The 461,373-nt window shown below is 37.7% G+C and carries 441 protein-coding genes, 3 tRNA genes, 4 pseudogenes, 3 riboswitches and 3 other annotated features (2 of these 454 running past the window's edge); of the genes and pseudogenes, 364 read left to right on the top strand and 84 right to left on the bottom strand.

Going from position 1 to position 461,373, the window contains the following annotated elements:
- The 5 genes and pseudogenes from BMX18_RS02800 to BMX18_RS02780 all read left to right on the top strand — a co-directional run.
- A pseudogene (locus BMX18_RS02800) lies at window positions 1-902 on the top strand (PTS sugar transporter subunit IIA) (it extends 1,021 nt beyond the left edge of the window).
- A 180-nt stretch (window positions 903-1,082) separates the two neighbouring features.
- Window positions 1,083-2,414 carry a hemolysin family protein gene (locus BMX18_RS02795; RefSeq protein WP_074560788.1) on the top strand — a complete coding sequence of 444 codons (1,332 nt, stop codon included), beginning with the start codon at window positions 1,083-1,085 and terminating at the stop codon, window positions 2,412-2,414.
- A gap of 165 nt (window positions 2,415-2,579) precedes the next feature.
- On the top strand, window positions 2,580-3,368 hold the full coding sequence (pflA, locus tag BMX18_RS02790; RefSeq protein ID WP_039696405.1) for a pyruvate formate-lyase-activating protein: 789 nt from the start codon (window positions 2,580-2,582) through the stop codon (window positions 3,366-3,368).
- 60 nt (window positions 3,369-3,428) lie between these two features.
- Window positions 3,429-4,070 carry a hypothetical protein gene (locus BMX18_RS02785; RefSeq protein WP_093814991.1) on the top strand — a complete coding sequence of 214 codons (642 nt, stop codon included), beginning with the start codon at window positions 3,429-3,431 and terminating at the stop codon, window positions 4,068-4,070.
- A gap of 149 nt (window positions 4,071-4,219) precedes the next feature.
- Window positions 4,220-5,152: a manganese-dependent inorganic pyrophosphatase gene (locus BMX18_RS02780; RefSeq protein ID WP_093814990.1), complete on the top strand. Its 933-nt coding sequence runs from the start codon at window positions 4,220-4,222 to the stop codon at window positions 5,150-5,152.
- Between the two features lie 51 nt (window positions 5,153-5,203).
- Here the strand turns inward: BMX18_RS02780 and yaaA are convergent, their stop codons facing one another.
- The gene (gene yaaA / locus BMX18_RS02775; RefSeq protein WP_093814987.1) at window positions 5,204-5,929 is read right to left on the bottom strand and encodes a peroxide stress protein YaaA; all 726 of its coding nucleotides are present in this window, start codon (window positions 5,927-5,929) and stop codon (window positions 5,204-5,206) included.
- Between the two features lie 108 nt (window positions 5,930-6,037).
- On the opposite strand from yaaA, the gene BMX18_RS02770 reads away from it, so the two are divergent.
- Both BMX18_RS02770 and BMX18_RS02765 read left to right on the top strand, forming a co-directional pair.
- Entirely contained in the window at window positions 6,038-6,562 is a 525-nt protein-coding gene (locus BMX18_RS02770; protein WP_093814985.1) for a YiiX/YebB-like N1pC/P60 family cysteine hydrolase, read from the top strand.
- The gene (locus tag BMX18_RS02765) at window positions 6,546-7,199 is read left to right on the top strand and encodes a DUF1803 domain-containing protein (protein ID WP_039696412.1); all 654 of its coding nucleotides are present in this window, start codon (window positions 6,546-6,548) and stop codon (window positions 7,197-7,199) included. Before BMX18_RS02770 ends, BMX18_RS02765 begins: the two co-directional genes overlap by 17 nt.
- Before the next feature lie 30 nt (window positions 7,200-7,229).
- On the opposite strand, the gene BMX18_RS02760 is transcribed toward BMX18_RS02765, so the two are convergent.
- The 5 genes from BMX18_RS02760 to BMX18_RS02740 form a co-directional block, all read right to left on the bottom strand.
- A complete protein-coding gene (locus BMX18_RS02760) occupies window positions 7,230-8,234 on the bottom strand; it encodes a FecCD family ABC transporter permease (protein WP_093814983.1) in 1,005 nt (334 codons plus the stop codon).
- On the bottom strand, window positions 8,231-9,283 hold the full coding sequence (locus BMX18_RS02755) for a FecCD family ABC transporter permease (RefSeq protein ID WP_374057260.1): 1,053 nt from the start codon (window positions 9,281-9,283) through the stop codon (window positions 8,231-8,233). The genes BMX18_RS02760 and BMX18_RS02755 overlap by 4 nt, the downstream gene beginning before the upstream one ends.
- Window positions 9,284-9,288: 5 nt before the next feature.
- Entirely contained in the window at window positions 9,289-10,221 is a 933-nt protein-coding gene (locus BMX18_RS02750; RefSeq protein WP_093814979.1) for an ABC transporter substrate-binding protein, read from the bottom strand.
- 19 nt (window positions 10,222-10,240) lie between these two features.
- On the bottom strand, window positions 10,241-11,023 hold the full coding sequence (locus tag BMX18_RS02745) for an ABC transporter ATP-binding protein (protein WP_093814977.1): 783 nt from the start codon (window positions 11,021-11,023) through the stop codon (window positions 10,241-10,243).
- A 178-nt stretch (window positions 11,024-11,201) separates the two neighbouring features.
- Entirely contained in the window at window positions 11,202-12,653 is a 1,452-nt protein-coding gene (locus BMX18_RS02740) for a UDP-N-acetylmuramoyl-L-alanyl-D-glutamate--L-lysine ligase (RefSeq protein WP_093814975.1), read from the bottom strand.
- Window positions 12,654-12,749: 96 nt separating this feature from the next.
- Here BMX18_RS02740 and BMX18_RS02735 point away from each other — a divergent pair, with 96 nt between their 5' ends.
- The 4 genes from BMX18_RS02735 (at window position 12,750) to upp (ending at window position 17,694) form a co-directional block, all read left to right on the top strand.
- Window positions 12,750-14,384, top strand: a complete 1,635-nt coding sequence (locus BMX18_RS02735) for a putative polysaccharide biosynthesis protein (RefSeq protein ID WP_093814973.1) — start codon at window positions 12,750-12,752, stop codon at window positions 14,382-14,384.
- Window positions 14,385-14,653: 269 nt separating this feature from the next.
- Window positions 14,654-15,748 carry a cystathionine gamma-synthase gene (locus BMX18_RS02730; RefSeq protein ID WP_093814971.1) on the top strand — a complete coding sequence of 365 codons (1,095 nt, stop codon included), beginning with the start codon at window positions 14,654-14,656 and terminating at the stop codon, window positions 15,746-15,748.
- Window position 15,749: 1 nt separating this feature from the next.
- Window positions 15,750-16,913, top strand: a complete 1,164-nt coding sequence (locus tag BMX18_RS02725; protein WP_074868274.1) for a MalY/PatB family protein — start codon at window positions 15,750-15,752, stop codon at window positions 16,911-16,913.
- A 151-nt stretch (window positions 16,914-17,064) separates the two neighbouring features.
- Window positions 17,065-17,694 carry a uracil phosphoribosyltransferase gene (gene upp, locus BMX18_RS02720; protein ID WP_021142946.1) on the top strand — a complete coding sequence of 210 codons (630 nt, stop codon included), beginning with the start codon at window positions 17,065-17,067 and terminating at the stop codon, window positions 17,692-17,694.
- A gap of 70 nt (window positions 17,695-17,764) precedes the next feature.
- On the opposite strand, the gene BMX18_RS02715 is transcribed toward upp, so the two are convergent.
- Window positions 17,765-18,634 (bottom strand): LysR family transcriptional regulator, encoded by an 870-nt coding sequence (locus tag BMX18_RS02715; protein ID WP_093814969.1) that lies wholly within the window; start codon window positions 18,632-18,634, stop codon window positions 17,765-17,767.
- Between the two features lie 113 nt (window positions 18,635-18,747).
- Between BMX18_RS02715 and BMX18_RS02710 the strand changes: the two genes are divergently transcribed.
- The 17 genes from BMX18_RS02710 (at window position 18,748) to BMX18_RS02630 (ending at window position 32,215) form a co-directional block, all read left to right on the top strand.
- A complete protein-coding gene (locus BMX18_RS02710) occupies window positions 18,748-19,641 on the top strand; it encodes a DMT family transporter (protein ID WP_039696422.1) in 894 nt (297 codons plus the stop codon).
- Window positions 19,642-19,770: 129 nt separating this feature from the next.
- Window positions 19,771-20,361, top strand: a complete 591-nt coding sequence (locus tag BMX18_RS02705) for an ATP-dependent Clp protease proteolytic subunit (protein ID WP_039696423.1) — start codon at window positions 19,771-19,773, stop codon at window positions 20,359-20,361.
- 102 nt (window positions 20,362-20,463) lie between these two features.
- Window positions 20,464-20,904: a YlbF/YmcA family competence regulator gene (locus BMX18_RS02700; protein WP_039696424.1), complete on the top strand. Its 441-nt coding sequence runs from the start codon at window positions 20,464-20,466 to the stop codon at window positions 20,902-20,904.
- Window positions 20,897-21,148, top strand: coding sequence for a DUF2129 domain-containing protein (locus tag BMX18_RS02695; RefSeq protein ID WP_093814967.1), 252 nt, complete (start codon window positions 20,897-20,899; stop codon window positions 21,146-21,148). The genes BMX18_RS02700 and BMX18_RS02695 overlap by 8 nt, the downstream gene beginning before the upstream one ends.
- Before the next feature lie 111 nt (window positions 21,149-21,259).
- On the top strand, window positions 21,260-22,438 hold the full coding sequence (locus BMX18_RS02690; protein ID WP_074626288.1) for an ABC transporter substrate-binding protein: 1,179 nt from the start codon (window positions 21,260-21,262) through the stop codon (window positions 22,436-22,438).
- 57 nt (window positions 22,439-22,495) lie between these two features.
- Window positions 22,496-23,380 carry a branched-chain amino acid ABC transporter permease gene (locus tag BMX18_RS02685; protein ID WP_074564247.1) on the top strand — a complete coding sequence of 295 codons (885 nt, stop codon included), beginning with the start codon at window positions 22,496-22,498 and terminating at the stop codon, window positions 23,378-23,380.
- A 3-nt stretch (window positions 23,381-23,383) separates the two neighbouring features.
- On the top strand, window positions 23,384-24,337 hold the full coding sequence (locus BMX18_RS02680) for a branched-chain amino acid ABC transporter permease (protein WP_039696426.1): 954 nt from the start codon (window positions 23,384-23,386) through the stop codon (window positions 24,335-24,337).
- Window positions 24,337-25,101, top strand: coding sequence for an ABC transporter ATP-binding protein (locus BMX18_RS02675; protein ID WP_074560768.1), 765 nt, complete (start codon window positions 24,337-24,339; stop codon window positions 25,099-25,101). The genes BMX18_RS02680 and BMX18_RS02675 overlap by 1 nt, the downstream gene beginning before the upstream one ends.
- Complete coding sequence (locus BMX18_RS02670; protein ID WP_074564244.1) at window positions 25,101-25,811, top strand: ABC transporter ATP-binding protein; 711 nt, start codon at window positions 25,101-25,103, stop codon at window positions 25,809-25,811. Before BMX18_RS02675 ends, BMX18_RS02670 begins: the two co-directional genes overlap by 1 nt.
- Before the next feature lie 133 nt (window positions 25,812-25,944).
- Window positions 25,945-26,604: a CBS domain-containing protein gene (locus BMX18_RS02665; RefSeq protein WP_093814965.1), complete on the top strand. Its 660-nt coding sequence runs from the start codon at window positions 25,945-25,947 to the stop codon at window positions 26,602-26,604.
- 91 nt (window positions 26,605-26,695) lie between these two features.
- Complete coding sequence (gene tmk / locus BMX18_RS02660; protein WP_074602654.1) at window positions 26,696-27,322, top strand: dTMP kinase; 627 nt, start codon at window positions 26,696-26,698, stop codon at window positions 27,320-27,322.
- Between the two features lie 19 nt (window positions 27,323-27,341).
- Window positions 27,342-28,217, top strand: a complete 876-nt coding sequence (locus BMX18_RS02655; protein ID WP_093814963.1) for a DNA polymerase III subunit delta' — start codon at window positions 27,342-27,344, stop codon at window positions 28,215-28,217.
- Window positions 28,214-29,014 carry a PSP1 domain-containing protein gene (locus BMX18_RS02650; protein ID WP_074602650.1) on the top strand — a complete coding sequence of 267 codons (801 nt, stop codon included), beginning with the start codon at window positions 28,214-28,216 and terminating at the stop codon, window positions 29,012-29,014. Before BMX18_RS02655 ends, BMX18_RS02650 begins: the two co-directional genes overlap by 4 nt.
- Window positions 29,007-29,327 carry a DNA replication initiation control protein YabA gene (gene yabA, locus BMX18_RS02645; RefSeq protein WP_039696433.1) on the top strand — a complete coding sequence of 107 codons (321 nt, stop codon included), beginning with the start codon at window positions 29,007-29,009 and terminating at the stop codon, window positions 29,325-29,327. The genes BMX18_RS02650 and yabA overlap by 8 nt, the downstream gene beginning before the upstream one ends.
- Window positions 29,328-29,336: 9 nt before the next feature.
- Window positions 29,337-30,206, top strand: coding sequence for a 16S rRNA (cytidine(1402)-2'-O)-methyltransferase (rsmI, locus tag BMX18_RS02640; RefSeq protein ID WP_093814961.1), 870 nt, complete (start codon window positions 29,337-29,339; stop codon window positions 30,204-30,206).
- A gap of 351 nt (window positions 30,207-30,557) precedes the next feature.
- Window positions 30,558-31,793 (top strand): ammonium transporter, encoded by a 1,236-nt coding sequence (locus BMX18_RS02635; protein WP_093814959.1) that lies wholly within the window; start codon window positions 30,558-30,560, stop codon window positions 31,791-31,793.
- A gap of 80 nt (window positions 31,794-31,873) precedes the next feature.
- The gene (locus BMX18_RS02630; RefSeq protein WP_039696436.1) at window positions 31,874-32,215 is read left to right on the top strand and encodes a P-II family nitrogen regulator; all 342 of its coding nucleotides are present in this window, start codon (window positions 31,874-31,876) and stop codon (window positions 32,213-32,215) included.
- 114 nt (window positions 32,216-32,329) lie between these two features.
- Here BMX18_RS02630 and BMX18_RS02625 read toward each other — a convergent pair whose 3' ends face one another.
- Window positions 32,330-32,959: a copper homeostasis protein CutC gene (locus tag BMX18_RS02625; RefSeq protein ID WP_093814957.1), complete on the bottom strand. Its 630-nt coding sequence runs from the start codon at window positions 32,957-32,959 to the stop codon at window positions 32,330-32,332.
- Between the two features lie 134 nt (window positions 32,960-33,093).
- Between BMX18_RS02625 and serC the strand changes: the two genes are divergently transcribed.
- The 10 genes from serC to BMX18_RS02575 all read left to right on the top strand — a co-directional run bounded on the left by serC (window position 33,094) and on the right by BMX18_RS02575 (window position 43,110).
- Window positions 33,094-34,185, top strand: a complete 1,092-nt coding sequence (serC, locus tag BMX18_RS02620) for a 3-phosphoserine/phosphohydroxythreonine transaminase (protein ID WP_039696452.1) — start codon at window positions 33,094-33,096, stop codon at window positions 34,183-34,185.
- A 110-nt stretch (window positions 34,186-34,295) separates the two neighbouring features.
- Window positions 34,296-35,474, top strand: a complete 1,179-nt coding sequence (locus BMX18_RS02615; protein ID WP_093814955.1) for a 3-phosphoglycerate dehydrogenase family protein — start codon at window positions 34,296-34,298, stop codon at window positions 35,472-35,474.
- An 81-nt stretch (window positions 35,475-35,555) separates the two neighbouring features.
- On the top strand, window positions 35,556-35,783 hold the full coding sequence (locus tag BMX18_RS02610) for a DUF6440 family protein (protein ID WP_074564231.1): 228 nt from the start codon (window positions 35,556-35,558) through the stop codon (window positions 35,781-35,783).
- 12 nt (window positions 35,784-35,795) lie between these two features.
- Window positions 35,796-36,305, top strand: coding sequence for a methylated-DNA--[protein]-cysteine S-methyltransferase (locus BMX18_RS02605; RefSeq protein WP_039696455.1), 510 nt, complete (start codon window positions 35,796-35,798; stop codon window positions 36,303-36,305).
- Window positions 36,305-36,661 carry an arsenate reductase family protein gene (locus tag BMX18_RS02600; protein WP_074560758.1) on the top strand — a complete coding sequence of 119 codons (357 nt, stop codon included), beginning with the start codon at window positions 36,305-36,307 and terminating at the stop codon, window positions 36,659-36,661. The genes BMX18_RS02605 and BMX18_RS02600 overlap by 1 nt, the downstream gene beginning before the upstream one ends.
- 155 nt (window positions 36,662-36,816) lie before the next feature.
- Entirely contained in the window at window positions 36,817-38,589 is a 1,773-nt protein-coding gene (locus BMX18_RS02595) for a sensor histidine kinase (protein WP_093814953.1), read from the top strand.
- Window positions 38,567-39,166, top strand: a complete 600-nt coding sequence (locus tag BMX18_RS02590; protein ID WP_093814952.1) for a response regulator transcription factor — start codon at window positions 38,567-38,569, stop codon at window positions 39,164-39,166. Before BMX18_RS02595 ends, BMX18_RS02590 begins: the two co-directional genes overlap by 23 nt.
- 198 nt (window positions 39,167-39,364) lie before the next feature.
- Window positions 39,365-40,141: an AAA family ATPase gene (locus BMX18_RS02585; protein ID WP_093814950.1), complete on the top strand. Its 777-nt coding sequence runs from the start codon at window positions 39,365-39,367 to the stop codon at window positions 40,139-40,141.
- Between the two features lie 8 nt (window positions 40,142-40,149).
- Window positions 40,150-40,827: an ABC transporter ATP-binding protein gene (locus tag BMX18_RS02580; protein WP_039696459.1), complete on the top strand. Its 678-nt coding sequence runs from the start codon at window positions 40,150-40,152 to the stop codon at window positions 40,825-40,827.
- 12 nt (window positions 40,828-40,839) lie between these two features.
- Window positions 40,840-43,110 carry an ABC transporter permease gene (locus tag BMX18_RS02575; protein WP_093814948.1) on the top strand — a complete coding sequence of 757 codons (2,271 nt, stop codon included), beginning with the start codon at window positions 40,840-40,842 and terminating at the stop codon, window positions 43,108-43,110.
- 44 nt (window positions 43,111-43,154) lie between these two features.
- On the opposite strand, the gene BMX18_RS02570 is transcribed toward BMX18_RS02575, so the two are convergent.
- Window positions 43,155-43,982, bottom strand: coding sequence for an exodeoxyribonuclease III (locus BMX18_RS02570; RefSeq protein WP_093814946.1), 828 nt, complete (start codon window positions 43,980-43,982; stop codon window positions 43,155-43,157).
- A gap of 192 nt (window positions 43,983-44,174) precedes the next feature.
- Between BMX18_RS02570 and BMX18_RS02565 the strand changes: the two genes are divergently transcribed.
- The 13 genes from BMX18_RS02565 (at window position 44,175) to BMX18_RS02505 (ending at window position 56,332) form a co-directional block, all read left to right on the top strand.
- Window positions 44,175-44,456, top strand: a complete 282-nt coding sequence (locus BMX18_RS02565; RefSeq protein WP_074564219.1) for an autorepressor SdpR family transcription factor — start codon at window positions 44,175-44,177, stop codon at window positions 44,454-44,456.
- Entirely contained in the window at window positions 44,449-45,075 is a 627-nt protein-coding gene (locus tag BMX18_RS02560) for an SdpI family protein (RefSeq protein WP_257609163.1), read from the top strand. The genes BMX18_RS02565 and BMX18_RS02560 overlap by 8 nt, the downstream gene beginning before the upstream one ends.
- A gap of 81 nt (window positions 45,076-45,156) precedes the next feature.
- Window positions 45,157-46,815 carry a hypothetical protein gene (locus BMX18_RS02555; protein WP_093814942.1) on the top strand — a complete coding sequence of 553 codons (1,659 nt, stop codon included), beginning with the start codon at window positions 45,157-45,159 and terminating at the stop codon, window positions 46,813-46,815.
- 155 nt (window positions 46,816-46,970) lie between these two features.
- Window positions 46,971-48,971, top strand: coding sequence for a methionine--tRNA ligase (gene metG / locus BMX18_RS02550; protein WP_093814940.1), 2,001 nt, complete (start codon window positions 46,971-46,973; stop codon window positions 48,969-48,971).
- A gap of 204 nt (window positions 48,972-49,175) precedes the next feature.
- A complete protein-coding gene (locus BMX18_RS02545) occupies window positions 49,176-50,408 on the top strand; it encodes an aminoacyltransferase (RefSeq protein ID WP_093814938.1) in 1,233 nt (410 codons plus the stop codon).
- Between the two features lie 64 nt (window positions 50,409-50,472).
- Window positions 50,473-50,709 (top strand): DUF2829 domain-containing protein, encoded by a 237-nt coding sequence (locus BMX18_RS02540; RefSeq protein WP_004232906.1) that lies wholly within the window; start codon window positions 50,473-50,475, stop codon window positions 50,707-50,709.
- Window positions 50,702-51,400, top strand: a complete 699-nt coding sequence (locus BMX18_RS02535) for a 3-oxoacyl-ACP reductase (protein WP_074602611.1) — start codon at window positions 50,702-50,704, stop codon at window positions 51,398-51,400. Before BMX18_RS02540 ends, BMX18_RS02535 begins: the two co-directional genes overlap by 8 nt.
- A 105-nt stretch (window positions 51,401-51,505) precedes the next feature.
- The gene (locus tag BMX18_RS02530) at window positions 51,506-51,949 is read left to right on the top strand and encodes an ASCH domain-containing protein (protein ID WP_074602608.1); all 444 of its coding nucleotides are present in this window, start codon (window positions 51,506-51,508) and stop codon (window positions 51,947-51,949) included.
- Window positions 51,950-52,031: 82 nt separating this feature from the next.
- Entirely contained in the window at window positions 52,032-52,994 is a 963-nt protein-coding gene (locus BMX18_RS02525; protein WP_074602606.1) for a Gfo/Idh/MocA family protein, read from the top strand.
- 122 nt (window positions 52,995-53,116) lie between these two features.
- A complete protein-coding gene (gene glmU, locus BMX18_RS02520; protein ID WP_074602604.1) occupies window positions 53,117-54,499 on the top strand; it encodes a bifunctional UDP-N-acetylglucosamine diphosphorylase/glucosamine-1-phosphate N-acetyltransferase GlmU in 1,383 nt (460 codons plus the stop codon).
- 183 nt (window positions 54,500-54,682) lie between these two features.
- Window positions 54,683-55,231 (top strand): NUDIX hydrolase, encoded by a 549-nt coding sequence (locus BMX18_RS02515; protein ID WP_093814936.1) that lies wholly within the window; start codon window positions 54,683-54,685, stop codon window positions 55,229-55,231.
- A gap of 3 nt (window positions 55,232-55,234) precedes the next feature.
- Window positions 55,235-55,570: a cell wall synthase accessory phosphoprotein MacP gene (gene macP, locus BMX18_RS02510; protein WP_093814934.1), complete on the top strand. Its 336-nt coding sequence runs from the start codon at window positions 55,235-55,237 to the stop codon at window positions 55,568-55,570.
- A gap of 69 nt (window positions 55,571-55,639) precedes the next feature.
- Entirely contained in the window at window positions 55,640-56,332 is a 693-nt protein-coding gene (locus BMX18_RS02505; RefSeq protein WP_093814932.1) for a 5'-methylthioadenosine/adenosylhomocysteine nucleosidase, read from the top strand.
- A gap of 47 nt (window positions 56,333-56,379) precedes the next feature.
- Here BMX18_RS02505 and BMX18_RS02500 read toward each other — a convergent pair whose 3' ends face one another.
- On the bottom strand, window positions 56,380-57,030 hold the full coding sequence (locus BMX18_RS02500) for a metal-dependent transcriptional regulator (RefSeq protein WP_074602596.1): 651 nt from the start codon (window positions 57,028-57,030) through the stop codon (window positions 56,380-56,382).
- A gap of 134 nt (window positions 57,031-57,164) precedes the next feature.
- Window positions 57,165-57,989 carry a peptidylprolyl isomerase gene (locus BMX18_RS02495; protein WP_074602594.1) on the bottom strand — a complete coding sequence of 275 codons (825 nt, stop codon included), beginning with the start codon at window positions 57,987-57,989 and terminating at the stop codon, window positions 57,165-57,167.
- A 149-nt stretch (window positions 57,990-58,138) separates the two neighbouring features.
- Between BMX18_RS02495 and BMX18_RS02490 the strand changes: the two genes are divergently transcribed.
- Window positions 58,139-60,544, top strand: a complete 2,406-nt coding sequence (locus tag BMX18_RS02490; protein WP_074602592.1) for a DNA translocase FtsK — start codon at window positions 58,139-58,141, stop codon at window positions 60,542-60,544.
- 34 nt (window positions 60,545-60,578) lie between these two features.
- Here BMX18_RS02490 and BMX18_RS02485 read toward each other — a convergent pair whose 3' ends face one another.
- Entirely contained in the window at window positions 60,579-60,932 is a 354-nt protein-coding gene (locus tag BMX18_RS02485) for a DUF3397 domain-containing protein (protein ID WP_074626342.1), read from the bottom strand.
- A gap of 301 nt (window positions 60,933-61,233) precedes the next feature.
- Here BMX18_RS02485 and rplK point away from each other — a divergent pair, with 301 nt between their 5' ends.
- The 22 genes from rplK (at window position 61,234) to smpB (ending at window position 79,524) form a co-directional block, all read left to right on the top strand.
- Window positions 61,234-61,659 carry a 50S ribosomal protein L11 gene (gene rplK / locus BMX18_RS02480; RefSeq protein WP_020917264.1) on the top strand — a complete coding sequence of 142 codons (426 nt, stop codon included), beginning with the start codon at window positions 61,234-61,236 and terminating at the stop codon, window positions 61,657-61,659.
- 155 nt (window positions 61,660-61,814) lie between these two features.
- Entirely contained in the window at window positions 61,815-62,504 is a 690-nt protein-coding gene (rplA, locus tag BMX18_RS02475) for a 50S ribosomal protein L1 (RefSeq protein ID WP_004232886.1), read from the top strand.
- Window positions 62,505-62,711: 207 nt separating this feature from the next.
- Complete coding sequence (gene pyrH / locus BMX18_RS02470; RefSeq protein WP_074560734.1) at window positions 62,712-63,449, top strand: UMP kinase; 738 nt, start codon at window positions 62,712-62,714, stop codon at window positions 63,447-63,449.
- Between the two features lie 56 nt (window positions 63,450-63,505).
- Window positions 63,506-64,063 carry a ribosome recycling factor gene (gene frr, locus BMX18_RS02465; protein ID WP_004232884.1) on the top strand — a complete coding sequence of 186 codons (558 nt, stop codon included), beginning with the start codon at window positions 63,506-63,508 and terminating at the stop codon, window positions 64,061-64,063.
- A gap of 58 nt (window positions 64,064-64,121) precedes the next feature.
- Window positions 64,122-64,988 carry a CvfB family protein gene (locus tag BMX18_RS02460; protein WP_074560733.1) on the top strand — a complete coding sequence of 289 codons (867 nt, stop codon included), beginning with the start codon at window positions 64,122-64,124 and terminating at the stop codon, window positions 64,986-64,988.
- 164 nt (window positions 64,989-65,152) lie between these two features.
- Complete coding sequence (msrA, locus tag BMX18_RS02455; RefSeq protein WP_039696483.1) at window positions 65,153-65,662, top strand: peptide-methionine (S)-S-oxide reductase MsrA; 510 nt, start codon at window positions 65,153-65,155, stop codon at window positions 65,660-65,662.
- Complete coding sequence (locus BMX18_RS02450; protein ID WP_006532813.1) at window positions 65,659-65,874, top strand: YozE family protein; 216 nt, start codon at window positions 65,659-65,661, stop codon at window positions 65,872-65,874. Before msrA ends, BMX18_RS02450 begins: the two co-directional genes overlap by 4 nt.
- A 105-nt stretch (window positions 65,875-65,979) precedes the next feature.
- Window positions 65,980-67,044, top strand: a complete 1,065-nt coding sequence (locus BMX18_RS02445) for a PhoH family protein (RefSeq protein WP_093814930.1) — start codon at window positions 65,980-65,982, stop codon at window positions 67,042-67,044.
- Between the two features lie 167 nt (window positions 67,045-67,211).
- Entirely contained in the window at window positions 67,212-67,430 is a 219-nt protein-coding gene (locus tag BMX18_RS02440) for a hypothetical protein (protein WP_093814928.1), read from the top strand.
- A 172-nt stretch (window positions 67,431-67,602) separates the two neighbouring features.
- Entirely contained in the window at window positions 67,603-67,818 is a 216-nt protein-coding gene (locus BMX18_RS02435) for a hypothetical protein (RefSeq protein ID WP_074564192.1), read from the top strand.
- A 57-nt stretch (window positions 67,819-67,875) separates the two neighbouring features.
- Entirely contained in the window at window positions 67,876-68,421 is a 546-nt protein-coding gene (locus BMX18_RS02430; protein ID WP_093814926.1) for a GNAT family N-acetyltransferase, read from the top strand.
- A gap of 283 nt (window positions 68,422-68,704) precedes the next feature.
- Complete coding sequence (locus tag BMX18_RS02425; RefSeq protein WP_093814924.1) at window positions 68,705-70,933, top strand: starch-binding protein; 2,229 nt, start codon at window positions 68,705-68,707, stop codon at window positions 70,931-70,933.
- A 189-nt stretch (window positions 70,934-71,122) separates the two neighbouring features.
- Window positions 71,123-71,620 (top strand): rRNA maturation RNase YbeY, encoded by a 498-nt coding sequence (gene ybeY, locus BMX18_RS02420; protein ID WP_039696488.1) that lies wholly within the window; start codon window positions 71,123-71,125, stop codon window positions 71,618-71,620.
- Entirely contained in the window at window positions 71,601-72,011 is a 411-nt protein-coding gene (locus BMX18_RS02415; protein ID WP_039696489.1) for a diacylglycerol kinase family protein, read from the top strand. Before ybeY ends, BMX18_RS02415 begins: the two co-directional genes overlap by 20 nt.
- Before the next feature lie 54 nt (window positions 72,012-72,065).
- Entirely contained in the window at window positions 72,066-72,962 is an 897-nt protein-coding gene (gene era, locus BMX18_RS02410) for a GTPase Era (protein WP_074560727.1), read from the top strand.
- Window positions 72,963-73,162: 200 nt separating this feature from the next.
- Entirely contained in the window at window positions 73,163-73,984 is an 822-nt protein-coding gene (gene mutM / locus BMX18_RS02405; protein WP_093815154.1) for a DNA-formamidopyrimidine glycosylase, read from the top strand.
- Window positions 73,981-74,568: a dephospho-CoA kinase gene (gene coaE / locus BMX18_RS02400; protein ID WP_093815151.1), complete on the top strand. Its 588-nt coding sequence runs from the start codon at window positions 73,981-73,983 to the stop codon at window positions 74,566-74,568. Before mutM ends, coaE begins: the two co-directional genes overlap by 4 nt.
- A gap of 172 nt (window positions 74,569-74,740) precedes the next feature.
- On the top strand, window positions 74,741-75,910 hold the full coding sequence (locus tag BMX18_RS02395; RefSeq protein WP_093814922.1) for a multidrug efflux MFS transporter: 1,170 nt from the start codon (window positions 74,741-74,743) through the stop codon (window positions 75,908-75,910).
- Window positions 75,907-76,053 (top strand): 50S ribosomal protein L33, encoded by a 147-nt coding sequence (rpmG, locus tag BMX18_RS02390; RefSeq protein WP_074560724.1) that lies wholly within the window; start codon window positions 75,907-75,909, stop codon window positions 76,051-76,053. Before BMX18_RS02395 ends, rpmG begins: the two co-directional genes overlap by 4 nt.
- Window positions 76,054-76,170: 117 nt before the next feature.
- Window positions 76,171-76,407 (top strand): preprotein translocase subunit SecG, encoded by a 237-nt coding sequence (secG, locus tag BMX18_RS02385; protein ID WP_006532797.1) that lies wholly within the window; start codon window positions 76,171-76,173, stop codon window positions 76,405-76,407.
- A gap of 246 nt (window positions 76,408-76,653) precedes the next feature.
- Window positions 76,654-78,999, top strand: a complete 2,346-nt coding sequence (gene rnr, locus BMX18_RS02380; RefSeq protein ID WP_074965252.1) for a ribonuclease R — start codon at window positions 76,654-76,656, stop codon at window positions 78,997-78,999.
- Between the two features lie 57 nt (window positions 79,000-79,056).
- Window positions 79,057-79,524, top strand: a complete 468-nt coding sequence (gene smpB, locus BMX18_RS02375; protein ID WP_006532795.1) for an SsrA-binding protein SmpB — start codon at window positions 79,057-79,059, stop codon at window positions 79,522-79,524.
- Window positions 79,525-79,562: 38 nt separating this feature from the next.
- On the opposite strand, the gene BMX18_RS02370 is transcribed toward smpB, so the two are convergent.
- A complete protein-coding gene (locus BMX18_RS02370) occupies window positions 79,563-80,003 on the bottom strand; it encodes a MarR family winged helix-turn-helix transcriptional regulator (protein WP_074560721.1) in 441 nt (146 codons plus the stop codon).
- Between the two features lie 134 nt (window positions 80,004-80,137).
- Here BMX18_RS02370 and BMX18_RS02365 point away from each other — a divergent pair, with 134 nt between their 5' ends.
- Both BMX18_RS02365 and BMX18_RS02360 read left to right on the top strand, forming a co-directional pair.
- Window positions 80,138-80,587 carry a ferritin-like domain-containing protein gene (locus tag BMX18_RS02365; protein WP_074560720.1) on the top strand — a complete coding sequence of 150 codons (450 nt, stop codon included), beginning with the start codon at window positions 80,138-80,140 and terminating at the stop codon, window positions 80,585-80,587.
- A gap of 9 nt (window positions 80,588-80,596) precedes the next feature.
- Window positions 80,597-81,943 carry a dihydrolipoyl dehydrogenase family protein gene (locus tag BMX18_RS02360; RefSeq protein WP_093814920.1) on the top strand — a complete coding sequence of 449 codons (1,347 nt, stop codon included), beginning with the start codon at window positions 80,597-80,599 and terminating at the stop codon, window positions 81,941-81,943.
- 39 nt (window positions 81,944-81,982) lie between these two features.
- On the opposite strand, the gene BMX18_RS02355 is transcribed toward BMX18_RS02360, so the two are convergent.
- From BMX18_RS02355 to BMX18_RS02340, 4 genes are all read right to left on the bottom strand, one after another.
- A complete protein-coding gene (locus BMX18_RS02355; protein ID WP_093814918.1) occupies window positions 81,983-82,660 on the bottom strand; it encodes an NAD(P)H-dependent oxidoreductase in 678 nt (225 codons plus the stop codon).
- An 86-nt stretch (window positions 82,661-82,746) separates the two neighbouring features.
- Window positions 82,747-83,175: a MarR family winged helix-turn-helix transcriptional regulator gene (locus BMX18_RS02350; protein WP_093814916.1), complete on the bottom strand. Its 429-nt coding sequence runs from the start codon at window positions 83,173-83,175 to the stop codon at window positions 82,747-82,749.
- A gap of 124 nt (window positions 83,176-83,299) precedes the next feature.
- Window positions 83,300-83,728, bottom strand: coding sequence for a MarR family winged helix-turn-helix transcriptional regulator (locus BMX18_RS02345; protein WP_006532789.1), 429 nt, complete (start codon window positions 83,726-83,728; stop codon window positions 83,300-83,302).
- A gap of 174 nt (window positions 83,729-83,902) precedes the next feature.
- The gene (locus tag BMX18_RS02340; protein ID WP_039696497.1) at window positions 83,903-84,631 is read right to left on the bottom strand and encodes a DUF554 domain-containing protein; all 729 of its coding nucleotides are present in this window, start codon (window positions 84,629-84,631) and stop codon (window positions 83,903-83,905) included.
- 170 nt (window positions 84,632-84,801) lie between these two features.
- Here BMX18_RS02340 and BMX18_RS02335 point away from each other — a divergent pair, with 170 nt between their 5' ends.
- Window positions 84,802-85,692 carry a LysR family transcriptional regulator gene (locus BMX18_RS02335; RefSeq protein WP_093814914.1) on the top strand — a complete coding sequence of 297 codons (891 nt, stop codon included), beginning with the start codon at window positions 84,802-84,804 and terminating at the stop codon, window positions 85,690-85,692.
- A 7-nt stretch (window positions 85,693-85,699) separates the two neighbouring features.
- Here the strand turns inward: BMX18_RS02335 and BMX18_RS02330 are convergent, their stop codons facing one another.
- Together BMX18_RS02330 and BMX18_RS02325 are read right to left on the bottom strand one after the other, a co-directional pair.
- Complete coding sequence (locus tag BMX18_RS02330) at window positions 85,700-86,203, bottom strand: NAD(+) diphosphatase (RefSeq protein WP_093814912.1); 504 nt, start codon at window positions 86,201-86,203, stop codon at window positions 85,700-85,702.
- Window positions 86,204-86,311: 108 nt separating this feature from the next.
- Window positions 86,312-87,397, bottom strand: coding sequence for a M24 family metallopeptidase (locus BMX18_RS02325; protein WP_093814910.1), 1,086 nt, complete (start codon window positions 87,395-87,397; stop codon window positions 86,312-86,314).
- Window positions 87,398-87,737: 340 nt separating this feature from the next.
- Between BMX18_RS02325 and ccpA the strand changes: the two genes are divergently transcribed.
- The 5 genes from ccpA (at window position 87,738) to BMX18_RS02295 (ending at window position 95,529) form a co-directional block, all read left to right on the top strand.
- Entirely contained in the window at window positions 87,738-88,742 is a 1,005-nt protein-coding gene (gene ccpA, locus BMX18_RS02315; protein WP_074481405.1) for a catabolite control protein A, read from the top strand.
- A gap of 93 nt (window positions 88,743-88,835) precedes the next feature.
- The gene (locus BMX18_RS02310) at window positions 88,836-89,834 is read left to right on the top strand and encodes an LTA glycolipid anchor biosynthesis glycosyltransferase, IagA/BgsA family (RefSeq protein WP_093814908.1); all 999 of its coding nucleotides are present in this window, start codon (window positions 88,836-88,838) and stop codon (window positions 89,832-89,834) included.
- Window position 89,835: 1 nt separating this feature from the next.
- Window positions 89,836-91,170 carry a glycosyltransferase family 4 protein gene (locus BMX18_RS02305; protein WP_093814906.1) on the top strand — a complete coding sequence of 445 codons (1,335 nt, stop codon included), beginning with the start codon at window positions 89,836-89,838 and terminating at the stop codon, window positions 91,168-91,170.
- A 351-nt stretch (window positions 91,171-91,521) separates the two neighbouring features.
- A complete protein-coding gene (gene thrS, locus BMX18_RS02300) occupies window positions 91,522-93,468 on the top strand; it encodes a threonine--tRNA ligase (RefSeq protein WP_074560709.1) in 1,947 nt (648 codons plus the stop codon).
- A gap of 162 nt (window positions 93,469-93,630) precedes the next feature.
- Complete coding sequence (locus BMX18_RS02295) at window positions 93,631-95,529, top strand: right-handed parallel beta-helix repeat-containing protein (protein WP_093814904.1); 1,899 nt, start codon at window positions 93,631-93,633, stop codon at window positions 95,527-95,529.
- A gap of 83 nt (window positions 95,530-95,612) precedes the next feature.
- Here the strand turns inward: BMX18_RS02295 and BMX18_RS02290 are convergent, their stop codons facing one another.
- Both BMX18_RS02290 and BMX18_RS02285 read right to left on the bottom strand, forming a co-directional pair.
- Complete coding sequence (locus BMX18_RS02290) at window positions 95,613-97,382, bottom strand: oleate hydratase (RefSeq protein WP_093814902.1); 1,770 nt, start codon at window positions 97,380-97,382, stop codon at window positions 95,613-95,615.
- Window positions 97,383-97,492: 110 nt separating this feature from the next.
- Window positions 97,493-98,008: a TetR/AcrR family transcriptional regulator gene (locus BMX18_RS02285; protein WP_006532773.1), complete on the bottom strand. Its 516-nt coding sequence runs from the start codon at window positions 98,006-98,008 to the stop codon at window positions 97,493-97,495.
- Between the two features lie 81 nt (window positions 98,009-98,089).
- Here BMX18_RS02285 and BMX18_RS02280 point away from each other — a divergent pair, with 81 nt between their 5' ends.
- Entirely contained in the window at window positions 98,090-98,965 is an 876-nt protein-coding gene (locus tag BMX18_RS02280) for a DUF3114 domain-containing protein (RefSeq protein WP_093814900.1), read from the top strand.
- Window positions 98,966-98,974: 9 nt separating this feature from the next.
- Here the strand turns inward: BMX18_RS02280 and BMX18_RS02275 are convergent, their stop codons facing one another.
- Window positions 98,975-101,341, bottom strand: coding sequence for an HAD-IC family P-type ATPase (locus tag BMX18_RS02275; protein ID WP_093814898.1), 2,367 nt, complete (start codon window positions 101,339-101,341; stop codon window positions 98,975-98,977).
- A 205-nt stretch (window positions 101,342-101,546) separates the two neighbouring features.
- Here BMX18_RS02275 and BMX18_RS02270 point away from each other — a divergent pair, with 205 nt between their 5' ends.
- The 4 genes from BMX18_RS02270 (at window position 101,547) to BMX18_RS02255 (ending at window position 105,014) form a co-directional block, all read left to right on the top strand.
- The gene (locus tag BMX18_RS02270) at window positions 101,547-102,239 is read left to right on the top strand and encodes a response regulator transcription factor (protein WP_093814896.1); all 693 of its coding nucleotides are present in this window, start codon (window positions 101,547-101,549) and stop codon (window positions 102,237-102,239) included.
- Window positions 102,211-103,689 carry a sensor histidine kinase gene (locus BMX18_RS02265; RefSeq protein ID WP_093814894.1) on the top strand — a complete coding sequence of 493 codons (1,479 nt, stop codon included), beginning with the start codon at window positions 102,211-102,213 and terminating at the stop codon, window positions 103,687-103,689. The genes BMX18_RS02270 and BMX18_RS02265 overlap by 29 nt, the downstream gene beginning before the upstream one ends.
- A gap of 201 nt (window positions 103,690-103,890) precedes the next feature.
- The gene (locus BMX18_RS02260; RefSeq protein ID WP_074602537.1) at window positions 103,891-104,193 is read left to right on the top strand and encodes a hypothetical protein; all 303 of its coding nucleotides are present in this window, start codon (window positions 103,891-103,893) and stop codon (window positions 104,191-104,193) included.
- 212 nt (window positions 104,194-104,405) lie between these two features.
- On the top strand, window positions 104,406-105,014 hold the full coding sequence (locus BMX18_RS02255; RefSeq protein WP_093814892.1) for a TVP38/TMEM64 family protein: 609 nt from the start codon (window positions 104,406-104,408) through the stop codon (window positions 105,012-105,014).
- Between the two features lie 37 nt (window positions 105,015-105,051).
- Here BMX18_RS02255 and BMX18_RS02250 read toward each other — a convergent pair whose 3' ends face one another.
- The 4 genes from BMX18_RS02250 to BMX18_RS02235 are packed head-to-tail and all read right to left on the bottom strand — an operon-like array spanning window position 105,052 to window position 108,022.
- Window positions 105,052-105,699, bottom strand: coding sequence for an amino acid ABC transporter permease (locus BMX18_RS02250; RefSeq protein WP_093814890.1), 648 nt, complete (start codon window positions 105,697-105,699; stop codon window positions 105,052-105,054).
- A gap of 12 nt (window positions 105,700-105,711) precedes the next feature.
- Complete coding sequence (locus tag BMX18_RS02245; RefSeq protein WP_039696506.1) at window positions 105,712-106,419, bottom strand: amino acid ABC transporter permease; 708 nt, start codon at window positions 106,417-106,419, stop codon at window positions 105,712-105,714.
- Window positions 106,420-106,434: 15 nt separating this feature from the next.
- Window positions 106,435-107,247, bottom strand: coding sequence for a transporter substrate-binding domain-containing protein (locus BMX18_RS02240; protein WP_093814888.1), 813 nt, complete (start codon window positions 107,245-107,247; stop codon window positions 106,435-106,437).
- Between the two features lie 10 nt (window positions 107,248-107,257).
- Window positions 107,258-108,022 (bottom strand): amino acid ABC transporter ATP-binding protein, encoded by a 765-nt coding sequence (locus tag BMX18_RS02235; protein WP_039696508.1) that lies wholly within the window; start codon window positions 108,020-108,022, stop codon window positions 107,258-107,260.
- Between the two features lie 311 nt (window positions 108,023-108,333).
- On the opposite strand from BMX18_RS02235, the gene yycF reads away from it, so the two are divergent.
- From yycF to BMX18_RS02205, 6 genes are all read left to right on the top strand, one after another.
- The gene (gene yycF, locus BMX18_RS02230; RefSeq protein WP_039696509.1) at window positions 108,334-109,044 is read left to right on the top strand and encodes a response regulator YycF; all 711 of its coding nucleotides are present in this window, start codon (window positions 108,334-108,336) and stop codon (window positions 109,042-109,044) included.
- Window positions 109,037-110,389, top strand: a complete 1,353-nt coding sequence (gene vicK, locus BMX18_RS02225; protein ID WP_093814886.1) for a cell wall metabolism sensor histidine kinase VicK — start codon at window positions 109,037-109,039, stop codon at window positions 110,387-110,389. The genes yycF and vicK overlap by 8 nt, the downstream gene beginning before the upstream one ends.
- The gene (locus BMX18_RS02220) at window positions 110,390-111,199 is read left to right on the top strand and encodes an MBL fold metallo-hydrolase (protein ID WP_093814884.1); all 810 of its coding nucleotides are present in this window, start codon (window positions 110,390-110,392) and stop codon (window positions 111,197-111,199) included.
- 231 nt (window positions 111,200-111,430) lie between these two features.
- The gene (gene rnc / locus BMX18_RS02215) at window positions 111,431-112,117 is read left to right on the top strand and encodes a ribonuclease III (RefSeq protein ID WP_020917219.1); all 687 of its coding nucleotides are present in this window, start codon (window positions 111,431-111,433) and stop codon (window positions 112,115-112,117) included.
- Between the two features lie 152 nt (window positions 112,118-112,269).
- On the top strand, window positions 112,270-115,809 hold the full coding sequence (gene smc, locus BMX18_RS02210) for a chromosome segregation protein SMC (protein ID WP_093814882.1): 3,540 nt from the start codon (window positions 112,270-112,272) through the stop codon (window positions 115,807-115,809).
- Window positions 115,810-115,826: 17 nt separating this feature from the next.
- The gene (locus BMX18_RS02205) at window positions 115,827-116,237 is read left to right on the top strand and encodes an NUDIX hydrolase (RefSeq protein ID WP_093814880.1); all 411 of its coding nucleotides are present in this window, start codon (window positions 115,827-115,829) and stop codon (window positions 116,235-116,237) included.
- 45 nt (window positions 116,238-116,282) lie between these two features.
- Here the strand turns inward: BMX18_RS02205 and BMX18_RS02200 are convergent, their stop codons facing one another.
- Window positions 116,283-117,098, bottom strand: a complete 816-nt coding sequence (locus tag BMX18_RS02200) for a DUF6287 domain-containing protein (RefSeq protein WP_093814878.1) — start codon at window positions 117,096-117,098, stop codon at window positions 116,283-116,285.
- 423 nt (window positions 117,099-117,521) lie between these two features.
- Here BMX18_RS02200 and BMX18_RS02195 point away from each other — a divergent pair, with 423 nt between their 5' ends.
- The 4 genes from BMX18_RS02195 to BMX18_RS02180 are packed head-to-tail and all read left to right on the top strand — an operon-like array spanning window position 117,522 to window position 120,656.
- Window positions 117,522-118,319: an HAD-IIB family hydrolase gene (locus tag BMX18_RS02195; RefSeq protein ID WP_074602524.1), complete on the top strand. Its 798-nt coding sequence runs from the start codon at window positions 117,522-117,524 to the stop codon at window positions 118,317-118,319.
- Complete coding sequence (locus BMX18_RS02190; protein ID WP_074602522.1) at window positions 118,319-119,140, top strand: Cof-type HAD-IIB family hydrolase; 822 nt, start codon at window positions 118,319-118,321, stop codon at window positions 119,138-119,140. Before BMX18_RS02195 ends, BMX18_RS02190 begins: the two co-directional genes overlap by 1 nt.
- Window positions 119,141-119,179: 39 nt before the next feature.
- Complete coding sequence (ftsY, locus tag BMX18_RS02185; protein WP_093814876.1) at window positions 119,180-120,481, top strand: signal recognition particle-docking protein FtsY; 1,302 nt, start codon at window positions 119,180-119,182, stop codon at window positions 120,479-120,481.
- A gap of 4 nt (window positions 120,482-120,485) precedes the next feature.
- The gene (locus BMX18_RS02180; protein WP_006532752.1) at window positions 120,486-120,656 is read left to right on the top strand and encodes a hypothetical protein; all 171 of its coding nucleotides are present in this window, start codon (window positions 120,486-120,488) and stop codon (window positions 120,654-120,656) included.
- 41 nt (window positions 120,657-120,697) lie between these two features.
- Here BMX18_RS02180 and BMX18_RS02175 read toward each other — a convergent pair whose 3' ends face one another.
- Genes BMX18_RS02175 through BMX18_RS02165 form a run of 3 tightly spaced genes read right to left on the bottom strand, consistent with a single transcriptional unit; the run spans window position 120,698 to window position 122,552 of the window.
- Window positions 120,698-121,510, bottom strand: coding sequence for a TIGR03943 family putative permease subunit (locus BMX18_RS02175; RefSeq protein WP_074868126.1), 813 nt, complete (start codon window positions 121,508-121,510; stop codon window positions 120,698-120,700).
- Entirely contained in the window at window positions 121,507-122,412 is a 906-nt protein-coding gene (locus tag BMX18_RS02170; protein WP_006532750.1) for a permease, read from the bottom strand. Before BMX18_RS02170 ends, BMX18_RS02175 begins: the two co-directional genes overlap by 4 nt.
- 5 nt (window positions 122,413-122,417) lie before the next feature.
- Entirely contained in the window at window positions 122,418-122,552 is a 135-nt protein-coding gene (locus BMX18_RS02165) for an SPJ_0845 family protein (RefSeq protein WP_006532749.1), read from the bottom strand.
- 188 nt (window positions 122,553-122,740) lie between these two features.
- Here BMX18_RS02165 and BMX18_RS02160 point away from each other — a divergent pair, with 188 nt between their 5' ends.
- From BMX18_RS02160 to BMX18_RS02130, 7 genes are all read left to right on the top strand, one after another.
- Window positions 122,741-124,873 (top strand): Tex family protein, encoded by a 2,133-nt coding sequence (locus BMX18_RS02160; protein WP_093814874.1) that lies wholly within the window; start codon window positions 122,741-122,743, stop codon window positions 124,871-124,873.
- Entirely contained in the window at window positions 124,860-125,303 is a 444-nt protein-coding gene (locus tag BMX18_RS02155) for a SprT family protein (protein WP_074868120.1), read from the top strand. The genes BMX18_RS02160 and BMX18_RS02155 overlap by 14 nt, the downstream gene beginning before the upstream one ends.
- Before the next feature lie 110 nt (window positions 125,304-125,413).
- Window positions 125,414-125,692 carry a PspC domain-containing protein gene (locus BMX18_RS02150; RefSeq protein WP_039696523.1) on the top strand — a complete coding sequence of 93 codons (279 nt, stop codon included), beginning with the start codon at window positions 125,414-125,416 and terminating at the stop codon, window positions 125,690-125,692.
- 323 nt (window positions 125,693-126,015) lie between these two features.
- A complete protein-coding gene (gene hprK / locus BMX18_RS02145) occupies window positions 126,016-126,945 on the top strand; it encodes an HPr(Ser) kinase/phosphatase (protein ID WP_093814873.1) in 930 nt (309 codons plus the stop codon).
- Entirely contained in the window at window positions 126,945-127,727 is a 783-nt protein-coding gene (lgt, locus tag BMX18_RS02140) for a prolipoprotein diacylglyceryl transferase (protein ID WP_093814871.1), read from the top strand. Before hprK ends, lgt begins: the two co-directional genes overlap by 1 nt.
- Window positions 127,728-127,750: 23 nt before the next feature.
- Window positions 127,751-128,170: a DUF948 domain-containing protein gene (locus tag BMX18_RS02135; RefSeq protein ID WP_014335086.1), complete on the top strand. Its 420-nt coding sequence runs from the start codon at window positions 127,751-127,753 to the stop codon at window positions 128,168-128,170.
- Window positions 128,163-128,657 (top strand): YtxH domain-containing protein, encoded by a 495-nt coding sequence (locus tag BMX18_RS02130; RefSeq protein WP_074481447.1) that lies wholly within the window; start codon window positions 128,163-128,165, stop codon window positions 128,655-128,657. Before BMX18_RS02135 ends, BMX18_RS02130 begins: the two co-directional genes overlap by 8 nt.
- Window positions 128,658-128,724: 67 nt before the next feature.
- Here the strand turns inward: BMX18_RS02130 and BMX18_RS02125 are convergent, their stop codons facing one another.
- Window positions 128,725-129,015, bottom strand: a complete 291-nt coding sequence (locus tag BMX18_RS02125) for a DUF3270 domain-containing protein (RefSeq protein ID WP_014335084.1) — start codon at window positions 129,013-129,015, stop codon at window positions 128,725-128,727.
- Between the two features lie 273 nt (window positions 129,016-129,288).
- Here BMX18_RS02125 and BMX18_RS02120 point away from each other — a divergent pair, with 273 nt between their 5' ends.
- Both BMX18_RS02120 and BMX18_RS02115 read left to right on the top strand, forming a co-directional pair.
- Window positions 129,289-130,215: a peptidase U32 family protein gene (locus tag BMX18_RS02120; protein WP_074481448.1), complete on the top strand. Its 927-nt coding sequence runs from the start codon at window positions 129,289-129,291 to the stop codon at window positions 130,213-130,215.
- A gap of 135 nt (window positions 130,216-130,350) precedes the next feature.
- Window positions 130,351-131,640, top strand: coding sequence for a peptidase U32 family protein (locus BMX18_RS02115; RefSeq protein WP_074481449.1), 1,290 nt, complete (start codon window positions 130,351-130,353; stop codon window positions 131,638-131,640).
- 56 nt (window positions 131,641-131,696) lie between these two features.
- Here BMX18_RS02115 and BMX18_RS02110 read toward each other — a convergent pair whose 3' ends face one another.
- Window positions 131,697-132,026, bottom strand: a complete 330-nt coding sequence (locus tag BMX18_RS02110) for a hypothetical protein (protein ID WP_074481797.1) — start codon at window positions 132,024-132,026, stop codon at window positions 131,697-131,699.
- A gap of 111 nt (window positions 132,027-132,137) precedes the next feature.
- Between BMX18_RS02110 and BMX18_RS02105 the strand changes: the two genes are divergently transcribed.
- Window positions 132,138-132,350, top strand: coding sequence for a YdbC family protein (locus BMX18_RS02105; protein WP_014335080.1), 213 nt, complete (start codon window positions 132,138-132,140; stop codon window positions 132,348-132,350).
- A 128-nt stretch (window positions 132,351-132,478) separates the two neighbouring features.
- Window positions 132,479-133,231 carry an HAD family hydrolase gene (locus BMX18_RS02100; protein WP_074868117.1) on the top strand — a complete coding sequence of 251 codons (753 nt, stop codon included), beginning with the start codon at window positions 132,479-132,481 and terminating at the stop codon, window positions 133,229-133,231.
- Between the two features lie 63 nt (window positions 133,232-133,294).
- On the opposite strand, the gene BMX18_RS02095 is transcribed toward BMX18_RS02100, so the two are convergent.
- Both BMX18_RS02095 and BMX18_RS02090 read right to left on the bottom strand, forming a co-directional pair.
- The gene (locus tag BMX18_RS02095) at window positions 133,295-134,488 is read right to left on the bottom strand and encodes an MFS transporter (protein WP_093814869.1); all 1,194 of its coding nucleotides are present in this window, start codon (window positions 134,486-134,488) and stop codon (window positions 133,295-133,297) included.
- A gap of 120 nt (window positions 134,489-134,608) precedes the next feature.
- Window positions 134,609-135,148 carry a TetR/AcrR family transcriptional regulator gene (locus BMX18_RS02090; protein WP_074481452.1) on the bottom strand — a complete coding sequence of 180 codons (540 nt, stop codon included), beginning with the start codon at window positions 135,146-135,148 and terminating at the stop codon, window positions 134,609-134,611.
- Between the two features lie 157 nt (window positions 135,149-135,305).
- Between BMX18_RS02090 and BMX18_RS02085 the strand changes: the two genes are divergently transcribed.
- The 4 genes and pseudogenes from BMX18_RS02085 to BMX18_RS02075 all read left to right on the top strand — a co-directional run.
- Complete coding sequence (locus BMX18_RS02085; RefSeq protein ID WP_074965145.1) at window positions 135,306-137,075, top strand: MFS transporter; 1,770 nt, start codon at window positions 135,306-135,308, stop codon at window positions 137,073-137,075.
- A 12-nt stretch (window positions 137,076-137,087) separates the two neighbouring features.
- Window positions 137,088-137,258: pseudogene (locus BMX18_RS09530) on the top strand (lantibiotic biosynthesis protein); the annotation flags it as partial.
- A 23-nt stretch (window positions 137,259-137,281) separates the two neighbouring features.
- Window positions 137,282-138,547, top strand: coding sequence for an MFS transporter (locus tag BMX18_RS02080; protein ID WP_074965146.1), 1,266 nt, complete (start codon window positions 137,282-137,284; stop codon window positions 138,545-138,547).
- A 34-nt stretch (window positions 138,548-138,581) separates the two neighbouring features.
- Window positions 138,582-139,278: pseudogene (locus BMX18_RS02075) on the top strand (ATP-binding protein); the annotation flags it as partial.
- A gap of 354 nt (window positions 139,279-139,632) precedes the next feature.
- On the opposite strand, the gene lysS reads toward BMX18_RS02075, so the two are convergent.
- Window positions 139,633-141,123 (bottom strand): lysine--tRNA ligase, encoded by a 1,491-nt coding sequence (gene lysS / locus BMX18_RS02070; RefSeq protein ID WP_039696537.1) that lies wholly within the window; start codon window positions 141,121-141,123, stop codon window positions 139,633-139,635.
- Window positions 141,124-141,314: 191 nt separating this feature from the next.
- Here lysS and BMX18_RS02065 point away from each other — a divergent pair, with 191 nt between their 5' ends.
- A complete protein-coding gene (locus tag BMX18_RS02065; protein ID WP_093814867.1) occupies window positions 141,315-142,226 on the top strand; it encodes an HAD family hydrolase in 912 nt (303 codons plus the stop codon).
- Between the two features lie 43 nt (window positions 142,227-142,269).
- Here the strand turns inward: BMX18_RS02065 and BMX18_RS02060 are convergent, their stop codons facing one another.
- From BMX18_RS02060 to pepF, 6 genes are all read right to left on the bottom strand, one after another.
- A complete protein-coding gene (locus BMX18_RS02060; RefSeq protein ID WP_074560676.1) occupies window positions 142,270-142,893 on the bottom strand; it encodes a histidine phosphatase family protein in 624 nt (207 codons plus the stop codon).
- Between the two features lie 24 nt (window positions 142,894-142,917).
- Entirely contained in the window at window positions 142,918-143,403 is a 486-nt protein-coding gene (locus BMX18_RS02055; protein WP_074560675.1) for an aminoacyl-tRNA deacylase, read from the bottom strand.
- A gap of 79 nt (window positions 143,404-143,482) precedes the next feature.
- The gene (locus tag BMX18_RS02050; protein WP_074560674.1) at window positions 143,483-144,472 is read right to left on the bottom strand and encodes a peptidoglycan recognition protein family protein; all 990 of its coding nucleotides are present in this window, start codon (window positions 144,470-144,472) and stop codon (window positions 143,483-143,485) included.
- A 62-nt stretch (window positions 144,473-144,534) separates the two neighbouring features.
- Entirely contained in the window at window positions 144,535-145,389 is an 855-nt protein-coding gene (locus tag BMX18_RS02045; RefSeq protein WP_074560673.1) for a glycoside hydrolase family 25 protein, read from the bottom strand.
- A 148-nt stretch (window positions 145,390-145,537) separates the two neighbouring features.
- Window positions 145,538-146,017 (bottom strand): glutathione peroxidase, encoded by a 480-nt coding sequence (locus tag BMX18_RS02040; RefSeq protein ID WP_074602478.1) that lies wholly within the window; start codon window positions 146,015-146,017, stop codon window positions 145,538-145,540.
- Complete coding sequence (pepF, locus tag BMX18_RS02035) at window positions 146,010-147,809, bottom strand: oligoendopeptidase F (protein WP_093814865.1); 1,800 nt, start codon at window positions 147,807-147,809, stop codon at window positions 146,010-146,012. The genes BMX18_RS02040 and pepF overlap by 8 nt, the downstream gene beginning before the upstream one ends.
- 323 nt (window positions 147,810-148,132) lie before the next feature.
- Between pepF and ppc the strand changes: the two genes are divergently transcribed.
- The 4 genes from ppc to tpiA all read left to right on the top strand — a co-directional run bounded on the left by ppc (window position 148,133) and on the right by tpiA (window position 154,768).
- A complete protein-coding gene (gene ppc / locus BMX18_RS02030; RefSeq protein ID WP_074560670.1) occupies window positions 148,133-150,955 on the top strand; it encodes a phosphoenolpyruvate carboxylase in 2,823 nt (940 codons plus the stop codon).
- A 114-nt stretch (window positions 150,956-151,069) separates the two neighbouring features.
- Window positions 151,070-152,356 (top strand): cell division peptidoglycan polymerase FtsW, encoded by a 1,287-nt coding sequence (gene ftsW / locus BMX18_RS02025; RefSeq protein WP_074602474.1) that lies wholly within the window; start codon window positions 151,070-151,072, stop codon window positions 152,354-152,356.
- Between the two features lie 267 nt (window positions 152,357-152,623).
- Window positions 152,624-153,820, top strand: coding sequence for an elongation factor Tu (gene tuf / locus BMX18_RS02020; RefSeq protein ID WP_074481466.1), 1,197 nt, complete (start codon window positions 152,624-152,626; stop codon window positions 153,818-153,820).
- A 189-nt stretch (window positions 153,821-154,009) separates the two neighbouring features.
- Complete coding sequence (tpiA, locus tag BMX18_RS02015) at window positions 154,010-154,768, top strand: triose-phosphate isomerase (RefSeq protein ID WP_009854602.1); 759 nt, start codon at window positions 154,010-154,012, stop codon at window positions 154,766-154,768.
- 99 nt (window positions 154,769-154,867) lie between these two features.
- Here tpiA and BMX18_RS02010 read toward each other — a convergent pair whose 3' ends face one another.
- The 4 genes from BMX18_RS02010 to BMX18_RS01995 form a co-directional block, all read right to left on the bottom strand.
- Window positions 154,868-156,103 (bottom strand): aminoacyltransferase, encoded by a 1,236-nt coding sequence (locus tag BMX18_RS02010; protein WP_074560668.1) that lies wholly within the window; start codon window positions 156,101-156,103, stop codon window positions 154,868-154,870.
- Entirely contained in the window at window positions 156,103-157,317 is a 1,215-nt protein-coding gene (locus tag BMX18_RS02005) for an aminoacyltransferase (RefSeq protein ID WP_039696548.1), read from the bottom strand. Before BMX18_RS02005 ends, BMX18_RS02010 begins: the two co-directional genes overlap by 1 nt.
- Complete coding sequence (yidA, locus tag BMX18_RS02000) at window positions 157,317-158,126, bottom strand: sugar-phosphatase (RefSeq protein ID WP_074560667.1); 810 nt, start codon at window positions 158,124-158,126, stop codon at window positions 157,317-157,319. The genes BMX18_RS02005 and yidA overlap by 1 nt, the downstream gene beginning before the upstream one ends.
- 179 nt (window positions 158,127-158,305) lie before the next feature.
- On the bottom strand, window positions 158,306-159,607 hold the full coding sequence (locus tag BMX18_RS01995) for an HD domain-containing protein (RefSeq protein ID WP_074602469.1): 1,302 nt from the start codon (window positions 159,605-159,607) through the stop codon (window positions 158,306-158,308).
- Window positions 159,608-159,702: 95 nt separating this feature from the next.
- Here BMX18_RS01995 and BMX18_RS01990 point away from each other — a divergent pair, with 95 nt between their 5' ends.
- The 7 genes from BMX18_RS01990 to ftsX all read left to right on the top strand — a co-directional run bounded on the left by BMX18_RS01990 (window position 159,703) and on the right by ftsX (window position 167,941).
- Entirely contained in the window at window positions 159,703-160,581 is an 879-nt protein-coding gene (locus BMX18_RS01990) for a sulfite exporter TauE/SafE family protein (RefSeq protein WP_074560665.1), read from the top strand.
- Between the two features lie 70 nt (window positions 160,582-160,651).
- Window positions 160,652-161,038 carry a YwiB family protein gene (locus BMX18_RS01985; protein ID WP_074560664.1) on the top strand — a complete coding sequence of 129 codons (387 nt, stop codon included), beginning with the start codon at window positions 160,652-160,654 and terminating at the stop codon, window positions 161,036-161,038.
- A gap of 227 nt (window positions 161,039-161,265) precedes the next feature.
- On the top strand, window positions 161,266-163,947 hold the full coding sequence (locus BMX18_RS01980; protein WP_074560663.1) for a cation-translocating P-type ATPase: 2,682 nt from the start codon (window positions 161,266-161,268) through the stop codon (window positions 163,945-163,947).
- Window positions 163,948-164,043: 96 nt separating this feature from the next.
- Window positions 164,044-164,691, top strand: a complete 648-nt coding sequence (locus BMX18_RS01975) for an HAD family hydrolase (RefSeq protein ID WP_074560662.1) — start codon at window positions 164,044-164,046, stop codon at window positions 164,689-164,691.
- A 492-nt stretch (window positions 164,692-165,183) separates the two neighbouring features.
- Window positions 165,184-166,279 (top strand): peptide chain release factor 2 gene (gene prfB, locus BMX18_RS01970; RefSeq protein WP_142349791.1). Its coding sequence is split into 2 segments (ribosomal slippage): window positions 165,184-165,255 and window positions 165,257-166,279, totalling 1,095 coding nucleotides; the frame shifts between segments, so codons are not numbered across the junction.
- 47 nt (window positions 166,280-166,326) lie between these two features.
- Entirely contained in the window at window positions 166,327-167,019 is a 693-nt protein-coding gene (gene ftsE, locus BMX18_RS01965) for a cell division ATP-binding protein FtsE (RefSeq protein WP_074481476.1), read from the top strand.
- Window positions 167,012-167,941, top strand: coding sequence for a permease-like cell division protein FtsX (ftsX, locus tag BMX18_RS01960; RefSeq protein ID WP_074560660.1), 930 nt, complete (start codon window positions 167,012-167,014; stop codon window positions 167,939-167,941). The genes ftsE and ftsX overlap by 8 nt, the downstream gene beginning before the upstream one ends.
- Window positions 167,942-167,976: 35 nt before the next feature.
- On the opposite strand, the gene BMX18_RS01955 is transcribed toward ftsX, so the two are convergent.
- Together BMX18_RS01955 and BMX18_RS01950 are read right to left on the bottom strand one after the other, a co-directional pair.
- Window positions 167,977-168,690, bottom strand: a complete 714-nt coding sequence (locus BMX18_RS01955) for an alpha/beta hydrolase (protein WP_074560659.1) — start codon at window positions 168,688-168,690, stop codon at window positions 167,977-167,979.
- A complete protein-coding gene (locus BMX18_RS01950) occupies window positions 168,687-169,328 on the bottom strand; it encodes an MBL fold metallo-hydrolase (protein WP_074564091.1) in 642 nt (213 codons plus the stop codon). The genes BMX18_RS01955 and BMX18_RS01950 overlap by 4 nt, the downstream gene beginning before the upstream one ends.
- 125 nt (window positions 169,329-169,453) lie before the next feature.
- Here BMX18_RS01950 and BMX18_RS01945 point away from each other — a divergent pair, with 125 nt between their 5' ends.
- From BMX18_RS01945 to BMX18_RS01920, 6 genes are all read left to right on the top strand, one after another.
- Window positions 169,454-171,937 (top strand): bifunctional DnaQ family exonuclease/ATP-dependent helicase, encoded by a 2,484-nt coding sequence (locus tag BMX18_RS01945; RefSeq protein WP_093814859.1) that lies wholly within the window; start codon window positions 169,454-169,456, stop codon window positions 171,935-171,937.
- 30 nt (window positions 171,938-171,967) lie between these two features.
- Window positions 171,968-172,438: a cell wall elongation regulator TseB-like domain-containing protein gene (locus BMX18_RS01940; RefSeq protein ID WP_093814857.1), complete on the top strand. Its 471-nt coding sequence runs from the start codon at window positions 171,968-171,970 to the stop codon at window positions 172,436-172,438.
- Window positions 172,435-173,616 (top strand): pyridoxal phosphate-dependent aminotransferase, encoded by a 1,182-nt coding sequence (locus BMX18_RS01935; RefSeq protein WP_093814855.1) that lies wholly within the window; start codon window positions 172,435-172,437, stop codon window positions 173,614-173,616. The genes BMX18_RS01940 and BMX18_RS01935 overlap by 4 nt, the downstream gene beginning before the upstream one ends.
- 1 nt (window position 173,617) lies before the next feature.
- Window positions 173,618-174,061 (top strand): protease inhibitor I42 family protein, encoded by a 444-nt coding sequence (locus BMX18_RS01930; protein WP_093814853.1) that lies wholly within the window; start codon window positions 173,618-173,620, stop codon window positions 174,059-174,061.
- Window positions 174,062-174,079: 18 nt separating this feature from the next.
- Entirely contained in the window at window positions 174,080-175,426 is a 1,347-nt protein-coding gene (asnS, locus tag BMX18_RS01925; protein WP_039696562.1) for an asparagine--tRNA ligase, read from the top strand.
- Window positions 175,427-175,672: 246 nt separating this feature from the next.
- Window positions 175,673-175,957: a hypothetical protein gene (locus BMX18_RS01920; RefSeq protein WP_074560653.1), complete on the top strand. Its 285-nt coding sequence runs from the start codon at window positions 175,673-175,675 to the stop codon at window positions 175,955-175,957.
- A gap of 36 nt (window positions 175,958-175,993) precedes the next feature.
- Here BMX18_RS01920 and BMX18_RS01915 read toward each other — a convergent pair whose 3' ends face one another.
- Complete coding sequence (locus BMX18_RS01915; protein WP_074965162.1) at window positions 175,994-176,551, bottom strand: LytS/YhcK type 5TM receptor domain-containing protein; 558 nt, start codon at window positions 176,549-176,551, stop codon at window positions 175,994-175,996.
- A 3-nt stretch (window positions 176,552-176,554) separates the two neighbouring features.
- Window positions 176,555-177,538, bottom strand: a complete 984-nt coding sequence (locus BMX18_RS01910; protein WP_074626445.1) for a nucleoside hydrolase — start codon at window positions 177,536-177,538, stop codon at window positions 176,555-176,557.
- A gap of 109 nt (window positions 177,539-177,647) precedes the next feature.
- A riboswitch (PreQ1 riboswitch) is annotated at window positions 177,648-177,691 on the bottom strand.
- Window positions 177,692-177,847: 156 nt separating this feature from the next.
- On the opposite strand from BMX18_RS01910, the gene BMX18_RS01905 reads away from it, so the two are divergent.
- Window positions 177,848-178,228 (top strand): RidA family protein, encoded by a 381-nt coding sequence (locus BMX18_RS01905; RefSeq protein WP_006532694.1) that lies wholly within the window; start codon window positions 177,848-177,850, stop codon window positions 178,226-178,228.
- Between the two features lie 77 nt (window positions 178,229-178,305).
- Here BMX18_RS01905 and BMX18_RS09550 read toward each other — a convergent pair.
- Window positions 178,306-182,676, bottom strand: a pseudogene (locus BMX18_RS09550) (acyl-CoA dehydratase activase-related protein).
- A gap of 296 nt (window positions 182,677-182,972) precedes the next feature.
- On the opposite strand from BMX18_RS09550, the gene BMX18_RS01890 reads away from it, so the two are divergent.
- From BMX18_RS01890 to BMX18_RS01855, 8 genes are all read left to right on the top strand, one after another.
- Entirely contained in the window at window positions 182,973-183,584 is a 612-nt protein-coding gene (locus BMX18_RS01890) for a TetR/AcrR family transcriptional regulator (RefSeq protein ID WP_039696567.1), read from the top strand.
- A 72-nt stretch (window positions 183,585-183,656) separates the two neighbouring features.
- Window positions 183,657-184,427, top strand: a complete 771-nt coding sequence (locus BMX18_RS01885) for a DUF1003 domain-containing protein (protein ID WP_093814849.1) — start codon at window positions 183,657-183,659, stop codon at window positions 184,425-184,427.
- Window positions 184,420-185,310, top strand: a complete 891-nt coding sequence (gene rapZ / locus BMX18_RS01880) for an RNase adapter RapZ (protein WP_093814847.1) — start codon at window positions 184,420-184,422, stop codon at window positions 185,308-185,310. Before BMX18_RS01885 ends, rapZ begins: the two co-directional genes overlap by 8 nt.
- Window positions 185,307-186,284, top strand: a complete 978-nt coding sequence (locus tag BMX18_RS01875; RefSeq protein WP_074560648.1) for a YvcK family protein — start codon at window positions 185,307-185,309, stop codon at window positions 186,282-186,284. Before rapZ ends, BMX18_RS01875 begins: the two co-directional genes overlap by 4 nt.
- The gene (gene whiA, locus BMX18_RS01870; protein WP_074560647.1) at window positions 186,281-187,192 is read left to right on the top strand and encodes a DNA-binding protein WhiA; all 912 of its coding nucleotides are present in this window, start codon (window positions 186,281-186,283) and stop codon (window positions 187,190-187,192) included. Before BMX18_RS01875 ends, whiA begins: the two co-directional genes overlap by 4 nt.
- 24 nt (window positions 187,193-187,216) lie before the next feature.
- Window positions 187,217-188,614, top strand: a complete 1,398-nt coding sequence (locus tag BMX18_RS01865; protein WP_093814845.1) for a C69 family dipeptidase — start codon at window positions 187,217-187,219, stop codon at window positions 188,612-188,614.
- Window positions 188,615-188,749: 135 nt separating this feature from the next.
- A complete protein-coding gene (locus BMX18_RS01860; protein WP_093814843.1) occupies window positions 188,750-190,270 on the top strand; it encodes a zinc ABC transporter substrate-binding protein AdcA in 1,521 nt (506 codons plus the stop codon).
- Between the two features lie 151 nt (window positions 190,271-190,421).
- Complete coding sequence (locus BMX18_RS01855) at window positions 190,422-191,180, top strand: glucosaminidase domain-containing protein (RefSeq protein WP_074868064.1); 759 nt, start codon at window positions 190,422-190,424, stop codon at window positions 191,178-191,180.
- Window positions 191,181-191,277: 97 nt separating this feature from the next.
- On the opposite strand, the gene BMX18_RS01850 is transcribed toward BMX18_RS01855, so the two are convergent.
- Both BMX18_RS01850 and BMX18_RS01845 read right to left on the bottom strand, forming a co-directional pair.
- Window positions 191,278-191,523 carry a type B 50S ribosomal protein L31 gene (locus BMX18_RS01850; RefSeq protein ID WP_021142736.1) on the bottom strand — a complete coding sequence of 82 codons (246 nt, stop codon included), beginning with the start codon at window positions 191,521-191,523 and terminating at the stop codon, window positions 191,278-191,280.
- A gap of 158 nt (window positions 191,524-191,681) precedes the next feature.
- Window positions 191,682-192,623, bottom strand: a complete 942-nt coding sequence (locus BMX18_RS01845) for a DHH family phosphoesterase (RefSeq protein WP_074868060.1) — start codon at window positions 192,621-192,623, stop codon at window positions 191,682-191,684.
- 178 nt (window positions 192,624-192,801) lie between these two features.
- Between BMX18_RS01845 and BMX18_RS01840 the strand changes: the two genes are divergently transcribed.
- The 26 genes from BMX18_RS01840 to BMX18_RS01715 all read left to right on the top strand — a co-directional run bounded on the left by BMX18_RS01840 (window position 192,802) and on the right by BMX18_RS01715 (window position 222,621).
- Window positions 192,802-193,953 (top strand): iron-containing alcohol dehydrogenase, encoded by a 1,152-nt coding sequence (locus BMX18_RS01840; protein ID WP_074564065.1) that lies wholly within the window; start codon window positions 192,802-192,804, stop codon window positions 193,951-193,953.
- A 130-nt stretch (window positions 193,954-194,083) separates the two neighbouring features.
- Window positions 194,084-195,103, top strand: a complete 1,020-nt coding sequence (add, locus tag BMX18_RS01835; protein WP_074868057.1) for an adenosine deaminase — start codon at window positions 194,084-194,086, stop codon at window positions 195,101-195,103.
- Window positions 195,104-195,144: 41 nt separating this feature from the next.
- Entirely contained in the window at window positions 195,145-195,588 is a 444-nt protein-coding gene (locus BMX18_RS01830; RefSeq protein WP_006532664.1) for a flavodoxin, read from the top strand.
- Window positions 195,589-195,672: 84 nt separating this feature from the next.
- Window positions 195,673-197,058: a Fe-S cluster assembly protein SufB gene (gene sufB, locus BMX18_RS01825; RefSeq protein WP_074602419.1), complete on the top strand. Its 1,386-nt coding sequence runs from the start codon at window positions 195,673-195,675 to the stop codon at window positions 197,056-197,058.
- Window positions 197,059-197,142: 84 nt separating this feature from the next.
- The gene (locus BMX18_RS01820) at window positions 197,143-197,850 is read left to right on the top strand and encodes a TVP38/TMEM64 family protein (protein ID WP_093814841.1); all 708 of its coding nucleotides are present in this window, start codon (window positions 197,143-197,145) and stop codon (window positions 197,848-197,850) included.
- A 34-nt stretch (window positions 197,851-197,884) separates the two neighbouring features.
- On the top strand, window positions 197,885-198,172 hold the full coding sequence (locus tag BMX18_RS01815; protein WP_093814839.1) for a chorismate mutase: 288 nt from the start codon (window positions 197,885-197,887) through the stop codon (window positions 198,170-198,172).
- Between the two features lie 13 nt (window positions 198,173-198,185).
- Window positions 198,186-199,406 carry a chloride channel protein gene (locus tag BMX18_RS01810; RefSeq protein ID WP_093814838.1) on the top strand — a complete coding sequence of 407 codons (1,221 nt, stop codon included), beginning with the start codon at window positions 198,186-198,188 and terminating at the stop codon, window positions 199,404-199,406.
- Between the two features lie 145 nt (window positions 199,407-199,551).
- On the top strand, window positions 199,552-199,899 hold the full coding sequence (rplS, locus tag BMX18_RS01805; RefSeq protein WP_021142699.1) for a 50S ribosomal protein L19: 348 nt from the start codon (window positions 199,552-199,554) through the stop codon (window positions 199,897-199,899).
- A gap of 57 nt (window positions 199,900-199,956) precedes the next feature.
- Window positions 199,957-200,028: transfer RNA gene (locus tag BMX18_RS01800), tRNA-Arg, on the top strand.
- Between the two features lie 235 nt (window positions 200,029-200,263).
- On the top strand, window positions 200,264-201,475 hold the full coding sequence (locus BMX18_RS01795) for an FtsW/RodA/SpoVE family cell cycle protein (protein ID WP_074626473.1): 1,212 nt from the start codon (window positions 200,264-200,266) through the stop codon (window positions 201,473-201,475).
- Window positions 201,476-201,627: 152 nt separating this feature from the next.
- The gene (locus BMX18_RS01790; protein WP_074868643.1) at window positions 201,628-202,188 is read left to right on the top strand and encodes an HAD-IA family hydrolase; all 561 of its coding nucleotides are present in this window, start codon (window positions 201,628-201,630) and stop codon (window positions 202,186-202,188) included.
- Entirely contained in the window at window positions 202,189-204,141 is a 1,953-nt protein-coding gene (gene gyrB, locus BMX18_RS01785) for a DNA topoisomerase (ATP-hydrolyzing) subunit B (protein ID WP_074560621.1), read from the top strand. It abuts the gene before it with no gap.
- A gap of 105 nt (window positions 204,142-204,246) precedes the next feature.
- Window positions 204,247-205,971, top strand: coding sequence for a septation ring formation regulator EzrA (gene ezrA, locus BMX18_RS01780; RefSeq protein ID WP_074564051.1), 1,725 nt, complete (start codon window positions 204,247-204,249; stop codon window positions 205,969-205,971).
- 451 nt (window positions 205,972-206,422) lie between these two features.
- The gene (gene hisC / locus BMX18_RS01775) at window positions 206,423-207,490 is read left to right on the top strand and encodes a histidinol-phosphate transaminase (RefSeq protein ID WP_093814836.1); all 1,068 of its coding nucleotides are present in this window, start codon (window positions 206,423-206,425) and stop codon (window positions 207,488-207,490) included.
- A 16-nt stretch (window positions 207,491-207,506) separates the two neighbouring features.
- On the top strand, window positions 207,507-208,475 hold the full coding sequence (locus BMX18_RS01770; RefSeq protein ID WP_093814834.1) for an ATP phosphoribosyltransferase regulatory subunit: 969 nt from the start codon (window positions 207,507-207,509) through the stop codon (window positions 208,473-208,475).
- Entirely contained in the window at window positions 208,475-209,122 is a 648-nt protein-coding gene (hisG, locus tag BMX18_RS01765; protein WP_006532651.1) for an ATP phosphoribosyltransferase, read from the top strand. Before BMX18_RS01770 ends, hisG begins: the two co-directional genes overlap by 1 nt.
- Entirely contained in the window at window positions 209,119-210,396 is a 1,278-nt protein-coding gene (hisD, locus tag BMX18_RS01760; RefSeq protein WP_074560616.1) for a histidinol dehydrogenase, read from the top strand. Before hisG ends, hisD begins: the two co-directional genes overlap by 4 nt.
- Window positions 210,389-211,036 (top strand): phosphoserine phosphatase SerB, encoded by a 648-nt coding sequence (serB, locus tag BMX18_RS01755; protein WP_093814832.1) that lies wholly within the window; start codon window positions 210,389-210,391, stop codon window positions 211,034-211,036. Before hisD ends, serB begins: the two co-directional genes overlap by 8 nt.
- 25 nt (window positions 211,037-211,061) lie before the next feature.
- Window positions 211,062-211,646 carry an imidazoleglycerol-phosphate dehydratase HisB gene (gene hisB, locus BMX18_RS01750; RefSeq protein WP_039696589.1) on the top strand — a complete coding sequence of 195 codons (585 nt, stop codon included), beginning with the start codon at window positions 211,062-211,064 and terminating at the stop codon, window positions 211,644-211,646.
- A 72-nt stretch (window positions 211,647-211,718) separates the two neighbouring features.
- Window positions 211,719-212,327, top strand: a complete 609-nt coding sequence (gene hisH / locus BMX18_RS01745; RefSeq protein ID WP_093814830.1) for an imidazole glycerol phosphate synthase subunit HisH — start codon at window positions 211,719-211,721, stop codon at window positions 212,325-212,327.
- 47 nt (window positions 212,328-212,374) lie between these two features.
- Window positions 212,375-213,094, top strand: a complete 720-nt coding sequence (gene hisA / locus BMX18_RS01740) for a 1-(5-phosphoribosyl)-5-[(5-phosphoribosylamino)methylideneamino]imidazole-4-carboxamide isomerase (RefSeq protein WP_006532646.1) — start codon at window positions 212,375-212,377, stop codon at window positions 213,092-213,094.
- Between the two features lie 3 nt (window positions 213,095-213,097).
- Window positions 213,098-213,856, top strand: coding sequence for an imidazole glycerol phosphate synthase subunit HisF (gene hisF, locus BMX18_RS01735; protein WP_074965180.1), 759 nt, complete (start codon window positions 213,098-213,100; stop codon window positions 213,854-213,856).
- Window positions 213,853-214,173 carry a phosphoribosyl-AMP cyclohydrolase gene (gene hisI, locus BMX18_RS01730; protein ID WP_039696592.1) on the top strand — a complete coding sequence of 107 codons (321 nt, stop codon included), beginning with the start codon at window positions 213,853-213,855 and terminating at the stop codon, window positions 214,171-214,173. The genes hisF and hisI overlap by 4 nt, the downstream gene beginning before the upstream one ends.
- An 11-nt stretch (window positions 214,174-214,184) precedes the next feature.
- On the top strand, window positions 214,185-214,499 hold the full coding sequence (gene hisE, locus BMX18_RS01725) for a phosphoribosyl-ATP diphosphatase (protein WP_074564039.1): 315 nt from the start codon (window positions 214,185-214,187) through the stop codon (window positions 214,497-214,499).
- 205 nt (window positions 214,500-214,704) lie between these two features.
- Window positions 214,705-221,361 (top strand): pullulanase, encoded by a 6,657-nt coding sequence (locus BMX18_RS01720; protein WP_093814828.1) that lies wholly within the window; start codon window positions 214,705-214,707, stop codon window positions 221,359-221,361.
- A 144-nt stretch (window positions 221,362-221,505) separates the two neighbouring features.
- Window positions 221,506-222,621: a glycerate kinase gene (locus BMX18_RS01715; RefSeq protein ID WP_093814826.1), complete on the top strand. Its 1,116-nt coding sequence runs from the start codon at window positions 221,506-221,508 to the stop codon at window positions 222,619-222,621.
- Here the strand turns inward: BMX18_RS01715 and BMX18_RS01710 are convergent.
- Window positions 222,618-223,067, bottom strand: a complete 450-nt coding sequence (locus BMX18_RS01710) for a YueI family protein (protein ID WP_093814824.1) — start codon at window positions 223,065-223,067, stop codon at window positions 222,618-222,620. The two genes, BMX18_RS01715 and BMX18_RS01710, sit on opposite strands and share 4 nt — an antisense overlap.
- 206 nt (window positions 223,068-223,273) lie before the next feature.
- Between BMX18_RS01710 and eno the strand changes: the two genes are divergently transcribed.
- Entirely contained in the window at window positions 223,274-224,572 is a 1,299-nt protein-coding gene (gene eno, locus BMX18_RS01705; RefSeq protein WP_004232506.1) for a surface-displayed alpha-enolase, read from the top strand.
- A gap of 163 nt (window positions 224,573-224,735) precedes the next feature.
- On the opposite strand, the gene gatD is transcribed toward eno, so the two are convergent.
- Together gatD and murT are read right to left on the bottom strand one after the other, a co-directional pair.
- Window positions 224,736-225,524 (bottom strand): lipid II isoglutaminyl synthase subunit GatD, encoded by a 789-nt coding sequence (gene gatD / locus BMX18_RS01700; RefSeq protein WP_093814822.1) that lies wholly within the window; start codon window positions 225,522-225,524, stop codon window positions 224,736-224,738.
- Between the two features lies 1 nt (window position 225,525).
- A complete protein-coding gene (gene murT, locus BMX18_RS01695) occupies window positions 225,526-226,869 on the bottom strand; it encodes a lipid II isoglutaminyl synthase subunit MurT (protein WP_039696622.1) in 1,344 nt (447 codons plus the stop codon).
- A gap of 105 nt (window positions 226,870-226,974) precedes the next feature.
- Between murT and cdaA the strand changes: the two genes are divergently transcribed.
- The 9 genes from cdaA to ndk all read left to right on the top strand — a co-directional run bounded on the left by cdaA (window position 226,975) and on the right by ndk (window position 234,677).
- A complete protein-coding gene (cdaA, locus tag BMX18_RS01690) occupies window positions 226,975-227,823 on the top strand; it encodes a diadenylate cyclase CdaA (RefSeq protein ID WP_039696623.1) in 849 nt (282 codons plus the stop codon).
- Entirely contained in the window at window positions 227,820-228,776 is a 957-nt protein-coding gene (locus BMX18_RS01685; protein WP_074626497.1) for a CdaR family protein, read from the top strand. Before cdaA ends, BMX18_RS01685 begins: the two co-directional genes overlap by 4 nt.
- A gap of 108 nt (window positions 228,777-228,884) precedes the next feature.
- The gene (gene glmM, locus BMX18_RS01680) at window positions 228,885-230,237 is read left to right on the top strand and encodes a phosphoglucosamine mutase (protein WP_039696625.1); all 1,353 of its coding nucleotides are present in this window, start codon (window positions 228,885-228,887) and stop codon (window positions 230,235-230,237) included.
- A gap of 110 nt (window positions 230,238-230,347) precedes the next feature.
- Complete coding sequence (gene hemW, locus BMX18_RS01675) at window positions 230,348-231,478, top strand: radical SAM family heme chaperone HemW (RefSeq protein WP_074602390.1); 1,131 nt, start codon at window positions 230,348-230,350, stop codon at window positions 231,476-231,478.
- 5 nt (window positions 231,479-231,483) lie between these two features.
- Entirely contained in the window at window positions 231,484-232,212 is a 729-nt protein-coding gene (locus BMX18_RS01670; protein ID WP_093814821.1) for an acyl-ACP thioesterase domain-containing protein, read from the top strand.
- Window positions 232,213-232,306: 94 nt separating this feature from the next.
- Window positions 232,307-233,080, top strand: a complete 774-nt coding sequence (locus BMX18_RS01665; RefSeq protein ID WP_074626501.1) for a TIGR01457 family HAD-type hydrolase — start codon at window positions 232,307-232,309, stop codon at window positions 233,078-233,080.
- Complete coding sequence (locus tag BMX18_RS01660; protein ID WP_074626503.1) at window positions 233,070-233,729, top strand: TIGR01906 family membrane protein; 660 nt, start codon at window positions 233,070-233,072, stop codon at window positions 233,727-233,729. The genes BMX18_RS01665 and BMX18_RS01660 overlap by 11 nt, the downstream gene beginning before the upstream one ends.
- Complete coding sequence (locus BMX18_RS01655) at window positions 233,726-233,896, top strand: NADH-quinone oxidoreductase subunit L (protein WP_074626505.1); 171 nt, start codon at window positions 233,726-233,728, stop codon at window positions 233,894-233,896. The genes BMX18_RS01660 and BMX18_RS01655 overlap by 4 nt, the downstream gene beginning before the upstream one ends.
- A gap of 364 nt (window positions 233,897-234,260) precedes the next feature.
- Window positions 234,261-234,677, top strand: coding sequence for a nucleoside-diphosphate kinase (gene ndk / locus BMX18_RS01650; protein WP_039696631.1), 417 nt, complete (start codon window positions 234,261-234,263; stop codon window positions 234,675-234,677).
- A 112-nt stretch (window positions 234,678-234,789) separates the two neighbouring features.
- Here ndk and BMX18_RS01645 read toward each other — a convergent pair whose 3' ends face one another.
- Window positions 234,790-235,356 carry an Ltp family lipoprotein gene (locus BMX18_RS01645; protein WP_093814819.1) on the bottom strand — a complete coding sequence of 189 codons (567 nt, stop codon included), beginning with the start codon at window positions 235,354-235,356 and terminating at the stop codon, window positions 234,790-234,792.
- Between the two features lie 252 nt (window positions 235,357-235,608).
- Here BMX18_RS01645 and lepA point away from each other — a divergent pair, with 252 nt between their 5' ends.
- The 30 genes from lepA (at window position 235,609) to BMX18_RS01500 (ending at window position 263,753) form a co-directional block, all read left to right on the top strand.
- Window positions 235,609-237,444 (top strand): translation elongation factor 4, encoded by a 1,836-nt coding sequence (lepA, locus tag BMX18_RS01640; protein ID WP_093814817.1) that lies wholly within the window; start codon window positions 235,609-235,611, stop codon window positions 237,442-237,444.
- 150 nt (window positions 237,445-237,594) lie between these two features.
- On the top strand, window positions 237,595-238,878 hold the full coding sequence (gene aroA / locus BMX18_RS01635) for a 3-phosphoshikimate 1-carboxyvinyltransferase (protein WP_093814815.1): 1,284 nt from the start codon (window positions 237,595-237,597) through the stop codon (window positions 238,876-238,878).
- Window positions 238,871-239,347: a shikimate kinase gene (locus tag BMX18_RS01630; RefSeq protein WP_093814813.1), complete on the top strand. Its 477-nt coding sequence runs from the start codon at window positions 238,871-238,873 to the stop codon at window positions 239,345-239,347. Before aroA ends, BMX18_RS01630 begins: the two co-directional genes overlap by 8 nt.
- Window positions 239,344-240,168 (top strand): prephenate dehydratase, encoded by an 825-nt coding sequence (gene pheA / locus BMX18_RS01625; RefSeq protein ID WP_093814811.1) that lies wholly within the window; start codon window positions 239,344-239,346, stop codon window positions 240,166-240,168. The genes BMX18_RS01630 and pheA overlap by 4 nt, the downstream gene beginning before the upstream one ends.
- Before the next feature lie 99 nt (window positions 240,169-240,267).
- On the top strand, window positions 240,268-241,746 hold the full coding sequence (locus BMX18_RS01620; RefSeq protein WP_093814809.1) for an LCP family protein: 1,479 nt from the start codon (window positions 240,268-240,270) through the stop codon (window positions 241,744-241,746).
- Between the two features lie 108 nt (window positions 241,747-241,854).
- Window positions 241,855-243,225 carry a 23S rRNA (uracil(1939)-C(5))-methyltransferase RlmD gene (gene rlmD, locus BMX18_RS01615; protein ID WP_093814807.1) on the top strand — a complete coding sequence of 457 codons (1,371 nt, stop codon included), beginning with the start codon at window positions 241,855-241,857 and terminating at the stop codon, window positions 243,223-243,225.
- Window positions 243,226-243,501: 276 nt separating this feature from the next.
- Window positions 243,502-244,365: a helix-turn-helix domain-containing protein gene (locus tag BMX18_RS01610; RefSeq protein ID WP_074626518.1), complete on the top strand. Its 864-nt coding sequence runs from the start codon at window positions 243,502-243,504 to the stop codon at window positions 244,363-244,365.
- Between the two features lie 32 nt (window positions 244,366-244,397).
- Window positions 244,398-244,511 (top strand): KxxxW-cyclized peptide pheromone, encoded by a 114-nt coding sequence (locus BMX18_RS09545; RefSeq protein WP_374057259.1) that lies wholly within the window; start codon window positions 244,398-244,400, stop codon window positions 244,509-244,511.
- 612 nt (window positions 244,512-245,123) lie between these two features.
- Window positions 245,124-246,215, top strand: coding sequence for an MFS transporter (locus tag BMX18_RS01595; protein ID WP_093815149.1), 1,092 nt, complete (start codon window positions 245,124-245,126; stop codon window positions 246,213-246,215).
- Entirely contained in the window at window positions 246,170-246,355 is a 186-nt protein-coding gene (locus BMX18_RS09540) for a GNAT family N-acetyltransferase (protein ID WP_374057258.1), read from the top strand. Before BMX18_RS01595 ends, BMX18_RS09540 begins: the two co-directional genes overlap by 46 nt.
- 19 nt (window positions 246,356-246,374) lie before the next feature.
- Window positions 246,375-246,719, top strand: a complete 345-nt coding sequence (locus BMX18_RS01590) for an SPASM domain-containing protein (protein WP_307770177.1) — start codon at window positions 246,375-246,377, stop codon at window positions 246,717-246,719.
- Complete coding sequence (locus BMX18_RS01585; protein ID WP_093814801.1) at window positions 246,712-247,890, top strand: ryptide export MFS transporter; 1,179 nt, start codon at window positions 246,712-246,714, stop codon at window positions 247,888-247,890. Before BMX18_RS01590 ends, BMX18_RS01585 begins: the two co-directional genes overlap by 8 nt.
- A 259-nt stretch (window positions 247,891-248,149) precedes the next feature.
- Window positions 248,150-248,887: an alpha/beta fold hydrolase gene (locus BMX18_RS01580; RefSeq protein ID WP_093814799.1), complete on the top strand. Its 738-nt coding sequence runs from the start codon at window positions 248,150-248,152 to the stop codon at window positions 248,885-248,887.
- A 16-nt stretch (window positions 248,888-248,903) separates the two neighbouring features.
- Window positions 248,904-249,221 (top strand): TfoX/Sxy family protein, encoded by a 318-nt coding sequence (locus BMX18_RS01575; RefSeq protein ID WP_074626526.1) that lies wholly within the window; start codon window positions 248,904-248,906, stop codon window positions 249,219-249,221.
- 101 nt (window positions 249,222-249,322) lie between these two features.
- Window positions 249,323-250,078, top strand: coding sequence for an N-acetyltransferase (locus BMX18_RS01570; RefSeq protein WP_093814797.1), 756 nt, complete (start codon window positions 249,323-249,325; stop codon window positions 250,076-250,078).
- Between the two features lie 26 nt (window positions 250,079-250,104).
- The gene (locus BMX18_RS01565; RefSeq protein WP_093814795.1) at window positions 250,105-250,599 is read left to right on the top strand and encodes a GNAT family N-acetyltransferase; all 495 of its coding nucleotides are present in this window, start codon (window positions 250,105-250,107) and stop codon (window positions 250,597-250,599) included.
- A 25-nt stretch (window positions 250,600-250,624) separates the two neighbouring features.
- Window positions 250,625-250,792: a glycine zipper domain-containing protein gene (locus BMX18_RS09330; protein ID WP_180366617.1), complete on the top strand. Its 168-nt coding sequence runs from the start codon at window positions 250,625-250,627 to the stop codon at window positions 250,790-250,792.
- Window positions 250,793-250,968: 176 nt separating this feature from the next.
- A complete protein-coding gene (locus tag BMX18_RS01560; RefSeq protein ID WP_093814793.1) occupies window positions 250,969-251,874 on the top strand; it encodes an NAD-dependent epimerase/dehydratase family protein in 906 nt (301 codons plus the stop codon).
- 10 nt (window positions 251,875-251,884) lie between these two features.
- Complete coding sequence (locus BMX18_RS01555) at window positions 251,885-252,481, top strand: transglutaminase domain-containing protein (RefSeq protein ID WP_093814791.1); 597 nt, start codon at window positions 251,885-251,887, stop codon at window positions 252,479-252,481.
- 54 nt (window positions 252,482-252,535) lie between these two features.
- On the top strand, window positions 252,536-252,943 hold the full coding sequence (locus BMX18_RS01550; protein ID WP_093814789.1) for a GNAT family N-acetyltransferase: 408 nt from the start codon (window positions 252,536-252,538) through the stop codon (window positions 252,941-252,943).
- A gap of 104 nt (window positions 252,944-253,047) precedes the next feature.
- On the top strand, window positions 253,048-253,512 hold the full coding sequence (locus BMX18_RS01545) for a nucleoside deaminase (RefSeq protein WP_093814787.1): 465 nt from the start codon (window positions 253,048-253,050) through the stop codon (window positions 253,510-253,512).
- 117 nt (window positions 253,513-253,629) lie between these two features.
- Window positions 253,630-254,394, top strand: a complete 765-nt coding sequence (locus tag BMX18_RS01540; RefSeq protein ID WP_093814785.1) for an alpha/beta fold hydrolase — start codon at window positions 253,630-253,632, stop codon at window positions 254,392-254,394.
- Window positions 254,395-254,422: 28 nt separating this feature from the next.
- On the top strand, window positions 254,423-254,824 hold the full coding sequence (locus BMX18_RS01535; protein WP_074566478.1) for an ASCH domain-containing protein: 402 nt from the start codon (window positions 254,423-254,425) through the stop codon (window positions 254,822-254,824).
- 316 nt (window positions 254,825-255,140) lie between these two features.
- Entirely contained in the window at window positions 255,141-256,796 is a 1,656-nt protein-coding gene (locus tag BMX18_RS01530; protein WP_093814783.1) for a SulP family inorganic anion transporter, read from the top strand.
- Between the two features lie 344 nt (window positions 256,797-257,140).
- A complete protein-coding gene (locus BMX18_RS01525) occupies window positions 257,141-258,790 on the top strand; it encodes a peptide ABC transporter substrate-binding protein (protein ID WP_074626542.1) in 1,650 nt (549 codons plus the stop codon).
- A gap of 399 nt (window positions 258,791-259,189) precedes the next feature.
- Window positions 259,190-260,836, top strand: a complete 1,647-nt coding sequence (locus BMX18_RS01520) for a peptide ABC transporter substrate-binding protein (RefSeq protein ID WP_093814781.1) — start codon at window positions 259,190-259,192, stop codon at window positions 260,834-260,836.
- Window positions 260,837-260,940: 104 nt separating this feature from the next.
- The gene (locus BMX18_RS01515) at window positions 260,941-261,669 is read left to right on the top strand and encodes a pseudouridine synthase (protein ID WP_093814779.1); all 729 of its coding nucleotides are present in this window, start codon (window positions 260,941-260,943) and stop codon (window positions 261,667-261,669) included.
- A gap of 83 nt (window positions 261,670-261,752) precedes the next feature.
- Complete coding sequence (locus BMX18_RS01510; protein ID WP_003065505.1) at window positions 261,753-261,881, top strand: DUF4044 domain-containing protein; 129 nt, start codon at window positions 261,753-261,755, stop codon at window positions 261,879-261,881.
- A gap of 85 nt (window positions 261,882-261,966) precedes the next feature.
- Window positions 261,967-263,280, top strand: a complete 1,314-nt coding sequence (gene obgE / locus BMX18_RS01505; protein WP_093814777.1) for a GTPase ObgE — start codon at window positions 261,967-261,969, stop codon at window positions 263,278-263,280.
- Window positions 263,281-263,570: 290 nt separating this feature from the next.
- Window positions 263,571-263,753, top strand: a complete 183-nt coding sequence (locus BMX18_RS01500; protein ID WP_014334954.1) for a hypothetical protein — start codon at window positions 263,571-263,573, stop codon at window positions 263,751-263,753.
- Window positions 263,754-263,794: 41 nt separating this feature from the next.
- Here BMX18_RS01500 and BMX18_RS01495 read toward each other — a convergent pair whose 3' ends face one another.
- The 4 genes from BMX18_RS01495 to BMX18_RS01480 form a co-directional block, all read right to left on the bottom strand.
- Entirely contained in the window at window positions 263,795-265,294 is a 1,500-nt protein-coding gene (locus BMX18_RS01495; protein WP_093814775.1) for an ATP-binding cassette domain-containing protein, read from the bottom strand.
- 280 nt (window positions 265,295-265,574) lie between these two features.
- Window positions 265,575-266,111 (bottom strand): rubrerythrin, encoded by a 537-nt coding sequence (gene rbr / locus BMX18_RS01490; RefSeq protein WP_093814773.1) that lies wholly within the window; start codon window positions 266,109-266,111, stop codon window positions 265,575-265,577.
- A gap of 308 nt (window positions 266,112-266,419) precedes the next feature.
- Window positions 266,420-267,160 (bottom strand): amino acid ABC transporter ATP-binding protein, encoded by a 741-nt coding sequence (locus tag BMX18_RS01485; protein ID WP_074602314.1) that lies wholly within the window; start codon window positions 267,158-267,160, stop codon window positions 266,420-266,422.
- Window positions 267,160-269,364 carry an ABC transporter substrate-binding protein/permease gene (locus tag BMX18_RS01480; protein WP_039696659.1) on the bottom strand — a complete coding sequence of 735 codons (2,205 nt, stop codon included), beginning with the start codon at window positions 269,362-269,364 and terminating at the stop codon, window positions 267,160-267,162. The genes BMX18_RS01485 and BMX18_RS01480 overlap by 1 nt, the downstream gene beginning before the upstream one ends.
- A gap of 189 nt (window positions 269,365-269,553) precedes the next feature.
- On the opposite strand from BMX18_RS01480, the gene uvrB reads away from it, so the two are divergent.
- Complete coding sequence (uvrB, locus tag BMX18_RS01475; protein WP_093814771.1) at window positions 269,554-271,545, top strand: excinuclease ABC subunit UvrB; 1,992 nt, start codon at window positions 269,554-269,556, stop codon at window positions 271,543-271,545.
- An 18-nt stretch (window positions 271,546-271,563) separates the two neighbouring features.
- Window positions 271,564-272,028 carry an 8-oxo-dGTP diphosphatase gene (locus BMX18_RS01470; protein WP_093814769.1) on the top strand — a complete coding sequence of 155 codons (465 nt, stop codon included), beginning with the start codon at window positions 271,564-271,566 and terminating at the stop codon, window positions 272,026-272,028.
- A 122-nt stretch (window positions 272,029-272,150) separates the two neighbouring features.
- On the opposite strand, the gene BMX18_RS01465 is transcribed toward BMX18_RS01470, so the two are convergent.
- The 3 genes from BMX18_RS01465 to BMX18_RS01455 all read right to left on the bottom strand — a co-directional run bounded on the left by BMX18_RS01465 (window position 272,151) and on the right by BMX18_RS01455 (window position 275,743).
- Window positions 272,151-272,987, bottom strand: a complete 837-nt coding sequence (locus BMX18_RS01465; RefSeq protein ID WP_013852034.1) for a sugar ABC transporter permease — start codon at window positions 272,985-272,987, stop codon at window positions 272,151-272,153.
- Window positions 272,987-274,354 (bottom strand): carbohydrate ABC transporter permease, encoded by a 1,368-nt coding sequence (locus BMX18_RS01460; protein ID WP_039696663.1) that lies wholly within the window; start codon window positions 274,352-274,354, stop codon window positions 272,987-272,989. The genes BMX18_RS01465 and BMX18_RS01460 overlap by 1 nt, the downstream gene beginning before the upstream one ends.
- A gap of 129 nt (window positions 274,355-274,483) precedes the next feature.
- Window positions 274,484-275,743, bottom strand: a complete 1,260-nt coding sequence (locus BMX18_RS01455; protein ID WP_093814767.1) for an extracellular solute-binding protein — start codon at window positions 275,741-275,743, stop codon at window positions 274,484-274,486.
- A gap of 343 nt (window positions 275,744-276,086) precedes the next feature.
- Here BMX18_RS01455 and BMX18_RS01450 point away from each other — a divergent pair, with 343 nt between their 5' ends.
- From BMX18_RS01450 to rpsU, 8 genes are all read left to right on the top strand, one after another.
- On the top strand, window positions 276,087-277,115 hold the full coding sequence (locus BMX18_RS01450) for a LacI family DNA-binding transcriptional regulator (protein WP_074481566.1): 1,029 nt from the start codon (window positions 276,087-276,089) through the stop codon (window positions 277,113-277,115).
- A 164-nt stretch (window positions 277,116-277,279) separates the two neighbouring features.
- Window positions 277,280-278,782, top strand: a complete 1,503-nt coding sequence (malQ, locus tag BMX18_RS01445) for a 4-alpha-glucanotransferase (protein WP_093814765.1) — start codon at window positions 277,280-277,282, stop codon at window positions 278,780-278,782.
- Window positions 278,783-278,803: 21 nt separating this feature from the next.
- On the top strand, window positions 278,804-281,068 hold the full coding sequence (gene glgP / locus BMX18_RS01440) for a glycogen/starch/alpha-glucan family phosphorylase (RefSeq protein WP_093814763.1): 2,265 nt from the start codon (window positions 278,804-278,806) through the stop codon (window positions 281,066-281,068).
- A 167-nt stretch (window positions 281,069-281,235) separates the two neighbouring features.
- Window positions 281,236-282,054, top strand: a complete 819-nt coding sequence (locus tag BMX18_RS01435) for a transporter substrate-binding domain-containing protein (RefSeq protein WP_307770176.1) — start codon at window positions 281,236-281,238, stop codon at window positions 282,052-282,054.
- A gap of 12 nt (window positions 282,055-282,066) precedes the next feature.
- Entirely contained in the window at window positions 282,067-282,876 is an 810-nt protein-coding gene (locus tag BMX18_RS01430; RefSeq protein WP_093814759.1) for a transporter substrate-binding domain-containing protein, read from the top strand.
- Between the two features lie 86 nt (window positions 282,877-282,962).
- Window positions 282,963-284,072, top strand: a complete 1,110-nt coding sequence (locus tag BMX18_RS01425; protein WP_093814757.1) for an aminotransferase — start codon at window positions 282,963-282,965, stop codon at window positions 284,070-284,072.
- A gap of 82 nt (window positions 284,073-284,154) precedes the next feature.
- Entirely contained in the window at window positions 284,155-284,970 is an 816-nt protein-coding gene (locus tag BMX18_RS01420) for a transporter substrate-binding domain-containing protein (RefSeq protein WP_093814755.1), read from the top strand.
- Window positions 284,971-285,145: 175 nt separating this feature from the next.
- Window positions 285,146-285,322, top strand: coding sequence for a 30S ribosomal protein S21 (rpsU, locus tag BMX18_RS01415; protein WP_000048058.1), 177 nt, complete (start codon window positions 285,146-285,148; stop codon window positions 285,320-285,322).
- A 72-nt stretch (window positions 285,323-285,394) separates the two neighbouring features.
- Here the strand turns inward: rpsU and mscL are convergent, their stop codons facing one another.
- A complete protein-coding gene (mscL, locus tag BMX18_RS01410) occupies window positions 285,395-285,778 on the bottom strand; it encodes a large conductance mechanosensitive channel protein MscL (RefSeq protein WP_074563973.1) in 384 nt (127 codons plus the stop codon).
- A 117-nt stretch (window positions 285,779-285,895) separates the two neighbouring features.
- On the opposite strand from mscL, the gene dnaG reads away from it, so the two are divergent.
- The 17 genes from dnaG (at window position 285,896) to BMX18_RS01325 (ending at window position 309,160) form a co-directional block, all read left to right on the top strand.
- Window positions 285,896-287,704: a DNA primase gene (gene dnaG / locus BMX18_RS01405; RefSeq protein WP_074564789.1), complete on the top strand. Its 1,809-nt coding sequence runs from the start codon at window positions 285,896-285,898 to the stop codon at window positions 287,702-287,704.
- Between the two features lie 8 nt (window positions 287,705-287,712).
- The gene (gene rpoD / locus BMX18_RS01400) at window positions 287,713-288,822 is read left to right on the top strand and encodes an RNA polymerase sigma factor RpoD (protein ID WP_024343868.1); all 1,110 of its coding nucleotides are present in this window, start codon (window positions 287,713-287,715) and stop codon (window positions 288,820-288,822) included.
- Between the two features lie 22 nt (window positions 288,823-288,844).
- Window positions 288,845-289,180 carry a metal-sulfur cluster assembly factor gene (locus tag BMX18_RS01395; protein ID WP_039696672.1) on the top strand — a complete coding sequence of 112 codons (336 nt, stop codon included), beginning with the start codon at window positions 288,845-288,847 and terminating at the stop codon, window positions 289,178-289,180.
- 150 nt (window positions 289,181-289,330) lie between these two features.
- A complete protein-coding gene (cps2T, locus tag BMX18_RS01390; RefSeq protein ID WP_074560552.1) occupies window positions 289,331-290,485 on the top strand; it encodes a beta 1-4 rhamnosyltransferase Cps2T in 1,155 nt (384 codons plus the stop codon).
- Window positions 290,475-291,410 carry a glycosyltransferase family 2 protein gene (locus BMX18_RS01385; protein ID WP_093814753.1) on the top strand — a complete coding sequence of 312 codons (936 nt, stop codon included), beginning with the start codon at window positions 290,475-290,477 and terminating at the stop codon, window positions 291,408-291,410. Before cps2T ends, BMX18_RS01385 begins: the two co-directional genes overlap by 11 nt.
- Window positions 291,407-292,213: an ABC transporter permease gene (locus tag BMX18_RS01380; RefSeq protein WP_074560549.1), complete on the top strand. Its 807-nt coding sequence runs from the start codon at window positions 291,407-291,409 to the stop codon at window positions 292,211-292,213. Before BMX18_RS01385 ends, BMX18_RS01380 begins: the two co-directional genes overlap by 4 nt.
- Window positions 292,213-293,433: an ABC transporter ATP-binding protein gene (locus tag BMX18_RS01375; RefSeq protein WP_074602281.1), complete on the top strand. Its 1,221-nt coding sequence runs from the start codon at window positions 292,213-292,215 to the stop codon at window positions 293,431-293,433. The genes BMX18_RS01380 and BMX18_RS01375 overlap by 1 nt, the downstream gene beginning before the upstream one ends.
- Window positions 293,430-294,749, top strand: a complete 1,320-nt coding sequence (locus BMX18_RS01370) for a glycosyltransferase family 2 protein (protein ID WP_074602278.1) — start codon at window positions 293,430-293,432, stop codon at window positions 294,747-294,749. Before BMX18_RS01375 ends, BMX18_RS01370 begins: the two co-directional genes overlap by 4 nt.
- The gene (locus tag BMX18_RS01365) at window positions 294,746-296,524 is read left to right on the top strand and encodes a rhamnan synthesis F family protein (RefSeq protein ID WP_093814751.1); all 1,779 of its coding nucleotides are present in this window, start codon (window positions 294,746-294,748) and stop codon (window positions 296,522-296,524) included. Before BMX18_RS01370 ends, BMX18_RS01365 begins: the two co-directional genes overlap by 4 nt.
- Window positions 296,508-298,976: an LTA synthase family protein gene (locus tag BMX18_RS01360; protein WP_093814749.1), complete on the top strand. Its 2,469-nt coding sequence runs from the start codon at window positions 296,508-296,510 to the stop codon at window positions 298,974-298,976. The genes BMX18_RS01365 and BMX18_RS01360 overlap by 17 nt, the downstream gene beginning before the upstream one ends.
- Window positions 298,977-298,992: 16 nt before the next feature.
- On the top strand, window positions 298,993-300,735 hold the full coding sequence (locus BMX18_RS01355) for a hypothetical protein (RefSeq protein ID WP_093814747.1): 1,743 nt from the start codon (window positions 298,993-298,995) through the stop codon (window positions 300,733-300,735).
- The gene (locus BMX18_RS01350) at window positions 300,732-301,658 is read left to right on the top strand and encodes a glycosyltransferase family 2 protein (protein WP_093814745.1); all 927 of its coding nucleotides are present in this window, start codon (window positions 300,732-300,734) and stop codon (window positions 301,656-301,658) included. The genes BMX18_RS01355 and BMX18_RS01350 overlap by 4 nt, the downstream gene beginning before the upstream one ends.
- Window positions 301,659-301,741: 83 nt before the next feature.
- Window positions 301,742-303,382 (top strand): GBS Bsp-like repeat-containing protein, encoded by a 1,641-nt coding sequence (locus BMX18_RS01345; protein ID WP_257609156.1) that lies wholly within the window; start codon window positions 301,742-301,744, stop codon window positions 303,380-303,382.
- A gap of 123 nt (window positions 303,383-303,505) precedes the next feature.
- The gene (locus BMX18_RS01340) at window positions 303,506-306,703 is read left to right on the top strand and encodes a GBS Bsp-like repeat-containing protein (RefSeq protein ID WP_093814743.1); all 3,198 of its coding nucleotides are present in this window, start codon (window positions 303,506-303,508) and stop codon (window positions 306,701-306,703) included.
- A 14-nt stretch (window positions 306,704-306,717) separates the two neighbouring features.
- Window positions 306,718-307,296 (top strand): DUF6287 domain-containing protein, encoded by a 579-nt coding sequence (locus tag BMX18_RS09325; protein WP_180366616.1) that lies wholly within the window; start codon window positions 306,718-306,720, stop codon window positions 307,294-307,296.
- A 105-nt stretch (window positions 307,297-307,401) separates the two neighbouring features.
- A complete protein-coding gene (pepT, locus tag BMX18_RS01330; protein WP_074560534.1) occupies window positions 307,402-308,619 on the top strand; it encodes a peptidase T in 1,218 nt (405 codons plus the stop codon).
- A 52-nt stretch (window positions 308,620-308,671) separates the two neighbouring features.
- On the top strand, window positions 308,672-309,160 hold the full coding sequence (locus BMX18_RS01325) for an EbsA family protein (RefSeq protein WP_093814741.1): 489 nt from the start codon (window positions 308,672-308,674) through the stop codon (window positions 309,158-309,160).
- Here the strand turns inward: BMX18_RS01325 and BMX18_RS01320 are convergent.
- Entirely contained in the window at window positions 309,153-309,347 is a 195-nt protein-coding gene (locus BMX18_RS01320; protein WP_093814739.1) for a ferredoxin, read from the bottom strand. The two genes, BMX18_RS01325 and BMX18_RS01320, sit on opposite strands and share 8 nt — an antisense overlap.
- 44 nt (window positions 309,348-309,391) lie before the next feature.
- Here BMX18_RS01320 and BMX18_RS01315 point away from each other — a divergent pair, with 44 nt between their 5' ends.
- From BMX18_RS01315 to rplT, 5 genes are all read left to right on the top strand, one after another.
- Window positions 309,392-309,874 (top strand): SAG1386/EF1546 family surface-associated protein, encoded by a 483-nt coding sequence (locus tag BMX18_RS01315; protein ID WP_093814737.1) that lies wholly within the window; start codon window positions 309,392-309,394, stop codon window positions 309,872-309,874.
- A gap of 14 nt (window positions 309,875-309,888) precedes the next feature.
- Window positions 309,889-310,569 (top strand): (d)CMP kinase, encoded by a 681-nt coding sequence (gene cmk, locus BMX18_RS01310; RefSeq protein WP_093814735.1) that lies wholly within the window; start codon window positions 309,889-309,891, stop codon window positions 310,567-310,569.
- A 23-nt stretch (window positions 310,570-310,592) separates the two neighbouring features.
- Window positions 310,593-310,720 (top strand) — a sequence feature (ribosomal protein L20 leader region).
- 13 nt (window positions 310,721-310,733) lie between these two features.
- Window positions 310,734-311,264, top strand: coding sequence for a translation initiation factor IF-3 (gene infC / locus BMX18_RS01305; RefSeq protein WP_003065423.1), 531 nt, complete (start codon window positions 310,734-310,736; stop codon window positions 311,262-311,264).
- Window positions 311,265-311,302: 38 nt separating this feature from the next.
- Entirely contained in the window at window positions 311,303-311,503 is a 201-nt protein-coding gene (rpmI, locus tag BMX18_RS01300; protein WP_003065422.1) for a 50S ribosomal protein L35, read from the top strand.
- Between the two features lie 51 nt (window positions 311,504-311,554).
- A complete protein-coding gene (rplT, locus tag BMX18_RS01295; RefSeq protein WP_000124839.1) occupies window positions 311,555-311,914 on the top strand; it encodes a 50S ribosomal protein L20 in 360 nt (119 codons plus the stop codon).
- 263 nt (window positions 311,915-312,177) lie between these two features.
- Here rplT and BMX18_RS01290 read toward each other — a convergent pair whose 3' ends face one another.
- Window positions 312,178-314,304, bottom strand: a complete 2,127-nt coding sequence (locus BMX18_RS01290; RefSeq protein WP_374057263.1) for an LTA synthase family protein — start codon at window positions 314,302-314,304, stop codon at window positions 312,178-312,180.
- Between the two features lie 351 nt (window positions 314,305-314,655).
- Here BMX18_RS01290 and BMX18_RS01285 point away from each other — a divergent pair, with 351 nt between their 5' ends.
- From BMX18_RS01285 to BMX18_RS01250, 8 genes are all read left to right on the top strand, one after another.
- Window positions 314,656-315,819, top strand: a complete 1,164-nt coding sequence (locus BMX18_RS01285; protein WP_093814733.1) for a class I SAM-dependent rRNA methyltransferase — start codon at window positions 314,656-314,658, stop codon at window positions 315,817-315,819.
- Window positions 315,816-316,493 carry a type I 3-dehydroquinate dehydratase gene (gene aroD, locus BMX18_RS01280; RefSeq protein ID WP_006532529.1) on the top strand — a complete coding sequence of 226 codons (678 nt, stop codon included), beginning with the start codon at window positions 315,816-315,818 and terminating at the stop codon, window positions 316,491-316,493. The genes BMX18_RS01285 and aroD overlap by 4 nt, the downstream gene beginning before the upstream one ends.
- On the top strand, window positions 316,483-317,367 hold the full coding sequence (locus tag BMX18_RS01275) for a shikimate dehydrogenase (RefSeq protein ID WP_093814731.1): 885 nt from the start codon (window positions 316,483-316,485) through the stop codon (window positions 317,365-317,367). Before aroD ends, BMX18_RS01275 begins: the two co-directional genes overlap by 11 nt.
- A 5-nt stretch (window positions 317,368-317,372) precedes the next feature.
- Window positions 317,373-318,440, top strand: coding sequence for a 3-dehydroquinate synthase (gene aroB / locus BMX18_RS01270; RefSeq protein WP_074626615.1), 1,068 nt, complete (start codon window positions 317,373-317,375; stop codon window positions 318,438-318,440).
- Between the two features lies 1 nt (window position 318,441).
- The gene (aroC, locus tag BMX18_RS01265; protein ID WP_074602247.1) at window positions 318,442-319,608 is read left to right on the top strand and encodes a chorismate synthase; all 1,167 of its coding nucleotides are present in this window, start codon (window positions 318,442-318,444) and stop codon (window positions 319,606-319,608) included.
- 81 nt (window positions 319,609-319,689) lie between these two features.
- A complete protein-coding gene (locus BMX18_RS01260; RefSeq protein WP_093814729.1) occupies window positions 319,690-320,793 on the top strand; it encodes a prephenate dehydrogenase in 1,104 nt (367 codons plus the stop codon).
- Window positions 320,794-320,805: 12 nt separating this feature from the next.
- Entirely contained in the window at window positions 320,806-321,144 is a 339-nt protein-coding gene (locus BMX18_RS01255; protein ID WP_020916975.1) for a YlbF/YmcA family competence regulator, read from the top strand.
- A 92-nt stretch (window positions 321,145-321,236) separates the two neighbouring features.
- Entirely contained in the window at window positions 321,237-322,154 is a 918-nt protein-coding gene (locus tag BMX18_RS01250; RefSeq protein WP_093814727.1) for an L-lactate dehydrogenase, read from the top strand.
- A gap of 34 nt (window positions 322,155-322,188) precedes the next feature.
- Here BMX18_RS01250 and BMX18_RS01245 read toward each other — a convergent pair whose 3' ends face one another.
- Both BMX18_RS01245 and BMX18_RS01240 read right to left on the bottom strand, forming a co-directional pair.
- Window positions 322,189-323,433 carry a bifunctional folylpolyglutamate synthase/dihydrofolate synthase gene (locus BMX18_RS01245; protein WP_093814724.1) on the bottom strand — a complete coding sequence of 415 codons (1,245 nt, stop codon included), beginning with the start codon at window positions 323,431-323,433 and terminating at the stop codon, window positions 322,189-322,191.
- Between the two features lie 69 nt (window positions 323,434-323,502).
- Window positions 323,503-323,964, bottom strand: coding sequence for a DUF6556 family protein (locus BMX18_RS01240; protein ID WP_074563932.1), 462 nt, complete (start codon window positions 323,962-323,964; stop codon window positions 323,503-323,505).
- Window positions 323,965-324,160: 196 nt separating this feature from the next.
- Between BMX18_RS01240 and BMX18_RS01235 the strand changes: the two genes are divergently transcribed.
- The 46 genes from BMX18_RS01235 (at window position 324,161) to queF (ending at window position 370,488) form a co-directional block, all read left to right on the top strand.
- On the top strand, window positions 324,161-325,306 hold the full coding sequence (locus tag BMX18_RS01235) for a cysteine desulfurase family protein (RefSeq protein WP_043878425.1): 1,146 nt from the start codon (window positions 324,161-324,163) through the stop codon (window positions 325,304-325,306).
- A gap of 40 nt (window positions 325,307-325,346) precedes the next feature.
- Entirely contained in the window at window positions 325,347-326,561 is a 1,215-nt protein-coding gene (gene thiI / locus BMX18_RS01230) for a tRNA uracil 4-sulfurtransferase ThiI (protein ID WP_074560412.1), read from the top strand.
- Window positions 326,562-326,661: 100 nt separating this feature from the next.
- Window positions 326,662-327,867, top strand: coding sequence for a CapA family protein (locus BMX18_RS01225; RefSeq protein WP_093814722.1), 1,206 nt, complete (start codon window positions 326,662-326,664; stop codon window positions 327,865-327,867).
- Window positions 327,858-328,397 (top strand): GNAT family N-acetyltransferase, encoded by a 540-nt coding sequence (locus BMX18_RS01220; RefSeq protein WP_093814720.1) that lies wholly within the window; start codon window positions 327,858-327,860, stop codon window positions 328,395-328,397. Before BMX18_RS01225 ends, BMX18_RS01220 begins: the two co-directional genes overlap by 10 nt.
- A gap of 91 nt (window positions 328,398-328,488) precedes the next feature.
- Window positions 328,489-328,564, top strand: a sequence feature (ribosomal protein L21 leader region).
- A gap of 35 nt (window positions 328,565-328,599) precedes the next feature.
- Complete coding sequence (gene rplU, locus BMX18_RS01215) at window positions 328,600-328,914, top strand: 50S ribosomal protein L21 (protein WP_004232223.1); 315 nt, start codon at window positions 328,600-328,602, stop codon at window positions 328,912-328,914.
- A 12-nt stretch (window positions 328,915-328,926) separates the two neighbouring features.
- The gene (locus tag BMX18_RS01210) at window positions 328,927-329,262 is read left to right on the top strand and encodes a ribosomal-processing cysteine protease Prp (protein ID WP_093814718.1); all 336 of its coding nucleotides are present in this window, start codon (window positions 328,927-328,929) and stop codon (window positions 329,260-329,262) included.
- A gap of 21 nt (window positions 329,263-329,283) precedes the next feature.
- The gene (rpmA, locus tag BMX18_RS01205; protein WP_004232221.1) at window positions 329,284-329,577 is read left to right on the top strand and encodes a 50S ribosomal protein L27; all 294 of its coding nucleotides are present in this window, start codon (window positions 329,284-329,286) and stop codon (window positions 329,575-329,577) included.
- Window positions 329,578-329,726: 149 nt separating this feature from the next.
- Complete coding sequence (locus tag BMX18_RS01200; protein ID WP_093814716.1) at window positions 329,727-330,644, top strand: LysR family transcriptional regulator; 918 nt, start codon at window positions 329,727-329,729, stop codon at window positions 330,642-330,644.
- Window positions 330,641-331,114 (top strand): signal peptidase II, encoded by a 474-nt coding sequence (gene lspA, locus BMX18_RS01195; RefSeq protein WP_074481614.1) that lies wholly within the window; start codon window positions 330,641-330,643, stop codon window positions 331,112-331,114. Before BMX18_RS01200 ends, lspA begins: the two co-directional genes overlap by 4 nt.
- Entirely contained in the window at window positions 331,098-331,994 is an 897-nt protein-coding gene (locus BMX18_RS01190; protein WP_039696716.1) for an RluA family pseudouridine synthase, read from the top strand. Before lspA ends, BMX18_RS01190 begins: the two co-directional genes overlap by 17 nt.
- 287 nt (window positions 331,995-332,281) lie before the next feature.
- Window positions 332,282-332,803: a bifunctional pyr operon transcriptional regulator/uracil phosphoribosyltransferase PyrR gene (gene pyrR, locus BMX18_RS01185; RefSeq protein ID WP_039696718.1), complete on the top strand. Its 522-nt coding sequence runs from the start codon at window positions 332,282-332,284 to the stop codon at window positions 332,801-332,803.
- 61 nt (window positions 332,804-332,864) lie between these two features.
- Entirely contained in the window at window positions 332,865-334,097 is a 1,233-nt protein-coding gene (locus BMX18_RS01180; protein ID WP_374057262.1) for a solute carrier family 23 protein, read from the top strand.
- 4 nt (window positions 334,098-334,101) lie between these two features.
- A complete protein-coding gene (locus tag BMX18_RS01175; protein WP_039696721.1) occupies window positions 334,102-335,028 on the top strand; it encodes an aspartate carbamoyltransferase catalytic subunit in 927 nt (308 codons plus the stop codon).
- 68 nt (window positions 335,029-335,096) lie between these two features.
- On the top strand, window positions 335,097-336,185 hold the full coding sequence (locus tag BMX18_RS01170; RefSeq protein ID WP_039696722.1) for a carbamoyl phosphate synthase small subunit: 1,089 nt from the start codon (window positions 335,097-335,099) through the stop codon (window positions 336,183-336,185).
- A 106-nt stretch (window positions 336,186-336,291) separates the two neighbouring features.
- Window positions 336,292-339,471: a carbamoyl-phosphate synthase large subunit gene (gene carB / locus BMX18_RS01165; RefSeq protein ID WP_093814712.1), complete on the top strand. Its 3,180-nt coding sequence runs from the start codon at window positions 336,292-336,294 to the stop codon at window positions 339,469-339,471.
- 209 nt (window positions 339,472-339,680) lie between these two features.
- Window positions 339,681-340,886 carry an efflux RND transporter periplasmic adaptor subunit gene (locus BMX18_RS01160; protein ID WP_093814710.1) on the top strand — a complete coding sequence of 402 codons (1,206 nt, stop codon included), beginning with the start codon at window positions 339,681-339,683 and terminating at the stop codon, window positions 340,884-340,886.
- Window positions 340,887-340,900: 14 nt separating this feature from the next.
- Window positions 340,901-341,611, top strand: coding sequence for an ABC transporter ATP-binding protein (locus BMX18_RS01155; RefSeq protein ID WP_074602221.1), 711 nt, complete (start codon window positions 340,901-340,903; stop codon window positions 341,609-341,611).
- Window positions 341,612-341,623: 12 nt separating this feature from the next.
- A complete protein-coding gene (locus BMX18_RS01150) occupies window positions 341,624-342,853 on the top strand; it encodes an ABC transporter permease (protein ID WP_093814708.1) in 1,230 nt (409 codons plus the stop codon).
- Between the two features lie 86 nt (window positions 342,854-342,939).
- Window positions 342,940-343,530, top strand: a complete 591-nt coding sequence (locus BMX18_RS01145) for a TVP38/TMEM64 family protein (RefSeq protein WP_074560398.1) — start codon at window positions 342,940-342,942, stop codon at window positions 343,528-343,530.
- An 18-nt stretch (window positions 343,531-343,548) separates the two neighbouring features.
- The gene (locus tag BMX18_RS01140) at window positions 343,549-344,301 is read left to right on the top strand and encodes a class I SAM-dependent methyltransferase (protein WP_093814706.1); all 753 of its coding nucleotides are present in this window, start codon (window positions 343,549-343,551) and stop codon (window positions 344,299-344,301) included.
- A 132-nt stretch (window positions 344,302-344,433) separates the two neighbouring features.
- Window positions 344,434-344,706 (top strand): 30S ribosomal protein S16, encoded by a 273-nt coding sequence (gene rpsP / locus BMX18_RS01135; protein WP_039696730.1) that lies wholly within the window; start codon window positions 344,434-344,436, stop codon window positions 344,704-344,706.
- 17 nt (window positions 344,707-344,723) lie between these two features.
- On the top strand, window positions 344,724-344,972 hold the full coding sequence (locus BMX18_RS01130) for a KH domain-containing protein (RefSeq protein ID WP_003065320.1): 249 nt from the start codon (window positions 344,724-344,726) through the stop codon (window positions 344,970-344,972).
- 263 nt (window positions 344,973-345,235) lie between these two features.
- Window positions 345,236-345,307 (top strand) — tRNA-Gln (locus tag BMX18_RS01125).
- A gap of 24 nt (window positions 345,308-345,331) precedes the next feature.
- Window positions 345,332-345,403, top strand: a tRNA-Glu gene (locus BMX18_RS01120).
- An 85-nt stretch (window positions 345,404-345,488) separates the two neighbouring features.
- A complete protein-coding gene (gene rimM / locus BMX18_RS01115; RefSeq protein ID WP_039696731.1) occupies window positions 345,489-346,007 on the top strand; it encodes a ribosome maturation factor RimM in 519 nt (172 codons plus the stop codon).
- Window positions 345,997-346,725 carry a tRNA (guanosine(37)-N1)-methyltransferase TrmD gene (gene trmD, locus BMX18_RS01110; RefSeq protein ID WP_074561099.1) on the top strand — a complete coding sequence of 243 codons (729 nt, stop codon included), beginning with the start codon at window positions 345,997-345,999 and terminating at the stop codon, window positions 346,723-346,725. The genes rimM and trmD overlap by 11 nt, the downstream gene beginning before the upstream one ends.
- Window positions 346,726-346,785: 60 nt before the next feature.
- Window positions 346,786-347,298 carry a GrpB family protein gene (locus BMX18_RS01105; RefSeq protein ID WP_093814704.1) on the top strand — a complete coding sequence of 171 codons (513 nt, stop codon included), beginning with the start codon at window positions 346,786-346,788 and terminating at the stop codon, window positions 347,296-347,298.
- Entirely contained in the window at window positions 347,299-348,300 is a 1,002-nt protein-coding gene (locus tag BMX18_RS01100) for an NAD(P)/FAD-dependent oxidoreductase (RefSeq protein WP_093814702.1), read from the top strand.
- Window positions 348,301-348,474: 174 nt separating this feature from the next.
- A complete protein-coding gene (locus BMX18_RS01095) occupies window positions 348,475-349,218 on the top strand; it encodes a DeoR/GlpR family DNA-binding transcription regulator (RefSeq protein ID WP_279347008.1) in 744 nt (247 codons plus the stop codon).
- Window positions 349,215-350,126, top strand: a complete 912-nt coding sequence (pfkB, locus tag BMX18_RS01090; RefSeq protein WP_074602206.1) for a 1-phosphofructokinase — start codon at window positions 349,215-349,217, stop codon at window positions 350,124-350,126. Before BMX18_RS01095 ends, pfkB begins: the two co-directional genes overlap by 4 nt.
- A complete protein-coding gene (locus tag BMX18_RS01085) occupies window positions 350,123-352,051 on the top strand; it encodes a PTS fructose transporter subunit IIABC (protein ID WP_093814700.1) in 1,929 nt (642 codons plus the stop codon). The genes pfkB and BMX18_RS01085 overlap by 4 nt, the downstream gene beginning before the upstream one ends.
- A gap of 258 nt (window positions 352,052-352,309) precedes the next feature.
- Entirely contained in the window at window positions 352,310-354,544 is a 2,235-nt protein-coding gene (gene metE / locus BMX18_RS01080) for a 5-methyltetrahydropteroyltriglutamate--homocysteine S-methyltransferase (protein WP_093814698.1), read from the top strand.
- A gap of 14 nt (window positions 354,545-354,558) precedes the next feature.
- Window positions 354,559-356,415, top strand: coding sequence for a bifunctional homocysteine S-methyltransferase/methylenetetrahydrofolate reductase (locus BMX18_RS01075; protein WP_093814696.1), 1,857 nt, complete (start codon window positions 354,559-354,561; stop codon window positions 356,413-356,415).
- 149 nt (window positions 356,416-356,564) lie between these two features.
- Window positions 356,565-358,325, top strand: a complete 1,761-nt coding sequence (locus tag BMX18_RS01070; RefSeq protein WP_093814694.1) for a 1-deoxy-D-xylulose-5-phosphate synthase — start codon at window positions 356,565-356,567, stop codon at window positions 358,323-358,325.
- Window positions 358,326-358,457: 132 nt separating this feature from the next.
- Window positions 358,458-359,117 (top strand): glucosaminidase domain-containing protein, encoded by a 660-nt coding sequence (locus BMX18_RS01065; protein WP_093814693.1) that lies wholly within the window; start codon window positions 358,458-358,460, stop codon window positions 359,115-359,117.
- Between the two features lie 118 nt (window positions 359,118-359,235).
- Window positions 359,236-359,616, top strand: coding sequence for a DUF1149 family protein (locus BMX18_RS01060; RefSeq protein ID WP_074560378.1), 381 nt, complete (start codon window positions 359,236-359,238; stop codon window positions 359,614-359,616).
- Entirely contained in the window at window positions 359,616-360,464 is an 849-nt protein-coding gene (locus tag BMX18_RS01055) for a DegV family protein (protein WP_074560376.1), read from the top strand. The genes BMX18_RS01060 and BMX18_RS01055 overlap by 1 nt, the downstream gene beginning before the upstream one ends.
- 24 nt (window positions 360,465-360,488) lie before the next feature.
- Window positions 360,489-361,256, top strand: coding sequence for a 4-hydroxy-tetrahydrodipicolinate reductase (gene dapB, locus BMX18_RS01050; protein ID WP_074964560.1), 768 nt, complete (start codon window positions 360,489-360,491; stop codon window positions 361,254-361,256).
- Window positions 361,253-362,458 (top strand): CCA tRNA nucleotidyltransferase, encoded by a 1,206-nt coding sequence (locus tag BMX18_RS01045; RefSeq protein ID WP_093814691.1) that lies wholly within the window; start codon window positions 361,253-361,255, stop codon window positions 362,456-362,458. The genes dapB and BMX18_RS01045 overlap by 4 nt, the downstream gene beginning before the upstream one ends.
- Entirely contained in the window at window positions 362,455-364,323 is a 1,869-nt protein-coding gene (locus tag BMX18_RS01040; protein ID WP_093814689.1) for an ABC-F family ATP-binding cassette domain-containing protein, read from the top strand. Before BMX18_RS01045 ends, BMX18_RS01040 begins: the two co-directional genes overlap by 4 nt.
- A gap of 41 nt (window positions 364,324-364,364) precedes the next feature.
- On the top strand, window positions 364,365-366,104 hold the full coding sequence (locus BMX18_RS01035) for an ABC transporter ATP-binding protein (RefSeq protein ID WP_093814687.1): 1,740 nt from the start codon (window positions 364,365-364,367) through the stop codon (window positions 366,102-366,104).
- Between the two features lie 2 nt (window positions 366,105-366,106).
- A complete protein-coding gene (locus tag BMX18_RS01030; RefSeq protein WP_093814685.1) occupies window positions 366,107-367,876 on the top strand; it encodes an ABC transporter ATP-binding protein in 1,770 nt (589 codons plus the stop codon).
- 166 nt (window positions 367,877-368,042) lie between these two features.
- Window positions 368,043-368,696 carry a 7-cyano-7-deazaguanine synthase QueC gene (gene queC / locus BMX18_RS01025; protein ID WP_093814683.1) on the top strand — a complete coding sequence of 218 codons (654 nt, stop codon included), beginning with the start codon at window positions 368,043-368,045 and terminating at the stop codon, window positions 368,694-368,696.
- Window positions 368,696-369,142, top strand: a complete 447-nt coding sequence (queD, locus tag BMX18_RS01020) for a 6-carboxytetrahydropterin synthase QueD (protein ID WP_093814681.1) — start codon at window positions 368,696-368,698, stop codon at window positions 369,140-369,142. The genes queC and queD overlap by 1 nt, the downstream gene beginning before the upstream one ends.
- Window positions 369,135-369,848: a 7-carboxy-7-deazaguanine synthase QueE gene (queE, locus tag BMX18_RS01015; RefSeq protein WP_093814679.1), complete on the top strand. Its 714-nt coding sequence runs from the start codon at window positions 369,135-369,137 to the stop codon at window positions 369,846-369,848. Before queD ends, queE begins: the two co-directional genes overlap by 8 nt.
- Before the next feature lie 148 nt (window positions 369,849-369,996).
- Entirely contained in the window at window positions 369,997-370,488 is a 492-nt protein-coding gene (gene queF, locus BMX18_RS01010; protein WP_093814677.1) for a preQ(1) synthase, read from the top strand.
- Between the two features lie 36 nt (window positions 370,489-370,524).
- Here the strand turns inward: queF and BMX18_RS01005 are convergent, their stop codons facing one another.
- A complete protein-coding gene (locus BMX18_RS01005) occupies window positions 370,525-371,022 on the bottom strand; it encodes a DUF308 domain-containing protein (protein WP_039696754.1) in 498 nt (165 codons plus the stop codon).
- 237 nt (window positions 371,023-371,259) lie between these two features.
- On the opposite strand from BMX18_RS01005, the gene gdhA reads away from it, so the two are divergent.
- The 9 genes from gdhA (at window position 371,260) to BMX18_RS00960 (ending at window position 380,501) form a co-directional block, all read left to right on the top strand.
- Entirely contained in the window at window positions 371,260-372,609 is a 1,350-nt protein-coding gene (gene gdhA, locus BMX18_RS01000) for an NADP-specific glutamate dehydrogenase (protein WP_039696755.1), read from the top strand.
- A 156-nt stretch (window positions 372,610-372,765) separates the two neighbouring features.
- Window positions 372,766-373,275: a GNAT family N-acetyltransferase gene (locus BMX18_RS00995; RefSeq protein WP_093814675.1), complete on the top strand. Its 510-nt coding sequence runs from the start codon at window positions 372,766-372,768 to the stop codon at window positions 373,273-373,275.
- Window positions 373,272-373,682, top strand: coding sequence for a peptide deformylase (locus BMX18_RS00990; RefSeq protein WP_093814673.1), 411 nt, complete (start codon window positions 373,272-373,274; stop codon window positions 373,680-373,682). The genes BMX18_RS00995 and BMX18_RS00990 overlap by 4 nt, the downstream gene beginning before the upstream one ends.
- A gap of 145 nt (window positions 373,683-373,827) precedes the next feature.
- Window positions 373,828-374,268, top strand: coding sequence for a MarR family winged helix-turn-helix transcriptional regulator (locus BMX18_RS00985; RefSeq protein WP_093814671.1), 441 nt, complete (start codon window positions 373,828-373,830; stop codon window positions 374,266-374,268).
- Window positions 374,269-374,271: 3 nt separating this feature from the next.
- Entirely contained in the window at window positions 374,272-376,086 is a 1,815-nt protein-coding gene (locus BMX18_RS00980) for an ABC transporter ATP-binding protein (protein WP_074563880.1), read from the top strand.
- Window positions 376,076-377,848 (top strand): ABC transporter ATP-binding protein, encoded by a 1,773-nt coding sequence (locus tag BMX18_RS00975; RefSeq protein ID WP_074563878.1) that lies wholly within the window; start codon window positions 376,076-376,078, stop codon window positions 377,846-377,848. The genes BMX18_RS00980 and BMX18_RS00975 overlap by 11 nt, the downstream gene beginning before the upstream one ends.
- A 99-nt stretch (window positions 377,849-377,947) precedes the next feature.
- On the top strand, window positions 377,948-378,580 hold the full coding sequence (locus tag BMX18_RS00970; RefSeq protein ID WP_093814669.1) for a GTP pyrophosphokinase: 633 nt from the start codon (window positions 377,948-377,950) through the stop codon (window positions 378,578-378,580).
- A gap of 5 nt (window positions 378,581-378,585) precedes the next feature.
- On the top strand, window positions 378,586-379,266 hold the full coding sequence (locus BMX18_RS00965; RefSeq protein WP_074602153.1) for a response regulator transcription factor: 681 nt from the start codon (window positions 378,586-378,588) through the stop codon (window positions 379,264-379,266).
- An 8-nt stretch (window positions 379,267-379,274) separates the two neighbouring features.
- Window positions 379,275-380,501 carry a sensor histidine kinase gene (locus BMX18_RS00960; RefSeq protein ID WP_093814667.1) on the top strand — a complete coding sequence of 409 codons (1,227 nt, stop codon included), beginning with the start codon at window positions 379,275-379,277 and terminating at the stop codon, window positions 380,499-380,501.
- A gap of 44 nt (window positions 380,502-380,545) precedes the next feature.
- On the opposite strand, the gene BMX18_RS00955 is transcribed toward BMX18_RS00960, so the two are convergent.
- Window positions 380,546-381,391, bottom strand: coding sequence for an aldo/keto reductase (locus BMX18_RS00955; RefSeq protein ID WP_093814665.1), 846 nt, complete (start codon window positions 381,389-381,391; stop codon window positions 380,546-380,548).
- A gap of 65 nt (window positions 381,392-381,456) precedes the next feature.
- Entirely contained in the window at window positions 381,457-382,371 is a 915-nt protein-coding gene (locus BMX18_RS00950; protein WP_074626696.1) for a LysR family transcriptional regulator, read from the bottom strand.
- Window positions 382,372-382,951: 580 nt separating this feature from the next.
- Between BMX18_RS00950 and BMX18_RS00940 the strand changes: the two genes are divergently transcribed.
- From BMX18_RS00940 to fni, 13 genes are all read left to right on the top strand, one after another.
- A complete protein-coding gene (locus tag BMX18_RS00940) occupies window positions 382,952-383,977 on the top strand; it encodes a uroporphyrinogen decarboxylase family protein (RefSeq protein WP_093814663.1) in 1,026 nt (341 codons plus the stop codon).
- Between the two features lie 60 nt (window positions 383,978-384,037).
- Window positions 384,038-384,916 (top strand): transporter substrate-binding domain-containing protein, encoded by an 879-nt coding sequence (locus BMX18_RS00935; RefSeq protein ID WP_093814661.1) that lies wholly within the window; start codon window positions 384,038-384,040, stop codon window positions 384,914-384,916.
- Between the two features lie 9 nt (window positions 384,917-384,925).
- A complete protein-coding gene (locus BMX18_RS00930) occupies window positions 384,926-385,618 on the top strand; it encodes an amino acid ABC transporter permease (protein ID WP_093814659.1) in 693 nt (230 codons plus the stop codon).
- A 10-nt stretch (window positions 385,619-385,628) separates the two neighbouring features.
- The gene (locus tag BMX18_RS00925) at window positions 385,629-386,312 is read left to right on the top strand and encodes an amino acid ABC transporter permease (RefSeq protein WP_043878279.1); all 684 of its coding nucleotides are present in this window, start codon (window positions 385,629-385,631) and stop codon (window positions 386,310-386,312) included.
- A 15-nt stretch (window positions 386,313-386,327) separates the two neighbouring features.
- Window positions 386,328-387,086, top strand: coding sequence for an amino acid ABC transporter ATP-binding protein (locus BMX18_RS00920; protein WP_093814657.1), 759 nt, complete (start codon window positions 386,328-386,330; stop codon window positions 387,084-387,086).
- A 220-nt stretch (window positions 387,087-387,306) separates the two neighbouring features.
- Window positions 387,307-387,990 carry an amino acid ABC transporter permease gene (locus BMX18_RS00915; RefSeq protein ID WP_093814655.1) on the top strand — a complete coding sequence of 228 codons (684 nt, stop codon included), beginning with the start codon at window positions 387,307-387,309 and terminating at the stop codon, window positions 387,988-387,990.
- Window positions 387,950-388,627, top strand: a complete 678-nt coding sequence (locus BMX18_RS00910; protein ID WP_014334857.1) for an amino acid ABC transporter permease — start codon at window positions 387,950-387,952, stop codon at window positions 388,625-388,627. Before BMX18_RS00915 ends, BMX18_RS00910 begins: the two co-directional genes overlap by 41 nt.
- Before the next feature lie 5 nt (window positions 388,628-388,632).
- Window positions 388,633-389,379 carry an amino acid ABC transporter ATP-binding protein gene (locus BMX18_RS00905; protein WP_275938818.1) on the top strand — a complete coding sequence of 249 codons (747 nt, stop codon included), beginning with the start codon at window positions 388,633-388,635 and terminating at the stop codon, window positions 389,377-389,379.
- 29 nt (window positions 389,380-389,408) lie between these two features.
- Window positions 389,409-390,281 carry a cysteine ABC transporter substrate-binding protein gene (locus BMX18_RS00900; RefSeq protein WP_039690569.1) on the top strand — a complete coding sequence of 291 codons (873 nt, stop codon included), beginning with the start codon at window positions 389,409-389,411 and terminating at the stop codon, window positions 390,279-390,281.
- Between the two features lie 154 nt (window positions 390,282-390,435).
- Window positions 390,436-391,314: a mevalonate kinase gene (mvk, locus tag BMX18_RS00895; RefSeq protein ID WP_093814651.1), complete on the top strand. Its 879-nt coding sequence runs from the start codon at window positions 390,436-390,438 to the stop codon at window positions 391,312-391,314.
- Window positions 391,296-392,246 carry a diphosphomevalonate decarboxylase gene (gene mvaD / locus BMX18_RS00890; protein WP_074602125.1) on the top strand — a complete coding sequence of 317 codons (951 nt, stop codon included), beginning with the start codon at window positions 391,296-391,298 and terminating at the stop codon, window positions 392,244-392,246. Before mvk ends, mvaD begins: the two co-directional genes overlap by 19 nt.
- The gene (locus tag BMX18_RS00885) at window positions 392,233-393,231 is read left to right on the top strand and encodes a phosphomevalonate kinase (RefSeq protein WP_093814649.1); all 999 of its coding nucleotides are present in this window, start codon (window positions 392,233-392,235) and stop codon (window positions 393,229-393,231) included. Before mvaD ends, BMX18_RS00885 begins: the two co-directional genes overlap by 14 nt.
- Entirely contained in the window at window positions 393,228-394,226 is a 999-nt protein-coding gene (fni, locus tag BMX18_RS00880; protein WP_074602120.1) for a type 2 isopentenyl-diphosphate Delta-isomerase, read from the top strand. The genes BMX18_RS00885 and fni overlap by 4 nt, the downstream gene beginning before the upstream one ends.
- A 21-nt stretch (window positions 394,227-394,247) precedes the next feature.
- Here the strand turns inward: fni and BMX18_RS00875 are convergent, their stop codons facing one another.
- The 4 genes from BMX18_RS00875 to BMX18_RS00860 form a co-directional block, all read right to left on the bottom strand.
- The gene (locus BMX18_RS00875) at window positions 394,248-394,904 is read right to left on the bottom strand and encodes a PAQR family membrane homeostasis protein TrhA (protein WP_074602117.1); all 657 of its coding nucleotides are present in this window, start codon (window positions 394,902-394,904) and stop codon (window positions 394,248-394,250) included.
- Entirely contained in the window at window positions 394,894-395,337 is a 444-nt protein-coding gene (locus tag BMX18_RS00870) for a DUF1836 domain-containing protein (protein WP_074560313.1), read from the bottom strand. Before BMX18_RS00870 ends, BMX18_RS00875 begins: the two co-directional genes overlap by 11 nt.
- Window positions 395,338-395,547: 210 nt before the next feature.
- The gene (locus BMX18_RS00865; protein ID WP_074602115.1) at window positions 395,548-396,819 is read right to left on the bottom strand and encodes a hydroxymethylglutaryl-CoA reductase, degradative; all 1,272 of its coding nucleotides are present in this window, start codon (window positions 396,817-396,819) and stop codon (window positions 395,548-395,550) included.
- The gene (locus tag BMX18_RS00860) at window positions 396,809-397,984 is read right to left on the bottom strand and encodes a hydroxymethylglutaryl-CoA synthase (RefSeq protein ID WP_074602113.1); all 1,176 of its coding nucleotides are present in this window, start codon (window positions 397,982-397,984) and stop codon (window positions 396,809-396,811) included. Before BMX18_RS00860 ends, BMX18_RS00865 begins: the two co-directional genes overlap by 11 nt.
- A gap of 331 nt (window positions 397,985-398,315) precedes the next feature.
- Here BMX18_RS00860 and BMX18_RS00855 point away from each other — a divergent pair, with 331 nt between their 5' ends.
- The 6 genes from BMX18_RS00855 to mmuM all read left to right on the top strand — a co-directional run bounded on the left by BMX18_RS00855 (window position 398,316) and on the right by mmuM (window position 404,262).
- Window positions 398,316-399,155: a thymidylate synthase gene (locus BMX18_RS00855; RefSeq protein ID WP_039696780.1), complete on the top strand. Its 840-nt coding sequence runs from the start codon at window positions 398,316-398,318 to the stop codon at window positions 399,153-399,155.
- 82 nt (window positions 399,156-399,237) lie between these two features.
- Window positions 399,238-399,732 (top strand): dihydrofolate reductase, encoded by a 495-nt coding sequence (locus BMX18_RS00850; RefSeq protein WP_074560308.1) that lies wholly within the window; start codon window positions 399,238-399,240, stop codon window positions 399,730-399,732.
- A gap of 228 nt (window positions 399,733-399,960) precedes the next feature.
- A complete protein-coding gene (gene clpX / locus BMX18_RS00840) occupies window positions 399,961-401,190 on the top strand; it encodes an ATP-dependent Clp protease ATP-binding subunit ClpX (protein WP_093814647.1) in 1,230 nt (409 codons plus the stop codon).
- Between the two features lie 10 nt (window positions 401,191-401,200).
- Window positions 401,201-401,794, top strand: a complete 594-nt coding sequence (gene yihA, locus BMX18_RS00835) for a ribosome biogenesis GTP-binding protein YihA/YsxC (RefSeq protein WP_093814645.1) — start codon at window positions 401,201-401,203, stop codon at window positions 401,792-401,794.
- Between the two features lie 136 nt (window positions 401,795-401,930).
- Window positions 401,931-403,307: an amino acid permease gene (locus BMX18_RS00830; RefSeq protein WP_093814643.1), complete on the top strand. Its 1,377-nt coding sequence runs from the start codon at window positions 401,931-401,933 to the stop codon at window positions 403,305-403,307.
- A gap of 10 nt (window positions 403,308-403,317) precedes the next feature.
- Window positions 403,318-404,262, top strand: coding sequence for a homocysteine S-methyltransferase (gene mmuM / locus BMX18_RS00825; protein ID WP_093814641.1), 945 nt, complete (start codon window positions 403,318-403,320; stop codon window positions 404,260-404,262).
- A gap of 31 nt (window positions 404,263-404,293) precedes the next feature.
- Here the strand turns inward: mmuM and BMX18_RS00820 are convergent, their stop codons facing one another.
- Both BMX18_RS00820 and BMX18_RS00815 read right to left on the bottom strand, forming a co-directional pair.
- Window positions 404,294-404,962 (bottom strand): YoaK family protein, encoded by a 669-nt coding sequence (locus tag BMX18_RS00820; protein ID WP_074561098.1) that lies wholly within the window; start codon window positions 404,960-404,962, stop codon window positions 404,294-404,296.
- Window positions 404,963-405,165: 203 nt separating this feature from the next.
- Window positions 405,166-407,274: an AAA family ATPase gene (locus BMX18_RS00815; RefSeq protein ID WP_093814639.1), complete on the bottom strand. Its 2,109-nt coding sequence runs from the start codon at window positions 407,272-407,274 to the stop codon at window positions 405,166-405,168.
- Between the two features lie 401 nt (window positions 407,275-407,675).
- Window positions 407,676-407,810, top strand: a sequence feature (ribosomal protein L10 leader region).
- 29 nt (window positions 407,811-407,839) lie between these two features.
- Between BMX18_RS00815 and rplJ the strand changes: the two genes are divergently transcribed.
- The 3 genes from rplJ to BMX18_RS00800 all read left to right on the top strand — a co-directional run bounded on the left by rplJ (window position 407,840) and on the right by BMX18_RS00800 (window position 409,231).
- A complete protein-coding gene (gene rplJ, locus BMX18_RS00810) occupies window positions 407,840-408,343 on the top strand; it encodes a 50S ribosomal protein L10 (RefSeq protein WP_039696786.1) in 504 nt (167 codons plus the stop codon).
- A gap of 68 nt (window positions 408,344-408,411) precedes the next feature.
- Entirely contained in the window at window positions 408,412-408,780 is a 369-nt protein-coding gene (rplL, locus tag BMX18_RS00805; RefSeq protein ID WP_004232036.1) for a 50S ribosomal protein L7/L12, read from the top strand.
- 124 nt (window positions 408,781-408,904) lie between these two features.
- On the top strand, window positions 408,905-409,231 hold the full coding sequence (locus tag BMX18_RS00800; protein WP_093814637.1) for a DUF1648 domain-containing protein: 327 nt from the start codon (window positions 408,905-408,907) through the stop codon (window positions 409,229-409,231).
- A gap of 31 nt (window positions 409,232-409,262) precedes the next feature.
- Here BMX18_RS00800 and BMX18_RS00795 read toward each other — a convergent pair whose 3' ends face one another.
- The gene (locus BMX18_RS00795) at window positions 409,263-409,877 is read right to left on the bottom strand and encodes a TetR/AcrR family transcriptional regulator (protein ID WP_074602106.1); all 615 of its coding nucleotides are present in this window, start codon (window positions 409,875-409,877) and stop codon (window positions 409,263-409,265) included.
- A gap of 250 nt (window positions 409,878-410,127) precedes the next feature.
- Between BMX18_RS00795 and BMX18_RS00790 the strand changes: the two genes are divergently transcribed.
- Entirely contained in the window at window positions 410,128-410,313 is a 186-nt protein-coding gene (locus BMX18_RS00790; RefSeq protein WP_006531287.1) for a hypothetical protein, read from the top strand.
- A gap of 43 nt (window positions 410,314-410,356) precedes the next feature.
- Here BMX18_RS00790 and BMX18_RS00785 read toward each other — a convergent pair whose 3' ends face one another.
- Window positions 410,357-411,295 (bottom strand): polysaccharide deacetylase family protein, encoded by a 939-nt coding sequence (locus BMX18_RS00785; protein ID WP_074602104.1) that lies wholly within the window; start codon window positions 411,293-411,295, stop codon window positions 410,357-410,359.
- Between the two features lie 220 nt (window positions 411,296-411,515).
- Here BMX18_RS00785 and BMX18_RS00780 point away from each other — a divergent pair, with 220 nt between their 5' ends.
- From BMX18_RS00780 to BMX18_RS00700, 17 genes are all read left to right on the top strand, one after another.
- Window positions 411,516-412,802, top strand: a complete 1,287-nt coding sequence (locus tag BMX18_RS00780) for a homoserine dehydrogenase (RefSeq protein WP_074560293.1) — start codon at window positions 411,516-411,518, stop codon at window positions 412,800-412,802.
- Window positions 412,803-412,857: 55 nt separating this feature from the next.
- Complete coding sequence (gene thrB, locus BMX18_RS00775; RefSeq protein ID WP_093815143.1) at window positions 412,858-413,724, top strand: homoserine kinase; 867 nt, start codon at window positions 412,858-412,860, stop codon at window positions 413,722-413,724.
- A complete protein-coding gene (rarD, locus tag BMX18_RS00770) occupies window positions 413,711-414,595 on the top strand; it encodes an EamA family transporter RarD (RefSeq protein WP_093814635.1) in 885 nt (294 codons plus the stop codon). The genes thrB and rarD overlap by 14 nt, the downstream gene beginning before the upstream one ends.
- Before the next feature lie 12 nt (window positions 414,596-414,607).
- Window positions 414,608-416,326 carry an aminodeoxychorismate synthase component I gene (gene pabB, locus BMX18_RS00765; RefSeq protein ID WP_093814633.1) on the top strand — a complete coding sequence of 573 codons (1,719 nt, stop codon included), beginning with the start codon at window positions 414,608-414,610 and terminating at the stop codon, window positions 416,324-416,326.
- 180 nt (window positions 416,327-416,506) lie between these two features.
- Complete coding sequence (locus BMX18_RS00760) at window positions 416,507-417,760, top strand: bifunctional folylpolyglutamate synthase/dihydrofolate synthase (RefSeq protein WP_093814631.1); 1,254 nt, start codon at window positions 416,507-416,509, stop codon at window positions 417,758-417,760.
- Between the two features lie 36 nt (window positions 417,761-417,796).
- Window positions 417,797-418,360: a GTP cyclohydrolase I FolE gene (gene folE / locus BMX18_RS00755; RefSeq protein WP_093814629.1), complete on the top strand. Its 564-nt coding sequence runs from the start codon at window positions 417,797-417,799 to the stop codon at window positions 418,358-418,360.
- A 34-nt stretch (window positions 418,361-418,394) separates the two neighbouring features.
- Window positions 418,395-419,195, top strand: a complete 801-nt coding sequence (folP, locus tag BMX18_RS00750) for a dihydropteroate synthase (protein ID WP_074560286.1) — start codon at window positions 418,395-418,397, stop codon at window positions 419,193-419,195.
- A gap of 67 nt (window positions 419,196-419,262) precedes the next feature.
- Entirely contained in the window at window positions 419,263-419,625 is a 363-nt protein-coding gene (folB, locus tag BMX18_RS00745) for a dihydroneopterin aldolase (RefSeq protein WP_093815141.1), read from the top strand.
- Entirely contained in the window at window positions 419,622-420,101 is a 480-nt protein-coding gene (folK, locus tag BMX18_RS00740) for a 2-amino-4-hydroxy-6-hydroxymethyldihydropteridine diphosphokinase (protein WP_074602091.1), read from the top strand. Before folB ends, folK begins: the two co-directional genes overlap by 4 nt.
- A gap of 173 nt (window positions 420,102-420,274) precedes the next feature.
- Window positions 420,275-421,177 (top strand): UDP-N-acetylmuramate dehydrogenase, encoded by a 903-nt coding sequence (gene murB / locus BMX18_RS00735; protein WP_093814627.1) that lies wholly within the window; start codon window positions 420,275-420,277, stop codon window positions 421,175-421,177.
- A 27-nt stretch (window positions 421,178-421,204) separates the two neighbouring features.
- Entirely contained in the window at window positions 421,205-422,356 is a 1,152-nt protein-coding gene (locus BMX18_RS00730) for an ABC transporter ATP-binding protein (RefSeq protein ID WP_093814625.1), read from the top strand.
- Entirely contained in the window at window positions 422,343-423,134 is a 792-nt protein-coding gene (locus BMX18_RS00725; RefSeq protein WP_006531059.1) for an ABC transporter permease, read from the top strand. Before BMX18_RS00730 ends, BMX18_RS00725 begins: the two co-directional genes overlap by 14 nt.
- Complete coding sequence (locus BMX18_RS00720) at window positions 423,131-423,922, top strand: ABC transporter permease (RefSeq protein ID WP_093814623.1); 792 nt, start codon at window positions 423,131-423,133, stop codon at window positions 423,920-423,922. The genes BMX18_RS00725 and BMX18_RS00720 overlap by 4 nt, the downstream gene beginning before the upstream one ends.
- Entirely contained in the window at window positions 423,915-424,988 is a 1,074-nt protein-coding gene (locus tag BMX18_RS00715; protein WP_093814622.1) for an ABC transporter substrate-binding protein, read from the top strand. Before BMX18_RS00720 ends, BMX18_RS00715 begins: the two co-directional genes overlap by 8 nt.
- Window positions 424,989-425,135: 147 nt before the next feature.
- A complete protein-coding gene (locus BMX18_RS00710; RefSeq protein WP_093814620.1) occupies window positions 425,136-426,668 on the top strand; it encodes a ClC family H(+)/Cl(-) exchange transporter in 1,533 nt (510 codons plus the stop codon).
- A 200-nt stretch (window positions 426,669-426,868) separates the two neighbouring features.
- Window positions 426,869-427,708 (top strand): BglG family transcription antiterminator LicT, encoded by an 840-nt coding sequence (gene licT, locus BMX18_RS00705; protein WP_093814618.1) that lies wholly within the window; start codon window positions 426,869-426,871, stop codon window positions 427,706-427,708.
- 357 nt (window positions 427,709-428,065) lie between these two features.
- Entirely contained in the window at window positions 428,066-429,979 is a 1,914-nt protein-coding gene (locus BMX18_RS00700; protein WP_074602081.1) for a beta-glucoside-specific PTS transporter subunit IIABC, read from the top strand.
- Between the two features lie 69 nt (window positions 429,980-430,048).
- On the opposite strand, the gene BMX18_RS00695 is transcribed toward BMX18_RS00700, so the two are convergent.
- Window positions 430,049-430,975, bottom strand: coding sequence for an AraC family transcriptional regulator (locus BMX18_RS00695; RefSeq protein WP_093814616.1), 927 nt, complete (start codon window positions 430,973-430,975; stop codon window positions 430,049-430,051).
- Window positions 430,976-431,424: 449 nt separating this feature from the next.
- Between BMX18_RS00695 and BMX18_RS00690 the strand changes: the two genes are divergently transcribed.
- From BMX18_RS00690 to BMX18_RS00610, 17 genes are all read left to right on the top strand, one after another.
- Window positions 431,425-431,712, top strand: a complete 288-nt coding sequence (locus BMX18_RS00690; RefSeq protein ID WP_039696806.1) for a phasin family protein — start codon at window positions 431,425-431,427, stop codon at window positions 431,710-431,712.
- Window positions 431,713-431,728: 16 nt separating this feature from the next.
- A complete protein-coding gene (locus BMX18_RS00685) occupies window positions 431,729-433,297 on the top strand; it encodes an ABC1 kinase family protein (RefSeq protein WP_093814614.1) in 1,569 nt (522 codons plus the stop codon).
- Window positions 433,298-433,406: 109 nt separating this feature from the next.
- Window positions 433,407-434,840, top strand: a complete 1,434-nt coding sequence (locus tag BMX18_RS00680; protein WP_074563813.1) for a 6-phospho-beta-glucosidase — start codon at window positions 433,407-433,409, stop codon at window positions 434,838-434,840.
- 97 nt (window positions 434,841-434,937) lie between these two features.
- Complete coding sequence (locus BMX18_RS00675; protein ID WP_014334819.1) at window positions 434,938-435,177, top strand: SemiSWEET transporter; 240 nt, start codon at window positions 434,938-434,940, stop codon at window positions 435,175-435,177.
- Window positions 435,178-435,368: 191 nt separating this feature from the next.
- Entirely contained in the window at window positions 435,369-435,671 is a 303-nt protein-coding gene (locus tag BMX18_RS00670; protein WP_093814612.1) for a hypothetical protein, read from the top strand.
- 185 nt (window positions 435,672-435,856) lie between these two features.
- Window positions 435,857-436,183, top strand: a complete 327-nt coding sequence (locus BMX18_RS00665) for a hypothetical protein (protein WP_093814610.1) — start codon at window positions 435,857-435,859, stop codon at window positions 436,181-436,183.
- Between the two features lie 17 nt (window positions 436,184-436,200).
- Window positions 436,201-436,539 (top strand): hypothetical protein, encoded by a 339-nt coding sequence (locus BMX18_RS00660; protein ID WP_257609155.1) that lies wholly within the window; start codon window positions 436,201-436,203, stop codon window positions 436,537-436,539.
- A 251-nt stretch (window positions 436,540-436,790) separates the two neighbouring features.
- On the top strand, window positions 436,791-437,108 hold the full coding sequence (locus BMX18_RS00655) for a PTS cellobiose transporter subunit IIB (RefSeq protein WP_020916863.1): 318 nt from the start codon (window positions 436,791-436,793) through the stop codon (window positions 437,106-437,108).
- A 50-nt stretch (window positions 437,109-437,158) separates the two neighbouring features.
- Window positions 437,159-439,132 carry a BglG family transcription antiterminator gene (locus BMX18_RS00650; RefSeq protein ID WP_074563808.1) on the top strand — a complete coding sequence of 658 codons (1,974 nt, stop codon included), beginning with the start codon at window positions 437,159-437,161 and terminating at the stop codon, window positions 439,130-439,132.
- Window positions 439,133-439,150: 18 nt separating this feature from the next.
- Window positions 439,151-439,465, top strand: coding sequence for a PTS cellobiose transporter subunit IIA (locus BMX18_RS00645; protein ID WP_020916861.1), 315 nt, complete (start codon window positions 439,151-439,153; stop codon window positions 439,463-439,465).
- Window positions 439,466-439,487: 22 nt separating this feature from the next.
- Window positions 439,488-440,000: a hypothetical protein gene (locus tag BMX18_RS00640; protein WP_093814606.1), complete on the top strand. Its 513-nt coding sequence runs from the start codon at window positions 439,488-439,490 to the stop codon at window positions 439,998-440,000.
- Window positions 440,001-440,040: 40 nt separating this feature from the next.
- Complete coding sequence (celB, locus tag BMX18_RS00635) at window positions 440,041-441,366, top strand: PTS cellobiose transporter subunit IIC (RefSeq protein ID WP_039696815.1); 1,326 nt, start codon at window positions 440,041-440,043, stop codon at window positions 441,364-441,366.
- Between the two features lie 148 nt (window positions 441,367-441,514).
- Window positions 441,515-442,333 (top strand): Cof-type HAD-IIB family hydrolase, encoded by an 819-nt coding sequence (locus BMX18_RS00630; RefSeq protein WP_039696819.1) that lies wholly within the window; start codon window positions 441,515-441,517, stop codon window positions 442,331-442,333.
- A 24-nt stretch (window positions 442,334-442,357) separates the two neighbouring features.
- Window positions 442,358-443,011, top strand: a complete 654-nt coding sequence (locus tag BMX18_RS00625) for a GDSL-type esterase/lipase family protein (protein ID WP_074602062.1) — start codon at window positions 442,358-442,360, stop codon at window positions 443,009-443,011.
- 95 nt (window positions 443,012-443,106) lie between these two features.
- A complete protein-coding gene (locus tag BMX18_RS00620; protein ID WP_074602060.1) occupies window positions 443,107-444,609 on the top strand; it encodes a glycoside hydrolase family 1 protein in 1,503 nt (500 codons plus the stop codon).
- A gap of 126 nt (window positions 444,610-444,735) precedes the next feature.
- A complete protein-coding gene (locus tag BMX18_RS00615; RefSeq protein WP_093814604.1) occupies window positions 444,736-448,086 on the top strand; it encodes a GBS Bsp-like repeat-containing protein in 3,351 nt (1,116 codons plus the stop codon).
- Between the two features lie 70 nt (window positions 448,087-448,156).
- Window positions 448,157-449,011, top strand: coding sequence for a Cof-type HAD-IIB family hydrolase (locus BMX18_RS00610; RefSeq protein ID WP_257609154.1), 855 nt, complete (start codon window positions 448,157-448,159; stop codon window positions 449,009-449,011).
- A 34-nt stretch (window positions 449,012-449,045) separates the two neighbouring features.
- Here the strand turns inward: BMX18_RS00610 and BMX18_RS00605 are convergent, their stop codons facing one another.
- Window positions 449,046-450,377, bottom strand: coding sequence for an alanine/glycine:cation symporter family protein (locus tag BMX18_RS00605; protein ID WP_074602055.1), 1,332 nt, complete (start codon window positions 450,375-450,377; stop codon window positions 449,046-449,048).
- Window positions 450,378-450,511: 134 nt separating this feature from the next.
- Window positions 450,512-450,689: riboswitch (glycine riboswitch) on the bottom strand.
- Window positions 450,690-450,869: 180 nt separating this feature from the next.
- A complete protein-coding gene (locus BMX18_RS00600) occupies window positions 450,870-452,270 on the bottom strand; it encodes a MocR-like pyridoxine biosynthesis transcription factor PdxR (protein ID WP_093814602.1) in 1,401 nt (466 codons plus the stop codon).
- Window positions 452,271-452,375: 105 nt separating this feature from the next.
- Here BMX18_RS00600 and pdxS point away from each other — a divergent pair, with 105 nt between their 5' ends.
- From pdxS to pcrA, 3 genes are all read left to right on the top strand, one after another.
- Window positions 452,376-453,251: a pyridoxal 5'-phosphate synthase lyase subunit PdxS gene (gene pdxS, locus BMX18_RS00595; RefSeq protein WP_093814600.1), complete on the top strand. Its 876-nt coding sequence runs from the start codon at window positions 452,376-452,378 to the stop codon at window positions 453,249-453,251.
- Window positions 453,252-453,260: 9 nt separating this feature from the next.
- Window positions 453,261-453,833 carry a pyridoxal 5'-phosphate synthase glutaminase subunit PdxT gene (gene pdxT, locus BMX18_RS00590; protein ID WP_093814598.1) on the top strand — a complete coding sequence of 191 codons (573 nt, stop codon included), beginning with the start codon at window positions 453,261-453,263 and terminating at the stop codon, window positions 453,831-453,833.
- A gap of 145 nt (window positions 453,834-453,978) precedes the next feature.
- On the top strand, window positions 453,979-456,291 hold the full coding sequence (pcrA, locus tag BMX18_RS00585) for a DNA helicase PcrA (protein WP_093814596.1): 2,313 nt from the start codon (window positions 453,979-453,981) through the stop codon (window positions 456,289-456,291).
- Between the two features lie 62 nt (window positions 456,292-456,353).
- Here the strand turns inward: pcrA and BMX18_RS00580 are convergent, their stop codons facing one another.
- On the bottom strand, window positions 456,354-457,586 hold the full coding sequence (locus BMX18_RS00580; protein WP_093814594.1) for an MFS transporter: 1,233 nt from the start codon (window positions 457,584-457,586) through the stop codon (window positions 456,354-456,356).
- Window positions 457,587-457,800: 214 nt separating this feature from the next.
- Window positions 457,801-458,664, bottom strand: coding sequence for a helix-turn-helix domain-containing protein (locus BMX18_RS00575; protein WP_093814592.1), 864 nt, complete (start codon window positions 458,662-458,664; stop codon window positions 457,801-457,803).
- Window positions 458,665-458,800: 136 nt separating this feature from the next.
- Window positions 458,801-458,890, top strand: a riboswitch (TPP riboswitch).
- Between the two features lie 168 nt (window positions 458,891-459,058).
- Between BMX18_RS00575 and thiW the strand changes: the two genes are divergently transcribed.
- The 4 genes in view from thiW to tenA are tightly spaced (each overlapping or abutting the next) and all read left to right on the top strand, a layout consistent with a single transcriptional unit that may run on beyond the window.
- A complete protein-coding gene (thiW, locus tag BMX18_RS00570; protein ID WP_093814590.1) occupies window positions 459,059-459,640 on the top strand; it encodes an energy coupling factor transporter S component ThiW in 582 nt (193 codons plus the stop codon).
- Complete coding sequence (locus BMX18_RS00565) at window positions 459,637-460,350, top strand: class I SAM-dependent DNA methyltransferase (RefSeq protein ID WP_093814588.1); 714 nt, start codon at window positions 459,637-459,639, stop codon at window positions 460,348-460,350. Before thiW ends, BMX18_RS00565 begins: the two co-directional genes overlap by 4 nt.
- The gene (locus BMX18_RS00560; protein WP_257609153.1) at window positions 460,280-460,993 is read left to right on the top strand and encodes an HAD family hydrolase; all 714 of its coding nucleotides are present in this window, start codon (window positions 460,280-460,282) and stop codon (window positions 460,991-460,993) included. Before BMX18_RS00565 ends, BMX18_RS00560 begins: the two co-directional genes overlap by 71 nt.
- Window positions 460,986-461,373, top strand: partial view of a thiaminase II gene (tenA, locus tag BMX18_RS00555; protein WP_074602030.1) — the 5' portion only. 293 nt of this gene lie beyond the right edge of the window; only the first 388 of its 681 coding nucleotides appear in the window; it begins with the start codon at window positions 460,986-460,988; its stop codon lies off the right edge, out of view. Before BMX18_RS00560 ends, tenA begins: the two co-directional genes overlap by 8 nt.

Here is a 461,373-nt window from a genome sequence, read left to right as displayed (position 1 = left end):
TAGCCGGAACATCACTAGCTCTTGTTTTACTTGCTGCTGAATTATTCTTTATTCCCCAACCTCTTGTTTTTCTAGTGGTCTTGATGATTATCACAGACTGTGTGGAATACGGTCAATGGAAACTTGGTCACCGTGATGAAGCTTTGACCTTGTCAGTTCGTCCTTTGTTGGATAAATTTGGTGGTGCTATTTCAAATCTTGTCATTGGTGCAGCAGCGGTTGCTGCTGGGATGACAACAGGTGCGACAGCTGATTCCATTACAAAAGCAGGAATTATTTCTTTCAAACTTCACGTCTTTGCTTTACCGTTTGCTTTGATTATTTTAAGTAGTTTGGTTTTCTTCTTCCGTGTTAAATTAACTGAAGAAAAACACGCTGAAATTGTTGAAGAACTTGAACGTACTTGGGGACACGAATACATCGAAGATGAGGTCGAAACAGATGGTGGTCTTAACATCTCAGCTCCAATTGCAGGTCAACTGATTGCCTTGTCAGATGTAAAAGACCCAATCTTTGCAAAAGAAGGTCTTGGTAAAGGCTTTGCTATTAAACCAAGCGATGGTTGTGTTTATGCACCGTTTGATGCAATGGTTCGTCAAGTCTTTACCACTCGCCACGCTGTTGGTTTGGTTTCTGAAGATGGTATTGTCTTGTTGATTCACATTGGTATTGGAACCGTGAAACTAAAAGGAACAGGATTTGTCTCTTATGTGGTTGAAGGAGAGCATGTTAAAAAGGGTGATAAATTGATTGAATTCTGGGATCCAGCAATCAAAAAAGCTGGACTTGATGATACGGTTATTGTCACTGTCACAAATTCACATGTCTTTAATGACTTTGTGATGAAAGCTCCTACTGGTACAAACGTACAAGCTGGTGATGATGTGTTGACCTTGAACTAAGATGATATGAAAAGGACTCAGTTTATGTAACTGGGTCTTTTATATAGAAGAAAGATAGTAGATGCTTGCAGTATTTGTTTGGTACTTTAATTCGAAAATATGCTATAATGTAGTCACTGTATTAAGAATAGAATATAGGTGATTAAAACCTATTTGAGATAGAAGAGGAGTAAGATTTATATGGAAGACCCGAGTCAGAATTTAGTATTGCAATTTGTTTTATTGTTAATTTTGACCTTATTAAACGCCTTTTTCTCAGCTTCTGAGATGGCTTTAGTGTCTTTAAATCGTTCACGTGTTGAACAAAAAGCAGAAGAAGGAAATAAAAAATATATCCGTCTTTTGTCTGTCCTAGAAAAACCAAATAACTTTTTATCAACGATTCAAGTTGGGATTACTTTTATCGGACTTTTACAAGGGGCTAGTTTGTCTGCTTCACTTGGTGGTGTGATTGCCTCTTGGTTTGGAAATTATGTCTGGGCAAAAACAGCTGGTAGCGTGATTTCACTTGTCTTTTTGACTTATATTTCAATCGTTCTTGGAGAACTTTATCCAAAACGTATTGCCATGAACCTTAAGGAAAACTTGGCGGTTATTTCAGCTCCAGTCATTATCCTTATTGGGAAATTGGTTAGCCCATTTGTCTGGTTATTATCAGCTTCAACTAATCTTTTGTCACGCATCACACCAATGACATTTGACGATGCCGATGAAAAAATGACACGTGATGAAATTGAATACATGCTGACAAATAGCGAAGAGACTTTGGATGCAGAGGAGATTGAAATGCTTCAAGGTGTCTTCTCGCTTGATGAATTGATGGCGCGTGAAGTCATGGTACCACGTACAGATGCTTTCATGATTGACATCAATGATGACACGCAAGAAAACATTCAAGAAATTCTGAAAAGACACTTTTCACGTATTCCCGTCTATGATGATGACAAGGATAAGATTATTGGTGTCCTTCACACTAAACGTTTGTTAGCTGCTGGTTTCAGCGAAGGTTTTGATAATATTGTTTTGCGTAAAATCTTGCAAGAACCTTTGTTTGTTCCTGAAACGATTTTTGTTGATGATTTGTTGCGTCAATTGCGAAACACTCAAAATCAAATGGCAATCTTGCTTGATGAATACGGTGGTGTTGCAGGAATTGTAACCCTTGAAGATTTGCTTGAAGAAATTGTCGGTGAAATTGATGACGAAACCGATAAAGCAGAACAATGTGTTCGTGAAATTGGTGAAGATACTTATATTGTCCTTGGTACAATGACCTTGAATGATTTCAATGATTACTTTGACCTTGATTTAGATAGTGATGATGTCGATACTATTGCTGGATTCTATTTGACAGGGGTTGGTAACATTCCAAGTCAGGATAGTCGTGAAAGCTTTGAAGTTGATTCAAAAGAAAAACACCTTGTTTTAACAAATGATAAAGTAAAAGATGGTCGTGTGACGAAATTGAAAGTTGTGATTTCTGATATAGAACAGACCCCTGAGGAAGATTAAGCTAAAAGCTTAGTCTTTTTTAGTGGGTTGACGTGATGGCTAAAAGCCTTGATTGACTTAAAAACTGATATATAAGAGGTGTTTTACTGGCTTTTTTATCACCATCTTTTCTCTGGAAAATGGTATAATGAAAATTAGAAAAACGGTTACAAAGGATGTTAGAAAATGACTGAAATAGATTACGGAAAAGTGACAGGAATGATTCATTCAACAGAAAGTTTTGGTTCTGTGGATGGTCCTGGTGTTCGCTTTGTCATTTTTATGCAAGGCTGCAAGATGCGTTGCCAATATTGTCACAATCCAGATACTTGGGCATTAGAGACAAATAATTCTCGTGAACGCACTGTTGATGATGTTTTAGCAGAAGCCTTGCGTTATCGACATTTCTGGGGTGAAAATGGTGGGATTACCGTTTCAGGTGGTGAAGCCATGTTGCAAATTGAGTTTGTAACAGCCCTTTTTACCAAAGCTAAAGAATTAGGAATTCATTGCACGCTTGATACGTGTGGTTTTACGTTCCGAGATACGCCTGAATATCACGAAATTGTGGATAAGTTACTAGCTGTGACGGATTTAGTTCTTTTAGATTTAAAAGAAATCAATCCTAAACAACACATTGTTGTAACACGTCAACCCAATACTAATATTCTAGCTTTTGCTCGTTATTTGTCTGATAAGGGTGTTCCAGTCTGGATTCGTCATGTCTTGGTTCCAGGATTGACCGATTTTGATGAAGACTTAATTGAGCTAGGGAAATTTGTTGAAACGTTAAAAAACGTGGATAAATTTGAAATTTTGCCTTATCATACCTTGGGTGAATTCAAGTGGCGTGAATTGGGAATTCCTTATACCCTTGAAGGGGTTAAACCACCGACTAGAGAACGTGTCCAAAATGCTAAAAAGCTTATGCATACAGAGTCTTACACAGACTACATGAAACGCATTCATCACTAGACAGGTTGACTATTGACATTGAGATGAATCTTTGATAAGCTCTATCACAAGGTGGACACTATGAACAGTTACAAAGTTTTAAAATTTGACGATCACTTCGTTTATTTGACGCAAGATGGCAAGATTAAAAAATTAGCGCGTGACTTATTTGATTTTGATATCGCACTAGGGGATAGAGTTGATTATATCCAAGATGGTGATATTGTCTTAGTGATGCCGAGCCAAGGAGAAATGGACATAAGCAGTGATAAATCTGTTAAGTCTGGGCTTTTACAAGGCATTCTTAATCTTTTCTTGGAAACTTTATCCATTCATAATAACGACTTAGGAAATCTAAAGAAGATTTTTTCACAACTTTTGGTCACACTTTTTATGGCATGGAGTTTGCTTGGTGTGGTTGTGATTGAATTATTACTTTTACTAGAATCCTTGATTTCCGTTATCTGGCGCTTACTAGTTAAAGGCATTAAGAATTTGCACATTGTGGATAATAGCCGAAAATATATGGCTTACCGCAAACGCCAAGAAGCTATTCGCAATCAAGAAAATCGTGAGGAAGAAGAACGTCTTTTACGTCTTGCTTTAGAACAGGAAAAATTAGATAAAAAAGACCATATTTCTGAAAAAGCATCAGAAACTTTTACGACAGATTCAGAAAATACTCAGGAAGATTCTGTAAAAGAAACGAAAGAAATAGACTAAAAAAGAAAGCACTTTTATCATTAAGTACTAGAGCTTGTTGATAAAGGTGCTTTTTTGTTGGAATAATGGCTTAAAAGAGCCTGCTAGCTTTGCTATCTCCTTTAAATTTTGCTAAAATAAGAATAAATAATTATTATGAGGTAAAAAACATGTCTAAAATTTTAGTTTTTGGTCACCAAAATCCAGACTCTGATGCGCTTGGTTCATCAATCGCATACGCATACTTGAAACGTGAACTTGGTGTAGATGCTGAAGCTGTTGCTCTTGGAACTCCAAACGAAGAAACAACTTTTGCATTGAACTACTTTGGTGTAGAAGCACCACGCGTTGTTGAATCAGCAAAAGCTGAAGGTGCTGACCAAGTTATTTTGACAGACCACAACGAATTCCAACAATCAATCTCAGATATCCGCGATGTTGAAGTTGTTGAAGTGATTGACCACCACCGTGTCTCTAACTTTGAAACTGCTAACCCACTTTACATGCGTTTAGAACCAGTTGGTTCAGCTTCATCAATCGTTTACCGTCTCTACAAAGAAAACGGTGTTGCTATTCCTAAAGAAATGGCTGGTTTGCTTTTGTCTGGTTTGATTTCAGATACACTTCTTCTTAAATCACCAACGACTCACGCAACTGACCCAGCTGTTGCTGCTGACTTGGCAGAAATCGCAGGTGTTAACCTTGAAGAATACGGTTTGGAATTGCTTAAAGCTGGTACAAATTTGGCAACAAAATCTGCTGAAGAATTGATTGATATCGATGCTAAATCATTCGAACTTAACGGAAACCAAGTTCGTGTTGCACAAGTTAACACAGTTGATATCAACGAAGTTCTTGAACGTCAAGCAGAAATCGAAGCTGCAATGACTGCTGCTATCTCTGCTAACGGATACTCTGACTTTGTTCTTATGATTACAGATATCCTTAACTCAAACTCAGAAATCTTGGCACTTGGTGCTAATATGGATAAAGTTGAAGCTGCCTTCAACTTCAAACTTGAAAACAACCACGCATTCCTTGCTGGTGCTGTTTCACGTAAAAAACAAGTTGTTCCACAATTGACAGAAAGCTTCAACGCTTAATTAAAAGTGAGAAGAATAATAAAAAAGGCGACTCAAGTCGTCTTTTTTATGTTATTCTTCTTCTCGGATAAAGGTGATGGTTTTGTCATCTGAATGGTCTTTGGCAAATGAGAAACCGTCGAAAGTTAAGTTTTTGATATCTTCGATGGTTTCAATTTGCTTTTCAGCCATGAGTGAAACCAAACGTCCTCTTCCTTTTTTAGAAATGGTTGAGTGGATTTTGAGTTTGCCAGATCGATTTTCCATAAAGATGACTTTTATCATGCGCTTACGAATGTTGGGTGAAAAGACCTGTTCGAATTCTGATGATAGAAGTGAGATGATAAGGTCATCATCTTGAACGTCTTTGTCATAATCTTCTCGCCAGAATTGTTTTAATGAGGTATTGTTGATTTTGAGATTGCCTTGAAAGTCAAGTCGGTGTGGTGCAATCAGCTCTGTCGGTTTGATTAGACCGTAAAAAGCTGTTGCAATGCGAAGGTGCTTATCGAGATAATCTTTCTCAGTCTGGCTGACATTTTGACGCTTTAAGTAACGGTACATGAGGCCGTCGTAAAGCATCCGGTAATATCTGGCATCTTTGTTAGCCATTCGTTGCCAGCGCAGCCATTCCTGGTCAGCCTTGACTGGATTGATTTTGTAAAAATTAGCCAAATCTTCTACAGAGTAATCTAGCATGATCTCAAGAATATCTTTGCTTTTAGTTCCTAAGGCTTGGTTGGCAAAAGCGTCTTGATTAGTATTTAATTCTTTAGCGTTAGGGATAAGTAATTTCATACTGGCATTATAGCACAGACTTAAAAATTTCTTTAAAGATAAGTCCTCATAAATGTCGTAGCAAATCTTCTTATAGCAGGACACTTTGTTTTTTGTTACAATTAACATATGAAACTACAAGACTTGCAAGCTGGTGACTTGCTTTTTATGCGCGATAATCAAGCCATGTCTCAGGCAATTCAGAAAGCGACAGGACAGTACAGCCATGTTGCGATTTATTTTGACCAGATGATTTACCACGCGATAAGAGATAAAGGTGTTGTCAGAGAAAATCTTAGAGAGTTTTTGCTTACACATGAACAGCTTGTTTCGGTTTATCGCTATTCCAAAATCAATCCAGACCAAGTTCTGGTGGCAGCAAAGGCCTTACTTGGAAGACCTTATAATGATAGCTTTTATCCAGATAATGGCGCTTATTATTGTTCGCAATATATTGCAGAAATTCTGCCAATTTTTAAGACCATTCCTATGCAATTTGGGGATGACCAGCACGTGATTTCAGATTTTTGGCAGACCTATTATGATAAATTGGGACTTGCTGTGCCTTTAAATCAAGCAGGAACCAATCCCAGCCAGCTATCGCAATCAGAGGATTTACAATATTTAGGAGAATTACATGATTATCATTTTTAATCCAGATAAATTAACACGACAAACTTTTTTTAAGGATTTAGTTAACTTTTTGTATCAGACAGATGATGTGACCTTGCGTCAAATCAAAGCTAAATTTCAAGAAGTGCCAAAAATTGATCGTTTGATTGAGGAATATGTCCAAGCAGGTTATATTATCCGTGATAACAAACGCTATACAATTGGTTTTGAATTGCTTAACTCTCTTGAAAACATCAGTTTAGACAGTCAGATTTTTGTGGATGATGAGAGCCAAATATATGCTGAGTTGAAGAAACTTTCTTTTGAAACACGTCTAGATAATGAGACGAATGATTTGGTTCTTGTTGAAAAAACAAGCATTGCTCGAGATGAATTGACGCTTTCTAACTACTTTTTCAAACTAGCTGAGAATTTGCCAATGTCTAAAGAACAAGAAGTTCTGTTTGATTTGCTTGGAGATGTTAATCCGCAATACGCTTTGAAATACATGACAACTTTTCTATTGAAATTTGCAAGAAAAGATGAAGTTGCTCAAAAACGACCAGATATTTTTGTGGAAGCTTTGGAAAAATTGGATTACATTCGCAAAAATGACCAAGGCAAATACCAATTGAACATGACATTTGATAAAGAGACGTTGATTTTTACAAGTAAATAAAGCAAAAAAATCTGGGGAGTGCCCAGATTTTTATGTTGCTGTTTTTATCATGAGATAAAGGAAATAAGGGGCTCCAATCACTGAAATAATCAGTCCTGTTGGAATACCTGTCCCGACAAGTAGGCTTCTACCGATGGTATCTGCAATCAGCATTAAAATCATACCAATCAGCATGCTAGCAGGTAGGACGATTCGGTGGTCATTTCCAAATAAGCGGCGCGTGATGTGACCAGAAAGTAAGCCGACAAAAGTAATGTTCCCCACCAGCACAACGCTAAATGCGGCTAAAGATGTTGAGAGCGTAAGAGTCCAAAGTCGTTCTTTTTTTAGGTCAAGACCGAGAGTGATGCTCGTTTCTTGGCTAAACATCATCATGTTTAGACGGTAGCTGCGCCATAAAGTCACTCCCCAAATAATCCCTAGAAGAGGTGACATGATAGCCAGTAATTGCCAGTTTCCACCGCTTACTTTGCCACTTAACCATGAGACGACATAATCGGTTTTCCCGATATCAAGATTGGCAACGACAGACACCATAACACCTGAAAGCAAACTTGATATCCCTACACCTGAAATGATTAAGCGAGTTGGTTGAATTGGCTGATTTTTACGGTGAGAAACGGCGTAGACAATGCTAATTGTTAAGAAACCACCAAGCATGGCTAAGAAAGGCATGAGTGTTAGGTTAGTAAGATTTGTGATATCTAGCACGCCAACCATCATAGCAATGACTAAGCCAGCTCCCGCATTAATTCCCAAGATACCAGAATCGGCTAGAGGATTTTTAGTTAGGGTTTGCAACAAGACTCCTGACATGGCAAGAGAAGCCCCACCAAGCATACAAGCTAAGATACGAGGGAGCCTGATTTTGAAAACAATCAAAGACATTGTGGTATCAGCTTGCCTCAAAAAGACTTGAAGGACTTTGAAAAAGGATGTGTTAGCGTAACCAATGGATAAAGAAAGCAGGAAAACAATTAGTAAGCAAAGAAGAAGGAGAAGTAATTGGCTTGTTCGTTTTTGCTTAGACGTCATAGATTTTCCCCCTTTCTGACCAACCAAAGAAAGCAAGGAAGCCCAACAATGCTGATAATGGCGCTAAGAGGTGTTTCGGCTGGAGGATTGATGAGTCGACTAAGCAAATCAACCCAAACCATGAAAGTCGCGCCAGCAAATGCCGCAAGTGGAAGAATAATACGATAATCTTTAGCGACAAAGAGTTTTATAAAATGAGGAATAATCAAACCAAGAAATGCAAGACTTCCCACCAAAGCAACAGCAGCAGCTGATAGAAAAAGAACAATGCTGAGCAGACTAATGGTAGTAGCCAGCGTTTTTTGTCCCAAAGCTTTAGCGACGGTTTCATCAAGGCAGAGAATGGTCAATTGATGAGCCATTAGCTGTGCTAAGACCAGACCAATTAGGATAAAAGGGGCAATGATGGCAAGCATTTTCCAATTGGTCTGAGCGAGTCCACCAGCTTGCCAGCCAATCACAGCTTTTGACAAATTAAAATACAAGCTGAAAGCTTGACCTAAAGATGAAAAGAGAGTCGAAATCATAGCTCCCGCTAAAATGAGTCGGGTTTGCTGGTAGCCTTTTTGAGGATGGTAGCTAATCCCAAAAATCAAGCAAGCAGAAAGACTAGCACCAATCAGACAAAGCAAGAGCGTCATGCTGTAGTGCATGCTGCCAAAAATGGCATAACCAGCAATCAAGGCTAGCCCTGCTCCTGCATTAATTCCAAGAAGTCCAGGGTCAGCAATGGGATTTCTTGTCACCCCTTGGATGATACTGCCAGCTTGAGCCATAGCTGCTCCAACTAAAATAGCAGCAAGGATTCTTGGCAACCGCAAATCAAAAATCACGTCCTGTAGGTTTGAATCAGTTAACGGTGCTCTTAAAACACTAAAGACTTGCTGATTAGTGTAAGCAACCGCCCCAAAACGCAGGCTTAAATAACAGCCTAGAATAAAAAGTATTGCAATGCTGAAAAAAACAAGCCAAGGTCGACTTGGCTTATTTTTCTGAATAAGAAAGTTAGTTTCTTTCATGAGATTTCCTTTTTCAGAGAAGGGAGTCATAATCATCAGCTGTTGGCTTTTTTAATGGCTGCTGTGAAAGTTTCTAATTGTTTATCAAGTGACATTGGGTCAGAGAAGTAGAAGAGATTTTCGTCAACTTCAAGTACTTTTTGATTTTTAACCGCTGGAATATTTTTCCAAATATCACTTTCTTTTAGAGAAGCAGCCGCGTTTTTGGTGTCTTTGCTGACATTGAGCACAAGGTAGTCACCGACATAATCGGCAAGTACTTCTTGTGAAATGCCAAACCAACCAGCTGGGAAGACATCTTTTTTAACAGTTTCAGGAGCAGAAAAGCCAAGTGAATCGTAAATTAATTCACCTCCGCGCCCCCAGTTATTACCATAGAGGTAGATAGCTTTGTCATAAAAATCCATAACAGTGAAGCTTGTTGAGGCATCAAGGTATGGTGAAAGCTCTTCTTTAGCTTTAGCGGTTTTTGTTTTCCAATTATCAAGCCATTTTTGAGCTTTGTCTTCTTTGTCAAAGACTTTTCCAAGGTTAGTCATCATTTCAAGATAATCGCTCTTACCATATTCAATGACTAAGACGGGAGCAATATCTTTTAACTCCTTGAGGTGTTCATCAGTTGAAAAAGCAATGATAAGATCTGGTTCTTGCGCAGCGATTGCTTCGGTATCATCTGAGGTTAATTTCACCGCGCCAGCTAATTTGTTTCCAAAAGCAGGGCTATTTTTTTCTAAATCTAGTGAGTAACTAGATACATTAACGCCTAGTTCAAGAAGGTAGCCAGTGTAAGAGTAAGCAAAGTTAACGACTTTTTTAGGATTTTTAGGAATATCGCCTTGGTAAGAAAATCCTGTTATTTTAGGCATGCTTGATAGTTCAGTACTATCTGAAGTTGATGAGTTATTTTGACAAGCAACCAGCATAAGCGTTGCTAGAAATGTTGTTAAAGCGACAAAAAACTTTTTCATGTCTAAGGTCTCCTGAAATTTATGTGAGCTGATAAGTCAGCAAAATAGGACAGTTATGAATCGGATCTCGAACGATCCGTGCCTCGATGCTAAAAATATCTCTTAAAATATCAGTTGTCATAACCTCTTCAACCTGACCGTGATAGCAAATAGCACCGTTTTTCATGGCAATTAAGTTATCAGAAAAACGCGCTGATAAATTCAAATCGTGCAAAACCATGATGATGGTTTTATGGGCTTCTTGGTTAAGTTTTTTCAGCAATTCCAAAATTTCCAATTGATGATTCATATCTAGGTAAGTTGTCGGTTCATCAAGGAAAATCGTATCGGTGTCTTGCGCTAGCGCCATGGCAATCCAAACGCGTTGGCGTTGTCCACCGGATAAGGCATCAACTTTTTCATTAGCAAGGCAAGTGATTTTTGTCATTTCCATTGCCCACTTGATTTTAGCTTTATCGTCATCGGTTAGTTGTCCAAAATAACTTTGATGAGGAAAACGACCATATGAAACAAGCTCATAAACGGTAATGCCTTCAGTAGCTTCAAGTACTTGTGGGAGCAAAGCTATTTTTTTAGCAATTTCCTTGGTCGGTAAATCAGCAATAGCTTTACCATCAATCAAAATTTGCCCAGCTTTAACTGCTTGAATCCGTGTCAGGGCTTTTAGCAAAGTGGATTTGCCACAGCCATTAGCACCGATGATTGTGGTGATTTTTCCGTCAGCTATCTTGGTTGATAAATTCTGAATAACCGTTTTATCATCATAAGCGATAGTGATATGTTTAGCACGAATTTCTGACATAGTGGACCTCCTTTCTCGAAAAAAATGAATGTGGTTACAAGTCTCAAAAAAATCGAGAATTGTTTTTTCATTGTAACAAGAAAAAAGGCCTCTGAAAAGCCTTTTTCGAAATATTTTTACAAAAATCACATATAATCTTAATTAATTAGAATTGTTCTAATTAGTAATTGTAATCGTTTTAGTTAAGGTATTTTTTAGCGATGTTCATATCACCAGCATAAGCTGTGCGTTCACCGTTAACGATTTGGTAAGCGTCAGCTCCTTTACCAGCAATGATAACGGCATCATCAGCGGTTTGAGTGAGTGACATAGCTTTTGCGATAGCTTTTTCACGGTCGACTTCGATTTCAAGTGGTCGATTGACTTGGCTGGCAATTTCCTCTGCAATAGCTTTAGGGTCTTCGTAGTTAGGGTCGTCAGCAGTTAGGATGACTTGGAGATTTGGGTGAGCGTTAATCACACGAGCAAAGTCAGCGCGGCGACTTTCACCTTTATTACCAGTAGCACCAAGAATGAGGTGAAGGTTTCCAGTTTGATGTTCTTCAACAACAGATAATAATTTTTCAAGGCTATCACCGTTGTGAGCGTAGTCAACGAAAACTTTAGCGCCATTTGCCTGAGTAATGACTTCCATACGACCTGGTACGCTTGTCTCAGCGATTCCTTTTTTGATGTCTTCAGGGCTTGTTCCTAAACGAAGACAAGCAAGACCTGCAGCTAGTGCATTTTCTTGGTTAAAGGAACCAATGAGTTGGATGTCATAGTGTCCAGCCAGTTTTCCTGTCACGTCAAAGTCAAAAGCTCTGCCATTTTCGATAGTATTATCAGAATCCTTACCGTAAAAATCATGTGGAAGGTCAGCCACTTGCTCAGCAACGACTTTAAAATGATCCATACCAGCATTGACAACAACAGCCTTGCTATTTGCCATCAACAGACGTTTGTGATAGAAGTAATCTTCAAATGTTGGGTGTTCAATCGGTCCAATGTGGTCTGGGCTGATATTGAGAAATGCTCCTACATCAAAAGTTAAGCCGTAAACACGATCAACAAGATAAGCTTGGCTAGATACTTCCATGATGAGGTGAGTCATGCCATTATCAACAGCAGTTGCCATCATCTTGAAGAGGTCAAGACTTTCAGGTGTGGTTAATTTTGATTTGAAGAATGTCTTACCATCAAGTGTTGTGTTCATTGTTGAAAACATGGCTGGTTTGTGGCTTTGTTTCAAAATGTTGTAAGTAAAGTAAGCCGCAGTTGTTTTCCCTTTAGTTCCAGTAAAGGCAATGATTTTTAGTTTTTCTTCTGGGTGACCGTAGAATTCCATGGCAATCAAACTCATGGCTTTTTTGATATCTGTTACGATAATCGCAGGAATATCAAGTTCGTAATCAACTTGGCTGACATAAAAAGGTAAGCCTTTTTGGATAGCTTGTTCAAGGTATTCTTTTTTAAAAGTTGCCCCTTTAGCAAAGAAAAGTGTTGAACTGTTGACATCACGACTGTCAAAACTGATTTTTGAAAAGCTAGGATTTTCCTTCCAAGTTAGACTGTAATGATTGTGGAAGATGATTTCGCGGAAATTATGGTCTTTTTTCAGAATTTCGAGGGTTTTTTCAAGTGTAATCATACACTCTATTTTAGACTTAATGTCTATGTTTTACAAGTCACAAGCAAAAGTTTATAATAAAATGTAACGCTTATTTTTAAAATTAGGAAGAATACTATGTCTGAAAACAAAACAAACGTGACACAGCAACAGCAGATGGTGCGTGGAGCTGCTTGGTTAACAGCTTCAAACTTCATCAGTCGTCTCTTGGGTGCCTTCTACATTATTCCTTGGTATGCTTGGATGGGGACTCATGCTGAACAAGCCAATGCGCTTTTTGGAATGGGCTACAATATTTATGCGGTATTCCTACTTATTTCAACAGCAGGGATTCCCGTGGCAATAGCTAAGCAAGTGTCTAAGTATAATACGCTTGGTCAGGAAGAGACAAGCTATTATCTCTTACGTAAAATTTTAAAATTAACCTTGGTACTCGGCTTTATTTTTGCGGCTATTATGTATCTTGGAGCACCAATTCAAGCTGCTTGGAGTGGTGGTGGCGACGATTTGATTCGCGTCATGAAGAGTCTGTCTTGGGCAGTTTTACTTTTTCCATCAATGAGTGTGCTTCGTGGTTTCTTCCAAGGGTTTAATAATTTAAAACCGTATGCCATGAGCCAAATCGCTGAACAAGTCATCCGCGTGATTTGGATGTTATTGACAGCCTTCATGATTATGAAAATTGGTTCTGGAGATTACGTTTCAGCGGTTGTTCAATCAACATTTGCAGCTTTCATTGGAATGATTGCCAGCGTCATGGTTTTGATTTTCTTCCTTTGGAAGGAAGGAAAACTTCAAGCTATTTTAGCGAAGGAAACTGAGGAAATTGACATTGATGCTAATGCCATTATCATTGAAACCGTAAAAGAAGCTATCCCATTTATCATTACGGGTGCAGCCATCCAATTATTCCAATTGGTTGACCAATGGTCTTTCATTAACTCAATGAAACTTTTCACTTCACATAGTTTGAAAGAATTGCAAATCTTGTATGCTTACTTATCAAGTAACCCAAACAAGGTAACAATGATTTTAATCTCGCTTGCGACTGCTATCGGTGGTGCAGGGATTCCGCTTTTGACAGAGAATTTTGTTAATAAAGATAAAAAAGCTGCTGCTCATTTGGTGATTAATAGTTTGCAGATGTTGTGCATGGTGCTTTTGCCGGCAATGATGGGAGCTATTATTTTGGCACAGCCACTTTACACTCTTTTCTACGGTGCACCAAATAACGATGCTCTATGGCTATTTGTTGTAGCCTTGATTCAAGTGATTTTCTTAGCTCTTTATAGTTTGCTTGCACCAATGCTACAAGCTCTTTTTGAAAATCGCAAAGCCATCAATTATTTTGCTTATGGTTTGGTAGTTAAGATTGTTTTACAAGTGCCATTTATCTTTTTATTCAAAGCATATGGACCACTTTTATCAACAGCAATTGGCTTGATGATTCCAATTATTTTGATGTTCAATCAAATTCATGCCGTAACACAGTTTAATCGTAAAGCCTTGTGGCGTGGCATTCTATTAGTTTGCATTTTGACGGCTATCATGGGAATTGTTGTTGCACTAGAAACATTTGGACTTCACTTTATCATCAGTCCAACCACTCGTCTTGGTAGTGTGATTTACCTTGTTCTTATGGGAGCACTTGGAGTTGCTGTCTATGGATTCCTAGCCTTAGCAACACACCTTCTTGATAAATTAATTGGCAGTAAAGCAAAAACACTACGTAAAAAATTCCATTTAGAATAAAAAAACAGCCCAGTGGGCTGTTTTTTCATGAGCCTGAAAATAGAAAAGTGAATCAAGCCCATTGGGCTGTTTTTTCATGAGCTTGAAAATAGAAAAGCGAATCAAGCCCATTGGGCTGTTTTTAATTTAATAAGATATAGTTTTTTCTTATAGCTAACTATCAGTAATTAGAATAGCAAAAGCACACTAATTTTTGAGAATAAATGTTAGAATATAGTTTATAAATTTTTGAATGAACGTTATGTTTTGAGATGAGAAGGGGGATTATTATGACAAGTGACTGTCGATTGGCTACGATTTTAGCCCATGCTGGTATTAAGTCGGATGAAGCAACGGGAGCTCTTGCAGCACCGATTCATTTTTCAACAACCTATCAACATCCAGAGTTTGGAAAATCAACGGGCTTTGATTACACGAGAACTAAAAATCCGACACGCGCAACCCTTGAAAAGACCCTTGCAGCAATTGAAAAAGCTGATTATGCCTTAGCGACTTCATCAGGCATGAGTGCTATTGTTTTAGCGCTTGAAATTTTTCCTGTTGGAGCAAAGGTGGTTGCTGCGCGTGATTTGTATGGCGGTTCCTTTCGTTGGTTTAATGACAAAGAAAAAGAAGGACGCTTTGTTTTTACTTATGCTAACACACAAGAGAAGCTTCTAGCTGCAATTACTGAAGAGACTGACATTGTCTACCTTGAAACACCAACTAATCCCTTGATGATTGAATTTGACATTGCAAAAGTAGCAGAAGTTGCACATAAAAATGGGTCTAAGTTAGTGGTTGATAATACCTTTTATAGTCCGATTTATCAAAATCCGATTGAGCTTGGTGCGGATATCGTGGTGCATTCTGCGACAAAATATTTAGCAGGGCATAACGACGTATTGGCTGGTGTGGTGATTACCAGTGACCAAGTCATTTATGATAAGCTCTTTTATAACCTTAATACGACAGGACCTACCCTTTCACCTTTTGATTCTTACATGCTGATGCGAGGACTTAAGACGCTCAAACTTCGCATGGAAAAAGCTACTGAGAATGCTCATGCTATTGTGAAGTATTTGAAAAACTCACCAGCTGTTAAAGAGGTGCTTTATACTGGAAAAGGTGGTATGATTTCTTTTAAAGTAGTTGATGAAGAAAAAATTCCTTATATCATTAATAGCCTTCAAATCATCACTTTTGCAGAAAGTCTTGGTGGTGTGGAAAGTTTGATTACCTACCCAAGAACACAAACCCATGCTGATATTCCAGAAGATGTTCGCTTATCTTATGGCTTGACGAATGATTTGCTGCGCTTGTCAATCGGTATCGAAGATGTTGAGGATTTGATTGATGATTTAAAAAATGCCTTGGAGGGATAGTATGGGAAAATACGATTTTACAACAAGACCAAATCGTTTGAAACAATTTACTTACAAATGGCAGAGCTCAGAAAACAATCCTGATTTGCTTCAGTTATGGGTGGCAGATATGGATTTCTTGCCAGTTCCAGAAATCAAACAAGCTATTATCGATTACGGTCAAGAACACATTTTTGGCTATAATTATTTTAAAGATTCTCTTTACCAAGCTGTCATTGATTGGGAAAAAGAAGAGCACGGCTATGGGATTAAAAAGGAAGAGATTTCTTTTATTGATGGTGTAGTACCTGCCATTTCGGTAGCCATTCAGGCATTTACTGAAAAAGGTGATGCAGTATTGATTAACTCACCTGTCTATTATCCTTTTGCTAGAACTATCCGTCTTAATGATCGTAAATTGGTTGAAAATTCTTTGCAGATTAAAAATGGGCATTTTGAGATTGATTTTGACCAATTGGAAAAAGATATCGTGGACAATCAAGTTAAACTCTATGTCTTTTGTAGCCCCCACAACCCTGGCGGTCGAGTCTGGTCAAGTGATGAATTGCAAAAGATTGGTGAGATTTGTCGTAAGCATGGTGTGATTTTAATTTCTGATGAGATTCATCAAGATTTGGCACTGTTTGGTCACAAGCATCATTCCTTCAATACTGTTGATGACGCCTTTAAAGATTTTGCGATTATTTTGGCCTCAGCTACAAAAACTTTTAATATTGCTGGTACCAAAAACAGCTTTGCCATTATCCAAAATCCAGACCTTCGTCGAAAATTTCAACGTGTGCAGTTGGCTAATAACCAACATGAAGTTCCAACCATTGGTATGATTACCACAGAAACTGCTTTTAGCTATGGCAAACCTTGGTTAGAAGAACTGAAAAAAGTGATTGAAAAAAATGTGGACTATCTGACAGATTACCTAGAAGAACATACTAAAATCAAGGTCATGAAGCCAGAAGGGACCTATCTGGTCTGGTTAGATTTCTCTGCTTATGACATTAAGCAACCTGAACTTGGTGAAAAATTGCAAAAAGAAGCCAAAGTGGTCTTAAATGATGGGGTGCATTTTGGTAAAGAAGGCAAGACTTTTGCACGCTTAAATGTAGCGACGCCTTTTGAAACCATTAAGGAAGCTAGCGAGCGCATTGCTAAGGCTTTTGGAAAATAAGAAAAAGCGGGCTGACGCCTGCTTTTTTTGTGATGCTTTTGGCAATTTTTTGCTAAAAAATGTGACATTCGTCATAAAATTTTAGCAAATTTCCTTATTTTCTGCTATAATTGGTAAGGTTAAACTAAATTCAGTATAAAGGAGTACAATTATGGGAAAATTCCAAGTTATCTCACATCCGCTAATCCAACACAAATTGTCAATTTTACGTCGTACAACAACTTCAACTAAAGATTTCCGCGAATTGGTTAACGAAATCGCGATGCTTATGGGTTATGAAGTTTCTCGCGACCTTCCTTTGGAAGATGTTGAAATTGAAACACCTATCACAAAAACAACTCAAAAACAATTGACTGGTAAAAAATTGGCAATTGTTCCTATCCTACGTGCTGGTATCGGTATGGTTGATGGTTTCTTGAGCCTTATTCCAGCGGCTAAAGTTGGTCACATTGGTATGTACCGTGACGAAGAAACTTTGCAACCAGTTGAGTATCTTGTGAAATTACCAGAAGATATCGATCAACGTCAAATCTTTGTTGTAGACCCAATGCTTGCAACAGGTGGTTCTGCAATTTTGGCGGTTGACTCTCTTAAAAAACGCGGTGCAGCTAACATCAAATTTATCTGTTTAGTAGCTGCTCCAGAAGGTGTTAAAGCTCTTCAAGAAGCTCACCCAGATATCGATATCTACACAGCTGCTCTTGATGAAAAACTTAACGAAAATGGTTACATCGTACCAGGTCTTGGTGACGCTGGTGACCGTTTGTTTGGTACAAAATAATAAGTTGAAGGCTTAATAAAAAAGGTTTGCGTTCTATTTAAGGAACACAAGCCTTTTCTTTTTTAATAAGTTAATCGTTCATTTTACTAGAAATGGTTTTGGCGAATTCCTGAGCTGCCAAAGGAAGAGTTTGTCGGTTCTTCCATGCTAGTACGATAGTTCTAAATGGTTTTTCGGTAATATGACGAATGGTTAAATCTTGAAGTGTTAAACCGTCAAGGAAATTTTCATAAAGAAGACTAACTCCTAAATCTTGTCGAATCATCTCCAAAATAGTGTAGTCGTCATAAATTTCGTAAGCGAATGTTGGGGTTATTTTGGCTTTTTCAAAGGCCGCACGTGTCAAACTGTTTTCCCCTTCATCAAGAAGAATTAGTTCAGTTTTAGCTAAGTCAGCAAGAGAAACTTCATTTTGTTTTGCCAATGGGTGCTTACTAGGTAAAACGGCGTAAAGGCAATCCTGGTAAAGGATATGCGACTGAAGTTGTCCAACATAATCAATATGTGTGAATCCTAAATCAACTTGTCCAGTATCTAGCCACTGGTGAATGCTGGTATAATCCCCTTGCTTAAGAACGAAATTGACTGCAGGGTGTTTGGCTTTGAAGTCTTTGATAAAGGGTAAAATAAAATTTCGACTAGCAGAGGTGAAGATGCCAATACGGATTTCAGCTTTATTGAGCCCTTGTAATTCCTCGATTTTTTTGGTTAGCTGCTTTTCCCCCTGAACAATTTGCTGGAAGTAGGGATAGAGAGCTTGGCCGTCTTTGGTTAATTTGACCCCCTCATGACCACGTGTTAATAAGCAAGTCCCAATTTCTTTTTCAAGATTTTTGATGGTCTGGCTGACAGCACTTTGTGAGTAGTTTAGTAGCTCTGCGGTTTTGGTAAATGACCCTAATTCAATAACTGAGCAGAAAATAGCGTATTTTGAAATCATATTGATACCTTTCGATAAGTAAAACTTATGTTTCTATTATATACTTTAATTTTACTTATATCCAATATCACCTTATAATAAAACAAGATATTAGGAAGTGAGAGGTGAAATTCATGGTTCAAAAACATGCTAAACTTTTTTCAGTGACCGTTCCTCTTGCGTGGGGGATGTCTTATCTATTTATGGCGCTTGGGGCTTCTGAAATTCCAGCCATTGAATTAGTAGCTCTGCGTTGTGGGTTAGCTTTTTTGGCTTTAGTATTAATTTTTTATCGCCATTTGAAAGAAACATTTTCTTGGAAATTGATGGCTTATAGTGCTTTTGCAGGAATATTATTATTTGCTGTTTTTTATTTTTTGATTATTGGAGTTGTTGCTACCTCAGCATCAACTGCTGGATTTTTAGCTTCGACAACAGTAGTCATTGTCCCCACTTTACGAGCTATTGTGACACGAAAAATGCCTGATGCAAAAACGATAATAGCGATTTTGATTGTTTTATCAGGGCTTTATCTTTTAACAGGTGCTGACTTGTCACAATTCAATCTTGGTGCTGTGATGTGCTTGGTATCTGCGACTTTATATGCTGTTTACATTATTCTTTCTAAACACTTTGTCGAGAAGGTAGATCCGATGAGCCTAGGAATTTGGCAATTAGGTTTTTCTAGTTTGTATGCTTTAATAGGAACATTTGCTTTTGAGGCACCTGTTTTGCCACATTCAAATATTGTTTGGTTTTCAGTAATAGGCTTGGCTCTTATTTGTTCAGCGTATGGTTGGGTGATGCAGACAATCGTTCAATCGTATGTCAGTGCTGAGTTTACTAGTATCATGTTTACACTGGAACCTATTTTCACAGCTATTTTTGCTTTTATTTTCTTTGGAGAATGGCTGAGTGGTTTAGCTTTTTTGGGAACGGTTTTGATTTTTGTCGGTGTCCTTTTGACCATTTATCAACCGAAAAAAAGCCGTTCTATTGTTTTACTTCAGGAAAAAGTCGAATATTAAAATTTTTCATTTGACCTTTTTTGACCATTTGACTATAATAGTCTCAGGTTAATATTTAAAACAAGGGCAAGAAAAAGTAGCACCGAGATGTTATGTCTATGTTTTCTAGCCTAGTAAAGGAGAAACGATATGATTCCTGTAGTTATTGAACAAACAAGCCGCGGTGAACGCTCATATGATATTTACTCACGTCTTTTGAAAGATCGTATCATCATGTTGACTGGACCAGTTGAGGACAATATGGCAAATTCTATTATTGCTCAACTATTGTTCCTTGATGCACAAGATAATACAAAAGATATTTACCTTTATGTTAATACACCTGGTGGATCAGTTTCAGCTGGTCTTGCTATTGTAGATACAATGAACTTCATTAAATCAGATGTTCAAACTATCGTTATGGGTATGGCAGCATCAATGGGAACAATCATTGCTTCATCAGGTACAAAAGGTAAACGATTCATGTTGCCAAATGCTGAATATATGATTCACCAACCAATGGGTGGTACTGGTGGCGGTACTCAACAAAGCGATATGGCTATTGCTGCTGAACACCTTTTGAAAACACGTCAAAACTTGGAACAAATTTTGGCTGACAACTCAGGTCAAAGTTTGGAAAAAGTTCACGCTGATGCTGAACGTGATAACTGGATGAGCGCTCAAGAAACTCTTGAATATGGCTTCATCGATGAAATTATGGTTAACAACGAATTGAACTAATTTGTTTATAGACAAAGTATAGGCTGAGATAAAAAATCTTGGCCTTTTTTTGTGCAAGCAGAGCAGGGATACATTTGCGGCTAATTGTGGTATAATCGATTTATGTTGGCAATTGATGAACACTTATTTGAAATTGATGAGGCAATCGATGAGGTTGCGAAAGCCTTTTTAGCTTTAGACGCTGTTCAGGCATATCTAGAGATTAAAAAGATTTTTTTAGCTGATACGGCTTTACAAGAAAGTATTTCGGAATTTCAGGACTTAAAGCAGTCTTATGAGGAAGTGAAAGATTACGCAGCCTTTCGTCCAGAAGTAAAAGAGATACGTCGTCAGCTATTGCAGAAAAAAAGAGAACTTGATTTGAATCGTACGGTTAGCTTATTAAGACAAAATGAAGTTGCTGTTCAAACGATTCTAGCAGAGTTGACTCAAGAAATTTCATCAGTGATTTCACCAACGATTTTTGTCGATACTGGCTTGCCTTTGGCACCACATAAATCACACCATCAGAATTGTAGTAAGGGAGGAAAGAGAGATGTTTGAAAAGCAGGAACGTCAGGGAATTATCGTTTATTTGTACTATAACCGTGATGCTAGAAAATTAAACAAATACGGCGATGTTCTTTACCATTCACGAAAATTACATTATCAAGTTTTATATGTTAATAAAGAAGAAGCAGCGGATATTGTTGAAGAAATTTCAGCCTTAAAATTTGTGAAAGCCGTTTCTTTATCAGAAATTGATAATATTAATCAAGATTTTGTGGGCAACTTGGCTCATTTCTGATATAATACTATCTTGAATAACTTAGAAGTGGTCAAAGAATAGTTTAAATTTTCAGAAAAATCAGTATTCTTTGAATAAACTTTTTATTATAAAATAAGGAGATAACGTCTTATGCATAAAAAGATTGCGCTAACAGCGCTAACTTTTTTAGCCTCAATCGCTTTAGCGGCTTGCAGTAAGTCTCCAGATGTGACTGCAAATGCTACTGGTACAACAATTGGTGATACGATTAAAGTCGGGGTTAATCTTGAATTGACTGGTACAGTTGCTGCTTATGGTAATGCAGAAAACAACGGGGTTAAACTTGCTGTTCAAGAGATTAATAAAGCTGGCGGAGTTGATGGGAAAAAAATTGAGCTTGTGACAAAAGACAACAAGTCAGAAAATGCAGAAGCTTCAACAGCTGCAACTAACTTAGCTATCCAGAGTCAAGTAAATGCCATGATTGGCCCAGCGACTTCAGGTGCGGTTGCTGCAGCAAGTTTGAATGCCCAAAAAACAGGAGTTCCTTTGTTGACACCAAGTGGAACTCAAGATGACCTAACGCTTGATACGGTTGATGGTGTTAAAAAATATGTTTTCCGTACAACTTTCCAAGATAGTTTCCAAGGTCAGGTTTTAGCTCAGTATGCTTATAGTAATTTGAATGCTAAAAAAGTTGTCCTTTATTATGACAATTCAAGTGACTATGCTAAAGGGATTGCAGAAGAGTTCAAGAAAAAATATCAAGGCGATATTGTCACAACCGCTACTTTTGCTTCAGGGGACAAAGATTTCCAATCTGCTTTAACAAAAATTAAAAACTTGGATTATGATGCCATTGTAATGCCTGGTTATTACACTGAAACTGGTATTATCACAAAACAAGCGCGTGATATGGGCATCAGTGTTCCAATCCTTGGACCTGATGGTTTCAACGATGACAGCTTTGGTGATTTGGCTGGTAAAGCTAATACGAATGGTGTTTACTACGTATCTGGTTATTCAACCAAAACAGCACTTTCAGCTAAGGCGACAGACTTTATTAAAGCTTATAAAGCTAAATACGGTTCAGAACCAAATATGTTTGCAGCGCTTGCTTATGATTCTGTTTACATGATTGCAAAAGCAGCAGAAGGTGCTAAAACATCAATTGACATTGCTGATAACCTTGCTAGCTTAAAAGATTTTGATGGTGTGACTGGTACAATGACCATTGATAAAAAACACAATCCAATCAAAACCGCTTTGATGGTTGCCATGAAAGATGGAGCTGAGGCTTCAGCAGACGCCGTTGAAATTAAAAAATAAAACTTATTTGATTTGCTATTTGTTTTTATATCACATGACTAGAAAGTTTGGTATTTTATGTTTTTAGAACAACTTCCCCAACAACTGGTTAATGGTATTATTCTAGGAAGTATTTATGCTTTGCTTGCCTTGGGTTATACCATGGTTTATGGGATTATTAAATTAATTAACTTTGCACATGGCGATATTTACATGTTGGGTGCTTTTATTGGATACTATGCGATTAGCACGCTTCATATGAATTTTTGGCTTGCGCTGATTGTGACAATGATTGTGACAGCCTTTATCGGAATGGTTATTGAATTCTTGGCTTATCGTCCTTTGCGTCACTCAACTCGTATTGCTGCCTTGATTACAGCTATCGGTGTTTCTTTCTTGCTTGAATACGGTATGGTTTTCTTTGTGGGAGCCAATACACGTTCATTCCCGCAAGCTATTGATATTGTTAGCTATAAGCTTGGGCCTGTGACAGTGACTAACATTCAATTGTTGATTTTGCTTGTCTCACTTGTTTTGATGGTTGCTTTGCAATTGATTGTTCAAAAGACAAAAATGGGTAAAGCCATGCGCGCGGTATCTGTTGATAGCGACGCAGCTGAATTGATGGGGATTAATGTTAATTCAACAATCAGTTTTACCTTTGCCCTTGGTTCAGCACTTGCTGGAGCCGCTGGAGTTTTGATTGGACTTTACTATAATTCAATCGAGCCACTTATGGGGATGACGCCTGGTATTAAAGCCTTTGTCGCTGCCGTTCTTGGTGGTATTGGAATCATTCCAGGTGCTGCTCTTGGTGGATTTGTGATTGGTATTTTAGAGACTTTGTCAATTTCGGTTAACCTCTCAAGCTACCGTGATGCTATCGTTTACGCTGTCTTAATCATTATTCTTTTGGTAAGACCTGCTGGTATCCTCGGTAAAAATGTGAAAGAGAAGGTGTAGAAAATGAAAAAGAATCTAAAACTTAACCTTTCTTGGCTTGCGATTATTGTGGTTCTTTTTGGAATCATTGAATTATTGACCAAAACCAATATTTTAAACCTTTACTATATCCAAATCTTAATGGGAATTGGTATTAGTATTTTGATGGGACTTGGGACTAACTTAGTGCTTGGTTTCTCAGGTCAGTTTACTCTTGGACAAGCTGGTTTCATGGCAATCGGTGCTTATGCGACAGCCATTATCACGCAGCAAAATCCAACATACGGTGGCTTTTACTTCTCAATGCTTGTTGGGGTAGTGATTGCGGTTCTTGTAGCCCTTGTCTTTGGTGTGCCAACACTTCGTTTGAAAGGTGACTACCTTGCCATCGCAACACTTGGTATGGCTGAAATCATCCGTATCGTTATCGTTAATGGTGGTGATTTAACAAATGGTGCGGCTGGTTTGACAGGAATTTTGCCATACACATCATGGCCAGTTATCTTTATCTTTGTAGCAGGAGTTACCGTTTTGATTTTGAATTTCTTGCGATCATCTACTGGGCGTCAAGTCATTGCTGTGCGCGAAGATGAAATTGCAGCAGAGTCAATGGGAGTTAACGTAACGAAAATGAAAGTCATGATTTTCGTTATGGGGGCAATTATTTCTGCTATTGCAGGGTCTCTTTACGTTGGTTACATCGGAACAGTCGTTCCAAAAGATTTTACGATTATGAAATCAATTGATTATTTGATCATTGCTGTTCTTGGTGGCCTTGGATCAATTACAGGTACTATCCTTGCGGCTATTGTCTTAGGTATTTTGAACATGTTCTTGCAAAATGTTTCAAACCTTCGTATGATTATCTACTCACTTGCTTTGATTTTAGTCATGATTTTCCGTCCAGGTGGACTTTTAGGGACAAAAGAATTTACCTTGTCTCGATTCTTTAATAAAGGAAAAGGAGGTAATCACTAATGGCATTGCTTGAAGTTAAAAATCTAACTAAAAATTTCGGTGGTTTGACAGCCGTTGGTGATGTGACAATGCACCTTGATAAAGGTGAGTTAGTTGGGCTTATCGGACCAAATGGTGCTGGTAAAACAACGCTTTTCAATCTTTTGACAGGTGTCTACGAACCAAGTGAAGGATCAGTTTCTCTTGATGGGACATTGCTAAATGGTAAGAAACCTTATAAAATTGCATCGCTTGGACTTTCACGTACTTTCCAAAACATCCGTCTCTTTAAAGATATGACAGTTTTAGAAAATGTCCTTGTCGGTATGGCTAACCAAAACAAACCATATCTTTTAGCAAGTTTTCTTCGTTTGCCCAAGTTCTATCACAGCGAAGCGAAACTTCGTCAAAAAGCAATGAATCTTCTTGCTATTTTTGACCTTGATGGGGATGCGGAAACTTTAGCCAAAAATCTTCCTTATGGTCAACAACGTCGATTGGAAATTGTTCGTGCCCTTGCGACAGAACCTAAAATTCTTTTCTTGGATGAACCTGCAGCAGGGATGAATCCACAAGAAACGGCAGAATTGACCCAATTGATTCGTCGTATTAAGGAAGAATTTGATATTACCATCATGCTTATCGAGCATGATATGAGTCTTGTTATGGAAGTTACAGAGCGCATTTATGTTCTTGAATATGGACGTTTAATCGCTCATGGAACACCAGATGAAATTAAAACAAATCAACGCGTCATTGAAGCATATCTTGGAGGTGAAGGGTAATGGCAATGTTAAAAGTTGATAATTTATCAGTTCATTACGGCGTCATCCAAGCTGTAAAAGACGTTTCTTTTGAAGTCAATGAAGGTGAAGTTGTAACTCTTATTGGTGCCAACGGTGCTGGTAAAACATCCATTCTTCGCACAATTTCTGGCTTGGTTCGTCCAAGTGCTGGTAAAATTGAATTTCTTGGTCAAGAAATCCAAAAAGAACCAGCTCGTAAGATTGTTGCTAGTGGCTTATCGCAAGTTCCTGAAGGACGTCACGTCTTTCCTGGCTTGACTGTGCTTGAAAACCTTGAATTAGGTGCCTTTTTACGCAATGACCGTGAAGAAAATCAAAAGAATTTGAAGAAAGTTTTTGACCGCTTCCCACGCCTTGAAGAACGTAAAATGCAAGATGCTGCCACACTTTCAGGTGGTGAACAACAAATGCTTGCTATGGGACGTGCTTTGATGAGCCAACCTAAATTGTTGCTTCTTGATGAACCTTCAATGGGGCTTGCGCCAATCTTTATTCAAGAAATTTTTGATATCATTCAAGATATTCAAAAACAAGGAACAACTGTTTTGCTGATTGAACAAAATGCCAATAAAGCTCTAGCGATTGCTGATCGTGGTTACGTTTTAGAAACAGGTAAAGTTGTTCTTTCTGGAACAGGTAAAGAATTATTAGAATCTGAAGAAGTTCGAAAAGCTTATCTTGGTGGATAAGATAGATTTTTATCAGTTTTTTTGAGGAAGGGTAGGCAAATATGTCTACTCTTTTTTATGGCTGTTTAGCTTTTTAGGAATCGTTTGCAGTTTGTGATATAATAAATATAAGAAAAATAAGCGGAGATTAATTATGGCAGTTAAAGATTTTATGACAAGAAAAGTTGTCTATGTATCACCTGATACAACAGTTGCTCATGCAGCTGATATGATGAGAGAACAAGGATTACGCCGCTTACCAGTTATTGAAAATGATCGATTAGTCGGCATTGTTACTGAACGAACAATGGCGGAAGCTAGTCCATCAAAAGCGACTTCTTTGTCAATTTATGAAATGAATTATTTGTTAAATAAAACAAAAATTCGTGACATTATGATTCGTGATGTTGTCACAGTTTCACCTTATGCTAGTCTTGAGGATGCTGTCTATGCAATGATGAAAAATCATGTTGGAATTTTGCCAGTTGTTGAATCTGGACAGGTGTATGGCGTGATTACAGAAAAAGATGTTTTTAAAGCTTTTCTTGAAGTTTCGGGTTACGGAGAAGAAGGGGTTCGCGTTATCATAACGGCAGATGATACTGTTGGGACTCTAGCTAAAATTGTTGACACGATTTCTGCTGATAATCTTAATATCAAGCGCACAGTAGTTGCCACACGTAGATCTGGTAAGGTAGCTATTGAGATTCAAATCGATGGCAAAGCTGATGTTACGGATTTGCGTGAAAAATTGATTAAGCAGGGGATTCAAGTTGATGCGATTGAATTGACATCAGCTAAAGTTATTGACTAAGGAATATATAGAAGCATTGCTAAGATTTGCAGTGCTTTTTTGCTTGATTTTTGATAGAATAGAAGTATAAAATCTAATTTAAGGAATTTTCATGAAAAACGGTATAATCATTACATTTGAAGGCCCAGATGGCGCTGGAAAGACAACAGTTCTAGAAAAAGTGCTTCCAGTTTTGCAAGAGAAGGGCTATGATATTGTAACCACGCGTGAGCCTGGTGGTGTTGAAATTGCAGAACGCATTCGTGACGTTATTTTAGATGTTAAGCATGTTGCGATGGATAGTAAAACAGAGCTGCTTCTTTATATGGCAGCTAGACGTCAACACTATGTTGAAAAGGTTTTGCCGGCTTTAGAAGCTGGTAAGGTGGTCTTGATTGACCGTTTTATTGATAGTTCAGTAGCTTATCAAGGCGCAGGACGTGGACTTGATAAGGATATTATCGCTAAGTTAAATGAATTCTCAACTGACGGTAGAGAACCTGATTTGACGCTTTATTTTGACGTTGAATCGGAAATCGGATTGGCTCGCATTGCCAAAAATGTTGATCGTGAAGTCAATCGTCTTGATTTGGAAAAATTAGACATGCACAAGCGTGTTAGACAAGGATATCTAGCTTTGGCTCAGACAGAAGAACGTATTGTAACCATTGATGCGTCTCGTGATCTTGATCAAGTTGTTGCAGAAGCAACACAAGTGATTCTTGAGCATTTAAGCTAAAAAAAGTAAAGGAATTAAAATGGATTTAGAGTGCTTGCAACCCCAACTTTTTAAAGACTTTAATCAGATTTTAAAATCAGATAGGATGAACCACGCCTATCTTTTTTCAGGGGATTTTGCCAGCTTTGATTTTGCACTCTATCTTGCCAAAAGTCGTTTCTGTGAGAATTTGCGTGACGGTAGACCTTGTGGGAAATGCCGTGAATGTCAATTGATAGATGACAATGATTTCTCAGATGTTAAAGTGGTTAAACCGATTGGACAGATTATCAAGACAGAGACGATTCGTGAAATGATGCGTGACTTTTCACGTTCAGGATTTGAAGGAAAATCACAGGTTTTCATTATTCAAGACTGTGAAAAGATGCACGTCAACGCTGCTAACAGTCTTTTGAAATTCATTGAAGAACCTCAAAGTTCTTCTTACATGATTCTATTGACTAGTGATGAAAGCAAGGTCCTTCCAACGATTAAGAGTCGTACGCAGGTCTTTCGTTTTCTAAAAAACAAAAAGCTTTTGGTCGAACAAGCTGAGAAAGCTGGCATTCTGAAAACTCAGGCAGATATTTTAGCTGAATTGGCTAAAACCCCAGCTCATTTAGATGAGTTGATGGCTGATAAAAAGATTTTAGACTTGCTTCAGACGATTGAACGCTTTATCTCAATTCTCTTTAAAGATAAAGCAACAGCATATTTGGAAACAGGACGCTTGGTTCAGGCGGCACCTGAAAAGTCTGAGCAAGAACTAGTTTTTCAACTGCTCCCTTTGTTCTTAGCAAAGCAGTTTAATCAAAAAGAGAGTCTAACTTATTTAGAGAAAAGTTATAAGGCACAGCAAATGTGGAGAAGTAATGTTAGCTTCCAAAATGTGCTAGAATATATGGTGATTTCATGACAGAAGTATTGAGTGTAAAATACGAAGAAACAGGCAAAGTTGTCTATGTTTTGCCAAACCAAAACTATCAAGTTGGTGATTATTTAGTCATCAAGAATAAAAAAGGTTGTCGCTTAGCTCAAGTTGTGACAGCTAATGAAGATATGGACGAGGTTAAATTACCTGCTGAAATGGATAGCGTCCTTCGTCAAGCAAATGATAAAGATTTTCAAGCTTATCAAGAGAATATGACTTTGGCGATGAATTCATTTGATAAAGTAAATGAGTTGATTGAGGCTAATCAGCTTAAAATGAAAGTCATCGACATTGTCTTTCCTTTGGAAAGAAGTTATGTCTTGATTACATTTTGTGCGGAAGACCGTGTGGATTTCCGTCAGCTTTTGCGTGATTTAGCGGCCCACTTCAAAACACGTATTGAACTTCGCCAAATCAATAGTCGTGAAGAAGCACAAGTTTATGGTGGTGTTGGCCCTTGTGGCCGTGCCCTTTGTTGCGCTAGTTTCTTAGGAGAATTTCCACCGGTATCAATCAAGATGGTTAAAAATCAAGGTATGTCACTTAGCACTGGAAAAACGGCTGGTATCTGTGGTCGTTTGATGTGCTGTTTGAGCTTTGAGGATGAATTTTATAAAACCTCTAAGGAGAAATTCCCTGATTTGGGGACAGAAATTGAAACGGTTGATGGATTAGGAGTAGTTGCAGGAATTGATGTCTTTTCTGATACTGTTAAGGTAAGATTACCTGAACGGCATACTCTTTTAACTTACGCTTTAGAGGAGGTCAAAGTACGTGGATAAAAAAGAATTATTTGATGCCTTTGATGGCTTTTCACAAAATTTAATGATTACCTTGGCTGAAATTGAAGCCATGAAAAAACAAGTACAATCTTTGTTAGAAGAAAATACAGCTCTTCGACTTGAGAATGACAAATTACGCACTCGTCTTTCTCAATTAGAACAAGAAGCTCCTGTAAAATCTTCTAAACAAGGTAAGAAATATATTGAAAGTATTTACCATGATGGTTTCCATATTTGTAATGACTATTACGGACAACGTCGTGAAAATGACGAAGAATGCATGTTCTGTATGGAAGTCTTAGATAGGGAGTAGTTATCTGATATGAAAGTACAAAAAAGTTTCAAAGGTCAGAGCGACTACGGGACACTGTATCTTGTTCCAACACCTATTGGTAACTTACAAGATATGACTTTTCGTGCTGTGGAGACCCTTAAAACAGCTGATTTTATTTGCGCAGAAGATACTCGTAATACAGGTCTCTTGTTGAAGCACTTTGATATTGCTGTTAAGCAAATTAGTTTTCATGAGCATAATGCCTATGAAAAAATCCCAGAGTTAATCGAGCTTTTGAAAGCTGGAAAAAATTTGGCGCAGGTATCGGATGCCGGAATGCCATCAATTTCTGACCCAGGACATGATTTGGTCAAAGCGGCGATTGCTGAAGATATCACTGTTGTTGCTCTTCCAGGTGCTTCAGCAGGGATTACAGCCCTGATTGCAAGTGGTCTAGCACCGCAGCCTCACATCTTTTATGGTTTCTTGCCACGAAAATCAGGACAGCAAAAAGACTTTTTTGAAAGCAAAAAAGCTTATCCTGAGACTCAAATCTTCTATGAATCACCTTATCGTGTGTCAGATACGTTGGAGAACATGTTAGCTGTCTATGGTGACAGACAAGTTGTTTTAGTCCGTGAATTGACAAAACTTTATGAAGAATACCAACGCGGCGCAATTTCAGAACTTTTGGATTACATTGCTGAAAATCCATTAAAAGGTGAGTGTTTGTTAATTGTTTCTGGTCAGGATCAAGCTGTTTTAACTGAAGCTGCTGCTGAAGACTTAAATCCGGCAGAACTTGTGGCTAGCTTAGTTGAAGCTGGAGACAAACCTAACCAAGCCATTAAACAAGTTGCCAAAACTTATGGTTTAAATCGCCAAGAAGTTTATAACGCTTATCACGGTATTTCATAAAAAACATAAAAAATCGGGATTATTTCCCGTTTTTTTAGTTTGTTTACAATTTTATGTAAGAAAATATAACATATATAGTTATAAAGAAAACGAACTAAAAACTAACATCTTGTGTATTTTTTAAATCATGCTAAAAGCTTTTAAAATAAGGTTGAATGAACATTTTTTGCTGAAATTCAGCTCTGACATCACTTGTTATAAAATTAAAAAATTCAGAAAATTTATCCAAAAACTCTTTACTTGTCCAAAAAATAGTGTTATATTATCTAACATAAAAATCTAACGCGATGTTAGAGATTTTGAGTTTGGTTTTAAAAATTAAAACCTTAGAAAATAAAAGGAGTTTTTGATATGGATGCAGGAAGTATTGCTTTTATGATTATCTGTGCTGGCCTAGTCTTCTTAATGACACCTGGCTTAGCCTTCTTCTACGGTGGTTTAGGAAGACGTAAAAATGTCATCAACACCATGATGATGTGTGCGATTCCTATTGCGGTTGGTTCTGTAATGTGGATGATTTGTGGTTACTCTCTTTCATTTGGTGGAAGCGGAAGTCTTATTGGTAACTTCTCTCATCTATTTTTCAATGGTGTCAGTGATTCAGCTAGTACACGAGGTCTAGCAATTCCGGATGCTTTGTTTGCTGCTTTCCAAATGATGTTCCCAATCATCACAGTTGCCATTTTAACAGGGGCAGCAGCAGGACGTATGAGATTTACACCACTAGTTATTTTCGTTGTTCTATGGCTTTTGGTAGTCTACTTCCCATTTGCTCATATGGTTTGGGACGAAGGCCTTTTGGCTCAATGGGGTACGATTGACTTTGCCGGTGGTGATGTAGTTCATATTACTTCAGGGGTTTCTGGTTTGGTATTAGCCATTCTTCTTGGTAAACGTCGTGACTATGACCGTTTAGAATATCGTCCTCATAATGTTCCGTTTGTTTTCCTTGGTGCAGGACTTCTCTGGTTCGGTTGGTTTGGATTTAACGCAGGTTCTGCTTTAGCAGCTAATGGTCTTGCAGTTCATGCTTTTGTAACAACTCATATTTCAGCAGCGGCAGCAATGCTATCTTGGTTGCTTGTTGAAAAAGTTTTGACTGGTAAATTCTCACTTGTCGGTGCTTCAACTGGATTGGTTGCAGGACTTGTCGCTATCACACCTGGCGCAGGTTTTGTATCAACATGGAGTTCACTTTTAATTGGTCTTTGTGTAAGCCCAATTTGTTATTTCGCTATTTCAGTTCTTAAGAGCAAATTTGGTTACGACGACGCACTTGATGCTTTTGGTTGTCACGGTATCGGTGGTATCTTTGGTGGATTGGTAACAGGACTTTTCACAACACCAGAACTTGCTCTTGATAAACACAATATTGGTTTGATTTATGGAAATGCACATCTTTTCCTAGTAACAATCGCAGCTATTATTTTCACAATCGTTTGGTCAGCAGTTGCTACATTCATCATTGTTAAGATTATCTCAATCTTTACAAGTATTCGAGTTGAAGACCGTGCCGAAGCTATTGGTCTTGATGACAGCGAACATGAAGAAACAGCTTACCCAACTTTCATGGGATTGGATTCATAAGCAGCAACGTTTGGCTTGTCGAAAATAAAAAACTGAGTTAAACTAAGTTATAATAGAGACGTTTAGAAAGGGTGTACATTATGAAAAAAATCGAGGCTATTATTCGTCCAGATCGCTTGGAAGATCTGAAGGATGCCTTATCAAAGGCTGGTTTTACAAAAGGGATGACCGTCAGCCAAGTTTTAGGGTATGGTAACCAACGAGGTTTTGCAGAATATGTTCGTGGTCAAAAAATTGTTCCAACATTGCTTGCAAAAGTCAAAGTTGAAATCGTTACTCATGATGCAGCGGTTGACGAAATTGTAGATATTATCTGCAAAGCTGTTCACACTGGAGAAGTCGGAGATGGGAAAATCTTCATTCTTCCCATCGAAGAAGTCATCCGTATTCGTACAGGTGAACGTGGAGGAGACGCCGTTTAGGTGACAAAGATATCTCCAAAGTTAACATAAATGTGATGGAAAATCCGAATTCAGATGAATTCGGATTTTTTGGTATAAAAAAGCACCTTGCCATCACAAAGTGCTATAGGGTTATTAACGAATCTTAGTGCCATGTGCTGCTTGGGCACCAGTTTTTTCAATTAGTTCTTGGTAATTATCAGCCGTAACGCCGCCACCAATCATAATTTCAATGCGTCCGTCGGCGTAATCAACTAATTCTTTAAGATGGTCAACATTTTCAAAAATATCATTATTTTCTGAAGAACCATGAGTTAGGATACGTACAAAACCAAGGTCGACAAGTTGGTCAATAGCTTCTTTTTGATCAGTAAGAGGAATTTGGTCAAATGCCATATGAAAGACTAGTGGCAAGCCTTGAGTTGATGGAAGAAGTTGTTCAATCCCTTCAACATCGATGTGGTTATCTTCAGTTAAAAGCCCAAGAACTAGGTTGTCACTTTCTAATTCTGCTGCACGAAGAATATCATCTTCCATGATTCGAAGTTCGCTATCGTTATAAACAAAGTTACCACCACGTGGACGAATCATTGTAGCGAGTGAGATTTCTTTTTCGTGAAGATAGCGCGCAGCTTCTTTGATGACACCGTATGAAGGAGTTGTTCCACCAACGGCTAAATTGTCACAAAGTTCAACACGTTTAACAGATGAGTCAAGTTGGCTGAGCAAAGTTGTGTTTTCAGCACAAAATTCTTTGATAATCATTTTTTCTCCTTAATGTTTGTTATTTACTATTATAACATGGTTATTCATAAATATTTTGGATAAAAATCCGTAAAAATCTTTACAAAATTCAGAAAATTGTGATATAATTTATACCATTATACGGAGGTATTTTTATGACAATTTACAATTTCTCTGCAGGTCCTGCAGTGTTACCAAAACCAGTGCTTGAACAAGCACAGCGTGAAATGCTTGACTACCAAGGTAGCGGCATGAGTGTTTTAGAAATGTCCCACCGTTCCAAAGAGTTTGATAATATCATTAAAGAAGCTGAAAAATTATTGCGTGAATTGATGGCAATTCCTGATAATTACAAAGTAATGTTCCTTCAAGGCGGAGCATCTACACAATTCACTATGCTTCCTTTGAACCTAGCTAAGGGACGTAAGGCATATTATCTAGTTGGTGGATCATGGGGTAAAAAAGCTTATGCTGAAGCTGTTAAATTGTCCAAATCCGTTCCTTTTGAACCCTTGCTCCTAGCCTCGTCAGAAGATACTGTATATGATCATATTCCTACATTTGATCCAAAAGATATTGACCCTGAAGCTGCGTACGTTCACATCACAACAAATAACACTATTGAAGGAACTTCTATTTATGACCTTCCAGATACTAATGGTGTACCAATTGTGGCAGATATGTCTTCTAATATTTTAGCGGTTCGCTATAATGTTGAAGATTTTGCACTGATTTATGCGGGCGCTCAAAAAAATATTGGTCCTGCTGGTGTGACTGTTGTTATTGTTCGTGAAGATTTCTTGAATGATGAGCCAACACTTTCTGCAATGCTTGATTATCGTATCCAAGCTGAAGCGGGTTCACTTTATAATACACCACCTGCATACAGCATCTATATTGCAAAACTTGTCTTTGAATGGGTGAAAGCTTTCGGTGGTGTTGACAAGATGGAGGCTGCTAACCGTGAAAAATCAGGTCTTTTGTATGACTTCATCGACCAATCAGATTTCTACACAAATCCTGTTAAGAATCCAGCAGAACGTTCAGTAGCGAATATTCCATTTGTGACACCAAGTAAAGAACTTGATGCTAAGTTTGTCGCAGAAGCAACACCACTTGGTTTCAAGAATATTAAAGGTCACCGTTCAGTTGGTGGTATGCGTGCAAGTCTTTACAACGCCTTCCCTCGTCAAGGTGTGCTTGATTTGATTGAATTCATGAAAAAATTTGAAGCAGAAAATAAATAAGATTTCTGCGAAAAGTTTAGGTTAGGAAAAATAAACGTGTTTCTTTTATAGCGATATAAGCCATTTGAGTCTGAGATTTTATCCCAGGCTCTTGGTGTAAAGGGGTAAATATGGTATACAGTGTTAAAACATTTAATAATATTAATCAAGTAGGTCTTAAAGAATTAGGAAATCAGTTTCAAGTTGATGGGGATTTAGCAGAAAATCCTGACGCTTTTATTCTTCGTAGTCAAAATCTTCACGGCGTTGAATTTCCTGAAAATCTAAAAGCAATTGCACGCGCTGGTGCAGGGACAAATAACATTCCGATTGCCGATGCAACAGCAGCAGGGATTGTAGTATTCAACACTCCGGGTGCCAATGCTAATGCGGTTAAAGAAGCGGTGCTTGCATCAATTTTGATGTCAGCACGTGATTACATCGCAGCTAACGCTTGGGTCAATACTCTTTCAGGTGATGACGTACCAAAACAAGTCGAAGCTGGCAAAAAGCAATTTGCTGGAAATGAAATTTCTGGTAAAACGCTTGGCGTCATCGGACTTGGTGCTATTGGTGGACGTATTGCTAATTACGCCCAACGTCTTGGAATGAACGTTTTGGGTTACGACCCATATGTTTCTATTGAAACAGCTTGGAATATTTCACACCATGTCAAACGTGTTGATGATGTCAAAGAAATTTTTGCAAATTGTGATTACATTACTGTTCACGTGCCATTGACAGATGAAACACGCCATACATTTGATAGCGAAGCGTTTGGTTTGATGCAAAAAGGAACTGTTGTTATCAACTTTGCGCGTGGTGAGTTGGTTGATAATGCAGCACTTTTTGAAGCTATCGAAGCAGGTGTTGTCAAACGTTACATTACAGACTTCGGAACTGAAGAATTGCTTAACAAAGATAAAATCACTGTCTTCCCTCATGTAGGTGGTTCTACAGCAGAAGCTGAGTTGAACTGTGCGATTATGGCTGGTAAAACCATTCGTCAATTTATGGAAACAGGTGAAATCACTAATTCAGTTAATTTCCCTAATGTCCATCAAGCTTTGACAGCGCCATATCGTATTACTCTTATTAATAAAAATGTTCCAAATATCGTGGCTAAAATTTCAACAGCGGTATCTGAACTTGGCATTAACATTGATAATATCATCAACCGTTCAAAAGGTGATTATGCTTATACCCTTCTTGATCTTGATGAAACAGATAAAGCCAAAGTTGATCACTTGGTAGCTAACTTTGAAGCGAGCGACAATATCGTACGTGTTCGTTTAATTGCTAAGAAATAATTAAGATGAGCTGAGATTAAATCTCGGCTCTTTTTGTCTTTATTTGATATAATGAGGAAAATGATTTAAAGGAGATTTATCATGGAGAAAAAAGAATTAAGAGACTATCAAAAGCAGTTGAAAGAACGATTTTTCAGTATTCAGTTTGATAATAAAAAACAAAATTTAACTTTGCTAGTTGACCGTGAAACTGGGGTTGAGTATCTTGAAGTTATTGGTGGACTTGGTGATCCTTCAGGGATAACACCTTTACTTAATTCTGATGGAACTCCTAAAATCAATGAGCGTTGGAAAGATAATAGCTTATAAGAGGTAGTTAAAATGTCAGGAAAAATTAAGCGAAAGTTTTTTTCGTCACCTATTGGAGATCTTTCGTTGCTAGCTGGTGATGATGGAATTTTAGGTGTTTATTTTGAGGGGCAAAAATACTTTGAGCGTGTCTATGAAACAGAACAAATAATTGAAGAAGGTAATATCTTTTTAGATGAAATAGAAATTTGGCTGGAAGATTATTTTGCAGGAAAAAATCCTGAGCTTAGCCGTTTAACTTTAGTGCCAGAAGGTACTGCTTTTCAAAAGAAAATTTGGGCAATTTTAGCACAAATTCCCTATGGTCAAACAATGACTTACGGAGAAATTGCTAAACAAATTAACTGTAGTTCGGCGCAAGCCGTTGGCTGTGCTGTTGGTAAAAATCCATTATCTATCATTGTTCCTTGTCACCGTGTTTTAGGTAGTCAAGGGCAGTTAACTGGTTATGCTGGAGGCATCGAGCGAAAACGTTGGCTTTTAGAGCATGAAAATGCTATTTTTAGAAAAGAGGAAGAATAATGTTTACTTTTTACGAATATCCAAAATGTAGCACATGCCGTCGTGCTAAGGCAGAATTGAAAGAATTAGGGGCTGATTTTGAAGCGATTGATATTACGCTAGATACGCCAAAGACTAATCAAATTAAGTCATGGATTGAAAATTCTTCTTTTACAATCAAAAACTTTTTCAACACTAGCGGTCAAGCTTATCGTGCACTTGGCTTGAAAGACAAGGTTGATGGCTTAACGGTTGATGAAGCTGCTGACTTACTTGCTTCTGACGGTATGTTGATTAAGCGTCCTGTTTTGATTAAAGATGGTAAAGTGGTGCAACTTGGTCACCGAAAATCATACGCAGAATTATTGAAAAACTAAGAATGATTTCCTGAGTTTGACTCAGGATTTTTTTTAGTTTTGCAGTCCTTAAAAAATCAGAATATTTAATAGTTCTATCTTATTTCATGATATTTTTTGCTATAATAGTTCCATATCACACGATTTGAGGAGTTTTATGGTAAAGGAGTTGAGAGATGTTTAGGATAAGTAAGAAAGTTTGGCTGAGAATATCCTTGCTGATATTTTTAGTGATTGGGGCGTATTATTTTGCTTTTACAAGCCATCACCATTATCTGGGAGTTGAAGCTGATTTTAAGAATGGTAATTGGCGAGTTACAGATATTCACAATGGCGGCTTAGCCAAGGAAACAGAACTTTCTGAAGGAGATCTTCTTTTAAAAATTGATCAGCAAGAGAGTCAAAAAAACGTTTTGCTGAATAAATGGCTGATTGTTGAACAGGCAAAATCTGTCCTTGTCGAGCGTAATCATCAGGAAAAACGGATTGTTTTTAAGGGAAATCAGTCATTTAAATCTTTGTTTCTTATTTTTGAGGCGATAGCCTTTGTGTTGTTAGTTTGGGCGATTTTACCTTTAAAAAAAGACAAGACGAGTCGGTCAAGTAAGCGATATAGCTTGTTTTTAATTGCGACAGCATTTTTTCTTAGTTCCCTGATACCTTCGAGTATGGGAGATACTTTAGGACGCTTATTTGTGGTTTTGTATATCACCTTGCTTCCTTTTTTCATTGATGTTTTTTGGCGAGCAAGTATTCTTAAAGAAGCGGCAACAAAATTGTCTTCGTTTTCAAGGATTGTTATGGGTTATTCTTTGGTGACCGTTTTGATTTTCATTTTGGTCCAAGAGTTCTCACTTCCTTTGATTTTTGTAAAATACTTATCTGGTGGTATTTTTTATGTCAGCTTCTCGTTTTTGTTGATACTAGCTGCCCTTTCTTTGGTAAAGGATTATTCATCATTTCTTTTGCAGAAGGGTAATTTAATTTTATTGACGCTGCTTAGTTTGATTCCTTTATTTATTGGTTATGTTTTTCCTTTACCTTATGATCTTCCGTTTTCGTGCACGATTCCTCTGTTATTTCTTCCGATTACGGGAGCGGTGAATCATTTAATTGTCAATCGTTTAACGGTGACGAGAACGCACTTGCCCTTACCTGTGGTTTACGTTTTGGAAGCCATCGTGTCAACTTTTGTCATGATTTCATTTGCAGTGATGATGAAATTCATGCCGATATGGTTTGTGGCGATTTATTGTTTCTTGTTTATTTTGTGTTCTTTGCCGATTATCAAGGATTTTATGGACATGGCAAAGCAGCTAAATTATCGTCTGGATGGGCAAACAATTTTTTCTGCCGTTGAGATGGAACGTGAGGACATTGCCATCACTATTCATGACACAATCATCCAAGAGGTGATTTACCATAAAAAACAAATTGAGTCTGCAGGAGACGTCGACAAAAGTGAGGTCTTGAATACTTTGGATGATGTTGTTTTTGAACTGCGTGAGCTGTGCTCTAACATTTATCCTTTGATGATTAAGGAACTTGGCTTGAAAAATGCTATTTTGGAACTCTTGAATAAGTTTCAGAAAGAAGAACCAGTAACGATTGAACATGAGATGGCTTTTGACAGTTATCATTTTGAAAGTCGAGTGAGTAATTTTATTTTACGCTCGATAAAGGAATTGATTACCAATAGTATTTTGCACGGTAATGCTAAGCAGATTAAGTTAGCTATATTTGAGTCTAACAATCAGCTTGTGGTTGAAGTTTCTGATGATGGTAAGTTTGTTGAACGGCCAGATGACCACAAGAGCCATTTTGGACTTAATGTGATTGCTGAAAAATTAGCACTTCTAGGTGGTGAATTGCAAATTGAAAAGTCACCAACCAAAATAAGAATGCTATTGCCGAAAGGAGATAAGAATGATAAAAATAGCAGTGATTGATGACCACGAGTTGGTTTTACAAGGCATTTGTACACAATTATCTCAAGAAGAAAAATTTGACATTGTCGGTGCATTTACAGAAGTTGAAGAGTTGAAACTCTGTTTGTTGTGTAAAAAAGTGGATGTTCTAATCATGGATTTGATGTTGAAAGATATTCATGGTTTTGAGTTGATTGAACAATTAAAGCAAATGCACATTGATTTTCCAAAGATTATTCTCATTTCAGGATTTTATGAGCCTATGTTGCACAAGCGTGCCAATGAACTTGGTGTCAAAGCTTTTTTGCCAAAAGAGACATCTTGTACGGAATTAACGAGTACTATTATCAATGTCGCTAATGGGAATTGTGTCATTCCAGATAGTCTTTTAGAAGGTCAGAAAAAGCAATTGTTGACAGAGGTTGAATTGAGTATTTTACGCTTGATTGCTGAAGAATATTCTAATGCTCGAATTGCTAAAGAATTATTTATCAGCAGACGAACGGTCGATACCCATGTGACAAATATTTGCACGAAATTAAACGTTACAGGGCGAGTAGGTGCTGTACGAGAAGCTGTCAAATTAAAATTAGTCTAATTTTGAACCAAAAAGGTAAACAGATATTCGTAAATTACGGATGTCTGTTTTTTTGCGCTTTTGTATGATTGAAAGGTAAGGAAAAATGGAAAAGGAGACTATGGATGATTTGATGCGATATAAGGTAATGAAAGGAATTTGACTTAAGTGTTTTTTATTATGTTTATCATGATATTAGTTTAATGGGAAAATGAACAAATGTACAAAAGGGAAATCAGACTGGTTATTTCGGGAACATATTCAACTGGGAAAACGACAACAGCAACGGCATTATCAATTGCAACTGGGATACCTTTGATTAATGCGCTGTCTGCTCGTGAAATTTTAACTGAAATTTATCCAGGTAGGAGATTTCAAGACATGAATGCTACTGAGCTCATGACTTTGGGATTAAAGAGATTTGAGGAGAGAATAAGAGAAGAGGCAATTCTGTACAAAGAAAATTCTAGCTTTATTTCAGATGGTTCGGTGCTAAATGAATGGATTTATGGAACGGTTCGATTAAAAATAGGATTGAATCCTGGGTCAAGTTTCATCCATAGATTATCAAAAGCGATTTTAGGAATTCCTGGGAAAAGTTTCTATCGCAAATACATGGATGCTTATGGTCAAGTCGCGAAAATGCATTCGAAAATGTGGTATACCGATGTGGTGCATTTACCAGTAGAGTTTGCTATGGCCCCAGATGGTCATCGGCCAGTATCAGAAAAATACCGAACGTTATCTGATTTTGAAATTCAAGAAGGATTTGCTGCAATTGGCAAACAACCTGAGCTAGTAACAGGCAGCCAAGAAGAACGCTTGGAAAAAATTATCAAACACTACGACCTGCCAATCGTAGTTCCAATTAAAGAAGCTGTTACGAAAGCAGAGGAGATTATTGCAAGTAACAGAGAAGCGGTGTCAAAACGTATTATTGAACAATACAAAGAACCGTCATTAAAAGAAAAAGTTAAGTTTTTAACAGAATTTTAGGAGATAAGATGATTACATTTCAAAATATTAGCAAGATTTATCAGGTCGGAGATCAAGAAGTTAAGGCCTTGGATGATGTGTCATTTTCGATTGAAAAAGGTAAATTTACCATTATCTTAGGGCCTTCTGGTTCAGGGAAAAGTACCATGCTAAATCTACTTGGTGGTATGGATCAAGCAACGAGTGGTAAGTTTTTATTTGAAGATACTGATGTGACGGGACTTAGTGACAAAGATTTATCAAAATACCGCAAGGATGTTGTTGGCTTTGTCTTTCAATTTTATAACCTTGTTCCAAGTTTAACGGCTTTGGAAAATATTAGCATCGCAGCTCAGTTGACTAAAAATGCAAAGCAATCCGAACAATATTTGGAAAAAGTTGGTCTTAGTCATCGTAAAAATAACTTTCCAAATCAGTTATCTGGTGGTGAAATGCAGCGCGTGTCAATCGCAAGAGCTTTAGCCAAAAAGCCAAAACTTTTGCTTTGTGATGAACCGACAGGAGCTTTGGATTCGAAAACTGGTCAGAAAATCATTGAACTCTTGAAGGAAACATCTGCTGATAAAGATGTGGCAGTTGTGATGGTAACGCACAATGCAGAATTTGAAAAATATGCAGATAAAGTCATCTATTTAAAAGATGGTAAAATTGATGCTATTGTTAACAAAGATGCTCAAAATGGATAGATTGGAAGAATGATGAAATATCTTAATTTAAAACTCAGACGGGATATCAGACGTCATTGGCAACAATTCTTTTCAGTGTTTTTGATGTCCTTGTTAAGTGTGTTGATTTTTGTAGGGCTGCAAGGAGCTTGGCATGGTTTGGAGAAAAGTTTAGATACTTTTATCTCAGACTCGCACCTGCCTACGGTTTGGCTTCAAGCGGATGCTATCAGCAACAACCAACTAAAAGACATAAAAGCCCTACCTTGCGTGGATAGGGTTGATGCTAAGACAAAGCTTCTAGCGAAGGTTGACCTTAAGAGTGATTCAGCAAAGTATCTAACCTTAGAATCGTTTGATGAATCGGCTAAAAAAGTAATCACTGTTGATAAAGGGAAAAACTTTGATAATGATTCTGAAGGCATTTGGTTAGATAGCAATTTTGCTAAGGAAAATCAGTTGACGCTTGGTGATGACGTTAGTCTTGTCATTGCTAATCAAACTGTTCATTTTCAGATTAAAGGCTTGGTAGAGTCAGCAGATAAGATTTATTTTACAGGAAGTCTTGAGTATTTAGCACCAAATTCTAAGAATTATGCTTACGGCTATGTGTCAGAAAATGCCTTAGCCAAGGTAACGAAAGGTCGCACTACTTACAATTCTCTTGACATTTATGCCAAAAAGGATGATTTCAGACACGATATTGAAGAGATTTTAGGGGAGCATTTACTTTCTTATGATAACCAGAAAACGTTGACAGAAGTGTCAGAAGCGACTGGACGTGTTGGACAAATTCGAAATCTGTCTTATCTTTTCTCTTTCATCTTTATCCTTTTAGCAATCCTTGCTATGTTTACGAACATTCGACGCCTGATTGAAAGTCAAACCAAAGAAATTGCAGTCATTAAAGCTTTGGGCTATTCAAATGGGCAAATCACTTGGCATTATATTTCTTTTGGCTTATTAGTTGGAAGTTTTGGAGATTTGGCTGGCGCGGCTGTCTCTCCTTTGATGTCGCTTTTTGTGCTTGAGACACAAAAGACGATGTTTACCTTGCCAAATTGGCAGATTGCTTATTCGTGGTCATCGTTGGTTGTCATTTCGCTTGTCATCTTTATTTGTACCTTGTCAGCTTATTTGGCATCTCGTCAGGTCATTAAAGGATTACCAGCTGTTTTCTTACGTGGAAAAACGAAGAAAGTTCACCATGTGTTTCTTGAAAAACTTCCTCTTTTATGGAATCGTATTTCTGATGAGAGCAAATGGGCGATTCGTGATGCCTTTATTAACAGGGTGAGGGTGCTCATGGGAATCGTCGGTGTTGCAGGAAGTATGATGCTTTTGATTGCTGGTGTCGGAATGCCGATTTCAATGAACCATTTGGTGGATAAAGCTTACAATACTGATTTTTCATATACTAAACGCTTGACGGTTGCTAATTACAATCAAGCAGCTAAAACTTATCAAGGTCAAGGCGTGCAGATTAATCAGGCTCATTTTTCAAAAGATGATGGCTATAATCGCCTTTTGATTATTGTTAGTGATGGTGATTTTGTTAATGCAAGAACTGCTGACAACAAAGTAATTGAAGAAGGCGGTATTTATGTTACCAACCGTTTTGCGGAATTAGCTGGTATCAAAAAAGGAGAAACTTTGAAAGTAACTCCTTATCAAGACGGCAAATCTTATTCATTTGAGGTCAAGGGAATTGTCACTAGTGAAACAAACCAAGGAGCATATGTCAGAGCAGAAACATTTGAATCAGCTGGTGGCAAATTCACTCCGAAAACGTTGCTAGTAGATAAGACCGTTTCAAAAGCTGATATTAAAAATGACCAAAATATTTTATCAGTCATCAATAAATCAGCCCAAGAAAAAAATGCTTATGATTTTGTGAATAGTTTGATGAGTGTGTTTTTGATGATTATCGGCTTTGCTTTGCTACTTGTCATCGTTGTTCTTTACAACCTTGGTTCTCTGAATTTTGTCGAACGGATGCGCGATTATGCAACGCTTCAAGTTCTCGGTTTTTCTAAGAAAAATTTGCAATTGATTACCATGATTGAAAATCTAATGACAACATCAATTGGTTGGATTTTGGGAATTCCAATGGGAATCTGGTTCTTGAGATGTTATGTGGCAACCTTCTCAACCATTCGTATTGAATACACAGCCTACATCACTTGGCAAGTTCTTTTGATTGCCAGTGTCCTAGTCTGGTTGACATCTGCAGTCACAACCCTCATTATCAGTCATAAAATTAAAACCATTAATATGGTTGAAGCTTTAAAAGGAGTTGAATAATGAAAAAGTCATCTAAGCTTAATTGAAACTTAGATGACTTTTTTCTATAAATCAATTTCTAAAAGAATTGGTGTGTGGTCTTGGCGTGTACCGGAATCAATCATTTCAGATTTTGTAACTTTATCAGCAATGCGATTTGAAGTGAGCCAGTAGTCGATGCGCCAGCCAGTATTATTGATTTTACTTGTCTTGCTACGTTGTGCCCACCAGCTATAGACATTTGGAATGTCACCATGAATAAAGCGGAAGGTATCTGTGAAACCTTTGGCTAATAAGTTGGTGAAACCAGCACGCTCTTCATCGGTAAATCCAGCAGAGCGGCGGTTTGAATTTGGATTAGCAAGGTCAATTTCATTGTGGGCAACATTATAATCACCGGTTGCTAAAACTGGTTTCTTTTGGTCGAGTTCTGCTAAGTAGTCAGCATATTTTTCATCCCAAAGTTGACGTTCGGCTAATCGTTTAAGACCATCGCCAGCATTTGGCGTATAGACTTGCGTGACATAGAAATTGTCAAATTCAAGCGTGATAATGCGACCTTCACTATCCATAGTATCGGGGGCACCGATTTCTGGAAAAGAGATTTCTGGTGTTAACCCTTTTTTATAAAGGAACATTGTCCCAGCGTAGCCTTTTCTAGCTGGTTCAACGGAAGAACGCCAAGAAATGTCATAATCTGGGAAGTAGTCATTCAAAATTTGAAGGTGCTTCTTTGTCGGTCCTTTTGCTGAGAGTTTTGTTTCTTGGATAGCGATAATGTCAGCGTCCTCAGCTACCAAAGTATCAATGACGGCGCGTGAAAGAACAGCTCTGGCTGAATCACTAGTTAAAGCAGCATTGATTGAGTCAATATTCCATGAAATGAGTTTCATATTCTTATCCCAAAGCCTTGGGTGAACAAAGCTTTTTTTCTTCTTTCTAAAGTTTAATCGTTAGTTTCTATTTTAGCAAAAAATGAACTGGCATGCGATTTTAATGCTTTTTTCTTGTGACTGTTTTTTTAAAGGATTATAATCTATTTAGATAAATTTCTAAATAGTTTTTTAGATAAGTAGAGGATTGTTATGGTATTTGCAGAGACATTCAAGGCACTTTCTCATCCTATTCGCCGAGAGATTTTGACCTTATTAAAGGAAAAATCTTTGACAGCTGGTGAAATTGCTAGTCATTTCGATCTTGCTGGGGCAACTATTTCGCATCATCTGAGCATTTTGAAAAAAGCAGGTTTAGTGGTTGAAAGGCGTGAGAAGAATTTTATTTACTATGAGCTGTGTACTTCTGTTTTAGAAGATATTATGACTTGGTTTGCGGATTTAAAGGAGAGATCAGGAGATGAAAATGAATAAAAAACAACTTATATTAACAAGTTTTGTGATTGTTTTGCCAGCTTTGATTGGGGCATTTTTCTGGAAAGCTTTGCCAGAGCAAATACCAACCCATTTTGGAATTGATGGGCAAGCTGATGGCTATAGTAGCAAGCTTTTTACCCTTGTTGCTTTCCCAATTTTATTTGTGCTTTTTCAGATCATCGCTTTAGCCTCACTTGAAAGGGTGTCTGTGAAAGTAACGGTTCCAGCTAAAATGAGAAAGCTCTATGCTTGGATTGTTCCAGCTTCAAGTTTCATTGTTCAAGGGTCAATTTATGCGAATGCTCTTGGCTGGGTGAAGAATAGTCCGACTCTTGTGACAGCTTTTTTGGGGATTATTTTTATAATCCTCGGAAATTATTTGCCAAAAACACATCGCAATCATACCATCGGTATTCGCATTCCTTGGACGTTGTCTGATGACAAAAATTGGCATAAGACACACCGCATGGCAGGTAAACTTTGGGTGCTTGGTGGTTTGCTTATCTTGCTTGAAAGTTTTATTCAAGTGGCTTTGCCTTACGTGATGGGAGTAGTCATTGCTATTATGATTATTGCGCCGATGATTTACTCTTTTCTTCTTAGTCGAAAAGCCTAAAAACTGACTTGCTTAGTTTTTTAGCTGTAAAATTGTTTAATTGTGTTATAATGATAGAACAAAATTAAAGGAGATATTGTGATGAAAAAGACGGTATCCTATTGGTTAATTGCTTTATGGTTTTTAGTAATGCTAATCAGCTATTGGATTTTTTTACCGCCCATTAATATTTTTAGCGTAGCATTTTGGCTTTTTGTTTTAGAGGGCTTGTGTTTAGCCTTCGGAGTCATTGCCTTGTTGTCTCTTGGTGGCAAAGTCCAACAAGTGACCTTCCAAGTGCCAGGCAGTCGTGCTCGAAAAGTAGTTTCAGCACCGAAACCAGCTTTTGGAAAAGCTTTGTCTGCTATCAGCTTTGTTATTGCGGCGATTTTACTTATTCTTGGTGCGTCAACTTTCCTTAACTCTCGTTTGTTTAGAGCAAAAAGTTATGCTAATGTAATCAAGGTCAAAGATGCTGATTTTACTTCTGATTTCCCAGAGACTGACATTTCTCACTTGGCTTTGCTTGACCGTTCATCAGCTAAGAAAATTGGTGACACTTATCTTGGAACGATTGATAAAGTTTCACAATTTGGTATTTCAGATGATTATCGTCAAGTGACAATTGGTGAGCAACCTTACCGTGTATCGCCACTTGAATACAAATCTTTCTGGAAATGGTTCTCTAACCACAAAGACGGAATTGGTTATTATGTCAAAGTTAACCAAACAACTGGTAAAGCAGAGCTAGTTAAACTCGATAAAGGAATGAAATATTCTGATTCTGAATACTTCTTCAATGATACGCTCCGCTATTTACGCCTAAAATACCCAACAGTGATTTTTGGGGACCCATCGTTTGAAGTTGATGATAAAGGCAATCCTTACTATGTCGCAACTACCTATAAACCTAAGTTCATGTTGACATCTAACGACCCAACAGGAGCGATTTTGCTTAATGCGGTTACGGGTGAGACAAAACGTTATGACCTTAAAGATGTTCCAAAATGGGTTGACCGCGTCTTTTCTGCTAATAATGTAATTAGCCGTGTTGATGATTATTACACTTATCAAAAAGGTTTCTGGAATACTGTCTTTAGCCAAACAGGTGTGAAAAAGACAACGGATAGTTACAACTATATCTCAATTGGTTCAGATATTTACCTCTACACAGGTATCACATCGGCTACTGCTGATTCTTCAAACCTTGGCTTTATCTTGGTCAACATGCGTACTCGTGAAGTGACAAATTATAAATTGGCATCAGCGACTGAAACTGCTGCGCAAGAATCAGCCGAAGGAGAAGTACAAGAAAAACATTATGAAGCAACAGCGCCAACCTTGGTGAAATTGGATGGCAAAGCTTATTATCTTGTTTCTCTTAAAGATGCTGCTGGTTTGGTTAAATCTTACGCTATCGTTGATGCAGAAGATTACCAACAAGTGACCGTTGATAATGATATCGAGACTTTGATTGCTAAATTTACAGATTCAGATACTTCAGCTTTGTCTGGTGTTGCTGACAATTCTGGCGAAGCCAAAAAAGTCAAAGTAATCACTGGAGTGGTAGATAAATTAGCCAGCCAAATGATTTCAGGCTCAACAGTTTACTACATCTCATCATCAGGAGAGATTTACAAAGTTAAAGCAACGACTGATACAACAGACAAACTTCCTTTCCTTGCTGTTGGGGATGAATTTAAAGGTGAACTTCAAGATGATAATTACTTGACTAAGTTTGAAGTAACTAATCAAAAATAGACAGTGAAGAGTTTGGAATAAAAATTCCAAGCTCTTTTGAATACGATTTTTTCGTATTGCATGACCATTTAACCTATAATCAGCTATAAAATTATGTTATAATTAGGTGTTATCAATAAGGGAGTTTCATTAGCTCCTATTTGAAAGGAAAGAAAATGACTAGTAAACAACCATTTTACATTACAACACCAATTTACTACCCATCAGGTAAGCTTCACATTGGTTCAGCTTATACAACAATCGCTTGTGACGTTTTAGCACGTTACAAACGTATGATGAACTATGATGTCTTTTATTTGACAGGGCTTGACGAACACGGTCAAAAAATCCAACAAAAAGCTGAAGAAGCTGGTATCACACCACAAGCTTACGTTGATGGTATGGCTGCTGATGTTAAAAAACTTTGGAAAATGCTTGATATCTCATACGATAAATTCATCCGTACAACTGACGATTACCATGAAAAAGTTGTTGCCGAAGTTTTTGAAAAATTGTTGGCACAAGATGACATTTATTTAGGTGAGTATTCTGGTTGGTACTCAGTTTCAGATGAAGAATTCTTTACAGAAAGCCAATTGGAAGAAGTTTTCCGTGATGAAAATGGTAAAGTCATCGGTGGTATTGCTCCTTCTGGACACGAAGTTGAATGGGTTTCTGAAGAATCTTACTTCCTACGTCTTGGAAAATACGCTGATCGCTTGGTAGAATTCTTCCACGCACACCCAGACTTCATTCAACCTGATGGTCGTATGAACGAAATCATTAAAAACTTCATCGAACCAGGTCTTGAAGATTTGGCTGTCAGCCGTACATCATTTACATGGGGTGTTAAAGTCCCTTCAAATCCAAAACACGTTGTTTACGTATGGATTGATGCTCTTCTTAACTATGTAACTGCACTTGGTTATGGTCAAGAAGACCACGCAAACTTTGATAAATTCTGGAACGGAACAGTCTTCCACATGGTTGGTAAAGATATCCTTCGTTTCCACTCAATTTACTGGCCAATTATGTTGATGATGCTTGACATGAAATTGCCTGAACGCTTGATTGCCCACGGTTGGTTTGTCATGAAAGACGGTAAAATGTCTAAATCTAAAGGTAATGTGGTTTACCCAGAAATGTTGGTTGAACGTTTCGGTCTTGACCCACTTCGTTATTACCTCATGCGTTCACTTCCAGTTGGTTCAGACGGTACATTTACACCAGAAGATTACGTTGGACGTATTAACTATGAATTAGCCAACGACCTTGGTAACCTTCTTAACCGTACCGTTGCCATGATTAACAAATACTTCGGTGGTGAAGTGCCAACTTATGTTGAAAACGTTACTGAATTTGACGCTGATTTAGCAGCACTTGTCGCTGAAAAAATCACTGAATACCACAAACAAATGAACGCTGTTGATTACCCACGCGCTCTTGATGCCGTTTGGAGTATCATCTCACGTACAAATAAATACATCGACGAAACAGCTCCTTGGGTACTTGCTAAAGATGAAGCTAAACGTGATGAATTAGCAGCAGTAATGGCTCACTTGGCAGCTAGCCTTCGTGTGGTTGCTCACCTTATCCAACCATTCATGATGACAACATCAAATGCTATCATGGAACAACTTGGTCTTGGTGCTAACTTTGACCTTGAAAACCTTGCACTTTCAGGTTTCCCAGAAGGTGTTAAAGTGGTTGCTAAAGGAACACCAATCTTCCCACGTCTTGACATGGAAGCTGAAATTGATTACATCAAAGCTAACATGGGCGCTGGCGCTGTTGTCGCAGAAGAAAAAGAATGGGATCCAACTCAATTAGAACTTAAAAACGAGAAGAAAGCTATCAAATTTGATGACTTTGACAAAGTTGAAATTCGTGTTGCTGAAGTCAAAGAAGTTTCTAAAGTTGAAGGTTCAGAAAAACTTCTAAAATTCCGTCTTGATGCTGGTGATGGCGAAGATCGTCAAATCCTATCAGGAATTGCGAAATTCTATCCAAATGAACAAGAATTGGTTGGTAAAAAATTGCAAATCGTTGCAAACTTGAAACCACGTAAAATGATGGGACTTGTCAGCCAAGGTATGATTCTATCAGCTGAACACGATGGTAACTTAACAGTTCTTACAGTTGATCCAAGCGTACCAAATGGAAGCCAAATCGGATAATTTTTATTAGCATAAATACTTAAAAATACTCAGTTCTCACAGTAGCTTTATACTGTAGGAACTGGGTATTTAGCTTGCTCTCAAATGAAAAGAAAATTGAAAAGATAAAGGAAATTCTGAAAAAAGACTGTTAATTTCCACTTAAGTTTCATTTGATAAATTTACTGACGCATTAAACAACGTTTTTAGAATCGAGAATAAGAAATGACATTAAAAATCTTATCACGAGAAGATTATGAAAAACTAGACACACGTTTTAAAGAACGCTCTTTCATGCAATCGGTGCAAATGGCTGATTTACTTGAAAAACGTGGCTTTGACATCACATTTTTAGGCTTGGAAGCTGATGGTGCAATCCAAGTAGCAGGTGTGCTTTACAGCATGCCAATGACTGGTGGACTTCATATGGAAATTAATTCAGGTCCAGCTTCAACAAATCCAAGTTACCTTTCTGAATTCTATAAGGAACTAAAAGCTTACGCTAAGGAAAATGGTGCTTTTGAGCTTATTGTCAAACCTTATGATACTTATCAAAGTTTTGACAGTCATGGCAAGCCAAACGACGATGAAAAGCCTGAGTTAATCACTTGTTTGACGGAGCTTGGTTATCACTATGATGGCCTACAAACTGGCTATCCAGGAGGTGAGCCTGATTGGCATTACGTAAAAGATTTATCAGGGTTAACACCCGAAACTCTGACAAAATCCTTTAGTAAAAAAGGTCGTCCTCTAGCTAAAAAAACGAATTCATTTGGTATCAAAGTTCGCAAGCTAGAGCGTGATGAATTGTATATTTTTAAAGAAATCACAGTGTCAACCTCTGCTAGACGAGAATACACGGATAAGCCTTTAGATTATTACGAAGCATTTTATGATAGTTTTGGAGAGGCTTGTGAGTTCATGATTGCAAGTATTAATTTTCAAGATTATCTCAAAAATGTGCAAGCAGGTCATGACAAGATTGCAGCAGAGTTAGCTGTTTTAAATCAAAAAATCGCTGATGGCGTTAACTCAGCCAAGGTTAATAAGCAAAAAGCTCAGTTGGACAAACAAATTGCGACATTTGATGTTCGTCTAAAAGAAGCCAAAGCCTTGATTGAAAAACACGGTTCAGAGGATGTGGTCTTAGCAGGAAGTCTCTTTGTTTACACACCACAAGAAGCTGTTTATCTTTTCAGTGGTTCATACACTGAATTTAACAAATTCTATGCCCCAGTTGCTCTGCAAGAACACGTGATGACAGAAGCACTGAAACGTGGTATTGATTTCTATACTTTCCTTGGTATTCAAGGCATTTTTGATGGTAGCGATGGTGTCCTTCGTTTCAAACAAAACTTCAATGGCTACATTGTCCGCAAAATGGGAACTTTCCGTTACTACCCACGACCATTACTACATAAAGTTGTAGCTTTAATTAAGAAAATTTTAAGACGATAACTAAAACGAGCCTAGGTGCTCGTTTTTTGGTATACTAGTGATATTAACAATCAAGGAGAGAGAAATGACTTTTGAAGAAATTTTGCCTGGTTTGAAGGCTAAGAAAAAATATGTACGCACTGGTTGGGGTGGAGCAGAAAATTACGTTCAACTCTTTGACAGCATTGAACAAAACGGCGTGGCACTTCCAGTGACACCTTACTTCCTTATCAATGTGTCAGGTGAGGGCGAAGGTTTTTCAATGTGGTCACCAACACCATGTGACGTCCTAGCTACTGATTGGGTCGAAGTCCATGACTAAAGTACTTATCACAGGTGTTAGCTCAGGAATTGGGCTTGCTCAAGCGCGACTTTTTTTGGAAAATGGCTGCGCGGTATACGGCGTTGATAAGTCGCAAGCGCCTGAGATTCACAATGATAACTTTCATTTTCTACAGCTAGATTTGACGACGGATTTAGCTCCGCTCTACGATTTTGTTTCAGACGTAGATATCTTGTGTAACACCGCTGGAATTCTCGACGCTTACAAACCTCTACTTGAGGTATTAGACGATGAATTAGAACGCGTGTTTCAGACTAATTTCTTTGCGACAGTTAAAATCACCCGCCACTATTTGGCTAAAATGGTTGAAAGACAATCAGGAATCATCATTAACATGTGCTCGATTGCTTCATTTATCGCAGGCGGCGGCGGAGCAGCTTATACAGCTAGTAAGCACGCTCTGGCTGGCTTTACGCGTCAGCTGGCACTTGATTATGCTAAAGACAAGATTCAAGTGTTTGGTATCGCACCAGGTGCAGTTAAGACAGCCATGACAGCCAGCGACTTTGAACCAGGTGGCTTGGCTGATTGGGTAGCTCAAGAAACACCAATCGGACGTTGGAGTAATCCTGGGGAAATCGCTGAGCTGACTGGATTTTTAGCATCAGGAAAAGCCACATCTATGCAAGGCGAAATTGTCAAAATCGATGGTGGTTGGAGTTTGAAGTAGAGGCATAAAAAGGAGGCTTCAAAATGAAGAGGAGAAAACCATAGTGGAAATTTCTGTCATACAGATTGTAAGAAGAAGTAAGACAGAAAAGAATAGGAGATAAACATGAACGCACAAGAACTATGGAATGAATACAAGCAAATCAATCCCTCAATTGGTGATGATATTGATGCTTGGCAGTTTGGAGCACAGCCAGATTTATTAGCACAGCTAGTCCTTGAGGGGACAAAAACAGCTACTGCCTCAGCCTATGACTTATACGCAGTTGACAATGACCCGTTACCTGAAGTTGGCTCCTATGATGTGGTATTAGATAGCAAAGACCAAGCGGTTTGCATTATTCAGATTAAAAAAGTTTCTGTGGTAGCATTTGATGAAGTTTCTGAGGAACATGCTTTTAAAGAAGGTGAAGGGGATAAAACTCTTGCCTACTGGAGGCAAGTTCATGAAGACTTTTTTAAACCTTATTATGATGACTATGGTTTGACTTTTAATGGTCAAAGTCTCATCGTTTTAGAAGAATTTGAAGTGGTTTATCCCAAAGGATAGTATGAGAAATACTTGTTATAATATCAGTTTGTGAAACAAACTTGTGTTAAACTGTGCTTAGAAGACATTGAGGAGGAACTCCATGAAATTAGCTATTTTAGGAACAGGGAAAATCGTCGACGAGGTTTTACCTGTTTTAAAAGAAATCAATGGCATTGAATTAACGGCTATTTTATCAACGCCACGTAGCCTTGGTAAAGCTCAAGAGTTGGCAGAAGTTTATGCTATTGCTCAAGCAAGCAGCGATTACGAAAGTATTTTGGCAAATCCAGAAGTGGATACGGTTTATGTTGCCCTTCCTAATCACCTGCATTATGACTACGCGAAGAAAGCTTTGTTGGCTGGCAAACATGTCATTTGTGAAAAGCCATTTACGCTGACTTTGGCAGAATTTGAGGACTTAGCAAAAATTGCAGAGCAAAAAAATCGTATCTTGCTTGAAGCTATCACTAACCAATACCTTGGCAATTTTGCTTCTATCAAAGCTAACCTAGCAAAACTTGGGGATATTAAGATTGTCGAGTGCAATTATTCTCAATATTCATCACGTTATGATGCCTTTAAACGTGGTGAAATTGCACCAGCTTTTGACCCAGCAAAAGGTGGCGGAGCCCTTCGTGACTTAAATATTTACAATATTCATTTGGTTGTTGGTTTGTTTGGTAAGCCTGAACGAGTGCAATATTTAGCCAATATGGAACGAGGTGTTGACACTTCAGGAATCTTGGTTATGGATTATGGCAATTTCAAGGCGGCTTGTATTGGTGCCAAGGATTGCTCTGCAGATATTAAATCAACTATTCAAGGAAATAAAGGGTCAATTGCCGTTCTTGGACCAACCAACAGTATGCCAGAGTTGTCGTTAAGTCTTAATGGTCAAAGCATGACAATGATTAATGAAAATTCACTTAATCACCGCATGCATGATGAATTTGTGGCTTTCCAAGCTATCATCGAGCACCAAGATATGACAGCCATGAAACTGGCGCTTGAGCACAGCCGTTTGGTGATGGAAGTTTTAGAAGCAGCTGTTAACAGCCTCTAATGGATAAAAATGAGCCCAATGCTTATAAATGTGATATAATGGAGTAGCTTGTGTAAGTTAATGTAAGGAATTTTCCTTTCATAACTTGCAAATCTACTCTATTTTTTTAAGGAATTATAGTCATGTCAAATTACGCAATTATTTTAGCAGCTGGTAAAGGAACACGTATGAAATCTGACCTTCCTAAGGTCCTTCATAAAGTTTCTGGCATTACAATGTTAGAACACGTTTTCCGTGCCGTATCAGCTTTGAATCCAGAAAAAAATGTGACTGTTATTGGTCATAAAGCTGAAATGGTTCGTGAAGTTTTAGCTGGCAAATCAGAATTTGTCATGCAAACTGAACAACTTGGAACTGGTCATGCTGTCATGATGGCAGAAGATGAGTTGGCTGGTCTTGAAGGGCAAACACTTGTTATTGCAGGTGACACACCACTTATCACTGGTGAAAGCTTGAAAGAATTGATTGAGTTCCACGTTAGCCACAAAAACGTTGCGACTATCTTAACTGCAACAGCTGAAAATCCATTTGGTTACGGACGTATCATCCGCAACGAAAATGGTGAAGTGCTTAAAATCGTTGAACAAAAAGACGCTTCTGAATTTGAACGCCAAGTCAAAGAAATCAATACAGGAACTTACGTTTTTGATAACAAACGTTTGTTTGAAGCTCTTAAAAACATCAACACAAACAACGCTCAAGGTGAGTACTACTTGACAGATGTTATCTCAATTTTCCGTAACGCTGGTGAAAAAGTTGGTGCTTATGTTCTTCATGATTTTGATGAAAGTCTTGGTGTTAATGACCGCGTAGCACTTTCTACTGCAGAAGATATCATGCGTCGTCGCATCAATAAAAAACACATGGTTAACGGTGTTACTTTCCAAAATCCAGCAGCAACTTACATCGATGTTGACGTTGAAATTGCTCCAGATGTGATGATTGAAGCCAACGTTACCCTTAAAGGAAATACAAAAATTGGTGCAGGTTCTGTTTTGACAAATGGAACATACCTTGTTGATTCAACAATCGGTGAAAATGTGGTTATCACAAACTCTATGATTGAAAAATCAGTGGTTAAAGATGGTGTTACCATTGGTCCATTTGCTCACGTGCGTCCTGATTCAACACTTGAAGAAAAAGTTCACGTTGGTAACTTTGTTGAAGTGAAATCATCAACTGTTGGTAAAGGAACAAAAGCAGGTCACTTGACTTACATTGGAAATACAACAACTGGACACGATGTTAACTTCGGAGCTGGTACTATTATTGCTAACTACGACGGACAACACAAATTCAACACAACTATTGGAAATAATGTCTTTGTTGGAAGTAACTCAACAATCATTTCTCCAGTAACTTTGGGTGACAATGCTCTTACAGCAGCTGGTTCTACAATTTACCAAGATGTTGAAAAAGATGCTCTTGCCATTGGACGTGGTCGTCAAGTTAATAAAGCAGGTTATGCCCTTAACAAACCACACCACCCAAATAACAAAAAATAATCATTTTTGCTAAACTTTTTGGCATTTGAAAAGAGGATGACAAGCTCACCCTCTTTTTCTATTTTTTAGAAAAATTAAGTAGATTTCATGGATATTTCAGCAGTTTAAGCGTATTGGAATAGCAATTCTTGGGACTTTGTAGTAAAATTTAATGTGGAAATATTTTAAGGGAGATTGCTTAGTATGGATTTTGAAGAAAAAACGCTCAAGCGAACAGAGATTTTTGATGGGCATGTGATTAAAGTTGTTGTCGATGATGTTGAATTACCAAATAATCTAGGACAAGCCAAGCGTGAATTGATTTTTCACCGCGGAGCAGTTGCTGTTTTAGCTGTAACTGATGAGAATAAAATTATTTTGGTTAAACAATATCGTAAGGCTATTGAAAAAGTTTCTTATGAAATCCCTGCTGGTAAGCTCGAAATTGGTGAAAACGGCTCTGAGAAGGATGCCGCTGCGCGTGAATTAGAAGAGGAAACAGGATACTCTGGCGAGTTAAAACAAATTCATGAGTTTTACACTGCCATTGGTTTTTGCAATGAAAAAATTAAGCTTTATCAAGCAACTCATTTGCAAAAAGTGCCAAATCCACGACCACAAGATGATGATGAAGTTTTAGAAATTCTTGAATTAAGCTATCAAGAATGCATGGATTTGGTCAAATCTGGAGCAATCGAAGATGCTAAAACAATCATAGCCCTTCAATATTATGCTCTGCATTTTGGAGGATAAAAAATGGGTAGACCACTTTTAACAGACGAGATAATCGAACGTGCTAACCGTGGTGAAATCTTTTATGACGATAATTACTTAGAAGATGATGAAGAAACGAAGGTCATTCGAACAGACCAATATGATACCTTGACTAGCTATGATCCTTATGAGGATTATGAAGACTCTCGTGGTGTTTTGGACAAATGGAAAGACCGCAAAAAAGACGATCAGCATGTTTACAAAAGTCGTCGAATTGAAAATGCGAAACGCAGTAAATTTCAACGAAAACTTAACATGATTATGTTTATTGTTGTTATTTTATTGATTGCACTCTTTTTCGCAGTATTTAATCTATAAAAATTAGAAGGAGAAGCAAGGGGAATAACTCTGGAAAAAAACAGTTGGTATTGCTCTTGTATTTTTGAGATGAAAATTGGAATTATTGCCGCAATGGAAGAAGAATTAAAACTTCTTGTTGAAAATCTTGGTGACAAAACAGAACACGACATTTTGGGGAATACTTACTATGAAGGTAAGTTAGGAAACCATCAAGTTGTTCTTGTTCAATCAGGTATTGGTAAAGTTATGTCAGCTATGTCAGTTGCCATTCTTTCTGACCATTTTGGCGTTGATGCTGTGATTAATACTGGTTCAGCAGGTGCAGTAGCTCTTGGTTTGAAGATTGGTGACGTTGTTGTGGCTGATAAATTAGTTTACCACGACGTTGATGTGACAGCTTTTGGTTATGATTACGGTCAAATGGCTGCGCAACCACTTTATTTTGAATCAGACCAAAACTTTGTTAAAACATTTGAACAAGTGTTAACGGAAGCTAACATTGATAGCAAAATTGGTTTGATTGCGACAGGTGATTCATTTATTGCTGGGCAAGATAAAATCGATGCGATTAAAGCACGCTTCCCAGAAGTTCAAGCTGTTGAAATGGAAGGAGCTGCAATTGCGCAAGCTGCTCACAATTTGCACAAACCATTTATCGTTGTTCGTGCTATGTCAGATACAGCTGCACACGATGCCAACATTACATTTGATGAATTCATCTTGGAAGCTGGTAAACAATCAGCAAAAATCTTGATGACATTCCTTGCAAAATTAGCTTAAGTCAGAAAAAGCCTGGGGCAAGTGCCTCAGGCTTTTAATATGGAATTTTAGTCAACTTTTTGAACATAAATTTGTTCAGCGATTCGTTCAGGAATCACGAGTTGGCGTGATTGATAGGCAAGAGTATGTGTCTTAGCATAGTCATCAACTTTAACCAATTCAACAGTATCGTTAATTGATAAGCCGTGTTCTTCAAGGTAGTTTAACAAGTGAGCCTCATCGTGAGTACGGCTGATTTGATAAGTGCCAAGTTCTTCAATCTGGCTGAGTGTTTGGTTGTGAACTTCAATCAAGAGCTCGCCTTTTTTAGGAATTGTCCCACCGTGTGGGCAAAATTCAGGATAATTGAGTTTTTCTTCTAGGCGGTCAATGAAGATTGTAGAGACCGTGTGTTCAAGCACCTCAGCTTCTTGGTGGATTTCATCAGCATTGTAATGAAGGTGGTTAGCCAAAAAGACCTCGATGAGGCGGTGTTTTCGATAAAGTTGTGAGACTAATAATAAACCTTTTCTGGTCAGATAGTAGCCAACCTCTTTGTCTTTTACGATGAGCCCTTCGGCAATCATTTTTTTGACCATTTCGGTTACAGCTGGTGCTGAAACTTGCATTAAGGCAGCAATTCGTTTATTGGTTATCTTAGTTTTAGTTTCTCCTAGTTCATGGATACATTTTAGATAATCTTCTTTATTTGGTGTCATCTTATCTCGCTTTCTGTTCTTCTATTATAGCAAAAATCTTTTAACCGTGAGGTGGAAAGCTTGTTATTATAGGATTATTTTTGGAAAACAAGCAAAAAATCAAGGCAGGAAGTCCTAGCTTGATTTTTTAGGGATTATTTAAAGTTGTAATCTTTGACAATGTCAATCTTAGTGATGGTAATATCGCTGGTTGGTTTGTCATTGCTGTCAGTATCGACTTTAGCAATGCTGTCAACAACATCCATACCCTCGATAACTTGTCCAAATACGGTGTAGTTTTTATCAAGGCTTGGGTTACCACCTTTAGTATAAGCATCAATGATTGCTTTTGGATAGCTGTCGCTTGAGAGCTGACTAGATTGGTCAGCTGGATTTTGGTTAATGAAAAATTGACTACCATTGGTATCAGCGCCAGCATTTGCCATGGCTAGTGCACCGCGGATGTTATAGAGGTAAGGTGAGATTTCATTAGCAAAACCATTACCAGAATCGATTTTCTTGTCTTTACCTTTCCAGATAGACTCTCCTCCTGTGCCGTTTCCTTTAGGGTCACCAGACTGAATCATAAAATCAGAAATCACGCGGTGAAATAGAAGCCCATCGTAGTAGCCTTTCTTAGCATGAGTTAGGAAATTTTCCACGGCAAGTGGTGCGTATTTTGGAAAGAGTTTAATAGTAATGTCACCTTTAGAGGTATGCATGATGACTTCAGCTTCATTTTGAGCAACATCTGTTGATAATTGAGGAAAAGCAGACGCATCTGCCTGAAGAGCTTTTTTGATCTCTTTTTGGTATGCTTTTGATGATGATGCGCTGGCACTGGCTTGTGCGGCAGAAGAACTTGCTGCTGCTTTAGCATCGACATAATTATTTCCACGAATAGCTCGGGTCATGTTTTCACAACCAGATAAAGTAGCCAAGCAGGCGATTGTTAAACCAAGTGACAATAGTTTTTTCATGTTACCTCCTCATTGACAAATAGTTGTCATATCAGTAAATCCTTATGGTGACAAAGTGTCAATAAAATTATTGAAGTTATTTAGCTATTTCATTTTATCATAAATCTACGCTAATAACCTAAAAGCTTAAAAAATGCTATAATAAGGGTATGGCAAAATCAAAAAGTAGAAGAAAAGGTCGTAAAACACGGCGACCGACAAAAGCAGAAATAAAAAGACAAAAGGCACTGGAACGCTTTATTTTAGCAATTGTGACAGCGGTTATTTTTTTCTTTGCGATGGCTCGCTTGGGAATTTTTGGAATAACGGTTTACAATCTTGTGAGGCTAGCAGTAGGAAGCTTGGCTTACGTGTTGATGGTTGCAGTCCTACTCTATTTTCTTGGATTTAAGTGGTTTCATAAGCAGACTGGTCTGATTGGCGGTTTTGTGGTGACCATGATTGGGCTCTTGTTAGAATGGCATGCTTATCTTTTCTCGCTGGCAGCTTTTCGCAACAAGGAAATCTTCTCCACAACAGCTGGCTTGATTTTTAGTGATTTGGTCAAGTTCAAAGTCACTAAATTTGTTGGTGGCGGTATGCTTGGCGCTGTTTTATACAAACCCGTTGCTTTTCTTTTTTCAAATGTTGGCACATTTTTGATTGGGGGACTTTTCATTATTCTTGGACTATTTTTGATGAGTCCTTGGGAAGTTTATGACATGATTGATTTCTTCAAAGAAAAATCACAAGAGTGGTCTGCCAAACATGAAATCAGAAAGCAAAAACGCTTTGTCAAACGTGAGGAAAAACGTGCGCTTGCCGAGCAAAAACGTCAAGAAAAAGCTCAAAAAGCTGAAGAAGAACGTTTGGCTCAGTTAACGGTTGATCAAGAGACTGGTGAGATTTTAGATGGTCCAGATGACAACGAAGCATCGTTGTTTGACAATATTCCAGCTGAAAATGCTGCAGTTGAACCTGAAATTTTGGCTTATGAGCATGTGCCAGAAGGTTTGAAAGAAGCAGCTTCTGAAGAAAATCTTGAACCAGAAGTGACACCAGCTGAGCAAGAAATGCTTGATCAAGAAGATGATGGGGAACCATTAGAAGTTGATTTCACGGCTAAGGCAAATCTTCTTTACAAGCTTCCAACCATTGATTTATTTGCACCTGATAAACCAAAGAATCAGTCAAAAGAAAAAAACATTGTTCGCAGAAATATCAAAGTTCTAGAAGACACCTTTAATAGTTTTGGTATTGATGTCAAGGTTGAACGAGCTGAAATCGGTCCGTCAGTTACAAAATACGAAGTAAAACCAGCTGTTGGTGTGCGTGTCAACCGCATTTCAAACTTGGCTGACGATTTAGCGCTGGCTCTTGCAGCAAAAGACGTTCGTATTGAAGCGCCGATTCCAGGTAAGTCATTAGTTGGTATTGAGGTACCAAACTCAGAGATTGCTACAGTTACTTTCCGTGAACTTTGGGAGCAAGCAGATACAGATCCAAATAAACTTCTTGAAGTCCCACTTGGTAAGGCTGTTAATGGAACTGCTCGTACCTTTGACCTCGCTCGTATGCCTCACTTACTTGTGGCAGGTTCTACAGGTTCAGGTAAATCTGTTGCCGTCAACGGTATCATTGCAAGTATTTTGATGAAAGCTCGTCCAGACCAAGTCAAGTTTATGATGATTGACCCTAAAATGGTTGAGTTGTCTGTTTATAATGACATTCCACACCTATTGATTCCAGTAGTGACAAATCCACGAAAAGCAGCACGTGCGCTTCAAAAAGTGGTTGATGAGATGGAAAATCGTTATGAACTCTTTAGCCATTTTGGTGTGCGAAATATTGCTGGTTACAATGCCAAGGTTGAAGAATTTAACGCACAGTCAGAGCAAAAACAAATTCCATTGCCACTTATCGTGGTTATCGTAGATGAGTTGGCTGACTTGATGATGGTTGCCAGCAAAGAAGTGGAAGATGCGATTATCCGTTTGGGACAAAAAGCGCGTGCGGCTGGTATTCATATGATTCTTGCCACACAACGCCCATCAGTTGATGTCATCAGCGGTTTGATTAAGGCAAACGTGCCGTCGCGTGTTGCTTTTGCCGTATCATCTGGGACAGATAGTCGTACCATTTTGGATGAAAATGGTGCTGAAAAACTTCTCGGACGTGGAGATATGCTCTTTAAACCAATTGATGAAAACCACCCAGTCCGCTTGCAAGGTTCCTTTATCTCAGACGATGATGTCGAACGCATTGTTGGCTTTATTAAAAATCAAGCGGAAGCTGATTATGATGATAGCTTTGACCCAGGAGAAGTTTCTGAATCTGATTTGAAATCAGGTGGAGGCGGTGGCTCACAAGAAGGTGACCCACTCTTTGAAGATGCTAAAGCCTTGGTTCTTGAAACTCAAAAAGCTAGTGCTTCAATGTTACAACGTCGCTTGTCGGTCGGATTTAACCGTGCCACTCGCTTGATGGATGAATTAGAAGCAGCAGGAGTCATCGGACCAGCAGAAGGAACAAAACCTCGTAAAGTCCTAATGACCAAACCAACTCCAGAAGCATAATAAAAAAACGTTAGCCAAAAGGTTAACGTTTTTGTTATGCAAGTGTAAAAACTAAAATTAAAACAATAATGTAAAAAATAAATGTGACGATAAAACCTGAACGCCAGAAAAATTTACCAAAGCGACGGTAAGAAAATGAATGGTTTTTCTTTAAGAAAAATGCTGTTAAGGTAAGTGCCAGCAAAGATAAGCAGATTAAGTAGTAAAAGAAAACGCTACTATCTAAAAATTTACTAACGACCAGAGCAATCTCGAAAGCAAAAAGTGGAAAAGCAAGGTCAGTAAAAAGAATTCCAAAACGTTTTAAATTGAAAAAATTAACAAGAATATAAGCAAAAATAGGTGTTAAAAAGATAAAAGAAAAGGAAAATAATTTGTACATCATCATGTCTTATATTTTATACTGAAAGTTTGAAGAAGTAAATGATTAGAAGATTTTTCTTGAAAAATACTTTTAAATTTTTGATCAAGCTAGTAAAGGAAATTTAGCCGAATCAAAAAGTTGAAAGTGCTTGCTTTTAAAAACTAAGCTAAAACTTGTCAAATCAAGCATTTTTTAGGAAATATTTGATGCAAATTCCTTGCTTTTTCTCTAAATTAATGTATAATTGATGAGTATGCTATTGAGCATATCTGTGGGAGGTAAAAATCTTAATTACCGCCAAAACCACAACAGGAGGATTTTATAAATGGCTAAAAAAGTCGAAAAAGTTGTTAAACTTCAAATTCCTGCTGGTAAAGCTACACCAGCTCCACCGGTTGGACCAGCTCTTGGTCAAGCAGGTATCAACATCATGGGATTCACTAAAGAATTCAACGCTCGTACAGCTGATCAAGCTGGTATGATCATCCCAGTTGTTATCTCAGTATATGAAGACAAATCATTTGATTTCGTAACTAAAACACCACCAGCTTCAGTTCTTTTGAAAAAAGCTGCAGGTGTTGAAAAAGGTTCAGGAACACCTAACACAACTAAAGTTGCAACAGTTACTCGTGCACAAGTACAAGAAATTGCTGAAACTAAAATGCCAGACTTAAACGCTGCAAATGTTGAATCTGCAATGCGTATGATTGAAGGTACTGCTCGTTCTATGGGATTCACTGTTGTTGACTAATCAATAGCAACCCAATTAGTGGATTAATTGAGGTAAACACACTGTACCGTTGAGATTAATTCACGCTAGACCCGCAAGACTTCATCGTAATTTGATGAGTGACGTGGGAGATTTTAAATCAAATCGATATGACCACATTACAAGGAGAATTTTAAATGGCTAAAAAAAGCAAACAAATGCGTGCTGCACTTGAAAAAATCGACAGCACTAAAGCTTACAGCGTAGAAGAAGCTGTAGCTCTTGCAAAAGAAACTAACTTCGCAAAATTTGATGCATCTGTAGAAGTTGCATACAAACTTAACATTGACGTTCGTAAAGCAGACCAACAAATCCGTGGTGCAATGGTATTGCCAAACGGTACTGGTAAAACACAACGTGTTCTTGTATTCGCACGTGGTGCTAAAGCTGAAGAAGCTAAAGCTGCTGGTGCAGACTTCGTTGGTGAAGACGATCTTGTTGCTAAAATCAACGACGGTTGGCTTGACTTTGACGTAGTTATCGCTACACCAGACATGATGGCTATCGTTGGACGTCTTGGACGTGTCCTTGGACCTCGTAACCTTATGCCAAACCCTAAAACTGGTACAGTAACTATGGACGTTGCTAAAGCAGTTGAAGAATCTAAAGGTGGTAAAATCACTTACCGTGCTGACAAAGCAGGTAACGTACAAGCTATCATCGGTAAAGTATCATTCGACGCAGACAAATTGGTTGAAAACTTCAAAGCTATCCACGAAGTTATGGTTAAATCTAAACCAGCTACTGCTAAAGGTACTTACATGACTAACTTGTCAATCACTACTACACAAGGTGTAGGTATCAAAGTAGATCCAAGCTCATTCTAATTGATACATTAATGAAGAATCCGTTTCTTTGAAACGGATTTTTTTATGGGCTGTGTGATCTTTCTAATGAAATGAAAAGGGAAATGATTTATCTGTTTGAATCACATAGTTGATCTGTTTTTAATCTTTCAAAATTCAACGAATTTTGCTAGGTAAAATAGGTAAATTATGTTAAAATAATAAAGATAAAAAAAGGAGTAACTTGAAGTGGAACCTAAGTATAAACGTATTTTAATTAAATTATCTGGTGAAGCGTTAGCTGGTGAAAAAGGTGTCGGAATCGACATTGAAACTGTTAAAACTATCGCAAAAGAAATTGCTGAAGTACATAGTTCAGGTGTAGAAATTGCTTTGGTTATTGGTGGTGGAAACCTTTGGCGTGGTGAACCAGCTGCTGCAGCTGGTATGGACCGTGTTCAAGCTGACTACACAGGTATGCTTGGAACAGTTATGAACGCTCTTGTTATGGCTGATAGCCTTCAACAAAATGGTGTTGATACACGTGTTCAAACATCAATCCCAATGCAAAACGTTGCTGAACCATACATCCGTGGTCGTGCGCTTCGTCACCTTGAAAAAAATCGCATCGTGATTTTTGCTGCTGGTATCGGCTCACCTTACTTCTCAACTGATACAACAGCTGCTCTTCGTGCTGCTGAAATCGACGCTGAAGCTATCTTGATGGCTAAAAATGGTGTTGATGGTGTTTACAACGCCGATCCTAAGAAAGATGCTAATGCTGTCAAATTTGATGAATTGACACACGGTGAAGTGATTAAACGTGGTCTTAAAATCATGGACGCAACTGCATCAACACTTTCAATGGACAACGATATTGACTTGGTTGTCTTTAACATGAACCAAGCTGGTAATATTAAACGTGTTGTCTTTGGTGAAGCTATCGGTACAACCGTTTCAAATAAAGCTGAACACCACGACAAATAAATAATTGTCAGCTCTGCTATTTCCCAAAAAACAAGAAATGAGGACTAATACTATTTATGGCTAATGCTATTATCGAAAAAGCTAAAGAACGCTTTGAACAATCACACAGCTCATTAGCACGCGAATTTGCTTCAATTCGTGCTGGTCGTGCAAATGCATCTCTTTTGGACCGTATCCAAGTTGAATACTATGGTGCAATGACACCACTTAACCAATTGGCTTCTATCACAGTTCCAGAAGCACGTGTTCTTTTGATCTCTCCATTTGATAAATCATCATTGAAAGATATCGAACACGCAATCAACGCTTCAGATCTTGGTATCAACCCTGCAAACGACGGTTCAGTAATCCGCTTGGTTATTCCTGCCCTTACAGAAGAAACTCGTAAAGCACTTGCTAAAGACGTTAAAAAAGTCGGTGAAAATGCTAAAGTTGCTATCCGTAACATCCGTCGTGATGCTATGGACGAAGCTAAAAAACAAGAAAAAGCTAAAGAAATCACTGAAGACGAATTGAAAGTTCTTGAAAAAGATATTCAAAAAGCAACTGATGAAGCTGTTAAACATATCGACACTATGACAGCAAACAAAGAAAAAGAATTGCTTGAAGTCTAATCAGTAAGAAAAAGGTTAGGGGGTGGACTTTCCACTCCCTTTTATAAAGGAAGAATAAATGAATAATTTACTTGCCACTGTCATCACAGGACTTGTGATTGACGAAAATGCGAAAGCGTATTTTGTACAAAAAGATGGCGTGACTTTTATGTTAGACAAGGCTGAAGGTGAACATAAGATTGGTGATATGGTCAAAGGATTTGTCTACACTGATATGCACCAAAAAGCTCGTATGACAACAGCGGAAGTTGCCACAACTCGTACTAGCTACGGTTGGGGTGTTGTCACAGAAGTTCGCCGCGATTTGGGTGTCTTTTTGGATACAGGTCTTGCTGACAAACAATTTGTTGTGTCACTTGATGTCTTGCCTGATATGAAAGAACTTTGGCCTAAAAAAGGTGATAAACTTTATGTTCACCTTGACGTGGATAAAAAAGACCGTATCTGGGCAATTCCAGCGCAACCTGAAGTTTTCCAAAAAATGGCTGGACCAGCTTACAATAACATGCAAAATGAAAAATTGCGTGCTATTGTTTACCGTTTGAAATTATCTGGAACATTTGTTTACTTACCAGATAACAACATGCTTGGTTTTATTCACCCAAGTGAGCGCTACGCAGAACCACGCCTTGGTGAAGAAGTAACTGCACGTGTTATTGGTTTTCGCGAAGTTGATCGTACCCTTAACTTGTCATTAAAACCACGTTCATTTGAAATGCTTGAAAATGATTCACAAATGATTTTAACTTATTTGCAATCAAATGGTGGCTTTATGACACTAAACGATAAATCATCTCCAGCAGATATCAAAGCAACATTTGGTATTTCTAAAGGTCAATTTAAAAAAGCACTTGGTGGCTTGATGAAAGCACGCAAAGTGAAACAAGACCAATTCGGTACAGAATTAATCGAAAACGAGGATTAAATATAAAAAGATTACAGTGATGCCTTAAGCGTGCTGTGGTCTTTTTTTAAAGTTAAAATTGAAGTTTTTTTGATTTTTAGTCACGTGAAAAAAGTATTCACTGGACAACTCGATTTTTGATTTTTTTGATATAATAGACTCACTAGATTTTTGGAGGTTATAGAATGGAACGTGCGATTTTTGCGGGTGGTTGTTTCTGGTGCATGGTGCAACCATTTGAAGAACAAGATGGTATTTTATCAGTTCGTTCTGGATATACTGGTGGGCATGTGGAAAATCCGACTTATGAGCAAGTTAAGGCTCATGAGACTGGACATACTGAAGCGGTTGAGATTATTTTTGATGAAGAAAAAATCTCTTATGGAGATTTGGTAGAGATTTATTGGGCACAGACTGATCCAACAGATGCTTTTGGGCAATTTGAAGATCGTGGTGACAATTATCGTCCTGTTATTTTTTACAGTGATGACCGTCAAAAAGAAATTGCTGAAGCTTCAAAAGCAGCATTGCAAGCCTCAGGTCGATTTAAAGATCCGATTGTCACAGCTATTGAACCCGTTCAACCATTTTATGTGGCAGAAGATTATCACCAAGGTTTTTACAAGAAAAATCCTGAACACTACGCTGAAAGTAGCGCTATCAGACATGCATTTTTGGAGGAAAATTGGAAATGAGAAAGTCATTTTACACTTGGTTAATGACGCAACGTAACCCAAAAAGTCATGAACCTGTAGCGATTTTAGCTGACCTTGTTTTTGAGGATACCACTTTTCCAAAGCACACTGATGATTTTGAAACCATTAGTCGTTATCTAGAAGATGAGGCTAGCTTTGCTTTTAATCTCAGTGAATTTGATAAAATTTGGGAAGATTATTTGGCACATTAAGGTAAGCTAACTTTAAATCAAAAAGGAAATCACGGTAAGTCGTGATTTTTTGTTTTAAATAAGCTATAATAGGCTTATCAAACACAAAAGAAAGAGGGACTCTATTTGCAAGAGCATTCTGTTGAAATTACCTTAAGTCATCCTGATGATGTGCTAGCGCTATTTGGCTCAAATGAACGTCATTTGAAATTAATCGAAGAAAATCTAGGGGTTATCATTCATGCCCGTACAGAGCGAGTGCAGATTTTAGGAGATGATAAAGAAAGTGTCGAATTAGCGCGTGTGACCATTCAAGCTTTGTTAGTATTGGTTTCTCGTGGCATGTTGGTCAATACATCTGACGTTGTAACGGCTCTTTCAATGGCACAAAATGGCTCTATTGACAAATTTGTTGCCCTTTATGAAGAAGAAATCATCAAAGATAATTCTGGAAAACCGATTCGTGTTAAAACGCTGGGGCAAAAAGTTTATGCGGATAGTGTTAAATCACACGATGTGGTCTTTGGGATTGGTCCTGCAGGTACTGGTAAGACTTTCTTAGCGGTGACTTTGGCGGTGACGGCTTTAAAACGTGGTCAAGTTAAGCGAATTATTTTGACACGTCCAGCAGTTGAAGCAGGTGAAAGTCTTGGATTTTTGCCAGGTGATTTAAAAGAAAAAGTTGATCCATACCTTCGTCCTGTTTATGATGCTCTTTATCAAATTTTAGGAAAAGAGCAAACGACACGTTTGATGGAGCGCGACATTATTGAAATTGCTCCACTTGCTTATATGCGTGGTCGAACACTTGATGACGCTTTTGTGATTCTTGATGAAGCACAAAATACAACCATCATGCAAATGAAGATGTTTTTGACACGTCTTGGTTTTAATTCTAAGATGATTATCAACGGTGATACTAGCCAGATTGATTTGCCTAAGAAAGTCAAATCTGGTTTGATTGACGCAACGGAAAAACTAAAACACATCAAGCAAATTGATTTTGTTCATTTCTCAGCGAGCGATGTGGTTCGCCACCCTGTGGTTGCTGAAATTATCAATGCTTATGAAAAAGACGCCGAGCGCAAAAATGCTCACCATCAGAAAGAAATTATCGATAGCACAAGTGCCTCAGGTTTTGCTAGCTATGAAACTATTGGTCAGCCAGCTAGCACCAAAGAAGAAAAATAATTTTTTCAGTCACACAAAGGTGTGGCTTTTTTTGATTTAAAAAATGATTTTCATATTTGCGAATTCTTAATTAGGCTAGTTTTCTAGTGTAAAATAAGGTATACTGAAATTTTTCAAGATATTTTCAGAGATAGAAATAAGTTAAAGCACATCAAAGGAGAAGTTTTATGGATAATCGTGAATTGCTTGAGAATTTGTCAGAAATGAGTAGCCAACTGTCGAAACAAGCTGAAGAATTGAATCAAAAGTTTAAGCTGATTGACCAGTATTCTTCATTCAATCAGGAAAATAGTTCAGAATTTTTCGCTACCTTTGGGGAAGAAGCTAAAGATTTAGCTTGTGAATTTCAAACTTTGTTGTCTTACATGACTCCTAAGAAAATTTAGTCAAAATTGATAGGATTCTAGGATTTTTTGGACAGAAATGCCAGATTATCTAAAAAAACTAGTAAAATTCTCTTTTTTAGGTAAAATAAATATAGACATTGTACCTGGAAGTTTCAAAAAATTTCCAGAAAAGTACAAGTCTTATCTGAAAAAATTTATCAGGAGGAGATTTATGTGTGATCGTGCGTCACTTGAAAAGTTGACTAAGATGAGCGAAATGCTCAATAGTCAAGCTGAAAGACTAGAAGGTGATTTGAAGGCTTTGGATTCTGAAATTGAAGCTGATGTTTTAAAAAATCTAGGAGATCAAGCTAAACATTTGGCTAGTGATTTTCAAGATTTGATAACTCATATTGATGAAGAGATGGTGAGTCCAAAAGAAAAGTAAGATAACTAAGTTGACCTGTTTTAGGTCGCTTTTTTAATAGAGTTTGAGGAAGAAAAGATGCTAGAAGAACAATTAAAAGAACATAGCGTACTTGAGACAGAGCGATTGTTACTTCGTCCAGTGACAATGGCAGATGCCATGGCTATGTTTGCCTATACGTCAGATGTCGAAAATACCAAATGGGATTTTCCAGCCAACCAGTCTATCGAAGAGACCGAAAAAGTGATTGAAAATATTTATCTCAAAACACCTCTTGGGCGATATGGCATTGTCTTAAAAGAGACTTCAGAGTTCATTGGGACCATTGATTTGATGAACTGGTCAGATGGAAAAGAAGCGGAAATTGGTTATATTATCAATAAAAAGTTTTGGGGACATGGTTTAGCCACAGAAGCGAGCGCTAAAATTTTGGAACTGTGCTTTAAGGTTTTAGAATTTGAGAAAGTACATGCCTTTTGTGCCCTTGAGAATCCAGCTTCTGCTCGTGTTTTGACAAAACTCGGAATGACAGAAATTGAACGTCTCCCAAATGATAAAAAATGTCCTGGTGGCTGGGGCACTAGTCAGCATTTTTGTGTAACGAAGGTAAACTATTTAAAATAAAAGGTTTCACAAGAAATTTGTCAGTTTTTTGATTAAATTATCAAAAAATTGACATTTTTTGGTTGCGCTTCCAAAAAAATATGCTATAATATAGACAAATATGCAACCGATTGCAATAAAAGTTGGAGGAATGCCTATAAGAAAATGATGTGCTAATTATTCTTTCTAGACACGCAGGTATATGTCGGTGATTGGACAGGTTTCACGCATAATACTGCTTTATTTTTTAGTTATCTTTGAAAGCGGTTGCGTATTTTTAACTTATCTTTATAGGAGATTATTTATGTCACTTCGTAATAAAGTAAATATGAAAAAGAAAATGAAAAAAGGTTTAGGCTCTCTTTTAGTTTTGACAGCGGTTAGCGCTGGAATTTTTGCACAAGCTAATGCTGTTAAGGCTGATGAACAAGTCTCAATGAAAGAAGGAACAGTGCTTCACGCATGGTGCTGGTCTTTCAATACTATTAAAGATAATATGCAAGCCATTAAGGACGCTGGTTATACTAGTGTTCAAACATCGCCAATTAACCAAGTTGTTGTTGGAAATGGTGGTAATAAGAGCTTGAAAAATTGGTACTATCAATATCAACCAACATTGCATACTATTGGTAACTACCAATTAGGTACTGAAGAAGAATTTAAAGAAATGAACCGTGTGGCTGATCAATATGGTATTAAAATTATTGTTGATGCTGTTCTTAACCACACAACATCTGATTACAATCAAATCAGCCCAGAAATCAAAAAAATTCCAAATTGGACACATGGTAACAAAGAAATTAAAAACTGGAATGACCGTTATGATGTGACACAAAATGCTCTTCTAGGTTTGTATGATTTGAATACTCAAAATCCACAAATTCAACAATATCTTTTGAATTTCTTGAAAACAGCAGTTGCTGACGGTGCTGATGGTTTCCGTTATGATACTGCTAAACATATTGAGTTACCAGGCGAATATGGTAGTAATTTCTGGAATGTTATTTTGAATAATGGATCTGAATTCCAATATGGTGAAGTTCTTCAAGATAGCATTTCTCACGAAGCAGATTACTCTAAATTGATGAGTGTTACAGCTTCTAATTACGGTAATCAAATCCGTAATGACTTGAAAGATAAACGTGCTGCTGCTGGTAACTTGATGAATTATCAAGCGCAAGGTGTTGATCCATCTAATCTTGTTACATGGGTTGAATCTCATGATACTTATGCTAATGATGACCAAGTATCAACTTGGATGAGTGATGATGATATTCGTCTTGGTTGGTCAATGATCACAGCGCGTGCTAAAGGTACACCATTGTTCTTCTCACGTCCAGTAGGTGGTGGTAATGGTACACGCTTCCCAGGTCAATCACAAATTGGTGATGCTGGTAGTGATCTTTACAAAGACCCAACAGTTAAGGCTGTTAACAAATTCCACAATGCTATGGTTGGCGAATCAGAATACATTCGCAACCCTAATGGCGATGAACAAGTGGCTATGATTGAACGTGGTAATAAAGGTGCTGTTATTGTTAACCTTGGTAATGGCGACAAACAATTGAATTCAGATACAAAATTGGCAGATGGTACTTATACAGACCAAGTTTCTGGACGTCAATTTAACGTTTCAAATGGTCATATCACTGGTAATGTGTCATCTCGCTCATCAGTTGTTTTGTATGATGCAAAACCTGATACTACTGCACAAGTTTCAATCGATGGTTACAAAGAAGGTGACAACAGCATTTCTGCTGCAACAGAAGTAACGTTGAAAGCTAAAAATGCTGAGTCTGCTACTTACAAACTTGACAATGGTCAAGAAGTAGCTTTCCAAGATGGTGATAAAATCACTGTTGGTGAAGGGCTTGAAGCAGGACAATCAACAAGTGTTACATTGACTGCAACAGGTGCTGATGGTCAAGCAACAACTAAAACGTATACTTTCACAATGAAAGATCCTAGCGCTGAAACAAGCATTTACTTCCAAAATCCAGATAACTGGTCAGAAGTATATGCTTACATGTATTCAGCAAAAGATACTAAACTTCTTGGCGCATGGCCTGGAACTAAGATGACAAAAGACTCAACAGGTCGCTACACTATCTCAGTTCCTGCGTCATATGCTGAAGAAGGTGTGAAAGTCATCTTTACAAACAACCAAGGTTCTCAATTCCCTCAAAAAGAAGGATTTGATTTCAAAGCTGAAGGTGTTTATTCTAAAGCTGGCTTAGTTCCAGATGTTCCTGCTGGTAAAACACGTGTAACATTTGATAACCCTGGCGGTTGGGATAATGCCAATGCTTATGTTTACTACGGTAACCCAGTTCAATACCCTCTTGGTGCATGGCCTGGAACACAAATGACAAAAGATGATGCTGGTAACTTCTACCTTGATCTCCCAGAAGAATACGCTACTGTAAACGCCAAAATCATCTTCAACCAACCAGGTACTAGCAACCAATTCCCTTACAGTGTCGGATTCGATCTTGTGAAATCTGGTAACTACAATAAAGATGGTCTAAAATAGTCGGTCATTAACTAACTTTTTAACACAATTCTGACTCCTTTTCCCAGAAAGAAGTAGCTTTCCTCAGGCTACTTCTTTTTTTATGATTAAATGGCATGTCTAAAAAAGTTTCTTAGTGCCTAAAATGGCGCTGTTATCCTTAATATGGTATAATATCCTTGATATAATTAGTTTTGAAAGAAGATAGATATGTACGTTGAAATGATAGATGAAACTGGTCAAGTTTCAGAAGAAATTAAAAATCAAACTTTAGATTTATTACAATTTGCTGCTGAAAAGACTGGTAAAGAAAATAAAGAAATGGCAGTGACTTTTGTGACTAATGAGCGCAGCCATGAATTGAACTTAGAATACCGTGACACAGACCGTCCAACGGATGTTATCAGCTTAGAGTACAAACCAGAGTCAGATTTGACTTTCTCAGAAGAAGATTTAGCTGAAAATCCAGAGCTAGCTGAAATGCTCGATGAATTCGATGCTTATATCGGTGAGCTCTTTATCTCTGTTGATAAAGCGCGTGAACAAGCAGAAGAGTACGGTCATTCTTTTGAACGTGAAATGGGATTCTTAGCGGTGCATGGTTTCCTACACATCAATGGCTACGACCATTATACCCCTGAAGAAGAAAAAGAAATGTTTACTTTACAGGAAGAAATTTTAACTGCCTATGGACTTAAGAGACAATAATTCCCCTAAAAAGTGGAAAAATCGCACCTTGGTATCTAGTATGGAATTTGCCATCACTGGAATAGTTACAGCCTTCAAGGAAGAAAGAAATATGCGTAAACACATGGTGTCAGCTATTTTAGCAACTGCAGCAGGAGCTGTTTTTCGTATATCTGCGATTGAATGGTTATTCTTATTTTTAGCCATCTTTTTAGTCATCACTTTAGAAATGGTTAATTCTGCTCTTGAAAATGTGGTTGACTTGGCTAGTGATTATCATTTTTCAATGCTAGCAAAAAATGCCAAGGATATGGCAGCAGGAGCGGTATTGGTGGTATCAACTTATGCCGTGATTACAGGATTGATTATTTTTGTACCGAAAATTATTGCCTTGATTTTTGGCAATCGATAAAAATATTTTGCAAATAATGAAAGGAGTAGGGACGTTTAACGTCCTTTATATCTTATGTTTAAATCAGGTTTTGTAGCGATTTTAGGTCGCCCAAATGTTGGGAAATCGACATTCTTGAACCACGTTATGGGGCAAAAAATTGCTATCATGAGCGACAAAGCTCAAACAACTCGTAACAAAATCATGGGTATCTATACAACAGATACCGAACAAATCGTCTTTATCGACACACCAGGAATTCACAAACCCAAAACAGCACTTGGTGATTTCATGGTTGAGTCAGCATACAGCACACTTCGTGAAGTTGAGACAGTTCTTTTCATGGTCCCAGCTGACGAAAAACGTGGTAAAGGTGACGACATGATTATCGAACGCTTGAAAGCAGCTAACATTCCAGTTATTTTGGTTATCAATAAAATCGATAAAGTGCACCCAGACCAACTTTTGGAACAAATTGATGATTTCCGTAGCCAAATGGATTTCAAAGAAATTGTGCCAATTTCAGCCCTTCAAGGAAATAACGTTGAAACACTTCTTAATATCTTGAAAGATAACTTGGAAGAAGGTTTCCAATATTTCCCTGAAGACCAAATCACTGACCACCCAGAACGTTTCTTGGTATCAGAAATGATTCGTGAAAAAATCTTGAAGTTGACAGAACAAGAAGTGCCTCACTCTGTTGCAGTTATCGTTGATTCAATGAAACGTGATCCAGAGACAGACAAGGTTCACATTCGTGCAACAATCATGGTTGAACGTGACAGCCAAAAAGGTATTATCATCGGTAAAAAAGGCGCTATGCTTAAGAAAATTGGTAAAATGGCTCGCCGTGATATTGAAATCATGCTTGGTGACAAGGTTTACCTTGAAACTTGGGTTAAAGTTAAGAAAAACTGGCGTGATAAAAAACTTGATCTCGCTGACTTTGGTTACAACGAGAAAGAATATTAATAGGTCATTTAATTAGGAGGTGTTTGTTGATGAGCACCTCCTCTTTTCAAATAATATTTAGAAAGGAGCGCCAAGCGGTTGGTTGACTAGAACCCGCCTACGACTCTTTGAAAAAAGATAAATGGTGACTAGGTGTTTATCACCGTCGTCCCATTTCCTATTTTTCTTTGAGTCGCTTAACGGCTTGGTATCGTATTATTATGCCGGAATTACCTGAGGTTGAGACTGTTCGTCGTGGTCTTGAGCGTTTGATTATTGGGCGAAAAATTGTATCGGTTGATGTTCGTGTACCGAAAATGGTTAAAACGGATTTAAGTGCTTTTGAGTTTGATTTACTTGGTCAAACATTTCAGTCGATTGGTAGACGTGGGAAATATTTGTTGTTGAATTTAGATGATCAAGTAATTATTTCTCATCTGAGAATGGAAGGAAAATATCTGCTGTTTGAGGATCACGTTCCAGAAAACAAACATTTTCATATCTTTTTTGGTTTGGACAATGGGTCGACTTTGGTTTATCAAGATGTCCGAAAATTTGGCACGATGGAGTTAATGGCTAAAAGTCAGGTTGCAGCTTATTTTCAAAAAAGAAAATTAGGTCCTGAGCCAACCAAGGAAGACTTTGATGTGGTAGAATTTGCTAGAAAATTGTCTGCTTCAAAAAAACTCATAAAGCCTTATCTTTTAGACCAGACTTTGGTGGCTGGTCTTGGAAATATCTACGTGGATGAGGTTCTCTGGGCAGCTAAAATTCATCCTGAACGTCAAGCATTGACTCTTCAAAAAGCAGAAGTTGACTTGCTTCATGATGAGATTATTCGTATTTTACAACTTGGCATTGAAAAAGGCGGTTCAACTATCAGAACTTACCAAAATGCGCTTGGTGAAAATGGCAGCATGCAAGACTACTTGCAAGTTTATGGAAAAACGGATGAACCCTGCCCATGCTGCGCCACGCCAATTGAAAAAATAAAAGTAGGAGGTCGCGGGACGCATCTTTGTCCTGCTTGTCAAAAACGATGACGAAAATAATTGGAATAACAGGAGGTATTGCTTCTGGTAAGTCAACCGTTGTTGCTGAAATCAGAAAGCATGGTTATCAAGTGATTGATGCTGACCAGGTGGTTCACGAACTTCAGGCTAAAGGTGGAAAACTTTATCAAGCCCTTTGCAACTGGCTTGGTACTGACATTCTTCAAGAAAATGGTGAACTCGATCGTAAAAAATTAGGTCAGTTGATTTTTTCAAGCAAAGATATGCTAGAAAAGTCGTCGCGTCTGCAAAATGGTATCATCCGAGAGGAATTAGCTAGAAGACGAGATGAGCTTGCGAAAACTCAAAAAGTCTTTTTCATGGATATTCCGCTTTTGATTGAACATGATTACATGGATTGGTTTGATGATATTTGGTTGGTTCATCTTGATGAGAAAACACAACTGGAACGTCTGGTGCTGCGCAATCATTTTTCAAAAGAAGAAGCTAAGAAGCGTATAGCTAGCCAAATGTCGACGGAAGCTAAAAAGCCTTTTGCTGACAAATTGCTGGATAACAGTGGTGACCTTTCTGAATTAAAAGCACAAATTGCTCAGCTTTTACAAGAATTATAGGCGATGATTGATTAGAAAATCGTCTGCTTTTCTGTATATTTTTCAGGAAAACGTTTTGCGTAGCAAGTTTTTAGTAATTCTTTTGGAATGTGCTATAATAGCAATTGACGTTTTTTTGAAAAGAAGGTGAACAATCATAAGTAACGAAGTTAATTGGAAACAAAATTTACGAGTGGCTTGGCTTGGTAACTTTTTTACTGGGGCAAGCTTTTCGCTTGTTATGCCATTTATGGCTTTGTATGTAGAAGAACTAGGCGCTCCCAAAAATAAAGTTGAATGGTATGCTGGTTTAGCGGTATCTTTATCAGCTTTAGCCTCTGCTTTGATTGCTCCGGTGTGGGGGCGGCTAGCCGATCGATACGGCCGTAAACCGATGATGGTTAGGGCAAGTTTGGTTATGACCTTTACAATGGGTGGCTTGGCTTTTGTTCCTAATGTCTTTTGGCTTTTAGCACTGAGGCTATTAAATGGTCTCTTTTCAGGATACATTCCTAACTCAACAGCCTTGATTGCCAGTCAAGCTCCTAAAAATCGTTCAGGATATGCACTTGGAACGCTAGCAACTGGTATGATTGGCGGGAGCCTAATTGGTCCCTTACTTGGAGGAGTGTTGGCTGAATGGTTAGGCATTCGACAAGTCTTTTTACTGGTCGGTTTTATTTTGTTAATCTGTAATTTGCTGACAGTCTTTTTGATTAAAGAAGATTTCAAACCTGTGGCTAAGGCCAATGCTATGTCAACTCGCGAACTCTTTTCATCAATTAAGGACAAGCAAATTCTAATCGGGCTTTTTGTGACAAGTATGATTATCCAAATTTCAGCACAATCTATTGCCCCAATTTTGACCTTATACATTCGTAATCTTGGACAAACTGAAAATCTCATGTTTGTATCTGGTCTGATTGTGTCTGCTCTTGGTTTTTCAAGTATGTTATCGAGCTCGACTCTTGGTAAAATTGGTGATAAAATAGGTAATCATAGACTACTTTTGATAGCTCTATTTTATAGCTTTAGTATGTACGTCTTGTGTGCTCTTGCAAGAAATTCACTTGAACTCGGAATTGTGCGCTTCTTGTATGGTTTTGGTACAGGTGCGCTGATGCCAAGTGTTAACTCACTACTGACTAAAATCACGCCAAGAGAAGGAATTTCACGTATTTTCAGCTATAACCAAATGTTTATGAATATTGGACAAGTCGTTGGACCATTTGTTGGTTCTGCTATTGCGACTGGTATGGGATACCGTTCAGTCTTTTATGTGACAAGTATGATTGTCTTTGTAAACTTTGTGTGGAGCCTTATCAATTTTAGAAAATATTTGAAAGTTAAGGAAATCGCGTGAGAGTAAAGATTAATTTAAAATGCAGTAGCTGCGGTAGCAAAAATTATTTAACAAGCAAAAATAAAGCAACTCATCCCGACAAAATTCAGGTTCCTAAATACTGTCCCAAAGAGCGAAAAGTAACCCTACATATTGAATCGTAGGGATATTTATGATAGAATAATTAAGACCATAGTGTAGGAAAGGAAATAGAACCCAGAAGCAAAAAAGTAGCGGATTTTTCCCAGAGTTAAGCTTCTGACGCGTTCTTAGTGAAACATATGTACAATGTACTACTGACAGCTTTGCTGGTATTATCTGTTATTATCGTGATTGCCATTTTTATGCAACCACAGAAAAATCCAAGTAGCAACGTATTTGATAACAGCGGTTCAGAAGCTTTATTTGAACGTACTAAAGCGCGTGGCTTCGAAGCGTTTATGCAACGTTTTACAGCAGTTCTAGTTTTCTTTTGGCTAGCAATTGCTTTAGCGCTAGCAATCTTATCAAGTAAATAGATAGCAACTGACGACAAAGCTGCATCTTAGCTTACGTTGGCTGCGCATCTTGAATTTTGTACGAAAATTCATGAGCTGGTCATTCAGCTCATTTTTTATTATTAAGTAAGTAGTGAGGAGTCTGTCCAATAGCGGATTGGAATTTGAAATTCAGTGACTTTTCACAACTTCCATCAAGCTAGAAAACGAGAGGATAGAAGATAGCAGGGCTTTTTTTGCGAATCGGTCTTGCTAATAATCACAATTATGAATGAAAATATTATTGCTTATTTAAAAGAGCATGGAAAAGTTAATATTAACGATTTGGCAGCTGGTTTGGATATGACTGGTGCTGAAAAATTTCCATTGCTTGTTAAAGAAATTTCACAGTTAGAAAGTCAGGGTGAACTCCGTTTTGATGATAGCGGTAGCCTTGCTCTTCGTAAAAAAGTAGAGAAGAAAAAAGAAATTACGGTCACTGGTGTCTTTCGTGCTAACAAAGCTGGTTTTGGTTTCTTGTCTGTCGATGAAGACGAAGACGATATGTTTGTTGGGCGAAATGACGTTGGTCATGCTGTCGATGGTGACACGGTTGAAGCTGTGATTAAGAAACCTGCTAACCGTCTTAAAGGAACAGCAGCTGAAGTCCGTATTGTCGGAATCGTTGAACGCAGTTTAAAAACTGTCGTTGGGAAATTTATCCTAGACGATGAAAAACCAAAATACGCAGGTTACATCAAGTCTAAAAACCAAAAAATCCAACAAAAAATCTACATCAAAAAAGAACCTGTAGTTTTAGATGGAACTGAAATCATCAAGGTTGATATCGATAAATACCCAACGCGTGGTCACGATTACTTTGTTGGTCATGTTCGTGATATCGTTGGTCACCAAGGTGATGTCGGAATTGATGTTCTTGAAGTCCTTGAATCAATGGACATCAAATCAGAATTTCCAGAAGACGTTATGGCTGAAGCCAATGCTGTTCCAGATGCACCATCTGAAAAAGATTTGATTGGTCGTGTTGATTTACGTAATGAAATCACATTTACCATTGATGGTGCTGATGCTAAAGACTTGGATGATGCGGTTCATATCAAACTTTTAGATAACGGTAACTTTGAGTTAGGTGTTCACATCGCTGACGTGTCTTACTATGTCACAGAAGGCTCTGCCCTTAACCGTGAAGCAGTAGCCCGTGGGACATCTGTTTATGTAACTGACCGTGTGGTGCCAATGTTGCCAGAACGTTTGTCAAATGGTATCTGCTCGTTGAATCCAAATGTGGACCGTTTGACACAATCATGTTTGATGGAAATTGACCGTAATGGTCACGTGGTGAATCACCAAATCTGTCAATCAGTCATTAAAACAACTTTCCGTATGACTTATAGTGATGTCAATGACATCATTGCTGGCGATGAAGAGTTGATTGAAAAATACCAACCAATCGTTGAGTCAATTCACCACATGGCTGCTCTTCATAATATCTTAGAGAAGATGCGCGTGCGTCGTGGGGCACTTAATTTTGATACTAGCGAAGCTAAAATCATTGTCAATGACAAAGGGATGCCAGTTGACATCGTGATTCGTGAGCGTGGAATTGCAGAGCGCATGATTGAATCATTCATGTTGGCAGCTAACGAAACAGTGGCAGAACACTTCGCAAAACGCAAATTGCCATTTATCTACCGTATCCACGAAGATCCAAAAGCTGAGAAATTACAAAAATTCCTTGATTACGCAAGCATTTTTGGCGTGCAAATTCACGGGACAGCTAACAAAATTAGCCAACAAGCCCTTCAAGATTTCATGGCAAAAGTTGAAGGAAAACCAGGTGCTGAAGTTTTGAATATGATGCTTCTTCGTTCAATGCAACAAGCACGTTATTCTGAACACAATCATGGGCACTATGGCTTGGCTGCTGAGTACTACACACACTTTACAAGTCCAATCCGTCGTTATCCTGACCTTCTTGTTCACCGTATGATTCGTGAATACACACAAGTGACAGATGAGAAGATTGAACACTTCAGAAATGTGATTCCAGAATTGGCAACATCATCTTCAACTCTAGAACGTCGTGCGATTGATGCCGAACGTGTGGTTGAAGCGATGAAAAAAGCTGAATACATGGAAGAATACGTTGGACAAGAATTTGACGGTGTGGTGGCTAGCGTCGTGAAATTTGGTATGTTTATCGAATTGCCAAATACCATTGAAGGTCTTGTTCACATCACAACCTTACCAGAATTCTATAATTACAACGAACGTACTTTGACCCTTCAAGGTGAAAAATCAGGTAAAGTCTTCCGCGTTGGTCAACAAATCAAGATTAAATTGACACGTGCCGACAAAGAAACTGGTGATATTGACTTTGAATACATTCCAAGTGATTATGATGTGATTGAAAAAGTGAAGAAATCACGTAAGGACCGTTCTGGAAAAGACAAACGTCGTCCAAAATCTGACAATCACAAAGACCATAAAAAAGACCACAAATCAAATAAACAACGTAATCATAAATCGTCAAAATCATCTTCTAAAAAATCAGGCAAGAAACCTTTCTACAAAGAAGTAGCTAAGAAAAAAACTCGCAAAGCTAAAAAATAAAAGGTGACAAGCCTCATTGCTAACCCAAAAATTTTGACACAAGAGAGGTAGCTTAATATGCCAAAAGGTGAAGGAAATGTCGTTGCCCAAAATAAAAAGGCACGTCATGACTATAATATTGTTGATACCATTGAAGCTGGAATCGTCTTGACAGGAACTGAAATCAAGAGTGTTCGTGCCGCACGTATTCAGCTAAAAGACGGTTACGCTCAAATTAAAAATGGTGAAGCTTGGTTGATCAATGTCCACATTTCTCCATTTGAGCAAGGAAACATTTGGAACCAAGAGCCTGAGCGTACACGTAAATTATTGCTTAAAAAACGTGAAATTGAAAAATTATCAAATGACTTAAAAGGAACAGGGATGACCCTTATTCCTCTTAAAGTTTATTTGAAAAATGGTTTTGCTAAGGTTTTACTTGGAGTGGCTAAAGGGAAACACGATTACGATAAACGTGAGACAATCAAGCGACGCGAGCAAGACCGTGACATCAAACGTCAAATGAAAAATTTCAACGCAAGATAATAAAACAAAAGGAGTTTGGATTTAATCCAAACTCTTTTTTAAAGCATTTTTTTCAATTCTTCAATCAAGATGTGATTGTCTTCAATCATTTCTTCAATTTTTCCCTGTAAAGCAGGAGTGAATTCTCCTACACAGGTGTGCAATTCCTGTTCAACATCAGCTTGAAGGGCTTTACCAGCTTCTGTAAGGGCAATAATCAGCTGACGATGGTCTTCTTTAGGACGAATGCGTGTTAGATAGCCTTTGTCTTCTAAACGCTTGAGAAGGGGTGTTAGCGTATTGCTAGCAAGATCTAACTGCTTTCCTAATTCACGCAAAGCAAGATTGTCAGTTTCCCAAAGTGCTAAGAGAACAATATATTGCGTATAGGTTAAATCAAATTTGGCTAGTTTTTGTTTATAAAATTGGTTGAAAACCCTATTAGCATTATAAATCGCAAAACATAGTTGATTAGTTAAAGTAGGATGTTGTTCTGGCATAACGTCCCTTTCTTTGTGTTTACTTGCTCTTATCATAACATAGAAAAAAATAAATGTAAAAGTTGACAACTTGAAAATGGAGTAGTAAACTATAATCAATCGCGCGCGACTGATTATAAAAAGAGGTTGAAATTATGGAAAATACAATCGAATTATTACAAAAAATCGGAAATAAAATTTTAAATCAAGCAAATATTCATGATCTTGTCGCTTTGAACTTTGAGGCACAAGGATTTTCAAAACTTGGTGACAAATACAAAAGCCACGCTTTGGAAGAACGTGACTTTTCACAAAAACTCTTTAATCGTATTTTAGATTTGGGAGGTAAAATTTGCTATCAAAATCAAGTCAGCTTTGGAGTGCCAGCTAGTCCTTTGGAATGGCTAAGACATGATTTGGAAGTTTCAAAAGAAGGACTGAAAGAATTATTGCCATTGGTTGGTGCTGCATCTAATGATTTGGTGACTTACGATTTGTTAAAAGATTATTATAAAGATGAAGATGATGATTTGCAGTGGACACAACAACAACTAGATTTAATTGATACTGTTGGTTACCAAAACTGGTTAACACAACAGCTTTAAGGAGAAAACATGACTTACGATTATGATGTGATTTTTATTGGCTCAGGACATGCTAATTGGCATGCAGCAGTGACTTTGTCTCAAGTCGGCAAAAAGGTTGCCATTGTTGAAAAAGACGTTACTGCTGGTACTTGTACTAATTATGGCTGTAATGCCAAATTTTTATTAGACAGTCCATTTGAGTTTATCGATGGTCTTTCACGTTATGAAAAAGCTGGCATTACTGGAAATACTAAGGTTAACTGGCAAGAGCTTATGGCTTATAAAAAATCTGAAATTCCGACTTACGCTCCTCTTATGGAAGGTATGTTTGCGCAAATGCAGATTGATTTGCTAAAAGGTTATGGAAAATTAGTTGACGCTCACACGGTCAGTGTGGATGAGGACAAAGTCAGCGCTGAGTATATCGTTCTTGGAACTGGTCAACGTCCAGCACGTTTGGCTATTAAAGGACAAGAATATCTTCATGATAGCCGTGATTTCCTTGATTTAGATGAAATGCCAAAACGCATCACTTTTATCGGTGCAGGAATCATTTCTATGGAATTTGCTACCATGGCTGCTAAACTTGGTTCTGAAGTGCATGTTATTGAATACGCCGACAGAGCTTTAGCGGCTTATCAAGAAAATTATGTTAAAAGTGTTGTCGCTAAAATGACGGCAGAAGGTGTTCATTTCCATTTCAACCAAGCGGTTCAAGCAGTTGAAGAAACTGCCGCTGGTTTACGTGTCACAACGGCGCAAGGTTTGGAATTAGAAACTGATTACGTTCTTGATACAACAGGACGTATTCCAAATGTTGAAAATCTTGGTCTTGATGAACTTGGCATTGCCTACAATCGTTCAGGAATTGTTGTTAATGATCACCTGCAAACTTCTGTGCCAAATATTTTTGCCAGCGGGGATGTCATTGATAAAACAATCCCACGTTTAACACCGACAGCAAGTTTTGAGTCAGATTATATTGCAGCTTACATTCTTGGAGTAAACCAAGAAGCAATTCAGTATCCAGCTATTCCAAATCTTGTTTACACTTTCCCACGTATTGCACAAGTTGGGGTGAGTGTTGCTGAGGCTCGTGAGAATGATGCTTACCGCATTGTTGAGATTCCATTTGGAAAACAATTGAAATTCCAGACAAAATTGGAAGATGAAGCGCACATGACACTGATTGTTAATCAGAATAAAGAATTGGTCGGCGCTAGCCTTTTAGGTAATGAAGCTGGTGAAATGATTAATCTTTTGACTCTGATGATCAATCAAAAAGTCACAGTAAATGATCTTAGTCAGATGATTTTTGCATTTCCAGGTACAACTAGTGGATTAATTAGCGCAGTAAGAATGGCATTAATGTAAGTAAAAAAAAGCTTGAACAGATATTCAAGCTTTATCTATTTATTCGAGCCAAGTAATGACTTCATTTTTAGGTTTACGTGAGCGTGGGTGTTTTGGATCGCGTAGTCGATAACCAAATGATACCATACTTGCAATACCCTCTTTATCAGGATTAATAATACCAGCTTTGGCAAGAATAGCATTGACTTTGTCATAGTTAAAGCCTTCGATCGGGCAAGAATCAATACCAATCATGCTGGCTGATGTCATCATATTTCCAAGAGCGATGTAGGTTTGCTTAGCGGTCCAATCAAAGAGGGCGCGTGGATTCTCAGCAGTTTTCATATCATTTTTTTGGAATGATTCGTAAGTGGCTAAACGACTGTTTAGGGCATCACCTTCACCGAGACCACGTCGAACGAGGCTATCTTTGACAGAGTCAGAATCATAGCGTGCATTTTTTTCTGCAAGTAACAAAACAAAATGACTGGCTGTATCAAGTTGAGACTGTGCTCCCCAAGCAACTGCCTTAAGTTCATCACGAAGTTTAGCGATTTGCTTACGATTAAGGACAACAAAACGCCAAGCCTCTAAACCAATTGAAGAAGGACTTAACCAAGCTGTGTCAAGGATGAATTCCATATCTTTACGTGAAATCTCTTGGTCATTGTAGACACGTACGGCAACTCGATGGTCAAAGGCATCGAGAACTTGTTTTTTGATAGCTTCTTTACTCATGCTAGCCTCCCAGTTTTCTTTCTATCATAGCATTTTCAGCTAGTTTTAGCCAGTTTTCAGGCATAAGAAAAAGAGCTTAAGCTCTTTTATTTTAGTTGATTTGTCAGATGATTAATTTGGTCAATCAGATTGTTAAAATCGCTAGGTTGAGACAATTTCATGAAATCTTGTCGCGTTTTATGAAAGACTTCTCCAATGATGGGGACAATTTCTCTTCCTCTATCAGTAATATAGACACGTTTTGTTCGTCCATCACGAGCGATAGCGACAAAATCTCTACTGGCTAGTTTATCGATGATTTTTGTTAAAGAAGGCGGAGCAATACAAAGGATATTAGCTAGGTCTTTATAACGTTTACCATTTTCTTGGTTTAAAATAAAAAGAACGAGAGCATAGGAATGTGACATTCCGATTTCTCTAAAAGCTTCTTCCGTAAATTTATCAAGAGCGCGATCCAATCTTTTGACCGAAAAGAATAGGCAACCATCCAATACCTCTTGAATATTATCGGACACGATGATCTCCTTGGAAATAAGTTTACAGTGACTATCTTAACACAGTTGTAGATAGATGACAAATCTGTCATAATTTTAGAAGTTAAAAAGGCCATGACAATGTTCAGTCAAGACCCTTAAAAAATTATTGTAATTGGTTAGCAATTTGGTTTAGTTCAGTAAGAAGGTTATCGGAAAAACCGGTTTTGACCAAACGATTGAATTCTTCTTGTGTCTCAATGTGAGCTTGAATAATATCTGGAATTATTGCCTTTCCTTTATCTGTGAGGTAGACACGTTTGGTACGTCCTTCACAAACGACTTTAACAAATCCTTTGTGGACAAGTTTTTCGATAAGTCTTGTCATAGATGGGGCTGCAATGCAGAGCATTTTAGCCAAGTCTTTTTGAATTTTGCCATTTTCATGACTTAAAATCAGAAGAATAGAAGTGTAAGATGGATTTAAACCGACTTTTTGAAAGGCATTTTCGGTTAATCTATCAAGTGCTCGATTTAGTTTTTTTACGGTAAAAAACAAACAAGAGTCCAAGTAATCTTGGGCAGAATTGGGCATAGAATTCTCCTTTTATTTTTAATTATGGACAATATGTTAGCAAACTAAGAATAAAATGACAAATAATATGCTCAAGAAAATGTATTCATAATTGTTGATGTGAAAACGTTTATTAAAAAAATAAGTTCCAAAAACATAGAACTTACTTTCTAATTTTTCTAAAATTATTAGAATTTATAATAATGGCATGATGACATTGACCCAGAACCAAGATAAAGGCATAACAAGAACCATTGCTGGAATCATATCAGCTGTTGGAAACATTTTGACACGAATCATACGAAAACCTGTTGCGACCATCAAAAAACCACCACAGGCTTTAAAATCAGCAATCATATCAGGTGTTGTTAATGGCACAATGATTCCGGCAAGTAAGAAAAGAGCGGTAAAAATGACGAACTGTGGAATAGCAATCAAAGAAACCACAAAGCCAAGGTTACAAGCAAAGATGGCTGCGGTGAAGAAATCAAGAATTGATTTTGAAATCAGGATAGTTGAGTCTCCAGTCATACCAGAGTCAAGGCTACCATAGATACCAGTACCGCTAGCGCAGAAAAGAACGATAACAGTTAATAAGGTTGCTAAAAATTCGTCATTTGACAGTTGACTATGCTTTTGTGGCAAGATTTTTGAAACAGCTTTTTGCATCAAAGAGCCACCTTTATTAATCCATTCTCCAAGATTAATAGCAAGTCCGATAGCTGTACCGACAACGATAGCAAAGATGACTGCAGGCATGTATTTCATGAGTCCAATGGATGAAATCCCCATTCCCATTGAACAAACGCCAAAGATAAGATTTAATTGGTTTTTAAAATCCTCAGATAAGATATGACCAAAAATTCCACCGAGAATTCCGCCAAAAATAATGGCAAATGAATTGATGATGACACCAGTTGGCATAAAATTCCTCCTTTTTGATAGTAAAAATAAGACAAAAAAATAAGCTCACTTGTGCAAAGTGACTTAACTTGAAACCATAAGGTCATTAACTAGTGTAACACGATTTAGCCAAAAATCAATTTGCTTTTGGTGATGAGATATTCTAAAATGGAATAAAAAGGAGGCTGCTGATGAATCTTCAAAAATTACAAGTTTTTTTAACCTTGTGTGAGACTCTTAATTATACTGAAACTGCTGAGCGCTTGTACATTAGCCAAGGAAATGTGTCAAAGCAAATCATGGCATTAGAAAAAGAACTAGGGGTGCAGTTATTTGACCGTAGCCGTCGTCATATCAGAATCACCAAGGAAGGGCAAGTGGTTGAAGCTCATGCCAGACGGATTTTAGACGGTTACCAACAGATGACTGTGGAGCTTTCGCAGTTACAGGAAGAAAAAGAGCACAAGCTTTTACTTCATGGCATTCCAAGTATGCCTTTTTATGCCATCATCTCTGAAATTGCAGGCTTTAAAAAGCGCCATACGAATTTTGAGGTTAGCGTTGAAGAAGAAGAGGCAGATGTCTTGTTGGATAATCTCCTTAAACACAAGTGCGATATTATTTTTGCGAGACAATTTAATGATAAATTGCCAAAAGAAGTTGAAATGCTCACCATCGACCAAGACCGTTGGGTGGTTGTTTTGCCAAGTCAGCATCCTTTAGCAAGAAAAGAAAGCATCAATCTTAAAGAGTTAGAAGGAGAAAAATTCTTACAACTTAGCGAGAAAACGCAGTTATTACAGCCTCTATTAGAATTATGTCACGCTTATCAATTTGATCCAAAGATTACCTATAAAGGCAATCGGATTAATTTAATTATTGATTTTATCGAAAATGATTTAGGGCTTTCTCTCATGATGGAAAAGATGGTTAGACCCTTTGAGGGCAAGCAGATTGTTTGGCGACCACTTGATATTGAGACAGAGTCTCTAATGGTTTTGATGAAATTAAAGACAAATAAATCGGAAGCTGTTCAACAATTTTGGCAGGAAATGCAAGAAAAGTATGTAAAAAAGGATTGAGTTTTTCTCAATCCTTTTCAATTTTAGCTAAAAATTCTAGTAAAAAACTTTCGGCAAGAGAGCCATCTTTAATAGCTTTTTTGGCTTCTTCAAATGAAAACCAGTCCCAGTCATCAATTTCGTGATTTGGAGTGATGTCTCCAGTCACCGTTACGGCAAAATTAATCATGAGTGAATTGCTACGCTCGTAGTATTTTGTGGCGTTAAAGGTTAAGGATTTAACTTTCAAGCCTAATTCCTCGTTGATTTCTCTAGCGACAGTAGCCTCAGCATTTTCGCCTTGTGACACATAACCAGCTAGCAAAATGTGTTCGGTCATCTTGTACTGTTTGATTAAGAGAATTTTATCATGACTTTCGTTAAATAAAATCGCACTGATAGCTGTATTAAAGACAGGAAAGCGAAAGCTATCACACTGAGAACAATAAGGAATATCACCTTCGTCTTTTAAGAATTTCTTTTCTAAAGGGTGCCCACATTCAGGACAATAAGTCATTGTTTTATAAAACATAGAAGCCTCTTTTTTTAGGATTTCTTAGGCTCATTTTAGCAGTAATTGAGGTTTCCTGCAATATAAAATCTTCCTAGTGTTACTAGGAAGATTTTTGGTTTATGAGAATTATCCTTCAAAATAAAGCAATTCTTTTGGTGTGTGTGTGAAGACTTCAAAGCCAGATTTTGTGACGTGACCACAATCTTCGATACGAACACCAACTTTACCAGGAATGTAGATACCAGGTTCAACTGAGAAACACATACCTTCTTGGATTTCCATGTCGTTACCTTCCATGATTGAAGGGAATTCGTGACAAGTCATTCCAATACCGTGTCCAAGACGGTGGTTGAAGTATTCACCGTAGCCTGCTTTTTCAATGACTTTACGAGCAGCTGCATCCACTTCACTAGCAAGAACACCTGGTTTGATGAACTCTAGAGCTGCCATGTGAGCTTCTAAGCACAAGTTGTAAATGTCTTTTTTGAATTGGTCAGGTTTACCAACGGCAACTGTACGAGTCATGTCACTAGCGTAGCCGTGCATATCTGTTCCAAGGTCAAACAAAAGCAAAGCATCGTTTTCGATTTTGTTTGTGCCTGGGATACCGTGTGGGTTAGCGGCATTATTACCAGTCAAGACCATAGTGTCAAAACTCATTTTTTCAACACCTTGCTTTTTCATTTCAAATTCAATCATGGCAATAATGTCAGTTTCAGTGTTGTTAAGTGAGATGTTATCAAAACCAACTTTAACAGCTTTGTCAGCAAATTGACCAGCAATCATCATTTTATCGATTTCATCTTGAGATTTGATAAGACGCATTTTTTGAACAAATGGTGTCAAATCTTCAAAACGTCCATCAAAGACAGTTTGCAAACCTCGGAATTTAGTAACGTTCAAATTATCAAATTCAGCAAAGATTTTGGCGCTATCTGTTGAAGGAAGACCATTTTTAATTTTTTCCCATGGATTTTCTGAATCAACATAACCAAAAACAGGGAAATTAACAAGTTGGCTTGCGCGTGCGACTTCAAGAGCTGGAACAAAAAGTGCTGGTTCGCGGTCAGCGTAAACAAACAAGAACATTTGACGTTCGTGTGGATCGCAGAAGAAACCAGTCAAATAGTTAACAGTTACTGGATCAGAGAAAACAGCAATATTTGCCTTTTCTTGATTCAAATATGAGCGGATTTGATCTAATTTAGACATGAGAAACCTTCTTTCTAATTACCCCCATTTTTTCAAAAAAATCACAAAAAATCAAGAGTTGAAGACGAAAAAATTAAATACACTTAATTTTCATAAAATCATGCTAAAAAACTTTAAAAAGATGAAAAAAGTTTCAGAAATTTACTAAAAAGATAGCAGAAAATTTTCTGAAAATAACTACTTTTTGACTTTTTTGCCCTTTTATGAGAAAAATTGGACTTTAAACGTTTTCAAAATATGAAAAGTTTTCAAAAATTATAAGTTTGTACTTGAAAGTGTTTCCAAAAGGTGCTAAAATATTTGTGAAAGCGAAATTTTCAAATAGAAAGGAAGTCCAATAATGAACACTGATGATACGATTACAATTTATGATGTTGCACGAGAAGCAGGCGTCTCAATGGCAACAGTTAGTCGTGTTGTAAATGGCAATAAAAATGTAAAGGAAAACACTCGTAAAAAAGTCCTTGAAGTTATTGACCGTTTAGACTATCGTCCAAATGCAGTTGCTCGTGGTTTGGCAAGTAAAAAAACTACGACAGTTGGTGTTGTTATTCCAAATATCGCTAATAGCTATTTCTCAATTTTAGCGAAAGGTATCGACGATATTGCTGCAATGTACAAATACAATATCGTTCTTGCGTCAAGTGATGAAGACGACGATAAAGAAGTTAATGTTGTTAACACTTTGTTTGCAAAACAAGTGGATGGTATTATCTTCATGGGACACCATTTAACTGAAAAAATTCGTGCAGAGTTCTCTCGCTCACGCACACCAGTGGTTCTAGCAGGGACAGTTGATTTAGAACACCAACTTCCAAGTGTTAATATTGATTACAAAGCTGCCGTAGCTGATGTTGTTGATATTTTGGCTAAAAATAACAAAGATATTGCTTTTGTTTCAGGACCACTTATTGATGACATTAACGGTAAAGTTCGTCTTGCAGGATACAAAGAAGGACTTGAAAAAAACAACCTATCATTCAAAGAAGGACTTGTATTTGAAGCTAATTACAACTACAAAGACGGTTATGAACTAGCTCAACGCGTGATGAATTCAGGCGCTACAGCTGCTTATGTTGCTGAAGACGAACTAGCTGCAGGTCTTTTGAACGGATTGTTTGCTGCAGGCAAAAAAGTTCCTGAAGACTTTGAAATTCTTACAAGTAATGATTCACCAATCACATCATACACTCGTCCAAACCTAAGCTCAATTAGCCAACCGGTTTATGACCTTGGTGCGGTAAGTATGCGTATGTTGACTAAAATCATGAACAAAGAAGAACTTGAAGAAAAAGAAATTATTCTTAATCACGGTCTTAAATTGCGTGGTACAACACGTCAATAATTTCCAAAAAGGATACTATAACAAAATCAGCCTTTGGGCTGATTTTTTTGAGTCTTAGTGAAAAAATTTACAAAATAAGCTATAATAGAATTTATGAAAGTTTTACTGTATTTGGAAGCTGAAAATTATTTAAGAAAATCAGGAATTGGTCGTGCCATCAAGCATCAAGAGCGTGCGCTTAGCATGGTTGGCCAAGATTATACAACTAATCCAAACGATGACTATGATTTGGTTCACATCAATACTTATGGTATTAAGAGTTGGAAATTATTGAAAAAATCCAAAAAAGCAGGTAAAAAAGTCTTGATGCATGGTCATTCTACCGAAGAAGATTTTCGTGACTCTTTTATCGGCTCTAATTTAGTATCACCAATTTTTAGATGGTATCTTTGTCATTTCTATAATAATGCGGATGCTATTATTACACCGACTGAATACTCAAAATCATTAATTAGTGGCTATGGCGTTGATAAGCCGATTTATGCTGTTTCAAATGGAATTGATTTGTCACGTTATGTACCAAATCCAGCTAAAGAAGAAGCTTTTAGACGTCACTTTGGTCTTAAACCAGATGAAAAAGTTGTGATTTGTGCTGGACTTTATTTCATGCGAAAAGGTATTGATGACTTTGTTAAAGTAGCAGAGCAAATGCCTGATGTGCGTTTTATTTGGTTCGGTGAAACGAATAAATGGGTTATTCCTCATAAAGTACGAAGCATTGTGACTCGTAAGCACCCAGACAATGTGATTTTTGCTGGTTACATTAAAGGGGATGTTTTTGAAGGTGCCATGAGTGGGGCAGATGCTTTCTTCTTCCCAAGTCGTGAAGAAACAGAAGGAATTGTCGTTCTTGAAGCACTAGCTAGCCACCAACATGTGGTTTTACGTGATATTCCTGTCTATCATGGTTGGGTTGATAGTAGCTGTGCGGAGTTAGCTCATGACGTTGATGGTTTTGTTAAATCCCTTCGTAAGGTTTTATCAGGAAATAGCGAAAAACAAGAAGCAGGTTATCATATTGCTCAAAGTCGTAGCATTGATAAAGTTGCTCATGAATTAGTTGATGTTTATCACAAAGTAATGGAGTTGTAAAATGAGAATTGGTCTTTTTACGGACACTTATTTTCCTCAAGTTTCTGGGGTAGCAACAAGTATTTGTACCCTCAAGGAAGAATTGGAAAAAGAAGGACACGAGGTCTATATTTTTACAACCACAGATAAAGCGGTGAAACGCTACGAAGATCCAACGATTATCCGACTTCCTAGCGTGCCTTTTATTTCGTTTACAGATCGCCGCATTGTTTATCGTGGATTGATTTCGTCTTATAAAATTGCCAAACAATATAAATTAGATATTATTCATACCCAAACGGAATTTAGCGTTGGGATGCTTGGAAAAATGATTGCTGCAGCCCTTCGTATTCCAGTTGTTCACACTTATCATACACAATACGAAGATTACGTTGGCTATATTGCTAAAGGGAAAATCATCAAACCAGGTATGGTCAAGTACGTCATGCGTGGCTATATGAATGACTTGGACGGTGTGATTTGCCCATCTCGTATTGTGTTAAATTTGCTTGATGGTTATGATATCAAGATTCCAAAACGTGTCATTCCGACAGGTATTCGTGTGGAAGAGTACGAACGTAAGGACATTACAAGAGAAGATGCCCTAGCTCTTCGCGAAAAGCTTGGAATTGCTGAAGATGAGACTATGCTACTTAGTCTGTCTCGTATCTCTTATGAAAAAAATATTCAAGCTATTGTCCAACAATTTCCAGATGTTTTAGCTCAAAATAAAGCTGTTAAATTGGTTATTGTTGGTGATGGGCCATATTTATCAGATTTGAAAAAAATGGTTGAAGACCTTGGCATTGAAGATAGTGTGATTTTCACGGGAATGGTTGCTCACGAAGAAACTGCAATTTATTATAAAGCAGCTGATTTCTTCATTTCAGCCTCAACCAGTGAAACTCAAGGTTTGACTTATACTGAAAGTCTTGCTAGTGGAACACCAGTCATTGCACATGGAAATCCTTATTTGGATGACATCATTGATCAAAAGATGTTTGGAACATTGTTCTACCAAGAAGAGGATTTAGCGAATGCTATTTTAGATGCGATTGAAAACACACCTGCCATGGATGACAAAGCTTATCAAGCAAAAATGTATGCCATTTCTGCAGAGCATTTTGGAAAATCAGTCTATGCATTTTATCTTGATGTCTTGATTTCTGCTAAGAACAAGAAAAAAGAAAAATTCTCTTTAACGGTTCGTGGTCAAAAAGAAAAAACGTCTGTGAAGTTAGCGCATTCTGCCATTAAATTGCCAGCAGAAGCAGCCAAAGCTACGGTTAAGACTTCAGCGAAAGTTTTCAAGGCTCCAAAACGCTTGATTAATTCAATTCGAGATTTCCTTGACTAAGTTCTTGAAAAATAAAAAATTCGTGTTATAATATCTATCGAAGACAAGTTGAACAGGGTTCAACCTTTAGAGCGAGTGCCGGTTGGTGAGAAGGGTGCAGGGTTGGCTGATTCAATACTACTTCCTTTGCTTTTTATGCAAACATAAAACGGTGGCTACGATATAGCCGATTTGAGGTTTACGACTCTTTTTTGTCGTAGATAAATGAAGGTGGAACCACGTTGCGACGTCCTTTTTGGACGTCGCTTTTCTTTTATCTCGGTGAAAAATTTTTGTAAACTCATCAAATTCCTTTTGCCCGGTTCCCAAAAAGGAATTCTCAACAATGTAAATCTTTTAAAGGAGAATAGTATGGTTAAAATTACTTTCCCAGATGGCGCTGTACGCGAATTCGAATCTGGAGTAACAACTTTTGAAATTGCTCAAAGTATTAGTAATTCACTAGCTAAAAAAGCTTTGGCTGGTAAATTTAACGGAGAATTGATTGATACTACTCGTGCAATCACTGAAGATGGTAGCATCGAAGTCGTAACACCTGATCATGAAGATGCTCTTGGTATCTTGCGTCACTCAGCAGCTCACCTATTTGCTCAAGCCGCAAAACGTCTTTTCCCAGACCTTTGCCTTGGTGTAGGTCCTGCAATCGAAAATGGTTTCTACTACGATACTGATAACAAATCAGGTCAAATCACTGATGAAGACCTTCCTCGTATCGAAGAAGAAATGAAAAAAATCGTTAAAGAAAACCTTCCATGCGTTCGTAAAGAAATCTCTATCGATGAAGCGCGTGAATTGTTCAAAAACGATCCTTACAAACTTGAATTGATCGAAGAACACGGTGAAGACGAAGGTGGTCTTACTGTTTACACACAAGGTGAATTTACAGACCTTTGCCGTGGCCCACACGTTCCTTCAACAGGTCGTATCCAAGTCTTCCACCTATTGAACGTTGCTGGTGCTTACTGGCGCGGAAATAGCGATAACGCTATGATGCAACGTGTTTACGGTACTGCTTGGTTTGATAAAAAAGACCTTAAAGCTTACCTTAAACAACGTCAAGAAGCTAAAGAACGTGACCACCGTAAACTTGGTAAAGAACTTGATTTGTTCATGATTTCTCAAGAAGTTGGTCAAGGTCTTCCATTCTGGTTGCCAGATGGTGCTACAATCCGTCGTACTTTGGAACGTTACATCGTTGATAAAGAAGTAGAATCAGGATACCTTCACGTTTACACTCCACCTTTGGCTTCAGTTGACCTTTACAAAACTTCAGGTCACTGGGATCACTACCGTGAAGATATGTTCCCAACAATGGATATGGGTGACGGTGAAGAATTCGTTCTTCGTCCAATGAACTGCCCACACCACATCCAAGTTTACAAACACCACGTACACTCATACCGTGAATTGCCAATCCGTATCGCTGAAATCGGTATGATGCACCGTTACGAAAAATCTGGTGCTTTGTCAGGTCTTCAACGTGTTCGTGAAATGTCACTTAACGATGGTCACTTGTTCGTAACTCCTGAACAAATCCAAGAAGAATTCCAAAAAGCTCTTCAATTGATTATCGACGTTTACGAAGATTTCAACTTGACTGAATACCGTTTCCGTCTTTCACTTCGTGACCCTAAAGATACTCACAAATACTATGATGACGATGAAATGTGGGAAAATGCACAATCAATGTTGAAAGCTGCCTTGGATGAAATGGGCGTTGAATACTTCGAAGCTGAAGGTGAAGCTGCCTTCTACGGTCCAAAACTTGATATCCAAGTGAAAACTGCTCTTGGTAACGAAGAAACATTGTCAACAATCCAACTTGACTTCCTTCTTCCAGAACGCTTTGGTTTGACATACATCGGTGCTGATGGTGAAGAACACCGTCCAGTTATGATTCACCGTGGTGTTATCTCAACAATGGAACGCTTCACAGCTATCTTGATTGAAAACTACAAAGGTGCATTCCCAACATGGCTTGCTCCTCACCAAGTAACTGTTATCCCAGTTTCTAACGAAGCTCACGTTGACTACGCTTGGGAAGTTGCTAAAGTTCTTCGCGACAAAGGTGTTCGTGTTGATGTCGATGAACGTAACGAAAAAATGCAACTTAAGATTCGTCAAAGCCAAACTAAGAAAATTCCTTACCAATTAATCGTTGGTGATAAAGAAATGGCTGATAAGACTGTTAACGTTCGTCGTTACGGAAGCAAACAAACTCACACTGAATCAATCGATGAGTTTGTAGAAAATATCCTTGCTGACATCGATCGTAAATCACGTCCAGACGCTGAATAATTCCTTATATTTGCATAATAAATTCGGTAAAAAAGAAGTCCTGTGGGGCTTCTTTTTGTGTTTTTTTAAACGAATGATTTTTCCAGATTTGCAAAAATCTAAGAATGCCAAAATGAAATGTTACAATTAAGAAAGCGTTCGCAAAAAAGGGGGAGTTAAAATATGCGAAACTTTAAGCAACATTTTTTGTCGCTTGGCTTTGGTCTTTTAATAGCTTTAGCATCGCTTTTGTCTAATTTAGGACCTGGTCCAGTGATTGTCAAAGCCGATTCTTCGGTAGCTTGGAATTTTAGTGATTCTTCATTTAAAGATTTGGGTCAGCTAAGTTCTGAAAAAACGATTGATGGTTTGACCTTCTTGGCAAATGAAGAGTCACCATTGTCCATCAAAGCAGAAGAAGCTAAAGTTTCAGAAAGTAATTATACATCTGCCTTGCAGTTAAATGCTACAGGTAGTCAGGATAAGGCTTCATTGAAATTTTCAGTGTCTGATAACGATGTGATTAAAGTCATTTTAAAAAGTGCTTCACAGACTGATGAGAGTCATCTCGTTTTAGCTGATAGCCAAGGTCAAGACCTAACCAATCTGACTGCAGGTGCACAAGCTAGTGAAGAAACTTACACTTACTCAGGTGAGGCTGGTGAGCTTTATTTATATGCTAAAGACGCTGACCTTGACTTGTTTAGTATTCAGGTAGAATCAACGTCTTCTGATGCCGTTTCAGAAAGTCAATCAAGTGAGGCTGCTAGCAGTTCTAGCGAGACAACTGATGTTGATTTGTCCCAAACAGAAAGTGCTGATGAAAGCTTAATCTCCTCTTCATTAGCAGCTTCAAATGGTGCGACAGTATCAACTTATAACGATCTTCGCTCTGCTATTTCCAAAGCTGAAAAAGCTGGTGGCGGAAAGGTTTATGTGAAGGGAAACAAGATTGCTTGTGACGGGCAAATTGCTTTGTCTAAAGCAAATGCTAATGTTCAAATCATCGGTGTGCAAAATGCTGACGGCTCTTACCCAGAGCTTGATTTTTCAAACTTTATGGCAAAATACATCGGCAAAGCTTCATCAGATGCAGCAGTCGGTGTCAGAATTTCTGGCTCAAACTACACTCTTCAAAATCTGATTATCGAGCATGCGCCAGATAACGGTATCCAAATCAAAGGAAAAACTGCTGGTAATAACAAAGTTTCAAATTGTATTGTTCGATACAACAATGATGCTGGTTTGCAAGTGACAGCTGGTGCTTATCGTAATACGATCGAAGCTGTTTACAGCTACCGTAACTGTGATGTCTACACTCGCGGGGGAAATGCTGATGGTTTTGCACCAAAACTCGGTGCAGGTAGCGGCAATACTTTTACTTACTGTTATGCTTGGGATAATTCCGACGATGGTTGGGATTCCTTTGATAAAGCAGGTGATGTGACACCAGATATCACTTACACGAATTGTGCAGTTTGGAATAACGGTAACCCTGATGTCTTTACCGGAAAATATGATTTTGACCACAAAAAAGCTTTAGATGAAAATCTTCATCTGGTTCAACTCATCAAGGCAAAAGATGGCTCATTTGCTTCAAATTATGCAAAAGGGAAATTTGCTTTGCCATCTGGAAACTTTATCAAGACTGACGCTGGTACGATTAGTCTTTCAGCTTGGACTGGCAATTCATTTGACGGTAATCCAAATGGCTTTAAACTTGGTTCTGTCAATTCAAAATCAAGTGTGACACGTAAATTGTCATATTGTCTTGCTTTTGATGAAGCTAAAAAAGGTTTTGATAACAATAATAGTTCCGTTACAGCTTATTTAGACCACTGTGTGGCATTTGATAATGGCTACAACTATTACATTCAACCATTAACCATTAAAGGCTGGTCTGCAGTTCAAGGCTTTGCTGGTAAGAGTGGTGATAAATTACCAAATGGACGTTCTGTCACAACACCATCATCTGGCAGTCAATCAGCCATTCGCAAGTCAGTTGAAAATACTAAAAACTCAATTATTGCTAGTTGCCAAGCCAATAAAATTCCTGGCAAAGTCGGCTTTAATATTTATTAATCTAGCATAGTATTGTGAAAATCTAAAAAAATAGTTCCTCAATCGAGGGGCTATTTTAGTGATAAAAACTTTGTTATGAATGATTATAACAAGTGGTATTCTTTGAGTAATTCTTCGATATAAGTGCCGTGCACTTTCTTAAGAGCTTCTTTGAGGACGGCTTTTTCTGCCCAAGGAATATCAATCTCTGTTAGTGATTTTTGGTCATTTAGATAGTAAAGGGCATTGAGTAGCATGCGAACATCAAAGGCTGACGCGAAGACTTCAGGAACACCGCGGTCAACATCAAGTAGTGTGTAGACGGCTTCCATAGCTGTTCTGACAGAATATTCTGTGGTAAAGACAGTGTCACGTGGTGTTTCAGCATAGTTACCAATAAAGGCTAAGTTTTGACTATCTTTTGGCACTACCAATGGGCGGTCATTCAAGCCACGTGGCATGAAGTAAGTAGTGATGTAAGGCATGTGGCAAGGAATAGTTGAAGCAGTATCAGCAATTTCTGCAATTTCAGTTTCAGGGACTCCCATGTGGTAGAGCCATTCTTGGCAAAGTTCTTTACCAGTACATTCATCAGGGCGTTTTGCAATATAATTTCCCTTACGGTCTGTGTAAAGAGGGTAAAGCCAAACGACCAGTTCATTATCTTTTTGAACTTTGAAATGCGGTTGACGGCTGATAGAATAGCCAAGGAGCCAGTTAGAATCTTTAATGCTTGTTGGACCGCTGGTTACGATTGAGCCACTGTATGGGTCTTTGTGGTTAACGGCTTCGATATAAGGGGCGATACGTTTGTCCTTGAATGTGATGGTAGCTGAGATAGTCCAGTTAGCATCTGGAATGTTTTGGCAGAATTTTTCTGGGTGACCAAAGCTTTCATCTTGGGCAGCCAATTTTTTCCAGAGTTCCCAGCTAGCGCCTAATTCGTGTTTAACAGGAGCTGGGTGGTCGTTGTCACCATAAGTTGTGCTTTCGGTGATTGAACCATTTGTGACAAAGACCAAATCATTTTCACTTAAAAAGAGTTCTTTTGCTTGACCTGCTTTTGTAAATTCAAGCTTGCTTGCCACTTTTTTATTGCCTTTGCGGTTAACTAAAATATTTGTCACGGTAGTATCATAACTAAAATCAACACCATGTTCAGATAAGTAATGGACGATTGGTAAAATCAAAGATTCGTATTGGTTGTATTTTGTGAAGCGAAGGGAAGAAAGATTTTTGAGGCAACCAACGTGTTGAATAAAGCGCATGAGATAGCGGCGCATTTCCATGGCACTTGACCAAGGTTCAAAGGCAAACATTGTACACCAGTAGAGCCAGAAATTAGAATTGAAAAATTCGTCATCAAAAACTTGGTCGATTTGAACATTTTCTAGTTTGCTTTCAGGCATTAAAATCAAATCAATGATTTCTTTGATGGCTTTTTCAGAAAGGGTTAGGTGACCATCGTTGGGCAGAGCTTTTCCTCGATTGCAAATGATACGTGTCTTGGCATAACAAGGGTCTTCTTTGTTGAGCCAGTAGAATTCATCCAAGATTGAATGGTCTGGATTTTCAAGGGAAGGAATGGAGCGGAATAAGTCCCAGAGTACTTCAAAGTGAGGTTCCATTTCACGACCGCCACGAATAATATAGCCTAAGCGATCGTTTTTGATACCGTCCATGCTACCACCGGGAAGGCTCAAATCTTCTAGAATATGAATGTGATCGCCAGGCATTTGGGCATCACGGACAAGAAAGACTGCTGTAGAAAGAGCTGCTAAGCCACTTCCGACAATATAGGCTGATTTGCCATCGACGTTTTCAGGTTTTTTAGGACGAGCAAATGCTTCATAATTACCATTTGAATAATACATACATGTCAACTCCTTTGTTAAAATCACTTTTATTAAAACGCTTTCTTTGAGAAAATAAAATAGACAGGAAATCTTTCCTGTCTAAATTTTTGACACTTAGCTGACTTTGTCTAGTGATTCAAAAGTTGATAAATACGCTTGGCTAAGGTATCAGGATTTTCTTGCAATCCTGAATCAATCCAATCAAGGATAAAACCAACCAGGCCATATTTGCAAAAATGAACCCTAAAATCAAGTTCACTGGCACTTAAGTCAGGATTTTTGGCTTTTAGGACTGGTTTGATTAAGTCATAAGCTCGGTCATATAAAAAATGCTCCAAATAATTACGATTGATAGAATAATAGGTGTTGCAGACAAACGCTTTGTTGGCTAAAATGTATTGAAAAATCGCAAGCATGCCTTTTTCCCAAGAATCGTCTGTTCGGTTATCACCAATCATTTGCTCACCATCTGAAATATATATCTTTTCAAGCAGGTCATACAAATCATTGAAATGATAGTAAAAGGTTTGACGATTGACATGCATGCGCTGAACCAACTCTGTCACAGTTACTTTGTCAAAGGATTTTTCCTGCATAATGTCTTTTAAAGTGCGGGCAAAGGCCTCTTCAGTTAATGTCTTCATAAATTCCCCTTCATCTATAACTATTTTATCATAAGCCCCTTTAAAAAAGGTCTTAGCGCTGTAATGTGCTATAATTGACCTATGAAAATCGGAGATAAAGACTTTTTCCTTTTTTGGAATCATAGCAAAGCTGCTACCTCTAGCAGCCAAGCAAAACAAGTATTAACAGAACTGATGACAATAGCAGATATGCCTTTAGAACTAACAGGCGAAGTTGTTCAGACGCGTCAGTTGATGAATCATTTTTCAGATGACCTAGCTCCTGATCATTCTTTTTGGAGTGAATTAGCAGAGGTGGTACAATTAGCTTTTCCAGGAGAAGATATGGCAGAGGATACCTTATTAGCTCACCAGCTTCATCAATTTCGCTATGTTATTTCTGCCTATCAAGCTCAGTGGGTTCGAGAACATTTCCCTGAGAAAACAGATTGGTTGTCATTGTTGGCCTATTTAAAAGGTAAAAGAGAGCGTCGTTTTTGGCGAAGACAATTTGATTTTGATTTGACGGAATCAGCTCGTCTTCATAATAAAGCCCCTAAACGAGCGATTTTAGGGTTTGAATTGCCAGTTAATTTTAAAATCTTGATGGCTTTTCACACGGAATTTATCCTTGATAGCAAGGGACGATTTGCTAATGAAATTGACCCTCAAGGTCAGACTCATAATGGTATCATCAATGGTGCTAGTTTTAATTATGCTAATCACAATGATAAAAGGCATTATGAGCTTGACGTAGCAGCTATAAAACGTCATGACCCTCTTTTTCGTAAACACATTTTAGCTAATCAAGGAAATGCTTTTCGTGCTCCACTCTGGATTAAACGTCGCCGTCACGTAGACTGGGAGCGCAGCTATTTTAATAAAAAAGGCCACTACGCTAATCAAGGACGTAGCAGCTATAAGATGGTGAAAGGTTTGATTCAAAGATTTCGAAAAGAGTTGCGCAAACATTCATAAGATGCCGCTTTAGTCAGCGAGCATCTTTTTTATGGCTAAGCGCCATTTAGAAAGCAAGTTTGGAATGCTTTCAAATAAGAAGGTTAAACTTCTCATCACAGTCACCTCTGCAAGAGCAAAAATAAGACAGAGCACCATACTTTCGTTACTAAATTCATTTAGCATGAATAGTGAGCGTAGCGATGGATTGAGGCAGCAAATGATAAAACCGATAAAGCAAGTGATAAAAATAGAAATTTTATACTTGTTGAGCGGTTTTGAAACGTTTTTCAAAATCAAAAATCCAACAACAGCTAGAAGATAAGTGCTTGCAATCCCAATATCTCCTTGAGGAATATCGAATAGTTGACCAAAGACAACCAGACAAGCAATCGCTGAAAATGAAGTCAGCGAAGCAGGCAAAGAAGTCAAAATAGTTTCTTTTAAAAAGTTTTGATTCTTTTTGGCAGTATTTGTTTCCAACGACAATAGGAAAGCTGGAATTCCAATATTAAACATTGAAATGAGCGATACTTGTGTAGGAGCCAATGGGTAAGTAAAAATGGTGATGATTGAAAAGATCGCAAGTAGCATTGAAAAGATGTTCTTGTATAAGAATAAGGTTGCTGAGCGCGTGATGTTATTGATGATTTGGCGACCTTGAGACACAATATCTTTCATTTTTGAAAAATCTGAATCAAGCAAGACCACCTGGGCTGCTTGACGAGCTGCTTCGCTACCACTTCCCATTGCAATAGAGCAATCAGCTTCTTTCATCGCTAAAATATCATTGACACCGTCTCCAGTCATTGCGACTTTGTATTTGTTCTTTTTGAGGGCAAGCACCAAATCTTTCTTTTGTTCGGGAGTCACTCGCCCAAAAATGGTATGACTTAGCGCAGCTTTTTCAATGTCTTCCTTAGTTTTTAAAGTACTGGCATCGATGTAGTTTTCTGAATCTAAAATCCCTGCTTGATTAGCAATTTTTGAAGCGGTTAGAGGGTTATCACCAGAGATGACTTTAATGGCAACGTCGTTTTCATTGAAGAATGAAAAAATTTCTTTAGCGTTTGCTCGGATATCATTTTTTATAGCTACAAATAGAAGTGGTACTGCATGGTCTTTGGTCATTTCAACTAAAGCTAAGATGCGTTTACCGTCTGAAGCATATTGAGTGAGTTTGGCTTGATTGACTTCTAGCATGTCCTGGTTTAGTAAGATATCAGGGGCACCTAAACGATAAGTGGTGTTTTCTGTTTTGATTTGAGAATATTTGACTTTGGATGAGAATGGGGTTGCTTTAGCATTTTTAAAAGCTTCTTTTGAGGTGAAATATTCTCGCAAAGCCAACATTGTAATATTAGAATCAGGGATAGTATTGATGTAGTTAGAAAGAATTTCTTGGTTAGTGGTTAAATCTTTTTGTGCGACATGCTCAGGTAAGATAAGATCTGTTACGGTCATTTTATTTGCCGTGATGGTTCCTGTTTTATCCACGCATAAAATGTCAACACGAGCCAAAGATTCAATGCTTTTCATGTCGTGTAACAAAACTTTTTTTCTAGCTAATTTCATTGCACTGATAGCAAGAGCAACAGTTACCAGTAAATAAAGCCCTTCAGGAATCATCCCAATCAAAGCGCCGACTGTTGACACGATACTGTCACTAAATGTTTTGTGATTTAAAAACAGTGATTGGCTAAATAAGGTGATACCAATGGGGATAATGATAATTCCGGCAAATTTGATGATGCCTTCGATAGCACGAATCATATCTGTTTTTTTGTGTTTAACTTCTTTAGCTTTTTGCGTTAGTTTGGCGGCATATGAATCGTTTCCGACTGCGGTTAGTTTTGCGAGGCATTTTCCTGAGATAATAGAGCTACCTGATTTTAAATCACTGCCGATGACTTTTTCAATTTCATCTTCTTCACCTGTTAGAAGAGATTCGTTGACAGAGACTTTCCCATCGACTAAAGTGGCATCGGCAGGAATTTGTCTCCCTTCATCTAGTAAAATGATGTCATCAAGCACCAATTCATCAATAGGGACAGATTGGCATTTTCCATCTCTGATAACTTGGTAGGATGATTTTGAAATGACATTCAGCTGGTCTAATACTTTTTTAGAGCGCAGTTGTTGAGCGATTCCGATGATAATGTTAATGATGATAACAGGTAAAAAAGTTAAACTTTTAAATGAACCAGCAATAATCAATAATAAGGTGATAATGGCAAAGATTAAATTGAAGTAGGTAAAGATATTTTGACGAATGATAGAGCTTGTTGTCGCCGCATTTTCGTCGACCATTTTATTATTTTGACCATTTTTTAGACGTTCTTCAACCTCTTTGATTGATAAGCCAGAAATGTTATTTGTTATCAGTTTTTCATCCATTTTTGCTATCTCCTGAAATCTAATACTAAAAAAATTTAATGATTCTTACTAGGTCAGGGTAATTCTACTTTACTTTTTTAGGGAAATCAAGGAAAAACGGGGTCTCAAATTGTAAGATTTTTGTGGCAAGTTTAGCTAGCTTTGGAGCTTTTGAGAGGAATTATGGTATGATGAAGGTAAGAAATTAAGCAAGTCGAGGTGTTCTATGGCAAAGGTTTATGTAGCAGATGATGAGAAGAATATTCGTGATTTGATTGCTTCATTTTTGCGTGATCAAGGCTTAGAAGTTGAAGTCTTTGAAACAGGTGACCAGTTGCTTTTGCGTTTTATGGAAGAAGAAGCGGATGTGGTTATTCTTGATGTCATGATGCCAGGAACAAGTGGTATTGATATTGCGGCTATGTTGCGTAAACGCTCTGAGGTGCCTATTATTCTTTTAACCGCGCGTGATAGTGATGATGATTTTGTGAAGGGCTTTTCAGCTGGGGTTGATGATTATTTTACCAAACCATTTTCACCCTTGAAATTAAGCTTGCGCGTCAAAGCTATTTTAGCGCGCCAACCAGTAGCTAAAGAAGCTACAAATGAAGAGGCTAAACCTCTTGCTTATGAAGGTTTGGAGCTTTCAGATAAGGACCGCTCTGCAACTTATCAAGGAAAACACATCAAGCTGACCAATACAGAATTCGAGCTATTGAAAGTTTTGTTGTCGCACAGCGAGGAGGCTGTTTCACGTGATGACCTTTTGCGTCTGGTTTGGGGCTATGAAAGTGATGTTGAAACACGTGTGACAGATGATACTATCAAACGCCTGCGCAAAAAATTGAGAGGGGTTGAGAGTCATGTCCTTATTGAAACGGTTTGGGGCTATGGGTTCAAGCTCACGAAAAAAGACTAAAAAAGACAGTCACTTAAAGAAGAAAAGGTGGCAATCGCGTTTTCGAACGACCTTGTTTTTGCAGCCACTGACGATTTTGATTACTTCCTTCGCCATTATTTTGCTAGTCTTTAATGGTTTGTTAAAGTTGTTTCTGGCTGAAGAAGCTTTTACAGCGATTCAAAATCAATACGATACTTTAGATGCACTTTATGTCGGTGAGGATTTGCCAAAAATTTCAGATGGTAACATCTTTGAAACTACTTATGCCATCGTTGATAAAAAGTTTGACATCAAATATATTTCAGCATCAACCTATGATTTGTCTGAAAAGCAAATTTCTGAGAAAGTCGTTGATTACTTTTCAGATAACAAGTCGATTGATTGGTTTGATGATGAATTTGATAATAGTTCGCAGCATTTTAAAAAGGTCAAGGTCTATGATTCGACTTATATGGTTAAGATGCAAGAATATCCTGGTACCTTTTCAGAAAGTTATATCAAGCAAGATAGTGATGACAGTAAGTCGCAAAACTATTATGTCTTTGTCTTTGCTAATGTCACTCCGATTGCGGACTTTGAAACCTATATCAATTACCTTTTACTATCTCTGATGGTAATCGTTGGTTTAATTGCTATCATAACCATCTTCTTAACCTCACGGAAATTAGATAAGCATTTTGGAGCTTTGAAATCTTACATTTTACGCGTTGGTAACCGTGAGGGTGATTTGCAGCCAGAAAATTTTGCTTACCGTGAATTTAACGAAGTTGGTCAGACCGTTGAGAAGATGAATGACATGATTGATGCTAACCAGCGCAGTCAGCAACTCTTTTTCCAAAATTCTTCTCACGAGCTGCGCACTCCGCTCATGTCCATTCAAGGTTATGCAGAGGCTATTAAAGAAGGAGTGGCTGCGGATGACCAAGAAGCAGCTAGTGTAATTTTAGATGAAAGCAGGAAAATGGCAGAGCTGGTTGATGATATTTTGACTTTGTCCAAAATGGAATCCGCTCAGCAACCTTTGAAACTAGAAAACTTCAATATGGTTGATTTGCTTTACGATGTGAGTTGGCACTTAAAAGCCAAAGCAGATGCGCGTGGTCTTGTCTTTGACCATCGATTTGCTTCTGACTATCTAGATATTGAAGCTGATGAAAAGCTTATCGAGCGAGCTATTGCTAATATCTTATCAAATGCGGTTCGTTACGCTAAAAAGACAGTTAGCATTTCTTGTGAATTGTTAGAAAATCAAATGCTTGAAATTCGCTTATCAAATGATGGAAAAGCTATTTCTGATAAGGATAAAGCTCATCTTTTTGAACGCTTTTATAAAGGTGAGGGAGGCCATTTTGGTATTGGACTTGCCATCACTAAGGAAATCATTGACCGCCATCACGGTGAGATTCAAGTGACTTCAGATGACCAAGAAACATGTTTTGTCATTAGACTTCCACTGCGACAATATTAGAGAAATCCCCATTTAGATTAAGTATCTAGATGGGTGTTTTTCTTTTCTTACACTTTTGTAAGCGGGAGATTCCTTAAAATAAGATAAACTAAATTGAGGCCAAAACTTGCCACACTTTTGCCACAGCTTTTCGAGACTTTATCCAAGCTTTCTCAAGTAATCTTCGTTATAATATGGTTACAATATTGAAGCGAGGAAAAGATGAAAGGAATTAAGAAGTATTGGGCTATTCTTGTCTTACTTGGTTCACTTGCTTTGGGGCTTTTAGGAACTTATGCTTATCATCAATTTGGCTATAAGTTAACGACAAATGAGATCAAACAAATTGCTTACCAAAACGCAGGAATTAAGAGTAAGGATATAAAATCACAAGAATTTGTAAAAAGTAGAACTGGTTTAGCAGCAACTTATGTGGTTAAACTAGAAACAAATTCAAAATCATATGCCTATACTATCAATGCTTCTTCAGGTTCTATCATCGAACGACACTACAAGAAAAAATAAGCCTTGGCTTGGTATTGGTAAAGAATGAAATGAAAGAGGAATTCAATCTTATTGCTGAATTGAATGTAATATCAGAATGAAAAAGAAGATTATGTATGTATTGCTATTAATCGTTTTGCCACTTGCTTTGATTAGTTATCTATTAGAAGTATTTGGGTTAAAACTCATCAGTTGGCGACGATAAGACTACGACAATTAAGGGAGGGGATGCGATGACAGAAACAGGATCACAGAGAAAATACATTCAGATTTTAACTGGAATTGGATTTATTATCTCCATTGCTTTGTTTATTTTCTTCAAACAGCACCCAGCTTACTTCCAAGTTGGCGGGCTTTTCCAAAGTTATTTAGGAAATCTTGGCCTCTTTGCACCGCTGATTTTTATGGCTTTGCAAGTGGTTCAGGTGATTTATCCAATTGTTCCTGGTGGGATGACCAGTGTGATTGGTTATATTGCTTTTGGTCCGATTTGGGGATTCGTTTATAACTTCACCGGTATCTTTATTGGTTCTTTTATCGCCTTTGCTTTGGCGAGACGTTACGGAGAAACATTTGTGAAGGCTTTTGTTTCCCAAGAGACTTACGATAAGTATATTGGTTATTTGGATAAGAATAACGGGAAATCTTATGCGATGATTCTTGGAGCTGCTTTTGCTCTACCTGGTTTCCCAGATGACTTTCTTTGCATGGTTTCTGGGCTATCAAAAATGTCGTTTAAGAAATTCGTTACGATTTTCCTGATTACAAAACCTGTCACACTCTATCTCTATACGATTATTGGTTACAAAGGACTTAGCTATTTGCTTACTTTATTCCAATAAAAAAGCTCCAGCTTTAAAGCTGGAGCTTTTTGTTGTTTTATTCGGCTGCTTTTTCCCATTTTTTAGCTAAGCGACGAGAAATCGTTGAAATGCTAAAGTTAATCACAAAGTAAATGGCAGCGATAAGAGCATAAAGGGTAAAGACTTGACTGGTTTCGAAATAGCGTCCCATCAAGATTTGACTTTTACCGAATAATTCTTGAATAGCGATAACAGAGTAAAGAAGTGAAGTATCTTTAATAACTGTTACAAATTGTGAAATGATAGCTGGCAACATTTTACGAAAAGCTTGTGGGAAGACAATGTAGATAAAAATCTGGAAGTTTGTCATTCCTTGAGCTAGACCAGCTTCTGTTTGTCCATGGTCAACACCATTTAAACCACCACGAATGATTTCTGCAAGAGCAGCAGAGGTAAAGACAGTGAAGGCTGTGATACCAGCAGGTGTTGACTTCATTTGGAAAACAAGAAAAATAATGAATATCCAAAGCAAGTTTGGTACATTGCGGACAAATTCAATATAGATACTTGAAATCAAATGAAGTACAGGATTTTTTCCATTTCGCATGACGGCAAGCACTGTTCCGATAAGCGTTGAGAGTACAATGGAAATAAATGAAATATAAATGGTTAGCCACAATCCTTGGAGGATGAAGCTAAGGTTGGTCGGTGTTAATACTGACATTTAATTCTCCTCCTAAAGTGAATATGATTTTTTGTTTTCTTCTTCTTTGTGGCGCGCCCAAGTTGCTAGTGGGAAGCACATGATGAAGTAAAGGAGTGCTGCACCAGCAAATGCAGGAACATAGTTGGTTGTTTCGTAAGCCCAAGCTTTGGCTGTGAACATGATATCTGCTCCAGAAATAATGGCAACAGTAGAAGTATTTTTAATCAAGTTAACCACTTGGTTAGTTAGCGGTGGCAAGATAGTACGCACAGCTTGTGGCAGGATAATCAAACTCATGGTTTGACTATAAGTAAATCCTTGTGATAGTGCTGCTTCTGTTTGACCTTTTGGAACGGCTTCGATACCTGAGCGAATGACTTCAGCGATATAAGCCCCGTGATAAAGTCCAACACAAAGGACAGCTGTAAAGAATGTTGAAATCATGATAAGACCATTTGTCATAATGGCAAGACCATAATAGACGAAAACAAATTGTACCAAAAGTGGTGTGTTTTGAAAGACTTCTACATAAACACGAGCAATAGCTTTTAAGACTTTGCTTTTTGATGATGACATTGCACCAAAAATCACACCGAGAACAAAGGCTAAAAGCAAAGCACAAAATGACATCCCTAAGGTGTATAGAAAGCCTTTGGCAAATTCACCAAAGTTGGCGAAGAAATCTGCCCAACGTGAGAGGGCAAATGGACTCGCTGCTGCGGTTGTTAATAAAAACATGTCAATTCTCCTCCCTTAATTATTCTCTGCTTTTGCAGGTTTTAAATCATATTTATCATAAAGTTTTTGCAGGCTGCCATCAGCTTTCCACTTGGCTAGTAAGTCATTGACATAATCAATGGTTGCTTGGTTAGATTTTTTAGCTGCGATACCGTATTCTTGAGTATTGAAACCTTCATCGATAATGTCAGTTTTTTTGCTGACATAACCAGTCAAGATTGACTTATCAACTGAGAAAGCATCGATACGTTTCGCGTGAAGTGAAATAGCGAGTTCTGGGAAAGAACCAAGTTGAACAAATTTGAATTTTAAGTTATGTGCTTTTCCGTATTCTTCAATTGTCAGTTTAGTTGTTGAACCTTGAGCTACTCCGATAGTTTTACCATCGAGGTCAGAGATTGTTTTTAAACCTTTACCTGTATTAACTAAAAAGCCAATCTCGTCATAATAGTAAGGATTTGAAATAGCATAGGAAGCTTTACGCTCATCAGTAATTGTATAAGTGGCAATCAAAAGATCGATTTGTCCGTTATCAAGAAGGGCTTCACGAGTTTGAGTGGTAACAGCTGTGTAAGCAACTTTAACACCAAGTGTTTTAGCGATTTTTTTCGCTAAATCAATTTCCATTCCTTCATATTTGCCGCTCTCAGCTGAATAATAGCCGAAGTTTGGGACGTCTTGCTTGACACCGACTTTAAGAACGCCAGCATCTTGGATTTTTTTAATCTGCTCAGATGTTGTATCAGCAAAAGTTTTTGAAGCAGTGAAAAAGCTCATAAAGAGCAATGAGAGACTAGCTAGAACGGCTAAACAAATTTTTTTCTTCATAAGAGACTCCTTATTTTTGAGAGACATTATCACTGGTGTGATTAATGACTTTGCTCAAGAATTGTTTAGCACGTGGCTCTGTAGGATTATCAAAGAAACCTTGAACATCGGTTGTATCAACGAGAATTTGTCCTTCAGCCATGAAAATAATACGATCAGCAACTTCACGAGCAAAGCCCATTTCGTGGGTAACAACAACCATATTCATACCTTCTTTAGCAAGATTTTGCATGACAGCAAGAACATCACCAATAGTTTCTGGGTCAAGCGCGGATGTAGGTTCGTCAAAGAGAAGGAGCTCTGGTTGCATTGCTAGGCCACGAGCGATTGCCACACGTTGTTTTTGACCACCAGACAGCATGCCTGGATAAGAATCTTTACGATCCCACATATTAACGTAAGTTAAGAATTTTTCCGCAATTTGTTCTGCCTCTTCTTTTGATTTTCCAAGGACTTTAATAGGTGCTAAGGTTACATTTTCTAACACGGTTTTGTGCGGATAGAGGTTAAAATGTTGGAAAACCATGCCGACTTCTTTACGAAGTTGCACCAAATCTTTGGCAGAAGCGTTAGCTAATTCGTGTCCATTAACCTTTAAGCTACCTGTTTCGATTGATTCGAGTGCGTTCATTGTTCGGATAAGAGTTGATTTACCAGAACCTGATGGGCCAAGAAGAACTACGACCTGCCCTTTCTCGATTTCTAGGTTAATATTTCTGAGGGCGTGATAGTCGCCATAGTATTTTTCAACGTTTTTAAATTCAATAAGTGCCACACTTGTCTCCTTTTCAAAGATAAGAATTTCTTGTTAGGTTTTCTAACATCTAACAAGATGGGTTAGTTTATCTTACCACATTGCTTTGTTAACTGTCAAATATTTCAGAAAATTTAAATAAGTGATAAGGGAAAATAGATTGAATTTTAAGGTCAATTGTTACGTTCTGGTTTCAAAAGTATCCAAGGTTTCCAATTAATCTTGAATTTTGATATAATTAAGGATAGAGGTCATTTTTGTAAATAAAATGACATAGAAATTGTTGTTTGAGAATTTTTTATTCTACTGACATAGAATTGAAGAGGTGACATATGAAAAAAATTCTTATTGTTGATGATGAAAAACCAATTTCAGATATTATTAAATTTAACTTAACTAAAGAAGGTTATGAAACTGTTACGGCTTTTGATGGTCGTGAAGCAATTGCTAAATTTGAAGAAGAAAATCCTGATTTGATTATCTTGGATTTGATGTTGCCAGAATTGGATGGACTTGAAGTTGCAAAAGAAGTTCGTAAAACAAGTCATATTCCGATTATTATGCTTTCTGCTAAAGATAGCGAGTTCGATAAAGTTATCGGTCTTGAAATCGGAGCAGATGACTACGTCACAAAACCTTTCTCAAATCGTGAATTGTTAGCACGTGTCAAAGCACACCTTCGTCGTACTGAGAACATCGAATCAGCAGTTGCTGAGGAAAATGCTTCTTCATCAAATTCTGAAATTACCATCGGCGATTTGAAGATTTTGCCTGATGCCTTTGTCGCTCAAAAACGCGGCGAAGACATTGAATTAACACACCGTGAGTTTGAATTGCTTCACCACTTGGCAACTCACATGGGACAAGTGATGACGCGTGAATACCTTTTGGAAACTGTTTGGGGTTATGATTACTTTGGTGATGTCCGCACAGTTGACGTTACTATCCGTCGTTTGCGTGAAAAAATCGAAGATACTCCAAGTCGTCCAGAATACATTTTGACACGTCGCGGTGTTGGTTACTACATGAAGTCTTATGAATAATACAATGGTACAGAATCAATATCTTTTTGAACAAGCCATTCTTTTCTTATTAGCTTTTGTAGCCATTTATTTTATTCATTTGGCTATCAGAGATTACAGGACGTCAGTTAATATTCGTCGTTTGAGTGGTAAGGTTCGTGAACTGATTACAGGAAAATACACAGAAGATATTATCATTGAAAAAGACAGAGATTTAGCAGAGTTGGCTGGTCAGTTAAATGATTTGTCAACTGTCTTTCGTTTGGCTCAAGAAAATCTAGCTCAAGAAAAGAATCGTTTAGCAAGTATTTTGTCTTATATGACTGATGGGGTGCTAGCGACTGACCGTTCTGGAAATATCACCATGATTAACCAGACGGCTCAAATGCAATTGAATCTTGAACGTGAAGAAGCTCTTGGGATGAATATCGTTGACATTCTTGGCGATGATAGCGACTATTCTTACCACGATTTGGTGTCTAAGACGCCAGAAATTGTTCTAAACCGTCGTGATGAGACGGGAGAATTTATTACTTTGCGTATTCGATTTGCCTTAAATCGCAGAGATAGTGGTTTTATTTCTGGGCTGATTGCTGTCTTGCATGATACGACGGAACAAGAAAAAGAAGACCGTGAACGTCGCTTGTTCGTTTCTAACGTTAGTCATGAATTGCGTACGCCACTTACTTCGGTTAAATCTTATCTTGAAGCGCTGGATGAAGGGGCTCTGAAAGAAGATATTGCACCAAGTTTCATTAAAGTTTCTTTGGATGAAACCAACCGTATGATTCGCATGATTTCAGATTTGCTTAATCTGTCTCGAATTGACAATCAAACGGTGCAGCTAGAAGTTGAAATGACTAACTTCACAGCCTTTATGACGTCTATTTTGAATCGTTTTGACCAGATTAAAAGTCAACACACGGTTGCTGGCAAGCAATACGAGATTGTCAGAGACTATCCAATCAAGTCAATCTGGGTTGAAATTGACCCAGATAAGATGACACAAGTCTTGGATAATATCCTAAATAATGCCATTAAGTACTCACCAGATGGTGGAAAAATCACTGTTAGCATGAAGACGACTGAAACTCAGTTGATTATTTCGATTTCTGATGAAGGACTTGGTATTCCGAAGAAAGACTTGCCGTTAATCTTTGACCGTTTCTACCGTGTTGATAAGGCTAGAAGTCGTGCCCAAGGTGGTTCAGGGCTTGGACTTGCCATTGCTAAAGAAATTGTCAAACAACATAAAGGATTTATTTGGGCTCAAAGTACCTATGGTAAGGGCTCAACATTTACAATTGTTCTTCCGTATGAGAAGGATTCTGATATTTATGATGAATGGGAGGATGACGAGGACTAGATGTCTGAGAATGCTTTTAAATACAGTGTCTTAGCCTCCGGTTCAACTGGAAATTCATTTTATGTGGAAACGCCACAGAAACGTCTTTTGATAGATGCAGGTTTGACTGGTAAGAAAATTACCAGTCTTCTTGCTGAAATTGACCGAAAACCAGAAGATTTGGATGCTATTTTGATTACGCACGAGCACTCTGACCATATTAAAGGAGTTGGAGTGCTGGCTCGCAGATACAATCTTGATGTGTATGCCAATGCCAAAACTTGGCAAATGATTGATGATCGCAACATGATTGGAAAACTTGATGTTGGGCAAAAACATGTCTTTGAACGTGGTAAAACATTGACTTTTGGTGATATTGACATTGAAAGTTTTGGAGTCAGCCACGATGCTGTTGATCCGCAGTTTTACCGTTTGATGAAAGATAATAAGTCATTTGTCGTGCTGACTGATACTGGTTATGTTAGTGATCGAATGGCGGGTGTGATTGAAAATGCTGATGGTTATCTGATTGAGTCAAACCATGATGTTGATATTTTGCGTGCGGGTTCTTATCCATGGAGCTTGAAGCAACGTATTCTATCTGATCGTGGTCACTTGTCAAATGAAGATGGTGCTGATACCATGATTCGCACTATCGGCAATCGCACAAAAAGAATTTACCTTGGACACTTAAGTAAGGAAAATAATATCAAAGAATTGGCACACATGACTATGGAAAATAACTTGATGCAAGCAGATTTTGCTGTTGGTCATGACATGACTGTTTTTGATACATCACCTGATGAAGCAACGCCTTTAGCAGGTCTATAAGAACAAAAACCTAGCACGAAAGAGCTAGGTTTTCTTGTTACCCTAAAAAACGTCCCTATAATAGAAAAGAATTACAGGGATTTTAGGGAGAATTCCCATTTTTTCTAACTTTCTGGTATAATAAAATAGTCTATAAAAAGAAAATTATTGTTTTAAATAAGCTAGCCTTTTGAGATTAGGAAAAGGCTTAATTGATTAAAAATAGACCAATTTTTGAAGGGAGATTTATCTATGCAAGCTTTAGATACAAAACTTCAGCGAGACTTTGGAATCGCATTTGAAGATAAAACATTGCTTGAAACTGCATTTACTCACACATCTTACGCTAATGAACATCGCCTCCTAAACATTTCACACAATGAACGCTTGGAATTTTTAGGAGACGCGGTTCTTCAACTTTTGATTTCTCAGTATTTGTTTAAAAAATATCCGAAGAAACCAGAAGGTGATTTGTCTAAGATGCGTTCTGTTATTGTTCGTGAAGAATCATTAGCAGGCTTTTCACGTTACTGTGGTTTTGATGAATTCATCAAACTTGGTAATGGTGAAGAAAAATCTGGTGGACGTAACCGCGACACTATCTTAGGTGACTTATTTGAAGCCTTTCTTGGTGCACTTTTGATGGACCAAGGGGTTGAAGCGGTTAATAAATTTTTGAATCAAGTCATGATTCCGCAAGTTGAAAAGGGTAACTTTGAACGTGTCAAAGATTACAAAACAACCTTGCAAGAATTATTGCAAGGCCACGGTGATGTCACTATTGACTATCGTGTGTCAAATGAATCTGGTCCTGCGCATGCCAAAGTCTTTGAAGTGACTGTGTATGTCAATGACGAAGCTAAAAGTAAAGGAATCGGAAAATCTAAGAAATTAGCTGAGCAAGATGCTGCTAAAAATGCGCTTGCCACTCTTCAATAAGACGTTTGAAAGGAATTCGTAAAGGCAAATGTCCAACCTGCCCTAGGTCATATGATACGTGTTTGGCGTAGCCTAGAAGACGATAAGAAGGTCTGTTAAGCTCTTCTTAGTTGTTAGTTCGGGAAGGTCTTTGCCTTTTCATCTCTCATTTTATGTATTTAAAAGAAATTGAAATGCAGGGCTTTAAGTCCTTTGCAGACAAGACGACAATTGAATTTGATAAGGGAGTTACAGCCGTTGTAGGTCCAAATGGTTCTGGTAAATCTAACATTACCGAAAGTTTACGTTGGGCGCTTGGGGAATCTTCTGCTAAAAATTTACGTGGTGGCAAGATGCCAGACGTCATTTTTGCTGGAGCTGAAAACCGCAAACCATTGAACTACGCTCAAGTTGTTGTTAGCTTAGATAATTCAGATGGCTTTATCAAAGATGCTAAAGAGACGATTCGAGTAGAACGACATATTTACCGAAATGGCGATAGCGAGTATTTGATTGATGGTCGCAGGGTGCGTTTGCGTGATATTCATGATTTGTTTATGGATACAGGTCTTGGCCGTGATTCTTTCTCAGTTATTTCGCAAGGTCGCGTCGAAGAGATTTTCAACAGTAAACCAGAAGAACGTCGTGCGATTTTTGAAGAAGCGGCTGGTGTTTTAAAATACAAGACACGTAAAAAAGAAACACAAACTAAGCTCAATCAAACCCAAGATAACTTGGACCGTCTAGATGATATTATCTACGAACTGGAAGCTCAAGTGAAGCCTTTGGAACGCCAAGCGCAAGTCGCTAAAGAGTTTATTGGCTTGGAAGATGAGCGCAAGCAACTTCATTTGAATGTCTTGGTAGAAGATATTCAAACTGATAAAGTCCGTTTGGATAGCTTGAAGGAAGATTTGGCTAGCATCAAGTCAGACTTGTCAGCTTACTATGAACAACGTCAGCAATTTGAAAAACAAAATCAAGCCTTAAAAGCAAAACGTCACCAATTGTCTGAAGAAATGGCGACAAAACAGGCTGGCTTGGTAGATATTACAAAAGCTATTTCTGACCTTGAACGCCAAATGGATTTGATTGCCTTAGAATCAAGTCAAAAAGAAGAGAAAAAACAAGTGGCTACTAGCCAATTAGCTGAGCTTAAGGCTAGTCAGGAAAGCTTACGAGAAGAATTAGCGCAAAAAGAAGGTCAGCTGACAAAATTAGATGACGAATTGACCGAAACTACAGCAACGATTCAAAAATTGCAAGCTGAATTGGATCGCTTTTCAACTGACCCAGATCAAGTCATTGAAAAATTACGTGAAGAATTTGTTAGCTTGATGCAAGAAGAAGCAGATTTGTCTAACAAGTTAACCATGACACAAGCTGATATTGATAATCAAAAACAATTATCAGAATCAAAATCTGAAGAATTAGCACAGACACAGGCTAACTTGGAAGAATTAAAAGCAACTGCTAAAGAATCTCTTGAAAGCTTTGAAGTCGCACGCAAACAAGTTAAAGAGCTTCTAGATGCTTATCAGGAATTGTTTGCTAAGACAAGCCAACTTGAAAAAGATTATCAAGCTGAGCAGACGAAAATGTTTGACCAGTTAGATGTCATTAAATCTAAGCAAGCTCGTAAGTCTAGTCTTGAATCTATCCTTAGAAATCACAGTAATTTCTACGCAGGTGTTAAGTCTGTCTTACAAGCTTCTAGCCAACTTGGTGGTATCATTGGTGCTGTAAGTGAGCATTTAAGCTTTGACCGTAAGTATCAAACAGCCCTTGAAATTGCTCTTGGTGGCTCAAGCCAACATGTGATTGTTGAAGACGAGGCAGCTGCAAAACGTTCAATTGCCTTCTTGAAGAAAAACCGTCAAGGACGTGCCACTTTCTTGCCGCTTACGACTATCAAAGCGCGTCATTTATCACAACAAAATCAAGCTATTTTGTCTTCTAGCCAAGGATTCCTTGGTGTGGCAAGTGACTTGGTGTCATTTGATAAACGCTTGGACAATATTTTCCAAAATCTTCTTGGAGTAACAGCTGTTTTTGATACGGTCGATAATGCTAATAAGGCTGCGCGTGCATTGCACTATCAAGTGCGTTTGGTAGCTTTAGATGGTACTGAGATTCGCCCTGGTGGGTCATTCTCAGGTGGTGCCAATCGTCAAAATAACACCACATTTATCAAACCAGAGTTAGACAATCTTGTGGCTGAATTAAATGACCTTCAAGAAAAACAAGTCGCACAAGAAAAATTGGTTCAAACTCTTCACGAAACATTGCTAGCTAACAAAGAAGAATTAGCTAGCCTGAAAGCTCAAGGTGAAGAAGCTCGTTTTGCAGAACAAAAAGCTGAATTGGAATACCAACAATTGGCTGAACGCTTGAACGATGTTAAGCAACTCTGCAAACAACTTCAAGAAAGTGAGACTGATAACAGTTCAAATGATTTGGAATCTCAAAAAGCTCACTTTGAAGCTGAGTTAACAAAAGTTGCTGAACGTAAGCAAGAGTTGACAAGCCAGATTGACCAAATCAAAGAAAATAAAAATGCCATTACGCAAAAAGTTGAACAACTTCGTCAAGACTTGTCACAAGCGAAACTTCAAGAGCGTGAACTTCTCAGCGAACGCAAGTTTGAATCTGCCAACAAGACACGTCTTGATATCAGCTTAGCTGAAAATAAAGCAGAAATGGCAAAATGTGAAGATTTACTTGCCTTTCATGCGAGTGATCAAGAAATTGAAAACTTGCCACTTCTGAAAAAACAACATGACGAAGCTGTGACAAGAAAAGCAAGCGAAGAAGAACGCTTGGTTAGCCTTCGTTTTGAACTGGAAGATTGTGAAGCTAATCTTGAAGAACTCGAAGAACAAGTTGCCAAAGAAAATCAAAAAAATGAAGAATTAATCCGCAAACAAGCCCAAGTTGAAGCCCAAGTTGCTCAAGTTTCTGAACGTTTGCGTGGCTTCACACACGATTTGACAGAAGATTATCACATGACCTTGGCTGAAGCCAAAGAAGCTAGTCAGGTTGTGGAAGATATGGCTATTGCTCGCGAACGTCTGCAAGATTTGCGCCGCCGTATCAAGGCATTAGGACCAATCAACTTGGATGCTATTGCTCAATACGATGAAGTTAATAATCGTTTGACTTTCTTGAACGGTCAAAAAGAAGATTTGGTTCATTCTAAGAACCTTCTACTTGATACCATTAATGACATGGATGATGAAGTGAAATCACGCTTCCAAGTAACCTTTAATGCCATTCGTGAATCCTTCAAGCAAACCTTTACGCAAATGTTTGGTGGTGGTTCTGCTGATTTATCATTGACAGAAGGTGACTTGCTGACAGCAGGGGTTGAGATTTCTGTCCAACCACCAGGTAAGAAAATTCAATCCTTGAATTTAATGTCAGGTGGGGAAAAAGCTCTATCAGCTTTAGCTCTGCTATTTGCCATTATTCGTGTCAAAACCATCCCATTTGTTATTCTTGATGAGGTGGAAGCAGCGCTCGATGAGGCAAATGTCAAACGTTTTGGTGACTACCTCAATCGCTTTGATAAATCAAGTCAGTTCATCGTCGTTACTCACCGTAAAGGAACTATGGCAGCCGCTGATAGCATTTACGGGGTAACCATGCAAGAATCAGGAATTTCACGCATCGTATCCGTTAAATTAAAAGATGCTGAAAATCTTGTGGAATAATCATTAAAGGGTAAAAAATGGTAAATAAACTAATTGCGCACAGTTTAATAAAATATCACGAAAAATACTTAGTGATAAAACGCGTTGCAACAAGCTATGGTAGAAATAATGTTTATCCGTTTTATTGGGATATTCCTGGGGGTAGCGTTGGGAGTGAGGAGTTGCCGAAAGGTGCTGCCATCAGAGAGTGTCTTGAAGAAGTAGGACTTCAGATCAAAATAGATGATATTATTCATGAAGATAGTAATTTAGATAATGGTGTTGTATACACTAGATTAGTTTATGCTGCTCATCTTCCTAAGAATAAGGAAATAAATGTCACATTAAATCCCGAAGAACATACTGATTATCGTTGGATAAGTGTTTTGAATGATTTGGACGGAGAAAAAATTGTTCCATATCTGGTAGATATTCTGAAAAATGAATAGTAATTCAGATTTTAAAAGCCTAGCAATAGCTGGGCTTTTTGTTTGTTATTCTTCAGTTTTTACATCATTTTGAGTATTTTCTTGTGTGTCAGAAGCTTGCTCATCTGTTGTAGTTTCGCCATTTTGCAAGTCTTGTTTGGTGTCTTCTTCTGGCGTTTCTACTGACTCAGATTCGGTTTGTGAGACTTTGCTGTAGTTGTTAGAAACTTTATAGAAAACGCTGTTTATGAATTGCTGTGTTGATTCATAGTCGAAACGGCTAAGCTGAGTGGCAAAGAGACGATCACGACCGTAGTCTGATGGGTCAGAGTCAGTGATACTAAAATGCCAATCAGGAATTTGATTACCTGCAGCATAGTAGTACAAGATGAAACCACCGCCTCTTTGAGAAGAGACTTGAGAAATAGCTTCGCCTTTATCATCGTAAGCGAGAGCAGACAAAGTCAATCTACCATTTTCTGAGACAATGCCCTCTGGAGAAAATTCGAAAGTAAAGCCGTTGGCGTCCTGCCATGTTCCAGCAAGACTAGAAAAATCACCTTGAGCTAGCGCCGCAAAATCCAATTGACTAGCTTCTTTGCTAACTTGTCTAGAATCGACGATAGTTTTTCCATCTTTAACTAAATCGTTGGTAATCTTTTTTTCATTTGGCAGTTGGAATAAATCAAGGCGCTTGTCGCCTTCTTTTTTCTTAGCAGAAGATGAAGTGCTTTTGCCCTTAGTGCTTCGGTGAAGGTGTTGACTGGCTGTTACGCTTGTATGCTTGTGTTGCGAATGCTGATTGAGAGCCAAAGCCCCTCCACACACAGTCAGTACCAATAAGCCAGAAATCCAGAAAGCGCGATTTGTTTTTTTCATCATCGTTTACCTCTTTAAATAATATTCTTCTAAATAATCTATTCGAAAAAAAGTTTTTAAAACCTAGCTTTTTTTCAAAAAAATTTTAAAAAATATAAAATCAATTTCAAGTTATTATTGTTTTAAATAGCTTTTTAGCATATTTGCGAGCTATGCTCTTAAAAAGGATACTTTCCGCCGTGGTGATAGTGGCTGAAGCGGCGATGAAATAAGCCACCGGGAAGTTTTGAGACCTTAGGCTCAAAACTTAGACATGGAATTTTGAAGAAATTCGCTGCCGACCACACCACCTAAGAAAGTATCAAAAAGATTTTGTTTCTACTAAAAAATTACTAAGAGCACTTGCTGAAAAAGAATAGATTATTAGCAGGAAAAAGTTGGCGTTTTTTGCTAGAATAGAATTATGTAATATTGAGGGAGAGAAAAATGGTAAAACTTGTAGCGACAGATATGGACGGCACTTTCTTGACTAGTAAAGGCTTTTATGACAATCAACGCCTCCATAATGTCCTCGAAAAATTTGAAAAGAACGATATGTTATTTGTGGCAGCTAGTGGGCGTTCAATGCTTGCTTTGGAAAAAATGTTTGCGCCACATGCTGATAAAATGGCTTTTATTGCTGAAAACGGAACACTTGTTAAAGTCGGTGAAAAGACAGTTTTTGAATCTGGTTTAACAAAACCACAATTTTTAGAGATTACGGATACTTTAATTGAAAGTCCTTATATGACAGGTTATGATTTCTTATTATCTGGTGAAAATGGAGCTTACTTGCATCCTAAGGCCAGTGATGAATACCTTGAATTTATCAGTCATTACTATGAAAATGTGCAACGTGTTGATAATCTAGCAAATGTTACTGATAATATCTTGAAAGTGACTGCTAACTTTGCAGAAGATACGGTTCGAAAAGGTGAAGCTTGGTTTAACCAACGTATTGATTACGTTAAGGCAGTAACGACAGGCTTTAAATCAATCGACATCATTCTTTCTGATGTCAACAAAAGAACAGGCCTTGAAGCACTTTGTGAGTCTTATGGATTATCAGCTGCGGAAGTTGTTGCATTTGGAGATAACCTCAATGACTATGAAATGCTTGAATTTGCTGGAAGAGCAGTTGCAACCAAAAATGCTCGTCAAGAAATCAAAGAGATTTCTAGCGAAATTATCGGACATTGTGATGAAGAGTCGGTGATGGCTTATATGGAAGGATTAGTTGATTAATGGCAGATATTAAATTGCTTGCCTTGGACCTAGATGGCACACTCTTTAACAGCCAAAAAGTTGTCACACGAGAAAATAAATTGGCTCTTAGAGCAGCGCGTGATATGGGTGTCAAAGTGGTTATCACGACAGGACGACCACTAAAAGCTATCAGTGGTTTGCTTGAAGAATTAGACTTGATTTCTGATGAGGATTATCTGATTACCTTTAATGGTGGCTTGGTTCAAAAGACGACAGGTGAGATTTTAGCTAAGAGCGAGCTCAGCCGTTCTCAGCTTCAGCTTTTGTACCGTCATCTAGAGCCCTTAGCTCTACCATTTGATGTGCTTAGTGACGGCATTGTCTACAGTCTTTCCTGTCGTGGCAATGAATCGCACTACCCGCAAGCAAATCCAACCCTTGAATTTGTAACGGTTGATAGCTTTGCTGACATTCCTGAAAATGTGATTTACAATAAGGTGGTTAGTGTCACAAAACCAGAATTTTTGGATCAACAACTCTTAAAATTGCCAAAAGAACTATATCAACATTTTGAAATTTTTAAATCACGTGATATCATAGTAGAAATGATGCCTAAAGGGGTTCATAAAGCTGCTGGTTTGAATCAACTAGTTAAACACCTAGGCTTATCATCAGAAAATGTCATGGCTATGGGTGATGAAGAAAACGACCTTTCCATGTTAAAATGGGCTGGGTTAGGTGTTGCTATGGCAAATGGTGTTGCAATCGCAAAAGAAACAGCAGATGCTGTGACAAGTCGTACCAATGATGAGTCTGGCGTCGCAGAAGCTGTTAAAAAATACATTTTAGAAGCTAAGTAGAAAGGATAAGAGGACAGTATGTTCTCTTGGTAGCTTAATATGGGATTATTTGATCGTTTATTTGGAAAGAAAAAGGATACAAAAGAGCAGATTGAAGAACAAGAAATTGCTCAGGCACTTGAAGAAACTTCTGCTGATGAGAGTAAAGAAGTAGCAGAACCAGCTGCCGTTCAAGCTCAAGCAGAAGACGTGATTGAAAGTGAAGTAACTCCAGTTTCTGAAGAAGCTAGACAGCTTGATGAAACTAAGGAAGCAGCTGAAGCTGATTTTTCAGGAGTCATGGCAGATTATTATGCTAAAAAAGAAGCAGCCAAAGAGGCTTTAGACCGTGGTGAAACAGTTGAATTTGAAGCTGTTGAAACAAAACAAGAAGACGTAAAAGAAGAGTCAGTAGAGTCAGTTAATGCACCTGTTGAGACTGAAGAAGAAAAATACAATCGCAGTCTTAAAAAGACACGCACAGGATTTAGCGCACGCTTGAATGCCTTTCTAGCAAATTTCCGTCGTGTGGATGAGGACTTCTTTGAAGAATTAGAAGAAATGCTTATCTTGTCTGATGTCGGTGTTAATGTGGCTACACAATTGACAGAAGACTTGCGTTATGAAGCTAAGCTTGAAAACGCTAAGAAAGCTGATGATTTGAAACGTGTCATCATTGAAAAATTGGTTGAAATCTATGAAAAAGATGGTGTCTTTAACGAACAAATCAATTTCCAAGATGGGTTGACTGTTATGCTCTTTGTCGGAGTCAACGGAGTTGGTAAAACAACATCAATCGGTAAGCTTGCTTATAAATACAAAAATGAAGGCAAGAAAGTCATGCTTGTTGCGGCTGATACTTTCCGTGCTGGTGCCGTTGCTCAGCTTGCGGAATGGGGACGACGTGTTGATGTCCCAGTTGTGACGGGACCAGAAAAAGCAGACCCAGCTTCAGTGGTCTTTGATGGTATGGAAAGAGCTGTCGCTGAAAATGTTGACGTTCTGTTGATTGATACCGCAGGTCGTTTGCAAAACAAAGATAATTTGATGGCAGAGCTTGAAAAAATTGGTCGAATCATTAAGCGCGTGGTACCAGATGCTCCGCACGAAACCCTTCTTGCACTTGATGCTTCGACAGGTCAAAATGCTCTTAGCCAAGCAAAAGAATTCTCAAAAATCACACCATTAACAGGACTCATCTTGACTAAAATCGATGGAACTGCCAAAGGTGGTGTTGTTCTAGCTATCCGCCAAGAACTTGATATCCCAGTTAAATTCATTGGATTTGGTGAGAAGATTGATGATATCGGTGAATTCGACTCTGAAGACTTTATCCGTGGTCTCTTAGAAGGGATTATTTAAGGAAATGCTTGATTTCGTAAAAGCACATTTATCGACAATTCTCTTGACCTCATCGACGCTTGTCTTAACGCTGATTTATCTTGCTGAAGCCAAGTGGCAAATCATGGCGGTTTGGGGAATCTTGACACTGTTTAACATTATTAGACTAGCTGTTTCTTACAAGAAAAATAACTAAAAAATACCCACCAGTTTATTAGTCTGGTGGGATTTTATTATCTAAAAGACGCGATAAACGTAAGGATTATCAGGGGCATCTGTTTCTTTAATCTTAGAAATGTGTAGGACTGGTAAGTTTTGTTCCAAAGTCTTATCGTACTCAAGACTAATGGTACCAGTTGCTGTAATCCATGTGTTGTTTGGATAGCTAGTAGCATTGCCAGTCGTTAAAAGCCCATAGACACCTGAATCGGCAATACAGTGAATGATACCAAAACGGAAAAGAAATTGATAACCATCGTGACCTGGTTCATTATAGACAAAACCAGTATAAGTGATATTACGTCCAGAAAATTCATCAGGATAAAGGTAGATGAGCTCCATGATTTCCATGTAATTATCCGTTGTAATGGTCAAATCACCAGAACCTTTGTATTTTTTCATTTCTTTTCGCATTTCCTTATCATAAGCAGCAGAAGTGAAATAAAGACTGGTATCTGGTTTTAGGTATTGGACACGTGTGCCATCTTCGCTGACTGTTCCAGTTGAGCCTGCTGCAAGTGGGAAGTGGTAACCCTTGGCAGAAACCGTTGTAGAATCCAAGGTTACTGTTGGAACTAAAAGTCCGATAAGTACTGGAATGACCAGAATCATTGGACTGGTGATTTTCGCTAATTTTCCATGTAAATGGCTGTGCATTTTCAAATCTTTAACCCAGATAATTAATTGCACGATAGCTAAAACAAATGACAGCACCATGGAAATGTATGCTAGATAAGCGTAGTGGTTATTGATGTACTGATTTAATTTTCCTGAAATTTGTAAGTACATGGTTAATTCAAAATAACCAGCAAGAATTAAAAATCGAATCATCCAATCACCCCCACAAGTAGACAGTAAAGGATAATCATCCCAGCAGAAACGCTAATAAATTGCACGATAAAACGTTTCTTAAAGGAATTGAGCATCATCATGAGGTTTTTGATATCCACCATTGGACCAATCAAAAGAAAGGCAAGGACTGGTGCAGTCCCAAAACTTGAGAGAAGTGAAGCACCAATAAAGGCGTCGGCTTCACTACAAAGTGACAAGATGAAGGCTAACAGCATCATCACTAGAATGGCTGTTAAGGCATTTCCACCGATTTTGGTTAGGATATGGGTTGGCAAATAAATCTGCATAGCCGAAGCTACCAAAGACCCAAAGACCAGATAACGCCCAGTGTCGAATAATTCATCGATAGCATGTGCTAAAACGAGGAAAATCTTGCGATACCAAGGTTCACCAGAGTAATTGTGAAAATGACATGGTGCCATATCTTCTTTTAAAATATTGTCATCGACCACAAAGCCAAGCATAATTCCAAGCGTGATAGCAACAACAACAGCACCAAGAAGTCGCAACCACAAGAAGCGCCAGCTATTTCCAAAGGCTGAGTATGTTGCAAAAAGCACGATAGGGTTGATAATCGGTGCTGTGGCTAGAAAGGGAACAGCAGTGTAGCTAGGAACTTTTTTCTCTAGAAAGCGTGTGATGATGGGAATAATCCCACATTCACAGGAAGGGAAAATAAAACCAACGAAGGTTCCAAAGAGAATTCGTAGGAATTTATTTTTAGGGAGGTAACGTTGCACCAAATCAGGTGTCACGTAAACCTCGATAAAACCAGATAAAATCGTTCCAAGCAAAACAAAAGGCAAGGCCTCAATGATAATTGAGATAAAAATCGCAAACCATTGTAAGACACTTGCTGGTAAGTGATTAAAAATGTCCATAAAACTTAATGAGTCGCTTTCTTATCGTTTTTATCCTTACTTTCCTTTTCTTTTTCAGGGTCGCTAGAGACTTTTGGAAAACTTGCAAAGTTTGCAAACATTGACTCTAAATCGTCTTGACGTTTGTGAGTGATTGCCATAAGATGGACACCTCTTTTCTAAATATAGTCACCAGTTATTATACTATCATTTGAAAAAATCAGCAAAAGCTAAGCGGATATTTATAAGATAGAATTTGATAAAATTCGGTAAAAGTTAAGTTAAAAATCATCAAAAGAATCAGTAAAAATCCCAGCTTTAAGAGTTTTTTTGATATAATAGAAAGGCTATGAAAAATGAAAATATACATAAAATTGCTCAAGAATTAACAATTAAAGAGAACCAAATTGCCAAAGTTCTCGAGTTGACAAGCGAAGGAAATACCATTCCTTTCATCGCTCGTTATCGTAAAGAAATGACTGGTAATTTGGATGAAGTTCAAATTAAGGCTATCATTGATTTGGATAAAAGCATGACAGCTTTAGCTGAACGCAAAGCAACGGTATTAAGTAAAATTGAAGAACAAGGAAAATTAACAGCTGAGCTCAAAAAAGCAATTGAGGCAGCTGAAAAATTGGCTGACGTTGAAGAACTTTACCTTCCTTACAAGGAAAAACGTCGTACTAAAGCAACCATTGCCAGAGAAGCAGGGCTATTTCCCCTAGCACGCCTGATTTTACAAAACAAAGCTTCGCTTGAAAAAGAAGCTCAAGCTTTTATTTGTGATGGGTTTGAAACAGCTGATAAAGCTATCGCAGGAGCTTGTGAAATCTTGATTGAATCTTTCTCAGAAGACAATCGCCTTCGCTCATGGGTTTACAATGAAATCTGGTCATATAGTTCTGTTGTTTCGAGCGTTAAAGATGAAACTGCTGATGATAAAAAAACGTTCCAAATCTATTATGATTTCTCAGAAAAAGTTTCTAAAATGCAAGGCTACCGCATCTTAGCTCTTAACCGTGGTGAAAAGCTAGGCATTTTAAAAGTTGGTTTTGACCACAATACTGACAAGATGATTCGTTTCATGGCGTCACGTTTTAAAAACAGAAATGCTTACATCGACGATGTCATCTCAAAAACCATCAAGAAAAAAATCGTTCCAGCTATGGAACGCCGTATTCACAGTGAGTTGACAGAAAGTGCTGAAGATGGGGCTATAGAGCTTTTCTCAGAAAATCTTCGCAACTTGCTTTTAGTATCACCGCTAAAAGGGAAAATGGTTCTTGGTTTTGACCCTGCCTTTCGTACAGGAGCCAAGCTAGCCGTGGTTGACCAAACAGGTAAACTCATGACAACACAAGTGATTTACCCAGTTGCACCTGCTAGCCAAGCCAAAATCGAACAGTCTAAAAAAGATTTAGCTGAGCTCATTTCTAGCTATGGCATTGAAATTATCGCTATCGGAAATGGAACAGCTAGCCGTGAAAGTGAAGCATTCGTAGCGCAAGTCTTGAAAGATTTTCCAGACGTTTCTTATGTTATTGTCAATGAAAGCGGAGCTTCTGTCTACTCTGCTTCTGAGCTTGCTCGCCATGAGTTCCCAGACTTGACGGTTGAAAAACGTTCTGCCATTTCTATTGCTCGTCGTCTTCAAGACCCTTTGGCAGAATTGGTTAAAATCGATCCAAAATCAATTGGTGTCGGCCAATACCAGCACGATGTAAGTCAGAAAAAATTGGCTGAAAACCTAGATTTCGTTGTTGATACCGTGGTTAACCAAGTCGGGGTTAACATTAATACAGCAAGTCCAGCACTCTTGTCACACGTATCAGGATTAAATAAAACCATTTCAGAAAATATCGTTAAATACCGTGATGAACACGGTCGTATCAGTTCGCGTGAAGAGATTAAGAAAGTGCCACGTCTGGGGGCTAAAGCCTTTGAACAAGCAGCAGGTTTCTTACGCATTCCAGGAGCCGAAAACATCCTTGATAACACTGGTGTTCACCCTGAGTCATATAAGGCTGTTGAACGCTTGCTGAAAGAGCTGGACATCACTGATTTGGATGATTCGGCTAAGGCAAAACTTCAAGCGGTGTCTGTAAAAGATATGGCTGAAACAATCGGACTTGGTCAAGAAACGCTGAAAGATATCATTGCTGATCTCTTAAAACCAGGTCGTGATTTGCGTGATGATTTTGAAGCACCAGTCCTTCGCCAAGATGTGCTTGATATTTCTGACCTTGAAATCGGACAAAAATTAGAAGGGACTGTTCGAAATGTGGTCGATTTTGGTGCCTTTGTTGATATCGGTCTTCACGATGATGGCTTGATTCACATTTCACAAATGAGCAAATCCTTTGTTAAACACCCTAGCCAAGTCGTTTCTGTTGGTGATGTGGTCACAGTGTGGGTTTCAAAAATCGATAAAGAGCGTGGCAAAATTAACCTTTCTTTGGTAGATTTACGTGAACTTAACTAATTACGTCAAAGAAGTTTCACAAGAAGATTTTGGAAAAGACTTCCGACATATAGCTATCTGGAACACTCGTCTCAGGACAACTGGCGGACGCTTTTTCCCAGCTGATGGGCATCTAGATTTTAATCCAAAAATCCTTGAGGTGTTTGGACTGGAGAACTTTCGAAAGATTGTTCGTCATGAGCTTTGCCATTATCATCTTTATTTTGAAGGAAAAGGTTACAAACACGCTGACGCAGATTTTAAAGAATTACTTCAAAAGGTTGATGGCCTTCGCTACACACCGACTATGCCAAGTGAGACGCATTATCATTGCTATCGTTGCCAAAAGTGCAGACAAGAGTATCGTAGAAAACGCCGTGTCAATACCAAAAAATATCGCTGCGGCCGCTGCCATGGGAAACTCTTAGAAATCAAAAGTCTAGAAACTTAGAGAACTATCAGAAACAGACTTTCTAATTATAAAATCAGTCGTAAGGCTGATTTTATTTGTAAAGAAATTAGGTATAATCATTATAGTGAGAAAAGAAGGAAGGGATAAAGATGAAATCAGCTCTTTATAAACAGCGAAAGAATAAACTGGTTTGTGGTGTTTGCGCCGGAATTGCTGATAAGTTTGGCTGGGACTTGCCTTTGACACGTGTCCTAGCAGCATTGCTAATGTACTTTTATGGCTTTGGCATTTTGCTTTACATCCTCTTAGCAATTTTTCTTCCTTACAAAGAAGATATCACTCGTGACCAATATGGTACGGGGCCACGTCGAAGAAAGGATGCTGAAGTTGTTGACGATGATGACGACAATGACGGCTGGTTCTGGTAATCACTGACAAATAGAGTTTTTAATGTTGTAATCAAAAATGTCTAGATAAGTATAACAGGAACTTATCCTAGTCTATGAAACAAGAAAAGGTTTGGGAAAAGTCTCAAGCCTTTTTACGTGTACTTGGAAAAGCTAATAATTAATTTTCAAAAGCTTGCGTGAGCGCTTACTTTTTAGGCTGATTGTGATATAATAATGAAAAAAGAGGAAAAGGATTGAACAGAATTGTTACTTTAGTGAAAATGGACTTGTTATAAGAAAAGCCTATTTTTATCGTTTTCAATTCATTTTACATTTTTTGTAAAAAGTTCATGGTATGAGACATGTCAGTTACTGTAAAAATGTTAGTCGACAAGGTAAAACTTGATGTTATCTACGGTGATGATGACTTATTATCAAAAGAGATTACAACGTCAGATATTTCACGTCCAGGGCTTGAAATGACTGGCTATTTTGATTATTATTCACCAGAGCGTTTGCAGCTTTTAGGGATGAAAGAATGGTCATATCTAACGAAAATGACCTCACACAACCGTCGTCATGTCCTAAGAGAAATGATTAAGCCAGAAACACCAGCCATTATCGTGGCGCGTAATTTGGCTATTCCAGAGGAAATGATTAGCGCTGCTAAGGAAAAAGGCATTGCGATTTTGCAAAGTCACGTTCCAACTAGTCGTTTGTCTGGTGAAATGTCATGGTATCTTGATTCTTGCTTGGCAGAACGTACAAGTGTCCATGGTGTTTTGATGGATATCTACGGCATGGGTGTCTTGATTCAAGGAGACTCTGGTATTGGTAAAAGTGAAACAGGTCTTGAGTTGGTTAAACGTGGTCACCGTTTGGTAGCTGATGACCGTGTGGATGTTTTTGCTAAAGATGAAGAAACCCTTTGGGGTGAACCAGCTGAGATTCTTCGTCATTTGCTAGAAATTCGCGGAGTTGGGATTATCGACGTTATGAGCCTATACGGTGCAAGTGCTGTTAAGGATTCATCACAAGTTCAATTGGCCATTTACCTTGAAAATTATGAGTCAGGAAAAGTCTTTGACCGTCTTGGAAATGGTAATGAAGAGCTTGAGTTGTCAGGAGTCAAAATTCCACGTCTACGTATCCCAGTTCAAACTGGTCGAAACATGTCAGTTGTCATTGAGGCAGCTGCCATGAATTATCGTGCCAAACAAATGGGATTTGATGCGACGAAGACTTTTGAAGAACGCTTGACCCAACTCATTACAAAGAATGAGGGGAACTAATGATAAATCCAATCGCGATTCAATTTGGTCCCTTTGCCATTCGCTGGTATGCGCTTTTCATTGTTTCAGGTATGCTTCTAGCAGTTTATTTAGCTATGAAGGAAGCACCACGACGTAAGATTATTCCAGATGATATTTTAGATTTTATTTTAATTGCTTTTCCAATAGCGATTATCGGGGCTCGTCTTTATTATGTGATATTTGATTTTGACTATTACGCTAGTCAGCCTTGGACTGAGATTTTTGCAGTATGGCATGGTGGTCTAGCCATCTATGGTGGTTTGCTGACGGGAGCCATTGTTCTCTTTGTCTTTTCTTATTATCGTGCCATTAATCCACTTGATTTCTTAGATATCGCTGCTCCTGGTGTGATGATTGCGCAAGCTATTGGGCGCTGGGGAAACTTTATCAATCAAGAAGCTTATGGTAAAGCTGTTAAGAGTCTTGACTACTTGCCTGATTTCATTAAAAATCAAATGTATATCGATGGTAGTTATCGCGTTCCGACCTTTTTATACGAGTCAATGTGGAACTTGCTTGGTTTTATCATTATTATGAGTGTGAGACACCGTCCACATTTTCTAAAACAAGGAGAAGTGACGTTCTTTTATTTGATTTGGTATGGTTGCGGACGCTTTGTGATTGAAGGCATGCGAACAGATAGTTTGATGTTCTTAGGTATGCGAGTGTCACAATGGTTGTCAGCCGTATTAATTCTTCTTGGAATTGTCTTGATCGTTTGGAGAAGAAACCAAAAAGATATTCCTTATTATCAGGAATAAGTGCTTAGGAGATAGGAGATAAGATGTTAGAAGTAGCTTTGTTAATTTTTGCCATCGCTTTTGCAGTTATGGTTGGCGTTTTTATACCAATTGGTGTTAAACTATATAAAACAGTTGATGTTGTTAATGAGACTATTGAGGAGTCAAAAGAAACGATTAAAGTGTTGACAAGTGATGTGAATGTCTCGCTTCACCAAGCCAATGAAATCCTCGCTAAAGCTAACGTTTTAGTAGAAGATGTCAATGGCAAAGTATCAACGATTGATCCTTTGTTTGTCGCAGTAGCAGACCTTTCAGAATCAGTTTCTGATTTGAATGCGCAAGCGCGTCGTCTCTCTCAAAAAGCCACTCAAGCGACATCAAATGTTGGTAAAGCTAGTGCAGCTTATGCTGTCGGTAAAGTTGCCTCAAAACTATTAAAAAAGGAGAAAGAGCATGAGTAAATTATTGAGAAATGTGATTATTGGTGTTGCCTCAGGTGCAGCCGCAGCTTATTTCCTATCTACTGAAAAAGGTAAAGAATTACAGAAAAAAGCAAGTAAAGCATATCAAGCTTACAAAGAAAATCCTTCTGAATACCATCAAAAAGCTAAAGATAAGGCAACAGAATACACTGACTTAGCAGTAGACACTTTTAACGATTACAAAGAAAAATTTGAATCAGGCGAACTAACAACTGATGAATTTCTTGAAATCGTTAAAGAAAAAGGTCAAGCAGCTGCTGACTATGCGACTGAAAAAGTATCAGAATTAACATCAAAAGTATCTGATGTCGTTGACGATGTTGCTGATAAAGCAGAAGATGTCAAAGAAGATGTGGAAGCTGAAGTTGATGATATTATCATTGATTACACAGCAAAAGAAGATGAAACACCTTCTGAAGAACCAAAAGCTGAAGCTGAAAAATCAGAAGAAGATACTAAAGCATAATAAAAAGGCGGTCCAAAGGGCCGCTTTTTTCGTATTAAAAAACTCCCAGCAATGGGAGTTTTGTTTATCAATGTCTTAATGACCAAATAATGCTTGAAACAGCTGACGTAATGGCTAGGCTGATAAGAGAGGCAAACAAGAAAGCCCAGATTGGCGCCAGATTCAAGACAAGTAAAAAGAAAGATACCACTACAGTGGAAATAGCAAATAAAGCGATACGGGCAAAGAACATGAGTTCCTTGAGCTTAGCGCTTCTGTGATTAATTTCCTGAAATTCGTAAAATTTAGGGGTATCATCTACCTGAAGATGTTGTTCTTGTTCTTCAAGGTCTTTATGTTGCTTTAACGGTGTTGGCATAATCCCTCTCCTCTATTTCAACTGATATCATACCATAAATTAATATGTTTGTCACCTTTTTTTAAAAAAAGCTCTTGACTCTTTGTCAAAAATATGTTTAAAATAGTTGTTCCTCTTTTTTGTTTCAAAATGAGGATTTCTTTTTGAGTCTCTCCTCTCATAAAGTTTTGCTCATTCTGAAGCTAGATTAAAATACTTTAGAAAGCTATAACAAAAGGATTCTGAGGAGATCTGAGTGACGAATTGTTATAGGAGTGGTATAATTAAAACGTTATGGAAAAAATAATTATTACTGCGACAGCTGAATCTATCGAGCAGGTCAAAGAGCTCTTAGATGCAGGTGTTGACCGCATTTATGTGGGTGAAGAAAATTATGGTTTGCGTTTGCCGCACAATTTCACGTATGATGAACTTCGTGAGATTGCTGATATGGTTCATGCCGCTGGTAAAGAATTGAGTGTTGCATGTAATGCATTGCTCCACCAAGACATGATCAATGCCGTTCGACCATACCTTGATTTCTTGAAAGAAATTAAAGCTGATTACGTAGTAGCTTGTGATGCTGGTCTTTTCCACATCAACAAACACGAAGGCTACAACTTCAAGATGATTTACGATGCTTCAGTTTTCGTGACATCAAGCCGTCAAGTAAACTTCTGGGGTGACCACGGAGCAAGTGAAACGGTTCTTGCACGCGAAATCCCATCAGCAGAGTTGTTCCAAATGTCTGAAAATCTTCGCTACCCAGCTGAAGTGCTTGTCTACGGGGCAACTGTTATCCATCATTCAAAACGTCCTTTGTTGCAAAATTACTATAATTTTACACACATTGATGATGAAAAAACACGTGAACGTGGTCTTTTCCTTGCTGAACCAAGTAACAAAGACTCACACTATTCAATTTATGAAGACAAACACGGTACACACATCTTTGATACTGACGACCTTGATATGATGCCAAAAATAACTGAGTTGGTTGAACACAATTACACACACTGGAAATTAGATGGTATCTACTGCCCAGGTCATGATTTTGTTGAAATCGCAAAAATCTTTGTGAAAACAAAAGCCTTGATGGAAGCTGGTGAATTCACATCAGATCAAGCTTTCTTGTTTGATGAAGAAATCCGTAAATTGCATCCAAAAGGACGTACACTAGGAACTGGATTCTACGAATTTGATCCAGAAGAAGTCAAATAAGGCTCACGCAAATATCTGTTTATCATGATTGAGTTACTATTTCAGGGCATGATAAGCAGGATTACACAGTTAAATGGATAAAGCTTAGCGTTTATCAAAAATCATTTTTACTATCTTGAAAATAGGAAGATTATAATGTCAAAAAATAATTTTAAACGTCCAGAGGTTTTAGCACCTGCTGGAACTCTTGAAAAATTAAAAGTCGCTGTAGATTACGGAGCAGATGCAGTCTTCGTAGGTGGTCAACAATACGGTCTTCGTAGCCGTGCTGGTAACTTCTCTATGGAAGAATTGCAAGAAGGGATTAACTATGCCCATGCTCGCGGTGCTCGTGTGCACGTCGCAGCTAACATGGTTACTCACGAAGGAAACGAAGTCGGTGCAGGAGAGTGGTTCCGTCAACTTCGTGATATGGGATTAGATGCAGTTATCGTATCAGACCCAGCCATGATTACAATTTGTTTAACAGAAGCACCAGGTTTAGAAGTCCATGTGTCTACACAAGCTTCTACAACTAACTATGAAGCATTCGCTTTCTGGGAAGAAGTTGGTGTATCACGTGTTGTTTTGGCGCGTGAAGTTGGGGTTGCTGAAATTGCAGAAATCCGCAAACACACATCACTTGAAATTGAAGCCTTCGTTCACGGGGCAATGTGTATCGGTTATTCAGGACGTTGTGTCCTTTCAAACCACATGAGTCACCGTGATGCTAACCGCGGTGGATGCTCACAATCTTGCCGTTGGAAATATGACCTTTACGATATGCCATTTGGTCAGGAACGTAAAAGTCTTGAAGGTGAAATTCCAGAACCATTTTCAATGTCATCAGTTGACATGTGTATGATTGAACACTTGCCAGATTTGATTGATAATGGTGTTGATAGCTTCAAGATTGAAGGTCGTATGAAATCAATTCACTACGTGTCAACAGTTACAAACTGCTACCGCGCAGCTGTTGATGCTTACCTAGAAAGCCCAGCAAAATTCGAAGCCATCAAAGGCGAATTGCTTGATGAGCTTTGGAAAGTTGCTCAACGTGAATTGGCAACTGGTTTCTACTACAAAACACCAACAGAAAACGAGCAACTCTTTGGCGCTCGTCGTAAAATACCACAATATAAATTTGTCGGAGAAGTTGTTGCCTTTGATGAAAGCACAATGACAGCAACAATCCGTCAACGTAACGTTATCCTCGAAGGAGATAAGGTCGAATTTTACGGTCCAGGTCTTCGTCACTTTGAAACAACTATCAAAGACTTGCACGATGCTGATGGAAACAAAATCGACCGCGCTCCAAATCCAATGGAATTACTAACAATCACTGTCCCACAAGCGGTTCAACCTGGCGACATGATTCGTGCTTGTAAAGAAGGGCTCGTTAACCTTTACAAAAACGATGGTTCCAGCAAAACTGTTCGCGCATAATTAATGCAGTAATAATAAAAAAATGAACGACTGATAAACATTTGTGTTTAGGTCGTTCATTTTTTGTTGAGATTTTGCAACTGAGATTTTCTAACTGTCGGTGGCACTAAGCTTAGACGCTTGATGTCATCAATAGGAATAATGGTTGAAATGTTCTTTTGGAAGTTCTTCAAAATGAGCTTGCCGTTTTTAGCATCGTATTTGACCAAATCTCCTGTAAAACTATCGTCCTCATAAATGGCATGAAGGGCAAGATGTTTGTTTTGGGCTTCCTTGATGATGGTAATGATTTTATTAGCTTTTAAATTAATCTCACTTGTCTGTGGCGCTCGAAAGTCAATGTAAGCTTGCGCTTGTTTTTTAAATTGCTTAATAATATTTTTCATAGTCATTTATCCTAAAAATTGATAAAATGATTATACACCTTTTAAGAAAAAAAATAAATAATCAAAAGTTTAGAAATTTTTTACGAATATATTAAGTAGGAGGAGATAAATATGTCAGAATTTAAATTTGAAATCGTTGAACACTTGCTTACCCTATCAGAAAGCGATAAAGGATGGACAAAAGAATTAAACCGTGTCAGCTTTAACGGTGCTGAACCAAAATTTGATATTCGTTCTTGGAGCCCAGACCACAGCAAGATGGGCAAAGGTGTGACACTTACAAACGATGAATTCAAAATCATTTTGGATGCTTTTCGTTCATGATAAAAAAGTCAGCTAATCATTTTTCAAAATGGTTGGCTGTTTTTTTGTGATTAAGGCTGGTCAAATGCCACATTTTCCTCTATAATAGCCCTTGTAAACGTAATCATAAGATTTTTAGGTGAGGACAAATGGCAAATTTGCAGTATAAAAACTATATTTTTGATTTTTACGGTACCTTGGTTGATATTGAGACTGATGAGAAAAATCCCCAATTATGGGCGCAAATGGCAGAACTTTATCGTGCTTATGGAGCTGATTATACTGGACCAGCTCTAAAGACACATTATGATGCTTTGATTAAACGCCAAGAAGAGCAGTTGCGTAAGCGACTAAAACTAGAACATGTCGAAGTTGATTTGGTTCATGTCTTTATCGAACTCATGTTAGAAGCGCCGCAAAAACATGCGACAGATAGTATCATTCTTGATTTGGAAACTTGGGGAAATCTCATTGCTCAGACCTTTAGAATGCTGTCACGCAAAAAATTGCAAGCTTACGAAAATACGCTAGCCACTTTGAAAACATTAAAAGAAGCAGGAGCTACGGTCATTTTACTTTCAAATGCTCAGCGTGCATTTACCCAAGCAGAGATTGAAATGACAGGATGCAGAGAATTTTTGGATAAGATTTACATCTCATCAGACCACAAAATGAAGAAACCGCAAGTTGACTTTATGAACCTTGTTTTAGAAGAAAATCAGCTTGATCCAAAAGAAAGTGTCATGGTTGGCAACGACTTCACCAGTGACATGGCAATCGCACAAGCAGCAGGCATGGATGGCATTATGTTAAACACCTTCCCATACAACCAAGAAGACATTCAAAACCTTAACACCATGAATGCCAAAGTGATTAATGATATCAGTGAGTTGGTGGGGTGAGAAAATGAAAAAGAGTTTGGAAATTTTCCAAGCTCTTTTTATGTTATAAAGATTAGTAACGTTTCAAATGCTATAATTTCTTAACTTATTGTTTGAATAATAAAGTAAAGCGACTAAAAGCAAAGCTCCTGCAAATAGCACAACAAAAATGCGCCATGATAAGAAATCAGCAATAAATCCAAAGAACAGAGAACCAATGGCAAGTGTTGGAATAGTTATTGTATAAAAAGCACTAAATACTTTTCCAAGGTGTTCATTTGGAATTTCAGTTTGTAAAATTGGCTTTTGAGCAACATGTGTTACTCCTAAAAATAGGCATGACATAAACCAAATTAGCAAGATGACGAAACGATTTTGTGCCAATGCAGTGGATCCAATTCCGATTCCAAAAATAACAGTTGCTAGCCAAAAAGCTTTACCGTAACTTAGTTTTTGTAATAAAAAATTTGCCACAAAGGTTGTTCCGAGCAAAGTTCCCACAGCACAAGCAGATACTAAAAGACCGTAAAAGGCAGAGTTACCAACTTCTTTAGCAATTAGGAGTTGATAAACGTTGAAACCACCAAAGAGAAAGTTAAGTATAGCCCCTCCAAGCGTAATTGAAAATACGACTTTATTTTTCAAAATAAAGCGAAGTCCGCTAAGGAAGTCTGTTTCTTCAACACTTTTTTCAATTTTTTCTTTAAATCTTATCTTTCTAAACAAAATGATTGATCCCAAGAAAGTAAAGACATCAATAAAAAGTAAAGGAATATAACTGATAACAGAAAGTAAGAATCCACTAATGGCAGTGAAGACGTATTCTGTTCCGTTGTAAGCTATAGACATATACATCTCTGCTTTTGCTAAATCTTTTGAAGCGACAATCTTTGGAACCAGCGCATCTTGAACAGTGTAAGTATTTAGCCCGACAGTTGAGGCGATGAAAACACAAGTAAAAATAATGGCTAAACTAAGATTAGCATTTATGTCTTTTAGGCACATTCCCATAATGATACCTAGTACGGCTAATAGTTGTGCCCACTCTAATAGTACTAATAGAAATTTTTTAGGGTGAGAGTCAATCTTTTTTCCAAAAACAAAAGAAAAGGTATTGGGAATAAAAATCAAAAAATTCAATAGCCCAACATACCGAGCACTATTTGTCATTTCTAAGACATACCATGATAGAACAATAGTGTAAATTGAATCACCACAATTGCTAATTAATCGTCCCAGAAATACATGACTAAAGTCTTTATATTTTTTTAATATCATAAATCGTCCTTTCGCTGCCATAATTATAGCTGATTTCAATATTTTGTCAATATAAAAAATATTTCGATAATTTTTACTGAGTTAAATTAAAAAAATCCCCAGAGAAATATGGGGGTTCTCTCACAAAAACAATTCTTCCAATTTGACGATAATATTGCTGATTTCTTCTGGGCTTTTTTTAAAGTCACTTTCAATCCATGCGGAAATGATTCGCTCAAAAGAGGCGCAGAAGGCTTCAATAATCAAATCATCAGTTATTTTACTTTTTTGTTTGATTCTATTTTTGAGATTAACATTTGTTGTGACCAATCGTTCTAGTAGTACACGAACGGTTTTTGAAAATTGCACATGGGGCGCTTGTGAGATGACTTTGAAGTGTTTGGCATCATCTTTAATATACTTTAGACTTTCGAGGATTTTATCTGGTTTATCAAGATTTCCTTTGGATAAAATATTCCAGAATCTTTCGGAGGTTTCGTCACTGATGGTTGTTGCTAGGTCATCTTTATCAAGAAAATGCTGGTAAAAAGTTCCGCGGCTAACACCAGCTTTTTTGGCAATGTCAGCGACTGTGATTTCTGAATAAGTTTTGTCAAAAAGCAATTCAATAAGGGCGTTTTTTAGGCTTTCAACGCTGCTTGTTTTTCGATTAATCGTCATATTTTTCCCTTAATTAAACACATTATTAAAATCTGTCATGGTTTTTGGTTTGTTAATATTGTATTATTTTTTCGTAAAATGTTAAAGCGTTGACTTATCGTATTAAGCTTTTTGAAGCATAATGGGGTATGAGTTTTTATGAAGAAAGGATAGGAATATGTCAAAGACAAGAAAAGTATTTGGGTTCGTCGGATTAGTTCTTGCCATGTTTATGGGAGCTTTGGATGCTACTATCGTTAATATTGCCTTACCAGACATTATGAAGCATCTCAATTCTAGTTTGACAGATACGAGCTGGGTTTCAACGATTTATGTTTTGGCAATGGCTGCTTTTATTATTACAGCTTCTAAGCTCGCTGATTTGTATGGTCGTAGATTAGTTATGCTGATTGGTGTTGCTATATTTGGAGTCTTTTCATTTGCTTGCATGATGGCAAATTCGCTAAGTTTTTTAATTGCTTTCCGATTTTTCCAAGGAATCGGTGGGGCAATTTTGACACCGATTGTTTTACCAATGGGGATTGCACTTTTTGGAAAAGCAAACACAAGTAAGGTAACAGCAGTTATAGGTGCATTCAGCGCTTTGGCTGCAGCAAGCGGTCCAGTCATCGGTGGCTTTATCATTAATTGGGCAAGCTACAATTGGATTTTTGGAATTAATATTCCAATTGCTTTGATTTCTTTTGTGCTTATTCTAGTTGGCAATGAGGAATCTTATGATTTTAGTATTGCTAAAGAAATTGACTGGCTTGGCATGCTATTTTTGACTTGTGCCTTAGGAGGTTTGACATTTGGTCTTCTAGAAGGAAGAGAATATGGTTGGACGTCAACTATCATTTTATCCAGCTTTGCCATTAGTTTAGTTGGCTTAATCTTGTTAATTTTTGTAGAAGGAAAAGTAAAATCACCGATTATTGAATTATCACTGTTTAAAGAAAAGACCTTTACAGCCTCAAGCATCATTTACATGATTTTTGGTTTTGCAATTATTGTACCGTCATTGATTTTGAATTACTTCCTTCAAAATGTTCGTGGCTATAGCGCTCTTCATTCAGCTTATCTCATCGTGCCAACCTCTTTAGCGATTGCTGTGGGAATGCCTCTAGCAACCAAAATGTACCAAAAACTTTCTGCGAAACTTCTTATTGGTATTGGGATGTTTATCACAGCAGCTGGACTTTTTATGCTAAGCTTAGTTCAATTTGAAACTTCAGAAGCTATTATCATTTGTTGTAATGTGATTATTGGTCTTGGTTTAGGATTTATGGCGATGTCTATGACTGCTTCTGTAAGATACCTTCCTGTTATTAAAGCAGGAATTGGTTCTGGGATTGTCAACGCTTCAAGATATATTGGGCAAGCGATTAGTATGGCATTACTTGTGACTATTTTGAATGCTAATATTAACACGGCTAAGGATAATATCAGGCATGATGCTTATGTTCAAATTGATAAGCATGTTTTATCTGATTCTGTGAAATCTGTTGCTAAAATGGAAATCAAAGAAATCTTTGACTCTACAAGTAAGACCACTGATTCTTCTAAAAAACAAAGCCAGATATTTACGAAGGTCAAAGCTGCGGCTAAAAAGACTGATAATCTTCCTCTCCCTAAGAAAGGCAGTGATTATCGAAAACTCTATGATGCTAACAGTCAGTTAGCTGCAGGCACAGAAAAAGTTGTGACAAATCTCCCAGATCAACTTAGCTCAGCACTATTGCCATTAACCCAAGGACAAACACAATTAGGACAAGGAATCCAACTCCTAGCCCAAAAAGAAGAACTGACTGATACCTTCCAAAAGATTAAAGACTCTAAAAATAAAAATCTTAGCCGAGCCTTTAACCAAGTCTTTATTATCGGTTCTTTGATTGTCCTAATCACAAGCCCACTCGCTTACTTCACTGATAAAAAAGAAAAAAAGTGATGGAGAAAATTTGAGTATATATTTGTGGAGCGTGACATATATTTTAGAGGCGTAACCTTTGATGAAGTTATTGATTATATTGACTTTGGATTGCTAAATGGTGTTTCAGGGATAGTTATAACTCTAATGGCACAAAGGACTGGAAATGCCTACCCATTGGATAGAATGCTGTTTATGCAGTGAAGTTTTTAAGTTAAAGGAGAAGTATGAGAAAAATCTTGAAAAACAAACTATATCTAAAAGTTCTGGTTTCGGATTTGATATCAAATTTTGGAGATACATTATACTTTATAGCTCTGATGACCTATGTTACGGAGATTAAGGATAGTAATTTAGCTATTTCAATCGTCAATATATCGGAAACTCTACCTATTTTATTTACAATATTTTTTGGTATCATTGCAGATAAAACGCTTAATAAAGTGGAAATGATTATTAAAACGTTATGGCTACGGGTACTGCTATATTTATTGGTTGCTGTGGCTATGAATTTTAAACCTTCTATTATGATAGTCATAATTGCTAGTCTCGTTAATCTTGTTGCAGATACATTGGGACAATTTGAAAATGGTCTTTTTTATCCAATTTCTAATCGAATAGTGAAAAAGTCAGATAGAGAAGAAACTATGGCGTTTAGGCAAACTGTTGTTTCTGTGATGAATATTATAAATCAATCATTGGGTGCGTTTTTAATTACTTTTTTTAGTTTTTCTCACTTAGCATTTATAAATGCTGTAACTTTTGCTATTAGTCTGTTAATTATGTTAGCGATCAAAAATCAAATTAATAGCTATTATGACGAGACGATCTCGACAAGTAAGATATCACAATTTGACTTTAAAGCTTCATTTTCTGAGATTACTTCAAATTTAAAGCTCTCGATTAACCATCTATTTAGTATCGGCAACATGAAGGAAGCTTTACTTGTTATACCAATTCTTAATGGGAGTTTGGCAATTCTCACGCCATTAGTTGTTGTTGATCTTTCTAAAGATTCTAATTTGACAATTATTAATTCAGCGATTACGATCTCGCTTTTAGGAATTAGCACTGTTTCAGGAGGAATACTTGGGGGCACTTTAATTCTAATTAGTAAAATATTTAAAAGCCTTTCCATAGGCACTTTGCTAAAAATGAATTTAACGACTGTTTTACTATCATTCGTTGCTTTTTACTTCCAAAATATTTATTTAATTATATTATCATCATTTCTTTCGAGTGTATTAGTTAGTGCATTAAATCCTAAAATGGGGACTATCATATTTAATAATATTGATGAGACGAAGTTGGCTACAATATTTGGAGGAATGGTGACATATTTCCAAATAGGAGATATTGTGTCAAGGTTATTGTTTTCTACCTTAGTGATTTACTTACCGTATGGTTATATCGCATTAATATATATAGCAGTTGTTTTTGTGGCAATTTTATATACATTAAAAAGTTCAAATCACGTAGAAAGAGAATTTTAAATTAGTTAAATGATTATAGTCTTCCAAATTTTCTACTATTGAAAACCTATTTTCAAGATTGAGTATTAAAGTTCGAGATTTTGTTCGTACTCAGCTTAGAGAATTTCAATATTTGGATGATGGGCAATTTAAAACATTACCAGAGTATCCAGAATTTGCTTGGTTTGAAGGGATGTAAATGCGGTAACTCATAGAAATTGCTCCATTTTTGGCGATTATATCCGAATTATGATGTTTGATGATCGATTAGAAATTCATAGTCCAGGTAAGCTTCCTAATATCGTAACGGTTGAAAATATTAAGCACGAACGTTTTTCTCGTAATCCTCGTATTGCTAGAACTTTGGATGGGTACGAGAAATGAATGAGGGAGTGAAGCGAAACTATTCTGAGATGGAATCTTATTTCTTGCATGAACCTAAATACACAGAGCCAGGAAATAAAGTTGTTTTAACTCTTGAAAATAATATTGTGAGCCGACATTTGAGAGTTAATGATAAGATGATGAAAAAATATGACGAATTCAATGATTTAAATGACGATGAGAAAGCAATTTTACATATCATGTATAATACCGGAGAAAAAATGACTACTGCTTTGGCCGCTAGAATAACAAATAGGGGTAGAAATTTTGCAAGTAAATTATTAAAGAGTCTTGTAAATAAAGAGATCCTGGAATGGCATGGCACAAGTAAGCAAGATAGAAATCAGTACTATACTTTGGCAGAATAGCGGATCTATTTATAACTGGAGTGCAGAAGAGTGCAGTAGTTCGGAGTAAAACGCAGTAAGTGAATTTCCCCTGTTTTCCTCAAAAAATCTCAAACATTTTGAAATTCTGGACAAAAGAAAAGGCCTAGTTGCCTGTAGTTTCTACCTATTAAGTTATATTGAAATTCATTGGTTTAAAACCAGTTTTTACGAAAAGAACCGAACATCTCATCTAGATAGGATACTCTAGACTTGAGATGTTCGGTTTTTGTTTTTTTAGAAGTGTTTAGACTTCTTAATATTTGTCGTAAATTGGTCGTAAGTTTTGTTCTTTATAAACTAAAAACGTTGATTTATCAACGTTTTTAATCTAAATTATTTCATTGTAGGGAATAACAAAGCATCACGAATTGTTGTTGTATCTGTAAGGAGCATGACAAGACGGTCGATACCGATACCAAGTCCACCTGTTGGTGGCATACCGTATTCAAGGGCTTCGACGTAGTCGTAGTCAACACCTGTTGCTTCGTCATCACCAAGTTCTTTAGCTTTAGCTTGAGCTTCGAAACGTGACAATTGGTCGATTGGGTCGTTAAGCTCTGAATAAGCGTTACCGTATTCTTTAGTCATGATGAAGAGTTCGAAACGGTCAGTGAAGCGAGGATCTTCTGCATTTTTCTTAGCAAGTGGAGATACTTCAACTGGGTGTCCGTATACGAATGTTGGTTGGATTAATGTTTCTTCAACAAATTCTTCGAAGAAGGCGTTGATGATGTGACCAACTGAAGTGAAGTGTTTTTCAACTGGAACGTTTTTCTCTTTAGCAAGTTCTTGAGCTTCTTCAAGAGTCATTTCTTTCCAGAAGTCTACACCAGTAACTTCTTTGATAGCGTCAACCATGTGGATACGTTTGAATGGTTGGTCGATAGCAATTTCAGTACCTTGGTAAGTGATAGGTCCGTTACCGTTAACAGCAGCAGAAGCATTTTGGATGATACCTTCTGTGATGTCCATGATATCTTTGAAGTCAGCGTATGCTTCGTAAAGTTCGATCATAGTGAACTCAGGGTTGTGAGTTGCATCCATACCTTCGTTACGGAAGACACGTCCGATTTCGTAAACTTTTTCCATACCACCAACGATAAGACGTTTCAAGTGAAGTTCCAAAGCGATACGAAGAACCATATCCATGTCTTGAGCGTTGTGGTGAGTGATGAATGGACGAGCAGCAGCACCACCAGCTTCGTTGTGAAGAACTGGAGTTTCAACTTCTAGGAAGCCAAGTCCATCAAGGTAACGACGGATTTCTGAAATGATTTTTGAACGTGTGACAAAGCGTTCGAAGCTTTCACGGTTTGAAATCAAATCAAGGTAACGTTTACGGTAGATTGTTTCAACGTCTGTAAGTCCGTGGAATTTTTCTGGAAGTGGACGAAGTGCTTTAGACAAGTGAGTGATGTGAGTGGCTTTGATTGTCAATTCACCCATGTCTGTACGCATGATTTCACCTTCGATACCGAGGAAGTCACCGAGGTCTGCTTTTTTGAAAATTTGATAGTTTTCGTCACCAACAGCATCTTTACGGACGTAGATTTGGATTTGACCGTCGCGGTCTTGGATGTGTGCGAAACCAACTTTACCTTTACCACGTTTAGTCATTAGACGACCAGCGATAGTAGCTGTTTCGTTAATTTCATGTAATTCTTCTTTGGTTTTGTCAGAGTATTTTTCTTTTAATTGACCAGAAGTAGCTGTGCGTTCAAATCGAGTTCCGAAAGGATCGATGCCTTGTTCAGCCAAAGCTGCCATTTTTTCACGACGCACGATTTGTTGGTCGTTTAATTCTTCGATGTGTTCGTTTGACATGTTTTCCTCCAATATATATTCTTTCCTATTGTAACATAAATAACGCTAGAATTCACTTTATTTTTGCTTGTGTTAGGGTGGCTTTTGGCAAGAAAGTGTTTTCTGGTTGCAGAATTGACTTTAATTGAAAAGAAGGGCAAAAAATAGTATAATATGTGACGGTAAAAATAACTTAGAGAGAAAAGAGATTCATGATTACTTCAATTGTTTTTGATGTTGACGATACGATTTATGACCAACAAGCGCCTTATCGCATTGCCGTTGAGAAATGTTTCCCTGATTTTGATATGAGTAAAATCAATCAAGCTTACATTCGTTTCCGTCATTATTCAGATGTTGGCTTCCCACGTGTTATGGCTGGTGAATGGACAACTGAATTTTTCCGCTTCTGGCGTTGTAAAGAAACGTTGCTTGAATTTGGTTACCGCGAAATTGATGAAGCGACTGGTGTGCACTTCCAAGAAATCTACGAAGAAGAATTGGAAAACATCACAATGCTTGATGAAATGCGCATGACGCTTGATTTTCTTAAAGAAAAAGGTGTTCCAATGGGAATCATCACAAATGGTCCAACTGAACACCAATTGAAAAAAGTTAAAAAACTTGGTCTTTATGACTACGTTGACCCTAAACGTGTCCTTGTCAGCCAAGCGACTGGTTTCCAAAAACCTGAAAAAGAAATCTTCAACCTTGCTGCAGAACAATTTGACATGAACCCTGCAACAACACTTTACGTTGGTGATTCTTACGACAACGACGTTGTTGGTGCCTTCAATGGTGGCTGGCATTCAATGTGGTTTAACCACCGTGGACGTAGCTTGAAACCTGGTATCAAACCGGTTTATGACGTGGCTATCGATAACTTTGAACAATTATTTGGAGCTGTAAAAGTTCTCTTTGACCTTCCAGATAACAAGTTCATCTTTGACGTTAATGACAAGAAAAACCCAATTCTTGAAATGGGAATCAACAACGGCTTGATGATGGCAGCAGAACGTTTGCTAGAAAGTAACATGAGTATTGATAAAGTTGTTATCCTACTTCGTTTGGACAAACAACAAGAAAAAATTCTTCGTATGAAATACGCAAGAAACAGTAAATAATCAAAGAAAAGCTCTCCTTATGGAGAGCTTTTTTGTACTTAAATTATTTTTCTTTGTAGTAAGTATCATTCCATTTGATACAAGAGTATTGGTCAAAGTCAAAGGTTTCAATGACAGTAACACTACCGTTGTCCAAGCCACCATTAGAGCGTAGAACCGCAGGCTCATAACCGAGCAAACTTCTGATTGAAGCTGTAAAATTAGCGCCGTGCCCAACCAGAAGAACATGCTGGTAAGGTTGTCCTTTCATTGAACGGATAAAGCCTTCGACACGTTTTGTAGTTTGGTAAAGTGATTCAGCGTTGAAAATATCGTTATCAAATTTCGCCAGATTATGTCGGAAGGCATCCATTTGTGTTGGGTAGATGTCAGTCATTGTTGAGATTTTACTACCTTCAAGTCTTCCAAGATGCCATTCGCGTAGCGCTGGTTGAAAACTGATTGATTTTGGATAATTGCTACGTGACATGATGATTTTACAAGTATCACTGGCACGTTTTAAATCGCTGGAAAAGACAGCGTCGAATTTGATATCTTTGAGGTAGTCTCCTAATTTTTCAAGGTCTCGAACAGATTCTTCTAATAGTGGGGAGTCGCCATTTGCTCCTTGAAAACGCCCTTCGAGATTCCATTGTGTTTTACCATGGCGTACAAAATAAAATTTCATTCTTGTACCTTCTAATCTAAACCATTATTGGTGTGACTCGTCGCGTAAGTCAGCAAAGCTTGCACCGACAAAATCAGCCAAGGTTTGGCTATCGATGCGGATTGAGCGTCCAACTTCACCGGCAGAGACAATCATTGTTCCCATTTCTAGAGCACGGTTATCGATAAAGATTGGGAAATTGTGTTTTTGGTGAATGCCGACAGGATTATTTGCTCCGTGGATATAACCTGTTGTTTTTTGAAGATTCTTTTGTGGAATCATGCTGACTTTTTTATTGCCAGAAACTTTAGCTAGTTTTTTCTCAGAAAGGTGCTCAGTAATTTGAACAATTCCGATAAGTGGACCAGTTTTGTCACCAGTCAAGGCTAGGGTTTTGAAAATATCTGATTTTTCAATGCCTTCAGGTAGCTCGTCTTTCAATGCGTTGATGGCTAAGCTATCGTGTTCAATTTTGGCTTTATCTAAAATTTGGTCGACCAAAGTCTTTTTAAGTTTTGCTTTTTTTGCCATATTCCCTCTCAATCTTTCTATTTCAGTCTATTCACCTACTATTTTACTAAAAAAATAAAAAGGTACAAGTTTTACCTTTTTATAGCGTATTGTAATAAGCTTGAACAAGTTCAACAAAATCTTCAACGTCATAGTCACTACCAAAATAATCATTAGCACTTTCTGACCAATAATCAGTTGGGTCAACGTGGTCAGTTCCGCCAAGGTAGTTGCTAACCATTTCGTGTGTCCAAATGCTTCCGTCACCATTTTCTTGACCAAGTGTCACGGGAAGGTCATATTTTTTAAGCATATAGGCCGTGTAATAAGCAGCATTGGCTAATTGTCTTGCAAAGCCATCTTGTGAGGTTTCATGTGTTAATTCAAATTGAATGTAGTAAGGATTGGCTTTGGTACCAGCGCCTTGAGCTTCGTATTTTTCATCAGCAATACGAAGAATGGTTGCATCGTCGATGAAAGAATGGACAAAAATGCCTTCTTCATTATAATTTTGAACCATATAGTTCACTTCACTTTGGATGGTTGAATCATCAACGCCAGTATCGTGAATAATGATTCCACGAGGTTTACCATCAGATGTTTTATAAGCGCTTTGTTCAAAGCTCTTTTCAATACTATCTGTAATCTCGCTGTGTGAATAGGTAAGTGTCCCAGCAATATATTGGTTGATGGCGTTAGTTTGCTGTAGTGAAATATCTTTGGTGTCGATATAGTAAGTCTCACCATTCATGTCAAATTCTGCAAGGGTAGCTTCACTTTCATTTAGTTTAGCCTTGTAATAATAAGCATTGATAGACAACTCAGTGTCTTTTGGAAGACTGGTGCTTGAGCCATTTTTTGTGTAAATATTAGCTTTAGTGCTTGAGACAGTGGCTGTTTGAGATGCAGTGTAGTTACTAGCTGATGACAAATCCAAACCTTGATCAAGCGCGTGGGTAATGATTCCTGAAAAGAAAAGTTTTGAAAGAATGATTAAAAGGGCAGCAAAGGAAATGACTAAGACAGAAATATTTAGGTAAACTGATTTTTGATGTCGTTTACTGCGAGAGAGATGTTTCTTTATTGTCATGCCTAAATTATAATTTGATTGGCTTAAAGAAAAATAAAAAGGGCTAGCGAGTTGCTAGTCCTTTATTTGTTATCGGCTTTTCCGAAAAGTTTTTCGTACGTTTCTTTTCGATCTTTGGTAACGGCGATTTGGTTCAAATCAAGAGCAGAATCAAATCCGCCGAGGTAACCTTGTGATGTATATTGATGAAGATCGTAATCCAAGTCTGTTTGTGGAGCGGCATCGTAGTAGCCAGAGTCAGAACCATAAGCAGGAATCCATACGGCATCAAAACCGTCAACAGAGATTTCTTGCTCGGTCATGAAGTAAGTACCAATGTAGATACCAACTTTTTCAGCTCCAAGTCGTTTTAATTCACTTAAGAATGCCTGTACACCTTTATTCATGTCTGACATAGTCGCTTCCTCAACGTCAATCCAGTAGAAAGTAGGTTTGTAAGGTGAAGCATTTTCGTAGAAGGTTCTTGCTTCATTTTTCATTTCCTTGACGCTTTTTCCGAGGGCGTAACTGTAGACAGCTACAGGAACATTTCGTTTTTGAAATTCTTTGATATGTGTCTTAAATGATTTATCGATACCAGTTGTATAGGCAGCGTTGCTATCTTTGCTGATTTGTGACCCTCCATAGACACGCACGATAGCACCAGAAATATTTTGAGATAAAGTGTCATAATCAATTTCATTTGGTAGTTGCCAACCTGAAACGTCGATAATCGGATTAAGAACAAATTCTTCATCAGTTTTAGAAGTTGATGTAGTAGGGGTCGTGCTTGCGCTACTCATAGTCGGGATAGAAGCCTTAGCCGAAGCCAGTTGTTGCTTTCGTAAGCCATCAGAGTGAGCTTTACCAATCACGAGAAGCAGCCCAAACAGGGCAAAGAAAACTACAACAACAATTGGTTTTAATCGTCTTCTCATTAGTCATATTTTAGCGTAAAAAGAATCAAAAATCAAAACAATGATCATTTTGTAACCAATTTGTCATATTTTTTAACAAACTATCTATGGACATCACGAAAGTCAGTAACGCCAGTAAAGCCTTTGCAATAAGCTTTTCTGAGATATGTTATTTGAAAAGGCTTTCTAGTTCTGTAACAATTGTTTCAGGTTCTGTTTTTGCAGAAAAGCGTTTGATGACATTTCCATTTTGGTCAATGAGGAATTTGGCAAAATTCCATTCAATACGTTTGCCAAGAGGACCTTTTGCCTGACTTTTTAGCCAATCATAAAGTGGGTCAGCTTCTTTACCATTGACTTTGATTTTAGCAAAACGTGGGAAAGTAGTCTGGTAATTTAGCGTACAGAAAGTATTGATTTCATCAGCAGTTCCTGGCGCCTGATTCATAAACTGGTTGCAAGGAAAATCTAAAATTTCAAAGCCTTTGTCATGATAAGTATCGTAAAGATTTTGCAAACCTTCGTATTGTGGTGTTAAGCCACATCCAGTTGCCGTATTAACTACCAAAAGAACTTTGCCTTGGTATTTTGAAAGAGAAATATCAGTACCGTCTTGAGCTTTGACGGTGAAGTCGTAGAGATTAGTCATGATTAAGCTCCTCTGTGTAAGTGATGATTTGGTCGACAGTATCACTTAAGAATTGGATAGTGTCGCGCAGTGGTTGAGCTGTTGAAATGTCAGCGCTAATTAATTTTGCGGTGTCAAGTGGTGTGCGTGAGCCACCAGATTTTAAGAAATTAAGCCAATCTTTGTCACCGTTTGGATTGTTTTTCAGGTTAAGGTAACCAGTAGTTGAAATCACCATACCAGCTGAGTAAGTGTAGCTGTAAAGTCCCATGTAGTAATGACTTTGACGCATCCAAGTAAGAGCAGCATCGTCATCGATTTCAACCGCATCACCCCAGAATTGACTTAGGACATCCTTCATAATGCTGTTAAGTTGTTCAGCACCAAATGTTTTTCCCTCTTCAATCAGATTATAAACACGACGTTGGAAAGCCGCTTCCAATAAATGGGTGATGAAGTTGTGGAAGTAAGTATCTGTCAAACGATGCGCTAGCGCAAAGCGTTTTTGACGAGGGTTATCAAATTGTTTTTCAAGATAATCACTTAAAAGAAGTTCATTGAAAGTTGATGGGGCTTCAACATAATAAGTTGACATATGTGTGTTGAAGTAGCTTTGGTTATTATCTGAGAAGATAAATTGACCAGAGTGCCCAATTTCATGAATAAGTGTGTAAACGTCAGACATACGACCTGTCCAACTCATGAGGATATAGGGGTGAACTTTGTAAGGGTCAGCAGCATAGCCACCAGAATCTTTGTTGGCATTAGCAGCAAAGTCAACCCAGCGTTCTTTTCTAAAACGAGAGACTTCGTTTGCGTATTCTTCTCCAAGAGGTGCCACAGATTTCATGACTAAGTCATAAGCGTCATCAATAGTAACTTCAGGATTAAGTTCAGCGTCCAAGTCAAGTTTCCAGTCAGCAAACGTCATTTTATCAAGACCATTGACTTTGGCAACGTGTTTGAGATATTTTTGAGCTACTGGAGCAAATTCAGTCATGATAAGGTCGATTTGTCGGTCGAACATGGCACGGTCAACCTCTTGCTCAGCTAAAAGATAATCAAAGACTGAGTCATAGCCACGCATATCGGCGATGAGTTTTTCAGATTTGACTTGGGCAAGATAAGCGCTAGCAGCGGCATTTTGGTGTTTGCGAAGCCCTGCTGAGAAAGAACGAAAAGCTTTTTCACGAACGTCAGCATTTTCATGGTTTTGATAGAAGTTTTCGTAAGTGACGAAAGAGTTTTTATAGATTTTACCATCAACTTCAAAATCGTCCATTTCAAAGTCACCTGCACGCATCTTAGTGTAAATATCTTGCGGTGCTCCAAAAACTTCGCCAAGGTTGGTCAATGTTTTTTCAACTTCTGGTGAGATAAAGTGACTCTTCTTAATTTTGGCTTGACGAATTTCTGCGCTAAAATGTGGGTTAGCTTCTAAAGCATTAAGAATGTCAGAATCAGCAGTAGCAAGAGCAGTGTCAAAGAAGCTGAGCTCTACGTTAGCTTTTGTAAAGAAATCTGCACCAGCCTTAGCAATCTGCGCAAATTCTTCATTGCTAAAATCTGTTGTTTGTGGCATAAAAGCGTAGTTGTCAATGTGACTCATTTCGATGTAGATTTGCTCAATTTCATAAAGCGCACGAGTAAAGTCATCAATTGTTGAGAGTTTATCTTGGTAATTTTTCTTGAAAAGATTAATATCTTCTAGTGTCTTTTCGATGTGACGCAGGAAATCTTCGCGGTCTTGGTAAAGAGCGCTCAAATCCCACAGTTCATTTTCAGGAAATTCAGAACGGTGTTTTAATTCCATGGTTTTACCTCTTCTTATAACATTATTATGGAACAGTATATCAGAAAAAAGCGTTTTACTGAAAAGAGAGCTATTATTTTTTGGAAAATTTTTTTGAGTAAAAGATAGAATTTTAGTAAAGCGGTGACATCGCTTATCTAACAAGCTTTGTCAGGAATCTTAAAAAGAATTTATAGACAAAGTTTTCTTTAAAAAGTCAGAAAATTATATAAAATAATATGCAATTTATAGAAATTGGGTTACATTTTCCGTAAAAAGTGGTATGATTAAGTAGTACGCTTGTAATAAAGGATTAAAATCCGAACAAAAAAGGAGTGAAGAGTGTGACAATCCAAAAACTGGAGAACAATGATACCCAGTCGATCATTACCGAGGAAGTCAAAGTACTAAAAAGCTTACTCGATGAAACAACCCATCAAATGGTTGGTGATGAGGTATTCGCTAAAATTCAAAACATTGTTGAATTGTCAGCAAGTGATGAATACGGCAAACTTGAAGAACTAGTAGCTCAGTTAACCAACGAAGAGATGGTTGTTGTGTCTCGTTATTTTTCAATTTTGCCACTGTTAATCAACATTTCTGAAGACGTTGACTTTGCTTATGAAATCAACTACCAAAATAATACAAATCAGGATTATCTTGGCAAACTCTCTATGACTGTTGACATGGTTTCAGAAAGCGAAAACTCTAAAGAAATCCTTGAAAACGTAAATGTTGTACCTGTCTTGACTGCTCACCCAACACAAGTTCAACGTAAAACGGTTCTTGAATTAACAAACCATATTCACGACCTTTTGCGTAAATACCGTGATGTGAAAGCAGGAGTTGTTAACCGTCAAAAATGGTACACTGACTTACGCCGTTACATTGAAATCATCATGCAAACGGACATCATTCGTGAGAAAAAACTTAAGGTAAAAAATGAAATTACCAATGTAATGGAATATTACAATGGATCCTTAATTCAAGCGATTACTAAGTTGACGTCAGAGTACAAACGTTTAGCTGCTGAAAAAGGTATCGACCTTACAAATCCAAAACCTATCACGATGGGTATGTGGATTGGTGGTGACCGTGATGGTAACCCATATGTAACTGCTGAAACTCTTCGTTTGTCAGCTACTGTTCAAAGTGAAGTCATCATCAATTACTACATTGAAAAATTGACAGGTCTTTACCGCACATTCTCACTTTCAACAACGTTGACTAAAATCAGCCCAGAAGTTGAACGTTTGGCAGAATTATCAAGCGATAAATCAATTTATCGTGAAAATGAACCATACCGTAAAGCTTTCAACTACATCCAATCAAAATTGATTCAAACATTGATTGAATTGAAAGCTGGTCCAACTATTTCACGTCGTGCGCTTGAAAATAGTAAACTTGGTTCAGACGTTTACGCAAGCACTAACAACGCAAGTGTTATTGCTAAGTATTTGCAAAACAAAGTTAATAAAGTTTCATCAGAACTTCAAGATGAAATTCCAAGTTATAAAACAGCTAAAGAATTCAAAGACGACTTGCTCATCATCAAACAATCATTGCTTGATAATGGAGACGATGCTCTCTTGACAGGTGACTTTAGCGAGTTGCTTCAAGCCGTCGATGTCTTTGGTTTCTACCTTGCAACAATCGATATGCGCCAAGATTCAAGCGTTAACGAAGCTTGTGTCGCAGAATTGTTGAAATCAGCAAATATCGTTGACGACTACAGTGCTCTTTCTGAAGAAGAAAAAGTTAAAGTTCTTCTTAAAGAATTGCAAGAAGACCCACGTACATTGTCATCAACAAATGCTGAAAAATCTGAACAACTTCAAAAAGAATTGGCTATTTTCCAAACAGCTCGTTACCTTAAAGATAAATTAGGTGATGAAGTCATCAAACAACACATCATTTCACACACTGAAAGTGTTTCTGATATGTTTGAATTGGCTATCATGCTTAAAGAAGTTGGACTTCTTGATAACCAAAAAGCGCGTGTTCAAATCGTACCACTTTTTGAAACAATCGAAGACCTTGAAAACTCACGTGGTATCATGGAAGAATATCTTGATTATGATATCGTTCGTCGTTGGGTTACAGCTAACAAAGGTTACCAGGAAATCATGCTTGGTTACTCAGATAGTAACAAAGACGGTGGTTACCTATCATCTGTATGGACACTTTACAAAGCTCAAAATGAATTGACTCGCATCGGTTCTGAACGTGGCATTAAAGTGACATTCATCCATGGTCGTGGTGGTACTGTCGGTCGTGGTGGTGGTCCATCATATGAAGCAATCACTTCACAACCATTTGGTTCTATTAAAGACCGCATTCGTTTGACAGAACAAGGTGAAATCATCGAAAACAAATATGGCAATAAAGATGTTGCTTACTACAACCTTGAAATGTTGCTTTCAGCGACAGTTGACCGTATCGTTACTCGCATGATTACAAATCCAGATGAAATCGATACTTTCCGTGAAACAATGGATGGCATTGTGACATACTCAAATGGCGTTTACCGTGATTTGGTATTTGGCAATCCACATTTCTACGATTACTTCTTCGAAGCTACTCCAATTAAAGAAGTATCAAGCTTGAACATTGGTTCACGTCCAGCTGCTCGTAAGACAATCACAGAAATCTCTGGTCTTCGTGCAATTCCTTGGGTATTCTCATGGTCACAAAGTCGTATCATGTTCCCAGGTTGGTACGGTGTTGGTTCTGCCTTCAAACATTTCATCGATGCTGAAGAAGGTAACCTTGAAAAACTTCAACACATGTATGAAAAATGGCCATTCTTCCATTCACTTCTTTCAAATGTAGACATGGTATTGTCTAAATCAAACATGAATATTGCTTTCCAATATTCAAAATTGGCTGAAAGTGAAGAAGTTCGTAGCGTCTTCAATGTTATTCTTGACGAATGGCAATTGACAAAAGATGTTATCTTGGCAATTGAAAAACATGATAACTTGTTGGAAGAAAATCCATCACTTCGCGCAAGTTTGGATTACCGCATTCCATACTTTAACGTTTTGAACTACATTCAAATTGAATTAATTAAACGTTTGCGCCACGATGAGTTGGACGAAGATTACGAAAAACTCATTCACACTACAATTAATGGTATTGCCACAGGATTACGTAATTCTGGCTGATATGTTTAACCAAGGTCAAGGTCTGGGATTAAGTTCTCAGACTTTGACTTTTTTTTAGTCCAGAAAGATGATATAATGTCATATGATAAATTCGAAGATATTATAGGTGACTCTATGAAAATTGATAAAAGGCATCTCCTAAATTACTCTATCCTAGTGCCTTATTTAATCCTTTCAGTAATTGGACTGATTGTTGTTTATTCAACAACTAGTGCGACACTGATTCAGTATGGTGTGAATCCCTTTATGTCAGTACTGAACCAAGGTGTTTTTTGGTTAATCAGTCTATTTGCAATTGGTTTTATATATAAGTTAAAATTAAACTTTTTGAAAAACTCTCGTACATTGACAATGACCATGATGATAGAAGTAGTGCTTTTGTTGATTGCACGTTTCTTTACCAAGACCGTCAACGGTGCCCATGGTTGGATTGTCATTGGTCCTATTAGTTTCCAACCAGCTGAGTATTTAAAAATCATCATCGTGTGGTTCTTAGCTTTTACATTTGCAAGGCGTCAAGAATTGATTTCGACATATGATTATCAAGCTTTAACTAAGCGCAAATGGTGGCCAACTAAGCTTAGCGATTTGAAAGATTGGCGCGTGTATTCGTTAGTTATGGTTCTTTTGGTTGCGGCGCAGCCTGACCTTGGAAATGCAGCTATCGTCGTTTTGACTGGTTTGATTATGTATTCTATCAGTGGTGTAGGTTATCGTTGGTTTTCAGCTATTCTGGCAACCATCACAGCCTTCTCAACTGTCTTTCTTGGCATAATTGCTATTGTCGGGGTTGATAAGATGGGGAAAGTTCCTGTCTTTGGTTATGTTGCTAAACGTTTCAGCGCCTTTTATAACCCATTTAGAGACTTGTCCGATTCAGGACACCAATTGGCGCATTCATACTATGCGATGAGTAACGGTGGCTGGTTTGGACGTGGTCTTGGAAATTCCATTGAAAAAGGTGGCTATCTCCCAGAAGCAACCACAGACTTTGTTTTCCCAGTCGTGATGGAAGAACTTGGCATGATTGGTGCAAGCCTCATCCTAGCTTTGCTATTTTTCCTAATCTTGCGCATCATGCATGTTGGTATTAAGGCTAAAAATCCATTTAACTCGATGATTGCTCTTGGAATTGGTGGGATGATTCTAATGCAAACCTTCGTTAATATCGGTGGTATTTCAGGCTTGATTCCATCTACAGGGGTTACCTTCCCATTCCTATCGCAGGGAGGAAATAGTGTCCTGGTCTTGTCGGTAGCGGTTGGTTTTGTTTTGAATATCGATGCTAATGAAAAACGCGAAGAAATTTATCGCGAAGCAGAAGCAGAGTTACGAGCAAAACAACGAGCAGCTCAAATCCACGAAGAAGATAACGTTATTGATTTAGATAGCTTTTATTAATAAAGAGAAATCTCCTAAGAAATTAGGGGATTTTTTTGTTAAAGAAAAGAAGGAAAGTGAACTTGAAAATGGAAGTTTCTTTCATGTAAATACAAGCAAAAATGGTTATATTTTGTCTATTCACACCCTTACAAAATGAAGAAATCTTAAATTAAGCAGTAAAATACTTGCAATTCTTGCATAATTTGTTAAAATAGTAAGGTAAAGTTAGACTGTATTGCCTACTGTCTATCTATAAAATATATTTTATTGGAGGCTTTTACCCAAATGGCAAAAGAAAAATACGATCGTAGTAAACCACACGTTAACATTGGTACAATTGGACACGTTGACCACGGTAAAACTACTTTGACAGCTGCAATTACAACAGTTCTTGCTCGTCGTCTTCCAAGCGCAGTTAACACACCAAAAGACTACGCTTCTATCGATGCTGCTCCTGAAGAACGCGAACGCGGTATCACAATCAACACTGCACACGTTGAATACGAAACTGCTAAACGTCACTACGCTCACATCGACGCTCCAGGACACGCGGACTACGTTAAAAACATGATCACTGGTGCTGCCCAAATGGATGGTGCTATCCTTGTAGTAGCTTCAACAGATGGTCCAATGCCACAAACTCGTGAACACATCCTTCTTTCACGTCAAGTTGGTGTTAAACACCTTATCGTCTTCATGAACAAAGTTGACCTTGTTGATGACGAAGAATTGCTTGAATTGGTTGAAATGGAAATCCGTGACCTTCTTTCAGAATACGATTTCCCAGGTGATGAACTTCCAGTTATCCAAGGTTCAGCACTTAAAGCTCTTGAAGGTGACACTCACTACGAAGACATCATCATGGAATTGATGGACACTGTAGATGAATACATTCCAGAACCAGAACGTGATACTGACAAACCATTGCTTCTTCCAGTCGAAGACGTATTCTCAATCACTGGTCGTGGTACTGTAGCATCAGGACGTATCGACCGTGGTACTGTTAAAGTCAACGACGAAGTTGAAATCGTTGGTATCCGTGACGACATCCAAAAAGCTGTTGTTACTGGTGTTGAAATGTTCCGTAAACAACTTGATGAAGGTCTTGCAGGGGATAACGTTGGTGTTCTTCTTCGTGGTATCCAACGTGATGAAATCGAACGTGGTCAAGTTCTTGCTAAACCAGGTTCAATCCACCCACACACTAAATTCAAAGGTGAAGTTTACATCCTTACTAAAGAAGAAGGTGGACGTCACACTCCATTCTTCAACAACTACCGTCCACAATTCTACTTCCGTACAACTGACGTTACTGGTTCAATCGAACTTCCAGCAGGTACTGAAATGGTAATGCCTGGTGATAACGTTACTATCGACGTTGAATTGATTCACCCAATCGCCGTTGAACAAGGTACTACATTCTCAATCCGTGAAGGTGGACGTACTGTTGGTTCAGGTATCGTTTCAGAAATCGAAGCTTAATTTTAGTTAATTAATTAAGTTCCCAGATAACAATTATTAGTCAGATAGTAATTGTGGAAAGAGTCCCGAAAGGGGCTCTTTTTTTGCAATTTCTTTCATGATTATGTGTAAAAATCCCCTCGAACCTTTAAAAGATGCTGAAAATATGATAAAATAAGGGGGTAAATAAAAATAGAAGAGGTATGTGAAATGTCACGTAAACCATTTATCGCTGGTAACTGGAAAATGAACAAAAATCCAGAAGAAGCTAAAGCATTCGTTGAAGCAGTAGCTTCTAAATTGCCTTCATCAGAACTTGTTGAAGCTGGTATCGCAGCTCCTGCACTTGACCTTTCAACAGTTCTTGCTGCAGCTAAAGGTTCAAACCTTAAAGTTGCTGCCGAAAACTGCTACTTTGAAAACGCTGGTGCTTTCACTGGTGAAAACAGCCCTAAAGTATTGTCTGAAATGGGAACTGACTACGTTGTAATCGGTCACTCAGAACGTCGTGAATACTTCCACGAAACTGACGAAGATATCAACAAAAAAGCAAAAGCTATCTTTGCTAACGGTATGCTTCCAATCATCTGCTGTGGTGAAACTCTTGAAACTTACGAAGCTGGTAAAGCTGCTGAATTCGTAGGTGGACAAGTTTCTGCTGCTCTTGCTGGATTGTCAGAAGAACAAGTTTCTTCACTTGTTATCGCATACGAACCAATCTGGGCTATCGGTACTGGTAAATCAGCTAGCCAAGACGACGCACAAAAAATGTGTAAAGTAGTTCGTGACACAGTTGCAGCTGACTTCGGTCAAGCAGTAGCTGACAAAGTTCGCGTTCAATACGGTGGTTCAGTTAAACCTGAAAACGTTGCAGCTTACATGGCTTGCCCAGACGTTGATGGTGCCCTTGTTGGTGGTGCATCACTTCAACCAGAAAGCTTCCTTGCACTTCTTGACTTCGTAAAATAATCAGGAATCATTGAAGCCATATTAAAAACTACCTGTCCTAGGACAAGTAGTTTTTTTGTACAAAAAAAGACTTGGATTTTATTTCCAAGCCTTTTAAGTTTAATAACGTCTAAGAATTTTTTTGAGATTATGGATAAGTTTGTATTTGAGAGGATGTGGGTAATAACGGAATGTTCCCATCTTACGTGTGATGTAGCCGTTATAATTTTGTTTAAAGCGTAGAACGCCATCAGAACCATCAAACACTCCTGTAATACCTAAGAGGTTATAAGTAGTAATACCGCGTTTAATAGCTTCTAGCATAACGTATTCTTGAAGAAGAGCTGGTGCATAGAATTTATTGAACTCAGGGTAAGAACCAGAGAAGAGGTAGACAGCTTCTTGTTTAGTATAAACGAAGAGGCTACCTGCTAAGATAACGTTTTGTGAACCATATTTTTCAATGAATATTTTGGCTTCTGCAATACGTGTATCAAATGTAGCTGATTGACTTGATAATTCACGCAGCTGATTTTGTTTCTTTTCAGATCCGTTATTGTTTTCAATAGCTGTACGAAGTTTCTCGATTCGTTTTTCGAGTTTAGCTTGGTCGCTTTCGAGGTGTTTGAGATAATCTTGGAAATTAAGGCTTGCTACCATAAATTCACAAGCGTCACCAAAGCTATCATAGAAATCTTGATAGTAGTCTAGTGATTTATCGACATAATCTCTGCGGTTAGAAGTTGCAGAAGTGATTTCTTTGAAGAGCGGAAGCTCGCTACGATCAAGTTTTCGAAGAGTAATTCCAAATGTTTTAGCTTTCTTAACAAGTGGACGACCTTTTTTACTGAATGATTTTAGTAAGGATTTTTCATCCAAATCGGTCAAATCTTTGACGTAATGCCAATCAGGCTCACCGCCAGGGTAACCTGTCATAAGACCATCGTGTTGATAGCCTAGTGATGTGAAATCTTCAATCAAGTTGATTCTTTCATCATCAGTTGCTTCACCATTGGTATCAAAGTGTTGATAGGTATCAAATGGTTTAACCAATAGTTCGATGGCACCATTTTCTTTGGCGTAGCTTTGAAGGCCTTGGTAGAAGGCTTTTAGGTAAGACTGATCACGAGAAGCAGGACCAGAATTGATTTCCATATGAAGTCCGCCAGCCACTGGTATAGAGTAAAGGACACCAGCAACTTGGATTTCATCAGCTTCTTTTAATCCAAGAAAAGTGACTTGGTAGCCACGTTTTTCAAGCAAATCTGCCATTTCGACAGATTGCATGAAAGATTTGTAGTTGACGGTATTGCAAAAAGTCTCAAAAACTTTTTTATCGATAATCTCAAGAGACATTAATGGCTATTTCTCCTTTGTTTGCGAATGTTATAAGCCAAGTTTGATAGTTTGTAAAGCAAACCATTTACTGGAATGTTAAATTCACCGATGAATTCTTCGATTGTAGGGTTGAAGTTTGATTTGAATTTAGTCAAACCGTCATCAAGTGTTCCTTCGACACCACCCATATTTGCCCAGATGATGCCATCGGCGTAAGCATCTTCAAATACTTTTGGATAAAGTGAGTATTGAGGGTAGAATTTCTTGAATTCATCGTTCATACCAGCGTAAAGCATTTCCATAACGTTACCAAATGACACTGACAAGATACCAGCGATGATTAATTCATCAGGGTATTTTTCAACGAATTCTTCAAATTCTTTGATGTATTTTGTAACAGAATTTTTTTGTTGAGTGAGTTTTGTCAAACGTTTCTTTTGGTGTTCAGCTGTTTCAGCCAAGTCTTTTTCGATTTGAGCCAATTGTTCTTTGTATTCAGCTAAACGTTTTGGAAGGTTAACTTTTGCCAAGTGAAGGTAAGCATCGTCACCATAAATTTCCATCATTTTGCGGAAGTAATCTTCGTTACGAAGAGCAACCCCTTTACGGTTTTCTGTAAGGGCAACGACGTCAGCAAAAGCTTTCACATCATCGATTGTACCACGTGTAGTGATAACACCACGGTGAACAGCGTCTTTCATCAAACGTTTTGTGTGTTTAGGGAAAGTTGATGTCATGTCTTCTTGTGTGTAGACATTAGCTTGGAAACGTGGTTGGATGCTTTCAGCAATAGTTGTTGTGCGTCCAGTCCATTCGCAACCAGCAGCTTTTAAGTTGTCGATAGCAAGAAGTGTGTCTTTATTTTCATCAACTTCTTCACCAATTTTGTATTGTTTAAGCAACAAAGCTGGGTCCATTTTGATGAAAAGGGCGTGTTTTGTTTTACCGTATTTTTTAAGTGATTTGATGACAAATGCAACAAGTTCTTTGTCACTGTAATCCATAATTGGTCCACGTGGGATGTAAAGCATGGTAAAGCCAAGTGGCAAAGCTTTGATAAGGATAGAAGCAGAAGCGACTAATTGGTCATCTTTGTAAAAACCAATGCGTTCGTTGTCCCAATTATCTTTAACTTTTTCCCAATTTGATGATTGTAAAAGGTTTGTTTGATTGCTTGATTTTGCAAAATTATCGTGCTCTTCAGCTGAGATACCGATTTTATAGCTATACATTATTCTAAGACCCACTCTCTAAGGGCGTGTGCAACGCCGCTTTCTTCGTTTGATTTTGTAATATATTTAGCGATTTCTTTAAGTTCTGGTGTACCATTTTCCATAACAACTGGGTTACCAACCGCTTCTAGCATAGCACGGTCATTTTCGGCATCACCGATAGCCATGGTTTGGTCAGCAGTAAGCCCCATTTTTTCAGCAAGGTGCTTGATGGCATTTCCTTTACTGGCTTTTTTGTTCATGAATTCTAAGTAAAATGGTGTTGATTTAACAATCGTGTATTTATCGAAGAATTCTTGTGGAATTTTTTCGATGGCAGCATCAAGAACTTCAGGTTCATCGATGTACATCATTTTAATAATTTCTTTATCGCCCATTTCTTCTGGAGTGCGGTAAAAAATTGGCATATTAACCAAACTTGATTCGTGAACCGTGTATTTTCCAATGTTGCGGTTAGCCGTGTAAATACCTTTTTTCGTGATAGCATGCATGTGAACATCTAATTTACGGCTAAGGAATTCAATATCAAGATAGTCTTCATAGGTCATGGTTTCTGTGATGATGTTTTCACCAGTTGAAGTATCTTGGACTAGCCCACCATTGAAGGTGATGACATAATCGCCTTCTTCTCTTAGATTTAATTCGTTAAGAAGTGGCTGAACACCTGGGATAGGACGTCCAGTTGCGATAATGACCTTAACACCTTGTTTTTTAGCTTCTTGAACAGCTTCAAAAACCTCAGGCGTGACTTTACGGTCGTTGGTTAAAAGTGTGCCGTCGATATCGACAGCGACTAATTTAATAGACATAAGGTTAGTTTACCCCTCCTAAAGAATCTCTACCTATATATCTTACTAAAAAGTGGCTTATTTGTCATGGGGAACACAAGGAATTCTAAGAGGTACCGTTTTCATTTTAAAAAATGTCAAATGAAAAAAGGAGTGGAATAAAACTTAGACAATTTGTCATCAGTTTTATTCCAAACTCCTTAGTGATGAGAAACAAAATGATCATTTGAGATATAGCTCATAAATTCTTTTTTGGTATGAGCGAATAAGTCATCATCGCTGAGCATTTCTTTTGGAAAGTAGAAGCGTCTATCTCCATAAATTGTCCCTGTCAAGGTTTTCACGATAGGTGAGATGGTTGAAAGTTCAACGACTGAACCATCTTTTTGAATCATATTAATCTCAGTGCGAGGTTCTTTCTTTTCAGGGCGGTAAATGTCATAGGGCAGGTCAAAATTAATGTGGATACCAGTGTAATAGTCTGGATCAAAACCAACAGATTTCACCAATTCAACTAAATGACTGAGGTCCTTACGAGATTCTTCTTCGAAAGTTACGGATTTGAAAACCTTACGGTTAACAAAACGGCTGGCCAAATCTGCTAGAATGTCATCTTCAGCAGTCATCCAAGCTTGGAAATAAGTGTTCATCACACCATCATCCAGAGATAAATAATCAGCTAGACTAGCTTGATTAGCCAAAAATGGGATGAGATTTGGTGACGTTTTTTCAAAGAAGTGGCTATCAATGTGATAAAGGTATTTGGCACGTTTTAAGAGATTTTGCAGCAAGACTTCCATAGCTCGGCTAGCGGGGTGGAAATAGACTTGCATGTACATTTGAAATCGACTGACAATGTAGTCTTCGACAGCGTGCATGCCGTTATATTCAAAGACAATGCCATCAGCTGTTGGACGAATAACACGCAAGATGCGTGTCAAATCAAATTGACCATATCTTGCTCCACTGTAGTAGGAGTCGCGCAAAAGGTAATCCATTCGGTCGCAGTCAATCTGGCTAGAGATGAGTTGCACCACTTGCTTGTTGTGGTATGTGTGGTTGATGACACTTGCAACTTTTTCAGGAAAATCTGGGGATACTCGGCATAAAATCGCATTAACTTCCGTGTCAGGACTAGTGATAATTTCTTGAGTAATAGCTTCGTGGTCAGTATCAAAAAGCTTTTCAAAAGTGTGTGAATAAGCACCATGCCCCACATCGTGTAAGAGGGCTGCTACCATGGTTAAAAGATTTTCATTAGAATCCCAAATCTCTGGAAATTTGGCATCAAAAATCTCAGTTACTCGTCTAGCAATTTCATAAACGCCCAAGCAGTGTGAAAAACGGCTGTGCTCAGCGCCATGAAAGGTGAAAACAGTTGTCGAGACTTGTTTGACACGACGTAGACGCTGAAATTCTTTACTATTGATAAGGTCATAAATGACCGGATGATTGACAGTTATATAATTGTGAACAGGATCACGAAATACTTTTTCATTCATAGTTTCATTATAACAAAAAAGCTAAAAATGCTAAGGGTTTAACTCTTGAAATAATCTTGTTTACGAAAGTTAAAAAATTGCTTATAATGGAGTCTATGACAAATGAACTTATCTTACGTTTAATCCAGATTTTTTTGGTTTTCTTAATTATTTGGATTTTTGGAAATATCATCTTGCATGCCAAGAAAAATAAAATTAACTTAAAGGAAAGATTCTGGACTGGTCTTTGGATAGGCTATCTGACAGACTTACTAGATACGCTGGGTATTGGAACCTTTGCGACTAGTACGGCGCTTTTTAAGGCGACAAAATTGGTCAAAGATGATAAACAAATTCCTGCGACCTTGTCAACTGCTCACGTCATTCCTGTCTTGATTGAGGCGCTTTGCTTTATCACGATTGTGAAAGTGGAATTGCCAACCTTGTTAGCGATGGCAACGGCTTCTTTTGTGGGAGCTCTTGTCGGGACACGTCTTACGAAAAACTGGGACACACGTCATGTGCAAAGAGCTTTGGGAACGCTATTGATTATTGCTGCGCTTATCATGGTTTATCGCATGATTGCAAATCCTGGTGCAGGAATGGGTGACGGTGTTCACGGTCTTCATGGCATATGGCTTTTTGTTGGTATAGTGTTCAATTTTACGATTGGTATTTTGATGACAATGGGATTGGGAAACTATGCTCCAGAATTGATTTTCTTTTCAATGCTCGGAATTAATCCGTCGATTGCTTTGCCAGTTATGATGTTGGATGCTGCTGTTATTATGTCAGCAAGTACGACAGAATTTATCAAATCTGGTCGCGTGAATTGGCCAGGGGTTCTAGGAATCATTATTGGTGGTTCTTTTGGTGTCTTGACGGCTGCCTTTTTCCTTAGTCAGCTAGATATCAATAAGTTTAAAATACTGATTGTTTTCATTGCTATTTTTACTGGAACTAGTTTACTTCGTTCATCAGCAATTAAGCGTTAAAATAGCGTTATTATTAGCTTTACGAAGAAAGAATTGGTATAATTTTAGAGAAAGGAAGAAGCTTACTTAGATGAAACTTCATATTAAGAATAAAATTGATTTAGATGGACAAGTTGAGTTAGTTGAGCAATCATACCCAGTCAAATTAACCGAAAAAAATGGTCATATCTATCTTACCTATACCAATGAAGAAAAAGAAACGGTTATGCTTAAGTGTAATGACCAAGAGTTGATTATGACACGTTTTTCAACGCCAAAATCAATCATGCGATTTCATCGCGAACTGCCAGCTATAGTTGCTATTCCAACCCCAGTTGGTATGCAACATTTACAAACACAAACCAGTGTTTATGAGTTGGATACCAAAGAGCAAAATCTTAAAATCCACTATCAACTAAAACAAGTTGAAGGGGATAATGTTTTTGCAAACTATCAGCTAGAAATCAAGTGGTTGTAAGCCTAACCAAAGCTTGATATATCAAGCTTTAGCTACTTGTAAGATTAGTTGACAAATGGTTTTAAAATTGATATGATTACTCTGTATTCAAGGGAGTAGCAGACGGGTAAAACCCGTGACATGGTCGTCATTACGAAAGAAATTTCCGGCCCTGTCTTAAACAGCGAGACTTGTTTTAAAAAAACAGGTCTCTTTTTCTATAGAGGAGACCATAGGAGGAAGTTATTTTGTCTAAAGAACAAAGTAAAGCTCTGTTTTATACACAGAGCAAAGATGAAACATTGGAAACTCTGAAGTCATCACGTGATGGTTTGTCTACAGCCGAAGCTCAAAAACGCTTGGACGAATTTGGTCACAATGAACTTGATGAAGGTGAAAAACGTGGTTTGTTTGCGAAATTCATCGATCAGTTCAAAGATTTGATGATTATCATTTTGTTGGTCGCTGCGGCTCTTTCTGTTATTACAGAAGGAATGCACGGATTGACAGATGCTTTAATTATTCTTGCTGTTGTCATCTTGAACGCAGCATTTGGTGTTTACCAAGAAGGTCAAGCAGAAGCTGCGATTGAAGCACTTAAAGACATGTCTAGTCAGATTGCGCGTGTTCGTCGTGATGGCCATGTAGTGGAAATTGACTCACGCGAATTAGTGCCTGGTGATATTGTCATGCTTGAAGCTGGGGATGTTGTTCCAGCAGATATGCGTCTTTTAGAAGCTGCGTCATTGAAGATTGAAGAAGCAGCTTTGACTGGTGAATCTGTTCCAGTTGAGAAAGATTTGTCTGTTGAGGTTCCAGCTGATGCAGGTATCGGTGACCGTGTGAATATGGCTTACCAAAACTCAAACGTTACCTACGGACGAGGTGTTGGTGTGGTTGTTAACACTGGTATGTATACTGAAGTTGGTAAAATTGCTGACATGCTTGCAAATGCCGATGAAACAGATACACCACTTAAACAAAGTCTTAACCAATTGTCTAAAGTATTGACTTACTTGATTGTTGGGATTGCTGCCGTTACTTTCCTTATCGGTGTCTTTGTCCGTGGTGAAGCTCCACTTAACGGTTTAATGGTTGCCGTTGCACTTGCGGTTGCTGCTATTCCAGAAGGTTTGCCTGCCATTGTAACAATCGTTTTATCAATGGGGACAACAACCTTAGCCAAACGTAATTCTATCGTTCGTAAATTGCCAGCTGTTGAAACACTTGGTTCTACAGAAATCATTGCCTCAGATAAAACAGGGACATTGACAATGAATCAAATGACAGTTGAAAAAGTGTACACAAATGGTCAATTGCAAAATGCTACTAGCGAAATTGCAGCTGATAACAACACACTTCGTATCATGAACTTTGCCAATGATACAAAAATTGATCCAAATGGTAAATTAATCGGAGACCCAACTGAAACAGCACTTGTTCAATTTGGTCTTGACCACAGTTTTGATATTCGTGAAGTTCTTAAAAAAGAACCACGTGTGGCAGAATTACCATTTGATTCTGAACGTAAATTAATGTCAACGATTCACAAAGAAGCTGATGGTAAGTACCTTGTTGCTGTTAAAGGTGCTCCAGATCAATTGCTTAAACGTGTGACTCGTATCGAAGAAAATGGTCAAGTTCGCGATATTACAGCAGATGAGAAGAAAGCTATTTTAACTGTCAATAAAGATCTTGCTAAACAAGCTCTTCGTGTTTTGATGATGGCTTATAAATATGTTTCTGAAGTGCCAACACTTGAATCAGATATTGTTGAATCTGATTTGATTTTCTCAGGTCTTGTCGGAATGATTGACCCAGAACGTCCAGAAGCAGCGAAAGCTGTTGCTGTTGCTAAGGAAGCTGGTATTCGTCCAATTATGATTACTGGTGACCACCAAGATACAGCGGAAGCTATTGCTAAACGTCTTGGTATCATTGAAGATGACGGTCAAGACCACGTTTTCACAGGTGCGGAACTTAATGAATTGTCAGACGAAGAATTCCAAAAAGTCTTCAAACAATACTCAGTTTATGCGCGTGTGTCTCCTGAACACAAAGTTCGTATCGTAAAGGCATGGCAAAATGAGGGTAAAGTTGTTGCCATGACTGGTGATGGTGTTAATGATGCGCCATCACTTAAGACGGCTGATATCGGTATCGGTATGGGGATTACTGGTACAGAAGTTTCTAAAGGGGCTTCTGACATGGTCCTTGCTGATGATAACTTTGCAACGATTATCGTTGCCGTTGAAGAAGGACGTAAAGTCTTCTCTAATATTCAAAAATCAATTCAATACCTCCTTTCAGCTAACATGGCTGAAGTCTTCACAATCTTCTTTGCAACACTATTTGGTTGGGATGTTCTTCAACCTGTTCATCTTCTTTGGATTAACTTGGTAACAGATACGCTACCAGCGATTGCGCTTGGTGTTGAACCAGCTGAACCAGATGTGATGACTCACAAACCTCGCGGACGTAAATCAAACTTCTTTGATGGTGGTGTTATGGGAGCGATTATCTATCAAGGTATTTTCCAAACCTTACTTGTTTTAGGTGTTTACGGATGGGCATTGATGTTCCCAGAACATGCTTCAAATCGTATGATGCACGAAGATGCTTTGACAATGGCATTTGCAACACTAGGTTTGATTCAATTGCTGCATGCCTTTAACGTTAAATCTGTCTACCAATCAATCTTTACGGTTGGAGCTTTCAGAAATAGAACCTTTAACTGGGCAATTCCAGTAGCCTTCTTACTATTGATGGTTACTATTGCGGTACCTGGATTTAACCAATTATTCCACGTTTCACACTTGAGTGTAACACAATGGTTGGCTGTCATCATCGGAAGCTTGCTCATGGTTGTTTTGACAGAAATTGTCAAAGCTGTCCAACGTGCTCTTGGTCAAGATGAAAAAGCTATTTAAAATATGCTAACTATTAGCTAGGACAAATTGTCCTAGCTTTTTTGCTTTCTGAAAATCTTTGAAAAATTTATGGTAGAATATTCTGGGGAGGCTTTCATGATTAAAGCAATTATATTTGATATGGATGGTGTTTTATTTAACACTGAGAATTTTTATTTTGACCGTCGTGAGGCATTTTTAGGAAGTAAAGGCATTTCTATCAAGCATTTGCCACCTAAATTTTTTGTTGGTGGACGTATGGATCAGTTCTGGGAAAAAATCTTAGGTGACAAGATTTCAAACTATGATACAAAAGCTTTGGAAGCAGAATACACTGCTTATAAAAATGTTCATCGACCAGATTATAGTCAATTAGTTTTTCCAGATGCCAAAAAGGTACTTGGTGATTTAAAAGCAAAAGGATATGTTTTGGCTTTGGCTTCAAACACTGTGCGAAAAGATGTTGAGCGAGCTTTGACAAAATGTGGCTTGTTTGACTTTTTCACTTATATTTTGACAGGTGATGACTTCAAAGAAGGTAAACCAAACCCAGCAATTTATAACGCCGCTTGCGCTAAATTAGGATTCGATAAAGGTGATATTGTTATTATTGAAGATAGCCAAAAAGGAATCCAAGCCGGTGTGGCAGCGGGAGTGCGAGTGATTGCTATTCGTGATAAAGTATTTGGCATTGATCAATCACAAGCTAGTGTCTTGGTTGATAGCTTAACAGAAGTTATGCAAGTGATTGAAAAAGAAGCTTAATGGCATTGTCATATTGAAAGGTAATTGTTTTAGGAATTGTAGCCTAAGCTAGGTAAATAAAATGGCTGCTAATGGTAGCCAATAGCAATTTTACAGCCTTTATGATAAAATAAAAAGGCAGTAAGGAAATCTATAAAAGCGTCAAAAAGTAAAGATAAGCTGACTATAGATTTGATTAATTAAGTCCAAAAAGCAGATTAAAAATTCCTATTTTCATCTTGCTTTCTTAACGGACTCAATATCTTATGTTAACTGAATACGTTCTACGAGTTGTGCAAAAAAGATAATTTTTCCTAGAGCTTAAGAGCTCTTCGTCAAAATTCCTATTTTTGCTTTACTCGTTTAACGAACTTAATATCTTAAGTTAACTGAATTCGTCCTAAAAGCGTCGTGAAAAAGATAATTCTTCTTGTGTCACAAGACACAGCGTCGAATTCCTATTTTCATCTCGCTTTCTTGACGGACTAAATATCTTAATAAAGGAGTTATCTCATGGAAGTGGCTGAAATCCGCCAAAAAATAGTAGAAAATCAAGAGAAGTTGACTAGCTTCAGGAGGTCTCTTTGACTTAGATCGTTTGGAAGAAGACATTGCGCTTCTTGAAAATAAAATGACTGAGCCAGATTTTTGGAATGACAACATTGCAGCGCAGAAAACATCTCAAGAATTGAACGGTTTGAAACAAACCTATGAAACATTTAACGAGATGCAAGAATTGTCTGATGAAACAGAACTATATTTGGAAATGTTAGATGAAGACGACTCTGTTCAAGCTGATTTAGAAGAAACTCTTGAAAAACTTGATAAAATCATGACAAGTTATGAAATGACACTTCTTCTATCAGAACCTTATGACCGTAACAATGCCATCTTGGAAATTCACCCAGGATCAGGTGGTACGGAAGCACAAGACTGGGCTGATATGCTTTTCCGTATGTACACACGTTATGGAAATGCCAAAGGCTTTAAAGTTGAAACCCTTGACTATCAAGCTGGTGATGAAGCTGGTATCAAATCAGTAACCCTTTCTTTTGAAGGACCAAATGCTTACGGACTTTTGAAATCAGAAATGGGTGTTCACCGTCTGGTTCGTATCTCACCATTTGACTCAGCTAAACGTCGTCATACGTCATTCTCTTCTGTTGAAGTGATGCCAGAATTGGATGACACTATTGAGGTTGAAATCCGTGATGATGATATCAAGATGGATACTTTCCGTTCAGGTGGTGCTGGTGGACAAAACGTCAACAAGGTTTCTACCGGTGTTCGTTTGACTCACATTCCAACAGGAATTGTTGTTGCGTCAACTGTTGATCGTACTCAATACGGTAACCGTGATCGCGCTATGAAAATGTTGCAAGCAAAACTTTATCAATTAGAACAAGAGAAAAAAGCGCAAGAAGTGGATGCTCTTAAAGGTGATAAAAAAGAAATCACTTGGGGAAGCCAAATCCGCTCATACGTCTTCACTCCATATACAATGGTTAAAGACCACCGTACAGGCTATGAAGTTGCTCAAGTTGATAAAGTCATGGATGGTGACATTGATGGTTTCATCGACGCTTTCTTGAAATGGCGTATTGATTAACTCGAAAGTAAAATTTTAGGATAACAAAATCGTAAAGGAAAATACAAATGGCATTAATTGAAATGAAAGGTGTAACTAAAAAGTATCACCGCTCAACAACTGCTTTGAGAGATATCAATGTATCTGTCAACCCAGGTGAATTTGTTTATATTGTTGGTCCTTCTGGTGCTGGTAAATCAAGCTTTATTAAATTGCTTTACCGCGAAGAAAAAGTGTCTGCTGGAACACTTAAAGTTGGGGAATTTAACCTTACAAAAATGAAAAAACGTCAAATCCCAATTTTGCGCCGTAGCATTGGTGTTGTCTTCCAAGACTACAAACTTCTTCCTAAGAAGACTGTTTTTGAAAACGTTGCTTATGCCATGCAAGTTATTGGTGAAAAGCCACGTGAAATCAAAAAACGCGTTCCAGAAGTACTTGAACTTGTTGGACTTAAACACAAAATGCGTTCATTCCCAGACCAATTATCTGGTGGTGAACAACAACGTGTGGCGATTGCGCGTGCCATCGTTAACAATCCAAAAGTTTTGATTGCTGACGAACCAACTGGTAACCTTGACCCAGAAATTTCTTGGGAAATCATGCAATTGTTAGAACGTATCAACCTTCAAGGGACAACCGTTCTAATGGCAACACACAACAAACAAATCGTTGATAACCTTCGCCATCGCGTTATCGCAATTGAAGAAGGACGTATTGTACGTGATGAAGAGGAAGGAGAATACGGATATAATGATTAGACACTTTTTCCGCCACTTATGGGAATCTATTAAAAGTTTAAAACGAAACATCTGGATGACCATTGCATCAGTCAGCTCAGTTGCGATTACATTGACACTTGTTGGTATTTTTGCAGCTGTTCTCTTGAACGTTGAAAAAATTGCTCAAGGTATTGAAAATAACATTCAAATTAGTGTTTATTTGGATGTCAACTCTGCTGATAATTCAGAAACAAAAACAAATGAAGTTGGTGAGACTGTTCAAAATGACGCTTATCACCAAGTTTATGACCAAATCAATGCACTTTCTGGTGTTAAATCAGTTACCTTCTCAAGTAAAGATGACCAATTAGCTAAGTTGAAAGAAACATATGGTGATGACTGGTCAATGTTTGATGGAGATTCAAATCCATTGCAAGACGTTTACGTTGTAGAAGCGACATCAGCATCAAAAGTTAAGAAAGTTGCTAATAAGATTTCTAAAATTGAAGGGGTTGAATCAGTTAACTACGGTGGTTCAAACTCAGATCAACTCTTCAAGATTTCTAAATTTATCCGTACATGGGGATTTGCAGGTACTGTTCTCCTTGTTGTCGTAGCTATTTTCTTGATTTCAAATACAATTCGTATGACAATTATGTCTCGTCACCGCGATATTGAAATCATGCGTTTGGTTGGTGCTAAGAACTCTTATATCCGCGGCCCATTCTTCTTTGAAGGTGCTTGGGTTGGTTTGCTTGGTGCAATTGTTCCATCAATCATCATTTACTTCGGTTATAAAGCCGTTTACGCATCAGTAAATCCACAATTTGAGGTCCAAGGTTTGACACTTTACCCAGCTGACACATTCCTTCCAATGATTATCGGTGGTATGTTTGTTGTGGGTATCCTTATCGGATCACTTGGTTCAGTTATCTCAATGAGACGTTATCTTAAAATTTAATCTAAAAAAACAACTTCTGATTTTCAGAAGTTGTTTTAATTTATAAAGTTTGTAATAGCAGTGACGATTTGGTCTTCTTGTTCTTTTTGAGAGATGCTAGCTTGTCCATCTTTTGCCTGATGACCATAGTCTCCAAACTCGCTGTGGTTCCCACCAGAGATGCTAACGTAGTTGGTATCTTTTGGAAGCCTTTTTTTAGCGTCCTCATATTGCTTCCACTTGAGGATTTTGTCCTTGCTAGCTGTGATTGAGAGAACTTTTAGTTTGTCTTTTGACAAGTCTGTTTTTTCACTTGGGTAGCTTGCAAGGAGGATTAAACCAGAAATGTCTGTCTTTGCTGCGTCAGCGTTTAAACAAGCTACAACCCCACCTAGGGAGTGTCCAGCAAGGTAGACATTTTTTAAGTTCTTTTCTTTGATGACTGTTAAAGCTTTTTGGCTTGATAGCACAGGAAGATTTAGCGGTGTTTTCAAGATATAAACATCATATCCTGACTTGGTTAAATTATTAGCCAAGCCAGCGTAGGCTTTTTCTTCGACAAGAGCACCTTGGTAAAAGACAATAGTTGCTTTTGCGCTTTCTTTACTTTCAAAGAGTAGATAATCTTTTGTGATTTTAGCGGATTTAGCGGCTGCCATAGAGCTCTGGTGTGCCTGGTAGGTTTTGTAACGAATAAAACCAAGACTTAAAATAAATAGGGCTGCTAAACAAACTAAAAAGTAGAGTAGGCATTTTTTAAGTTTTTTCATAGTGTGTTAAAATACGGATTAAAATTCTTTTCATGTGCGATAGTCGTTTCACGACCATGGCCAGGGTATACGGTGAAGTGATTTGGAAGACTAAAGAGTTCAGTTTTGATACTATTTAGTAATTGTTCTGCGTTACCAGTTGGCAAATCAGTTCGTCCAATGGTTTCACGAAAGAGCGCATCACCAGTGAGAACAAGGTCATCATCAGGGAAAACTAGCGAAACACTTCCCCATGAATGTCCTGGTGTTTGACGTGCTTGAAAACGAAAACCAGCTAATACATAATCTTCTTGATATTGAAAGTGGTGCTCGGCAGGTTTTAAAATCACATCATCCATGTCAGCATGACGGTCTAAGCCTGAGAAATTATCTTTGGGTGAATAAAGCCAAGACGCTTCTTTTTCAGAGATATAAACAGGAGGCTGTCCAAAAGCATCACGAATCACATCAAGCCCCATAATATGGTCATAATGAGCGTGTGTGATTAAGATAGCAGCTACGGGTTTATCAATAGCCGTAATTTTTTCTTTAATTTTATCTGTATTGCTACCAGGGTCAACAACAATGATAGCTTGGTCATTGACCAATAAGTAGGTATTTTCACGTGCAACGTGGTTTAATAATCTAAAAATCTTCATAAAAAAAGTGTATCAAAAAAGTCTTTAAAAGTCATACAATCTCTTTTGCCAAACGCAATTTTTTCGCTATCTTATTTTTTGGATTAGGTGAATGTGTGCTTTAAAAATGGTATAATTTAAATGTTATGATGCAAGTTAATTCTCAAAAATATGCTGTTGTGGATTTGGAGGCAACGGGTGCCCACGCAATGGCAGAAATTATTCAGGTTGGCATTGTCATTATTGAAAATAATCAGATTGTGAAGACCTATCAAACGGATGTTAATCCGCACGAGGCCTTAACTGACCACATTATTCATTTAACAGGGATAACAGATGAGCAATTGGCAAAAGCGCCAGATTTTTCACAAGTTGCTCAAGAAATTTATCACTTGATTTCGGACTGTGTATTTGTGGCTCACAATGTGAAATTTGATGCCAATCTTTTAGCAGAAAAATTATTCTTAGAAGGATACGAACTACGTACGCCGCTTGTCGATACGGTTGAGTTATCACAAGTTTTCTATCCGACCCTTGAAAAATATACGCTAGGTCACCTAGCAGATGTTTTACAACTAGATTTGACAGATGCGCACACGGCTATTTCCGATGCTTATGCGACTGCTCAGCTATTGTTAAAACTAAAAGAAAAAATGGAAAGTCTGCCAAAAGAATTGCTAGAACAACTCTTACCTTTTTCTGATAATCTCTTATTTGAAACGGGGATGTTGGTTGAGGAGAGCTTTAAAAAAGCGAAAGTCATGTCAAAAAAAGATTACCAAGAAGTTGGTGGCTTGATTTTACGACGTGCAAAAGCCATTGGCAGTGAACGTAAGTTGTCTGATGATTTTGAGTTAAATATGGCACTTCTAGGCTTGGATGCGCGTGAGAAGCAGAGTCGCTTTGCTCAAATGGTTAAAGATGATTTTCAAAGTTCAAAAATCTCATTCTTAGAAGCTCAGGCTGGTCTAGGAAAGACTTATGGTTATCTTTTGCCACTTTTGCAGTTAGCACAAGATGAGCAAATTATTGTTTCGGTGCCAACAAAGATTTTGCAAGACCAAATCATGGCTAATGAAGCTAAAAAGATTCAAGAGGTCTTTCACATTTCTTGCCAATCCATCAAAGGACCTGGCAACTATATTAAGTTGGATTCTTTTGCGGAAACCTTGCACCGAGAAGGGGACAATCGCTTAGTTAATCGTTATAAGATGCAATTGCTTGTCTGGTTAACAGAAACTCTAACGGGAGATTTGGATGAAATCAGACAAAAGCAGCGTTTTGAAGCTTATTTTGAACAGATTAAACACGATGGTAATTTAAGCGAAAAATCGCTGTACAAGGATGTTGATTTTTGGAATCGTACTTACGAAAATGCTAAGCACAGTAAGCTTTTGATTATTAATCATGCGTATTTCTTAGAACGTGTTCAAGATGATAAGGCGTTTGCGGCTAAGAAGATTTTGGTATTTGACGAAGCGCAAAAATTGATTTTGAATCTAGAACAATTTTCACGACGTCGTGCTAATGTAACGCAGTTGGTTCAAAAACTTGAAAAGCATTTGGATGCTACCCTGCCAACGCTTGAAAAACGTTTGATTGAAAGTCTTTCTTTCCAATTGAGCCATCTTGCCACACGTTTTTACCAAAATCAAGAAACTTACGTGACGACAGAGGATGCGCATCGACTGGAACAAGCTGCTAAAGAGTTACTTGCTCTTAATCCCGAGTGGCGTTATCTGTGCTTGGAAGATTTGTTAGCCCTATTTGCACAGCCGTTCACAGATTTTTGGTTTGAGACAAGTTTTGAAAATGAAAAACGTCAGACTTACTTAAATGCAAGTAGTGATGAACTCTTGAATTTCCAAGAATTCTTGCCAGAAACACGCAAGACTTACATGGTTTCTGCGACATTGCACATTAGTCCGCAAGTTAGTCTTGCAGGTTTGCTTGGTTTTGAGCAGTATCATTACATGAGCATTGAGCGAGACAAGCAAACGTCGCAACGCATTTGGATTGATGAAGAGATGCCAAATGTAGCTGAGATTTCTGATGAAGCTTATGCTAAGGCTATTGCTGAGAGAATTTATCAGATTAGGCAATTGGATGAACAGATGTTGGTGCTCTTTAATTCTAAAAAAGCCATGTTTGATGTTTCAGAGCTTTTAGATGAGATGGACCTTCATCATTTGACACAAGAGAAAAACGGGACAGCCTATAATGTCAAACGTCGTTTTGAACGCGGAGAAAGTCATATCTTGCTTGGGACAGGAGCTTTCTGGGAAGGTGTTGACTTTGTGCAGTCAGATAAAATGATTGAGGTTATTACACGCTTGCCGTTTGAAAATCCTAAGGATTTATTTGTTCAGAAAATCAGTAATCATTTGCTAGCGCAAGCTAAATCACCGTTCAATGATTATTCTTTACCATTGGCTATTTTAAAACTAAAACAAGCGATTGGAAGAACCATGCGACGTGAAAATCAACGTTCGGCTGTGCTTTTGCTTGACCCACGAATTTTGACAAAATCATACGGAAAAATTATCAGTGATGCTTTATCTGAAGAATTTTACATTTCTCATCAAAAATTTTCAAAGAGTCTCACTGAAATAAAGAATTTTCTGCTATAATAAAAGAGATAAACAAAAAGGGAGAAGTAAATGAAAAAATTAACACCAGTAAAACAGTATTTACTTGGTTTTAGCTTGATTTTATTAGTTCTCTTGCTTTCTGCTGCGACTGTTTTGGATTTAGCGATTCAGCCAAAACGAAGAGCAGAAAAACTGGCGACCCAAGTAGCCATTGAAAAAGCTGATTTAGTTCAAACGTCTTCTGTTGACCTTTACAATGGTTCTAAGACATACTATAGTGTTTTTGGAACGACAGCATCAGGTGATCAGAAGATTGTTGCTGTAGGTGAAGACAATGGTAAGGTATTTGTTTATTCTGTAAACGATGGGATTAGTCGTAAACAAGCTGAGCAAGTAGCTGCAGCAAATGGGGCGACTGGTATTTCAAGAGTTGTTTATGGAATTGATGGCAAGACCCCAATTTGGGAAGTCACAGCTACTGATGGTTATTATCTTGTGAATTTTGAAACAAGTGAGCTCGTGAAGAAGGAGGGCATATGACAAACTTATCAAATCGCGTGTTGAACATGGAAGAAAGTGTGACTTTAGCAGCGAGTGCGCGTGCCAAAGCCTTGAAAGCGCAAGGACGTGATATTTTATCACTAACTTTAGGAGAACCAGATTTTGTAACTCCTAAGAATATCCAAGATGCAGCAGTTGAAGCTATTCAAAATGGTAAAGCAAGCTTCTACACTGTCGCTTCTGGTCTTCCAGAATTGAAGGATGCAATCAACAATTACATGGAAAATTTCTACGGTTATTCAGTTAATCGTAATCAAGTGGTTGTTGCAACAGGTGCTAAATACATTCTTTATACTTTCTTTACAACTGTTCTTAATCCAGGCGATGAGGTTATTATTCCAACACCATGTTGGGTGTCTTATGTCGATCAAGTTAAAATGGTTGATGGTGTTCCTGTAACAGTTGCGACAACTGAAGCAAATGACTTCAAAGCTACTGTAGAACAACTTGAAGCTGCTCGTACAGATAAAACAAAAGTTCTTTTATTGAATTCACCATCTAATCCAACTGGTATGATTTACAGCCGTGATGAATTAGAAGCAATTGGTAATTGGGCTGTTGAACACAATATCTTAATCTTGGCAGACGATATTTATGGTCGTTTGGTATATAATGGAAATGAATTCACACCAATTTCAACAATTTCTGAAGCTATCAGAAATCAAACAGTTGTTGTAAATGGTACTTCAAAAACTTATGCTATGACTGGTTGGCGTGTTGGTTTTGCGGTTGGTAATGAAGAAATCATCTCAGGTATGGCAAAAGTTATCAGCCAAACCACTTCAAACTTAACGGCAGTGTCACAATACGCAGCAATTGAAGCATTTACAGGTTCACAAGATTCTATTGAAGTTATGCGTAAGGCTTTCGAAGAACGTCTTAATACCATTTATCCATTGCTTTGCGAAGTTCCTGGTTTTGAAGTGATTAAACCTCAAGGTGCTTTCTATCTTTTCCCTAACGTGAAAAAAGCGATGGAAATGAAAGGCTTCACTGATGTGACTGCTTTTACAACAGCTATTCTTGAAGAGGCAGGAGTAGCTCTTGTTACTGGTGCTGGTTTCGGTGCTCCTGAGAATGTTCGTTTGAGCTATGCGACTGATATGGATACTTTGAAAGAAGCTGTAAGACGTTTGAAAGCATTCATGGAAAAATAAGATGTCCAAAAAACGAAAACTTATTATTGCATTAGTTGCTTTTTCAGGAATTGTTGCAGTTGGACTAGGCATTCATTTTAAACCAACTTCCCCAGAATTAACCAAACTGGGGGATTACTCGGTTACTTCCAAGGGCATGCGTTTTGAAATTGACTTGGCTAGCAATAGTACGACTGGTTATACTTGGACTGTTAGTGGCGTGGATAAGAATAACTGTAGTTTAGATGACATTGTTTATCAATCTTATCCAAGTAAAGATAATCGACTAGGTTCTTCTGGCTACAGTCGTGTCACAGGAAGAGTTAAAAAAGCTGGTCAGCAAGAATTTGATTTAACGTATTGTCAAGATTGGGACGGAGGTAAGAAAGAGATGGCTTACCACGTTACTATCAGTAGTTCAAAAACTAAAATTAATAAGATTAAACTGACAAAAGTGTCAGAGTAATATTTGAAAAGAGGAATTATGTCTAAAGATTACGTATCAATTATTGATGTTAAAGATCATGTTGGCGAAGAAGTCACAATCGGGGCTTGGGTAGCTAACAAATCAGGAAAAGGAAAAATTGCTTTCTTACAACTTCGTGACGGGACAGCATTCTTCCAAGCAGTTGCTTTCAAACCAAACTTTATCGAAAAATACGGTGAAGAAGAAGGAACTGAAAAATTCAACACAATTAAACACCTTAGCCAAGAAACTTCTATCCTTATCACTGGTATCGTAAAAGAAGATTCACGTTCAAAATTTGGTTACGAACTTGATGTGACTGACCTTAAAATCGTCGGTCATTCAGAAGATTACCCAATCACTCCAAAAGAACACGGTACTGATTTCTTGATGGATCACCGTCACTTGTGGTTGCGTTCACGTAAACAAATGGCTATCATGCAAATCCGTAACGCTATCATCTACGCTACATATGATTTCTTTGATAAAAATGGTTTCATCAAATTTGATAGCCCAATCTTGTCAGGAAACGCTGCTGAAGATTCAACAGAATTGTTTGAAACTGACTACTTTGGTACACCTGCTTACTTGAGCCAATCAGGTCAATTGTACCTTGAAGCTGGTGCTATGGCACTTGGTCGTGTCTTTGACTTTGGTCCTGTATTCCGTGCTGAAAAATCAAAAACTCGTCGTCACTTGACTGAGTTCTGGATGATGGATGCTGAATATTCATTCCTATCACACGAAGAATCTCTTGATCTTCAAGAAGCTTACGTTAAAGCACTTATCCAAGGTGTTCTTGACCGTGCTCCTCAAGCACTTGAAATCTTGGAACGTGATGTTGATTTGCTTAAAAAATACATTGCAGAACCATTCAAACGTGTTTCTTACGATGATGCTATCGATCTTCTTCAAGAACACGAAAATGATGAAGATGCTGATTACGAACACCTAGAACACGGTGATGACTTTGGTTCACCACACGAAACATGGATTTCAAACTACTTTGGTGTTCCAACATTCGTTATCAACTACCCAGCAAGCTTCAAAGCCTTCTACATGAAACCTGTTCCTGGTAACCCAGAACGCGTCTTGTGTGCTGACCTTCTTGCACCAGAAGGATACGGAGAAATCATCGGTGGTTCAGTCCGTGAAGATGACTATGACACACTTGTTGCTAAGATGGATGCTCTTGGTATGGATAAATCAGAATATGAATTCTACCTTGACCTTCGTAAATACGGTTCAGTGCCACACGCTGGATTCGGTATCGGTATCGAACGTATGGTAACATTCGTAGCTGGAACTAAACACATTCGTGAAGCTATTCCATTCCCACGTATGCTACACCGTATTAAACCTTAGAAAGTCGACCGCGACGCTTTTAGAATGAAAACGAAACTTTTTCATTCTAAAAGCTAGTTAGTCCTTTAGCTAAGTTCCAATAGGACTTAGCGTGTCAAATCAGCGAAGCGAAGTGAAGCGAGATTTGACTAAGGAGTAGTATTAAATCTTAATAAATAAAGATTATTAAAGCCTGAACTTTTGAGTTCAGGCTTTTTAAGTTTATTTAAGAAATGTTTGCTAGAATTTCTCTGAGAGGTGATTAACATGATAACTTATATCGCGAAAATTACCTTTTTTGATAAGACATTTTGTATTGCACTAGACCTAAAAAGGGTGTCACACCCGCTTCTAGAACAGATTAAACGACAAGTAGGTTTAGTTGAGCATGATTTACAAATCTGGCAAGAAGCTCTTTCAGATAGCTTTAAAAGCTTAGCAAGTGATACTTTCTTCAGTAAAACTTTTTTTATCCGAGCTTTGCAGGAACACTTTTCAGATTTAGGAAAGCACGAGGCAGTTGCTTCGATTACTTGCCAGACCTTGACATAAGTTAAAATCCCAGCCTAATTGGTTGGGATTTTTGTTTTAGTTTTTAGCAGTCATAAGGTTTGGTGCAAAAGTTTTAAGTGATTTGATGATAGCAAGCACCAAAGCAAGGCTAATAAGACGGTCAGCATAGTCAGTAATGGCTTGAACCAAAACTAAACTTGCTGTCATGTCAATGCCTAAGCCGTGAAGAATTTGTGCCAAGATGCCAGAACCACTTGAAGTAATACCATGGAAAAGAATGACTGTGATACTTGATGAAACAACTGTTCCAGGAAGTGAGACAAGTAAGCTTTTCCAGATTAAGTCTTTTGATTTGCTTGTTTCTTTAACTAAGAAACCTGTAATAAAAGCAGCTACGATAGCTACAGGTGCAAAGTAAATAGCAAAGATATCAGTCGTCATCCAGCTGATTAATGCGCTGACAATAGCAGCACCAGCACCAAGCCATGGTCCAAAGACAACAGCGACCAACAATGTTCCAATCATATCAAGGTAAATTGGCAGACGTAAGAATAAAGCGATATTTGCGCCAATATAGTTAATTGCAATGGCAATTGCCATAAAAGAAATGATACGAATTGATGAATTTTTCATAATTTAACTTTCTAACTTTAGATTTTTGAGATCATCTTGAATGATGTCTTTTTGTGCATCTAAAAGTACGGTTAGAAAATCTTCCCAGAATAGGCTTGGGTTAACCTGAGTCAAAATAGTACTGTTCTTAGGTTTGTGGTAAAAATCGTATTGATCGACGACAGTTTGCCCAATAGCGATGCCGTCAGTAACAACATCAGTGTAAGCCTCAAAACCTGAGCAGACCTCGCTGTTGACAAAGTAGGCCAATGCGAGAGGGTCATTAATCACACAGCCAATGATATGTTCGTATTCCCAGTGAAAATCAAAGTAAAAACGGGTAATCTTTGTGATGAATGCTGTCATTTCAGCGTTAATACGACTCATATATTCTAAATGATTTGGTGTTAAGACAATGTGGCGAGTGACGTCAAGCCCGACCATTTCGACTTTACGACCTAAGCGCTCAAAAGTGATTTGTGCAGCATGAGGGTCGCACCAGTAGTTGTATTCAGCAACAGGTGAACAATTGCCGTGTGATTTGAAATTTCCTCCCATGCTGACAAAACGGTGACAGTTTTCGCCGAGCTTAGGATTTAGTTCAAGAGCTTTTGCGATATTAGTTAAAGGACCAAGGGCAATGATAGAAGTATCTTTAGGGTCTTTAAAGTAATCGGCTAAGAATTGCTCTGCTGATTTTTCTTGAATATGAGGAGTGTGTTTGAGTTGGAAATTATTTTCGCCAAGCCCGTCCATACCATGAGTATCTTGGGCAGAAACGTAATCTCGTGTTAGCGGTGTACTAGCTCCTTGGTAGACAGGAACATCTAGTCGATCAAGCAGCTCTAGGCTTGTAAAAGTATTTTTTACTCCGAGATCTGTTGGACAATTTCCAGCGACGATGGTGATTGCTACGACTTCTAAATTTGGATGTTTAAGGGCATAAAGTAGTGCAAGTGTATCGTCGATACCAGGATCACAATCGATAATAATTTTTTGCTTAGTCATCCTTTCCTCCTTTCTTAAAAATATTTATAGAAAATAAAAAATGACCTTGTTTTCTAAAAAACAAAGCCACTCAAAAAAGACGCTCAACAAAGAGCAGTTCTCTATTTGTAGATAGCTAGTTTTTTATTCTGGGAGTTTTCGAACCAGTCCAAAAGTAGTACTTTTGATTATGCACGCCTTCTATTATATAAACAATTTGCTTTTTTGTAAATATTTGAAAATAAATGCATTTTTATTTATTAATATGTTTCAATTTTCAGAATATTTTGTTATAATAATCCTAATCTATTTGAGAGAAGGTGAAAATTTATGGCGAAAACAATTCACACGGACAAAGCGCCAGCAGCAATTGGTCCTTACGTTCAAGGAAAAGTTGTTGGTAACTTCCTTTTTGCTTCAGGTCAAGTTCCTTTGTCACCTGAAACTGGTGAAGTTATTGGGACAAGCATTCAAGAACAAACCAAACAAGTCCTTAAAAATATTTCTGCGATTTTAGCAGAAGCAGGTACTGATTTTGACCATGTGGTTAAAACGACATGTTTCTTAAGCGACATGGATGACTTTGTTCCATTTAATGAAGTTTATGCTACGGCTTTTAAAGCTGATTTCCCAGCGCGCTCTGCTGTTGAAGTTGCTCGTTTGCCAAAAGACGTCAAGGTAGAAATTGAAGTCATCGCTTATCTCGACTAGATGTTCTCTTAATATTATTTGACACGAAAAAAGTTCGCTACTCTCTCGGCGAACTTTTTTCTATTGCGTTAGATTGATTAATTTGCTTTTTGCATTTTTTTGGCGGTTGTCATCATCAAGCGGATACGGTTCAATTGGTTAACTTCTGATGAACCTGGGTCGTAATCGATTGGTGAGATATTGGCACCTTTGAATTGTCGGCGGAGTTCTTTTAGCATTCCTTTTCCGACGATGTGATTTGGAAGACAACCAAATGGTTGAAGACAAACGATATTTTTAACACCGTTATTTAGTAATTCAATCATTTCACCAGTCAAGAACCAACCTTCACCAGTGTGGTTACCGATTGAAACGACTTTTTCAGCACCTTTAGCGATGTCATAAATGGATTCGATTCCATCGAAACGCTCTGATTTTTCAAGAGCTTTGTTCATTGGCTTTTCAAGAAGATTGATGGCATCGATACCAAGTTTTGCTAGGCGTTTTGATTTTTGGCTCATATTGAGCTCATCAGCTTTCCAAATTTGGTTGAAGAGTGAGTAATTCATAAAGCCAATCAAGTCTGGAACAACGGCTTCCCCACCTTCATTTTCAATGATAGCGACAATATCGTTGTTGGCTGTTGGAGCGTATTTGACAAGGATTTCTCCGACTACCCCAACACGTGGTTTTTGACCAAAGTCGATGGTTTCAAGATTATCGAAGTCTTTAATGATTCGTTTCATGTTATGGTTGAATTCGAAGTAAGAGCCGGATTTGACATTCTTACGAGCGATTTCAAGCCATTTTTCGTATAAGGCATTGGCAGAACCTGGAACGGCTTCATAAGGACGAACGCGGTAGAGCACTCGTTCAAAAAGGTCACCATAAAGCACACTGATAAGTAGACGTTTTACAAATGGTAAAGTAATATTCCAACCAGGTGTTTCTTCGGTACCTTGATTTCCCATAGAAACAGAAACAACAGGAATTTGAGGATATCCGGCATCTTTTAGAGCTTTTCGTAAGAGTGGGATATAGTTTGTTGCACGGCAACCACCACCTGTTTGCGTCATCATGACGCTGGTATTGTCGAGATCGTATTTACCACTTTGAAGTGCTTCGAGCAATTGGCCGATAGTGATGATAGCTGGGTAGCAAGCATCGTTATGGACAAATTTTAGACCAACATCAACGGCTTTTCTGTCCATGGCTGGGAGAATCACAACGTTATAGCCAGCTTGTTTGAAGGCTTCTTCAATCAAACCATTTTGGTGAATTGGCGAAAGCATTGGCATGAGAAGGGTGTGTTTCTTTTTCATATCTTTTGTAAAGATAGGTTCTTTACTTTCTTCATCAGCTTGGCTGGTAAATTGTGGAGCTTGGTTGAAAATGTGACTGAGATTAGCTTTTTTAGCTTTCTTGTCACGTTCTTCAACGGCTGCTTTGAGGGAACGAAGACGAATACGGATAGCACCAAGGTTGCTTCCTTCGTCGATTTTTAAAACAGTGTAAAGCTTGTTGTGAGCTCGCATGATTTCTTCAACTTGGTCAGTTGTGACAGCATCAAGTCCGCAACCAAAGCTGTTTAATTGGACTAATTCAAGGTTAGGATTTTTAGAAACGACTTTAGCAGCAGCATAAAGTCGTGAGTGATAAACCCATTGGTTAACCACGCGCAAACCTGAAACTTCTTCAAGTCCAGCTACCATATCTTCTGTTAAAACGTGGAAACCTTCTTGGGTGATGATGTTAGCAATCCCGTGGTTGATTTCAGGGTCAAGGTGATATGGACGACCAGAAAGCACAATCGCTTTTTCATTGTTGAGGGCTAGCTTGCTAAGGAGCTCATCTGCCTTGTCTTGCAAATCTTTCTTGAAGTCAGCTAAGACTTGGTAACCATGTTCAACGGCTTCGCGAATATCAGCTTCTGTAATGTCATCATAATCAGCAAAGCTTTTGACAAGTGATTTGACAACAGATTCATGGTCGGCCAAGTTAACAAATGGATGGAAGTATTTGACCTCACCATTGCGGATAGGGTCCATGTTTTTTTCGATGACTTCTGGATAACTTTGGACGATTGGGCAGTTGTAGTGGTTAGGTGCTTTGCTATTTTCAATTTGTTCGTAAATGACACTAGGGTAGAAAATAGCATCTACTTTGCGGTCGATTAAACTTTGAATGTGACCGTGCACCATTTTGGCAGGGTAACAAACCGTATCACTTGGGATGGTTTCGATTCCCTTTTCAAATAAACGTTTGTCTGATTTTGGTGAGATTTGAACACGAAACTTCAAGTCAGTAAGGACCGTGTGCCAAAGTGGGTAATTTTCGTACATGTTGAGCACACGTGGAACTCCAACGACACCGTGGACAGCGTCACGTTTTGAGAGTGCTTTAAATTTAAAGAGTTTTTTATATTTGTAATCAACCAGATTTTCTTTTTGGTTGCTGCGGTCGAATTTGATTTTAGTTACTTTTTCAGCACCGCGTTCGCAGCGGTTACCAGTAACGAATTTTGAGCCGTCGTTGAAGATGGTAACAGTCAGTGCACAGTTATTTTCACACATGCCGCAACGAGTGAATTCTTTTTGAGTAGTAAATTGATCGAGTTCTTCAAGCCCCATCAAACTTGACTTAGTACGATTGGCTGTAAGTGATGTTTCAGTCATGCAATCCCTCCTTTACTGTACCGCGCTGACTTCAAGAGTAGCTTCTTGGTTGGCTAGTTCATCTTCGTATTTTTCTTTAGCGATAATAGCGCAGCCATAAGCTCCCATAAGTCCAGCAATGCTTGGTCGAACGACTTCGCGTTCGCTGACGAGTTCAAAGGCACGAAGAACAGCTTCATTGTAGAAAGTTCCTCCTTGAACAACGATTTTCTCACCCAAATCTTCGGGACGTTTTAATTTGATAACTTTGTAAAGGGCGTTTTTGATGACAGAGTATGAAAGCCCTGCTGAAATATCAGCAACCGTAGCCCCTTCTTTTTGAACTTGTTTTACCTTAGAGTTCATAAAGACTGTGCAGCGTGAGCCGAGGTCAACGGGGTGCTTGGCAAGAAGAGCAACTTTGGCAAAATCTTTGACATCGTATTTAAGAGATTTGGCAAAGGTTTCAATAAATGAGCCGCAACCTGAAGAGCAAGCTTCGTTTAGTTGGATACTCGATAAAGCGCCATCGCGAACACTCATGGCTTTCATATCTTGACCACCAATATCAAGGATAAAATCAACTCCTGGGTTGAAGTAGTTAGCTGCTTTAAAGTGAGCAACGGTTTCAACTTCACCGTAGTCAACGTGAAGAGCAGCTTTAATCAAATTTTCACCATATCCAGTCACGCAAGAACGAGCAATGAAAGCATCTTCTGGCAATTGGTGATAAAGTTCTTTTAGGATGGCAATGACATTTTCAAGAGGTTGCCCTTGGTTATTGCCGTAGTGTTGGAATAAAATAGCTCCTTTAGGATCTGTGAGGACAACTTTTGAAGTGGTTGATCCTGCATCGATACCAAGGAAAAGAGGCCCAGAAGCAGTGGTAATGTCTTTGTATTCAACGCTAGCTTCATCGTGACGGGCGCGCCAAGCATCCAGTTCAGCTTGATCTTTGAAAAGAACATCAAGAGTATTTTTAGGAACTAGGGATTTTGAAGTATTATTTTCTAAATTATGAATGATTCCAGATAAGTTGATTTGGGTTTGATTCTCATCAAGAGCAGCTCCCATGGCAACGAAAAGTTGTGGATTTTCAGGGAAAATCACATGTTCTGGTTTGATATCAAGGGTTTCGATGAAACGCTTACGAAGTTCACTCATAAAAAAGAGCGGTCCACCAAGAAAGGCGATGTTTCCAGTGATTTTACGCCCAGAAGCTAATCCAGCAATGGTTTGATTGACAACAGCTTGGAAAATCGAAGCTGCAATGTCTTCTTTTCTGGCCCCTTCATTAATTAAGGGTTGGACGTCAGTTTTAGCAAATACCCCACAACGACTGGCAATTGGGTAAATGGTTTCGTAACCTTTGGCAAGTTCATTGACCCCGTTGGCGTCTGTTTTTAACAGTCCAGCCATTTGGTCGATGAAAGCTCCTGTACCGCCGGCACATGTTCCGTTCATGCGTTGTTCAAGAGTATCGCCAAAGAAGGTCATTTTGGCATCTTCACCACCAAGTTCGATTACTACATCAGTTTGTGGAATGAATTTTTCAACGGTAGTAGTCGCAGCAATAACTTCTTGGACGAAAGGAATTTCAGCCACATCAGCTAAGCCCATACCCCCAGAACCAGTAATGGCAATACTGACAGTTTGGTCGCCAATTTCAGAAATAGCTTCATTTAAAACCTTGATAGTTGCTGTTTTGACGTCTGAAAAGTGACGCTCATAACGTGAAAATAGTAACTGATAATTATCGTCGAAAATGACAACTTTAACAGTGGTCGATCCGACATCTATACCTGCTTTATACATTAATAAAAAACCTAAAAGTGTTAGAAGGTAGTAGATAAATATCATTCCTAAAAATGACTCATTATCTAGCAACGAATAATGTAGTTACGTCGACAGTTCTTTAACACTATTTCAATCCTTTCTTACTTATCTCACACGCTGTTAATGTCACAACAGAATGTTGCTTATTCAACAGAGTGTTTGTTATAATAGTATTATAAAACACTCATTGTCAATTGCAATCGCTAATTTTTTAACTTGTGTTGTTTAAGCAACACATTCCCGACAATCTGTTGTTTATCTCGGAGGAATAGCTCATGAAACTTACTGATATTCGTTATTTGAGAACAGAAAAATTGATTTTTGATGCCTTTGCCAAACTTCTCAGCGAGAAACCTTATGAGAAAATTACAGTGCAAGATATTGCTGATGAGGCCATGATTAATCGTGCCACTTTTTATGCGCACTATGCTGATAAAGATGACCTTCAAAAAGGTATTCAACAACAAGTTCTAGAGCAAATGTCTGACATGATTGATGCAGCACAGATTACAAACGGTGAACGTGTAAAAGTTAAGCGAGCTGAGAAACTTTTAACGGAGTTTTATCATGGATTGGAAAAAAATGCTGCGATTGCTAAAATTGTTCTAAAAAGCATCTCTCAGGAAGTTATGCAAGAAGAATTTGGAAGTTTGGTACATGAAAAATACGACCATTTGCTTGCAAAACTAAATGTCACTGAATCTGGCGAGCAAGTGCCAACAGAATTTATCGTGGCCTATCTGACCAGTATTTTTTCAGGGACTTTACTTTGGTGGATTAAGTCAAATTTTTCAATGCCAGCAAAAGAATTAGCCCGCTTGGTTTTGACCTTGGTTAGTAACGGGCACCTTACCGTTATGGGTGTCATCATCGACCGAGAAGATTAGTAGAAAAGAGCTGAGAAGTCAGCTTTTTTGTTTTATTTCTGGTATAATGGAACAGACAGAAAGAAGGATCTTATGAGTCAAAAACAGCTAATGCAAGATAGCATTGATCATCGCGATTATCCAATTGAAGAGGGAGTTATCATCGATTCTCTGGATATTAGATTACAAGAGATTATCAAAAAGCAGCATCCTGATATTGCTAGTGGTGCCTTTATTAGCCATAAGAATCTGACTTATTACCGTCTTCTTTTTTTAGAGGAGATTATCGATAAAGCTAATCGTAAAAATGACTACGTCCGTGAAGCTGTCTACGACGCGACTAAGCACCAAGGTTATACAGCTTTAGATGTCCAAGACCAATTGGACAGAAAGATCACATTTGGACAAAAAATTGCGGATGATGTGGCTCGTTTTGGTGGGTCTTGGACCTTTATTATTACCTTCATCTGCTTTATGGGAGTTTGGATGGCTTTGAATGTTTTGAAACCTTTTGGAATTGTATTTGACAAATATCCTTTTATTTTGTTAAATCTTGCCTTATCAACTTTAGCAGCTGTTCAAGCGCCATTAATTATGATGAGTCAAAATCGAGCTTCTGACTATGATCGCCTGCAAGCTAAGAATGATTACAATGTTAACAAGGTATCAGAAGAAGGCATTCGATTGTTACATACAAAATTGGATCACTTAGTTCAGCAAGATCAGTCGGATTTACTAGAAATTCAGAAATTACAAACGGAAATGTTAGCTTCTTTGACAAAACAACTAGTGAGTATGCAGGAAGAACAGGCACGTTTAGTGGGGCAAATTGAAAAAATGAGAAGGAGCGAAGAAAATGTCTGATAAAGAGATTAACTTAGTTATTGTAACTGGGATGAGCGGTGCTGGTAAGACAGTTGCCATTCAATCCTTTGAAGATTTAGGGTATTTTACCATCGATAACATGCCACCGACTTTGGTGCCAAAATTTATTGAATTAGTTGAAAAAACAAGTGACAATAATCGTGTTGCTCTTGTGGTGGACATGCGTAGTCGTCTTTTCTTCAACGAAATTACTTCTGTTTTAGATAAAATTGATTCAAATCCAAAAATTGACTTCAAGATTCTTTTCTTGGATGCAACAGATGGCGAACTGGTAGCTCGTTATAAAGAAACACGTCGCAGTCACCCATTGGCAGCTGATGGACGTATTTTAGATGGAATCAAGTTAGAACGTGAGTTGCTTGCACCTTTGAAAAACTTGAGCCAAAATGTGGTTGATACAACAGAATTAACCCCTCGTCAATTGCGTAAGACAATTTCTGAACAATTTTCAAGTGATGAAAATCAAGCTTCATTTCGTATTGAAGTCATGAGTTTTGGTTTCAAATATGGCTTGCCACTCGATGCAGACTTGGTATTTGACGTACGTTTCTTGCCAAATCCATACTACAAACCAGAACTTCGCAATCAAACAGGTCTTGAAAAAGATGTTTATGATTATGTCATGAATCATGAGGAATCAGAAAATTTCTACCAACATTTGATTGGCCTCATTAAACCTATTTTGCCAGGCTACAAAAAAGAAGGAAAATCTGTATTGACCATTGCTATTGGGTGTACAGGTGGTCAACACCGAAGTGTTGCCTTTGCTCATCGCTTAGCTGAAGAGTTAAAAGCGGATTGGGTGGTTAATGAAACCCACCGCGATAAAAATCGTCGCAAGGAGACTGTGAACCGTTCATGAGAAAACCTAAAATTACCGTTATCGGTGGAGGAACAGGGATTCCCGTCATTTTAAATAGTTTGAGACACGAAGAGGTCGATATTACAGCCATCGTAACGGTTGCTGATGATGGAGGCAGTTCAGGAGCCCTGCGTTCGGTTATGCAATTGACACCACCAGGAGACCTTAGGAATGTCCTCGTGGCTATGAGTGATATGCCTAAGTTTTACGAAAAAGTCTTTCAATATCGCTTTGCGCAAGGAGACGGTCCGCTTGCTGGCCACCCTCTTGGAAATCTTATCATTTCAGGAATCGCTGAAATGGAAGGTTCTACTTACAGCGCTATGCAGATTTTGACAAAATTTTTTCACGTTACTGGGAAAATTTACCCAGCAAGTGAAAATCCATTAACCTTGCATGCTGTTTTTAAAGATGGCTATGAAGTCGCTGGTGAGAGCCATATCGCTGGTTATCAAGGAATGATTGACCATGTTTATGTGACCAATACTTACAATGACGACGAACCAACTGCCAGTCGAAAAGTAGTTGATGCAATCATGGATAGTGACATGATTGTTCTTGGACCTGGTTCTTTGTTTACTTCGATTTTGCCAAACTTGGTTATTCCTGAAATCAAGCAGGCACTTATTGATACCAAAGCTGAGGTTGCTTACGTTTGTAACATCATGACGCAATATGGTGAAACCGAACATTTCACAGATGCTGACCACGTCGAAGTGCTCAACCGTCATCTTGGCAAAGACGTTATTGATACGGTTCTCGTCAACATTCAAAAAGTGCCGCAAGATTACATGGACCACAATAAATTTGATGAGTATTTGGTTCAAGTTGAGCATGATTTTGCAGGGCTTCGTAAGCAAGTCAAACGAGTGATTTCATCTGATTTTCTTCGTTTGGAAAATGGCGGAGCTTTTCACAATGGCGACTATGTCGTTGAAGAATTAATGAACCTTGTGAGGGTGAAGAAGCGATGAGTTTTACAGTAAAAGTTAAAGAAGAATTGTTGAATTTATCGCGATTTGATAAGAGTGAATTATCAGCTATTATCAAAATGTCAGGAAGCCTCGGCTTAACAGGTGCTGGACTGACCTTGTCAATCACAACAGAAAATGCCAAGGTAGCCCGTCATATCTATGAACTGATTGAAACGATTTATCAGGTTCAGCCTGAAATCAAGTATCATCAAAAGACTAATTTGCGAAAAAATCGTGTTTACACCGTTTTTGTCGCTGCAAATGTCAGAGAGATTTTGAACGATTTGCAGCTGGCTGACTCTTTCTTCGGGATTGAAATGGGGATTACCCCAAGCATCCTGGAAGATGATGACAAGGGACGTGCTTATCTGCGTGGTGCTTTCTTGGCGACTGGAACCATTCGTGATCCAGAATCAGGAAAATATCAGCTGGAAATCTTTTCCGTTTATCAAGACCACGCCGAAGATTTGGCAAACTTGATGCGAAAATTTATCCTTGATGCCAAGGTTATTGAACATAAAAATGGAGCAGTGACCTATTTGCAAAAGGCTGAAGATATCATGGATTTCTTGATTGTCATCGGAGCGATGGAATGTAAAGAAAGCTTTGAAGAAGTTAAGATTATGCGTGAGACGCGCAATGACGTCAACCGTGCCAATAATGCGGAAACAGCTAACATTGCAAAAACCGTGACAGCTAGTATGAAGACTATCAATAATATCATTAAAATTATGGATACCGTTGGACTTGAGACCTTACCAATTGAATTGCAACAAGTGGCTAAGATTCGTGTAGAAAATCCTGATTACTCGATTCAGCAAATCGCAGACCACTTGGAAGGAACCTTGACCAAGAGCGGTGTTAATCATCGATTGCGTAAAATCAATAAAATTGCAAATGAATTATAGAAAAAAATAAGGAGAGAGTTTATTATGGCATGTACAACTATATTGGTCGGTAAAAAAGCGTCATATGATGGTTCAACCATCATTGCTCGAACTGAAGATTCACAAAGTGGTGATTTCACACCGAAACAATTTATCGTGGTTAACCCAGAAGCCCAACCACGTCATTACAAATCAGTTCTGTCTTCATTTGAGATTGACCTGCCAGACAACCCAATGCGCTACACATCAGTGCCAGATGCTTTGCGTAAAGATGGTATCTGGGGAGAAGCTGGTATCAACGAAGCCAATGTTGCTATGAGTGAGACAGAAACTATCACGACAAATGCGCGTGTCTTGGGTGCTGACCCGCTTGTTGAATCTGGTATTGGTGAAGAAGATATGCTAACATTGGTGCTTCCATATGTTCGCACAGCGCGTGAAGGGGTAGAGCGCCTTGGTGCTATCCTAGAAGAATACGGAACATACGAATCAAATGGTGTGGCTATTTCAGACGTTGATGAAATTTGGTGGTTAGAAACTGTCGGTGGACACCACTGGATTGCTCGTCGTGTGCCAGATGATTGTTATGTCACAAATCCAAACCAACTTGGTATTGACCATTTTGAATTTAACAACCCTGATGATTACATGTACTCAAGTGACTTGCGTGAATTCATTGAGGATAATAATCTAGATTTGACTTACTCAAATGAACACTTCAATCCACGCTATGCTTTTGGTAGCCAACGTGATAAGGACCGCCACTACAACACACCACGTGCTTGGGCAATGCAACGTTTCTTGAATCCAGAAATCGAGCAAGACCCACGTAGTTTCTTTATTCCTTGGGCTCAAAAACCTTATCGTAAAGTCACTATCGAAGATGTCAAATACGTCTTGAGCAACCACTATCAAGATACTGAATTTGATCCATATGGTCCAGAAGGAAATGCTGTGACACAACGTACATTCCGTACAATTGGTATCAACCGCACAAGTCAAACAGCTATTCTTCAATTACGACCTGACCAACCACACGATACAACAGGTATCCAATGGTTGGCATACGGTTCAATGCCATTTGGAACAATGGTGCCATTCTTTACTCAAATTTCAACTACACCAGCTTATTTTGCAAATACTGCTGAAAATGTCTCAACTGATTCATTCTATTGGGCTAATCGCTTAATCGCAGCGGTTGCAGATCCACATTTCCACCAACACGAAGGCGATATTGAAGCTTATGTTGAGAAAACAATGGCAGCAGGACATGGCCGTATCAAACGTGTTGATGCCGCTTTAGCTAATGGCGAAAGCGTTGATTTTGATGCTGAAAACCAAGCGATGAGTGATTACATCCAAGAAGAAACACAAAAACTATTGAATAAAATCCTCTTTGATGCAAGTAACCTCATGACAAACCGCTTCTCAGTAAGCGACTAATAACGAATCCTCTGAATATTTTTCAGAGGATTTTTTGTATGAAAGCGAAAAAATTTACAAAAAAGCTTGCAAAAAGTTGAAAGTTCGACTATACTTTACTGGTAAACTATTAACTAGTTAAGAAAAGGAGCCGACATGAAGAAGAGATTTCTTTTATTGATAAATGTACTTGCACTTTTGCTTGTTTGGCAAGTTAGCCACATTAAGCAGGTTGCAGCGGATGACAAGATTAAAGTGGTGACAACTTTCTATCCTGTCTACGAATTTACTAAGGCTGTTTCTGGTGATACAGCTGATGTATCAATGCTGATTAAAGCAGGGACTGAACCACATGATTTTGAACCATCTACTAAAAATGTAGCTACGATTTCAGATGCTGATATGTTTGTCTACATGGATGATAGCATGGAAACATGGGTTAAGAAAGTCAAAAAATCAATTGATTCTGATAACCTAACTATCGTTCGAGCAAGTGGAGATATGCTTCTCATGGCTGGTACAGCTGAAGAAGAAGGCGAAGACCATGACGAGCATGAAGGACATAGTCATGAATATGACCCACATGTCTGGCTCTCACCAAAACGCGCGGTTACTTTGGTTGAAAATATCCGTGATGCTTTTGTTGCTAAATACCCTGATAAAGCTGATACTTTTAAAGCCAACAGCGCAGCTTACATTGAAAAACTCAATGACTTAGATAAAGCCTACACAGATGGACTTTCAAATGCTAAACAAAAAAGCTTCGTCACTCAGCATGCTGCTTTTGGTTATTTAGCACTTGATTACGGTTTGAATCAAATCTCGATTGCTGGAATTTCACCAGAAGTAGAACCTTCAGCAAAACGTATTGCAAGTCTTACAAAATACGTTAAAAAATACGATATCAAATACATTTACTTTGAAGAGAATGCGTCAAGTAAAGTTGCTGCAACGCTAGCAGATGAAGCTGGTGTAAAAACAAAAGTTTTAAATCCGCTAGAAAGCTTAACTAACAAACAAATCAAAGCTGGCGAAGATTACTTCTCAGTCATGAAAGAAAATCTGAAAGCTTTGAAATTGACAACTGACGTCAAAGGTAAAGAAATCAAAGCTGAAACAGATGATACCAAAACTGTTCAGCACGGCTATTTCAAAGATAAAGACGTTACTGATCGTAAATTAAGTGATTGGACAGGAAAATGGCAATCTGCTTACCCATACCTTCTTGATGGTACACTTGATCCTGTCTGGGATTATAAAGCCAAAGCTTCAAAAGGTGAACAAACTGCTCAAGAAGTAAAAGACTATTACACAAAAGGTTACCAAACGGACGTTGAACAAATCATCATTGATGGTAAGAAAAACAAAGTTACTTTTGTTCAAAATGGTGAAAAACACACCTACACTTACAAATACGTTGGTCACAAAATCTTGAAATACAAAAAAGGTAACCGTGGTGTTCGTTATCTTTTTGAAACAGATGACAAAGACGCTGGCGAATTCAAATACATTCAATTTAGCGACCACAATATCACCTCAACAGATGTTGAACATTTCCATCTTTTCTGGGGTAACAGTAGCCAAGACGAAATTCTAAAAGAAATGGAACATTGGCCAACTTACTTCCCAGCTAAAGAATCTGGTCAAGAAATTGCCCAACACCTTGTTGCTCACTAAAATAATGAAAGGTTTGAATCAAATGATTCAAGCCTTTTCTTTTTAAGGGAAGTGGTAAAAAGTTGATTTTTGAGAGCAGGAACTCGCGTTGCCAGCTTATGAAAACTTTGCTATAATTGGTTAAGATAGCACTTACATTTTAGGAGGCCACGTGAAAGACAAGCAAGTGACAAAATTCTTTTTAGCTTGTTCGACCTTAGTTACTTGTATAACATTGGGAATTAACCTCACTTTCAGACATGCAGCTCACGCTGTTATTGCTGAATCAGGACAAGTTTCCCCAACAGCGACAGCTGATTTTATTACAAGTATTGGCGAAACAGCTCGACAAATTGGTCAAGAAAGAAACCTTTATGCTTCAGTGATGATTGCTCAAGCTGTTTTAGAATCAAGTAGTGGCCAATCAGCACTTAGCCAAGAACCTTATTATAATTTCTTTGGGGTAAAAGGGGCTTATAATGGTAATTCAGTCGTCATGCAGACTTGGGAAGATGATGGCAGTGGAAACACTTATGAGATTGATCAAGCCTTTCGCTCATACAACAGCTTAGCAGATTCGCTCAATGACTATGCTAATTTATTAAGTTGGAATCTTTATGCGGATACTTGGAAGTCAAATACCTCTTCCTATCAAGATGCCACAGCAGCTCTGACTGGTCGTTATGCTACAGATACTGCTTACGCTGATAAGTTAAATGCCTTAATTGAGCAATACGGCTTAACAAGCTACGATGAGCCGTTGGTAAGCGATGAAGCTCAAGAAACTACCGAACAAGATAACCAAACTCAACAAACCAATCAAGCTACTGAAACCGTTAATCCGAACCACGTTTGGAACAAATACCGCGGTTCATACACTAGTTCAGATATTCTAGCAGAAGACGAAGCTTGGTTAGCTTATATTAGATAAAAAGAGCGTAAGCTCTTTTTTTTGTTGCCCCATTTACGGAAAAACAAAAAAGCCATTTCGATTGCTCGAAATGACTTCTTGTAGTAAATGCGATTTCTTATTTTGTGAAACCGTATTTTTTGTTGAAGCGATCCACACGACCATCTGCTTGAGTGAATTTTTGGCGACCAGTGTAGAATGGGTGAGAATCTGATGAGATTTCCACACGTACAAGTGGGTAAGTAGCGCCTTCAAATTCTACAGTTTCGTCAGAAGCTTTTGTAGAACCGCTAAGGAATTTGTAACCAGTAGTTGTGTCCATGAATACTACTGGACGGTATTCTGGGTGGATATTTTGTTTCATTGTTAAAAGATTTCCTTTCTGCCATGGTGATTTTTTACGCACCATAGTTATTTTAACTTCTATAGTTTATCAAATAATGCGATATTTGACAAGACTTTTGTGCAAATTAATTGAATTGAAATATAATTGTTAAAAATCGCTCTACAGCAGGCTTGAGCTTAGTTTTTTGAGGCTAGTAAATCTTTGATTTCTTGATAGATTTGCTCGTTTTCCTCAAGGCTGTAAGAATTGGCTCCGCTGGCAAGTGGGTGCCCCCCACCGTCGTGGCGTTTAGCAATCTCGTTGATGACTTGTGTTTTACTACGCAAGCGAACACGGTAGTTACCGTCAGCTTGCTCAACGAAAATCGCCCAAGATTGAACACAATCAATACGACCTGGAGCACCAACGATAGCAGAAGTTTCAGCTTCAGTGACATTGTATTTTTTCATAGTTTCTTGCGTCAACACCACACGCGCAGCTCCATTATCATCAACTTCTAAGTTATCATAGACAAAGCCTTGAAGTTTCGCAATTTTAAATGAAATAGAATCCATTTGGCGAGCAAGACTTGAAAAATCAAAGTCATATTCGCGAAGTTTACTTGCAATCATGAAGGTTTTGCTGCTTGTAGCTGGGTATAAGAAACGTCCTGTGTCTCCAACAATACCAGAGTATAGAAGACGTGCAGCTTCGCTAGAAACTTTTAGACCAGTTGAAAAGGCGAAGTCTGAGATGATTTCGCTGGCACTTGATGCTTTAGTGTCTACATAGAGCAAGTCACCATAAACATCATCGTTAGGGTGGTGATCAATCTTAATAAGGAAATCACCATTTGTGTAGCGGTCATCATCGATACGAGGAGTATTTGCTGTATCTGTAACGATAACCAAAGCACCGTCGTAATCGCTGTCAGACACTTCATCCATTGTCGTAATCCATGCAAGAGTTGGCTCATCAAAACCAGTTGCCAAAACTTTTTTTGCTGGGAAATTATGTTTGATGAGTTCACGTAAACCAGCTTGGCTACCTAGAGCATCTGGGTCAGGTCTTTGGTGACGGTGAATGATAATAGTATCGTAAGCTTTAATTTTTTCTAAAATTTCTTCAAATGTATTCATATCTAAATTCCTTTGTAAGCTAGAGATTTACCCTATTATAGCATGAAATGACCGCGAGGTGGTAATGAGGATTTTTGAAATAAATCCAAGGTTTTATTTTTAATTTTTAGAAGCAAAGTGCTAGAATAATATATGTAAACGTTTTCTAAAAATAAAAAATCATAAGGAGGCTATGCTCATGTCAGTATTTTATGTTCCATCTCAAAACCTTATTGGTCGCGGAGTGGTTAAAGAAATTGGTGGTTACATCAAGAAATATGGTTATAAGAAAGCTCTTTTGGTAACTGACCATTTTATTGCTAAGAGTGATATTTTGCCTAAAGTAACGGCACCGCTTGATGCTGAAAACATTGACTATGTTGTCTATAGTGATGTTGACCCTAACCCAACCGTTAAAAACGTTGAAGAAGGATTAGCAGCCCTAAAAGAAAATGGTTGTGATTTCATCATTTCTCTTGGAGGAGGTTCCCCTCAAGATGCTGCCAGCAGTATGTCCATCCTAGCTACTAATGGGGGTCGTCCTCAGGATTACGAAGGCGTTCATAAATCAGAAAAAACAGGCTTGCCTGTCATTGCCATTAATACAACGGCAGGAACATCAGCTGAAATTACCATTAATTATGTTATCACTGATGAAGAACGTAAAGTCAAAATGGTTATGGTTGATAAAAATAGCTTGGCTTTGATGTCAGTCAATGACCCAGAATTAATGGTTTCAATGCCTAAGTCATTAACTGCAGCAACTGGTATGGATGCATTAACTCACGCTATCGAAGCATTGGTAACACCAGGTGCTTATGCTGCAACGAAAAAACTTTCAGTTGGTGCGATTGAGTTAATCAAAGAATATTTGCCACGTGCAGTTGCTGATGGTCATGACCTTGAAGCGCGTGAAGCCATGGTTAATGCTATTTTCTTAGGTGGTATGGCATTTAACAATGCAGGGCTTGGTTACGTGCATGCGATGGCTCACCAACTTGGTGCGGTTTATCATTTGCCACATGGTGTTTGCTGTGCGATGATTTTGCCGATTGTAGAACGCGAAAATGCCAAACATGTTCCAGCAGCTTTCCGTGATGTGGCTAAAGGACTAGGGCTTCATACCGAAGATAAAAGCGACCAAGAATGTGCCGATTACGCTATTGCAGAAATCGAAAAATTGTCAGCAACCGTTGGTATTCCTAAGAAATTGACAGAACTTGATATCAAGGAAGAAGAATTCGACTTCGAATTTCTTTCTAAAAACGCTTTGCTTGATGCTTGCGCACCAGGCAATCCATTTATGCCAACCCTTGAAGAAACAATCGCACTTTATAAACAATTATTTTAAGTCTTAATGGAGAAAGTAAAGAGATAAACCATGAAAATATTCTGGTTTATCTTTTTTTGGTAAAAATTCTTTGCAAAGTTAAAAGAATATGTTAAGATAGTAGCTAAAAAATTTAATTAGGGAGGCTAACTTGGATACAAGAGCATTAAAAGATTTGGCAAAAGCAGAACTACATTGTCACTTAGATGGTTCTCTTTCACTAGGGGCGATTCGTCAATTGGCAGAGATGTCGAATATTCCTGTTCCAGAATCTGACAAGGAATTGAAAAAATTGGTAGTTGCACCCGCTGAGGCAGAATCTTTGATGGATTATCTTAAAGCATTTGATTTTGTTCGTCCACTTTTGCAGACTAAAGAAGCTCTTCATTTGGCAGCATATGATGTGGCTAGACAGGCTGCGCAGGAAAATGTGATTTACACTGAAATTCGTTTTGCACCTGAGTTTTCGATGGATGAAGGTTTGACAGCATCTGAGACTGTAGAAGCGGTTCTTTCAGGGCTTAAGCAGGCAGAAGCAGAATTTGGGATTGTAGCCAAAGTTCTTGTTTGTGGAATGAGGCAATCACCTGCACATGTGACACGAGATATCTTTGACCATGTTGTTTCCTTAGCGGAAAAAGGGTTGGTTGGTTTTGACTTTGCAGGAAATGAACTAGATTTTCCACCTGCAGAATTAGAGGCTATTATCAAGCACACTCAGGAGTTAGGACTTCCTTTGACATTTCACGCTGGTGAGTGTGGTTGCGCTCACTATATTGCAGATGCTATCGCCCTTGATATCAAGCGCCTTGGTCATACCACAGCCATTTATGACCAACCTGGATTGATTCAAGAATTTGTCAAAAAAGGAGTGACAGCTGAGTTATGCTTGACAAGCAATCTCCAAACCAAAGCTGCGAAATCTTTAGCTGAGTTTCCTTTTCTTACTTTGAAAAATGCTGGTGCTAAGATTACCATTAACACCGATAACCGTACGGTTTCTGACACTAACTTAACAAGAGAATACGCGCTCTTTGCCAAACACTTCGGCGTTGGCATCGATGATTTTCTAACATTTAATAAAAATGCTATCCAAGCATCCTTTACAACAGAAGCCCAAAAAGCTGATTTATTATCGAAAATTGACAATTTATATAAAACATTTCTGTAAAAATATGCTACAATAGTGGTAATTTATGTTTGGAGGGAACTATGGCTTTAGTTAAGATTGTCTATGCCAGCATGACAGGAAATACTGAAGAAATTGCTGACATTGTTGGAAATAAGTTCGAAGAACTTGGACACACTGTCGAAGTAGACGAATGTACAACAGTTGATGCAGCTGATTTTGAAGATGCTGATGTTGCGATTGTTGCATCATACACATACGGTGATGGTGAATTGCCAGATGAAATCGTTGATTTTTACGAAGATCTTGCAGATGTTGATTTGACAGATAAAATCTTCGGTGTTGTTGGATCTGGTGATACTTTTTACGATTACTTCTGTAAAGCAGTTGACGAATTTGAAGCACAATTTGCCTTGACTGGTGCAACAAAAGGTGCGGATTCAGTTAAAGTTGACTTAGCTGCAGAAGATGAAGATATTGCAAATCTAGAAGCTTTCGCAGAAACTATTTCTGAAAAAGTAAACTAAATAAGAAACTGAGGTTGGAGTGTGCTCCAATCTCTTTTTTTCTCTTCCTTTCATAAAGATTTTTTTATAAAGTGAGGTGTCATTATGACTAAAAATAGAGATTACGATTATGGTTTTCACGATGATCTTACTCCGACTTATTCGACGGGTAAGGGGTTAACAGAAGAAATCGTGCGAAATATATCTGCTTACAAGCATGAACCCAAATGGATGCTTGATTATCGTTTGAAGAGCTTGGAGTTGTTTTATAAACTTCCTATGCCAGATTTTGGACCAGATTTATCTGGAATTGACTTTGATGATGTCATTTATTTTCAAAAGTTAGCAGATAAGAAGGTTAATGACTGGGATGATGTTCCAGATAAGATTAAAGAAACTTTTGAGCGTTTAGGGATTCCACAAGCAGAGCGTGACTACCTTTCTGGTGCTGTAGCTCAGTACGAGTCTGAAGTGGTTTATCATAATATGAAAGAAGAGTTCCAAAAACAAGGCATTATTTTCACTGATACTGATACGGCTTTGCAAGAATATCCTGAACTATTTAAAGAGTATTTTGGGAAAATTGTTTCAAATAGTGAGCATAAATTTGCCGCTTTAAATGGTGCTGTTTGGTCAGGTGGAACTTTTATTTACGTGCCAAAGGGCGTGCAGTGTGATATTCCAGTACAGACTTATTTTCGTATTAATGGTGAAAATGCAGGACAATTTGAACGTAGTTTGATTATTGTCGACGAAGGAGCTTCAATTCAATACATTGAAGGTTGCACCGCTCCCAATTACACAACCAATAGTCTTCACGCAGCAACGGTAGAAATTATTGTCAAACGTGATGCTAGTTTTCGTTACACGACCATGCAAAATTGGTCTGATAATGTCTACAACCTAGTAACTGAACGTGGTAAGGTCGAAGAAAACGGCATGTTAGAATGGATTGATGGTAACCTCGGAAGTAAGGTCAATATGAAATATCCATGTTCGATTTTAGACGGTCCACACGCCAAAACGTCAGTGCTTTCCATGGCATTTGCCAATTATGGTCAACACCTAGATGCTGGCTGTAAAGTTTATCACAATGCTCCACATACCTCATCAACCTTGATTTCAAAATCAGTGGCTAAAGATGGCGGAAAGACTGACTATCGTGGTTCAGTTTACTTTGGCAAGCATAGTGAAGGCTCAAAATCACACATTGAATGTGATACAATTTTAATGGATGATTTATCAAGTTCAGATACTATCCCATTTAATGAAATTCATAACTCAAATGTATCTTTGGAACACGAAGCTAAGGTTTCAAAAGTTTCTGAGGAACAACTCTATTACATGATGAGTCGAGGAATTTCCGAAGAAGAAGCAACAGCCATGATTGTTAATGGCTTTATGGAGCCGATTACCAAAGAACTTCCTATGGAATATGCCGTTGAAATGAATAGTTTGATTACTATGAGTATGGAAGGTTCTGTTGGATAAATGTTTGAAAATTCTAAAAAATAATCTTTTTATCACTTGAGTCTTCTTGTCAAGCTATAAACTTTTCTTTATAATGGAAACGATATGAAAAAACATGAGTACAAATATGGTCAGCTACGCAAGTTATTAGTAATTCTTGGTTTGCTTAGTATTTGTGGCTATTTTATGATTTATGTCATCAGGCACTGGCAATTGATTGTTTCTTTTTGGCAATCTAGCTCAAAGACAGCTTTGACACAGTTTTTGATGCAGTTACGAACAAAAAATCTGCTGAATATCACTATTTTGCTATTTTTGACAGCTCTGACAGCAGCCATTCCTTTTATGTCGAATGCGATTTTTGCTATCTTTAATGGCTTGATTTACGGACCTGCTATTGGATTTTTGATGAATCTCTCAGCAAATGTTCTTGGAAATTTTCTCTTTGTCAGAGTTCTGGAAATGATTGATTTGAAGGACAATGATAGCAAGTTGAAGAAACATTTTGCAGGATTAAAAAATGTCATCAATGCTGTTGAAAATCAAGAACTAGGCATTATGCTAGGTTACATGATTCCTGTGATTCCAACCCTGCTGATCAATTATCACGTGGCAAAAATCAAATTGCCTTGGTGCAGATGGGTTCTCTACGTTACAATCGGAGTATTGCCGAGTAGTTTATTGTATGCCTTAGGTGGTGATGCGGTCGTCGCAGGAAATCTAAGACTGATTATTGTACTGCTTGTTATTTTTATTGCCATTAGCTTATTGGGAACTTATTTCAAACGAAAAAAGAATAAGTCATTTTTATAGTAAAAATTCAAAAAAAGATAAGGATAGAGAAAAAATGTCAGTAAAAGATTTGGATGTTATCCGTCAAGAAATTGATCAAGTGGATCAGGAATTAGTAGCACTTCTTGAAAAACGCATGACCTTGGTGAATCAAGTAGTAGCATATAAAAAAGCTACTGGAAAGGCTATTTTAGATACCAGTCGTGAAGATGCTGTCTTAAAAAAAGTTGCTAGTCGTGTTCAAAATAAAGCTTTTGAGGCAACATTAGTTGATACTTTTGCGGATATTATGAAAAATTCTCGCGATTATCAAGCTAAACAATTAAAGGCTGATTTAGATTAAGAAGGTAGCTCTAATGATTAAAAAGTTAAAAGATAACCAAGATTATTCTTATAGTGTCCTCTTAAAAGTTATCGGCGCAAGTTTTCTTATTGGGATTTTAATAGGTTGTGTCGATACTGTATTTGGTCGCGTCTTGTTAATGCTTAGTGCTTTTCGAACAGAAAAATTCAATTATGTGATTCCATTTTTGGGACTAATTGGGCTTGTTATTGTTTTTCTTTATCAAAAAGCGGACAGTCGAGCTAGCAAAGGAATGGGGCTACTTTTTGCGGTGAGTCAAGGAGATGAAAAGAAAATTCCCTTGGTCATGTTACCTTTGGTAACTGTAGCAACTTGGCTAACTCATCTTTTTGGAGGAAGTGCTGGTCGTGAAGGTGTTGCTGTCCAACTTGGGGCGACGATTTCACATGCTTTTAGCAAGTTTTTCTCTTTTGAAAATAGCTCCCGCTTGTTTCTTGTAACGGGTATGGCAGCTGGTTTTGCTGGTTTGTTTCAAACCCCTTTAGCGGCTGTCTTTTTTGGACTTGAGATATTAGTTCTTGGAAAATTGCAATTACCAGCTCTTTTGCCAATGACAATTGCTTCATTTGTGGCAAGTGCAACATCGCACGCATTAGGATTAGAGAAATTTGCCCACTTTATCAATGTTTCACTAACCTTTAATGCTTGGCTGTTTTGCAAACTTGCTTTGCTAGGACTTATTTTTGGACTAGTCGGCAATGCCTTTGCTGCTTTACTTGCCTATGCTAAGCAAAAAGCCAAAGAAGTTATGGATAATCCCTACTATCGAATTTTGTTTGGTGGGATTGTGCTTAGTCTTCTTTTCTTGATGTTGTATCATGGGCGTTATTCAGGTCTTGGAACTAATCTGATTGATGCAAGTTTTTCTGGGAAAGACATTTACTTTTATGATTGGCTTTTGAAGTTGGTCTTGACTGTGGCAACTTTGGCAATTGGTTTTCAAGGTGGCGAGGTCACACCGCTCTTTGCCATCGGGGCTTCACTTGGTGTTGTTTTAGCAAATGTCTTTGGTTTACCAGTTGAATTCGTCGCCGCAGCTGGCTACATCAGTGTTTTCGGAAGTGCTACAAATACGCTTTTGGCTCCAATCTTTATTGGTGGAGAAGTCTTTGGTTTTGTAAATTTACCACATTTTGCTTTGGTTATGATTTTTGCTTACAGTCTTAATCGAAACTACTCTATTTACACAGGACAAGAAGTTCTAGACTTCTAGAAAAAAGCTCAAAAAAGTCAGCCATTTTACTTTACAGTTATGGTGATTTTTGATAAAATACGAAGAGTGTGTAATGGACGCACTAAAATACGGCTAATCCGCTGGGACAAGCACCTAATGATTAGTAAGATAGGAGAATAAATAAATGAATCCATTAATTCAAAGTTTGACTGAAGGTCAACTACGTACTGACATCCCTGCATTCCAACCTGGTGATACTGTTCGTGTTCACGCAAAAGTTGTTGAAGGAAGCCGCGAACGTATCCAAATTTTCGAAGGTGTGGTAATTTCACGTAAAGGTCAAGGGATCTCAGAAATGTACACAGTTCGTAAAATTTCAAGTGGTATCGGTGTTGAACGTACATTCCCAGTTCACACTCCACGTGTAGAAAAAATCGAAGTTGTTCGTCACGGTAAAGTACGTCGTGCTAAACTTTACTACTTGCGTGCATTACAAGGTAAAGCTGCTCGTATTAAAGAAATCCGTCGTTAATTTTGACGATAAAGATTCGATAATAAAAATCTGTCCTTGCGACAGATTTTTTCATAGCTCCCCTTAGTTCAATGGATATAACAACTCCCTCCTAAGGAGTAGTTGCTGGTTCGATTCCGGCAGGGGAGAGAAGAGGCGAGTTTATTTAGGTCGTTCAGACTGAGCTAAATTGACTTGCTTGACCGGTAAAAGACTGAGCCTAATAGGGTTCAGTTTTTTTAGTTTTCTTGAAAATGTACAGGAAAATCCCTGAAAAATGCAGCTTAAATTTTTCTGAAAAATTCTCGTATTTTCACCAGGTTTTTTCCTCAATTCTAATTAAAAAATGATATAATATTTTTTGACTAGAAACGAAGGAAGTAAGATGGCAAGAAAAAAATATTCTATTGATAGTCGAATCGACTATTCTGTAATTTTACCTGTTTTTTTTCTTTTGCTAATTGGTTTGGTAGCCGTTTATATTGCAACGTCAAATGACTATCCTGGAACAATTGCAAAAGTAATGACACAACAAGGTGTTTGGATCTTTTTAGGGTGTGTAGTTGCCTTTGTTGTTATGCTCTTTAGTACTGAATTTTTATGGAAAGTCACCCCTTATTTGTATGGCTTGGGCTTGGCTTTGATGATTTTACCTTTGATTTTTTATAGTCCAGAATTGGTAGAATCAACCGGTGCCAAAAACTGGGTAACCATTGGGTCAGTAACCTTATTTCAACCTTCCGAATTCATGAAGGTCTCTTACATTTTGATGCTAGCTCGAGCATCGATTTGGTTTAGACACAAAGTACCAGAAGATAATTTAAAAAATGATTGGAAGCTTCTTGGAATCTTTGCTTTGATTACCTTGCCGGTCATGGTGTTATTAGGTTTGCAAAAAGACCTTGGGACAGCCATGGTATTCTCTGCTATTCTAGCAGGTTTGATTTTATTGTCAGGAATTTCTTGGTGGATTATCTTGCCTGTTGTAATTGCGGTAGCAGTGATTATCGGAGGTTTTCTAGCCCTTTTTCTATCACCGCATGGCAAAGATATTTTCTATGGCTTGGGGATGGATACCTATCAAATTAATCGTATTTCAGCTTGGTTAGATCCATTTTCATACGCTAAATCAATTGCTTACCAACAAACTCAAGGTATGATTTCAATTGGTAGCGGTGGGCTTAGTGGTAAAGGTTTTAATGTTATTGACCTTGCTGTTCCAGTTCGTGAAAGTGACATGATTTTCACAGTTATTGCTGAAGATTTTGGATTTGTTGGCTGTGCTGTTGTCATGACCTTGTATCTTGTTTTGATTTATCGCATGATTCGTGTGACTTTTGAGTCAAACAACCGATTCTACACTTACATTTCAACTGGATTTATCATGATGATTTTGTTCCATATTTTTGAAAATATTGGTGCTGCTGTTGGTATCTTACCTTTGACTGGTATTCCATTGCCATTCATCTCACAGGGTGGTTCATCATTGATTACTAACTTGATTTGTGTTGGTTTGATTCTCTCAATGAGTTATCAAAATAATTTGCACCATGAGCAAGAGGTTGAAGAACATTTCAGACGAAGTGAACGTTATTAAAAAAGGTTTTGGAAAATTCTTCCAAGCCTTTTTTATTGGCTAAAAAGTTGTTTTTTCAGTCAAAAAATAATTTGAAAATTTTGTTCTCTGGTGTTGGAAATTGATGAGGTAGAGACTATAAAAAAATGTAAAATTGTGATATAATATTGGTTATGAATTACCATGATTATATCTGGGATTTGGGTGGCACTTTACTCGATAATTACGAAATGTCCACTCAGGCTTTTGTGAAAACTTTAGCTGATTTTGGCTGTCAAGCATCGCATGATGATGTCTATGAAAAGCTGAAGGAATCAACAGATGCCGCTATTAAAAAATTTATCCCAAACCAACCACAATTTTTGAAAGCATATAAAGCATTAGAAGCCGATTATTTGAAAACACCGGTTCTTTTTACAGGCGCCAGCGAGGTTTTGCAGGTGATTGTGGCTAGCGGTGGGAGAAATTTCTTGGTTTCTCATCGAAATAAACAAGTCCTTGATATTTTAGAAAAAACAAAGGTACTTCCTTATTTCACTGAAGTCGTGACATCAGAAAGCGGCTTTGCTCGTAAACCAAGTCCAGAGTCAATGTTATACCTCAAAGAAAAGTATAAGATTGACAATGCTTTGGTTATTGGAGATCGTGAAATTGATAAAGAAGCCGGCCAAGCTGCTGGCTTTGATACCTTGTTAGTTGATGGAAAAAAATCCTTATTGGAGATAGTGAAGTAAATGACGGAAGAAAATAAAAATTTAGCAGAATTAGCGAAAGAGTACGACGCCAGTCAGATTCAGGTCCTAGAGGGACTTGAAGCTGTACGCATGCGCCCAGGAATGTATATCGGTTCAACCTCAAAAGAAGGATTGCACCACTTAGTCTGGGAAATTGTCGATAACTCAATCGATGAAGCCTTGGCAGGATTTGCCACACACATTGAGGTTTTCATCGAGAAAGATAATTCTATTACAGTTGTCGATGATGGGCGTGGTATTCCTGTCGATATTCAAGAAAAAACAGGACGTCCAGCTGTTGAAACGGTCTTTACAGTCTTGCACGCCGGTGGTAAATTCGGTGGCGGCGGTTATAAAGTATCAGGTGGTCTCCACGGGGTAGGTTCATCTGTTGTTAACGCCCTTTCAACACAATTGGATGTGTCTGTTTATCGTGATGGTAAAATTCATTACCAAGAATACCGTCGTGGTCATGTTGTCGATGATTTGAAAGTTATTGGTGATACAGATCGTCACGGTACAACCGTTCACTTCACTCCAGACGGTGAAATCTTTACGGAAACAACAGTATTTGATTTTGATAAATTAGCTAAACGTATTCAAGAACTTGCTTTCTTGAACCGTGGTTTGCGTATCTCAATCACTGACAAACGTGAAGGTATTGAACAAGAGCAACATTATCACTACGAAGGTGGTATCTCAAGTTACGTTGAATTTATCAACGAAAACAAAGATGTTATCTTTGATAAACCTATTTACACTGATGGTGAAATGGATGGTATCTCAGTTGAAGTTGCTATGCAATATACAACTGGTTACCACGAGACAGTGATGAGCTTTGCTAACAACATCCATACACACGAAGGTGGTACTCACGAACAAGGTTTCCGTACAGCATTGACACGTGTGATTAATGATTATGCTCGTCAAAATAAATTGCTTAAAGAAAAAGACGATAATCTAACTGGTGACGATGTTCGTGAAGGGTTGACAGCAGTTATCTCTGTTAAACACCCAAATCCACAATTTGAAGGGCAAACCAAAACAAAACTTGGTAACTCAGAAGTTGTCAAAATTACCAACCGTTTGTTTAGCGATGCTTTTGGACGTTTCTTGTTAGAAAATCCTCAAATTGCTAAGAAAATCGTTGAAAAAGGAATTCTTGCTTCTAAAGCGCGTATCGCTGCGAAACGTGCACGTGAGGTAACACGTAAGAAATCAGGTCTTGAAATTTCAAACTTGCCTGGTAAATTGGCAGACTGTTCTTCAAACGATGCGACAATGAATGAATTGTTCATCGTCGAAGGGGACTCTGCGGGTGGTTCTGCAAAATCAGGACGTGACCGCGAGCACCAAGCAATTCTACCAATTCGTGGTAAAATCTTGAACGTTGAAAAAGCAAGTATGGATAAAATTCTTGCTAACGAAGAAATCCGTAGTTTGTTTACAGCTATGGGAACAGGTTTTGGAGCAGATTTTGATGTGACAAAAGCTCGTTACCACAAACTAGTTATCATGACCGATGCCGACGTCGATGGAGCTCACATTCGTACTCTGCTTCTGACATTGATTTACCGCTTCATGCGTCCGGTATTGGAAGCAGGATACGTATACATCGCACAACCACCAATTTATGGTGTTAAAGTGGGTAGTGAAATTAAAGAATACATCCAACCTGGTGCTAATCAGGAAGTTGAACTACAAGCAGCAATTGAGCGCTATAGTAATGGACGTTCAAAACCATCTGTTCAACGTTACAAAGGACTTGGTGAAATGGATGATCACCAACTCTGGGCAACAACAATGGATCCAGAAAATCGTTTAATGGCACGTGTCTCTGTTGATGACGCTGCCGAAGCAGATAAGATTTTTGATATGCTTATGGGAGATAAGGTTGAACCACGTCGTGAGTTCATTGAAGAAAATGCGGTTTACAGTACGCTTGATATTTAATCGAATATTAACATAAAAATACTGCACACAATCTCTAAGTATGTTATAATCGTAATGTTATAGCTATTTTTTACGATAAAAAAGACAATTTATAAGGAGTTTTAAATGTCGAGCGGAATTATTTTACTGCTTGTAGCAATAGTTGTTTTAGTTATTATTGCTTATCTAGTTGGCGTCATCGTACGCAAACGAAATGATTCATTGATTGCAAGTTTGGAAGAAAGAAAGCAATCGTTATTTGGATTACCAGTCAATGAAGAAGTCGAAGCTGTTAAAAATCTTCATCTTATCGGGCAAAGTCAAACAACATTTCGTGAATGGAACCAAAAATGGGTTGATCTTTCATTAAATTCTTTCTCAGATATTGAAAATCATATTTTTGAAGCTGAAGATCTTAACGATAGCTTCAAATTCATCAGTGCGAAACACGAAATCGACAATGTTGAAAGCCAATTGAATTTGGTTGAAGAAGATATCAATGCTATTCGTGAAGCACTTGCTGTTTTGAAAGAACAAGAAGAAAAGAACAGTGCGCGTGTGAAGCATGCTTTGGATTTATATGAAACACTTCAAGCTTCTATTTCAGAAAAAGAAGACAATTTTGGTTCAACAATGCCTGAGATTGAAAAACAATTGAAGAACATCGAAGCTGAGTTCTCTCAATTTGTAACACTTAATTCAACAGGTGACCCAGTTGAAGCCTCTGAAGTGCTTGATCGTGCTGAAGAACATACTATTGCACTTGGTCAAATTTCAGAACAAATTCCAGCCATTGTTGCTAAATTGGAAGATGATTTCCCAGATCAACTTGATGATTTGGAACAAGGTTACCGTCGTCTGCTTGAACAAAATTACCACTTCGCTGAAAAAGACATTGAAGCTCGTTTCCAAGAAGTGCGTGATGCAATCCGTGCTAACTCATCAGAACTTGTGACTTTGGATCTTGATCGTGCTCGTGATGAAAATGAACACATCCAAGAAAAAATCGATTCATTGTATGAATTGTTTGAACGTGAAATTGCTGCTCACAAAGCTGCGCTTAAAGACAGTAAAATCATTCCAGATTATTTGGCACACGCTAAAGCCAATAACGAAAAATTGGAACACGAAATCAAACGCTTGTCTCACAAGTATATCTTGAATGACAATGAAAACTTGAGCCTTCGTTCATTTACTAAAAACTTAGAAGAAATCGAACAAGAAACATTGCCAATTGTTGAAGTTTTTGACAACCAAGACAAACCATTCTCTGAACTTCAATTGATTTTTGATCGCACATTGAAAACTCTTGATGCGGTTGAAGAAGGTCAAATGCAAGTCTTCGAACAAGTTAAAAATATTGAACAAATCGAAAGCGTTGCTCGTCAAAGCTTAGATCAATACATTAATCGTTTGCACTCAATCAAACGTTACATGGAAAAACGTAACTTGCCTGGAATTCCTCAAGATTTCTTGAGCGCATTCTTCACAACAAGTAAACAGTTGGAAGTTTTGATCGATGAGCTTAGCCGTGGACGTATTGATATTGAAGCAGTTTCTCGTTTGACAGATGTTGCTACTGCAGCAATTGCTAATCTTGAAGAAGCAACTTATCAAGTCGTTCAAAATGCAACATTGACTGAACAGTTGTTACAATACTCTAACCGTTACCGTAGCTTTGAGCCAAGTGTTCAAAGTAGCTTTGAACATGCTTTGCATCTCTTTGAAGTGGACAACAATTATCAAGCATCATTTGATGAAATCTCATATGCACTTGAAACAGTTGAACCAGGTGTAACAGATCGTTTCGTATCATCATACGAAAAAACACGTGAACAAATTCGTTTCTAAGATGATATGTCATATAAGAAAAAGGTTTAGAAATTTTCTAAGCCTTTTTTTGTGCCTCATTTTCTCTATCTTGTTAAGTCTGCTTAAATTTTTTGGTGTAAATATAAAAAATTCTAAAAATTTAGCTTGATATTTTCAGAATTTTCTTGTAAAATAGCTTTAATATAAAAAAGCGATGATAGAAAAAGCCTAAGACAACAGACAGAGAGTGCTTGGTGGTGAGAAAAGCATGCAATCCTTAGGCGACACATTCTTGAGTGCGTGTGCGAATGCGTCTAGCTAGTAGTGCACGACGGATGGATCCACGTTACGGATTAGAAGTCTAGTACTTCATGAGAGCAGTTAAGGTGACTTGCTGTTGAATCAAAGGTGGAACCACGTTGTTAACGTCCTTGCAAAGTTTTTTTGCGAGGGCGTCTTTTTTATATCAGAAAATAGAAAGGATCTTATTATGACAACTATTAAAGGATTGAGAGAAATTGAACCTTACGTTGCCGGAAGCCAACCAAGCGGTGAAAATTTAATTAAACTAAATACAAATGAAAATGCTTATGGACCAAGTCCAAAAGTAGCAGAAGTTTTTTCACAGTTTGATGTCCATCAATTGCGAAAATATTCGACCTTGGATCAAAAATCATTACGTATTGCGCTTGCTAAGCAACATGGACTTGATCCTGATCAGATTATCGTTGGTAATGGTTCAGATGATATTTTATCAATGGCTTTTCTAGCTTTCTTTAATAGTGATGATCCAGTTTTATTTCCTGATTTGACTTATGGATTTTACAAGGTTTGGGCGGATTTATATCACGTGAATTACCATGAAATTCCATTGAATGAGCAGTTTGAGATTGACTCTAGTGATTACATTGCTGACAATGGTGGAATAATCATTACAAATCCTAATGCGCCAACTGGCATTTATAAATCGCTTGATGAGCTTGAAAAGATTATTCGTGCTAATCAAGATGTGGTGGTTATTATTGATGAAGCCTACATTAATTTTGGTGGTCAAACAGCTCTGCCACTGCTTAAAAAATATGAAAATGTTTTTATCACACGAACATTTTCAAAAGATGCTTCACTTGCTGGTTTGCGAGTTGGCTATGGTATGGGAAGTCCAAAATTAATGGCAGTGATTAATGCAGTTAAGAATTCCATTAATCCATATAATGTTGATTTGATTGCTGAAAAATTAGCACTTGCAGCTGTTGAATCTTGGGATTACTACGAAGACACTTGCCAAAAAATCATGTCAACCAGAGATTGGTTTGCAAAAGAGTTGAGATTTTTAGACTTTAAGGTTTTAGAATCAAAAACAAATTTTGTCTTAGCAGAATGTCCAGATAACGGTGCAGCCTTATTATTTGACTACTTACAAGCTAAAAATATTTATGTTCGCTATTTCCCAAAAGTTGAACGCATTAAAAATCATTTGCGCATTTCGATTGGTCGACAAGATGAAATGGAAGAAGTGCTTAAGGCGATTAAAGAATTCTTGGCTGTAGGTTTGAAATGATTTGAGGAGTGATGGAATGAAAAAAACGACTTTACCAGTAGGAATGCACGATAAATTATTCAAACGCGCACGTGTAACCTACAAAATTGAACGAGATATCAGTGATTTCTTGATGAGTCAAGGCTTTAATCGTATTGAAACACCGACCTTGGAACATTTTGAAGTCTTTAGCGATACGCTTAATAAAAATAATTATAATTTTTTTGATAAAAGTGGCGAACTGTTGACCCTTCGTCCGGATATTACTAGTCAGATTGGACGTGTGATTGCTTCAACCCAAGTTGAAACGCCGATTAAATTTTCATACTCAGGCAAGGTTTTCAAATACAATGAAGAAATGCGTGGCTTGATGAACGAGCACACACAAGCAGGGATTGAAATCGTTGGTTATCCAGCTAAAGAGGGGGTTTATGAAGCCATCGCTTCAGCAAAAGCATCGCTTGATAAGGCAGATATCCCATCTTACCAATTTGAGTTTTCACATGCTGGTATTTTACAAACGATTTTTGATGATTTGAACTTACCAGCTGCAGCGGAAAAAGAATTGGACGTGGCACTTAAAGACAAAAATATCACGCAATTAAATGAGTTAACGAAGAAATATCCAAGTGAATTTGACGATTTCTTGAAAAATTTGCCTTATCTTTTTGGTGAAAGTCATCAAGTGCTTAGCAAAGCTCGTAAGCTTGTTAAAAATGAGTCTGTCTTAGCTGCTTTGACTGATTTGGAAGATTTATTGGCACAGGTCTCTGATATTTTACCTGAGAGTCATATTGATTTAGCTCAAATTCCATCTATGCCATACTACACTGGTGTGATGTTTAAAGTCTTTGGGGACAAAGTTCCAGATGCTTTTGCTTCAGGTGGACGCTATGACAAGTTATTTGAACGTTTTGGCGCTAAAAAATTAACAGCGGTTGGTTGGGCAGTAGATATTGATGCCATTTACCAAGCAGTACACGATAGTTTAGAAGGAGGTGCCTAATGGAAAATCAAATTACGATTGCTTTGACCAAAGGACGTATTGAAAAAGATACCGTAAAACTTTTGGAAAAAGCTGGTTTTGACATGTCTTTTATGGCGGATAAGGGACGTAACCTAATTTTTGAAAGTCCGGACAAGAAATTCCGCTTTTTGCTTGTTAAGGCACCTGATGTGACAACTTATGTTCGACATGGTGTTGCTGATCTTGGGGTTGTCGGAAAAGATTTGCTTATTGAGCATCCGATAGGTTACCTTGAAATGCTTGATTTGAATTTTGGGTTGTGTAAGTTTTCTGTTGCTTCAACGGACGCTTACAAACCACATGATCACAAGCGCAAGCGTATTGCCACAAAATACCCAACAATTGCCACTGATTATTTTAATAAAAAGGGCGAAGATGTTGAAATTATTTCAATTCAAGGGAGTGTTGAAATTGCTCCAGTTATCGGCTTAGCGGATGCTATTGTTGATATTGTAGAAACAGGAAATACTTTGGTTGCCAATGGTCTTAAGGTTTACGAAGATATTTGCCGTATCTCAGCTCGCCTGATTGTTAATAAGGCGGCTTTGAAAAATAATCCAGAAATCATGCCATTTATCCAGAAGTTGGAAAGTATCGTTGGAAATGAGGAGGTAGCTTTTAAATGAAAGTTTTAACAGGAACAACAGAAGACATTTCAAAAATTCTCTATCAAGAGCAACTGGAATTAAGCAAAGAAAACCTTGATGTCGACGATGCGGTTCGTCAAATTTTGGAAGATGTCAAGAAAAATGGAGATGAGGCTTTAAAAGCTTACTCTGAAAAATTTGACAAGATTACTTTGGATAACTTTGAAGTGAGTCAAGATTTGATTGACCAAGCTTTTGAAGAGATTGATCCAGAAGTCTTAGAAGCTCTTAAAAACGCCAAAGCAAATATTGAAAGTTATCACAAACAACAATTGGAATCAGGCTTTGAAGACCAACCGACTGACGGTGTTATTCGTGGACAATTGATTCGTCCAATCGAACGTGCTGGGGTTTATGTGCCAGGTGGAACGGCAGCTTATCCATCATCAGTATTGATGAATGTGATTCCTGCGAAGATTGCTGGCGTTAAGGAAATTATCATGATTACCCCACCGCAAAAACATTTTGAACCTGCCATTTTGGTAGCTGCTTCACTTGCTGGTGTCGATAAGATTTTTCAAGTTGGCGGTGCTCAAGGGGTTGCGGCTCTTGCTTATGGTACAGAAACGATTCCTCGTGTTGATAAGATTACGGGACCTGGAAATATCTTTGTTGCGACAGCCAAGAAAATGGTTTATGGACTTGTTGGAATTGACATGATTGCAGGGCCATCAGAAATTGGAGTGATTGCAGACAGCTCAGCAAATCCTAAATACGTTGCTGCAGACTTACTTTCTCAAGCTGAACACGATGTACGTGCCCGTGCAATTTTGGTAACTGATTCGGCTGAATTAGCTGAAGCTGTTGAGGTTGAGATTGAAGAGCAACTTAAACGTTTGCCACGTGAAAACATTGCTCGTCCTTCAGTTGAAAATAATGGTCGCATTATCATTGCGGATTCAGTTGATGCGATGTTTGATTTGATGAACCAAGTGGCACCAGAACACTTGGAATTAGCTATGGATAATGCTTATGATTACCTTGATAAGGTGCAAAATGCAGGGTCTGTTTTCTTGGGTCATTTTACTAGTGAACCTATCGGAGATTACTATGCTGGAGCAAACCACGTCTTGCCAACAACAAGTACCAGTCGTTTTTCATCAGCTCTTGGAGTGCATGATTTTGTGAAACGAATTCAGTACATGCAGTACTCAAAAGCAGCTGTCAATGCGGCTAGTCACGATATTACAACACTTGCTTATGCCGAAGGCTTGCAGGCTCACGCTAAAGCAATCGAGGTGCGCCATGACTAAAGTAAAAGGATTGCTAGTGATGGATGTGGATTCTACACTCATCCAAGAAGAAGGAATTGACTTGCTTGGTGAAGAAGCAGGTGTTGGTGCAAAGATTGCTGATATTACAGCTCGTGCTATGAATGGTGAGCTAGATTTTAAACAAGCTTTGGATGAACGTGTGGGTCTCCTAAAAGGTTTGCCAGAAACAATTTTTGATAAAGTTTTAGCTCGCATGCATTTTACAAATGGGGCTGAAAAATTGGTGGCTGAACTTCACCGTCGTGGTTATAAAGTTGCCGTGGTATCAGGTGGTTTTCATGAAACTGTCGATGTTTTAGCGAAACGCATTGGTCTTGATTATGTCAAAGCTAATCGTTTAGAAGTTAAAGATGGACTTTTGACAGGAAAGGTGCTTGGTGATGTGGTTACCAAAGATGTTAAAAAAGCAAGCCTTATTGAATGGGCAGCTGAAAATGGCCTAGACTTAAGTCAAACCATTGCCATGGGAGATGGAGCCAATGACCTTCCGATGATTAAAACAGCTGGTATCGGAATAGCCTTTTGTGCCAAACCAGTTGTGAGAAAAGAAGCCCCTTACCAAATTAATGAAGCAAATTTGTATAAAGTGATTGATATTTTAGATAGTCAAAACAGATAGATAAAAGTATCAAAAAGGAGTTGTTATGAGACAAGCAGAGATTGAACGTAATACCTTTGAAACCAAAATTAAATTGAGCCTTAATCTTGATGCCCAAGAGCCAGTTTCTATTGATACTGGTGTTGGTTTCTTTGACCATATGTTGACTCTTTTTGCCAGACACAGCCGCATGTCTCTTGTGGTAAAAGCGGATGGAGACCTTCATGTGGATAGTCACCACACGGTTGAAGATGTTGGAATTGTGCTAGGTCAAGCATTGAAAGAAGCTTTGGGAGATAAGGCTGGTATCAATCGCTACGGAACGTCATTTGTGCCAATGGATGAAACACTTGGAATGGCAAGCCTTGATTTGTCAGGACGTAGCTACCTTGTTTTTGATTGTGAGTTCGATAATCCAAAACTTGGCAATTTTGATACAGAGCTCGTAGAAGAATTCTTCCAAGCCTTTGCTTTTAATGTCCAAATGAATTTGCATTTGAAGATTTTACATGGTAAAAATAACCACCACAAATCAGAAAGTTTGTTCAAAGCAACTGGCCGAGCTCTTCGCGAAGCTATTACCATTAACCCAGAAATTCACGGGGTTAACTCAACAAAAGGTTTGTTGTAATTAAAACTAGAAAGGAAAATCAGCCGAAACACTCTTATTTAGTGGTGTTTGCAAGGTTTGATAACTTAGCTAATGATTATTGTAATTGATTATGATGCAGGAAATACTGCTAATGTCTTAAGGGCTTTGAAAAAAATTGGTGTTCAGGCTGAATTATCCAGTGACCCGACAAAAATTTTAGCAGCAAGAGGTCTTATACTACCTGGTGTTGGAGCGTATCCAGCTGCTATGGCCGAGCTGACTAAGCGTGGTTTGGTTCCAGTAATTAAAGAAGCAGTTGCTAAAGGAGCACCGCTCCTTGGTATTTGCCTTGGAATGCAAGTCTTGACAGAAGTTGGTTTAGAACATCAAGAAACGAAAGGACTTGGTTTTATTCCGGGCGTTTGTAGAGAAATCAAAGCAACCAAAAACATGCCAGTGCCCCACATGGGCTGGAATAATTTGACAGTTAAACATGAAAGTCCTTTAACAGAAGGTCTTGAAGGACAGTCTGTTTATTTTGTTCACAGTTATTTTACAGATGTTCCAAAAGAATACATCGATGTGACTGCAAATTATGGCATTGATGTGCCAGCTATGATTCACAAGGACAATGTTTATGGTGCCCAGTTCCACCCAGAAAAATCTGGTGATGTGGGCTTAGGAATTCTAAAAAAATTTATTGCACTGTGTGAGAAATAAGTTTCACAGTTTTTGGGTAGCATTTTAAAAGAGAAAAGGAGTTTTATATGCAGATTCTTCCAGCGATTGATATCAAAGAAGGACAGGCGGTTCGTCTTTTTAAAGGTGATTTTAATCAAAAGACTGTTGTTAACCCTGATGTTATTGGTCAGTCTAAAATCTTTGCGCAAGCTGGCATTGATTTTATTCATGTTGTTGATTTAGATGGAGCTCTTGATGGACGAGCTACAAACCGTGATTTGATTGCCAAATTGAAAAAAGAATCTGGACTTGGTGTGGAAGTTGGTGGCGGTATTCGCACACTTGAACAGATTGAAGATTATCTTGCGGTAGGTATTGACCGTGTGATTATCGGCTCAATGGCCGTGAAAAATCCAGACTTTGTCAAAGCTGCTTTGGAAAAATTTGGTAGTGACAAAATCGTTGTCGGTATCGATGCCAAGAATGGCATGGTGGCTACAGAAGGTTGGCTTGAAACAAGTAATGTTGATTACATCAGCTTAGCTAAAGCCATGGAAAAAATTGGGGTGACTCTCTTTGTCTACACAGATGTTGACCGAGATGGGACACTAACAGGACCTAATTTTGAACACTATGAGCGCTTGGTGGCTGAGTTGACAACAGCTAAAGTCATTGCTTCAGGTGGTATTGCTGAACAGTCTGACTTGGTGAAATTGCAGGAAATCGGAGTTGCTGGAACAATCGTCGGTAAAGCTTACTATAATGGCAACATTAGTCTTGAAGAATTGAAAGCTTTTGGAGGATAGCTTATGCTGAAAAAACGCATTATTCCATGTCTTGATGTCAAAGATGGACGTGTGGTCAAGGGGGTTAATTTTGTTAATTTAACGGATGTTGGTGACCCAGTTGATGCAGCGCGTGCTTATTATGAAGCTGGATGTGATGAATTGGTGTTCTTGGATATCACAGCAACGCATGAAAAACGTGATACGACAGTTGATATGGTAAGACGTGTTGCGGACCAAGTTTTTATTCCCTTTACAGTTGGCGGTGGTATTCGTTCGGTTGAGGATATGAATAAAATGCTAAAAGCAGGTGCTGATAAAGTAGCTGTTAATTCCTCGGCTGTTGCCAATCCACAACTCATCAAAGAATGTGCTGAAAAGTTCGGTAATCAGTGTGTGGTATCAGCTATTGATGCTCGTAAGGAAGCAGATGGCACTTGGCATGTCTATGTTGCTGGTGGTCGCAAAGACACTGGTATTGATTTGATTGAGTGGGCTAAAAAAGTAGTCAGTCTTGGTGCGGGCGAAATTCTTCTAACTAGCATGGATAAAGATGGCACAAAATCTGGCTTTGATTTGGAAATGTTAAACGCTGTTGCTGATGTGGTGAATGTTCCTATTATCGCTTCAGGTGGTGCTGGAAATATTGAGCATATGGTTGAAGTCTTTGAAAAGACAACGGCCACAGGTGCTTTAGCTGCTTCTATTTTTCACTATGGAGAGGTATCGATTGCAGATACTAAAGCGGCTATGGCTGAAGCTGGAATTGAGGTGAGACGATGAGTGATATTAAACTTGATTTTGCCAAACAAGATGGACTTCTTCCAGTAATTGTCACTGACTACAAGACTGGTCAAGTGTTAATGCTGGCTTACATGAATGAAGAAGCTTATCGATTAACCTTGGAAACCAAGCAAATGCACTACTGGAGCCGTTCGCGTAATGAACTTTGGCACAAAGGAGCAACAAGTGGTCACTATCAATACGTCAAATCCATTAAAACCGATTGTGATTGTGACACGCTACTTGTGGCTGTAAAACAAGAAGGAGCAGCTTGTCACACAGGTGCTTACAGCTGTTTCTTCAATGATATTTTATAGAAAGGAAAACTATGTTAGAAACACTTTATAAAGAAGCCTTAGACCGTAAAGAAAATCCTAAAGAAGGTTCTTACACTAATTACCTTTTTGACAAAGGCTTGGATAAGATTTTGAAAAAAGTTGGTGAGGAAGCAACTGAAGTTGTTATCGCTGCTAAAAATGCTGACAAAGATGAAATCGCTAATGAAACGGCAGATGTTTTGTATCACTTGGCTGTCATGCTAGTTGAAACTGGTGTTACAACTGAGGATGTAGAAGCTGTTTTGAAAGCCCGCCAAGGCAAAAAAAGTAACGTTCACGACCGACCAGAAATCACAAATTACTAAGCAGAAGAGGTAGGAAAATATTTCCTACTTTTTCTTTATATCCTTAAAAGCAATCGATTGCACTAATTCTGGGAAATGTGTTAGAAATAAACTAGAATTAGTTATCTAAAAGCAAAATTTATTTTACGAAAACGCTTGCGTAAATATAAAGTATTTTGTATACTGAAAGCATAAAATACTACTAATTTTAAGACGGAGGTCTTTTATGAAAAAGGTAAGTCGGCTTTCTTTCCCAGAAAAGCGGGAGTACTTTGGGATTCGTAAACTAAAAGTTGGTGTTGCTTCGGTTGCGATTGCGACAGCTCTTTTTTGGGGTGCTGGATTAACAAGCGTTTCAGCAGATCAGATTACTGTTCAAGTAGCTTCTTCAGAAGTAGTCAGTGAGATGTCTTCCCCAGATGATAGCAGTGAGGCGCTTCTTGAGTCAGAGAAAGCTGCAAATGCTAATCAAACTATCGAAACAGTTACTTCTTCTGACGTAGTTGATAATAGCGAAAGTCAATCAACTGAGCCAGAGAGTCCAGTGGTAGAAGAAACTGAGCCAGAGTCACAGCCTCAAGAAGTTATTTCACAGACACAAGAGGTTCAAGGAACAGCAGCAACAGCTGAAATTGCTGATGTAAAAACAGTGACAAGTGCTGAAAACAGCAATCAGGTGAATATCCTAAAATCTTCTCAACCTGATAATCAAGTGTCAAATCCTCCAATTGCTGAAGATACGATTCGTGTGCATTTCCAAGCAGTTAATGATGATAATTACACTCAGTATGGCTTGTGGACTTGGGGAGCCGTAGCTGAACCGTCTGATGGTAATAATTGGCCCGCAGCGGCAACGCCATTTTCAGCAAATCAAAAAGATGACTTTGGTTATTATATTGACGTAAGACAAGCAGCCAGTCACGGTGATATTGGTTACCTCCTTCTTAAAAACGGTGAGAAAACTAGCGACTCTGACCAAAGCATCAAACCTTTATCAAAAGATGTAAATGAAGTTTGGGTTACGTCTGATTTTACGACTTACAGCTATAAGCCGTTGGCAGATGATCGCATTATTCGGATTAATTATAAGCGTGATGATGGTAATTATGACGGTTGGGGTCTCTGGGCTTGGGGCGATGTAGCTGGGCAATTTGGTGCATGGCCATCAGATGCTCTTGATTTCACTCAGGAAGGTGCTTATGGTCGCTACATCGACTTACCTTTGTCAAAATTATTAGATTCAAATATTGGTTTTTTATTGGTCAATCAAAATGACCCAGAAAAAGCTGGCAATAAAACGCTTGATATGAGTTTTTCTGATCGTGACATTCATAGTCAAATTTTCTTGCATAATGATGATGCGACTGTTTATACCAATCCGTACTATATTGCTACGGTGACAGGACAAGATTTTTCAAAAGCGACACCTGGAGTCCATAATATTTCAGTATCTGCAAGTAGCTATCGCCCTTTTAATTATAATGAAACTGATTTAATTGATGTGACAGTTACTAATCCAGAAAATGTTGAGATTACACGCATGCAAATTGATACCGCACAAATCGGTGGTGGGATTATTGAGATTTCGCCAGAGCTCAATCGTGTCACAATTACAGCAACGTCAGATACTCAGCCAGGAACTTATGAACTTCCTGTTCGAGTCTTTGATAAGGATAACGGTTATTACGATACAACAGTATTAGTTACGGTAACGAAACGTGTTAAACAAGCTGGAGAAGTAGACTGGGATGAACAAGTGATTTACTTCATGTTGACTGACCGCTTTTATAACGGAGACCCAAGTAATGACAACCCATATCATCAAGATTACGCTGGCGCAGTTAATCAAGCTGGTGTTTATAAAGGTGGAGACTTTAAAGGGGTGACTGCAAAGCTTGATTACCTCAAACAACTTGGTGTGACAAGTATTTGGGTTACCCCAATTGTGGATAATATTCCGCAAGATGTTAGCACAGAAGCTGGTAAAGAATATTATGCCTACCATGGTTATTGGGCAGAGGATTTTGAAAAGCTTAATCCGCATCTCGGCACACTTGATGATTTCCATGAGTTAATTGACCAAGCTGCTGAACGTGGTATTAATATCATAGTCGATGTGGTGCTTAACCATTCGGGTTATGGTACGGAAGATAAATTTGCAGGCATGGTGCGCACGCCAGAAGAAGACAAAGGTGATGATATCCAAGGTTCACAATCAGGTCTTCCAGATTTCAAGACGGAAGATGCAGCTGTTCGTGAGCAATTAGTTGCTTGGCAGACAGCTTGGCTTGAAAAATCAACAACCGCCAAAGGAAACAGCATTTATGCTTTTCGTGTCGACACTGTTAAACACGTTGATGACACGACTTGGCAGTATTTCAAAAATGAGCTAGCGCTAAAAGATGCTGATTTCCATCTAGTTGGAGAAAGTTGGGGTGCCAATTACAAAGATACCAAGGGTGATTTAGGCACTGGTAGCATGGATAGTTTGCTTGATTTTGGGTTTAAAGATATTGCTAAGTTGCTAGTTAATGGTCGCTTGAAAGAAGCAAATGATGAATTGATTGCCAGAAATGATGCGCTCACAAGTGCCTATACCTTGGCGCAATTTCTTGGAAGTCATGATGAAGATGGTTTCTTGTACAGTATTGGTGGCGATTTAAATAAACTAAAACTAGCAGCGACGCTCTTACTAACAGCCAAAGGACAGCCAGTCATTTATTACGGTGAAGAATTAGGTCAATCAGGTGCTAATAACTGGCCATATTATGATAATCGTTATGAGTTCGACTGGGACGACGTGGCTGGAAATGCAATTTTAGAACACTATCAAAAATTATTAGCTTTCCGTCGTGATAACAGTGAATTGTTGGCGCGTGGTAGTCACAGTACAGTAGCAGTTAATGATAGCCAAGGCTGGCTTCTTGCCAAACGAGCAAATGACTCAGATGCAGCTTATATTTTGTACAATTTGAAAGACCAGTCACAAAAACTTCACTTACTTTTATCCGAGGCAGCAACGGTGACTGATTATTACACAGGAACGACTTATCAAGCTCTTCTTGGACAAGACGGTCAGTATTATCTTGATATTGAAGCGCCAGCCATTTCAAAAGGTGGTACCATGTTGCTAAAAGTGTCTGCAGGTGCTATTACACAGGCTTTTATCGCTCAGACAGAAGAAGAGCCAATTGCTGAAAATACGCTGCGCGTTCACTTTAAGACCTTGCCATCAGATGATTTAGCCAGTCTTGGTTTGTGGACTTGGGAAGATGTCGAACATCCATCTGAATCTTGGCCAAATGGTGCGATTAATCTTTCTAATCTTAAACACGACGCTTACGGTTATTACATCGATGTGAAATTGGTCGATGGTAATCGTCACAAAGTTGGGTTGCTCATCAATAATACTAGTGGTGAGAATGTTTCAGGGGATAAGCTGGTTAACCTTATCAGCCAAGACATGAATGAAGTTTGGTTTGATGAGGATTATAATGCTAACTATTACGCCCCACTTGAAAAAGGAAAAATCCGTATTAATTACTATCGTAGTGATGGTAATTACAAGAATTTGGCAATTTGGTTGTGGGGCAGTGCAGACAGTTCCATCACTAGTCGCTTAGGTTCTTGGCCTGATGGTGTTGATTTTGAAAACTTTGGCAAATACGGTGCTTATATCGATGTGCCACTAGCCGATTTTAATGAGCTTGGTTTCTTGCTCCTTGATGAATCAAAAGAAGGTGATGCGGCTAAGATTCAACCAGACAATTACACCTTTAAGGATTTAGCTAATCAAACACAAATTTTCTTGAAAGATGAGGATAAGACCATTTATACGAATCCATATTTTGTAAGCACTATTCGCTTAACATCCGCACAACAAATTAGTCAATCAGAACTTGTCGCCATTATCAGCAATCTAGCAGACGCCGATAAAGCTGAACTTCTAGAAAATCTTAAAGTGACTGATAAAGCTGGCAATGTCGTTGCTATTACAGATATTACTCTCGATAAGGCAAGTAATAAAGTTATTATCGAAGGTGATTTTTCAAGTGACGGTCTCTATACAGTAAGCTACAATGGCGATCAATACCAAGCACAGCAAAGTTGGCAATACACAGATTCTAAGTATGCTTACGATGGTGATTTGGGAGCACGTGTTTTTGATAATGGAGCGCATGTTGATTTGACCGTTTGGTCACCAAGTGCAGACAGTGTTTCTGTTGTTCTTTATGATAAGAATGACCAAACCAAAGTCGTTGGCAAAATTGCTATGACTAAAGGGGGTAAAGGTCAATGGTCGGCTAGCTTAACACCAAGTCTTGGTTTAGGTATTAGTGATTATCGTGGCTATTATTACCACTATGAAATCACTCGCGGAAAAGAGACTGTTCTGGCACTTGACCCTTATGCTAAATCATTAGCTGAGTGGAATAGTGATTTGATTGGAACTGATCCATCTTATAAAGTGGCTAAGGCAGCTATTGTTGATACCAGTGCTATTGGCAATCAAGACTTGACTTATGCGGATATCAAAGGCTACAAAGATCGTGAAGATGCTATTATTTATGAAGCGCATGTGCGTGACTTTACGTCAGATACAGCCATTTCAGAAGAACTTCGCAATCAATTTGGTACCTTTGCGGCGTTTGCTGAAAAATTAGATTATCTTCAAAGTCTAGGTGTCACTCATATTCAATTGCTTCCTGTTATGAGTTATTACTACGTTAACGAAGTGATGAATAACAAGCGCTTAACAGATTATGCCTCAAGTAATACAAACTACAACTGGGGTTATGACCCACAAAGTTACTTTGCTTTGACAGGGATGTATTCTGAAAATCCAGCTGACCCAGCAAAACGTATCGAAGAATTTAAAAACTTGATTAATGAAATTCACAAACGTGGCATGGGAGTTATCCTAGACGTCGTTTATAACCATACAGCTGACCTTGCTATTCTTGAAGATTTGGAACCAAATTATTATCACTTCATGGAAGCTGATGGAAAGGCTAAGACAAGCTTTGGTGGAGGTCGCCCAGGAACAACTCACTATATGACACGACGTATGGTGCTTGATTCAATTGCTTATTGGACAAAAGAATTTAAAGTGGATGGCTTCCGTTTTGATATGATGGGTGACTTGGATGCTGAGACTGTTCAAATGGCTTATGACAAAGCAAAAGCTTTGAATCCAAATGTTATCATGCTTGGTGAAGGTTGGATTACTTATGCTGGTGATGCCAATGATAGCCATCAACCTGCTGACCAAACTTGGATGGCACACACAGACAGTGTGGCTTCATTCTCTGATGATATTCGTAATCTCCTTAAATCAGGGTATCCAAGTGAAGGTGCACCATGCTTTATTACAGGTGGGGTTAAAAATTTGCAAGAGCTCTTTAATAGCATAAAGGCTCAGCCAAATAATTTCACAGCAGATGATCCAGGTGATGTGATTCAATACATTGCAGCTCATGACAATCTAACCCTTCACGATATTATTGCTAAATCAATCCACAAAGACCCATCAGTAGCAGAAAATGAAGCTGAAATTTTACGTCGTCAACGCTTGGGAAATCTTATTATCTTGACTTCTCAAGGAACAGCCTTCATCCATTCTGGTCAAGAATATGGTCGTACCAAACAATTCCGTGATGAAGCTTATAAGACACCAGTAGCAGCTGATCAAGTCCCAGCAAAATCAGATTTGCTAACAAACGCTGATGGCACACCATTTGTTTATCCTTACTTTATCAGTGATTCTTACGATTCTACGGATGCTATTAATCATTTTGATTGGGCAAAAGCAACTGACGGCAAGGCTTACCCAGAAAATGCCAAAACGCAAGCTTATACCAAAGGGCTCATCGCTCTTCGTCGTTCAACAGATGCCTTTACCCTTAAGACAAAAGCTGATGTTGATAGCAAGGTCAAACTCATCACCATTCCAAATGAAAATGGAGTTGGTCAAGAAGATTTGATTATCGCTTACCAAACACAAGCAAGTAATGGTGACATCTATGCAGTCTTTGTCAATGCTGATAGCAAAGCGCGTGAGTTTGTCTTGTCAGATGATTACAAAGCTTTGTTGAACGCAGAAGTTCTTGCTGACGCCGATACCGCAGGTGTCGATGCTATCTTGAATCCAAAAGGTGTGGCGTTTACGGAAAATAGCATTACCCTTAATCCGCTAACAGCAACAATCCTACGTTTGAGAAAGGCAACTGCAGAAACAGAGCGTACCCTTTATGACCAAGCAAGTGGTGTAAGTGTCATTTTAGCTCCAGGTGAACGTGAAGAGATTACACAGATTGAAGTTCATCACAAGGAAACAAATGACAGTCAAATCCCTTCAGTCTTGCAAGGTAAAGACTATGATTTATATGATATTGAGCCTGAAGATGCTTATGGCCATGTTGTTAGCACAATTCAAAAAGATCAAGTCATCTTACCAATTGATGCTGGTAAAGCTGTTGCAGAAGTTTTCTATCTTCCAGAAAATGCACAACCGCAACTTCTAGCCTTTAGAGAAGTTAGCAAGTTAGTGGCTGGGCAAGTCGTTAAATTCGTCATCTTTGATGTTGACCACTTCAGCCAATATGGCATTGTTTATCAAGACCAAGTGGCAAAAACTGAAGTGCCAGCTAATTCGAATCAAGTGTCGAAAGCTACAGCGCCAGCCAAAACTCAAACTGGAGTCCGAAATCAAGCTGCTTCTCGAGTCCTTTCTGACCTTCAAAAAGTTGCTGTTACTGAAAATAGCACGGTTGCCTTGCCAGAAACTGGTCAAAAAGATAGTAAAACTCTAACGTTTGTTGGTCTTCTAAGTCTTGCCAGCCTAGCAGTGTTAGAAGTTAAAAGACGTCAAAAAAGTCATTGACATTTAAATACATTACTTTCCTTATATAAAGAGCTCCCCTTCTAAAATTGAAGGGGAGTTTTGCTTCGTATTAATGTTTTTGTAACCTCTTTCCTTTAAAAAATTATATAATAGTAATAAGAAATGTAAGGGGGAGTTGGTACTATGCATATATTAATTGCACCTGATTCATTTAAGGAAAGTTTGTCAGCACTTGAAGTTGCAAAAGCTGTTCAAAAAGGTTTTCGAAAAGCTATGCCAAATGCGACTTTTGATGTCATGCCTGTTGGTGACGGTGGTGAAGGAACTTTGGAAGCCTTGACAGACGGTCTTCATTTAAAACGTGAAAGCCACACGGTTACTGGCGCGTTTGGTCAACCAGTCGAAGCCCATTATGCGACTAATGGTCGATTGGCCGTTTTTGAAATGGCAGACATTTGTGGTTTGGAAAAAGTACCAATGAATCAGCGTAGCCCATTAACCCTTACGACAAAAGGTGTTGGTGAAATGATTGGTCACTTGGTTGACCTTGGTGTTGAAGAAATCATGATTGGTGTTGGAGGCAGTTCAACCAATGATGGTGGTCTGGGAATGGCGGCAGGTCTTGGCTATCGTTTCTTTGACAAAACAGGTCATGAAGTCGAAGCGGTTGGCGAACACCTTGGTGATATTACCATGGTTTCTTATGAAAGCTGTCGTTGGGATTTATCTCAAACGAAGGTGACAGTTATCACTGACGTGACAAATCCTCTATGTGGTCCAAATGGGGCAACTTACATCTTTGGGGGACAAAAAGGGCTTGCAAAAGATGACTTTGCAAGCGTTGATAAAGATATGGAAAGATTTTACCAAACTTTCTTCCCAGCTGTTTTGGATTTGGCTGGAGCGGGAGCAGGTGGCGGAATGGCAGCAGGTTTAGCAGCCTTTGCTGGAGGTCAAATCATTTCTGGCATTGATGCTGTTCTTGACATGCTTGATTTTGACCAACGTGTTCAGAAAGCTGACATCGTTGTTGTCGGCGAAGGACGAATGGATAAGCAAAGTCTTTCAGGTAAAGCTCCTGTTGGTCTAGCACAGCGCACACCTCGTGGTAAATTAGTCATTGCTATCTGTGGTAGTCTCAAAGATGATTTACCAAGCTTTCCGATTTCTAACATTCAAGCAGCCTTTCCGATAATTGCTGACGTTGATACTTTAGAAAATACCCTTGATAAAGCCGAGCAAAATCTGGAACGCACCGCCCAAAACATCGGAAATTTACTAAGCTTTACTAGATTTTAATCCTTGTTAAATATTTTTGACCAGAAGCCTTTTTTAGGGGCTTCTTTTGGTTTTTCAGCTGTAGCCGGAAATTGTTCAGATAGTAGAGGATTAGCTACATTTTCAGCCTTGGTTGAATGAACGATAATGCCGTAAGGTGATTGAGCATTCTTCTCATCAACAATGGTCGCTTGAATATTTTTGTCTTGAGCAATCTTCATGTAAAACATTTGGTTTGAGACGGAGAGTTTTGGAGAAATTTTAACTAATATTGTGTCGTATTGTTTAGCTAATTGTCCTAAAATATCACTAAAACGATTTTTAACCTCTTCAAAACGACTATCTTCAAGAGGAATTGATAAGACGACACGTTCGGCAAAAGTTCCAAAATAAAGACGTTGTTCATCAGGATTTAAGCGCTTTTCGCCTGTTGCGGCTTGTAAAACTTTATTTTCTAAATCAGTCATAGCAGGACCCTCCATATGTTCTTACAATCATTATAAGTTAAATTTACTAAACTGTCAGATTTGGGCTGTTTTGTTATTGAAAACTGTGAAAAGCTATGAAAGTTGGTAGCGATTTTCAAAATTTCTCGTTTTTATTTGCTTAAGCGCCGATATTATGGTATTATTTTAGTGTAAAAATATTAAAAACTCATAAGGAGAGTAACATAATGTCAATTATTACTGATGTTTACGCTCGCGAAGTCCTTGACTCACGCGGTAACCCAACACTTGAAGTAGAAGTTTACACAGAATCAGGCGCATTTGGTCGTGGTATGGTTCCTTCAGGAGCTTCTACTGGTGAACACGAAGCAGTTGAACTTCGTGACGGAGACAAATCTCGTTACAACGGTCTTGGTACTCAAAAAGCTGTTGACAACGTTAACAACATCATTGCTGAAGCAATCATCGGTTTCGATGTTCGTGATCAACAAGCTATCGACCGTGCTATGATCGCTCTTGACGGTACTCCAAACAAAGGTAAACTCGGTGCAAATGCTATCCTTGGTGTTTCTATTGCCGTAGCTCGTGCAGCAGCTGACTACCTTGAAGTTCCACTTTACAGCTACCTTGGTGGTTTCAACACTAAAGTTCTTCCAACTCCAATGATGAACATCATCAACGGTGGTTCTCACTCAGACGCTCCAATCGCTTTCCAAGAATTCATGATCGTACCTGCTGGTGCACCTACATTCAAAGAAGCTCTTCGTTGGGGTGCTGAAATCTTCCACACACTTAAGAAAATCCTTAAAGAACGTGGTCTTGAAACAGCTGTTGGTGACGAAGGTGGTTTCGCTCCTAAATTTGAAGGAACTGAAGACGCTGTAGAAACAATCATCAAAGCTATCGAAACTGCTGGTTACAAACCAGGTGAAGATGTATTCCTTGGATTTGACTGTGCTTCATCAGAATTCTACGATAACGGAATCTATGACTACACTAAATTCGAAGGTGAAGGTGCTGCTAAACGTACTGCTGCAGAACAAATCGACTACATCGAAGAATTGGTTAATAAATACCCAATCATCACTATCGAAGATGCAATGGACGAAAACGACTGGGACGGATGGAAAGAACTTACTAAACGTCTTGGTAAACGTGTTCAATTGGTCGGTGATGACTTCTTCGTAACAAACACTTCATACCTTGCACGTGGTATCAAAGAAGAAGCTGCTAACTCAATCCTTATCAAAGTTAACCAAATCGGTACTTTGACTGAAACATTCGAAGCTATCGAAATGGCTAAAGAAGCTGGTTACACTGCAGTTGTATCACACCGTTCAGGTGAAACTGAAGATTCAACAATCGCTGACATCGCAGTTGCAACTAACGCTGGTCAAATTAAAACTGGTTCACTTTCACGTACTGACCGTATCGCTAAATACAACCAATTGCTTCGTATCGAAGACCAACTTGGTGAAGTAGCTGAATACCGTGGATTGAAATCATTCTACAACCTTAAAAAATAATCTCTGATTATATTAAGGTAAAAACCTTAGCTTAGGCTAAGGTTTTTTTGTGCTCTTAAAAAGTGTATTGACATATTGTCGATAAGATAGCTTGGTTAAGTGAACACAAAAGAGATTATAAAAATGCTTGAAGAAATTTTCTTCAAGCATTTTTTGTAAAATCTTATTTTTCAAATTCAGCTTTGCTCTTAGTATCGGCATATTCTTCGGCAACTTCTTTTGAAAGAATGTCGTTATAACTTGGTAGTGCAATACTAGAACCATATTTATTTTTCAAGGCTGTGGTTACGAGGCGATAAGCCAGATTAGCATTACGTGAAAGAATTGGTCCGTGGAAGTAGCTACCGTAGACGTTTCTGTAATGAACACCTTCTGTACCGTCTTCTTTATTATTACCGTTTCCGTAAACACATGTTCCAAGTGGTTTTTCATCTTCTGAAAGGAAAGTACGTCCTTGGTGATTTTCAAAACCGTAATAAGTTTCGTTAAATTCATCATTGTGAATTTTGATATCACCGATAAAACGATTATTATTTTGACTAAGGGTATAGTGTCCCATAACCCCAAGACCATCGATTTTTTCACCGTTTGCTTGGACGTAGTATTGACCTAGAAGTTGGAAACCACCACAGATTGCAAGCATAACTTTGTTTTTGTTGATGAAATCAGCGATAGCTTCTTTTTTACCTGGTAGGTCTTTAGCGACGATTGATTGTTCGTAATCTTGTCCGCCACCAAAGAAAGCCATATCATAGTAATTGGCATCAAAGCTATCACCAAGTGACACGATATCAAAGGTCATTTTAGCACCTAGCTTTTCACCGACGTATTTCATCATGAGAATATTACCATTGTCACCGTAGGTATTCATAAGATTTCCATAAAGGTGAGCAACGTTTAATTCGTATTGATATTCTTTATTTGCAGGAGATTGTAGTGAAGTATAAGTCATTTTAGTTCATCTCCTTTCCAACAGCGTGACGACTTGCTAAGATTTCGCGGAATTGAAGCATAGCTGTGTAAGTCGCTAAGATGTAAGCATGGTCAGTTGGTTGAGCTTCAATCAAAGCCATGATATCTTCTAAGCTTTCAGCTTCTGTAATTTTATCTTCATCATAACCTGTCACACGTAAGCGACGTGCAATTTCAGAGTGGCGCACGCCTCCAGCAAAGGCTTGTGGAATATCCATGTCTAAGATAGATTCAAAGTTAGCATCCCAAATCCAGCTAGTATCAATTCCGTCAGCGTAGTTGGCATTGAGTAGAACTGATAGTGTAAATGGATATGGAGCCAATTTAATCATATCAAGAGCTTGGCTAGCACCAACTGGGTTTTTGATAAGAACCAAAGTACAAGACTTATCACCGATTTTGAAGGTTTCTTGACGTCCAAAGACTGCACGGCTCTTGTCAAAGCCAGCTTTGATTTTTTCAGGAGAAACTCCAAAGAACTCAGCTACAGACACGGCTGCAAGGGCGTTATAGATATTGTAAAGACCACCGACGTTAATCTTGTAATCTTGCCCATCAATGACAAATTCAGATGTTGTATTTGTGATTTTTGTCAAATCTGTCAAAGCATAATCAAGTTTTGGACGGTGAAAACCGCAATTTTCACAAACGTAATCACCAAGGTTAGCGTAAGTGTTAAGCTTGTATTTCAAGATGCTTTGGCATTGTGGGCACAAGATACCTTCAGTGTTGTAGTGAGCTAATTCTGGTGCATGCTTTTCAGTATCAAAACCATAGTATTTGACTGGATTGATGACGTTTGTTGAATTGAAGAGCGGGCTGTCTCCATTAGCTAGGATAGTTGCATTTGGTGCTTTTGCTGCACCATCCAAAATCATTTGATAAGTTGTATAGATTTCACCATAACGGTCCATTTGGTCACGAAAAATATTTGTGAAGACAAAAAGACTTGGAGTGATGTATTCTGTGATTTTTGGAAGGCTTGCTTCATCAATTTCTAGCACAGCGATTTTTTTTCCAGATTTAGCTCTTTTAGCTGTCAAGAAAGTCGATGTGATTCCGGTAATCATGTTAGCTCCACTAGGGTTTGTCACGATTTCACCGAAAGCTTCACGCAAAATGCCTACTGTCAAAGCAGTTGTGAGGGTTTTACCGTTTGTACCAGTGACAACAACAATCTCATAATCTTTGGCAATCGTATCTAAAATGTCTTTGTCGAATTTGAGGGCGATTTTTCCAGGCAAGGTTGAGCCACGTCCCATTTTTGAAAGAATGGCGTGAGCTGCTTTACCAGCCGTAATTCCCATTAATGTGTTTACTTTCATAGGAATATTGTACCACAAAAAGGAATATTCGAATAAAGAAAATCTGTTTTAAAAGTGGTATAATAGAAAGGTAGTTTTATTTAGTTAGAGAAAAGAGATGTATGTATGAGTAATTTAGCGGCTATTGATGCTAAATTTTGGGCAACTTTGGTTGAAAATCCATGGACTATTGTTGTTCATTTACTAGATATTTTAATCGTAGCATATTTTATTTATCGTTTAATAAAAGCCTTAGCTGGCACGAAGATTATGTCCTTGATTCAAGGTGTTGTCTTCTTTATCATTTTGAAATTTGTCGCTGAGTGGATTGGCTTTACGACCATCACTTATTTGATGAATCAAGTTATCACATACGGTGTTATCGCGTGTGTTGTTATCTTTGCTCCTGAGATTCGTTCTGGTCTTGAAAAATTTGGTCGTTCGACGCAAGTTTTTTCACAAACGCAACAAGTTAGCGACGAAGAAAAACTGGTTGAAGCCTTGGTAAAATCAGTTGCTTACATGAGTCCTCGTAAAATTGGTGCTTTGATTTCTATCGAGCGCACGCAAACATTGCAAGAGTATATTTCTACAGGTATTCCTTTGGATGCTGATATTTCAAGTCAGTTGTTGATTAATATCTTCATCCCAAACACACCCTTGCATGATGGTGCGGTAATCATTAGTGGTAATAAAATCGCGACAGCTTGTTCTTACCTTCCTTTGTCTGAGTCAATGGCCATTTCAAAAGAATTCGGAACACGTCACCGCGCAGCTATTGGACTTTCAGAAAACTCAGATGCTCTTACAATTGTTGTGTCAGAAGAGACTGGTGGGATTTCAATTACTTCAAAAGGTGAGTTTTTGCATGATTTGACCAAAGAGAATTTTGAAGCGATTCTTCGCACACATTTAATTACAAAAGTTGAGGAAGAAGACCACTGGTATCAAAAATTTTGGAGGAAGAAAAAATGAAAAAGTTTTTCAATAGTCAATTCTGGTTGGTTATTGTGTCCATTATCTTTTCTATTCTCCTATTTTTGACTGCCACAACAAGTAATTATACGCATGTTGGGTCGCAGGTATCTGGCGCAACAGAGACCTTCACCCACACCCTAACAAATGTCCCTATCGATATCAAATACGATAGTGATAAGTATTTTATCAGTGGTTATTCGTATGAAACAGAAGTTTATTTAACATCAATCAACCGTGTTAAATTGGACTCTGAAATCAATAATGACACGAGAAGTTTCAAGGTTGTTGCTGACTTGTCAAACTTAGGTGAAGGGACTCAAACAGTGCCTCTTAAGGTGACTAATTTGCCATCAGGTGTTACAGCGACAGCTTCACCTAATAATATCTCAGTGACTATTGGCAAAAAGAAAACCAAAACATTTGATGTTCAAGGTGTCATTGATGATAATCAAATCGCCAGAGGCTATGAGCTGAAGAAAGTGTCAACAGACATATCTGAAGTTGAAGTCACAAGTGCAGAATCAATCATTGATCAAATCGATCATGTGGTTGCTAAGCTGCCTGAAAATGAAGTCTTAAATGGCAATTACAATGGACGAGTAGCCCTACAAGCTGTTGCCTCAGATGGCACAATTCTTGCTAGTGCGATTAACCCGTCAAAAGCTCGACTTGAAGTGACAGTTAAGAGATTGACCAAAACCGTTCCTGTGACTGTTAAGATGACTGGGAAAATGAATGATAAGCTATCAAATATCTCTTATAGTCTCAGTCAAGACCAAGTGACGATTGCTGGTAGCCAAGATGCCCTTAACGCTGTTAATGAGGTGGTTGCTAATGTCGATGTCTCAAATGTGACAAAAGATACTAATTTGAGTGTCAACTTAACAGCAGATAATGTGGCAGTAGAGCCTTCTGTAGTGACGGTACAGTTGACAGTGACAAAAAAATAGTTCATAATAGCTAGGACTATATATTAAAGAATATTGGACAAGCAAGTTTCTTGTCCTTAGGAAATGAATATTAGTAATGGAGGAAGCGAATTTTTCGCTAAAAAAATAATGGGAAAATATTTTGGAACAGATGGTGTTCGTGGAGAAGCAAATGTTGAGTTGACCCCTGAGTTAGCTTTCAAATTAGGACGCTTTGGTGGCTATGTTCTTAGTCAGCATGAAACAGGACGTCCAAAAGTATTTGTAGCACGTGATACTCGTATTTCAGGTGAAATGCTTGAATCAGCTTTGGTAGCTGGTCTTCTTTCAGTAGGTATTGAAGTTTACAAACTCGGTGTTCTAGCAACTCCAGGTGTTTCATACCTTGTTCGTACTGAAAAAGCTAGCGCTGGTGTTATGATTTCTGCTAGTCACAACCCTGCTCAAGATAACGGTATTAAATTCTTCGGTGGTGATGGATTCAAATTGGCTGATGATCAAGAATTGGAAATTGAAGCTCTTCTTGACGCACCAGAAGATACACTTCCACGCCCTTCAGCAGACGGTTTGGGAACACTTGTTGATTATCCAGAAGGTCTTCGTAAATACGAAAAATTCCTTGTGTCAACAGGTATTAGCTTAGAAGGAATGAAAGTTGCTCTTGATACAGCAAATGGTTCAGCATCTGTATCTGCACGTGATATTTTCCTAGATCTTGATGCTGATATTACAGTTATCGGTGAAAATCCAGATGGTCTTAACATCAATGATGGTGTAGGATCAACTCACCCAGAACAATTGCAAGAACTTGTTAAAGAATCAGGTGCTGCAGTTGGTCTTGCTTTTGATGGTGATAGCGACCGTTTGATTGCTGTTGATGAAAATGGTGAAATCGTTGATGGTGACAAAGTTATGTACATCATCGGTAAATACCTTTCTGAACGTGGACAATTGGCTCACAACACAATCGTAACAACTGTTATGTCAAACCTTGGTTTCCACAAAGCACTTGACCGCGAAGGGATTAACAAAGCTATCACAGCTGTTGGTGACCGTTACGTTGTTGAAGAAATGCGTAAATCAGGCTATAACCTTGGTGGTGAACAATCAGGTCACGTGATTATCATGGATTACAACACCACTGGTGATGGTCAATTGACTGGTATCCAATTGGTTAAAGTCATGAAAGAAACTGGTAAACCACTTTCTGAACTAGCTGCTGAAGTTACAATTTACCCACAAAAATTGGTTAACGTTCGTGTTGAAAACAGCATGAAGAGCAAAGCCATGGAAGTTCCAGCTATCGCAGAAATCATCAGCAAAATGGAAGAAGAAATGAACGGAAACGGTCGTATCTTGGTCCGCCCAAGTGGTACAGAACCACTTCTTCGTGTTATGGCAGAAGCTCCAACCGATGAAGAAGTAAGTTACTATGTCGATACTATTGCTGATGTCGTTCGTAAAGAAATTGGAATCGACTAATTAAAATAAATGAAAAAGGATTGAGCAGTGGTGCTCTCCTTTTTTGCTTGCTAAGATTTTATTGTATTTAATTCATTGGTTATCTCACTTAAAAATGTTATAATAGCGTCATGCTAACAAAACCAACATCAGCTTATGTACATATTCCTTTTTGTACGCAGATTTGTTATTATTGTGATTTTTCAAAGGTTTTTATCAAGAATCAGCCTGTCGATGAGTATTTGCAGGCTCTTATTCGTGAGTTTGAGTCTTATGATATTAAGAAATTGCGTACTTTATATATTGGTGGTGGAACACCAACCTCAATTACTGCAGAACAACTGGAGTACTTGTTGACGAATTTGACTAAGCACTTGGATTTGAGTGCTTTAGAAGAATTCACTATTGAAGCTAACCCAGGTGATTTAACAGAAGATAAGATTGAAGTGCTCAAGCGCTCAGCCGTGAATCGTGTGTCACTTGGCGTTCAGACTTTCAATGACAAACATTTGAAGCAAATTGGTCGTAGTCACAATGAAGCTCAGATTTATTCAACGATTTCGAATTTGAAAAAAGCTGGTTTTCATAACATTTCAATTGACTTGATTTATGCTCTTCCTGGTCAGACTATGGAAGATGTCAAGGAAAATGTGGCTAAGGCTATTGCACTTGATATTCCGCACTTAAGCCTTTATAGCTTGATTCTGGAACACCACACGGTTTTCATGAATAAAATGCGTCGCGGTAAATTACAATTACCTAAAGAAGATTTGGAAGCGGAGATGTTTGAATACATCATTTCTGAGTTAGAAGCTAATGGCTTTGAGCACTATGAAATTTCAAACTTCACCAAACCAGGTTTTGAAAGCCGCCATAATTTGATGTACTGGGACAATGCAGAGTATTTTGGTGTGGGAGCAGGGGCTTCTGGCTATTTAAATGGTGTCCGTTATCGTAATCGAGGGCCAATTCAGCATTATCTTAAAGCAGTTGCCCAAGGTAATGCTAGATTATCAGAAGAAAAATTGACAAAAGATGAGATGATGGAAGAAGAATTGTTCTTAGGATTACGTAAAAAATCAGGTGTTTCTATCGCCAGATTTGAAGAAAAATTCGGCTTGTCTTTTGAAGAACGTTATGGTCAAATCGTGAGAGAACTTTGTCAGCAAGGCCTATTGGTTCCAGATGATAAGGTGGTACGCATGACCAAAAAAGGACTGTTTTTGGGAGACACAGTCGCAGAGAGATTTATATTGGAGTAAAAAAGATGGGATTAAGTTATCAAGAAAAATATCAAGTACCTTTTTATGAAAGTGATATTAATCAAAATATGAAATTATCACAACTCTTATCGCTTGTTTTGCAAGTTTCTGGCAAACAATCGTTAAGTCTTGGAATGAGTGACGAGTATGTTTTTCAAACTTATAATCTTGTCTGGATTATCACAGAATATGCTATTGAGATCGACCGCTTGCCTAAATATACCGAAAACATTGTAATCGAGACGGTGCCAACAGTTTATAACAAGCTCTTTTGTTACCGTGATTTTAATGTCTATGGCGAAGATGGTGAGAAGATTTTGACCATTCATTCAACCTTTGTCTTGATGGATTATGACACTCGAAAAGTACATCCTGTCGTTGATGATATTGTGGATGTTTACCAAGTAGAAAAAGTTAAAAAAATCTATCGTGGTCCTCGTTATGAAGGCTTGGAAAATCCAGAAGAAACCTTATATCATGTGCGTTTCTTTGATCTTGATTTAAATGGTCATGTTAATAATAGTAAATACCTTGAATGGATGTATGATGTTTTAGACGTTAACTTTTTGGAAAAATACATTCCACACCACATTAATTTGAAATATGTGAAAGAAGTTCAATATGGTCATGACATCAAGTCACGTGTTGAACGTGTTGGCTTGACAACCAAACATGAAATTGTCACTCAAGGTGTGGTACGAGCTCAAGCACGCATTGAATGGAAAGAAAAATAAGCGCTCTGCTATTTTTAAATAATTAAGGAAAGAAGTAAGACTTAATGACCTTTTAACTTACCTGAAAGGTCATTTACTATATATGGAGGAAAGAATGACTTATAAAGGCTATTTGATTGATTTAGACGGAACAATTTATAAAGGAAAAGATCGTATTCTAGCTGGAGAACGTTTTATTCAACGTCTTCAAGAAAGAAATATTCCTTATGTCTTGGTGACAAACAATTCAACACGTACACCTGAAAAAGTCCAAGAAATGCTTGCAACACAATTCAACGTTCATACACCTCTTAACACTATTTACACCGCAACAATGGCGACGATTGATTACATGAACGATTTGAATCGTGGCAAAACTGTTTATGTGATTGGGGAAACTGGTTTGAAAACAGCTATCGCAGAAGCAGGTTATGTCGAAGATACTGAAAATCCAGCCTATGTCGTTGTTGGACTTGATACTGATTTGACTTATGAAAAATTAGCGGTAGCGACATTGGCTATTCAAAAAGGTGCTGTCTTTATCGGAACGAACCCAGACTTGAACATTCCAACGGAACGTGGCTTGATGCCAGGAGCTGGTGCCATTAACAATCTATTAGAAGTTGCAACACGTGTTAAACCAGTTTATATCGGAAAACCGAATGCCATTATCATGAACAAAGCCTTGGACGTCCTTGGGGTCAAACGTGAAGAAGCTATCATGGTTGGAGATAACTACCTAACAGATATCATGGCAGGAATTCAAAATGATATTGCTACTTTACTTGTGACAACAGGATTTACCAAACCTGAAGAAGTGCCAACACTTCCAGTAAAACCTGATCACGTACTAGCTAGCCTTGACGAATGGAATTTTGATGAAAAATAGAATTTGGACCTTTAGCACTTGGTTATGGCTTCTATCTTTAGCAGTGCTAGTAGCTATTTACGGCGCTTGGTTAATCTATCCTTTAGAGGTGGATTGGCTCAAGCTTACCCTCCAAGTGACTATAACAAAAGCTGACCTCTTAAAAAACTTCAATGTCTTGATGACATATCTGACGAATCCATTATCGCACACTCTAGCTATGCCTGATTTTCCCTCATCAGCTAGTGGGCTTAAGCATTTTGGCGACGTGAAGCATCTATTTCATTTAGCACAAGCAGTATTCATCTTACTGGCTTATCCATCTTGGCGTTTTTGGAAAAATAGCAGAGCTGAAAAGTCACTTTTTCTTCATCAGAGAGCTTTTACCGTAGCTGCAATTTTACCGATTGTCATTGCAGTAGCAGGTCTTTTGATTGGTTTTAACCAATTCTTTACTCTCTTTCATGAAGCCTTATTTCCTGGTGATAGCAGTTGGCTCTTTAACCCAGCAACAGATCCTATCATCTGGGTGCTGCCAGAAGAATACTTCATGCATTGCTTTATCATCTTCTTTGTAACTTATGAAGCGCTCATGCTAAGCTTAGTCGCAATAGCTCGTAAGCAATTAAATCATCGCCTAAAAAATAATGAGAGAAAGGATGAAAAATGACACTTGCATGGTACTTTTGGCTACCGTTTGCCGCATCGTGGCTTTTTTCCATCACATTTTGGGTAAAATCCTCTAACATTTCGCAAAAATGGCTGCGCATCACCTTCGTTATCGCAGGTATCATCGCCTTTCTTCTCCCTTTTTTCTGGGGCTGGCTGGTGAGTTAAGCAGCAATAAAATAAAAAGAAAACAAGCGTGGAAACGCTTGTTTTTTAATAATTTGAGGAGTAAAATAAACTTGTTTAATTTTGTTATATCTATTTGAATCACAAAAAATGCACCCGAATCGGGTGCCACTTTTACAAGTTGTGTACGGACAAAGCCTTATTTTAACTCGCTGTGTTGTTTCGAATAGTTCCAAAACGTTATCCGTAACGGTTTGGCGATTGTTGGCGTTTTAGAGCTGTGTTGTTATTTCTTATTGTAATTCCCAACTAAAACTTTAGTGAAAATACCTTTCAACGTTTTTCAAAAATTTTCTTTTATGGTAAAATTGAAGGTGAATTTATTTAGATAGGTTGGATTGTTTACATGGAAAAAACTTTCTTTATGATTAAACCAGATGGTGTGAAACGCGGACTTGTTGGTGAAGTATTACACCGTATCGAACGTCGTGGTTTCAAAATTGAAAAATTGGAAATGCGTATGGCAACTCCAGAATTGTTAGAAAAACACTACGAAGACTTAGTTGACCGTCCATTCTTCCCACTAATCGTGGACTTTATGACAAGTGGTCCGGTGATTGCTGGTGTTATGTCTGGTGAAGAAGTGATTTCTTCTTGGCGTACAATGATGGGTGCAACTAACCCTAAGGAAGCTCTTCCTGGAACAATCCGCGGTGACTTTGCTCAAGCACCAGCAGAAGGAGCAGCAACATTTAACATCGTTCACGGTTCAGATTCACCAGAATCAGTTGAACGTGAAATTGCCCTTTGGTTTGGGGAATAATATTTTGAAGCAGTCTTTTGGCTGCTTTTTTGTTTTCTCACACCAAAACCACCTAGAAATTTTCCAGGTGGTTTTTCCTATATGGGTCATAGGTTTGCTAGGTTAGATTGGCTCAGTCATTCAGATGGTCGATGGCATATTGTGCTTCTTCGGCGGTGAATTTTGCGCCGTGTTCAGAAGTGAGTTGTTCGTAGATTTCGTCTGATGACAAGTCTAGTGTATTCTTATAACTTCTTGCTTTTTCCAAGGCAGCTTTTTTATAGTCTAATTTGGCATGGTCGATAGCGTACTGAGCTTGCTCAGCGGTGAATTTATCACCATTTTCGTTAGATAATTGGTCATAGATGCCTTGTTTTGACATGTGCATAATCTTGTAGTAGCTCTTTGCTCTTTTAAGCGCAGCTTTTTTGTAATTAGCTTTTAAATGGTCAACGGCATATTGAGCATCTTCAGCAGAATATTTTTCAACGTCTGATGTCAATTGGTCGTAAATGCCTAATTTTGACATGTTCATGAGCCTGTAGTACTTTTCAGCCTTGTTTAGAGCTTTTTTCTGACTACTAGTCGCCGCAGCGTAGACGACATGGGGTTCCGAGACAAGTGGCGGACTTGTTACGAAAAAACTAGACAATCCTAATAGTGCCGCAGCACAGACAATAATCATTGTTCTCTTTTTCATGATGTTCTCCTTATCAACGGTTAAGTGTGTGAGATAGGATGATACAGTTTAAAATGAAGTGTGGAAGTAAGTTATTTGTCTAATTTTCACTTAAATGATAGCGCTTTATTTACAAAATGTAAAGAAATTTGCGGTTCTTTTTTGTAAGTGCTTTTCCTTGCTTTTATCGCTTGTTACAAACTTTTTATAGCACCCAAGGTGTTTATTTGTTATAATAGAAATAATGAATAATTGTATAGGATTATAGGATAGATGGATATTCAAGAATTAAAAAAACGACAAGAAAAGATTCGCAATTTCTCAATTATTGCGCATATTGACCACGGAAAGTCAACTTTGGCTGACCGTATTTTGGAAAAGACTGAAACAGTTTCTAGTCGTGAAATGCAAGCTCAACTCTTGGATAGCATGGATTTGGAGCGTGAACGTGGTATCACAATCAAACTTAATGCTATCGAGTTGAATTACACAGCTAAAGACGGTGAAACTTATATTTTCCACTTGATTGACACACCGGGACACGTCGACTTTTCATACGAAGTGTCACGTTCTCTAGCGGCATGTGAAGGGGCTATTTTGGTTGTCGATGCGGCACAAGGTATTGAAGCTCAAACCCTTGCTAATGTGTATTTAGCCCTTGATAATGATTTGGAAATCTTGCCAGTCATTAATAAGATTGACTTGCCAGCTGCTGATCCTGAGCGTGTGCGTCAAGAAATCGAAGATGTTATCGGTCTTGATGCTTCTGAAGCAGTTCTTGCTTCAGCAAAAGCTGGTATCGGGATTGAAGAAATCCTTGAACAAATCGTTGAATACGTGCCAGCACCAGCTGGTGATGTTGAAGCACCACTTCAAGCCCTTATCTTTGACTCAGTTTACGATGCTTATCGTGGAGTTATCCTTCAAGTACGCATCGTCAATGGTATGGTGAAACCTGGAGATACTATCCAGTTGATGTCTAATGGTAAAACATTTGATGTTACTGAAGTTGGTATCTTCACACCAAAAGCAGTTGGACGTGATTTCTTAGCAACAGGTGATGTTGGTTATATCGCGGCGTCAATCAAGACAGTTGCTGATACACGTGTAGGTGATACTGTAACGCTTGCAAACAATCCAGCAGCAGAACCGCTTCACGGTTATAAACAAATGAACCCAATGGTGTTTGCTGGTCTTTATCCAATCGAATCAAATAAATACAATGACCTTCGTGAAGCACTTGAAAAACTTCAATTGAACGATGCTAGTCTTCAATTCGAGCCAGAAACATCACAAGCTCTTGGATTTGGTTTCCGCTGTGGTTTCTTGGGACTTCTTCACATGGACGTTATCCAAGAACGTTTGGAACGTGAGTTTAACATTGACTTGATCATGACAGCGCCATCCGTTGTATACCATGTCAATACGACTGATGGAGACATGCTTGAAGTGTCAAACCCATCTGAGTTCCCAGATCCAACTAAGGTTGCAAGTATCGAAGAACCATATGTTAAAGCACAAATCATGGTTCCGCAAGAATATGTCGGAGCAGTTATGGAACTTGCACAACGCAAACGTGGTGATTTTGTGACAATGGATTACATCGATGAAAATCGTGTTAATGTCATTTACCAAATCCCACTTGCTGAAATTGTCTTTGATTTCTTTGATAAATTGAAATCATCAACACGTGGTTATGCAAGCTTTGATTACGAAATTTCAGAATACCGTAAATCTAAATTGGTTAAAATGGATATTTTGCTTAATGGTGACAAAGTCGATGCGCTTAGCTTCATCGTTCACAATGAATTTGCCTATGAACGTGGTAAATTAATCGTTGAAAAATTGAAGAAAATCATTCCACGTCAACAATTCGAAGTGCCAATTCAAGCGGCTATCGGTCAAAAAATTGTTGCTCGATCTGACATCAAAGCTCTTCGTAAAAACGTTTTGGCGAAATGTTATGGTGGTGACGTTTCTCGTAAACGTAAATTGCTTGAAAAACAAAAAGCTGGTAAGAAACGTATGAAAGCTATCGGTTCTGTTGAAGTGCCACAAGAAGCCTTCTTGTCAGTTCTTTCAATGGATGACGAAAGCAGCAAAAAATAAAACATAAACAGCTGAAAGAATTTCTTTCAGTTGTTTTTCTTGTAAATTTTGTACATAAAACATCATAAAAAGAGAATTGTTAGAGAGTTGTGCAAATTTTCAGTATTTTTATGGTACAATAGAATTAAAACTAAACCGTGGGAGAGTTGTATGAAATTATTGACAAATGTGTCACAATTACAAGGAACGTTACGTGTTCCTGGAGATAAATCAATCAGTCACCGTTCTATCATGTTCGGAAGTCTTGCTAAGGGGAAAACGACTGTTCGCGATATTTTACGTGGCGAAGATGTTTTGTCAACCATGCAAGTTTTTCGTGATTTAGGGGTTGATATTCAAGATGATGGAGACCTTGTAACCATTACAGGTGTTGGTTTTGATGGTCTTAAAGCCCCACAAAATAAACTTGATATGGGAAATTCAGGAACATCAATTCGTTTGATTTCTGGAGTTTTGGCTGGACAAGATTTTACGGTTGAGATGTTTGGAGATGACAGTTTGTCAAAACGTCCAATGAATCGCGTGACAATTCCACTTCGTCAAATGGGTGTTGAGGTTTCAGGTCATACTGAGCGTGACTTGCCACCACTTACTATGCACGGAAGCAAGAACCTTAAGCCAATTCATTATCAACTTCCTGTGGCATCAGCTCAAGTGAAATCTGCTTTGATTTTTGCTGCTTTGCAAGCAGATGGGGAATCAGTCATTATCGAAAAAGAAAAGACACGTAATCACACCGAAGATATGATTGTTCAATTTGGCGGTGCAATTGATGTGAATAGCAAAGAAATTCGCATCAAAGGTGGTCAAGAATTTACTGGTCAAGATGTGGTCGTTCCAGGTGATATTTCATCAGCAGCCTTTTGGTTAGTTGCAGGGCTTATTGTTCCAAATGCTAAAGTAACACTTGAAAACGTTGGTATCAATGAAACTCGTACAGGTATTCTTGATGTCATTGAAGCAATGGGTGGTAAAATGACAATTTCAGATGTTGATGACATTGCCAAATCAGCAACGATTACCGTTGAAACTTCAGAGCTTTCTGGCACTGAAATCGGTGGTGAAATCATTCCACGTTTGATTGATGAATTACCAATTATTGCTCTTCTTGCTACACAAGCTAATGGTACAACAGTCATTCGTGATGCAGAAGAGTTAAAAGTCAAAGAAACAGACCGCATCCAAGTTGTGGCGGATGCTTTGAATGCAATGGGGGCTGATATTACACCGACTGATGATGGCATGATTATCAAAGGAAAAACACCACTTCATGGTGCTAAAATCAATACTTTTGGTGACCACCGTATCGGTATGATGGCGGCAATTGCTGCGCTTTTGGTGTCAGAGGGTGATGTTGAGTTAGAGCGCGCAGAAGCAATCAACACAAGCTACCCAAGCTTCTTTAGTGATTTGGAGGTCTTGTCACATGGCTAGAATTATTATTGGATTTATGGGGTCTGGAAAATCAACCATTTCCTCACTTTTAGATAAAGATTATATCGACATGGATGCTTTGATTACAGAGCGTATTGGCATGTCAATTGCGGACTTTTTTGAAAAAGAAGGCGAAGCAAAATTCCGTGAGATTGAATCACAGGTCTTAGCTGAATTGGCGAATTCTGACCATGTTATCTCAACTGGTGGTGGTGTGGTTATCAACCCAATTAACCGAGAAATTTTGGCAAAAAATCCTGAAACGATTTACTTGAAAGCTGATTTTGACACGCTTTATAATCGTATTAAAAATGATACAAAGAATGTCCGTCCTTTATTTGTTAATAATAGTAAAGAAGATTTCAAAGCTATCTTTGATGGACGTCAAGAGATGTATGAGGCTGCAGCCAATCGTATTATCGAAGTTGCTGGAAAAACACCGGAAGAAATTATTGAGGAAATTGGATGAAAGTTGGCTATTTAGGACCGAATGGTTCTTTTACGCACAATGTTGCTGTTAAGGCATTCCCTGAAGCTGATCGAGTGCCTTTTGCAAATATCACTGAAGTAATCAAGTCTTACGAAGAAGGAATGGTGGATTATGCCATTATTCCTGTTGAAAATTCCATTGAAGGGTCAGTTCACGAAACTCTGGACTACCTTTTTCATCAAGCTAAAATTGAAGCGGTTGCGGAAATGATTCAACCGATTAAACAACAGCTTTTAGCAACTTCGCAGGATAAGGCGATTGAAAAAATTTTCTCACATCCGCAGGCTATTGCTCAAGGGAAAAAATACATCAAGTCTCACTATCCAAATGTTCAAATTGAAATGACAGCGAGCACTGCCTATGCTGCGCGTTTTATTGCTGAAAACCCTGCTGAGCCTTTTGCAGCAATTGCACCAGTTGCTGCCGCAAAAGAATATGGCTTAGAGATTATCGCCAAAGACATCCAAGAAATGGATGAAAACTACACGCGCTTTTGGGTGCTTGGTCGGAAGAAATACGCTTTTGAATTGTTTAAGTGTCAACAAAAAGTGTCTCTTGCTTTGACTCTGCCAGATAATCTTCCAGGGGCACTTTATAAGGCTTTGTCTGTGTTTGCATGGCGCGGAATTAACTTGACTAAAATCGAAAGTCGTCCTTTGAAGACAGCTCTTGGAGAGTACTTTTTCATCGTTGATATTGATAATACCAATGAAGCTCTAGTCACTTTTGCGCTGGAAGAATTGCGCCAGCTTGGTATTGGTTATAAAATGCTCGGAAATTACGACGTTTACAAGTTATGATTTCGTTCTAATGTCATTTTTTAGTATAATAATAGTATAGTCGTTTCGTTAAACTTGTACTGACTTTAGTATAGCTAGATTGAAAGAGTGGTATGAGATATGGCACAAGATAAATTAAGTCGACACGAAGAATTAAGATATGAGTACCTTTTGGGAAATTTAGAATACCTAAATCCGCAGCAAAAGGAAGAATTTGGTTATCTCTATCATAAAAAGCAGATGAGTATGCAAGAGATGTCATCTGGATATCCTTCGTCTGCCAATAAAGAGCCAAATTATGAGCGTTATGACGATTATGGCGACTATTACGAGTATTATGTTTACTACGATGACGACTATGACGATGATTATGATGCCTATGTGACTTACGATGAATACGACGATTATGATGATTATGATAATCAAGTGACCTCACAAGGTTTGCCAAAATATCCGCAGGCAAAAAAGTCACGGACTTCAAAGCGAAAGAAAAAAGCAAAAAAGCAAACTTCTTATTTAGATTATTACGAAGGAATCGCTCACGAAGAACCTAAGGTGACCAAAGCAAAGAAGCCCAAAAAGAAGAACCATAAAAAACGTTTCAAGCATTTTTTGCAATTTTGTGGTTTCTTAGTTATTATCGTTATGATTGGCATGGTTTACATGTTTTATCATGGGGTTCACGAAGTTTCTAGTGGCGAGACGAAATATTCTGCTGCAGTAGTAGAACCTTTTAACGGTCAAGATAGTCATGACGGGACTAATATTCTGATTCTTGGTAGTGATAAGCGGATTTCGCAAGGCTCATCTGATGCTAGAACAGATACCATCATGGTGATGAATATTGGTAACAAAGAAGGTAAAGTTAAACTAGTTAGCTTTATGCGTGATACTTTGGTGAATATCAATGGTGTCAGCTATAATGACTATGCTAATGACCAAAAGCTAAATGTGGCCTTTAACATTGGCGAACAAGATGATCGTCAAGGTGCTGAGTTCATGCGTAAAACTTTGAAGGATAACTTTGATATTAACGTTAAGTATTATGTCATGGTTGATTTTGAAACATTCGCAGAAGCTATCAATACTCTCTTTCCAAAGGGCGTTGAGATAGATGCCAAGTTTGGTACGGTTGATGGTCAAGAAGTGTCATCGGTTGAAGTGCCTGATGACCTTAACATGCAAGCAGATGGTAGCGTCCCTAATCAGACCATTGAAGTTGGTCAACAACGTATGGATGGACGGACTTTGCTAAATTATGCGCGTTTTCGTAAGGATGATGACGGCGATTATGGTCGTACACAACGTCAACAACAAGTCATCTCAGCGATTGTCAATCAAATCAAAGACCCTTCAAAACTCTTTACAGGCTCAGCAGCAATCGGCAAAATCTATGCCCTTACCTCAACCAACATCTCTTATCCATTTCTTGTTAAAGAAGGCTTGGGAGTGGTGACAAGTGGTCAAAAGGGAATTGAGCAAAAGACAGTTCCTGCAGAAGGCGACTGGACAGATGATTATGATATGTATGGCGGTCTAGGAATTGCCATTGATTTCAATAAATACCAAAAAGAGTTGAAAGACCTTGGGCTACGTTAATAATATGATATAATAGAGAGGCAGTTAAGCTTCTCTATTTTTTATAGGGAAGAAACCGAGAATAAGATATTACTGATGGCTTATATAAGTCAGGCATGAAAGGAAAATATGTTAGAAAAAAATAGCATTGTAGAGGTTGAAATCACAGATTTATCACACGAAGGAGCAGGGGTTGCCAAAGTTGATGGCTTCGTCTTTTTTGTTGAAAATGCTCTTCCAGGTGAAAAAATCAAGATGCGCGTCTTGAAAGTGAAGAAAAATATTGGTTTTGGTAAGGTTGAAGAATACCTCACCATTTCTGAACACCGTAACCAAGATTTGAATGTGGATTACTTGCGTACAGGAATTGCGGATTTTGGACATTTGGCTTACGCTGAACAATTGAAATTTAAACGCAAACAAGTAGCTGATAATTTGTATAAAACAGCTGGCATTTCAGATGTTGAAGTGTTAGAAACACTTGGTATGGAGCATCCTTACGCTTACCGTAACAAAGCGCAAGTGCCAGTTCGCCGTGTTAATGGACAACTGGAAACTGGTTTCTTCCGCAAACATTCACACGATTTGATGCCAATTTCTGATTTTTACATTCAAAATAAAGAAATTGACCGTTTAATCAATTTCACACGTGATTTGCTTCGTCGTTTTGACCTTAAACCATACGATGAAAAAGAACAAACTGGTTTAATTCGTAACTTGGTGGTTCGTCGTGGACATTATTCTGGTGAGATGATGCTTGTCTTTGTCACAACACGTCCGAAAATTTTCCGCATCGAGCAAATCATCGAAAAAATCGTAGCAGAATTTCCAGCGGTGAAATCAGTTGTTCAAAACATTAACGATAAAAATACCAATGCGATTTTTGGTAATGACTTTAGAACACTTTATGGAAAAGATACGATTGTTGACAGCATGCTTGGCAATCAATATGAAATTTCAGCGCGTTCATTCTACCAAGTGAACACTGAAATGGCTGAAAAACTTTACCAAACTGCTATTGATTTCTCAGATTTGACGGCTGATGACATCGTGATTGATGCCTATTCTGGAATTGGAACAATTGGACTTTCATTTGCCAAAAATGTCAAAGCAGTTTATGGTGTTGAAGTGATTGAAGAAGCGGTTGAAGATGCTAAACGCAATGCTGCACTTAATGGCATTACTAATGCGCATTATGTGGCTGATTCTGCAGAGCATGCCATGGCGACATGGAGCAAAAATGGCATCAAACCAAGCGTTATTTTGGTTGACCCACCACGTAAAGGCTTGACAGAAAACTTTATCAAAGCAAGCGTAGCCATGCAACCAGAAAAAGTCACTTACATCTCATGTAACCCAGCAACTATGGCGCGTGACATCAAACTTTACCAAGAACTCGGCTACAAACTCCAAAAAGTACAGCCGGTGGATTTGTTCCCGAATACGCACCATGTTGAGGCAGTATCACTGCTTGTACGAGCTACTGAAACAGCGAAGTAGAGTTATTTTTAGCTATTATTAAGCAGGATTGTATTGAATAAATACTTTTATGTATAAAATATTTTAGTGAAGGCATAACTACAATGCCTTCGCTTTTTTATTTTTCAAATAGCAATTAACCCATAACAATGATAATGATTCCCTCAAAGGCTAGAAGTAATATAGTTAATAACCTATTGTTTTTCATGTAAATTTTCTTGCTTTCAATTTTTTATGTTTTATGATAAAATACTGAAAATTAAGAATATTCCTGTGTATACATATCAGAGGTACAATATGAAAAAATTTGGAGAAATTTTTAAAAAGTTTCGAGAATCTAGAGGATTACGATTAAAAGATGTTGCTAAGGTTGGTATATCAACATCTCAGTTATCACGTTTTGAAAATGGTGAGACTGATTTAACAATTTCAAAGTTTATAGCTGTTTTAGATGAGGTTAATGTACCGATTGATGAATTTATGTATGCAGTTCATGACTTCCGTCGTGATGAACTAAATGAACTTTTGTTAAAGGTTAATTGTTTTGTATCTAATCATGATGTTGAAGGTATGAAAAAATTACTCTATTTACAAATGGAGTCAAATTCCAAGCGGAGCAAATTTCATCAAATAAATACTATTTTGTTAAAAATTCGATTACAAGATTTATCGGGAGAGCCTTATTATTCTAGTGATGATTTATCTTATTTAACAGATTATTTATTTAGTGTTGAATACTGGGGATATTACGAATTATTGATATTTGCAAATACATTAGATGCCTTAAATCATGATGTTTTTATGGTTTTGGCTAGAGAAATGTGTAGGCGTTCAGATTTTTATAAAGAAATACCAAAGAATAGGCGAATGATCTCATCGATGTTATTAAATGGATATATCACATGTGTTGAAAGAGGAAAAATTTTTGATGCTTTGTATTTTGAAAAACAACTAAAGCAATGTTTTTTCACTGAGACGGAAATCTATGAGAGGTTAGTATTTCAGTATGTACAACACTTATATCAATATAAAAAAGAAGGAGATAGAAAAGCAATTGTTGAAATGAGGAAGAGTATTGCCGCAATGAAATTAGCTGGAAGTAATCATATAGCAAAGATTTATGAAGGACATTTAGAAAAAATTTTAGCAGATAAAGGGTAGTGTGCAGATATGGGAATGTTTTATTGTAAGTGATGAAAAAGAATATAATTATAGTATCCTATTTGAAAGGAGTTACAATTATGTCTAAAGAACTTGAGAAAGTCCTTGAGTCTAGTTCTATGGCAAAAGGCGACGGTTGGAAGTGATCTGGTAATTTATCTCATAGGATAAGCAGAGGTTACATTTTCCTCTGCTTTTTTAGAAAGGTATTCGAAATAATAACGTTTTCAGAAGATGCTTTATTTAGACTAGAGAAGTTTGGTGGAATTTTAATAAATAAAACAAATTTTGATCGAGTTGAATTAGATGAGACTGAGGCTTTTTTCTATATCTAGTTCAAATCCATGGTTTTGAAATTGCTGTTTCTTTTTTTAAAAAAGATATAGAAGCAGGAAAATTAAAACGAGCATTATCATTAGATATCTATTCTGATAAAAATATTGAGGGGATCATTGAAAGATCCTGCCGAGACTTTAAAAAATGCGAGGGAGCATGTAGCAAAATTAAAAAAGCATAATGTATTGAGTTTTCCACTCGAATTAGTAATATACCCTAGTATGTATTGTGATTTAAAATGTGGTTTTTGTTTTTTAGCAAATCGAGAAGATAGAAGTTCCAAACCTGCTAAAGATTGGGAGTGAATTTTGCGTCAGGCAAAAGATAATGGAGTGCTTAGTAAAAATTTGCGAAGGCGGCTGCTATGTTAACTTGATTAAGGAGAAGAGTCCAGAATATTTTAGAGACTCAGTTTGCAAATTATGAGTAAAAGGATTTTTAATTTATATGTGATGAATATATTTCTGTCTGGATTACCGTACTACTTTGTAACAATGTTACTTTTAAAGCATCTAGGTTTCTCTTTCACAGAAATAGCTAGTTTATCTGTTATTACCGAGTTATGTGGTTCAGTTTTTGATATTCCATTAAGCGTTATTTCAAGTAAGTTTGGTTACAAGAAAATTTTGGTTATATCAAATTTTCTATTAATTTTAGCGCTATCTTGTTTACTCTTTGGAAAATCAAATATAATATATATTTCAGCAATATCTTTTGGATTGTCGGAATCATTATCTTCAGGTGTTCTTAATGCCTATAATTTTGAAATAATTGATGATGAAGTAGTGTATAAATCATTTTTGAAATATCTCAATACAATAAAATATGTTTTTATAGCTATTGTTACAATTATATCTCCATATTTATTGAATAGGAATTTTAGTTATCCGATTATTATTTCCATTGTATTTGTGGTTTTAAGTCAATTAAGTTTAATAGGATTACCTGAAATCAGAAATACACTGAATAATGATCAAAAAATATTCAGCATTGATAATGTTAAAGATATTCCATGGAACTTAATATTGTTAGGAGTAGCATTCTCGACTCTAATTATGATTAGCAATTCTTATGCAGGTATATTTTTAAATGAACAGGGACTTTCATTAGATATGTTGGGTATCGTACTATTTATGTTTAATATATCTATGGCTTTGGGAAGTTATCTAAAAATTAAGTTTAAAATAAGTTTAATGCTGCCAATACTAGCTATTTTTATGTTTTTTCAAACCAATTTATTCATCCAAATTATAACTTTTCTATTAATGCGTATTCTCAATTCCAGTTATAATAACCATTTTTACTCTAAATTTAATATATCGATAGAAAAAAATAGAGCAGTATCGTGGTCGGTATATAATTTATTTATTTCAATAAGTTTTATGGTAGCAGATTTTCTAGCTGGTATTTTTGCTGATAATTTTAGTATAAGGAGTAATTATTTAATATTTGGTACAGTAAGTCTTTTTTGCTTGGTATTCTTTTCTTTTTCAAACAGAGAGAAAAGAACTTAAAAGATACAGTTGAACTATGTGCGATAGGAGTTTTGAAAGAATATCACCGACAGGGTGTGGGAAGTGCTCTTGTTTTGAAAGAAAAAGAAATTTCAATTGAAAAGGGTTACTCTTTTTTTCAAGTTAAAACTGTCATTTAATGAGGCTCAAACTAAAGGAGTGTATAATTACTGTTGGAATGTGTCCCCGTATGATAGGTTTTTTTATATTGATAATGAACTAAGTCTATTTAGATGTACTGTAACAGTTGGACGTCCTCAATACATTCTAGGAAATTTACGCACCATTGACTTGATGTCTTATCAAAACGAAACAAAGACTTTTTTAGATTATAAAGATTGTCAAATTTGTGAAATAGGTGGTTTATGTTCGGGAGGTTGCAAATTATCCGCTGATGTCGATTTTTATAAACAATGTCAATGGGAAAAACAGGAATTTGAAAAGTTTGTTAATCAAATTTTAATTCCAGAGTTGAAAGAAAAGGTGGGAGTAACGTATGTCTAACTCATTTATCAAGTTGTTAGTTTCTCAATTGTTTGCAAATTTAGCAGATATTTTCTTTAGAGTAACTATCATTGCTAACATATACATTATTTCAAAATCAGTAATTGCCACTTCATTAGTTCCTATTTTAATAGGAATATCCTCTTTTGTTGCTAGTATTTTAGTTCCTTTAGTTACTAAACGGTTAGCACTAAATAAGGTTCTATCTTTATCTCAATTCGGAAAGACTATATTATTGTTGATACTGGTAGGAATGTTTATAGTCATGAAATCAGTACCGCCCTTGGTGATGTATCTATTTGTTGTTGTAATTTCTATATTAGATGGTTTTGCAGCACCTGTTTCCTATGCTATTGTCCCACGTTATGCAACTGATTTGGGTAAGGCAAACTCAGCATTGTCAATGAGTGGTGAAGCTACTCAATTGGTGGGGTGGGGATTAGGTGGACTCTTGTTTGCAACGATTGGCCTTTTATCTACCACTCTTATAATTTTACTGTTGTATATAATTTCCAGCTTCATGATGTTATTTCTTCCTGATGCTGAGGTGGAGGTGCTAGAGTCAGAGGCTAATCTTGACATTTTAGTCAAAGGTTGGAAGTCAGTTGCTAGAGATCCTAGATTAAGACTTTTTATCTCGGCAAATTTATTTGAAATTTTCTCAAATACGATTTGGGTTTCTTCCATTATACTTGTTTTTGTAACTGAGTTATTAAATAAAACAGAAAGCTACTGGGGATATTCAAATACAGCATACTCTATTGGCATTATAACCAGTGGTTTAATTGCTTTCAGATTATCTGAAAAGTTCCTAGCTGCTAAATGGAAAAGTATTCTTTTTCCTCTTGTATCAACAGCAATAGTGACGTTGGTCATTATTTTATTTCCAAATGCACAGATGTTTTTATTTTTTTCCGCTTTAGTTGGTATGTTGTCACAGCTAAAAGAAGTTCCTGAAAGTGTATTTCTTCAGGAGACTGTAGAGGAAAATAATTTGGTCAATGTTTATTCTGTTATTGAAGTGATTTCAACACTATCATTTTCAGTATTTGTGTTACTAATGAGCTATATTACCGAGAATTTTGGCATTACCATCAGTTTTTTGTTATCAGCAATTTGTCTGATTTTAGAAGCTATTTTAATTTATATTAGACGAGACTATCTCAAGTGATACAGAAAAATGATTTTAATGAAATTGAGGATTGTAGTAGCGAGATTGAAGCATAGTTACTTTAAGTCTGATATATACTTAACAGTTGTCCTATTGTGTTATTATCAAATATTCTATCCCACTTTCTAAAAACATTAACCCCATCAAATAAAACCAAAAGTATGGTAATATGATAACAGGTACTTGATTAGTTGTGCTGTGTTATTATTTTACTAGGACTTTTGGTCTTTTTTGTTAGCATTTTGGGGAGGAGATTGTGATGAAAGTTGTTGAAGTTGGTCAAGAAAATCAAGACATTATCGTGTTACTTCACGGTGGCGGTTTGTCGTGGTGGCAATATCAATCTCAGATGGAGCTGCTGTGTGAAAACTATCATGTGGTTTTGCCAATTCTTGATGGACATGCTGGAAGTGATGTTGATTTTACAAGCATTGAAGATAATGCTAAGCGACTTCTGGATTATATTGATAAAACCTACGGTGGTTCAGTTTTTCTGATTGCTGGTTTGTCGCTTGGTGGTCAGATTCTTTTAGAAATGCTTGCTTTGCGAAAAGATATTTGTCAGTACGCTATTGTAGAAAGTGCTGCCATTATTCCAGATAAATTGACAGCAGGTTTGGTCGCTCCGCTATTTTCGATGAGTTTTCCTTTGATTAAGAAGAAGTGGTTTGCAAAGATGCAGTTTCGCTACCTTGGCATTCGAGCTGATTTGTTTGAACACTATTATGAGGACACAGTGAAACTTTCTAAGCAAAATTTGATTGCTTTTACAAAGGCTAGTAGCTTGTATCAAGTAAAGAAAAATTTGAAGAATTCGTTAGCGCGTGTTCGCATTATTGTGGGAGAAAAAGAAACTAAAAAGATGCATGCTTCAGCAAGGTATTTACATGATCTTTTACCAGACAGTCGCTTGGAAATCAAAGCTGGTCTGGCTCACGGTCAATATGCGATTAACCAGCCAGATTTATATGTGAAAGAACTTTTTGAGAGTTTATGATTAAGGAGTGAACGATATGGCATCAAGTAAAGAATACTTAGCTTTTATATTGGACCAACTTTCAGAAATTCCAGAGATTTCCTACCGTTCAATGATGGGAGAATACATCCTTTATTACCGTGGTAAGGTCATTGGTGGGATTTATGACAATCGTTTTTTGATTAAACCAACTAAGTCTGCTACAGCTTTATTACCAGAAGCAAGGCTTGAGATTCCCTACGAAGGGGCTAAAAAGATGCTTTTAGTCGATCAACTTGATGACAAAGCTTTACTCAGCCGCTTGCTGCAAGCCATGTACGAAGAATTACCTGCCCCTAAGAAAAAAAGAAACTAGCTCATCAAAGGTTAGTTTTTCTTTTGTCATAATGACTTGATTTTGCTACAATGAAAACAAAGAGTGATAACGCTTTCTTGGGCGGTTAGGAGGTGTTGATTATGGAATACATCCAAGTGACAAAAGATAATTTAGAAAACGAGCATATTTGCTGTGCTATTTCTAATAACAAAGATGCTCAAGTCTCGTCTAAAAAAGCTTGGTTATCTGAGCGCTTTGATGATGGACTTGTTTTTCTAAAAAGTGTTGAACGTGGCAAGTGTTTTATCGAGTATATCCCTGCAGAAAAGGCTTGGAATCCCATTGAGGCAGAAGATTACATGTATATTGATTGTCTCTGGGTTTCGGGTTCTTTAAAAGGTCATGGTTATTCGACTGATTTGCTGGAGGCTTGTATCGCTGATAGCAAAGCAAAAGGGAAGAATGGCTTGTGTATCTTAGCAGCAGCTAAGAAGAAACCATTTCTTGCTGATCCAAAGTACCTAGCTTACAAAGGTTTTAAAGTAGCTGATGAAGCTGATAATGGTATTCAACTTTGGTATCTGCCGTTTTCTGATGAAGCTAAAGTGCCAAACTTTAAAGCTTGTGCCAAGCACCCTCACATCGAAAAATCAGGTTATGTTTTGTATTACACCAGCCAATGTCCTTTCAATGCCAAGTACGTTCCAATCCTTGAAGAAACAGCTAAGCAAGAAGGGATTCCTTTTGAAGCGATTCAGATTACGGATAGGAAAACAGCGCAAGCTGCGCCAACACCCATAACGACCTACGCTCTTTTTTACAACGGGGATTATGTCACAAATGAGCAAATGAATGCTAAGAAATTTTTAAAACTCGTCTCAAAAGTTGGAGGATAAATATTTTTCACTAAAAAGAGGTAAGTATGATTGAGTTGAAACCACTTGTTTCAAGTGACCGTGAACAATTTATTACAGATAATCAAGAAGCTTTTAATTATGGAGCTTTAGAGGAATTTGGTCTGCGTGATGACCATTTTGAAGAAGATGGTCAAATCATCTCTCGAGAGACAATCGAAGAATCCATAGATAGCGGAGAAGCCTACCGTATCCTTGATGACGGAAAGGTTGTCGGTGGTGTTGTGGTCCGTATTGAGGGAGATAGAGGAGATTTAGATTTGCTTTTTGTTTCTCCCAAATGCCATAGCAAGGGAGTTGGCTATGGCGCTTGGTGCCAAATTGAAAAGATTTTTCCACAAGTGAAGATCTGGGAAACCGTGACACCGTATTTTGAAAAACGTAACATTCATTTTTACGTTAATCGCTGTGGGTTTAAGATTGTTGAATTCTTTAACAGCCATCACAAAGATCCAAATGATGATGAGGCTTCAGAAATGTTTCGATTTGAAAAACACTTATAGTTTCAGTTTTTAGGAGGGCAGTATTATGACTAAAGGAAATGGTATCTTAATTGGTATGGGTTTTGGAGTAGCCATTGGTGCAGGAATAGGCTTTCTAACACATAATATTGGACTATGGATGTCACTTGGTATTGCCTTTGGGGTTATGGTTGGACTGTTTATTGACAAAGATGACGATGATGAAGCTGAGTAATTTTTCAGAGAAAGAATAAGATGTTAAACTGTAGCTGTTCTTGCTGCAGTTTTTTGATTATTTTAAAGGAAGATGCAAGATAAAAGCTAAAAAACAGTTGTTCTTTGTAAGTGCTGTCTTTTTGTGCTACAATGCAAGTATCATAATATTCTGATAATTCAAAAGGAGGTTTCTGGATGAAAACAGTACTTGTAACGGGTGGCACAGTTTTTGTTAGCAAATATACAGCGGCTTATTTTGCTAAAAAAGGCTATGACGTCTATGTGCTCAATCGAAATACCAAGACACAAGTCGAAGGCGTGACTGTGATTCAAGCTGATCGACATGATTTGGGTAATCGATTGAAGAGTCTCCATTTCGATATTGTTTTGGATGTGACAGCTTATAACGCTAATGACATTTCTTGTTTAGTAGAAGCACTCGGTTCATTTGGGACATATATCATGATTAGTTCAAGTTCTGTTTATCCAGATGACGGCGCGCAGCCATTCTTAGAAACATCACAGCTCGGTGAAAATAAGTTCTGGGGACAGTATGGTCTAGATAAGATTGCAGCAGAAAAACGTTTGCTTGAGCTGGTTCCAGAAGCTTATATTTTACGTCCGCCCTATCTTTACGGACCGATGAATAATGTTTATCGCGAAGCTTTTGTCTTTGATTGTGCTAAAGATGATTTGCCATTTTATCTGCCACGCCACGGTGAATTAAAATTACAATTCTTTTATATCAAGGATTTGTGCCGCATGATGGAAGCTATTATTGAAAAGCAGCCAAAAGAGCACATCTATAATGTTGGAAATACTCAAGCGATAAGTGCTCGACAGTGGGTGAAGCTCTGCTACGCCTGCAGTAATAAAATTCCAGAATTCATCGAAGTCTTTGATGAAGTCAACCAGCGCAATTATTTTAGCTTTTACGACTACGAGTTCTTCTTAGATGTCAAAAGACAAGAGGAATTGTTGCCAGAGTTAACTCCTATAGAAATAGGCTTAAAAGAATCCTACGCATGGTACGAAAACCATGTCTTCGATGTTAAAAAGAAACCATTTTTTGATTATATTGAAAAGCATTTGAAGGGATAAAGGAGAGATTATGAATCAAACTTATTTAGAAGCTAGTAAGTATGTTGACTATCACCATCCAGAGATTCAAAAGTATGCTCTTAAATTAAAGGAAAAAAGTTGTGACCAAATTGACTTGGTAAAAAAAACTTTTCATTTTGTGAGAGATGATATCCATCATTCATGGGATGTTAAAGATAAACGTGTGACAGTTTCAGCGAGTGATTGTCTTCGTGAAGGGGTTGGCATTTGTTGGGCAAAAGCTAATCTTTTAGCGGCACTACTTCGTGCTAATGGTATTCCATCAGGTTTTTCTTATCAGCGCTTGATACTTGGATCTACTCCAGATACGGGTTATTGTATCCATGCTCTTAATACTGTCTATCTTGATTCCATAGGAAAATGGCTTCGCCTAGATGCTAGAGGAAATAAGAAAAATGTTCAAGCAGAGTTTTCGTTAGATGGTGAGAAACTTGCTTTTTATCCTAATGATATTGGAGAGATTGATTATCATGATAATCATCCTCGACCAGATCAAGGTTTAATGGCAGTTCTTGAAAAAAGTAATGATGCTATTGATATGTATTTACATCATTTACCAGATAGATTGACTGATGACATAAACTAAAGCGCGTGATAACTAACGCAGAAGACTTAGCTGAACAAAGAAAGAGGTTGTATTATGGCGGCTATTGAATACAAAGCAATTCATGATTTTAAATGCAGTGATTTGGAGCGTTTATTTCTTTCAGTGGAATGGTCATCAGGGCATTATCCAGAAAAACTTGTCCTGGCCATGCAAAATTTTAATACTGTCTATTCAGCTTGGGACGGCGACCAATTAGTCGGGATGATTTGTGTCATGGATGACGGGGTAATGAATGCTTATATTCATTATTTACTTGTTGATCCTGCCTATCAAGGTCACACGATTGGAAGTAAGTTGATTCAAATGGTCAAAGAAAAATACAAGACTTTTATGCGAATTGCTGTGATTGGCTACAATAAGGAGATTGATTTCTATGAAAATTGTGGCTTTGTCAAAAGCGAAAATTGCTCAACTTTGTTTATCACCTCTTTATGGACGTAAGACTTACAGACTTACTATTAGATGATGTAAATCAATTTTTTACGATAATACTTTCTGAAACGATATGTTATACTTAAGGTAACAGAGATGAAAGAGGTGCCCATATGGTTAATGAATACATGCAAAAGGCTATTGAAGAGGCTTACGAAGGGATTAAAAAAGGAGATGGTGGTCCCTTTGGCGCTGTTATCGTAAAAGATGGCAAGATCATTGCTAGTGGGCATAACATGGTCCTAGCTCACCACGATCCAACAGCACATGGAGAAGTAACGGCAATCAGAGCAGCAGGTCAAAAACTTGGCACGCATGATTTGTCAGGAACAACTTTGTTTACAACTGGAGAGCCATGTCCAATGTGTCTAGCAGCTTGTCTTTGGGCAAATATTGATAAAGTTTATTATGGTTGTACGATTGCTGATAATGCCATGATTGGTTTTCGTGACCAACGCTTTGATGAGCTTATGGGAGGACGAAAAAATCTCCCTGAAGATTATCTTGTTCAACTTGGGCATGATGATTGTTTGAAACTCTTTAAAGATTATCAAAACATGCAACATAACCTCTACTAAGAAATTGTAGATAAGCTAAATCGACTGTAGCACAAGTTGTTACAGTCTTTTTTCTTGAGAAAGTGATATAATGCTAGGGAGTCGATGTCAATTTAGAAGGTGAGTGTAAGCTTAGTCATGTTATGTCATGAATTTGGTGATTCTTCAAAACCGATTATCATCTTGTTACCAGGGACCATGTGTCACTGGTATGCTAACTTTGCAAAAGTTATTCCTAGCTTGATAGAAGATTTTTTTGTTGTCGTCTTTTCCTATACAGGATTTGACATTAATGACAAGAGTGATTACACGTCGGTTTTAGCAGAAGTTGAAAAGATAGAAGCACATATCAAGCATTTTTATCAGGGAAAAGTGTTAGCTATCTATGGTTCTTCACTTGGTGGTACATTTGTGGCACATTTAGTCGCAAGAAGAAAAATCCAATTATCTTATGCAGTGATTGGCAGCTCTGATTTTGACCAGTCGCATCGACTGCCTGCTTATTTGAAGAGTAAGCTCTTGGTTAAGTTGATGTGGCCATTTGTGACAAAAGGGCATTTTAAGCCAAAATGTCTGCACAGCTATTTTGAAAAAGCATCTGCAAAAGATTCTTATGTAAAAGAAATCTTTTCCTTTGTAAAAGGGATGGAGTTTGTCAGCAAGACATCACTCTTTAATCAATATTTTTCTGACTTAGTCACCCAGCTGCCTTGTCATGTAGAAAGTAGCGATTGTCAGGTGCACATTTTTTACGCGGAGAAGATGGGAAAGAAATATTTGAAACGGTATCAAGAGCATTTCAAAAATCCTATTATCCATAGACAAAATTATCGTCACGAAGAGCTTTTAGCGTCATATCCTGAAAAATGGTATCAATCTGTGATGGCAATTTGTAACATTTAATAAAAATAAGAGAGAAAAGGAAAAGTAAATGAATATCGAAAATCTTGAAAAATGGCATTTCGAGCTGACCGAGAAAGCTTGTAATAGTTTGCTTGATTTGGTTTTAAAAGGTCAGAAAAGAGCGACGTCAAGCAGCTTAGCAGCCTTTGAACTTGGTGATGAAACTATGCCAAAAGAAGGAGAGTTAAGTGTCATTACTGATTGGGATGGCAATCCTCGTTGTGTGGTGAGAACAAAGAAATTGCACATTCTTCCTTATGAGGAAATTACTTATGACCTTGCTAAGCTTGAAGGCGAAGATGAGACGTTAGACTCTTGGAAAAGAAGCCACGAGCGTTTCTTCACTCGTGAGGGAGAGATGCTTGGGTATCACTTTTCACCACAAATGTCAGTTGTCTTTGAAGAGTTTGAAGTTGTAGAGGTTTTGTAGAAAGTAGGCATTTGAATAATTTTAATATCTGAGGTGAAAATCTCAGATATTTTATTTCGGAAAATATTCTGAAAATTTGAGATAGTATTTTTGACGATTTTCAAAAATAGGGTCTAAAACAGCGTGTAGCGCTTTCATTTTGGATTTGGAATGATTTTTCATTCTGAAGAATGTTTTTGGTGGAATAACGGGCAAAAAATGCGCAAATACTAAGTTATTTTACCCGATGAGACCTAGAATTCTCACTTTCGGTGTGATAAAATGGTAGCATGAGTTCTCGTAAGCGTCTGAGAACAAATAAAAATAGGAGGAAAAGATGGACGCTTTTAAGTATATTAAGCCAAAACTGTTTAGCACTCTTAAAGATTATTCGGGTGCACAGTTTGCAAAAGACCTTGTTGCAGGGATTATTGTGGCGATTATTGCCCTACCATTGTCAATTGCTTTAGCGATTGCATCAGGTGTTAATCCAGAACAAGGTCTTTATACTGCAGTTGTCGCAGGTTTTTTTATTTCATTTTTAGGTGGTAGTCGTGTTCAAATCGGTGGACCGACAGCAGCATTCGTTGTTATCATCTACGGTATCATTGCTCAATATGGTATGGCAGGTCTTACCATTGCAACATTCTTAGCTGGTATTATGATGATTGTTATGGGGCTTCTTCGTTTTGGAGACTTGATTAAATTCATCCCTAAAACAATTACAGTTGGGTTCACATTAGGTATCGCTGTCGGAATCTTTGTTGGTCAATTAAAAGATTTCTTCGGACTAAGTATGGGGGCTGTTCCAGCTGAATTCGTTGAGAAAATGGTAGCTTACGCTCAACACATCAATACAATTAACTGGCCTACTCTTTTGATTGGTATGATTGCATTGCTTATCCAAATCTTCTGGCCACGTGTTTCTCAAAAAATCCCAGGTTCTCTTGTTGCAATTATCGTAACAACAGCTCTTGTTGGATTTGGTCACATGTCAGTTAAAACAATCGGTGACTTGTACACTATCAAAGCTGGTTTACCGTCATTTACAATGCCTGAATTGTCATTTGGTCTTATCCGTCAAATGATTTCACCAGCCTTCACTATTGCAATCTTGGCTTCTATCGAATCACTTCTTTCATGTGTGGTTTCAGATGGTATGATTGGTAGTCACCACCGTTCAAATGCTGAATTGGTCGGACAAGGTGTTGGTAACATGATGTCTGCTCTATTTGGTGGTATCCCTGCTACAGGGGCTATCGCTCGTACAGCAGCTAACGTTAAAAATGGTGGTCGTACACCAATCGCTGGTATGACTCACGCTGTGACATTGCTCTTGATCCTCTTGTTCTTGATGCCTTACGCATCACTTATCCCAATGAGCTGTCTTGCTTCAATCTTGATTATGGTTGCCTATAACATGAGTGGATGGCGTACATTCGTTCACATGCTCAAAAAAGCACCTAAGAGTGATATCGCTGTTTTGGTAATTACACTTGTGTTAACAGTCTTCTTTGACCTTGTTGTAGCTATCGAATTTGGTATGGTTTTGGCTGCCTTCTTATTCCTTAAACGTATGTCAGACGTTGCCGCAGTTCGTCAATGGGTTGATAAAGATAGCCTTGATGATGCTGAACTTTCAGAAAACACTGATTTGAAACATGTTCCAAGTAATACAGTTGTTTATGAAATTTTCGGTTCATTGTTCTTCGGTGCAGCCAATGACTTCCTTAACTTCACTCATGAAGAAGGGAAAAATGTTTTGATTCTTCGTATGCGTAATGTGCCTGCTATGGATATTTCAGGACTTGAAGCTCTTGAAGAAACACTTGAAATCTGCAAAAAACGTGGCATGACATTGATTTTATCTCACGTTAACAAACAACCATATCGTGTGATGGAAAAAGCTGGCTTTATCGAAAAAGTTGGTCAAGAAAATCTTTGTGAAAATATTGATGCTTCACTAAAACGCGCAGCAACTTTAGCAAAATAATATAGATAAAAGGGTGTCCTTTGGGCATTCTTTTTTATTATCGTGTTAGTTTTTCTCACTTATTTTGCAGAAAAGAAGCGTAAAATTTTATGCTTTTATTTTTTAATCTTTGCTAAAAGTGAAAAATCAAGAATACCAGAAGTAGTGGACTTTGCCATAAAAGTGCCTTAAAAGCCTGTATTTTCAAGCAATTTCACCATTTTTCAGCCATAAATGACATCTTGTTATCATAAAGTGAGTTTTTGAAATTTTTATTAATTTTAAAATTTTCTGTATTTTTAGAAAATAGTGTGTTATAATACCAGACATACCGAAAGAAAGTTTATGGTAGGAGGAAAAATTTTATGGAAAGTAAATCAACTTGGAAACGTGTTGGTTTGGGAGCGGTAAGTTTGGCTTCTGTCGCTCTACTAGCAGCATGTGGTGGCGGTAGCAAATCAGCTACTAATAAAGATGAAATCAATTGGTACACACCGACTGAAATCTTGTCACTTGATATTTCAAAAAATACTGACCAATATTCAGCACTAGCTATTGGGAACTCATCAAGTAACCTTCTTCGTGTTGATAAAAATGGTAATCCAAAACCAGACTTGGCTAAAAGTGTTGAAGTGTCTGAGGATGGTTTGACTTACACAGCAACTTTGCGTGATGGACTTAAATGGTCAGATGGAAGTGCTTTGACAGCAGATGATTTTGTCTATACTTGGCAACGTATGGTTGATCCAAAAACAGCTTCTGAATATTCTTATCTAGCTGTTGAATCTCACCTAGAAAATGCGGATAAAATCAATTCTGGTGAAATCACTGATCTCAATCAACTTGGAGTAAAAGCAGATGGAAACAAAGTAACTTTCACTTTGACAAGCCCATGTCCTCAATTCAAATATTATCTTGCCTTCTCTAACTTCATGCCACAGAAAAAAGCATTTGTTGAAAAAGAAGGCGATAAATACGCGACAACTTCAAAAAATCAACTTTACTCAGGTCCTTATACAATTAAAGGTTGGAATGGTAGTGAAGGTAGCTTCACATTGGTTAAAAATAAATACTATTGGGATGCTAAACACGTTAAGACTAAAAAAGTTAACATTCAAGCTATCAAAAAAGCTGATACAGCCGTTCAAATGTACAAAAATGGTGAGCTAGACACAGCAAATATCTCAGCAACATCATCTATCTATAAAGCTAATAAAGGAAACAAAGATGCTGTTCCAGTACCAGAAGCTCGTATGACTTACATCGTTTATAACGAAACTGGTTCAGTAGCTCCTCTTGCCAATGAAAAAATCCGTCAAGCACTTAACCTAGCGACTGACCGTAAAGGAGTTGTTGAAGCAGCTATCGATACAGGATCAAAACCAGCCACAGCTCTTGCAACACCAGGACTTGCTAAATTAACTGATGGTACTGACCTTTCTAAATACGTTGAACCAGGTTACAAGTACGACGAAAAAGCTGCCGCTAAATTATTTAAAGAAGGCTTAGCTGATCTTGGTACAAACTCAGTTAAATTGACAGTGACTGCTGATTCAGATGACGCCGTTACAAAAGCAGCTGTTGACTACATCAAACAAAGTTGGGAAGAAGCTCTTCCAGGCTTGAAGATTGAAGAAAAATTTGTTACCTTCAAACAACGTCTTGAAGATACTAAGAACCAAAACTTTGAAGTTGCCCTTGTATCATGGGGTGGAGATTATCCAGAAGGATCAACATTCTATGGTTTATTCTCATCAGCATCAGCTTACAACTATGGTAAAGTATCAAGCCCAGAATTTGACCAAGCTTATAACAAAGCTTTGACAACTGATGCTTTGGATACTGATGCAGCAGCAGCGGATTATAAAGCAGCTGAAAAAGTCCTTTACGAAGGTGCACACTACAATCCAATTTACTTCCGTAGTACTGAATGGCTTCAAAATCCAGATCTTAAAAACCTTGTTCGTAACTCAACAGGTCTAACAGTGGACTTTAGCCATGCTTATAAAAAGTAAGCATTAGAATTTAGTTTAACCAAATAAGCCCAACTGATGTTTGGGCTTATTTTTTGTGTGATATTTATACTTTTTATGTAAAAATATGTAAAACGATGTCAGCTTTTATACGCTGACAAATACTTTGAAAAGTATGATTATTTGAGTGATTAAAGCTCTAATAATTGCTGAAAATGATAAAAGAAAACTGATTGTAAAACACCAAAACAAGTGAATTTTTATAAAATAACGAACAATTTCCATCTCTATCAGTCTAAATGTTTGCAAAATGAGTGAAAAATGAGTGTAAGCACTCTTTTTGAAATTTTAATTAATTTTCAAATTTTCTGTATTTTTAGACAATATTGTGTTATAATACATAACATACCGAAAGAAAGTTATATGGTAGGAGGATCTATTATGGAGATCAAAACTTTAAAACGTGTCGGTCTTGGGGCTGTCACATTGTTGTCTGCTGCTACACTAGCAGCATGTGGTGGAAATAATTCATCATCAAAATCTGCTAGCAAAGATATCAATTGGTTCGTACCAACTGAAATCAGCACACTTGATATTTCAAAAGTAACTGATACTTACTCATCAATTGCTATTGGTAACTCAGGAAGTAACCTTCTTCGTGTTGATGAAAAAGGTGATTTGAAACCTGATTTGGCTAAAAAAGTTGAAGTATCTGAAGATGGTTTAACATACACAGCTACACTTCGTGACAACCTTAAATGGTCAGATGGTAGCAAATTGACAGCTGAAGATTTCGTATACAGCTGGCAACGTATTGCTGATCCAAAAACAGCTTCTGAATACTCATATCTTGTTTCAGATGCCCACGTTTTGAATGCTGAAGACGTCATTGCAGGTACTAAAGGTGTTGACCAACTTGGTGTTAAAGCTGATGGCAACAAAGTTATCTTTACTTTATCAAACCCTTCTCCACAATTTATGAGTCTTCTATCATTTGCAAACTTCATGCCACAAAGCAAAGCATTTGTTGAAAAAGCAGGTGACCAATACGGTACAACTTCTGAAAAATCATTGTACTCTGGTCCATACACAGTTTCAAAATGGAACGGTACAAATGGTAACTTCACACTTGTGAAAAACAAATACTATTGGGATGCTAAAGACGTTAAAACTAAGAAAGTAAACGTTCAAACAATTAAGAAACCAGATACAGCTGTTCAAATGTACAAAGATGGTGACCTTGATACAGCAAACATCTCAAACACAGAAGCTACATTTAAAGCTAACAAAAACCGTAAAGACGTTGTTCCAGTTCCAGAAGCAACAACAGCTTACATGGTTTACAACCAAACAGGTACTGTTACTGCATTGAACAACCTTAAAGTTCGTCAAGCACTTAACCTAGCGACTGACCGTGAAGGTATCGTTAAAGCTGCCATCGATACTGGTTCAAAAGCTGCAACTGCCCTTGCACCAACAGGTCTTGAAAAACTCCCTGATGGAACAGACTTGGCTAAATACGTATCACCAGGATACTCATACAACAAAAAAGAAGCAACTAAACTCTTCAAAGAAGGTCTTGCTGAACTTGGTACAGATTCAGTTAAATTGACTGTAACTGCTGACTCAGACGCTCCAGTTGCTAAAGCTGCTGTTGATTACATCAAACAAACTTGGGAAGAAGCTCTTCCAGGCTTGAAAGTTGAAGAAAAATTCGTTACTTTCAAACAACGTCTTGAAGATACTAAGAACCAAAACTTCGATGTTGCCCTTGTTCTTTGGGGTGGTGACTATCCAGAAGGATCTACATTCTACGGACTCTTCACTACTGGTTCATCATACAACTACGGTAAATTCTCAAATGCTGATTACGATGCTGCTTACCAAAAAGCCATCACTACAGATGCTCTAGATGCTAAAGCTGCTGCAGATGATTATAAAGCTGCTGAAAAAGCTCTTTATGACAACGCACTTTACAACCCAATCTACTTCCGTAGCACTAAGTCACTTCAAAATCCTGACCTTAAAGGTCTTGTTCGTAACTCAACAGGATTGCAAGTTGACTTCACTCACGCATACAAAAAATAAATCATTCTAGTGATGATGAGACAAGGTTCGAGCCTATCGAACCTTGTTTTTTTATGACTTAAAAAATGGTACAATGAAAGTATCATATTAGTAAAAGGAAATATATGCGTTTAGATAAATTTTTAGTTGAAGCAGGTCAAGGCTCACGCACAGAAGTCAAACAGCTTCTTAAGAAAAAACAAGTCTCTGTCAATGGAAAAATCGAGACCTCTCCTAAGACACAAATCGATGAAAAAGTAGATCAAGTCATTTGTCAGGGACAAAATCTGTCTTATGAAAAATACGTTTATTACATGCTTAATAAGCCAAAAGGAGTCATTTCTGCAACTGAGGACAATCAACATAAGACGGTACTGGATTTACTTGATAAGACTGCTTGGGATAAAGAAGTCTTTCCTGTTGGACGACTAGATATTGATACTCACGGGCTTTTGCTTTTGACAAATAATGGTAAGCTTGCTCATGCCATGCTTTCGCCTAAAAAGCATGTTGATAAGCTTTATCGCGCTAAAGTAGCTGGGATTATGACAGCTGAAGATGTCGAGCATTTTGCTAAAGGCATCGAGTTGAAAGATTTCACGTGTCAACCAGCGCAGCTAGAGATTTTAGAAATTGATGAAGCTGCAAAGACAAGCTTAGTGGCTATCACAATCAAAGAAGGAAAATTCCACCAAGTCAAACGCATGGTTTTAGCTTGTGGCAAGGAAGTCACAGACTTAGAACGTTTGAGTATGGGACCATTACAGTTGGATGAAAACTTATCACTCGGTGAGTGGCGTCGATTGACAGCAGAAGAGCTAGTGAAACTAGAAGCATTTGACGTTGAGCTGTAAATTTCTTACAGTACTTATTTGATTATTTAGCCTAATCATGTTAAGATAATAGTAATAAAATCAATTGAGCGAGGTGTATTAAGGTGGCATTTGGTGAAAACGGACCACGTAAAAAAACAGCGTTTGAAAAACTGACTTTAGTAGTTGTTATCTTAATGGTTCTAGTAACTGTAGGTGGTCTTATTGCGACTGCTATTGGTTCAATTATTTAAAGAACGCTGAAGAGGCGTTTTTTTATGCTTTTGCACATCCAATTTTAGTGCAACAGTTATTACAATGAAAGAATAGGAATTAATAATGAGTATGTTTTTAGATACTGCCAAAATCAGCGTTAAAGCTGGTCGTGGTGGTGATGGCATGGTTGCCTTCCGTCGTGAAAAATACGTCCCTAATGGCGGTCCTTGGGGAGGTGACGGTGGTAAAGGTGGCTCAGTCATCTTTAAAGTTGACGAAGGACTTCGTACATTGATGGACTTCCGTTACAACCGTATTTTTAAAGCTAAATCTGGTGAAAAAGGGATGACAAAGGGAATGCACGGACGTGGTGCAGAAGACCTTATTGTTCGTGTCCCACAAGGAACAACTGTTCGTGATGCTGAGACAAATAAAGTTATCACTGACCTTGTTGAAAATGGTCAAGAATTTGTTGTGGCTCATGGTGGACGCGGTGGACGTGGTAATATCCGCTTTGCGACACCACGTAACCCTGCACCAGAAATTGCTGAAAATGGTGAACCAGGTGAAGAACGTGAACTTCAACTTGAATTGAAAATCTTGGCTGATGTTGGTTTGGTTGGATTCCCATCAGTTGGTAAATCAACATTGCTAAGTGTTGTCACAGCTGCTAAACCAAAAATCGGTGCTTATCACTTTACAACAATCGTACCTAACCTTGGTATGGTTCGTACAAAATCAGGTGACAGCTTTGCTATGGCTGACCTTCCAGGATTGATTGAAGGTGCTTCACAAGGTGTAGGTCTTGGAACACAATTCCTTCGTCACATCGAACGTACACGTGTTATTTTGCACGTTATTGATATGTCAGCAAGTGAAGGTCGTGACCCTTACGAAGATTATGTTTCAATCAATAACGAACTTGAAACTTACAACCTTCGTTTGATGGAACGTCCACAAATCATCGTTGCTAACAAAATGGACATGCCTGAAGCAGAAGAAAACTTAAAAGTCTTCAAACAAAAATTGGCAGCAAATTACGATGATTTCGATGAAATGCCAATGATTTTCCCAATTTCAAGCTTAGCTCACCAAGGTTTGGAAAATCTGATGGAAGCAACAGCAGAATTGCTTGATAAGACTGATGAATTCTTGCTTTACACTGAAGATGACATGATTGACGAAGAAGTTTACTACGGATTTGATCCAGATGAACGTCCGTTTGAAATTTCACGTGATGACGATGCTGCTTGGGTATTGTCAGGTGAAAAACTTGAAAAACTCTTTGTCATGACAAATATGGAACGTGACGAATCAGTTATGAAATTTGCCCGTCAATTGCGCGGTATGGGTGTCGATGAAGCCCTTCGTGAACGCGGTGCTAAAGACGGAGATATCGTTCGAATTGGTAACTTCGAATTTGAATTCGTGGATTAATATAAGATACAAAGTCCGTTAAGCGAGCAAAGCAAAAATAGAAATTTTAACGAAGAGCAATGAGCTCTAGGAAAAATTATCTTTTTTGCCCAGCTCGTAGGACGTGTTCGATTGTTATGTTAGCTATTACTAATTGGTATACTAATTAACAGTTGTGGCAAGCTCTATAGAGCGTTGCCTAGGCATCTTACTAGTTTGAAATGGTTTAATGTCGAACCCATTTTCTCATGTCGTAGCAGGTGTTTATCAACGATAATAAGTTTTATAGATATTTTTAGCGGGAGGTTCTTATGGGTGAAAAACCGATATCTTTTAGAGATAAAGATGGTAATTTTGTATCAGCAGCCGATGTTTGGAATGCTGAAAAGCTAGAAGAACTTTTCAATACCCTTAATCCAAATCGACGTTTTCGCTTAGAACGTGAAAAATTAGCAAAAGAAAAAGCAGGAGAAGCAGAAGACCAAGAGTCTTAACCGGCACTCCTACTTAAGCTCAGCTTTTTAGCTGGGCTTTTTTAGTTGCTTTCTAAGGATTTTTCAGTTAAATGGTAGTGTTTTCTTGTGACGGTTTGAATAAAATGTTGGTCATGAGAAACGCTGATGATACATCCAGGGTAATTAATGAAAAGATTACGGATGATTGGCTGGCTAGTTGGTGAAAAATGTCGTGTTGGTTCGTCGAGAATAATCACTTGATTTTTGGCAAGGACCATGTGGGCTAAGAAAAGTTTAGCTTTTTGTCCACCAGATAGGTTAAGGGTAGAATGTTCCATTTCCTCTCTTGTAAATTGAAGGCAAGCTAGGATAGTTCTTGCAGTATTCTCATTTGTCACATCGTCTAAAAAGTTAAGGGCTGAAATCTCTTTTGAAAAGAAACTATCATAATCTTGTGGCATATAGCCGAGAGAAAGTTGTTTATCTTTGCTTAATTCATGATAGATTTGTTTAATTAGCCTAGTTTTTCCAATGCCATTTTTACCTGTTATCACTAATTTATCTTGTCCGAAAATATCTAAATTAATTATCTGTCCACTTGGTAACTGATGATTTTTCCAAGATAGAATTCGCTTGTTTTTATCAAGGGTTGAAATATCATTAAAAAAGAGTGCGATATTGTCCATGTTTTCTGGAAATTCGGTACGATTACTATCTTCTTTTTGATACCTTTTTTCAAGCGAAAGAACATTTTTCATCTTTTTAGCTGCCAGTCTTCCAAGAGTGCTGTCATGAGTGTGCCTAACATTGTATTGGGCAGCTTGGTGGAGACGCTGGATTTTTGCGTCTCTTTTTTTCTTTAAGCGACAGTCGTTTTTGGCTTCTTGTAACTGTTTAGTGTAGGCACTTTGCCGCTGTTTAAGGTAATCTTGGTATTTTCCTTGGAAATAGCTAGCGCGAGGAAGTTGACGATGTTTAAGAAGTTCAAGGTGTAAGATGGCAGTAGCAGTATCTTCAAGCATAGCTTCATCGTGAGAGATAAAAATAATGGTCTTATTAGATTCTTGAATGAATTTTTTTAAGACTACTTGGCTGTCAATATCAAGATCGCTGCTTGGCTCATCTAATAAGAGTAAATCAGCTTCTTGTCCGGTTAATTTAGACAGTTGAAGTTTGAGTTTCTCACCGCCTGATAAGCTAGATAACAGTTGATTTTTTTCTTCTAATGTCGTAAGATCCAACCCTAGTTGCGCTGCCATTTGATAAAAAGCTGTATAATTGAAAAGATAATCCATATTCTTATAAAGAAAATCAGAGACAGTCTGGTCATTTTCTTTTTTAGACAAGGATTGCGGAAGGTAGCCAATTTTTTTAAATTGATTACGAATTAGTCCAGTATATTCGGCGTAGCTGGCAATTAATTTTGGGGATACGATATTTTTTAACAGGCTTGATTTGCCTGTTCCTTCCTCTCCAATAATGGCTAATTTCTCACCAGGATTTACAATGAGATGCAAGTCTGTAATGATTGGCTTAGAATCCTTGAGATGGTGAATTGATAACTGATTAATTTCTAGCATAAGAGCCTCGCTTTCAAAAAAACACACTCTACCATAGCAGGTAGAGTGTGAATCTCATTATGGTCAACGCTAAAAATACCCAACACGTCTGATGGATAAGCAAGAGAATAGAGAAGTGCACTAAAAACAAAACCTGATATGGTATACCAAAACGTTTTGCTCTTAGTTGTTCATCGTTAAAAATCCTCCTACTTGATTTGCTTTCATTGTAGCAAAAGGATGCTATTTTTGTCAAAGAATATGCGAAAATCCCCAGTCAAAAGGCTGAGGATTTTTGAAATTAATAATTTTCAGCTCGGACTTCAAAGTAAGATTGAGCGTGAGCGCAGACTGGGCAAACTTTTGGTGCTTTTGTACCAACAATAATGTGACCACAGTTTCGGCATTCCCAAATCTTAACTTCGCTCTTTTCAAAGACTTTAGCAGTTTCGACATTTTTGAGAAGAGCACGATAGCGTTCTTCGTGGTGCTTTTCGATTTCAGCGACCATGAGGAATTTTTTAGCAAGTTGAGGGAAACCTTCTTCTTCGGCAGTTTTGGCGAATTCAACATACATATCTGTCCATTCGTAGTTTTCACCATCTGCAGCAGTTTCCAAGTTTTCGGCAGTATCACCAATGCCCAAGAGTTCTTTATACCACATTTTGGCATGTTCTTTTTCGTTGTCAGCAGTCTTCAAGAAAAGTTCTGCGATTTGTTCAAATCCATCTTTTTTTGCTCTTGAAGCAAAGAAAGTGTACTTGTTGCGTGCTTGAGATTCACCTGCAAATGCAGCTTGCAAATTTTTTTCGGTTTGAGTACCAGTATACTTAGACATATCAAAGTCCTCCTTATATTAAACAGTAGTTGCCTACTGATTTTACACAGAAAAAAGTTATGGATTTGCTACCTTAGCGCTCTTATCTCGCTTAAAAAGGTTTTTTTCTGTCAATATAAGTGAGGTAATTCCCAAAGCTATTAGGGTGAGTTTTATTTTGTAGCTTGTCTTGATAACTTACCTTCAGTCTACCAAAAGCAAAAATGAAAGTCAAAATTTTAACAGAGATTGTTAAAAGAAAATATTGTTATTTGGTCAATATGAAGGCACAAAAAAACTAGGTTAGAAAACCTAGTTTTTTTAAGTTATTAGACGTTCAATACTTTGTTCAAGAAGTCTTTTAGACGTGGGTGCTGAGGGTTATCGAAGATTTGTTCAGGTGTTCCATCTTCAATAAATTGTCCGCCGTCTGTGAAGATAACACGGTTGGCAACTTTACGAGCAAATCCCATTTCGTGGGTAACGATTAACATGGTCATACCTTGCTCTGCCAAGTCTTTCATAACACCAAGAACGTCACCGACCATTTCAGGGTCAAGTGCAGAAGTTGGTTCGTCAAAGAGCATGATATCAGGATTCATTGCCAAGCTACGTGCGATAGCGACACGTTGTTTTTGACCACCAGATAGGCTATCTGGCTTGGCGTCGCGTTTATCAGCAAGACCAACTTTTGCAAGAAGTTCCATCGCGTGTTGTTCAGCATCTTCTTTGCTTTCTTTTCCTAATTCGATAGGAGCAAAAGTGATGTTTTCAAGAACAGTCATGTGTGGGAAAAGGTTGAAGTGTTGGAAAACCATACCAATATTTTCACGAACTTTATCGACGTCAGTATTTGGGTCAGACAGTTCATAACCATCAACAACGACTTTACCACTTGTGATTGTTTCAAGAAGGTTAAGCGTACGAAGGAAAGTTGATTTACCTGAACCAGAAGGTCCGATGATACATACAACATCACCTTCGTGGAATTGTGTTGTAATTCCTTTTAAGACTTCATTATCTCCATAAGATTTATGCAAATCTTGAACATCAATTTTTAATTCTGCCATTATTTAAGCCTCTTTTCTAGACGTTTTGCTAAACGAGTCAAAAGGGTGATCATTACAAGGTAGATGATTGCTAAGATAGCGTACATACGGAATGATTGGTAGTTACGAGCGATAATGATTTTACCTGTTTGGAAGAGTTCAACAAGACCAATTGCTGATACGATAGTTGTATCTTTCAATGAAATAACGAATTGGTTGATGAAGTTTGGCAACATCACGCGAACGGCTTGTGGCAAGATAACTTTTTTCATTGTCTTACCGTATGAGATACCTAAGCTTCGACTTGCTTCCATTTGTCCTTTAGGAACTGCTTCGATACCACCACGAACAATTTCAGCAATGTAAGCACCAGCGTTCAATGAAAGTGCAATTGTTGCAGCAAGGAAATCATTGATTGGGCTTTGGTGACCTGTCATTGATTCGATAAGGTTTGGAATTCCCCAGAAGATGAAAGCAGCAACAATCATCAATGGGATACCACGAACAACGTCAACAAAGACTGCTGAGATTGTACGAAGAACTTTATTTGGAGCAACGGCCATCATACCAAAGATGATACCAATAACCATAGCAATTGCAAATGAAATTAGTGTTAGACTAAGAGTTGTTCCAAGACCTGTAAGCAATTGTGAGTAGTTGTTTTTGATAAGTCCCCAAATTGTTGTTTCATCAACGCTTGATGATGTTGATTTTTTAGAATCAGTTGAACCAAGGTATTTGCTTACGATTTTATCGTATTCACCTGATTTGACAAGTGCAGCAAGACCGTTGTTGAACATTTCAAGCAATTCTGGGTTAGCACCTTTGTTTACGGCAAATCCGTATTCACCTGATTTTTCACCATCGATTGGTGTATCAAAGTTACGACCTTGTTTGATAGCATAACGAAGGACAGCTTCATCATCCATAAGGGCGTCGATTGAACCAGAGTTCAAACTGTCATACATTGTAGATGCTTCATCAAAGGCACGAAGTGTGTAGCCGTATTGAGCGGCGTGTTCTGACAACCATGTGTAAGATGATGTACCATTTTTGGCACCAACAGTTTTACCGCTTAAGTCATCGTATGATTTTACTGAGCTTCCCTTTTTAACAGCAAGCAAGATGTTTGAAGTGTAGTAAGCATCTGAGAAATCAAAGATTTCTTTACGCGCATCAGTGATTGACATACCAGCCATAACACCATCAGCTTGACCGGCTTGGACAGCGTTAAGTGCTGCATCAAAACCTGGGTTTGAGATTTCAATGTTGAAACCTTGTTGTTTTGCGATAGCTTTGATTAAGTCAACGTCGATTCCTTCATATTTACCTGAGTCATTTTGGTACTCAAATGGGGCAAATGAAGAATCCATAACGATTTTATAACTTGATTTGACTGGAGTTGCTTTTGCAGAAGCGTCACCAGATAATTTTAGGCTGCTTGAGGCAACAACACTTGATTGATCAGCAGCTTTATCAGAATCACCGAGCCATTTTGCCATGATAGTATCGTAAGTACCATCTTTTTTCATTTCAGCAAAAGCTTGGTTAAATTCGTCGATGAGGTATTCGTATTTGCTTCCTTTTTTAACGGCAAAAGCGAAGCTTCCGACTTTTTCACCGTCGATATTGATAGCGTAGTTTTTACCTTGGCTAATAGCGTATTGGACAACAGGTTGGTCATCCATAGCAGCATAGACTGAACCAGCATCCAAGCTGTTGTTCATCAAGTCGCTTGTATCAAAAGTTTTGATTTTATAGCCATATTTCTTTTGATTTTCTTTAAGGAATGCTTGTGCAGCAGTTCCGTTTTTAACACCAACAGTTTTACCTGACAGTTGTTTATAGTTAGACACTTTAGCATCGCTACGAGTGTAGACAACAACAGCTGTATCGTAATAAGTATCTGAGAATGTGAAGACTTTTTTACGAGCTTCTGTGACTGTTGTACCAGCCATAAGGGCATCGGCTTGACCAGCTTGAACCGCATTAACTGCTGCGTCGAAACCAGGGAATGTCATATCGATATTCCAACCCTCTCGGTTTGCGACTTCATTAATAATGTCAACGTCAATACCTTTATAAACTTGATCTGAATCTTTGAATTCGAATGGGGCATAAGCAGTGTCAGACACGATACTGATTGTATCGGCGTTAGCATTTGCACCAAACACAAAGATTGCAGAAACCATTGCTAGCATAATAGCTTTCAATTTGTGCTTCATGTTAGTCTCCTTTAGAATAGATTGCATTAATTATATCAAAATTCAGACACTTAAGCAACTTAAGTTTTTATCTCATGTTAGAAAACCTGACATGAGAAGTCAGAACGAATTGCCTTCGATATCAAAAGGGAGTATTTTACCTTTATTTATGATAAAATGAAGGTATTAAATGACAGTTTGAGGAATATTATGATTGATAGAATAGAAAATAATCATTTTAAATTAGTCTCGAAATATGAGCCATCTGGTGACCAACCACAGGCAATCGAGACTTTAGTTGATAATATTGAAGGGGGAGAAAAGGCTCAGATTCTTCTCGGAGCAACAGGTACTGGTAAAACTTATACGATGAGTCAAGTCATTGCTAAAGTTAATAAACCAACCCTTGTTATCGCACACAACAAGACCTTGGCAGGTCAGCTTTATGGGGAGTTCAAAGAATTCTTCCCAGAAAATGCGGTTGAGTACTTTGTGTCTTACTACGACTATTACCAACCAGAAGCTTATGTACCATCAAGTGACACTTATATTGAAAAAGATAGCTCAGTCAATGATGAAATTGATAAGCTACGCCACTCAGCAACGTCATCACTTCTTGAACGAAATGATGTTATTGTCGTCGCATCTGTATCATGTATTTATGGTTTGGGGTCACCGAAAGAATATGCTGATAGTGTTGTAAGTCTTCGTCCAGGTCAGGAAATCTCACGTGACCAATTGTTAAACGACTTAGTTGACATTCAATTTGAACGAAATGACATTGATTTTCAACGTGGTCGTTTTCGTGTGCGCGGTGATGTGGTTGAAATTTTCCCAGCCAGCCGAGACGAACATGCCTTTCGTGTCGAATTCTTCGGTGATGAAATTGATCGCATTCGAGAAATCGAAAGTTTGACAGGCAAAGTTTTAGGTGATGTTGAGCATTTGGCGATTTTCCCTGCAACCCACTTCATGACCAATGAAGAACACATGGAAGAAGCTATTCAAAAAATCCTAGCAGAAATGGAAGATCAGGTTAAGCAGTTCGAAGCTGAAGGCAAACTCATCGAAGCACAGCGTATTCGTCAACGTACAGAATATGATGTCGAAATGCTTCGCGAGATGGGCTATACAAATGGTGTTGAAAACTATTCTCGTTATATGGATGGACGTTCAGAAGGTGAGCCACCATTTACTCTTCTTGATTTCTTCCCTGAAGACTTTTTGATTATGGTTGATGAAAGTCACATGACCATGGGACAAATCAAGGGCATGTACAATGGTGACCGTTCACGTAAGGAAATGTTGGTTAACTATGGATTCCGCTTGCCAAGTGCACTTGATAACCGTCCGCTTCGTCGTGAAGAGTTTGAAAGTCATGTTCACCAAATTGTTTACGTCTCAGCGACACCTGGTGATTATGAACTAGAACAAACCGATACTGTCGTTGAACAAATTATCCGTCCGACAGGGCTACTTGATCCTGAGGTGGAAGTTCGTCCGACGATGGGGCAAATGGATGACCTTCTTGGTGAAATCAATACTCGTGTTGAAAAAGGTGAGCGTACATTCATCACGACATTGACTAAGAAAATGGCAGAAGATTTGACGGATTATCTCAAAGAAATGGGTGTCAAAGTCAAATACATGCACTCAGATATCAAGACTTTGGAACGTACCGAGATTATTCGCGATTTACGTTTAGGTGTTTTTGATGTTTTGATTGGGATTAATTTGCTGCGTGAAGGGATTGACGTACCAGAAGTTAGCTTGGTTGCTATTCTTGATGCAGATAAAGAAGGATTCCTCCGTAATGAACGTGGTCTGATTCAAACCATTGGTCGTGCTGCGCGAAATAGCGAAGGTCATGTTATCATGTACGCAGATAAGATTACAGAATCAATGCAAAAAGCCATGGATGAAACAGCGCGCCGTCGTAAGATTCAAATGCGTTACAACGAAGAACATGGTATTGTACCGCAAACCATTAAGAAAGAAATTCGCGATTTGATTTCTATTTCTAAAGCAGCAGATACTGAAGTGGCTGAAGATACGCCAGATTACTCAAGCATGAACAAATCAGAGCGCAAAGATGCTATTAAGAAATTGCAAAAACAAATGCATGAAGCTGCTGAAATGCTTGATTTCGAGCTAGCTGCTCAACTGCGTGATATGGTGTTAGAGTTGAAAGCTATGGATTAGAAGGGAAAATGTAAGAAAATGTCTCGTGCACAACGTGTGATTTTAACCAATATGTGCTTAATTGAAGATGGCGAAGGCAATGTCGTCATGCAGATTCGTGACCCAAAACGTTATTCTTGGTCAGGCTATGCTCTTCCTGGAGGACATATCGAAGCTCATGAAGGTTTAGTTGAATCAGTTATTCGTGAAGTCAAAGAAGAAACAGGACTTACCATTAAAAATCCTCAGTTAGTTGGAATGAAACATTGGTACACTAAAGAAGATGAACGTTATCTAGTTTTCTTGTACCGAACTTCTGATTTTGAAGGGGATATTCATTCTACTGATGAGGGAGAAATTAAATGGGTAGCTAGAAAAGATTTACCTAACCTTGACTTAGCTTATGATATGCTAAATTTGCTACGTGTTTTTGAAGAAGATGACCTTAATGAACTCTTTTATCGTGAACGCTTAAAAGACGATTTCCTACGCGAATTTTGGTAAGAATAATAAGTTTTCTTCCTATTTAAATAACCAGATTTTAAACAGTCAAAAAGCCTGGAACAATTGTTCCAAGCTTTTTTTGATAATTAATAATAGAAGGGGAGAAGTGATTGAACTTCTTCTTATTTAACTGAACCACCAGTAATGCCTTCAACGTAGTATTTTTGCATAAACATGAAGAGCAATGTGATTGGAACAGCGATAAGAACTGAACCAGCAGTGAATGACATGAACCAGTCATTAATGGTATCTTGTTGCAACATTGAGAATAGACCAATGGCAACAGTGTATTTACTTGTTGCATCACCTAGGATAACCTTAGCGAAGATGAAATCAATCCAAGGACCGATGAATGCCATAAGCGCTGTGTAGACAATGATTGGTTTTGAAAGTGGGAGAGTGATTTTAAAGAAAATGTCAGCGCGAGTAGCTCCATCAATCATAGCAGATTCATCAAGTGAGTAAGGAATTGTATCAAAGAATCCTTTAGCAATGTAGAATCCAAGTGCTGCACCAGCAGAGTAAACTAAGATAAGTGCTAGCAATGTTTGGTCAAGGTTGAATGCTTTTAAGATGTAGTAAACAGCAATCATACTCATGAAACCAGGGAACATATTAAGCACAAGTGCTAACTTCAAGAAACCATTGCGGTGTTTGAATTTGATACGACTAAGTGAGTATGCCATAGCAACGGTGATGAATGTTGAAATCACACAAGTAGCAGAAGCGACGAATAATGTATTCAAGAACCATTGCCCAAATGGAAAGGCATCAGAAGTAAATAGTTTAATGTAATTATCTAGCGTCCAAGTTTTTGGAATGAAGTAGTTAACGTATGCTGTTCCTTCGCCACGGAAGCTAGTAAGAACAACCCAAACGATTGGAAAGAGCCAGATGATTGATAAAACAATCAATAAAATATAGACAAAAGTCAGTGTTAATCGTTTTTTGTTTTTCATTATTTAGCAACCCCTTCCTTGTAAGAACTTGTTCTTGTGTAAGCCAAGAGACTAAATACAGCAGAAAGAACAAAGATAAGAATACCGATAACAGAAGCAAGGTTGTAGTCAGCTGCAGTAACTGTCAAGTTGTAGAGCCAAGTAACAAGCAAGTCTGTGCTACCAGCTTGGTAGAAGTTAGAGTTAGTAGGACCACCACCAGTAAGAAGGTAGATAACGTTGAAGTTGTTGATGTTACCGATAAATTGTTGAATCAAGTTTGGCATCATCACAAGTAAGATTTGAGGGAATGTGATTGATTTAAAGATTTGGAATTTATTGGCACCATCGATTTCAGCGGCTTCAATTTGTTCTTGAGGAAGGTTCATGATAATACCTGAAGCGACAAGCATTGTGACAGGAATACCTACCCACATGTTAACGATGATGATTGAAAATTTAGCCCAAAGTGGATCTGACAAGAAAGGCAATGGGTTTGCAGCAGAGATAAGTCCGATTTTTTCAAGGAATGCATTGACTGGACCAGCATCACTGAGCAAGTTTCTCATGATAAGAAGTGAAATGAATTGTGGCACGGCGATTGTGATAACGAAGATTGTACGCCACATTTTTTTCAATTTCAAACCTTTAGTATTGATAATAAGTGCTAAGACAATACCAAAGAAGAAGTTTGTTACTGTAGCAAATACTGCCCAAATCAAAGTCCAAGAAAGAACTGGGAAGAATGTTCCTGCCATACGACCGTTAAAGATGTTACCGAAGTTAGCAAAACCAACCCAGTCAAACAAACTTTTTGGTGGTAGGTGATTGTGGTCATAACTTGTGAAGGCCAAACAAATCATATAAACCAATGGCAAGATAGTGAAGAGAAGTACCCCAATCATTGGAACTGCCATCAAAGTCATGTGGAAACGACCGTTTGCCAAAGTTTCAAAGTCTTCTTTAAAGGTAGGAACTTTCAAACCTTCTTTATCGATGACATAAAGATTTCTAGCACTCTTAAGGTTACACCAATAAATGTAAGCAAAGACAAGGCAGAAGATAAGAGAAGCAAGACCGAAGATAAGCATTAACATAGAGTTATCGCCATCAACAGCAACTTTCATCTTAATCCCATTGACGGTTTGTTCAACAAGACCTTGTTGGTGTGTTCCCAGAGTGATTAATCCTTGCAAGTTTGGAATAATCTGAGAGAAGAAAGTGATTAAGAAAAGAATCTCTGATAGTAAAAACAAACAACCTTTAATAATCTGTTTATGGTAAAGATTTGAAAATCCCATAATCAGAAATGACAGTTTGGTATCAAATTTCCCTTTTTTAAAAGCCTCTGTAACTGATACACTGTCAAAATAGTGTGAATTAGTCATACAAAACTCCTTTTATTAATCTTGTTGGAAGTCACTGCTAAAAATTTAATCTTAAAGTTCTTAGCAATAACTCCGACAAGAGTTTCCCTAAAAATAAAGTGGGGATGTAACTCCCCACTTCAGAACATCTTACTTAGCGTTAGCTAAATCTTTGTCAAATTGTTGCAATTTAGCGAGGTAGTCACCACTTTGAATTTTACCATTGTAGACGTCGCTGAGAAGAGCAGCACTTTCAGTCCAGAATGTAGTCATTTGACTAAGTTTAGGTGTTACAACTGTGTAGTCTGATGATGAAGCCATCTTGATAACTGCTTGAGCTAATTCATCTGATTGAACTTTATCTGATGATTGAACTTCTTTGTTAGCAGGAATAATGTTACGACCTTCGTAAGTGAATTGGTTTTCTTGGCTTTCTGCGCTAGTAAGCATAGAAGCAAGTTTGTAAGAAGCAGCGATACGTTTTGTATCTGAACCTGCAGGTGCTTGGTTAACAGCAAAGAGTTTCACACCAAGGAAAGCTTTTTGTTGAACTTCGTTACCGCCGATTGAGATTTTTGGATAAACAGCGATACCAAGGTTATCTTTACCAACAGCATCTTGTGCAGCTTTAAGATCCCAAGGACCTGATTCAAGTGAAGCAACGCTTCCGTCACCGAATTTAGACATTGCATTTTCAGCAGTCAAGTTAACGAAACCTTTGTTTGATTTTTGATCAGCAATCCATTGAAGAACTGATACACCAGCATCGTTACCCCAGTTAGTGCCGTCAACTGTTTCACCATCTTCACCAAATAGTGTATCACCGACTGACATGAAGAGTGGAGCAGTTGCGTAAGCGTTCATTGCTTTAAATGTTGCACCGAATGTTGCTTTGCTTGTGATTGTTTCGTAGTTAGCAACATCGTCAGCTGAAAGTTTTGATTTGTTATAGAAGAGAACTTGTGACTCGATACCAAATGGGAAAGCGTAAGTTTTACCATTGTATTTTGCACCAGCTACTGCTTGATCAGTATCGTTAGTAGCAATTTCTTTGGCATAATCTTCAGGAACTTCTTGGATAACACCAGATTCAACTAGTTGACCAAGTTGATCGTGTGGAAGCGAGAAGACATCAGCAGCTTTTTGTGGGTCTTTCTTAACGTTTTCTTGTGCTTTTGAATCGTTTGATTCAACCATCTTAACTGTGTAACCAGATTCTTTTTCGAAATCTTTAACAATAGCAGTGTAAGATTTTTTAGCACCAGTTGGTACCCAAAGTTTGATTGTCTTGCTGTCAGAGGCAGAAGATGATTTAGTTGATGAGTTATTTGAGCAAGCAACTAAAACGTTTCCAGCAAGTGTTAAACCTGCACCAGCAAGGACCATTTTTTTCCATGTGTTCTTCTTCATGAGTTTCCCCTCCTAGAGAAAGATTAGTAATATTATTTACACTTATATTATGCAACCGTTTGCAGTTAATGTCAAGCATTTTTTGTAAAAAAGTTTAAAAAACTTGAAGTGTCAAATAAAGAAAGTGATAAAAAGAGCATCAATCTGATATATGTTGGTCAGTTTTTACTATAAAATAGCCTGAAAAAACAATATCTTTCTAAAAAATATCACAAAATAGGGCAAACAATTGCAGAAAAATCTTATTTATGTATAATAGGGGATAAAAATAAGAGTTTTTACCTCTAAAACCTTGTCAGTACAGTAAATCTATTATAAAATGAAAGATGCAAAGGAGACTTAGATGGTTACAATTAAAGATGTAGCGGCTAAAGCTGGCGTCAATCCTTCGACGGTTAGCCGTGTTTTGAAGGATAATAAATCCATTTCTCAGAAAACAAAAGACAAAGTTCGGAAAGCGATGGCAGAGTTAGGTTATGTTCCTAATGTAGCTGCCCAAATGTTAGCTAGTGGCTTAACGTATAACGTTGGTCTGATTTTTCCACCATTAATCACACCAGATCGTTTGAACGAACCATTCTTTATGCAAATTCTTTCTACTATAACTAGCGAAGCGAAATTAAATGATTTTACAGTTTCTATTGCAACCGGTATGACAGTTGATGAATTAGAAGAACAAGTAAAATTGATGTATCGCCAAAAACGTGTAGACGGATTTATTATCTTATACTCTGATCCAGAAGATCCAGTTCGTAAGTATTTGATGGATAATAATGTACCTTTTGTGATTGTCGGTGCTCCCGAAGGTTTCGAAAATGATATTACTTATATAGATAATGATAACCAATTGATGGGTAAAAAAGCAGTTGAATATCTTTATCAAAAAGGACATCGTGAGATTCTATTCGTTACAGATGATTTAAAATCTGAAGTGTCATCAGAACGTTATTTTGGTTACCTTCGAGGCATGGAAAAGCTTGGTCTGACAAGCGATAAAGCACTTTTGTTCGATCGTAGAGATCCAATGATTCTGGAAGCATTAATTGAAAAAATTGAATCAAGTAAAGCAACGGCTTTGATTGTGATTGCTGATACAATTTCAGTTCGATTAGCTCAGTTCTTATCTTATTATCAATTGAAGGTTCCGGATGATATTTCAATTATCACCTTCAATAACTCAGCCTATTCAACTTTGATTCACCCTTATATGACAACATTTGATATTAATGTTGCTAATTTAGGTCGAACTAGTTTCAGACGATTGGTCGAATTGATTAAATCTCCTGAAACAGCGATTACTGAAAAAATCATTGTTCCTTTTACCTTGAGAGAGCGAGAAAGTGTCCGTCAATTGCATGTTGAAGACAAATAAAATCCCTTTCTAGCGGTTTTTATGAATGAAAATAAACGCCTTAATTGCTATTAGTTTTAGCAGTTGAGGTGTTTTTTTATATTTTTTTGCAAAAAATGATTGACTTACGCAAACGCTTGCGTTATAATTTGCAGTGTAAAGATCGTTGATAAAGGAGAAAACATATGGAAAAACGTGCAAGTGGTGTACTGATGCATATCACATCATTACCCGGCAAACAAGGGGTGGGAACATTTGGTCAAGAAGCTTATAACTTTGTTGATTTCTTGGTTGAAACTGACCAAACATACTGGCAAATCCTACCATTAACAACGACAAGTTATGGTGATTCCCCTTATCAATCATTCTCAGCAACAGCTGGGAACACTCATTTAATTGATTTAGAATTGCTTTGTAAACAAGGCTATTTAACAAAAGAAGACTATGAAACTGTTAACTTCGGTGATGATTTAGAAAACGTTGATTATGCTCGCATTTTTGAAACTCGTCGTCCAATTTTAGAGAAAGCAGTTGCAGAATTTATGCAAGATGCTGACAATCAAAAAGCTCTAGCAGATTTCGAAAAAGAAGCTACATGGGTGAAAGATTACGCTGAATTCATGGCCATTAAAGAATTCTTTGGCAATAAAGCCTTACAAGAATGGGATGATAAAGCAGTTGTTCGTCGCGAAGAAGCAGCTCTTGAAACTTATCGTGAAAAACTAAAAGACGTTATCACTTACCATAAAGTCACTCAATATTTCTTCTACCAACAATGGGCTGATTTAAAAGCCTATGCCAATGAAAAAGGTATTAAGATTATTGGTGACATGCCAATCTACGTTTCTGCTGATAGCGTAGAAGTTTGGACAATGCCTGAACTTTTCAAAGTTGATGCTGAAAAGAACCCGCTTTGTATTGCTGGTGTTCCTGCAGATTCATTCAGTGATGATGGTCAACTTTGGGGAAATCCAATTTATGATTGGGAAAACCACAAGAAAACAAATTATGCTTGGTGGGTTTATCGTATTAAAGAAGGTATTAAACTATATGACCTTCTTCGTATTGACCACTTTAAAGGTTTCTCAGATTATTGGGAAATTCGTGGTGATTACAAGACTGCTAATGATGGTAGTTGGCAACCTGGTCCAGGACGTGCTTTGTTTGATGTCGTACGCGACGAGCTTGGTGAACTTCCTATTATTGCTGAAAACCTCGGTTATATCGATGCCAAAGCAGAGCAATTGTTAACAGACACTGCTTTCCCAGGTATGAAGATTCTTGAATTTGGATTCTATGATACCGAAGGTAAGAGTATCGATGCTCCACATAACTGCAATAAAAATAGCGTTGCTTATAACGGCACACATGATAATGAAGTGGTTAATGGTTGGTATGACAACTTGACTGATGAACAAAAAGCATTTGTTGATGCTTATACACATCGTCATGAAGGCGAACCAATCACACAAACAATGCTTCGTACCTTGTTTGCAACGGTTAGTGATATTGCAATTGCGACTATGCAAGACATTCTAGACAAACCAGCTGAGTCTCGCATGAACATTCCAAATACTGTTGGTGGCAACTGGCAATGGCGTATGTTAAAAGAAGATTTGACAGATGAACGCAAAGCATTCTTGAAAGACATTACTGCACTTTATTGCCGCAAAAATACATTTAAATAAAAAAGAAAAAGGGATATTATAATGACAACTAAATTTACAGATTACGTAACTTCAAAAGGCCAAAAACTTGCTGAATTGAGCAATGAAGATATCTATGTAGCGCTTTTGCACTACGTTAAAGAATTAGCTGCCGAAAAACCAAAAAATACAGCTAAACGCAAAGTTTACTACATTTCTGCTGAATTTCTTATTGGTAAACTTTTGTCAAATAACTTGATTAACCTTGGTATCTATAAAGATGTTAAAGCTGAACTAGCTGCAGCAGGTAAATCAATCGCAGAAGTAGAAGATGTCGAACTTGAACCATCACTTGGTAATGGTGGTCTTGGTCGTTTGGCATCATGTTTCATCGATTCAATGTCAACTCTTGGTATCAATGGTGAAGGTGTTGGACTTAACTACCACTGTGGTCTATTCAAACAAGTCTTCGTTGATAACCAACAAGAAGCAGAAGCTAACTACTGGATTGAAAAAGATTCATGGCTTGTACCAACTGACATCAGCTACGATGTTCCATTTAAAGATTTTACACTTAAATCTCGTCTTGACCGTATTGATGTTCTTGGTTACAAACGTGATACTAAAAACTACTTGAACTTATTTGATATTGACGGGCTTGACTACGGTTTGATTCACGATGGTATTTCATTTGATAAGACTGAAATTAAGAAGAACTTGACACTCTTCCTTTACCCAGATGATTCAGACCGTAATGGTGAATTGCTTCGTATCTATCAACAATACTTCATGGTATCAAATGCTGCACAATTGTTGATTGATGAAGCTCTTGAACGTGGTTCAAACTTGCATGACTTAGCTGACTATGCTTATGTTCAAATCAATGATACTCACCCATCAATGGTTATTCCCGAGTTGATTCGTCTCTTGACTGAAAAACATGGTATTGAATTTGAAGAAGCTGTTTCAATCGTGAAAAGCATGGTTGGTTACACTAACCACACAATCTTGGCTGAAGCGCTTGAAAAATGGCCGCTTGATTACCTTAACGAAGTTGTGCCACACTTGGTAACAATCATTGAAAAACTAAACAAACTTGTTGCTAGCCAATATTCAGATCCAGCTGTTCAAATTATTGATGAATCTGGTCGTGTTCACATGGCTCACATGGATATTCACTTCTCAACTTCTGTAAACGGGGTAGCTGCTCTTCACACTGAAATCCTTAAAAATAGTGAATTGAAACCATTCTATGACATTTACCCTGAAAAATTCAATAACAAAACAAATGGTATCACATTCCGTCGTTGGCTTGAATTTGCTAACCAAGATTTAGCTGATTACCTTAAAGAATTAATCGGTGATGAATATCTTACTGATGCTACTAAGCTTGAAAAATTACTTGCTTATGCTGACGATGAAGCTGTTCATGCTAAATTAGCTGAAATTAAACACAATAACAAATTAGCGCTTAAACGTTACCTTAAAGATAATAAAGGTATTGACCTTGATGAAAACTCAATTATTGATACACAAATCAAACGCTTCCATGAGTACAAACGTCAACAAATGAATGCACTTTATGTCATTCATAAATACCTTGAAATCAAACGTGGTAACCTACCAGAACGTAAAATTACTGTTATCTTTGGTGGTAAAGCAGCACCAGCATACATCATTGCACAAGATGTTATTCACTTGATTCTTTGCTTGTCTGAATTGATTAACAACGACCCAGAAGTAAACAAATACCTAAATGTTCACTTAGTTGAAAACTACAATGTAACTGTAGCTGAACACTTGATTCCTGCGACAGATATTTCAGAACAAATCTCTCTTGCTTCTAAAGAAGCTTCAGGTACTGGTAACATGAAATTCATGCTTAATGGTGCTTTGACGCTTGGTACAATGGACGGTGCCAACGTTGAAATCGCTGAACTTGCCGGTATGGATAATATTTATACATTCGGTAAAGATTCAGATACAATCATTGATCTTTATGCAACTCAAGGTTACGTAGCAACTGATTACTATGAAAATGATCCTGTCATCAAAGAAGCAGTAGACTTTATTGTTAGTGATGAATTGGTTAAACATGGTAATGCTGAACGTCTTGAACGTCTCTATAATGAATTGATTAACAAAGACTGGTTCATGACATTGATTGACCTTAAAGAATACATTGCTGTTAAAGAACAAATGCTTGCTGATTACGAAGATCAAAAATCTTGGATGACAAAAGTTATCAAAAATATTGCTAAAGCAGGTTTCTTCTCATCAGACCGTACTATTGAACAGTACAACGATGAAATTTGGCACAGCAAATAAGATTAAATAGAGTATAAACAAGAACGCGAGGTTGATAAAAAGACCTCGCGTTTTATGTATATACAGAAAAAATACAAAAATAATGAATTTTTATAAAAATAGGGTTGACAAATGTATAAATATTAAATAAAATGTATACATATCAAAAAAGAAAAGAGAAAATGACTATGAAAGTAAGTAAAATGTTTGGTGGGTTAGCTCTTGTTGCTTCAGCTTTTCTATTGACAGCTTGTGGCTCAGGAAATCAAAAAGATACATCAGTTTCAGATATTAAAGATAAAGGAACTCTTGTCGTTGCTATGAATCCAGAATTCGCTCCTTTTGAATTTAAAACTTTAGTCGATGGCAAAGATACTATTGTTGGTGCGGATGTAGAGATTGCAAAAGCTCTCGGTGAAGAACTTGGTGTTAAAGTGAAATTCTCTTCAATGTCATTTAACAATGTTTTGGCAAGTCTTCAATCAGGTAAAGCTGATGTGGCTATCTCAGGTATTTCAGCAACGCCTGAACGTAAAAAAGCTTATAATTTCTCAGAAGCTTATTATGAATCAGAAAATGTTGTATTGATTAAGAAAACAGATGTTGATAAATATACAAAAACAAGTTCATTAGCTGGTTTGTCTGTCGGAACTCAAAAAGGATCTATCCAAGAAAATGTGGCTTCTGAACAATTGAAAGGTTCAAAAGTTGTTGCTTTGACACAAAATGGCGAAATGATTAATGAATTGAAAAATGGTCAAATCCAAGCAGTTGTCCTTGAAAAACCAATTGCAGAAGGTTACGCTGCTAATAACGATGATTTGACAATTGCCAATATCAAGTTGAAAAATGATGACGCCGACGCTTATGCTGTAGCACTTCCTAAAGGTGACGACAAATTGACTAAAGAGGTCAATAAAGTTATCAAAGACTTGAAAGATTCAGGAAAAATTGATCAATTTGTTCAAGAAGCTTATGCTTTGTCAACTAGTGAATCAAGTAACTAAGGAGAAAATGATATGAAGAAGTTTTTAGGAGGTTTGTTTCTACTTTTAGCATTAGGAACGATGATAGCTTGTTCAACGTCAGGAACAAGTCAAAAAAGTATTCAAAATAAAGGTAAAATTGTCATCGCGACGGAATCAGAATTTGCACCTTTTGAATTTAAAACTTTAATTGATGGAAAAGATACCTTGGTTGGTGCAGATATTGAACTAGCTAAGGCAATTGCTAAAGAATTGGATGTTAAAGCTGATTTTTCAGTGATGTCCTTCAATAACGTTCTCGCTTCTGTGACTTCTGGTAAAGCTGATATCGCTATTGCGGGAATTTCAGTGACAGACGAACGTAAAAAAGCTTATGACTTTTCAGATGCTTATTATGAAGCAGAAAATGTCGTGATTCTTAAAAAAGCTGATTTAGCGACTTATACAAGTCTTGAAAGCTTGGCAGGAAAATCTGTTGGTGCACAAAAAGGGTCAATTCAAGAAAACATTGCCAAAGACCAATTACCAAGTTCAAGTCTAGTTTCACTAACTTCAAACGGTGAAATGATTAATGAATTGAAAAATAATCAACTTCAGGCAGTTGTGCTAGAAAAAGCGATTGCTGAGGGCTATATTTCTCAAAATCCTGATTTAGCCATCGCAGATATGCCATTGAAATCAACTGATACAGATGCTTATGCTGTAGCCTTTGCTAAAGGAACTGATAAAAAGTTAATTGCTTCTGTGAATAAAGTTATCAAGAAAGCTAAGAAATCAGGTGAGTTTGATGCTTGGATTGAAAAAGCTTCGACTTACACGCAAAGTAGTTCTGAGTCAGAATAATGAAGTGAAAGGAAACTGAGGGTTATTGCTCTCAGTTTTTCCTTACGAATGGTAAAATAATCTTAGAAAGTCAAAAGAGGTAAGCGATGAAATTACCACGATTTGGAGTCGAAGAATGGCTCAATAGCCACGAAAGAGAAGCTGTGTATGACATTGCAGGTGTGTCAATAGAAGCTCTAACATTGCAAGAATTATTTGAATTGACAGGGGAGTCTGAAACGTCTTTTTATCAGGAATTACTTGCTAAAAAATTAAATTATGGCTGGATTGAAGGGGCTCCAGAATTTAAAAAGTCGGTCAGTCAATTATATGAATCTGTGACTGAAAATCAAATTCTCCAAACCAACGGTGCCACAGGTGCGAATATGCTGGTTTTGTATGGTTTGATTGAACCTGGGGATCATGTGATTTCTTTGTATCCAACTTACCAACAACTTTATGATATTCCAAAATCTTTGGGAGCAGAGGTTGATTTATGGCAGGTCCGTGAAGAAAATAAGTGGTTACCAGATTTAGCAGAACTTCGTCAATTGATTCGTCCAAATACCAAAATGATTTGCATTAATAATGCCAATAACCCGACGGGTGCTGTTATGGATGATGACTATCTGCGTGAACTAGTCGCTATTGCTAGATCTTGCGGAGCTTATATTTTGGCCGATGAGGTTTATCGTCCTTTTACGGACACAAAAGTTTCGTCGATTATTGATTTGTATGAAAAGGGGATTTCGGTAAATAGTCTTTCTAAGACCTTTTCACTGCCAGGAATTCGTGTCGGCTGGGTGGCCGCTTGTGATAAAGTAACTGATATTTTGCGTGATTATCGCGACTATACCATGATTTGTGCGGGTGTGTTTGACGATATGGTTGGTAGCTTAGCTTTGAAACATAAGGACGTAATTCTAGAGCGTAATCGCAAAATCATCAGACAGAACCTTGAAATTCTTGACAAATGGATAAAAAAAGAGAAAAAAGCTTCCTATATAAGACCAGCAGAAGTGCCGACTTCATTTGTCAAATTGGAGGTTGATTGTCCAATTGAAGAATTTTGCCTGACTCTGCTCAAAAATTACGGTGTCTTATTGGTTCCTGGAAACCGTTTTGAGCGAGAAGGATATGTTAGATTAGGATATTCATGTAAAAAAGAAACTTTAGAAAAGGGATTAGAGTTACTATCTTTGTGTTTGAATAAATAATTGAATTTTTATTCAAAAATCGTTGACTAATCGCAAAAAAATGGATAAAATAGAGATAATATTAAGAGAAGAGAGAATAAATATGAAAATTAAAAAGCTTGTTCTAGGGGCACTTGCGTTTGTCTCTGTTTTTGCCTTGGCAGCTTGCGGATCTTCATCAAATGAAAATTTGCAAGAAAAAGTGGTTAAAAAAGGTAAGTTAGTTGTTGCTATGAGTCCAGACTACGCACCGTTTGAATTTAAAGCCTTAGTTGACGGTAAGGATACTATCGTTGGTGCTGATGTTGAATTGGCAAAAGCTATCGCTGACGAACTTGGCGTTAAACTTGAATTGTCTTCAATGAGTTTTGATAACGTCCTTTCAAGTCTTCAAACTGGTAAAGCTGATATTGCGATTTCTGGTTTGTCAGCAACTAAGGAACGTAAAAATGCTTACGATTTCTCAGACCCATACTACGAAACTGAAAATGCCATTCTTGTCAAAACAAGCAACCTTGATAAATTCACTTCAATTAGTAGCTTGTCAGGTCAAAAAGTAGCAGTTCAAAAAGGAACTATCGAAGAAGGTTTGGCTAAAGATCAATTAAAAGATTCAAAAATCGTTTCTCTAACAGCAATGGGTGAAGCCATTAATGAATTGAAATCTGGCCAAGTTCAAGCGGTTGACCTTGAAAAACCAGTTGCTGAAGGTTACTTGTCACAAAACTCAGATATTGCTCTTGCAGGTTTTGCTCTAAAAACTAGTGATGGAGACGCTAAAGCAGTAGCAATGCCAAAAGGTAGTGGCAAAATGGTTAAGACAGTTAATAAAGTTATCAAAAAATTAGCTAAAGACGATAAATACAAACAGTACATTTCAGACGCTGCAAAATTGACAGCAAATGAAATCGAAGACTAATAAAAGAGAGCTGATTTACGGCTCTTTTTTTCTATTTTAAAATATTATTTTAGTGGACTAGGAGAAATCGCAAAAATTGTCATTTAATGCGGTTTTTAGATTGACTTTTTGATATAATTCATGTATCATGGTAAGGAACGTGTAAATGTTACAATGTCTTGAGGAGGTGAAACATATGTCAAAAACAGTAGTACGTAAAAACGAATCACTTGACGATGCACTTCGTCGTTTCAAACGTTCTGTGACTAAAGCTGGGACTCTTCAAGAATCACGTAAACGTGAATTCTACGAAAAACCTTCTGTAAAACGTAAACGCAAATCAGAAGCAGCTCGCAAACGTAAAAAATTCTAATTAAACATTAGATACAAAGAAAAGAGGCGCTAAGCTAGGCGTCTCTTTTTATGCTTTAACGATTGATAAAGATTATTTTTCTTTCAACAAATCGCGAATTTCTGTAAGAAGTTCTTCTTGAGTTGGAGCGGCATCTTCGTTTGCTTTTTCAGTTTCTTCTTTCTTAGTAAGAGCAGCAGCGGCGTTAGCAGCTTTGACGATGAAGAATAGTGTTGTACCAACAATAAGGAAGTTGATAACAGCACTTAGAAAGCTACCATAAGCGACACCATTCCAAGAAAGGTCAGCTATTTTGGCAACACCAGCAGCTTTCAGAGCTGGGTTTAAGAAAAGTGGTGTAATGACATCATTAACAAGTGATGTTACGATAGCGTTGAAAGCAGCCCCCATAACAACAGCGACAGCGAGATCAAGAACGTTTGCTTTGAACAAAAATTCTTTGAGTTCTTTAATCATACGAAAAACCTCCTGTATGTTTTATTAGTATTATTATACCAAAATTATGTGCTAAAGTCTGGTTTTTGAGAATTTACAAATCTGAATCAAAATGGTATAATGAAATACAAAACTAAAATGGGAATAGTGCGTGGAGGTGATCTTTTGGCAATTGACAAAGAGTTAATTACCGAGATAAAAAATAGCGTTAATATTGTTGATGTTATTGGCGAAGTGGTCAATCTTACACGTGCAGGACGCAACTATATAGGATTATGTCCATTTCATAAGGAAAAAACGCCATCTTTTAATGTTATTGAAGACAAGCAGTTTTTTCATTGTTTTGGTTGCGGAAAATCTGGGGATGTTTACAAGTTTTTAGAGGAATATCATCAGATTAGTTTTTTAGAGAGTGTTCATCGTGTCGCTGAACGTGCTGGAATTCCTTTGCAGGTTGAAACACAGCAAGCACAAGCAAAACCGCAAAATCCTAACCAAGTTCTTATTGATATTCATAAGGATGCGGCTAAGTTTTACAATGCTGTTTTAAAAACAACCAAAGAAGGTCAAGAAGCGAAAGCTTATCTAGCGCAACGTGGTTTGACGGATGAATTGATTGATTATTTCAATATTGGATTGTCGCCAAATGAGCCTGATTTTCTTTATCAATCTCTTGCAAAACGTTATGAAGAGAATGCTTTGATGGCTTCAGGTCTTTTTAATTTGTCTGAACGCACCAATCGTGTTTACGATGCTTTCCAAAATCGTATCATGTTTCCTTTGACGGATGATAACGGTCAGGTGGTTGCTTTTTCTGGGCGTATTTGGACGAAAGAGGATTTAGACAGTCAGCAAGCTAAGTATAAGAACACAAGGTCGACAGCTTTATTTAATAAGTCTTATGAATTGTATCATCTTGATAAAGCTCGTCCGGTTATGTCTAAAAAACATGAAGTTTACTTGATGGAAGGTTTCATGGACGTTATTGCGGCTTATCGCGCTGGTATTGAAAATGCTGTTGCCTCGATGGGGACGGCATTAACACCTGAGCACGTCAGACATTTAAAACGATATGCTAAAAAAGTTATTTTAACATATGATGGTGATAATGCTGGGCAGAATGCGATTGCTAAGTCTTTAGAGCTTTTAAAAGATTTTAATGTTGAAATCGTGCGAGTTCCTGAACAGATGGACCCAGATGAGTTCATTCAAAAGAATTCACCTCAAGCTCTGGCTAACTTGCTTGAAAATAGTCGTATTAGCAGTACTGAATTCTTTATTCATTACTTAAAACCGGAAAATAGTGATAATCTCCAGGCTGAGATTGCTTATGTGGAAAAAATTTCTAGGATTATTGCACAATCGCCGTCAATTACAGCACAAAATTCGTATATTAATATGGTGGCTGATTTATTGCCTGACTTTGATTATTATCAAGTTGAACAGTCGGTAAACAGCGAGCGACTTCAAAATCGTTCAGCTCTTCAGTCGGAAGCTGCTAAGCAAAGAGTGACGGTCGTTGAATTGCCAATATCAAAGAATATCTCTGCGATTATGAAAGCAGAGAGTCAATTGATGCAACGGTTGTTGACGCATGATTATCTTCTTAATGAATTTAGAAATCGGGAAGAATTTACCTTTGATACCCAAGAATTGCAGACACTTTATGATTTGTTGATGCAACAAGGTGAGGTGACTTCCTATGATTTAGCGCAGCTAGATGACCGAACGCGGCAGATGTATTATCAAGTGTTAGAAGAAAATCTACCAGAAGATGTTGCCCCTAATGAAATTGAGGAAATTATTCAAAAGCGCAATCGACTACTTCAAGAAAGAGATTTGCAAAAGCAAAGTAAATTAATTCGTGAATCTAGCAATCTCGGGGATGTTGATGCAGCACTTGCGGCTTTGGAAAATCTCATTGCTCAAAAAAGAAAAATGGAATAGAGGAAAATATGGCAAAAGAAAAAGAAATTACTACTTTTAATGTTCAAGTTGCAGAATTTATTCGTAATCATAAAAAGAACGGAACAGCTGTCGATGACGAAGTGACAGAAAAATTGGTTATTCCATTTTCACTCGATGCTGATCAAATTGATGACCTTTTGGAACGTTTGACAGACGGTGGTATTTCAATTACTGATAAAGAAGGTAACCCATCAACAAAATATGTTGTTGAAGAACCAAAACCTGAAGAACTAACTGACGAAGAGTTGCTTGGTAGCAACTCTGCTAAAGTTAATGACCCAGTTCGTATGTACCTTAAAGAAATTGGGGTTGTACCTTTGTTGTCAAGCGAAGAAGAAAAAGAATTGGCAGTCGCAGTAGCTGCAGGGGATCTTCAAGCAAAACAACGTTTGGCAGAAGCTAACTTGCGTTTGGTTGTTTCTATTGCTAAACGTTATGTTGGACGTGGTATGCAATTCCTTGACCTTATCCAAGAAGGTAACATGGGATTGATGAAAGCCGTTGATAAATTTGATTACTCTAAAGGTTTCAAATTCTCAACTTATGCAACATGGTGGATTCGTCAGGCTATTACACGTGCGATTGCTGACCAAGCTCGTACAATCCGTATCCCTGTTCACATGGTTGAAACAATCAACAAACTTGTTCGTGAACAACGTAACCTTCTTCAAGAACTTGGACAAGATCCAACGCCAGAACAAATTGCTGAACGTATGGATATGACGCCTGATAAAGTTCGTGAAATCTTGAAAATCGCTCAAGAACCTGTTTCTCTTGAAACACCTATCGGTGAAGAAGATGATAGCCATCTTGGGGATTTCATTGAAGATGAAGTTATTGAAAATCCAGTAGACTACACAACTCGTGTTGTTCTTCGTGAACAACTTGATGAAGTCTTAGACACATTGACTGACCGTGAAGAGAACGTCTTGCGCTTGCGTTTTGGTCTCGATGATGGTAAAATGCGTACATTGGAAGATGTTGGTAAAGTCTTCAACGTGACGCGTGAACGTATTCGTCAGATTGAAGCTAAAGCACTTCGCAAACTTCGCCATCCGAGCCGTAGCAAACAGCTCCGTGATTTTATCGAAGATTAAAAAATAGTCAAGAGGTTCGCTTATGTCTGAACAAAAATATACAGAAGAAGATGTCGCAAAGATTAAAGATCGTATCCTTGAAGCTTTGGAAACAGTTATTGACCCTGAATTAGGGATTGATATTGTTAATCTAGGGCTTGTTTATGAGATTCGATTCGAGCAAAATGGACACACTGAAATTGATATGACCTTAACAACAATGGGGTGCCCACTAGCAGATCTTCTTACCGATCAAATTCACGATGCAATGCGTGAGATTCCTGAGGTAACTAATACTGAAGTCAAATTGGTATGGTACCCAGCCTGGTCAGTTGATAAAATGAGTCGCTATGCCCGCATTGCTTTGGGAATTAGATAAAAGATGACGCCAGTAGAAATGCTGGTGTTTTTTGTGTGAAATTTCCACCAGATTCCCTATATTCTCAAGGGGCTTTCGTTTTTCCATCGCCAGCTTATTTAAAATATGGTATAATATTTTTGATTGTATTTTAGAATGGAGAAGTGTGCCATGCAACATGTATTCATCATCGGAAGTCGAGGCTTGCCTGCGAAATATGGTGGCTTTGAGACTTTTGTTGAGGAGTTGGTAAAAAATAAGCAGAGCTCAGATATTGTTTATCACGTCGCTTGTTTGAGTGATGATAAACATCATACGCATTTTAAATATGAGGGCGCAGATTGTTTTACCATCAAGGCACCTAAAATTGGTCCAGCACGAGTGATTGCCTATGATATGATGGCAATTACTTATGGACTTCAAATGGTAAAAAGATCTGGTATTGAACACCCTATTTTTTATATTTTGGGTAACACAATTGGGGCATTTATTGCACCTTTTGCTTGGAGAATTCACGCTCTTGGCGGAAAAGTTTATGTCAATCCAGATGGTCTTGAGTGGAAACGCTCAAAATGGTCAAAACCGGTTCAAGCTTATTTAAAATATGCTGAAAAATCGATGGCTAAAACAGTTGATTTGGTTATTTCAGATAATATTGGTATTGAAAACTATATAAAAGAATCTTATCCAGATGCTAAGACACGTTTTATTGCTTATGGAACGGATTTGAAAAAATCAACCCTAACAGCTGATGATTATAAGGTTAGAAAATGTTTTGATAATTGGAAAACTAAGGAAAATGGCTATTATCTGATTGTTGGTCGATTTGTGCCAGAAAACAATTATGAAACAGCAATTCGTGAGTTTATGAAATCAAATACAAGACGTGATTTGATTATTATTTCTAACCACAAAAATAGTGCTTATTTTGATAAGTTGAAACATTTGACAAACTTTGAACGTGATCACAGGGTTAAGTTTGTCGGCACTGTATATGATCGTGACTTACTGAACTACATTCGTGAGAATGCTTTTGCTTATATCCACGGTCATGAAGTTGGTGGAACAAATCCTGGTTTGTTAGAAGCTCTAGGACATACCAAGTTAAATCTTGTGCTTGATGTGCCTTTCAATAAGTCAGTTGCAGGAGCAAGTGCTTTTTATTGGAATAAAACATCAGGTAATCTCTCATGTTTGATTAATGACGCCGATGGTCATTATGATTTTACGGAATATGGCAATCGTGCGCGTGCCATTGTTAAACAAAATTACACATGGGAAAAAATCGTTGGAGAGTACGAGGGACTATTTTTAAATGAAGATTAATATTCTCATGTCTACCTACAATGGTGAACAATTTTTGGCTGAACAGATTGAAAGCATTCAGAAACAAACAGTCAAAAATTGGACTTTGTATATTCGTGATGATGGCTCTAGTGATACTACACCAGAAATTATTAAGCACTATGCGCAGCTTGATTCACGTATTGTTTTTATTAATGCTGACAACCGTGAAAATTTTGGTGTTATTAAAAACTTTTATACCCTTTTAAAACATAGCAAAGCTGATTACTATTTCTTTTCTGATCAAGATGATATTTGGCTAGAAGATAAGTTAGCTGTGACTATAGCAGAAGCGCAAAAGTATGATAGTCAGAAACCTTTATTGGTTTATACAGATTTGAAAATTGTTGATCGAGATTTAAATGTTTTACATGAAAGTATGATTAAAACACAGTCTGATCATGCCAATACTGAGTTGGTTCAAGAATTGACTGAAAACACAGTAACTGGTGGTACAGCAATGATAAATCATACATTGGCTGAATTGTGGACATCAACAGAAGATTTGTTGATGCACGATTGGTATCTTGCTTTGCTTGCTAGCGCTTTAGGTAATCTTGCTTATGTTGATTACCCAACGGAATTGTATCGTCAACATGATGCTAATGTATTAGGGGCGCGTACATGGACTAAACGCATGAAAAATTGGATTAAGCCTCATAAATTAGTTGAAAAATATTGGTGGTTGATTAATGCTAGTCAAACTCAAGCACGTTTTTTATTAGATTTAGCATTGACCCCTGAAAAAAGAGACTTGGTTGAAAATTTCACAACGATTATGGACAAGCCACTGATTCAGCGAATAAAAACATTGAATCAGTATGGCTTACGCAAAAATCGTACCTTCCATACGCTTGTGTTTAGAACATTAATTATTACCAAATTTGGTTATAGGAGAAATAAATGAAGTTCTTTAGTAAAGAAAATAAAATCTTATTAAAAGAAATGGTAAAAACGGACTTTAAACTGCGCTATCAAGGTAGTTTAATTGGGCATTTGTGGTCAATTTTAAAACCATTGATGCTTTTCACAATTATGTATTTGGTGTTTATCCGTTTTTTGAGATTAGATGACGGAACACCTCATTATGCAATTGGTGTGCTTTTAGGTATGGTAACATGGTCATTTTTCCAAGAAGCTACCAATATGGGGATGGTTTCAATTGTAACTCGTGGTGACTTATTACGTAAATTGAATTTTTCTAAGGAAATCATTGTTATCTCTTCAGTAGTTGGTGCAGCTATTAACTATGGTATTAACCTTTTAGTTGTATTTGTTTTTGCACTAGTTAATGGTGTTCACTTAAGTTGGAACTTTTTAGTCATTATTCCATTGTTTATTGAATTAGCCATGATATCAGCGGGAGTTGCTTTTATTCTTGCAGCTTTATTTGTTAAATATCGTGACTTGGGACCGATTTGGGAAGTTGTAATGCAAGCTGGAATGTATGCTACACCTGTTATCTATTCATTGACTTTTATTATTCAAAAAAATCAGTTTACCGTAGCAAAATTAATGATGCTAAACCCACTTGCACAAATCATTCAAGATATGCGTCATTACATTGTTTATTCAGGTAGCATGCGTGGTTGGGAGTTATATAACAATCATATTTGGGGAGTTATTCCTTACATCCTTCCAGTTTTAATTCTTATTGTTGGATATTCAATTTTCCATAAACATGCTAAGAAATTTGCGGAGATTTTATAATGTCAGATAAAGAAATTGCAGTAAAAGTTGATCATGTTAGTAAATATTTTAAACTACCAACTGAAGCAACTCATAGTTTACGTACAGCTCTAGTTAATCGTTTTAAAGGAGTCAAAGGTTATCGTGAGCAACATGTCTTAAAAGATATTTCATTTGATGTTCACAAAGGAGATTTCTTTGGGATTGTTGGTCGTAATGGTTCTGGTAAATCAACACTTTTGAAAATCATTTCACAAATCTATGTTCCAGAAAAAGGAACAGTTACGGTTAATGGTAAAATGGTGTCATTTATTGAGCTTGGAGTTGGTTTTAACCCTGAATTGACAGGACGAGAAAATGTCTACATGAACGGTGCCATGCTTGGGTTCACAACTGAAGAAATCGATGCCATGTATGATGACATCGTTGAGTTTGCTGAGCTAGAAGATTTTATGAATCAAAAGCTAAAAAACTATTCAAGTGGTATGCAAGTCCGTTTAGCCTTTTCAGTTGCCATTAAAGCCCAAGGTGATGTGCTCATTCTTGATGAAGTGCTTGCTGTAGGTGATGAAGCTTTCCAACGTAAATGTAATGATTACTTCATGGAACGTAAAGAAAGTGGTAAGACAACAATTCTTGTTACCCATGATATGGGAGCGGTTAAGAAATATTGTAACCGCGCTGTTCTTATTGAAAACGGTTTGGTTAAAGCATATGGTGATCCGTTTGATGTTGCCAACCAATACAGCTACGATAATACAGCTCCTTTGAAGGAAACTCAGAAGGAGCAAAATCAAGATGATAGTGCTGAAAAAGTAAAACCAAAGGTTGAAAATTTCAAGCTAGAATTATTATCTTCTAATCAGATTACTCCAAATGATGATATTAATTTTAAAATTGAGTATGATGTGATGGAAGATGTTGAAACATATATTGGACTATCGTTAACTGATATTGATCGTAATGTATGGATTTATAATGATAATACTTTGGATAATAAGACTAAGGGCACTGGACATAAAACAGCTTATTATTCATGTAGATTATCTTCAGTCAATAATTTGAAATTAAAATTGGAAGTGACTGTTAGAGATGTTGATGGAAATATGCTTGCATTTACAGATGCTACAACAAATCCTATTATTGTAATCAACAGAGATGATATTGCATCGGATGATATTTCTGCTTTAGATTCTGCAACAGGTATAATTCAAAGAAATGGAACTTGGAAGTTTAAATGAGTGAGACTTTAGTATCAGTTTTAGTAACTTGTTATAACCACGAAAAATACATTGAACAGTGTTTAAGGAGTATATTTAACCAAACTCATAAGAATATTGAATTAATTGTATTAAATGATGGGTCAACAGATAATTCAGGTCAGGTTATTAAGGAAACTCTTAAAGATTCTCCCTATAACAAAACTCATTATTTCGTTCATGACAATTCAGGAGTGGTAAGAACCAGAAATAAGGGCTTACAATTAATAAATGGTGATTTTTTTCTTTTTGTAGATAGTGATGATTATCTTGAAGAAAATTATGTTTCAGAATTATTACACAGTCTTGAAAACAATGATGCTGATATTGCATATTGTAATTTAGTAAATCCTGAAAATGGTGCTGTGGTAGTACAAGCTAGAGATTTTGATTTAAATACATTCTTAGTTGGTAATTATATTTCGTCGACTTCATTAGTTAGAACATCTGTTTTAGGTGATGTAAAATATGACGATAGCATAAAACAACTTGAGGATTATGATTTCTTTTTAAATCTTGTTTTAGTAAGAAATGCAAAACCTATTGCTAATCATAGTACGTTTTTAAATTATCGAGTTTTTGATGTTTCACGCTCAGCAAGAGGTGATCTTCTAAAATTTTATGAAGCATATATTTATATATTGAATAAGTATCAGACAATTGCTAGTGATGAAATAGAACGTGCAATTGGTATTCATTTTGATAAAAATATTAATTTAGCTTTTGAAAACCAATATGTAAAAATCTATTATATTACTGATGGTGAAAATTTTAGTGAAGATAAAGTTCTTAAATTTAAGTTTGAAGAGAATGGATGCGTGCTGTTCAATCTTCCAGAAGAAGTAACTACAGTTAGAGTTGATTTGTCTGAGTTACCTAGTTTTTATAAGCGAGTTGCTTTGATTAATCAGGAATCTGATACAGAAATTTTACCAAGTTACTCAAATGGCGATATCATTGGGAATTATGTGATGTTTAAAGGTTATGATCCTCAATTGATTTATGATGTTTCTACATCCAGTCAAAAAACTTTTAAACTAGTTTATGAAATGTTTAATGTCGATGATATTAACCGTGATGATTACATTGCTAAAACTCTTTCTCAAGATTTATTACATCTACAAAAGCAAGTTAAAGAATTAGAATCATATAGAATTAATTACAAACAAGTGAATGATGAAAGACACTATTATAAACAGGAACTGGAGAAAATGATTGTTGCTTATAATTCAGTTACACATTCACGACGTTGGATAATTCCTACTGCTATTATTAATTTTTTTAGGAGAAAAAAATGAAACGTTTATTATTGTACGTCCATTTTAATAAGTACAATCATATTAGTTCACATGTGTATTACCAATTGACAAAAATGCGCCCACTTTTTTCAAAAGTGGTATTTATTTCAAATAGTTCGATTAATGATAACGATTATCATAAGTTGGTTGAATATCGATTGATGGATTCTTTTATTCAAAGAGAAAATATTGGTTTTGATTTTGCTGCTTGGCGTGATGGTATGACTACAGTTGGATTTGAAGAGCTGGCTACTTATGATTCTGTCACAATTATGAACGATACTTGTTTCGGTCCGTTGTGGGATATTAAAGATTACTATCTTGAGTATGAGAGTGATGATAGTGTTGATTTCTGGGGGCTAACAAATAATCGTGCTACTCCTAAATCTCGTTATACTCAAGGTTTTCGTGAACATATTCAAAGTTATTTTATTACATTTAAAAACTCTGTTGTTATTTCTCCAGAGTTTAAAAATTTTTGGGAAAATGTGAAAAACTATACCAATGTTCAAGAGGTAATTGATAACTACGAAACACAAGTAACGACAAAATTCTTGGATGCAGGATTTAAATATAAAGTCATTTTTAATACTGTAAATGAAGATGCAAGTCACATGTTGCATGCCGATTTTTCTTTTTACCATCCAACGGCAATTTTAAATCATAAAGTACCGTTTATCAAAGTTAAGGCAATTGATAATAATCAGCATATTGTACCCTATCTTTTGGATGAAATTGATAAAAAAACAGATTACCCAGTGGACTTAATTATTTCGCACATGTCTGAAATCAATTTCCCTGACTTTAAGTATTTGTTGGCTAGAAAGTACGTTAAAGAAGTCCCTGCGGTTTCGTTAACAGATAAAAAAGTTGCAGTGCATCTTCATGTTTTCTATGTTGATTTATTAGAAGATTTTCTGAATGCTTTTGAAAATTTCCATTTTAGTTATGATTTATATATTACAACTGATAGTGAAACTAAACAACAGGAAATTAAATCGATTTTAGATGAAAATGGTAAAAATGCTCGAATTTTTGTAACTGGAAATATTGGACGTGATGTTCTACCAATGTTGAAGTTGAAAGAATATTTATCTGGTTATGATTATATTGGACATTTCCATACTAAAAAATCTAAAGAGGCAGATTTTTGGGCAGGTGAATCTTGGCGAAATGAGCTGATTGATATGCTAATAAAACCTGCTGATAATATTCTTGCTAACTTTGAAAATGATAAATTGGGACTTGTTATTGCTGATATCCCGACTTTCTTTAGATTTAATAAGATTGTTGATGCGTGGAACGAACATTTGATTGCTCCTGAAATGAATGATTTATGGGAAAAAATGGGAATGACCAAAACAATTGATTTCAATGATTTCCATACATTTGTTATGAGTTATGGAACCTTTGTCTGGTTTAAGTATGATGCCTTAAAACCGTTATTTGATTTAGAATTAACTGATGAAGATGTTCCAGCTGAACCATTACCACAAAATTCTATTTTACATGCTATTGAACGCCTTCTTATCTACATTGCGTGGAATGAACATTATGATTTTAGAATTTCTAAGAATCCAATTGATATGACGCCGTTTGTAGATAACAAATTATATAATGAACGTGGTGATAGTGCTCCGCACACTTACGTAGACTTCACATACATGGGTGGTATAAAGGGTGCCTTTAAATATATTTTTATTGGCCCAGCTAGAGCTGTTAAGTATATTATTAGAAGGAGTTTGGAGAAAGTGACGCATGATAGAAAAGGTTAAAACTGCTTTTGGGGAAATAAATTGGTTGAAATACTTGCATAAAATTTTGTTATCAACATTTGCATTTTATATTTCTTTGACAATTGATGGCTACAGTATTTTAGCTGAAAATAATATTTTAAACAGTTATTCAGTTGTAAATCACTTTTTTATTATTTCAGGAATTTTGTCGATAATTGGTTTTTCGACTTATTTAATAATTGATTTAAACTATAAAAATTTTTTTAATTTATTTTTTGGGTTTATTGCATATCTGATTGTTTCCTATTTTTTATTGATTACACGAAATATAAATAATTCTGACTTCAATGTTTGGAAACTCACGGATAATCACTTTTTTGAATATCGTGGATTAATAGTTGTTGTTCTAATAATTATATTGAGTTTTATTATAAAAAGTATTTTAGATAAATTTTCATTAAAAGATTTATATGGTGCTTTTTTTCAAGAATATTATAAGTCAGATAGTATTATTTATTTTTTGATAGTTTTTATTATTTTGTCGGATAGTAAACTAATTCCAATTATTTCAAAGACTGTTTCAGATGGTAAAATTGCTGATTTTGTTCCAAAATTAACATTAAATGTTTTTCTTTCATTTATAACATTTTATTGTATAGTAAGAATTGTCTATAAATCCATAGAGGCAATCAGGAATAACAATTCCAATTTTTATTTGTCTGCAGCGACTAGTTTGTTATTCGGGGTGATTTTCAATTATACACTGCAGTATGGAGTAAAAACTGAGGGAGCGCTAATGGATATGTTTGTTTTTCCTGGAGCAACAGCATATCAAATTACTTTTATCTTTGTCTTTTGTATAATTGGTTATTTAATTATAAATAGGTATGTAATTACTACTTTTTTAGAGATTGTTTTTTGGGGTGTTATCTCACTAGTGAATTATTTGAAACAAAAAATGAGGAACGAACCATTACTTGTATCTGATATTAGTTGGCTTAAAGAAGCAAAACTTTTGACAAAATATATTGATGGAACAATTATTATTTATGTATTGATTGCAATTGTTTTTTTAATAGCTACAGCTGTTTTTTTACGAAAGAGATTTTTATCTGGTAAAATAATATCTAAAAAAAGATATAGGGGGATTGGAATAGGAATTGATATAGTTGTAATTACTTTCTTCTCTATGATAATGGTCAATGAGAGTGATGGTATTATAAATAATAATATTCCAATTCTTTCACAATTGAATAATAACTATAATGTATTCTGGTTAGGTAATTCTGTTCATGCAACCTATCGTTCTCTCGCATACGTATGGACTAAAGAATTAACATTTCCAGTAATGGAAACACCAGATGGTTATAGTAAAGAAAAAATTCAAAAAATTGCTAAGAGGTATCAGAGTGAAGCTGAGAAAATTAATGCTACTCGAACAGAGAAAATATCAGATCAAACTGTCATATATATATTGAGTGAGAGTTTAGCGAATCCTAATAGAATTCCGGGAATCACTACCTCTGAAAACGTCCTTCCATATATTGATGAAATAATCTCTAATACAACTAGTGGTTTGATGAAATCAGATGGGTATGGTGGGGGAACTGCAAATATGGAATATCAGACGCTTACAGGATTGCCAATGTACAATCTCTCATCTAGTATGACTTCTTTAACTACTGAAATTGTTCCAGAAATGACTTATATTCCTTCAATTAGTGATTCTTTTAAGAAAAAGAATAGAATTGCAATACATTTGGGTGATGCTCAAACCTATTCAAGGATAAATATGTATGATAAAATGAACTTTGATCAATTTATTGCTGGTCAAAATGGAACAATGAAAGCTAAGAACATGGTTGCTCTTGGACATTTTCCTAGTGATAACTCAACATACTCGACGCTTTTAGAAAACATTAATTTTAGTGAAAATCAATTCTTTTCTGTCATTACCTACCAAAACCATGTTCCTTGGTCTTATGATTATGACAAATTAATAACAGTTGCAGCAGATAAACTATCGAACGAAGAAATTGAACAGTTAACAAATTATGTAAATCTTTTACATCAAACAGATATTGATACAAAAGATTTATTGGATCAGTTATCCAATATTGACAAAAAGATTGTTGTAGTCTTTTATGGAGATCATTTGCCAGGATTGTATCCTCAATCATTATTTGATACAAATAGTCAATTGCAGTATAAAACTGATTATTTCATTTGGAGTAATTATCAAACTAAAAAAATGGATTATCCTTACGTAAATTCAAGCGATTTTTCTGCAGAACTACTAGAATATACAAATTCTAAGGTTTCTCCATATTATGCATTGTTGACAGATGTGTTAAAATATTCTAGTGTTGATAAAAAGATACTCGATGAAAAAGGAAAAGAAGTTGCAGATGACTTGAAATTAATTGAATATGATCTTAGTCAAGGGAAAGGTTATATCACTAATTATAATGGATTCTTTGAGATGAATTAGAAGTGGAGCTTAAAAATTGAAAAAGTTAAATACTATTTTGGATAAATTGATTAAACACAGTTATTTTACTTTATTGATTTATTCAATCCTGTTTACTGGAATATCATATATTTCAATAAATACAACGAGCCAAATATACGATTATTCTTTTCATTTGGCCAGAATTATTGGTTTAGCACAATCTATTCAAAACAATGATTGGCTGCCCAATCTAAATTTTTTATTTTTAAACGGAGCAGGATATGCTGTTCCAATGTTTTACGGAAATTGGATGTTTTATATACCTGCTTTGGTGTTCTTAGCAACTAAAGTAGGTACACTTGCATTTACTAGTTTCGTTTTTCTTCTAACATTAGCGACATCCTTTACCAGTTATTACACAGCATCTAAAATAACTGGTAGTAAAAAGAGAGCACTTGTATTTGCTATTGTTGCTCCTACTCTAACTACTTATTTTGGTTTTGGTATGACAGCAGTTGTTCCTCTAATACCATTACTTATCTATGCCATTTATAAAGTGCTCTACTTAGATGATTTGAATCCAATTCTCTTATCAGTGGTCGTTGCTTTATTAGTTCAAACTCATATAATTTCAACACTTGTTCTAGCAATTGCTTCACTTATTTTGGTAATATTGAATATTAAAAGATTAAGTTTCAAGAAAATAGTATCTTTTTTTAGTTCAATTTTTATAGCAATTTTGCTGAGTCTAGGTTTTATCTTCCAATACATAGAACAGAGCCAATCACAAGTATTTTTTGTAAATTGGAAGTTAAGGGATTTTCCGTTTCCAACAGCGGCTTTGATGACATCTGAAAATATAATTCAAATAGTAAAGAATTACTATTTTCCTTTATCATTGATTATTTTGTTAATTACTTTTATATATTTTAAAAAAATTAATACATTTTCTAAGCAGTTAGTTTTACTTTCGACCATTCTATTGGTAAGTTCAAGTGAAATTTTACCTTGGGAAAACTTTTTAAAATATTCATTTTTGGCTGTTTTTCAGTATTCAACTAGATTGATTTATTTTTTACCATTTTTTATTTTTATGGCGATTTGTTTTAGTGCTCCGAAAAAGTTCTCAATTATAGTTGTTTTTTTACAGCTTTTTGTATATCTTTTTACTAATCCATTTGCTTTTTTGCCGAACTCATCAAATTATGCTAAAAAGTATGGATTGATTGATAGTAATATAAATGTCATGAGAAGTCAGAATAGCAAAGCAGTAAATGCTTTTACAAATCCAACACTGACCACTTATGATACATCAGGTGACGAATATTTGAATCTTGACATTAATCATGAAAATGCTAGAAATGGAGTAATTAACCAGTTTGTTTATAATGAAAATTTAGTTCAACTTAATAATATTAAACAAGGTTACAATAATTTAGAATTTGATGTTGAAATGTCATCTTCAAATGAACAAAAAATAGTATTGCCAAGAATATGGTATAAAGGTTATTCAGCATATTATAGCAATGGCATAAAAGGGACTCAACCTAAAATTGAGTATAATAATTTATCTTTTGAAGAAAAGAAACAATATGTAGAAGCTAGAAAACCAGATATTACTAAAAAAGCACTTTTTGATGGTAGAGCAGTGATTAAAGTAAGTGGTAGTGGTCATGTCAGAGTAACCTATCAGAAAACTACTTTGCAAGTAATCGGCTTCTTATTAGAATTACTTAGTTTTATTATTGTTGGAGCTTATGTCGTAGTAAATTCTTTCAGATTGAAGGTGAATAAATGAAAAAACTATCTATTGTTGTTCCTTGTTATAATGAACAAGAAACAATCTATCCGTTTTTAGAGGAAACTCAAAAAATTGAAGCAAAAATGAAGGACCAATTAATTTTTGACTATATTTTTGTCAATGATGGTTCAAAAGATGAAACATTAAAGGTTCTTCGAGATGTTGCTAAGCGTTATGAAAATGTTCATTATCTTTCATTTTCACGTAATTTTGGCAAAGAGGCTGGTTTGTTAGCTGGACTTGAGGCTGCAGATGGTGATTTTATCACTGTTATGGATGCTGACTTACAAGATCCACCTGAGTTGTTGATGGAGATGTATCAAAAAATCAACGAAGGTTACGATGTTGTGGGAACTCGTCGTGCTGATCGAAAGGGAGAGCCAGTTATCCGTTCTTTCTTTTCAAAGATGTTTTACAAAATTATCAATGCTGTTTCTGATACAGAGATGGTTGATGGTGCGCGTGATTTCCGTTTGATGACTCGCCAAGTTGTAGACAGTATTTTAGAACTTCGTGAAGTTAATCGTTTCTCAAAAGGAATTTTCTCTTGGGTTGGATTTAATGTAACGTATATCGCTTATGAAAATCGCGAGCGCGTGGCTGGTGAAACATCATGGAGTTTTTGGAGCTTATTCAAATACTCTATGGAAGGATTTATTAATTTTTCTGAAGCGCCATTGAATCTTTCACTGTGGGCTGGATCAGTTTCATTTTTGGCTTCTATTCTTGGAATTCTATTTATCATTATTCGTAAACTTACAGTTGGTGGTAGTGTTTCAGGTTGGGCAAGTTTAGTTTGTATCATTTTGTTTATTGGTGGTATCCAGTTGCTTGCTTTAGGGATTATCGGAAAATACATTTCTAAGATATTCCTTGAAACTAAAAAACGACCAGTTTATATCGTCAAAGAAAAAGGATAAAATTTAATATTTTATAAATTTTTTTAGCTGTTTTTCCGAATTAATATAGTGTACAACATTATATTATAAAGGAGAACAGCTTTTTGAATAAAATCAAATCAGCTTTATTGTCAACAGCTGTGCTTAGCATGGCATTTCTTACTAACTCTGCTATGGCGGATCAACAATCTGATGCCTTAGTGACTAAAACACCATTTGATGAGGTTAGCAAATCTTTTGAAGTTGTGTCACAGAAGACTAAAGATTGTAAGGATATTACTCGAATTGATGTTGCTGTCTGGTCAGAGGAAGATGGTCAAGATGATCTTAAATGGTACAATACAACTGATGTTATTAATGGTCAAGCAAAAGTTAAGGTAAATCTAGCAGATTATGGAAATAGGGCCGGCTCTTATATTACTCATGTTTACACAACTTATTCTGATGGACGAGTATCGGGTGCTGCCTTAGAAAGCCTTAAGATTAGTCCTAAAGCACCTCAAGTAAGTGTTAAAAATGGTGCGCTTCAGCTTTCAACAGACATTAATGCACCATCTAATGGGACAATTAAATATGCCGTCTGGTCAGAAGAAAATGACCAAGATGATTTAAGATGGTATGATGATTCTGGGAAAGGAATAACAAGAGTCGATTTAAATAATCATAAAGGTTATGGAAGATATTTTGTTCATACCTATTTAGCACAAGATGGAAAAATGACTGCGATTAATGGTCAGGATATTATTATTAACAAACAAGAGATATCGTATCAAATTGTTCAAACTTCAGATAAAACCTATGATGTTTTGATTAATGATGTTCCGGAATATATTACTTCAATTACAGTTCCAGTTTGGTCAACGGTGAATAATCAAGATGATCTAAAATGGTATAAGGCAACCAAAGTTGGTGATAACTCATATAAGGCAACAATTCAGTTGTCTAACCATGGATTTGACACAGGAACATACGGTGTGCATATCTATGGCGACAACTCTATTACTAATAGTTTTGAGGCATTGAGTGGAACACCAGGATTCCACGTAGATCAAATTAGTGGTTTAGAAAATCCAGAAGTTGGTATTAGTAATGTAAACACAGCAAATGGTTCGTTTAAAGTAAATGTTACGGAAAAAGCTATGTCTAAAAGGGTTTCAAAACTTAAGGTTCAGGTTACCTCTAAATCGAATCCTCAAAAAACAAAAACTTATGAAGCAGGTACAAGTAGTTACGGAAAAATTAGTCAAAGCATTGACTTGAAATCGATTAATAATCAAGCGGATACTTTTTCTGTAGTTGCGACTGTTATTTATTCAGATAATTCAAAAGCAACATTTAATCTTTCTGATCAAAACTATAAACCAAGCGCTACACCATCTCCTCGTATCACAACATATATCAACGAAACTAATACCTATCCAGTTGGGCAATGTACATGGGCAGTCAAGTCTTTGGCGCCATGGATTCCAAACTGGCTTGGAAATGCTGGGGGCTGGGCAGTTAATGCGCGTGCCAAAGGTTTCAGAGTTGGAACAACACCAAGAGTAGGTTCAATCGTTGTTTGGCCACATGATGGTAATGGCTACGGACACGTTGCTTATGTAACAGATGTGTCAAGTAACACCCGTATCCAAGTTAAAGAATCTAACTACGCTGGTAAACAATACATCGGTAATTTCCGTGGATGGTTTAACCCACTCGATTCATTCTGGGGTGGTGATGTTTCTTACATTTATCCAGATTAATATTTTAGGCAGTGATTTTGAAACCGCTGCCTTCTTTTGTTTAGCGAAAGCATATGTGCTTGAAGGGCTTACAAAATCATGATAAAATGGATATGAGTAAAGAATAGAAAGAGGGGGATTGATTTGAAAAAGAATATCCTTCGAAGCTGCCTAGTATCTCCGATTATTATAGGAGCTTTTTTAAGTTCAGGGCAAGTTTTCGCTGACGAAAACACAACCACCCAATCAACGACAGTAACTGAGAATGTTCAATCATCGGTAGAGCAGTCTAGTTCACTTCAATTAAATAGTGATAGTGTTATCTCTGATGATAATGAAACAAACAACTCATTACCATCATCTGAAGCTCAAAATGAATCACAAAATTTAACCGATGCTGATAAGCAAGATTCAGCAATTGCTGATGGTCAAGAAGCTGAAAAAAATGCCGATGACCAAACCAGTCTGATTAATCCTTCAATTTCTGAAGATAATAAGGAATCAGCAGGAAATTCTGAAGAGAATAACGTTGATAATTCAGCGGTACAAGAGTCACAATCATCTGATGCTACAACAGATCATGTTTCTGATAAGACTTCGTTGTCAAACCTTGCTGAGTCAAAGGTCTTAACATCAGCTGTTCAAGCTGCTAGTCAAAAGGTAATTAATCAATTAGCTGCTTCTAAAGCTGTTGTAAAAGAAGTAACCAGCGCGACCTTGACTAACAAAGGTTTTGATATTCAGTATAATCAAGCTATTCCTGCCGGTGCTAAAATCATGTTTGCCGTCTGGTCTGAGGTCGATGGTCAAGATGATCTTATTTGGTACACAGCTGATAGCAATGGACACGTCGTAGCTAAATACACTGGTTCATACGGAAAATACAATATCCATACTTACCAAAATCTCAATGGTCAAATGATTGGTTTAAATGGTCGCACCATTGATGTACCAAAACCAAGTGCTAAAGTCAAAATCACAAAAGTCAATGGCACAACTTACAAAGTGACAGTCAGTGATATCCCAGCTTACATCACTAGTATTCAACTACCAACATGGACAGAAAAAGGTGGTCAGGATGATATTCAGTGGTATAGCACCACTCAAAATGCTGACGGCACTTTTACAAGAACCTTTAGTATCGCTGAGCACAACCTAGAAAGCGGTAAATATAATGTCCACGTTTACGGGACAAGTGCGGTTACGAATTCGCTAACAGGTCTTACTGGTACAAGCTTCCAAGGAGATTATCAGTTTGGTGATGTTAAAGTTCAACCAACTTTAACCGCTAATGGTATCCAAATTAGCATGCCAAGTGATGTTAGCTCAGATATGACCGTTTACCATGCTGTTTGGTCAGCCAAAAATGACCAAGACGATTTGATTTGGTACAAAGTTCCAGCTAATGGTCAACTGACAGCTAAGTACACTGGTGATTATGGGACTTATCTTATCCATACTTACGCTGTGATTAAAGGTCAGATGACATGTATCAGTGCGACAAGTATTGATGTTCCAAAACCAAGTGCTAAAGCTAAAATTACTAAAGAAAGTCCAACAACCTATAAAGTCACAATTACTGATGTTCCGGTTTACATTGATAGTATTCAAGTACCAACGTGGACTGAAAAGAATGGTCAAGATGACATTCAATGGTATAAGGCTACTAAAGCTGCTGATGGCTCATACTATGTTATTTTTAGTGAAGCGACTCATAACCTTGAAGCTGGCACTTACAATGTTCACGTTTATGGAAATAGCCGTGTCACAAATAGTCAAACAGCTTTGCTTGGAACACGTTTTGAATCTGATTACCAATTTGGTGATGTTAAGGTTCAAGCAAGTTTAGGTCAGAATGGTATTAACATCAGCATGCCGAGCGATGTTAGCTCAAATTTAAAAGTTATGCATGCGGTATGGTCGGCTAAGAATGATCAAGACGATCTTATCTGGTATCAAGTTCCAGCAGATGGTCAACTAACAGCAAAATATACTGGCGATTATGGAACATATCTTATCCATACCTACGCTGTTATCAATGGTCAAATGACATGTATCAGTGCAACAAGCATTAATGTGCCGAAACCAGAGATTAAAGCGACAGTTACAAAAGAAAGTGATGTTAAAGTTAAGGTGACTGTTTCAAATGTTCCGGTATATGTAACTGGTATTACAATTCCAGTTTGGACAAGTTTGAATGGCCAAGATGATATTAAATGGTATCAGGCTACTAAACAATCTGATGGGACTTATATCTTAACCTTCTCGCCTAAAGAACATAACTTTGAATCTGGCCATTACAATATTCATATCTATGGTCAAAGCCAAGTTAGTCATTCATTAGAAGCTTTATCATCGACAAACGGTGTTGATTTATCAACAGATAAGTATGTTGTTGCCCCATCTGTAACGGTTCAAAATCATGATGCAAATGGTGGTACTTTAAAAGTTCGTGTAGCTGAGTCTGAAAATACTAAAAAAATCAAATCCGTTACTGTTGCAGCATGGTCAGAAAGTAATCAATCTAATCTTCACTGGTACACAACTTCTGATGTGTATGATGGTGTAGTGACTGTCATGGTTAATGAGAAAAATCATGGCTACATCAAAGGTAACTATACCGTTCACGTTTATGTTGATTTCACAGACAATACAACATCAGGATTTAACTTAGGGCAATATGCTTTGAACGCTGACGAGCCTGCACAACACGCGCCGTCTTATTTCATTGATATCAGTAGTCACAACGGTGTTATTTCGGTTAGTGATTATCAACGTTTGAAGAGTCAAGGAATTACGGGTGTTGTTGTTAAGTTAACAGAAGGAACTTCTTACACAAATCCTTATGCTAGAGCACAAATTGCTAATGCGCAAGCAGCTGGTTTGAGAGTATCAGCTTATCATTATTCTCATTATGAAACAGCAGCAGAAGCAAGAGCAGAGGCTCAATATTTTGTTCGTGTAGCGCAATCGATGGGACTTTCAGGCTCAACGACAATGGTCAATGACATGGAAGAACGTAGCATGCTAAACGGTGACCTTAATGCTAATACCCAAGCGTGGAAAGATGAAATGAATCGTCTTGGCTACAGTAACAATGTTTACTACACGATGGCAAGTTGGTTGGACACTAAAGGTGGAAAATTAAATACAGCTAAATTTGGTTTATCAAATCTATGGGTAGCGCATTACTTGTATGCATATACTTATTTAGATCAAGAATCAGCTAAATCTTTGTCATATTATTCAAATACAGCCGCTTGGCAGTATACGAGTGTTTCACCAAAACTCTCACATGCACTTGATGAAAGTATTGATTACACAGGACGATTTACTTGGTAAAAGGAGGAATAGCGATGAAAAAGAAATTAAAACTTGTTTTGACTTTAGTCTTGTCACTTTGCATGGTGACAGCTTGTACAAATCACTCGGAAAATCATACAAAACAAAGTTCAGCAACGAAAACAAGTACTAAAGTAACATCTTCAAGTTCAAGTAAAAGTAGTGCTTCGTCATCGTCAGTTTCTTTAGAAAGTCAGCCTTCATCGACTGAAGCTTCATCAACACAAGTTGAACAAGAGATTGCTCCAATTTATACAGGTGCTATTTTAAAAGCAGACTATGCTACGATGGCAGGAAATTGGCGAAATGCATCTGGAAATGTTTTAACCTTTAATAACACTGGATTAGCTACCGAAGGAATGACCCCTAATATTTTAGATATCGATCAAAATGGTATTCTACTACTAGATGTTCAGACTGGTGCAAGATCAAATGTTACCTTGTATATTGTCCCAGCTAATACGGCTTTTTCATCAGATTATTTGAATGGTCAATCTGATCCAACAGATGTTTCAAAGGATCGTGTGATTTCGTCAGCTGATATAAATTCAGGCGATTTAGCTAACAAGGCATACTATCACGTTTCGCAATAAATCTGTTAATTTTTGAGTGAAGCTGACCTAAAAAACAACCCTTGGGGTTGTTTTTTTTAACCGATTATGTGATATAATAGTTAACGAGAAAAATAGAGGTGAAAGATGTCTTACGAAAACTTATTAAATCGTTTTTTGACCTACGTTAAGATTAATACACGTAGTAATCCAGATAGTACAACAACGCCATCGACTCAAACTCAAGTCGATTTTGCTTTGAATGTTTTGAAACCTGAGATGGAGTCTGTTGGTTTGCAAGACGTACATTATCTAACAAATGGTTACCTTGTTGGTACATTACCAGCTAACGATTCAACTAAAACACGTAAAATCGGTTTTATTGCTCACATGGATACAGCTGATTTTAATGCAGAAGGAATCAGCCCACAAATTATCGAAAATTATGCTGGCGGTTCTATTGAACTTGGTCAATCTGGCTATGCACTTTCACCAGAAGAGTTTCCAAATTTGAACAATTACCTTGGACAAACTTTGGTAACAACTGATGGTACAACTCTTCTTGGTTCAGATGATAAATCTGGAATTGCTGAAATCATGACAGCGATTGAATATTTGGTTGCTCATCCTGAAATTAAACACGGTGAAATTCGAGTCGGCTTTGGACCAGATGAGGAAATTGGTGTTGGAGCTAATAAATTTGACGTTGATGATTTCAATGTTGATTTTGCTTACACTGTTGATGGTGGTCCACTTGGCGAACTTCAATACGAAACATTTAGCGCTGCAAGTTTAGAGATTGATTTCATGGGACGTAATGTTCACCCTGGTACTGCTAAAAACCAAATGATTAATGCTTTGCAATTAGCTATTGATTTCCACAATCAATTACCAGAAGCAGATCGTCCAGAAAAAACAGAAGGATATGAAGGGTTCTTCCACTTGCATGGTATGGAAGGTGCTGTTGAAAAAGCACATAGTTCATATATTATCCGTGATTTTGAAGACGAATCATTTGAAAATCGTAAAAAATTAGTTCAAGAAATCGCTGATAAGATGAACGCTGAACTTGGTAAAGACTGTGTTCTTATCACACTCAATGACCAATACTACAACATGAAGAAAGTCATTGAAAAAGATATGACTTCAGTTGAATTAGCTAAAGAAGTCATGGAAGATTTGGACATCACACCAGTTATCGAACCAATTCGTGGTGGAACAGATGGTTCTAAGATTTCATTTATGGGCATTCCAACACCAAACTTGTTTGCTGGAGGGGAAAACATGCACGGTCGCTTTGAATTTGTCAGTCTTCAAACAATGGAAAAAGCAGTGGATGTTATTATTGGAATCGTTCAAAAATAATTAAGCTTTATCTAAGCCTTATTTGTTAGAATTAGCTAAATGGAGGACCGCAATGATTAAAATCTTTGGAAAGATTCGATATCATTGGCAACCAGAGCTATCTTGGTCAATTATTTATTGGTCAATTGCAATGGTTCCGATGTTTATCGGCTTGTCATTATTATTTGAGCGGACAAAAATACCAAGTCAATTCTTTGTTTTATTTGCTGCCTTTATCATTTTAGTTGGGTTAGGATTCCATCGTTATTTCGTTATTGAAGAAAATGGGAAACTTCGTATTGTATCACTGAACCCATTTAAAAAATCAAGGGTTGCGATTGCACAGATTGAAAAAATTGAAGTCAATAGATCAGGTTTAATTTTGAAAATTAAAAATCAAGCAGATAGAATTTTTTACATGCGCAAATGGCCTAAGAAATATTTCTTGGATGCTCTTGCCGTTCATCCTGATTTTCGAGGTACTGTTGAATTGACGGATAATTTTATAAAACTTGATTATTTTGAAGCTTATAAGTCTAAGAAAAAAGCTCCTACTAAATAGTAAGAGCTTTGGTTGGACAAGATTTGACAGCAAGAAGGGTGTCTTTGTCTGAATCAGGAATTGTTTGTTCTAATGAATCAGAATCAGAAAATTTTACAATGCCATCATCATGATAATCAAAACGATTAGAATAGGTTTGGCAGAGGCCACAGGCGATACATCTTTCAGGAATTATTGATACTTTCATGTTATTATTGTAATATGAATTGATATATTTAACAAGGGGACATTATGGCAAAACAACCATGGGAAGAAAAAGTAGTCGATGACAACGAAATCAGAATTAGCCGTAAAACAAAAGGTTCAGTTATTAGTACACCTTTGTTAACAGCTTTATTGAGTGTTTTCTTTGTTATTGTTGTTGCGATTTTGTTTGTTGTTTTTTACACTTCAAATCGTGGTGGTGATAAAGCGTCAGAAACATCTAATTTTTATGGCGCTTCATCTAGTGTTGTTTCTTCATTTGAAGCAACAAGTTCAGAAAGCTCACAAGAATCAACAGAAGCAGCATCTACAGATGCTAGTTCAAGTGATACAACTGAGTCATCAAGTGAAGGTAATGGGGATACCATTACAGTTATGTCTGGCGAAGGAGCAGCGTCAATTGCTGCGCGTGCAGGAATTTCAGTTGATAAACTCTATGAGCTCAATCCTGACCACATGACTTCAGGATACTGGTATGCAAATCCTGGAGACGAAGTACACATTAATTAGGAAGAAAAGGAATCATGAAATCAATTAGAATTGCGATTGATGGTCCTGCTTCAAGTGGTAAAAGTACAGTAGCCAAGATTATTGCTAAAAATCTTGGCTATACTTATCTTGATACTGGAGCAATGTACCGTTCAGCAACTTACTTAGCGTTACAAAATAAATTAACAGAAGATAATGTAGAAGATATTTTAAAAGCATTGGCCAATAACCCTGTGTCATTTGGTCGAGCAGAAGATGGCAGCCAGACTGTTTTTGTTGGGGATAAAGATGTTACCCTTGCTATTCGTCAAAACGATGTGACAAATAATGTGTCATGGGTAGCCGCTATTCCAGAAGTTCGCGAAGAACTTGTTGAACAACAACGTCGTATTGCTAAAAATGGTGCCATCATTATGGATGGTCGTGATATTGGTACAGTTGTTTTACCCGACGCTGAACTTAAAATCTTTTTGATTGCTTCTGTTGAAGAACGTGCAGAACGTCGATTCAAAGAAAACCAAGAAAAAGGAATCAAAACTGATTTTGAAACACTTAAACGTGAAATCGCAGAACGTGATTATAAAGATAGTCACCGTAAGGTTTCACCATTAAAAGCAGCAGAAGATGCAATCACATTTGATACAACAGGTGTTGATATTAACGGTGTTGTGAAATTTATTCAAGAAAAAGCAGAAAAAATCATTGACATGGACTAGTCTCTATGATAGAATATAATCAATGAGAAAAGCAGAAGTGAGAACTTCTCGCCTTGCGACTACGGTTGTCTGGCCCAACATGTCAAAGATTCCGAATGGAATATTACGTGTGTGCGGGCTTGAGTTATCAAGTCCGTTTCGTTTTTCTCTAAAAAAATAAAGAGGTGAAGATCATAGCTAAGAAAGATCTATTCATTAACGATGAAATCCGCGTTCGCGAAGTTCGTCTCGTTGGTCTTGATGGTGAACAACTAGGAATTAAACCATTGTCAGAAGCACAAGCTATTGCTGATGATGCTAATGTTGACTTGGTTCTAATTCAGCCACAAGCTACGCCACCTGTTGCTAAAATTATGGACTACGGAAAGTTCAAATTTGAGTATCAAAAGAAACGTAAGGAACAACGTAAAAAACAAAGCGTTGTGACTGTTAAAGAAGTTCGTCTTAGCCCAGTTATCGATAAAGGTGACTTCGAGACTAAACTTCGTAACGGCCGTAAATTCCTTGAAAAAGGAAACAAAGTGAAAGTCTCAATTCGCTTTAGAGGTCGTATGATTACTCACAAAGAAATTGGAGCAAAGGTATTGGCGGAATTTGCAGAAAGAACGCAAGATATTGCTATTATTGAGCAAAGAGCTAAAATGGATGGACGTCAAATGTTCATGCAACTTGCTCCAATTCCAGACAAGAAATAATTGTCAATTTTATACTATTTTAAGAGGAGAATTCTAAAATGCCAAAACAAAAAACTCACCGCGCATCAGCTAAACGTTTCAAACGTACAGGTTCTGGTGGATTGAAACGCTTCCGCGCATTTACTTCACACCGTTTCCACGGTAAAACTAAAAAACAACGTCGTCATCTTCGTAAAGCAGCTATGGTGCACTCAGGAGATTTCAAACGTATTAAAGCAATGCTTTCAGGTCTTAAATAAGACTAAAGCAATTACTCGATATTATTAAGAATTATTTGGAGGAGAATATAAATGGCTCGTGTTAAAGGTGGCGTTGTATCACGCAAACGTCGTAAACGTGTATTGAAACTTGCTAAAGGTTACTATGGTGCAAAACATATCTTGTTCCGTACTGCAAAAGAACAAGTAATGAACTCTTACTACTATGCATACCGTGACCGTCGTCAGAAAAAACGTGATTTCCGTAAACTTTGGATCACTCGTATCAATGCGGCAGCTCGTATGAACGGTTTGTCATACTCACAATTGATGCACGGTTTGAAATTGGCTGAAATCGAAGTTAACCGTAAAATGCTTGCTGATTTAGCAGTTAACGATGCAGCAGCTTTCACAGCTCTTGCAGATGCAGCTAAAGCTAAACTTGGTAAATAAGAATTAATAAAGGCTAACCTTTGGTTAGTCTTTTTTTGTCTTTATGGTTCTATATCAATAATTTATAGATTTAGTATAAAATTTGATTAGTGCTGAAATTAGAGCGATAGGAGAATCAAAATGGCTACCCTAAGAGTTAGTTGTACAATGAAAAAGTATTGTTCTTTATTCACCGTGCTTTCGATGAATATTTACCAAACTTAGAAATGAAGGTATCAAAAAAAGTCTTGCTAAACCTAGCAAGACTTTTTAATTATGAGTACTTATTCAGAGCTTGAGCTATTTGAACTTTCGTGAAGTTGCATGTAGCTTGGTGCTTTGAAGAGATCGACTGTTGATTCGTCGCCATTTTCGCTATATAGACTAGTTGACTCGTCACCGCGTTTTTTCTCGATTGATTTAAGTGTTTTAAGAGAATGTGTATAAGAAATTGAAGAACTATCGACTTCTTTTAGACCATTCTTATCAAATCGAAGTAGGTCACCAGTTTGAACTTCGTCGCTGACAGAAAGTTGTTTAGCAACAGCATCGCGAATAGCTTTAGTTGCTGCTTGAGTGTTTTCGTCAGGGTTTGTAATTTCTTGACCAGAGTCAGTGTAGTAGAGGCGACCGCTATAACTTGTATAAGTTGGTGTCACATAATCGCCTGATGTTCTAAAGGCTACGATTTGTTTATTATCGCTAGAAAGCAAGTCTTGTCCGAGTTGAACGTAGTTGCTTGTATCGATACCTAGCAAGTGTAAGAGCGTTGGTAAGTTGTCAACTTCACCACCAAAGGTGTTGCTGATGTGTCCTTCAGTAAATCCTGGAATATGAATCATGTAAGGGACACGTTGTAACATGGCGTTATCATAACCAGTCCATGTTTCAGAATCTTTTCCAAGAAGTGGCGCCAAATCAGTGTTTCTTGAGTTTGAGATACCGTAGTGGTCACCGTAGAGGACGATAATCGAATTATCATATAAACCAGATTCTTTCAAATAATCAAAGAAGGCTTTGACAGCAGAATCTAAGTAGTTAGCAGTTGCGAAGTAACCATTAATTGTTTCATCATCGGTTTTAGCTAATGGGAAACCTTCTTCATCAGAATTACCAGCTAAACTTGTGTATGGGTAGTGGTTACTTACAGTAATAAACTTAGTATAGAAAGGTTGTTGCATGTGCTCAAGGTATTTAATTGAGTCAGCGAACATGTATTTATCATTCAATCCATATTGGAATGAGTTTTCACTGTTTTGTTTTGTGAAATATGATGAATCAAAGAAGTAATTGTAACCCCATTGTTTATAGGCATTGTTACGGTTCCAGAAGGTACCGACATTACCGTGGAAAACGGCGCTTGTGTAATCACCAGTTTGTCCGAGAATTGATGGGGCAGCGTAAGCAGTATTTGTTCCACCGTAATTAACAAGGTATGAACCACTGCTAAGACCAAATAATGACGTTTCCATCAAGGTTTCAGCATCAGATGTTTTACCTGCTTTAACTTGGTGGAAGAAGTTTGAGAAAGCTAGTGTTGAATTTGAGTGATATAGCGAGTTTAAGAACGGAGTGACTTCATATGATTTTCCGTCAACTTGCAAATGGTAATCAATCAAAAATTGTTGGAAACTTTCTAAGTGAATAACAATGACGTTTCGTCCTTTAGCAATACCAAAATATTTTGAATTAGGTGCTGCATAATGCTCTGACACATATTCTTTAGCTTCTTTTAGGTCAGAAGCGGTGGCTTCGCTACGAACTTTTTCTGTTTGATAGGTTTGATTAGCACTATAGGCTGTAAATGACGGCAAGCCAAGCGCTCTTACCACATAAACATTTGAAAAACCACGAGTTAACAATTCAGGTCGATCAATTTCGGCCATGAAAAGGTTAATTGAAAAGAATAGAGTTGATAAGGCCGTAATAGCAAAGCTTGCACGCTTGTTAAATGGACGATTATCAACTTTTATTTTCTTAGTAGCAAATAGTGCAAGTAGAACGATATAATCAATAATGTAAATAATATCCCAAACACGCAGTAAGTTAAGGGCTGAGTCACCAAGACCAGCAGAAACTTTACTACTTGCTAGCATAGCACTTACAGTAATGAAGTCCGAAAATTCACGGAAATAAATCGAGTTAGAAATAAGAAGAATATTTAATATTGTGTAAATAATCCAACTAACGATATAAAAAACACGTGTTCTCTTAATATAGAGGCTTAACCCGAGTAGAAGCAATCCGAGAGGAATAGGATTGATAATTGATAATAAAAGTTGATACGGATTCTCTAGTCCAAGACTAAAGTCAACGTGATAAGCCCACATAGTTTTTAGCCAATACAAGACTAAAAGTGTCAAAATAAATCCCAAACGTGTATTAACCACGTGAGAGATAATTTGTTTCATTTTTTTCACTGTAGGAACTTCCTTTATTCTTTTTTTCCTAAAGATAAAATCTCAGTTCCCATTATATCATAAAGATGAAATTTTTAGTACAAAGAACCGTAGTGCATATTGAAGGTGTTTTAAAGGAAGTAAAAGAAGTTTGTGGTGATAAAAAAGTCAGCATTTGAAGACAAGATTTCAGATAGTGACTGTTATTTTTAGTGTATTAGATGCAAAAATAACTCTGTTATCTAGGTTACTTCTCTAATCTTTAATAGAATCCCCTTGTTTAGGCGTAAAAAGTTGCTTCTTATGCCTGTGAAATATAAAATTTAGTGGGAAAAATTCTGAATTTTTGATATAATAGGCTTCATGAACAAACTATACGTGGATTCTTTCGTTGAAAAGAAAATTAAGCGTGGTATTCAACTTTTGGATGGAAAAGATTTTCATCAACTTGATTTAGATAATCAGTTAGTTGCTCTTTACAATCACTCACGTCAGTTTTTAGGAACAGCTTACCTATCTTGTCAAAATAAAGGGATTGGTTGGTTCTTAGGAAATGGCAAGGTTGATTTGACAGAGTCTTATTTTGAAAGCTTGTTTAGTAAGGCTAAGCAGAAGCGTCAACACTTTGAAAACTCTGATTTAACAACAGCTTATCGATTATTTAATCAAGATGGCGATAATTTCGGTGGTGTGACGATAGATCGTTATGCTGATTTTGTTGTATTTTCTTGGTACAACACTTTTGTTTATCAGTATCGTGATATCATTGTTAAAGCCTTTCAAAAAGTTTATCCTGCGGTTAAAGGCGGATATGAAAAAATTCGCTTTAAAGGACTTGATTATGAGTCAGCTCACATTTATGGTCAAGAAGCACCTGAAACCTTTACCATTTTGGAAAATGGTGTCAAATACAGTGTTTTCATGAATGATGGTCTGATGACAGGTATCTTTTTAGATCAACATGAAGTCCGTGATGCTTTAATTAATGAACTAGGTCTTGGAAAACGTGTTCTAAACATGTTTTCTTACACAGCAGCTTTCTCAGTTGCAGCAGCTATGGGTGGTGCGATTGAAACAACTTCTGTAGACTTAGCTAAACGTTCTCGTGAACTGTCTCAAGCGCATTTTGAAGCCAATGGCCTTGATGTGACAAATCATCATTTTGTGGTCATGGATGTTTTTGAATATTTCAAATACGCTAAACGTAAAAACTTGACTTTTGATTTGATTGTTATCGATCCACCAAGTTTTGCTCGTAATAAAAAACAAACATTTTCAGTTGCTAAAGACTATCACCGTCTCATTAGTCAAGCACTAGAAGTTTTATCAGATGATGGCACAATTATTGCTTCTACAAATGCAGCTAATTTGACTGTGGCACAGTTTAAGAAACAATTGGAAAAAGGATTTGCTTCTGTTAAGCATGAATATATTCGCTTGCAACAATTGCCAAGTGATTTCACTGTTAACAAGGCAGATATGAGCAGTAATTATTTGAAAGTATTTACAATAAAGGTTGAGAAATGAAAATAGTAGTACCTATTATGCCGAAAGATTTAGAAGAGGCGCAGTCGATTGATATTTCAAGATTCGAAGATGTGGATATCATTGAATGGCGAGCTGATTACTTAGCCAAAGAAGATATCATGACTGTTGCGCCAGCTATCTTTGAAAAATTTTCTGGCAGAGAAATTATTTTTACCATTCGCACAGATAAAGAAGGTGGTAATCTTAACTTATCTGATGACGAATACGTTGAGCTTTTGAAAAATATTAATGCTATTTACCACCCAGATTATATTGATTTTGAATATTTTTCACATAAAGAAGCCTTTCAACAAATGTTAGAGTTTCCAAATCTAGTTTTGTCTTATCATAATTTTGAAGAGACTCCTGAAAACTTGATGGAATCATTTTCTGAATTAACAGCCCTAGCTCCTCGTGTAGTTAAGGTTGCTGTTATGCCCCAAAGTGAACAAGATGTTATTGACTTGATGAACTACACTCGTGGATTTAAAACACTAAATCCTGAACAAGAGTATGCGACTATGTCAATGGGCAAACTTGGACGTGTTTCACGTTTTGCTGTTGATGTATTCGGCTCATCATGGTCATTTGCAAGTCTAGACCAAGCAAGTGCACCTGGACAGGTTGCTCTTGCCGATATGAAACGTATTAGGGAGGTACTTGATGCAGATTGATGGATACACTCGCTTAGCCGCTGTCGTGGCAACACCGATTAAACACTCTATTTCACCATTTATTCACAATTACGCTTTTGATAAAACAGGTGTAAATGGTGTTTATGTTGCCTGGGATATTCCTGAGGAAGACCTAGCGGTTACTTTGGAAAATGTTAAACGTTATGACATGTTTGGTGTGAATATTTCAATGCCATACAAACAAAAAGTTATGCCTTATATGGATGAGTTGACAGACTCAGCTGCATTGATTGGCGCGGTTAATACCGTTATTAATCGTGACGGCAAGTTGGTTGGCCACAATACTGATGGTATTGGTTTCTTTAGAAGCCTTGCAACTTTTGCTGATTTTGATGTTAAAGGCAAGACAATGACTATTCTTGGTGGTGGTGGAGCTGCGACAGCTCTTATTGCCCAAGCAGCTCTTAATGGAGCAGGTCATATTAACATTTTCAATCAGACACAGTTCTTGGATGCGACACGTCAAAAAGCACAGGAACTTTCTGATAAAACTGGTGTATCTATTACTGTTTATCCAGTCGAAGATTTGAAGACAATTCAAGAAAAAGTGTTAGAATCACAACTTTTTGTCAATGCGACAAGTGTTGGAATGGATGGTAAATCAATGATTATCACAGAAGACTTTGAGTTTCCTGAAGGTCTTTTGGTGGCTGATACAATTTATCAACCATTTGAAACACCATTCTTGAAATTAGCTCGAAGCAAAGGTCTCAAAGCGCTTAATGGCTTGGGTATGTTGTTATTCCAAGCAGCAGAAGCTTTTGAAATCTGGACTGGTGAGACTATGCCAACGGCTGAGATTTGGTCAGCTTTGGAAGAAAAGTACAATACAAATAGGATAAAAAATAGGTGACGCTAATGAAATTGAATGTTAATCTCCCACAAACACCTTATGATATTGTGATTGAAAAAGGTGTCTTAGCTAAAGCCGGTGATTGGGTAAAATCACTTTGGCAACCTCAAAAAATCGCCCTTATTACAGATAACCATGTTGGAAGTTTGTATGCTGAAAAAGTTAAGCTTAGCATTGAGAATGCTGGCTTTGAAGTGATTGTTTTTGATTTTCTAGAAGGTGAAGCATCAAAAAATCTTCAAACAGTCAATAAAGCATATGAATTTTTGGTTAAAAATGGTATGACACGTAGCGATGGAATCGTTGCGCTTGGCGGAGGTGTCGTTGGAGATTTAGCTGGTTTCGTAGCGTCTACTTATATGCGCGGAATTCATTTCTTGCAAATTCCGACGAGTCTAACGGCTCAAGTGGATTCATCAATTGGTGGTAAAACAGGTGTTAATACACCATTTGCTAAAAATATGGTTGGAACATTTACGCAACCAGATGGTGTTTTAATCGATCCTGAAACCCTTCAAACGCTTGGAAAACGAGAACTCATTGAAGGTATGGGGGAAGTTATCAAGTATGGTTTGATTGAAGACGTTGAACTTTGGAACGAACTTTCTGCTATGGATGGTTCGCCTGAAAGTATTTTAAAACATGCAGAAAGCATTATCTATCGCTCATGTAATGTAAAACGTAAAGTTGTTGTAGAAGATGAACTTGATAATGGTGTTCGTCTTTATCTTAACTTTGGTCACACTATTGGTCATGCTGTTGAAGCAACTGCAGGCTATGGTAAAGTGATGCATGGTGAAGCTGTTGCCATTGGTATGGTACAAATTTCTCGTGTTGCCGAAGCAAAAGGTTTAATGCCTAAAGGTATCACTAAAGAGATTTTTGAAATGTGCCAAAAATTTGGTTTGCCAACAGACTACCAACCATGGGATGTTGAGGTGCTTTACGGAGCTTTAGTACATGACAAAAAAGCTCGTGGTAAAATGATTAAGACTGTCATTGTACCAGAGCTTGGTAGCGCAGCGATCAATCAGATCCCCCTTGAAGAGATGAAAGAGTATTTGGAGAAATAATATGAGATATTTGACAGCTGGTGAATCTCACGGACCGCGTTTAACGGCTATTATTGAAGGAGTTCCTGCGGGACTTCCTTTAACTGCCGAAGATATTAATGTTGATTTGAAACGTCGCCAAGGTGGCTATGGCCGTGGCGGCCGTATGAAAATTGAGTCAGATAAGGTTGAAATCACATCTGGCGTACGTCATGGAAAAACAACAGGAGCTCCAATTACCCTTAACGTTATTAATAAAGACCACGAAAAATGGTTAGATATTATGGCTGTTGAAGATATTGATGATGCTCTTAAAACAAAACGTAAAATTACTCATCCACGTCCTGGTCATGCTGACCTTGTAGGTGGAATGAAATATCGCTTTGAAGATTTGCGTAATTCTCTAGAACGTTCTTCTGCGCGTGAAACAACAATGCGTGTGGCAGTTGGTGCTGTGGCAAAACGTATTTTGGCTGAGTTGGACATTGAAATTGCTAACCACGTTGTGGTCTTTGGCGGTAAAGAAGTTGATGTTCCAGAAGGACTCACTGTGTCACAAATTAAAGAATTAGCTAGCCAATCAGAAGTGTCAATTGTTAACCAAGAACGTGAACAAGAAATCAAAGATTATATTGACCAAATCAAAAAGGACGGAGATACCATTGGTGGTGTTGTCGAAACAGTTGTTGGTGGTGTTCCTGTTGGACTTGGTTCTTATGTGCAATGGGATAAGAAACTTGATGCTAAGATTGCTGGTGCCGTTGTTTCAATTAATGCCTTCAAAGGTGTTGAGTTTGGACTTGGTTTCAAAGATGGTTACCTTAAAGGTAGCCAAGTAATGGATGAAATCCTCTGGAACGAAGAAGAAGGATACACACGCCGTACTAATAATCTTGGTGGTTTTGAAGGTGGTATGACAAACGGTCAACCAATTGTTGTGCGTGGTGTCATGAAACCTATCCCAACGCTTTATAAACCTTTGATGTCAGTTGATATTGAAACTCACGAGCCTTATAAAGCAACTGTCGAACGTTCAGATCCAACGGCTCTTCCAGCAGCAGGTGTTGTTATGGAAGCAGTTGTGGCAACGGTTGTGGCTGATGAGATTCTTGAAAAATTTTCTTCTGACAATCTCGAAGAACTAAAAGAAGCTGTCGCTCGTCATCGTGATTATGTCAAACATTTTTAATGCATAAACAGTTGACAGAAGCTGAGACAAAAGTGCTCAGCTTCTTTCTATAAGGTATTGTTATCCGGAAATGGAGAAACTATGGAAAATAAAGTGATTTACGTTGCAGGTTTAGGTTTGATTGGGGGATCTCTTGCCTTAGGAATTAAGCGTGACCACCCAGATTACAAAATTTTAGGATACAATCGTTCTGACAAATCACGAAATGTTGCACTTGAGCGTGGGATTGTTGATGAAGCGACAGCAGATTTTAAAGAATTTGCACCTCTAGCAGATGTGATTATTTTGGCAGTTCCGATTAAACAGACCATTGAGTTTATTAAGATCCTTTCTGAAATGAACTTGAAAGAGAATGTGATTATTACGGATGCCGGTTCAACGAAACGTGATATTGTTGAGGCGGGAGAAAAATACTTGGCTGGTAAAGGTGTTCGCTTTGTCGGCTCACATCCAATGGCAGGTTCTCACAAGTCAGGGGCAATTGCCGCCGATGTGAATTTATTTGAAAATGCGTATTACATTTTTACTCCATCTTCTTTAACGGTTGATGGAACAATTGCTGAGCTTAAGGAGATTTTATCTGGTTTACATGCGCGCTACGTGGAAATTGATGCAGCAGAGCATGACCGCGTAACGAGTCAAATTTCACATTTCCCACATGTCCTTGCAGCAAGTTTGATGGAGCAGGCTGGTGATTATGCAGCAGAGCATGAAATGGCTAATCATTTTGCGGCGGGTGCTTTTCGCGATATGACACGTATTGCTGAAAGTGAACCAGGCATGTGGACCAGTATTCTCTTGACCAATAAAGAAGCTGTTGCTAATCGCATCGATGATTTCAAGGATAGACTCGATGAGGTTAAGAAACTCGTTTTACAAGGTGATGGGGATGCGATTTGGAATTATTTTAACCACGCCAAAGAAACGCGTAAGGAAATGCAAATTCATAAACGTGGTGGCGTGGAAAGTGCCTTCGATCTTTTTATCGATGTTCCCGATGAAGAAGATGTTATCTTAAAAATCTTGGAATTGCTTCGCGGAACATCTTTGGTTAATATTCATGTCAATGAAGAAAACCGTGAAGATATTAATGGGATTTTACAAATTTCATTTAAAAATGCTAAAGATTTGGAACATGCTAAAACAGTTATTAGTGAAAAAACTGATTATAAAGTTCATATTTAAAGGAGAAATATCATGGCAAACATTTATGATTTAGCAAATGAACTAGAACGCGAAATCCGTGTTCTTCCTGAATACAAGAAAGCACAAGAATGCCGTGCTGCGATTGATGCTGACGAAGAAGCAAAAGCTTTGTTTAAAGAATTCACTGAATTCCAACAAGGTCTTTATGCCAAATTGCAATCAGGTCAAATGCCTACAGGTGATGAACAAACTAAAATGCAAGAATTGGGTGCTAAAATCGAAGCAAATCCTGTTCTTAAAGCTTATCTTGGTGCTCAACAATCATTGTCAGTTTATGTAGCTGACCTTGAAAAAATTATTTTTGGTCCATTACAAGACCTTTTGAAATAGTAATTGTAACCTAACATTTCTTGTTAGGTTTTTTTCGTATTTTTAGGGGTAAAGGTCTATAATGATTGATAACTTTATAAGGAGGTTGTTTTATGTCACGTAAGGTTGGAATTATTGGAATGGGTCATGTTGGCTCAACTGTTGCTCACGGACTGATTGCTCAAGGGGCTTTTGATGATTATGTCTTAATTGATACCAATGAGGAAAAAGTCACCGCAGATGCGGTTGATTTTCGTGATGCAGCAGCGAATCTAAATCAACATGCAAATATTGTGATTAATGATTATCAAGCTTTAGCAGATGCAGATGTGGTTATCTCTGCTCTAGGAAATATTAAACTTCAAGATAATCCAAATGCAGACCGTTTTGCGGAGTTACCTTTTACAGCAAAAGAAGTGCCTTTGGTTGCTAAAAAACTAAAAGAGGTTGGATTTAAAGGGATTATTGTAGCTATTTCAAATCCAGTTGATGTCATTACTAGTCTCTATCAACACTACTCAGGTCTTCCAAAGGAACGTGTTATTGGTACAGGTACCTTGCTAGATACTGCTCGTATGAAACGTGCCGTTGCAGAACGTTTTGGTGTTGATGCACGTAGCGTTTACGGTTATAACCTTGGCGAACATGGAAATTCACAATTTACGGCCTGGAGTCAAGTTCGTGTCAAAGGACAACCAATTTCTAACTTTACAGACCAAGCGACGCTTGAGGAAATTGCACATGAAGCCATGATTGGTGGACATACGGTCTTTTATGGTAAAAAGTACACAAGCTATGGGATTGCAAGTGCAGCTATTCGTTTGGCGATTGCAGTTGTATCAGATAGCCATGAAGAATTACCGGTTTCTAATTACTATGAACCGCTAGATACTTACCTTAGCTATCCAGCTATTGTTGGACGAGAAGGTATTATCGAGCAAGTAAAATTAACTTTGCCAGCTGACGAAGAAGCTAAACTTGAAAATTCAGCTAACTTCATCAAACGTAAATTTGCTGAAAGTCTAAACTAATCAAAAAGAAATCCCATCTGAAAATTAGGTGGGATTATTGATTGAGTAAAAAGTTGCGAACTTCTGAGATGAAATAAAGTGAACCGGTGACAACAAAGAAATCTTCAGGATTATTTTCGGTGTCAGCAAGCCAGTCTTTGTAATCAGCGACTTTTTTATATTTTTCAGGATAATCTGACAAAGCTTGTGCTTGATAGAAATCAAAACTAGTCACCGATAAGTCAAATGCGGATAGTTCTTCGAGCATTTGTGTCAAAGGCTTACGCCCTAAGCCTGCAAAGAGGATGTGAATGTTGCGATTTGAAAAGTCTTTTTTTAGCACGTCGACTAATTTTGCAATCGAATCTTCATTATGTGCACCATCTAACATGAGGTTTGGTCGCATCAACTCACAACGCCCAGCCCAAACCGTATTTTCTAAGCCATTTTTGATAGTTGTTTTAGTAATATTTTTGAAATACGATTTAAGAATGATAGCAGCCATAGCAGCTAACGAGGCATTAGTTCGTTGATGATGACCAAGCATTGATAAAGTGATGTTTGCAATGCTTATATCTTTATAATAAAAATCAAAGCTTTCACCATTTTCTCTGATTGAGAACTCTTTATCCAGTTCATATGTCGGACAATCGAGCTCCTTAGCTTTTTGATGAAATACTTTTTGGACCTCTGGTGTCATTTGACCAAAAATAAAAGGAACGTGAGGATTTAAAACACCAGCTTTATGACCAGCAATTTCAGTAAGAGTTTTCCCCAGTGTTTCTTGGTGGTCGATACTGATTGATGGGCAGATAACTGCTTTCGCTGTAAAGACATTGGTTGAGTCAAAAGTACCACCAATACCAGCTTCAATAACGGCAATATCGACAGGATTGATAGTTGCAAAGTAATAGAACATAAGAGCCGTGACAAGTTCAAATTCTGTTACCTTACCAACTTTTTCTTGAAAGTCATTGCTATCTACGATAGGTTTAATTGCCTGTGCTGTCTTAACCAGATCACTATCAGAAATTTCTTTGCTATCGATAGCGATGCGTTCATTAAAGCGCGTGATAAAAGGAGATGTGAAGGTACCTGTTTTATAACCTGATGCTGTTAAGATATGTTGGAGAAAACTAGTTGTAGAGCCTTTGCCGTTAGTTCCCACAACGTGAACAGCTGGAAATTTATTTTGCGGGTTATCAAGTAAGTTAAGGAGATGGCGCATGCGCTCTAAACTTGGTCGGCGACCATTAGCTTTGTGAGAGTGAATCCAATTTAGCGTGTCAATATAAGTCATGAGTTTATTTTACCTAGTAAAAAAGAGGTGGGATGATAAGGAATTTTATCGTCCCATTCCTCTTTGATTTTATTGATTTGTTTCAGTAGCACTTCCTGCAGTAGTATCAGATGTCGCTTGAGAACTTGTTTGAGTGTTGTCTTGTGTTGTATCAGCACTTGAACTGTAAGTTGTAGAATCTGAGCTAGAGTCATAAGTTGCATTGTTGCTATTAGTGTCACTATTGTAAACACTGTTGTTAGCAGCAGAACTTGAATATGTTGTTGACGCAGAAGTATCAGTTTTACTGTTATTGCCTTTGTTACCTTCTTTAATCACAACAGTTGTCGTTGATTTATCAGTTGGCTTTTGACTTGATGAGCCTTTTAAGGCGTTTGTGATAGTGATACTTGCTACGATAATACTAAGGATAGACCCGATAAGAGCAATTGTTTTCTGAAAGGCTGAGAAACCTTTTTTAATGTGCTTTGATGGTGCTTGTTCCTTATCTTTTTTTGATGATTTTTGACGTCTAGAATAATGTTGAGACATTTTTAACTCCTTTTTCGCGTATGATTCTATTATAGTTTTTTCATTTTAAATGTCCAGTAAGAGATAGGACTCTTTTAAGAAATATTTTAGGTCATTTTCTTAAAAATAGGCTTAAAAAACTTAAGATTAAAGCTTTCACACTTATGAGAGACTGTGTTATAATGGTAGTATTGATTTTTTTGTGAAGGAAGAAAAAATGATTTACTTTGATAACTCTGCCACTACCATTCCCTATCCTGAAGTTTTGCGCACTTATCAGGAAGTGGCAAGTAAAATTTATGGAAATCCATCAAGTTTGCACAATCTAGGCACAAAAGCTAGTCGTATTCTAGAGGCAAGCCGTAAGCAAATCGCTGGCTTGCTTGGCGTTAAAAGTGATGAAATTATTTTCACTTCTGGTGGTACTGAAGGAGACAACTGGGTTCTTAAAGGTGTCGCATTTGAAAAAGAACGCTACGGAAAACACATCATCGTATCAGATATCGAACACCCAGCTGTAAAAGAATCTGCAAAATGGCTTGGCGAACACGGTTTTGAAGTGTCTTATGCGCCAGTTGATGAAAAAGGTTTTGTTGATGTTGATAAATTAGCAGAGCTTTTGCGCCCAGATACAACTTTGGTCTCAATCATGGCAGTTAATAATGAAATTGGTTCTATCCAACCAATTAAAGCCATCTCAGAATTACTATCTGATAAACCAGGAATTTCATTCCACGTGGATGCTGTTCAAGCTATCGGTAAAATTCCAGCAGCTGATTATTTGACAGACCGTGTTGACTTTGCAAGTTTTTCTGGTCACAAATTCCACAGTGTGCGTGGTGTCGGATTCATTTACAAAAAAGAAGGCAAGAAATTAAATCCATTGCTAGCCGGTGGTGGGCAAGAAGGTGACCTTCGCTCAACTACTGAAAATGTTGCAGGGATTGCTGCGACAGCGAAAGCTCTTCGCTTGGTTACTGACAAAGAAGCTTACGCCCTTCCAAAAATCGCCAAAATGAAAGAAATCATTTATGACGAATTAGCTAAGCACAAAGATATCGTTATTTTCTCTGGTAAAGATGATACTTTTGCCCCAAACATCTTAACGTTTGGTATCAAAGGTGTACGTGGAGAAGTAGTAGTTCATGCCTTTGAAGAACATGAAATCTATATTTCAACAACATCAGCTTGTTCATCAAAAGCAGGAAAACCTGCAGGAACATTGATTGCCATGGGAGTCCCTACAAAACTAGCGCAGTCAGCTGTTCGCATTAGTCTCGATGATGACAATGATATGGGACAAGTTGAACAATTCCTAACAATTTTCAAACAAGTCTACGAAAAAACACAAAAAGTAAGATAATTAATAAGAAAGGATAAAGAGATTTTCTCTTTAGAAAACTATGCAATACTCAGAAATTATGGTTCGCTACGGCGAATTATCAACTAAAGGAAAGAACCGCATGCGTTTCATCAATAAATTGAAACGTAACATGAAACACGTTCTTTCAATTTATCCAGATGTTCGTGTTGTGGCTGACCGCGACCGTGCACACATTTTCTTAAATGGTACTGACTATGTTCCCGTTGCGGAATCATTAAAACAAATTTTCGGGATTCAAGCATTTTCACCATCATACAAGGTTGAAAAAAATCTAGAAACGATTAAAAAAGCTGTTCAAGATGTGATGACTGACGTTTATCATGAAGGTTTGACATTTAAAATCACAAGTAAACGTAGTGACCACAACTTTGAAATGGATAGCCGTGAATTGAATCAATACCTTGGCTCAGCTGTCTTTGAAGTTTTGCCTAACATTCAAGCGCAAATGAAAGGGCCAGATGTCAATCTTAAAGTTGAAATCCGAGAAGAAGCTGCCTACCTTTCATATGAAAATATCAAAGGTGCTGGAGGACTTCCTGTTGGAACAGCTGGACGCGGAATGTTGATGTTATCAGGTGGTATTGATTCACCTGTTGCAGGTTACCTTGCTCTTAAACGTGGGGTTGATATTGAAGCTGTCCACTTTGCTAGTCCACCATACACAAGTCCAGGTGCTCTTAAGAAAGCTCAAGATTTAACACGTAAATTGACAAAATTCGGTGGTAACATTGATTTCATCGAAGTACCATTTACGGAAATCCAAGAAGAAATCAAAGAAAAAGCGCCAGAAGCTTACTTGATGACTTTGACACGTCGTTTCATGATGCGTATTACAGATCGCATTCGTGAAGAACGTAATGGCTTGGTTATCATCAATGGTGAAAGTCTTGGACAAGTGGCTAGTCAAACGCTTGAAAGTATGCGTGCCATTAATGCCGTAACTGCAACGCCAATTATTCGTCCAGTTGTCACAATGGATAAATTGGAAATCATTGATATTGCACAAAAAATCGATACTTTTGATATTTCAATTCAACCATTTGAAGATTGCTGTACTATCTTTGCGCCAGATCGTCCAAAAACAAATCCAAAAATCAAAAATGTTGAACAATACGAAAAACGTATGGACGTTGAGGGACTTGTTGAACGTGCTGTTGCAGGAATTAAAGTGACAACAATCACACCACAAGCAGAACATGATGAAGTCGATGACTTAATCGATGACTTACTATAATAGATAGAAACTGCCTTTAGGGTAGTTTTTTTCTTACCAGTTAAATCCTGAAAGCCTAATCATAAAATGATATAATAGTCGCATGGAGGTGTGATTAAGGATGTTAGATAGGATAATTTATAAAAAGACAACGTTGGCTTGCTTGGCATTCATATTGCTAAGCTTATTAGGTGCAGCATTTTATGGCTTACTATTTGAGAAGGCTAGTTCAAGTGATAAGACTCAGCAATCAAAAGCTCAGTCAAGTAAAGTCAAAACAGCGCGTGTCATGGCAAATGGAGATATTCTTATCCATAATGGTCTTTATGGCAGTGCTGAGCAGGCTGATGGGACTTATGATTTTAAACCTTTCTTTGAGTATGCCAAAGACTGGATTTCAAGTGCTGATTTGGCAATTGGTGACTATGAAGGAACGATTAGTCCAGATTATCCTTTAGCTGGCTATCCTTTATTCAATGCACCGAGTGAAATTGCTGATGCTATGAAAGACACAGGTTATGATGTTGTCGATTTAGCTCACAACCATATCCTTGATTCTGGTCTTTCAGGTGCACTTAACACCGTTAAAACCTTTGATAAATTAGGAATGCCTAGCATTGGCGTTTACAAAAAAGACCGAGACAAAGAAGATATTTTAATTAAAAATGTTAATGGTATTAAAATTGCTATTTTAGGTTATTCTTATGCTTACAATGGACTAGAAGCTAATTTGTCAGCTGAGGATTATGAGAAGCACATGTCTGATTTAAATGAAGACAAGATGAAAGCTGAAATTCAGGAAGCTGAAAAGAAAGCTGATGTAACAATTGTCATGCCACAAATGGGAGTGGAATACCAACGCGAACCAACTCAAGAGCAAGTAACCCTTTATCACAAGATGATTGATTGGGGTGCAGATGTTATCTTTGGTGGACACCCTCACGTTGTGGAACCATCAGAAACTGTCGAAAAAGACGGCGAAAAGAAATTTATTATCTATTCAATGGGAAATTTTATTTCTAATCAACGTTTAGAAACGGTTGATGACATTTGGACAGAACGTGGTCTTTTGATGGATGTGACATTTGAAAAGAAAAATCATAAAACGAAAATTAAAACTGTCGCAGCTCACCCAACAATGGTTTGGGTATGGAGCAAGGGCGTGACAGGGTCAGAAGGCTTTGTTCTTTCAGATTATCGTACGCTTATTTTAGAAGACTTTATAAAAGGTGGTAAATACCGCGACAAACTTGATGCCAGTATGCAAGAGAAAGTCGATACCGCCTATCAAGAAATGAATGAATTGGTGAATTTACAATGGAATTAAAACGTCAAGAGGTGAAACTTTTTTCAAAAAGTTCCCGTGATGTCAAAAAATTATACTTATCAGCTTTTCCAGCTGTTGAACGTGCACCGTATTTGCCGTTGTTGCTGACGGCTTATCGTGACTTAGCAGATTTTTATGCTTATTATGATGGCGATGATTTTGTTGGTTTAGCTTACATTTTACAAAATGAAGCTGTGGTTTATTTTTTTTTCTTAGCTGTTAACCCTAACATTCGTTCTCGTGGTTACGGCTCAGCTATTTTGCAAGATGTTAAAGATTTAGCTGGGAATCGTCCAGTCGTTTTGGCAATTGAGCCTATGGACGAAAAATCTGATAATTTTGATCAACGTTTGAAGCGTGTGCGTTTTTATGAGAAAAATGGTTTTCACATCACAGCCTATTATTACCACGAAGGTAGTGAGACCTATCAAATGATGGCAAATACTAAGCAGATTGATATTGATGCTATCGAAAAATTGACTAAAAAAGCTGTTTTGGGATTAGTGAAAGTATCCTTTGACAAAAAATAAAAAATGAAAACGTACTATCATTAAAAAAAGCTAGCATATTCCTTGCTTTAATTAGCCTAACATGATAAAATATGAACGTTGACTAAATGCACATCCTGTGCAACCGCACGAAAATCGTTTGTAAGCAACTCTCGAGGTTCACGATTTAGGCGAGTCTTCACAAGCGGAAAAATCCGCAACAAAATTTTATAGGAGGTGCACGATGAGCACATATGCAATCATCAAAACTGGTGGAAAACAAGTTAAAGTTGAAGTAGGTCAAGCTATCTATGTTGAAAAACTTGATGTTGAAGCTGGTTCAGAAGTAACATTTAACGAAGTTGTTCTTGTTGGTGGTGAAAAAACTGTTGTTGGTACACCAGTTGTTGAAGGAGCTTCTGTTGTTGGTACTGTTGAAAAACAAGGAAAACAAAAGAAAGTTGTTACTTTCAAATACAAACCTAAAAAAGGTTCACACCGTAAACAAGGTCACCGTCAACCTTACACTAAAGTTGTTATCAACGCTATCAACGCATAATTTAGCATTCTCATGATTCAAGCAACTTTTATTCGCCGCAAAGGCAACTTAGAAAGTGTTGAGCTGACTGGTCACGCTGGTAGTGGTGAATATGGCTTTGATATCGTATGTGCAGCTGTTTCGGCTTTATCGATTAACTTTGTTAATTCGTTAGAAGTTTTGGCAGAATGCAATGCTGATTTTGCTGTCAATGAGATTGATGGTGGTTATATGAAGATTGATATCTCTCATATGACTAAAAAGACAGATGAGAAAGTTCAACTTTTATTTGAAAGCTTTCTTTTAGGAATGACGAATTTGGCTGAGAATTCGAAAGAATTTGTGTCAGTTAAGGTCATTGCAAACTAATTTGAAAAGAGGACACTACATATGTTAAAAATGAATCTTGCTAACTTGCAACTTTTCGCCCACAAAAAAGGTGGAGGTTCTACATCAAATGGTCGTGATTCTGAAGCAAAACGTCTTGGTGCTAAAGCAGCTGACGGTCAAACTGTTTCAGGTGGATCAATCCTTTACCGTCAACGCGGTACTCACATCTACCCAGGTGTGAACGTAGGTCGCGGTGGTGACGATACACTTTTCGCTAAAGTTGAAGGTGTTGTTCGTTTCGAACGTAAAGGTCGCGATAAACGTCAAGTATCAGTTTATCCAATCGCAAAATAATTTAACAGAAAAGTCTGCTTCGTGCAGGCTTTTTTTGTCCCTTTTTGAAATACAAAATGGTTAATCAGTCACTTTTGGCTTGATATAGCGCCATTAGCTATATTTTGCTATAATAAAGATGATTGATTTTTTAGAAAGAATGATTGACAATGAATATACAACAACTACGTTATGTTGTAGCTATTGCAAACAGTGGGACCTTTCGTGAAGCGGCTTCTAAGCTTTTTGTCAGTCAGCCGAGTTTGTCAGTAGCTATTAAGGACCTTGAAGGTGAATTAGGTTTTCAAATTTTTACACGTACAACGACAGGTGCTGTCTTAACGAGTCACGGAATGACTTTTTATGAAAAAGCTTTGGAGGTTGTTAAGAGTTTTGATTCGTTTGAAAAGCAATTCTCGCAATCATCGACTGATTCAGATGAGTTTTCTATTGCTAGTCAGCACTACGATTTTTTACCGCCTTTGATAACAACCTTTTCTAAGGCTCATCCAGAGCATAAGGATTTTCGTATTTTTGAGTCAACAACTATTCAAATTTTTGATGAGGTGGCTCAAGGTGATAGTGAAATCGGGATTATTTATTTAAATAATCAAAATCGCAAAGGGCTTTTGCAACGTATGGAAAAATTGGGCTTGGAATTTGTCGAGTTAATTCCTTTTAAAACTCATATCTATCTAGCTAAAACTCATCCTTTGGCACAAAAAGAAAGTCTTGTAATGGAGGATTTGAAGGAGCTACCAACAGTACGTTTCACCCAAGAAAAAGACGAGTACCTTTATTATTCTGAGAATTTTGTTGATACCAGTGATAGTCCGCATGTTTTCAATGTGACTGACCGTGCAACCTTAAATGGTATTTTAGAACGGACAGATGCTTACGCAACTGGTTCTGGTTTCTTAGATAGCCGTAGTTTCAATGGTATTACCGTTATTCCGCTTGAAGATAAGCTAGATAATAAAATGGTTTATATCAAACGTCGTGATAAAAATTTATCAGCCTGTGCTTTGAAATTCATCGCTGTCATGAAAGATTATTTTGAAAAATTCAGTCCAAAGGTGACCAAATGAAAAACTATAGAAAACTTTATTTCCCATTAGCTGCAGTGGTGTTGATTTTGTTGGATCAATTAAGCAAGCAATGGATTGTCAATCATATTCCTTTAAATACCATTCGCAAATGTGTGCCAGGTATTTTTAGCTTAACTTATTTACGTAATTATGGTGCAGCTTTCTCTATTTTGCAGAATCAGCAGTGGTTTTTTACGGTGATTACACTTGCTGTTGTCGGAGCCGCTTGCTATTATTTTATTAAAAATATCAATGGCAATTTTTGGTTCTTATTTGGACTTTTGCTGATTATTTCAGGTGGAATCGGTAATTTTATTGACCGTTTGCGACTTGGTTACGTTGTTGATATGGTTCATTTGGATTTTATGAATTTTGCTATTTTTAATGTGGCGGATTCGTATTTAACAGTTGGGGTCGTGATTTTATTTATTGCCCTATGGAAAGAGGAGGAAAATGGAATTAATCATTAAAGAAGCTGGCGCTCGTTTGGATAAAGCGTTAGCAGATTTAACAGACTTGTCACGTAGCCAAGCTAATGATGAAATTAAAAAAGGAACGGTTTTGGTAAATGGCAAAGCTGTTAAAGCAAAATATGCTGTCAAAGTTGGCGATGTTGTGACTTATGAAGTGCCAGAAGAAGAGGTACTTGAATATAAAGCAGAAAATATTCCACTTGATATTGTTTATGAAGATGAAGATGTCGCAGTGGTTTACAAGCCTCAAGGCATGGTTGTTCATCCATCTGTTGGTCACACGTCAGGTACTTTGGTCAATGCTTTGATGTATCATATCAAAGATTTGTCATCTATCAATGGTGTGATTCGACCAGGAATTGTTCACCGAATCGATAAAGATACATCAGGGCTTTTGATGATTGCTAAAAATGATACTGCCCACAATGCACTTGCTGCTGAATTGAAGGATAAAAAATCCCTTCGTAAATATGTGGCTATTGTACATGGTAATATTCCAAATGATCGTGGTGTCATTGAAGCGCCGATTGGACGTTCTGAGAAAGACCGTAAAAAACAAGCTGTCACTGCTAAAGGAAAACCAGCTGTGACGCATTTCAAAGTTTTGGAACGTTTTGGAAACTATACTTTAGTTGAATTGACGCTTGAAACAGGTCGAACTCACCAAATCCGTGTGCACATGGCTTATATTGGACACCCAGTTGCAGGAGATCCGTTGTACGGACCACGTAAGACATTGAAAGGTAATGGTCAATTCTTGCATGCTCAAACACTTGGCTTTACACATCCAAAAACAGGTGAAACAATGACTTTCACAGCTGAAGTGCCAGCGATTTTTAAAGAAACACTTGAAAAATTACGAAGCGGAAAAGCTTAAAAGATATGATAAAAACAGCAGTGATGAACCTTTGGGGAAGTCCTGCTGTTTTTATTCGTTTTTGCAAAAAATCCCGAGAGTTTTTTTGGCTGAAAATCGTAAATCTCTTGTCAAATGATGAACGATTTGGTATTATATAAGAGTAAATATTATCCTTTAATACTGTCCCGTGAGGCAGGCAAGGAGAGAACGGTAAAAGAAGTGTGCAACTGGTATAGTTGTACCTATATTTTGTGGAATCTCCTTGGTAACGAGGAGATTTTTTGTATATTAAGAGAGGTTTGTTTATGAAAACAAAAGAAATTGTTGATGACGTAACAATGAAACGTGCGATTACACGTATCACTTATGAGATTATTGAGCGTAATAAAAATCTTGACAATATTGTTCTTGCAGGAATTAAGACACGTGGTGTCTTCATTGCTCGTCGTATTCAAGATCGCTTGAAACAATTGGAAGGTATTGATATTCCGCTTGGTGAACTTGATACAAAACCTTTCCGTGATGATATGAAAGTTGAAGAAGATACAACAGATATGCCAGTTGATATTACTGGTAAAGATGTCATTCTGGTTGACGATGTGCTTTATACAGGACGTACAATTCGTGCCGCTATCGACAACCTAGTTAGTCTTGGTCGTCCAGCTCGTGTTAGTCTTGCTGTTCTTGTTGACCGTGGACACCGTGAACTCCCAATTCGTGCTGATTATGTTGGTAAAAACATCCCAACAAGTGCTATCGAGGAAATCATTGTTGAAGTGATCGAAGTAGATGGTAAAGATCGCGTTAGCATTGTAGATCCAAGCTAAGCAGTATTAGAATTGAGGAGGATGATAAAAAGTGGAAAACGTAAGATATGATGTGCATGATATGCCAAAACCAGGAATGCTGTTTGGATTATCATTTCAACATTTGTTTGCAATGTTTGGCTCAACAGTTTTGGTGCCAATCTTAGTTGGAATTGATCCAGCGATTGCTCTATTTTCAAGTGGTTTAGGTACTCTAGCACATTTGACAGTAACCAAATATAAAATCCCAGCTTACATGGGTTCAAGTTTTGCTTACATTGCGACTATGCAAATGTTAATGAAGACTGACGGGATTGCAGCGGTAGCACAGGGGGCTATTGCAGGTGGTTTGGTTTACTTAATCGTTGCCTTGATTGTAAAATTTGCTGGAAATGCATGGATTGATAAAGTCCTTCCACCAATCGTGGTTGGTCCAATCATCATCGTTATCGGTCTGAGCCTTGCAACAACAGCTGTTAACGATGTAATGCTTAAAGACGGCGAATACAATTTTACTTACCTTTTAGTTGGGATGGTAACTCTTCTTGCGGTTATTCTCTTTAACATGTACGGTAAAAAGATTATCGGTGTTATTCCAATCTTGCTTGGATTGATTGTTGGTTACATTTTTGCATTAGTAGTTGGTGCGGTAACTGGTCAAAGTATTGTTGATTTGTCAGGTGTGGCAAAATCAGCTTGGTTACAAGTTCCAAGTTTTGATATTCTCTTTGTTGACTATCATTTCAAACTTTACCCAAGTGCTATTTTGACAATGGCTCCAATCGCATTTGTAACAATGACTGAACACTTTGGTCACGTGATGGTTCTTAACAGCTTAACAGGACGTGATTTCTTTAAAGATCCAGGCCTTGACCGTACGCTTACAGGTGATGGTTTAGCACAAATCATCGCTGGTTTCTTTGGTGCCCCACCGGTAACATCATACGGTGAAAACATCGGTGTTATGGCCCTTAACAAAATCTACTCAGTATATGTTATTGCTGGAGCAGCAGTGATTGCTGTAGTAATGAGCTTTATCGGAAAAATCTCTGCTCTTCTTTCATCAATTCCAACACCAGTTATCGGTGGTATTTCAATTGCACTCTTTGGTGTTATCGCATCAAGTGGTCTTAAAATTTTAGTTGAAAATAAAATTGATTTTGATAATAAGAAAAATCTTTTGATTGCAAGTGTTATCTTAGTGTCTGGTATCGGTGGTTTGACATTGCAAGTTGCTGGTTTACAAATTACAGGTGTTGCTTTCTCAACACTTCTAGGTATTATCTTGTATCAAATTCTTCCAGAAAAGGACTAAAAAAATGGCAATTACAGATGGCGTTGTTTCACTAAAGCATTTGGTAACAATGGAAACTTTATCAAATGAAGAAGTGCTAGGCTTGATTAAACGCGGAATTGCGTTTAAGAACAATGAAGCCGACTTTAGTTTGGACAGACAGTATTTTGCAGCTAATCTTTTCTTTGAACCATCAACGCGTACACACAAATCTTTCGAAGTCGCAGAAAGAAAACTTGGTTTAGATGTTATCGAATTTGATGCTAAAACAAGTTCAGTCAACAAAGGGGAAACTTTGTATGACACGATTTTAACAATGAGTTCACTTGGAATTGATATTTGTGTGATTCGCCACTCAATGGAAGATTACTACAAAGAATTGATTGATAGCCGAACAATTCAGACTGCAATCGTTAATGGTGGAGACGGTTCAGGTCAACACCCAAGTCAGTGTTTGTTAGACTTGATGACGATTTATGAAGAGTTTGGTAGTTTTGAAAATCTAAAAGTGGCTATCGTTGGTGACATCACGCATTCACGTGTTGCAAAATCTAATATGCAAATCCTAAAACGCTTAGGAGCAGAGTTGTATTTTGCAGGTCCAGAGCAGTGGTATTCAAGTGAATTTGATGTGTATGGAAAATACGTGGCTATCGATGAGATTGTTGATCAAGTTGATGTCATGATGATGTTACGAGTCCAACACGAACGTCATGATAGTGAACGTGGTTTTTCAAAAGAAACTTATCACAAAACATTCGGTCTTACATATGATCGATATGATAAAATGAAGCCTTCTGCCATCATCATGCACCCAGCACCAGTTAACCGTGATGTTGAGATTGCTGATCGCTTGGTAGAAGCACCGAAATCAAGAATTGCTCGACAAATGCAAAATGGTGTGTTTGTCCGCATGGCAATTCTAGAAGCTGTACTTAACGGTAAAGCTTAACAATTATTTTGAAGTGTCTGCTAATAAACGTTAAAGTGCTCCCGTGAGAGCAAACGAGAGGAATAAAAATGGCAAAAAGACTTTTAATTTTAGAAGATGGAACAATTTTTGAAGGGAAGGCTTTTGGAGCTGACCTTGATGTAACTGGTGAGATTGTTTTTAACACTGGTATGACAGGTTACCAAGAATCAATCACAGACCAGTCTTACAACGGTCAAATTTTGACTTTTACTTACCCGCTTGTTGGTAACTATGGGATTAACCGTGATGACTATGAGTCAATTACACCAACTTGTAAAGGTGTTGTCGTATCTGAAAATGCCCGTCGTGCAAATAACTGGCGTAATCAAATGACTTTGGATGAGTTTTTGAAGGCTAAAAATATTCCTGGTATCTCAGGAATTGATACTCGTGCCCTTACAAAAATCATTCGTAAGCACGGTACAATGAAAGCTACCCTTGCAAATGCTGGTGATACGATTGAGCATTTACAAGATCAATTGCGAGCTACAGTGTTGCCAACAAATAACATCGAACAAGTATCAACTAAAACAGCCTATCCAGCACCAGGTGTTGGAAAGAATATTGTTTTGGTGGACTTTGGACTTAAGCATTCTATTCTACGTGAATTTTCAAAACGTAAATGTAATGTGACAGTCGTTCCTTACAATATTTCAGCTGAGGAAATTCTTCACCTTAACCCAGACGGTGTGATGTTGTCAAATGGTCCTGGTAACCCAGAAGATGTTCCAGAAGTTCTAGATATGATTCGTGGCGTACAAGGAAAAATTCCAATTTTTGGTATCTGTATGGGACACCAATTGTTTAGCCTTGCGAATGGTGCTAAAACGTATAAAATGAAGTTTGGTCACCGTGGATTTAACCATGCTGTTCGCGAAATTGCAACTGGTCGCATTGATTTTACAAGCCAAAACCACGGCTATGCAGTTGATCGTGATACTCTTCCAGATTGCCTTATGGTAACCCACGAAGAAATTAATGATAAATCCGTAGAAGGTGTTCGTCACCGTGATTTCCCAGCTTTCTCAGTACAATTCCACCCAGACGCTGCGCCTGGTCCACATGATGCAAGTTATCTCTTTGATGATTTCATCGAATTGATTGATGCATTCCAAGCTGAAAAAGCTAATCGTTAAAAAGTCATTCGACATCAAAATCTTGTCGGTAAATTGCAAAATGACTGACAGCAAGGTCATTAACATATTTAAAGTCAATCAGAGAGTTGACAAATAGGAGAAAATAATGCCAAAACGTACAGATATTAAAAAAATTATGGTGATTGGTTCTGGTCCGATTATTATCGGTCAGGCAGCAGAATTTGACTATGCCGGAACACAAGCTTGTTTAGCCCTCAAAGAAGAAGGTTATAGCGTTGTTCTAGTTAACTCAAACCCTGCGACAATCATGACTGATAAAGAGATTGCAGATAAGGTTTATATTGAACCTTTGACAACAGAATTTGTCACTCGTATCCTTCGCAAAGAACGTCCAGATGCTTTGCTTCCAACTTTGGGAGGACAAACTGGTCTTAACATGGCGATGGAATTGTCAAAAGCTGGTATTCTTGACGAACTCGGTGTTGAGTTGTTGGGAACAAAATTATCAGCTATTGACCGAGCAGAAGACCGTGATCTCTTTAAACAGTTGATGGAAGAACTCAACCAACCAATTCCAGAATCTGAAATTGTAAATACTGTTGATGAAGCTGTTGCATTTGCAGAATCAATCGGTTATCCTGTTATCGTTCGTCCAGCCTTCACTCTTGGAGGTACCGGTGGCGGTATGTGTGATAACGAAGAAGAACTTCGCGAAATCGCTGAAAATGGTTTGAAATTATCGCCAGTAACACAATGTTTGATTGAACGTTCTATTGCTGGTTTCAAAGAAATTGAGTATGAAGTTATGCGTGATGCCGCTGACAACGCTCTTGTTGTTTGTAACATGGAAAACTTTGACCCAGTTGGTATCCACACTGGGGACTCAATCGTATTTGCACCAACACAAACTCTTTCAGATATTGAAAACCAAATGTTGCGTGATGCTAGTCTAAGCATCATCCGTGCTCTTAAAATTGAAGGTGGATGTAACGTTCAGCTAGCTCTTGACCCAAATAGTTTCAAATACTATGTTATCGAAGTTAACCCACGTGTGTCACGTTCATCAGCCCTCGCTTCAAAAGCTACTGGTTACCCAATCGCAAAACTAGCTGCTAAAATCGCTGTTGGTTTGACACTTGATGAGATGGTGAACCCAGTAACTGGTACAACATATGCCATGTTCGAACCAGCTCTTGACTATGTGGTTGCTAAAATTCCTCGTTTCCCATTTGATAAGTTTGAAAATGGTGAACGTCGCCTAGGAACACAAATGAAAGCGACAGGTGAAGTTATGGCAATCGGTCGTAACATTGAGGAATCACTTCTTAAAGCTTGTCGCTCACTTGAAATTGGTGTTCATCATAATGAAATGCCAGAGCTCACAAATGTTACTGATGATGAATTAGTTAATAAGATTGTTCGTGCTCAAGACGATCGTCTATTCTACCTTTCTGAAGCAATTCGCCGCGGTTACACTATTGAAGAATTATCAAAACTAACAAAAATTGATCTCTTCTTCCTTGATAAATTGCTCCACATCTTTGAACTTGAACAAGAATTGGCAAGTCATGTCGGAGATGTTGAGGTTCTTAAAGAAGCAAAACGTAATGGATTTGCAGATCTTAAGATTGCAGAACTTTGGAACATGACAGCAGATGAAGTTCGTGCCATTCGTACAGAAAACAAAATTATCCCTGTTTACAAGATGGTTGATACATGTGCGGCTGAATTTGAATCAGCAACACCATACTTCTATTCAACATACGAATGGGAAAATGAATCAATCAAATCAGACAAAGAATCAATCATTGTTCTTGGTTCAGGTCCAATCCGCATTGGTCAAGGGGTTGAATTTGACTACGCTACAGTTCACTCTGTAAAAGCTATTCAGGCAGCTGGATATGAAGCTATTATCATGAACTCAAATCCAGAAACAGTATCAACTGACTTCTCAATTTCTGATAAGCTTTACTTTGAACCACTAACGTTTGAAGATGTTATGAACGTTATTGAACTTGAACAACCTAAAGGTGTCATTGTTCAATTCGGTGGACAAACAGCTATCAACTTGGCTGAGCCTCTTTCTAAAGCTGGTGTCAAAATTCTTGGTACACAGGTTGCTGACCTTGACCGCGCTGAAGACCGTGATCTCTTTGAACAAGCTTTGAAAGAATTGGATATTCCTCAACCACCAGGACAAACAGCTACCAACGAAGAAGAAGCGGTTGAAGCTGCTCACAAGATTGGTTTCCCAGTTTTGGTTCGTCCATCTTATGTCCTTGGTGGGCGTGCGATGGAAATTGTAGAAAATGAAGATGACCTGCGTTCTTACATGCGTACTGCCGTTAAAGCCAGTCCAGACCATCCGGTTCTTGTCGACTCGTATATCGTTGGTCGTGAGTGTGAAGTGGATGCTATTTCAGATGGTAAAGATGTGCTTATTCCAGGTATTATGGAACACATCGAACGCGCTGGTGTTCACTCAGGTGACTCAATGGCTGTTTATCCACCACAGACACTTTCTAAGAAAGTACAAGAAACCATTGCAGACTACACAAAACGTTTGGCAATTGGTTTGAACTGCTACGGTATGATGAACATTCAATTTGTCATCAAAGATGAAACGGTTTATGTTATCGAAGTTAACCCTCGTGCTAGTCGTACAGTTCCATTCTTATCAAAAGTAACTAACATTCCAATGGCACAAGTTGCAACTAAATTGATTCTTGGACAAAGTCTTGCTGATCTTGGTTATGAAGATGGACTTTACCCAGAATCTGATTATGTGCATGTCAAGGCGCCAGTCTTCTCATTCACAAAACTTGCTAAGGTTGATAGTCTTTTAGGCCCTGAAATGAAATCAACTGGTGAAGTTATGGGTTCTGATTTGACTCTTGAAAAAGCACTTTATAAAGCTTTTGAAGCGTCATATCTTCACTTGCCATCATTTGGTAATGTTGTCTTCACAGTATCTGATGATACTAAAGAAGAAGCTCTTGGCTTGGCAAAACGCTTTGCTAACATTGGCTACAGCATTTTTGCAACACACGGAACAGCTAAGTTCTTTGCTGAACATGGACTTGATTCAACAATCATTGATAAGATTGGTCAGGATGATGACAATGACATTCCTGCACTTGTTCGTACAGGTAAAGTACAAGCGATTGTGAATACAGTTGGTACAAAGCGTACACTTGACGAAGATGGTGCGATTATTCGTAGCTCTGCTATTGAACACGGTGTTCCTCTCTTTACCGCGCTCGATACAGTAGATGCTATGATTCGTGTCCTTGAAAGTCGAGGATTTACAACACAAGCCATCTAATTTTAAGTCTAAATATATATTTGAAAAGTCTGAGACAAACTGTCTCAGGCTTTTTTCTCTTACAAACTTGTAAGATTGCAATGCTAAAAAACTTCTATAATATTTGATAAAGATAGTAGTCAGGTTTGTTCTTGACAGTAAAATATCAAAAATGTATAATTGTTCTATCTGAGTGATACAACTATACAAGAAAGAATATGAGGATTATTATGTCTAGAAGAAGTAAATCAAGTATGTCAAAAAAAACTAAGGTGATGATTGGTGCAGCGGCAGCGTTCTTTGTTCTTGCAGGTGGAGGCTTAATGCTTGTGCAACAATCAAAAGCAAAAGCTGCGAACGCTGAAGCTTCTTATAAAGCTGTAAAAGTAACAGAAGGAACGGTTTCATCAACAACACTCTTAACGGGACAAGTAAAGGCTCTTCAAGAGCAGTATGTTTATTTTGATAGCAGTAAAGGCAGCTCAGCTAAGGCAACTGTTGCTGTAGGAGATCAAATTACAACTGGTCAACAATTGGTTCAATATGACTCAACCACAGCTCAAGCTGCGTATGATACAGCTGTTCGTGGTCTTAATAAAGTTGGACGCCAGATTGACCATTTGAAAAAATACGGTAATCTTCCAACAACATCAACAACGACTGATGACGAAACTGGTGAAGAAAAGACAGTTACGCAGCAACCAACTGCTCAACAAACAGAAGATTACAATCAACAATTACAAGACTTGAATGATGCTTACGCAGATGCACAAGCAGAAGTGAATAAAGCGCAACAAGCTTTAAATGAAACAATCATTACTAGCGATGTGTCTGGTACAGTTGTTGAAGTAAATAACGACATTGATCCAGCATCTAAAAATAGTCAAACTCTTGTCCATGTTGCTACTGAAGGTCAACTTCAAGTTAAAGGGACATTGACAGAGTATGATTTAGCAAATATTAAAACAGGTCAAAATGTTAAAATCAAATCAAAAGTATATCCTGATAAAGAGTGGACAGGTACGATTTCATATATTTCAAATTATCCAAATCAAACAGCCTCTTCTGAATCAAATGGCTCATCAAACAGTGCAGCTTCATATGATTACAAGATTGATTTGACTGGAGACACAGCAAATCTTCAACAAGGCTTTACAGTTTCTGTGGAAGTTGTCAACGAAAATAAAAACAAATTAGTTCCTGTTGATGCTCTTGTATCTGAAGGTGACAAGAAATTTGTTTGGGTTTACGATAAAGCGACTAAGAAAATCAGCAAAGTTGAAGTAGCCGTTGGTAATGCAGATGCTTCTCAACAAGAAATTTTAAGTGGTTTGGAAGTCGGACAAACAGTTATTTCAAACCCTGAAAAATCAATGAAGAATGGTGAGAAAGTAGATAAAGTCACTACTGAAGATGCCGCTACAACAGAAAAATAAGAGGTGAGTAAGTAGTGAAAGATGAGAAAAAAGCATTAATTCAGCTAAGTAATATCGTAAAATCCTATCGTAATGGTGACCAAGAGCTTAATGTCCTCAAAGGAATTGATTTGACAGTCCATGAAGGTGAATTCGTAGCAATTATGGGTCCATCTGGTTCTGGTAAATCAACTCTAATGAACATCATTGGTTTGTTAGACAAACCAACCACAGGTGATTATAGTTTAAATGGAACACAAGTAGAAGAACTCAAAGAAAAGCAATTAGCCAAAGTTAGAAATCAAGAAATCGGATTTGTTTTTCAACAATTTTTCCTTCTTTCAAAATTGTCTGCTTTGCAAAATGTTGAGCTTCCGCTTGTTTACGCCGGGGTAAATTCGTCAAAACGACGTCAATTAGCCAAACAATTTTTGGAAAAAGTTGAGCTCAGCGAACGCATGAAACATCTGCCATCAGAGTTATCAGGTGGTCAAAAACAACGTGTGGCTATTGCGCGTGCCTTGGTGAATAATCCATCAATCATCCTTGCTGATGAGCCAACCGGTGCACTTGATACCAAAACAAGTGACCAAATCATGCAATTATTGACTGAGCTTAATCGTGAAGGAAAAACAATTGTTATGGTTACGCATGAACCTGAAATTGCTGATTTTGCTACACGAAAAATTGTTATTCGCGATGGTGAGATTACACGAGACACGACAGAAAGTGTCAGAATTGATTAGGGGAGGATTATAATGGAAAATTGGAAATTCGCCCTAAGTTCAATTATGGGGCACAAGATGCGTTCGTTTCTGACGACTTTAGGGGTTATTATTGGTGTAGCTTCAGTTGTGGTTATCATGGCTTTGGGGCAAGGAATGACTAATCAAGTTACTAATATGTTCGCTTCAGACAGCCAAGATGTTCAGCTCTATTACACAACTAAAAAGACTGACGATATTGATGTTTTTGATGATGAAGATCCTAGAGATGCTGATAAAGGACCAGCCATTAAAGAAGAATGGTTGCAAAAAATTACCAGTGAGCTGCCAGATGTTGAAAATTATTATTTAACCAATGGTACAACGTCAACAGTTGAGGGCAATCAGAAAAAGTCAAAAAATGTTAACATAACAGGAGTTAACAGAACCTACTTTACGGTTAAAAAATACAAAGTTCTTGCAGGGCGAAGCTTTGAAACTGGCGATTACAGTCGATTCTCCCGCATTGTCATGCTGGATACCAAGCTTGCGGTTAAATTATTTGGTAGCAATGAAAATGCCTTAAACCAACATGTGTCAATTGGTTCAAAAAATTATTTAGTTGTTGGTGTTTATAAAGATCCAAATGCTGGATCTCAGCAATATGGTATGCAATCTGGCGGTAATGCTGTCATGACCAATACTCAATTAGCTGCAGAGTTTAATGTGGATGAAGTTCAAGCGGCATTTGTCCATGTTGAAGACGTCAAACAAACTACAAAAGTCGGAAAAGAAGCGGCTCGTCTCTTGACGCAATTGTCAGGGGTGAGAACTGGTCGCTTTACAATCTTTGACATGTCACAAGTTATTTCTCAAGTCAGCTCTGCTTATAGCATGATGACAGCAGTTATCGGTGCTATCGCAGGTATTTCTCTTCTAGTTGGTGGTATTGGGGTTATGAATATCATGTTGGTATCTGTTACCGAGCGTACACGAGAAATTGGTTTACGAAAAGCCCTTGGAGCAACCCGTCAAAAGATTTTGACACAATTTTTGATTGAATCAATGCTTTTGACAATTATTGGTGGATTAATTGGTCTTGCTCTAGCTTCTGGTTTAACGCACCTTATTGGGAATAGTATTCCAAATGTAAAACCATCAATCTCATTAAACATTGCTTTAGGAAGTCTTATCTTCTCAGCAATAATTGGTGTTGTTTTTGGACTTTTGCCGGCTAATAAAGCAAGTAAACTAGACCCAATTGAAGCTCTTCGCTATGAATAGTGAGAAAGTTATAAGAATTCTTGTTTAATAGGAGTAACCCTTGTATAATGGTTTTAAAGTAACAAATAAAAATAAAGGGTGATATGATGTATGGTGCTTTAAAAAAACTGGTTAAATTTCTAGGAATTTTTTCAATTGTTTTAACGGTTCTGTTTTTAGTTTATCTGTTTAAGAATTTGGATATTTTAAATGATCCTGATGCCTTAACAAGAGCTCTAAAAGGTCATCTTATTCTCGGAAGTTTCGCCTTTCTTCTTCTACAAATCATTCAAGTTGTAATTCCAATTATTCCTGGGGGAGTGACCACAGTTGTAGGGTTTATGGCTTTTGGACCTATTCTAGGCTTTATCTTAAATTATGTTGGAATAGTCATTGGAAGTATCATTCTATTCTTGTTAACGCGTCGCTATGGCAAACCATTCATCATGCTCTTTATTGATGAGCAAACTTATGCAAAATATGAGCAAAAGTTGGCTTCATCAACCTATGAAACAGTTTTTGCGCTGAATATGGCTTCACCAATCTCGCCAGCTGATATTTTGGTTATGATTACAGGTTTATCTAAGATGTCTTTTAAACGATTCCTTTATATTATTTTACTTTGCAAGCCGATTTCAATCGTTGCTTTTAGTTACTTCTGGATTTACGGTGGGCAATTTATCAGAAGTTTGCTTTGATTTTGTTATAATAGATATATGACTATTGCAATTACAACGAGTTTAAGGGAAAATGATGATTTATTAAAAAGAGCAAGAATAATCGGAGAGAAGCTTTCTTTGCCTGTCATCAAACGGCAAAAGCAATCAGTAACAAAGCTTTTAAAGGGAAGAGAAGGAGTGCTTCTGGTTTATGAAACTAAGCTTTGCTTGGTTAACCAAGATGGAAGTGAGCTTGTATTTCATCCAGATACTGCAATGTTACGTATTAAGAGTTCGCATGATGCTTTAGTTGATTTGTTGGGAAAAGAACCTTTGCAAATTCTTGATAGCACGATGGGCTTAGCAAGTGATAGCATTGTCATGGCTTATGCGGGCCACACTGTCACAGCGGTGGAAAGCCATCCAATCATTCATTTTATTGTATCAGAGGGGTTACAGCATTATCAGTCTGATTCAGAAGCTTTAAATAAAGCTATGCGCTCGATTCACACGGTTTGTGCGGAGAATTTAGCTTATTTAAAAAAATTGCCAGATAATTCTTTTGATGTGATTTATTGTGATCCAATGTTTTCGGAAAGAATCACAGAATCTAAAAATTTAGATGGACTACGTCAATATGCTAACGACACGGCTTTTTCAGAAGAATTTTTGAGAGAAGGAAAGCGCGTGGCAAGAAAGAAAATTATCATTAAAGCTCATTTTAGGGACAGGGTTTTTGAAACCTACGGTTTTAAGCAATTTGTGCGATCAAACCAAAAATTTCATTACGGTGTGATTGAGCTTAATTGATCAATTGAAAAAATTTTAAAAGGTGTCAAGTTTTTTTCTTGACACCTTATCTTTTTATGATATAATAAATTAAGTGAGTTAGTAGCAGAGCTATTAACCTAAACAAAAAAATAGAAAAGAGACTTTGTACTAATGGCAGTAAAAATCCGTTTAACTCGTATGGGTTCTAAGAAAAAACCTTTCTACCGTATCAACGTAGCTGATTCACGTGCTCCACGTGACGGTCGTTTCATCGAAACAGTTGGTACTTACAACCCACTTATCGAAGAAAACCAAGTAACACTTAAAGAAGAACGTGTTCTTGAATGGTTGTCTAAAGGTGCTCAACCTTCAGATACAGTTCGTAACATCCTTTCACGTGAAGGCGTTATGAAAAAATTCCACGATTCAAAATTCTCAAAATAATAGAGTAAACTAAGCCTATGGATACCATTGAAAATCTTATTATCGCTATTGTGAAACCTTTGATTTCACAACCAGATAATCTTACCATTAAAATTGAAGATACACCTGAGTTTTTAGAATATCATCTTGATTTGGATGCACAGGACATCGGTCGTGTTATCGGTAAAAAAGGTCGTACCATTACAGCGATAAGATCGATTGTCTATTCGGTACCAACTCAAGGTAAAAAAGTAAGACTCGTTATTGACGAAAAAGGAGAAGAGTAGCAATTAGCTGCCCTTTTTCTTTTTGTTTTTAGAGTTTAGTTTTGACTATTTTTCGGGTAAAAGGTATTTTTTTGAAAAAAAGTTAAAAAATTGAAAAAAGGGGTTTTCAAATAGTAGTCTTTATGATAGAATATTTCTTGTGCTGATTTAGGAGATGTAAATCGGCAAGGAACTTTTCAAAGTCTTGAAAAAAAGATTTAAAAAAGTTTCAAAAAACTATTGACAAGCAAGTGAAATTGCGATAGAATAATTTATGTTGTTTATGGGGTATAGCCAAGCGGTAAGGCAAGGGACTTTGACTCCCTCATGCGTTGGTTCGAATCCAGCTACCCCAGTAAACCTCAAAGGTTTTTTAATATGGTCCGTTGGTCAAGGGGTTAAGACACCGCCTTTTCACGGCGGTAACACGGGTTCGAATCCCGTACGGACTATCTTGACCAGTTGCAGCGTGGCAGCTGGTTTTTTCTTTGCCATTTTTATGGTAAAATGATAAAGACTAAGTTATGTGGAGTTGAAATGAATTACTATAATGTTGGAAAAATCGTCAATACACAAGGTCTTCAAGGTGAGATGCGTGTGTTGTCAGTAACTGATTTTGCTGAAGAACGTTTTAAAAAGGGTTCAAAATTAGCTGTTTTTGATGATAAAGATAATTTCTTGATTGATGTTGAGATTGCTAGTCATCGTAAACAAAAGAATTTTGATATTATCAAGTTTAAAGGCATGTATCATATCAATGATATTGAAAAATACAAAGGTTGCACTTTGAAAGTGGCTGAAGAAAACTTGTCAGAGCTTGAAGACGGTGAATTTTACTATCATGAAATTATCGGGCTTGATGTTTATGAAAACGACGTTTTAGTCGGACAAGTCAAAGAAATTCTTCAACCTGGCGCAAATGATGTTTGGGTGGTTAAACGTAAAGGTAAACGTGACTTGCTATTACCATACATTCCACCAGTCGTTTTAAATGTCGATGTTGCTGCCAATCGTGTAGATGTGGATATTTTGGAAGGACTTGATGATGAAGATTGATATCTTAACGCTCTTTCCTGAAATGTTTGCGCCTTTAGAATACTCTATTGTCGGGAAAGCTAAGGAAAAAGGACTGCTTGACATTAACTATCATAATTTCCGTGATAATGCTGAAAAAGCTCGTCACGTGGATGATGAACCTTATGGTGGTGGACAAGGAATGCTGCTTCGTGCACAGCCTATTTTTGACACGATTGATAAAATTGATGCGAAAAAACCTCGTGTTATCCTTTTGGATCCAGCGGGTCGTACTTTTGATCAAAGTTATGCTGAGGAATTGGCGCAAGAAGAAGAGTTGATTTTTATCTGTGGTCACTATGAAGGTTATGATGAACGAATCAAGACTTTAGTAACGGATGAAATTTCACTTGGAGATTTTGTCTTAACAGGTGGTGAATTGGCAGCGATGACTATTGTGGATGCAACAGTTCGCTTGATTCCAAATGTGCTTGGAAAAGAAGCCAGTCACCAAGATGATTCGTTCTCATCTGGTTTGCTTGAGTTTCCGCAATACACTCGTCCTTATGACTTCCGTGGCATGAAAGTTCCTGATGTCTTGATGAGTGGTCACCACGAAAATATTCGCAAATGGCGAATTGAACAAAGTCTTCGCAAGACTTTAGAGCGTCGACCAGATTTGTTGGAAGGTTATGCTTTTACAAAAGAAGAAGAGGCTATTTTCCGCAAGATTCTCAAGGAGAAAGACGCGCAAGAATAGAATATGTGATATAATAGAGGACATGCAGGCTGTATGTCTCTTTATTTTTAGGGAGGTTTTATGCGAACGAAGGAAGTTCTTGTTCTTTCTTATCAGGAAAGTTGGAAGGATGATTTTGAGAAGATTGCCAAAGAGCTTAAAGCTGCTCTAGGCGACTTAATTCTTAGAATAGAACATGTGGGAAGTACTTCTGTTCAAGGGCTTTCGGCAAAGCCAATTATTGACATTGATTTGGTGATTGCTTTAGACACGGATTTGTCTGAGGTAATTCATAAATTAGCAGTGATTGGTTATGTTCATGAGGGAAATTTAGGGATTGAAGGTAGAGAAGCTTTTACTTACTCAGGCAAAGAGCATCTTCAAGTTCATCACCTTTATGTTTGCCCTGAAAATTCGCCTGAACTGAAGCGTCATCTTGCTTTTCGTGATTATTTGCGTAGTCATCCTGAGGCTGTTTTGGCTTATGGCGAGGTAAAAGAAGAAGCAGCAAAGCTATTTCCTAAAGATATTGATAAATACATTGTCTATAAATCGTCTATTATTGAAGAAATATACAAGGAGTTGGAAATATAAATGTCAGAAAATCGTGAAATCTATGATATTACCATCATTGGTGGTGGACCTGTTGGTTTGTTTGCAGCCTTTTACGCTGGTTTGCGTGGCGTTTCGGTGAAAATCATTGAAAGTTTATCCGAACTTGGTGGACAACCTGCAGTTCTTTATCCAGAAAAAATGATTTATGACGTTGCTGGTTTTCCTGGAATTACAGCAGCTGATTTGACTGAAAATCTGATCAAGCAACTAGATCGTTTCAAAGATAGCACAGCTATTTGCCTTAAAGAAGAAGTCAAAACATTTGAAAAAGATGGTGATATTTTCATTATCGAAACAAATAAAGGTCAACATTTTTCACGTGCCATCGTGATTGCGTGTGGTAATGGTGCTTTTGCCCCTCGTACACTTGGTTTGGAAGGTGAAGAAGCTTACGCTGACAACAACCTTTTCTACAATGTTCACAAACTTGACCAATTTGCTGGTAAAGATGTGGTCATTTGTGGTGGTGGTGACTCAGCGGTTGACTGGGCAAATCACTTAGATGGCTTGGCTAAAAGTGTAACTATTGTGCACCGTCGTGATGCTTTTCGTGCTCATGAACACAGTGTAGAAGTTTTGAAAGAGTCAAACGTGAACATTTTGACACCTTATGTGCCATTTGAACTTTCTGGTGATGGTCAATTTGTTAAGAGCTTAACAGTTCAAAAAGTGAAATCTGATGAAACGATTGAATTGCCACTCGATGCTTTGATTGTAAGCTTTGGCTTCTCAACATCGAATAAAAACCTTAAAAATTGGAACGTGGATTACAAACGTTCAAGTATTGCGGTGTCACCATTGTTTGAAACAAGTCAAGCAGGTGTTTACGCAATTGGTGATGCGGCTGACTATGAAGGTAAGGTTGATTTGATTGCGACTGGTTTTGGTGAAGCACCAACAGCGATTAATCAAGCGATTAAGTATATCTTCCCTGACCGTGATAACCGTGTTGTTCACTCAACATCATTAATCAATGAATAAAAAAGAAAGCCTTGTAAGAACGATTCTTGCAAGGCTTTTTGAAATTCTCAGGAAGATTTTCAGAAAATTGACGACCTAAAGGAAAAATGATAGAATTTGATAGAAAGTGCTTGACATTGACCGGGAATATAGTATAATTCTAACTGTAAACGATTTCAAAAGGAGGTGGCGAGGATTCTAAAGTCTAAACGAAAGCAGTTAATCATGGAAAAACTTTCGCATGATAAGTTTGTTCGGCTAGATGATTTAGTGAGCCTGCTAGATACCTCTGAATCCACTGTTCGCAGGGATTTAGATGAGCTTGAAAGTGAGCGAAAACTTCACCGAGTACACGGTGGAGCAGAACTTCCTCACTCTCTCCAAGAGGAATTTACCAATCAACAAAAATCTATCAAAAACATTCAAGAAAAAATGCTGGTGGCTAGAAAAGCAGCATCCTTGATTTCAAATGATGATGTTATTTTTGTAGATGCAGGGACAACCAATGAATTGTTGTTAGGGTATTTGAACCAAGACAATTTAACTGTTGTAACCAACTCGATTCACCATGCGGCTAAGTTGGTTGATAAAAACATTCAGACCATTATTATTGGTGGTCATGTAAAAAAATCAACAGATGCCAGCATTGGAGCTGTGGCTTATGAGCAAATTAAGCAGTTGAACTTTGACAAGGCATTTTTAGGTATCAACGGCATTGATGAGGAATTTTTAACAACGCCTGATATGGAAGAAGCTGTTATCAAAAGAACTGTGATTGAAAATGCTAGAAAGTCATACATCGTTACAGATTCATCAAAAATCGGTCGGGTATCCTTTGCCAAGGTCGATAAGATTGAGAATGCTACAATTATTACCAATCAATCTAGCGGAGCACTGATGAAAAAAATAAAAGAAAATACGAGGGTAATTGAAGTATGATTTACACAGTAACGCTGAATCCATCAATCGATTTTATCGTACGTTTGGATCATTTAGAACTTGGTAGCGTTAACCGCATGACTAGCGATGACAAATTTGCTGGTGGTAAAGGTATCAATGTTAGTCGTATCTTGCAACGTTTGGATGTCGATAATACTGCAACTGGTTTTATCGGTGGATTTACTGGACGTTTTGTTGAAGATGGCTTGACTGCAGAAGGTATCAAAACAAACTTTGTTCAAGTTTCTGAAGATACACGTATCAATGTTAAAATCAAAGCTGGTGAAGAAACAGAAATCAATGGTGCTGGTCCAAAAATTTCAGATGAAAAACTTGAAGAACTAAAAGCTATTCTTGCTGGACTTTCAAGTGAAGATACTGTTGTTTTTGCAGGTTCAGCTCCAAGTAGCCTTGGTAACCAAGTTTACAACACATTGATTCCAATTGCTAAAAATGCTGGTGCAGAAGTAGTTTGTGACTTTGAAGGTCAAACTCTTTTAGATTCATTAAACTACCAACCACTTTTAGTAAAACCAAATAATCACGAATTAGCAGATATCTTTGGTGTAGAATTGAACGGTCTTGAAGACATCGAAAAATACGCCCGCGAAATTCTTGCAAAAGGTGCTAAAAACGTTATTATTTCAATGGCTGGTGATGGTGCTTTACTAGTAACACCAGAAGCAGCTTACTTTGCAAAACCAATCAAAGGCACTGTTAAAAATTCTGTTGGTGCTGGAGATTCAATGGTTGCCGGATTTACTGGTGAATACGTGAAATCAGGTGACCCAATCGAAGCGCTTAAATGGGGTGTTGCCTGCGGTACAGCAACGACATTCTCAGATGATTTAGCAACAGCTGAATTCATTAAAGAAACATATCAAAAAGTAGAGGTAGAAAAACTATGAAAATTCAAGACTTGCTCAGAAAAGATGTCATGATTCTTGATTTGAAAGCAACTTCAAAAGAAGCTGTTATCGATGAAATGATTACAAGCCTTGTTGAACACGGAGTTGTCACTGACTTTGATACTTTTAAACAAGGTATCATGAACCGTGAAGCTCAAACATCAACTGGTTTAGGTGATGGTATCGCTATGCCACACAGCAAAAACGCTGCTGTAAAAGAAGCAACAGTCCTTTTTGCTAAATCTACTGCTGGTGTTGACTATGAAGCCTTGGATGGACAACCAACATACCTATTCTTCATGATCGCTGCACCAGACGGAGCAAACGATACTCACTTGGCTGCTCTTGCTGAATTGTCAAAATACCTTTTGAAAGATGGTTTTGCTGATAAATTGCGTCACGTCTCAACAGCTGATGAAGTCATCGCAACTTTTGACTCCGCAGAAGAAGATAATAAAGCAAAAGAAGAAGTTAAAGCAGCCCCAGTATCAGATGACAAACCACTTATTGTTGCTGTGACAGCATGTACAACTGGTATTGCTCACACTTACATGGCAGAAGAAGCTCTTATCAAACAAGGTGATGAAATGGGTGTCACTGTTCGTGTTGAAACAAATGGTGCCTCAGGTGTCGGTAACCGTTTGACAGCTGATGAAATCGCTCGTGCTAAAGGTGTTATTGTTGCTGCTGATAAAGCAGTAGAAATGGCACGTTTTGATGGTAAACCATTGGTATCTCGTCCAGTTGCTGACGGTATTAAGAAAACAGAAGAATTGATTAATATCATTCTTGATGGTAAAGCTGATACTTACAAGGCTGCAGCGGGTTCTTCTACTGAAGAAAAAGAATCAAGTGAAAAACTTAGCCTTGGTGCTGCTTTCTACAAACACTTGATGAGTGGTGTATCTCAAATGTTACCATTCGTTATCGGTGGTGGTATCATGATTGCCCTTGCATTCTTGATTGATAACATCATGGGAGTGCCAAAAGATCAATTGTCTAACTTGGGTACATATCACCAAGCAGCTGCTTACTTCAAAACAATTGGTAACGCAGCATTTGGATTCATGCTTCCAATCTTGGCAGGTTACATTGCTTACTCAATCGCTGAAAAACCTGGTCTTGTTGCTGGTTTCGTAGCTGGTGCGATTGCGTCAAGCGGTGCTGCTTGGGGTAACCTTGAAGGAACTCCTTCAGGATTCCTTGGTGCTCTTGTTGGTGGTTTCCTTGCTGGATGGTTAGTTAACCTTGTTAAAAAAGCATGTGCTGGTTTGCCACGTTCACTTGAAGGTATCAAATCAATCTTGCTTTACCCACTACTTGGTGTCTTCTTGACAGGTTTTGCAATGTTGTTCGTCAACATTCCAATGGCTGCTATTAACACTGGTTTGAACAACTTCCTTGGAGGTCTTCAAGGTGCATCAGCAGTTCTTCTTGGAGCTATCCTTGGTGGTATGATGGCTATCGATATGGGTGGACCATTTAACAAAGCAGCTTATGTCTTTGGTACAGGTACTCTTGCTGCATCAGTAGCAACAGGTGGTTCAGTTGCTATGGCATCAGTTATGGCTGGTGGTATGGTTCCACCACTTGCAGTATTTGTTGCAACTCTTCTTTTCAAAAACAAATTCACTGAAGAAGAACGTAACTCAGGTTTGACAAACATCATCATGGGGCTTTCATTTATCACAGAAGGAGCTATCCCATTTGGTGCTGCTGACCCTGCTCGTGCAATTCCAAGCTTCATGGTTGGTTCTGCTGTGGCTGGTGGTCTTGTCGGAGCATTCGGTATTAAATTGATGGCTCCACACGGTGGTATCTTTGTTATCGCATTGACAAGTGCTCCAATTCTTTACCTTGTCTTTGTTATCATTGGTGCAATCGTTGCAGGTCTTCTCTTCGGAGCCCTTAAAAAAGCAAAATAATTAAAAGTCATTACAATACAAAATTTTATTAATCTAACAAATGAAAAGGATTCCTTCGGGAATTCTTTTTTTGTGTGAAAGTTTTCGTTATAGTTTTAAACTATAACAGATTCTAATTGCATAGTTAAAAACTATAGCAAAGCATAAAAAGATAGAATGGCTAGAATCATTGAAAAATAAGGGTTTATCGTTTAAAATCTTAACTATAAAATTTTTGAATTGTATAGTTTTAAACTAATACGGTTATAGGAGGTAACTATGGTTAAGGTTTCGAATTTGGGATATCCGCGTTTGGGTGAAAATCGTGAGTGGAAAAAATTGATTGAGTCTTATTGGGCGGGTAATATTTCACAAGATGAATTGCAAGCAGAAGCGAAAGCATTACGCTTGTTATTTTTGAAAAAACAAGCTGATGCAGGTCTTGACTTAATTCCTGTTGGTGATTTTTCACTTTACGATCATATTTTGGATTTGTCTGTGCAATTTGGTGTGATTCCAAATCGTTTTGCCAAGGAAGAGATTAATCTTGATTTGTTCTTTGCGATTGCGCGTGGTAACAAGGATAATGTTGCTTCATCAATGAAAAAATGGTTCAACACCAACTATCACTACATTGTTCCAGAATGGTCAAAAGTTAAACCGCATTTGACAAATACACGCTTGCTTGATTTGTACCTTGAAGCTAAAAAAGTTGTTGGTGATAAGGCAAAACCAGTGATTACAGGTCCAATCACTTATGTTGCTTTGTCATCTGAGGTTAGCGATTTTACTTCAGCAGTGAAAAAACTCTTGCCACTTTACAAACAAGTCTTTACAGAATTGGTTGAAGCTGGTGCAACATACATTCAAGTTGATGAACCGATTTTTGTAACGGATGAAGGGGCAGATCTTCTTGAAGCAGCAAAATGCGTTTATGCTTATTTTGCCAAAGAAGTGCCACAAGCTAAGATCATTTTCCAAACATATTTCGAAGCTTTGATTGATGCTAAAGAGTTATCAGAACTTCCGGTTGCCGCATTTGGTCTTGATTTTGTTCATGGTCTTGATGAAAATCTTGAAGCGGTTGAAGCTGGTTATTTTGAAAATAAAGAAGTGTTTGCTGGGGTTGTTGATGGACGTAACATCTGGGCAACTGATTTTGAAAAAACATCAGAATTGTTGAAAAAACTTCAAGCTAAAGTTGGAAACCTTGTGATTCAACCATCTTGTTCACTTCTTCATGTGCCTGTAACTACTAAAAATGAAACGGATCTTGATCCTGTTCTTAAAAATGGTCTTGCTTTTGCAGATGAAAAATTGCAAGAACTTAAACTCTTGAGTCAATACTTGCATGGTCAAGAATCTGAAGCTTACAAGCAACATGTGGCTGATTTTGATGCTTTGCAAGCAGCTGATTTCCGAAATGTGAGTCTTGAAAGTTTGGAAAATGTGCCGACTGAGCGTGTGGATTATAAAGTTCGCCGCAAGGTGCAACAAGAAAAACTTGGTTTGCCAACACTTCCGACAACGACAATTGGGTCATTCCCTCAATCACCAGAAGTTCGTCGTACTCGTCTTGCTTGGAAACGTGGTAATATCTCTGATGCTGAATACGAAGATTTCATCAAATCAGAAATTGCTCGTTGGATTAAAATTCAAGAAGACTTGGATATTGATGTATTAGTACACGGTGAATTTGAACGTGTGGACATGGTTGAATTCTTCGGTCAAAAATTAGCTGGTTTTACCACAACTAAACTTGGTTGGGTGCAATCATACGGTTCTCGTGCAGTTAAACCACCAATTATTTACGGTGATGTGAAACACATTCAACCCTTGTCAGTAAAAGAAGTGGTTTATGCACAAAGTTTGACTGACCGCCCTGTGAAAGGAATGTTAACTGGACCTATTACCATCACAAACTGGTCATTTGAGCGTTCAGATATTTCACGAGCAGACCTTTTCAATCAAATTGGACTTGCTATCAAAGACGAAATCAAGTTGCTTGAAGATGCAGGTATTGCTATTATCCAAGTGGATGAAGCTGCGCTTCGTGAAGGTTTGCCACTTCGTAAAGCTAAACAAAAAGCTTATCTCGATGACGCTGTGCATGCCTTCCGCGTTGCAACATCATCTGTCAAAGATGATACTCAAATTCACACTCACATGTGCTATTCTAAGTTCAATGAAATCATCGATTCTATCCGTGACTTGGATGCTGATGTTATTTCTATCGAAACAAGTCGTAGCCACGGCGATGTCATTGAATCATTTGAAACAGCAGTTTACCCACTTGGAATTGGTCTAGGGGTTTACGATATTCACTCACCACGTGTGCCAAGTAAAGAAGAAGTTATTGCAAATATTGAACGTCCACTTCGTCAATTATCATTAGAACAATTCTGGGTTAACCCAGATTGTGGTCTGAAAACACGCCGTGAACCAGAAACCATTGCAGCTCTTAAAGTGTTGGTAGAAGCAACTAAGGAAGTTCGTGCAAAATACGGAAAATAAGGAAGGCTTAAGCTATGTCAGGATTATTAGAACGTTTAAAAACAGATATTTTAGTCGCTGACGGTGCTATGGGAACTCTTCTTTATGCCAATGGTCTTGATAATTGCTACGAGGCTTATAATTTGACGCATCCTGAAAAAGTATTAGCCATTCACAAGGCTTATATTGAAGCAGGAGCTGATGTCATTCAGACCAATACCTACGCGGCCAAAAGGCATCGACTAGAAGGGTATGGTTATGGCAATAAAGTTAAGGAAATCAATCAAGCTGGTGTCAAAATTGCAAGGCAAGCAGCTGGCGAGGATACCTTTGTTTTGGGAACAGTCGGTGCTCTTCGTGGTCTCAAACAATGTGAATTGACGCTTGATGAGATTATCAAGGAAACTTTAGAACAAGTTGGCTATTTGCTTGAAACAAAGGGAATTGATGGTCTTTTATTTGAAACTTACTATGATGAAGAAGAAATTGTAGAGGTTCTGAAAGCTGTTAGACCTTTAACGGATTTGCCGATTATTACCAATATTTCCATTCATGAAGCGGGAATAACCGAAAATGGTCGTCCATTGGTTGAAATCTTTGGGAAACTAGTGATGCTTGGGGCAGATATTGTAGGACTCAATTGCCATTTGGGACCTTATCACATGATTCAATCGCTCAAGCAAGTGCCACTGTTTGCTCAGTCGTATTTGTCTGTTTATCCTAATGCTAGTTTGTTATCGTTTGTTGATGACAATGGCAGTGGGCAATATGGTTTTAGTCAAAATGCCGATTATTTTGGGAAAAGTGCTGAGCTGCTTGTGGCTGAAGGAGCACGTCTGATTGGAGGGTGTTGTGGTACAACGCCTGACCATATCAGAGCAGTTAAGCGTGCGATAAAAGGCTTGAAACCAGTCTCTCGCAAATTTGTCACACCGATGGTCGAAGAAGCAGAGCTGATTAAAGCTGTTAAACAGTCAGAAACGATCGTCGACAAAGTGAAGCGAAAAGTGACCATTATTGCGGAGCTTGATCCTCCAAAAACACTTGATATTAGAAAGTTTACAGAAGGGGTAAAAGCTTTGGACGAGGCTGGGGTATCTGCGATTACGCTGGCAGATAATTCGCTAGCTAAGACACGTATCTGTAATGTTAGTATTGCCTCGCTTTTGAAAAATGAGATTTCAACACCGTTTTTACTGCACTTATCTTGTCGCGACCACAATATGATTGGGCTTCAATCACGTCTTTTGGGGATGGACGTATTGGGCTTTCATCAGGTACTAGCGATTACAGGAGATCCATCTAAAATAGGAGATTTTCCGGGAGCAACCAGCGTCTATGATGCCACGAGCTTCAAGTTATTGGAGCTGATTAAGCAACTTAACAAGGGAATAGGTTACAGTGGTGCAAGCATTAAAAAAGAAACAACCTTTACAGCAGCAGCGGCTTTCAATCCAAATGTCAAAAATTTATCACGTTGCGGTCGATTGATTGAAAGAAAAATTGCTGCTGGAGCAGATTGTTTTATTACACAGCCTATTTTTAATAGTGAGATTATTGAAAATTTAGCAGAGCTAACACGAGATTATGAAACGCCATTTTTTGTTGGTATTATGCCAATTACAAGCTATAACAATGCTATTTTCCTTCACAATGAAGTACCCGGCATTCAGCTATCAGATGACTTTCTAGCAAAACTAGAGGCCGTCAAAGATGACAAGGAAAAATGCCAACAATTGGCTTTAGAAGAAAGTAAACAATTAATTGATCATGCCTTAAAATTCTTTAACGGTATTTACCTCATTACACCATTTATGCGATATGATTTAACTGTTGACTTGGTTGAATATATCCATCAAAAAGTTGAACAAAGTCACCAAATAATACCTTAATCAAGAGAGATAGAGATTATCTCTCTTTTTTTCTCCTAAAAAATCATTTTTTTGCTTGACTTGGAGTTAACTCCAAGGTGTATGATAGGGATACTTGAAAAAGCTGAGAAGCTTTTAAAAATGATTGTTAAATAAAAAAGGAGAAATATATGGTACTTGAAACAATTTCATCACCACAAGATTTAAAAGAATTGTCTCGTGAGGACTTGCAATGTGTGGTCGATGAAGCTCGTCAAGCTTTGCTTGAAAAAACTAGTCAGCATGGCGGACACAACGGACCTAACTTTGGTATGGTGGAAATGACAGTTGCTATGCACTACGTCTTTAATTCACCGGTTGATAAATTTATCTTCGACGTTTCTCACCAATCATACGTTCATAAAATGTTGACTGGGCGTGCGCAAGCCTTTCTTGACCCAGCTCACTATGATGACGTGTCTGGTTATACAAATCCCAAAGAAAGTGAACATGATTTGTTTACTATTGGGCATACTTCAACCTCTTTGTCACTGGCTTCAGGTGTGGCAAAAGCGCGTGATTTGAAAAATGAGTTTTATAACGTTGTTGCTGTTATTGGGGATGGGTCACTTTCAGGTGGTATGGCTTATGAAGGCTTGAATCAAATCACAACAGAAGGGACAAATACGATTGTCATTGTTAACGATAACGACCAATCAATCGCTGAAAATCCTACTGGCGGTATTTACACAGCTCTTCGTGACTTGCGTGAAAATAATGGCAAAGCTGCTAACAATTTCTTTGAAGCACTTGGTTTTGATTACCATTATCGTGATGCTGGAAATGATTTGGCTCAATTAATTGCTCTTTTTGAAGAAGTTAAAGATGCTAATCACCCAGTTTTGCTACACATTCATACGCAAAAAGGTCACGGCGTGTCATTTATGGAAGAAAATCGCGAAGCCTTCCATGCTGGCGGACCTTACAACCCAGAAACTGGAGAATACCTTCGTCACACAAGTTCAGGTGAAACTTACAACAGCATTACGACACAATTTGTTTTAGACAAGATTGAAAAAGACCCAACGGTTGTTGCTGTTAATGCGGGAACACCAATGTTTATGTTGAATCAAGAGCAACGTCAAAAAGCTGGCAAACAATTTGTTGATGTGGGGATTGCCGAAGAAGAAGCAGCGACTATGGCAGCTGGTCTTGCTAAAAATGGTGCAAAACCAATTTGGTACGTAGCGGCACCATTTATGCAACGTACTTATGACCAATGGTCACACGACATTGCGCTTAATAACCTTCCGGTGACAACCTTAGTTTATTCAGCGTCAGTTAGTGCCATGAATGATGAAAGTCACCTTGGTTTCTTCGATATTCCATTCTTGGCTCACATTCCAAATGTGGTTTACTTGGCGCCAACAAGTAAAGAAGAACATCTGGCTATGCTTGACTGGGCTGTTGAGCAAAATGAACATCCAGTTGCTATTCGCATTCCAGTTGGTCCACTTCGCGAGACTGGAGTAGCTGATACAACAGACTATTCAATTCTTAACAAGAACCAAGTCACTCAAAAAGGTAGCAAGGTTGCTATCTTTGGTCTTGGGAATTTCTATGATTTAGCTGAAGAAGTGGCTAAAGAGTTGGCTGACAAACACGGAATCACAGCAACCCTTGTTAATCCAAAATTCATCACAGGATTGGATGAAGAATTGCTTGATAGCTTGGAATCTGAACATCAAGTTGTGGTGACTTTGGAAGATGGTGTGCTTGAAGGTGGCTATGGTCAAATGATAGCAAGTTACCTTGGAAATACAGATCTTAAAGTTCAAAATTATGGTGTTGAGAAGGCCTTTCATGACCGTTACAATGCTAAAGAATTATTGGCAGAAAACGGTGTGACGGTTGATAATATTGTTAACACTATTTTAGCGAATCTTGCTTGATTTAAATAGAAAAAAGGAGTCTTAGAGAGTTTTATCTAAGGCTCTTTTTAAGAATTTGTGTCAATAACGGCTGAGGGTCTCTTTTTTATCAAAAATTTGTTATACTGAAAGGTGACTTTTTGAAAGGACTGAATGTATTTGGCAAAGGTAAGAAAAAGGAAGAAAAGAAGAAAGGTTAGTGGGAAAAGACGTCGAAAGAATGTTCCTCGTTCTGTCTTATATGGCATGATTTTTTTAGCCTTTTTGGCTTCTTTGACTTTGATTTTCTTTGCTTATCATTCGCAAGAAGCAGCAAACCCAGCCTCCGCAGACACTAGCCAGTCATCCCAAGACACGACGACCATATCTTTCATTCAAACGATTGGTGAATCAGCTCGTCAAATTGCTGCGCAAAATGACCTTTACGCATCAGTCATGATTGCGCAAGCTATTTTAGAGTCGAACAGTGGTCAGTCAAAACTGAGTCAAGCACCTAATTATAATTTCTTTGGCATTAAAGGTGATTATAAGGGGCAATCGGTGACGATGCAGACTTGGGAGGATGATGGTAACGGGAATTCCTATACCATTGATGCTCAATTTCGTTCCTATGGTAGTCTTGCGGAATCTCTGCAGGATTATGCTCAGTTTCTTCAAAAAGATTTGTATGCTGGCGTGCATAAATCAAGAACCGCTTCATATCAAGATGCAACCGCAGCACTGACGGGGACTTATGCCACAGATACGTCTTACGGTAGCAAATTAAATCAGCTCATTTCAGAATACGATTTGACCATCTATGATAGTTGGTAAGCGGACTTTTTGAGTTAAAAAAAGAATTGTCAGTATTGCTTTAAAGTTCAAAGAAAAGCGTGCAAAATAGAGTTGAAATATGCTATAATGAAAAGTGATATACAAAGAGGAGATAAGTATGGAAGTAGTACGTGAAAAAGAATTTGTCAACCAATACCATTATGACGCAAGAAATCTCGAATGGGAAAAAGAAAATGGTACACCGAAGACTAATTTTGAAGTCACATTTCAATTAGTGAAAAAAGACACAGACAATAATCAAACAACAATCGTTTCAGTTTTACAATTTATGGTCGTGAAACAAGAGTTTGTCATTAGCGGTGTTGTTTCACAAATGGTTCACATTCAAAATCGTATTGTCAATGAACCAAGTGAATTCACTAAGGACGAAGTTGAATATTTGGCAGCGCCTTTACTTGATATTGTGCAACGCCTAACATACGAAGTAACCGAAATTGCCCTCGATCGTCCAGGGGTTAAATTGGAGTTTAGAAGTTAATGAAATTAGCAGTTATAACAGATACAACCGCAGTTTTGTCAGATGACCTTAAGGCAAAAGAAAATCTTTTTGTCTTAGATATCCCAATCATGATTGGTGGTATTTCTTACGTTGAAGGTAAAGACTTGAGCCTTGATGATTTTTACAGAAAAATGGCTATGTCACCAACTTTACCTAAAACAAGCCAACCAAGTCTAGCTAAATTAGATGAAATTTTGACACAACTTTCATCAGAAGGCTACACACACGTTGTGGGATTGTTCTTGTCATCAGGCATTTCAGGATTTTGGCAGAATATCCAATTCTTAATTGAAGATTATCCTGAATTAACGATTGCATTTCCAGATAGTAAAATCACTTCAGCACCATTGGGTAGCATGGTTAAAAACACACTTAATTGGGCTGAAAATGGTCTTTCATTTGATGATATTTTGGCTAAATTGCAAAAGCAAATCGATGGAACAAGTGCCTTTATCATGGTTGATGATTTAAATCACTTGGTAAAAGGTGGACGTTTGTCAAATGGTTCAGCTTTGATTGGTAACTTGCTTAGCATCAAACCAATTCTTTACTTTAATGACGAAGGTGTTATTGAAGTTTATGAAAAAGTGCGAACTGAGAAAAAAGCTATCAAACGTCTAGTTGATGTTTTGTCTGATGTGACTGAAAATGGAGAATACGAAGTCTTCATTATTCATTCTCGCGCAGAAGAAAAAGCTCAACATTTCTATCAAGCTTTGGCTGAAAGAGGTCAAACGAAGAATCTTGAAATCGTATCATTTGATGGCGTAATTGCTACTCATTTAGGGGAAGGTGCCGTTGCATTTGGTTTCACACCAATTGTCTAAGTGCTAGAGAGGAAAAGAAAAAACATGAGTATTAAAGTTATCGTAGCAGGATTTAAAGGGAGAATGGGTTCAGCAGCAGTAAATATGGTTAAGGGAGATGACGAATTGACCTTAGCAGCTTTGCTTGATCCATTTGCGACAGAAACAGAAGTTGATGGTGTTCCAGTCTTTACTGACAAATCACAGTTAGTTGGTTTTGATGCTGATGTGTGGGTTGATTTTACCATGCCAGCTGTTGCTTATGAAAATACCCGTTTTGCTTTGGAAAATGGCTTTGCTCCAGTTGTTGGGACAACAGGATTTTCTGAAGACGAAATTGCCGAATTGATTGCTCTTTCTGAAGACAAGAAAATCGGTGGTTTGATTGCCCCTAACTTTGCTATTGGTGCTATTTTACTCATGGAATTTGCTGCTAAAGCAGCTAAATATTTTCCGGACCTTGAAATTATTGAACTACATCATGATAAGAAGAAGGATGCTCCTTCAGGAACAGCTGTGAAAACAGCTGAATTGATTCGCGAAGTGCGTCAAGCTAAGAAACAAGGAGCTCCTGATGAAGTTGAAACACTTAAGGGTGCGCGTGGTGCTGATTTTGATGGCATGCGTATCCACAGTGTTCGCTTACCAGGCTTGGTTGCTCACCAAGAAGTTATTTTTGGAGCACAAGGTGAAGGCTTAACACTTCGTCATGATTCATATGATCGTATTTCATTTATGAGTGGTGTTAATATTGGAATTAAAGCAGTTGTGAAACAAGATAAACTTGTTTATGGTTTGGAAAAATTACTATGAAATTAAACAATCTGCCTTCTGAATTTCAGGAGGCTTTACCAATTTTAAAGAAAATTCGTGAAGCAGGCTACGAGGCATATTTTGTCGGTGGTAGTGTTCGAGACGTTTTATTAAATCGTCCGATTCACGATGTTGATATTGCAACAAGTTCTTACCCAGAAGAAACAAAAAGCATTTTTCACCGTACCGTTGATATTGGGATTGAGCATGGGACTGTGCTTGTTCTTGAAGAAGGTGGCGAGTATGAAATCACTACTTTCCGTACGGAAGATGTTTATGTAGATTATCGTAGACCAAGTAGCGTATCTTTTGTTCGCTCACTTGAAGAGGATTTAAAACGTCGTGACTTTACGGTAAATGCTTTTGCACTTGATGAAACAGGTTTGATTATTGATAAATTTAATGGCTTGGATGACTTGAAAGCCAAGTTGTTGCGTGCGGTTGGGAATCCAGCTGAGCGTTTCAACGAAGATGCTCTTCGCATCATGCGTGGCTTCCGTTTCTCAGCTAGTCTTGATTTTGATATTGAACCTGAAACCTTTGCTGCCATGGCAGCACATGCGCCCTTACTTGAAAAAATTTCGGTAGAGCGCTCTTTTATTGAATTTGACAAATTGTTGATGGCACCTTTCTGGCGTAAAGGGATTAAAGCCATGATTGCAAGCGAAGCTCAAAAATACCTTCCTCATCTTGAGAATGCTCATGATCATTTGCAACAATTCTTGGATGATTTGGCAGACGATTATCACTTTAAAACATCAGAACAAGCTTGGGCAGCTTTGCTATTAGCATTGGATGTCAAAGATGTTCGTGCCTTTTTGCGAGCTTGGAAAACATCAAGTCAATTCCAAAAAGATGTTGAAAAGATTGTGTCAATCTATCGTTTTCGTTTGACAAACGAGCTTGATAAGATGGAAATGTATTGCTATGGTCGTAATCTTATCGAACAAGCAGAAGACCTTCGTTTAGGTTTTGGACTACCAGTTGATTTTGCAACGATTGAGCGATTGGATAAGGAATTAACCATTCATGACAAACATGAGATTGTGGTCAACGGTGGTATGCTGATTAAAGAAATGCAGTTTAAACCAGGACCTGAGCTTGGTCAAATCCTAAAAGCAATCGAACAGCATATCGTCCTTGGTGAGCTTGCCAATGATAAAGAAGCTATTTTTGAATTTATTAGAAAGGAAAGTAAATGAGCGATTTTATCGTAGAACACTTAACGAAATCCGTTGGTGATAAGACAGTATTTCGTGATATTTCCTTTATTATTCATGATTTTGACCGCATTGGGATTATCGGGGTTAACGGAACTGGTAAGACCACCCTTTTAGATGTTATTTCTGGACGTCTTGGTTTTGATGGTGATGTGTCACCATTTTCAGTTAAGAATGGATATAAAATTGCCTATTTAACGCAAGAACCTGAGTTTGATGACAACAAAACGATTTTGGATACAGTTTTGTCATCGGATTTGCGTGAAATGACTTTGATTAAGACTTATGAAACTTTGATGGCTAATTATGATGAAGCCAATCAAGATAAGCTTGAAAAAGTCATGGCAGAAATGGATTCGCTTGACGCTTGGGCTATCGAGAGCGAAGTGAAGACAGTTTTAACAAAATTAGGGCTAGAAGATTTGTCACAAAAAGTTGGTGACTTATCTGGTGGGCTTCGTCGTCGTGTTCAACTTGCGCAAGTTTTGTTGAATGATGCTGACTTACTCTTGCTTGATGAACCAACTAACCACTTGGACATTGATACCATTGCTTGGTTGACGAATTTCTTGAAAACATCTAAGAAGACAGTCCTCTTCATTACCCACGATCGTTATTTCTTGGATAATGTGTCAACACGTATTTTTGAATTGGCTAATAGTCAATTAACAGAATACCAAGGAAACTATCAAGATTATGTGCGTTTGCGTGCAGAGCAAGATGAGCGTGATGCGGCTACGCTTCATAAAAAGAAACAACTTTATAAGCAAGAATTGGCTTGGATGCGTACGCAACCACAAGCGCGCGCGACAAAACAACAAGCGCGTATCAATCGTTTCAATGATTTGAAAGCAGATTTATCTGGAACGACACAATCAACGGAGCTGGAAATCAATTTTGAAACAAGTCGTATCGGGAAAAAAGTAATCAATTTTGAAAATGTGTCTTTTGCTTTTCCTGATAAACAAATTTTGACTGACTTTAACCTTTTGGTGCAAAATAAAGACCGAATTGGTATCGTTGGTGATAATGGTGTCGGAAAATCAACCCTTCTGAATTTGATTAATGGTGATTTGCAACCAACAAGCGGAAAACTTGAAATTGGTGAGACTGTTCGCATTGGTTACTTTTCACAGTTGCCAAAAGATATGGACGAAGACAAACGTGTCATCAATTATTTGCAAGAAGTAGCAGATGAAGTTAAGACAAGTGTCGGAGCAACAAGTGTTACGGATTTGTTAGAGCAATTCCTTTTCCCACGTTCGACTCATGGCACATTGATTTCAAAATTATCTGGTGGTGAGAAAAAACGTCTTTACCTATTGAAGATTTTGATTGAAAAACCAAATGTTCTGCTTCTTGACGAACCAACCAATGACCTTGATATCGCAACATTAACAGTTCTTGAAAGCTTCTTACAAACCTTCCAAGGACCTGTTATCACTGTTAGTCACGACCGTTATTTCCTTGATAAAGTGGCTAATAAGATTTTAGCTTTTGAAAATGGTCATGTGCGAGAATTCTTTGGTAATTATACCGATTATCTTGACGAAAAAGCTTTTGAAGAAAATGCTGCCGTTCAAGTTAAGAAAGAAGCACAGCAAAAAACTGAAAAGGAAAAAACGAAGAAAAAACGCATGTCTTACTTTGAAAAACAAGAGTGGGAAGTCATTGAAGATGAGATTGCCAAGCTTGAAGAAGACATCGAATCTATCGAAGCTCAGATGCAAGAAAATGCCAGCGATTATGGCAAACTAGCTGAGCTTCAACGTTCATTGGATGAAGCCAATGAAAACTTACTTGAAAAATACGAAAGATATGAATACCTAAGTGACTTAGCAGAATAAGCAAGGTCACTTCTTTCATATAAACATTAGAAAGGAAGACTATGAAACTCATTTGGACTTATTTGAAAAGATACCCCAAATGGCTAGTGCTCGATGTTATTGGGGCGCTTACCTTTGTAGTGGTTAACTTAGGCTTACCAACGGCTCTTGCTCGAATGATTGACCAAGGGGTCACGGTTGGTAACAAAGATAAAGTTTATTTCTGGGCGCTTGTTATGTTGGTTGTCATCATCTTAGGGATGGTTGGACGAGTGATTCTTGCTTATGCAGCAGGTAAAATCACCACAAACATGATTAAGGATATGCGTAACGACATGTATGATATGTTACAGCAATATTCACATCAAGAATATGAACAAATCGGTGTGTCTTCCTTGGTAACACGGATGACCAGTGATGCTTTTATTTTGATGCAGTTTGCTGAGCAGACGTTACGTATGGGAGTCATTACACCTTTGATGATGATTTCAAGTGTGGTGATGATTTTAGTAACAAGTCCATCACTTGCTTGGATTGTAGCAGTTGCAATTCCATTTTTGGTTCTGGTTGTTTATTATGTGGCAACTCGTACGCGTCCTTTATCAGAAAAGCAACAGTCAACTCTTGATAAAATCAACCAATATGTTCGTGAAAATTTAACTGGTCTACGTGTCATTCGTGCTTTTGCGAGAGAAGATTTTCAAGAAAAACGTTTTGGTAGCAAAAATGATGAATATAAAGACTTATCAAGCCGCTTGTTTATTTTAACTGGTTTGACTGAACCACTTTTTGTTCTAATCATTATCTCAATGATTGTGGCTATTGTTTGGTTCGCCCTTAATCCACTTGCACATGGTGAGTTACAAATCGGTAATTTGGTAGCCTTTATTGAATATAGTTTCCATGCTTTATTCTCATTTCTTTTGTTTGCCAATTTCTTTACCATGTATCCTCGTATGGTGGTTTCAAGTGAACGTATTTCGGAAGTTATGGCGATGCCAATTTCCATCGACCCAAATGAGGATGGTGTGACTGAGACGGCTACAAAAGGTTATCTGGAATTTGATAAGGTAACTTTTGCTTATCCAGGTGAAACGGAAAGCCCAGTCTTAAAAGACATTTCCTTTAAGGCAAAACCTGGTGAAACCATTGCCTTTATCGGGTCTACGGGCTCTGGTAAGTCATCACTGGTTAACTTGATTCCACGTTTTTATGACGTGACGCTTGGTAAGATTTTGGTTGATGGCGTTGATGTTAGGGAGTATCAACTGAAAGCTCTTCGTCAAAAGATTGGCTTTATTCCGCAAAAAGCTCTGCTATTTACTGGAACCATCGAAGAAAACTTGAAGTATGGTAAGTCTGATGCGACAAGTGAAGAATTGCAAGCGGCAGCTGATATCGCGCAAGCAAAAGAATTTATCGAAAGTCGTGATGACCGATATCAAACACATCTAGCTGAAGGCGGAAGCAATTTGTCTGGTGGTCAAAAACAACGTCTCTCAATTGCGCGTGCGGTGGTTAAGAAACCTGATATCTACATTTTTGATGATTCTTTCTCAGCGCTTGATTATAAGACAGATGCTCAGTTGCGTGCTCGCTTGAAAGAAGTGACACAAGAAGCAACCGTTTTGATTGTGGCGCAACGTGTGGGAACAATCATGGATGCCGATCAAATCATTGTGCTTGATAAAGGTGAAATTGTTGGGCGTGGCACACATGATGAATTGATGCAATCAAATGACATCTATCGTGAAATTGCCAACTCACAATTGAACAAAGCAGAAGAAATGAAAGGAGAATAAGAATGTCAAAACGAAATGTTTTTCTACGTTTATGGGATTATCTCCGACAATATAAAGGTGCACTTTTCTTAGCTGTTTTTCTAAAAATCTTTAGCAGTGTCATGAGTGTACTTGAACCATTTGTGCTTGGTCTTGCTATCACAGAATTGACATCAAATCTTTTGGATATGGCTCATGGTGTGGCTGGAGCGCACATTAATATTTCTTATATTGCCATTATTTTGGTGCTTTACTTTGTCCGCGGTATGGGGTATGAGCTAAGTAGTTATGGTTCAAACTTTTTCATTACCAAAGCGGTGCAAAAGACCATTCATGATTTGCGTCATGATTTAAGTGAAAAAATTAATAAGATTCCAGTTTCTTACTTTGATAGTCAGCAATTTGGTAACGTATTGGGACGTTTTACATCTGATGTCGAAACAGTGTCAAATGCGCTTCAACAAAGTTTCCTTCGTATCATCGAAGCTTTCACAACGATTACTTTAGTTATTTGCATGGTGCTTTATCTTAATTGGCATCTTGCCTTGGTTGTCATTGCCATTATTCCGATTACTTACTTTAGTGCTAAATTTATCTTGGGCAAATCGCAACCTTACTTTAAGGAACAAGCTGATGCTCTTGGGGATATGAATGGTTTTGTTCAAGAAAATCTATCTGGTTTTAATGTCATTAAACTTTATGGACGCGAAGACATTTCTAGCCAAGAGTTCCGTGAGATTACTCAGAATTTACAAGAAGTTGGCTTTAAAGCTAGTTTCATTTCCGGGATTATGATGCCAGTTTTAAGTGCGATTTCGGATATGGCTTACTTAATTATTGCAGTTTTAGGTGCCCTTCAAGTTCTTTCAGGTCAGCTAACTGTTGGTAATATGCAAGCTTTTGTTCAATACGTATGGCAAGTGAGCCAACCGGTTCAAACCATTACCCAATTAGCTAGTGTTCTTCAAAGTGCTAAATCATCACTTGACCGTATTTTTGAAGTTCTTGATGAGCCAGAAGAAGCAGCACAAGTGACTGAAAAACTAGAACATGACTTGTCTGGTCAAGTAACCTTTGAAAACGTGTCTTTCCAATATGTTGCTGATAAACCATTGATTCGTAACTTTAACTTAGAGGTTAAACCGGGTGAAATGGTTGCCATTGTTGGTCCAACGGGTGCTGGTAAGACAACGCTGATTAATCTCTTGATGCGATTTTACGATGTAACGGATGGTTGCATTAAGGTCGATGGTCACGACATTCGTAACTTGTCACGCCAAGATTATCGTAAACAATTCGGAATGGTATTGCAGGATGCTTGGCTTTATGAAGCAAGTATCAAAGAAAACCTTCGTTTTGGGAATTTGGATGCGACAGATGAGGAAATTGTAGCAGCAGCTAAAGCCGCTAACGTCGATCACTTTATCCGCACGCTTCCAGGTGGTTACAACATGGAAATGAACCAAGAATCAAGTAATGTCTCACTTGGTCAAAAACAACTCTTGACCATTGCGCGTGCTTTGCTTGCTGATCCTAAAATCTTGATCTTGGATGAAGCAACATCATCCGTTGATACGCGTCTAGAACTCTTGATTCAAAAGGCTATGGAGAAATTGATGGAAGGACGTACAAGCTTTGTGATTGCGCACCGCTTGTCAACCATTCAAGATGCTGATAAAATCTTGGTGCTTAACAATGGTCAGATTGTTGAGCAAGGAAACCATGAAAGCCTTCTAGCCGCTAAAGGTTTCTATTACGATTTATACAATAGTCAATTTGCTAAAAACAATTAAGCATTGAATATCTTTCATAAAGATGATATGATTATTAGGTAATAATAACGATGTTTGGGAAAAGCCATCGCTAAAAAAAACCAGCCTAATGACTGAAATTAGCGCCCCTGTGGATTCCCATAGGGGCTTTTTCTTTGCCCAGATATCTTAGAAAAGAGATATTGAAATGAAACGTCAATCAGCTCTTGTCGTCTTTAGTGGCGGACAAGATTCTACAACTTGCCTATTTTGGGCTTTAAAGCATTATGAACATGTCGAAACAGTGACTTTTAATTATGGTCAACGTCATAGTCTTGAAATCGACGTTGCCAAACACATTGCTGCTGAGCAAGGTGTTAAAAATCACTTGCTTGATATGTCATTGCTTGGGCAATTAACTGAAAATGCATTGACACGTGATATTGAGATTGAAAATCCAGACGATGATGTGCCAAATACTTTTGTTGATGGAAGAAATCATTTGTTCTTATCATTTGCTGCAGTGCTTGCTAAAAAACTTGGAATTACTGACATTATCACTGGGGTTTGTGAAACTGACTTTTCTGGATACCCTGATTGTCGCGATGCCTTTGTCAAATCACTTAATGTGACTTTGAACCTTGCCATGGATTATAACTTTGTTATTCAAACGCCTCTCATGTGGCTTGATAAATCAGAAACTTGGGAATTAGCTGATAAACTTGGAAAATTTGACTACGTCCGTGAAAATACTTTGACATGTTATAACGGCATCAAAGGAAGCGGATGTGGGGAATGTCCATCATGCAAACTTCGTCAAGCAGGTCTTGAAAAATACTTGGCAAGAAGAGGTAAGGCTTAATGTTTTTGGCACCAAAGGAAATTAAAGAACCAACCGGTGAATCACTGGTCTATTGTCCACGTCGTGTCATGGTTTCAAAGGAATTCACTTTTGATGCAGCACATCATTTGTTTAATTATGATGGTAAGTGCAAGGCACTTCACGGACACACCTATCGATTGCAAATTGCTGTTTCAGGTTTGCTTGATGAACGTGGCATGTCAGTTGATTTTGGGGATATTAAGCAGATTTATAAAGAACATTTGGAGCCGCATTTGGACCATCGCTACCTTAATGAAAGTTTGCCTTATATGAATACAACGGCTGAAAATATGGTTTATTGGATTTTTGAGCAGGTAGCGAAGCATTTGCCAAAAAAACGTCAAATCAGAGTAGAATATGTCCGTTTGTACGAGACACCAAGTTCTTTTGCTGAGTTCAGAAGGGAGTGGCTTTTAGATGACTAAACGACCACTAATGATTCCTGTGCTTGAAATTTTCGGACCAACCTTTCAAGGAGAAGGACGAGCGATTGGTCAAAAGACAATGTTTGTCAGAACGGCTGGGTGTGATTATCACTGCGCTTGGTGTGATTCAGCCTTTACCTGGGATGGTTCGGAAAAACCAAAACGTATGACCGCTGATGAAATTATTGCAGAGTTAGATAAGTTGGGAGCTTATGACTATGTGACTTTGTCAGGTGGTAATCCCTGTCTTTTAGGAGCTAACATGGGGGAATTGGTTGCTAAGTTAAAGGCGCGTGGTGTGACACTGGGCATTGAGACGCAAGGGTCTCGTTGGCAAACTTGGTTAAAAGACATCGACCAAGTCACTCTGAGTCCAAAACCACCATCAAGTCAGATGACTGTGAATTTTGAAACGCTTGATTTTATTGTGTCTCAGTTGGATAAAGACCAAGTCACTTTTAAAATTCCTGTATTTGGCGATGATGACTTAGCGTTTGCTAAAATGATTCAAAAACGTTATCAGCCTGATGTTTTGTATTTATCGGCTGGAAATCCTGAACCACATGCTTCTGGAAATATTGTAGAAGCACAGCTTAATCGTTTGCGTCAGCTTTGGGAAACAGTGGCAGCCGATTCAGAATGGAAAAGTGTGCGAGTTTTGCCACAACTGCACACATTACTTTATGACAATAAACGTGGCGTTTAAAATGGAGATTTAAATGAATAAAGCGCAGCTTAGTTGCTTGCGCTGATTTGGGGAGAGCACTATAACCGATTCAAGTGACAAAGCGGACAGCCTTTGTCACAATTACACTGATATTTGATAATAAAATGGAATTAAAAAGGAGATTTTAATGACAAGAACAGATGAAATGAAAGATTTGACCCTGCTGGGAAATCAAAATACCAAGTATAAGTATGACTATGATCCAAGTATTCTTGAATCATTTGATAACCGTCATATCGATAATGATTACTTTATTAAATTCAATTGTCCTGAGTTTACCTCACTATGTCCGATTACAGGTCAGCCAGATTTTGCAACGATTTATCTCTCATATATTCCTGATAAACTGTGTGTCGAATCAAAATCATTGAAACTTTATCTATTTAGCTATCGTAATCATGGTGATTTCCATGAAAATTGTATCAATACCATTGGTAAAGACTTGATTGATTTACTTCAACCGCGTTATCTTGAGGTTTGGGGAAAATTCACTCCACGTGGTGGCTTGTCAATTGATCCGTATTTTAACTACGGAAAACCTGGTACCAAGTATGAAAAAATGGCAGATTATCGTTTGATGAACCATGACTTGTATCCTGAAACCATTGATAATCGTTAAAAAATAACCCTCGGATTTTTCCGAGGGTTTTGTTGATTATAATTTAAATGAAAAACTAATACCGGAAACGCCGACAGCCATTAGAAGAAGACCAGCCAAACGACCGACAAAGATAGCTGACAAAGTTGGATTAAATAGGAGGAATAATCCAAGAAGAATGGCGAGAACTGCTGAACTTAAGAAACGGTTAGCATCAAAGAAGCCAGCTTTTTTCATTTGAAAACCACCAATCAAACGTAAAATACCACTAATTAAAATCCAATAAGCGGCAATGGTCATGACTGCACTTGATAGAGACATGACTGAGCTAGATAGCAGGATAATCCCAAAAACAATGGATAATATACCTTGTAGCAAGTACCAAAGCGAACGATTAACGCTACTTGAATACATAAAGAGACTTGTGAATCCAGACAAGAAAATAATAATGGCGATAATCCAACCAATCATGGCTGTTGTTGTGAAGGGATGAATAAAGAGAAAAAGTCCGATAAGTAGGGCAATAATCCCTGACCAAAGTGATAAACCTTTCATAATGCTACCTCCTATATTGTCACCTTAATCATACCACAAATCACGAAAAAAAGATTGTTAGAAGCTATGGTATAGAGAGTTGGGGGAAAAAACAAGTGATATAGGATGTAATATTTTATAACATCAAAATGGAAAAATTTTCAAAAAGTTACAGTAAATGCTTGACAGAAATATTCAGAAAATTTATAATATTTAATGTAATACAAAATTACAATCTCGTTTATGGAGGACATATATATGACAACAGGTAAAGAGTATGTAGCTGGCGTCTTTGAAAAGGTAAAAGCTCTTAATGCTCATGAGCCCGAATTTCTACAAGCTGTAGAAGAAGTGTTTGAATCACTGGTTCCAGTGTTTGATAAATATCCTAAATACGTTGAAGAAAATCTTCTTGAACGTTTGGTAGAACCTGAACGCATCGTTTCATTCCGTGTTCCTTGGGTTGACGACAAAGGTCAAGTTCAAGTGAACCGTGGTTTCCGTGTTCAGTTCTCATCTGCGATTGGTCCTTACAAAGGTGGTCTTCGTTTCCACCCATCAGTAAACCAATCAATCATCAAATTCCTTGGATTTGAACAAATCTTTAAAAACTCACTTACTGGTCAACCAATTGGTGGTGGTAAAGGTGGTTCTAACTTTGATCCTAAAGGTAAATCAGATAACGAAATCATGCGTTTCTGTCAAAGCTTTATGACTGAGTTGAGCAAACACATCGGTGCTGACACTGACGTTCCAGCTGGTGATATCGGCGTTGGTGGACGTGAAATTGGTTATCTTTACGGTCAATACAAACGTCTTCGTAATGAATACACAGGAGTTCTTACTGGTAAAGGACTTACTTACGGTGGTTCTCTTGCACGTACAGAAGCAACTGGTTACGGTGCTGTTTACTTTGCTGAACAAATGCTTAAAGCTCGCGGTGAAGACTTCGCTGGCAAAGTTGCTCTTGTATCAGGTTCAGGTAACGTTGCTATTTACGCAACTGAAAAACTTCAATCACTTGGTGCTAAAGTTGTTGCTGTTTCAGACTCATCAGGTTACGTTTATGACCCAGAAGGTATCGATGTTCCACTTCTTAAACAATTGAAGGAAGTTGAACGTGCTCGTATCGTGAAATACGCTGAAGCTCGTCCAAGTGCAACTTTCACACCTGCTAACGAAGGGACTATCTGGTCAATCAAAGCAGACCTTGCTTTCCCATGTGCTACACAAAATGAAATCAATGCTGAACAAGCTAAAATGCTTGTTGACAATGGTGTCATTGCTGTTACTGAGGGTGCAAACATGCCTTCAACATTGGAAGCTATCGAAGTCTTCCAAAAAGCTGGTGTTTCATTTGGTCCTGCCAAAGCAGCCAACGCTGGTGGTGTAGCTGTTTCAGCCCTTGAAATGGCACAAAATAGCCAACGTACACCTTGGACTTTCGAAGAAGTAGATGCCAAACTTTACAACATCATGAAAGGCATTTACGAAAATGCAGCAGCTGCAGCCAAAGAATTTGATGCAGAAGGTAACCTTGTTGTTGGTGCCAATATTGCTGGATTCCTTAAAGTTGCTGAAGCAATGTCAGCACAAGGTATTGTTTAACATATTACCTTAGAACCGTATAGACGGATTCAACAAGCCATTTTGTCTTAAATTAATTCTCTAATATCAAATAACCGAATCGAGCTCACTTAGGTGGGCTCTTTTGGTTGCTTGAAAAATTTGCTATAATATTTCTATCGAAAGAGAGGTCTTCTTATGATTGAAGTGAGAGAAGTAACTGTTAAAGATGCTAAAAATTTGCTTGAATTTTGTAATCAGGTTGGTTCAGAGACAGATAATCTTTCTTATGGCAGTGAAGGGATGGGACTTTCTGTTGCTGAGGAAGAGAAAATCTTAGCAAAATTTCAAAATGACAAGATGTCATATTTTTTATTAGCAGAAGAAAACGGTCAAATTGTTGGAAGTTGTAATTGTAGAAGTTTTCGAAAAAAACGTTTGTCACACCGTGCAGAAATTGGAATTGCAGTTAAAAAAGCCTATTGGAATAAAGGCATTGGGCGTAAACTCTTAACACGCTTAATCGATCTTAGTCGACAATCAGGTCTTAAAATTCTCTCACTTGAGGTTCGTACAGATAATAAGGGAGCTATTCACCTCTATGAAAGTTTAGGTTTTCGTAGGATTGGAACCTTTGAAGGCTTTATGGAAATTGATGGCAAGTCTATCGATTTTGACATTATGGAATTATTTTTGGAGAAATCATGATTAAAGAGATTGTAAAAGATACTTTTTTCTTGGCGCAAAAGTCGCAAGAAGCTACAAAAGAGGATTTGTATTTAGCCCAAGATTTGCAGGATACCTTAAATGCGAATCGATCTAACTGCATTGGAATGGCAGCGAATATGATTGGTGTTAAAAAACGCGTGATTATTGTCAATATGGGCTTGGCAGATTTGGTGATGTTTAATCCAGTTATGACGAACAAATCTCTTCCTTTTGACACTGAAGAGTCATGTCTATCACTTCTAGGGTCTCGTCCAACACGACGTTACCAAAAAATCGATGTCACTTTTATGGACAAGAATTGGAATAAACAAAGCCTAACATTAACTGGTTTAGCAGCACAAATCTGCCAGCATGAGTTAGATCATTTAGAAGGAATTATTATCTAAGAAAAGTTGTTAATGCAGCTTTTCTTTTTTTATTGGTCAAAAAAATAATTTCCATGAGAACTTTTTTCTTGACATTAGTTCTCATAAGAACTACAATGTATTTTACAAGAATAAATCTTGAAAAATTTCAGAAAGTGAGGAAAAAATGCGAGACAAAGATCCCTTTTCACAATTTAGATACTTTATTAATTTGATGGAGAATCGGGTACATGAACTCGGTGAGCAGCACGGTGTCGAAAATCTTGCTGGTCCGCAGGGCTTTGCAGTGCTTTATTTACGTGAAAATGAAGACAAGGAAGTTTTCATCAAAGATATTGAGCGTAAACTGAAGATTTCAAAATCTGTGACTAGTAATTTGATTAAACGAATGGAAAAAAATGGCTTTATTGAGGTTGTGCCTTCTGAGGTTGACAAGCGTTATAAGCGTGTGGTCTTAACAGAACTTGGTAAAGCAAAATCCAAAGACATCGATGCTTTTCATGTTGCCATTCATAAGCAAATTTTTGATGGTATTAGCCGTGAAGAACTAGAGATTTCTAGTCGTGTCTTTGATCGCATTTTGAAAAACTTAGAAAACAAGGAGTAACGCATGTTAAAAATTTTTAAACGTTTAACGGCAAAAGAAATCATCATGATGATTATCGCCGTCTTATTTGTGTGTTTGAATGTTTTCTTGGATTTGAAAATTCCAGATTACATGTCTGACATCACATCCTTGCTCTCGACTCAAGGAACAAAAGCAAAAGATATTTTTGCTTGGAATCTAGATGCCCCAGGTATGCGTATGGTCTTGCTTTCTTTAGGAAGTTTTGCAGCCTCTGTAGTTGTCGGATTCTTAGCCGCACGCATCGCAGCAAGTTTCAGTACGCGTTTGCGTGATGATATTTTCCATAGTGTTTTGGACTTTTCAGATGCGGAAATCAAGAAATTTTCAATTCCAAGTCTTTTGACACGTACAACAAATGACATTACTCAAATTCAGTTGGTCTTTACCATGGGACTTCAAGTTATTACCAAAGGACCAATTATGGCAATCTGGGCAATCACGAAGATTGCTGATAAAAACCATGAGTGGTTGATGGTACTGGTTGTAGCAGTGGCTGTCATGATTTTGATGTTGATTTTCTTGCTCATGATGGTAATGCCAAAACAACGCATGATTCAAAAATTAACCGATAAATTGAACAGTATCACGCGTGAATCATTGACCGGTATCCGTGTTGTTCGTGCTTACAATGCCGAAAGTTATCAAGATGGTAAATTTGCTAAAGCTAATGATAACGTGACAAACTTTAACCTCTTTATCAACCGTTCAATGGCTTTGATGTCGCCAGTCATGACAAGTATTTCAAGTGGAATGACTTTGGCCATTTATTGGATCGGTGCCTTCTTGATTGAGGATATTGCTATTCCAAAAGATCCAACTAAAATCGCTGGTGCTATGCAAGATAAAGTTAATATCTTCTCAGATATGGTGGTTTATTCATCATATGCCATGCAGGTGGTCATTGGATTTATGATGATGATTATTGTCTTCTTCATTCTTCCCCGTGCAGTTGTTGCTGCTGGTCGTATCAATGAAGTTTTAGATACAAAACCATCAGTACTTTATCCAGAAGAAAGTAAAGTTCAACCAGCCGAAAAAGGTTCTGTAGAATTTGATGATGTGTCTTTCCGCTATAGCGATCACTCAGAAGCTGTTTTGGAACATGTTTCCTTTAAAGCTAAAGCAGGTGATACGGTTGCCTTTATCGGATCAACAGGTTCTGGTAAATCTACTCTAGTTAATTTGATTCCTCGTTTTTATGATGCAAGTGAAGGAACAATCAAAGTTGACGGTGTTGACGTTCGTGATTACGATCATGACACCCTTCACAAGATTGTTGGTTACATTCCACAAAAAGCTGTGCTCTTTAGTGGAGACATTGCTTCAAATATGGACATGGGTGACAGCAATAGTTCACCGCTTGATGATGACAAGATGTGGGAAGCACTTGATTTGGCACAAGGTAAAGACTTCGTTGAAAGTAAAGAAGGTCAATTGAAAGCCCAAGTCTCTCAAGGTGGTCAAAACTTCTCAGGTGGTCAAAAACAACGCTTAGCGATTGCGCGTGCACTTGCCCGTAAACCGGAAATTATCATCTTTGATGATTCATTCTCAGCGCTTGATTATAAGACTGACCGAATCCTTCGTTCTCAATTGAAAGAACGTACAGCTGATATGACTAAGTTGATTGTTGCTCAACGTATTTCAACAATCATGGATGCCGATCAAATCTTAGTCTTGGATGAAGGAAAAGTAGTTGGTCAAGGTACTCACGAAGAATTGCTTGCAAATAATGAAGTTTATCGTGAAATTGCCTACTCACAATTATCTAAGGAGGAATTAGAAAATGGAAAATAAGAAAAAAGTATCCTTCTATGGCAGAATGAAGCCATACATTAAAGGTTTCCAATTTCCATTTATCCTTGCGGTAATTGGAGCCATTATCTCAGCGACTGTTACTGTTATCGGTCCTGATAAATTAAAAGAAATTACAAATACCATTATGAAAGGCTTGACACCAACTAAAATGGGGACTATCCCTGGTGTTGACCTAGATAAGGTTGGACAAATTGCTTTAACCCTTGCCATTTTATATGTGATTTCTGCAGTTGTTGGTTACATTCAAAACTTTACAGTAGCTACCATCGTTCAACGTTTCTCTCAACGTTTGCGTGCAGCTATCCAAGTTAAAATTGACCGTGTGCCGCTAAATTATTTTGACAGTCATTCACAAGGGGATACCCTTTCTCGTGTAACAAATGACGTGGATTTGCTTGGTCAATCTCTTAACCAAAGTTTGGGAACATTGGTCACTTCAGTAGTGCTTTTGATTGGTTCGATTTTCATGATGTTCCATTCAAATGTCAGCATGGCGCTAACAGCAATTGGGTCAGTCTTTATCGGCTTCTTGCTAGTTGTTGTGATTATGGGGTCATCTCAACCATTGTTTAAACGCCAACAAAATAACTTGGCAGCAGTCAATGGTTATGTCGAAGAAATTTATTCTGGTCACAATGTGGTGACAAGCTACAACGCATCTGAAGAAACTAGTCAAGCATTTAAAACACTTAACACAAATCTTTACAAATCAATGTGGCAATCACAATTCTTATCTGGTATTATGATGCCGCTCATGATTTTCATTGGTAACTTTGGTTATGTTATGGTCTGTGTGGTCGGTGCCGTTAAAGTGATTAATGGTGATATCACAATGGGTGATGTGGTTGCCTTTATGACTTACGTGCGCATTTTCTCACAACCTCTTTCTCAAATCGCTCAAGCCTTCACACAAATGCAATCAGCAACAGCTGCTATGAGCCGAGTCTTTGAATTTCTTGAAGAAGAGGAAATGGAAGATGAATCACACAAAGAACGTCAATTGTCTGATGTTAAAGGTGAAGTTACCTTTGATAATGTCTTCTTTGGTTATTCTAAAGATAAAACAATCATTCATGATTTCTCTGCAGTTGCAAAACCTGGTCAAAAAGTGGCTATCGTTGGTCCAACGGGTGCTGGTAAGACAACTATTGTTAACTTGCTCATGAAATTCTATGAAATTGATAAAGGACAAATTGCCATTGACGGTGTTGATACTCGATTAATGTCACGTGAAGAAGTTCATGATCAATTCTCAATGGTGCTTCAGGATACTTGGCTCTTTGAAGGAACAATCAAAGAAAACTTGATTTATAACCAAGAAAATATCACTGATGAACAAGTAGTAGCAGCAGCTAAAGCAGTTGGTGTTCACCACTTTATCATGACGCTTCCTGATGGCTATGACACCTATCTTGATGATTCTGTTACTCTTTCAATCGGTCAAAAACAACTCTTGACCATTGCGCGTGCCCTTTTGAAAGATGCTCCGCTTCTTATTCTTGACGAAGCAACATCATCAGTTGATACACGTACAGAAGAGTTGATTCAAAAAGCCATGGATAAATTGATGGAAGGTCGCACATCCTTTGTTATTGCTCATCGCTTGTCAACAATTAAAAATGCTGATTTAATCCTTGTCATGAAAGATGGTAACATCATTGAACAAGGTAGTCATGATGAATTGATGACAGAAGGTGGCTTCTATGCTGACCTTTACAATTCACAATTTGAAGTAGCCTAAAAAAGAGACCTAATGGTCTCTTTTTTGATAGGAAGTTTGATTTATCCTTATTTTAAGATAATTTGCTATAATGACAGTAACATATAGTTAGGAAAAATTATGACAGAATCTATATATGGAAAATACGCTGATTACCTGCCATTGATTTTAGAAGACTTTAGTCAGCGTATTCAAGAAAGAAATGACCTGGTCAAAAAAGAGACGGGTTACAAGTTATTTGAGCATTTGATTTCACGTGTTAAAACACCTGAAAGTATGGTCGAAAAGTGTCAACGAAAAGGTTTTGAAGTCTCAACGGAGTCAGCTCTACGACAAATTCGTGACAGTATCGGTTTACGTATTGTTTGTGGCTTTGTTGATGATATTTACCGTTTGGTAGATGTGATTCATTCTTTTGAAGATTGCAGGATTGTCGTTGAAAAAGACTACATCAAAAATGCCAAACCAAATGGTTATCGTTCTTATCACATGATTGTAGAGGTTGAGACCCCTTATCCTGATTGTCTTGGAAATGAGCAGGGCTCATACTTTATTGAGGTTCAACTTCGTACCATTGCTATGGATTCTTGGGCGAGTTTGGAACATCAGATGAAATACAAGCATGATATTAAAGATCCAAAACGTATTGTAAGGGAGCTAAAACGCTGTGCTGATGAATTAGCATCATGTGATTTGACGATGCAGACCATTCGTAATTTGATCCAAGAAAGTTCTCAAGATGAAGGAGAATAATAACTATGAAAGTACTTATTGCAGAAGACGAAGTTCAGATGAACCGTGTGTTGACAACTGCCCTTACGCATGAAGGCTATGAGGTTGATTCGGTTTTTGATGGGCAAGCAGCGGTTGATAAAGCTAAAGAAAATGCCTATGATGTCATGGTTATGGACATTATGATGCCAAGAAAAACAGGGATTCAAGCTGTACAAGAAATCCGTCAAACAGGTAACCAAGCTCACATCATCATGCTAACAGCCATGGCTGAAATTGATGACCGTGTGACAGGGCTTGATGCAGGAGCGGATGATTATCTTACTAAACCATTTTCGCTAAAAGAATTGCTTGCGCGCCTTCGCTCGATGTCACGTCGAGTGGATACCAACTTTACATCGAATATTTTAAAACTGGGAAGCGTTACTCTAAATGTTGGTGAGCAAGAACTAGCTAGTCAAAATACCATTCGTTTAGCAGGAAAAGAAGCTAAGATGCTTGAGTTTTTTATGTTAAATCCTGGCAAGAAACTCTCAACGGAGCAGCTTTTCAATCACGTCTGGGCAAATGATAAAGACGATCCTGATATTGATGAAGGTTATGTTTTTATTTACGTTTCCTATCTTCGCCAAAAACTTCAATCTGTTGGAGCCAATCTTGTGATTGAAGGAGAAGACATGGGTGATTATGAATTGAAAGAATTATAGGTGGCGCTATGTTTCGTAAACTTCGTCTACGTTTTATTGCTATTGCCTCTTTAGCGATTCTAATTGTGCTGTTTTCTGTTGTTGGGGTTTTGAATTCAGCTCGTCATGTTCAAACTGTTGATGAGATTAATAAAATCTTGACTCTCCTTTCTGATAATGGTGGAAGTTTTCCTAGCATTTCAAAGACAACAAGTGAGCTTGGTGACACTGTATCAGTAGACACTCTTTTTCAATACCGTTATTTTAGTGCTAAAATGGACCACGACGGCAATATCATCTCCTTAAATTCTAGTAATATTTCTGATTTGACGGACCAAGAAGTCAAAGAATTTTTGGAAAGAATCAATCATTCTAAGGATACGAGAGGGGATTTTTCTTACCACCACCACACTTATTCTTACATGGTAGCTGAGACTAGTCGTCGTAGCGATTTAATCGTGGTACTAGATTCGACTAATCAATTTAGAGATAATATGGCTTTGGTGCATTTGTCGATTTGGATGTCAGGGATTAGTTTTATTTTCTTTGTCTTAGTGATTTCAATTGTGTCTGGCAAGGTGATTAAGCCATTTATTCGCAATTATGAGCGGCAACGTCGTTTTATCACCAATGCAGGGCATGAATTGAAGACGCCTCTTGCTATCATTTCAGCTAACAATGAACTGGTTGAGTTGATGAATGGTGAGTCAGAGTGGACTAAAAGCACTAATGATCAAGTGGAACGAATGACTGGTTTGATTAATAGCTTAGTTGCCATGGCACGCTTGGAAGAACAGCCTGAGTTGGTCCTTACTAATGTGAATTTTTCAGATATTGCTAGAGATGCTGCCGAAGACTTTAAAGGGCCAGTTATCAAGGATGGCAAAGAATTCGTTATGGATATTCAGCCAAATATTCATGTTAAGGCTGAAGAAAAATCGTTGTTTGAACTTGTCACACTTTTGGTTGATAATGCTAATAAATATTGTGATCCAGCTGGCAAGGTTTCGGTGACTCTTAGCAAGAACAGATTGTCAAAAGCTAAACTTGAAATTTCTAATACCTACACCAAAGGAAAAGACGTTGATTATACGAAATTCTTTGAGCGTTTTTACCGAGAAGATGAATCGCATAACAACAAGACTTCGGGTTATGGCATTGGTTTATCAATGGCACAAACCATGGTCAAACTTTTCAAGGGCAATATCTCTGTAAATTATAAAGACGATACCATCACATTTGTGGTTAGTTTGTAAATAATGACAAACAAAAAGGCAGCAAATCTTGCTGCCTTAATTTTTTATGCTTTATAACCTGAAAGTCGTTTGACTTGTTCGATGCTTTCATTTGGTCCATAGTTGTTTGGGAAACGGTCGAGTTTTGCGATGGTATCAAGGTCATTTTGGCTGAGTTCAAAATCAAAAACGTTAAAGTTTTGTCTGATACGATCTAGGTGAACAGATTTTGGAATGGTCAAAATATCATTTTGAATTTGCCAGCGAAGAATGACTTGAGCAACGGTTTTACCATATTTTTCAGCAATGCTATTTAAGGTAACATCCTTGAAGATATCATCCTTTCCTTGGTTAAATGGACTCCAAGCTTGTGTTGCTATACCAAATTCTGCATTAGCCTTGCGAAGTAAGTTTTGTTGTTTGTAAGGATGAAGTTCAATCTGGTTGAGGGCTGGAATAATTTCAGTATTTAAGGCAAAATCAGCGATGCGTCCAGTTGAGAAATTGGAAACACCGATTGCTCGAATGCGACCTTCTTTATAAAGGTCAGTCATAGCACGCCAAGCGCCATAAGTATCACCGTATGGTTGGTGAATGAGATAGAGGTCAAGGTAATCAGTACCAAGTTTTTTAAGACTTTCTTCAAAAGCTTTTTTGGTTTCGTCATAGCCAAGCTGATTAATCCAAGCTTTTGTAGTGATGAAAATCTCTTCTCGTTTGGTACCTGAAGCTTTAATGGCATTGCCGACAGCCTCTTCATTACGATAAAGCGCAGCTGTGTCAATCAGGCGATAGCCTACTTCAAGAGCGTTTTCCACGGCTTTTTGACATTCATCTTGGTCAAACATTTGCCAAACACCAAAGCCGAGTTTGGGGATTTGAACACCGTTGTTTAAGGTTTTAAATTCCATAAGCGTCCTCCTTTTTTCTTTATTCTAGCATAAAAGGCTTACAAGCTTAAAAGATAAGACTTGAACTAGAAAAGTTGACTCTTGTCTGAGAATTCTTCTAAGCTGAGTTTGATTTCATTGATGAAACTTGCTCCGATCTCAGAGAGTTTTTTCTTACGATTGGTCACATAACCTAGTGTGTGTTTAGGACTATTTTGCAAAGGTATGAGAACAATCTGGTCTTTGACAAAACTATTAACAATGCCAAGACCTGAAGCGTAAGCGTCTGTTGCACAGAGTAAATTCATGACAGTTCCACGGTCATTGCTGTAGAGAATGCGTTGTTGGTCATGAATATCAAGAGCATCTTCATCAAAATTCAGTCCAGACTGTTCTTGACGAAAGCGTATTTGATTATAGCCTTTTAAGTCTGTTTCTGAAATGACAGATTTGTGAGCCAATGGATGGTCACGGCGTAAAAAGACACGCGTTGGAAATTCGCCAAGTGAGGTAAATTCCAAATCATGATATTGCAAAGCTGATGTTAAAATATGTTCATTCTCATCATCTAGGTAAATAATCCCAAGGTCAGCTTCAAAAGAAGCGACACTGTCCAAGATTTTTTTAGTGGTCGTTTCAATGGTTTGAAATTCCTGATAATCCTGCTTGAATTCTTGGGCGACTTTAGCAAGAGGAATCGAGAGAAAATCATAGTGGTGTGAGGCAACTGTAAAGCTTTTTTTGAATTCGTCATGATAGCGTTGCTGCAGCAAATCCAATTCACCAATGATACGCTTAGCATATTTCAAAAAATCATGACCGTCTTCGGTTAAGCGAGCCCCTGTATTGGAGCGCGTGAAGAGTTGAACACCTAATTCATTTTCTAAGTCTTTGATGGAGCAAGACAAGTTGGGCTGAGTCATGTATAATTCCTTAGCAGCTTGGCTAAATGAGCCTACACGAGCGACGACTTCGACATAACGACATTGTTGGAAATTCATAAAACATCATCCCTTCTTGTAATAATTGTTACTTATTATAGATGAAAAAGATTAAAAAATCAGCAAAATTCTGATAAGAATATCTAAAGCCTTGATAAAAAAATCCTATAGCGGGTGATAAATGACCTTAATCATTACTTGATTTTATGGCTAGCGATAAAAAGAATAGATTTTTCTAAAGTAGCATAAGCTGTTACAATAAGCTTAGAAAGCTACTCGGAGGTGAGGTGTCAATGCTCTTAACAGAAAAGCACTTAAGAAATAGCTCAATTGCTGTTACAATTATTCTTGTCATATCTCTTCTTATTTTTTTAAAATTTTCTTCCTTCAAAGCCTATCAAACTAATAAAGAATCATCTCAAATTCGAAAGGAAGACATTATTCGCATTAATAGTCTAAAGAGTTTGACACATTTACCTTATGAGTAAAAAGAAAGCTGAGAAAAGTTTCTCAGCCTTCTTTTTTTACTTTTTGGTATCATAACTTATTTTTATGGCTGAGCATAAATAAAATAGATTTTTCAAGACTTCTAAAGCGTGATAGTATAATTGCCATACCAAATGAAAAGGAGATTACGCTAATGACAACAAAGAGAGAATGGGTTTTAAAAGCATTTAAAAATGAAACAGTTGACAAAGTTCCAGTCGGATTTTGGTATCATTTCACAAGTGATGATGAACGAAGCGATGGTTTCAATCCTGTTATCTTTAATAAAAACATTGCAGGACACCAAAAATTTATTTCAGACGTCAATCCTGATTTTGTAAAAATCATGAGCGATGGTTTCTTCACTTATCCAAATGATTTCATTCGTGAAGGGATTACCTCAATTAGAGACCTTGAGGGGATTAAGTCTATTGGCGAAAATCATCCTTGGATTAATAAACAAGTTGAACTGGCTAAAAAGATTCGTGAGGATTTCCCTGAAGACATTGCTTCTTTTTATAATATCTTTGCTCCAGCGACTTATCTTAAATGGCATTTGGCTGGTAAAGGTGGCAACGGTGATCACGTTATTGAAGATTTCATCAAAGAAGATGCTGAATTGACAAAACAAGTTTTGGACGTGATTGCTTTTGATATTGGACTTCTGACAAAACGCTTAATTGAAGAAGCTGGGGTTGATGGCATTTATCTCAGTGTTCAGAATTTGCAAGATTCACGTTTGAGTCATGACGAATATGATCATGTGATTAAACCGAGTGAACTCCACATTTTGCATCGTGCTATTTCAGCAGGTGGAACAAATATTCTTCATATCTGCGGTTATGAAGGAGCAACCAATGATATTTCTTACTATACAGATTATCCAGCAGATGTCATTAACTGGGCGGTTGAATTGGAAGGTGTTAGCCTATCAGAAGGACGTCAGTTATTTGGTGGAAAAACGGTTCTCGGTGGTTTTAACAATACAGAGTCGGGTCTTTTGTATAAAGGTAGTAAAGAAGCCATTCAAGCAAGAGTCAAAGAATTGCTTGATGAAACTGGACGTCAAGGTGTAGTCATCGGGGCTGATTGCACGGTACCAAGTGATATTGCGCCAGAACGTATTGCTTGGGTGAAAGAAGCTGTTCTTGATGAGGTTCTTGTCAAAGCAGCCGTTTGATTTTAAGAGTTTTTAGGAATGAAAGAAAAGTTTTAGGTAAAAAGAAAAGGAGTGGGTTATATGAGTAAGAAAAAATGGATTATTTCTGGTGGTGTTATTGTAGCACTTGTTGCAGCGACAGTTGTCGGACGTCAATTAACAGGTAAGACATCAGCAAGTGCAGACAGTTCACAATCGAGTTCTGATAAAGTGACAACCTTACAAGTCGCTCACACGCAAAACTATGTCCCTTATGACTTTGTTAATGATAAAGGGGAAAGTGATGGATTTGAAGTTGCGGTCTTAAAAGCCGTAGATGATAAATTAAAAAATTATAAATTTGAATACACTGGGACAAGTGATGAAGATTTGTTAATCGGACTTGAATCTGGCAAGTACGACATCGGAGTCAAAGGGGCTTGGTACACTGAAGAACGCGCCCAAAAATTTGTTATTCCTGACCAAGCTATCGGAGCTAGTGTGATTGGCTTTGCTGTTCGAAAAGCTGACGAAAACAAATATAAAGATATTGATTCCTTTGCTAAAGCAGGTGGTAAATTAGTTCCAATCTCACCACAAAACGCACAGTATAATGTTATTCAAGAATACAACAAAAAAGCTAAACACCCGATTGAACTCAAAGAATCTGAAAGCTTCTCAGTTGCTGACGCCTATGCTTGGGTTCTTGAAGGTCGTTACGATGCTTACTTCTCAATTAAATTGTCATTTGAAGAAGCCGTCCAAAAAGAAGACGGTGCTTATCATCAATACGCTGACCAATTGACATGGTTCCCATATAAGGGAATTGAAACTTACCCATTGATTCATAAAAATGATACTAATAAAGCATTTGCAAAAGAATACGATAAAGCTATTAAAGAATTGCAAAAAGATGGCACAATCGCAAAACTTTCAGAAAAATACTTTGGAGAAGATGTCTTTAGTTATGTAACAGATTAGGAGGTAGCTATGGTTTCTTATGAACCGTCTCGTGTGATAAGAGTTATTCCAGATATCTTGTCAGCTCTACCTCTTACCTTGTGGGTCTTGGTTGTGACCGTTTTATTAGGAAGTTTATTAGGATTTTTACTAGCTTGGGCACAGGTATCAGCTGAGCATGGCTATTCATCATTTGCTAGAGCTTATGTGTTTACCTTAAGATGTACCCCACCAATTGTTCTTATCTTCCTTGTTTTTTATGGTTTACCTCGTTTTTTAGAATGGTGGTTAGGTATTGATGTTAATGGTTGGTCACGCTCGATATTTGTGATTTTAGCAATGACTTTGCTCTTTGCGGCAAGTATTTCAGAAGTCTTTAAATCTTCGTATTTAGCCTTGCCAAAAGGGCAATTAGAAGCAGGGCTTAGCATTGGATTAAGTGAGCTGCAGACCTTTGTTCGAATTCTTTTGCCACAAGCTTTCAGAATTGCTCTTCCTAACATCACTAGTGCGGTGATTAATTTATTAAAGGATATTGCCCTTGCCTATACGATTGGTTTGGTGGATTTGATGGGTGAAGGCAACCTCATCATTTCTAGAAATATGGGCAATTATTCATTAGAAACTTACACAGCGGTTGCCATTATTTATTGGATTTTAGCACTGATATTATCTGTAGTGACTCATATTGTCGAAAATCAATTGGAAACAAAAGGGGGCTAAGGAGGAGATTATGGATTTTTCTTATATTGTTGAAACATTTGTTAAAGCCCTTGCTGGTATTCCAGTGACGCTAGGCATTATGGTGGTTTCCATTTTGTTGAGCTTTTTCCCAGCTCTTTTCTTGGCAATTGGTCGTATCTATAAGGTAAAAGGTGTAACTACTTTTTCTGTGATATACCTTGCTTTTATCCGCTCTACGCCAGCCATTTTATTAATTTTATTCTTTTATAGTTTATTTCCTAGTTTATTAAACCAATTTTTAAAAGCTCTTGGCATCAATATTTTTGAGTTAAATCCGATTTATTATGCCTATGTTATCTTTGGACTTATGACAACTGGGAGTCTTTCAGAAATTATTCGCTCTGCAATTTTGACGGTTAATAAGGGGCAGTTAGAGGCAGCTCTTGCGATTGGTTTGACGGCAAAGCAAGCTTATCTCAGAATTGTCTTTCCCCAAGCCATTCGTCAGGCATTGCCAAATCTCTGTAATTTGGTGATTAATCTTGTCAAAGGTACCTCTCTTGTTTTTGTGATGACAGTGAAAGATATTACAGCGATTGCGAAAGTGGAGGCTGCTTATGGTTACCATTATTTTGAATCTTATTTTGTTATTTTCATTATCTACATTGTTATATGTGGAGTGATTCAGTACATCTTTAAATTTCTGGAAAAACAAAGCCAACTGGTGGGATAATATGAGGAGAAATTTATGCTAACAGTAAAGAATATTGAAAAATCATTTGGAGATAAGAAAGTTTTAGATGGGATTAGTTTGACGGTTAATCAAGGAGATGTTGTCGTTATTTTGGGACCATCGGGATCAGGAAAAACAACCTTTTTAAGGTCTTTGAATTACTTAGAACATGCTGATTCTGGTGAGTTGGAATTAGATGGAAAAACTTATGATTTAGCTAAAATCAATCGCAAAGATGTGCTAGAGATTCGTAAAAAGACTGCTTTTGTTTTTCAAAATTATAATCTATTTGCTAATAAAACAGCGCTTGAAAATATTTTAGAAGGCTTAGTGATTGCCAGAAAAGTTCCAAAGGAAAAGGCAATTCCCATTGCTGAGAATGCTCTTAAAAAAGTAGGGCTTTTAGATAAAAGAGATTTTTATCCAAGTCAGTTATCAGGTGGTCAGCAGCAACGTATTGGGATTGCGCGTGCTATTGCTGTTAAACCAGAAGTGATTTTATTTGACGAGCCGACTTCGGCACTTGACCCTGAATTAATCGGTGATGTGCTTGATGTCATGAAAGAATTGGCGCAAGAAGGAGTAACCATGGTTGTCGTGACGCATGAAATGAGCTTTGCACGTGATGTCGCAACGCACGTTATTTTTATGGAAGGTGGGCATATCATTGAAGAAGGTGACCCGAAAGAATTCTTTACACGACCAAAAGAAGAACGCACAAAACAATTTTTGACACGGATTATTCCAGAATTAAATATTGACCCAGTGATATAGATGGCTCTTATAAAATTATTGAAAAAGAAAAAGTAAAAAGCTATGTTATGACTGGTTTTATCAACTGAACTAACTACCTAAACAAAAGGAGGCTGATACATTTCAGCTTCTTTTTAAGTGTTGTGCTATAAAAAATACTTATGGCACAGCATAAAATATTTAGAGTACACGACTATAGAAGAATTCTTTATAATACCTTTATAACGTTTGGAGGGATATTATGTTAGATTGGGGCTTTGTTTATGAGAATATTCCCTTGTATCAACAAGCTTTGGTGCTTACGATTCGTTTGGCTCTATTTGGCATCTTGGGAGCGATTATTTTAGGCTTTTTCATTAGTTTGATTAAGTACTACAATGTAGCTATTTTAAGTCAAATTTGCCAGATTTATATTGAATTGTCTCGTAACACGCCGCTTTTGATACAGCTTTATTTTCTCTATTATGGCTTGCCTAAAGTTGGAGTGGTTTTACCATCGGAGCTTTGTGCGATTGTTGGTCTAATCTTTTTAGGTGGTTCTTACATGGCGGAGTCATTTCGTTCAGGATTGGAAGCAGTGTCCAAAAGACAGTATGAAGTTGGTTTGAGCATCGGATTATCACATCTTCAGAATGTTTTTTATGTCATCCTTCCTCAAGCAATCGCAGTTGCACTTCCGTCGTTGGTTGCTAATATCATTTTTCTTGTCAAAGAGACGTCTGTCTTTTCAATTGTTGCACTTGCTGATTTGATGTACATTGCTAAGGATTTGATTGGACTGTATTATGAGACCGATGAGGCGTTGTTAATGTTGGTAGTTGCTTACTTGATTATTCTTTTACCGATTTCACTATTGGCAAGGGTACTAGAAAGGAGGTTGCATCATGCAGGTTTCAGGACTACAGGTGCTGTTTCAGGGAAATAATCTTTTGCGACTCCTTAAAGGACTGTTAGTTACGATTAATATTTCCCTAGTCTCCATTCTTATTTCAGTGGTTTTAGGATTCTTGTTTGGTTTTATAATGATTTCACGCTTTAGAGTGATTCGCTTTATTTCACAAATCTATCTAGAATTTATTCGAATCATGCCACAATTAGTCTTGCTCTTTCTTGTTTATTTTGGTTTAGCTAGAACTTTTAATCTCAATTTATCTGGTGAAGTAGCAGCACTTATTGTCTTTTCAATGTGGGGAACAGCTGAGATGGGAGATCTTGTTCGCGGAGCGTTGACATCTCTACCAAAACACCAAATTGAAAGTGGTCTTGCTCTGGGATTAAACAATAGACAGTTATTCATTTACGTTGTTATGCCACAAATTTTACGACAATTATTACCCCAAGCGGTTAACCTAATGACACGAATGATTAAAACAACGTCATTAATTGTTTTGATTGGTGTTGTCGAAGTGGTAAAAGTTGGTCAAGAGATTATTGAAGCTAATCGTTTGACGGTACCTAGCACCGCAATTTGGATTTATGGCTTAATCTTTATGATGTATTTTGCTGTTTGTTTTCCAATCTCGAGATTGTCAGTTTATTTAGAAAAACGTTGGAAGGAGTGAATCATTTGGCAACAATTTTAGAACTTAAAGATATTGAAAAATCTTATGGCGAGCAAAAGATTCTCAATCAAGTTTCGTTTTCCGTTGAAGAGGGTGAAGTTTTAGTCATTCTAGGTCCGTCAGGTTGTGGAAAATCAACATTACTTCGTTGTATCAATGGCTTGGAACCAATTCAAGCAGGAAGAGTTGAACTTGAAGGCAAGGAAATTTTAAAAGAGTCTAAAAATCTTCCTCTTGTTCGCCAAAAAATTGGCATGGTATTTCAATCCTACGACCTTTTCCCACACTTAACAGTTCTAAAAAATCTTTTATTAGCACCAGTAAAGGTTCAAAAAAGGTCAGTAGAGGAAGTGAAGGGCGAGGCATTAAAACTACTTAAGCGAGTTGGTTTAGAAGGAAAAGAAAAGAGTTATCCTCACGAGTTATCTGGCGGTCAGATGCAAAGGGTTGCTATTGTGAGAAGTTTACTTTTACATCCTGAAGTGCTTCTATTTGATGAAGTTACAGCGTCACTTGACCCTGAAATGGTTAGAGAAGTTTTAGAGTTGATTGGGGAACTTGCACATGAAGGTAGGACAATGATTATTGTGACGCATGAGCTACAGTTTGCAAAAGCGATAGCAGATCGTGTGATTTTTCTTGAAAAGGGACAAATTGTAGAAGAAAGTGATGCTAGATTATTTTTCAGGCAACCAAAAACTCAACGTGCGCGTGATTTCTTGAATGTCTTTGATTTTTCTACAGTTGGTTAAATAGGTAATAAAATTTTAAGGAGTTATATATGAAAATTGTAAAACGTTTTTTAGCGATTGTTAGTCTTTTATTAATTGTTTTTGCTGCAGGATGCTCAACTTCAAAATCCTCAACAACTAAAAATTCATCTTCAGCTACGTCAACAGCCAAAGCTCGCTCTCTTGATGCAATCAAGAAGAGCGGTACCATTAAAATTGGAGTTTTCTCAGATAAAAAACCGTTTGGTTATGTTGATGACAAAGGAAAATACCAAGGATATGATGTTTATTTTGCAAACCGTTTAGCAAAAGATTTGGGAGTTAAAGTTAAATATGTTTCAGTAGACCCAGCAAGTCGTGTTGAGTATTTGACATCAGCTAAAGTGGATATTATTCTTGCCAACTTTACAGTGACTGATGAACGTGCAAAACAAGTTGATTTTGCTTTGCCATACATGAAAGTAGCGTTAGGTGTCGTATCGCCAAGTAATCAATTAATTTCTGACGTTGATGCTTTAGAGGGAAAAACTTTGATCGTTGGCAAAGGAACGACAGCTGAAACATACTTTGAAAAACATTATCCAAAAGTAAATCTTTTAAAATTTGATCAGTACAGCGAAGCATATCAAGCACTGTTAGATGGTCGAGGTGACGCGCTATCAACTGACAATACAGAAGTTTTAGCATGGGCTTTGGAAAATAAAGGTTACGAAGTTGGCATTACAAGTTTGGGCGACACAGATACCATTGCTCCAGCAGTTCAAAAAGGAAATACTGAGCTTCTTGATTGGATTAATGATGAAATTAAATCTTTGGGTGATGAAAACTTCTTCCACGAAGACTATGACAAGACATTAGCTCCAGTTTACGGTGATGCTGCAAAAGCAGATGACTTGGTCGTAGAGAGTGGTGAAGTTGATTAAAAAATCAACAATGTAAAAATTAAGAAATCTGAGATTGAATGTCTCAGATTTTTTCGTGATTTATTTGAATGCTATAACATTTTTTAGTAAGAGTCGCTTTTTTTGCGGAACAATGATAAAATGGAGTGTAAACTAAAAATTGTAAGAGAAGAAAATGACTAAGAAAATTGGCGTCGGAAAGGCGCATAGTAAGATTATTTGGATGGGTGAACATTCAGTTGTTTACGGCTATCCTGCTATTGCGATTCCTCTTCAAGGAATTGAAGTAGAATGTCGTATCTATCCAGCTGATAAAAAAATTCACTTCGATTATTATGATACCTTATCAACTGCCGTTTATGCGGCTTTAGAATACCTTAACCATACAGATGTTGCTATCTCGTATGATATTCGTTCAGAGATTCCCCAAAAACGTGGTATGGGTTCATCAGCTGCTGTTTCAATTGCAGCCATTCGTGCTGTGTTTGACTATTTTGAGCAAAGCATCGACATGGAGACGCTTGAAATTTTGGTAAATAAAGCAGAAATTATTGCCCACTCAAACCCAAGTGGTCTGGATGCTAAGACTTGTCTCAGTGACAAAGCCATCACTTTCATTCGAAATATTGGTTTTAGCACACTTGACCTAGACTTGGATGCTTATCTTGTTATTGCAGATACAGGCATTTATGGTAATACACGTGAAGCTGTCGAAAAAGTTGCCCAAGCAGAAGAAAAAAACTTACCACATTTGGCTGCTTTAGGAGACTTGACAGAAATGGTTCAAAAAGCGATTCAAGACAAGTCTATTTCTGAAATTGGTCCCTTGATGACAAAAGCACACAGTCACTTACAAGCAATTGGCGTTAGCATTGAAAAAGCTGACCAATTAGTTCAGATTTCTTTAGAAAACGGCGCTCTAGGTGCCAAAATGAGTGGTGGAGGTCTTGGAGGATGTATTATCGCCCTTGCACAGACCAAAGCACAAGCAGAAAAAATTAGTAAAGCATTAACAGAAGGAGGAGCGGTTCAAACGTGGATCGAAAAATTGTAACGGTAAAATCATATGCCAATATCGCTATTATCAAATACTGGGGGAAAGCTGACGCAGCTAAGATGATTCCAGCAACCAGCAGTATTTCATTGACACTGGAAAATATGTTTACCACAACAAGTGTTTCCTTTCTGCCAGATTCAGCTAGCCACGATGAATTTTACATCAATGGTGTTTTACAAGATGATAAAGAACACGCTAAAATTTCTGCCATCATTGATCAATACCGTGGGCAGCGTTCAGAATATGTCAAGGTTGAAACAAGCAACAACATGCCAACAGCTGCAGGACTTTCATCAAGTTCAAGCGGTCTGTCTGCCCTTGTTAAAGCGTGTAACGAACTCTTTGAAACTGGTTTAAATCAAGCAGAACTCGCTCAAAAAGCAAAATTTGCTTCAGGTTCCTCATCGCGTTCATTCTTTGGACCACTTGCTGCTTGGGACAAAGATTCTGGTGAAGTTTACCCTGTTCAAACAGACCTCAAGCTTGCTATGATTATGCTTGTCTTGAGTGATAGTAAGAAACCAATTTCTAGCCGTGAAGGTATGAAACGTTGTGTTGAAACGTCAACAACTTTTGCGGATTGGGTCAAACAATCTGAACAAGATTACAAAGACATGCTAGGTTATCTTAAAAATAATGACTTTGAACGTGTTGGTGAGTTAACTGAACGCAACGCACTTGCAATGCATGACACAAACACACATGCAAATCCACCATTTAATTACCTAACAGAGGAAAGTTATAAGGCAATGGACTTCGTTAAACAATTGCGTTCAGAAGGTGAAAAATGTTATTTCACTATGGATGCTGGACCAAATGTCAAAGTTCTTTGTTTAGAAGAAGATTTAGAGCGATTGACAAAACGTTTTGAAGAAAACTATCGCGTAATTGTTTCACGTACTAAGGAATTACCAGATGAAAATGACTAAAGTTCAAACTGGTGGAAAGTTATATATAGCTGGTGAGTACGCGATACTGACACCAGGTCAAACAGCCATTATCAAAAATATTCCTATCCACATGACTGCTGTGGTTAAAGAAGCAAAGGATATCAGTCTTTTTTCAGATATGTTTGATTATGCAGTTGGGATGACGCCAGATAGCAAGTATGCACTGATTCAGCAAACAATCGTAACTTTATTTGATTATCTTGGCAAGTCTATTGAAGAAATGCCAGCCTTTTCTCTTGAAATCACTGGAAAAATGGAGCGAGATGGTAAGAAATTTGGTATTGGTTCAAGCGGGTCAGTTACTGTTTTAACTCTAAAAGCTCTATCAGCTTTTTATGAGTTGAACTTGTCAGCTGATCTTCTTTTTAAATTGGCGTCTTACACACTTTTAAAACTTGGTGACAATGGTTCGATGGGGGATATTGCTTGTATTGCATACGATGATTTGGTTGCTTTTACCTCATTTGACCGCCAGCAAGTAGCAAAATGGATTGAAAAGGAATCAATTCAAGAAGTACTTAATAAAGACTGGGGTTATCAAATTGAAGTTATCACACCAGCTTTGCCATGTGAGTTTTTGGTCGGATGGACGATGCAGCCTTCTATTTCAAAAGACATGATTAATCTGGTTAAATCTGCCATTTCACAAGAATTTTTAGCAGCAACTGAAAAAGAGGTTCAAATTTGTAAACAAGCGCTGCAAACTGGTGACAAAGAAAGTGTCAAAAAGGCACTTCAAAATGTGAGCGATTTGTTGCTGGGCTTAAGCTCAGCTATTTACAACGACAAACTTTTAGCCTTAAAAGCTGCCGAAGATGGTCTAGATGTGATTGCTAAATCATCAGGTTCAGGTGGTGGTGATTGTGGTATTGCAATATCATTTAATCGTGAAGATAGTCAAGAACTTATCAAGCGTTGGCAAGAAGTTGGTATTGAGCTACTAGACATGGAGGAATTAGCATGATGAACCGTAAGGATGAGCATATCAAGTATGCACTAAAGTATCAATCACCGTATAACTCTTTTGATGATATGGAGTTGATTCATCGTTCACTTCCTGATTATGATTTGAGCGAGATTGATTTGCATACGCATTTTGCGGGACGTGATTTTGACTTTCCGTTTTACATCAATGCTATGACAGGTGGCTCAGAAAAAGCAAAAGCCGTCAATCGTAAGCTTGCTCAAGTAGCACAAGCGACTGGTTTAGTCATGGTAACTGGGTCATATAGTGCTGCACTGAAAAATCCAGGTGATGATTCTTATCCAAGTAAAGCAGATTACCCAGATTTGCTTCTTGCAACTAATATTGGTATTGACAAACCATATGAACTTGGCCTTAAAACCATTGAGAAAATGCAACCCATTTTCTTGCAAGTTCACGTGAATTTGATGCAGGAGCTTTTGATGCCTGAAGGTGAGCGTGAATTTCGTTCTTGGAAAAAGCATGTGGCTGATTATGCGACAAAAATGCCAGTTCCTGTTATTTTAAAAGAAGTCGGATTTGGTATGGATTTAAAAACCATTGAGATGGCTTATGACTTAGGTATTAAAACCTTTGATATTTCAGGCCGTGGTGGAACAAGTTTTGCCTACATTGAAAATCAACGTGGTGATAATCGCTCTTATCTAAATGATTGGGGCCAAACAACCGTGCAAAGTCTTTTGAATGCCCAATCAATGGTTGATAAAGTTGAAATCTTAGCTTCAGGCGGTGTTCGTCATCCGCTTGATATGGTCAAATGTTTGGTACTTGGTGCGAAAGCAGTTGGCCTTTCACGAACGGTCTTAGAATTGGTTGAAAAATACCCAGTTAACAAAGTTATCGATATCATTAACGGGTGGAAAGATGATTTGCGTCTTATCATGTGCGCTCTTAATTGCAAAACCATTGAAGATTTAAAAGATGTCGATTACCTTTTATATGGAAAATTACAAGAAGCAACAAAAAAACACTGACTTTAATCAGTGTTTTTTATATTACAACATGAAATACACGATTGCGATGTATTGTAAGATAGATGCAAGCAGGATGAACAAATGCCAAATCATGTGGTCATAAGGACGTTTTCTAGCGTAGAAAATCGCACCAATTGTGTAAGCTAAACCACCAGCCAGCATCAAACTCCAAAAGACAACACCAGTTTTACTAATAATACTTGGAATGATAAAGACAACCAACCAACCCATTAGCAAATAAAGAAAGAGTGAGAATTTATCATTGATTTTTTTAGCAAAAATCTTGTAAAGAATGCCAAAAATGGTTGCTCCCCACTGCAAGATAATGATTAAGTAACCTAACCAGCCACCAACAAGTGAAAGAGCAACTGGTGTGTAAGAACCAGCAATAGCAATATAAATCATACTATGGTCAATAATACGTAGAACAATTTTTTGTGGTGAGTCATATTGCATTGAATGGTAGATTGTTGATGACATGAACATCAAAAACAGGCTAATGTCAAAAATTGACATCCCAACAGCAGCCTGCATGCCATAGTGGTGATAACTGTAAATAGCTGTAATCGGCAAGAGTACCAGCATTGCAACAGCACCGACAGCGTGAGTGACACTATTTGCAACCTCTTCACCAAAAGAAAGACGTTTACTAAGTTTTAAAGTCATGCTAGCTTTCATGGGATTCTCCTTCTAATGCGTGAACCAATTCATGGGTTTGAAAATACAATTTTAACGTTTGACAAGCTGAGACAACCACAGGAGGTAAATTATCAACTTTTTCACCATTCATACAAGCAACAAAGTCATCGTAGCGTTTTTGTGACTGGTCTTCAGCGGTCAAGAGTGCCAAAGTTTGGCTGATTTCTTGGATAGAAAAAACATTTTTCAATGCTGTAATAACAATCAATCTAGCCACTTGCTTACGATTGTATTTCTTTTTAACAGGTTTTTCTAAGTGACCATGTTTGACATAATTATTTATCATAGAAGCTGTTAAGCCTTTTTCATCCTGTTGATTGGCTTTTCCAACTTGATTAACGTAAAGAAGTACTTGGTCCAAGTACAAATCAATCTCTGGTAATTCAGACCATTTTGGATAATTTGGTTTCATAAAGTTATATTTACCTCTTTATCTAGTATTAATAACTAGATTATATAATTATCGAAAATTAAAGTCAAGAAAAAACCTATCCACTGGATAGGTTTTTCACGAGCCTAGAAATTGAAAAGCGAGTTAAGCTCAGTGGGCAGTTTTTCACGAGCTTGAAAATAGAAAATGAGCCATGCCCATTAGACACGACTCACTTATTAAATTATTTTTTTAATTTCGCAAGTTTAGTAAGATGTGCTGCGCAGTTTCCAAATTCATATGTGGAGCTTCTAGTAAAGCTTTAACCACTTCAGAGACTTCTTTATCTTTGGCACCAGCAAGGAGTGCAAGGGATTTAGCTTGTAATTTCATGTGACCAGCTTGAATGCCAGTTGAAGTCAAAGCTTTAATAGCAGCAAAGTTTTGGGCTAAGCCAACAGAAACGATGATACGTGCTAATTGACGAGCGTCTGGGTGACCAAGAAGGTCGTGCGCAATTTTAACTGTTGGATTCAGTCCGATTGAGCCACCACGTGTTGCGATTGGTATTGGAAGAGTCAATTGACCGCGGAGAACTTGCGCTTCTTCGTCAAAGGTCCAAGTTGCTAAACCGCGGTATTGGCCATCTTTACAAGCGTAAGTGTTAGCACCAGCTTCGATAGCACGCCAGTCATTTCCAGTTGCCATAACGACTGCATCAATACCGTTGAAAATACCTTTGTTGTGCGTGCTTGCACGGTAAACATCCTCTTGGGCTAATTTGCTAGCTAAGTGGAATTTTCTAGCTAACGCTTGAGCTTCCTCTTTGTTACGGCTGAGGTATCGAAGGTCAACTTGACAGTCAGCGGTAACAAGAGATTCTGTTGCATAGTTTGACAAAATGGCCATCAAACTTTTACCGGCTGATAACTCTTCTAAGCTTGGCACCAAAGCTTCCATCATAGTATTAACCATGTTAGCGCCCATAGCTTCTTGAGTATCAACCGTTAGGTAAACAATCAAAAAGTCATCTTTTTCATCGATACTCAATTCGCGTGCACCACCTCCACGTTTAACGATAGAAGGGTGCGCATCATTTGCTAGGCTAATTAATTGTTCTGTGTGTTCAACAATGGCTTTTTTAGCAGCACTTTTATTTGGAACGTCGTAAAGGGCAACTTGCCCAATCATTTTACGAGAGTGAACTTGAGTTTTGAAACCTCCAGAACGTTTGATGATTTTAGCCGCAAAGCTTGCAGCAGCAACCACAGAAGGTTCTTCGGTTACCATTGGAACATTGAAAGTTTTATCATCGATTTGAAAATCTGGCGCTAGTGAAAATGGAAGTGAAAAAGTTCCTAAGACATTTTCGGCCATTTGATTAGCAGTTCCTAGTGAGAGAAGCTCATTGTTTTTTAAGCTTTCTAAGCGTTCTGCGCTAATGAGTTCATTTTTTTCCAGATGTTCAAGGCGTTCAGCCAACGTTTTTTTGGAGAATCCTCCCCAAGTCACTTTATTTGTCATTTACTTTACCATAGATTCTTTGATGTTCATGAATTTCTTTGAGGGTAAATGCACCTGTTTTGTATTCAGGGATATTTGCGTTTCCTTCTGAATCGATAGCAGCTTCCTCAAAGAATAATTTTTCGTAGTCTTCAACAGATAAACGAATGCGTTTTTTAAGAGTTTCTAAACGGTTAGTTTGTAGCATGTCTTTAAAACCATCAACCAAAGTTGCTGAGAAGATTTCTGCGACAGCACCGCTACCATAGCTGAAGAGGGCAATTTGGTCTCCAGCTACAAGATTTTTAGAATTCTCAAGAAGTGAAAGAAGACCTAAGTATAGTGAACCAGTGTAGATATTTCCGACTTCTTTACTGTAGAGAATAGTGCTTTCAAAGTTTTCCTTGAGTTTTTCTTTAAAGTCTTCTGGTAGATTCTTATCCATCACTTTGTTAAAGCCTTTAAGGGCTAACTTAGGAAATGGAAGGTGGAAGCAGAAGGCTGAGAAATCTGCAAGAGAAGTGTTGAAGCGTTTTTGAAATTCTGCCCAAGTCGTTTTCAACATGTCAAGATATTGTTTTGTAGAGTAAATACCGTTGACGTAAGGGGTAGTAGAGTAGTTCGGACGCCAGAAATCCATAATATCGCGCGTTTGGGCAACTGAGTTGTCATTAAGTAGCAAGATTCGTGGGTCTTTTGAAATCAACATAGCAACACTACCAGCACCTTGAGTAGGTTCACCAGGGGTGTTAACACCATAGCGAGCAACGTCTGAAGCGATAACTAAAACTTTTGATTCTGGGTGTTTTTGAACGTGCAAACGAGCGTAATCAAGCGCTGCTGTTGCACCATAACAAGCTTCTTTCATTTCAATGCTACGAGCAAAAGGTTGGATGCCCAAGAGACTGTGAATATAAGTAGAAGCAGCTTTACTTTGATCAACAGATGATTCTGTTGCCACAATAATCATATCAATAGTATTTTTATCTTCCTCGCTTAGAATACTTTCTGCTGCAGAAGCACCAAGTGTCACAATATCGTCATTGACTGGTGTGATACTTAGATTATTTAATAGGAGACCTTTGCTGTATTTATCTGGATCAACATTGCGGCTCTCGGCCAAGTCGTCCATATTCAGCACGTATTGCGCTGTTGCAAATCCTATTTTATCAATACCAATTTTCATGAAAAAACCTTTCTCTTTATTGAATTTCCAATAAATGTTAGGAACTTTATCTTCATTCTTACTGGCCTAACAAGTTTTTAAAAAGTGGGGAAAACCTCTTAAATAGGAAATTCTTTTTTATTAAATTTACGGCGTGACTAATTGTCCAAAGATAATTTTAACATAAAGTTGGCAAAATGCCCTATAAAAAATTTGTTTGTTTTATCCTTCAAAGTAGATTGTGAATCCATATTAATTTGTTTAAAATGCTAGATTTTTTGCTTGTTTTCAGATAAAATAGGAAGGAACGATTTTTTCAAAAAATCAATACAATCAAAGGAGAGCGGATAGCATGACAAAAGCAGATGTTATTTTTAAAGAAAATATCAAAAAAATTATGAATGAAGGGGTATTTTCAGAGAATGCACGTCCTGTGTACCAAAGTGGTGGACAAGCAAATTCAAAATATGTAACAGGTGCTTTTGCGGAATACGACCTTAGTAAAGGTGAGTTCCCAATTACAACACTTCGTCCTATTCCCATTAAAAGTGCTATCCGCGAAATCTTCTGGATTTATCAAGATCAAACCAATGATCTTTCAGTATTAAATGACAAATATAATGTTAAATATTGGAATGATTGGGAAGTTGATGGCACTGGTACAATCGGCGAACGCTATGGTGCAGTTGTTAAAAAACACGATATTATTCGTAAAATCTTAAAACAACTCGAAGAAAATCCATGGAATCGTCGCAATGTTATCTCGCTTTGGGATTACGAAGCTTTTGAAAATACAGACGGGCTTTTGCCATGTGCTTTCCAAACTATGTATGATGTCCGTCGTGTTGACGGTGATATTTACCTTGATGCGACATTGACACAACGCTCAAATGATATGTTGGTCTCTCATCACATCAATGCCATGCAATACGTAGCGCTTCAAATGATGATTGCCAAACATTTTGGTTGGAAAGTTGGTAAATTCTTCTATTTTGTAAATAACCTTCATATTTATGACAATCAATTTGAGCAAGCAGAAGAATTATTACGCCGTCAACCAACTGACTGTCAACCGCGTTTGGTTTTGAATGTGCCTGATGGAACAGATTTCTTTGATATTAAACCAGAAGATTTTGAATTAGTTGATTACGAACCCGTTAAACCGCAATTGAAATTTGATTTGGCTATTTAATCTTTTTCAGTGGCTTTCGTATCGCATCTCAGCATTTTTATAGGAAATCTGATAAAATGAAAGTAATGAATGAGAGGACAATATGACAAAGAAAATCGTTGCAATCTGGGCGGAAGATGAAAATCGCTTAATCGGGGTAGATGATAGATTACCTTGGCGTCTCCCAAAAGAATTGAAACATTTTAAAGAAACAACGATGGGACAAGCCTTGTTGATGGGACGTGTAACCTTTGATGGGATGAAACGTCGCATTTTACCAGGTCGCGAAACTTTGATTTTGACACGTGATAAAAACTTTGAAGCCGATGGTGTGACAGTTGTTCATGATGTAGAACAAGTCCTTGATTGGTTTAAAACTCACGACAAAACCCTTTATATCGTTGGTGGGGCAAGTATCTATAAAACTTTTTTGCCATACTGTGATGCTATCGTTAAGACAACGGTTCATGGTGAATTTGAAGGTGATACTTATTTCCCAGATCTTGATTTAAAAGCCTTTAAAAAGGTTTCAGAGTCATTTAACGAAAAAGATGACAAAAACGCCTACGATTTTACGATTACAGTTTTTGAAAAATAAAAATAACACAGGGAGAAAGGAATGCAGAGAAGTATTTTTGGTGTGTTCACGGCTCTACTAGCAGTTATCTGTTTTTTGTGTGCTCTCCCAGCACTTAGAAAAAAACGTTATGGGTTAGCTGTCCTTTTGTTTTTGAATGCCTTTACTAATGTAGTAAATACCATTCATGCCGTGTATGGTACCTTGTTTTAATAAATAGAGAAAGTATAAAGTTAGAGAGAACGAAAAATGGTTGGAAATCGAACAAATGATGTAAAAGTTTATTGCTCATTTTGTGGAAAAAGCCAAGACGAAGTAAAAAAAATCATTGCCGGAAATAACGTATTTATCTGTAATGAATGTGTGGCTTTATCCCAAGAGATTATTAAAGAGGAGTTAGCAGAAGAAGTTCTCGCAGATTTGGCTGAAGTTCCAAAACCAAAAGAATTATTAGCAACCCTCGATGAATATGTTGTAGGTCAAGAACGCGCTAAACGTGCCCTCGCAGTGGCTGTATATAACCACTACAAACGTGTTTCTTTTGCCGAAAGTCGTGATGAAGAAGATGTTGAATTACAAAAATCTAACATCCTATTAATCGGACCAACTGGTTCAGGGAAAACATTCCTTGCCCAAACTTTGGCGAAAAGTTTAAACGTTCCATTTGCGATTGCTGACGCGACATCATTGACAGAAGCAGGATATGTTGGTGAGGACGTTGAAAACATCCTTTTGAAACTTATTCAAGCGGCTGATTTTAATATTGAACGTGCAGAACGTGGTATCATCTACGTGGATGAAATTGATAAAATTGCCAAAAAAGGCGAAAATGTTTCAATCACTCGTGACGTTTCAGGTGAAGGTGTTCAACAAGCCCTTCTTAAAATCATTGAAGGAACAGTTGCTAGCGTGCCACCACAAGGTGGTCGTAAACACCCTAACCAAGAAATGATTCAAATCAATACTAAGAATATCCTTTTCATCGTTGGTGGTGCTTTTGATGGTATCGAAGACATTGTTAAACAACGTCTTGGTGAAAAAGTTATTGGTTTTGGACAAAATAACCGTAAGATTGATGAAGATGCTTCTTATATGCAAGAAATCATCTCAGAAGATATTCAAAAATTCGGTTTGATTCCAGAATTTATCGGGCGCTTGCCAGTCGTTGCTGCGCTTGAACAATTGACAACAGATGATTTGGTGCGAATCTTGACAGAACCTCGTAATGCTTTGGTTAAACAATACCAAACACTTCTATCATATGATGGTGTTGAATTGGAATTTGATGAAGATGCCCTTCAAGCTATCGCAAACAAAGCTATCGAACGTAAGACAGGTGCGCGTGGACTTCGTTCTATCATTGAAGAAACGATGATGGATATCATGTTTGAAATTCCAAGTCGTGATGAAGTTACTAAGGTTCGTATCACCAAAGATGCTGTTGAAGGTAAAGATAAACCTATTTTAGAGATTGCCTAAGGAGAAGAGAATGACTGAGTATTTAAATACCCATAATGCCTCACTTCTGTTAAGTGCAGCTAACAAATCACATTATCCGCAAGATGATCTACCAGAGATTGCTTTGGCTGGACGTTCTAATGTTGGAAAATCAAGTTTTATCAACACGCTTTTAGGACGTAAGAACTTAGCGCGTACTTCTAGTAAACCTGGTAAAACGCAATTGTTAAATTTCTACAATATTGATGATAAATTGCGTTTTGTCGATGTTCCAGGTTACGGTTACGCTAAGGTATCAAAAGCTGAACGTGCTAAATGGGGCAAAATGATTGAAGAATACCTTGTTAGCCGTGATAACTTACGTGCTGTTGTTAGTTTGGTTGATTTTCGTCATGATCCAAGTGCTGATGATATTCAGATGTATGAATTTTTGAAGTACTATGAAATTCCAGTTATCGTGGTAGCAACAAAAGCTGATAAAATTCCACGTGGTAAATGGAATAAACACGAATCAGCTATTAAGAAAAAATTGAATTTTGATAAATCTGATAAATTTATTGTCTTTTCATCAGTTGACCGTACTGGTTTAGATGAATCATGGGACAGTATTTTGGAAGAATTGTAATGATGAAAGCTTGAATGAAAATATTCAGGCTTTTTTTAATGCTATAGTTTTTAACTAATGGATTGATAGTTAAACACTATTATCATTTCTTAAAATCTTGTGATATGATAGATATATTACGGATTGAGAGGCGTATATGGAAAATCATAATTTTGAAAATGAAGGTCAATTTCAGCGTAAGATGACTAGTAGACATTTGTTTATGTTATCTTTAGGTGGGGTTATTGGGACAGGCTTGTTTTTAAGTTCTGGTTACACGATTGCTCAGGCAGGTCCTTTAGGGGCTGTTTTATCTTATCTGGTTGGCGCGGTTGTTGTTTATTTGGTGATGTTATCCTTGGGTGAATTAGCTGTTGCTATGCCTGTTACAGGATCATTTCACACCTATGCCACAAAATTTATCAGTCCTGGTACTGGATTTACAGTTGCCTGGCTATATTGGATTTGTTGGACAGTTGCTCTCGGAACAGAATTCTTAGGAGCGGCAATGCTAATGGGACGATGGTTCCCAGATGTGCCAACTTGGATTTTTGCGACATTTTTTGCGTTGGTTATCTTTGCCATTAATGCACTAAGTGTGCGAAGTTTTGCGGAAGCTGAGTCATTTTTTGCTTCGATTAAAGTTATTGCAATCATCATTTTTATCATCTTAGGACTTGGTGCTATGTTTGGGTTGGTTAGTTTTGATGGGCAACATCAGGCAATTTTATTTACTAATTTAACAGCTAATGGTGCCTTTCCAAAAGGTTTTGCTGCTCTGATTTCAGTGATGTTGGCGGTTAATTATGCTTTTTCTGGAACTGAACTCATCGGGATCGCTGCGGGTGAGACCGATAATCCAAAAGAGGCAGTGCCAAAGGCGATTAAGACAACTATCGGACGTTTGGTTATTTTCTTTGTTTTGACCATTCTCGTCTTGGCATCACTTTTGCCAATGAAAGAGGCAGGAGTGTCAACGGCGCCGTTTGTTGATGTTTTTGACAAAATGGGAATTCCATTTGCGGCTGACATGATGAATTTTGTTATCCTAACAGCTATTTTATCAGCTGGAAATTCCGGGCTTTATGCTTCAAGTCGTATGCTGTGGTCACTAGCCAATGAAGGCATGCTGTCGAAAAAAGTTGTTAAAATCAATGAACACGGTGTGCCAATGCGTGCTCTTTTGTTATCAATGATTGGTGCAGTACTGGCTTTATTTTCAAGTATTTACGCAGCCGATACGGTTTATCTAGCTTTGGTATCCATTGCTGGTTTTGCTGTGGTTGTCGTTTGGCTATCAATTCCTCTTGCGCAGATTAATTTTCGAAAGAGTTTTTTGAAGAATCATTCTCTAGATGAGTTGTCGTACAAAACGCCAATGACGCCAGTCTTGCCTTACTTTACAATTGTGCTGTTGTTAATTTCTATTGTCGGAATTGCTTGGGATGCATCGCAAAGAGCAGGTCTGTATTTTGGACTTCCATTTATTGCTTTGTGTTATGTGTATCACTACTTACGTTATAAAAAATGGTAGAAGGGAAGTTATGGGTAAACTTAAAGAATTACTAGAATCAACTGATTATCTTATCTTGGACGGGGCTCTTGGAACTGAGTTAGAAAATCGTGGTCATGATGTGTCAGGAAAATTGTGGTCAGCAAAATATTTGCTGGAAAATCCGCAAATTATTCAAGAGCTACATGAAGATTATCTTCGTTCGGGTGCTGATATTGTGACAACATCAAGTTATCAAGCAACGGTTCAAGGGTTAGAAGATTATGGTTTGTCAGAGAAAGAAGCGCTTGATATTATTGCCTTGACAGTTAAATTGGCTAAAAAAGCTCGCCAAAATTTTTGGCAATCTTTGTCAGACGATGAGAAGAAAAAGCGTGTCTATCCATTGATTGCTGGTGATGTTGGACCTTATGCAGCTTACTTGGCAGATGGTTCTGAGTATACTGGGGATTATCAGTTGTCAAAAGAAAGTTTCAAAGATTTTCATCGTTCACGTATTCAGACTTTGCTGGCGGCGGGAAGTGATTTTCTAGCCATTGAAACTATCCCAAATATGATTGAAGCTACAGCCTTGGTTGAATTGCTGGCTGATGAATTTCCTGATACGGAAGCTTACATGTCCTTTACGGCACAAGATAGTCAGAGCATTTCTGATGGAACGCTAATGACTGAGGTCGCAAAACTCTGCGACAGCAGCAAACAAATCCTTGCTTTTGGGATTAATTGTAGCCGACCAGCGATTATTTCAGATTTGTTGAAAGCTAGTCATACAATTTCTCAAAAACCTTTGGTAACTTATCCAAATTCTGGCGAAATCTATGACGGAGAAACACAGACTTGGAAATCATTGCCTGATAATTCACACACTCTGTGTGAAAATAGTCAAGTTTGGCACAAGCTTGGCGCTAAGATTGTTGGTGGCTGTTGCCGAACTCGCCCAGAAGACATTAAATTATTAGCTGATAAATTAAAATAAAAACGTTTGGAGTTTTCCAAACGTTTTTTGATTATAGATTTGTTTCTTGAAGGCGGTAGCGGATAACCACACTTGTGTAATGATAAACGATAGCAGCCAGGGTGAGCGATACTACCCAGATGGTTCTTACTTGAATGAAATGGTGGACAATCGCGACAAAGATAGCACCGATGATAAAGCTAACAACGACCAAAGAATAGTTCACAGCTTGTCGTTTCATTTTTGCTGTTTTTTCTTCAACAGTTAAGTAGTTGTGCCATGCTGTAATCATTTTACGGTAATTTCCTGAAGTCATTAAAATAGAATAAGCGTGCGATTCAATCTGGCTACCAGAGAATGTCAAAGTTAGTAAACCAGTACCGAGCGCTAAAAGAATAACCCAAAGTAAACGATTCTCAGGTAATAGTGGCAAAGCAATCGTTACAACTAATAAAGGTAAAATAGCATAGGCACGCCAAAAGGCTGTTTTAGCTTTGGCACGTACACGCAATCCAAACATAAATCCGAGTGAAAAGAATAAAACTGAGTACAAACGGATAAGTGTCTGATGAAGTGAACTATGACTAATATCAGCGATAAGAAAAAGAATATTTCCGGTTTGGGTGGCAACAAGTGTGTCAAATTGAATTTGGCAATAGACGTCTAGGGCACCACCTAAAAATCCGAGTAAAACAGCTTCAAAACGACTGTTCTGAGGCATGTATTCTAAATCATTCACACCATGTCCTTCTTTCTAATAGAGTTAACAGTCATATTGTAACATTTTATATGATAAGGTACTAGGGGGTTTTTAGAAAAATCATACTTGTCCTATATTATGGTAGAAAAAGCCCAACCCATAACAAGTTGGGTTGAGCTTTTAAGAGATTAGGAGTGCTTAGAAATTGGAGTGCCTTGATAGGCTTATTTTTCGCTGATAACAAGTTCTCCGTCAACCATATCAGCTTTAAGGTGTTTAACATCTGTGTGATCAAGGTAGAAATCAGTGATTTTATCGCGAATTTCTTGTTCGATAACACGGCGGAGTGGTCGAACACCCATAGCTTCATCGTAACCTTCTTCGATAAGGTGTTGTTTAGCATCATCGCTGACAACCAAATCAATACCTTTCTTAGCGATAGTCTTGCTAACTTCAGCTAGCATCAAGTCAACGATTTCGTTCAAGTCATTCTTAGTCAAGTGAGAGAATTCGATGATACCGTTGAAACGGTTAAGAAATTCCGGACGGAAGTATGGAGCGATACGATCCATAATCTTCATATCTTTGTCTTCTTGACCTGTCAAAGCTTCATTACCAAAGCCAGCGTTAGATGTAGCAATGATAACAGTGTTCTTGAAGTTAATTGTATTACCTTGACCATCAGTCAAACGACCATCGTCCAAAACTTGAAGAAGAAGTGTGATAACTTGTGGGTCGGCTTTTTCAATTTCATCAAGAAGAACGATTGAGTAAGGATTACGACGAACACGTTCAGTAAGTGTGTTATTGTTGTCATCGTAACCAACATAACCAGCAGTTGTACCAATCAACTTAGAAACGGCTGTGCGGTCAGAGTACTCAGACATGTCTAGGCGGATGATTGCATCTTTTGAACCAAACATATCAAGAGCCAATTGTTTAGCAAGTTCTGTTTTACCAACACCAGTAGGACCTACGAAGAGGAAGCTACCAATTGGTCGGTTTCCTTCATCAAAACCAGCACGGTTACGGCGAATAGCACGAGCAACAGCATCTACAGCTTCGTCTTGACCAATGACTTTACCTTTCAAACGACTAGCCAATTCTTTCAAACGTTCGATGTCGCTTGCGCCCATGTTTGAAACAGGCACACCAGTTAGACGTTCAACGGATTCAGCAACGTCATTAACGGTAGCAGTAACTTTCTTGTCTTCAGTGTGATTATCGATTTGTTTTTGCAATTCTTCGATACGCACTTTGGCATTAAGAGCTGCTTCGTAATCTTCTTTAGCGGCAGCGGCTTCTTGTTTTTCTTTTTGTTCTGCAATTTCTTTTTCCAAAGATTTAACATCAGTTACAGGATGTTGTGCAGCTAGGTGAGCAGCAGTCATATCGATTAAGTCAATTGCTTTATCTGGTAAACTACGTTGTGGAATGTATTGGATTGAAAAGTCAACGGCAGCTTTCAAAACGTTATCTGGAAGGATAACATTGTGGTGTTTTTCGTACAAATCACGAATACCCATCAAGATATTAAAGCTGTCTTGAGCAGAAGGAGCGTTAACTTTAACTTCGTTGAAACGACGAGCGAGCGCAGCATTTTTCAAAATGGTATTGCGGTATTCGTCTTGAGTAGTTGCACCAATAACAGTCAATTCACCACGAGAGAGAGCAGGTTTAAGAATATCTGCTAGACCTTTAGAACCAGAGTCACCACCAGTTGAACCAGCTCCAAGAATTTGATGAATTTCATCAAAGAAGAGGATGATATTACCAGCGTCTTTGACTTCTTTAATCATGTTTTGGATGTTTTCTTCGAAAGCACCACGGTATTGTGTACCAGCTTCAAGGCCTGAAATATCAATTGAGATGATTTCTTTGTTCTTGATAGCAGCAGGCACGTCACCGTTAACAATAGCTTGCGCTAATCCTTCAACGACAGCTGTTTTACCAACACCAGCATCCCCGACTAGAACTGGGTTGTTCTTTGTACGACGAGACAAGATTTCAGCTGTTTCTTGAATTTCCTTGTTACGTCCAATAACGGGATCGAGTTCGTTGTTACGAGCACGTTCAGTTAAGTTTGTTCCAAGTTTAGCCAAGATACCATCTTCTTTAGGTGCAGAAGTAGGAGTACCTTCTTGATAATCAGCATTTCCTGGGAGTTTACCAGTTTGACGGTATTGAGCAAATTCTTCAGGGGTTACTTCGCGACCATTGATTAGGTAGCGTTTATTTTCTGAATTGTAGCCTCCCATGTTTCCCATTAATTGGTTGAAGATATCATCCATATTTCCAAAAGGATCTCTTCCGTAAAATTGATTGTTTGCCATGTATAATTACCTCTTTTCATTCTTAAAATAATTCCAAATGATATTATGCTATGATTTGGAAGATTGAAGGTCAAATCCCTTTAGTCTTTACATATCGGAGTAGAGAGGTCATATTTAAAGAGATTTATCAATTGTTCCTATCAATCACCTTCTGAGGATATAATACACCTTTGGTCAGTAAAAGTCAAAGATTTATGCGCAGAAAATATGATTTTTTTATCTAGTAAGCGTTTGATATTTTTGAAAATGATACTATAATATGATTTTAGAGTTTCTGTTAGAAAAATTCAAAAGTCAATTAGCGTGTTATTAAATAGTAGAAAAGAGTAAAAATAAAAAAATTAAGCAAAAAAAGTAAAAAAGTGTTGACAGCAACAAAAATCTAAGTTATAATGATTAAGGTTTTGTAATGAAACTGACCTAAGACAGCAGGGGAGCCGTGCTCGTAATATTCCTGCCGAGGCACAAAACGTAATGATGAAATAACGTATTTGTACTTTCGTGTCTAGGTTTAGGTGCGATTTTTTTTGTACCTAGCCCAAAAATAATAACGGAGGTAAAACTAATGAGTGAAGCAATTATTGCTAAAAAAGCTGAACAAGTTGATGCTGTTGCTGAAAAAATGAAAGCTGCTGCATCTATCGTTGTTGTTGATTCACGTGGTCTTACAGTTGAACAAGATACAGTTCTTCGTCGTAATCTTCGCGAAAACGGTGTTGAATTTAAAGTTATCAAAAATTCAATTTTGACTCGTGCAGCTGAAAAAGCAGGTCTTGACGGAATGAAAGATCTTTTCGTAGGACCATCTGCAGTAGCATTTTCTAACGAAGATGTTGTTGCACCAGCAAAAGTTCTTAGTGACTTTGCTAAAGATGCTGAAGCACTTGAAATCAAAGGTGGGGCAATCGAAGGCGCTGTATCTTCAAAAGAAGAAATCGCTGCTCTTGCATCATTGCCAAACCGCGAAGGACTTCTTTCTATGCTCCTTTCTGTACTTCAAGCGCCAGTTCGCAACGTTGCACTTGCTGTCAAAGCAGTTGCAGACAACAAAGAAGACGACGCTGCTTAATGCGTATGGTAGCCTAGGGCTACAAACAATTATCTAATAAAACATTAATATTTTTGGAGGAATCTACAATGGCATTGAACATTGAAAACATTATTGCTGAAATTAAAGAAGCTTCAATCCTTGAATTGAACGATCTTGTAAAAGCTATCGAAGAAGAATTTGGTGTAACTGCAGCTGCTCCTGTAGCTGTAGCTGCTGCTGGTGCTGCAGACGCTGGTGCTGCTAAAGACTCATTTGACGTTGAATTGACTTCAGCTGGTGACAAAAAAGTTGCTGTTATCAAAGCTGTACGTGAAGTTACAGGTCTTGGTCTTAAGGAAGCTAAAGCTCTTGTTGATGGTGCACCTGCTAACGTTAAAGAAGGCGTTGCTACTGCAGAAGCTGAAGAAATCAAAGCTAAACTTGAAGAAGCTGGAGCTTCAATCACTCTTAAATAATAGAGTAACTACTCAAGTAGCCTAATAAAACAGAACCACTAGTCATTGACTGGTGGTTTTTTTGTTGACAATTGTGAAGTGGAAGACTAAAATTTGAGTAACAGTACTTGCTAGGAGAAGTCAGATGAAGAGATTCTCGTTATATGTTAGATTGCTATATGGTGTTACATTTCTAGTAACTATCGCCTTAGTTTTGCTCTCACCAGAAGAAATTGCACTTCATTTTAATAATGGCTTAGTGGATGGTAAAGGAAGTAGAATTAATCTTTTTATTTATCCATTTCTTACTTTAATTCTTGGTGAAGCAGGAATTCTTTGGTCAAAATGGTATCGTAAAAAGACTAATCTGAGAAGTTACCCAATTCTCTTAGCAAGTGAAATCAAATTCATTCAAATCTTATCATTGATCGTGTTGATTTTCATTTTAGTCATGTTACATCAAGTGTTTTAATTTTACTAAAAAGATAAGAGCTCTGGAATTCTCAGAGCTCTTGTTTTTTTACTTGTTTGTTATTTTCTAAATGAGAATCTAGATTGAAGAACTTAGTTAATTTAATAATCAGTTGTTTAACATCTTGGGCGATTTCTTCAGGTTTCTCAGGTTCTTCCTTCCTAAGCCAATTTCGAAGGACGTTGTAATAACCTCCAGCGATAAATTCAACTGCATAGTTAATTTTGGCAACATCATCACTGTAAGCAAACCAGGGCAAGGTGATGCTGTCAAAGATTTTTCTGGTACGATTATCAAATCTTTGAAAGAAGAGGTCAAAATGTTGGTGTTTAATAAGGATTGAGAGGATCTTGCGCTTTCGGTACCAGAATTCTAGTGAGCTAGCAAGCATGTCATCAAAATTGTCAGATTGAGCGAAGTTTTGGCGCTCTCTTAAATACTCATCGATTACCTTTTCAAAATAGTAATTTAAGAGTTCTTGTTTATTAGCGAAGTGACGATAAAAGGTTCTTCTTGAAACTTGGGAGATTTCGAGAATTTCTTTAATTTTGATGTCTTCATAACTTTTGTCTTTCATCAGGCAGATGAGGGAATAAAATAGCCTGTCTTTTGTATCTTTTATTTGCTTAACTTTACCACATACCATAATAAAATCCTTTCTTTTTGAGCAAAATGGGGAATTGGATCTGAGTATTAGTTAAGGCTATTATAGCACTCTCTTATTGAAGTTAGGGAAAAGAACTGGATTCTAAAACGCTTTCCAAAAATGTAAACGTATCAAATTCATGAGATAGCCCTTTCAATGATAATGTAAATACTTATTGAAAAATTCATTGGTGATATGGACAGCGTATTCAAATTGTGTTATGATATGACGGTTAAAGGGAGAGTAAGTTATGCAGCAAAAGAAGAAAACATTTCCAATCATGTCATTGGTTTATTTGGTGATTTATCTAGTTGCCGTTTTTTATAATATTGAGCACCATCAAAAAGTTTTTGTTTATCTGTGGTCAGCCTTGTTTTTGGGAAATTTAGCTTATATCATTTATAGCTTGATCAAAATGTTTCGAAAAGCTAATTAATGATGATAATTGAGTACAAAAAAAGCCTTAAGCAAGGCTTTTTTTATTGATTAATACTTGCCATCAGGCTATCTGCGGTTGTCTCTGGTAAAATTCGAATTCTATCTAATGATAATAAACCGTCATTTTTATCAGCTATACCTTCATTAGTTGTGATGCCGAGTTTGTAGTTGAGCTCACCAGCAAGTTGAAGCGTAGTGTCTGAATAACGTCCAGCTGGGTAGGCGATTGTCATGGTATCTTGTGATAAATTGTCGTCAAGGTAGTTTTTCGCATCGGACATTTCAGATTTTTGTGTGTCGTCATCACTAGCAGATAAGTCTGGATGAGTAGAGGTATGACTTTGGAAGGACATACCCTGTTCTTTCATTTCAAGCATTTGGTCAAGACTAAGGTTGGCAGGGTTTCCAACGGTGCTGGTAATCACATTATTAGTTGCTTTAGCACCATATTTTTTCAAAATAGGGTAGGCATTATCGTAAAAATCCCATAAACTATCGTCAAAAGTTAACCAAATGATTTTTGCATTTCCGTTTGGAAGAACATTTTCTGTTAGAACTTTATATGCTTCTTCTGGGGTCAAGAAATAATACCCTTCATCAGCTAAGCGCTTGATGTGGCTTTCAAAGGTTGTTGGATCAACGATAAGGTTGGCATTTGATGCTTCTTCGGGTGCCATCACGTGAATGGCGTGATACATTAGAATTGGAAGAGAAACATCTGAATCTTGCTGAACCCAGTTAACGTCATCATTATCAGTAGTTTGATTGGTTGAACTTTCTTGAGTAAAAGGAGCAGTCGATGATGGCTTGCTTGATTTTGATGAGACTTGTTCAGTTTTTTCTGCTGATAAAATCGAGTGACTCTCTTTTAGTGTGAAAAAGAGCATGGCGCCAGCTATGATACAGGCTAAAAATAGAATAATATTGACGAGTATTAGTGATTTTTTGCTTTTTTTCTCGTGCTTGTGTCGTGTTTTCATGAAAATCTCCCTTGTAGACAAAAATCTGCTTTTATTGTACTACTTTTTTAGTACAGAATAAAGAATTTACCTTAAATTAGGGAAAGATTTTTAGACTTCTTTATTTTTCTGTAAATTCTGAATAATTTTATGGTATAATGTAGAAAATGTTTTTATTTTAGGAAGTGCTGGTTGAAAAAATCACTTTTCCGTTCGAAAATTACTTACTAAGGAGAAAAAAATGTCAATAAAAATTGCTTTGCTCGGTTTTGGTACAGTTGCTAGTGGTGTTCCTTTCCTTTTGAAAGAAAATCATTCAAAAATTACGGAAGCAGCTCATGACACCATTGAAATCGCTAAGGTTCTTGTCAAAGACGATGAAGAAAAAAATCGTTTGTTGGCTGCCGGAAATGATTATAATTTTGTTACAAACGTTGATGAGATTTTAAGTGATGATAGCATTGACATTGTTGTTGAGTTGATGGGACGTATCGAACCAGCTCGTACTTTCATCACAAAAGCTCTTGAAGCAGGTAAAAATGTTGTTTCAGCCAACAAAGATTTGATTGCTACTCATGGTAAAGAATTGATTGCGCTTGCTAAGGACAAAGGCGTTGCTTTCTATTATGAAGCGGCAGTAGCTGGTGGTATTCCAATCCTTCGTACACTAGCAAATTCACTTACTTCTGATAAAGTGACTCGTATTTTGGGTGTTCTTAACGGTACATCAAACTTCATGATGACTAAGATGGTTGATGAAGGTTGGACTTACGATGATGCTCTTAAGACAGCTCAAGAACTTGGTTATGCTGAAAGTGATCCAACAAATGACGTTGAAGGTATCGATGCTGCTTATAAAGCTGTTATCTTGAGTCAATTTGGATTTGGTATGACAATTGATTTTGACGATGTGGCTCACAAGGGTATCACAACAATCACACCTGATGATGTGGCGGTTGCTCAAAAACTTGGTTATGTGATTAAACTTGTCGGCGACGTCCGTGAAGTTGAATCAGGTATTTCAGCAGAAGTGTCACCAACATTCTTGCCAAAAGCTCACCCACTTGCTAGTGTAAATGACGTTATGAATGCTGTCTTTGTTGAATCTATCGGTATCGGTGAATCAATGTATTATGGACCAGGTGCTGGTCAAAAGCCAACAGCAACTTCTGTAACAGCTGATATTATCCGCATTTGCCGTCGTATTAAAGATGGTAATGTTGGTAAATCATTCAACGAATTTGCTCGTGAAACAAAAATGGCAAATCCTTCAGATGTGACAAGCCATTACTATTTTGCAATTAATACACCTGACAAAAAAGGTCAATTGCTTCGTTTAGCTGAAATCTTCAATTCTGAAAATATTTCATTTGAACAAGTACTTCAACAAAAAGCAAATGGTACTCGTGCGCGTGTGGTTATCATTACTCACTCAATGAGTAAGACACAATTGGCTGCGGTTACTGAAAAATTGGAAGCTGAAGAAGATTTCAAAGTTTTAAATACCCTTAAAGTATTGGGTGAATAAGAAACGATAAGTTTAAAGGTGAAAGGAAGGCTCATTTTTGAGCGATTATAGTGATATGAAAATTACAGTACCAGCAACTTCTGCTAATGTTGGACCTGGATTTGATTCTGTTGGTGTTGCGGTTTCTAAGTATTTGACAATCGAGGTTTTAGATGCTGCTAATAAATGGGAAGTTTTGCATGATTTGGGTGATGTTCCAAGTGATGAAACGAACCTTTTGATTACGACAGCTTTGCAAGTCAAATCAGATTTAAAACCACATCGTATTAAGATGGTATCTGATATTCCTTTAGCTCGTGGTTTGGGCTCATCATCATCAGTTATTGTCGCAGGTATTGAGTTAGCTAATCAATTGGCTGACTTGAACCTGTCAGATGATGAAAAGTTAACACTTGCGACTAAAATTGAAGGGCACCCAGATAACGTAGCGCCAGCTATTTTTGGAAATCTTGTGGTGTCATCATATGTTGATGGAAAAGTTAACAGTGCTGTTGCGACTTTCCCAGAGGCCTCATTTGTAGCTTTTATTCCAAATTATGAATTAAAGACAAGTGATAGTCGTAATGTACTTCCAGTTCAATTTTCTTACAAAGAAGCTGTTGCAGCCTCATCAATTGCCAATGTTGCGATTGCAGCTCTTTTGACAGGAGATTTGGAAAAAGCTGGAAAAGCGATTGAAGCAGACCTCTTCCATGAACGTTTCCGTCAGAAATTAGTAAAAGAATTTGCTCAGATTAAAGAAAAAGCACATCAAGCAGGTGCCTATGCGACTTATCTTTCTGGTGCTGGTCCAACAGTGATGGTTTTGGCGCCAAAAGAGCAAGAAAGCAAAGTTCTAGAGGCTGTTCAATCACTTGGCTTGGATGGTGAAGTAGTTGCTCTACATGTAGATACTAAAGGAGTTTTTGTTGAAAAAGACTAATTTAGGTTTTCTACTTGGTTTAGTAACATACATTTTGTGGGGCTTTTTGTCCCTTTATTGGAAATTACTTTCAGGTGTTAGTTCATATAACACCTTTTCTTATCGTATCATTTTCACAGTCATTACCATGTTAGTTTACATGCTGCTATCCAGAAATTACAAGCGTTATCAGAGTGAGATTGGTGGTTTGATAGCTGATAAGAAGAAGCTATTCATGATGATTTTGGCGAGCTTTTTGATTGCTATTAACTGGCTGACTTACATCTTTGCAGTTGCACATGGTCAAGCAACTCAGGCGAGTTTTGGTTATTATATTATGCCGCTTGTTTCCATTTTACTTGCTGTGATTTTCTTGCACGAAAGTTTAAGTCCGTGGATGCTTTTGGCAATTGCTATTGCAGGGTTTGGGGTTGGAATGTTAGCTTTTGACACTGGGCAAGTGCCACTGGTTTCGATTATTTTAGCTTTATCTTTTGGCTTATATGGCTTGGTTAAGAAAAATGTTCGACTCTCCAGTGATGTTGCTATGCTGGTTGAAAGTAGTCTGGTTTTGCCTTTTGTCATCATTTATTTGGTAGCTTTTAGTAAGGAAAGTATGCTTGATTATACTTTACTGGAAAATGTTTTGTTGGTAATTTCTGGTGTGGTGACAGCAATTCCTTTGCTTTTATTTGCAGAGGCAGTTAAGCGAGCACCTTTAAATATTATTGGCTTTATCCAATACATTAACCCAACGATTCAGTTGATTATTGCGGTTCTTATTTTTAAAGAAACAATAGCTGTAGGACAATTAAAAGGATTTATCTTTATCTGGATTGCCATTGCTGTCTTTATTTTAGGACAAGTTATTGTGATGCATAAAAATAAGTAGTTTGGAGCTAACATGCACAAAAAGACTGTTGTTGATTTTAAGGAATTAGGGCAACGTTTGATTTTTGAAAATCCCTTGATTGAGCTTTCTGCTAAGTCAGCAAAGGATGTTAAACTCATTTTGCAAGAGGTAGAGAATTACCAAATGCAAGGATATTATGTCATTGGTTATGTGAGTTATGAAGCTGCCCAAGCCTTTGATGAGAATTTTTCAGTTAAGACTCGTCCGCTCTCAGGTGAGTATTTGGCTTATTTTACGGTTCATCAAGAAGTTAAAAAAGAGCCTTTCCCGTGTCAATCTCAAAAAAATATTCAATTGCCAAAATCATGGCAATCAAGTACGACTAAAGGTGAGTATGAGAAAGCTATCGCTAGGATTAAAGAGGAAATCAGGCAAGGAAATACCTACCAAGTTAACTACACTTTGCAGTTATCTAGTTTGCTTGAGGAAGATGCTTTTACTTTATATAATCACTTAGTCATTGCTCAAGAAGCAGCTTACAATTGCTATATCGAACATGATGATTTTGCTATTTTGTCTGTTAGTCCAGAGCTGTTTTTTAAGAAAAAAGGAAATCGTTTGATAACGCGTCCGATGAAAGGAACGATTACTCGTGGTTATAGGACCAAAGAAGATTTGCAAAATAAAATCTGGCTGGCAAATGATAGTAAAAATCGTGCTGAAAACATGATGATTGTCGATTTGCTACGTAATGATATGGGACGCATCTCAGAAATCGGTAGCGTTAAGGTAACAAAACTTTGTGAGGTTGAACAATACTCAACAGTTTGGCAAATGACCTCAACCATTGAAAGTCAGTTGCAATCAGATAAAAGTCTTTTAGATATTTTTTCTGCCCTTTTTCCCTGTGGGTCAATTACTGGAGCTCCTAAGATTGCGACAATGGCGATTATCAATCAGCTAGAAAAGCAAGCTCGAGGCGTTTACTGCGGGACGATTGGGATTTGTCTGCCGAATGGAGATGCTATCTTTAATGTCGGTATCCGTACCATTCAAAAACTAGGTAATCAGGCTATTTATGGTGCTGGTGGCGGCATTACTTGGGGGAGTGCCTGTGATGATGAGTATAAAGAGGCTTGTGATAAGGCTGCGGTTTTATATCGCAATCAACCTGACTTTGACATACTCACAACCGCTAGGGTATCTCATAAGCAAGTGGTGGATTTAGACGAACACATCAAGCGTTTAAAAGAGTCGGCAAGGTATTTTGCTTACCCGTTCTCAAAAGAAGATTTTTTAGCAAAACTGTCTAAGCAACTTGAGGAGTTAGATGATGCTGACTATCGTTTGCGAATTTTAGTGAAGCAAACTGGTGCTATTCAGTTCCAGCTAGCAGAACTTAGAGACCTGCCAGAAAATTATCTGAAAGCTGAGCTAGTTCATCGCAGTGAGTCAATTGACAGTCCGTTTACTTATTTTAAGACGACCTATCGTCCGCATTTACAAAGTTTATCTGGTGAGTCTATCTTTATTTCTAATAAGGGTTATCTGCAGGAAACGACTATTGGTAATCTCATTTTAGAAATCGATGGAAAATGGTATACGCCCCCAGTTGACGTGGGAATTTTAGACGGCATTTGCAGGCAAAAATTAATTAAGGAAGGTCGCGTGTTTGAAGCATTTTTGACAAAAGATGATTTAAAGAAAGCTAGTCACATTTATGCTTGTAATAGTGTTCGTGGCGTTTATGAAATCACTTTGAATAAATAGCAAAGCTTCTTTTAGAAATCGTTTCTATCGACTTTCCTTGTGCTATAATAGAAGTGTTATTGTAATTTTATAAGAGAAAGGTATATGCGCTAAAAGCTTATCATTGAAAGATTTCGAGGTAAATGTCTCAATCTTATTTTTAATGTCAGCAACTTTTGGTCATAGTAGGACATTCATCAAATGGAATATCAAGAAGCTTTAGATTGGATTCATGGCAAGTTAAAATTTGGAATCAAACCTGGTTTAAAACGAATGGCTTGGATGCTTGAAGAACTTGACAATCCTCAGGAAAAGCTTGCCGCTGTCCACGTTGTTGGGACAAATGGTAAAGGATCAGTTACCAGCTATTTACAACACATTTTCTCACTAGCTGGTTATGAAGTTGGGACATTTACGTCACCATATATTGTTGATTTTCGTGAACGTATTAGCTTAAATGGGCAAATGATTTCTGAGGCTGATTTTCTTAAATTGGTAGAACGCGTTCGCCCTGTTGTTGAACGTTTATCTGTTGAAACTGACTTAGAACCAGCCACAGAATTTGAAGTTATTACTGTTTTAATGTTTGAATATTTTGGGCATATGCATCCAGTGGACATTGCGATTATTGAGGCTGGAATGGGTGGTCTTTACGACTCAACCAATATTTTCAAAGCGTTGGCAGTTCTTTGCCCGTCAATTGGCTTAGATCATCAGAATATTTTAGGACAGACTTATGCGGAAATAGCTGCGCAAAAAGCGGGTGTTTTAAAAGAAGGAGTTCCATTCATCTTTGCGACTGAGCGTGATGATGTTCGTCAAGTTTTTACTGAGAAGGCAAAAGCATGTCATAGCAGACTTTATGAATTTGGGAAGGATTTTTCTGCTTCAGAAAATGAAAACGGTTTTGATTATCATGGCAAAGAAAGACTTGAACAAGTTAGTTTAGCTATGCCTGGAAAACACCAAGTCAGCAACGCTAGTCTAGCTATTACAGCAGCCCTTCAATTGCGTGAACGTTATCCAAAAGTGACTAAAGAAATCATTAAAGCAGGTTTAGCCAAAACTCACTGGGTAGGTCGTACAGAATTGGTCTTCCCAAATGTCATGATTGACGGTGCTCATAACAACGAAAGTGTTCAAGCACTGATTAATGTTATGCAAAAGTATAAAGATAAGCATTTGCATATTTTATTTGCGGCCATTGATACTAAGCCAATTGATTCAATGCTTGACTTGCTTAGTCAATTAGCTGACGTGGATGTGACAACTTTTGTTTATCATAATGCACTGCCTTTGGAAAAATACCCAAGTCAATACCATAAAGTAGCCAATTGGCAAGATTGGCTTAAGCAGATTGATTTGGATAGTCAAGATGATTTTTATCTGATTACTGGCTCACTTTACTTCATTTCACAAGTGCGTCCTGTACTTTTGTCAAGACAGCAAAATTAAGCTATAATAGAAAAAATAAAAAGATTGGAAAATAAAATGGCAAATCAAGAAAAACTCGAAGCAGCAGTTTACCAACTCTTAGAAGCTCTAGGAGAAGATCCAAAACGTGAGGGCTTACTAGATACGCCTAAACGTGTTGCAAAAATGTATCAAGAGATGTTTTCAGGCTTGAATGAAGATCCTAAAGATCAATTTACAGCTATATTTACCGAAAATCATGATGAGGTTGTTCTCGTTAAAGATATTCCGTTTTACTCAATGTGTGAGCACCACTTGGTTCCTTTTTATGGAAAAGCTCATGTTGCTTATTTGCCAAGTGATGGTCGCGTTACAGGTCTTAGTAAATTAGCGCGTGCTGTTGAAGTAGCAAGTAAACGTCCGCAGTTGCAAGAACGTTTGACTGATCAAGTGGCTACAGCATTGGAAGAAGCTCTTCATCCAAAAGGCATTTTTGTCATGATTGAAGCAGAGCATATGTGCATGACAATGCGTGGCATTAAAAAACCTGGAAGTAAAACGGTGACAACTGTCGCTAAAGGGATTTTTAAAGAAGACCGCGAAGAACGTAAGGAAATCCTATCTTTGATTTTAGGAAAATAATCGCTTAAGGTATTGTATTACTAAGGAGATCATAATGAAAGTTGGTAAACATGACATTGATGGCAAAGCTTGTATCATGGGAGTTTTAAATGTCACTCCAGATTCTTTTTCTGATGGAGGTTCTTACACATCGGTTGAGAAAGCGCTTGAGCAAGCAGAGAAAATGATTGCTGAAGGGGCAAAAATTATCGATGTTGGTGGCGAATCGACACGACCAGGATACACTTTTGTGGAAGCAGCTGATGAGATTAATCGTGTTGTACCAGTTATTAAGGCTCTCAAGGAAAAATTTGATATCTTGGTCAGTATTGATACCTACAAAACAGAAACTGCGCGTGCTGCCTTAGAAGCAGGTGCAGATATTTTAAATGACGTTTGGGCAGGACTTTACGATGGGGAAATGCTTGCGCTTGCTGCTGAAAAAAACGTGCCAATTATTTTGATGCACAATCAAAAAGAAGAAAAGTATGACAATATTACCAAAGAAGTTTGTGACTTTTTAGCAGAACGTGCGCAAGCCGCATTGGACACTGGTGTTGCTAAAGAAAATATCTGGATTGATCCAGGATTTGGTTTTGCTAAAAATGAAGCACAAAACATTGAACTTTTGCAAGGTTTGGATGCTGTTTGTCAGCTTGGTTACCCAGTTCTATTTGGCATTTCTCGTAAACGCACAGTAGATTATCTGCTAGGAGGCGGGACAGCAGCTCTTGAGCGCGATATGGGAACAGCGGCACTGTCAGCTTGGGCAATTGCTAAAGGTTGTCAAATCGTCCGCGTGCATAATGTTGATCTCAATCGCGATATTGTTAAAGTGATTAGTCAACTCGTTTGAAAGGAGTAAGAGGAGAAGAAAGAGTTTGAGAAAAGTATCTCAGACTTTCTTCTTTGTTACCAATAATATGGATAAAATTCATTTAAAAGGATGCCGCTTTTACGGTTACCATGGTGCTTTTGCAGAAGAACAAACGTTAGGGCAAATTTTTGTTGTTGATTGTATCTTGTCTGTTGATTTGACAAAAGCATCGCAGTCTGATCGTTTAGAAGACACTGTTCATTATGGATTAGTCTTTGAAACTATCAAAAAGCAAGTTGAAGAAAATAAATACATTTTGATTGAACGTTTGGCTGGGGCAATTTGCCAGGACATTTTTGAACAGTTTCCGCCAGTTCAAGCAATTACTTTAAAAATTTCCAAAGAAAATCCGCCAATTAATGGGCACTATGATTCTGTTGGCATTGAGCTAGAACGGGAGAGAGTATGATTAGCGTTTATTTAAGTTTAGGCAGTAATATTGGTGACAAGAAAGCCTATCTTGAAGCGGCTCTTGAACGTCTAAATCAACTGCCACAAACATCACTTGCAGCTGTTTCTTCATTTTATGAAACAGCAGCTTGGGGTAAGACGGATCAAGATGATTTTTTGAACATTTGTTGTCAATTAGAGACAGAATTGGATGCTCAGCAATTATTGACAGAGTGCCAAGAAATTGAGAAGGATTTGCACCGTGTTCGCCATGAACATTGGGGACCTCGTACCATTGATATTGATATCCTTTTGTATGGTAGCGAGCATATCGCAACAGAAACCCTCAAGGTGCCGCATCCTTATATGACAGAGCGTGCTTTTGTTCTTGTACCGCTTTTTGAAATTGCTCCGTCGCTTAAGATTTATGGTAAATCTATTACATCTTATTTAAAAACATTAAATCTTGAAGAAGTGCGAAAACTTCAGTCTTAAATATCGTCAAAAGCTGATTTTTTTGTTATAATTAAGGTCGGCTTTATGCCGATTTTTTAGTAGATAATTGATCATTTGATCATAAATGAGCTAATAGTATTGATAAGGGTATTGGTTGATTTTAATCAAATGATAACTACAATTTTGATTAATAGTTTTAGAGTTGGAAGAAAATGTTAGAATTTTTAAATGATGAACTAAAAGGGATTGATATTCGAGTTAATGAACCCTTAAAAAAATATACTTACACGAAAGTGGGAGGTCCAGCGGACTATCTCGCTTTTCCACGTAATCGTTATGAATTAATTCGTATTGTTGAATTTGCTAATAAAAATGATATTCCATGGATGGTGCTTGGAAATGCTAGTAACATCATTGTTCGTGATGGTGGTATCCGTGGTTTTGTTATCATGTTTGATAAATTAAATACAGTCACAGTCAATGGCTATGTCATTGAAGCAGAAGCTGGTGCTAACTTGGTTGAAACAACACGTATCGCCAAATACCACAGTTTAACTGGTTTTGAATTTGCTTGTGGTATTCCAGGTAGCGTTGGTGGTGCTGTCTTCATGAACGCTGGTGCTTATGGCGGAGAAATTTCGCATGTCTTGGTATCAGCTCAAGTACTTACCAAAGAAGGTAAAGTTAAGACAATTGAAGCTCGTGACATGAAGTTTGGTTACCGTCATTCAGCGGTCCAAGATAGCGGTGATATTGTTATTTCAGCAAAATTCGCCCTTAAACCAGGTGATTATGTCTTGATTGAGCAAGAAATGGCACGTTTAACTCACTTACGTGAATTAAAACAACCCCTTGAATACCCATCATGTGGGTCAGTCTTCAAACGTCCAGTCGGACACTTTGCTGGACAATTAATCACAGAAGCAAATCTTAAGGGACATCGTATTGGTGGCGTTGAAGTTAGTAAAAAACACGCAGGCTTTATGGTAAATGTCGCTGACGGTACAGCTCAAGATTATGAAGATTTGATTGCCTACGTTATTGACACAGTTGAGAAAAATTCAGGCGTTCGTTTAGAGCGCGAAGTTCGCATTATCGGCGAGAAAAAAGTTTAAAGAAGCTCCATGGAGGTTTTATGAGAATTGACTAATCCAATTATTGCATTTAAAAACGTATCAAAAGTATTTGAAGATAACGGTACAGTTGTTTTAAAGGATATTAACTTTGAGTTAGAAGAAGGAAAATTTCACACCCTTCTTGGTGCTTCAGGTTCCGGAAAATCAACGATTTTAAATATCATTGCAGGGCTTTTACAGCCAACCACAGGTGATGTTTTCCTCGATGGAGAGCGTATCAATGATATTCCAATCAATAAACGTGATGTTCACACCGTTTTTCAAAATTATGCCCTTTTCCCTCACATGAATGTTTTTGAAAATGTCGCTTTTCCTCTAAAATTAAAAAAAGTCGATAAAAAAGAAATTGAACGACGAGTGGAAGAAGCTCTTAAAATGGTACGTTTGGCTGGTTTTGAGAATCGCCAGATTCAAAAGTTATCTGGTGGACAGCGTCAGCGTGTCGCGATTGCGCGTGCTATCATCAATGAACCGCGTGTGGTTTTGCTTGACGAACCTTTATCAGCCTTGGATTTGAAGTTGCGTACAGAAATGCAATACGAACTTCGTGAATTGCAACAACGTCTTGGTATTACCTTTGTCTTTGTTACACATGACCAAGAAGAAGCTTTGGCAATGTCAGACTGGATTTTCGTCATGAATGATGGTGAAATTGTACAATCAGGTACACCAGTAGATATTTATGACGAGCCAATTAATCACTTTGTGGCAACCTTCATCGGTGAATCAAATATCATTCCAGGTAAAATGATTGAAGACTATTTGGTTGAGTTTAACGGCAAACGTTTTGAAGCGGTTGACGGTGGTATGCGACCAAATGAAGCGGTTGAAGTGGTTATCCGTCCAGAAGATTTGCAAATCACAATGCCTGAAGAAGGTAAACTACGTGTGAAAGTCGATACCCAACTTTTCCGTGGGGTACACTATGAAATCATTGCTCACGATGAGCTTGGTAACGAATGGTTGATTCATTCAACACGTAAAGCCATCGAAGGGGAAGTCATTGGACTTGATTTCACACCAGAAGATATTCATATCATGCGCTTGAATGAAACAGAAGAAGAATTCGATGCGCGTCTTGAAGAATACGTTGAAATGGAAGAGCATGAAGATGGTTTGATTCATGCCATCGAGGAGGAGCGCAATGAAGAAAAATAATTTCTTCTCGATTCCATATATTTTATGGTTGATACTGTTTGTCATTGCTCCCGTCATTTTGATTTTATGGCAGTCATTCTTTGATATCCAAGGACATTTTACCTTGGATAATTACAAGACTTTCTTTAGTTCTTGGACTTATCTTCGAATGAGTTTTAATTCGATTTTATATGCTGCCATCATTACCCTTGTGACCTTGTTGATTTCTTACCCAACAGCATATTTTTTGACACAGCTTAAGCATAAGCAGTTGTGGTTGATGCTTGTGGTTTTACCAACTTGGATTAATCTCTTGTTAAAAGCTTACGCTTTTATGGGGATTTTTGGACAACATGGTGGCGTTAACGCCTTCTTATCATTTGTCGGTATTGGTCCAAAACAAATTTTATTCACAGATTTTTCATTTATCTTTGTTGCTTCTTACATTGAAATTCCATTTATGATTCTACCGATTTTCAATGCGCTTGATGATATTGATACAAATCTCATCAATGCGAGCCATGATTTAGGCGGAAATGGCTTCCAAACCTTTACAAAGGTTGTCTTTCCTTTATCACTAAATGGTGTGAGAAGTGGGGTACAATCAGTCTTTATCCCAAGCCTTAGCTTGTTCATGTTGACTCGTTTGATTGGCGGTAACCGTGTGATTACACTGGGGACAGCAATTGAGCAGCACTTCTTGACAACACAAAACTGGGGAATGGGTTCAACCATTGGTGTGATTTTAATCATGGCAATGCTTGTGATTATGTGGATGACTAAGGAGAGACGAAAATGAAAAAATTTGCGAATTTATATCTAGCTTTAGTCTTTGTTATTCTTTACATTCCAATCGCTTATCTGATTTTCTATTCCTTTAATCAAGGTGGCGATATGAATGGTTTCACTGGATTTACCCTAGAACACTATTCAGAAATGTTTGCGGATAGTCGCTTGATGCTTATCTTGATTCAGACATTTTTCCTAGCCTTTTTAAGTTCAATTCTGGCGACAGTGATTGGGACTTTTGGAGCTATTTTCATCTACCAAGCTCGTCGTAAACACCAGCAATCCATTCTATCAATGAATAATATTTTGATGGTGGCACCTGATGTTATGATTGGTGCAAGCTTTTTGATTCTTTTTACGCGTTTGGCGGGTATTTTCCATTTTAATCTTGGATTTATGACAGTTTTGCTTAGTCATATTGCCTTTTCAATTCCAATTGTGGTGCTTATGGTCTTGCCACGACTTAAGGAAATGAATGACGATATGATTAATGCTGCCTATGATTTGGGTGCAACACCTTGGCAAATGTTAAAAGAAGTCATGTTGCCATATTTGACACCTGGTATCATTTCAGGATTCTTTATGGCATTCACTTATTCCCTTGATGACTTTGCGGTAACTTTCTTTGTTACAGGAAATGGTTTCTCAACTCTTTCTGTTGAAATTTACTCGCGTGCACGAAGAGGAATATCACTTGAGATTAATGCTCTTTCAACCATTGTCTTCATCTTTAGTATCTTGCTTGTAATTGGTTATTACTTTATTTCACAAGATAAGAAGGGAGAAAACAATGCGTAAATTATACACATTTTTCCTAGGGCTTGTTGCGGTAACATTGATTCTATTTGGTGTTTCGGTTTATATGCAAAAAACATCAAGTTCATCAAGTCAATCTGATAAATTAGTCATTTACAACTGGGGAGATTATATCGATCCAGAGTTGATTACAAAATTCACCAAAGAAACAGGTATCGAGGTTCAGTACGAAACCTTTGACTCTAATGAATCAATGTATACCAAGATTAAGCAAGGTGGAACAACTTACGACATCACCGTGCCGTCAGATTACATGATTGATAAGATGAGAAAAGAACATTTGCTCATCAAACTAGATAAATCTCAAATCAAAGGCTTAGATAACATCGGTTCAAAATTCATGGGCATGAGTTTTGATAAGCATAATGATTATTCAGTCCCATATTTCTGGGGAACACTTGGCATCGTCTATAATGATACTATGGTTGATAAAGCGCCAGAACATTGGTCAGATTTATGGAAACAAGAATACAAGAATGACATCATGTTAGTTGATGGCGCTCGTGAGGCAATGGGAATCGGTCTTGGAACTCTTGGCTACAGCCTAAATACTAAATCGATGACTGAGCTAAATGCCGCTTCAAAGAAACTTGATGACCTAACACCAAATATCAAAGCTATTGTCGGTGACGAGATGAAAGGTTACATGATTAATGACGATGCTGCGATTGGAGTCACATTCTCAGGTGAAGCGAGCGAGATGCTTAATTCAAATGATCACCTTCACTACGTGGTTCCTAGCGAAGGCTCTAACCTTTGGTTTGACAACTTAGTGATTCCAAAAACAGCTAAGCACATTAAAGAAGCTTACGCCTTTATCAACTTCATGTTGCAGCCTGAAAACGCTGCGCAAAATGCAGAATACATCGGCTATGCCACACCAAATACAGAAGCCAAGAAACTTTTGCCAAATGACATTAAAGAAAATAAAGCTTTCTATCCATCTGAAGAGACCTTTAACCATTTGGAAGTTTATGATAACCTCGGCCAAAAATGGCTTGGTATTTATAACGACTTATACTTACAATTTAAAATGTATCGCAAATGATACCAAGAGAGTTTGGAAGAATTTCCAAGCTCTTTTTAAATGTGCTCGAAATCAGTTTTAAGATTTGATAAAATAGTAATGAGTTATTTTTTGAAAAATAGTTGAAACTAATATGATATTTTCAATTTGATTAGATAGGAGTTTTAAATGGAAAGTTATCGTAGAGAGTACGAGTTTTCGCTATCCTCAATCCTTAGCTTTGTGTGGCGTGGTGTTATTGTAGGATGTGTTTCCGGAAGCGTGGTCAGTCTTTTTCGACTCTTGATTGCTAAGATTTTCGCGCAAGTGGTCAAGTGTTATCAACTCTCGCATGAAAATCCAGCTTTACTAGGTTTGATTTTACTAGTGAGTGTGATTGTTGTCATTGCTATCGGATTTTTGGTTAAATCTGATCCAGATATTAAAGGCTCTGGGATTCCTCACGTCGAAGGAGAGTTGAAAGGCTTACTTCATCCTGATTGGTGGTCTGTTCTTTGGAAAAAATTCATCGGTGGTGTCCTAGCCATTTCAATGGGATTCATGCTAGGACGTGAAGGTCCAAGTATTCAACTTGGGGCAATGGCTGGAAAAGGTGTAGCGAAATCATTGAAAGCACAGCGCATGGAGCAACGTGTCTTGATTGCTAGTGGTGCAGCAGCAGGTTTGTCAGCTGCCTTTAATGCTCCAATTGCAGGTCTTCTTTTTGTTGTTGAAGAAATCTATCATCAATTTTCACGTTTGGTTTGGATTTCAGCCCTGGTTGCAAGCTTGGTTGCCAACTTTATTTCGTTAAATATCTTTGGTTTAACACCAGTCCTTGCCATGCCAAGTGACCTTGCTATTTTACCTTTACATCACTATTGGTTGCTTTTGCTTTTAGGGGCATTTTTAGGTGTGATGGGATACCTTTACGAAAAAGTAACCTTGAATGCGAATCTTTTTTATGACTTTTTAGGTAAAATTTGTCACATTCCAAATTATTTTTATGGTATTTTTGCGGCTATCTTGATTCTGCCAATTGGTTATTTCTACCCACAATTATTAGGTGGAGGAAATGGCTTGATTACGTCACTATCGACTAGTCATTTGACTTTTGCAGTGGTTTGCTTATACTTTCTTATCCGCTTTGTTTGGAGTACGTTTAGTTATGCCAGTGGTTTACCGGGCGGGATTTTCCTTCCAATTTTGACTTTGGGGGCATTATTAGGCTTTGGTTTTGGTCTAGGCATGTACCAAATTGGCTTTATTGGCACATCAGTCCTTGTTAATTTTCTCGTTCTTGGTATGGCTGGTTATTTTGGGGCTATTTCAAAAGCTCCGCTGACTGCCATTATTTTGGTAACAGAAATGGTAGGAGATTTCCGACAATTAATGACTATTGCAGTCGTTACTTTAGTAGCTTATATTGTCATGGACCTTCTAAAAGGTGAGCCAATCTATGAAGCTATGTTGGCAAATTTATCCATTCCAAAAGACCGTGAAGTTATTGAACCAACGCTTATTGAGTTAACCGTGTCAGATAAAATCGCTGGCAAACGTGTTCGCGATTTGACTCTCCCTAAAAATGTTTTGATTACAACACAGATTCATCGCAAGAAATCAGAAGTGGTTTGCGGAAGCACTGTTTTAAATGCTGGTGATACAATTTTCTTGGTGGTTAATGAACCAGAAATTGGAAAAATTCGCAAATTATTGATGTAAATATGTCAATAAAATATTTTTGTATCCCCTTTCATTTTAAGGGGATTTTTGGTAAAATGGATACTAGTAAGAGGATTGTTACTGGTTAAGCAGGCAAAACCTAGTGTGCATAGAAAGCATTTGTGCGTAAAAACACAGTGCATTTTGTGTACGCTAGTTTTGCCTTTTCTTTCCGAATTTTTTTGAGGGAGTAGTAGATAATGAGGATAGAAAAAGTCTATAATAACAATGTTGTTTTGGCTAAGGGGGATGAGGGAGAAGAGATCATCGTCATGGGGAGAGGACTTGGTTTTCAAAAGAAATCAGGTGACGAGATTGATACTTCTTTAGTTGAAAAAACATTTGTTATGCAAGATAGCTCTGCTACACATGAGTTAACGCGTGTTTATATTGACTTGTCACCAATAGAGACAGAGGTTGTTCTTGATATTATCAAGCATGGTCAAGAGGTTTTGGAGACTAATTTTGATACAGCTTTTTATATTGCCCTTGCAGATCATTTGCATTACACACTTCAGCGAAGTCGTGAAAACATCATTGTGCAAAATCCTTTGTCTTGGGAGATTCGTAAATTTTTTCCAAAGGAGTATCAGCTTGGTCGTGATGCCCTTAAGATTGTCTTTGAAAAGCTAGGTGTTATTCTGCCTGATGATGAGGTTTCATCAATTGCGCTTCATTTTATCAATGCTCAGAAAGACTCTGGTTTGGTTAAGCAAAGCTATCAAATTTCAAAGATTGTGACAGATATTTTAGGGATTGTTCGTTTAATTTACGGAAAAGTTTCTGATGAAGATTCTGTCAGCTATAATCGTTTTGTGACTCATATTCAGTATTTTGCACAACGTGTCGTCAATGGTGTGGTGCAAGGTAAAAATGACAGCTTTTTGTATGAACAAGTGAAGCTAAATTACCCAGAAGCTTTTTCTTGCTCTGAAAAAATCAAGAATTATATCGAAAGCTCACACAATTTTCCGATGAGTCGTGATGAGCAAGTCTATATCACCATTCACATTCAACGACTGGAAACAAGTAGTAATTAATCATTAAGAATCTTCTCGACTAAGGTCGGGAGGATTTTTTTATAAAAAAATCATGTGTGAAATTTTTTTGAAAACTTATGAAAGGTGTGGTAATTTCAAGTCTTGAAAGGTGGTCAGTTTTCAGAGATAAATGAAAATGTCAAAAAGTGTAGTAAAATACCATAAAAGCGCTTGCAAAAAATGTAAGCGCATGCTATACTATGAATTGTTAAAAGGATTGTTACTGATAAGCAGGCAAAACCTAAATAAATACAAGATAGTTTTGGCGTTACCGCTGATGTGGGCGCAGAAAATTGTTTAGTATTTATTTAGGTTTTTTCTGTTGTTAGGAAAGAACATTAAGAAAGGAGCCAGCTTATGGCTAAAGATTATACTGAATTGGCACAAGATATTGTTGCTCACGTCGGTGGAAAAGACAATATCATCAAATTAGTTCACTGTGTGACTCGCTTACGTTTCACCTTAAAAGATGAAAGTAAAGCAGATGATGATTACCTCAAACAACGAGATGGTATTGTGACTGTAGTCAAAGCAGGTGGACAATACCAAGTAGTTATCGGAAATCATGTCCCAGATGTCTACGATACGGTTTTGAAAGTTGCCGGTATCCAAGGTGAAGGTGGTATTGATGTTAATGAAGGAGATGTTCCTCAAGGAAATCTCTTTGACCAATTCATCGCTTTGGTTTCTGGACTTTTCCAACCAATGCTAGGAGCTCTTTCTGCTGCTGGTATGATTAAAGGTTTGGTTGCTATTTTAGCAGCAGTAGGAGTGAAGGAAACGAGCGGTCTTTACGTTATCTTAAATGCCGCTGGTGATGGTTTCTTCCAATTCTTACCAGTTATCTTGGCATTAACAGCAGCAAAACGTTTCAAAATGGAACAATTCACTGCTTTAGCACTAAGCTTTGCTTTGGTTTATCCTGACATTGCCGCAAGTTTTGCAAATGGGAAAGTTGATTTCTTAGGACTTCCAGTTATCTTCCCATCATCAAGCTATCTTCAAACAGTTCTTCCAATTATCTTGACTGTTTGGGTTGGTTCAAAAATTGAAAAATTCTTCAAGAAAATCATTCCAGATGTGGTTAAGGTCTTCATCGTTCCATTCTTTGTTATCTTAATCACTGTTCCACTTGCTTACTTGGCAATCGGTCCTGTTATGAACTGGGCATCTAACCTTATCGGTGTTATCTTTACAAATATTTACAACTTTAGCCCAATTGTCTTTGGTATTTTACTTGGTGCTTTGTGGCAAGTTCTTGTTATGTTTGGTCTTCACTGGGGTCTTGTTCCAATTGCAATCTTGGATTTCTCTACTAAAGGATGGAGTACATTACTTGTTGCTTCAACAGCTATCTGTTTTGCTCAAGCAGGTGCGCTTCTCAACATCTTCCTTCGTACAAAAGAAGATAAAGTAAAACAATTGACTATCCCAGCTTTTATTTCAGCTCTCTTTGGGGTTACTGAACCAGCTATTTATGGTATTACACTTCCAATGCGCACACCATTTATCATGACATGTGTGGCTGGAGCAATTCAAGGGGCATTTCTAAGTTTCTTTAACACAACAAGCTACACAATGGGTGGTATGGGACTCTTTGCAATTCCTTCATACATCACTCCAAAACATGTTCCAGCAGGAGCAAGTTCAGATTTGAACAACGTTTGGTATTTCCTTGTTTCAATTGTGATGTCATTTGTACTCGGATTTGTATTGACTCAATTGACTAAAATTCCTTACCTTTACGGTGGACCAGATGTTAAACCTGTAACTGATGACACAGCAGCTCAACCTGTAACTGAACTTAAAGAATTAAAACAAGAAATTATTGCAAGCCCAATGATTGGTCAAGTTGTTAAACTTGAAAATGTTCCTGATGAAGTGTTTGCGACAGGAGCAATGGGAAAAGGGATTGCCATCGATCCAGCCGATGGAACAGTAGTTGCTCCAGCTGCCGGTGAAATTACACTTGTCTTCCCAACTGGACATGCTATCGGTATGCGTACTGAAAACGGCGCTGAAATCTTGATTCACGTTGGTATGGATACCGTGTCACTTGCTGGTAAAGGCTTCAATACCTTTGTACAAGTTGGTGACAAAGTTGACGCTGGTCAAAAATTACTAGAGTTTGATTTGGCAACTATTCGTGATGCTAACCTACCGGTTATCTCACCAGTGATTGTTACTAATTCAACAGAATTTGAAGATGTCCTTACAACACAAGATGCACGTGTTAACATTGGTGACTATCTTCTCACAACATTAGCTTAATAAAAAAGAACGCTTTAAGCGTTCTTTTTTTGTGTTCAAGCATAAGAAAAAGCTGAGGTTAGTCAGCTTTTAATGAGATTTTCTAGCAGGGTTGATTAAGACACGACTTTCTTTTCGTTTACTGAATTGTTTGCGGTATTGACTTGGTGTTAATTCATAGTAACGTTTAAATTGTCGGTTGAAATTTGACAAGTTATTAAAACCAACAGCCGTAGCAATTTCAAGAACAGGATTTGAGGTGTTAATCAACATATCACAAGCCTTGTTCAGACGAACTTGAATGATGAATTCCGTACAAGAGCTTCCAGTATGTTGTTTAAAGACCGCCATAAAGTGTGTTTTACTATATCCCATGAATTGAGAAAGGTAATCAATAGAGAGGTTCTTTTGATAATTGTTATTAATGAAGTCAATCAATTCACGAATCTGTTCATTTTTACGATAAGTATCATCAGTGTTCTTGCGAAGAACGTAACGATAGTAAAAGAGCAAATATAGGAATTCATTGAGTTTTGATTTGAGTAGCAGTTCAAAATGACGTCCTTCGTTTTTTGAAAGCTCAAAAATCGTGAAGAGGCACTCTTTGATTTCTTCATAACCTTCCATTCCTGGTTGAATACGCGGAACAAATTTATAAAGGCTAGTTTGCAAAGGTTGCAAGTATCGAAGACTAACTTGGTCAACGATGGAATATCCAATCATGTCTAAGTGAAAGCGAAAAGTATCAGTGACATGTTTCTGGTTTTCTAATGGGTGAATAGAGTGCATACCATTTGGTCGTATGAGGATAATATCACCCGCTTGACTATTAAAGTAATCGTAATCGATGTGAAAACGAGCGGAACCTTCATAAATATAATTGATTTCAACTTCTGGATGCCAGTGGAAAAGGATGTCAGGACGGCCGTTTTCAACCACTGTACTGTAATAATCATAAGGTAGAAGGTGCTTGCTTTCATCTATTTTTATTTCGTGAGCTGGATCTGCTTGTTTCATATAATACCCCTTCTAATCATAACATAGTATTAACTACTCTTTTATTATAGCAGAATAATCCGAAAAATGGAAGCGTATTCTAGAAAAGGGTTTCATAAAAATTTTCAAGACTATATCATATAAAAGTATTATAAATGAGAAGAATAGTGTTAGAATCATTTTTGCTAGCTGATTATAATAAGGGTATAAAATCACTTAGCGAGACCTCTTTTTTGATCGTGCTAGCAAGTGGTTTTAGAGTCTATGAGACACAATTGTTTACATTTTTTGAAAGAGCTCCGCATGACAAATTAATCTCCTTTGTTAGCTGCGGAGCTTTTTAATTTATCAGTTTTCTAGTATAAGAAACTTTCATGAAACGACTGTTTCTTTTAGATATTTTATCTCAAAAGTAGTAGAATGAAAGGGTAAACATAATGTTAATTTAGTCATTCAAGGAGGAATTAATCATGGAAGAATTGAAAAAAGTTCTCTTAGCCGGTATTGGTTTGACGTCTATGACTTTGGAAAAAGCTGATGCTTTTGTAAAAGAGTTAGTCGAAAAAGGACGCCTCACTGTTGACGAAGGAAAAGAATTGCACTCTGAACTAAAACGTCGAAGTGAAGACGAAGCACAAGCTTTTTTAGATCAATTAAATGCTAAAACAAAACCTGTTCAATATGCTACCAAAGAAGATGTTTCTCGTCTTGAAGACAAAATTGACGCGCTTTTGAAGAAGTCAAATATCTTAAATTAGAAATTATTGGTGGGTTATGTCAGGTAGACGCTTAAGAGAAATCATCGGTGCCTTTAGTTCAGTTGGGTTAACCTCTTTAATCGAAAAAGGAAAAGCAGCAGAAGATAAATCAACGCCTCGCAAGCTTCGCTTAGCGTTTGAAAAATTAGGACCAAGTTTTGTTAAAATTGGTCAGATCCTTTCGACAAGAAGTGATATTTTCCCAGAAGTTTATGTTAGAGAATTAAGCAAGTTACAGAGTAATGTACTTCCTCTTCCAACGGAATCAGTCATGGAAGCCATTGAGGCTGAGCTTACTGGTCCTGTTTCCGCTTATTTTTCTGAAATCAGACCTGAGCCACTAGCTAGTGGCTCAGTTGCTCAGACGCATCGTGCTCAATTGCTAAATGGGAAAGATGTTATTATCAAAATTCAACGCCCAAATTTGCCAGAAATTATCGAGGAAGACTTGACACTTTTGATTCGTCTTTCAAGACGTATCCCGAAGGCATTTCTTCCAATGGTGGACTTACCAGAGGTTTTGCAGCAAATCAAAGAAAGCTTGACGCGTGAAATTGATTTTCGCAATGAAGCTCAAGCTATGATTACCTTTGCTGAATTGAATCAATCAAGTAAATGTATTGCTAGTCCAGAAGTCTATGATGAGTTCACGACACCACGATTGATTGTTGAAGATTATGTCTCAGGGATTCCAATCAATCACTATGATGAGTTAATTAAGGCGGGTTATGACCTTGAAGATATCGGTCGAAAACTCATGCTTAGCTTCATTAAGCAAGTCTTTAAAGATGGCTTTTTCCATGGCGACCCTCATCCAGGTAATCTTTTTATCTCAGACGGTAAGATTTATTTTATTGATTTTGGGATTATGGGAAAACTTGATAATGGCATGCGCGTGGCCTTAAATGATATTCTTTATAGCTTTACAGCACAAGACGTCGAAGGTATGATGAAAGGCATTTTGTCTGTCACAAGTTTCGACACGTCCATGAACAAGTCAGCGCTTGCACAAGACGTAGAGCGCATGTTGGCTAAATATTCTAGCCTAGATATCGGTGTCTTGTCTATCACAGATTTGATTGAGGATTTGTTAAATGTCTTTGTCAAAAATGGACTCAAAGCATCTCCACAGATTACCATTTTAGAAAAAGCTGCTCTGCAAATTGAAGGCATTTTCCGTGAATTAGCTCCAGAAGTTGACCTCATGACCCTTGCTAAGAATTATTTCCTAGAAAATATGGGACCTGACATGCTTAAGCAAGCTTTGAACAAAGAAACCTTGCTTATTGAGCTCTTTTACCAGCTTAAAAATGGTAAGAATATCCCGCGTCGTCTCAATCAACTCTTGGAACAAGTCTTAAATGGACGTATTTTAGTTAACCATGATTTATACGATTACACCAACCGTATTAAGTTTTTTAATCGTGTGGTTAACCGCTTCGTTTTGAGTTTGCTCTTTTTTGCCGTATTGATAAGTGCGACGATTTTGAGTTTTAATCAAAACTTAGAAATCCTATCAAATGGCCTTTTTGTCGTGGCTTTGTTGCTCTTTTTGTGGGACCTAGTCCTCATTCTCAAAAAATAAAAAGGAAACAAGATAGAAGGAATTTCCTAATGACTTAGGAAATTTTTTCTATTTTTATTTTTGTAACCGCTTGCTATAATGACAGTGTATTAAACAAGGAGGATATGTAATGGCTAAGTTACCAGATAATTTTTTGTGGGGTGGTGCAGTTGCTGCTCACCAACTTGAAGGTGGATGGAAAGAAGGAGGAAAAGGACTCAGTGTTGCTGACGTGATGACAGCTGGTCGTCATGGTGTCCCTCGTGAAATCACTGATGGTGTGGTTGAAGGTAAATATTATCCAAACCACGAAGCGATTGATTTCTATCATCACTATAAAGAAGATATTGCTTTGTTTGCTGAAATGGGCTTCAAATGCTTCCGTACATCAATTGCATGGACACGTATTTTCCCAAATGGTGATGAATTAGAACCAAATGAAGCAGGTTTGCAATTCTACGATGATTTATTTGACGAATGCTTGAAACACGGTATCGAACCTGTTGTTACTTTGTCTCACTTTGAATTGCCATATCATTTGGTTAAAGAATATGGTGGTTTCACAAACCGTAAATTGGTTGATTTCTTTGTTCGTTTTGCAGAAACATGCTTCCGTCGTTACAAAGATAAAGTTAAATATTGGATGACTTTCAATGAAATCAATAACCAAGCTAACTATCAAGAAGATTTTGCACCATTTACAAACTCTGGTATTGTTTACAAAGAAGGCGATGATCGCGAAGCGATTATGTATCAAGCTGCTCACTATGAATTGGTAGCATCTGCGCGTGCGGTTAAAATTGGTCGTGAAATCAACCCTGATTTCCAAATTGGTTGTATGATTGCCATGTGTCCAATTTACCCTGCAACATGTAATCCAAAAGATATCCTAATGGCACAAAAAGCCATGGAAAAACGTTATTACTTCACTGATGTGCATGTTCATGGCTTCTACCCAAATCATATTCTTAAATACTGGGAACGTAAAGGTATCAATGTCGATGTGACAGAAGAAGACTTGGCAGATTTGAAAGAGGGAACTGTTGATTACATCGGATTCTCATACTACATGTCATTTGCAATCGATTCTCACCGTGAAAATAACCCACACTTTGACTACCTTGAAACAGAAGATTTGATTAAAAATAAATACGTTAAAGCTTCTGAATGGGGTTGGCAAATTGACCCAGAAGGTCTTCGCTATAGCTTGAACTGGTTTACTGATATGTACCACTTGCCACTTTTCATCGTGGAAAATGGTTTCGGTGCTATTGACCAAGTAGAAGAAGACGGCATGGTTCACGATGATTACCGCATTGATTACCTTGGTGCTCACATCAAAGAAATGATTAAAGCTGTCGACGAAGACGGTGTTGATTTGATGGGATACACTCCATGGGGTTGTATTGACCTTGTCTCAGCAAGTACAGGTGAAATGCGCAAACGTTATGGCTTCATCTATGTTGATAAAGATGACGAAGGTAACGGTACTTACAAACGTACACCAAAATTGTCATTTGACTGGTATAAGAAAGTCATTGCTTCAAACGGTGAAGAAGTCTAAAGTTATTCATTAAGTTATTATTTTGAAACCTTTGTGGGGGTGTAATCTCTTACCCTACGAAGGTTTTTACATGGTTATAAGAAGAGAGTAGGTCTTTATGATTGGGTATATTGCGGCTTGTTTGACAACGTTTGGTTTTTTGCCACAAATGATCAAGGTTTTAAAAACCAAAGACGTTGAATCCATTTCACTTGGCATGTATACCATGTCAGTCACTGGGATGGCATTGTGGTTGGCGCATGGAATTTCCGTTTCAGATCCAGCTTTAATTGTTGCCAATACCATCTCAGTTGCCTTAGCAGGAATTATCCTTATTTGTAAAATAATTTATAAATAATTTTTAAAAGTCTTTGAAATGTTGTTATATCAATGTTTTGGAGGCTTTTTTGCAAAAGAATTCCAGTGGATTCTTCCTATTTAATTTCTGAAAAGAAGCCTTACAGAAAATAATTGACAGGGCTTTCAAAAAGGATTATAGTAATCGTATAATTTGAGTGTTCCGTTAGGAACAAGGAGGTGAGGGTTATTATGGTGACGATTTTAGCAATTATTTTTGGGTTTTTGTTAATCTTTGCGATTGTTCGTGTTGTCCAAATCAAAATGGGCGTGACCAAACGCTTTGGTTACCATTACACCATTACCATGCATCATGGACTGAAGTTACCAGATTTGATAAAAAATGATAATCTTAGAGGAAAGATTAAGATTATTTCGGCAACAGACGACACTTGCAAGGTACAATCACAGATTAATGATACCGAGCTGAAGACAACCTTGATGAAGGATTATCAACTGGATTCAACTCAGGTGTCTGTCGAGATTACTCAGTAAGTCATAAGAAAGTTACCAAAGTTTATTTTCAAGATATAACTATAAAAAATACGATTAATAATCACTCTTGTTAATAATTCTGACATTTTATTTTTAAAAATGATTGTTTTTTTGTAGAAACAGCTTATAATGTCAATGAAGTTTTAAGAAAGACTTCATAAACAATAGGTTAAAGGAGATTAATGATGATGAAAGTTCTATTGATTATTTTGGTTATTGCACTTATTGTAGCTGGTGTTTACAGCGTTAGAAATCAACTTTGGGTGGCAAAAACATTTGGTTATGATTATGTGATTGTCATGAAAGATGGTGCAAAAATGCCTGATTTAGCAAACAATGCTAACCTTAAAGGAAAAGTTAGAGTTGTAGGTTCTTCAGATGATACTTGCAGCGTTCAATCACACCTCAACGATGTGGAATTGAAAAAGATTTTGATGGCAGATTATCACTTGTCAGATGAACAAGTTTATATCCGCCCAGCACAACTATCAGGTGCCCTTGGTATGATGTAGTTTAGGAGATGACGAATATGAGCATTAAATGGGTTATTATTATCGCATTTTTAGTTCTGATTGCTCTTGATTACTTTTTGACTAGCAAATATCGAAAAGTCTATGATAATCAAGGTGAACGAATGGGAGGACCTTACATCATTAAGTTTACAAATCTTGATAAGCAACCAGATATTTTAGCCAATCAAAGGATTGCTGATACGATTCAAGTGCTTCATAAAGATTCAAAAAGTTATCGTGTTTATTCTATAATGAACGATGAAAAGTTGAAAAAGCTAATTACTGATGAGTTAGGCTTACAAGAAAATCAAGTTTCTGTGAATTATACAAAATTATTTATTCCCGCTTTTTTCTAGGGAAATAAAAAATGAAAAGGAGTTAAGCTAGTTTTCACTAGTTTGGCTCTTTTTTTCTAAAAAAACTGAAGATTTACAGCAAATTTCCGTAGTGATTGCAGTTTGATTACGGAAAAAGTTGTATCTAAACGGAAAATTTCCGTAGTGGTCTTATTTTTTTCCGCATCACATAGGAAAAAGAATGCGTTTACATAATGATTGCGTTTTCATATAATATCAGTGTAAACAAAAAACAAAGGAGATTAAACGTTATGGCTAAACAAGCTTTAATTATCTGTGCAGGTGGTATGTCATCATCAATGATTGCTAAAAAAACAATGACATATCTTCAAGAAAAAGGTGAAGACATTGAAATGGATGCTGTTGGGGTTCCAGAAGGACAAAAACGTATCGAAGCTGATAAATACGATTTGTACCTTGTCAGCCCACAAACTAAAATGAACTTTAAACAATTGGCAGATGCAGCTGCTAAAACAAACAAACCAATTGTTCAAATTCCACCACAAGCTTACATTCCAATCCCAATGGGTATTGAAAAAATGGCAGCTTTGGTAAAAGAAAACATCTAATGCCCGTTGTGATATAATAGTTCTAATGGTACTTGGAGGTGTCCACTTCTGTGTTAAATAAAAAAGAAAAGCAGATTATTCAATATCTTATTAAAGATAAGGATAAATTCGTTACTAGTAAAGAACTAGCAGCGCAATTAGGATGTTCGGATAGAACAATTAGAACTTACTATAAAACACTTGTTGAAAAATTAGATTTTTACTCAGGCATTGATTTGATTTCCAAGCAAGGTTATGGCTATAAGTTAGACATCGTAGATGATGATGCTTATGCTGATTTTTTGGAAGAAAATCATATCAATGATCATCACAATAATTACCAAAACATTACTGATATCAATGATCGCTACAATTATCTGTTAAACAAACTTTTGTTTGAACAAAATGAAATTTATTTTGATGATTTAGCAGATGAGTTGTTTGTTAGTCGATCAACATTATCTAGTGATTTTAAAAAGATAAGACAAAAATTTAAACCTTATCATTTGAAAATTGAAAGCAAAGCCAATAAAGGGGTTTACGTCTTAGGACAAGAACGTGATAAACGTCGTTTCATCATGGATTACTTTATTGATTCTGGTTTTATTAACACCATGCATTCATACGTTGATAATGAGTTGCTTAATCAAAAAATTTCTTTTGAAGAGTTAACCATCATTGTTCTGGATGAATGTCGGGAAGGTGGTCTTAAATTATCAGACTTTGTGATTCAAAATCTAGTCATCCACATTGCTTTAGCAATCCGTCGCATTACCGAAGGTTTTCGCATTAGCAAGGTGTCAGAAGATGAACTGGTACTGAGAGGTTTGGCAGAACGTCAAATTGCTGAAAATATCTTAAAACGTGTTTCAGTATCTACGCACATTGATTTTCCAGCAGAAGAAGTTGATTACATTACTCTCCACTTGGTTTCAAAAGGTCACGGGAGTGCTTGTCACATTTCTGAAGTTTTGCAAGAGCAAATGCGTCAGGAATTGATTGACAGTATTGACCAAATTAATCCAACTGTTAAGAATGACTTCCAATTGATTGAGGGCTTGCTTGCTCATCTATCAACAATGTTCATTCGCTTGCAAAGCAGGGTTGTTATGGAAAACCCTTTGACAGCGGAAATTCAAGCCAATTATCGCGATATGTATCAACTAGCTGAACGTGTTGTAGCTAATATGCCAACTTTCAGTGCTTACACTTTATCACCAAATGAAATCGCCTACATTGCTCTGCATTTTATGGCTGCCAAAGAAAGATACAAAGAACAACGTAAATACAATGTTCTTGTCATCTGTGCTACGGGATACGGCAGTGCTCAAATGCTTAAGAGCCGTATTGAAAACGAGCTCGGGAACTTGGTTTCAATTACGGATGTGATTGGTTATTATGAAATCAACGATGAAAAGTTAAAAGGAATTGATTTTATCGTTTCTTCTATTGACTTGTCAAACTTGATTTTCAATATTCCAGTCTTTACGGTTTCAGTTTTCTTAAATGATGAAGAGTTAAAGGATATTAAACAGGGAATCTCTCATTTGAATAGGTCTTTAGCAAATGTAGAAGATCGTCAATCAGAACTCAGTGTAAGCGATGTGTTTGATGATTACTTCTCAGAAGACTATTTCTTTCTACTATCGGACGCTTCAAAAGAAGAGGTATTGCAAAAACTAGCTCAGAGCATTTCACAAAATGAAAATGAGCAATTTGAGGAACGACTTCTTAATATGATGAAACAGCGGGAATCTATGAGTTCCATCGTATTCGGGAAAAACATTGCCGTACCTCATCCTTTGAAAGCCGTCGGTAGCAAACATCATTTTGCAGTAGCGATTGTTAAAAATGGTGTGAAATGGGATGAACAATATCCATCAATCAAAATTATCTTTTTAATGTCAATGTCAATTCATGATAATGATGGACTACCAGAGTTAACATCTGCCATTGTTGATTTGGTTGATAATCCAAAACTTCAAGAACAAATGTTAGCTTGCCAATCATTTGATGAATTTAAAAAAATATTTTTAACGATTTAAAAAGGAAGTAGGAGTTATATGAATTCAGAAGAATTGCAAGTTGCAGCATTTGAGATTATCTTAAATTCTGGTAACGCACGTTCAATCGTCCACGAAGCATTTGATGCGATGCGCGAAGGAAATTATGCGTTAGCAGAAGAAAAGTTAAAAGAATCAAATGACGAATTATTAAAAGCCCATCAATCACAAACACACTTGCTCCAAGAATACGCAGGTGGTAAAGAAGTTAATGTTGAAATCATCATGGTTCATGCTCAAGACCACTTGATGACTACAATGACACTTCGTGAAGTTGGACTTGAAATGTTAGAATTATACAAAAAAATCGGTTAGTTAGGCAAGAAAGGAGATAACTATGGCTGCTTTAACAGAAAAGGAGAAGAGAGAATTAGACGCTACAAGGCGTGAAAATGGGATTAAAAACATGTATTACACACGTTACTTCCTCATTCGCTACGTTGTTGCCTTCTTCTTTTTCATCAATCTGTACTGGATCTTGATGTTCTTATCTGCTAGTAACTTCAGTCTAGTTATCATTCCAGTTCTTATGGCTGCTTTTGGTGCCATTTGTATGTGGGAACAATCGCGAATGTATTCAAGGGAACAAAAACCTGCGGTTAAGACGCAATTTTATTTCCAAACGATTATTGCTTTAAATATCATTTTAATTATTGCCACTGTATTTAAACAATATCACAGTTTTTATCCATTCTTATCTGAAAATGGTACGACTCAAATTTTTCTCATCGTGATGCTTTTACTTGGGATTATGATTTCATCATGGATGTTAGTAAAAATCGCTTGTATCAATCGTAATTCAGATAAACAATACTATCGCATTCAAAAATATTTGGCATCAATCAATTAGTTAACAACAAACATTCAACAGTTTTTAGGAGGAGAAGAAAATGTTTGAATTTTTAGAAAAGTACTTGATGGGGCCGATGGCTAAGGTATCTGCTTGGCGTCCTGTTCGTGCAATTGTTGCCGCTGGTATGGCAAGTATTCCGTTTACTATCGTCGGATCTATGTTCCTTGTCTTGAGCATTATCCCACAAGCCTTTCCAATTCCTGCCTTAACATCAATTTGGGCAAACTCAGTTGACAAAATTGCACCTCTTTACTTGCAAGCTTACAACTGTACAATGGGTATCTTGTCTCTATACTTTGCCATCGTTATTGGTTATGAGTATACAAAAATCTTTGCTGACGAAGAAGATTTGAACGTTGACCCAGTATATGGTGCTCTACTTTCAGTATTTGCATTCTTCTTGACAATTCCAGAATTGCTTGTTAAAAATGGTGCATTTGACTACTTGAACGTCAAAGGTGCTACAATCAATGGTTGGACTGTTGGTGGTAACAGCTTGGCTCGTTTGTCAACATCTGGTATGTTTACAGCAATCTTGATGTCTATCCTTGCTGTTCAACTTTATCGTGTATGTATCAAACGTAACTGGGTTGTTAAAATGCCAGAAGCAGTACCATCAGGTGTTTCTCGCTCATTCTCAGCTTTGATTCCATGTGCTTTCGTAGCTCTTGTTGTTCTTGTTATCGATGGTGTGTTCATCGCACTTGGTACTGATATCTACAACGTTGTTGCTATTCCATTTGGTTTCGTTCGTCACATCGCAAACTCTTGGCTTGGTATTGTGGTTATTTACCTTCTTGTTCACGCTTTGTGGATTGTTGGTATCCACGGTGCTAACATCGTCATGGGTCTTGTTAACCCAATCCTTTTGTCAAACATGGCAGAAAACGTTGACGGAGCTCACATCGCATTTGCCGGTGAATTCTCTAACTCATACGTTATCATGGGTGGTTCTGGTGCAATGCTTCTTGCTTGTGTATGGCTTGCAGTAGCAGCTAAATCATCACAACTTAAAATGCTTGGTCGTGCAGCTATGGGTCCTGCAATCTTCAACATCAACGAACCATTGATCTTTGGTCTTCCTGTTGTTTACAACCCAATCCTTGCCCTTCCATTCATTATCGCACCAATCGTATGTGCTTCAATCGCATACTGGTCAATCAAACTTGGCTTTGCCGCAGTATCAATCATCCAAACTCCATGGCCAACTCCAATCGGTCTTGGTGCTTATATCGGAACTGGTGGTAACATCGGTGCCGTTATCACAGCTCTTGTCTGTGCTCTAGCAGCATTCTTTGTTTGGTTCCCATTCCTTAAAATGTACGATTTGAAACTTCTCAAAGAAGAAGGCGTAGAAGCTTAATAAAAATTAAGAGCGGGTTTACCCGTTCTTTTTTTGTTTTCAAATGAAAGAGAAGTTAGATTTTTTCGTGTCATAGTATCATTTTTTCTGAATATACTCAAAGCTTTTTTCAGAAAGCTAGCGTATAATGGGGGACAAGGAGGGTGTTATGACAGTAAAAGTAATTGCAACTGATATGGACGGAACCTTTTTAACAGATAAAAAGACTTATGACAAGGTTTTATTTGATCGTTTGTTTGATCGTTTTATGGCAGAAGGCATCAAATTTGTGGTGGCAAGCGGTAACCAGTATCGTCAGATTATCCAACAATTTCCTAAACACAAACATTTAATGTCTTTTGTGGCTGAAAATGGCGGTCACATCATTGAAAATGGTCGAACTTTGCAGGAAGAATTTGAAACAGTAGAAGCCATCTCTGCTTTGGTTAATTATATCGAAAAACATTATCCAGATACGGTGATTAACTTGGCAGGAAAGGCATCGTCATACTTGCCAATGTCGACACCGAAAAAAATCAAGGATTTGCTTAGCTATTATTTGCCTGTTTTAAAATACGTTGATAATCTACATCCAATTCCTGAGGATGATTATTTTAAAGTCACTTTACTGGTTCGTGATGAATTGACCTTCCAAGTGAGAGATGAAATTAACACTTTATTTGCGGATTATCAACTAACGGCAACCTCTAGTGGTTTTGGTTGTATTGATGTCATTCCATCACATGTGCATAAAGGAACTGGCCTTGATTTCTTGCTCAATCACTGGGGCTATGGTCCTGAAAATCTGATGGTTTTTGGTGACGGTGGCAATGATATTGAGATGTTAAAACTGGCTAAATATTCTTTTGCGATGGCAAATGCTCCGCAGGAAATTAAAAACGTAGCCAACTATCAAGCTCCGTCAAATCAAGAAAATGGTGTTTTGCAAGTTCTTGCTCGTCATTTCTTGAATGAGTCAGATTTGTGATAGAATAGTCAAAAAGGAGAAAAAATGACTGATTTTCAAGAACTATATCACAAAGCTGATGTGACAGAATTTCGTAAGCAAATCTTAGCTGACCAACAAGCACAGTTGTGGGAAAAATACGACGCTTTGAATCAACTGGTAAAACAGCCAAATGTTGTCTTTGCTGGAGATTCTATCACTGAGTATTTTCCCATTCATGAAATGCTGACGTCGGATTTACCGCTTTATAACCGCGGTGTTCATGGCATCAACAGTTTGCAGCTTTTAGAACATCTGAATACACAAGTTTTAGATTTGAAACCAAGTAAAGTTGTTCTCTTGATTGGGGTTAATGATTTAAAGACCAGACAGCCAGAAGAAGTGTGTGAAACGATTGAGACTATCATAACTACTATTCAACAAAAGTTGCCTGAAACTCAGATTATCTTACTATCTGTTTTTCCAATGAATGAGTCACCAAGATTTGTTCGCACACCAAGTCATCGTAATAATGATAGTATCAATAAATTAAATGATTTGTTGTCTAACTTGTCAGCAGATGGTGTGACATACCTTAATCTACATGATGCTTTGTGCGATGAAAGTGGTGAGTTGCCACTAAATCGTACGGTTGATGGCCTTCACCTTAATGTCGATGGTTATCGTGTGGTGTCTGAGATTTTGTCATCGTATTTGTAGTGGGATAGTATCATTTTCCAAGATAATAATGCAAGATTGCGCTTTCAAATAACGGTATACTATTATTGTACTTAATTGAAAGAGGGAAAAGATATATGACAAAAGCATTTCCAAAAAACTTCCTTTGGGGCGGAGCAATTGCTGCTAACCAAGCCGAAGGTGCTTATAACGAAGATGGTCGAGGACTTGTTGCAACTGATGTGACAACTGGTGGGTCAGTAAACGCGCCACGCTACATGACTTATATCGGCAAAGATGGTAAACCTGGTAAAGCGCCAGCTATGGGCCATAATGGTAAGATTCCTGAAGGCGCTAAATACGCCGTGCTCGATACAGAGCATTATCCAAACCATGTGGCTGTTGATTTTTATCACCGTTACAAAGAAGACATCAAGTTGTTTGCTGAAATGGGTTACTCTGTTTTTCGTTTGTCAATTTCTTGGGCTCGTATTTTCCCAAATGGTGATGACAAAGAACCTAACCAAGCAGGGCTTGATTTCTACCGTTCAGTCTTTGAAGAATGCCGTAAATACAATATTGAACCTTTGGTTTCAATTTGGCATTTTGATACGCCATTAGCACTTGAAGAAAATTATGGCGGTTGGAAAAATCGTAAGCTGATTGATTTTTATGTGCGTTATTGTGAGGTTATTTTTAACGAATACAAAGACTTGGTTAAATACTGGTTAACTTTCAATGAAATCAATAACACAACCATGTTCCTTGATATGTTTGGTTCAAAAGCTAGTGATGCAGATTACCAAGAAGGTTATCAAATTCTTCACCATCAATTTGTAGCATCAGCTAAAGCTGTTCAAATTGGGCATGCCATCAATCCTGATTTCATGATTGGAAATATGATTTGTGGTATTACATTTTATCCTGGAACTTGTGACCCAGCAGATATCCTTGCTAATGAACACAAATGGCAATCAGGCATTTACTACTGTGGTGATGTGCAAGCAAAAGGAAAATACGGTACTTATGCCAAACGTCTCTGGAAAGAGCACAATGTTGAATTGGATATTACAGAAGAAGACCTTGAAGATTTGAAACGCGGGACAGTTGATATGTATACTTTCTCATATTACATGTCAAACAATGTGACAACTCACACTGGCGGTGAGCAAGTTTCAGGTAACTTCTCAGCTGGTGCTAAAAATCCATACTTGACTTATTCTGATTGGGGTTGGGCGCATGATCCAATGGGACTTCAATATTATCTTGAAAAAATCTATGACCGTTATGAAATCCCATTGATGGTTGTTGAAAATGGTCTTGGAGCCTTTGATACTGTTGAAGAAGATGGCTCAATTCACGATGATTATCGCATTGATTACCACCGTGCTCACATTAATGCCATGGCAAATGCTATTGACAACGGTGTTGACCTTATTGGTTACACTACGTGGGGCTGTATCGATATCGTCTCAGCTGGTACAGGTGAAATGCGTAAACGTTATGGTTTCATCTACGTTGATATGGATGATGAAGGCAATGGAACCCTAAATCGCACACCAAAAGACAGTTTCTACTGGTATAAAGAAGTTCTTTCAACAAATGGCCAAAAAGCCATTGATGAAGCAAGTGAAGATTAAAACTGATAAATAAATTCCTCGCTCTTTTAGCGGGGATTTTTTGAAATAAACGGAAAATAAGAAAGCGCTTTTTCATAAAAAGTGGTAGAATAAACTTAAAGATTAAAAAGTTTATTGGAGATTATTATGAGAGTTAAAGGTCACGGAACAATAAAAAAATCAAAAGCCTACGGTGTTATTGGAACACTTTTGTTATCAGGTGTCTTGCTGACGGCTATTGGAGCTGGTGGTGTTTGCGCTGATGAAGTGCAAGCAAGTACGAGCGCCACTGTTAATAGCGTGTTAGCTGATGTCAATAGTGAAAATTATCAGGCTGATGCTGGTTTGTCTGAAGAAACTAGTGATTTGTCAGAAAATGATAAGGCAAATGAGCTTAATTCTGAGTTAGCATCTAGTTCAATTAATGATGAGCAAAGTACGACAACTACTGAGCAAACAGAAGTAAATGACGATAAATCAGCAGTTACTGATGACAGTAATTTCACAGGTGCTGAGTCTGAGCAGGTTGACAATCTTTCTGAAAATCAAACTGAGTCAATCGTTGATGCTAATGCTAACAGTCAGCTTACGGATGAATCACAAAACGTTAAGCCTGAAATTACTGCTAATGACAATCAAAAACTTGTTACTGAACGCAGAGCAACAGGAAACGCTACAGACGAAGTAACCAGTGCGACCTTAACGAATAAAGGTTTTGATATTCAGTATAATCAAGCTATTCCAGCAGGTGCTAAAATCATGTTTGCGGTTTGGTCTGAGGTCAATGGTCAAGATGACCTTATTTGGTACACAGCTGATAGCAATGGACACGTCGTAGCCAAATACACTGGTTCATACGGAAAATACAATATCCATACTTACCAAAATCTCAATGGTCAAATGATTGGTTTAAATGGTCGTACCATTGATGTTCCAAAACCAAGTGCTAAGGTCACAATCACAAAAGTCAATGGCACAACTTACAAAGTGACAGTCAGTGATATCCCAGCTTACATCACTAGTATTCAACTACCAACTTGGACAGAAAAAGGCGGTCAAGATGACATCCAGTGGTATAGTACTACTCAAAATGCTGATGGTACCTTTACAAGGACCTTCAGCATTGCTGAGCATAACCTAGAAAGTGGTAAATATAATGTCCACGTTTATGGGACAAGTGCAGTTACGAATTTGCTAATAGGTCTTACTGGTACAAGCTTCCAAGGAGATTATCAGTTTGGTGATGTTAAAGTTCAACCAACTTTAACCGCTAATGGTATCCACATCAGCATGCCAAGTGATGTTAGCTCAGATATGACCGTTTATCATGCTGTTTGGTCAGCCAAAAATGACCAAGACGATTTGATTTGGTACAAAGTTCCAGCTAATGGTCAACTGACAGCTAAGTACACTGGTGATTATGGCACTTATCTTATCCATACTTACGCTGTGATTAAAGGTCAAATGACATGTCTCAGTGCGACAAGTATTGACGTGCCAAGACCAAGTGCTAAAGTGACGATTACTAAAATTAATGACACAAGCTACAAAGTGACAGTTAGTGATACTCCAATATATATCACTAGTATTCAACTACCAACTTGGACAGAAAAAGGCGGTCAGGATGACATCCAGTGGTATAGTACTACTAAGAACGCCGATGGCACCTTTACAAGAATCTTCAGCATTGCTGAACACAATCTAGAAGGTGGTAAATACAATGTTCATGTCTATGGAACGAATGCAGTTACGAATTCATTGACTTGTTTAACAGGTACAAGCTTCCAATCTGATTACCATTTCAGTGATGTTCATGTTCAGCCAACTTTAACGACTAATGGTATTCAAATCAGCATGCCAAGCGATGTCAGCTCAGATTTGACTGTTTACCATGCTGTTTGGTCAGCCCAAAATGACCAAGATGATTTGATTTGGTATAAGGTTCCAACTAATGGTCAACTAATGGCTAAGTATACTGGCGATTATGGGACATACCTCATTCACACCTATGCTGTTGTTAAGGGGAAAATGGTATGTATCAGTGCAACAAGTATTAACGTGCCAAAACCAGAAGTAAGGGTTCAAATTGAAAAGCTAACAGACTATTCTGCAAAAGTAACGGTGATAGATGTTCCAGTTTATGTTCATGATATTCAATTACCAACTTGGACAAGTAAAAATGGTCAAGATGATATGAAGTGGTATCACGCTACTAAGCAAGCTGATGGTTCTTATGTCTATACTTTCTACGCTAAAAATCATAAGTTTGAGTCTGGACATTACAATGTTCATGTTTATGGTACAAATGAAGTTACTCATTCCTTTACATGCCTCTCAGGATCAGAAGGTGTAGATTTAATCTTTAATGAGTCGCTGACAAAACCAACAGTCCTCGTCGAAAATCATGATGCCTCTAAAGGTAGTTTACAGGTTGTAATTGCGGAAACAGAGTCTTCAAAAGATATTGCTAGTGTAACTGTTGCTGCTTGGTCTGATTCTGCACAGAAAAATCTTCATTGGTATACAAGTTCAAACGTTTCAAATGGAAAAGTCATTATTACGGTTGACGAAAAATACCATCATAACATTTCGGCTGACTATACTGTTCACGTCTATGTTAAGACGAAAGACGGTGAAACCATTGGCTATAATTTAGGTCAATATGCTTTTAACAACAAGGAAGTAACCACTAGTGTTTCAACCTCTTATAAGGGAACTGGCGTGTACGGCGTTAACATTTCTGGTGTTTACTCAAATGGTACTGTAAAATATGCTGTCTGGTCTGATGTGAGTGACCAAGATGACATCAGATGGTATGATGCCAATACTTCTGGAACAAATGCCACAGGTCTAATTAATGTAGCTAATCACTCTGGTACAGGAACGTATCACATTCATGTTTACCAGTCTGATAATGGACAAATGTATTTCTTGACATCAACTGAATTCACTGTTAAACGTACGAACTTCAGTACTCCTTATTACAATCAACGTGACGGACGTTGGGCAAATACTACTTTCGGTGGTTACCGAATGGCTTCGACAGCCTGTGCCCCAACAAGTGTTGCTATGGTTGTTTCATCATTAACAGGAACAGAAATTTTGCCTACAACTGTCTGTGCTTATCTCTATAACAATACCGTTGAATTCAATCGCGGTGATGCTGGGACAACTGGACGAGGTGTCGTGATTGCAGCGCAACATTGGGGAATGACAGCGACTGTACTTCATAGCTCATCTCAATTGACTGATGCACTGAAAGAAGGACACCACGTTCTGGCAGCTGTTCAACAAGATAAATTCTCGCCTTGGGGCTTTGGAACAAGTCACGAAATTGTCCTTAAAGGGTATTCAAATGGAAATACTTACGTTTATGACCCATATAATGCAGCAAACAACGGTTGGTACCCTATTGAATTACTTTGGAGAGAACAAAGTACCCAATCAGGTGATATTAATGGTCTTGGCAATCCATTTGTCAAAGTGACCGATATTTAAAATGAAAAGGAAGTAGTTATACTTCCTTTTTTGTGTTGTACTTTTGCTAAAGTTTTTTGAAACTGCTATCATGGTATTAGAAAAAATTGAAATGGTGAAAAAGATGATAAAACTCATAGCAGTGGATATGGATGGAACATTCTTAGATGAAAAGGGGCAATTTGAAGCCAAGCGTTTTGAGCAACTATTGGATGAGCTGGATAAAAGAGGAATTCTATTTGTCGTGGCGACAGGCAATCAAATCTCAAGAATGAGGATTGTTTTTGGAAATTTGGCCAATCGTTTGTCTTATGTTGTTGGTAATGGTAGCCATTTGCTTGTTAAGGACAAGACGATTTACCTGAAAAATCTAAGTGCACAGCAATTGCAGCACTTTTTACAATACTATGAGGATCATTTTGATGACTATCATATCGTGATTTCATCGCCAGAGCATTCTTACATGACAAAAGGAGCTTATATTTGCCAGAATCTAGGTAATGCGGAGCGCTTGAAATACTACAATGCCAGCTTTCCAAATGTGATTTTACTTGATAGTATGCTTGACTTGCCACAAGAAAAGATTAACAAAATTACCATGCAGCTCCCCATGGCTTTGTTTGAAAGTGTTAGCCAGGATTTCAGAAAAGAATTTCCTGATTTAGTGCCAATGGCTAGTGGATTTGGGGCTATTGATGTGGTTTTGCCTGGTGTTGATAAGGCACTAGGGATAAAAGAGCTGATGGCCTTAAAAGGCATTTCAGCTGATCAGGTCATGACATTTGGAGATGGCGATAACGATATCGCTATGTTACGCTTAGCGAAATATTCTTATGCAATGGAAAATGCTAGCGAGGCAGTGAAAGCTGCTGCAAACTTTATAGCACCATCGAATGCTAAATCAGGTGTTTTTCAAGTGATTGAACAATACCTAGAATCACATTAAAAAACACTCCTGAACGATTTCAGGAGTGTTTGCTTTATTTCATGCGAGCAAAATAGTTTTTTGTTTCACGGATAATAACTGGTGAGAGAGCAAGTAGAGCGATAAGGTTTGGTAGAGCCATGAGGCCATTAACGATATCAGCAATAATCCAGATAAGCTCAAGTTTTAGGAAACCACCAAGAGCAACCATGATGACAAAAATAACGCGATAAAGTTTGATGTGTTTTGTTCCAAAAAGGAATTCAAAACAACGTTCACCGTAGTATGACCAACCAAGAATTGTCGTAAAGGCAAAAAGAACAAGACAGAAAGTTAGAGCAAGAGCACCAGGAGTTCCAAAGAGAGATGAGAATGCTGCTTGAGTTAGAGGTGCACCTTCTAGACCAGCTACAGTCCATTTCTCAGTAACGATGATTGAAAGACCAGTCAAAGTACAAATGATAATCGTATCAATGAAAGTACCAGTCATTGAGATAAGCCCTTGTTCAACAGGTTCTTCAGTTTTTGCAGCGGCAGCAGCAATTGGTGCTGAACCTAGACCAGATTCATTTGAGAAGACCCCACGCGCGATACCTTTTTGGATAGCCTCTTTAACAACAGCACCAGCAAAACCACCGACAGCAGCAGTACCAGTAAAAGCACCAGTGAAGATTTGACCAAATGCTGGAAGAATTTGATCGAAGTTTGTAAAGATGACAGCTAAAGTTGCAAGGATGTAGATAATCGCCATGAAAGGAACAACTTTCTCGGCAACTTTTGAGATTGATTTGATACCACCAAAGATAATGATGGCAACCACCACTGCAACAACGATACTAACAATTTGTGGCGCTAAGCCAAATGAATTTTCAAGTGATGATGTGATTGAGTTAACTTGTGAGAAAGTACCAATACCAAAGTAAGCAACGAGGATACCAGCGACAGCAAAGAAGATTGCAAGTGGTTTCCAGCGTTTACCCATACCATTTAAGATATAGTACATTGGTCCACCAGAAACTTCGCCGTTATCATCGCGTGTACGGTATTTGATGGCAAGAAGTCCTTCAGAGTATTTTGTTGCCATTCCAAAGAAAGCGGCAATCCACATCCAAAAGAGGGCTCCAGGACCACCAGCTTTGATAGCTGTTGCCACACCAACGATGTTACCAGTACCTACTGTTGCTGCAAGAGCAGTAGCAAGAGCAGCAAAACTAGAAATATCCCCTTGACCTTTATCGTCTGCGAAAATTAATTTAAAGGCTTTAGGTAATTTTAAAACCTGGAGTAAGCCAAGACGAACAGTTAAATAAATCCCTGTTCCCACCAAGAGAATAAGCAGTGGGGCACCCCAGACAATATCATCTAGCATTGTAAAAAAGTTTAGCATATACGAATAAGTCTCCTATAAAACATAGCGTCCTATGATGCCAGTTAGAATAGAAAAAAGGAGTTATCGTAGTGATAACTCCTGAAAAGTGATAAGAAGACTGACAAAGATAATACACCTTACCTGTTAATCGATTCTTATCTTCTGTCCTTTTGCCTGAGAGTTTGAGCTAGATGTGTGTCTAGCCTTGCCCCTTCGGCGCCTATCTAGTTCTTTCATGTTAGTATTACAATACTCAGTCCTTAAAAACATACTAACGAAAGGTCACTAGTGTCATTTAAAAAATGACTAGGTCTCTCCAGAAGTCCGTCCATCACCCAGTCCTGTCTATGACACCTGAGAGCGTAACTCCTTCGGCGAAAGGCAAGCTTTCTTCTCCTGAATGACATCATTCGGTTTGCTATTTGATTTGAATACTATATTAAAGCAAAAACCGAACTTTGTCAATAGTATTTTTTGAATTGTTTGGAAAAAATATAAATTACAAAAAAATCAAAGAATGATTTGCGATAAAATATTAATGATCTTTTCGATATCTTGATTAGAAATATTAGCATAATTAACGATGAAAGACTTGTCAAAGTGCTTGTTTTCCCCTTGATAATAGTGAGAAATAGATGTCATTTGCAATCCATTTGCTAGAGCTTGTTTGTAAATGTCATCTTCTGCTAGGTCACTTTTAATGGTCATAATAAAATGCAAACCAGACTCTTCTTCATGAATGCTGATGTGATTTTTGAGAGGACTGTCTAATAATCTTTGAATCAGACTGTCACGTTTTTTCTGATAAAAAAGTCGCATACGATTTAAATGCTTTTCAAAATAACCGTCGTTGATAAAGTAAGCAAGGGTGTATTGTTGTAAGTTTGAGACAGTGTTATTGTAAAAGCTAAGTTGCTTTTCAAAGCGTTCCAATAATTGCGGTGGCAAAATCATATAACTAATACGTAAAGTTGAAGCCAAGCTTTTGCTAAAAGTATTGATATAAATGACTTTTCCGAGGCTATCAATCTCTTGAAGGCTAGGAATCGGTAGCCCTTGAAAACGAAATTCACTATCATAATCATCCTCAATGATGTAACGATTGCCTTGATTTGCCCAACTTAAAAGTTCATAACGTTTGCTGATAGATAAAATAGCTCCTGTAGGAAATTGGTGCGAAGGAGAAAGGTGGACAATATCGGCATCTGTTTCTTTTAGTTGTGACATACTAAGTCCGTCATTTTCCATATCAATGAAGGTTTGTTTGACCTGAAATTGCTGATAAATTTTACGGATTTTTGAATAACTTGGCTCTTCTAAAGCAACTGTTTTATCAAGCCCAAGTAATTGAATGAGAATAGTATACAAATACTCGGTTCCTGCACCGATGATAATTTGGCGAGGGTCGACAGCCATTCCACGGTAATCGTTTAGGTGTTTAGCAATAGCTTGTCTTAGTAGTAGTACACCTTTACTTGGTGAGGGGTGAACAAGTTCATCTTGGCAGTTATTCAGAACTTGACGAACAATTTTTGACCACGTAGCAAATGGAAATGTTTCGGAATTGGTCTGGTTATTACTAAGTCGTAGATAAGTTTTGGCTTCATCTGGCCTGCTTTCTGGATTTGAAAGTAACCTTATGGTTTTTTCAACGGGCGGATGGTGTGGATTGATTTCTGAAACGAAGAATCCTTTTTTAGCTTGACTGTAAATGTAGCCTTCAGCTTTTAATTGTTGATAGCTGGTTTCAACCGTAACGATAGATATGCCAAGGTGTTTGGCAAGGTTACGTTTTGATGGTAATTTTTCTCCAGCTTTTAAAATCCCAATGGTAATATCTTTTTTGATTGCACGATAAAGTTGTTCGTAAAGGGGAATAGCACCCTTTTTATCCAATGAATATGTAAGCATAACATCTCCAATCTGACCCTATAAAAAAGTTTTTAAGTGACGCTTGATACCATGTCAGTTTTTATTATAATGAAAAGCAACAAAAAAGTAAATGAGGTATTTCTAATGACAAATCAACGTTATCAACTCAACAAACAATTGGCCCAAATGCTTAAAGGTGGTGTTATCATGGATGTCACAACACCAGAACAAGCGAGAATCGCTGAGGCAGCAGGTGCCTGTGCCGTCATGGCACTTGAAAGAATTCCAGCAGATATTCGAGCAGCTGGTGGTGTTTCGCGCATGAGTGATCCTAAGATGATTCAAGAAATTCAAGAGGCTGTTTCTATTCCAGTTATGGCAAAAGTTCGTATTGGTCATTTTGTTGAAGCTCAGATTCTTGAAGCTATTGAGATTGATTACATTGATGAAAGTGAAGTGCTCTCACCTGCTGATGACCTTTATCATATTGACAAGACTCAATTTGACGTGCCATTTGTGTGTGGGGCTAAAAATCTTGGTGAGGCTCTTCGCCGTATTGCAGAAGGCGCTAGTATGATTCGTTCAAAAGGGGAACCAGGTACTGGTGATGTCATCCAAGCAGTTCGACATTTACGTTCATTGAAAAAAGAAATCGCTCGTCTTAAGGCTCTTCGTTCGGATGAACTCTATCAAGCAGCAAAAGAATTGCAAGTTCCTTATGATTTAGTCAAAGAAGTTCATGAGACTGGAAAATTACCAGTTGTTTTGTTTGCGGCGGGTGGTGTGGCTACGCCAGCAGATGCTGCGTTGATGATGCAACTTGGTGCAGAAGGTGTTTTTGTTGGCTCTGGAATTTTCAAATCAGGTGACCCTGAAAAACGTGCGCGTGCTATCGTTCAAGCTGTGACAAATTATCAAGATAAGAAATTACTTGCCAAGTTATCAGAAAATCTCGGCGAAGCCATGGTCGGCATTAACGAAGAAGAAATTCAATTGCTTATGGCTGAACGTGGAATTTAGGAGGTTGATATGGTTTTAATCGGAGTGCTAGCCCTGCAAGGGGATTTTGCAGAGCATAAAGCAAAGTTAGCCTCATTAGGTGCACAGACAATTGAGATTCGGCAGCTAAAAGATTTGGAAAAGCCGCTAGACGGTTTGGTGCTTCCAGGTGGTGAATCAACGGTACAAGGAAAATTGTTAGCTGATTTAGGGCTTTTAGAACCTTTGCGAGAAAGGATTCAGCAGGGTTTGCCAGTTCTTGCGACCTGCGCTGGCTTGATATTACTAGCTGAAAATGTAGAAAATCAAGCAAAGCGTTATTTAGGAACTTTGCCAGTCACCGTTAAGCGTAATGCCTACGGTAGACAATTAGGAAGTTTTTCGTCTTTACTTGATTTTGCGGATTTAGGTCAAGTGCTAGCGACTTTTATCAGAGCACCATACATTAGTGAGGTAGAAGATGAAGTTGAGATTTTGTCAAAACATCAAGGGAAAATCGTCGCTGCTCGTTATCGCAATCAAATCGGACTTTCTTTTCATCCTGAAGTTGATGAGAGTGACAGCATTCATTCTTATTTCTTGAAGATTTGCCAAACAAAGTGAAACCAGCCAACATTATTTCTTTAAAAAATGGTACAATAGAAAAGCATTGATTTTAATGAAATAATTAATATAGAGAGGAATAAATCTCGGATGGTTTTCTTGGCTGATAGGAGCTGATGGCAGAACCTCCGTGGTCTTTTATACGATGAATCCTTTATTAAATGGTATGAATGATAAGCAGGCAGAAGCTGTTAAAACGACTGAAGGTCCGCTTTTGATTATGGCAGGTGCGGGCTCTGGGAAGACTCGCGTGTTGACACACCGCATTGCCTATTTGATTGATGAAAAATTTGTAAATCCGTGGAATATCTTAGCGATTACCTTCACCAATAAAGCTGCGCGTGAAATGCGTGAACGTGCTATGGCCTTGAATCCTGCAACGGCTGATACGTTGATTGCTACCTTCCACAGCATGTGTGTACGCATTTTGCGTCGTGACGCTGATCACATCGGATATAACCGCAATTTCACTATTGTGGATCCTGGTGAACAACGTACGCTCATGAAACGTATTTTAAAGAACCTCAACCTTGATCCTAAAAAATGGAATGAACGTGCCATTCTTGGAACGATTTCAAATGCCAAGAATGATTTGCTTGATGAGGTTGCATATGAGAACCAAGCTGGTGACATGTACACACAAATCGTTGCCAAATGTTACAAAGCTTATCAAGCGGAACTTCGTCAAAGCGAAGCTATGGACTTTGATGACCTTATCATGTTGACGCTTCGTTTGTTTGACCAAAATCCAGATGTTTTGGCTTATTATCAACAACGCTACCAATATATTCACGTAGATGAGTATCAAGATACTAACCATGCTCAGTATCAGTTGGTTAAACTCTTGGCATCTCGTTTTAAAAATATCTGTGTCGTCGGTGATGCTGATCAATCTATCTATGGTTGGCGTGGTGCTGATATGCAAAATATCCTTGATTTTGAGAAAGATTATCCTGAAGCCAAGGTTGTTATGCTGGAAGAAAACTATCGTTCCACTAAGAAAATTTTGCAAGCAGCTAATGCCGTTATCAATAACAACCGCAATCGTCGTCCGAAAAAACTTTGGACACAAAATGCTGACGGGGAACAAATCGTTTACTATCGTGCGCGTGATGAACGTGAAGAAGCTGTTTTTGTTGCCTCAACGATTGACAATATTGTCCGTGAACAAGGGAAAAACTTCAAAGATTTTGCGGTACTTTACCGTACAAACGCTCAATCACGTACTATTGAAGAAGCTTTGCTGAAATCAAATATTCCATATACTATGGTTGGTGGAACGAAATTCTACAGCCGTAAGGAAATTCGTGACGTGATTTCATACTTGAATGTTATTGCCAATACTGCCGATAACATTAGTTATGAACGTATCGTCAACGAACCAAAACGCGGTGTTGGTCCTGGTACGCTTGAGAAAATCCGTGACTTTGCTAATCTTCAAAACATGAGTTTGCTTGATGCATCAGCTAATATCATGCTTTCAGGTGTCAAAGGAAAAGCGGCACAAGCCGTTTGGGATTTGGCAAATCTTCTTATGAATCTTCGTGCGGATTTGGATAAATACAGTGTTACTGAATTGGTAGAAGCTGTTCTTGATAAGACTGGATACCTTGATGCCCTTCGTGTGCAAAATACGCTTGAAAGCCAAGCACGTATCGAAAATATCGAAGAATTCTTGACTGTTACGAAAAACTTTGATGAAAATCAAGACGATGCCCCAGAAGATGAATCTGGTATTGACAAACTAAGTCGTTTCTTGAATGATTTGGCTTTGATTGCAGATACTGATGATGGTGATGCTGAAACAGCAGAAGTGACTTTGATGACCTTGCACGCTGCCAAAGGTTTGGAATTTCCAATTGTCTTCTTGATTGGTATGGAAGAAGGGGTCTTCCCACTTTCTCGAGCTGCTGAAGATCAAGATGAATTAGAAGAAGAACGCCGTTTGGCATATGTTGGTATTACGCGTGCTGAGCAGTTGCTCTTTGTGACAAATGCCAATACACGTACCTTGTTTGGTAAGACAAGTTATAACCGTCCATCTCGCTTCATCCGTGAAATTGATGACGAGTTATTGCAATACCAAGGCTTGGCTCGACCTGCTAATTCTTCATTTGGTGTTCGTTATAGCAATAGCAGTGACCAATCAATGAGCTTTGGTAAAGGCATGAGCCTCCAACAAGCTCTTCAAGCTCGCAAAGCGAAAGTTCAACCGACATCACGTGGAGCGCAGCCATATTCAAAAGCCGTCAAAGGAGTACCTTTTGGTCAATCAGCTAGCGCTTCAAAAGAAGCTGTTGACTGGCAAATCGGTGATATCGCTCATCACAGAAAATGGGGTGACGGAACAGTTCTTGCTGTCACTGGATCAGGCAAAACTCAAGAACTAAAAATCAATTTCCCAGAAGTTGGACTTAAAAAACTATTAGCCAGCGTCGCACCAATTGAGAAGAAATAATAGGAGAAGTAATACCAAAAGAAATCCAAGTTTTCCTTGGATTTCTTTTTTTTTTAAAATTCTCAATCAGCAACAGTTTTAGTAGAAGCTGACAATTTAAAGACAGCAACAGCTAAAGCCAGAAATGTAATCCAAGTGGATGTGATATTCCACGAAGATAAACTACTAAATAATACTGTTCCGACAGGAAGGGACAAGGTGAACAAAAAAGTCAGAAAATTATTTGTTTGTGCTAAGGTATTGGCTGGAAGATTGCTCAATAATTGAGAATTAATTTTAGGATTAACTTTTCCGACTAAATAACTGGCAAATGCTAGTAGTAAAATACCGATAATTAAGGGGAAGTGGATAAGATTTGAAAGGCCGACAAGAAAGAAAATTACTGCACTAATTTTTAGCAATTGTCTAATTGATTTTTGAGAAAAATAATCGTGTGGTGTCAAGCTTCCAATCAAAATACCGCCAACTAAGATAAACTCAATAAGAAGTAGTGCTTGGCTGTAGGATAGGTGACCAATTTTTGCAGACAGTAGCCAAATATTATAAATAGCATTAAGTGAGCCACTGAGCATATTTAAGCAGAGAATTGCTAGGAGTAAGTGAATAAAATCAGCGCTATTAGTTTCGTTAAAAATCAACATAACATTATGGTATAAGTTTGAAAATTGTTCTTTGAATGATAGTTCATTATCGCTTGATAAAACATCGTAATCAGCGTCGTCTTTGATGATTAATATCACCAGAGCTGACAGCATAAAAGAGAGTGCATTAATTATTGCGAGAAGCGCAAAGTTGTGATGAGAAATCGTTAATAACCAAATTCCTAAAGCTTGTCCAGAAAAGTTGCAGATATAAGAAATGAATTGCGTGAAAGAATAGGCTTCGATTAAATCTTTCTTGTTAACGTACTTTTGAATAATAGGCATTCGAAGACCATTTGAAAAATCGCTTAACATATCGCTAAGGATATTAAAAAGGCAAATAAAAGAAAAGGCAAGTAAACAATGCTTGGAAATTATAAAAGCCAAGCTTGTAAAAATAGCTGCTTGAGTAAAACCTGTGATAACAATCCATTTCTTTTTGAATTGAGTTTGATCAGCCTTTATGCCAACTAAAATAGTAAAGAGTGTTGGTATAACCATTGTTACATTAGCCACTCCTACCATAATTTTTGAATGAAAAACAGTTGCAGCATAGATGACGAAAACAATATTATATAGTGATGAACCAATAGTGTTTAAAAATCGAGAAACTGTTAGGAAGTGATATACCTTATTTGTAAAAAACAATTTCATATTTTTGACTCCTTAACTGATTTTGTATCATTATAGTATTTTTTTAATCAAGGAGTAAAAACGTTGAATATATTCAAAAGGAGTCCAGAGGACTGTTTTTAAACGAGCTACAAATAAGAAAATCAGTCATGTTCTTTAAAGAGTTTTTTGTAGATAAAAATAATAAAGAAAATGTAAAAAAGATATAAGCCCTTGAATATATTCAATATCATAATTAATTTAAGTTTTCGCTGATTACTTTTTGCATTCCAGAAGAGTAATAATCGGCAGCTGATTGGCAATCTAAAATCTTTAAAATTTGGATTGCATCATTCATTTGTTTCAATCCATCTTGTTTATGCCCTTGCTTGTAATCAAACAAGCCCTTTGCCCATAAATAAATCGTACGGTAATATGCTTCGCTTTCTTTGTAAAAATGATTTTGGATTTGTTTGTTAAAATAATTAGCATTAATAAAATCATTTTCATCGATGCAAAGCATAAAACCATTTAGTAACATTGTATGAATAATTTTTCGGTTTTCGTCTAGTTCTCCTAAAAAATCAGTTTTTCGGAGACACTCTCTAGCATACATTGTAAATAGTTCAGGAGATAGCAGAGTAGAACAAATCGAAAAGAGAGATAGTTCATGCTTTCCCCAGATTTCAGTATTAAAAAGATAATTATAAAGGAACGTTTCTTCTTCAGATGTTAGTTCTGTTGTTTCATCAAAGGCTTTCATGTGTGCTTTGATGATTATGGTGTAAATCATTTTTGTATCTCTATTATTCTGCTTATTTTGCTCACTTTCATATAATTTCTGTAAACCAGCTTGATCAAGCTTTTCTTCTAAAGAATAGATTTTTTCTTGTAATTCTACTAAATCACTTTTTAAAAATCCTCTAGTTAGATAAAGAAATTCATTAATTTCAATATGTGCGTTTTCAAGAGCTATCAATAATTTTTGAGCAGAAAGGTCATGTTTCCCACTTTCAAATTTTGAAAGCATCGAAGGTGAGAAGTATCCACCAGTAGCATTTGCTAGCGAAATATGTCTTGCTTCTCTTAATTCTTTGAAGGCCTGTCCTAAATATTTCATGTATTACTCCAGTTTATTAAGAATTCTTTTGTACAAATTATACCTCTTTTTATCAATTCACTGCAAAAATTGTGCCATTTTTCTGAAAATTATTGCACTTTCAAGTTGAATGTGTTATAGTTATTCTGTAAATTTAATAAGACATTTGGGGTGCGTAAAAGCTGAGATTATACCCATTGAACCTGATGCAGTTAGAACTGACGAAGGGAAATGTGTAAGCAACAAAAAGCTGTTTTTTTGTTGTGCAAAAATCGATATAAGATAGTTCTTTTGTAAAGTCAAAAGAGCTGTTTCGCAGTTTTTAAATAGATAAACTCCATTTGAGATTTTTCAAATGGAGCCTTTTTATTTCTGTGAGCTTTTGGTGCATGTTAGTGTCAGGAAAGGAATTTTTATGGCGAATAATCGTGTACACCGTTTAACTGTTTTGGCTATCATGATTGCTTTGGATTTTTTGCTAACACCGCTGTTTCGGATTGAAGGCATGGCATTTATGTCCAGTGTGATGAATATCATTGCGGCAACTTTCATGACGCCTATTTATGCTGTAGCTATGGCATTAATTGTTGCTATTATGCGGATTTTAACTCAAGCTGGTGTGGCTAGTGTAGCTCCATTAGCTATTATTGGATCTGTCCCAGGAGCTTTTTTAGCCACTTATTTTTACCGTTTAACGAAAAAGCCTGTCATGGCATGGTTCGGAGAGTTTCTTGGAACAGGGATTATTGGTTCGCAACTTTCTGCACCAGTTATGGTTTGGTTTTGGACCATGTCAGCTCATGGGGATGACGAGTTACTTGCAAAAGCAAGTCAGGCACAATCTTTGGTCTTTTTTACCCCACGATTTGTTTTGGCGACTTTGATTGGAGGCTTTTTGGCAATGGCTGTGCTTCGTAGCTTGAAGTATTCAACACATTTCATGAATTTGAAAAAATTATATGCCTTAGAAAGTCTCAAGGAGGATGGATTACAATGACAGATGCAAAAATGTTTGACGGTTACGCAGACGCGTATGACCAATGGTTTATGACAAATAGTAATGTCTTTGCCAGTGAATTAAAACTATTGTACCGAGCTTTACATGATATTGAAAAAGAAACCATTCTATCAATTGGATGCGGCAGTGGTCTTTTTGAATCAGCTTTGCATAGACAATACGGCATTCAGGTTAAATACGGTGTTGAGCCGTCAAATGATATGGCGACAATTGCTAGAAAACGTGGCATGACAGTCAAGATTGGGGATGCAGAGAGTGCTACACTTGCAAAAGAAGCCTATGATGTGATTTATTTAAACGGTTGTTCGAGTTATATCAAAGATTTATCGTCAGCTTACCAGAATTGCCATCGTGCTTTGAAAAAGGGAGGTCATTTGATTTTGTTGGATGTTCCAGTGGAGAGTGCTTATGGTATTTTGTATAAATTTGCTGCTCATGTTGGTGGTTATAATAAAGAAATTTTTCATAAAATTGCCCCAACCTTTCCTTATCCAATCGAGTTAGTCCGCTCTGCTGTTTTCCATTCTCCTCTTGAAAAAGAAGCGATTTTAAGAGATGAACTTGCCATGACAAATATTCGATATTTCCAAACCCTTACGGCTCAGCCTATCTATACTAATGATTTTGTGGAAGAACCGATTGAGGGTTATGACAAAGGAGGTTATGTTGCCCTTGTTGCCCAAAAGTAAAAGCGTTATTTTTCTTGATTTAGACGGGGTTGTTTTTGATTCTTATGGTTTGTGGGATGAGGTCATCGAGAAAGTTTTGGCTTTAGCCAATATCTCCTATACTCAAACGATAAAAAAACACCTCTGGCGTTTCAATATGGTTGAGGCGCAAGCTTATTTATCAGCTTTATTTGCCAAAGAAAACTTGACTTATCCAGAAAAGAAAACTCAGCAGCTACTAGAAGAGGCTTATCAAAAGATTTCACTCATGCCGCAAGCTGTAGAGACCTTAGCCGATTTAGCTGAAAAAGATTTTTTGATTTATGCAGTCACATCAAATTATGATGATTTAGCCAAAATCGGTTTAGAATCGGCAGGAGTATTGCAATACTTTTCTGGTATTTATTCTTGTATTGCGCTAGGATTTCCTGATAAAACAGAAGATTTTTATCAAGCGGTACTTGAAACTGAAGCCTTATTTGACAAGACGATTTTTTATCTGGAAGACAGCACGCGCCATTTAAAAACAGCTCAAAAGTTTGGTATTCAAGGTGTCTATCTGTCAAATACTGATAACCCACAAGACAATCAAGAGCAGGCATTTCGCACCATTCGTCACTTAAAGGAATTCACAACAATAGTAAAGGAAGAAATGAATGATTAATGAAATGAAAGAACGTAGTCAAATCTTCATTGATAAGATTTTAGAAGATGATTTTATCAAGCAAATGATGGCGGGCAATTTGTCTGATGAAGCAATTTGCCATTACTTAAAAGCGGATGCTATCTATTTGGAAAAATTTGCTGATATTTATGCTCAGCTATTTGCCAAAATTTCCGATAAACCAAGCAAAGACTTCTTTTTAGGTCAGATTGACTTTATTTTTAATCATGAGGTGGGAGCTCATCATATTTTAGCTGAGGCAGCTGGAAGAGATTATCATGATATTATTGCTGATAAGGCTTGGTATCCAAGTTCTGACCATTACATTAAGCACATGTACTATCAGCTAAGTCAAGATAATCCAGCTTACATCTTGGCAG

The sequence above is a fragment of the Streptococcus sp. 45 genome (genome assembly GCF_900108865.1).
Classification (GTDB): domain Bacteria; phylum Bacillota; class Bacilli; order Lactobacillales; family Streptococcaceae; genus Streptococcus; species Streptococcus ruminicola.
Note: the sequence above shows the minus strand (reverse complement) of the source record. Positions and strands in the feature narration are given on the sequence as shown.

Coding starts and splice junctions, on each gene's coding strand:
- BMX18_RS00955 (WP_093814665.1), bottom strand. CDS start 381,391: ATGGAATTTAAAACCTTAAACAACGGTGTTCAAATCCCCAAACTCGGC.
- pheA (WP_093814811.1), top strand. CDS start 239,344: ATGAAAGTTGGCTATTTAGGACCGAATGGTTCTTTTACGCACAATGTT.
- BMX18_RS01220 (WP_093814720.1), top strand. CDS start 327,858: ATGGAATTAAAACGTCAAGAGGTGAAACTTTTTTCAAAAAGTTCCCGT.
- BMX18_RS02650 (WP_074602650.1), top strand. CDS start 28,214: ATGACAGAAGTATTGAGTGTAAAATACGAAGAAACAGGCAAAGTTGTC.
- BMX18_RS01060 (WP_074560378.1), top strand. CDS start 359,236: ATGGAAGTAGTACGTGAAAAAGAATTTGTCAACCAATACCATTATGAC.
- metG (WP_093814940.1), top strand. CDS start 46,971: ATGACTAGTAAACAACCATTTTACATTACAACACCAATTTACTACCCA.
- BMX18_RS02780 (WP_093814990.1), top strand. CDS start 4,220: ATGTCTAAAATTTTAGTTTTTGGTCACCAAAATCCAGACTCTGATGCG.
- rapZ (WP_093814847.1), top strand. CDS start 184,420: ATGTCTGATAAAGAGATTAACTTAGTTATTGTAACTGGGATGAGCGGT.
- BMX18_RS01145 (WP_074560398.1), top strand. CDS start 342,940: ATGTATGGTGCTTTAAAAAAACTGGTTAAATTTCTAGGAATTTTTTCA.
- BMX18_RS00700 (WP_074602081.1), top strand. CDS start 428,066: ATGGCTAAAGATTATACTGAATTGGCACAAGATATTGTTGCTCACGTC.
- gdhA (WP_039696755.1), top strand. CDS start 371,260: ATGACAACAGGTAAAGAGTATGTAGCTGGCGTCTTTGAAAAGGTAAAA.
- folB (WP_093815141.1), top strand. CDS start 419,263: ATGGATAAAATTCATTTAAAAGGATGCCGCTTTTACGGTTACCATGGT.
- rplJ (WP_039696786.1), top strand. CDS start 407,840: ATGAGTGAAGCAATTATTGCTAAAAAAGCTGAACAAGTTGATGCTGTT.
- BMX18_RS01620 (WP_093814809.1), top strand. CDS start 240,268: ATGGCACAAGATAAATTAAGTCGACACGAAGAATTAAGATATGAGTAC.
- ftsE (WP_074481476.1), top strand. CDS start 166,327: ATGGCATTAATTGAAATGAAAGGTGTAACTAAAAAGTATCACCGCTCA.
- BMX18_RS00670 (WP_093814612.1), top strand. CDS start 435,369: ATGGTGACGATTTTAGCAATTATTTTTGGGTTTTTGTTAATCTTTGCG.
- BMX18_RS02785 (WP_093814991.1), top strand. CDS start 3,429: ATGAACAGTTACAAAGTTTTAAAATTTGACGATCACTTCGTTTATTTG.
- hisE (WP_074564039.1), top strand. CDS start 214,185: ATGTTAGAAACACTTTATAAAGAAGCCTTAGACCGTAAAGAAAATCCT.
- BMX18_RS01830 (WP_006532664.1), top strand. CDS start 195,145: ATGGCTTTAGTTAAGATTGTCTATGCCAGCATGACAGGAAATACTGAA.
- BMX18_RS02710 (WP_039696422.1), top strand. CDS start 18,748: ATGGTTCAAAAACATGCTAAACTTTTTTCAGTGACCGTTCCTCTTGCG.
- BMX18_RS01935 (WP_093814855.1), top strand. CDS start 172,435: ATGACAAACTTATCAAATCGCGTGTTGAACATGGAAGAAAGTGTGACT.
- BMX18_RS01565 (WP_093814795.1), top strand. CDS start 250,105: ATGATTGAGTTGAAACCACTTGTTTCAAGTGACCGTGAACAATTTATT.
- BMX18_RS02415 (WP_039696489.1), top strand. CDS start 71,601: ATGGACTTAAGAGACAATAATTCCCCTAAAAAGTGGAAAAATCGCACC.
- BMX18_RS01315 (WP_093814737.1), top strand. CDS start 309,392: ATGGCAAAACAACCATGGGAAGAAAAAGTAGTCGATGACAACGAAATC.
- aroD (WP_006532529.1), top strand. CDS start 315,816: ATGAAAATAGTAGTACCTATTATGCCGAAAGATTTAGAAGAGGCGCAG.
- BMX18_RS01260 (WP_093814729.1), top strand. CDS start 319,690: ATGGAAAATAAAGTGATTTACGTTGCAGGTTTAGGTTTGATTGGGGGA.
- BMX18_RS02335 (WP_093814914.1), top strand. CDS start 84,802: ATGAATCTTCAAAAATTACAAGTTTTTTTAACCTTGTGTGAGACTCTT.
- pcrA (WP_093814596.1), top strand. CDS start 453,979: ATGAATCCTTTATTAAATGGTATGAATGATAAGCAGGCAGAAGCTGTT.
- frr (WP_004232884.1), top strand. CDS start 63,506: ATGGCTAATGCTATTATCGAAAAAGCTAAAGAACGCTTTGAACAATCA.
- BMX18_RS00565 (WP_093814588.1), top strand. CDS start 459,637: ATGACAGATGCAAAAATGTTTGACGGTTACGCAGACGCGTATGACCAA.
- BMX18_RS00630 (WP_039696819.1), top strand. CDS start 441,515: ATGACAGTAAAAGTAATTGCAACTGATATGGACGGAACCTTTTTAACA.
- queC (WP_093814683.1), top strand. CDS start 368,043: ATGAAACGTCAATCAGCTCTTGTCGTCTTTAGTGGCGGACAAGATTCT.
- rpmI (WP_003065422.1), top strand. CDS start 311,303: ATGCCAAAACAAAAAACTCACCGCGCATCAGCTAAACGTTTCAAACGT.
- BMX18_RS02615 (WP_093814955.1), top strand. CDS start 34,296: ATGGTATACAGTGTTAAAACATTTAATAATATTAATCAAGTAGGTCTT.
- BMX18_RS00665 (WP_093814610.1), top strand. CDS start 435,857: ATGATGAAAGTTCTATTGATTATTTTGGTTATTGCACTTATTGTAGCT.
- BMX18_RS00600 (WP_093814602.1), bottom strand. CDS start 452,270: ATGCTTACATATTCATTGGATAAAAAGGGTGCTATTCCCCTTTACGAA.
- BMX18_RS01425 (WP_093814757.1), top strand. CDS start 282,963: ATGAAATTACCACGATTTGGAGTCGAAGAATGGCTCAATAGCCACGAA.
- tuf (WP_074481466.1), top strand. CDS start 152,624: ATGGCAAAAGAAAAATACGATCGTAGTAAACCACACGTTAACATTGGT.
- queF (WP_093814677.1), top strand. CDS start 369,997: ATGACAAGAACAGATGAAATGAAAGATTTGACCCTGCTGGGAAATCAA.
- BMX18_RS00605 (WP_074602055.1), bottom strand. CDS start 450,377: ATGCTAAACTTTTTTACAATGCTAGATGATATTGTCTGGGGTGCCCCA.
- BMX18_RS02095 (WP_093814869.1), bottom strand. CDS start 134,488: ATGATATTAAAAAAATATAAAGACTTTAGTCATGTATTTCTGGGACGA.
- BMX18_RS01610 (WP_074626518.1), top strand. CDS start 243,502: ATGAAAAAATTTGGAGAAATTTTTAAAAAGTTTCGAGAATCTAGAGGA.
- BMX18_RS01905 (WP_006532694.1), top strand. CDS start 177,848: ATGGCGAAAACAATTCACACGGACAAAGCGCCAGCAGCAATTGGTCCT.
- BMX18_RS02290 (WP_093814902.1), bottom strand. CDS start 97,382: ATGTATTATTCAAATGGTAATTATGAAGCATTTGCTCGTCCTAAAAAA.
- BMX18_RS01210 (WP_093814718.1), top strand. CDS start 328,927: ATGATTCAAGCAACTTTTATTCGCCGCAAAGGCAACTTAGAAAGTGTT.
- thrS (WP_074560709.1), top strand. CDS start 91,522: ATGGTTAAAATTACTTTCCCAGATGGCGCTGTACGCGAATTCGAATCT.
- BMX18_RS09330 (WP_180366617.1), top strand. CDS start 250,625: ATGACTAAAGGAAATGGTATCTTAATTGGTATGGGTTTTGGAGTAGCC.
- ndk (WP_039696631.1), top strand. CDS start 234,261: ATGGAAAAAACTTTCTTTATGATTAAACCAGATGGTGTGAAACGCGGA.
- carB (WP_093814712.1), top strand. CDS start 336,292: ATGCCAAAACGTACAGATATTAAAAAAATTATGGTGATTGGTTCTGGT.
- rpsP (WP_039696730.1), top strand. CDS start 344,434: ATGGCAGTAAAAATCCGTTTAACTCGTATGGGTTCTAAGAAAAAACCT.
- rplA (WP_004232886.1), top strand. CDS start 61,815: ATGGCTAAAAAAAGCAAACAAATGCGTGCTGCACTTGAAAAAATCGAC.
- thiI (WP_074560412.1), top strand. CDS start 325,347: ATGCAATACTCAGAAATTATGGTTCGCTACGGCGAATTATCAACTAAA.
- hisA (WP_006532646.1), top strand. CDS start 212,375: ATGCAGATTCTTCCAGCGATTGATATCAAAGAAGGACAGGCGGTTCGT.
- glmM (WP_039696625.1), top strand. CDS start 228,885: ATGGGAAAATATTTTGGAACAGATGGTGTTCGTGGAGAAGCAAATGTT.
- pflA (WP_039696405.1), top strand. CDS start 2,580: ATGACTGAAATAGATTACGGAAAAGTGACAGGAATGATTCATTCAACA.
- metE (WP_093814698.1), top strand. CDS start 352,310: ATGGTTAAGGTTTCGAATTTGGGATATCCGCGTTTGGGTGAAAATCGT.
- BMX18_RS01395 (WP_039696672.1), top strand. CDS start 288,845: ATGTCTGAACAAAAATATACAGAAGAAGATGTCGCAAAGATTAAAGAT.
- BMX18_RS01240 (WP_074563932.1), bottom strand. CDS start 323,964: ATGTCTCAACATTATTCTAGACGTCAAAAATCATCAAAAAAAGATAAG.
- folK (WP_074602091.1), top strand. CDS start 419,622: ATGATTAGCGTTTATTTAAGTTTAGGCAGTAATATTGGTGACAAGAAA.
- BMX18_RS00760 (WP_093814631.1), top strand. CDS start 416,507: ATGGAATATCAAGAAGCTTTAGATTGGATTCATGGCAAGTTAAAATTT.
- BMX18_RS09545 (WP_374057259.1), top strand. CDS start 244,398: ATGAAAAAGAATATAATTATAGTATCCTATTTGAAAGGAGTTACAATT.
- BMX18_RS01525 (WP_074626542.1), top strand. CDS start 257,141: ATGGAAAGTAAATCAACTTGGAAACGTGTTGGTTTGGGAGCGGTAAGT.
- BMX18_RS01560 (WP_093814793.1), top strand. CDS start 250,969: ATGAAAACAGTACTTGTAACGGGTGGCACAGTTTTTGTTAGCAAATAT.
- BMX18_RS01140 (WP_093814706.1), top strand. CDS start 343,549: ATGACTATTGCAATTACAACGAGTTTAAGGGAAAATGATGATTTATTA.
- BMX18_RS02625 (WP_093814957.1), bottom strand. CDS start 32,959: ATGATTATCAAAGAATTTTGTGCTGAAAACACAACTTTGCTCAGCCAA.
- BMX18_RS02270 (WP_093814896.1), top strand. CDS start 101,547: ATGGCAAAGGTTTATGTAGCAGATGATGAGAAGAATATTCGTGATTTG.
- pepT (WP_074560534.1), top strand. CDS start 307,402: ATGTCTTACGAAAACTTATTAAATCGTTTTTTGACCTACGTTAAGATT.
- BMX18_RS02490 (WP_074602592.1), top strand. CDS start 58,139: ATGGCAAAATCAAAAAGTAGAAGAAAAGGTCGTAAAACACGGCGACCG.
- BMX18_RS02275 (WP_093814898.1), bottom strand. CDS start 101,341: ATGGATGAAAAACTGATAACAAATAACATTTCTGGCTTATCAATCAAA.
- aroC (WP_074602247.1), top strand. CDS start 318,442: ATGAGATATTTGACAGCTGGTGAATCTCACGGACCGCGTTTAACGGCT.
- rnr (WP_074965252.1), top strand. CDS start 76,654: ATGAATGAAAATATTATTGCTTATTTAAAAGAGCATGGAAAAGTTAAT.
- BMX18_RS02170 (WP_006532750.1), bottom strand. CDS start 122,412: ATGGACATTTTTAATCACTTACCAGCAAGTGTCTTACAATGGTTTGCG.
- BMX18_RS02130 (WP_074481447.1), top strand. CDS start 128,163: ATGAGTAAATTATTGAGAAATGTGATTATTGGTGTTGCCTCAGGTGCA.
- BMX18_RS02175 (WP_074868126.1), bottom strand. CDS start 121,510: ATGATTCGATTTTTAATTCTTGCTGGTTATTTTGAATTAACCATGTAC.
- malQ (WP_093814765.1), top strand. CDS start 277,280: ATGGAAAAACGTGCAAGTGGTGTACTGATGCATATCACATCATTACCC.
- ybeY (WP_039696488.1), top strand. CDS start 71,123: ATGTACGTTGAAATGATAGATGAAACTGGTCAAGTTTCAGAAGAAATT.
- BMX18_RS02325 (WP_093814910.1), bottom strand. CDS start 87,397: ATGTCTAAATTAGATCAAATCCGCTCATATTTGAATCAAGAAAAGGCA.
- BMX18_RS01985 (WP_074560664.1), top strand. CDS start 160,652: ATGAAACTTCATATTAAGAATAAAATTGATTTAGATGGACAAGTTGAG.
- rpmA (WP_004232221.1), top strand. CDS start 329,284: ATGTTAAAAATGAATCTTGCTAACTTGCAACTTTTCGCCCACAAAAAA.
- yidA (WP_074560667.1), bottom strand. CDS start 158,126: ATGTCTATTAAATTAGTCGCTGTCGATATCGACGGCACACTTTTAACC.
- rplU (WP_004232223.1), top strand. CDS start 328,600: ATGAGCACATATGCAATCATCAAAACTGGTGGAAAACAAGTTAAAGTT.
- BMX18_RS00910 (WP_014334857.1), top strand. CDS start 387,950: ATGCAGGTTTCAGGACTACAGGTGCTGTTTCAGGGAAATAATCTTTTG.
- BMX18_RS02340 (WP_039696497.1), bottom strand. CDS start 84,631: ATGCCAACTGGTGTCATCATCAATTCATTTGCCATTATTTTTGGCGGA.
- BMX18_RS01460 (WP_039696663.1), bottom strand. CDS start 274,354: ATGACTAATTCACACTATTTTGACAGTGTATCAGTTACAGAGGCTTTT.
- BMX18_RS02195 (WP_074602524.1), top strand. CDS start 117,522: ATGGTAAAACTTGTAGCGACAGATATGGACGGCACTTTCTTGACTAGT.
- licT (WP_093814618.1), top strand. CDS start 426,869: ATGAGGATAGAAAAAGTCTATAATAACAATGTTGTTTTGGCTAAGGGG.
- BMX18_RS01715 (WP_093814826.1), top strand. CDS start 221,506: ATGCATATATTAATTGCACCTGATTCATTTAAGGAAAGTTTGTCAGCA.
- BMX18_RS00645 (WP_020916861.1), top strand. CDS start 439,151: ATGAATTCAGAAGAATTGCAAGTTGCAGCATTTGAGATTATCTTAAAT.
- BMX18_RS00610 (WP_257609154.1), top strand. CDS start 448,157: ATGGTATTAGAAAAAATTGAAATGGTGAAAAAGATGATAAAACTCATA.
- BMX18_RS02205 (WP_093814880.1), top strand. CDS start 115,827: ATGGTAAATAAACTAATTGCGCACAGTTTAATAAAATATCACGAAAAA.
- BMX18_RS02125 (WP_014335084.1), bottom strand. CDS start 129,015: ATGCCAACACCGTTAAAGCAACATAAAGACCTTGAAGAACAAGAACAA.
- BMX18_RS01200 (WP_093814716.1), top strand. CDS start 329,727: ATGAATATACAACAACTACGTTATGTTGTAGCTATTGCAAACAGTGGG.
- pdxT (WP_093814598.1), top strand. CDS start 453,261: ATGGTTTTAATCGGAGTGCTAGCCCTGCAAGGGGATTTTGCAGAGCAT.
- BMX18_RS00795 (WP_074602106.1), bottom strand. CDS start 409,877: ATGGTATGTGGTAAAGTTAAGCAAATAAAAGATACAAAAGACAGGCTA.
- BMX18_RS01495 (WP_093814775.1), bottom strand. CDS start 265,294: ATGCTAGAAATTAATCAGTTATCAATTCACCATCTCAAGGATTCTAAG.
- BMX18_RS02580 (WP_039696459.1), top strand. CDS start 40,150: ATGATTACATTTCAAAATATTAGCAAGATTTATCAGGTCGGAGATCAA.
- BMX18_RS02240 (WP_093814888.1), bottom strand. CDS start 107,247: ATGAAGAAAAAAATTTGTTTAGCCGTTCTAGCTAGTCTCTCATTGCTC.
- BMX18_RS01105 (WP_093814704.1), top strand. CDS start 346,786: ATGCGAACGAAGGAAGTTCTTGTTCTTTCTTATCAGGAAAGTTGGAAG.
- BMX18_RS02565 (WP_074564219.1), top strand. CDS start 44,175: ATGGTATTTGCAGAGACATTCAAGGCACTTTCTCATCCTATTCGCCGA.
- BMX18_RS01035 (WP_093814687.1), top strand. CDS start 364,365: ATGAAACTCATTTGGACTTATTTGAAAAGATACCCCAAATGGCTAGTG.
- BMX18_RS02330 (WP_093814912.1), bottom strand. CDS start 86,203: ATGTTTTATAAAACAATGACTTATTGTCCTGAATGTGGGCACCCTTTA.
- mmuM (WP_093814641.1), top strand. CDS start 403,318: ATGGGTAAACTTAAAGAATTACTAGAATCAACTGATTATCTTATCTTG.
- BMX18_RS01540 (WP_093814785.1), top strand. CDS start 253,630: ATGTTATGTCATGAATTTGGTGATTCTTCAAAACCGATTATCATCTTG.
- smc (WP_093814882.1), top strand. CDS start 112,270: ATGTATTTAAAAGAAATTGAAATGCAGGGCTTTAAGTCCTTTGCAGAC.
- BMX18_RS02770 (WP_093814985.1), top strand. CDS start 6,038: ATGAAACTACAAGACTTGCAAGCTGGTGACTTGCTTTTTATGCGCGAT.
- BMX18_RS00915 (WP_093814655.1), top strand. CDS start 387,307: ATGTTAGATTGGGGCTTTGTTTATGAGAATATTCCCTTGTATCAACAA.
- gyrB (WP_074560621.1), top strand. CDS start 202,189: ATGACGGAAGAAAATAAAAATTTAGCAGAATTAGCGAAAGAGTACGAC.
- BMX18_RS01995 (WP_074602469.1), bottom strand. CDS start 159,607: ATGAATGAAAAAGTATTTCGTGATCCTGTTCACAATTATATAACTGTC.
- BMX18_RS01235 (WP_043878425.1), top strand. CDS start 324,161: ATGATTTACTTTGATAACTCTGCCACTACCATTCCCTATCCTGAAGTT.
- BMX18_RS02495 (WP_074602594.1), bottom strand. CDS start 57,989: ATGAAAAAACTATTGTCACTTGGTTTAACAATCGCCTGCTTGGCTACT.
- BMX18_RS00885 (WP_093814649.1), top strand. CDS start 392,233: ATGAAAATGACTAAAGTTCAAACTGGTGGAAAGTTATATATAGCTGGT.
- BMX18_RS02715 (WP_093814969.1), bottom strand. CDS start 18,634: ATGATTTCAAAATACGCTATTTTCTGCTCAGTTATTGAATTAGGGTCA.
- BMX18_RS00620 (WP_074602060.1), top strand. CDS start 443,107: ATGACAAAAGCATTTCCAAAAAACTTCCTTTGGGGCGGAGCAATTGCT.
- BMX18_RS00715 (WP_093814622.1), top strand. CDS start 423,915: ATGCGTAAATTATACACATTTTTCCTAGGGCTTGTTGCGGTAACATTG.
- BMX18_RS02680 (WP_039696426.1), top strand. CDS start 23,384: ATGAAAAAGAATCTAAAACTTAACCTTTCTTGGCTTGCGATTATTGTG.
- folE (WP_093814629.1), top strand. CDS start 417,797: ATGGCAAATCAAGAAAAACTCGAAGCAGCAGTTTACCAACTCTTAGAA.
- BMX18_RS00975 (WP_074563878.1), top strand. CDS start 376,076: ATGGAAAATAAGAAAAAAGTATCCTTCTATGGCAGAATGAAGCCATAC.
- BMX18_RS01365 (WP_093814751.1), top strand. CDS start 294,746: ATGAAACGTTTATTATTGTACGTCCATTTTAATAAGTACAATCATATT.
- rbr (WP_093814773.1), bottom strand. CDS start 266,111: ATGTCTAAGTATACTGGTACTCAAACCGAAAAAAATTTGCAAGCTGCA.
- BMX18_RS02655 (WP_093814963.1), top strand. CDS start 27,342: ATGGATTTAGAGTGCTTGCAACCCCAACTTTTTAAAGACTTTAATCAG.
- lgt (WP_093814871.1), top strand. CDS start 126,945: ATGATAAATCCAATCGCGATTCAATTTGGTCCCTTTGCCATTCGCTGG.
- BMX18_RS00660 (WP_257609155.1), top strand. CDS start 436,201: ATGAGCATTAAATGGGTTATTATTATCGCATTTTTAGTTCTGATTGCT.
- gatD (WP_093814822.1), bottom strand. CDS start 225,524: ATGACTTATACTTCACTACAATCTCCTGCAAATAAAGAATATCAATAC.
- ftsW (WP_074602474.1), top strand. CDS start 151,070: ATGAAAATTGATAAAAGGCATCTCCTAAATTACTCTATCCTAGTGCCT.
- rpoD (WP_024343868.1), top strand. CDS start 287,713: ATGGCAAAAGAAAAAGAAATTACTACTTTTAATGTTCAAGTTGCAGAA.
- hemW (WP_074602390.1), top strand. CDS start 230,348: ATGCTAACAAAACCAACATCAGCTTATGTACATATTCCTTTTTGTACG.
- murT (WP_039696622.1), bottom strand. CDS start 226,869: ATGAAAGTAAACACATTAATGGGAATTACGGCTGGTAAAGCAGCTCAC.
- BMX18_RS02265 (WP_093814894.1), top strand. CDS start 102,211: ATGGGTTCAAGCTCACGAAAAAAGACTAAAAAAGACAGTCACTTAAAG.
- BMX18_RS00950 (WP_074626696.1), bottom strand. CDS start 382,371: ATGAATTTCCAACAATGTCGTTATGTCGAAGTCGTCGCTCGTGTAGGC.
- BMX18_RS02005 (WP_039696548.1), bottom strand. CDS start 157,317: ATGTATAGCTATAAAATCGGTATCTCAGCTGAAGAGCACGATAATTTT.
- BMX18_RS02255 (WP_093814892.1), top strand. CDS start 104,406: ATGACAGAAACAGGATCACAGAGAAAATACATTCAGATTTTAACTGGA.
- BMX18_RS02440 (WP_093814928.1), top strand. CDS start 67,212: ATGGATAATCGTGAATTGCTTGAGAATTTGTCAGAAATGAGTAGCCAA.
- thiW (WP_093814590.1), top strand. CDS start 459,059: ATGGCGAATAATCGTGTACACCGTTTAACTGTTTTGGCTATCATGATT.
- BMX18_RS02590 (WP_093814952.1), top strand. CDS start 38,567: ATGATAAAAATAGCAGTGATTGATGACCACGAGTTGGTTTTACAAGGC.
- BMX18_RS02305 (WP_093814906.1), top strand. CDS start 89,836: ATGAGAATTGGTCTTTTTACGGACACTTATTTTCCTCAAGTTTCTGGG.
- BMX18_RS00815 (WP_093814639.1), bottom strand. CDS start 407,274: ATGGCAAACAATCAATTTTACGGAAGAGATCCTTTTGGAAATATGGAT.
- BMX18_RS01890 (WP_039696567.1), top strand. CDS start 182,973: ATGAAACTTACTGATATTCGTTATTTGAGAACAGAAAAATTGATTTTT.
- BMX18_RS00640 (WP_093814606.1), top strand. CDS start 439,488: ATGGCTGCTTTAACAGAAAAGGAGAAGAGAGAATTAGACGCTACAAGG.
- BMX18_RS01450 (WP_074481566.1), top strand. CDS start 276,087: ATGGTTACAATTAAAGATGTAGCGGCTAAAGCTGGCGTCAATCCTTCG.
- BMX18_RS01845 (WP_074868060.1), bottom strand. CDS start 192,623: ATGAATACATTTGAAGAAATTTTAGAAAAAATTAAAGCTTACGATACT.
- BMX18_RS02165 (WP_006532749.1), bottom strand. CDS start 122,552: ATGGCAATCACTCACAAACGTCAAGACGATTTAGAGTCAATGTTTGCA.
- lspA (WP_074481614.1), top strand. CDS start 330,641: ATGAAAAACTATAGAAAACTTTATTTCCCATTAGCTGCAGTGGTGTTG.
- BMX18_RS01245 (WP_093814724.1), bottom strand. CDS start 323,433: ATGACTTATATTGACACGCTAAATTGGATTCACTCTCACAAAGCTAAT.
- BMX18_RS01840 (WP_074564065.1), top strand. CDS start 192,802: ATGTCAGTATTTTATGTTCCATCTCAAAACCTTATTGGTCGCGGAGTG.
- BMX18_RS01710 (WP_093814824.1), bottom strand. CDS start 223,067: ATGACTGATTTAGAAAATAAAGTTTTACAAGCCGCAACAGGCGAAAAG.
- BMX18_RS02570 (WP_093814946.1), bottom strand. CDS start 43,982: ATGAAACTCATTTCATGGAATATTGACTCAATCAATGCTGCTTTAACT.
- BMX18_RS02090 (WP_074481452.1), bottom strand. CDS start 135,148: ATGACGATTAATCGAAAAACAAGCAGCGTTGAAAGCCTAAAAAACGCC.
- BMX18_RS01190 (WP_039696716.1), top strand. CDS start 331,098: ATGGAATTAATCATTAAAGAAGCTGGCGCTCGTTTGGATAAAGCGTTA.
- BMX18_RS01170 (WP_039696722.1), top strand. CDS start 335,097: ATGGCAAAAAGACTTTTAATTTTAGAAGATGGAACAATTTTTGAAGGG.
- ccpA (WP_074481405.1), top strand. CDS start 87,738: ATGAACACTGATGATACGATTACAATTTATGATGTTGCACGAGAAGCA.
- BMX18_RS02765 (WP_039696412.1), top strand. CDS start 6,546: ATGATTATCATTTTTAATCCAGATAAATTAACACGACAAACTTTTTTT.
- BMX18_RS09325 (WP_180366616.1), top strand. CDS start 306,718: ATGAAAAAGAAATTAAAACTTGTTTTGACTTTAGTCTTGTCACTTTGC.
- BMX18_RS01325 (WP_093814741.1), top strand. CDS start 308,672: ATGATTAAAATCTTTGGAAAGATTCGATATCATTGGCAACCAGAGCTA.
- BMX18_RS01350 (WP_093814745.1), top strand. CDS start 300,732: ATGAAAAAACTATCTATTGTTGTTCCTTGTTATAATGAACAAGAAACA.
- BMX18_RS02665 (WP_093814965.1), top strand. CDS start 25,945: ATGGCAGTTAAAGATTTTATGACAAGAAAAGTTGTCTATGTATCACCT.
- rplL (WP_004232036.1), top strand. CDS start 408,412: ATGGCATTGAACATTGAAAACATTATTGCTGAAATTAAAGAAGCTTCA.
- BMX18_RS02535 (WP_074602611.1), top strand. CDS start 50,702: ATGACTAAAGTACTTATCACAGGTGTTAGCTCAGGAATTGGGCTTGCT.
- mvk (WP_093814651.1), top strand. CDS start 390,436: ATGACTAAGAAAATTGGCGTCGGAAAGGCGCATAGTAAGATTATTTGG.
- BMX18_RS02425 (WP_093814924.1), top strand. CDS start 68,705: ATGTCACTTCGTAATAAAGTAAATATGAAAAAGAAAATGAAAAAAGGT.
- BMX18_RS00625 (WP_074602062.1), top strand. CDS start 442,358: ATGACTGATTTTCAAGAACTATATCACAAAGCTGATGTGACAGAATTT.
- BMX18_RS02690 (WP_074626288.1), top strand. CDS start 21,260: ATGCATAAAAAGATTGCGCTAACAGCGCTAACTTTTTTAGCCTCAATC.
- BMX18_RS01420 (WP_093814755.1), top strand. CDS start 284,155: ATGAAAATTAAAAAGCTTGTTCTAGGGGCACTTGCGTTTGTCTCTGTT.
- BMX18_RS02115 (WP_074481449.1), top strand. CDS start 130,351: ATGTCAAAAAATAATTTTAAACGTCCAGAGGTTTTAGCACCTGCTGGA.
- cdaA (WP_039696623.1), top strand. CDS start 226,975: ATGAGTAATTTAGCGGCTATTGATGCTAAATTTTGGGCAACTTTGGTT.
- BMX18_RS01665 (WP_074626501.1), top strand. CDS start 232,307: ATGACTTATAAAGGCTATTTGATTGATTTAGACGGAACAATTTATAAA.
- BMX18_RS01795 (WP_074626473.1), top strand. CDS start 200,264: ATGGCAAGAAAAAAATATTCTATTGATAGTCGAATCGACTATTCTGTA.
- BMX18_RS01275 (WP_093814731.1), top strand. CDS start 316,483: ATGCAGATTGATGGATACACTCGCTTAGCCGCTGTCGTGGCAACACCG.
- BMX18_RS00965 (WP_074602153.1), top strand. CDS start 378,586: ATGAAAGTACTTATTGCAGAAGACGAAGTTCAGATGAACCGTGTGTTG.
- pabB (WP_093814633.1), top strand. CDS start 414,608: ATGCACAAAAAGACTGTTGTTGATTTTAAGGAATTAGGGCAACGTTTG.
- BMX18_RS01550 (WP_093814789.1), top strand. CDS start 252,536: ATGGCGGCTATTGAATACAAAGCAATTCATGATTTTAAATGCAGTGAT.
- BMX18_RS02040 (WP_074602478.1), bottom strand. CDS start 146,017: ATGACTAATCTCTACGACTTCACCGTCAAAGCTCAAGACGGTACTGAT.
- BMX18_RS00690 (WP_039696806.1), top strand. CDS start 431,425: ATGGAAGAATTGAAAAAAGTTCTCTTAGCCGGTATTGGTTTGACGTCT.
- uvrB (WP_093814771.1), top strand. CDS start 269,554: ATGATTGATAGAATAGAAAATAATCATTTTAAATTAGTCTCGAAATAT.
- BMX18_RS01630 (WP_093814813.1), top strand. CDS start 238,871: ATGGCTAGAATTATTATTGGATTTATGGGGTCTGGAAAATCAACCATT.
- BMX18_RS02100 (WP_074868117.1), top strand. CDS start 132,479: ATGGCAAATTTGCAGTATAAAAACTATATTTTTGATTTTTACGGTACC.
- BMX18_RS01595 (WP_093815149.1), top strand. CDS start 245,124: ATGAGTAAAAGGATTTTTAATTTATATGTGATGAATATATTTCTGTCT.
- folP (WP_074560286.1), top strand. CDS start 418,395: ATGAAAGTTGGTAAACATGACATTGATGGCAAAGCTTGTATCATGGGA.
- BMX18_RS00830 (WP_093814643.1), top strand. CDS start 401,931: ATGGAAAATCATAATTTTGAAAATGAAGGTCAATTTCAGCGTAAGATG.
- BMX18_RS00680 (WP_074563813.1), top strand. CDS start 433,407: ATGGCTAAGTTACCAGATAATTTTTTGTGGGGTGGTGCAGTTGCTGCT.
- lepA (WP_093814817.1), top strand. CDS start 235,609: ATGGATATTCAAGAATTAAAAAAACGACAAGAAAAGATTCGCAATTTC.
- obgE (WP_093814777.1), top strand. CDS start 261,967: ATGAGTATGTTTTTAGATACTGCCAAAATCAGCGTTAAAGCTGGTCGT.
- BMX18_RS02635 (WP_093814959.1), top strand. CDS start 30,558: ATGGATGCAGGAAGTATTGCTTTTATGATTATCTGTGCTGGCCTAGTC.
- BMX18_RS00710 (WP_093814620.1), top strand. CDS start 425,136: ATGGAAAGTTATCGTAGAGAGTACGAGTTTTCGCTATCCTCAATCCTT.
- BMX18_RS00655 (WP_020916863.1), top strand. CDS start 436,791: ATGGCTAAACAAGCTTTAATTATCTGTGCAGGTGGTATGTCATCATCA.
- BMX18_RS02080 (WP_074965146.1), top strand. CDS start 137,282: ATGAGAAAAATCTTGAAAAACAAACTATATCTAAAAGTTCTGGTTTCG.
- BMX18_RS02190 (WP_074602522.1), top strand. CDS start 118,319: ATGGCAGATATTAAATTGCTTGCCTTGGACCTAGATGGCACACTCTTT.
- tmk (WP_074602654.1), top strand. CDS start 26,696: ATGAAAAACGGTATAATCATTACATTTGAAGGCCCAGATGGCGCTGGA.
- BMX18_RS02515 (WP_093814936.1), top strand. CDS start 54,683: ATGGATTTTGAAGAAAAAACGCTCAAGCGAACAGAGATTTTTGATGGG.
- BMX18_RS02585 (WP_093814950.1), top strand. CDS start 39,365: ATGTACAAAAGGGAAATCAGACTGGTTATTTCGGGAACATATTCAACT.
- BMX18_RS01920 (WP_074560653.1), top strand. CDS start 175,673: ATGATAACTTATATCGCGAAAATTACCTTTTTTGATAAGACATTTTGT.
- BMX18_RS01485 (WP_074602314.1), bottom strand. CDS start 267,160: ATGGCAGAATTAAAAATTGATGTTCAAGATTTGCATAAATCTTATGGA.
- BMX18_RS01860 (WP_093814843.1), top strand. CDS start 188,750: ATGAAGAAGAGATTTCTTTTATTGATAAATGTACTTGCACTTTTGCTT.
- BMX18_RS02060 (WP_074560676.1), bottom strand. CDS start 142,893: ATGAAATTTTATTTTGTACGCCATGGTAAAACACAATGGAATCTCGAA.
- BMX18_RS01950 (WP_074564091.1), bottom strand. CDS start 169,328: ATGAAGATTTTTAGATTATTAAACCACGTTGCACGTGAAAATACCTAC.
- BMX18_RS02085 (WP_074965145.1), top strand. CDS start 135,306: ATGTCAAAGACAAGAAAAGTATTTGGGTTCGTCGGATTAGTTCTTGCC.
- BMX18_RS00695 (WP_093814616.1), bottom strand. CDS start 430,975: ATGAAACAAGCAGATCCAGCTCACGAAATAAAAATAGATGAAAGCAAG.
- BMX18_RS00685 (WP_093814614.1), top strand. CDS start 431,729: ATGTCAGGTAGACGCTTAAGAGAAATCATCGGTGCCTTTAGTTCAGTT.
- BMX18_RS01990 (WP_074560665.1), top strand. CDS start 159,703: ATGACAAATGAACTTATCTTACGTTTAATCCAGATTTTTTTGGTTTTC.
- BMX18_RS02575 (WP_093814948.1), top strand. CDS start 40,840: ATGAAATATCTTAATTTAAAACTCAGACGGGATATCAGACGTCATTGG.
- BMX18_RS00925 (WP_043878279.1), top strand. CDS start 385,629: ATGGATTTTTCTTATATTGTTGAAACATTTGTTAAAGCCCTTGCTGGT.
- aroA (WP_093814815.1), top strand. CDS start 237,595: ATGAAATTATTGACAAATGTGTCACAATTACAAGGAACGTTACGTGTT.
- BMX18_RS02065 (WP_093814867.1), top strand. CDS start 141,315: ATGATTACTTCAATTGTTTTTGATGTTGACGATACGATTTATGACCAA.
- dapB (WP_074964560.1), top strand. CDS start 360,489: ATGAGTATTAAAGTTATCGTAGCAGGATTTAAAGGGAGAATGGGTTCA.
- BMX18_RS02150 (WP_039696523.1), top strand. CDS start 125,414: ATGAAATCAGCTCTTTATAAACAGCGAAAGAATAAACTGGTTTGTGGT.
- hprK (WP_093814873.1), top strand. CDS start 126,016: ATGTCAGTTACTGTAAAAATGTTAGTCGACAAGGTAAAACTTGATGTT.
- BMX18_RS01085 (WP_093814700.1), top strand. CDS start 350,123: ATGAAAATTCAAGACTTGCTCAGAAAAGATGTCATGATTCTTGATTTG.
- BMX18_RS01180 (WP_374057262.1), top strand. CDS start 332,865: ATGCCAAAACCAGGAATGCTGTTTGGATTATCATTTCAACATTTGTTT.
- BMX18_RS02435 (WP_074564192.1), top strand. CDS start 67,603: ATGTGTGATCGTGCGTCACTTGAAAAGTTGACTAAGATGAGCGAAATG.
- BMX18_RS02730 (WP_093814971.1), top strand. CDS start 14,654: ATGACAAGTGACTGTCGATTGGCTACGATTTTAGCCCATGCTGGTATT.
- BMX18_RS01370 (WP_074602278.1), top strand. CDS start 293,430: ATGAGTGAGACTTTAGTATCAGTTTTAGTAACTTGTTATAACCACGAA.
- BMX18_RS02460 (WP_074560733.1), top strand. CDS start 64,122: ATGAATAATTTACTTGCCACTGTCATCACAGGACTTGTGATTGACGAA.
- hisD (WP_074560616.1), top strand. CDS start 209,119: ATGAAAGTTTTAACAGGAACAACAGAAGACATTTCAAAAATTCTCTAT.
- BMX18_RS01250 (WP_093814727.1), top strand. CDS start 321,237: ATGTCACGTAAGGTTGGAATTATTGGAATGGGTCATGTTGGCTCAACT.
- BMX18_RS01910 (WP_074626445.1), bottom strand. CDS start 177,538: ATGACTAAGCAAAAAATTATTATCGATTGTGATCCTGGTATCGACGAT.
- BMX18_RS02525 (WP_074602606.1), top strand. CDS start 52,032: ATGAAATTAGCTATTTTAGGAACAGGGAAAATCGTCGACGAGGTTTTA.
- BMX18_RS02260 (WP_074602537.1), top strand. CDS start 103,891: ATGAAAGGAATTAAGAAGTATTGGGCTATTCTTGTCTTACTTGGTTCA.
- BMX18_RS00820 (WP_074561098.1), bottom strand. CDS start 404,962: ATGCCTCAGAACAGTCGTTTTGAAGCTGTTTTACTCGGATTTTTAGGT.
- BMX18_RS00920 (WP_093814657.1), top strand. CDS start 386,328: ATGCTAACAGTAAAGAATATTGAAAAATCATTTGGAGATAAGAAAGTT.
- BMX18_RS02110 (WP_074481797.1), bottom strand. CDS start 132,026: ATGAAAAATATTATTAAGCAATTTAAAAAACAAGCGCAAGCTTACATT.
- rplS (WP_021142699.1), top strand. CDS start 199,552: ATGAATCCATTAATTCAAAGTTTGACTGAAGGTCAACTACGTACTGAC.
- BMX18_RS02545 (WP_093814938.1), top strand. CDS start 49,176: ATGACATTAAAAATCTTATCACGAGAAGATTATGAAAAACTAGACACA.
- BMX18_RS01820 (WP_093814841.1), top strand. CDS start 197,143: ATGAAAAAACATGAGTACAAATATGGTCAGCTACGCAAGTTATTAGTA.
- yycF (WP_039696509.1), top strand. CDS start 108,334: ATGAAAAAAATTCTTATTGTTGATGATGAAAAACCAATTTCAGATATT.
- BMX18_RS01455 (WP_093814767.1), bottom strand. CDS start 275,743: ATGAAGAAGAACACATGGAAAAAAATGGTCCTTGCTGGTGCAGGTTTA.
- BMX18_RS01975 (WP_074560662.1), top strand. CDS start 164,044: ATGATTAAAGCAATTATATTTGATATGGATGGTGTTTTATTTAACACT.
- vicK (WP_093814886.1), top strand. CDS start 109,037: ATGAATAATACAATGGTACAGAATCAATATCTTTTTGAACAAGCCATT.
- BMX18_RS01150 (WP_093814708.1), top strand. CDS start 341,624: ATGGAAAATTGGAAATTCGCCCTAAGTTCAATTATGGGGCACAAGATG.
- coaE (WP_093815151.1), top strand. CDS start 73,981: ATGACGAAAATAATTGGAATAACAGGAGGTATTGCTTCTGGTAAGTCA.
- BMX18_RS02120 (WP_074481448.1), top strand. CDS start 129,289: ATGGAAAAAATAATTATTACTGCGACAGCTGAATCTATCGAGCAGGTC.
- queD (WP_093814681.1), top strand. CDS start 368,696: ATGTTTTTGGCACCAAAGGAAATTAAAGAACCAACCGGTGAATCACTG.
- BMX18_RS01660 (WP_074626503.1), top strand. CDS start 233,070: ATGAAAAATAGAATTTGGACCTTTAGCACTTGGTTATGGCTTCTATCT.
- BMX18_RS01255 (WP_020916975.1), top strand. CDS start 320,806: ATGGCAAACATTTATGATTTAGCAAATGAACTAGAACGCGAAATCCGT.
- BMX18_RS02360 (WP_093814920.1), top strand. CDS start 80,597: ATGACTTACGATTATGATGTGATTTTTATTGGCTCAGGACATGCTAAT.
- asnS (WP_039696562.1), top strand. CDS start 174,080: ATGTCTAAAGATTACGTATCAATTATTGATGTTAAAGATCATGTTGGC.
- BMX18_RS00875 (WP_074602117.1), bottom strand. CDS start 394,904: ATGAAAGCTAGCATGACTTTAAAACTTAGTAAACGTCTTTCTTTTGGT.
- BMX18_RS01225 (WP_093814722.1), top strand. CDS start 326,662: ATGTTAGATAGGATAATTTATAAAAAGACAACGTTGGCTTGCTTGGCA.
- BMX18_RS02555 (WP_093814942.1), top strand. CDS start 45,157: ATGAAAAAGACGGTATCCTATTGGTTAATTGCTTTATGGTTTTTAGTA.
- ftsX (WP_074560660.1), top strand. CDS start 167,012: ATGATTAGACACTTTTTCCGCCACTTATGGGAATCTATTAAAAGTTTA.
- BMX18_RS01945 (WP_093814859.1), top strand. CDS start 169,454: ATGATGCAAGTTAATTCTCAAAAATATGCTGTTGTGGATTTGGAGGCA.
- rimM (WP_039696731.1), top strand. CDS start 345,489: ATGAATTACTATAATGTTGGAAAAATCGTCAATACACAAGGTCTTCAA.
- pdxS (WP_093814600.1), top strand. CDS start 452,376: ATGACAAATCAACGTTATCAACTCAACAAACAATTGGCCCAAATGCTT.
- BMX18_RS01130 (WP_003065320.1), top strand. CDS start 344,724: ATGGATACCATTGAAAATCTTATTATCGCTATTGTGAAACCTTTGATT.
- BMX18_RS02675 (WP_074560768.1), top strand. CDS start 24,337: ATGGCATTGCTTGAAGTTAAAAATCTAACTAAAAATTTCGGTGGTTTG.
- BMX18_RS01655 (WP_074626505.1), top strand. CDS start 233,726: ATGACACTTGCATGGTACTTTTGGCTACCGTTTGCCGCATCGTGGCTT.
- BMX18_RS01070 (WP_093814694.1), top strand. CDS start 356,565: ATGGTACTTGAAACAATTTCATCACCACAAGATTTAAAAGAATTGTCT.
- BMX18_RS02700 (WP_039696424.1), top strand. CDS start 20,464: ATGTTGGCAATTGATGAACACTTATTTGAAATTGATGAGGCAATCGAT.
- BMX18_RS00850 (WP_074560308.1), top strand. CDS start 399,238: ATGACAAAGAAAATCGTTGCAATCTGGGCGGAAGATGAAAATCGCTTA.
- yaaA (WP_093814987.1), bottom strand. CDS start 5,929: ATGAAATTACTTATCCCTAACGCTAAAGAATTAAATACTAATCAAGAC.
- BMX18_RS01580 (WP_093814799.1), top strand. CDS start 248,150: ATGAAAGTTGTTGAAGTTGGTCAAGAAAATCAAGACATTATCGTGTTA.
- BMX18_RS02430 (WP_093814926.1), top strand. CDS start 67,876: ATGCTAGAAGAACAATTAAAAGAACATAGCGTACTTGAGACAGAGCGA.
- glmU (WP_074602604.1), top strand. CDS start 53,117: ATGTCAAATTACGCAATTATTTTAGCAGCTGGTAAAGGAACACGTATG.
- era (WP_074560727.1), top strand. CDS start 72,066: ATGTTTAAATCAGGTTTTGTAGCGATTTTAGGTCGCCCAAATGTTGGG.
- BMX18_RS00780 (WP_074560293.1), top strand. CDS start 411,516: ATGTCAATAAAAATTGCTTTGCTCGGTTTTGGTACAGTTGCTAGTGGT.
- BMX18_RS02250 (WP_093814890.1), bottom strand. CDS start 105,699: ATGTCAGTATTAACACCGACCAACCTTAGCTTCATCCTCCAAGGATTG.
- BMX18_RS01470 (WP_093814769.1), top strand. CDS start 271,564: ATGTCTCGTGCACAACGTGTGATTTTAACCAATATGTGCTTAATTGAA.
- celB (WP_039696815.1), top strand. CDS start 440,041: ATGTTTGAATTTTTAGAAAAGTACTTGATGGGGCCGATGGCTAAGGTA.
- lysS (WP_039696537.1), bottom strand. CDS start 141,123: ATGTCAAACGAACACATCGAAGAATTAAACGACCAACAAATCGTGCGT.
- pfkB (WP_074602206.1), top strand. CDS start 349,215: ATGATTTACACAGTAACGCTGAATCCATCAATCGATTTTATCGTACGT.
- BMX18_RS02450 (WP_006532813.1), top strand. CDS start 65,659: ATGAGAAAGTCATTTTACACTTGGTTAATGACGCAACGTAACCCAAAA.
- BMX18_RS00790 (WP_006531287.1), top strand. CDS start 410,128: ATGCAGCAAAAGAAGAAAACATTTCCAATCATGTCATTGGTTTATTTG.
- BMX18_RS01720 (WP_093814828.1), top strand. CDS start 214,705: ATGAAAAAGGTAAGTCGGCTTTCTTTCCCAGAAAAGCGGGAGTACTTT.
- secG (WP_006532797.1), top strand. CDS start 76,171: ATGTACAATGTACTACTGACAGCTTTGCTGGTATTATCTGTTATTATC.
- BMX18_RS00560 (WP_257609153.1), top strand. CDS start 460,280: ATGATTTTGTGGAAGAACCGATTGAGGGTTATGACAAAGGAGGTTATG.
- BMX18_RS01285 (WP_093814733.1), top strand. CDS start 314,656: ATGAACAAACTATACGTGGATTCTTTCGTTGAAAAGAAAATTAAGCGT.
- BMX18_RS00870 (WP_074560313.1), bottom strand. CDS start 395,337: ATGAAACCAAATTATCCAAAATGGTCTGAATTACCAGAGATTGATTTG.
- BMX18_RS02745 (WP_093814977.1), bottom strand. CDS start 11,023: ATGTCAGAAATTCGTGCTAAACATATCACTATCGCTTATGATGATAAA.
- BMX18_RS02050 (WP_074560674.1), bottom strand. CDS start 144,472: ATGACAATAAAGAAACATCTCTCTCGCAGTAAACGACATCAAAAATCA.
- BMX18_RS02220 (WP_093814884.1), top strand. CDS start 110,390: ATGTCTGAGAATGCTTTTAAATACAGTGTCTTAGCCTCCGGTTCAACT.
- mscL (WP_074563973.1), bottom strand. CDS start 285,778: ATGATTAAAGAACTCAAAGAATTTTTGTTCAAAGCAAACGTTCTTGAT.
- macP (WP_093814934.1), top strand. CDS start 55,235: ATGGGTAGACCACTTTTAACAGACGAGATAATCGAACGTGCTAACCGT.
- BMX18_RS01685 (WP_074626497.1), top strand. CDS start 227,820: ATGAAAAAGTTTTTCAATAGTCAATTCTGGTTGGTTATTGTGTCCATT.
- BMX18_RS00615 (WP_093814604.1), top strand. CDS start 444,736: ATGAGAGTTAAAGGTCACGGAACAATAAAAAAATCAAAAGCCTACGGT.
- BMX18_RS01435 (WP_307770176.1), top strand. CDS start 281,236: ATGAAAGTAAGTAAAATGTTTGGTGGGTTAGCTCTTGTTGCTTCAGCT.
- hisF (WP_074965180.1), top strand. CDS start 213,098: ATGCTGAAAAAACGCATTATTCCATGTCTTGATGTCAAAGATGGACGT.
- BMX18_RS02760 (WP_093814983.1), bottom strand. CDS start 8,234: ATGACGTCTAAGCAAAAACGAACAAGCCAATTACTTCTCCTTCTTCTT.
- BMX18_RS01515 (WP_093814779.1), top strand. CDS start 260,941: ATGCGTTTAGATAAATTTTTAGTTGAAGCAGGTCAAGGCTCACGCACA.
- BMX18_RS01885 (WP_093814849.1), top strand. CDS start 183,657: ATGAGTCAAAAACAGCTAATGCAAGATAGCATTGATCATCGCGATTAT.
- BMX18_RS01055 (WP_074560376.1), top strand. CDS start 359,616: ATGAAATTAGCAGTTATAACAGATACAACCGCAGTTTTGTCAGATGAC.
- BMX18_RS02670 (WP_074564244.1), top strand. CDS start 25,101: ATGGCAATGTTAAAAGTTGATAATTTATCAGTTCATTACGGCGTCATC.
- BMX18_RS01850 (WP_021142736.1), bottom strand. CDS start 191,523: ATGAAACAAAATATCCACCCAGAATACCGTCCAGTAGTATTCATGGAC.
- hisI (WP_039696592.1), top strand. CDS start 213,853: ATGAGTGATATTAAACTTGATTTTGCCAAACAAGATGGACTTCTTCCA.
- BMX18_RS02735 (WP_093814973.1), top strand. CDS start 12,750: ATGTCTGAAAACAAAACAAACGTGACACAGCAACAGCAGATGGTGCGT.
- BMX18_RS01040 (WP_093814689.1), top strand. CDS start 362,455: ATGAGCGATTTTATCGTAGAACACTTAACGAAATCCGTTGGTGATAAG.
- pyrR (WP_039696718.1), top strand. CDS start 332,282: ATGAAAACAAAAGAAATTGTTGATGACGTAACAATGAAACGTGCGATT.
- pepF (WP_093814865.1), bottom strand. CDS start 147,809: ATGGAATTAAAACACCGTTCTGAATTTCCTGAAAATGAACTGTGGGAT.
- BMX18_RS02295 (WP_093814904.1), top strand. CDS start 93,631: ATGCGAAACTTTAAGCAACATTTTTTGTCGCTTGGCTTTGGTCTTTTA.
- BMX18_RS02600 (WP_074560758.1), top strand. CDS start 36,305: ATGTTTACTTTTTACGAATATCCAAAATGTAGCACATGCCGTCGTGCT.
- cps2T (WP_074560552.1), top strand. CDS start 289,331: ATGCAACATGTATTCATCATCGGAAGTCGAGGCTTGCCTGCGAAATAT.
- BMX18_RS02755 (WP_374057260.1), bottom strand. CDS start 9,283: ATGACTCCCTTCTCTGAAAAAGGAAATCTCATGAAAGAAACTAACTTT.
- cmk (WP_093814735.1), top strand. CDS start 309,889: ATGAAATCAATTAGAATTGCGATTGATGGTCCTGCTTCAAGTGGTAAA.
- BMX18_RS01290 (WP_374057263.1), bottom strand. CDS start 314,304: ATGAAACAAATTATCTCTCACGTGGTTAATACACGTTTGGGATTTATT.
- BMX18_RS00970 (WP_093814669.1), top strand. CDS start 377,948: ATGACAGAATCTATATATGGAAAATACGCTGATTACCTGCCATTGATT.
- BMX18_RS01465 (WP_013852034.1), bottom strand. CDS start 272,987: ATGAAAAACAAAAAACGATTAACACTGACTTTTGTCTATATTTTATTG.
- BMX18_RS01500 (WP_014334954.1), top strand. CDS start 263,571: ATGGGTGAAAAACCGATATCTTTTAGAGATAAAGATGGTAATTTTGTA.
- BMX18_RS02505 (WP_093814932.1), top strand. CDS start 55,640: ATGAAAATTGGAATTATTGCCGCAATGGAAGAAGAATTAAAACTTCTT.
- BMX18_RS02105 (WP_014335080.1), top strand. CDS start 132,138: ATGTCAGAATTTAAATTTGAAATCGTTGAACACTTGCTTACCCTATCA.
- BMX18_RS01645 (WP_093814819.1), bottom strand. CDS start 235,356: ATGAAAAAGAGAACAATGATTATTGTCTGTGCTGCGGCACTATTAGGA.
- BMX18_RS01815 (WP_093814839.1), top strand. CDS start 197,885: ATGTCAGTAAAAGATTTGGATGTTATCCGTCAAGAAATTGATCAAGTG.
- thrB (WP_093815143.1), top strand. CDS start 412,858: ATGAAAATTACAGTACCAGCAACTTCTGCTAATGTTGGACCTGGATTT.
- BMX18_RS00800 (WP_093814637.1), top strand. CDS start 408,905: ATGAAGAGATTCTCGTTATATGTTAGATTGCTATATGGTGTTACATTT.
- BMX18_RS00935 (WP_093814661.1), top strand. CDS start 384,038: ATGAGTAAGAAAAAATGGATTATTTCTGGTGGTGTTATTGTAGCACTT.
- fni (WP_074602120.1), top strand. CDS start 393,228: ATGATGAACCGTAAGGATGAGCATATCAAGTATGCACTAAAGTATCAA.
- BMX18_RS00900 (WP_039690569.1), top strand. CDS start 389,409: ATGAAAATTGTAAAACGTTTTTTAGCGATTGTTAGTCTTTTATTAATT.
- BMX18_RS01520 (WP_093814781.1), top strand. CDS start 259,190: ATGGAGATCAAAACTTTAAAACGTGTCGGTCTTGGGGCTGTCACATTG.
- BMX18_RS02355 (WP_093814918.1), bottom strand. CDS start 82,660: ATGAGTAAAGAAGCTATCAAAAAACAAGTTCTCGATGCCTTTGACCAT.
- ftsY (WP_093814876.1), top strand. CDS start 119,180: ATGGGATTATTTGATCGTTTATTTGGAAAGAAAAAGGATACAAAAGAG.
- BMX18_RS01670 (WP_093814821.1), top strand. CDS start 231,484: ATGGGATTAAGTTATCAAGAAAAATATCAAGTACCTTTTTATGAAAGT.
- BMX18_RS01100 (WP_093814702.1), top strand. CDS start 347,299: ATGTCAGAAAATCGTGAAATCTATGATATTACCATCATTGGTGGTGGA.
- BMX18_RS01160 (WP_093814710.1), top strand. CDS start 339,681: ATGTCTAGAAGAAGTAAATCAAGTATGTCAAAAAAAACTAAGGTGATG.
- BMX18_RS01385 (WP_093814753.1), top strand. CDS start 290,475: ATGAAGATTAATATTCTCATGTCTACCTACAATGGTGAACAATTTTTG.
- clpX (WP_093814647.1), top strand. CDS start 399,961: ATGGTTGGAAATCGAACAAATGATGTAAAAGTTTATTGCTCATTTTGT.
- BMX18_RS01570 (WP_093814797.1), top strand. CDS start 249,323: ATGGAATACATCCAAGTGACAAAAGATAATTTAGAAAACGAGCATATT.
- BMX18_RS01065 (WP_093814693.1), top strand. CDS start 358,458: ATGTATTTGGCAAAGGTAAGAAAAAGGAAGAAAAGAAGAAAGGTTAGT.
- BMX18_RS01320 (WP_093814739.1), bottom strand. CDS start 309,347: ATGAAAGTATCAATAATTCCTGAAAGATGTATCGCCTGTGGCCTCTGC.
- BMX18_RS02345 (WP_006532789.1), bottom strand. CDS start 83,728: ATGCCCAATTCTGCCCAAGATTACTTGGACTCTTGTTTGTTTTTTACC.
- BMX18_RS02795 (WP_074560788.1), top strand. CDS start 1,083: ATGGAAGACCCGAGTCAGAATTTAGTATTGCAATTTGTTTTATTGTTA.
- trmD (WP_074561099.1), top strand. CDS start 345,997: ATGAAGATTGATATCTTAACGCTCTTTCCTGAAATGTTTGCGCCTTTA.
- smpB (WP_006532795.1), top strand. CDS start 79,057: ATGCCAAAAGGTGAAGGAAATGTCGTTGCCCAAAATAAAAAGGCACGT.
- BMX18_RS01585 (WP_093814801.1), top strand. CDS start 246,712: ATGTCTAACTCATTTATCAAGTTGTTAGTTTCTCAATTGTTTGCAAAT.
- msrA (WP_039696483.1), top strand. CDS start 65,153: ATGGAACGTGCGATTTTTGCGGGTGGTTGTTTCTGGTGCATGGTGCAA.
- glgP (WP_093814763.1), top strand. CDS start 278,804: ATGACAACTAAATTTACAGATTACGTAACTTCAAAAGGCCAAAAACTT.
- BMX18_RS01380 (WP_074560549.1), top strand. CDS start 291,407: ATGAAGTTCTTTAGTAAAGAAAATAAAATCTTATTAAAAGAAATGGTA.
- BMX18_RS00960 (WP_093814667.1), top strand. CDS start 379,275: ATGTTTCGTAAACTTCGTCTACGTTTTATTGCTATTGCCTCTTTAGCG.
- BMX18_RS02500 (WP_074602596.1), bottom strand. CDS start 57,030: ATGACACCAAATAAAGAAGATTATCTAAAATGTATCCATGAACTAGGA.
- BMX18_RS01045 (WP_093814691.1), top strand. CDS start 361,253: ATGAAATTAAACAATCTGCCTTCTGAATTTCAGGAGGCTTTACCAATT.
- BMX18_RS01555 (WP_093814791.1), top strand. CDS start 251,885: ATGAATCAAACTTATTTAGAAGCTAGTAAGTATGTTGACTATCACCAT.
- BMX18_RS02245 (WP_039696506.1), bottom strand. CDS start 106,419: ATGTTTTTATTAACAACCGCAGCAGCGAGTCCATTTGCCCTCTCACGT.
- BMX18_RS00930 (WP_093814659.1), top strand. CDS start 384,926: ATGGTTTCTTATGAACCGTCTCGTGTGATAAGAGTTATTCCAGATATC.
- BMX18_RS01955 (WP_074560659.1), bottom strand. CDS start 168,690: ATGAAAAAACTTAAAAAATGCCTACTCTACTTTTTAGTTTGTTTAGCA.
- BMX18_RS00860 (WP_074602113.1), bottom strand. CDS start 397,984: ATGAAAATTGGTATTGATAAAATAGGATTTGCAACAGCGCAATACGTG.
- BMX18_RS00990 (WP_093814673.1), top strand. CDS start 373,272: ATGATTAAAGAGATTGTAAAAGATACTTTTTTCTTGGCGCAAAAGTCG.
- BMX18_RS02365 (WP_074560720.1), top strand. CDS start 80,138: ATGGAAAATACAATCGAATTATTACAAAAAATCGGAAATAAAATTTTA.
- rlmD (WP_093814807.1), top strand. CDS start 241,855: ATGTTAGAAAAAAATAGCATTGTAGAGGTTGAAATCACAGATTTATCA.
- yihA (WP_093814645.1), top strand. CDS start 401,201: ATGACTGAGTATTTAAATACCCATAATGCCTCACTTCTGTTAAGTGCA.
- serC (WP_039696452.1), top strand. CDS start 33,094: ATGACAATTTACAATTTCTCTGCAGGTCCTGCAGTGTTACCAAAACCA.
- BMX18_RS00980 (WP_074563880.1), top strand. CDS start 374,272: ATGTTAAAAATTTTTAAACGTTTAACGGCAAAAGAAATCATCATGATG.
- rplK (WP_020917264.1), top strand. CDS start 61,234: ATGGCTAAAAAAGTCGAAAAAGTTGTTAAACTTCAAATTCCTGCTGGT.
- whiA (WP_074560647.1), top strand. CDS start 186,281: ATGAGTTTTACAGTAAAAGTTAAAGAAGAATTGTTGAATTTATCGCGA.
- eno (WP_004232506.1), top strand. CDS start 223,274: ATGTCAATTATTACTGATGTTTACGCTCGCGAAGTCCTTGACTCACGC.
- BMX18_RS01810 (WP_093814838.1), top strand. CDS start 198,186: ATGATTAAAAAGTTAAAAGATAACCAAGATTATTCTTATAGTGTCCTC.
- BMX18_RS01875 (WP_074560648.1), top strand. CDS start 185,307: ATGAGAAAACCTAAAATTACCGTTATCGGTGGAGGAACAGGGATTCCC.
- BMX18_RS00855 (WP_039696780.1), top strand. CDS start 398,316: ATGACAAAAGCAGATGTTATTTTTAAAGAAAATATCAAAAAAATTATG.
- BMX18_RS02055 (WP_074560675.1), bottom strand. CDS start 143,403: ATGGCAAAAAAAGCAAAACTTAAAAAGACTTTGGTCGACCAAATTTTA.
- BMX18_RS02200 (WP_093814878.1), bottom strand. CDS start 117,098: ATGATGAAAAAAACAAATCGCGCTTTCTGGATTTCTGGCTTATTGGTA.
- BMX18_RS01930 (WP_093814853.1), top strand. CDS start 173,618: ATGTCCAAAAAACGAAAACTTATTATTGCATTAGTTGCTTTTTCAGGA.
- BMX18_RS02630 (WP_039696436.1), top strand. CDS start 31,874: ATGAAAAAAATCGAGGCTATTATTCGTCCAGATCGCTTGGAAGATCTG.
- BMX18_RS01790 (WP_074868643.1), top strand. CDS start 201,628: ATGAATTACCATGATTATATCTGGGATTTGGGTGGCACTTTACTCGAT.
- BMX18_RS00985 (WP_093814671.1), top strand. CDS start 373,828: ATGCGAGACAAAGATCCCTTTTCACAATTTAGATACTTTATTAATTTG.
- rsmI (WP_093814961.1), top strand. CDS start 29,337: ATGAAAGTACAAAAAAGTTTCAAAGGTCAGAGCGACTACGGGACACTG.
- BMX18_RS00940 (WP_093814663.1), top strand. CDS start 382,952: ATGACAACAAAGAGAGAATGGGTTTTAAAAGCATTTAAAAATGAAACA.
- BMX18_RS02695 (WP_093814967.1), top strand. CDS start 20,897: ATGTTTGAAAAGCAGGAACGTCAGGGAATTATCGTTTATTTGTACTAT.
- BMX18_RS02685 (WP_074564247.1), top strand. CDS start 22,496: ATGTTTTTAGAACAACTTCCCCAACAACTGGTTAATGGTATTATTCTA.
- BMX18_RS01030 (WP_093814685.1), top strand. CDS start 366,107: ATGTCAAAACGAAATGTTTTTCTACGTTTATGGGATTATCTCCGACAA.
- aroB (WP_074626615.1), top strand. CDS start 317,373: ATGAAATTGAATGTTAATCTCCCACAAACACCTTATGATATTGTGATT.
- BMX18_RS02485 (WP_074626342.1), bottom strand. CDS start 60,932: ATGATGATGTACAAATTATTTTCCTTTTCTTTTATCTTTTTAACACCT.
- BMX18_RS02740 (WP_093814975.1), bottom strand. CDS start 12,653: ATGATTACACTTGAAAAAACCCTCGAAATTCTGAAAAAAGACCATAAT.
- tpiA (WP_009854602.1), top strand. CDS start 154,010: ATGTCACGTAAACCATTTATCGCTGGTAACTGGAAAATGAACAAAAAT.
- BMX18_RS01865 (WP_093814845.1), top strand. CDS start 187,217: ATGGCATGTACAACTATATTGGTCGGTAAAAAAGCGTCATATGATGGT.
- BMX18_RS00785 (WP_074602104.1), bottom strand. CDS start 411,295: ATGAAAACACGACACAAGCACGAGAAAAAAAGCAAAAAATCACTAATA.
- BMX18_RS01175 (WP_039696721.1), top strand. CDS start 334,102: ATGGCAATTACAGATGGCGTTGTTTCACTAAAGCATTTGGTAACAATG.
- BMX18_RS01005 (WP_039696754.1), bottom strand. CDS start 371,022: ATGAAAGGTTTATCACTTTGGTCAGGGATTATTGCCCTACTTATCGGA.
- hisB (WP_039696589.1), top strand. CDS start 211,062: ATGAGACAAGCAGAGATTGAACGTAATACCTTTGAAACCAAAATTAAA.
- BMX18_RS00865 (WP_074602115.1), bottom strand. CDS start 396,819: ATGACAAATAAAGTGACTTGGGGAGGATTCTCCAAAAAAACGTTGGCT.
- serB (WP_093814832.1), top strand. CDS start 210,389: ATGACTAAAGTAAAAGGATTGCTAGTGATGGATGTGGATTCTACACTC.
- BMX18_RS02010 (WP_074560668.1), bottom strand. CDS start 156,103: ATGTCTCTTGAGATTATCGATAAAAAAGTTTTTGAGACTTTTTGCAAT.
- BMX18_RS02595 (WP_093814953.1), top strand. CDS start 36,817: ATGTTTAGGATAAGTAAGAAAGTTTGGCTGAGAATATCCTTGCTGATA.
- BMX18_RS02530 (WP_074602608.1), top strand. CDS start 51,506: ATGAACGCACAAGAACTATGGAATGAATACAAGCAAATCAATCCCTCA.
- BMX18_RS02045 (WP_074560673.1), bottom strand. CDS start 145,389: ATGAGAAGACGATTAAAACCAATTGTTGTTGTAGTTTTCTTTGCCCTG.
- BMX18_RS01375 (WP_074602281.1), top strand. CDS start 292,213: ATGTCAGATAAAGAAATTGCAGTAAAAGTTGATCATGTTAGTAAATAT.
- BMX18_RS00995 (WP_093814675.1), top strand. CDS start 372,766: ATGATTGAAGTGAGAGAAGTAACTGTTAAAGATGCTAAAAATTTGCTT.
- sufB (WP_074602419.1), top strand. CDS start 195,673: ATGACTAAAAATAGAGATTACGATTATGGTTTTCACGATGATCTTACT.
- hisH (WP_093814830.1), top strand. CDS start 211,719: ATGATTATTGTAATTGATTATGATGCAGGAAATACTGCTAATGTCTTA.
- BMX18_RS01575 (WP_074626526.1), top strand. CDS start 248,904: ATGGCATCAAGTAAAGAATACTTAGCTTTTATATTGGACCAACTTTCA.
- BMX18_RS02370 (WP_074560721.1), bottom strand. CDS start 80,003: ATGCCAGAACAACATCCTACTTTAACTAATCAACTATGTTTTGCGATT.
- BMX18_RS01075 (WP_093814696.1), top strand. CDS start 354,559: ATGTCAGGATTATTAGAACGTTTAAAAACAGATATTTTAGTCGCTGAC.
- BMX18_RS02610 (WP_074564231.1), top strand. CDS start 35,556: ATGGAGAAAAAAGAATTAAGAGACTATCAAAAGCAGTTGAAAGAACGA.
- hisC (WP_093814836.1), top strand. CDS start 206,423: ATGACAACTATTAAAGGATTGAGAGAAATTGAACCTTACGTTGCCGGA.
- BMX18_RS02180 (WP_006532752.1), top strand. CDS start 120,486: ATGCTTGATTTCGTAAAAGCACATTTATCGACAATTCTCTTGACCTCA.
- BMX18_RS00725 (WP_006531059.1), top strand. CDS start 422,343: ATGAAGAAAAATAATTTCTTCTCGATTCCATATATTTTATGGTTGATA.
- BMX18_RS01360 (WP_093814749.1), top strand. CDS start 296,508: ATGATAGAAAAGGTTAAAACTGCTTTTGGGGAAATAAATTGGTTGAAA.
- BMX18_RS01480 (WP_039696659.1), bottom strand. CDS start 269,364: ATGAAGCACAAATTGAAAGCTATTATGCTAGCAATGGTTTCTGCAATC.
- BMX18_RS02310 (WP_093814908.1), top strand. CDS start 88,836: ATGAAAGTTTTACTGTATTTGGAAGCTGAAAATTATTTAAGAAAATCA.
- rnc (WP_020917219.1), top strand. CDS start 111,431: ATGCAAGCTTTAGATACAAAACTTCAGCGAGACTTTGGAATCGCATTT.
- queE (WP_093814679.1), top strand. CDS start 369,135: ATGACTAAACGACCACTAATGATTCCTGTGCTTGAAATTTTCGGACCA.
- BMX18_RS01430 (WP_093814759.1), top strand. CDS start 282,067: ATGAAGAAGTTTTTAGGAGGTTTGTTTCTACTTTTAGCATTAGGAACG.
- rplT (WP_000124839.1), top strand. CDS start 311,555: ATGGCTCGTGTTAAAGGTGGCGTTGTATCACGCAAACGTCGTAAACGT.
- BMX18_RS02750 (WP_093814979.1), bottom strand. CDS start 10,221: ATGAAAAAGTTTTTTGTCGCTTTAACAACATTTCTAGCAACGCTTATG.
- BMX18_RS00580 (WP_093814594.1), bottom strand. CDS start 457,586: ATGAAATTGTTTTTTACAAATAAGGTATATCACTTCCTAACAGTTTCT.
- BMX18_RS02540 (WP_004232906.1), top strand. CDS start 50,473: ATGACTTTTGAAGAAATTTTGCCTGGTTTGAAGGCTAAGAAAAAATAT.
- murB (WP_093814627.1), top strand. CDS start 420,275: ATGTTAGAATTTTTAAATGATGAACTAAAAGGGATTGATATTCGAGTT.
- BMX18_RS01915 (WP_074965162.1), bottom strand. CDS start 176,551: ATGAAAAATTCATCAATTCGTATCATTTCTTTTATGGCAATTGCCATT.
- BMX18_RS02160 (WP_093814874.1), top strand. CDS start 122,741: ATGAAAAATGAAAATATACATAAAATTGCTCAAGAATTAACAATTAAA.
- BMX18_RS01940 (WP_093814857.1), top strand. CDS start 171,968: ATGAAAAAATTAACACCAGTAAAACAGTATTTACTTGGTTTTAGCTTG.
- BMX18_RS02705 (WP_039696423.1), top strand. CDS start 19,771: ATGATTCCTGTAGTTATTGAACAAACAAGCCGCGGTGAACGCTCATAT.
- ezrA (WP_074564051.1), top strand. CDS start 204,247: ATGTCGAGCGGAATTATTTTACTGCTTGTAGCAATAGTTGTTTTAGTT.
- BMX18_RS02280 (WP_093814900.1), top strand. CDS start 98,090: ATGAAAATCGGAGATAAAGACTTTTTCCTTTTTTGGAATCATAGCAAA.
- BMX18_RS00720 (WP_093814623.1), top strand. CDS start 423,131: ATGAAAAAATTTGCGAATTTATATCTAGCTTTAGTCTTTGTTATTCTT.
- BMX18_RS02560 (WP_257609163.1), top strand. CDS start 44,449: ATGAATAAAAAACAACTTATATTAACAAGTTTTGTGATTGTTTTGCCA.
- BMX18_RS00575 (WP_093814592.1), bottom strand. CDS start 458,664: ATGAAATATTTAGGACAGGCCTTCAAAGAATTAAGAGAAGCAAGACAT.
- BMX18_RS00675 (WP_014334819.1), top strand. CDS start 434,938: ATGATTGGGTATATTGCGGCTTGTTTGACAACGTTTGGTTTTTTGCCA.
- mutM (WP_093815154.1), top strand. CDS start 73,163: ATGCCGGAATTACCTGAGGTTGAGACTGTTCGTCGTGGTCTTGAGCGT.
- BMX18_RS01535 (WP_074566478.1), top strand. CDS start 254,423: ATGAATATCGAAAATCTTGAAAAATGGCATTTCGAGCTGACCGAGAAA.
- BMX18_RS01545 (WP_093814787.1), top strand. CDS start 253,048: ATGGTTAATGAATACATGCAAAAGGCTATTGAAGAGGCTTACGAAGGG.
- BMX18_RS02135 (WP_014335086.1), top strand. CDS start 127,751: ATGTTAGAAGTAGCTTTGTTAATTTTTGCCATCGCTTTTGCAGTTATG.
- BMX18_RS01530 (WP_093814783.1), top strand. CDS start 255,141: ATGGACGCTTTTAAGTATATTAAGCCAAAACTGTTTAGCACTCTTAAA.
- dnaG (WP_074564789.1), top strand. CDS start 285,896: ATGGGAATAGTGCGTGGAGGTGATCTTTTGGCAATTGACAAAGAGTTA.
- BMX18_RS02725 (WP_074868274.1), top strand. CDS start 15,750: ATGGGAAAATACGATTTTACAACAAGACCAAATCGTTTGAAACAATTT.
- BMX18_RS02285 (WP_006532773.1), bottom strand. CDS start 98,008: ATGAAGACATTAACTGAAGAGGCCTTTGCCCGCACTTTAAAAGACATT.
- rpsU (WP_000048058.1), top strand. CDS start 285,146: ATGTCAAAAACAGTAGTACGTAAAAACGAATCACTTGACGATGCACTT.
- upp (WP_021142946.1), top strand. CDS start 17,065: ATGGGAAAATTCCAAGTTATCTCACATCCGCTAATCCAACACAAATTG.
- BMX18_RS02605 (WP_039696455.1), top strand. CDS start 35,796: ATGTCAGGAAAAATTAAGCGAAAGTTTTTTTCGTCACCTATTGGAGAT.
- hisG (WP_006532651.1), top strand. CDS start 208,475: ATGGAAAATCAAATTACGATTGCTTTGACCAAAGGACGTATTGAAAAA.
- BMX18_RS01770 (WP_093814834.1), top strand. CDS start 207,507: ATGAAAAAAACGACTTTACCAGTAGGAATGCACGATAAATTATTCAAA.